General features: G+C 64.8%; 314 protein-coding genes and 4 tRNA genes. 130 read left to right on the top strand and 188 right to left on the bottom strand.

The genetic code is table 11. The features are described from left to right. The first annotated feature begins 205 nt into the window (after nt 1-205). Together OPU71_RS01585 and OPU71_RS01580 are read left to right on the top strand one after the other, a co-directional pair. Entirely contained in the window at nt 206-466 is a 261-nt protein-coding gene (locus OPU71_RS01585) for a hypothetical protein (protein ID WP_267724304.1), read from the top strand. 69 nt (nt 467-535) lie between these two features. Next, nucleotides 536-2,635, top strand: a complete 2,100-nt coding sequence (locus OPU71_RS01580) for a hypothetical protein (protein ID WP_267724302.1) — start codon at nt 536-538, stop codon at nt 2,633-2,635. A gap of 174 nt (nt 2,636-2,809) precedes the next feature. On the opposite strand, the gene OPU71_RS01575 is transcribed toward OPU71_RS01580, so the two are convergent. The 4 genes from OPU71_RS01575 to OPU71_RS01560 all read right to left on the bottom strand — a co-directional run bounded on the left by OPU71_RS01575 (nt 2,810) and on the right by OPU71_RS01560 (nt 5,495). Further along, entirely contained in the window at nt 2,810-3,535 is a 726-nt protein-coding gene (locus OPU71_RS01575) for a GNAT family N-acetyltransferase (protein WP_267724301.1), read from the bottom strand. A gap of 53 nt (nt 3,536-3,588) precedes the next feature. After that, nucleotides 3,589-3,885, bottom strand: coding sequence for a hypothetical protein (locus tag OPU71_RS01570; protein WP_267724300.1), 297 nt, complete (start codon nt 3,883-3,885; stop codon nt 3,589-3,591). A 281-nt stretch (nt 3,886-4,166) separates the two neighbouring features. After that, on the bottom strand, nt 4,167-5,024 hold the full coding sequence (locus tag OPU71_RS01565; RefSeq protein WP_267724299.1) for an amino acid ABC transporter substrate-binding protein: 858 nt from the start codon (nt 5,022-5,024) through the stop codon (nt 4,167-4,169). Between the two features lie 66 nt (nt 5,025-5,090). Then, on the bottom strand, nt 5,091-5,495 hold the full coding sequence (locus tag OPU71_RS01560; RefSeq protein ID WP_267724298.1) for a YybH family protein: 405 nt from the start codon (nt 5,493-5,495) through the stop codon (nt 5,091-5,093). 161 nt (nt 5,496-5,656) lie between these two features. Between OPU71_RS01560 and OPU71_RS01555 the strand changes: the two genes are divergently transcribed. After that, nucleotides 5,657-6,112, top strand: coding sequence for a YaiI/YqxD family protein (locus OPU71_RS01555; RefSeq protein ID WP_267724296.1), 456 nt, complete (start codon nt 5,657-5,659; stop codon nt 6,110-6,112). A gap of 11 nt (nt 6,113-6,123) precedes the next feature. Here OPU71_RS01555 and OPU71_RS01550 read toward each other — a convergent pair whose 3' ends face one another. Continuing rightward, complete coding sequence (locus OPU71_RS01550) at nt 6,124-6,858, bottom strand: metallophosphoesterase family protein (protein WP_267724294.1); 735 nt, start codon at nt 6,856-6,858, stop codon at nt 6,124-6,126. 390 nt (nt 6,859-7,248) lie between these two features. On the opposite strand from OPU71_RS01550, the gene OPU71_RS01545 reads away from it, so the two are divergent. The 3 genes from OPU71_RS01545 to yiaA all read left to right on the top strand — a co-directional run bounded on the left by OPU71_RS01545 (nt 7,249) and on the right by yiaA (nt 11,606). After that, nucleotides 7,249-8,358, top strand: a complete 1,110-nt coding sequence (locus OPU71_RS01545; protein ID WP_267724293.1) for an alpha/beta hydrolase-fold protein — start codon at nt 7,249-7,251, stop codon at nt 8,356-8,358. A gap of 23 nt (nt 8,359-8,381) precedes the next feature. Next, nucleotides 8,382-10,976, top strand: a complete 2,595-nt coding sequence (locus OPU71_RS01540; protein WP_267724291.1) for a TIM-barrel domain-containing protein — start codon at nt 8,382-8,384, stop codon at nt 10,974-10,976. Between the two features lie 207 nt (nt 10,977-11,183). Continuing rightward, nucleotides 11,184-11,606: an inner membrane protein YiaA gene (yiaA, locus tag OPU71_RS01535; protein WP_267724289.1), complete on the top strand. Its 423-nt coding sequence runs from the start codon at nt 11,184-11,186 to the stop codon at nt 11,604-11,606. Nucleotides 11,607-11,622: 16 nt separating this feature from the next. On the opposite strand, the gene OPU71_RS01530 is transcribed toward yiaA, so the two are convergent. The 10 genes from OPU71_RS01530 to OPU71_RS01485 form a co-directional block, all read right to left on the bottom strand. Continuing rightward, nucleotides 11,623-12,399: a LytR/AlgR family response regulator transcription factor gene (locus OPU71_RS01530; protein WP_267724287.1), complete on the bottom strand. Its 777-nt coding sequence runs from the start codon at nt 12,397-12,399 to the stop codon at nt 11,623-11,625. Then, a complete protein-coding gene (locus OPU71_RS01525) occupies nt 12,396-13,478 on the bottom strand; it encodes a sensor histidine kinase (RefSeq protein ID WP_267724285.1) in 1,083 nt (360 codons plus the stop codon). The genes OPU71_RS01530 and OPU71_RS01525 overlap by 4 nt, the downstream gene beginning before the upstream one ends. Nucleotides 13,479-13,600: 122 nt before the next feature. Continuing rightward, nucleotides 13,601-14,773, bottom strand: a complete 1,173-nt coding sequence (clsB, locus tag OPU71_RS01520) for a cardiolipin synthase ClsB (RefSeq protein ID WP_267724282.1) — start codon at nt 14,771-14,773, stop codon at nt 13,601-13,603. After that, nucleotides 14,773-15,522, bottom strand: coding sequence for an endonuclease/exonuclease/phosphatase family protein (locus OPU71_RS01515; RefSeq protein ID WP_267724280.1), 750 nt, complete (start codon nt 15,520-15,522; stop codon nt 14,773-14,775). The genes clsB and OPU71_RS01515 overlap by 1 nt, the downstream gene beginning before the upstream one ends. Before the next feature lie 209 nt (nt 15,523-15,731). Continuing rightward, nucleotides 15,732-16,589: a WD40 repeat domain-containing protein gene (locus OPU71_RS01510; RefSeq protein WP_267724278.1), complete on the bottom strand. Its 858-nt coding sequence runs from the start codon at nt 16,587-16,589 to the stop codon at nt 15,732-15,734. A gap of 38 nt (nt 16,590-16,627) precedes the next feature. Beyond that, nucleotides 16,628-17,038 (bottom strand): hypothetical protein, encoded by a 411-nt coding sequence (locus OPU71_RS01505; RefSeq protein ID WP_267724276.1) that lies wholly within the window; start codon nt 17,036-17,038, stop codon nt 16,628-16,630. Nucleotides 17,039-17,309: 271 nt separating this feature from the next. Further along, nucleotides 17,310-19,682, bottom strand: coding sequence for a M23 family metallopeptidase (locus OPU71_RS01500; RefSeq protein WP_267724274.1), 2,373 nt, complete (start codon nt 19,680-19,682; stop codon nt 17,310-17,312). A 24-nt stretch (nt 19,683-19,706) separates the two neighbouring features. After that, on the bottom strand, nt 19,707-22,658 hold the full coding sequence (locus tag OPU71_RS01495; RefSeq protein ID WP_267724271.1) for a type VI secretion system Vgr family protein: 2,952 nt from the start codon (nt 22,656-22,658) through the stop codon (nt 19,707-19,709). Nucleotides 22,659-22,809: 151 nt separating this feature from the next. Beyond that, nucleotides 22,810-24,435, bottom strand: a complete 1,626-nt coding sequence (locus OPU71_RS01490; RefSeq protein WP_267724269.1) for an acyl CoA:acetate/3-ketoacid CoA transferase — start codon at nt 24,433-24,435, stop codon at nt 22,810-22,812. Between the two features lie 154 nt (nt 24,436-24,589). Next, entirely contained in the window at nt 24,590-25,612 is a 1,023-nt protein-coding gene (locus OPU71_RS01485) for a SphA family protein (RefSeq protein ID WP_267724267.1), read from the bottom strand. A 163-nt stretch (nt 25,613-25,775) separates the two neighbouring features. Between OPU71_RS01485 and OPU71_RS01480 the strand changes: the two genes are divergently transcribed. Further along, a complete protein-coding gene (locus OPU71_RS01480) occupies nt 25,776-26,381 on the top strand; it encodes a chalcone isomerase family protein (RefSeq protein WP_267724264.1) in 606 nt (201 codons plus the stop codon). Nucleotides 26,382-26,397: 16 nt separating this feature from the next. Further along, the gene (locus tag OPU71_RS01475; RefSeq protein ID WP_267724262.1) at nt 26,398-27,003 is read left to right on the top strand and encodes a chalcone isomerase family protein; all 606 of its coding nucleotides are present in this window, start codon (nt 26,398-26,400) and stop codon (nt 27,001-27,003) included. 78 nt (nt 27,004-27,081) lie between these two features. Here OPU71_RS01475 and nadA read toward each other — a convergent pair whose 3' ends face one another. Beyond that, nucleotides 27,082-28,185 carry a quinolinate synthase NadA gene (gene nadA, locus OPU71_RS01470; protein ID WP_267724260.1) on the bottom strand — a complete coding sequence of 368 codons (1,104 nt, stop codon included), beginning with the start codon at nt 28,183-28,185 and terminating at the stop codon, nt 27,082-27,084. A gap of 74 nt (nt 28,186-28,259) precedes the next feature. Continuing rightward, the gene (locus tag OPU71_RS01465; RefSeq protein ID WP_267724258.1) at nt 28,260-28,712 is read right to left on the bottom strand and encodes a rhodanese-like domain-containing protein; all 453 of its coding nucleotides are present in this window, start codon (nt 28,710-28,712) and stop codon (nt 28,260-28,262) included. Between the two features lie 358 nt (nt 28,713-29,070). Between OPU71_RS01465 and glnA the strand changes: the two genes are divergently transcribed. The 11 genes from glnA to OPU71_RS01410 all read left to right on the top strand — a co-directional run bounded on the left by glnA (nt 29,071) and on the right by OPU71_RS01410 (nt 40,460). Next, nucleotides 29,071-30,480: a type I glutamate--ammonia ligase gene (gene glnA / locus OPU71_RS01460; protein ID WP_267724256.1), complete on the top strand. Its 1,410-nt coding sequence runs from the start codon at nt 29,071-29,073 to the stop codon at nt 30,478-30,480. Between the two features lie 145 nt (nt 30,481-30,625). Beyond that, nucleotides 30,626-31,099, top strand: a complete 474-nt coding sequence (locus OPU71_RS01455) for a DUF4124 domain-containing protein (protein WP_267724254.1) — start codon at nt 30,626-30,628, stop codon at nt 31,097-31,099. Between the two features lie 90 nt (nt 31,100-31,189). Continuing rightward, on the top strand, nt 31,190-32,278 hold the full coding sequence (gene glnL / locus OPU71_RS01450) for a nitrogen regulation protein NR(II) (RefSeq protein WP_267724252.1): 1,089 nt from the start codon (nt 31,190-31,192) through the stop codon (nt 32,276-32,278). Nucleotides 32,279-32,339: 61 nt separating this feature from the next. Then, the gene (gene ntrC / locus OPU71_RS01445) at nt 32,340-33,734 is read left to right on the top strand and encodes a nitrogen regulation protein NR(I) (RefSeq protein ID WP_267724250.1); all 1,395 of its coding nucleotides are present in this window, start codon (nt 32,340-32,342) and stop codon (nt 33,732-33,734) included. Between the two features lie 138 nt (nt 33,735-33,872). Continuing rightward, complete coding sequence (locus tag OPU71_RS01440; RefSeq protein WP_267724247.1) at nt 33,873-34,664, top strand: biotin--[acetyl-CoA-carboxylase] ligase; 792 nt, start codon at nt 33,873-33,875, stop codon at nt 34,662-34,664. Further along, on the top strand, nt 34,664-35,425 hold the full coding sequence (locus tag OPU71_RS01435; RefSeq protein ID WP_267724245.1) for a type III pantothenate kinase: 762 nt from the start codon (nt 34,664-34,666) through the stop codon (nt 35,423-35,425). Before OPU71_RS01440 ends, OPU71_RS01435 begins: the two co-directional genes overlap by 1 nt. Before the next feature lie 33 nt (nt 35,426-35,458). Further along, nucleotides 35,459-36,478 (top strand): SPFH domain-containing protein, encoded by a 1,020-nt coding sequence (locus tag OPU71_RS01430; protein ID WP_267724243.1) that lies wholly within the window; start codon nt 35,459-35,461, stop codon nt 36,476-36,478. 85 nt (nt 36,479-36,563) lie between these two features. Further along, nucleotides 36,564-38,483 (top strand): DUF4178 domain-containing protein, encoded by a 1,920-nt coding sequence (locus tag OPU71_RS01425; RefSeq protein ID WP_267724241.1) that lies wholly within the window; start codon nt 36,564-36,566, stop codon nt 38,481-38,483. Next, on the top strand, nt 38,483-38,623 hold the full coding sequence (locus tag OPU71_RS01420; protein WP_267724239.1) for a hypothetical protein: 141 nt from the start codon (nt 38,483-38,485) through the stop codon (nt 38,621-38,623). Before OPU71_RS01425 ends, OPU71_RS01420 begins: the two co-directional genes overlap by 1 nt. Nucleotides 38,624-38,639: 16 nt before the next feature. Then, nucleotides 38,640-38,858: a DUF350 domain-containing protein gene (locus tag OPU71_RS01415; protein WP_267724237.1), complete on the top strand. Its 219-nt coding sequence runs from the start codon at nt 38,640-38,642 to the stop codon at nt 38,856-38,858. 78 nt (nt 38,859-38,936) lie between these two features. After that, complete coding sequence (locus OPU71_RS01410) at nt 38,937-40,460, top strand: polyamine aminopropyltransferase (RefSeq protein ID WP_267724234.1); 1,524 nt, start codon at nt 38,937-38,939, stop codon at nt 40,458-40,460. Here the strand turns inward: OPU71_RS01410 and OPU71_RS01405 are convergent. After that, nucleotides 40,457-40,921, bottom strand: coding sequence for a hypothetical protein (locus tag OPU71_RS01405; protein ID WP_267724232.1), 465 nt, complete (start codon nt 40,919-40,921; stop codon nt 40,457-40,459). The two genes, OPU71_RS01410 and OPU71_RS01405, sit on opposite strands and share 4 nt — an antisense overlap. A 154-nt stretch (nt 40,922-41,075) precedes the next feature. On the opposite strand from OPU71_RS01405, the gene OPU71_RS01400 reads away from it, so the two are divergent. Together OPU71_RS01400 and chrA are read left to right on the top strand one after the other, a co-directional pair. Then, nucleotides 41,076-43,145 (top strand): ATP-dependent helicase, encoded by a 2,070-nt coding sequence (locus OPU71_RS01400; protein ID WP_267724230.1) that lies wholly within the window; start codon nt 41,076-41,078, stop codon nt 43,143-43,145. Nucleotides 43,146-43,180: 35 nt separating this feature from the next. After that, the gene (gene chrA, locus OPU71_RS01395) at nt 43,181-44,521 is read left to right on the top strand and encodes a chromate efflux transporter (protein ID WP_267724228.1); all 1,341 of its coding nucleotides are present in this window, start codon (nt 43,181-43,183) and stop codon (nt 44,519-44,521) included. A gap of 82 nt (nt 44,522-44,603) precedes the next feature. On the opposite strand, the gene OPU71_RS01390 is transcribed toward chrA, so the two are convergent. From OPU71_RS01390 to OPU71_RS01340, 11 genes are all read right to left on the bottom strand, one after another. Further along, nucleotides 44,604-44,840, bottom strand: a complete 237-nt coding sequence (locus tag OPU71_RS01390) for a thioredoxin family protein (protein ID WP_267724226.1) — start codon at nt 44,838-44,840, stop codon at nt 44,604-44,606. Nucleotides 44,841-44,851: 11 nt separating this feature from the next. Further along, nucleotides 44,852-45,898, bottom strand: coding sequence for a permease (locus tag OPU71_RS01385; protein WP_267724224.1), 1,047 nt, complete (start codon nt 45,896-45,898; stop codon nt 44,852-44,854). Between the two features lie 89 nt (nt 45,899-45,987). Further along, nucleotides 45,988-46,557, bottom strand: coding sequence for a sigma-70 family RNA polymerase sigma factor (locus OPU71_RS01380; protein WP_267724222.1), 570 nt, complete (start codon nt 46,555-46,557; stop codon nt 45,988-45,990). Nucleotides 46,558-46,559: 2 nt separating this feature from the next. Next, nucleotides 46,560-47,177 (bottom strand): LutC/YkgG family protein, encoded by a 618-nt coding sequence (locus OPU71_RS01375; protein WP_267724220.1) that lies wholly within the window; start codon nt 47,175-47,177, stop codon nt 46,560-46,562. Further along, a complete protein-coding gene (locus OPU71_RS01370) occupies nt 47,174-48,586 on the bottom strand; it encodes a LutB/LldF family L-lactate oxidation iron-sulfur protein (RefSeq protein ID WP_267724218.1) in 1,413 nt (470 codons plus the stop codon). The genes OPU71_RS01375 and OPU71_RS01370 overlap by 4 nt, the downstream gene beginning before the upstream one ends. Then, entirely contained in the window at nt 48,583-49,350 is a 768-nt protein-coding gene (locus tag OPU71_RS01365; protein WP_267724216.1) for a (Fe-S)-binding protein, read from the bottom strand. Before OPU71_RS01365 ends, OPU71_RS01370 begins: the two co-directional genes overlap by 4 nt. Before the next feature lie 100 nt (nt 49,351-49,450). Continuing rightward, nucleotides 49,451-50,473 (bottom strand): hypothetical protein, encoded by a 1,023-nt coding sequence (locus OPU71_RS01360; RefSeq protein ID WP_267724214.1) that lies wholly within the window; start codon nt 50,471-50,473, stop codon nt 49,451-49,453. 136 nt (nt 50,474-50,609) lie between these two features. Next, the gene (gene ruvC, locus OPU71_RS01355) at nt 50,610-51,176 is read right to left on the bottom strand and encodes a crossover junction endodeoxyribonuclease RuvC (RefSeq protein WP_267724212.1); all 567 of its coding nucleotides are present in this window, start codon (nt 51,174-51,176) and stop codon (nt 50,610-50,612) included. After that, nucleotides 51,173-52,051, bottom strand: coding sequence for a DMT family transporter (locus tag OPU71_RS01350; protein WP_267724322.1), 879 nt, complete (start codon nt 52,049-52,051; stop codon nt 51,173-51,175). Before OPU71_RS01350 ends, ruvC begins: the two co-directional genes overlap by 4 nt. Beyond that, a complete protein-coding gene (locus OPU71_RS01345; RefSeq protein ID WP_267724210.1) occupies nt 52,048-52,281 on the bottom strand; it encodes a hypothetical protein in 234 nt (77 codons plus the stop codon). Before OPU71_RS01345 ends, OPU71_RS01350 begins: the two co-directional genes overlap by 4 nt. 47 nt (nt 52,282-52,328) lie before the next feature. Next, nucleotides 52,329-53,054, bottom strand: a complete 726-nt coding sequence (locus OPU71_RS01340; RefSeq protein WP_267724208.1) for a YebC/PmpR family DNA-binding transcriptional regulator — start codon at nt 53,052-53,054, stop codon at nt 52,329-52,331. Between the two features lie 153 nt (nt 53,055-53,207). On the opposite strand from OPU71_RS01340, the gene OPU71_RS01335 reads away from it, so the two are divergent. Beyond that, nucleotides 53,208-54,731, top strand: coding sequence for a helicase HerA-like domain-containing protein (locus OPU71_RS01335; protein WP_267724206.1), 1,524 nt, complete (start codon nt 53,208-53,210; stop codon nt 54,729-54,731). A gap of 55 nt (nt 54,732-54,786) precedes the next feature. On the opposite strand, the gene OPU71_RS01330 is transcribed toward OPU71_RS01335, so the two are convergent. From OPU71_RS01330 to ruvB, 21 genes are all read right to left on the bottom strand, one after another. Beyond that, a tRNA-Lys gene (locus OPU71_RS01330) sits at nt 54,787-54,862 on the bottom strand. Nucleotides 54,863-54,879: 17 nt separating this feature from the next. Continuing rightward, nucleotides 54,880-54,955, bottom strand: a tRNA-Lys gene (locus tag OPU71_RS01325). Nucleotides 54,956-55,017: 62 nt separating this feature from the next. Next, a complete protein-coding gene (queC, locus tag OPU71_RS01320) occupies nt 55,018-55,698 on the bottom strand; it encodes a 7-cyano-7-deazaguanine synthase QueC (RefSeq protein ID WP_267724203.1) in 681 nt (226 codons plus the stop codon). 31 nt (nt 55,699-55,729) lie between these two features. Next, nucleotides 55,730-56,398, bottom strand: a complete 669-nt coding sequence (queE, locus tag OPU71_RS01315; RefSeq protein WP_267724201.1) for a 7-carboxy-7-deazaguanine synthase QueE — start codon at nt 56,396-56,398, stop codon at nt 55,730-55,732. Continuing rightward, nucleotides 56,395-57,123, bottom strand: a complete 729-nt coding sequence (gene ybgF, locus OPU71_RS01310; protein ID WP_267724198.1) for a tol-pal system protein YbgF — start codon at nt 57,121-57,123, stop codon at nt 56,395-56,397. The genes queE and ybgF overlap by 4 nt, the downstream gene beginning before the upstream one ends. Before the next feature lies 1 nt (nt 57,124). Continuing rightward, nucleotides 57,125-57,640 carry a peptidoglycan-associated lipoprotein Pal gene (pal, locus tag OPU71_RS01305; RefSeq protein WP_267724196.1) on the bottom strand — a complete coding sequence of 172 codons (516 nt, stop codon included), beginning with the start codon at nt 57,638-57,640 and terminating at the stop codon, nt 57,125-57,127. A 49-nt stretch (nt 57,641-57,689) separates the two neighbouring features. Further along, the gene (gene tolB, locus OPU71_RS01300; protein WP_267724320.1) at nt 57,690-58,967 is read right to left on the bottom strand and encodes a Tol-Pal system beta propeller repeat protein TolB; all 1,278 of its coding nucleotides are present in this window, start codon (nt 58,965-58,967) and stop codon (nt 57,690-57,692) included. Nucleotides 58,968-59,017: 50 nt separating this feature from the next. Beyond that, a complete protein-coding gene (locus tag OPU71_RS01295) occupies nt 59,018-59,833 on the bottom strand; it encodes an energy transducer TonB (RefSeq protein WP_267724194.1) in 816 nt (271 codons plus the stop codon). A 12-nt stretch (nt 59,834-59,845) separates the two neighbouring features. Beyond that, nucleotides 59,846-60,265 carry an ExbD/TolR family protein gene (locus OPU71_RS01290; protein WP_267724192.1) on the bottom strand — a complete coding sequence of 140 codons (420 nt, stop codon included), beginning with the start codon at nt 60,263-60,265 and terminating at the stop codon, nt 59,846-59,848. 37 nt (nt 60,266-60,302) lie between these two features. After that, nucleotides 60,303-60,980 (bottom strand): protein TolQ, encoded by a 678-nt coding sequence (gene tolQ, locus OPU71_RS01285; protein WP_267724190.1) that lies wholly within the window; start codon nt 60,978-60,980, stop codon nt 60,303-60,305. Next, nucleotides 60,977-61,420, bottom strand: coding sequence for a tol-pal system-associated acyl-CoA thioesterase (gene ybgC / locus OPU71_RS01280; RefSeq protein WP_267724188.1), 444 nt, complete (start codon nt 61,418-61,420; stop codon nt 60,977-60,979). Before ybgC ends, tolQ begins: the two co-directional genes overlap by 4 nt. A gap of 64 nt (nt 61,421-61,484) precedes the next feature. After that, nucleotides 61,485-62,783 (bottom strand): tetratricopeptide repeat protein, encoded by a 1,299-nt coding sequence (locus OPU71_RS01275; RefSeq protein ID WP_267724186.1) that lies wholly within the window; start codon nt 62,781-62,783, stop codon nt 61,485-61,487. Nucleotides 62,784-62,814: 31 nt separating this feature from the next. Continuing rightward, nucleotides 62,815-64,122 (bottom strand): DUF58 domain-containing protein, encoded by a 1,308-nt coding sequence (locus OPU71_RS01270; RefSeq protein ID WP_267724185.1) that lies wholly within the window; start codon nt 64,120-64,122, stop codon nt 62,815-62,817. 11 nt (nt 64,123-64,133) lie between these two features. After that, nucleotides 64,134-65,108: an AAA family ATPase gene (locus tag OPU71_RS01265; protein WP_267724183.1), complete on the bottom strand. Its 975-nt coding sequence runs from the start codon at nt 65,106-65,108 to the stop codon at nt 64,134-64,136. Beyond that, the gene (locus tag OPU71_RS01260; protein WP_267724182.1) at nt 65,105-66,298 is read right to left on the bottom strand and encodes a DUF4350 domain-containing protein; all 1,194 of its coding nucleotides are present in this window, start codon (nt 66,296-66,298) and stop codon (nt 65,105-65,107) included. Before OPU71_RS01260 ends, OPU71_RS01265 begins: the two co-directional genes overlap by 4 nt. Then, entirely contained in the window at nt 66,295-67,806 is a 1,512-nt protein-coding gene (locus tag OPU71_RS01255) for a DUF4129 domain-containing protein (RefSeq protein ID WP_267724181.1), read from the bottom strand. The genes OPU71_RS01260 and OPU71_RS01255 overlap by 4 nt, the downstream gene beginning before the upstream one ends. Next, nucleotides 67,796-68,779 carry a stage II sporulation protein M gene (locus tag OPU71_RS01250; RefSeq protein ID WP_267724179.1) on the bottom strand — a complete coding sequence of 328 codons (984 nt, stop codon included), beginning with the start codon at nt 68,777-68,779 and terminating at the stop codon, nt 67,796-67,798. The genes OPU71_RS01255 and OPU71_RS01250 overlap by 11 nt, the downstream gene beginning before the upstream one ends. After that, nucleotides 68,776-69,462, bottom strand: a complete 687-nt coding sequence (locus OPU71_RS01245) for an RDD family protein (protein WP_267724177.1) — start codon at nt 69,460-69,462, stop codon at nt 68,776-68,778. The genes OPU71_RS01250 and OPU71_RS01245 overlap by 4 nt, the downstream gene beginning before the upstream one ends. A gap of 8 nt (nt 69,463-69,470) precedes the next feature. Continuing rightward, nucleotides 69,471-70,250, bottom strand: a complete 780-nt coding sequence (locus OPU71_RS01240) for a BPSS1780 family membrane protein (protein WP_267724175.1) — start codon at nt 70,248-70,250, stop codon at nt 69,471-69,473. A gap of 77 nt (nt 70,251-70,327) precedes the next feature. Continuing rightward, nucleotides 70,328-71,134: a BPSS1780 family membrane protein gene (locus tag OPU71_RS01235; RefSeq protein WP_267724174.1), complete on the bottom strand. Its 807-nt coding sequence runs from the start codon at nt 71,132-71,134 to the stop codon at nt 70,328-70,330. A 108-nt stretch (nt 71,135-71,242) separates the two neighbouring features. Next, a complete protein-coding gene (gene ruvB, locus OPU71_RS01230; protein WP_267724173.1) occupies nt 71,243-72,304 on the bottom strand; it encodes a Holliday junction branch migration DNA helicase RuvB in 1,062 nt (353 codons plus the stop codon). A 221-nt stretch (nt 72,305-72,525) separates the two neighbouring features. Here ruvB and OPU71_RS01225 point away from each other — a divergent pair, with 221 nt between their 5' ends. The 9 genes from OPU71_RS01225 to OPU71_RS01185 all read left to right on the top strand — a co-directional run bounded on the left by OPU71_RS01225 (nt 72,526) and on the right by OPU71_RS01185 (nt 81,470). Further along, nucleotides 72,526-73,788, top strand: a complete 1,263-nt coding sequence (locus OPU71_RS01225; RefSeq protein WP_324256021.1) for a methyl-accepting chemotaxis protein — start codon at nt 72,526-72,528, stop codon at nt 73,786-73,788. Nucleotides 73,789-73,796: 8 nt separating this feature from the next. Beyond that, the gene (locus tag OPU71_RS01220) at nt 73,797-74,165 is read left to right on the top strand and encodes a response regulator (protein ID WP_267724171.1); all 369 of its coding nucleotides are present in this window, start codon (nt 73,797-73,799) and stop codon (nt 74,163-74,165) included. A 35-nt stretch (nt 74,166-74,200) separates the two neighbouring features. After that, nucleotides 74,201-74,512, top strand: coding sequence for an STAS domain-containing protein (locus OPU71_RS01215; protein ID WP_267724169.1), 312 nt, complete (start codon nt 74,201-74,203; stop codon nt 74,510-74,512). Between the two features lie 11 nt (nt 74,513-74,523). Further along, entirely contained in the window at nt 74,524-76,758 is a 2,235-nt protein-coding gene (locus OPU71_RS01210) for a chemotaxis protein CheA (protein ID WP_267724167.1), read from the top strand. 83 nt (nt 76,759-76,841) lie between these two features. Further along, entirely contained in the window at nt 76,842-78,476 is a 1,635-nt protein-coding gene (locus tag OPU71_RS01205; protein ID WP_267724165.1) for a methyl-accepting chemotaxis protein, read from the top strand. A 10-nt stretch (nt 78,477-78,486) separates the two neighbouring features. Further along, nucleotides 78,487-79,071, top strand: a complete 585-nt coding sequence (locus OPU71_RS01200) for a chemotaxis protein CheW (RefSeq protein ID WP_267724163.1) — start codon at nt 78,487-78,489, stop codon at nt 79,069-79,071. 5 nt (nt 79,072-79,076) lie between these two features. After that, entirely contained in the window at nt 79,077-79,883 is an 807-nt protein-coding gene (locus OPU71_RS01195; protein ID WP_267724160.1) for a CheR family methyltransferase, read from the top strand. Then, complete coding sequence (locus OPU71_RS01190; protein ID WP_267724159.1) at nt 79,873-80,403, top strand: chemotaxis protein CheD; 531 nt, start codon at nt 79,873-79,875, stop codon at nt 80,401-80,403. The genes OPU71_RS01195 and OPU71_RS01190 overlap by 11 nt, the downstream gene beginning before the upstream one ends. Next, complete coding sequence (locus OPU71_RS01185) at nt 80,400-81,470, top strand: protein-glutamate methylesterase/protein-glutamine glutaminase (RefSeq protein WP_267724157.1); 1,071 nt, start codon at nt 80,400-80,402, stop codon at nt 81,468-81,470. Before OPU71_RS01190 ends, OPU71_RS01185 begins: the two co-directional genes overlap by 4 nt. Nucleotides 81,471-81,474: 4 nt before the next feature. On the opposite strand, the gene OPU71_RS01180 is transcribed toward OPU71_RS01185, so the two are convergent. The 3 genes from OPU71_RS01180 to ruvA form a co-directional block, all read right to left on the bottom strand. Further along, a complete protein-coding gene (locus OPU71_RS01180) occupies nt 81,475-82,350 on the bottom strand; it encodes a DMT family transporter (protein ID WP_267724155.1) in 876 nt (291 codons plus the stop codon). Between the two features lie 109 nt (nt 82,351-82,459). Then, nucleotides 82,460-83,179, bottom strand: a complete 720-nt coding sequence (locus tag OPU71_RS01175; RefSeq protein WP_267724153.1) for a UPF0149 family protein — start codon at nt 83,177-83,179, stop codon at nt 82,460-82,462. 44 nt (nt 83,180-83,223) lie between these two features. Further along, nucleotides 83,224-83,811: a Holliday junction branch migration protein RuvA gene (gene ruvA, locus OPU71_RS01170; RefSeq protein WP_267724151.1), complete on the bottom strand. Its 588-nt coding sequence runs from the start codon at nt 83,809-83,811 to the stop codon at nt 83,224-83,226. Between the two features lie 151 nt (nt 83,812-83,962). Between ruvA and OPU71_RS01165 the strand changes: the two genes are divergently transcribed. Next, a complete protein-coding gene (locus OPU71_RS01165) occupies nt 83,963-84,187 on the top strand; it encodes a YgdI/YgdR family lipoprotein (protein WP_267724149.1) in 225 nt (74 codons plus the stop codon). 60 nt (nt 84,188-84,247) lie between these two features. On the opposite strand, the gene OPU71_RS01160 is transcribed toward OPU71_RS01165, so the two are convergent. From OPU71_RS01160 to rng, 5 genes are read right to left on the bottom strand one after another with little or no spacing between them, the layout of a single operon-like run. After that, nucleotides 84,248-84,862, bottom strand: coding sequence for a glutathione S-transferase family protein (locus tag OPU71_RS01160; RefSeq protein ID WP_267724146.1), 615 nt, complete (start codon nt 84,860-84,862; stop codon nt 84,248-84,250). Further along, the gene (locus OPU71_RS01155; RefSeq protein WP_267724144.1) at nt 84,859-85,242 is read right to left on the bottom strand and encodes a hypothetical protein; all 384 of its coding nucleotides are present in this window, start codon (nt 85,240-85,242) and stop codon (nt 84,859-84,861) included. The genes OPU71_RS01160 and OPU71_RS01155 overlap by 4 nt, the downstream gene beginning before the upstream one ends. Continuing rightward, nucleotides 85,239-85,886, bottom strand: coding sequence for an HAD family hydrolase (locus OPU71_RS01150; protein ID WP_267724141.1), 648 nt, complete (start codon nt 85,884-85,886; stop codon nt 85,239-85,241). The genes OPU71_RS01155 and OPU71_RS01150 overlap by 4 nt, the downstream gene beginning before the upstream one ends. Before the next feature lies 1 nt (nt 85,887). After that, the gene (locus OPU71_RS01145) at nt 85,888-86,967 is read right to left on the bottom strand and encodes an acyltransferase family protein (RefSeq protein ID WP_267724139.1); all 1,080 of its coding nucleotides are present in this window, start codon (nt 86,965-86,967) and stop codon (nt 85,888-85,890) included. Beyond that, nucleotides 86,964-88,418: a ribonuclease G gene (gene rng / locus OPU71_RS01140; RefSeq protein ID WP_267724137.1), complete on the bottom strand. Its 1,455-nt coding sequence runs from the start codon at nt 88,416-88,418 to the stop codon at nt 86,964-86,966. Before rng ends, OPU71_RS01145 begins: the two co-directional genes overlap by 4 nt. 154 nt (nt 88,419-88,572) lie before the next feature. On the opposite strand from rng, the gene OPU71_RS01135 reads away from it, so the two are divergent. The 4 genes from OPU71_RS01135 (at nt 88,573) to OPU71_RS01120 (ending at nt 93,105) form a co-directional block, all read left to right on the top strand. Then, complete coding sequence (locus tag OPU71_RS01135) at nt 88,573-89,766, top strand: NAD(P)/FAD-dependent oxidoreductase (RefSeq protein ID WP_267724135.1); 1,194 nt, start codon at nt 88,573-88,575, stop codon at nt 89,764-89,766. A gap of 110 nt (nt 89,767-89,876) precedes the next feature. Then, nucleotides 89,877-91,094, top strand: a complete 1,218-nt coding sequence (locus OPU71_RS01130; RefSeq protein ID WP_267724134.1) for a hypothetical protein — start codon at nt 89,877-89,879, stop codon at nt 91,092-91,094. Nucleotides 91,095-91,106: 12 nt separating this feature from the next. Beyond that, a complete protein-coding gene (locus tag OPU71_RS01125) occupies nt 91,107-91,535 on the top strand; it encodes a hypothetical protein (RefSeq protein ID WP_267724132.1) in 429 nt (142 codons plus the stop codon). 4 nt (nt 91,536-91,539) lie between these two features. Then, nucleotides 91,540-93,105, top strand: a complete 1,566-nt coding sequence (locus tag OPU71_RS01120) for a sensor domain-containing diguanylate cyclase (RefSeq protein WP_267724130.1) — start codon at nt 91,540-91,542, stop codon at nt 93,103-93,105. Nucleotides 93,106-93,140: 35 nt separating this feature from the next. Here OPU71_RS01120 and OPU71_RS01115 read toward each other — a convergent pair whose 3' ends face one another. From OPU71_RS01115 to OPU71_RS01075, 9 genes are all read right to left on the bottom strand, one after another. Then, nucleotides 93,141-93,752 (bottom strand): Maf family protein, encoded by a 612-nt coding sequence (locus OPU71_RS01115; RefSeq protein ID WP_267724128.1) that lies wholly within the window; start codon nt 93,750-93,752, stop codon nt 93,141-93,143. Between the two features lie 17 nt (nt 93,753-93,769). Continuing rightward, entirely contained in the window at nt 93,770-94,240 is a 471-nt protein-coding gene (rlmH, locus tag OPU71_RS01110) for a 23S rRNA (pseudouridine(1915)-N(3))-methyltransferase RlmH (protein WP_267724126.1), read from the bottom strand. Next, nucleotides 94,240-94,611, bottom strand: coding sequence for a ribosome silencing factor (rsfS, locus tag OPU71_RS01105; RefSeq protein ID WP_267724124.1), 372 nt, complete (start codon nt 94,609-94,611; stop codon nt 94,240-94,242). Before rsfS ends, rlmH begins: the two co-directional genes overlap by 1 nt. Next, entirely contained in the window at nt 94,611-95,288 is a 678-nt protein-coding gene (gene nadD, locus OPU71_RS01100) for a nicotinate-nucleotide adenylyltransferase (protein WP_267724122.1), read from the bottom strand. Before nadD ends, rsfS begins: the two co-directional genes overlap by 1 nt. Then, nucleotides 95,275-96,084 (bottom strand): BPSS1780 family membrane protein, encoded by an 810-nt coding sequence (locus OPU71_RS01095; RefSeq protein WP_267724120.1) that lies wholly within the window; start codon nt 96,082-96,084, stop codon nt 95,275-95,277. Before OPU71_RS01095 ends, nadD begins: the two co-directional genes overlap by 14 nt. Before the next feature lies 1 nt (nt 96,085). Then, nucleotides 96,086-96,826, bottom strand: a complete 741-nt coding sequence (locus tag OPU71_RS01090; protein WP_267724118.1) for a BPSS1780 family membrane protein — start codon at nt 96,824-96,826, stop codon at nt 96,086-96,088. 56 nt (nt 96,827-96,882) lie between these two features. Then, a complete protein-coding gene (locus OPU71_RS01085) occupies nt 96,883-97,827 on the bottom strand; it encodes a homoserine kinase (RefSeq protein WP_267724116.1) in 945 nt (314 codons plus the stop codon). A 63-nt stretch (nt 97,828-97,890) separates the two neighbouring features. Further along, nucleotides 97,891-98,229 (bottom strand): DUF2782 domain-containing protein, encoded by a 339-nt coding sequence (locus OPU71_RS01080; protein WP_267724114.1) that lies wholly within the window; start codon nt 98,227-98,229, stop codon nt 97,891-97,893. An 11-nt stretch (nt 98,230-98,240) separates the two neighbouring features. Beyond that, a complete protein-coding gene (locus OPU71_RS01075; protein ID WP_267724112.1) occupies nt 98,241-98,969 on the bottom strand; it encodes a TIGR00730 family Rossman fold protein in 729 nt (242 codons plus the stop codon). A gap of 77 nt (nt 98,970-99,046) precedes the next feature. Between OPU71_RS01075 and polA the strand changes: the two genes are divergently transcribed. After that, the gene (gene polA / locus OPU71_RS01070) at nt 99,047-101,836 is read left to right on the top strand and encodes a DNA polymerase I (protein WP_267724110.1); all 2,790 of its coding nucleotides are present in this window, start codon (nt 99,047-99,049) and stop codon (nt 101,834-101,836) included. An 82-nt stretch (nt 101,837-101,918) separates the two neighbouring features. Here the strand turns inward: polA and OPU71_RS01065 are convergent, their stop codons facing one another. The 13 genes from OPU71_RS01065 to OPU71_RS01005 form a co-directional block, all read right to left on the bottom strand. Continuing rightward, the gene (locus OPU71_RS01065; RefSeq protein WP_267724108.1) at nt 101,919-102,989 is read right to left on the bottom strand and encodes a glycosyltransferase family 9 protein; all 1,071 of its coding nucleotides are present in this window, start codon (nt 102,987-102,989) and stop codon (nt 101,919-101,921) included. A gap of 42 nt (nt 102,990-103,031) precedes the next feature. Continuing rightward, nucleotides 103,032-104,072 carry a CgeB family protein gene (locus OPU71_RS01060; RefSeq protein ID WP_267724105.1) on the bottom strand — a complete coding sequence of 347 codons (1,041 nt, stop codon included), beginning with the start codon at nt 104,070-104,072 and terminating at the stop codon, nt 103,032-103,034. After that, nucleotides 104,069-106,174 carry an acyltransferase family protein gene (locus tag OPU71_RS01055; RefSeq protein ID WP_267724103.1) on the bottom strand — a complete coding sequence of 702 codons (2,106 nt, stop codon included), beginning with the start codon at nt 106,172-106,174 and terminating at the stop codon, nt 104,069-104,071. Before OPU71_RS01055 ends, OPU71_RS01060 begins: the two co-directional genes overlap by 4 nt. Before the next feature lie 3 nt (nt 106,175-106,177). Then, entirely contained in the window at nt 106,178-107,545 is a 1,368-nt protein-coding gene (locus OPU71_RS01050) for an O-antigen ligase family protein (RefSeq protein WP_267724101.1), read from the bottom strand. After that, nucleotides 107,538-108,704, bottom strand: coding sequence for a glycosyltransferase family 9 protein (locus OPU71_RS01045; protein ID WP_267724099.1), 1,167 nt, complete (start codon nt 108,702-108,704; stop codon nt 107,538-107,540). Before OPU71_RS01045 ends, OPU71_RS01050 begins: the two co-directional genes overlap by 8 nt. Beyond that, nucleotides 108,697-110,550 (bottom strand): asparagine synthase (glutamine-hydrolyzing), encoded by a 1,854-nt coding sequence (asnB, locus tag OPU71_RS01040; protein ID WP_267724097.1) that lies wholly within the window; start codon nt 110,548-110,550, stop codon nt 108,697-108,699. The genes OPU71_RS01045 and asnB overlap by 8 nt, the downstream gene beginning before the upstream one ends. 2 nt (nt 110,551-110,552) lie before the next feature. Next, a complete protein-coding gene (msbA, locus tag OPU71_RS01035) occupies nt 110,553-112,310 on the bottom strand; it encodes a lipid A export permease/ATP-binding protein MsbA (protein ID WP_267724095.1) in 1,758 nt (585 codons plus the stop codon). 99 nt (nt 112,311-112,409) lie between these two features. After that, nucleotides 112,410-113,534, bottom strand: coding sequence for a glycosyltransferase family 4 protein (locus OPU71_RS01030; protein ID WP_267724093.1), 1,125 nt, complete (start codon nt 113,532-113,534; stop codon nt 112,410-112,412). Beyond that, nucleotides 113,531-114,652: a putative lipopolysaccharide heptosyltransferase III gene (gene rfaQ / locus OPU71_RS01025; protein WP_267724091.1), complete on the bottom strand. Its 1,122-nt coding sequence runs from the start codon at nt 114,650-114,652 to the stop codon at nt 113,531-113,533. The genes OPU71_RS01030 and rfaQ overlap by 4 nt, the downstream gene beginning before the upstream one ends. A 180-nt stretch (nt 114,653-114,832) precedes the next feature. Further along, entirely contained in the window at nt 114,833-115,387 is a 555-nt protein-coding gene (gene cobC / locus OPU71_RS01020) for an alpha-ribazole phosphatase family protein (protein WP_267724090.1), read from the bottom strand. Further along, nucleotides 115,372-116,133 (bottom strand): adenosylcobinamide-GDP ribazoletransferase, encoded by a 762-nt coding sequence (locus OPU71_RS01015; RefSeq protein WP_267724316.1) that lies wholly within the window; start codon nt 116,131-116,133, stop codon nt 115,372-115,374. The genes cobC and OPU71_RS01015 overlap by 16 nt, the downstream gene beginning before the upstream one ends. Before the next feature lie 10 nt (nt 116,134-116,143). Next, on the bottom strand, nt 116,144-117,202 hold the full coding sequence (cobT, locus tag OPU71_RS01010; RefSeq protein WP_267724089.1) for a nicotinate-nucleotide--dimethylbenzimidazole phosphoribosyltransferase: 1,059 nt from the start codon (nt 117,200-117,202) through the stop codon (nt 116,144-116,146). A 248-nt stretch (nt 117,203-117,450) separates the two neighbouring features. After that, nucleotides 117,451-118,179 carry an SLATT domain-containing protein gene (locus OPU71_RS01005; protein ID WP_267724088.1) on the bottom strand — a complete coding sequence of 243 codons (729 nt, stop codon included), beginning with the start codon at nt 118,177-118,179 and terminating at the stop codon, nt 117,451-117,453. Between the two features lie 266 nt (nt 118,180-118,445). Between OPU71_RS01005 and OPU71_RS01000 the strand changes: the two genes are divergently transcribed. Then, the gene (locus tag OPU71_RS01000) at nt 118,446-119,453 is read left to right on the top strand and encodes a sulfate ABC transporter substrate-binding protein (protein ID WP_267724087.1); all 1,008 of its coding nucleotides are present in this window, start codon (nt 118,446-118,448) and stop codon (nt 119,451-119,453) included. A 70-nt stretch (nt 119,454-119,523) separates the two neighbouring features. After that, entirely contained in the window at nt 119,524-120,468 is a 945-nt protein-coding gene (locus tag OPU71_RS00995; RefSeq protein WP_267724085.1) for a CysB family HTH-type transcriptional regulator, read from the top strand. On the opposite strand, the gene OPU71_RS00990 is transcribed toward OPU71_RS00995, so the two are convergent. The 11 genes from OPU71_RS00990 to nifE form a co-directional block, all read right to left on the bottom strand. After that, nucleotides 120,465-123,167 (bottom strand): sensor histidine kinase, encoded by a 2,703-nt coding sequence (locus tag OPU71_RS00990; RefSeq protein ID WP_267724083.1) that lies wholly within the window; start codon nt 123,165-123,167, stop codon nt 120,465-120,467. The genes OPU71_RS00995 and OPU71_RS00990 overlap by 4 nt on opposite strands. A gap of 120 nt (nt 123,168-123,287) precedes the next feature. Further along, nucleotides 123,288-123,944, bottom strand: a complete 657-nt coding sequence (locus tag OPU71_RS00985) for an SOS response-associated peptidase (protein WP_267724081.1) — start codon at nt 123,942-123,944, stop codon at nt 123,288-123,290. An 80-nt stretch (nt 123,945-124,024) separates the two neighbouring features. Beyond that, the gene (gene nifS / locus OPU71_RS00980) at nt 124,025-125,233 is read right to left on the bottom strand and encodes a cysteine desulfurase NifS (protein ID WP_267724079.1); all 1,209 of its coding nucleotides are present in this window, start codon (nt 125,231-125,233) and stop codon (nt 124,025-124,027) included. A 44-nt stretch (nt 125,234-125,277) separates the two neighbouring features. After that, nucleotides 125,278-126,180, bottom strand: a complete 903-nt coding sequence (nifU, locus tag OPU71_RS00975) for a Fe-S cluster assembly protein NifU (RefSeq protein ID WP_267724077.1) — start codon at nt 126,178-126,180, stop codon at nt 125,278-125,280. A 277-nt stretch (nt 126,181-126,457) separates the two neighbouring features. Further along, the gene (gene fdxB, locus OPU71_RS00970; RefSeq protein WP_267724075.1) at nt 126,458-126,763 is read right to left on the bottom strand and encodes a ferredoxin III, nif-specific; all 306 of its coding nucleotides are present in this window, start codon (nt 126,761-126,763) and stop codon (nt 126,458-126,460) included. Nucleotides 126,764-126,808: 45 nt separating this feature from the next. Then, nucleotides 126,809-127,018 carry a CCE_0567 family metalloprotein gene (locus OPU71_RS00965; protein ID WP_267724073.1) on the bottom strand — a complete coding sequence of 70 codons (210 nt, stop codon included), beginning with the start codon at nt 127,016-127,018 and terminating at the stop codon, nt 126,809-126,811. A 12-nt stretch (nt 127,019-127,030) separates the two neighbouring features. Then, entirely contained in the window at nt 127,031-127,492 is a 462-nt protein-coding gene (locus tag OPU71_RS00960; RefSeq protein ID WP_267724071.1) for a NifX-associated nitrogen fixation protein, read from the bottom strand. Next, nucleotides 127,489-127,923 (bottom strand): SoxR reducing system RseC family protein, encoded by a 435-nt coding sequence (locus OPU71_RS00955; protein ID WP_267724070.1) that lies wholly within the window; start codon nt 127,921-127,923, stop codon nt 127,489-127,491. Before OPU71_RS00955 ends, OPU71_RS00960 begins: the two co-directional genes overlap by 4 nt. Then, on the bottom strand, nt 127,920-128,453 hold the full coding sequence (locus OPU71_RS00950) for a NifB/NifX family molybdenum-iron cluster-binding protein (protein ID WP_267724069.1): 534 nt from the start codon (nt 128,451-128,453) through the stop codon (nt 127,920-127,922). The genes OPU71_RS00955 and OPU71_RS00950 overlap by 4 nt, the downstream gene beginning before the upstream one ends. After that, nucleotides 128,350-129,756, bottom strand: coding sequence for a nitrogenase iron-molybdenum cofactor biosynthesis protein NifN (nifN, locus tag OPU71_RS00945; RefSeq protein WP_267724068.1), 1,407 nt, complete (start codon nt 129,754-129,756; stop codon nt 128,350-128,352). Before nifN ends, OPU71_RS00950 begins: the two co-directional genes overlap by 104 nt. Before the next feature lies 1 nt (nt 129,757). Beyond that, nucleotides 129,758-131,152 (bottom strand): nitrogenase iron-molybdenum cofactor biosynthesis protein NifE, encoded by a 1,395-nt coding sequence (gene nifE, locus OPU71_RS00940; protein WP_267724067.1) that lies wholly within the window; start codon nt 131,150-131,152, stop codon nt 129,758-129,760. A gap of 212 nt (nt 131,153-131,364) precedes the next feature. Here nifE and OPU71_RS00935 point away from each other — a divergent pair, with 212 nt between their 5' ends. Both OPU71_RS00935 and OPU71_RS00930 read left to right on the top strand, forming a co-directional pair. Then, nucleotides 131,365-131,898, top strand: coding sequence for a nitrogen fixation protein NifQ (locus OPU71_RS00935; protein WP_267724066.1), 534 nt, complete (start codon nt 131,365-131,367; stop codon nt 131,896-131,898). 282 nt (nt 131,899-132,180) lie between these two features. Beyond that, complete coding sequence (locus tag OPU71_RS00930) at nt 132,181-132,513, top strand: hypothetical protein (RefSeq protein ID WP_267724065.1); 333 nt, start codon at nt 132,181-132,183, stop codon at nt 132,511-132,513. Between the two features lie 110 nt (nt 132,514-132,623). On the opposite strand, the gene OPU71_RS00925 is transcribed toward OPU71_RS00930, so the two are convergent. After that, on the bottom strand, nt 132,624-133,052 hold the full coding sequence (locus OPU71_RS00925) for a TOBE domain-containing protein (RefSeq protein ID WP_267724064.1): 429 nt from the start codon (nt 133,050-133,052) through the stop codon (nt 132,624-132,626). 185 nt (nt 133,053-133,237) lie between these two features. Between OPU71_RS00925 and OPU71_RS00920 the strand changes: the two genes are divergently transcribed. The 5 genes from OPU71_RS00920 (at nt 133,238) to OPU71_RS00900 (ending at nt 137,061) form a co-directional block, all read left to right on the top strand. Beyond that, nucleotides 133,238-134,050: a TOBE domain-containing protein gene (locus OPU71_RS00920; protein ID WP_267724063.1), complete on the top strand. Its 813-nt coding sequence runs from the start codon at nt 133,238-133,240 to the stop codon at nt 134,048-134,050. Nucleotides 134,051-134,077: 27 nt separating this feature from the next. Then, nucleotides 134,078-134,818 carry a molybdate ABC transporter substrate-binding protein gene (modA, locus tag OPU71_RS00915; protein ID WP_267724061.1) on the top strand — a complete coding sequence of 247 codons (741 nt, stop codon included), beginning with the start codon at nt 134,078-134,080 and terminating at the stop codon, nt 134,816-134,818. 39 nt (nt 134,819-134,857) lie between these two features. Then, nucleotides 134,858-135,550 (top strand): molybdate ABC transporter permease subunit, encoded by a 693-nt coding sequence (gene modB / locus OPU71_RS00910; RefSeq protein ID WP_267724059.1) that lies wholly within the window; start codon nt 134,858-134,860, stop codon nt 135,548-135,550. Continuing rightward, entirely contained in the window at nt 135,543-136,631 is a 1,089-nt protein-coding gene (gene modC, locus OPU71_RS00905; RefSeq protein WP_267724057.1) for a molybdenum ABC transporter ATP-binding protein, read from the top strand. The genes modB and modC overlap by 8 nt, the downstream gene beginning before the upstream one ends. 61 nt (nt 136,632-136,692) lie before the next feature. After that, complete coding sequence (locus tag OPU71_RS00900) at nt 136,693-137,061, top strand: DUF2845 domain-containing protein (RefSeq protein ID WP_267724055.1); 369 nt, start codon at nt 136,693-136,695, stop codon at nt 137,059-137,061. A 44-nt stretch (nt 137,062-137,105) separates the two neighbouring features. On the opposite strand, the gene OPU71_RS00895 is transcribed toward OPU71_RS00900, so the two are convergent. From OPU71_RS00895 to nifH, 11 genes are all read right to left on the bottom strand, one after another. After that, complete coding sequence (locus OPU71_RS00895; RefSeq protein ID WP_267724053.1) at nt 137,106-137,672, bottom strand: DUF3568 family protein; 567 nt, start codon at nt 137,670-137,672, stop codon at nt 137,106-137,108. Between the two features lie 345 nt (nt 137,673-138,017). Beyond that, a complete protein-coding gene (locus tag OPU71_RS00890) occupies nt 138,018-138,404 on the bottom strand; it encodes a hypothetical protein (RefSeq protein WP_267724051.1) in 387 nt (128 codons plus the stop codon). A 29-nt stretch (nt 138,405-138,433) separates the two neighbouring features. Continuing rightward, nucleotides 138,434-139,024, bottom strand: a complete 591-nt coding sequence (locus OPU71_RS00885; protein WP_267724049.1) for an NAD(P)H-dependent oxidoreductase — start codon at nt 139,022-139,024, stop codon at nt 138,434-138,436. A 37-nt stretch (nt 139,025-139,061) separates the two neighbouring features. Then, nucleotides 139,062-139,382: a N(2)-fixation sustaining protein CowN gene (gene cowN, locus OPU71_RS00880; RefSeq protein WP_267724047.1), complete on the bottom strand. Its 321-nt coding sequence runs from the start codon at nt 139,380-139,382 to the stop codon at nt 139,062-139,064. Then, nucleotides 139,372-139,647: a DUF6129 family protein gene (locus OPU71_RS00875; RefSeq protein WP_267724045.1), complete on the bottom strand. Its 276-nt coding sequence runs from the start codon at nt 139,645-139,647 to the stop codon at nt 139,372-139,374. The genes cowN and OPU71_RS00875 overlap by 11 nt, the downstream gene beginning before the upstream one ends. Continuing rightward, the gene (locus OPU71_RS00870; RefSeq protein ID WP_267724043.1) at nt 139,644-140,345 is read right to left on the bottom strand and encodes a dinitrogenase iron-molybdenum cofactor biosynthesis protein; all 702 of its coding nucleotides are present in this window, start codon (nt 140,343-140,345) and stop codon (nt 139,644-139,646) included. The genes OPU71_RS00875 and OPU71_RS00870 overlap by 4 nt, the downstream gene beginning before the upstream one ends. Before the next feature lie 132 nt (nt 140,346-140,477). Next, nucleotides 140,478-140,675, bottom strand: coding sequence for a 4Fe-4S binding protein (locus OPU71_RS00865; RefSeq protein ID WP_267724041.1), 198 nt, complete (start codon nt 140,673-140,675; stop codon nt 140,478-140,480). 113 nt (nt 140,676-140,788) lie between these two features. Continuing rightward, entirely contained in the window at nt 140,789-141,013 is a 225-nt protein-coding gene (gene nifT / locus OPU71_RS00860; RefSeq protein ID WP_267724038.1) for a putative nitrogen fixation protein NifT, read from the bottom strand. Between the two features lie 160 nt (nt 141,014-141,173). Continuing rightward, on the bottom strand, nt 141,174-142,742 hold the full coding sequence (nifK, locus tag OPU71_RS00855; protein ID WP_267724036.1) for a nitrogenase molybdenum-iron protein subunit beta: 1,569 nt from the start codon (nt 142,740-142,742) through the stop codon (nt 141,174-141,176). Between the two features lie 178 nt (nt 142,743-142,920). Then, nucleotides 142,921-144,396 carry a nitrogenase molybdenum-iron protein alpha chain gene (gene nifD, locus OPU71_RS00850; RefSeq protein WP_267724034.1) on the bottom strand — a complete coding sequence of 492 codons (1,476 nt, stop codon included), beginning with the start codon at nt 144,394-144,396 and terminating at the stop codon, nt 142,921-142,923. A gap of 170 nt (nt 144,397-144,566) precedes the next feature. Then, entirely contained in the window at nt 144,567-145,448 is an 882-nt protein-coding gene (gene nifH, locus OPU71_RS00845; RefSeq protein WP_267724032.1) for a nitrogenase iron protein, read from the bottom strand. Nucleotides 145,449-145,602: 154 nt separating this feature from the next. On the opposite strand from nifH, the gene OPU71_RS00840 reads away from it, so the two are divergent. Beyond that, a complete protein-coding gene (locus tag OPU71_RS00840) occupies nt 145,603-146,487 on the top strand; it encodes an NAD(+)--dinitrogen-reductase ADP-D-ribosyltransferase (protein WP_267724029.1) in 885 nt (294 codons plus the stop codon). Nucleotides 146,488-146,535: 48 nt separating this feature from the next. Here OPU71_RS00840 and OPU71_RS00835 read toward each other — a convergent pair whose 3' ends face one another. The 4 genes from OPU71_RS00835 to trmA form a co-directional block, all read right to left on the bottom strand. Then, nucleotides 146,536-147,492: an ADP-ribosylglycohydrolase family protein gene (locus OPU71_RS00835; RefSeq protein ID WP_267724026.1), complete on the bottom strand. Its 957-nt coding sequence runs from the start codon at nt 147,490-147,492 to the stop codon at nt 146,536-146,538. Nucleotides 147,493-147,500: 8 nt separating this feature from the next. Then, complete coding sequence (locus tag OPU71_RS00830) at nt 147,501-147,737, bottom strand: ferredoxin (RefSeq protein ID WP_267724024.1); 237 nt, start codon at nt 147,735-147,737, stop codon at nt 147,501-147,503. A 23-nt stretch (nt 147,738-147,760) separates the two neighbouring features. Further along, nucleotides 147,761-149,263, bottom strand: a complete 1,503-nt coding sequence (gene nifB, locus OPU71_RS00825; RefSeq protein WP_267724021.1) for a nitrogenase cofactor biosynthesis protein NifB — start codon at nt 149,261-149,263, stop codon at nt 147,761-147,763. A 153-nt stretch (nt 149,264-149,416) separates the two neighbouring features. Continuing rightward, complete coding sequence (gene trmA, locus OPU71_RS00820; RefSeq protein ID WP_267724019.1) at nt 149,417-150,508, bottom strand: tRNA (uridine(54)-C5)-methyltransferase TrmA; 1,092 nt, start codon at nt 150,506-150,508, stop codon at nt 149,417-149,419. Between the two features lie 228 nt (nt 150,509-150,736). On the opposite strand from trmA, the gene OPU71_RS00815 reads away from it, so the two are divergent. From OPU71_RS00815 to OPU71_RS00790, 6 genes are all read left to right on the top strand, one after another. After that, entirely contained in the window at nt 150,737-153,151 is a 2,415-nt protein-coding gene (locus OPU71_RS00815) for a GGDEF domain-containing phosphodiesterase (RefSeq protein WP_267724016.1), read from the top strand. Nucleotides 153,152-153,279: 128 nt separating this feature from the next. Next, on the top strand, nt 153,280-154,059 hold the full coding sequence (gene scpB / locus OPU71_RS00810) for a methylmalonyl-CoA decarboxylase (protein ID WP_267724014.1): 780 nt from the start codon (nt 153,280-153,282) through the stop codon (nt 154,057-154,059). A 117-nt stretch (nt 154,060-154,176) separates the two neighbouring features. After that, complete coding sequence (locus OPU71_RS00805) at nt 154,177-154,545, top strand: VOC family protein (RefSeq protein ID WP_267724011.1); 369 nt, start codon at nt 154,177-154,179, stop codon at nt 154,543-154,545. 116 nt (nt 154,546-154,661) lie between these two features. Beyond that, nucleotides 154,662-156,383 carry a YbaL family putative K(+) efflux transporter gene (ybaL, locus tag OPU71_RS00800; protein ID WP_267724009.1) on the top strand — a complete coding sequence of 574 codons (1,722 nt, stop codon included), beginning with the start codon at nt 154,662-154,664 and terminating at the stop codon, nt 156,381-156,383. Nucleotides 156,384-156,530: 147 nt separating this feature from the next. Beyond that, on the top strand, nt 156,531-157,304 hold the full coding sequence (locus tag OPU71_RS00795; protein ID WP_267724007.1) for a hypothetical protein: 774 nt from the start codon (nt 156,531-156,533) through the stop codon (nt 157,302-157,304). A gap of 103 nt (nt 157,305-157,407) precedes the next feature. Continuing rightward, a complete protein-coding gene (locus OPU71_RS00790; protein ID WP_267724005.1) occupies nt 157,408-158,223 on the top strand; it encodes a helix-turn-helix domain-containing protein in 816 nt (271 codons plus the stop codon). Here OPU71_RS00790 and OPU71_RS00785 read toward each other — a convergent pair. Together OPU71_RS00785 and OPU71_RS00780 are read right to left on the bottom strand one after the other, a co-directional pair. After that, entirely contained in the window at nt 158,181-158,783 is a 603-nt protein-coding gene (locus OPU71_RS00785) for a hypothetical protein (protein ID WP_267724003.1), read from the bottom strand. The two genes, OPU71_RS00790 and OPU71_RS00785, sit on opposite strands and share 43 nt — an antisense overlap. Before the next feature lie 10 nt (nt 158,784-158,793). Then, nucleotides 158,794-159,864 (bottom strand): hypothetical protein, encoded by a 1,071-nt coding sequence (locus OPU71_RS00780; RefSeq protein WP_267724001.1) that lies wholly within the window; start codon nt 159,862-159,864, stop codon nt 158,794-158,796. Nucleotides 159,865-160,022: 158 nt separating this feature from the next. Between OPU71_RS00780 and OPU71_RS00775 the strand changes: the two genes are divergently transcribed. Further along, complete coding sequence (locus OPU71_RS00775) at nt 160,023-160,490, top strand: CoA-binding protein (protein ID WP_267723999.1); 468 nt, start codon at nt 160,023-160,025, stop codon at nt 160,488-160,490. A gap of 15 nt (nt 160,491-160,505) precedes the next feature. Here OPU71_RS00775 and OPU71_RS00770 read toward each other — a convergent pair whose 3' ends face one another. Next, nucleotides 160,506-161,450: an AraC family transcriptional regulator gene (locus OPU71_RS00770; protein WP_267723997.1), complete on the bottom strand. Its 945-nt coding sequence runs from the start codon at nt 161,448-161,450 to the stop codon at nt 160,506-160,508. A 56-nt stretch (nt 161,451-161,506) separates the two neighbouring features. Here OPU71_RS00770 and OPU71_RS00765 point away from each other — a divergent pair, with 56 nt between their 5' ends. Continuing rightward, the gene (locus tag OPU71_RS00765; RefSeq protein WP_267723994.1) at nt 161,507-162,544 is read left to right on the top strand and encodes an alpha/beta hydrolase; all 1,038 of its coding nucleotides are present in this window, start codon (nt 161,507-161,509) and stop codon (nt 162,542-162,544) included. 43 nt (nt 162,545-162,587) lie between these two features. Here OPU71_RS00765 and nifA read toward each other — a convergent pair whose 3' ends face one another. Both nifA and nifL read right to left on the bottom strand, forming a co-directional pair. Next, a complete protein-coding gene (nifA, locus tag OPU71_RS00760) occupies nt 162,588-164,108 on the bottom strand; it encodes a nif-specific transcriptional activator NifA (protein WP_267723992.1) in 1,521 nt (506 codons plus the stop codon). Then, nucleotides 164,098-165,693, bottom strand: coding sequence for a nitrogen fixation negative regulator NifL (nifL, locus tag OPU71_RS00755; protein ID WP_267723990.1), 1,596 nt, complete (start codon nt 165,691-165,693; stop codon nt 164,098-164,100). Before nifL ends, nifA begins: the two co-directional genes overlap by 11 nt. A 294-nt stretch (nt 165,694-165,987) precedes the next feature. Between nifL and rsxA the strand changes: the two genes are divergently transcribed. Genes rsxA through OPU71_RS00720 form a run of 7 tightly spaced genes read left to right on the top strand, consistent with a single transcriptional unit; the run spans nt 165,988 to nt 171,300 of the window. Next, nucleotides 165,988-166,569, top strand: coding sequence for an electron transport complex subunit RsxA (gene rsxA / locus OPU71_RS00750; protein ID WP_267723988.1), 582 nt, complete (start codon nt 165,988-165,990; stop codon nt 166,567-166,569). Nucleotides 166,570-166,578: 9 nt separating this feature from the next. After that, complete coding sequence (locus tag OPU71_RS00745; RefSeq protein WP_267723986.1) at nt 166,579-167,106, top strand: RnfABCDGE type electron transport complex subunit B; 528 nt, start codon at nt 166,579-166,581, stop codon at nt 167,104-167,106. Between the two features lie 11 nt (nt 167,107-167,117). After that, entirely contained in the window at nt 167,118-168,611 is a 1,494-nt protein-coding gene (gene rsxC, locus OPU71_RS00740; RefSeq protein ID WP_267723984.1) for an electron transport complex subunit RsxC, read from the top strand. After that, nucleotides 168,608-169,693 (top strand): RnfABCDGE type electron transport complex subunit D, encoded by a 1,086-nt coding sequence (locus OPU71_RS00735; protein ID WP_324256020.1) that lies wholly within the window; start codon nt 168,608-168,610, stop codon nt 169,691-169,693. The genes rsxC and OPU71_RS00735 overlap by 4 nt, the downstream gene beginning before the upstream one ends. Nucleotide 169,694: 1 nt before the next feature. Beyond that, nucleotides 169,695-170,312, top strand: coding sequence for an electron transport complex subunit RsxG (gene rsxG, locus OPU71_RS00730; RefSeq protein WP_267723982.1), 618 nt, complete (start codon nt 169,695-169,697; stop codon nt 170,310-170,312). Further along, nucleotides 170,309-170,995 carry an electron transport complex subunit E gene (locus OPU71_RS00725; RefSeq protein ID WP_267723980.1) on the top strand — a complete coding sequence of 229 codons (687 nt, stop codon included), beginning with the start codon at nt 170,309-170,311 and terminating at the stop codon, nt 170,993-170,995. Before rsxG ends, OPU71_RS00725 begins: the two co-directional genes overlap by 4 nt. 11 nt (nt 170,996-171,006) lie before the next feature. Continuing rightward, nucleotides 171,007-171,300, top strand: coding sequence for an RnfH family protein (locus OPU71_RS00720; RefSeq protein WP_324256019.1), 294 nt, complete (start codon nt 171,007-171,009; stop codon nt 171,298-171,300). Between the two features lie 59 nt (nt 171,301-171,359). On the opposite strand, the gene OPU71_RS00715 is transcribed toward OPU71_RS00720, so the two are convergent. From OPU71_RS00715 to nifV, 6 genes are all read right to left on the bottom strand, one after another. Then, a complete protein-coding gene (locus OPU71_RS00715) occupies nt 171,360-171,809 on the bottom strand; it encodes a hypothetical protein (protein WP_267723978.1) in 450 nt (149 codons plus the stop codon). Between the two features lie 127 nt (nt 171,810-171,936). Further along, on the bottom strand, nt 171,937-172,191 hold the full coding sequence (locus OPU71_RS00710; protein WP_267723976.1) for a hypothetical protein: 255 nt from the start codon (nt 172,189-172,191) through the stop codon (nt 171,937-171,939). A gap of 102 nt (nt 172,192-172,293) precedes the next feature. After that, entirely contained in the window at nt 172,294-173,151 is an 858-nt protein-coding gene (gene nifM / locus OPU71_RS00705; protein WP_267723974.1) for a nitrogen fixation protein NifM, read from the bottom strand. Further along, nucleotides 173,144-173,617, bottom strand: a complete 474-nt coding sequence (locus tag OPU71_RS00700) for a nitrogen fixation protein NifZ (protein WP_267723972.1) — start codon at nt 173,615-173,617, stop codon at nt 173,144-173,146. The genes nifM and OPU71_RS00700 overlap by 8 nt, the downstream gene beginning before the upstream one ends. Then, nucleotides 173,617-173,931, bottom strand: coding sequence for a nitrogenase-stabilizing/protective protein NifW (gene nifW / locus OPU71_RS00695; RefSeq protein WP_267723969.1), 315 nt, complete (start codon nt 173,929-173,931; stop codon nt 173,617-173,619). Before nifW ends, OPU71_RS00700 begins: the two co-directional genes overlap by 1 nt. Before the next feature lie 20 nt (nt 173,932-173,951). Then, on the bottom strand, nt 173,952-175,085 hold the full coding sequence (gene nifV, locus OPU71_RS00690) for a homocitrate synthase (RefSeq protein WP_267723967.1): 1,134 nt from the start codon (nt 175,083-175,085) through the stop codon (nt 173,952-173,954). A 358-nt stretch (nt 175,086-175,443) separates the two neighbouring features. Here nifV and OPU71_RS00685 point away from each other — a divergent pair, with 358 nt between their 5' ends. Further along, complete coding sequence (locus tag OPU71_RS00685; protein ID WP_324256018.1) at nt 175,444-175,734, top strand: co-chaperone GroES; 291 nt, start codon at nt 175,444-175,446, stop codon at nt 175,732-175,734. 48 nt (nt 175,735-175,782) lie between these two features. Further along, entirely contained in the window at nt 175,783-177,426 is a 1,644-nt protein-coding gene (gene groL, locus OPU71_RS00680) for a chaperonin GroEL (protein WP_267723965.1), read from the top strand. A gap of 87 nt (nt 177,427-177,513) precedes the next feature. Here the strand turns inward: groL and OPU71_RS00675 are convergent, their stop codons facing one another. Next, on the bottom strand, nt 177,514-178,071 hold the full coding sequence (locus OPU71_RS00675; protein ID WP_267723963.1) for a hypothetical protein: 558 nt from the start codon (nt 178,069-178,071) through the stop codon (nt 177,514-177,516). 469 nt (nt 178,072-178,540) lie between these two features. On the opposite strand from OPU71_RS00675, the gene OPU71_RS00670 reads away from it, so the two are divergent. From OPU71_RS00670 to OPU71_RS00625, 10 genes are all read left to right on the top strand, one after another. Continuing rightward, on the top strand, nt 178,541-179,215 hold the full coding sequence (locus OPU71_RS00670; protein ID WP_267723961.1) for a response regulator transcription factor: 675 nt from the start codon (nt 178,541-178,543) through the stop codon (nt 179,213-179,215). Continuing rightward, the gene (locus OPU71_RS00665) at nt 179,202-180,698 is read left to right on the top strand and encodes a sensor histidine kinase (protein WP_267723959.1); all 1,497 of its coding nucleotides are present in this window, start codon (nt 179,202-179,204) and stop codon (nt 180,696-180,698) included. Before OPU71_RS00670 ends, OPU71_RS00665 begins: the two co-directional genes overlap by 14 nt. A gap of 144 nt (nt 180,699-180,842) precedes the next feature. Further along, nucleotides 180,843-182,516: an MFS transporter gene (locus OPU71_RS00660; RefSeq protein WP_267723957.1), complete on the top strand. Its 1,674-nt coding sequence runs from the start codon at nt 180,843-180,845 to the stop codon at nt 182,514-182,516. Nucleotides 182,517-182,637: 121 nt separating this feature from the next. Beyond that, the gene (locus OPU71_RS00655; RefSeq protein ID WP_267723955.1) at nt 182,638-182,808 is read left to right on the top strand and encodes a hypothetical protein; all 171 of its coding nucleotides are present in this window, start codon (nt 182,638-182,640) and stop codon (nt 182,806-182,808) included. Nucleotides 182,809-182,825: 17 nt separating this feature from the next. Further along, on the top strand, nt 182,826-183,569 hold the full coding sequence (locus tag OPU71_RS00650) for a metallophosphoesterase family protein (RefSeq protein WP_267723953.1): 744 nt from the start codon (nt 182,826-182,828) through the stop codon (nt 183,567-183,569). Continuing rightward, a complete protein-coding gene (locus tag OPU71_RS00645; RefSeq protein ID WP_267723951.1) occupies nt 183,569-184,966 on the top strand; it encodes a serine/threonine protein kinase in 1,398 nt (465 codons plus the stop codon). Before OPU71_RS00650 ends, OPU71_RS00645 begins: the two co-directional genes overlap by 1 nt. Before the next feature lie 93 nt (nt 184,967-185,059). Further along, nucleotides 185,060-185,380: a DUF485 domain-containing protein gene (locus OPU71_RS00640; RefSeq protein ID WP_267723949.1), complete on the top strand. Its 321-nt coding sequence runs from the start codon at nt 185,060-185,062 to the stop codon at nt 185,378-185,380. A 3-nt stretch (nt 185,381-185,383) separates the two neighbouring features. Then, nucleotides 185,384-187,288 carry a cation acetate symporter gene (locus tag OPU71_RS00635; RefSeq protein ID WP_267723947.1) on the top strand — a complete coding sequence of 635 codons (1,905 nt, stop codon included), beginning with the start codon at nt 185,384-185,386 and terminating at the stop codon, nt 187,286-187,288. Between the two features lie 130 nt (nt 187,289-187,418). Further along, a tRNA-Phe gene (locus OPU71_RS00630) sits at nt 187,419-187,494 on the top strand. Nucleotides 187,495-187,865: 371 nt separating this feature from the next. Continuing rightward, nucleotides 187,866-189,224 (top strand): tyrosine-type recombinase/integrase, encoded by a 1,359-nt coding sequence (locus tag OPU71_RS00625; RefSeq protein WP_267723945.1) that lies wholly within the window; start codon nt 187,866-187,868, stop codon nt 189,222-189,224. A gap of 38 nt (nt 189,225-189,262) precedes the next feature. Here OPU71_RS00625 and OPU71_RS00620 read toward each other — a convergent pair whose 3' ends face one another. Then, nucleotides 189,263-190,366 (bottom strand): sensor domain-containing diguanylate cyclase, encoded by a 1,104-nt coding sequence (locus tag OPU71_RS00620; protein WP_267723943.1) that lies wholly within the window; start codon nt 190,364-190,366, stop codon nt 189,263-189,265. A gap of 248 nt (nt 190,367-190,614) precedes the next feature. On the opposite strand from OPU71_RS00620, the gene OPU71_RS00615 reads away from it, so the two are divergent. After that, nucleotides 190,615-191,286, top strand: a complete 672-nt coding sequence (locus OPU71_RS00615) for a hypothetical protein (RefSeq protein ID WP_267723941.1) — start codon at nt 190,615-190,617, stop codon at nt 191,284-191,286. 115 nt (nt 191,287-191,401) lie between these two features. Here the strand turns inward: OPU71_RS00615 and OPU71_RS21310 are convergent, their stop codons facing one another. Further along, nucleotides 191,402-191,611, bottom strand: a complete 210-nt coding sequence (locus OPU71_RS21310) for a helix-turn-helix transcriptional regulator (RefSeq protein ID WP_420712356.1) — start codon at nt 191,609-191,611, stop codon at nt 191,402-191,404. Nucleotides 191,612-191,955: 344 nt separating this feature from the next. Here OPU71_RS21310 and OPU71_RS00610 point away from each other — a divergent pair, with 344 nt between their 5' ends. The 3 genes from OPU71_RS00610 to OPU71_RS00600 are packed head-to-tail and all read left to right on the top strand — an operon-like array spanning nt 191,956 to nt 201,000. Then, the gene (locus OPU71_RS00610; protein ID WP_267723939.1) at nt 191,956-197,286 is read left to right on the top strand and encodes a DEAD/DEAH box helicase; all 5,331 of its coding nucleotides are present in this window, start codon (nt 191,956-191,958) and stop codon (nt 197,284-197,286) included. Continuing rightward, nucleotides 197,283-198,146, top strand: coding sequence for an ImmA/IrrE family metallo-endopeptidase (locus OPU71_RS00605; RefSeq protein WP_267723938.1), 864 nt, complete (start codon nt 197,283-197,285; stop codon nt 198,144-198,146). The genes OPU71_RS00610 and OPU71_RS00605 overlap by 4 nt, the downstream gene beginning before the upstream one ends. 4 nt (nt 198,147-198,150) lie before the next feature. Beyond that, on the top strand, nt 198,151-201,000 hold the full coding sequence (locus tag OPU71_RS00600; protein ID WP_267723934.1) for a helicase-related protein: 2,850 nt from the start codon (nt 198,151-198,153) through the stop codon (nt 200,998-201,000). 106 nt (nt 201,001-201,106) lie between these two features. Here the strand turns inward: OPU71_RS00600 and OPU71_RS00595 are convergent, their stop codons facing one another. Continuing rightward, nucleotides 201,107-201,397, bottom strand: a complete 291-nt coding sequence (locus tag OPU71_RS00595; RefSeq protein ID WP_267723932.1) for a hypothetical protein — start codon at nt 201,395-201,397, stop codon at nt 201,107-201,109. A gap of 105 nt (nt 201,398-201,502) precedes the next feature. Between OPU71_RS00595 and OPU71_RS00590 the strand changes: the two genes are divergently transcribed. The 7 genes from OPU71_RS00590 to OPU71_RS00560 all read left to right on the top strand — a co-directional run bounded on the left by OPU71_RS00590 (nt 201,503) and on the right by OPU71_RS00560 (nt 215,034). Then, complete coding sequence (locus OPU71_RS00590) at nt 201,503-205,498, top strand: Eco57I restriction-modification methylase domain-containing protein (RefSeq protein ID WP_267723930.1); 3,996 nt, start codon at nt 201,503-201,505, stop codon at nt 205,496-205,498. A gap of 8 nt (nt 205,499-205,506) precedes the next feature. Then, nucleotides 205,507-206,184 carry a type I restriction enzyme HsdR N-terminal domain-containing protein gene (locus tag OPU71_RS00585; RefSeq protein WP_267723928.1) on the top strand — a complete coding sequence of 226 codons (678 nt, stop codon included), beginning with the start codon at nt 205,507-205,509 and terminating at the stop codon, nt 206,182-206,184. Nucleotides 206,185-206,309: 125 nt separating this feature from the next. After that, on the top strand, nt 206,310-209,768 hold the full coding sequence (locus tag OPU71_RS00580) for a serine/threonine-protein kinase (protein WP_267723926.1): 3,459 nt from the start codon (nt 206,310-206,312) through the stop codon (nt 209,766-209,768). Then, entirely contained in the window at nt 209,768-211,201 is a 1,434-nt protein-coding gene (locus OPU71_RS00575; protein WP_267723924.1) for a hypothetical protein, read from the top strand. Before OPU71_RS00580 ends, OPU71_RS00575 begins: the two co-directional genes overlap by 1 nt. Then, nucleotides 211,198-212,961: a GmrSD restriction endonuclease domain-containing protein gene (locus OPU71_RS00570; protein WP_267723923.1), complete on the top strand. Its 1,764-nt coding sequence runs from the start codon at nt 211,198-211,200 to the stop codon at nt 212,959-212,961. Before OPU71_RS00575 ends, OPU71_RS00570 begins: the two co-directional genes overlap by 4 nt. Then, the gene (locus OPU71_RS00565) at nt 212,958-213,680 is read left to right on the top strand and encodes an HNH endonuclease (RefSeq protein WP_267723922.1); all 723 of its coding nucleotides are present in this window, start codon (nt 212,958-212,960) and stop codon (nt 213,678-213,680) included. The genes OPU71_RS00570 and OPU71_RS00565 overlap by 4 nt, the downstream gene beginning before the upstream one ends. Before the next feature lie 241 nt (nt 213,681-213,921). Then, nucleotides 213,922-215,034 carry a hypothetical protein gene (locus tag OPU71_RS00560; protein WP_267723921.1) on the top strand — a complete coding sequence of 371 codons (1,113 nt, stop codon included), beginning with the start codon at nt 213,922-213,924 and terminating at the stop codon, nt 215,032-215,034. 1,186 nt (nt 215,035-216,220) lie between these two features. On the opposite strand, the gene OPU71_RS00555 is transcribed toward OPU71_RS00560, so the two are convergent. From OPU71_RS00555 to OPU71_RS00520, 8 genes are all read right to left on the bottom strand, one after another. Further along, nucleotides 216,221-218,080, bottom strand: coding sequence for a site-specific integrase (locus tag OPU71_RS00555; protein WP_267723920.1), 1,860 nt, complete (start codon nt 218,078-218,080; stop codon nt 216,221-216,223). 411 nt (nt 218,081-218,491) lie between these two features. Beyond that, nucleotides 218,492-219,040 carry a hypothetical protein gene (locus OPU71_RS00550; RefSeq protein WP_267723919.1) on the bottom strand — a complete coding sequence of 183 codons (549 nt, stop codon included), beginning with the start codon at nt 219,038-219,040 and terminating at the stop codon, nt 218,492-218,494. 261 nt (nt 219,041-219,301) lie between these two features. Continuing rightward, complete coding sequence (locus OPU71_RS00545) at nt 219,302-220,579, bottom strand: McrC family protein (protein WP_267723918.1); 1,278 nt, start codon at nt 220,577-220,579, stop codon at nt 219,302-219,304. Nucleotides 220,580-220,584: 5 nt separating this feature from the next. After that, a complete protein-coding gene (locus OPU71_RS21210) occupies nt 220,585-222,273 on the bottom strand; it encodes an McrB family protein (RefSeq protein ID WP_324256017.1) in 1,689 nt (562 codons plus the stop codon). Beyond that, complete coding sequence (locus tag OPU71_RS00535) at nt 222,263-222,559, bottom strand: hypothetical protein (protein WP_267723917.1); 297 nt, start codon at nt 222,557-222,559, stop codon at nt 222,263-222,265. The genes OPU71_RS21210 and OPU71_RS00535 overlap by 11 nt, the downstream gene beginning before the upstream one ends. Then, a complete protein-coding gene (locus tag OPU71_RS00530; protein WP_267723916.1) occupies nt 222,556-222,852 on the bottom strand; it encodes a hypothetical protein in 297 nt (98 codons plus the stop codon). The genes OPU71_RS00535 and OPU71_RS00530 overlap by 4 nt, the downstream gene beginning before the upstream one ends. Nucleotides 222,853-222,929: 77 nt before the next feature. Further along, complete coding sequence (locus tag OPU71_RS00525; protein WP_267723915.1) at nt 222,930-226,322, bottom strand: TM0106 family RecB-like putative nuclease; 3,393 nt, start codon at nt 226,320-226,322, stop codon at nt 222,930-222,932. A gap of 166 nt (nt 226,323-226,488) precedes the next feature. Next, complete coding sequence (locus tag OPU71_RS00520; RefSeq protein ID WP_267723914.1) at nt 226,489-226,773, bottom strand: hypothetical protein; 285 nt, start codon at nt 226,771-226,773, stop codon at nt 226,489-226,491. 708 nt (nt 226,774-227,481) lie between these two features. Here OPU71_RS00520 and hemA point away from each other — a divergent pair. The 4 genes from hemA to grxD all read left to right on the top strand — a co-directional run bounded on the left by hemA (nt 227,482) and on the right by grxD (nt 231,090). After that, nucleotides 227,482-228,732, top strand: coding sequence for a glutamyl-tRNA reductase (gene hemA / locus OPU71_RS00515; protein WP_267723913.1), 1,251 nt, complete (start codon nt 227,482-227,484; stop codon nt 228,730-228,732). Nucleotides 228,733-228,765: 33 nt separating this feature from the next. Beyond that, nucleotides 228,766-229,848, top strand: coding sequence for a peptide chain release factor 1 (gene prfA, locus OPU71_RS00510; protein WP_267723912.1), 1,083 nt, complete (start codon nt 228,766-228,768; stop codon nt 229,846-229,848). Continuing rightward, nucleotides 229,845-230,690: a peptide chain release factor N(5)-glutamine methyltransferase gene (prmC, locus tag OPU71_RS00505; protein WP_267723911.1), complete on the top strand. Its 846-nt coding sequence runs from the start codon at nt 229,845-229,847 to the stop codon at nt 230,688-230,690. Before prfA ends, prmC begins: the two co-directional genes overlap by 4 nt. A 76-nt stretch (nt 230,691-230,766) precedes the next feature. Next, entirely contained in the window at nt 230,767-231,090 is a 324-nt protein-coding gene (grxD, locus tag OPU71_RS00500) for a Grx4 family monothiol glutaredoxin (RefSeq protein WP_267723909.1), read from the top strand. A 44-nt stretch (nt 231,091-231,134) separates the two neighbouring features. On the opposite strand, the gene OPU71_RS00495 is transcribed toward grxD, so the two are convergent. The 6 genes from OPU71_RS00495 to argH form a co-directional block, all read right to left on the bottom strand. Then, nucleotides 231,135-232,262 (bottom strand): nucleotidyltransferase family protein, encoded by a 1,128-nt coding sequence (locus OPU71_RS00495; protein ID WP_267723907.1) that lies wholly within the window; start codon nt 232,260-232,262, stop codon nt 231,135-231,137. Beyond that, complete coding sequence (locus OPU71_RS00490) at nt 232,259-233,185, bottom strand: HprK-related kinase A (protein WP_267723905.1); 927 nt, start codon at nt 233,183-233,185, stop codon at nt 232,259-232,261. Before OPU71_RS00490 ends, OPU71_RS00495 begins: the two co-directional genes overlap by 4 nt. Next, on the bottom strand, nt 233,182-233,445 hold the full coding sequence (locus OPU71_RS00485) for an HPr-rel-A system PqqD family peptide chaperone (protein WP_267723903.1): 264 nt from the start codon (nt 233,443-233,445) through the stop codon (nt 233,182-233,184). The genes OPU71_RS00490 and OPU71_RS00485 overlap by 4 nt, the downstream gene beginning before the upstream one ends. Nucleotides 233,446-233,451: 6 nt before the next feature. Continuing rightward, entirely contained in the window at nt 233,452-234,108 is a 657-nt protein-coding gene (locus OPU71_RS00480; protein ID WP_267723900.1) for a hypothetical protein, read from the bottom strand. Nucleotides 234,109-234,307: 199 nt separating this feature from the next. Beyond that, a complete protein-coding gene (locus tag OPU71_RS00475; protein WP_267723898.1) occupies nt 234,308-235,201 on the bottom strand; it encodes a fructosamine kinase family protein in 894 nt (297 codons plus the stop codon). 4 nt (nt 235,202-235,205) lie between these two features. After that, on the bottom strand, nt 235,206-236,618 hold the full coding sequence (gene argH / locus OPU71_RS00470; protein WP_267723895.1) for an argininosuccinate lyase: 1,413 nt from the start codon (nt 236,616-236,618) through the stop codon (nt 235,206-235,208). A gap of 86 nt (nt 236,619-236,704) precedes the next feature. On the opposite strand from argH, the gene OPU71_RS00465 reads away from it, so the two are divergent. Genes OPU71_RS00465 through OPU71_RS00455 form a run of 3 tightly spaced genes read left to right on the top strand, consistent with a single transcriptional unit; the run spans nt 236,705 to nt 240,812 of the window. Next, on the top strand, nt 236,705-237,745 hold the full coding sequence (locus tag OPU71_RS00465; RefSeq protein ID WP_267723893.1) for a sensor histidine kinase: 1,041 nt from the start codon (nt 236,705-236,707) through the stop codon (nt 237,743-237,745). Beyond that, nucleotides 237,742-238,521, top strand: coding sequence for a LytR/AlgR family response regulator transcription factor (locus OPU71_RS00460; protein ID WP_267723890.1), 780 nt, complete (start codon nt 237,742-237,744; stop codon nt 238,519-238,521). Before OPU71_RS00465 ends, OPU71_RS00460 begins: the two co-directional genes overlap by 4 nt. A gap of 32 nt (nt 238,522-238,553) precedes the next feature. After that, nucleotides 238,554-240,812, top strand: coding sequence for a GGDEF domain-containing protein (locus OPU71_RS00455; protein WP_267723888.1), 2,259 nt, complete (start codon nt 238,554-238,556; stop codon nt 240,810-240,812). Between the two features lie 18 nt (nt 240,813-240,830). Here OPU71_RS00455 and ppc read toward each other — a convergent pair whose 3' ends face one another. Further along, the gene (gene ppc / locus OPU71_RS00450) at nt 240,831-243,593 is read right to left on the bottom strand and encodes a phosphoenolpyruvate carboxylase (RefSeq protein ID WP_267723886.1); all 2,763 of its coding nucleotides are present in this window, start codon (nt 243,591-243,593) and stop codon (nt 240,831-240,833) included. A 206-nt stretch (nt 243,594-243,799) separates the two neighbouring features. Here ppc and hemC point away from each other — a divergent pair, with 206 nt between their 5' ends. The 4 genes from hemC to OPU71_RS00430 are packed head-to-tail and all read left to right on the top strand — an operon-like array spanning nt 243,800 to nt 247,816. Continuing rightward, nucleotides 243,800-244,735, top strand: a complete 936-nt coding sequence (gene hemC, locus OPU71_RS00445; protein WP_267723884.1) for a hydroxymethylbilane synthase — start codon at nt 243,800-243,802, stop codon at nt 244,733-244,735. 7 nt (nt 244,736-244,742) lie between these two features. Further along, the gene (locus OPU71_RS00440) at nt 244,743-245,522 is read left to right on the top strand and encodes a uroporphyrinogen-III synthase (RefSeq protein ID WP_267723882.1); all 780 of its coding nucleotides are present in this window, start codon (nt 244,743-244,745) and stop codon (nt 245,520-245,522) included. 25 nt (nt 245,523-245,547) lie between these two features. Next, nucleotides 245,548-246,630, top strand: a complete 1,083-nt coding sequence (locus OPU71_RS00435) for a uroporphyrinogen-III C-methyltransferase (RefSeq protein WP_267723879.1) — start codon at nt 245,548-245,550, stop codon at nt 246,628-246,630. A 10-nt stretch (nt 246,631-246,640) separates the two neighbouring features. Further along, complete coding sequence (locus OPU71_RS00430; RefSeq protein WP_267723877.1) at nt 246,641-247,816, top strand: heme biosynthesis HemY N-terminal domain-containing protein; 1,176 nt, start codon at nt 246,641-246,643, stop codon at nt 247,814-247,816. A gap of 457 nt (nt 247,817-248,273) precedes the next feature. Here OPU71_RS00430 and OPU71_RS00425 read toward each other — a convergent pair whose 3' ends face one another. The 14 genes from OPU71_RS00425 to OPU71_RS00360 form a co-directional block, all read right to left on the bottom strand. Next, nucleotides 248,274-249,452 (bottom strand): acetylornithine transaminase, encoded by a 1,179-nt coding sequence (locus OPU71_RS00425; RefSeq protein ID WP_267723875.1) that lies wholly within the window; start codon nt 249,450-249,452, stop codon nt 248,274-248,276. A 217-nt stretch (nt 249,453-249,669) separates the two neighbouring features. Then, the gene (gene hemF, locus OPU71_RS00420) at nt 249,670-250,599 is read right to left on the bottom strand and encodes an oxygen-dependent coproporphyrinogen oxidase (RefSeq protein WP_267723873.1); all 930 of its coding nucleotides are present in this window, start codon (nt 250,597-250,599) and stop codon (nt 249,670-249,672) included. A 143-nt stretch (nt 250,600-250,742) separates the two neighbouring features. Continuing rightward, nucleotides 250,743-251,225 carry a GNAT family N-acetyltransferase gene (locus OPU71_RS00415; RefSeq protein ID WP_267723871.1) on the bottom strand — a complete coding sequence of 161 codons (483 nt, stop codon included), beginning with the start codon at nt 251,223-251,225 and terminating at the stop codon, nt 250,743-250,745. 9 nt (nt 251,226-251,234) lie between these two features. Then, a complete protein-coding gene (gene purD / locus OPU71_RS00410) occupies nt 251,235-252,509 on the bottom strand; it encodes a phosphoribosylamine--glycine ligase (protein WP_267723869.1) in 1,275 nt (424 codons plus the stop codon). Then, entirely contained in the window at nt 252,506-253,120 is a 615-nt protein-coding gene (locus OPU71_RS00405) for a hypothetical protein (RefSeq protein WP_267723867.1), read from the bottom strand. The genes purD and OPU71_RS00405 overlap by 4 nt, the downstream gene beginning before the upstream one ends. A 2-nt stretch (nt 253,121-253,122) precedes the next feature. Then, nucleotides 253,123-254,712: a bifunctional phosphoribosylaminoimidazolecarboxamide formyltransferase/IMP cyclohydrolase gene (gene purH / locus OPU71_RS00400; protein ID WP_267723865.1), complete on the bottom strand. Its 1,590-nt coding sequence runs from the start codon at nt 254,710-254,712 to the stop codon at nt 253,123-253,125. A gap of 14 nt (nt 254,713-254,726) precedes the next feature. Next, on the bottom strand, nt 254,727-254,963 hold the full coding sequence (locus OPU71_RS00395) for a Fis family transcriptional regulator (protein WP_267723863.1): 237 nt from the start codon (nt 254,961-254,963) through the stop codon (nt 254,727-254,729). After that, on the bottom strand, nt 254,960-256,003 hold the full coding sequence (dusB, locus tag OPU71_RS00390) for a tRNA dihydrouridine synthase DusB (protein WP_267723861.1): 1,044 nt from the start codon (nt 256,001-256,003) through the stop codon (nt 254,960-254,962). Before dusB ends, OPU71_RS00395 begins: the two co-directional genes overlap by 4 nt. A 117-nt stretch (nt 256,004-256,120) precedes the next feature. Then, nucleotides 256,121-257,506, bottom strand: a complete 1,386-nt coding sequence (locus OPU71_RS00385; RefSeq protein ID WP_267723859.1) for a DUF1501 domain-containing protein — start codon at nt 257,504-257,506, stop codon at nt 256,121-256,123. 12 nt (nt 257,507-257,518) lie between these two features. After that, nucleotides 257,519-259,240, bottom strand: coding sequence for a DUF1800 domain-containing protein (locus OPU71_RS00380; protein ID WP_267723857.1), 1,722 nt, complete (start codon nt 259,238-259,240; stop codon nt 257,519-257,521). A 111-nt stretch (nt 259,241-259,351) separates the two neighbouring features. Then, nucleotides 259,352-260,512, bottom strand: a complete 1,161-nt coding sequence (locus OPU71_RS00375; RefSeq protein WP_267723855.1) for an FAD-dependent monooxygenase — start codon at nt 260,510-260,512, stop codon at nt 259,352-259,354. A gap of 16 nt (nt 260,513-260,528) precedes the next feature. Then, nucleotides 260,529-261,851: an aminopeptidase P N-terminal domain-containing protein gene (locus OPU71_RS00370; protein ID WP_267723853.1), complete on the bottom strand. Its 1,323-nt coding sequence runs from the start codon at nt 261,849-261,851 to the stop codon at nt 260,529-260,531. 19 nt (nt 261,852-261,870) lie between these two features. Then, nucleotides 261,871-262,569, bottom strand: coding sequence for an N-acetylmuramate alpha-1-phosphate uridylyltransferase MurU (murU, locus tag OPU71_RS00365; RefSeq protein ID WP_267723851.1), 699 nt, complete (start codon nt 262,567-262,569; stop codon nt 261,871-261,873). Between the two features lie 72 nt (nt 262,570-262,641). Next, nucleotides 262,642-263,643: an aminoglycoside phosphotransferase family protein gene (locus OPU71_RS00360; RefSeq protein ID WP_267723848.1), complete on the bottom strand. Its 1,002-nt coding sequence runs from the start codon at nt 263,641-263,643 to the stop codon at nt 262,642-262,644. A 103-nt stretch (nt 263,644-263,746) separates the two neighbouring features. Between OPU71_RS00360 and OPU71_RS00355 the strand changes: the two genes are divergently transcribed. From OPU71_RS00355 to rsmA, 5 genes are read left to right on the top strand one after another with little or no spacing between them, the layout of a single operon-like run. After that, nucleotides 263,747-266,047: an LPS-assembly protein LptD gene (locus tag OPU71_RS00355; RefSeq protein ID WP_267723846.1), complete on the top strand. Its 2,301-nt coding sequence runs from the start codon at nt 263,747-263,749 to the stop codon at nt 266,045-266,047. Nucleotides 266,048-266,088: 41 nt separating this feature from the next. After that, nucleotides 266,089-267,393: a peptidylprolyl isomerase gene (locus tag OPU71_RS00350; protein WP_267723844.1), complete on the top strand. Its 1,305-nt coding sequence runs from the start codon at nt 266,089-266,091 to the stop codon at nt 267,391-267,393. A 5-nt stretch (nt 267,394-267,398) separates the two neighbouring features. Continuing rightward, the gene (gene pdxA / locus OPU71_RS00345; protein ID WP_267724308.1) at nt 267,399-268,385 is read left to right on the top strand and encodes a 4-hydroxythreonine-4-phosphate dehydrogenase PdxA; all 987 of its coding nucleotides are present in this window, start codon (nt 267,399-267,401) and stop codon (nt 268,383-268,385) included. Further along, on the top strand, nt 268,382-269,308 hold the full coding sequence (locus OPU71_RS00340) for a patatin-like phospholipase family protein (RefSeq protein ID WP_267723842.1): 927 nt from the start codon (nt 268,382-268,384) through the stop codon (nt 269,306-269,308). The genes pdxA and OPU71_RS00340 overlap by 4 nt, the downstream gene beginning before the upstream one ends. Next, nucleotides 269,305-270,105, top strand: a complete 801-nt coding sequence (gene rsmA / locus OPU71_RS00335) for a 16S rRNA (adenine(1518)-N(6)/adenine(1519)-N(6))-dimethyltransferase RsmA (RefSeq protein WP_267723840.1) — start codon at nt 269,305-269,307, stop codon at nt 270,103-270,105. Before OPU71_RS00340 ends, rsmA begins: the two co-directional genes overlap by 4 nt. A gap of 55 nt (nt 270,106-270,160) precedes the next feature. Here the strand turns inward: rsmA and OPU71_RS00330 are convergent. The 5 genes from OPU71_RS00330 to rpsU form a co-directional block, all read right to left on the bottom strand. Further along, nucleotides 270,161-270,239: transfer RNA gene (locus OPU71_RS00330), tRNA-Ile, on the bottom strand. 36 nt (nt 270,240-270,275) lie between these two features. After that, on the bottom strand, nt 270,276-272,240 hold the full coding sequence (gene rpoD / locus OPU71_RS00325; RefSeq protein WP_267723838.1) for an RNA polymerase sigma factor RpoD: 1,965 nt from the start codon (nt 272,238-272,240) through the stop codon (nt 270,276-270,278). A gap of 47 nt (nt 272,241-272,287) precedes the next feature. After that, on the bottom strand, nt 272,288-274,096 hold the full coding sequence (gene dnaG, locus OPU71_RS00320; RefSeq protein ID WP_267723834.1) for a DNA primase: 1,809 nt from the start codon (nt 274,094-274,096) through the stop codon (nt 272,288-272,290). A gap of 78 nt (nt 274,097-274,174) precedes the next feature. Then, nucleotides 274,175-274,621 carry a GatB/YqeY domain-containing protein gene (locus tag OPU71_RS00315; RefSeq protein ID WP_267723832.1) on the bottom strand — a complete coding sequence of 149 codons (447 nt, stop codon included), beginning with the start codon at nt 274,619-274,621 and terminating at the stop codon, nt 274,175-274,177. 172 nt (nt 274,622-274,793) lie between these two features. Next, complete coding sequence (rpsU, locus tag OPU71_RS00310; RefSeq protein WP_267723830.1) at nt 274,794-275,006, bottom strand: 30S ribosomal protein S21; 213 nt, start codon at nt 275,004-275,006, stop codon at nt 274,794-274,796. Between the two features lie 157 nt (nt 275,007-275,163). Between rpsU and tsaD the strand changes: the two genes are divergently transcribed. Beyond that, on the top strand, nt 275,164-276,195 hold the full coding sequence (gene tsaD / locus OPU71_RS00305; protein ID WP_267723828.1) for a tRNA (adenosine(37)-N6)-threonylcarbamoyltransferase complex transferase subunit TsaD: 1,032 nt from the start codon (nt 275,164-275,166) through the stop codon (nt 276,193-276,195). Here the strand turns inward: tsaD and plsY are convergent. After that, on the bottom strand, nt 276,192-276,797 hold the full coding sequence (gene plsY, locus OPU71_RS00300) for a glycerol-3-phosphate 1-O-acyltransferase PlsY (protein ID WP_267723825.1): 606 nt from the start codon (nt 276,795-276,797) through the stop codon (nt 276,192-276,194). The genes tsaD and plsY overlap by 4 nt on opposite strands. 34 nt (nt 276,798-276,831) lie before the next feature. Here plsY and OPU71_RS00295 point away from each other — a divergent pair, with 34 nt between their 5' ends. Beyond that, nucleotides 276,832-277,215: a dihydroneopterin aldolase gene (locus OPU71_RS00295; protein ID WP_267724306.1), complete on the top strand. Its 384-nt coding sequence runs from the start codon at nt 276,832-276,834 to the stop codon at nt 277,213-277,215. Nucleotides 277,216-277,248: 33 nt separating this feature from the next. On the opposite strand, the gene OPU71_RS00290 is transcribed toward OPU71_RS00295, so the two are convergent. The 5 genes from OPU71_RS00290 to OPU71_RS00270 form a co-directional block, all read right to left on the bottom strand. Beyond that, complete coding sequence (locus tag OPU71_RS00290) at nt 277,249-277,707, bottom strand: H-NS histone family protein (RefSeq protein WP_267723823.1); 459 nt, start codon at nt 277,705-277,707, stop codon at nt 277,249-277,251. A gap of 49 nt (nt 277,708-277,756) precedes the next feature. Continuing rightward, a complete protein-coding gene (xerD, locus tag OPU71_RS00285; protein ID WP_267723821.1) occupies nt 277,757-278,671 on the bottom strand; it encodes a site-specific tyrosine recombinase XerD in 915 nt (304 codons plus the stop codon). Continuing rightward, the gene (locus OPU71_RS00280) at nt 278,668-279,147 is read right to left on the bottom strand and encodes a methylated-DNA--[protein]-cysteine S-methyltransferase (protein WP_267723818.1); all 480 of its coding nucleotides are present in this window, start codon (nt 279,145-279,147) and stop codon (nt 278,668-278,670) included. Before OPU71_RS00280 ends, xerD begins: the two co-directional genes overlap by 4 nt. A 196-nt stretch (nt 279,148-279,343) precedes the next feature. Next, the gene (locus OPU71_RS00275; RefSeq protein ID WP_267723816.1) at nt 279,344-279,919 is read right to left on the bottom strand and encodes a chalcone isomerase family protein; all 576 of its coding nucleotides are present in this window, start codon (nt 279,917-279,919) and stop codon (nt 279,344-279,346) included. 138 nt (nt 279,920-280,057) lie between these two features. Further along, nucleotides 280,058-281,329 carry a glutamate-5-semialdehyde dehydrogenase gene (locus OPU71_RS00270; protein ID WP_267723814.1) on the bottom strand — a complete coding sequence of 424 codons (1,272 nt, stop codon included), beginning with the start codon at nt 281,327-281,329 and terminating at the stop codon, nt 280,058-280,060. A 207-nt stretch (nt 281,330-281,536) separates the two neighbouring features. Here OPU71_RS00270 and OPU71_RS00265 point away from each other — a divergent pair, with 207 nt between their 5' ends. From OPU71_RS00265 to efp, 5 genes are all read left to right on the top strand, one after another. Then, on the top strand, nt 281,537-281,686 hold the full coding sequence (locus OPU71_RS00265; RefSeq protein WP_267723811.1) for a hypothetical protein: 150 nt from the start codon (nt 281,537-281,539) through the stop codon (nt 281,684-281,686). 158 nt (nt 281,687-281,844) lie between these two features. Then, entirely contained in the window at nt 281,845-283,134 is a 1,290-nt protein-coding gene (locus tag OPU71_RS00260) for an MFS transporter (protein WP_267723809.1), read from the top strand. Then, the gene (locus OPU71_RS00255) at nt 283,131-283,676 is read left to right on the top strand and encodes a GNAT family N-acetyltransferase (RefSeq protein ID WP_267723806.1); all 546 of its coding nucleotides are present in this window, start codon (nt 283,131-283,133) and stop codon (nt 283,674-283,676) included. Before OPU71_RS00260 ends, OPU71_RS00255 begins: the two co-directional genes overlap by 4 nt. Nucleotides 283,677-283,748: 72 nt before the next feature. After that, the gene (gene earP / locus OPU71_RS00250) at nt 283,749-284,876 is read left to right on the top strand and encodes an elongation factor P maturation arginine rhamnosyltransferase EarP (RefSeq protein ID WP_267723804.1); all 1,128 of its coding nucleotides are present in this window, start codon (nt 283,749-283,751) and stop codon (nt 284,874-284,876) included. Nucleotides 284,877-284,934: 58 nt separating this feature from the next. Continuing rightward, on the top strand, nt 284,935-285,492 hold the full coding sequence (gene efp, locus OPU71_RS00245; protein ID WP_267723802.1) for an elongation factor P: 558 nt from the start codon (nt 284,935-284,937) through the stop codon (nt 285,490-285,492). 66 nt (nt 285,493-285,558) lie between these two features. Here the strand turns inward: efp and OPU71_RS00240 are convergent, their stop codons facing one another. Together OPU71_RS00240 and OPU71_RS00235 are read right to left on the bottom strand one after the other, a co-directional pair. After that, entirely contained in the window at nt 285,559-286,383 is an 825-nt protein-coding gene (locus tag OPU71_RS00240) for a symmetrical bis(5'-nucleosyl)-tetraphosphatase (protein WP_267723799.1), read from the bottom strand. Between the two features lie 22 nt (nt 286,384-286,405). After that, nucleotides 286,406-287,179, bottom strand: a complete 774-nt coding sequence (locus tag OPU71_RS00235) for a glycosyltransferase family 2 protein (protein ID WP_267723797.1) — start codon at nt 287,177-287,179, stop codon at nt 286,406-286,408. Nucleotides 287,180-287,250: 71 nt separating this feature from the next. Here OPU71_RS00235 and waaC point away from each other — a divergent pair, with 71 nt between their 5' ends. Together waaC and waaA are read left to right on the top strand one after the other, a co-directional pair. Then, nucleotides 287,251-288,210, top strand: a complete 960-nt coding sequence (gene waaC, locus OPU71_RS00230; RefSeq protein WP_267723795.1) for a lipopolysaccharide heptosyltransferase I — start codon at nt 287,251-287,253, stop codon at nt 288,208-288,210. Continuing rightward, a complete protein-coding gene (gene waaA, locus OPU71_RS00225) occupies nt 288,207-289,472 on the top strand; it encodes a lipid IV(A) 3-deoxy-D-manno-octulosonic acid transferase (protein ID WP_267723793.1) in 1,266 nt (421 codons plus the stop codon). The genes waaC and waaA overlap by 4 nt, the downstream gene beginning before the upstream one ends. A 44-nt stretch (nt 289,473-289,516) precedes the next feature. Here the strand turns inward: waaA and OPU71_RS00220 are convergent, their stop codons facing one another. From OPU71_RS00220 to uraH, 11 genes are all read right to left on the bottom strand, one after another. Beyond that, complete coding sequence (locus OPU71_RS00220; RefSeq protein WP_267723791.1) at nt 289,517-290,971, bottom strand: TolC family outer membrane protein; 1,455 nt, start codon at nt 290,969-290,971, stop codon at nt 289,517-289,519. 14 nt (nt 290,972-290,985) lie between these two features. Next, entirely contained in the window at nt 290,986-291,309 is a 324-nt protein-coding gene (locus OPU71_RS00215) for a rhodanese-like domain-containing protein (RefSeq protein ID WP_267723788.1), read from the bottom strand. Further along, complete coding sequence (locus OPU71_RS00210) at nt 291,309-291,959, bottom strand: protein-L-isoaspartate O-methyltransferase family protein (RefSeq protein ID WP_267723786.1); 651 nt, start codon at nt 291,957-291,959, stop codon at nt 291,309-291,311. The genes OPU71_RS00215 and OPU71_RS00210 overlap by 1 nt, the downstream gene beginning before the upstream one ends. 131 nt (nt 291,960-292,090) lie before the next feature. Then, nucleotides 292,091-295,234 carry an efflux RND transporter permease subunit gene (locus tag OPU71_RS00205; protein WP_267723784.1) on the bottom strand — a complete coding sequence of 1,048 codons (3,144 nt, stop codon included), beginning with the start codon at nt 295,232-295,234 and terminating at the stop codon, nt 292,091-292,093. Next, a complete protein-coding gene (locus OPU71_RS00200) occupies nt 295,231-296,328 on the bottom strand; it encodes an efflux RND transporter periplasmic adaptor subunit (RefSeq protein WP_267723781.1) in 1,098 nt (365 codons plus the stop codon). The genes OPU71_RS00205 and OPU71_RS00200 overlap by 4 nt, the downstream gene beginning before the upstream one ends. Next, nucleotides 296,325-296,963, bottom strand: a complete 639-nt coding sequence (locus OPU71_RS00195) for a TetR/AcrR family transcriptional regulator (protein WP_267723780.1) — start codon at nt 296,961-296,963, stop codon at nt 296,325-296,327. Before OPU71_RS00195 ends, OPU71_RS00200 begins: the two co-directional genes overlap by 4 nt. Before the next feature lie 334 nt (nt 296,964-297,297). Further along, the gene (locus OPU71_RS00190) at nt 297,298-297,816 is read right to left on the bottom strand and encodes an ureidoglycolate lyase (RefSeq protein ID WP_267723777.1); all 519 of its coding nucleotides are present in this window, start codon (nt 297,814-297,816) and stop codon (nt 297,298-297,300) included. Continuing rightward, a complete protein-coding gene (alc, locus tag OPU71_RS00185) occupies nt 297,813-298,817 on the bottom strand; it encodes an allantoicase (RefSeq protein WP_267723775.1) in 1,005 nt (334 codons plus the stop codon). Before alc ends, OPU71_RS00190 begins: the two co-directional genes overlap by 4 nt. A gap of 2 nt (nt 298,818-298,819) precedes the next feature. Continuing rightward, nucleotides 298,820-299,770 carry an allantoinase PuuE gene (puuE, locus tag OPU71_RS00180; RefSeq protein ID WP_267723772.1) on the bottom strand — a complete coding sequence of 317 codons (951 nt, stop codon included), beginning with the start codon at nt 299,768-299,770 and terminating at the stop codon, nt 298,820-298,822. Nucleotides 299,771-299,783: 13 nt separating this feature from the next. Beyond that, on the bottom strand, nt 299,784-300,971 hold the full coding sequence (locus OPU71_RS00175; RefSeq protein ID WP_267723769.1) for a urate hydroxylase PuuD: 1,188 nt from the start codon (nt 300,969-300,971) through the stop codon (nt 299,784-299,786). A gap of 2 nt (nt 300,972-300,973) precedes the next feature. Then, nucleotides 300,974-301,321, bottom strand: a complete 348-nt coding sequence (gene uraH / locus OPU71_RS00170; protein WP_267723767.1) for a hydroxyisourate hydrolase — start codon at nt 301,319-301,321, stop codon at nt 300,974-300,976. A 268-nt stretch (nt 301,322-301,589) separates the two neighbouring features. Between uraH and uraD the strand changes: the two genes are divergently transcribed. After that, nucleotides 301,590-302,108 (top strand): 2-oxo-4-hydroxy-4-carboxy-5-ureidoimidazoline decarboxylase, encoded by a 519-nt coding sequence (gene uraD, locus OPU71_RS00165; protein WP_267723765.1) that lies wholly within the window; start codon nt 301,590-301,592, stop codon nt 302,106-302,108. A gap of 11 nt (nt 302,109-302,119) precedes the next feature. Here the strand turns inward: uraD and OPU71_RS00160 are convergent, their stop codons facing one another. After that, the gene (locus tag OPU71_RS00160) at nt 302,120-303,067 is read right to left on the bottom strand and encodes a LysR substrate-binding domain-containing protein (protein WP_267723763.1); all 948 of its coding nucleotides are present in this window, start codon (nt 303,065-303,067) and stop codon (nt 302,120-302,122) included. A gap of 255 nt (nt 303,068-303,322) precedes the next feature. On the opposite strand from OPU71_RS00160, the gene OPU71_RS00155 reads away from it, so the two are divergent. The 9 genes from OPU71_RS00155 (at nt 303,323) to atzF (ending at nt 312,966) form a co-directional block, all read left to right on the top strand. Beyond that, nucleotides 303,323-303,736 carry an AtzH-like domain-containing protein gene (locus tag OPU71_RS00155; RefSeq protein ID WP_267723761.1) on the top strand — a complete coding sequence of 138 codons (414 nt, stop codon included), beginning with the start codon at nt 303,323-303,325 and terminating at the stop codon, nt 303,734-303,736. Further along, complete coding sequence (locus tag OPU71_RS00150) at nt 303,733-304,485, top strand: GntR family transcriptional regulator (protein ID WP_267723758.1); 753 nt, start codon at nt 303,733-303,735, stop codon at nt 304,483-304,485. Before OPU71_RS00155 ends, OPU71_RS00150 begins: the two co-directional genes overlap by 4 nt. Nucleotides 304,486-304,860: 375 nt before the next feature. Continuing rightward, on the top strand, nt 304,861-305,982 hold the full coding sequence (locus OPU71_RS00145; protein WP_267723756.1) for a BMP family ABC transporter substrate-binding protein: 1,122 nt from the start codon (nt 304,861-304,863) through the stop codon (nt 305,980-305,982). Nucleotides 305,983-305,992: 10 nt separating this feature from the next. Then, complete coding sequence (locus tag OPU71_RS00140; protein ID WP_267723755.1) at nt 305,993-307,090, top strand: ABC transporter permease; 1,098 nt, start codon at nt 305,993-305,995, stop codon at nt 307,088-307,090. After that, nucleotides 307,087-308,007 (top strand): ABC transporter permease, encoded by a 921-nt coding sequence (locus OPU71_RS00135; protein ID WP_267723753.1) that lies wholly within the window; start codon nt 307,087-307,089, stop codon nt 308,005-308,007. Before OPU71_RS00140 ends, OPU71_RS00135 begins: the two co-directional genes overlap by 4 nt. A 16-nt stretch (nt 308,008-308,023) precedes the next feature. Further along, nucleotides 308,024-308,719 (top strand): cysteine hydrolase family protein, encoded by a 696-nt coding sequence (locus OPU71_RS00130; RefSeq protein WP_172200084.1) that lies wholly within the window; start codon nt 308,024-308,026, stop codon nt 308,717-308,719. Nucleotides 308,720-308,729: 10 nt separating this feature from the next. Beyond that, complete coding sequence (locus OPU71_RS00125) at nt 308,730-310,310, top strand: ABC transporter ATP-binding protein (RefSeq protein WP_267723750.1); 1,581 nt, start codon at nt 308,730-308,732, stop codon at nt 310,308-310,310. 155 nt (nt 310,311-310,465) lie between these two features. After that, nucleotides 310,466-311,155 carry a cysteine hydrolase family protein gene (locus tag OPU71_RS00120; protein WP_267723748.1) on the top strand — a complete coding sequence of 230 codons (690 nt, stop codon included), beginning with the start codon at nt 310,466-310,468 and terminating at the stop codon, nt 311,153-311,155. Then, complete coding sequence (atzF, locus tag OPU71_RS00115; protein ID WP_267723746.1) at nt 311,152-312,966, top strand: allophanate hydrolase; 1,815 nt, start codon at nt 311,152-311,154, stop codon at nt 312,964-312,966. The genes OPU71_RS00120 and atzF overlap by 4 nt, the downstream gene beginning before the upstream one ends. Before the next feature lie 146 nt (nt 312,967-313,112). Here the strand turns inward: atzF and OPU71_RS00110 are convergent, their stop codons facing one another. Next, on the bottom strand, nt 313,113-313,949 hold the full coding sequence (locus OPU71_RS00110) for a hypothetical protein (protein WP_267723744.1): 837 nt from the start codon (nt 313,947-313,949) through the stop codon (nt 313,113-313,115). 499 nt (nt 313,950-314,448) lie between these two features. Here OPU71_RS00110 and OPU71_RS00105 point away from each other — a divergent pair, with 499 nt between their 5' ends. Genes OPU71_RS00105 through OPU71_RS00095 form a run of 3 tightly spaced genes read left to right on the top strand, consistent with a single transcriptional unit; the run spans nt 314,449 to nt 317,056 of the window. After that, entirely contained in the window at nt 314,449-315,483 is a 1,035-nt protein-coding gene (locus OPU71_RS00105) for an ABC transporter substrate-binding protein (RefSeq protein WP_267723742.1), read from the top strand. Nucleotides 315,484-315,490: 7 nt separating this feature from the next. Continuing rightward, on the top strand, nt 315,491-316,270 hold the full coding sequence (locus OPU71_RS00100; RefSeq protein WP_267723740.1) for an ABC transporter ATP-binding protein: 780 nt from the start codon (nt 315,491-315,493) through the stop codon (nt 316,268-316,270). A gap of 9 nt (nt 316,271-316,279) precedes the next feature. Continuing rightward, the gene (locus OPU71_RS00095; RefSeq protein ID WP_267723738.1) at nt 316,280-317,056 is read left to right on the top strand and encodes an ABC transporter permease; all 777 of its coding nucleotides are present in this window, start codon (nt 316,280-316,282) and stop codon (nt 317,054-317,056) included. A 33-nt stretch (nt 317,057-317,089) separates the two neighbouring features. On the opposite strand, the gene guaD is transcribed toward OPU71_RS00095, so the two are convergent. From guaD to xdhA, 8 genes are read right to left on the bottom strand one after another with little or no spacing between them, the layout of a single operon-like run. Beyond that, nucleotides 317,090-318,409 carry a guanine deaminase gene (gene guaD, locus OPU71_RS00090; protein WP_267723737.1) on the bottom strand — a complete coding sequence of 440 codons (1,320 nt, stop codon included), beginning with the start codon at nt 318,407-318,409 and terminating at the stop codon, nt 317,090-317,092. After that, nucleotides 318,406-319,788: an 8-oxoguanine deaminase gene (locus tag OPU71_RS00085; RefSeq protein WP_267723736.1), complete on the bottom strand. Its 1,383-nt coding sequence runs from the start codon at nt 319,786-319,788 to the stop codon at nt 318,406-318,408. The genes guaD and OPU71_RS00085 overlap by 4 nt, the downstream gene beginning before the upstream one ends. A gap of 55 nt (nt 319,789-319,843) precedes the next feature. Continuing rightward, a complete protein-coding gene (locus OPU71_RS00080; protein ID WP_267723735.1) occupies nt 319,844-320,770 on the bottom strand; it encodes an ABC transporter permease in 927 nt (308 codons plus the stop codon). Next, nucleotides 320,767-321,861 (bottom strand): ABC transporter permease, encoded by a 1,095-nt coding sequence (locus tag OPU71_RS00075; RefSeq protein ID WP_267723734.1) that lies wholly within the window; start codon nt 321,859-321,861, stop codon nt 320,767-320,769. The genes OPU71_RS00080 and OPU71_RS00075 overlap by 4 nt, the downstream gene beginning before the upstream one ends. Beyond that, nucleotides 321,851-323,407, bottom strand: a complete 1,557-nt coding sequence (locus tag OPU71_RS00070) for an ABC transporter ATP-binding protein (RefSeq protein ID WP_267723733.1) — start codon at nt 323,405-323,407, stop codon at nt 321,851-321,853. The genes OPU71_RS00075 and OPU71_RS00070 overlap by 11 nt, the downstream gene beginning before the upstream one ends. Next, nucleotides 323,404-324,426 (bottom strand): xanthine dehydrogenase accessory protein XdhC, encoded by a 1,023-nt coding sequence (gene xdhC / locus OPU71_RS00065; protein ID WP_267723732.1) that lies wholly within the window; start codon nt 324,424-324,426, stop codon nt 323,404-323,406. The genes OPU71_RS00070 and xdhC overlap by 4 nt, the downstream gene beginning before the upstream one ends. Beyond that, nucleotides 324,423-326,735: a xanthine dehydrogenase molybdopterin binding subunit gene (xdhB, locus tag OPU71_RS00060; protein ID WP_267723731.1), complete on the bottom strand. Its 2,313-nt coding sequence runs from the start codon at nt 326,733-326,735 to the stop codon at nt 324,423-324,425. Before xdhB ends, xdhC begins: the two co-directional genes overlap by 4 nt. Next, nucleotides 326,732-328,195: a xanthine dehydrogenase small subunit gene (xdhA, locus tag OPU71_RS00055; RefSeq protein WP_267723729.1), complete on the bottom strand. Its 1,464-nt coding sequence runs from the start codon at nt 328,193-328,195 to the stop codon at nt 326,732-326,734. The genes xdhB and xdhA overlap by 4 nt, the downstream gene beginning before the upstream one ends. Before the next feature lie 272 nt (nt 328,196-328,467). On the opposite strand from xdhA, the gene OPU71_RS00050 reads away from it, so the two are divergent. Beyond that, nucleotides 328,468-329,541, top strand: coding sequence for a BMP family ABC transporter substrate-binding protein (locus tag OPU71_RS00050; RefSeq protein ID WP_267723727.1), 1,074 nt, complete (start codon nt 328,468-328,470; stop codon nt 329,539-329,541). A gap of 100 nt (nt 329,542-329,641) precedes the next feature. Beyond that, the gene (locus OPU71_RS00045) at nt 329,642-330,145 is read left to right on the top strand and encodes a nucleoside deaminase (protein ID WP_267723725.1); all 504 of its coding nucleotides are present in this window, start codon (nt 329,642-329,644) and stop codon (nt 330,143-330,145) included. 254 nt (nt 330,146-330,399) lie between these two features. Here the strand turns inward: OPU71_RS00045 and OPU71_RS00040 are convergent, their stop codons facing one another. Further along, on the bottom strand, nt 330,400-331,056 hold the full coding sequence (locus tag OPU71_RS00040; RefSeq protein ID WP_267723723.1) for an SOUL family heme-binding protein: 657 nt from the start codon (nt 331,054-331,056) through the stop codon (nt 330,400-330,402). Between the two features lie 354 nt (nt 331,057-331,410). Between OPU71_RS00040 and OPU71_RS00035 the strand changes: the two genes are divergently transcribed. Both OPU71_RS00035 and OPU71_RS00030 read left to right on the top strand, forming a co-directional pair. After that, nucleotides 331,411-334,149 (top strand): G8 domain-containing protein, encoded by a 2,739-nt coding sequence (locus OPU71_RS00035; RefSeq protein ID WP_267723721.1) that lies wholly within the window; start codon nt 331,411-331,413, stop codon nt 334,147-334,149. Further along, nucleotides 334,139-334,483 carry a hypothetical protein gene (locus tag OPU71_RS00030; protein ID WP_267723719.1) on the top strand — a complete coding sequence of 115 codons (345 nt, stop codon included), beginning with the start codon at nt 334,139-334,141 and terminating at the stop codon, nt 334,481-334,483. Before OPU71_RS00035 ends, OPU71_RS00030 begins: the two co-directional genes overlap by 11 nt. A 46-nt stretch (nt 334,484-334,529) precedes the next feature. Here the strand turns inward: OPU71_RS00030 and OPU71_RS00025 are convergent, their stop codons facing one another. Further along, nucleotides 334,530-336,434, bottom strand: coding sequence for a B12-binding domain-containing radical SAM protein (locus OPU71_RS00025; protein WP_267723717.1), 1,905 nt, complete (start codon nt 336,432-336,434; stop codon nt 334,530-334,532). A 227-nt stretch (nt 336,435-336,661) separates the two neighbouring features. Here OPU71_RS00025 and OPU71_RS00020 point away from each other — a divergent pair, with 227 nt between their 5' ends. From OPU71_RS00020 to OPU71_RS00010, 3 genes are all read left to right on the top strand, one after another. Continuing rightward, nucleotides 336,662-337,852 carry an ROK family transcriptional regulator gene (locus tag OPU71_RS00020; RefSeq protein WP_267723715.1) on the top strand — a complete coding sequence of 397 codons (1,191 nt, stop codon included), beginning with the start codon at nt 336,662-336,664 and terminating at the stop codon, nt 337,850-337,852. 166 nt (nt 337,853-338,018) lie between these two features. Further along, nucleotides 338,019-340,904, top strand: coding sequence for a type VI secretion system Vgr family protein (locus OPU71_RS00015; protein ID WP_267723713.1), 2,886 nt, complete (start codon nt 338,019-338,021; stop codon nt 340,902-340,904). A 6-nt stretch (nt 340,905-340,910) separates the two neighbouring features. Further along, nucleotides 340,911-343,385: a hypothetical protein gene (locus tag OPU71_RS00010; RefSeq protein ID WP_267723711.1), complete on the top strand. Its 2,475-nt coding sequence runs from the start codon at nt 340,911-340,913 to the stop codon at nt 343,383-343,385. Here the strand turns inward: OPU71_RS00010 and OPU71_RS00005 are convergent. Then, nucleotides 343,382-343,848 (bottom strand): formylglycine-generating enzyme family protein (locus tag OPU71_RS00005; protein ID WP_267723708.1); only part of this gene is annotated, 467 nt, incomplete at its 5' end. The genes OPU71_RS00010 and OPU71_RS00005 overlap by 4 nt on opposite strands.

The following is a 343,848-nucleotide window of genomic DNA, read 5'->3' as shown; positions in this document are numbered from 1 at the left end:
CGACTCGACCGAGAAGTAATGGAACATCGAGGATTGGGGATCGACTTCGCCGCGCATCGTTGCTCTGCCTGGGGTGGTACGCTTATCCCTACGACAACTGCATCCCCGAATCGTTCACGGGGTTTTGCATCACCCTGTTAGTGACCCGCACTACAGGGCTAAAGGGCTGCGCCCATCGAAAACGGGCGGATTGTCGGTGAGGGCAATGGCCAGTGCGGCCCAACTTGATCAGACATCCCTATCTGCTTTGAATGGATTCGCAGCGCTTCTGGCATTACTGAAAATGCTGGATCTGGAGCTTCTGCCGGGAATTGAGTTGGCATCGTCGTCTCTGGCAGTTGACGATGTCCTGCACTGCGTTTTTCGCGGGTTTATGGGGAAGATCAAATCGACGCGGGAGTCGCCAGCGAGCAGTGAATTGCTGTGTGACAAAAGTCTCGAATGGTTTGCTCTTTTGCCGTCTTGAGGGAGGTGGTGGCCTAGAACGAAGCAGGGCGCCCTATGACAAACAATCGTTTGAATAGGGGAGCAACTCATGAAAAAGACATTCGCGCGGACGCTATTGGCGTCATCAATTTCCATGGCACTCGCTGCCTGTGGCGGCGGGTCGGACTCTGACAGTGTGGCTCCGACGCCACCGCCGGTGCAGGTTTGCTCGAACTGCTCACCCGGCACCCTTACGGGCACCGTCGCTTCGGGCGCGATGATTCAGTCGGCCGAGGTGACGATACTTGATGCCAAGGGCGCCAAGTCAAAAGCGATTGCAGATGCCAACGGGGTTTACAAGCTCGACGTTGCCGGAATGACAGCACCGTTCCTGATTCAAGTGTTTGGAACGGTCGGCGGTGAAACCATCTTCCTGCACTCGATCGCCACCGCTGATGACATTGGCAAGAACGCGGTCAATGTCACGCCGCTCACGGAGATGATGGCAGCGACGATCTTGGGGGGGCGCCCAGAATCGCTACTTGAAGCGGGCGCCATGGATCTTTCCAAGATCAGTGCTGCGACCGTCGCGGCCGCGGAAACGGCACTCGAGGCACGCTTGGAGGCGGTTTTCAAGAGTGTAGGCATTGACACCGTTGACCTGCGTACGACCGAGTTCAAACCCGATCATACGGGATTAGACAAAGCACTCGATGGGCTCAAGGTGACGCCTTCGGGGACTGGCTATCTGGTGGCTCTCGTCAACGGCGCAAGCACGATTTCTGTGGAACCGGGCAGCTCTGACGCGACGAAACTGGCGGCTGTGCCAGCCGCTTCGATGGATGCACTCGTATCGGATCTTGCGGGTATACAGGCCATGCTCAACGCGTTGGCGGCGCAGTTTACCGACGGAATCCCTGCTTCCAGTGCGATCGAACCCTATCTGGCTCCCAACTTCTACCATGACGGACTGAACCGGGATGAGTTCATTGAGTCTGAATTGCGCGCGGTTGGTGATCTCAACTGGGGGGCGTTCAGCTATCAGGGGGTTCGTTTTGATGCCTTGCGTGTCGAGCGCGTGATCGATGCTGACACCATGGAGATCTCATATCGCAGCCTCTTCCGCACTGGCTTCCAGCCGGGCGGCGAACGTCTGGTCGTTCAGCGTACTGGCGGAAAGTGGATGCTCGTTGGCAATGGGTTGGCCGCCCGCGTCGGGGTCTACCTGAGTTCGCGGTTGAAAGAGAAACCGCTCACGCTTGCTGATTTCATGGCGCTGTCCGGCGCGAAGAAGGTCGGTGAAAACTACATGCGCACAGTGAAAAACGGGAACGGCGCGGATATCGATCTCTGGATTGGCCCTGCGATCGATGGCACTGTGACGTTTGGGTGGTACGAGGGAGTGGAGACGGACATCCAGAGATTCCTGCACGGCCGGTACACCCAATACTTCGCTCAACCCGACGCCCGGGTGTCCAGCTATTTGATTCTCTGGGTGCCGCTCAATCGAACTAATGCTGCGATCCAGAAGATAACGGTTACGGGGCCTGGGTTACCCAATGTTGGTCTCACCCTGATCAGGCCGCCAGCCGAAATGCCTCGTTCCAATTGGGTGTTCATGAACGACGCTGCGGGCGCGTGGAATGCGTTCAACACCGACCGCTGTGTAGACATGCCCAGCATCCCCGAGTGCCGCATGAATTGGGCAGAGGTTGATCGGGGCTCTGAGTACATGTTCAAGCTCTACGACGCAAGCAATCAACTCATCGCCACGCAGACCGCAAAGCTGAGAGCGAAGCCAGTGTTGGAAGATGAGGCGTATGCACGCCGCGCGGAACTATTCCCACAGTTGCAAGTTGATGATGCGCACGAGTTCTCGATTGCCAATATCTACAACGACTCAACAGGGCCGTTCGCGGTAGGCAAGAAGGTAACGTTGAACTGGACTGCGCCGACGACGCCCGGCTATCGGATCAGTCAGTTGAACCTCTGGGTCAATGAAAGAGACACGAATCCGGTTGTCCAGAGTCATGAGACATCCGAGCATCGCAATCTCTATAACGTGGATCCTGGTGTTGCGCTTCCAGTCTCTCAAACGATGGACCTCAAGCATCTGAGCCCGCCGATATGGGTATGGGCTTCCGTGACGGGCATCGATGCGTTCGGTAACGTTTGGGATCATGAGTTGAGTCCCAACAACCCGCGTTGATGAGTAGCGTCTCGCTCCGCCCGCTACGCAGTCCGATCCTGCGTAGCGGCAGGCAACGCGGACAAAGATCAATCCCCCGCCGCAACGCTGGGGTGCGCGTCGGCTCAGTAAGTACTCAGCTGAGTTGGTCGAACGCGCAGGCGGAAAGATCGTGTAGCGCTCGCGCGAGTCAACCTAGCGCATCGCAGTCAGCAACCCATTGGTAAGCACCGACAGCGCAACCCGCTGCCGGCCATCCGCATCAAAGTTCTCCGGCCCGAGCCATTGTTCGAACACGGCTTTCAGCGCGGGCCATTCGCTGTCGATCACCGAGTACCAGGTGGTGTCGCGGTTGCGGCCGCGGTCGACGCGGGCCTGGCGGAAACAGCCTTCGTAGGAGAAGCCCAGGCGCTGGGCGGCGCGGCGTGAGGGGGCGTTGAGGGCATTGCACTTCCACTCGTAGCGGCGGTAACCGAGCGTGAAGGCGTGTTGCATCATCAGGAACATGGCTTCGGTGGCGGCGGGTTTGCCTTGCAGCCGTGGCGAGAAGTGCAGATGGCCGACTTCGATGGAGCCGGCGGCGGGGTCGATGCGCAAGTAGCTGCACACGCCGACGGCCAGGCCGCTGGCGGCGTCCACGATGGCGTAGAAGCAGGGATCTTGCCCTGCGGCCATGGTGGAGAGCCAGTCGCGGTACTCGGCGAATGTCGCGAAGGGGCCGTAGGGCAGGTAGGTCCAGCTGCGGCCGTCGGAGTCCTGCGCGTTGGCGGCGAAGAGTGCTTCGGCGTGGCGCGCGGGTTCGATCGGTTCGACGCGGCAGAAGCGGCCGGTGAGGGTGACGCCACCCGGCCGTGGCGGTGGCGTCCAGCCGGACACTTCGTCGCCGACCGGTTGGCCGAATTCATTGGTGGAGGGTGCCATCGTGCGCTGACCGTAGGACTGGGCCCTGCAGTGTAAGCCGATTGGCGAGGCGCCTAAATCAGGCCGAGTTCGCGCAGCAGGCGTTTGTTGTTTTGCGCGAAGGCAGACTCGGGCAGGCCCAGTTCGTAGACGGTGCCGCTCTTGGTTTTGACGCGGCGGGTTTCGGCGTCGATGTCGATCACCGCGCTGGTTCGCCCGGCCCGTGTGCAGATGCTGGTGCCGATGATGCCGGTGGTGGCAGAGGGGCCGGCGTTCAGATCAATCCACCATTCGTTGAGGCGAAGCTTCGGTGGCGTGTTGCGGATTGATTTGAGATCGGGCGTGTTGTTGAAGCGCGCGTTTGCGTACATGGTGGGTTGGAGTTTGCCGGTTCGGGATGGTGCATGCCAATGGCGTAGCGCGAGCGCTGTCGACGCGTGCGGACGCATCTGCGCAAATTTAGTGCGATGTGGCGAAACCGGCTGCGAAGTGCTTCACGGTCGTCCCGGAGGGATTGTGAAAGATGGTCACGACGGCTTGGGGTTACATCGACAGCGGATCGGCGTGCAGGAGTATGAAAGCCTGCGTTGTGCCGCGCCGGCCTGGTTTGCGAAAGCGGCGCCGTTCGACCCGGCGCCGCTGCGGCTGCGCGTTACTCTGGAATGCTGCCGAGCACGAACATGGCTTCAAGCATCAGGCCCGGCTTGCCCATGCCGCCGAACCAGCGGCCGAATACGTCCACGATTGCGCCACTGCGATAGATGCGCGCGAGCGCGGTGTTGACCGCCAGACGCAGCTTGTCGTCGCCGAGAGGCAGAACGATGGCGTAGGGTTCCATCGACAGCGTATCGGCAAGCATGGTGATCGACTTGGGCGACTTTGCTTTCGGCGACATGCCCATCAGCAACACCCGGTCGCCGATAAAGGCGTCCAGCTCGCCGGCTTCAAACTGCGCAAAGCCTTCGTCCCGGCTCTTCACCGGCACGACAACCGCGTTGATGGCCGACTTCTTCAGCGCATCGTTCAGCGCTTTTTCGTTGGTGGTGCCAGGCAGTACGCCAAGTTTCTTGCCGCCCAGATCCGTGAGCTTGCTGATGCCGGCGTCGGCCTTTACCAGCAGGCCGGTGCCATCGACGAAGGTGTAGGAAGAGAAGTCCACCTGCTTCATGCGGGCGAGCGTCACCGTGGTGGAGCCGCACTCCATGTCCGCCTGGCCTTTTGCCACCGCATCCATGCGCGTCTGAAGCGTAACTGGCACCCACTTGATCTGGATGCCTTCGATCCCCAACTGTTCGCCGATCGAAGCCACGACACGGCGGCACAGATCGATGCTGTAGCCATTTGGCTGCTTGGAGTCATCGAGGAATGAGAAGGGCAGTGCGTCAGCGCGGTAGGCGATCGAAACCGACTTGGTGGCCTTGATGCGGGTCAGTGCGTCCTTGGCGGGCGCAGCGCTGGCCATCGCGGGAAGCGCCAGCATCAGCAGGCCGGTGAGCAGGGAACGGATCATTTGACTTGCCTTGAGGTGGTTGAGGTCCCTCATCCTAACAGGCGCGGCATGACCGGCATGAGTCTTTCAGGCTGCCGGGTAGGGCGAGAATTGATCGGCCACCACCCACCAGCGGCCTGCTTCGCGGATCAGGAAGAACAGATCGCGCCCGCCGGTGTCGATGGTCTGGCCGCCCATGTCGAAAGACATGTCGTAGTAGTAGCTCACCACGGCTGCGTCGCCGAACAGTTCAACCACCGGATCGCTGACATCAAAACGATGGATCTGCGCGGACTCGCGGAAGCCCTTCCACCCCGCGATGCAGGATTCCGCACCAATGCGCCGCAGGCGGTCGACCGGCGTGATGGCAAGCATCCTGGGGTGAAAGTAGTCGGCCAACTCGTCGGGGTTGCCGAAGGTCCAGGCGGCGTTGAGCGCCGCGACGGTATCCCAGACCTGTTGCTGTGAGGGATCGGGAAACAGGTGTGGCATCGGGCCTCCGCAGGGTACTCATGCGCCGTGATTGGCCGGGTGCGCAGAACAGCCGGCCGGGCAGTCATTGCCAGCGGGGCATTCTACAAGCCGGAATGATCGGCCTGCTGACGCGGCGGGCTTGTCGTATTCTGTGTGGCCCCCGAAGCCGAGCTTTCGCCATGCAGATATGGGTTGATGCCGACGCGTGCCCGCGCGTGATCCGCGAGATCCTGTTTCGCGCCGCCACCCGCACCGGCATCCCGGTGACCTTGATCGCCAACCAGATGATTGCGGTGCCGCCATCGCCGCACATCCGCTCGGTGCAGGTGCCCAAGGGCTTTGATGTGGCGGATGACGAGATCGCGCGGCGGGTTTCCCCTGGCGATCTGGTCATTACCGCCGACATCCCGCTCGCTTCGCAGGTGATTGAACGCGGTGGCGCGGTGCTTGACCCGCGTGGCGAACGCCTGACGAAAGAAAACATCCGCGAGCGACTGTCGATGCGCGACTTCATGCAGGGGCTGCGCGACTCCGGCGTCGAGACCGGCGGGCCGGCGGGCTTTTCGGCGGCAGATACGCGGGCTTTCGGCGCGGCGCTGGATCGCGTGCTCGCGCAGCGGCCGCGTCAGGCGTAGGCGCCTGCCATTCAAAGTGCGCGGCCGGTGCGCAGCGCGTGCGCCCATTCGGGGCGGCCGCCGGCGTCGGCCAGTCTGGCCATGGGTTCGAAGTCGTAGCGCACCGTATGCAGCGAGGCCTGCCAGACGCTGCCGTGCTTCTGGGCGATCGCGTAGCAGGCGTCCGGGCTCGTGGTTTCAACGTAAAACGGGTACGGCAGCGTCGCACGAAAGGCCTGCAGGCCCACGCTGCCGGGGTTAAGCACGCATTGCGTGGCATGCTGGCGCAGCCGTGGAACATGTGAATGCCCACAGGCGATCAGCGCCTCGGCGCGCCCTGTCAGCCGTGCGCGAAGTTCGTCATCGTTTGCGATTCGCGCGCCGGCCGGGGTCACGGTTTCGCACAGGGCTTCCACATCGCTCTGCGGCGTGCCGTGGCAGAGGAACACGTCGCCGCCCAGTTGCAGCGTTGCCGGCTGCGCGCGCAGCCAGGCGAGTTCGGCTTCGCCGAGCACACGGCTGGCGCTGGCATCGGATTCGCACTGGCTTGCGATCGGCTCGGTGAGGATCTGCCGTTCGTGATTACCGGCCAGCGTTGGCCAATTGGCGGCCATCAGGTAGTGCGCCGTTTCACGTGGCATCAGGGGGCCAGAGAGGCTGTCGCCAAGGTTGACGATGATGTCCGCACCGCGGCGGCGGATGTCGGCCACCACCGCTTCAAGTGCGGGCAGATTGCCGTGGATGTCGGAAACAATGGCGATGCGCATGGCTTTTCAAGGGGAACCGCGCCTTGCGGCGAATGCGCAGCATAGCCAAGTGCAGGGGGTGTTGAAACGCGTGTGCGCGCCTTGGGCCACATTTGTTCATGAGGCGTGTCAAATGCCCGCGAAGTGTTTTCCAGGCGGCCTCGCATGCGTATGCGCTACGGCTAAACTGCGGGCCACACAGACCACGTTGCGCCACGAAGCGCGGCGGGTGGTGTGAGGCACGCGCCGCGCTTGCGCGGCCTGATTGATCTGCGCGTAGGAGCATCGACCGCGACTCGAGATCGCGGCGGCACCGTCACGGTAGGGCCGCTTCACAGCCTTTGTGGGCGCCATTGCGGCGCTTGCCGTGGGATTTGCACGTCCATCGTGCTCATGCGTTGAGGAGAGATCATGCGTTTTTCGCTATGCCGTGCCGCGGCTTTGCTGGTGCTGTTGCTTGCAGGATGTGGTGGTGGAGGGGGCGGGACGGAGTTGCCGCCGCCGGCACCCAAGGAAACCATCAAAGTCACGCAGGAGCGGTTGGCGACGCCGGTGCAGGGGGCTTCAAACTACCTGCTGTATCTGCCGCAGGGCTATGGCGACGATGCAAGCCGGAAGTGGCCGCTGATCGTCTTCCTGCACGGCTCGCAGCCCTTCTCGAACCTCACGCTTGAGGGCCTCAGCCAGCAAGGGGTGATGGGGCATATGAAAGAGGTGGGCAAGGGCTTGCCAGCCATCGTCGTGCAAACCCAGCAGGACGTGAACACCCTTGGCCACAAGGTTGAATGGCACGACCCCGTATTCGTTGATGCGGTGATCCGCGAGATCGAAGGCCGCTACGCGGTCGATAAAACGCGGGTCAGCATCACCGGCGGTAGCCTGGGTGGCTTTGGCTCGTGGAGCATGGTGCTCGCGTTTCCGAACCGCTTCGCAGCCGTCATGCCTGTCGTGGGCGGGCTGTCGAACGACTCCGATTCGTTCGACCGCAGGTTGCCGATCACCAGTGCCGCCGATTGGGGCGCCAGTTTCGGGCGGATCACGACGACGCCGATGCGGGTGTACGCCGGCATCCCCGATTCGTATGTACCGATTGCCTGGGCACGCAATCCGGTGGAGATCCTGCGCGCTGCGGGCGGCTCGCCCGATATGCGTGAAACCCAGAAGAGCCACGGCGAAACGCAGTACGAGGCGTTCTCGGCCGAGCCCATCGGGTGGATGCTCGCGCAGTCGCGCCCTGATGCCAGCGCGGAGCCGACCCCGATGCTTGCGGATGACTACCTTGGCACCTATCGCGCCGGCAACTTGACGGTGGCGGTGAGCAGCCCGGGTGACCGCATTACGCTCACTTTTTCAAGCAATCGGGCGCCGATCAGCTTCTTCCCGATGGGCGACGACCGTTTCATGGGCGGCTGGATGATGCGGGCCAAGCGCGATGCGCAGGGGCGGGTAAAGTGCCTGGTCACGCCGATGTATCTGCTGCCGGACCTCACCCGCGATGGCGCCAGCGAAGCCTGTAACTGATCAACCTTGCCGGAAGCTCGCCCATGTTTCTGATTCAGTCCGCCCGACTGCGCTGTAGCCTCGCCGCCCTCGGCGCAATGGTCAGCATGGTGGTCGCCTGCGGTGGGGGGGCCACCACAATGGCGCCGGCCCCGTCACCCACTCCGCCGCCGGTGGGGGCGGACGTGAGCTACTTCGCCTCGGCCACGCCGCAAGTGCGGCTGACTCAGGGCGGGCGGCAGATCATGCTGACGCTGCTGCGTGACGACATGATCCATGTTGCCTACAGCGCCAAGCTTGAACCCGGCGCGCCGTATTTCTCGCCGATGGTCGCGCTGCGCGATTTCGCCGGCCCCAGCCACTACACCTGGGATGCCGACAGCAAGCGTCTGAGCACGGGCGATCTGGCGGTGGAGCTGGATCAAGGCTGTTGGCGGATCAGCGAACTCAAGCCGCTTGCGCGGGTGCTTACACGGCTTTGCGCCGAGGACGCGGCCGCCGGCGCGCTGCGGCTGAGCATGACCGGCGAAGGGGCAAGCGAGGTGCTGGGACTGGGGCAGTTGCTCGCCACCAGCCGGCAGTCGCCATCCTGGTTGGGCGCCCGGCGTTTGCCTGCGAGCCCGAATGGCAATGCAATGAACTACTCGGACATTGCCGCTGCCGGTGACACGCAGGTACCGGTGGCCTATGTGCTGGGCGAAGGCGCGCGCAACTGGGGCTTCTTTGCCGATTCCGCCTACCCCTTGCGCTTTGATTTCCGCGCAGCGAAGTGGGCGCTCGAAAGTCCCTCGCCCTCGCTGGGCATGTTCGTTTTCGCCGGCCCCGATCTGCCGGATCTGCGCCGTGACTACATGGCGCTGACCGGCACCCCGCCGGTGCCGCCCCTGAAGGCGTTCGGGCTCTGGATCTCGGAGTACGGTTACGACAACTGGGCCGAGCTCGATGGCAAGCTCGCCACGCTCAAGAGCAACGGCTTCCCGGTCGACGGCGCGGTGCTCGATCTGCAATGGTTCGGCGGCATCCAGAGTGACTCGCAGTCCACGCCGATGGGCAAGCTGGCCTGGGCCACCGGCGCCTTTCCGGACCCGGTCGGCAAACTGGCCGCCTACGCCAGCGAAGGCGTTGGCACCATGCTGATCGAAGAGAGCTACATCGGCAGCGCACGGCCCGAGTTCGCGGCAATGGCGGCCGAGCGGATGCTCGCGATGAACTGCCCGCCGCCCTGCAAGGACGCCGTGGTGCTGACCAACAACCCCTGGTGGGGTGTGGGCGGCATGATCGACTGGTCGAACCCGGCTGCCGGCGCCTGGTGGCACGACGCCAAGCGCGTGGCTCTGATCAACGATGGCGTGATGGGGCACTGGACCGACCTGGGCGAACCCGAGGCCTACAAGGACAGCGCGCACTACGCCGGCATCGACTGGTATGGCGCCCGCAATACCCGGCATGCGGACATCCATAACCTGTACAACTTCTTCTGGAGCCGCAGCGTGGCCGAGGACACCGCGCGCACCCACCCGCAACGGCGCCCCTGGGTGCTGAGCCGTTCCGGCACGGCGGGCAGCCAACGCTACGGCGTGTCGATGTGGTCCGGCGATGTGCTGTCTTCCTTTGGGGCGCTGGGCGCGCAGATGGCTGCGCAGGCGAACATGAGCCTTTCGGGCTTTGATTACTACGGATCGGATGTTGGCGGGTTTGATCGTGGCGGCATCAGCGGTGCGCCGCTCTCAAAGCTCTACACCCGCTGGTTTGCCACCAGCGCGCTGCTCGACATACCGCTGCGGCCCCATGTGCAGAACCTCTGCAATTGCACCGAGACCGCGCCGGACCGGATCGGCGATCGCGCCAGCAATCTTGCCGCGCTGTCCTTGCGCTATCGCCTGGTGCCCTATCTCTACAGCCTTGCGCACGCCGCCTATGCAAACGGCGATGCGGTGTTCCCGCCGCTTGCGCACCACTTCCAGCAAGACAAGCAGGCGCGCGCCGTTTCCACCACCAAGATGATCGGGCCCTGGCTGCTGTTTGGCGCGCCAAGCACTGCAGACGCCACGATAAACACCTACTTGCCGGCCGGCGCGTGGACCGACTTTCACACCCCGACCCGGCGGATCGCCTCGAACGGGCAGTTCAGCAGCGAGCCGCTGATCGTCGGTGATCTGTTGCGCGCGCCGCTCTTCCTGCGCGAAGGGGCGATTGTTCCGATGCTGCGCGAAATGCCCAGGCACCTTGGCGACCCGCGTGCCCAGACGGTGCACTGGTTTGCGGATATGCAGGTGCGTATCGTGCCGGGTGCGAGCGAAAGCCGCTTCGTGCTGGTGGAAGACGACGGCGTCAGCCGCGCCTACCAGCAAGGCCGCCTTGCCCGCACCACGCTGGCAACCCAGCGTTTGCCGAGCGGTGAACTGCGCTTCTCGCTGACGCCGGACAACCGCACCGGCGCCACCGCCGAGCGGCGCTTGCAACTGCAGTTCCTCATCGGCGAGCAGGCGGTGCGTGAGGTTCGGCTGGGCGCGCAGGTGCTACCCAAGGTCGCGGCGGGCAGCGGCGCAGTCGGCTGGTTTGCAAGCGAAGGCGGCATCACGGTCGATCTGGGTGCGCGCAGCGTCGATGCGCCGCTGAGCCTGAGCGTGCTGCCATAAGGAACAGGGAAGGCCCGGTGCGCCGCGCGGTGGCAGATTTCGATACCGTGGCGCGGCGCCCTTGCGATGCCGCAAACGCACGCGCAAATTTGCAGCCGGGGCACAAATCCTGCCGCGCCAGTTTGCGTGGCGTGGCTGAGAATCCGGCCAGCGCGTGCCGGCACCACGACCGCGCGCCAACCTTGATCAGGAATAGAGAGAACGACGATGACCATCGAATACCAGAAACCTACCGCCGCATTCGTGGGCGCGTCCTGGGCGGCCCTGTTCCTGGGGGTTGGCGCCTATCTGATCGGCCTCTGGAACGCGAACACCATGCAGCTCAACGAGAAGGGTTACTACTTCACCGTGATCCTTTACGGGCTGTTCTCGGCGGTGTCGCTGCAGAAGTGCGTGCGTGACCGGCTTGAAGGCATCCCGGTGACCGGCATTTACTACGGGCTATCGTGGCTGTCGGTAGCAATCGCGATTGTGCTGCTGGCGGTGGGCCTGTGGAATGCCACGCTGATGCCGAGCGAAAAGGGCTTCTACGCAATGGCCTTTGCCCTGAGCATGTTCGCGGCGATTGCGGTGCAGAAGAACACCCGCGACAGCCGCCACGACTACACCCACAAGGAAGAGAACCTCTGAACGCCTGACGCTGCCGCTACATCTGTCGGAACAGGTGGGCGTAGCTGCGCGATACCGTGAGGGTTTCGGGCCGGCCCGCCAGGCGCAGCAGTACCCGGCCATTGCCGTCGGAGCGGGCGTTCTGCACATGGCGCAGATTCACGATCATGCCGCGGTGAATCTGCTGAAAGTGCACCGGGTCGAGCTGGTCCAGCAGCTCCTTGAGCGGGGTGCGGATCAAGGATTCGCCCTCGCGGGTGAACACGGCGATGTACTTGTCGGTTGCGGCGAAGTAGATCACCTCGCTGACCGGAATCATCTTCACCGTATCGCCCACCGCGGCGCGAATCCAGTTCAATCGCGCCGGCGCGGCCTGCCCGGCAAGGCTGCCTTGCAGTGCTGCAAGCAGGGCGCTGATGTCCGGCGTGGCCGCGGGGGCCTCGAGCCTTTTCTTGAGCTTGCCAATGCATTGCGCAAGCCGCGCTTCGGTGACCGGTTTGAGCAGGTAGTCCACCGCCTCGCGTTCGAAGGCTTCAATCGCGAAGCTGTCGTAGGCGGTGACAAACACCATCAGCGGCGCCGTGCCTTCTGCCAGCAATGCGCGTGCGACGTCCATGCCGCTCATGCCGGGCATGCGGATATCGAGGAACGCGATCTGCGGTTTTGCCGCGCGGCAGGCTGCGAGCGCGGCGGGGCCGTCTTCGGCCTGGGCCACGATCTGAAGCTCGGGCCAGAGCCGTGCCAGTTCGTCGGCAAGGTCGGCGCGCAGCAGCGGTTCGTCGTCGGCGATGAGGGCGCTGATCGGGGGGCTCATGCGGGGGCTCCGGGCAATGCGGCGAGGGGGATGTGGATCACCGCGCGCACGCCGCCTTCGGGTGGGCTTTCAATGCTCAGGTGCGCCGCGCTGCCAAAGTGCGAGGCCAGCCTTGCATGCACGTTGTCGAGCCCCATGCCTGCGCCGCTAGATGAGCTGGCGCCAAAGCCCAGGCCGTCGTCGGTCACGCTCAGGCGTAGGTGCTCGCCGCTGCGCTCGGCGCACAGGCGGATGCGCACCGCGCCGGGCTTGGGTTCAAGGCCGTGCGCAATCGCGTTTTCAACCAAGGGCTGCATCAGCAGCGGGGGCAGCATGGCGCTGCGCAGCGTCGGGTCGATGTCGATCTCGACCGTCAGTCGCCCGCCCATGCGGATTCGCTGGATCTCGAGGTAGGCGGCCAGCAGGTCGACTTCGGCGCCCAGTGTCGTGCTGGCCGTGCGTGATGCCGTGAGGGTGGCGCGCAGCCATTCGATCAGGCGATCGAGCAGTTGCCGGGCGAGTTCGGGGTCGCGGGTGATCAGGCCGCGAAGGTTGGCCAGCGTGTTGAAGAGAAAATGTGGTTCGATCTGTGCCTGCAGCGCGGCCAGCTGCGCGCTGGCGGCGGCCCGTTCGGCCTCGTTGCGGGCAGCTTCGGCTTGCGCGGCGCGGATCGCCATGTCTGCCTTGTGGCGCTGTTCGCGCTCTTGCCACCAGAAGAAGCCAAAGGTTGCGATGAAGGCGAGGGTGGAAAAACCGAAGCTCAGGCGCCAGCCGTAGGGCGACATCTTGAATGGCGCGGTGGGGCCATAGCCGGCCAGCGTGGCGGCCAGCATCAAGCCGCCGGTGACACCGAGCACCGCCGCCACCACGCCGTAGGCAAGTTTGCCCGCGACGGTGGGGATGTAGTTGGTGGGCGTGGCCACGGCAAAGCACATCAGGCCGATGCACTGGCTGAACAGAAGCGCCTCGGCGAAGGTGCTGCCCGAGATCGCCGTCCAGAGTGCGGCGAACACGGTGTTGAAGATGAGCACGAGCGGCAGCTCGCGCAGCAGCACCGTGGTGAGGGCGCGCGGCGTCTTGGCGTGTGATTGCGTGATCATGGTGCGGAGTGCTTCATCCCTTGGACCTTGCCGATGGCGGCAGTGTCGGCGAGGCGGTGATTATCGCTGAGCCGCGCGCGACGAATCGCCATCGCCGAGGGTCGAATCGACACCGGTGCCGATCAGTTGCGCGGGCCATGCCCGGCGTGGCGCACCCCAACGATGCCCATCATCGCCCGTACCAGCGCGTAGGCGCCCCAGTTGGTCAGGCGCTGATACCACGGCGCGCGCTGGTAGTCGGCCAGGTGCAGTTCGGTGGCGCCATCGTGCATCGCCCGTTCAAGGCTGCTGCGCAGCTCGGCTGCAAAGCCGTTATCGCGCACCACGACGTTGGCTTCGCGCGCCAGCATCAGGCTGAACGGATCAATGTTCGAGGAGCCCACCGTGGCCCAGTGCCCGTCACACACCGCTACCTTGGCGTGCAGGAAACTGCGCTGGTACTCGAAGATCCGCACGCCGCCGCCGAGCAGGTGCGGGTAAAGCGCGCGGGTTGCGTAGTGCAGCAAGGCGTACTCAACCCGCCCTTGCAGCACCAGCACAACGTTGCAACCGCGGTGCGCGGCTTCGATCAGCGCCTGGCGGAAGCGGCGGCCGGGCAGGAAGTAGGCATTCGCAATCACCACCTCGCGCCGCGCCGCGCCAATCGCATCCAGGTAGGCGGCTTCGATCTCGCGCCGGTTGCGCAAGTTGTCGCGCACCACGAATGCGGCACGTACCTTACCGGCCGGGAGCGGCGCAGGCGCCAGCGCACTGGCGCGCTGCGGCCGTCTGCGAAGTCCGGCCCAACTGACCAGCCACCACACGCGATGCACCGATTCGTGGATCGGCCCGAGCAGGGGGCCTTCTACACGTACCGCGTAGTCAAAGCGCGGGGCCGCATCGGGCTGATCGCAATCGTCGATGATGTTGATGCCGCCCACAAAGGCCACCCGCGCATCGATCACCGCCAGCTTGCGGTGCAGGCGCCGCAGGCGGTGGCGGCGAATGCGAAAGGCTTTCAACTCCTGCCGATAGATCAGCACGTCCACGCCCGCGGCACGCAGGCGCGGGGCGGTGTGGTCGACAAATTCGCGCCCGCCGAAGCCATCCACCAGCACCCGCACCGCACAGCCGCGTTCTGCCGCGCGGATCAGCGCGGCGGTGACGGCTTCGGCCGAGGCATCCAGCGCGTAGATGTAGGTTTCCAGCCGCACTTCCTGCTGCGCTGAGTCAATCGCAGCGATCAGCGCAGGGAAGTAGCGCGCGCCGCATTCAAGCAGCGTGAGCTGGTTGCCGGGTAGCAGCGGCGCAGGCATCAGCCGGTGTAGGCCAGTTCCGCGGTCAGCGGTGCATGGTCGGAAACATTGGCCCAGCCGTGGCCGCGCAGCACGGCTGCGTTGAGCGGCTTCAGGTGGCGCACATAGATGCGGTCCAGCGTAAGCACCGGCAACTTGCTCGGGAAGCTGCGCGCCGGCCGGCCGGTGAGCTGGGTGAATACTTCGTGCATCCCGAGCTGGCGCGCCAGCCAGTCGTTGGCCTTGTTGCGCCAGTCATTGAAGTCACCGGCGATGATGACCGGTGCGTCGGGCGGAATCTCGTCATGCACGCGTTCGATCAGGCTTGAAAGCTGCCGCCGCCGCTGCGCATCGGTCAGCGAGACATGGACGCAGATCGTATGCAGCGGCACCCCGTTATCCATGCCCACCACGCAATGCAGCAGCCCACGCCGCTCAAAGCGGGTCAGCGACACATCCTGATTGTCGGCAGTGAGAATCGGTAGCTTGGAAATCAGCGCATTGCCATGGTGACCCTGCCGATACACCGCGTTGCCACCGTAGGCCGTCTGCTGCCAATGCCCCTGCGCCAGAAACTCATGCTGCGGCATCGCCGGCCAGTCGTCGTGCGTCGCCTCGTGCCCCAGATGCAGACCTTGCACCTCCTGCAGGAACACCAGATCCGAATTGAGCCCCCGCAGCCGATCGCGCAAATCATGGATCACCATGCGGCGATTGAACTGCGAAAAACCCTTGTGAATGTTGTACGAACAGATCCGAAGGCGCGTCATTGCGGCAGTGGGTGAGGGGCGTCGCGGCAGTGTGCCGCAAAGTCACGACTCCGCACAGAGCGCGGATCTCGTTTTCGCTGCCCTTCGAACAGGCTTCGCTCTGATGCATGTTGTTGTATTGCCGGCGCTACTTCGCTCTACTGAGCTGAGTTGCCCGTGTCGGCGAGATATCCAAGGCGCGCGTTGTACTCACATCTCACTGGTTGCTGCTACTCGTGCTGCTGGAGATCAAGCCACCCGACTGAATAGCGCCGCACCCCGTCCATGAGGCGGTAGCCTTTGACAGCAACCCGGCGACTGTCACTGCTAAAGGCAGCTTGCGGTTCTTCATCTGTCATGTCGATTTCGAGTTGCGCGACGATGTCTTGCGACTTGAGGTCGATCACCACCCCGACCTTTCCGGCCACTCTGAATCCGAACCGATGATCTGGGCTCCACGCGACAAGTCCATTGAGTTTCGGATGCGCATCTGCGCTTGCATCCTGCTGCCACGTCGCCGTGCTGATCACTGCGCCGTCATCAGGATCTCCACCATTCGCGATGAGCCGTGATCCATCCGGTGAGAACTGCAATGAGAATAGCCGTTGACTGCCCGCGTAGATTCCACTCTTAAGTGTCCGCCAGCTTCGATTAACGATTGAGACGGTTTCCGAGGCGGCAGATGTTTTGCCGGCTCTCGGGACGGCCCAGTACTGGTTGCTGGGGTGCACGGCAACCGGTGGTGAGAAGAACATCCCCGGGTGTGACGACTGTATGCGTCCTGTCTGTGCATCGATCTGGTATGAAATGGCTTTTGATGTACCGGATGCGATGGTTGTGGCGAGCAGGAGTGACCCGTCCGGGCTGATGTGCCCCCATTTGATGTTCTCGGGGTATCGGCACCGTTGTTCCAGGACTCCGCGCTCAACGTCAAGTGTTCTACACCCACCGACATAGAGGGTTTTGTTGTCCCACAGAAAGCCCAGGCCAAGCTCGTTGGGATTGTCCAGAATGACGTATCGGACGTCCGGGGCCGGCAGATTCTCGGCGCATGCGAGGTGCCCAACGATCGCCGATATCAAGCCCATGATTGCGCTCGCCGGGCAACGCAGAGGATGTGCTGCTTTCAACGCTGGCGAACAGTGGGGCCGGGTTGCCCAGGCGTTGGGCGAATGCTCTTCACAATGTCGATGAGCTCCTGGCTCACGGCATCTAGGCGCTGCTGGTAGGCCTTTACGGACAGTCCGCCTGTCATCGGCTGAAAATTCATCTGCGCGCTAATCACGAATTGCGGGGCGATGCGGAGGATGCGAATACCCGGCAATTCGGTGACACCTCCATTGGGCATCTTTCCACGCAGCAGTTGGCGCCCTACCAGCAAGGTTTCATCGCCACTTTGTACTTGGGTGAAGCTACGTTTGAGAATGTGACTGTCGAGCAACAGGTCGGACGTGCCCTCGAATTTCCATTGTTCTCGCTCTCCAGTGGCGCGAACAAAACCAAGCCCGTAGTTCTCATCCGTATCTAGGTCTCGCATGCGGACGAGAACCCCAATTCCGCCCGCAGATACCTTGTCTCGCCTATCGAATTCAATGTTGCACGAAGGCGGAGGGTCCGTGATCTTGAATGCCTCTTCTATTCTTAGATGCGCCGTCTCGGTCAAAGAGATCTGGCACTCACCAATCAATCGCTCCGCGTCAGAGAACTCGAGTCTCTCCCTCGCTTCCGAAAGCGAAGTAACTCCAATCAAGCCGCAAATGACGAGTACAGCGAGTATCGGTCTTCTCAGCATTTTCTGTAGGCCTCTGTCAATTCGGTCTTTGTGGCGTGTAATTGATATTTAGGTTGATTGCCGCGCCCTCAGTCCAATGACCATGAGAAATTCCCTGCCTAGTCGCGGTAATGGTGCCTGTCCGAGCAGTCTCGGTTCCATCTCCGCGAAAACGCTCAATGAATGCAGCGTACTGCAACCGTTCGTTGTAGCCGTTCCCTCCACCGTTCACCAGAATTGACATGCGACCGATATGCGTGGTGTCGATACCCGCATCGGCAAGCCTATGGATGTTGGTCGTGCCCGTAAAGCGCTTCTGCACCCAAAAGAAGGTGCCGCTGTCGCAAGCGATATACCCATCGCTCGCGACAATGTCCGGATCGAAGCGTGGCGACCAGCGGCGTTGATTGCGCACTAGATTATCGTGGGCGTCTCGTGTCGGCGCGGCCCAATCGTGCTCCGATGTCGCCGTCATTCGCTCGTCGGAGTAGTTTCCTTGATGGTCGGAAAATGCCCGGTACTTGCCATAGTCTGCATAGGTGCCCGCCCATGTTAACTGCATGAGCCCCCGACCGAAAAAGGCTGCGTAGTACTGCATCATGGGTTGCGGCCAATACAAGGTTCCGTCACGCCTCCTTTGCTGATGAGCCCGTCCGACCTCTTCTAGAAGGCTCAGGCACGCGGTCTCTATATAAGCTTGGGCCAGGAAAGCAGTTTGCCGCCGCACATTCACGAAACCATACTTGCGAAAGACTTGATTAAGGTTTATCGAATTGACTCTAAGGACTCGACGTTCGGCCTCAGCCCAAGTGCCCGCGAAATTCGGCATTCCCGCCCGCGGGACCAGTTGCGTGATTTCTCGACGACTCAACCATCCGCACCGCCGGAACGCCTCAATGAACCGCGCTGGGTGAAACCTCCACGGCGCCGCTGGGAGCCCCGCCACGCCATCCCAAAAACACAATGCATTTGCATGCGCCATGAACTTCGCGAAGTCCTCATCGGTGAGCGGCGCTGGGTTTTCTTCGGTGCTGGTTTTTAGCCAGCCCCAGCGCGCGTCGATAGTCGCTGCCGACCATTCTGTCGGGAACTTGCAGATCGCGTGGTCGAGTTTCTCCTGCACTGGAACACTGGCGAATCCTGCGTTGGCTTCGGTGGCATCCACGTGTCCGTTCTGGTTTCCGTCGAACCACGCGAGGATCGTGGCGGAATCGCAGCGGCTGTCACCGTCGGTGCTGTCGTCGATCAGCCTCCATTGCTTCCAGTGCGGAAAGTCCGCGTCGCTGAACTTGTGAACGTTTGTTCCATTCAGGTTCACCCATCCCGTGCCGCCGGGGTAACGGATTTGCCGCCAGTGCGGCACGTCAGCCGGATCGAGGGTTTCGTGTGCGGTGTTGATAACGCGGCCAAAACGCAGCAGCTCGAAAACGGCACTTGGGGCTGGACGCGTGGCGGCGGGGTGAGCGTTTGCGATGGCTGTGGCGTCGCGGTAGATGTTGTATTCCGCATCGGTTTCGGTGAGCGCCGCGCCTTCGGTTGATCCGTCGATTCGGTATGTGTTCACCGTGGCGTCTCCTCGGTGACCGTCGGCGCCTTCGCCGTGTGCGTAGCGCAGGCCAATGACAAACGCCTCAGTTGTCGTATGCGTCGGCTGCAGCGGCGCGATCGGGGGCAGTGGAGCGCCGCGACGGGGCGCTGGGGGCTGACTGTGCGCTATTGGATTGTTCCGCAGCGGCTTCTCCCCATACACCGGCGTGCCCGCCGGCAGATGGAAATACAACTCGCCGAACACGACATCGCTGCGGCCATCGCGGTCAAGCGGCAGATCTCCGGCGTTCCGACCCACCAGCCGCTGTAGGTTGGCGTCGTCGCAGAAAATCTCGAAATGGATGCGATGCGGTTGGCCGTAGATGTAGCCTGCTTCGCCAATCTCATCTTTCCGGTAAATCGCCCGCCCGATACCGACTGTCGCGCGGACCGAATCAAGGTGCATATAGACCGAGTAGAAGGTCACCGCAACCGCCTGGTCCTGCGCGTTCGCGCCGATTTCCGTGTCGCGTCGAATTACGACGACGCCATTGCTTGTCCAGCATCGCGCACCTTCCGGAGCCCCGTAATTAAGTGGATCGTCGTGATTGTCGTTGGCTTGTGTGGGTTGTCGCATGAACACAACCGTCCCGTCGGCGATGGCGCGCACAGCCAGCGCATGACCATCCGCGCCGTTTGGCGCAACGAGGTGCATACCACCATGCCAGCCCATTTCCGTGCTGATCGGATAGCTGCCGGCGATCGTGTTGTCTCCGCGCCTCGGGATGTAGCCGGGCGCGGCGCCGCTCATAGCGGTCTCCAGCCATTGGGCGTCGGTTTGGTTTGCGTTACGTACAGGTAGAAAGGGCGGGCTGATCAGCATGGGTGTAGCTCGTGTGAAATGGGTTCAGCCAGAGAACGAGAAACGGGACTTGCGCTGAAAGTCCGCCTGCTGCCACTTGGGTAGCTGTGCATCGACCCTCCCGCCTCCCCCAAAACTCTTCTGCCCGGCATGAATCGTGAGCGTGCCCGGGCATTGCACGGTGATGTTGCCGCCTTCGATGGTGATGCTCGCGCCCCCCGCCGTGGCGAGGTGGATCTTCTTGGCGGCGGCGAAGTCGACCGCGGCGTTGGCGGAGATCACCTTCAGGTCTTCCTTGGCGGCGAGCTGCAGGATGTCGCTGTGGGCTTCGAGGCGCAGCGGGCCGTTGCCGGCGATGAGGTGCAGGCCCGCGCCGCCTTCCCCTGCCTTCTCGGCGCCGGCGAGGATGCCGAGCGTCTGGCCGGTGTGCAGGCGGGTGTTGCCTTGGGTGACCAGCTCCTGGTTCGCGCCGCTGGCCAGCAGCAGGGTTTCGTTGGCGGCCAGCGTGATTGCGTCGGCCGCGGTGAGCGAGAGGCCGGCCTTGGCCGAGACGGCAAGCATCGCCGCGGCGCTGTGCGGGACGCCTTGTTTCTTCACCGGCAGTGCCGCATCACCGTAGGCGGCATCGAGGCTTTCGGCCGCGACACAGCCGGAGAGCGCTTCGGTAATCGCGGCGGCGAGCGGCTTCTGCGGCGTCAGCGTGCAGGCATTCGCCTTGGCGCCGCCAACATGGCTGGCGTAAGGCACGGTCTGATGCGTCTTTGCGGCGCCGTTCATGGCTTCGGCGAGCTTCTGGGCCTGCCTTGCGAGCGCCACGCCAGCGGCGTTGTCACCGGCCGCTTCACTGCGCTGTATGCCGTAGGTGGAGAGCAGGATGCCGCGTGCAGCGTTGATCGCGCCGAAGGCATCGGTGCGCAGTTCAAAACCATTGCCACGGAAGCTGCCGCGGTAGTTGTCGCGGGTGTGGATCAGGTGTCCCAGCGTGAGGCTGGTGCTCTGCTGGGTGGTGGCGAGTTGGGTGCGCAGCTGGCCATCGGAATCGTCGAACACCAGTTCGCTCCAGCCGCCCCCGCCCCAGGCGCGGCTGCGAAAGCCCGAGAGCGCACCGGCGTTGCGGTGGTTCGCATCGCCGGCACCGGCCGAGTGCCACAGCGGCGCATGGCCCCCGGCGAGGTTGGCCTGCGCGCTGGCCGTGCGATCGTTGGCGTAGGTGAACACATTCGGATCGGGCTTGGCGGCCTTGCCACCGGGTGTGGGCGGAATGCCGTTCTCGCCGCGCCCGTTGAACACCGCGCCAACGCAGATCGGCCGGTCGATGTCGCCCTGCAGGAAGCTCACCAGCACCTCCTGGCCGATGCGCGGGATGAAACGCGTGCCCGCTTGCGCACCGGCATGGCGGGTGACCACCCGCACCCAGCAGGAGCCCGGATCGTTGGGCGATTGCCAGAGAAAGCGGATGCGGATGCGGCCCAGCGCATCGGTATGTACTTCCTGGGTGCCGGAGGGCGATTCTTCGCCGTTGGCGCCGATCACCACCGCATGCTGCAGCCCGGAGACCGTCGGGCGCGGGTTCAGGCGTGCGCCGGTGCCATCGCGCAACTGCGGCCGCCAGGGGGTGACGATGCGCTGCGCTTCGAAGAGGCAGGCGTAGCCGTGTTCGGTAGCGGCTTCAATCAGCTTGGCGTCGATCGGGATCTGCGTGGCCGCGTCACCCTGGCCGGCTGATCCGGGGGCGCCGGCATGGGCATCGTCCCAGTCGCCCCACGCCCCCCAGTCCTCATCGGATTCACTTGCCTTGGCGGCCTGACTGCCAAGCCGGGCCGCGAGCGCTTCGCTCACACCGACCGGCAAGTTGTTCTTGCCAGCACTCTCGACGGCCCGCACCAGAAAACGGTTGTCGTGGCTGCCGGGCTTGTAGCTGGGGATCAGGTCAGAGAGTTGATCGGCAAGGCCGGCTTTCAGATCGAACCAGGTGCCCGGGCGCAGGCTGCGCACCGAGGCGTGACCGAGCCAGGTTTCGACCTGCGCCTCGACCGATTCTCGCGCCAGGCGCACATAGCGCTCAGCCAAGCCTGCGTTGGCAAAGGCGTAGCTGCCGACGAAATCGTAGTCTTCGAGCGCCAGCGCGTTGGGGCCGCCGATCGGCGTGGCACTCGGGAGTGACGCGCTGATCGCCGAGTCGGCCTTGTAGTCGGTGGAGAGCAGCGTGGTGCGCGAGGACAGAAACCGCCGCTGGCAACCAAAGGCGAGGATGCTGTCCTGCGATTCGGGTGCGGCGGCGCGGTGATAACGCAGGCCGGCGCCACCGGCGGCCGATGCGGCGCAGCGGTCCTGCGGTAGCGCGGCAGCGTCGGCGAAGATCAGCATCTCATGCAGGGCTTGTTGCGAGACGGCGGCTGCCTTGCCCGAATCCTCGCCGGTTTCCCGGAAGCAATAGCCCAAGCCCTCTTCGCAGAGCAAACGGCTCACGAAGTCGAAATCGCTCTCCCGGTACTGCACGCACAAGGACCGCGGCGGCAATTCGGCCAGGAAAGATGCGACCTCTTCCGAATAGCGCCACTGCGCCACGGCAGTGTAGGGCTCGAATACCGCCTCGATGATTTCGGTCAGCGTCTTCTCGTTGAAGACACGGCTGCACGAGGATTGGGTGGCAAACCACAGCCATGGCGCGAGGGTGAGGCGATAGCGCGCGAGGCCGCCGTTCGAATCAAGCAGTGCCGCTTCGCGCACATATCCCGAGCGCTGCACCGCGCTGCCATCGGCGAGCGTGATGCGCAGGGCGGCTTGTTTGTTGATCAGCGAAGACGGCGCAATGTGGGCGTTGGTGCACAGCAGATCGACCTGCCAGGCCGAGAGTTCCGAGAGCGCTTCGCGCGCGCGGAAGGTTTCGACCAGCCAGTCGGTGGCGTCGCCTTCGAGGGCAAAACCGTAGAGGCGCGATTCGGACGTGAACAGCGAAGTGGAGAGCGCTGAAGACAGCAAGGACGCGACCGACATGGCGGAGAGGGACCAGAACAGGGATGCCGGATGATGACATTGGCAAACCCGGATGTCATGACGGTTTGCGGGGCGATGTGATCTGGTTGGCAGCACGCCATGACTGATCGGGCGCCCGCCCCGCGCCGCGCCCGGGGCGCGAAGCCGGGGCTCAGTGGGCTTCGATGTCGGCCTTGAGCGCCATCGTGATGGGCGCGAACAGGCGCGGATCCATCAAGCGAAGCGTGGGCGCGATGGCGGGGCGAAAACCCATCTGCGCGAGGATGTCGCGTTCGAGGTCGATGCCGGGGGCGATTTCGATCAGTTCCGGCCCGGCCTCACCGAGCCGGAAGACGGCGCGCTCAGTGATGTAACGCACGCGCTGGCCCCTGCGGCGCGCATAGTCGGCGCTGAAGGTGATCTGCTCGACACGGCTGACGAACTTGCGCGCGCGCCCTTCGCGGACGATCTTCAGTTGCCCGCCATGGATCGCTGTTTCCAGCCCGCCTGCGGTGAAGGTGCCCATGAACACGACTTCACGGGCGCTCTGGCTGATGTTGATGAAGCCGCCCGGGCCAGTCAGTCGGGTGCCAAAGCGCGAAACATTCAGATCGCCATGCGCGTCAGCTTCGGCGAGCCCGAGAAAGGCGATATCCAGCCCGCCGCCGTCGTAGAAATCGAACTGATTGGGCTGGTCGATCAGCGCCTGGATATTGATGCCGGCGCCGAAGTTGAGCCCGCCTTGCGGAATGCCGCCGATGACGCCCGGCTCGGTGGTGAGCGTCATGAGATGCGCGACGCCTTCTTCGGCCGCAACGGCGGCAACGCCCTCCGGCATGCCGATCCCGAGATTCACCACCGCGTGCGGCACCAGTTCCATTGCGGCGCGGCGCGCGATGATCTTGCGCTCGCTCATTGCCAGCGGCGGCATCGATTCGACCGGCACGCGGATCTCGTTGGAGAGGGCGGCGCTGTAGGGTTCGGCAAAGGTCTGGCGGTGGTAGTCGGGGTGCTCGGCGAGGACCACGGCATCCACCAGCACGCCGGGGATCTTGACTGCGCGCGGGTTGAGCGTGCCGCGTTCGGCGATGCGTTCGACCTGCACGATCACAACACCGCCGCAGTTGTGCGCGGCCATGGCGATGGCTTGCGCTTCCAGGGTCAGCGCCTCGCGTTCCATGGAAATGTTGCCGTCCGGGTCGGCGGTGCTGCCGCGGATGATGCCGACATGAATCGGAAAAGCTTTGTAGAACAGGCATTCGTGCCCGCCCAGTTCGATCCGTTCAACCAGTGCTTCGGTGGTGACGCGGTTGACCCGGCCGCCGCTCTGGCGTGGGTCGACGAAGGTGCCCAGCCCGATCGGGGTGACGGTACCGGGCTTGCCGGCAGCGATGTCGCGGAAGAGGTGGGTGATCACGCCCTGAGGCAGGCTGTAGCCCTCGATCCGTTCGGCCACCGCAAGCGCCTGCAGCTTGGGCACCAGCCCCCAGTGGCCGCCGATCACGCGGCGCACCAGCCCGTCATGGCCAAAGTGGTTGAGGCCGCGGCTATCGCCATCGCCCTGCCCGGCGGCATAAACCAGCGTCAGGTCGCGCGGTGTCGCGTGTTGCCCCGCGGCGCGGGCCGCAAGGAACTGCGCTTCGATCGCCACTGCGATGTTCTCGGCGAAGCCCGCACCGATGAAGCCGCCGGTGGCAACGGTGTCGCCGTCTGCGATCAGGCTCACCGCCTCGGCGGCGCTCATCAGCTTGTTGCCGCGAAGCTTGCGGTATTGCTGCGCGCGCTGCCGATCTGCCATGCCATTGCTCCTCGAACGGGGGTGCGAATGCTGCGCGGGGGGCGACTCTGCAAAGTGATAAAGATGGGCCGTGGGCGGCGCTTGCGCAAGCCCGGCTGTCGGTAAACGAACAAGGCCCCGTCGCCGGGGCCTTGTTGCATCACGGTGTTGCCAATCAGTTCAGGCGATAGACCAGGCGCAGCCAGCCCAGCGTGCCTTCGGGGCGGTTACGCACGCCGAATTCCTGCATGACCTTGAACTCCACGTTCACGGTGGAATCCTCACTCTGCCAGCTCACCTGCGGGCCCAGGCTGAACACGCGCGCCTTGTTGCCCTCGTTCGGTACGGTGCCGGCGTCGGACTTGTCGTCGGTGGTCTGGTAGATCAGGTAGCCGGCTGCGCCGAGGCGGATGCCTTCGCGAATCTGGTACATCGCTGCGCCGTCAGCGTGCAGGTACTGACCCGAGGTGTACTTGGTGTCGCTGTTTTCGGTGTTGAAGGAGTAGGTGGCGCGGGTACCAAACTCCCAGCCGTTCTCGGTGACATAGCCGAAGGTGAGCACCGGGCGGAAGGTCCAGAAGTTGCCTGCGCCGGTGTTGATGGCCTTGTCTTTGTCATAGCTGCCAACCGGTGCGACGATGGCTGGCGCGAAGATCACGCGGTAGCTGTCGGTCTGCCAGTCGACGAAGGGGGCGATTTCCATGTCGCCCAGGCCCGATTCGCTGCCGGTGTTGGCGGCCGAGGCCGCTGCGATCTGCTGATCAAGCAGGCCGGCAAAGGGCGGCGGCAGCGGCGTGGTGCGGGTGAGGTTGGTGACCACCGTTTGCTTGATCAAGGGCAGCGTGGCCGAAACGCCGACGCGGCCATCCCAGAGTTGGGTTTCGGAAACCCATGAGGCGCGCAGCGCGAGCACGTCGGCGCGGATCTGGCTGTCTTGCGTGGCGCTCACGGTGCCCAGCCCGGGGATCGTCGTTTTCTGGACCGGCGTGTTGCCTTCGTTGTCCTTGAACTCGCCCGCGTAGTAGTGCTGGTAGTTGGCCTGAACGTAGAAGCCGGGCATCGCCGGGCTGGTGAGATCCTGGCCTGGCAGGCCGAGCAATGCACGCAACTGCCCCCGTTCGGTTGCGACTGCCGGAGCAGTCATTGAAAGGGCTGCGATACTTGCGGCGATCAAGCGGTGGCTGGTGTGAATTTTCATGAATTTCCTTTGGGCCGGCATTCAGCGCTGGTATTTCTGGGAGAATGCGGCCGCCTTTTTGGTTTTGAGCAAGATCAAGCTGGTGCCGATTCGGTTGGACTTGGTGTGTTCAAGTGTGCCAATTGTCACATAGTGAGTCACTAATTATTAGAGGGAAAACACCATGCGCTTGCGTACTGATTCGGGACTGTTGCGTCGCAGCCTCATTGCCGCCTGCCTTGTATTGGCCGGGCCGGTTCTCGCGGCTGTTGAAGTTGAAGGTGTCATGTTCGAAGAGAACGAGACAGTGGCGGGGCAAAAGCTGGTGCTCAACGGCGCAACGGCGTCGCAGGTGTTATCGGTCAAGGCGACCGCGGTAGGCATGTACCTTGCAAACAAGACCAATACCGCAGAGGGCGCTTTTGCGATGAAGGGCGCCAAGCGTCTGCGCGTGGTGGCGCTTCGGGACATTACCGCCAAGGACTTGGCGAATACCTTGCTCGATCGCATCCGGCAGAACGCGACGCGCGACGAGGTGGAAAACAACATTTTGCAATTGGCGGCGCTCGGCGGGGCGTTCAACACCCGCCCGAAACTGGTCAAGGGGGATGTGGCGACCTGGGATTGGAACCCGGTGACCAAGTCCACGGAAGTGCGTGTGAATGGCGAGCAGGTTACGCAACCCATCCAGGGCGAGACCTTCTTTCCGGTCATCATGAAGGTTTGGCTCGGGCCCAAGGTGAAGCCTGCAACGCGCAATAACCTGCTCGGCGTTCCGAACGCGGGCTAACGGGAGAACACAGACCATGCAACTTCATCTTGATTTGAACCAGCTGCGCAAGGGGCTCCTGGCTGCGTGCCTCGTCTGCGCGAGTCCGGCCTTCGCTGGCGTGGAGATCGACGGCGTGATGTTCGAGGACAGTGAAACCGTCACAGGTCAGAAGCTTGCACTGAACGGCGCGTCGAGCTCGCAGATGCTGTCGTCGAAGGCGACGGCGGTGGGTTTGTATTTGCAGAACAAGGCAAATACGCCTGAGGCAGCGTTTGCGGCAAAGGGCCCCAAGCGCATCCGTGTCGTTGCGCTCAAGGACATTTCATCAAAGGATCTGGCGACCGTTTTGCTGGATCGAATCAAGCAGAACGCTACGCGTGACGAGATCGAAGGCAACATCATGCAGATCGCGGCGTTGGGCGGTGCATTCAACAGCCGCCCCAAGCTGGTCAAGGGCGATGTGGCAACCTGGGACTGGAACCCTGCCAGCAAGGTGACCGAAATCAAAATCAACGGGGAATTTGTGACTCAGCCGATACAGGGCGATACCTTCTTCCCGATCATCATGAAGGTCTGGCTTGGCCCCAAGGTTCGCGCCACGACCCGGAACAACCTGCTTGGTGTGCCTAACGCAGGCTGATTTCGGCTGATTGGCATAGAAAAAAACGCCCCGGCGCGCAAGCGGCGGGGCGTTTTTCTTTGCCGGTGCGCCCCAGTTTCAGGAAACGGCAAGCATCCGATCGAGTGCGAGCTTGGCGAGCTTGGCTTCGTGATCCGGCACGCTGATCCGGTTCACGATCTTGCCGTCGGCGAGGTTTTCCAGCGTCCACGCCAAGTGCTGCGGATCAATCCGCTGCATCGTCGAGCACATGCAGATCGTTGGCGACATGAACTCGACAATCTTGCCCTCATGCTTGACCTCATCCGCCAGCCGGCTGACAAGGTTGAGCTCGGTGCCCACCAGCCAGCGCGTGCCTGCGGGTGCCGCCTTGATCGTCTTGAGGATGTACTCGGTGGAGCCGACATGATCGGACTGCCGGCAAACCTCGAAGGGGCTCTCCGGGTGCGAGATCACGATGCCGTCCGGGTGCTGGGTGCGCCAGCGCATGATGTGCGCCGGCTGGAACATCTGGTGCACCGCGCAGTGCCCCTTCCACAACAACATCTTGGCGCCGCGGATCTGCTCGGGCGTCAGGCCGCCGTATTCCTGATCCGGATCCCAGATCACCATCTCTTCGAGCGGGATGCCCATCTGGTGCCCGCTCCAGCGCCCCAGGTGCTGGTCGGGGAAGAACAGGATCTTCGGGCGCTGCGCGAAGCTCCAGTCGAGAATCGTGCGCGCGTTCGACGAGGTGCAGACGATGCCGCCGTGCTCACCGCAGAAGGCTTTGAGGTCGGCCGCCGAGTTAATGTAGGTGACCGGCGTGAACTGCTTGTCGGGCGACTCGCCCAGCACTTCGGTCAGCTCGCGCCAGCAGCGTTCCACCTTGGCCAGGTTGGCCATATCGGCCATCGAGCAGCCGGCGGCCAGGTCGGGCAGCACGGCAATCTGGTGGGGCTGCGACAGGATGTCGGCCACTTCGGCCATGAAGTGCACACCGCAGAACACCAGGTAGTCCGCTTCGGATTGGCTGGCCAGGTGCGACAAGCGCAGCGAATCCCCGGTCAGATCGGCATGGCGGAAGACGTCGGCGCGCTGATAGTGGTGCACCAGCAGCACCGCCTTCTTGCCCAGGCGTGCGCGCGCGGCGCGGATGCGTTCTTGTGCTTCTTCATCGCGCAGCGTGTTGAAGCGATCAAAACTGATGGGGGCGACTTGCATGTTCTCGCTCAAATGACGCGCACCAACGTGGCGCGCTAGGGTGAAGACCGACAATACGGCGCGGCGTTCCCGCCTCAGCTCTGCGTCCAGGGCAACCCGGCATGGCGCCAGCCGCCGATATGGCCGCGCTGCCCGTTGGCGTCGCGGTCACCTTCGAAACCTTCGAGAATGTTGTAGCAGGCGTTGTACCCGTTCTGCTGGGCCAGTATTGCGGCGTTGTGCGAACGCGCGCCACTGCGGCACAGAAACAGTACGACCGCCTCCGGATCCACCTGGTGGGTCAGTTGGGCTAGGAAGTGGGGGTTGCGGCCGCCTTCGGGCCAGCTATTCCACTCGATCTCGACGCTGCCGGGCACGCGCCCCACCCAGTCCCACTCTGCGCGGGTGCGTACGTCCACCAGGACGGCCCCGGGCGCGCTCTGCAAAACGGCAAACGCCTCTGCGGGCGTGAGTGCGCCCGCGTAGGGCAGGCCCAGTTTCTCGCCGCGGTCGCGGGCCAGGCCGAAAAGATCGCTGAGTTGTCCCATGCGGAATGAGCTGTCGTGTGTGTTGCGCGTACGCGCCGGGGCGGGGAGTATGCGCGCGCGTAAGCGTCATCGCAAGGCGCGCGCGCCCGCAAACCGGATGCGTCAAATTGGCGCATCTGCACCTGGGTGGTGCGTTGTGCGGTGCACGGGCACCCGAATGGTGCGTCGTGGGATTTGGGGTGGCTGTGGCAAAATGCGCCGCTCGGCTCTCAGGCACTATTGCGGCTTTGGCTTGCTGCATCGCTTGTGCGCGGCATGAGCCTTGTAAGTGTGATGGCACATTACGTGCTATTGAAACCCGGATCGCGGTAATCAGCACCGCAAAACGTCAGTTGGCTTCCAATCGTTAGGAGTGAATATGTCCCCGCAAGACGTCTTGAAGATGATCAAGGAGAACGATGTCAAGTTCGTTGACTTCCGTTTCACCGACACCAAGGGCAAAGAGCAGCACGTCGGTGTGCCGGTTTCGGCGTTCGACGAAGAGAAGTTCGAACACGGCCATGCGTTCGATGGCTCCTCGATCGCCGGTTGGAAGGGCATTCAAGCGTCTGACATGCTGCTGATGCCGGATGCAGCGTCGGCCTTCATCGATCCGTTCATGGACGAGACCACGCTGATCCTGTCTTGCGACGTGCTCGATCCGACCGACATGAAGCCGTACGATCGCTGCCCGCGCGGCATCGCCAAGCGCGCGGAGGCCTACCTGAAGGCTTCCGGCCTGGGTGACACCGCATTCTTCGGTCCGGAACCTGAATTCTTCATCTTCGACAGCGTCGAGTGGAACGTCGACATGTCGGGCTGCTCGGTCAAGATCAACTCGGAAGAAGGTGCCTGGGCTTCGGGCGAGAAGTTCGAAGGTGGCAACACTGGCCACCGTCCGGGCGTCAAGGGTGGCTACTTCCCGGTCCCGCCGGTCGATAGCCACAACGACATCCGTGCTGCAATGGTGCTGGCGCTTGAGCAGATCGGCATCCCGGTCGAAGTGCATCACCACGAAGTGGCGACCGCCGGCCAGAACGAAATCGGCACCAAGTTCAGCACGCTGACCAAGCGCGCTGACTGGACGCAGATGCTCAAGTACGTGGTGCACAACGTTGCGCACCAGTACGGCAAGACCGCGACCTTCATGCCGAAGCCGATCGTTGGCGACAACGGTTCGGGTATGCACGTTCACCAGTCGATCTGGAAGGACGGCAAGAACCTGTTCGCGGGCAACGGCTACGCCGGCATGTCTGAGTTCGCGCTGTACTACATCGGCGGGATCATCAAGCACGCCCGTGCGCTGAACGCGATCACCAACCCGCTGACCAACTCGTACAAGCGCCTCGTGCCGCACTACGAAGCACCGGTCAAGCTGGCCTACTCGGCGAAGAACCGTTCGGCTTCGATCCGTATCCCGTTTGTTAACAGCGACAAGGCCCGCCGTATCGAGACCCGCTTCCCGGATCCGGGCGCGAACCCGTACCTGTGCTTTGCTGCACTGATGATGGCTGGTCTGGATGGTGTCCAGAACAAGATCCATCCGGGCGAAGCCGCTGACAAGAACCTGTACGACCTGCCGCCGGAAGAAGACGCGCTGATCCCGACCGTTTGCTCCTCGTTGGATCAGGCGCTGGAAGCGCTGGACAAGGATCGCGAGTTCCTCACCCGCGGTGGCGTGTTCTCGAACGACTTCATCGATGCGTACATCGCGCTGAAGATGGACGACGTGACGAAGATTCGCATGACCACGCACCCGGTCGAATTCGACATGTACTACAGCATCTAAACCGCCTGCGGTTTGGTGCACGAGAGGACGGGCTTGCCCGTCCTCTTTTTTTGCCTGTCGCAAAGTGCTTCAATTCGTGTCCGCGCTTGGCATCGTGCCGCGCCGCGCCTACACTCGACAGCCCGTCCTCACGTGTGACGATTGCATGACTCTGATCCGTATCGCCTTAGCCCTCGCGGCTTGTTCCATTGCCTTGCCCGCTGCGGCGGATATCTACAAATGCGTGGATCCGGTATCCGGCAAATTGACCTACACCAACACCAAAGTCGGTGAGAAGGGCTGCACCCTGCTCTCGCGCGATCAGAATGTGTCGTCGGTGCCGGCAAGCTCGGCCAAGAAGCCGGCGGCGGCTACCCCGTCGGATTTCCCGAAGGTGGATGCGTCGACCCAGCGCAGCCGCGACAGTGACCGCCGGACGATTCTCGAGACCGAATTGGCGACCGAGGAGCGTGCGCTCGAAGCGGCGAAGAAGGAACTCGCTGACCAGGAGTCGCAGCGCATGGGCAATGAAAAGAACTATGACAAGGTGCTGCAGCGCTTGAAGCCCTTCCAGGATCAGGTTGAATTGCACCAGCGCAACGTTGACGCAATTCGCGCCGAGATTCGCAAACTCAAATAGATGTGACGGGGCGGCGGTAATTCGACGGCGGTTTTAAGGTTCGTTGATGCCGCAATCCGGGGTGGCTCGCTTCTTGCTAAATCTTGTGGCATGACGCGCGAAACCGCCCCAAAGAATCCTTCCTTCGAAGCCTTGCCCGAGGCGCAAATCGCGGGGCTTGATCTGCTTGCGTCGGCGGTTGTCCTGGTGGATGACGCGCGCGTGGTTCGTTACATCAATCCCGCAGCCGAAAACCTTTTTGAAGTCAGCGCGCGGCAGTCGACCGGGCGCCCGTTGGCGGCCTTGCTGGGCGAACCGCCGGGGCTGGACGGCGCGCTCGATAATGCGCTGGCGAACAACTGGAGCTATACCGGGCAGAATCTGCTGCTGACTCGTGGCGGGCGTGAGACGCTGCATGTGGACTGCACCGCAACGCCGGTTGCCGTAGGCGGCGCAAGCCTGTTGATGGAATTCCGCCCGATCGATGCGCAGCTGAAGGTTGCGCGTGAAGAGCGTTTGATCGAACAGCAGCAGGCCAATCGCGAACTGATCCGCAACCTTGCGCACGAGATCAAGAATCCGCTCGGCGGCATCCGGGGTTCCGCGCAACTGCTGGCGCGCGAGCTGGCTGATCCGCAGCTCAAGGAATACACCGAGGTGATCATCGCCGAGGCCGATCGGCTGCAGGATCTGATGCAGCGCTTGCTCAATGCTCACCGCGCCATGCAGCCGGGGCCGGTGAACATCCATGACGTGCTAGAACGTGTGCTGCGCCTGATTCGCGCCGAGTTCTCCGGCGTGAAGATGAAGCGCGACTACGACACCAGCCTGCCGGAGCTTACCGGCGACCGCGAGCAATTGATCCAGGTGGTGCTCAACATCGCGCGCAACGCCGCGCAGGCGATGCAGGGCGAGGGTGAAATCCTGCTCCGCACGCGGGCCTTGCGTCAGGTCACCCTGGCCAAGAAGCGCCACAAGCTGGCGCTTGAGTTGCGGGTGATCGACAGCGGGCCGGGCATCCCACCGGGTATCCGCGACCGGATTTTCTATCCCCTGGTTTCCGGGCGCGACAGCGGAAGTGGCCTCGGGCTCTCGATCGCGCAGAGCTTTGTCGAACAGCATCAGGGGATGATTGACGTGGAGAGCGTGCCAGGCCGAACCTGCTTCACGATTGTCTTGCCGATACGGGGCGACGAGTGAGTGTTGAGGCGTGCGGGTCCGGCTCGGGCCCTCAGTCCCCACCCCTTACCAAGTGCACACCATGAATCCGATCTGGATTGTTGACGACGACCGCTCCATCCGCTGGGTCCTCGAAAAGGCACTCACGCGCGAGAACATCCCCCATCGCAGCTTTGGCTCGGCCACCGAAGCATTGGCTGAACTTGACGGGGGCGCGCCGCCGCCGCAAGTAATGATGAGCGACATCCGCATGCCGGGCGAATCAGGCTTGGTGCTGCTGGAAAAAGTGAAGGCGCGCTATCCGAGTCTGCCGGTCATCATCATGACCGCGTATTCGGATCTGGATAGCGCCGTGTCGGCCTTCCAGGGCGGCGCGTTCGAGTATCTGCCCAAGCCTTTTGACGTTGATCAGGCGGTCGAACTGGTTCGCCGTGCGATCGAAGAGAGCCGCCATCGCGGCCCGATCGCGGAAGAGACGACGACCGTGCCCGAGATTCTTGGGCAGGCACCGGCGATGCAGGAGGTATTCCGCGCGATTGGCCGCTTGGCCCAGTCGCACGCGACGGTGATGATCAACGGGGAGTCCGGCTCCGGCAAGGAACTCGTTGCCCGTGCCTTGCATCGGCACAGCCCGCGCAAGGATCAGCCCTTCATCGCGATCAACACCGCGGCGATTCCGAAGGATCTGCTCGAATCCGAGCTCTTTGGCCACGAGCGCGGCGCCTTCACCGGCGCCACCGCGCAGCGCCGCGGGCGTTTCGAGCAGGCCGAAGGCGGCACGCTCTTCCTCGATGAAATTGGCGACATGCCGTCAGAACTGCAGACGCGGCTGCTGCGCGTGCTCTCTGACAACCATTTCTACCGCGTCGGTGGTCATCAACCGATCAAGGCAAACGTGCGCGTGATCGCAGCGACGCACCAGAACCTTGAGACCCGCGTGCGCGATGGGCTCTTCCGCGAGGATCTGTTCCATCGCCTCAACGTCATTCGTTTGCGCCTGCCGCCGCTGCGCGAACGCAAGGAAGACGTCCCACTGTTGGCGCGCCACTTCCTCTCCCGTTCGGCGCAGGAGCTTGGCGTCGAAGCCAAACGCCTGTCCGACGCTGCGCTCAAGTACATGCAGACGCTCGAATTTCCGGGCAACGTACGGCAACTGGAGAACCTTTGCCACTGGCTCACCGTGATGGCGCCGGGGCAGACCGTGGACGTCGGCGATTTGCCCGGCGAATTGCGCGAGCAGCCGTCGCGCGCGAGCTCTGAATCCTGGATCGACAGCCTGGCGCTTGAGGCCGATCGCCTGCTCGCGAGCAAGCCGGGTGAAGTGTTCGACATGCTCACGCGCGAGTTCGAGAAAACCATGATTCGTCGTGCGCTCAACACCACCGGCGGTCGCCGCGTCGAGGCCGCACAGTTGCTGGGGATCGGCCGCAATACGATCACCCGCAAGATCCAGGAACTGGGGATGGACGACGAGTAAGTCAGCCCGGCAGGCACCGCGTCTTGATGCGTGTGCCTGCCAGCGCCTTGCGCGCTGGACGCAACAACCGCCATCCTTCGGCAGCCGCCTTGCGGTGCAGCCGTTACACTGCGCGTTTTCCATGCCCGAATTCACGCAGTGTCCGACGCTATCGATCAACAACTGGCCCGTCTGAAGTCGCAACTGGGCCCGCTCGCCGCGCGCTTTGATGCGGATCTGCTTGAAACCTGCACCTCTACCAGCGCAGTGCTGAGCGAGCGGGCGCTCGCCGGCGCGCCGTCGGGGAGCGTGCTGTGGGCCATCGAGCAGACCGCGGGCCGTGGGCGGCGCGGGCGTGTGTGGGTCGCCCGACCCGGCGCGAGCCTGACTTTCTCGCTGCTGTGGCGCTTTGCGCCGGGCGTTCGTTTGTCGGGCCTGAGCCTTGCGGTCGGGCTGGCGGTGGCGTGTGCGCTTGAGCGATTGGGCGCGCGGGGCTTGGCGCTCAAGTGGCCCAACGACATCTGGCTCAACGGGCGCAAGCTGGGCGGCATCCTGATCGAGTTGCAGCAGAGTGGCGGGCGCACTGCAGCGCTCATCGGCATCGGGCTCAACATCAAGGCGCCCCAGGCGGGCGATGTGATCGACCAGCCAGTGGCGGGCCTGGATGAATCCGGCGTCACCACGTGCGATGCGGGGGGCGTGCTTGCTGCCGTGCTGGCCGAGTTGGCAACGGTGCTAGACGGCTTCGCCGCCGCCGGCTTTGCGCCGTTTCGCGATCAGTGGCAGGCGCGCCATGCGCTGCAAGACGAGGCCGTGCGCCTGATCGACGACACCGGCGAGGCCGAAGGCATTTGCCGTGGCGTGGATGCCGAAGGGGCTTTGATGCTTGAGCGCAATGGCACGCTGGTCCGGGTGCTCGGGGGTGATGTGTCCTTGCGGAGGCCCGCCTGATGTATCTGTTGATTGATGCCGGCAACACCCGCATCAAGTGGGGGTTTCATGATGGCGCGCGCTGGCTTTGCCGTGAAGACCTGACGCACGATGCGCTCTCCACCTGCGACTTTGCCCGCTTCGGTGAGCCGAGCCGGGTGCTGGTGGCGCATGTGGCCTCCGATGCGATCCGTGCGTTGATCCTGCAGCAACTGGGGCCTTGGGCGGCGCGGGCCGAATGGCTGGTCGCGGGCCTGCAGCGTTGCGGGCTGACTAACCGCTATGCCGAGCCGGGCAGGCTGGGGCCGGATCGCTGGGCCGCTGCGATTGGGGCCTGGCACCGTGTGCGGGGGGCCTGCGTGGTGGTCTGCGCGGGGACCGCGACCACCGTGGATGCCATCGACAGCGGTGGCAATTTTCTGGGTGGCTTGATCCTTCCTGGCCACGGCCTGATGCTGCGGGCACTGGCCGGCGGCACCGCGGCCCTGCCGCTGGCGGAAGGCGATTGCGTGGCCTTCCCGAAGAACACCCACGATGCGATCGAAACCGGCATCCGCTACGCGCAGTCGGGGGCGGTGGAACGCTTCCGGCAAGAGATGCCGCAGCACACGCCGGTGGTGCTTTCCGGCGGCTCGGCCTCGGCGCTGGCGCCGCTGATCGCGCCGCCGCGCATCGACTTTCCGAACCTGGTGCTCGAAGGCCTGTTGTGCGTTGCGCGCGAAGCGCAGCGGGGCGTCGAGCGGCGGGCAAATCCCGTGCAGACCCGCGGCGTGCTGGAGTAGCATGCTGCAGCATTCAAACAGGAGGCTCGCGCCATGGCACTGATGGATTTCATCAAGAAACAGTTCATCGACGTCATCCACTGGACTGAAGAGGACGACAGCGTGCTGGTGTCGCGCTTTCCGATGCAGGACATGGAGATCCAGTACGGCGCGCAGCTGACCGTGCGTGAATCGCAGGCAGCCTTGTTCGTCAACGAAGGGCGTGCCGCAGACGCCTTCACGCCGGGCATGTACACGCTGAAAACGCAGACGCTGCCGATCCTCACGTATCTGCAGAACTGGGACAAGCTGTTCGCATCGCCGTTCAAGAGCGATGTGTACTTCTTCAGCACCCGCCTGAAGCTCGATCGCAAGTGGGGCACGCCGCAGCCGGTGACGATCCGTGACAAGGATTTCGGCATCGTCCGCCTGCGTGCCTTCGGCCTTTATGGCTACCGCATCGTCGATCCGAAGCTCTTCCACACCGAAGTGAGCGGCACCCGCGAGCACTACACGGTGGACGACCTCGATGGCCAGCTGCGCGGCACGATGGTGTCGAGCATGAGCGAGCTGTTCGGCGAATCGGGCGTGGCCTTCCTCGACATGGCCGCGAACCTGTCGGAGTTCGGCGCGCAGCTCAAGGCGCGCATGGAGCCGGCCTTCGCCAAGTTCGGCCTGGCACTCGACAACTTCGTTGTCGAAAGCGTGTCGCTGCCCGAAGAACTGCAGAAGGTGCTTGATCAGCGCATCGGCATGAACATGGTGGGCGACCTCAACAAGTTCACCCAGTACCAGACGGCCAACGCGATCCCGATCGCGGCCGGCAACGAAGGCGGCATCGCCGGGGCCGGCGCGGGCCTGGGCGCCGGCATGGCGATGGGGCAAGCGATGGTGGGCGCCTTCACGCAAGCGGCGCAGGGCGCTGCACCGGCGGCGGCTGCCGGCGCACCGGCGCAGTCGGCCGAGGATCTGATCGCATTGCTGGAGAAGCTGCACGGCCTGAAAGAGAAGGGCATTCTCAGCGCCGAAGAGTTTGCGGCGAAGAAGGCCGAGCTGCTGGGCAAGCTGTCCTGAGCCTTGCGCGACGGATGCGGGCGGTGCGCTGATGCTTGCCCGCTAATGGATTCATTGGCCAGGAACCCTCAGCCGCAGTGCGCGCATGCCTGTTAACGTAACTTGCCCTTCTTGTGGCGCCGCGGTGCGCTTCCAGTCCGCCGCGTCGGCGCTGGCGGTGTGCGGCTATTGCCGCGCGACGCTTTCGCGCGACGGTGAGGCGCTCAAGAACATCGGCCGCATGGCCGAGCTGTTGCCGGACCAAAGCGCGGTTCAGCTCGGCACCCAGGGGCGTTGGCGCGGCACCGCCTTTTCGGTGGTCGGTCGCCTGCAGTTGCGCTACGACGCGGGCTTCTGGAGCGAATGGCACATCCTGTTCGACGACGGCAAGTTCGGCTGGATGTCCGAGTCGGGCGGTCAGTGGACGGTGACGCTGCCACAGGCCGCGCGCCCTGAATTTCCACCCTTTGCTGCCTTCAAGCCCGGCACCCGGGTCCAGCTGGCGGGCAAGGTCTTCGAGGTCAGCAACAAGGAAGAGGCAGTCTGCCTTTCGGGCGAGGGCGAACTGCCCTTCGTCGTCGGCCCCGGCTATCTGGCGCCGGTGATCGATCTGCGTGGCCCGGATGGGGCTTTCGCCACCATCGACTACTCGTCTGACCCCGCGAGCTGTTACGTTGGCGAGTCCGTCGATGCGGCGGCGCTCAAGCTCTCGAATACCCGTGATCTGGCCAGTGAAGCGCTGATCGCCACGCCCAGCCGCAAGGCCGACACGATCGCCTGCCCTGCCTGTGGCGCCCCCTGGGCGCTGCACGACCAGAGCGTGCTTGCGATGGCGTGTGCGCGCTGCGGTGCCTTGTCCGATATTGATGGCAAGATCGCCAAGGTGCGCGATGCGGCACGTCAGGGTTCGCTTGTGCGGCCGCCGCTGCCGCTGGGCAGCAAGGGCAAGTTCGAAGGGGTCGAGTGGGAAGCGATCGGCTTCATGCGCAAGGGCGTGCCACATGAGTCGGGAAACTGGGACGAGTACCTGCTCTACGACGGCAAGGGCGGGTTTGCGTGGCTCGTGAGCGAGCGCGGGCACTGGAACTTCGTACGCCAGCTCAACAAGTTGCCAGTACAAAGCCTGGCGGGTGCCCGGCCGGGCTACACCGTGGGGAAGGATCAGTTCTCGCACTTTGCCGACTACCGGGCGGAGGTCATCGCGGTGCTGGGGGAGTTCACCTGGCGCGTGCGGGTGGGTGAAACCGTTCATGTGCGCGACTTTGTTGCCCCGCCCAAGGTCTTGTCATGCGAGCAAACCGATAACGAATGGACCTGGTCGCAGGGCTACTACCTCTCGCCCGACGAGGTCACGGCCGCGTTCGCCCTCAAGAAGCCGCTCGGTCAGGCGCAGGGCGTCAATGCCTGTCAGCCCAATCCACACGCCGGGGCGCGCTGGCGGGTTCTGGGCTTGTTCATGGTTTTCGCCCTTGTCGCCTGGGCAGTGCATAGCTGGTTTTCGGGCGGGAGCGAGGCGGTGTTCAAGCGCACTGAACTGGCGCTGACGCCGGGGCTGGAATCGACCACGACCTCCGAACCCTTCCGGATTGCGTCGGACCAGCGGCGCGTCGAGGTCGATCACTACGCACCGGTTTCGAATACCTGGGCCGGGGTCGTCGTCGAGCTGGTCAACCGCGATACCGGCGCGAGCTTTGATGCGGCCAGTGAGATTGCCTACTACTCGGGCTACGATTCGGACGGTTCCTGGTCCGAGGGGCGGCAGACCGGAAATGCCGTTTTCTATGGTGTGCCGGCCGGTGAATACCATCTGGTCGTGCGTGGCGAGTTGCCGCCTGACGCGCCCCAGGGGCTGTCCGATCAAGTCACGCTGCGGGTGACGCCGCCGCCGTTTTCGAACCTGCTGGTGTGCTGGATCGTGCTGCTGGTGTTTCCGGTGTTTGCCTTCATGCGCAGCTACAACTTCGAAGTGGCGCGATGGAGTGAAAGCGATCACCCGATGACCAGCAGTTCGGAGGATGAGGACTGATGATCCGGGTCTTTTCTGTTACGGCGCTGATTGCGATTTCCATGCTTGGCTGGATGGATTCGCGCGGTTACGGACTGTTCGATGAGCGCGGTTCGTCGTCGAGCGCGCGTTCCGGTAGCGGGCGCACCTATCACAAGTAATCAAGGGGGCTGGTCCATGGAGTTCTTCTTCAATTCAAAGCCGCTGCTGGGGTCGCTGGTCTATTCGATTCTTGGCGTCGTCATCTTCTGGGTGTCCTTCATCATCGTCGACAAGATCACGCCCTACGATTTGTGGCGCGAGATCGTCAAAGAGCGGAACCTGCCGCTGGCGATCATCGTTGCGGCAATGTGCCTGGGCATTGCGATCATCGTTGCCGCCGCGATCCACGGTTGATCAACACCCTTCATCCAGGCGCCGCGGCTGGCGGCGCCTTGCCCGGCGTATCCGCTGTGCGCCGACTCCACTGAGCCCATGAGCTTTCCCGACTATCGGCCGCAGCGCCAGGCGCTGCTGGTGTCCGTTTTCATCGTCGCCTCGTGCGGCCTGGCCTACGAACTGGTTGCAGGCGCGCTTTCCTCCTACCTGCTGGGGGACTCGGTCACGCAGTTCTCCACGGTGATCGGCACCTATCTTTTCGCCATGGGGATCGGCTCGTGGCTGTCGAAGTACATCGAGCGCGACCTCGTCTTGCGCTTCATCCAGCTTGAGCTGCTGGTGGGGCTGATCGGTGGCTTCACGCCGGCCGGCCTGTTCAGCGTGTTTGCGCTCGAGGCGGCGCCGTTCCGCGTGATGCTCTACGCCGCCGTGCTGGCGGTTGGCACTCTGGTCGGCATCGAGATTCCGCTCGTGATGCGCATCCTCAAGCGCGATCTGTCGCTGCGCGACCTGGTCTCACAGGTGCTCACGGTGGATTACCTCGGCGCCCTGGCGGTATCGATTGCCTTTCCGCTGATTCTGGCGCCCCAGCTTGGGCTGGTGCGCACCGGGCTGCTGTTTGGCTTGCTCAACGCGGCGGTGGCGCTGTGGGCGGTGTGGGTGTTCCGTGAGCAACTGCCCCGCGCACGCCTGGTCCTGGTGCAGTGCGGGCTGGTGCTGGCCTTGCTGGCCGGCGGCTTCGGGTTTGCGGGGCGCTTCACCGAATGGGCCGAGCAGCAGATGTATCAGGACCAGATCCTCTACACCCGCAGCACGCCCTACCAGCGCATCGTGCTGACCCGGTGGAAGGACGACTTGCGGCTTTTCCTGAACAACAACCTGCAATTCTCGTCGGTCGACGAATACCGCTACCACGAAGCGCTGGTGCATCCAGGCCTGTCATCGCTGCCCTGGGCCAAGCGGGTGCTGGTGCTCGGCGGCGGCGACGGTTTGGCGGTGCGCGAAGTCCTCAAGTACCCACAGATCGAGCACGTCACCCTGGTGGATCTGGACCCCGGCATGACCGAGCTGTTTCGCGACGCGCCGGCCCTGCGCAAGCTCAACGGCGATGCCTTGCATTCGCCCAAGGTGCGGGTGATCAACGCCGACGCGGGCCGCTGGCTGGAGGACGCGCGCGATACCTTTGACTTCGTGATCGTGGATTTCCCCGATCCATCCAACTTTGCCGTTGGCAAGCTCTACACCACTGCGTTCTATCGCCTGCTGGCGCGGCACGTGTCCCCGCAGGGGCGCATCGTCGTTCAGGCGACCAGCCCGTTTTATGCGCGCAAGGCGTTCTGGACGGTGGTCAGCTCACTCGAGGCGGCTGGCCTGCAGACCGCGCCCTACCATGCGCTGGTGCCCTCGTTCGGCGAGTGGGGCTACATCCTTGCCGGCCGCACCGGCTATGTGCCGCCTGAAACGCTGGTGGTTCCCACCCGCTTCCTCACCGCGCGGGGCCTGCCTGCACTGTTCGAGTTTCCGGCGGACATGGCGCGGGTCGACGCGCCGCCCAATCACCTGAATACGCAAAACCTGGTGCGCACTTTCGAAGAAGAGTGGCGGCGCGCGATTCGCTAGTTGCGCTTGCCGTGGAATGCCGCGTTGCGCTCTTGCGGGTCGTTGCCGAGCAGCCAGGGGTCATTCGGCAGAAAGGGGTTGCGCGGCGGCAGTGAGGCCATGCACAGATCGTGCAGGTGCAGCAGCTCCAGCACCACGGCCTCTTGAAAGCCCTGGCGGCCGCAGCGGCGATCGAGCAGCAGTTCGTTCAGGTAGGTCAGCGTTTCGATCGGTTTGCCCCACAGCTGGGCAATGTGATTGGTCAGGCGCGGATAGCTCTCTGCCAGATGGGTTGCCTTGGCCTGGGCGGGCAGGGCGTCGAGCCATGTGCGGGCGACCAGGCTCAGCGGTGTTGCAGGCAGGGCCTGGTTCGCGATCGGGGAGACCCGTGGGCGGGGCGCCTGTACCGGTTTTCGCAGCGCGGCGTCGAAGGCCATGCGCGCCTCGGTGGGGCTGACCTGCTCGAAGGGAAGCGTGTGCACGTAAAACTCCAGCGTCCGAAATGACAAAGGAATTATGGTCGAACTTTCAGGCTTTGCCGGGAAAGTTTCCCCAGCATGCGCCGATCCGACCGGCATGGCGAGTCATTTGGCTGCCGGGTGTATATTCATACATGTAACCTTCCGGATTCGAAGCATGTCTGCCCCAGCCTCCCCGCCCGTCGCTGCCGCCACGACGGAACACCTGAACCCGCAACAACGCGCCGCGGTTGATTACCGCGGCAGTGCGCCTTTGCTGGTCATTGCCGGCGCCGGATCAGGCAAGACCAACACGCTTGCGCACCGGGTCGCGCAGCTGGTGCTGGGCGGGGCCGATCCGGCGGCGATTCTGCTGCTGACCTTCTCGCGCCGTGCCGCGGTGGAAATGACGCGGCGTGTTGAACGCATCCTGGGTGCGGCGAGTGACGATCCCGCGCTGGCCCGCGCGGCACTCACCTGGGCCGGTACCTTTCACGGCATCGGCGCACGCCTGCTGCGCGAGTACGCCGAGCGGATCGGGCTTGGCCAATCCTTCACGATCCACGATCGCGAAGACTCCGCCGACCTGATCAACCTGGTGCGGCACGAGCTGGGCTTCTCGGCCAAGGAAAAGCGCTTCCCGACCAAGCAGACCTGCCTTGCGATCTACTCCCGCGTCGTCAACACCGAAGCGCCGCTTGCCGACGTGCTGCGTGACAGCTTCCCGTGGTGTGCGATGTGGCACGACGATCTGCGGGCGCTGTTCGGCGCCTATGTGGCGGCCAAGCAGCGCCAGGACGTGCTCGACTACGACGACCTGCTGCTCTACTGGGCGCACATGGCGAGCGAGCCGACGTTGGCGGCCGAACTGGGCGCGCGCTTCGAGCATGTGCTGGTGGATGAATACCAGGACACCAATCGCCTGCAGGCCGCTATCCTCAAGGCGCTCAAGCCGGACGGCCGCGGCCTCACGGTGGTGGGTGACGACGCGCAGTCGATCTACTCCTTCCGCGGCGCGACGGTGCGCAACATCCTTGAATTTCCCGATCAGTTCGCGCCACCTGCGGCGGTGGTGACGCTCGAACGCAACTACCGCTCGACGCAGCCGATCCTTGCTGCATCGAACGCGGTGATCGGGCTGGCGGCCGAACGCTTTACCAAGAATCTGTGGTCTGAGCGCAAGGCGACGCAGCGGCCACAGATCGTCACCGTGCGCGACGATGCCGACCAGGCGCGTTACGTGGTGGCGCAGGTGCTGGCGCGGCGCGAGGAGGGCGTCCGGCTCAAGAAGCAGGCGGTGCTGTTCCGCGCGGCGCATCACAGCGCGCCGCTCGAAATCGAACTCACGCGCAGCAACGTGCCCTTCGTGAAGTTCGGCGGCCTCAAGTTCCTCGAAGCTGCGCATGTGAAAGACATGCTCTCGGTGCTGCGCTGGGTCGAGAACCCGCGCGACCGCGTGGCCGGCTTCCGCGCGGTGCAGTTGATGCCCGGCATCGGCCCCAAGAGCGCTGCGCGTATCGTCGACCTGGTCGAGGCCGCGAACGACCCGGTGGCGGCGCTGGCGGATTTCCCGCCGCCGCCCAGCACCGGCGAGGCCTGGGCGGCGCTGCCGCAACTGCTCGGCGACTTGCGTCTGCGCGGCGCATGGCCCGGCGATATCGAACGCGTGCGGCGCTGGTTCGCCCCGCATCTTGAGCGCAAGTACGAGGACGCGGCCATTCGCGAAGCCGACTTGCTGCAGATGGAGCGCATCGCCGCAAGCTACCCCTCGCGCGAGCGCTTCCTCACCGAACTCACGCTCGATCCGCCTGACGCCACCAGCGATCAGTCCGGTGTGCCGCTGCTCGACGAGGACTATCTGATCCTCTCCACCATCCACTCGGCCAAGGGGCAGGAGTGGGAGTCGGTCTATCTGCTCAACACGGTGGATGGCTGCATCCCGTCTGACATGGCCACCGGCAGCAGCGCCGAGATCGAGGAAGAGCGGCGTCTGCTTTATGTGGCGATGACGCGCGCCAAAGACAGCCTGCACCTGATTACCCCCCAGCGCTTCTACATCACCCAGCAAGCCGGGGCGGGCGATCGGCATGTGTACGCACAGCGCACGCGCTTCATTCCGGCAAGCATGCTTGAGCACTTTGATGACGTGGTCTGGCCGGTCGCCGGCGGCACCGCGGCGGGGGTGGTGACGCGCCCGCCGCAGGCCGTGATCGACATCGCGGCCAAGCTGCGCGGCATGTGGCGCTGACGGCGTGTCATCTGCGCAGGCTAGAATCGCGTGCCATGAAGCCTGCCGACGCCGTGCCGCCTGACGCCCCCTCACCGATCAGTTTTGGCCAAGCACTGCGCTTCTGGCTCAAGCTTGGTTTCATCAGCTTTGGCGGGCCTGCCGGTCAGATCGCGATCATGCATCAGGAGCTGGTCGAGCGCCGGCGCTGGATCTCGGAACGGCGCTTCCTGCATGCACTCAACTACTGCATGGTCCTGCCCGGCCCCGAAGCGCAACAGTTGGCCACCTACCTTGGCTGGCTGATGCATCGCAGCTGGGGCGGCGTGCTGGCCGGGGCGCTGTTCGTGCTGCCCTCGCTGGGCATGCTGATCATGCTGTCATGGGCCTACATTGCGTTGGGCGATACCCCGCTGATCGCCGGCCTCTTCTACGGCATCAAGCCCGCCGTTGCCGCAATCGTGCTGCATGCCGCGCATCGCATTGGCACCCGCGCGCTCAAGAACAGTTGGCTGTGGGCAATTGCCGGCGCATCCTTCGTCGCGCTCTTTGGCCTGCACCTGCCCTTTCCGCTGATCATCATCGCGGCGGCCGTCATCGGCTACCTGGGCGGCAAGTGGGCGCCCGAGCGTTTTGCGGTGGGGCGCGCGCACACTGCTGCGAAGCAGGCGTTTGGCCCGGCCTTGATCGACGACGACACACCCACCCCGGCGCATGCGCGTTACGCCAGGGGCCGTCTGCTGCGGGTTTTGCTGGCCGGGGCGGTGCTGTGGTGCGCGCCGATGGCGGTGTTGCTGCTCTGGCAAGGCTGGCATGGCACGTTGACGCAGATGGCGTGGTTCTTTACCAAGGCGGCGCTGCTGACTTTTGGTGGCGCCTATGCCGTGCTGCCTTACGTGTACCAGGGCGCGGTGGTGCACTACGGCTGGTTGAGCCCGACGCAGATGATCGACGGCCTCGCGCTGGGCGAAACCACACCGGGGCCGCTGATCATGGTGGTGGCCTTCGTCGGTTTTGTGGGTGCTTACGTGAAAGCCGTTTTGGGGCCCGACATGCTGTTCGCCGCCGGTGCAAGCGCCGCTGCACTGGTGACCTGGTTCACCTTCCTGCCCTCGTTCATCTTTATCCTGGCCGGTGGCCCGCTGGTCGAATCCACCCACGGCGACCTGAAGTTCACCGCGCCGCTGACTGCGATTACTGCCGCCGTGGTGGGCGTCATTGCCAACCTCGCGCTGTTCTTCGGTTACCACGTTTTGTGGCCGCACGGCCTTGCGGCGTCGCCCGATCTGCGCGCGGTCTTGATTGCCCTGCTGGCGGCGATCGCGCTGTTCCGCTTCAAGCGCACGGTGATCGAAGTGATCCTCGCTTGCGCCGTGCTCGGCCTGATCCTGCGCTGAGTCGGCGCCGCCAGGCCGGTGCCGCGAGCGAGGGCTCGCCCGCTTCGCCGGGCTGCGGCGACAGGTGGCGTTCAGCGCGGCGTCAGGCCGCGAACCAGCCCTCGACTTTCAAGCGCGGCGGCACGCCACCGGCGTGCACCACCTGCCCGTCGATCACTACGCCAGGCGTCGCCATCAGGCCGTAGCCGACGATGTCTTCCATCTTTTCGACCTTTTCCAGCGTGATCTCCACGCCGCGGGCCTGTGCCACTTCCTGCACCAGCGCCACCGTGTTGCGGCAGTTCGCACAGCCAATCCCTAGCACTTTGACGTTCTTCATTTCTCGCTCCTTCACAAGACCAGATTGAACACATAACCGACCAGCAAAATCCCGCTCGCGACAACGCCGACAAACACCGCGATCAGGCGCGGTTTGAGGACTTTGCGCAGGATTACTACCTCAGGCAGTGACAGTGCGATCACGCTCATCATGAAGGCCAGCACGGTGCCCAGCGCCGCGCCCTTGGCCAGCAGCGCCTGCACCACCGGGATCACGCCGGCCGCGTTGGTGTAGATCGGTACCCCGATCAGCACCGCCAGCGGCACCGACCACCACGCGTCCTTGCCCATGAAGCTAGCCATGAAATCCTGCGGCACATAGCCGTGGATGCCGGCGCCGATGCCGATGCCGACGAGGATGTAAGGCCATACCCGGCCAACGATCTCGCGCACCGCCGCAAAGCCCGATTCGATGCGCTCTCCGAGCGCGCCCGCATCGCCCACCGGGCCCACCGCCACGCGCGGCATCTTCGCCACCCAGTCCTCAAGGTAGGCCTCCATCCTCAGGCGCCCGATGATCCAGCCGGACACGATCGCCACGCTGAGCCCGAGGCCAAGGTAGAGCAGCGCGATGCGCCAGCCGAACAGGCCGAACAGCAGGGTCAGCGCCACCTCGTTGACCATTGGTGCCGAGATCAGGAAGGAGAAGGTCACCCCCAGCGGTACGCCCGCCTGCACGAAGCCGATGAACAGCGGCACCGCCGAGCAGGAGCAGAAGGGCGTGACGATGCCGAGTGAGGCGGCCAGCACGTTGGCCGCGCCTTCGCGGCGCCCGGCGAGCAGCGCGCGGGTGCGCTCCGGCGTGAACCAGGAATTGACCATGCCCATCACGAAAACCACCCCGGTCAGCAGCAGCAAGACCTTGGGTGTGTCGTAGAGGAAGAACTGCAGCGCGCCGCCCAGGTGGCTGCTGCGCGCCACCGGCAGGCGTGCGACCAGCGCTTCGGAGAGCGGCGCAAGCGTCTGGTAGAGCGCCAACCACAGCATTGCGGCGAGCGCGAGGAAGCTGCGCGGATGGCGCTGCGGCCAGTACTGGAGTGGGGCGGAGAGGGCGATCACGTTCAGTCTCGTCAGGGATTGCAGCGCACCGGGTGGTGCTTACCCTTGAAGACGAGGCGGGCGTGAAAAGGATGCAGTGTTCCTGGGATTTATTCGGCGGGCGGCCTCGGCACGAAGCAGCAAACCTCGCCCGCCGCGTCGAAGCGCACCTGGCACACCGTGGTGAGGTGGGCGCGCAGACGCTTGCGGGCGCGCTGCACGCGCGACTTTGCGCCGGGCAGCGAGAGGCCCTTGTGCTGCGCAAACGCGGCCTGCGTCATGCCTTCGAGGTCGCAGCAGACCAGTGCTTCGCGGTCTTCCTCGTCCAGTTCGGCGAGCGCGCGCGGCAGGCAACTGGCGAGGCTGTCGACCGGCGCCGGGGCTTCCGGCTCGATGGAGAGATCCTCCGGCAGTTCGACCATTTCGTGACGTACCCGCAGCCGATCGGCCAGCGCGTTGCGCGCCACTTCGAACAGCCAGGCGCGGGCGTTATGCAGCGCGCAGAAGCGTTCGCCCTGACGCAAGGCCTTGAGGAAGAGCTCCTGCAGCATGTCTTCGGCCTCATCAGGCGAGGCCACACCCGCGAGGCGGCGCTGCAGCCAGTGCCGCAACTCGCCCTCGTGCCGATGCCATGCCGCCATCAGGCAGGGCTGCACGGTCGCTTGCTCGGGCGCGGCCATGCTCAGCTGCCCACCAGCAGGATGTGCACCGCGCGCGGCCCGTGCGCGCCGATCTGTATCGTCTGCTCCACATCGCCGGTGCGCGAGGGGCCGGCGATCAGGTTCACCGCGCGTGGCATGGCGCCGCCGGCGCGAAGACGCTGCCACACGTCTTCTTGTGCCGCAACGATATCGGCCTCGCGCAGGACCACGATGTGGTATTCGGGCACGAAGTTGTGCGTGATCGGCGAATCGGGGCCAGAGCACATCGCCAGCGTGCCGCTCTCTGCGATGCCGGCTGCGGCCAGCGAGACGGCGGTTCGCGTTTGCATGACGGCGGCGCCGGTGTCGCGCGTGATCACACTGGGCCAATCGAGCGCCGCAAGCGGGCGTGCCGAGGCGATCTGCAGCGGGAGTGCGTGGGCTTCGAGATAGGCTTGCACGGCGGCAGGCACCTGCGCGATCGCATCGAGCCGTTCGACGCTGCAAGCGTGCTGCACCGCGCGGGTGAGAAAGCGTGCAAGCCGCTCGGACGCATCCATCGCTGCAATCGCGTAGGGCGCCTCCGGCGTCCGGGGGGCTTGTCCCTTGCGGGCCGCCAGTGCGCGGCGCACATCGGCGAAGACCTGTTCTCGGCTCATGATTTGCCCCGCTGCGCCTGCCACTGTTCGATGAAGGTGTCGCCCTGCGGTGCGGGCAGGTCGCGCACCTGCGTCCACGCGCCGGCGCCGGGCAGGCTTTTGATGCGCCCGGCGCGGCCCGCGCGGGCGCGCAGCAGTCGTGTGCCGAAGCGCTCCAGCGCGTGGTACAGGTCCGGATGGCGCGCCACCCAGCCCCAGGCGGCGAGCAGGGTGCGCTGGCGCGCCGGCATCAGCCCGGCCTTCACCTGTTCGCTGCGCAGCGTGCGGATCAGCTCCGTGAGCGGAATCTTCACCGGGCATACGCTCTGGCAACGGCCGTTGAGCGTGCAGGCGTTGGGTAGGTCGTAGTGCTCGGCCATGCCGTTGAACAGCGGCGTCAGGATCGCGCCCATCGGCCCCGGGTAGACCCAGCCATACGCGTGCCCACCGATCGCGCTATACACCGGGCAGTGGTTCATGCAGGCGCCGCAGCGGATGCAGCGCAGCATGTCGTGGAACTTGCCGCCCAGCATCTTCGAGCGGCCGTTGTCGACCAGCACAACGTGGTATTCCTGCGGCCCGTCCGGGTCGCCGGCGCGGCGCGGGCCGGTCGAGATCGTCGTGTAGCACTCGGTGTCCTGCCCGGTCGCGCTGCGCGCGAGGATGCGCAGGAATACCGAGAGGTCGTCCAGCGTCGGCAGAACGCGTTCGATACCCGAGGTGACGATGTGCACCCGCGCCAGTGTTTGGCTCAGGTCGCCATTGCCTTCATTGGTGACGATCACGCTGCTGCCGGTTTCGGCGATCAGGAAGTTGCCGCCGGTGATGCCGACATCGGCCTCGAAGAACTTGTCGCGCAGCACATGGCGCGCCTCGTTCACCAGCCCGGCGACCGACTCCTCGCGTGGGCGGCCGGGGTGGTGCGCTTCGAAGAGGTCTGCCACCTGCTCGCGCGTCTTGTGGATCGCCGGCGCGATGATGTGCGAGGGCGCCTCCTGCGCGAGCTGGATGATGTACTCGCCCAGATCGGTCTCGACCACCTCGTAGCCTTCGGCTTCGAGCGCGGGGTTCAGCGCGATCTCTTCGCTGACCATCGACTTGCCCTTGCAGATCGTCTTGGCGTTGGCGTCGCGGCAGATACCGAGGATGATCTCTCGCGCCTCGGCCGCATCACTGGCGAAATGCACCTTCCCGCCAGCCGCCTCCACCGCGGAGGCATAGCGTTCCAGCCAGACATCCAGCTCGCCCAGCACCGCGTTCTTGATCTGCGCGGCACGTTCGCGCAGCGCTTCGAAGTCCGGCAACTCGGCGATTGCGCTGGCGCGCTTGGCGACGAAGAGCGGCTTGAAATTGCCGAGCGCCTTCTGCAGCGAGGGGTCCTTCAGCGCCAGTGCCGCGCGCGACTCGAAGCTGCCACCGGGCGCGCTCATCGCGGCCCCTCGTCGCCGATCGCAGGCCCATCTGCGCGTCCCGCCAGCACTTCGGCCGTGTGCAGCACGCGGATGCGCGAGCCCTGCCGCTTGAGCCGCCCGGCGATGTTCATCAGGCAACCCAGATCACCGCCCAGCAGCGTGTCTGCCCCGGTGGCGGTAAGCGAGCGGATCTTGTCGTCCACCATCTTTTCCGAGATCGCCGGGTACTTCATGCAGAAGCTGCCACCAAAGCCGCAGCACACCTCCGCGTCGTCCATCTCCAGCAGCGAGAGTCCTTTGACCTGGCTCAGCAGTGCGCGTGGCTGCTGCTTCACGCCGAGCTCGCGCAGGCCGCTGCAGGAATCGTGGTAGCTCGCGCGGCCTGCGTAAGTGGCCGTGACATCCACCCGCAGCACGTCCGCAAGAAATAACAGCAGTTCGTGTGACTTGTCGGCCAGCGCACGCGCACGCGGCGCCCAGTCGGCGTCGTCGGCGAACATCTCGGGATACTTGTGGAGCGTGCCGATGCAGGAACCCGAGGGCGCGACAACGTAGTCGAAGCCCTCGAATTGTTCGATCACCTGTTTCGCCAGCGCGCGAGCGGTGTCATCGGTGCCGGCCGACCAGGCAGGTTGGCCACAGCAGGTCTGCGCCGCCGGCACAAATACCTTGCAGCCGGCGCGCTCCAGCAAGGCAACAGCCGAGAAACCGATGTTCGGCCGGAATACATTCATCAGGCAGGTGGCAAACAAGCCGACCTGCGGTACGCGCTGCTGCGTCATCCGACCCCCTGTCGTGTCAGGTGTCACGATAGGCGCGGGGAGCGAATGACTCAAGTGCAATGCAAGTGGCCCGCCTTCGGGCGGAGGCGGGCCGCACGCGTCAGAACAGCTTCGCAAGCTCCTGCATCGTCAGGTTGCGGGTGGTGTCGATCGAGCCGTTTCCGTCCGCATCCAATGCAAGCGTCGCGACGTCGTTGGCGATGATGACATCGAGCACCGCCGGCTTTCCTTGTGCGGAGATCCGCATGCTGCCGCTGACGATGCTGCCGTCGGCCGCCAGCGCGATTGGCGTCGTGGTGCGTGTCAGGAGCGTACCTTCAATTGGACGCGTGACGCCGACACTGCTCAGCCTAGCGGCCGACGAGAAGTCGACGATCGATCCTCCGCTAGCTTGCTCGCTGACGCTTGCCTGGTAACTGTCATGTACCACTGACACGAAGCGATCGCCTTCGCTCTGCATCCAGCCGGGGGTGCCTTGAACGATGGTGGTGGCGCGCCCCGCGTTGCTCGTCATGGTGATGCGCAAGGTGCCAAACAGGTAATTGCTTCGGCCTCCTGCCGTGGCGGTGGACAAGGAGAACTCCGCACGCAGGTCGGCTGAGGTCGCGACACCGTTGGCTTGTGTCAGCGAAAGGACATACAGGTCAAACCCCCCGTTGATGGTGTCGTTGCCGTCCTTGCAGTTATTCGCTCTGAGGCGGAAGGGTTCGAGTGTGTCGGCCTGGTTGTTCAGATTCTTGTCCCAGATCGAAATGGCGACGCTCCCACCGCCAGGGCAATTGGTGCTGCTGATCGGAAGGAGTACTTCTGGGGGAGAGGGGACGGGGCTCATCGCCAATTCAGGGGGTGGGGCGATCCGGGCCGCCGGTAATGGGCCGGCGCTGGCGGGCGCCAGAGCGGCCGTGATGTGTTGCAGCGCGCCTGCGATGGCGCCGGATGCCGTCGGGCTGCCGAACTGCCCGATGCTCTCCAGCCCGGTTGAGAAATCTGCAGTGTTTGCGCTGGCGATCGAAGCGGCAGCGACCGCATTCATGTTGTCTGCACTGATCTCTGTTGCGCCGGCCGGCGGAGGTGGTGGCGGCGGCTCCGTGCCGCCTCCTCCGCCGCCGCAGGCGGTGAGCACGACGCACAGCGCCGCAACGCTGCCAAGCGGGCGAAGGGACGTGAAGTTCAGCATGACGATGGGCTCCGTGATTAATGCGTTGAACTCTATGGCTGGCAATCGTCTCAGAATGGCATCTGTTCCGGTGTGACTGACGTCACCTGAGCGGCTTTGCTCCAGGTGGCAGCACGCGCCCGCCGCGTCGCCGGCCGCCGGCCGGCGTCACGATGCCGAAGCCGTGCCCGGTGTGGGCGTGGCAGATCGCGCAGGCGAGCGCGTCGGCGGCATCGGATTGCGGCACGCCGCCAAGGCTCAGCAGCCGCACCACCATGTGGGAGACCTGGTCCTTGGTGGCGCGGCCCTGCCCGACAACCGATTTCTTGATCTGCATGGTGCCGTACTCGGCGACCGGTAGCCCCGCGGTGGTGGCGGCCGCGATGGCGGCGCCACGCGCCTGCCCCAGCAAGAGCGTGGACCAGGGGTTCTTGTTGAGGAAGACTTCTTCGATCGCGGCTTCATGCGGCGCGTACTTGGCGATGACTTCGCGAATGCTGTCGAACACGACGCCCAGGCGCTGCGGCAGGGCCTCGGCCTGGTTTGTGCGGATGCAACCGCTGGCAACATAGGTGAGCCGTGTGCCGACCTTGTCGATCACACCAAAGCCGGTGCTTTGCAGACCGGGGTCGATGCCGAGGATGCGGATGGCGCTGATTGAAGTGTTCATCGCGCGCGGGCCATCCAGACGCCGGCGACGGCGAGCACCATGCCGCCAAGCGCAAGACCGGTCAGCGTTTCGCCGAAGATCGCCCAGGCGAGCACCGCAGTGGTGGGCGGCGTGAGGTAGAACAGGCGCGCGACATTGACCGCGCTTCCGCTGCGGATCAGCAGGTTGAGCAGGGTGATGGCGCCAATCGATAGCACCAGCACCAGCCACCCCAGCGCAAACAGGAACTGCGGGTTCCATGTGACGTGCATGGTTTCATGCGCGAAGGCGAACGGTGCGGTGAGCAGCGCGCTGGCGAGAAACTGGATCACTGAGCCGGTGCGCAGATCGAAGTGCGGACAGAATCGCTTCTGGTAAAGCGTGCCGAGCGTGATGCCAAGCAATGCAAGCAGCGCTGGCAGCATCATCGCCCCCAGCTGCGCGGCAGGGACTGCGCCCGTCTTGTGTGCGACGACCAGGGCGACGCCAACGAATCCCAAGCCCAGACCGGCCCATTGCCGTGGCGAAACGCGTTCAGCCAGTACCACACCAGCGCCAATCGCCGTCAGCAAGGGCTGCAGGCCAACGATCAGCGCGGTGATGCCGGCGGGCAATCCGCGATGGATGGCGGTGAACACGCCGCCCAGATACAGCGCGTGGATCAGTACGCCGCTGGCGGCGATGTGAAGGGTTTGCCGCAGATCTCGCGGCCAAGGCGCGGCCATGGCGGTGGCGATCAGCGCCAGCAGCACGATCACGCAGAGATAGCGGATCAGCAGGAAGGTCAGCGGTTCGGCGTAGGGCAACCCGAGCTTGGCGCCGATGAATCCGCTGCTCCAGAGCAGCACGAACAGCAGCGGCGCAAGCTGGCCGAGGTGACGCGTCGCGGGGTTCAGGTGCGCGCCTTGCGTTCGTCGTGGATGCGGCGGGCGACGGCTACGATCAGGTGCGCCCGGGCGGCATCGAGTGCAGGCAGGTGGTCGCGCAAGGTGCGGTAGGCCAGCAGGTCTTGCGGGTGCCCGGCCCAATGACCGGAAGGCTCAAAAAAGGGTGCGATCAGTTCGTAAGCGTCGTCGATCTGCTTGCGCAGTTCGAGGTCGCGACGGCGTTCAGGCGTACCGGTCATGGGGATACCTCAGCGCCGGGCGCGCGCGGACGCCCGGCCCAGCAGACTCAATCTTCAATCGCTGCCGAGGTATACACCTCTTGGACGTCGTCGAGCGCATCGAGCGCGTCGAGCAGCTTCTGCATGCGAATGCCGTCGTCACCCGTCAGCACGGTCTCGTTGAGTGCCTTCATCGTGACTTCGCCGAACTCTGCCTTGAATCCTGCGGTCTCAAGAGCTTCCTTGACTGCGGTGAATTCCCACGGACCGGTGATGACTTCGATCGAGCCATCTTCGTTGGTCACAACGTCTTCCGCGCCGGCTTCGAGCGCGGCGTCCATCAGTGCATCTTCGCTGGTGCCGGGGGCGAACAGCAGCGTGCCGCAGTGCTTGAACTGGAACGCAACCGAACCATCGGTACCCATGTTGCCGCCGTACTTGGAGAAGGCATGACGTACATCCGCCACGGTTCGTACCTTGTTGTCGGTCAGGCAATCGACCATCACGGCGGCGCCGGCGATGCCGTAGCCCTCGTAGCGGCACTCTTCGTAGACAACGCCTTCAAGCTGGCCGGTGCCGCGCTTGATCGCGTTCTCGATGTTGTCCTTGGGCATCGACTCGGCCTTGGCCTTGTCGACGGCCAGGCGCAAGCGCGGGTTGGCGCTCAGGTCGCCGCCGCCCATCTTGGCGGCAACGGTAACTTCCTTGATCAGTTTGGTGAACACCTTGCCCCGCTTGGCGTCCTGCCGACCCTTGCGGTGCTGGATGTTGGCCCATTTCGAGTGACCAGCCATGATCCGAATTCCGAGTAATCACAAAGCCCGCAATTCTACACCCTGGCAAGAAGCGAACACCGCACGCGCGCTTGCGTTGCGTCAGCCGGTGCCGTCAGCGACTTGCACCTGCATGCTAATCTCGCAACCCACTTCACCCATCAGGAGTCGCCCATGACCGCACCACTCGTGATCGCTCGCGTCGACCAGCAGGACATCGCGCTGCTGCCACAACTGGCCAACCGTCACGGACTGATTACGGGGGCAACCGGGACCGGCAAGACAGTGACCTTGCAGAAGCTGGCCGAGTCATTCTCTCGGATTGGCGTGCCGGTGTTCATGGCCGATGTGAAGGGCGATTTGAGCGGCCTTGCCGCGGCAGGCAGTGAAACCCCCAAGCTCAAGGCGCGCGCAGAACAGTTGGGCATTGAACTGCCCGCGTTTGAAGCCTGCCCGACGGTGTTCTGGGATGTATTTGGTGCGTCCGGCCACCCGGTCCGCGCGACCGTCTCCGACATGGGCCCCTTGCTGCTTTCTCGCCTGCTCAATCTGAACGACACGCAGTCCGGCGTGCTGCAACTGGTCTTCAAGATCGCGGACGACAACGGCCTCCTTTTGCTGGACATGAAGGACCTGCGCGCAATGGTTCAGCATGTGGGCGAGAACGCCAAACAGTTCACCACCGAGTACGGCAACGTATCGGCAGCGTCGATCGGCGCGATCCAGCGTGGCTTGCTGTCGATCGAACAAGAGGGGGCGGACAAATTCTTCGGCGAGCCGATGCTCGACATCGCCGACCTGATGCAGACCGACGCCAAGGGCCACGGCGTCATCAACGTGTTGGCGGCGGACAAGCTGTACGGATCGCCGCGCCTGTATTCCACCTTCCTGTTGTGGATGCTGGCCGAACTCTTCGAGCAACTGCCCGAGGTGGGGGATCTTGAAAAGCCCAAACTGGTGTTCTTCTTCGATGAGGCGCATTTGCTGTTCAACGAAGCGCCGCCTGCGCTGCTGGAGAAGATCGAACAGGTCGTGCGCCTGATTCGTTCGAAGGGGGTCGGCGTGTACTTCGTGACACAGAACCCGCTCGATATTCCCGACACCGTGCTGGGGCAGCTGGGCAACCGGGTGCAGCATGCCTTGCGGGCTTTCACCCCGCGCGATCAGAAGGCCGTGCAGACGGCCGCGCAGACGCTGCGAGCCAACCCGAAGTTCAACGCAGCAAGCGCCATCATCGAGTTGGGCGTGGGTGAGGCCCTGGTGTCATTTCTTGATGAAAAGGGGCGGCCGGCGGTGGTTGAACGCGCCTTCATTACTGCGCCGGGCACCCGCATTGGCCCGCTGACCGCGCCTGAGCGTGAGGCGGTCGTGAAAGGCTCGCTGCTCTACGGGCATTACGAAGAAGTGCTTGATCGCGAGTCTGCCTACGAGCGGCTTCGGGGCGCAGCCGCCGGCGGCGCGGCTGCCGTGCAGCAGGGTGGTGACGCGCCCGGTGCCGAAGCGGAGGGAGGTGGCTTCGGCGGCATGCTGAGCGATATCCTGTTCGGCAGCACTGGGCCGCGCGGCGGCCGCAAGGAGGGGGTTGTTCAGACGGCCGCCAAGAGCATCGCACGCACCATGGGCAGCGAAGTGGGGCGCCAGATCATCCGTGGCGTGCTCGGTTCGATGCTTGGCGGCGCGACGAAACGGCGGCGCTGAGCCGCGGCGCAAAAAGAAAAAGCCCGGTTCGAGAACCGGGCTTTTTTTGATGTCTTGGTAGGGGCAGTAGGGGTCGAACCTACGACAAACGGATTAAGAGTCCGCTGCTCTACCAACTGAGCTATACCCCCAAATCTGTTTCAACTGCTGGTGGGTCGGGCGAGATTCGAACTCGCGACCAACGGATTAAAAGTCCGCTGCTCTACCGACTGAGCTACCGACCCCCGAGAAACAGAGCACGAGAATATAGGTTGTTGGCGTCAGTTTGTCAACCTGGACCTGAAGATCAAGTCCGGTAAGGCGTTGGATCCGGGATGCCGGCGGCCTCGAAGCCTGCGCGGCGCAAGCGGCAGGCGTCACAGGCGCCGCAAGCGCGGCCCTCGTCGTCGGCCTGATAGCAGGAGACCGTCATGCCGTAGTCGACGCCCAGGGCGGTGCCGCGTTCGATGATCTGGGCCTTTGAGAGTTCGATCAGCGGGGCGTGAATCTTCATCCGCGCCCCTTCTACGCCAACCTTGGTTGCAACGTCGGCAAGCTTCTCGAAGGCGGCGATGAATTCTGGGCGGCAATCCGGGTAGCCGGAGTAGTCCACCGCATTCACGCCGACGAAGATGTCGTTGGCGCCGAGTACTTCGGCCCAGCCCAGTGCGAGCGAAAGCATGACGGTGTTGCGCGCCGGGACGTAGGTGACGGGAATGCCGGGCTCGATGCCGCCGACCGGCACGGCGATCGCCGCGTCGGTCAGTGCAGATCCGCCGAAGATTCCCAGGTCGACGCGCGCGGTGCGGTGTTCGCGCGCTCCGAGTGTGGCTGCGACCCGCGCAGCGGCCTGCAGTTCAGCCGCATGACGCTGGCCATAAGAAACCGAGAGCGCGTAGGGGACAAAGCCTTCGGCACGAGCGATGGCGAGGCAGGTTGCCGAATCGAGTCCGCCCGAGAGCAGGACGACAGCGCGGCGTTCGGTCATGAGTGTTCCTTCAATCAAAGGGGGGCGGGGCTTAGCGACCCGGCTGGTTGCCCCAGATTACCTTGTGCAACTGAACCTGCATCCGCACGGCCAGGCGGTCGCGCAAGACCCACTCGGCCAATTGGTCCGGGCGCAGAGTGCCTTGCACCGGAGAGAGCAGCACGGTGCAGCGGCGATCGAGCGCGTGCGTGGCGATTTGCTCGCGCGCCCAAAGGTAGTCCGCCTCGTCGGCGAGCACGATCTTGACTTCGTCGTCGCTGCGCAATTGGGCGATGTTGGGCCAATGGTTCCTGGCTGCTTCGCCGGAACCGGGGGCCTTGAGATCCATGATGCGCGACACGCGTGGGTCGACCTGGCTGATGTCCAGCGCGCCTGAAGTCTCAAGCGATACGGAATAGCCGGCCTCGCACAGTGCGGTGAGCAGTGTCAGGCAGGGCTTCTGCGCAAGCGGCTCGCCGCCGGTGACGCACACCGTGTGGGTGCCATGCGTTGCGGTGATGGCCAGGATCTCATCGATCGTGTGCCATTCGCCGCCGGTGAAGGAGTAGGTGGTATCGCACCAGCTACAGCGCAGCGGGCAGCCGGTGAGGCGGATGAAGACGGTGGGCAGGCCAACCCGGGTCGATTCGCCTTGCAGCGAAAAGAAAATCTCGGTCAGGCGCAAACGCGTTGCGCCGACCGTGGCATCAAGACGACTCACTTCTTGCCCAGGCGCTGCTTTGCAGTCTGTGCGGCGGGGCTGGAGGGGTAGCGCGAAACGATCTTCTCGAGCGAGGCGCGCGCGCCTTTCTTGTCGCCCAGTTCTGCCTGGCAATTGGAGAGCCCGAGCAGCGCATCCGGCGCGCGAGCGTCGTCCGGCCAGGTATCCGCGGTCTTCCCGTAGTACTTGACGGCTTCGGCGATTTCCCGTTGCTGGTACAGGGCTGACGCGGCCCAGTAATTCGCGCTCGGCAGGAAGCTGCTCTTCGGGTGGGCCTTGGTGAAGGCGATGAACGCGGCCGCGGCTTCTTTGTTCTTGCCGGCCTTGACCAGATTCAACGCGGCTTCGTAGTCGCGCGTTTCGTTTGCCGGGTCGGCCGCGGGCGCTGCATCACCCCCTTCGGCGGCAACTGCCACGGTTTCGAATTTGCGCAGACGGGTGTCCAGGTCAACATAGAAATCACGCTGACGCTTTTGCGATTGGTCGAGATCGTTGGTCAGTACTTCGATCTGGCCGCGCAGTTTCGCAATTTCCTGCTTCAGGCTTTCGATCTGATTCGCCAGTTCGATCTGCCCGCGGGCAGAGGCTTCAAGCTTCTGCAGGCGGTTTTCATGATCAACGCGCAGCGCTTCGATCTGCTTGCGCGCGACGTCGTCGTCGAAAAGCCCGGCGCGGGCCGGAAGGGCAACCGCGCCGAGCATCAATGCGAGCACAATGGCTCGCATATCAGTACTCGCCCGAGTACAGCACGTCAGCACGGCGGTTGTCAGCCCATGCTGCTTCGTCATGGCCGGCGTTCTTCGGCTTCTCTTCGCCCAGGCTCACGGCTTCAAGCTGGCTGTCCTTTGCGCCGAGCATGCTCATGGCTTTCTTGACGGCCTCGGCACGCTTCTGGCCCAGGGCCAGGTTGTATTCACGCGAGCCGCGCTCGTCGGTGTTGCCCTGGATCAGCACCTTGAGTTGCGGGTTGGAGACGAGGAACTTCGAGTGGGCTTCGACCAGCGGCTGGTAGCTCGCGGTGATGTCGTACTTGTCGAATTCGAAGTAGACGCTGCGCTTCGAGAGGATGTTGTTCGGATCCTTCAGCGCGGCAAGCGGGTCAACCTTGACCGGCTCGGCTGGCTTGGTCACTTCAGCCGGCTTGGTCGGCTTGGTTTCGACGACCGGCTTGGTCTCGGTCGGTGCGGTGCTGCATGCGCCGAGGGCGATTGCGATGAGCGAAGGGAGAAGAAGTTTACGCATTTTTTACTGGCTCCTGTTTCAAATCTAAAGTTTCTTGGTACTGCTCTTATTACCTGCTCAGCGGCCCCCAGGCCGGTTCCCGGACGTCGCCCGCGAAGCCTGAAAGTCGTTGTTTGACACGTCCGTCCACGGACACGGCGGAGAGAACGCCGCGGCCGCCAACCTCGGTGGCGAAAAGAACAAGGCGCCCGTTCGGGGCGAAGCTCGGCGACTCGTCCTTGTCTGAATCAGTCAGGATCTGTACCTGCTGGCTTGCCAGGTCCATCAAGGCAATGCGGAATCGCCCCTCGCTGCGCGTGAGGTAGGCAAGCGTCTTGTTGTCGGGCGAGACGCGTGGGCTGACGTTGTAGTTGCCCTCGAAGGTCACGCGCACGGCATCACCGCCGCTTGCCGGCATCCGGTAGACCTGCGGCGAGCCGCCGCGATCCGATGTGAAGAAGAGGAACTTGCCGTCGGGCGAGTAGAAGGGCTCGGTATCGATGCCGGTCGACTGTGTCAGTCGCCGTGCGCCACTGCCGTCAGCCCGCAGTTCGTAGATCTGCGACAGGCCATCCTTGGTCAGCACTACGGCCAGGCGGCTGCCATCGGGCGCCCATGCCGGTGCGGAGTTGGAGCCTTTGAAGTTCGACAGCACGGTGCGCTGTTTGGTCGCAAGGGTGTGGAGGTACACCACCGGCTTTTTGGTCTGGAAGGATACGTAAGCCAGGCGCGTGCCATCCGGCGACCATGCGGGCGAAATGATCGGGTCGTCCGAGACCAGCGCGGCGCTGGCATTCTGCCCATCGGCATCTGCGATCTGCAACTGATACTGGCGGCCGTTCTTGACCACGTAGGCAATGCGCGTCGAGAAGGCGCCCGGTTCGCCGAGCAGCTTCTCATAGACCCAGTCAGCGATGCGGTGGGCCGCGTAGCGGAACTGCTCGGTGAGGATGGTCAGTTCAAGGCCACCCAGATCGCTCGCCTTGGTGGTATCGAAGAGCCGGAAGCGAACCGCGAGGCGTCCGTCGGCCAGGCGGGTGACGCTGCCTGCCACGAAGGCATCTGCGCCGCGGTACTTCCAGTTCGGGAAGTCGATCTTGGCCGATTCGCCGACCGGTTGCGGGCCGGTTTCGACGATGCGGAACAGGCCGCAGCGCTCAAGATCGGCGCGGACGACATCCGAGATCGAGCGTGGCAGGAGCCCGTCGCCTTCGAAGGCTGCAATCGCGATCGGGAACTGGCGCGCACCCGCGCCGGTGATCTCGATGCGAAGCTGCGCATGTGCCGGCACCGCCAGCAAGCTCGCGCCTGCCAGTCCGGTGTGAATAAAGTCACGTCTTGAAAACATCGCGGGATTATAAGTCATTGGGGCCGACCGTTTCTCCTAGTGGTCGTGAGTCACGTTTCAAAGGGTTTGAAATCCAGACTTAGTTCGCGATCAGGAAGCGTCCCATCTTCCATCTGAGGCAGTGGACTAGACTTCCTGATGGCCCGTTCCCAGGCTGCGTCAAGGGCTGCATTTCCACTCGAGGACTTTAGTCGTACCTCAAGAATCTCACCTGACGGCAATAATTTGACGTAGAAAGCCGCGTTTGGATTCCCGTTGATCCCCGGCGGCAATACGATATTCCCCCGGACTTTGGTTACGACCTTCGTTTTCCAGCCGTCGATGGCCTTCGACGCTTTCCCGCTGCTGATTCGCGCCAAATCATCATTAAGCGCGCGGTCCTGTTGCATCTTCGCCGCCTCTCGCGCGGCCTTCGTTTGCACAGCTTTGGCTTCCGCTTCAGCCGCTGCGCGCAAGTCAGGCTGGGGTTCGCGTTTCTCCGGTTTGCTTTCGGTCTTCGGCTTGGGTTCTGGTTTCGGCTCAGGCTTTGGCTCGGGTTTTTTCTCTGGCTTCTTCTCGGGTTTGGGGCTTGGCAGCGCGATATCGGGCTTGGCGGCTGGCTTGGGCGGCTCGGGTTCCGCTTTGGGTTCTGGCTTGGGCGCGGGTCGCGGCTCGACGCGTGGCGGGGGCGGAGGTGGTGCCGGGGCGGCCTGGCTGGGCGTGTTTGCGCTGACCAGGGCGACCTCGAAGGACTCGGGGGCCTTGCGCTGCCAGCTCACGCCCCAGAACAGGATCGCGATCAGGATGCCGTGTACCAGTGCGGCCAGGCCGGCCGAAAGCCACTTGCCCGGCTCGTCCACGGTCCGCATCGCTGGGTTGAATTCCATGCCCGGCGATCCCTAGCGTTTGCCCTGCTGCACCAGCAGGCCAACCTTCTGAACCTGATTCTTCTGCAGGACGTCCATCAGGTTGATGACGGCTTCGTACCTCACCCGCTTGTCGGCGGCGATCAGCACCGGCTGCTCGGCATTGCGTGCCTGCGCGTCCTGCAGCAGACCCACCAGTTCGTTCTCGCTCACTTCCCTGGCTTGGGCGCCCTTGCGGGCGCGGTCGATCACCGAAAGCTGCAGGTTCTCGTCCATGTGGATTTCGATCGGCTGCGCCGGCGGCTGGGGGGCCTTGCCCACCGAAGGCAGGTTGACATTGCCGGTGGTCATCATTGGCGTGGCGACCATGAAGATGATCAGCAGCACCAGCATCACGTCGATGTACGGCACCACGTTGATCTGGTTCATCATGCGGCGGGGGCGGCGGCTCATGACGCGCCCCCGCTGGCGGTGAGTCGTGCGGGCAGGGTCATTTGAGCTGGCGCTGCAGGATGTTCGAGAACTCTTCCATGAAGCTCTCGAAGCGGTTGGCAAGGCGGTCGATGTCGTAGGCGAAGCGGTTGTAGGCCACCACGGCAGGGATTGCGGCAAACAGGCCGATCGCGGTGGCAACCAGGGCTTCTGCGATGCCGGGCGCGACATGCGCGAGGGTTGCCGAGCCCACATCGCCGAGGCCGCGGAAGGCATTCATGATGCCCCACACGGTACCGAAGAGGCCGACATAGGGGCTCACCGAACCGGTGGTTGCGAGGAAGGCGGTGTGCGCTTCCAGATCGTCGAGTTCGCGCTGGTAGGTGGCGCGCATCGCGCGCCGTGCGCCGTCGATGATGTCGGAGGCGTCGAGATTGGGCTGGCCGCGCAGTTTTGCGAATTCGCGGTAGCCTGCTTCGAAGATGCGGCCCAGCGGCCCGACCGCTTCGCGCGAGGCGGCGGCGCTGCGATACATGGCGCCCAGGTCGCCGCCACTCCAGAACTCCTTCTCGAAATCGGCCGTATGGGCGCGCGCGGCGCGGATCGAGATCCCCTTGCGGAAGATCCAGTACCACGACATGAACGACACGCCGGCCAGAAGCGCCATCACAAGCTTGACGACAAGGCTGGCTTGCGCGATCAGGGAGAGGATTGAAAGATCGTCGTGACCGGTCATCGGTGAGATTCCGTGTGAGTGTCAGGGTGGGCCGCCATGAGCGCCCGAATGTCAGGGGGAACCGAGGCGGGTTTGCGCTTGTTCCAGTCGACGCAGACCACGCCGACGCGGCAATCGAACAAGCGCTCGCTGCCGCGCATCACGGTTTGAGCAAATACCAGCTTCGAGCGGCCGATTTCGGCGATCGAGGATTCCACGGTGAGGGCGTCATCGAGCACGCCGCTCTTGAGGTATTCGGCCTCGACGGTCCGCACGACGAAAACCAGCGCCCGTTCTTCGCGCAGCTTTTGCTGCTCGAAACCGAGGGCGCGGAGCCATTCGGTGCGTGCGCGTTCGCAGAACTTGAGGTAGTTCGCGTAGTACACAACGCCGGCGGCGTCTGTGTCTTCGTAGTAGACGCGCACCGCAAAGCGATGCGACGGAGCGTGCTGTCGATGCATCGCACAATTTTACACGCTCGTCGCCGTTCGCCTTGTAACCGCAGGTAACCAGCCCTTTTCGGGGTCAGGCGGGCTCGAAGAAAAACAGCTGTACCAGGCGGCCGTCCTGCGGTGTGCTGCCGAACACGCTGGAGAGCGAATGGAAGAAATCGCCGCGGTACAGTACGAGGCGATTGTTCTTCATTGCGAGTTCGACGATCGGCTCCCACGCCTTGCGGTCAGCGGTCAGCTCGCTAAAACGCCGCGCGTTCTGGTTGGGCAGCCATTTCTCCTGGAAGGCCTTGAAGGATGTGAAGCCGTTGCGCTTCAGGTCCTCATCAGGCAGGCGCCGCGTCCAGCCCGTGTCAAGCTGGCGCCAGAAGGTCGTGCCGCCTTGCTCCTGACCGGGCAGGTTGAGGTAGAGCACTGCGGCAAAGCGATCGCGGTTGTCGCCCTCTTCGTTGTCGACATGGATGTCGGTGCGTGCCGTCGAGTCGGCGTATGAGAGACGGCAAACGCCGTTGTCGGGTGATATCCACTTGACGCGGCGACCCAGCGCCGTGGCCACAATGGTCATGATTTCCTGCGGATCGCTGCCCCGCGTTTGCAGGCCGGGGAAGTTCTGACCGGCATAGGCCACCGGCTGGAACTCGCGCTCCAGCGCGTGCTCGCGGTAGCCGAGCGGATGGCGGACGACTTCATCAATGATCGCCAGCCCGGTGTCTGCAGCGAATTGATCGAGCGCTTCGCGGCTTGCCATCGACGGATGGCGCGCGGCATCGAGCGGCAGGCTGACGATTGGGCGCGCCTGGGCGGGGTCCGGGTCGGCAAAGCCGATCCGGCGCCGCTCGATCACCGAAGGGTCGAGCGCCAGGGCGCGGCGGTGGGCGTCGAGCGCGGCCTCGAGCTGGTTGTCGAGGTAGCACAGGCGCGAGAGTTCGTCCCAGCCCTCGGCAAACGCCGGCCGGGCGCTGACCACGCTTTGCCAGAGTTCGATCGCCTTGCCGCGTTCGCCCAGTCGCTCGGCAAGGCTGGCGGCCATGGCGGCCGCATCGGCATCGCCCGGCTCAAGCTGCGCCGCCCGCATGAAGGCCGCGAGGCCGTCTGATTCGCGCCCGACGCTGCACAGCGCCTGGCCAAGATTGAAGTGCGCCGATGCGTCTTCTGGCAGCTGCTCGGCGGCGCGGCGCATCATCGCCAGGCCCGGTTCCCGCAGCCCCATCTGGAACAGCGCCAGTCCTTGATACTTGGTCGCGGCGTGAAGGCCGGGCGCGATCTGCAGGGCGCTCTGATAGGCCCGCACTGCTTCCGGGATGCGTCCGTGGCGATGCAGTTCCATGCCACGGGCGAGGTGGATCATCGGATCGGGCTTGCGTGCGTTCATCCGGCGAGTTTAACCGCGCGTGCGGAGGCGCCTAGAGGCGACCCTCCGCCTTGACGGCCAGATAGCGGTTGACTGTTGTAATTGCGAGGCTTTCGGGCGTGGCGTCGAGGCACAGCACGCCCGCCTGGCGCAGGCGCCGGAAGCTCGCGTCGCGGCGCTGGCGGTAGTCGAGCGCCGCACCGTGCAATGCCAGGCCTTGCGTCGTGTGGGACGGGCTCGCGCAGGCCTCGTCCAGCGCGCGTTCGCGCAAGCTGGCAACCAGCACCAGATGCCGGCTCCCGAGCAGGCGCACGGCGCTGAGCAGGTTTTCATCGTCCTCGTCACGCAGGTTGGTCAGGATCACCACCAGCGCCCGCTTCTTGTCGCGCGCCAGCAACTGTTGCGCCGCCGCTTCGAAGTCAGAAGCTTCGAGGGTGGGTTCGAGGTCGTAGACCGCGTCGAGGATGCGTGCCAGCGTGGCGCGCGACTTGTGCGGCGCCAGCATGCGCTGGTGCCCGCCGAGCGTGTGCAGGCCCACGGCGTCACCGTTGCGCAGCCCTACCCAGGCCAGCAGGAGCAGCGCGTCGAGGGCGTGATCGAAGTGCGACAGCGTGCCGTCGCGCGCGCCCATGCGGCGCCCGGCGTCGACCATTAGGATGATGCGCTGGTCGCGTTCGTCCTGATATTCGCGCGAGATCAGCTTGCCGAGGCGCGCGGTGGCGCGCCAGTCGATCTGCCGCGGCGTGTCGCCTTCGCGGTATTCGCGCAGTTGTTCGAAATCCAGCCCCTGCCCGCGCCGGCGACGTTTGAGCACCCCGCTGGCGGCGGTGCGCGCATCGGCGGCCAGTAGCGCGTGCCGGCTGTAAACAGTGAAGTTCGGATACACCCGTACCGTGTTGTCCGCCGCAATCAGGTGCTGCCGCTGCCACAGCCCGAGCGGTGAGCCGACGCGCACCGCGATCGGGCCGAAGCGGTGCTCGCCGCGTGCGATCGGCCGCAAGCGGTAGGTGATGGTGCCCAGCGTACCCTCGCGCAACTGGATGCGGGCAGGCATGCCTTGCTGCTCGAAGGCGCCTGGTGTGTGGTCGCTGACTTCGGCGGGGCGTGTGCGCCGGCCGTGCCAGGCCAGTTGCAGCGTGACGCGCGAATGCTCGCCCAGCGGCAGCGCGTGCTCCAGCTTCCGGCTTGCGCTGGGGGCGTGTTCCCACCAACTCGCGGCCGCATCGCCCGCGGCCAGCAGCACGAGCAGCGTTGCCAGCGCAAACCAGGCGGGCGCCCAATCGGGCCGCAAGGCGGGCGCGAGCGCCAGCATGGCGAGCAGGCCGGTGGCAAGCAACAGGCGGCGTGCGGGTAACAGCATCGGTGTGCGATCTAGCTGCGCGGTGCGTCGACGCGTGCGAGCAGATCGTCGAGCAGTGCGCCTACTTCGAGGCCTTCGATCTCTGCTTCGGGGGATCGCATGACGCGGTGACGCAGCGCCGCGGGCGCGACGGCCTTGATGTCGTCGGGCAGCACGTAGTTGTGGCCGGCCAGCAGGGCACGGCCGCGCGCTGCGCGCACCAGCGCGATGGCCCCGCGCGGCCCGCTGCCGATCGCGATGCCCGGCCAGTCGCGGGTGGACCGGGCCAACCGCACGGCGTAGTCCAGCACGGCGTCGTCCACCGGCAGGCTGGCGGCAAGCTGCTGCATGGCAAGCAACTGGCCGGTGTTCGCAACCGTGCGCACGGCGTCCACTTCCAGCCGGTCGCCAACGCGGCCACCGGTGGCCCACGCCACCAGCGCGCGCTCGTCGGCATGTGCCGGGTAGTCGATCAGCACCTTGAGGAGGAAGCGGTCGAGCTGGGCTTCGGGCAGCGCGTAGGTGCCTTCCTGCTCGATCGGATTCTGGGTGGCAAGGACAAGGAAGGGCGGCGGCAGGCTTTCGGCCTTGCCGTCGAGGGTGACTTGCCCTTCCTGCATCACTTCGAGCAGGGCCGCCTGGGTCTTGGCCGGCGCGCGGTTGATTTCGTCGGCCAGCAAGAGGTTCGCGAAGACCGGGCCACGGCGGGTAAGGAACTGGCCGCTGCGCGCGTCGTACAAGGTGTGGCCGGTCACATCGGCCGGCATCAGATCGGGGGTGAACTGGATGCGCGAAAAGCTGCCATCGAAAGCTTTGGCCAGCGCCTTGACCAGCAGGGTCTTGCCCAAGCCCGGCACGCCTTCCAGCAGCACATGGCCGCCCGCGAACAGGGCACAAAGTGTTTCATCGACGACCTGTGCCTGGCCGATGAAAACGCGGCTGACTTCGTCGCGCAAGGCGCGGGCAAGGCGGTGGGCATCGCCCAGTTCGAGCGGGGCAGTCATCATGGGTTCCTTCTGGCAGGGCTTTGGTGCGCAGTGCGCAGGCGGTCGATCAGGCGCGACAGGGTTTGCGCCTGTCGCTGGTATTGGTGGGCGTCACGCGGGCGGTTTTCAAGGGCCGTGCGCACGGCGTGTGCGTCCAGCCCGCTGCGTCGTGCCGCTTCGTCGATCTGGTTTGCCGCGTCGCCCGGCAGACGCGCGAGCAAGTGGCGTGCTTCCTCGCGCGGACCGCGCAGCAGGCCGTCAAATTCCTGCTGGCGGAGCAGGAAGGCGGCGAGCGCTTCCAGATGCGTCCGCATGCCGGGCCGGGCGGCCGGCGGCACCGCTTGCAGCGCGCCAAAACGCACGCTGGCGCGCCACAGCAACAGCGCGATCAGTGCGGCGACGGTGGCCAGCAGGCTGCTCGCGTGTTGCCACAGCCAGGCGGGCAGCGAGGGGTATTCGGGCTGCGTGGCGAAGATGACTTCGTCGCGTGCGCCTTCGAGCAGTAGGGCGGCGGTGAAGCGCGCGTTATCGCCCTGGCCGAGCGCTTCGTTGAGCATCGGCCGGTCGTCGCACAGCACGGTCAGCATCCCGGCCCCGACGCGGAACCGCGCCACGGCGGTGGCATCAGCGGCAACATCCTTGGCGGGCTTGGCGCGCGAGTCATCGTCGTCCTCGGTGCCGCGATGGATCGGCCGGTAGCCATGCACGCTGGCAGACCAGACGACCGGGTGCGGGGCGGTGAATACATCGCACTGGCGCAGGCTGACCTGCAGTTTGCGGCCCTCGAACTGCAACAAGGCGCCATGCTTGGTGCTGTGGAGGCCGAGCGCACGCACGCCAAAGGCTTCGGCCAGACGGCGCGGTTGCCAGTCTGCCGGGACTGCGATGACGGCATGTCCGCCGGCCTTCACCCAGGCGGCGATCTGGTCGCTGGCACGGCCAGCGGCGGGATCGGGCAGGGTCTGGTTGAGCCACAGCGTTGCGTTCAGCGGCAGGCGGGCCAGTTCGGTGGCGTCGTGAATGGTGCGGGTGCGATAGCCCAGGGCACTGATCATGCGCCGCGCGGCGAGCGAGCTGTTGCGCCGAGCCTCGCCACTCTGACGGCCGGGCACCTCCACCTCGATCCATTCAAGGCGCGGCAGCAGCCATGCGCTGCCGATCAGCAGCAGGCCAAGGACAAGGATGATCGTGAGGCGGCGCTCGCGTGTCATCGCAGGGCCCCGAAGCTCGCGCGCCAGTCGGCGCAGAGCGCCGCCGCTTCGTCGTGGGAGGGGACGTTGTGCGCGTAGGCGACCGACTGCCAGCAGCGGGTGAGCTGCGCAAAGTAGCTGCGGTGCGCGCTGCCCGCACGCGTGACCCGCAGCAGGCAATCGCCTTCGGTATCACCGGGCCCGAAGGGGATGCGCTCGTGATGGGCCAGGCGTGAGAGCGCGCCGCGGTAAAGCAGCCCCAGGGCATCGCGGGCTTGCCCGCTTTCGATCAGCCTGAGCGCCGTGCTGGCAACGTCATCCGGCAGCGATTCAGGCCGGATGTCGAGCCCGCCGATTTCCGCCGGTGGTGGCGGCGGCAAGCGCCGTGCGCGCCAGACGCCCGCCTGGCGTGCCAGCAGCCACAGCAGGCCAAGCACCGCCAGCGCGATGCCGATCCAGCCGGCAAGCCGCAGGGTCTCGGCCATCCAGACACCCGCGCCGCGCCAGAAGTCGAGCCAGCGTTTCAGCCAGGGCGCGGGAGGGGCTGCGGCTTCTGCCGGCTCTTCGCGCAGGCTGAGGGTCTTGCGTTTGGTCGGGTGGCCGAACTCTGGCGCACGCAGCACTTCGGCCGCCTTTGTGGGGGCTTCGCGGATCGCAATTTCGCGGCGCGCTGCCGTGTCTGCCGCTTCGGCCGGCGCGCCCGGCAGGAATGCGCCGAGGCAGAGCGCGCAGAGCAAGGCGGCCGCAACGGAGCGGGCTGACTCGTTGGCTACGCGGCGGAACAGCAGTTCAACGTCCCAGGCTTCAAGGTCGGTGCGGCGCTTGAGGTAGAGCGCGAAACCACCGGCGACGTAGAAGGGTTCGAGCGCCGCGCTGATTGCCGCAAAGATCAGCCCGAAGCTCAGATCCATCCACAGCGTCCAGGTGGGGTCGAGCGCTTCGGGGTCAAACAGGCTACCGAGGAGGTGCTCCACGATGGACATCCCCTCCGGCATGAAGCCCTCCGCCAATGCGATCAAGCCGAACCACAGGATGTATTCAAAGTGGATGAAGCAGAAGGTGAGCGCGACGCCGGCACCGCCGACCCGATTGGTGATCACCCGGCGCCGGGCGCGGGCGGCGGCCCCTGCGAGTCCTTCGAGCTGATCAACCGGCAGGCGCACGCTGCGAAGCGGATCGAAGCGCCGCCACAACAAACCCGAAACCAGGTGCGAGGCGCGCAGCAAGCGGGGAATCTGCGCGAGCGTGGCGCGCAGGCTCGGGTGTTCGCCGAACACCGCGTGCGCCAGGCTGTGCAGGATCACGCGGTCATAGAAGGGCTTGAGCCACCAGACGATCAGTGCCGCAAGGCCGGGCATCTCGAAGCCATAACCGACGACGGCAAAGACCACCAATGCCAAGGGAAGGATCACCGCAAAACTGACGGCGAAGGCGCTGCGGGCGTTGGCCTGCACCAGCCGCACGCCCAGGTCGATGGCCTCCCAGCCGTTGCGTGGCCGCAGCGCAACGCTCAGCCGCTCAGGGCGCATTGCGCCTCCCGGCGAACAGGAGGTAGCCGATCACCAGCACCCAGTTGAATGCGCCCACACCCAGCTTGAGCGGCAAGGGCAGCGTGCGGGGCGACCAGAAGCCTTCGATGGCGGCGGCAATCACCAGCATGGCGGCGGCGCCCGCAACGATGCCGATCACGCTGCGGGCCGCCTGGCGAAGTGCGGCACTGCGCGAGTGATCGCCCGGCGCCAGCAAGGCCAGACCCAGCTTCAGGCCGGCCGCGCCGCACAGCACGATGGCGGTCAATTCAAAGCTGCTGTGGCCGGCAACGAAGGAGTAGAAGCGCGCTGCATGGCCCAGGTTCACCACATGCGCTTCGATCGTGCCCATGAAGGTGCCGTTGTAGAGCAGTGCTGCGAGGCTGCCAAGGCCCGCGAGCAAGCCGCCGGCGAAGGTTTTGAATGCGAGCCCGATGTTGTTGTAGATGTAGAAGCCGAACATCGTCAGGTCGTCGCGCGCACCGCGTTGCGTGCCCAGCGCGTCGGCGTCGGGGCCGTACATGGTGTCGAACTGTGCAAGCTGGTCCGCCGGCAGAACGATGTAGGCAAAGTCAGGCTGCGCGCGCACCGCAATCATCGTGAGTACGTAGGGCAGCACGAACGCGAGCGTTGCCGCCAGCAAGACGCGCCACTCGCGGCGCACCTCTTGCGCAAAGCCGCCGGCAAGGTAGGCGAAAAAGCGCGACAGGCCGCCGCCGGGCGTGCCGTAGAGTGCGTCGTGCCCTTCGAGCGCAAGCCTGTGCAGGCGCTCGGTGACCGCCGGGCCGTAGTCGCGGGAGCGGGCCAATGCGAGTTGCTGGCAGATTTCACGGTAGCGCGGTGCCATCTCCACATCGGCGAACGGCGTCGCCTGCTTGGCGCGCTGGCGGCGCGGCAGTCTTGTGTGCTTCAACCACAGATCGAACTCGTCCCAGCGTGCGGCGAAGCGGGCCTCGAATTGCTCCTGCCTCATCGTTCGCGCCCGGTGAGGTGGTGGGCGAGGCCGTAGAGGCGCTCAACCGCCTGCTGGCCCAGCGCGTCGTCGGTCAGCATCGGTGCTTGTTCGGCGAGTTCTTCCGCGCGTTCCGGCGAGAGCCGGGGTGCCCGCTCGGCAAAGGCCAGCACGGCCCGCTGTGCGGTGCGCGATAGCGGCGCCTTTGTGCGCCAGTGTGGCGCCTCGGGCGCGATGGGCAAGGGGCTTGCGCTGCGGCGATAGGTGACGATGGTGTCGGCGACGATGTCGCCGAGGCGGCGGAACTCGCGCGACATCAGCATCGAGATGAGCCCCAGCGCGTAGAGAAAGGGCAGGAAGTCAGCCACCCGCAACAGGTTGCGGGTCAGCGACGGCCCCCAGCCGACCGGGCTGCCGTCGCCATTGAGCACCACCAGACCAAGTGCCCGCTTGCCAGGCGTGGCGCCCCTGCCGAGCACCTCGAACAGCACCGGATAGAACCATTCAATCAGGAACACCGCCACCAGGACGAGGCCGGTGCCGCCCTTGCCAAACGCACTGAGCGGAATTGCAATGGCAAGGTAGATGCCGCCACGGATCGCCAGATCAATCAACCAGGCCAAGGCACGCGGCACCGGGCCTGCGCAGTGCAGTCGCAGGGCAATCAGCTCTGGCGTTGAGACCTCGCGAACCGTGTCGAGCATTGCGCCGATCAGCGCTCCAGGAAGAGGTCGCGGTAGGCGGTGTAGATCGACACCGACATCGCAGGGCCCGCAACCAGGAGGCCGAGGCCGAACGGGATCACGGCGATGATCATCACGACCGTTGCGACCAGGCTGAACACGATCGCGGCGGGCAGATTGCGGAGCGTGACCTTGAAGCTGGTCTTCATGGCGTCAAGTGGTTGCATGTCGTGCCGCAGAACCAGGGCCGGGGCGAACCAGATCAGCGAATACACGAGCAGGCCGGCGGCCATGAAAACCGGTATTGCAAGCAGCAGCAAGCCGATGTTGGCGAGCAAGGCCTGGCTGCCGCCACTCATCACCGATGCGAATACCGTCACCGCGCCGACCGCGAAGATGATTCCGAACACCACGAAGGATGCAACGAGGAACAGCAGACCCACCAGGGCGAGCGGCCCGAATTTTTCGCGGAAGCCGGCGAACAGGTCGCCCACTTCGACGCGCTCGCCAGCATCCTGCTTGGCCGCTGCAACGATGAAGCCGGCGAACAGCACCGGCAAGAGGATATTGCTGACCATGCCGAGCAGCGGAATCATGCTCAGCACGACGATGATCACCATCATCAGCAACCACATCAGCACCCACGGGCCCAGTTGTGCGAACACCATGCTGAACGCTTCGGTGATCCACGCCAGCCCGCGGCCGGCCGCCACCTTGCGACCTTCGGGCAGGAAGCCTGCGCCGTCGGCGGATTCAACAACGTCCTTGACCGTCGCTACGGGCGGCGAGTAGGGATTCTCGGCAGACATGGCGCGCTTTCTGAAGGAGTGGAAGGTGCGGCGATCATACCGCGCCCCCGCAGGCGCGCGGCGACTTCGCACAGGGATCAGTCAGATGCGAGGTAGATATCGCGGTAGGCGCAGTATTCGAGCAAAAACAGCACCGGTAAGAGGGCTAACCATCCTAAGCCGAACGGAATCGTCGCCCCGATGGCAAGGACAAAGAGCCAGAAGCCCAATACGAGGAGCGCTGGTGTGTTCTTGTGCCAGCCGGCGGCACTGGCGAACATGGCCTTCGGCGCCGACAAGCCGTGTTCGTGTATCAGATATGGTGCAAAGGCTGAGATAGAAAGAATCAGCCAGGAAGTTCCGACCTGAGTGATCCAGTACACGGCGCCTTGCGCATTCATGAATCGCTCGGTGTCCTGGTCAGAGCCAAGACCAAAGAACACCACTAGAGGATCCTTGAGGCCGAACACGAAGTAGTCAAGCGTAAGGCAGGCCAGATCGAGCACCACGCAGCACGCTCCTACCTGAAGTAATGGCACTGGGCGATGCTTGAACCCGGCAAGCAGGTCTGTCAGCGAGAATTTGGCCGTCAGATTTACGTTGTTGGCACAGACGCCGACCCCGGCCAGAAAGAGGGGAGCCAGCAGCGTAACAATCAGCGAAAACGGTGATAGACCCGGCACACGAATCACGGCAACGTGAAGCGCAGTTGCCGCAGCGATCACGATCCACCATTTCAATGCTTCGGGTTTGAATAGGGCCCAAGCATTCTGGAGCCACTGCCAAGGACGGTCAGTACCGACACGCCGGCCCAGAGGGTGCAGTAGTTCGAGGGAGCCCGAGCGGGACTCGGGCGCGTCAAAGACGGTTGCAACCGGTGGTGCGTAAGGGTTCTCGTGAGCCATTGCGGCGCTGCTTCGGGGAGGGAGGACGGGCAAAATCCTACTGCAAGGCAGGATTGCAGAGGGCCTGTGCCATGCGCCTGCCGTGCCGGTTGTCACACCCCGCGCGGCTCAGTCCTTCCAGAGTTCCGCCGTTGCGCTGTTGGGCGGCAGCAGGCCGAGGTGGCGGTACACCGCAGCGGTTGCAACGCGGCCGCGTGGCGTGCGTTGCAGATAGCCTTGCTGGATCAGGTAGGGCTCCAGTACGTCTTCGATCGTGTCGCGCGATTCACCGATCGCCGCCGCAAGGTTGTCGACGCCGACCGGGCCGCCGGAGAATTTCTCGATCACCGCGTCGAGCAGCTTGCGGTCCATGATGTCGAGGCCGACCGGGTCGACGTCGAGCATCGTCAGCGCGGCATCGGCCACCGGACGGGTGATTTCGCCATCGGCTTTGACCTCGGCGAAGTCGCGCACCCGGCGCAACAGCCGGTTGGCGATTCGCGGGGTGCCGCGGGCGCGGCGTGCGATCTCCAGTGCGCCATCGTCTTCGATCGTTACCTTGAGCAGCTGCGCCGAGCGCCCGACGATCTGGCGCAGTTCTTCGGCGTTGTAGAACTCCAGCCGCGAGACGATACCGAAGCGGTCGCGCAGCGGGTTGGTCAGCATGCCGGCGCGCGTGGTGGCGCCGACCAGCGTAAAGGGCGGCAGGTCCAGCTTGACCGAGCGGGCGGCGGGGCCCTCGCCGATCATGATGTCGATCTGGTAGTCCTCCAGCGCCGGGTAGAGCACTTCTTCAACCACTGGCGAGAGGCGGTGGATTTCGTCGATGAACAGCACGTCGTGCGGTTCGAGGTTGGTCAGCAGTGCGGCGAGGTCGCCGGCGCGTTCGAGCACCGGGCCGGAGGTCTGGCGCAGGTTCACGCCCATCTCGGCGGCAATGATGTGGGCCAGCGTGGTCTTGCCCAGCCCCGGCGGGCCGAAGAGCAGGACGTGATCGAGCGCTTCCTTGCGCTTGCGCGCGGCGCCAATGAAGATTTCAAGCTGTTCGCGGATCTTCACCTGCCCGGTGTAGTCGGCCAGGCGCTTGGGGCGCAGCGCGCGCTCCAGCGCCTCTTCCTGTGCGGAGGCGGGCACCGCTGAAATGATGCGTTCGGGCGGCGGGAGGGGGGCAAGGCGGTCAGTTTCGATCATGGCGTGAGTTTAGCCTGTCCGTCAGGGCACGTTTTGCGCGTGCTGCTTCCATAGCAGCTTGCGGCGAGCGGCGCCAGACATTGTCACGCATTTGACATTCGACAAACGCGCGGACGGCCGTGTGAAAAATTCCCTCAAGTTTCTCGGCGCCCGGCCGTTTGGCATCCAGTGGGTGGCATTACCTGCAAGGGTGGGCAAACGGATCGTGGGGGGCTGGCAGCGTGACGAAAGCGATTGCGTCAGAGAACAAGCAACCGGATGCGGCAGCCCTGTGCGCTGCGCCGGGGCCAAGCTGGCCAGAGATTCGCCGCTTCATGCTTGCGATTGCGGCGGGCGTGGCGCTGCTCGGCACCGTGGCGATCGGCTTTGCGGCGCAGTGGTCGGGCGCGGCGTTTGTCGCGATAGGGCTCTACAACCTGGTGCTGGTTGTTGCGTTGCTGGTGATTCGTGCCCCGATCAGAAAACTGACCGAGAAACGCCACGATGCCGCCGCCGCGGCCGTCCGGATGGAGCGGCACTACCGCCATGTGGTGGAGCGACAGAGGCGGCTGGCGGCCTTGTGTGACGAGCTGTTGCCGCTGTGGGCGCGGCATGTTGAAACGGCCCGCACCGAAACCATGGTGTCGGTCGAGCGCCTGGTGGTGAGTTTTGGCGAGGTGGTCGTGCGCCTGCAGGAGGCGATCCGCACCGCCCAGATCAGCGGCGATCAGGAGCACGGCGCCGGGTTTGTCGGCGCACTCCAGGAGTGTGAGGCACGCTTGCTGCCGGTGATCGGCGCGCTCTCATCGGTGATGGAAGTCAAGAACACGCTGCTGGGGGAGATCCAGCGACTGGAAAGCACCACCGGCGAACTTCGCACCATGGCGGGCGAGGTCGCTGGTATCGCAGCCCAGACCAATCTGCTGGCCCTGAACGCCGCCATTGAAGCGGCCCGCGCGGGCGAGGCCGGGCGCGGCTTTGCGGTGGTGGCCGACGAAGTACGCAAGCTCTCCACCGCCTCTGGCCAGACAGGGCAGCGGATCAGTGAGCGGGTACAACGTGTGGGTGAGGCGATGAGCTCCGCCGCCAATGTGGCCAGCGCCTCGGCCGCCGAAGACAGCCGTGTGGTGGTGGATGCCGAAAGTGCGATCCGAGAGGTGCTGGTCAGTCTTGAAACCAGCGCGCAGGAGGTGATCGCGTCGTCTGATGTGCTGCAGCGCGACAGCCGTGAAATCAGCGCACAGATTGAAACCCTGCTGGTGGGGTTTCAGTTTCAGGATCGCATCAGCCAGATTCTCACGCTGGTCTGTGCCGACATGAGCAAGTTGCAGGACGTCGTGCGCGACGTTGATCCGGAAGGCGGTGCCGACAGCCTGGAGCGCCTGGATCCGACGACCTGGCTTGCCGAGATGGAGCGGCGTTACGCCATGGCCGAGCAGCGCATCAATCATGCGGGTGGGCAGGCCAAGGCCGCCAGCAACGCTTCAGATATCACATTCTTCTAGGAAGTCAGATGAACAAGACCGTCATGGTGGTGGATGACTCGGCCAGCGTTCGTCAGGTCGTCAGCATTACGCTCAAGAGTGCGGGATACGACGTGGTCGAGGCCTGCGATGGTAAAGATGCACTGGGCAAGCTCAATGGCCAGAAGCTGAATCTGATCATTTGCGATGTGAACATGCCCAACCTTGATGGCATCAGCTTCGTCAAGGAACTCAAGAAGACGACGCAACATCGCTTCACGCCGGTGATCATGCTGACCACCGAGAGCGAGGAAGCGAAGAAGAAAGAAGGGCAGGCGGCCGGTGCGCGCGCCTGGATCGTCAAGCCCTTCCAGCCGGCACAGATGCTCAATGCCGTAGCCAAGCTTTGCCTGCCCTGAGGGGCCTTGATGCAAACCGATGGAGCCCGTGCAGCATGATCCAGATCAGCAGCGAGGCCGGCCGCAGCGTTGCCCGGCTTGAAGGGGAATTCACGATCTACCAGGCGGCGGAAAGCAAGCCACCCTTGATGGCTGCAATCGCAGACAGCGAGGAGCTGGAAATCAACCTCGCAGGGGTGACGGAGATTGACTCTGCCGGGTTGCAGCTGCTGCTGCTGGCCAAGCGCGAGGCGCTGCGCACCGGAAAATCAGTTCGGCTGGTGGCGCATAGCGAGGCCACGCTGGCCGTTATCGACCTGCTGGGTCTTGCCGGCTACTTCGGCGACCCGCTTGTACTTCGGGCTTGAGGACGTCAGCGATGAGTAGCAACCCTGCCTTGAACGAAGCGCGCGACACCTTTTTCGCCGAGAGTCGCGAAATGCTGCAAGTGATTGAGGACACCCTTCTCGCGCTTGAATCGAATGCGGCCGACGATGAAACGATCAACGCGTTGTTCCGCGCTGCGCACACCATCAAGGGGTCGGCGGGCCTGTTCGATTTTGAGCGAATCGTCCGCTTCACTCATGTGGTCGAGAGTGTGTTGCAGCGGGTGCGCGATGGCGCGATACGGCTTCTGCCACCGTTGGTCTCGCTGCTCCTGGTGTGCGGCGACCAGATCGCCGCGCTGCTGGCCGAGGCAGAGGCCGATACGCTCGCCAAGAGCCCTGCACCCCACCCCAATACCGACGCCCATGGCGCAGAGTTGGTGGCGCAGCTCAACGACTATCTTGCGCCAGCGGCTGCTGGCGGGGCGCTTTTGCGCACGGCGGACCCGATTGCCGAGCCGGTACCGGCCGCGCACGGAGGCGTGGCCTCCGAACACTGGCATATCTCGGTGCGCTTCGGCCCGGATGTGCTGCGCAACGGCATGGACCCGCTTTCGTTTGTCCGCTACCTCGGCTCGCTCGGGCGCCTGATCAGCGTGAGCACGGTGTTCGACGGTATGCCCGACGCCGCGACGATGGACCCGGAAACCTGCTATCTCGGCTTTGAAATCGCACTGATGACCGACGCTGATCGGCAGACCATCGCTGACGCCTTCGAGTTCGTGCGGGATGACTGCGCGCTGCGCATCCTGCCGCCGCACAGCAAGCTGGCCGAGTATGTGCAGCTCATCGCGGCGATGCCGGAAGACGACATCCGCCTGGGCGAGTTGCTGGTGCGCAGCGGCTCACTAACCGAGGCCGAACTGGCGGCCGGGCTGTCGGCGCAGGGTCAGCGGCGGGTGCCGGGCGAGGCGCCGCCGCAACTGGGCGAAATTCTGCTCGGCCAGCAGTCGGTCGAGGCACCGGTGCTGAACGCGGCGCTGGATAAACAGTTGCGGGTGCGCGAGCGTGTTGCACAGGAAAGCCGCTTTGTCAGGGTGCGCGCCGACAAGCTCGATCAATTGATCAACCTTGTTGGCGAACTGGTGGTGGCCAGCGCGGGCGTGAATCTGCGCGCGCTCGCCCTCAAGGACGCGGCCTTGCAGGAAGCCACCGCGTCGCTCACCCACCTGGTCGAGCAGATCCGCGACGATGCCTTGCAACTGCGCATGGTGCAGTTGGCCGAAACCTTCAACCGTTTCAACCGCATCGTGCGCGATACCGCCCGTGAGCTGGGCAAAGAGATCGAGTTGCAGATCGAAGGCGGCGACACCGAACTCGACAAGACGATGGTTGAAAAGCTGGCCGATCCGCTGATGCACCTGGTGCGCAACGCGATCGACCACGGCATCGAGGCGCCGGAAGTGCGCGCGGCGGCGGGCAAGCCCCGTTGCGGCACGCTGACGCTGGCGGCGTGCCACGACTCGGGCAGCATCGTGATCACGGTGCGCGACGACGGTGCGGGCCTCTCGCGCGAGCGCCTGCTCAAGAAAGGCATCGAACGCGGTCTCGTGGCCCCGGGCGATCAGCTCAGCGACAGCGAGGTCTTCAACCTGATCTTCGCGCCTGGATTCTCGACGGCGCAGACGGTCACCGAGCTTTCCGGGCGTGGCGTTGGCATGGATGTGGTCAAGCGCAACATCCAGGCGCTGCGGGGCGTTGTGTCGCTCGGCAGCGAACCGGGCCGTGGCACCACCGTCACGATGCGCCTGCCACTGACGCTGGCGATCATCGACGGTTTTCTGGTGGGCGTTGCGGGCGCAATGTTCGTCGTGCCGCAGGAGCTGGTGATCGAATGCATCGAGGCGCCCGCGCTTGATTTGCAGCAGGACTACCTGAACCTGCGTGGCGAGGTGCTGCCCTTCCTGCGGCTCGATCAAATGCTCGGCAGCGTCGGTGAGCCGGTGGCCACGCGCAATACCCGCCGATCGAGCGTGGTGGTGGTGCGTACCGGCAGCGGCAAGGCAGGCCTGCTGGTCGATAGCCTGCACGGCGAGTTCCACACCGTGATCAAGCCCTTGGGCAAGTTGTTCCAGAACATCCGCGGCGTGAGCGACGCAACCATTCTTGGCAATGGCGAAGTCGCGCTGGTACTCGATGTCAGCGCGCTGGTCGGCAGCGCGGCAACGCGTTTGCAGGGCGGCACCGTGCCGGCCCACGGTTCGCGCGCATTGGCGCAGGCAGTTTGAGTGGCGGGCCGGCGGCGAGTCGGCACGAAGCAGTTCCAGGCGAATTGAACATCACACAGAACGGCTGTTAAGGGGGAAGCAAAATGTCTGCAAGGTCTTTGAAGGTGTGGCAACGGCTTGCGCTCGGCTTTGGCGCCGTCGTGGCCCTCCTGATTGCGGTGGCGGTGACGGGCATCAGCAGCCTGAACCAGATCAACGACGAGGTCGACAAGATGGTGAACGACCGTTTCCCCAAGACTGTCTGGGCCAACAACGTGATTGAAGTGCTCAACACGCAGGCCTTGACGCTGCGCAATGCGCTGATCGCTGCCGATCTGGCCCAGGCAAAGGTGGCGGCCGAAGCGATTCGAGAGAAGCGCAAGGTCGCCGCCGAGAACCTGGATAAGCTCGACAAGAGCATTCGTTCCGATCGGGGGCGCGAACTGATCAAGGCGGTGATGGACGCGCGCGCCACCTTCGTCGAGCACCAGGACAAGATGCTCGATCTGATCGAGGACGGCAAGTTCGCCGAAACCCGCGAATTCATGACCACGGTTGCCGCCAAGAGCGCCCCGACCTACATCGCTGCACTGGGCAAGATCATCGACTTTCAGACCGAGATGATGGAGACCAGCGGGAAAGAGGCCGATGCCAATGTGGCCGCATCCCTGCGGATCATGCTGGGCCTCGGGCTGGCGGCGGTCTTGATTGCTACGCTTATTGCCTGGTGGATTACCCGCGGCATGATGCGCCAACTCGGTGGCGAGCCGGATTACGCGGCGGACATGATGGCCAAGGTGGCGGCCGGCGACCTGACGGTGAAGATTTCCACTGGCGAGAAAGACCAGAGCAGCCTGCTGTACGCGATCAAGACCACGGTTGAAAAACTCGCAGGCACGATTGGCGAGGTGCGCAGTGCGGCGGATAACCTTTCGAGCGCATCCGAAGAGATCAGCGCCACCGCGCAGTCGCTTTCGCAAGGTGCGTCGGAGCAGGCGGCCAGCGTTGAAGAGACGAGCGCCTCGATCGAGCAGATGACCGCGTCGATCAGCCAGAACACCGAAAACGCCAAGGTCACCGACAGCATGGCGACCAAGGCCGCACGCGAAGCCACCGAAGGCGGTGGTGCGGTTCAGCAGACCGTCGAGGCAATGAAGAAGATCGCCGACCGGATCGGCATCATCGACGACATTGCCTACCAGACCAATCTGTTGGCACTCAACGCGGCGATCGAGGCCGCGCGGGCCGGTGAGCATGGCAAGGGCTTCGCGGTGGTGGCGGCCGAGGTGCGCAAATTGGCCGAACGCAGCCAGGTGGCGGCACAGGAAATCGGCGAACTGGCCAGCGGCAGCGTCAAGACCGCCGAACGGGCGGGCGCGCTGCTCAATGAAATCGTCCCCTCGATCAACAAGACTTCCGATCTGGTGCAGGAGATTGCGGCGGCGTCGGAAGAGCAAAGCAGCGGGGTCAGCCAGATCAACGGCGCGATGAGCCAGCTCAACCAGAGCACCCAGCAGAACGCGTCGGCGTCTGAACAACTGGCCGCCACGTCTGAGGAAATGAGCGGGCAGGCCGAACAACTGCAGCAGTTGATGGCCTTCTTCAAGGTGGAAGGCGCCACCGGCGGCGTGGCCAGCGCGCGCCGCCCGGCCGCCCGCAAGGCGCCTGCAGCCGGGGCACGGCGGGTGGTGTCGCGCGATGCATCGGCGCCCAATGAAGCCGACTTCGAGCGATTCTAGGATCGGCGCGATGAGTGCCCTCACCCAGACCGCGCCCGCCCGGCTTCAGGCGGGCGAGTCCGGCGAAACCAGCCGGCAGTACCTTGCGTTCATGCTTGGCGGCGAGTTGTATGCCGTCGAGATTCTGCGGATCAAGGAGATCATTGAATACGGCGCGCTGACCACCGTGCCGATGATGCCCAGCTTCGTGAGAGGGGTAATCAACCTGCGAGGCAGCGTGCTGCCGGTGATTGACCTGCAGGCACGCTTTGGCCGTGCACCAACGCAGGTGGCAAAGCGAACCTGCATCGTCATCGTCGAAATCCATAGTGACGCCGAGGATGCCGCCAGCCAGTCGCAAACGATTGGCGTGATGGTCGATGCCGTGAACGAAGTGGTTGAGATCAACGCCAACCAGATCGAACCGCCGCCCAGCTTTGGCGTGAAGATCCGGCCTGACTTCATCGCCGGCATGGGCAAGCTGGGCAAGCAGTTCGTGATCCTGCTTGAGCTCGACAAAGTGCTCTCGGTCGACGAAATGGCCAGCCTGGCCGTGCAGTCGGCCAGTGCGCCGGCCGCCGAGCAGGCACTGCTGGAGCGAAACGCCGGAGACTGACGCACTTGCCTGAACTCAGCGGGGCGGAATTCGAGCTGTTTCGCAGTTTCCTGCATCGGGTAGCTGGTATCAGCTTGTCAGACAGCAAGCGTCCGCTCGTCAGCGGACGCTTGGCCAAGCGCTTGCAAGCCTGCAACTGCGGCAGCTACGAGGCTTACTACCACTTGATCGCCGATGGCGGCTGTGCGGAGGAAACCCAGCGTGCGCTTGACCTGCTCACCACCAATGAAACCCACTTTTTCCGCGAGAGCGACCACTTCAGGGTGCTCACCGCGCTGGCCCGCGCGGCCAAGCGCAGGCCTTACCGGGTCTGGTGCGCGGCCAGTTCAAGCGGCGAGGAACCCTACTCGATTGCGATGACGCTCGCCGAGGCCCTGGGCCTGCAGTCTGACTGGCAAGTGCTGGCCTCGGATTTGAGCACCCGCATGCTGCAGGCGGCCAGCCATGCCTGCTACCCGATCGAGGACGCCGCGCGGATTCCACCCGCGCTGTTGCGGCGCTATTGTCTGCGTGGCATCGGGCCGCAAAGCGGCACCTTCCTGATTGAGCGCACGCTAAGGGCGCGGGTACAGTTCCGGCAGATCAACCTCAACGACGCCTTCCCCGCGATCGGGACGTTTGATTGTGTCTTTCTGCGCAACGTGATGATCTACTTCGATCTGGCCATGAAGCGCAAGGTGGCCGAGAAGATTGCCGCCTGCCTGGCGCCGGGCGGGCGTCTGGTGATCGGCCATGCCGAATCCTTGCAGGGCGTTACGCCAATGCTGGTTCAAAGGGCGCCGACGGTTTATGGACGAAGCGATGAGCACTGACGGCACGCCGCACAAGGATGTCTTCCTCAAGCCCGGCGAATTTCACTTCGGCGATGCGCACACCCGCGTGCGCACGCTGCTCGGCTCATGCGTGGCGATTACCTTGTGGCACCCCAGGCGACGGGTGGGCGGGATGTGCCACTTCCTGCTGCCCTCGCGTATCCGCCCCAATGGCGCCGAGCGCGACTCGCGCTATGCCAACGAGGCGGTCGAGTGCTTCCTGCACGAGCTTGAGCGCCTCAACACGCCCGCATCGGAGTACCAGGCCAAGCTGTTCGGCGGCGGCTCGATGTTCCCCACGTTGCAACGCAGCGGTGGGGGTGACGACGGCCTTGCGGTGCCGGAGCGCAACATCCTCGCCGCCGAATCGCTGATGCGCACCCACGGCTTCAATGTATGCGCGCGGGATCTGGGCGGGCAGGGGCATCGCACGATCATCTTTGACATCTGGTCTGGCGATGTCTGGTGCCGGCACCGCCCCTTGCTGCAAGACCCCGCTGATCTGCCGAGCTGCCCATGAAGCCGACGATCAAGGTGATGGTGGTCGATGATTCCGCCGTGGTGCGGCAGGTCACTTCTGCCTTGCTGGCGCGCGATCGCGAGATCGAAGTGATCGGTGCCGCGTCCGATCCGATCTTCGCAATGGAACGGATGAAGCGGCAGTGGCCCGACGTGATCGTGCTGGATGTCGAAATGCCGCGCATGGACGGCATCACCTTCCTGCGCAAGCTGATGGCCGAGCGCCCGACGCCGGTGGTGATCTGCTCCTCGCTGACTGAACGCGGCGCCGAAACGACGCTGCAGGCGCTTGCGGCCGGCGCGGTGAGCATCATCACCAAACCCAAGGCGGGTGTCAGGAGCTTCCTGGAAGACGCATCCAACGACCTGATTGCGGCGGTCAAGGCCGCCGCGCGCGCGAACCTGGGCGCCCTTAAGGCCGCGGCCAGTGCCCCGCCGCCGGCAGAGAAGCTTTCGGCCGATGCGGTGCTGCCACCGCCCGGCCAGCGGGCGATGGCCGAAACCACCGACCGCATCGTGGCGATCGGCACTTCCACCGGCGGCACGCAGGCGCTGGAAGTGGTGCTCGCGGCGCTGCCCGGCGTGTGCCCCGGCATTGTCGTGGTGCAGCACATGCCCGAGCGCTTTACCGCGCTGTTTGCCGAGCGGCTCAACGGCGTATGCCAGGTTGAAGTGGCCGAAGCGCGCAACGGCGACCGGGTGATCCCCGGCCGCGTGCTGATCGCACCGGGCGGGCGGCATCTCACGGTGCGCCGCAGCGGCGCGCAGTATCTGGCTGAGGTGCGCGACGGCCCACTGGTCAATCGCCATCGCCCCTCGGTGGATGTGTTGTTCCGCGCCGTTGCGCAGTGCGCCGGCCGCAATGCGATGGGCGTGATCATGACCGGCATGGGTGACGACGGTGCGCGTGGCTTGCGCGAGATGCACGAAGCCGGCGCCCAGACCTTCGCGCAGAACGAGGCCACCTGCGTGGTCTACGGCATGCCCAAGGAGGCGGTGGCGCTTGGCGGCGTTGATCGCATCGTGCCGCTTCAGCAGATCGCGCGCGAGATCGTCGCCTTCGGCTGAGGGATCAGGGCGCCGGCTTGCTGCGCCCGAAGGTGATCAACACAATGCCCGCGACGGCGCAGACGAAGGCGACGACATGCGCCGTCGCAAGCTGTTCGCCGAGAAACAGCACCCCCACCGTGGTGGAGGCGAGCGGCAGCGCAATCGTGAAGACGCCGGCGTGGTTGGCCGGTACGCCGCGCAGGCCGCTCATCCAGAGCCATACCGAGAACACGCTGGCGCCCAGTGCGTAGAACACCAGCAGAATCCAGATCGCCGGCGCCACCGCGGCAAAGTCAAAGTGCAGCGCCTGCCAGAGGCCGAAGGGCGTCATCAGCAGCAGACCGATCAGGTTGATCAGTGCAGACACCCGCAGCGGCGGCAGATGCGCAGCAATCCGCTTGCCGAACACCACGTAGGCCGCTTCGCATGCCACCGCGCCGAGCAGCAGCAGGTTGCCCGCCAGCGAGTTGTGGCCGCCGGCAGGGTCTTTCGATAAGGCCAGCGTTGCGATGCCGGCAACCGCCAGCAGCACCGCCAGCAGATTGCGCGGCGCCAGGCGCTCGCCGAGGATCAGCCACGACTGCAACGCCACCATCGCCGGCAGCGTTGCGAGGATCACGCCGGCCGCGGTGGCCGAGGTCATCGACACGCCGTAGAGCATGCAGATCGAGAAGAGGAAGTTGCCGAAAACGCTCTGCAGGATCAGCGCGCGCCAGCTTGCGGGGGAGATCCGCTCGCCGGTTTGCGGCAGCGTCTGGCGGAGCATCGCGACCGCACCGATGCCAAAGCGCAGCCACGCCAGCAGGAACACTGGAATCGCCGCGACGAGGGGTTTGGACAGCGCAACATAGGTGCCGACCACGCTCATCGAGGCGAACAGCAGGGCGTAGGACTTCATTGGTCTTTGCGGGCGGGGAGTGGGGAGTGGGGAGTGGGGAGTGGTGAGTGGGGAGTTGGGGAGCCGTGCGAGCCGTTACTCCCGACTCCCCACTCCCCAGCAAGCCCGATCAGTGGAGCTTCTCAGGCGAGCCGCAGCACTTCTTGAACTTCTTGCCGCTGCCGCAGGGGCACTGATCGTTGCGGCCGGGCAGTTCGGGCGCGCGCATCGGTACGCGCGGCGCGGTGACCACCCGCATGTAGCGGCGCCAGAAGGCGTAGAGGTATTGCAGGCCGGCGACGAGCGGGCTAAGCACCTCGTCGCGCTCGTCTTCGGTGAGCGGATGGCCGGGCGACTTTTCGCCGGTGTCCATCGCGGCGATGAGGTTGAGCAGGGTGACGCATTCCTCGTCTTCTTCCAGCGCGTCCCAGTGCTCGTCTTCGATCCATTCAAGGCCGTCGCGGAAGCCCCGTGCCCAGCCTTCGGCGAGCGGGTGGCCGCTTTCCTTCGGGTCGTCCAGCAGCGGGAAGTACATGGCTTCCGAGCCCTCGTCGGCGCTCACGCCGGACCAGTCTTCGCGGAATCCGGTAGCGACGGTGTTCCAGTGCCGCATCAGCAACTCGATCATCTGGCGCGCCTGCGCGTCCGAATCCCACTCGGGCTCTTCGGTGCCGAGCACGGCGGGTACCCACTCGGAGGGGGGCACGACTTCGGGCCCGACCACCAGGGCACAGAACAGGCCGTCCAGCTCTTCGAGCGACACGGAGTCGGGGAACTGCGTGAGCAGATCGTCGAGGGTGTCGAGTTCCTCGTCAGTCAGGGGGCGGTGGATTTCGATGTTGGAGTTCATGGTGCGTCCTGCGAGCAAATGGGCGGGCGATGGTTCGGGCCGGATCAGACTTTGGAGAGCAGCTTGAGGGCCGCGCGGATACCGTCGGAAACGCCGATGTCGGGCGGCAACTGTTTGAGTGCCGCCTGCGCTTCCTTGTCGTTGTAGCCCAGTGCCAGCAGCGCGTTGGCGATGTCGCCCTGCGCGCCCGCCGGGGCGCTGGCGGCGTGGGCATGGGCGGCAGGCAAGGCTTTTGGCAACTTGTCGCGCAATTCCAGCAACAGCCGTTCGGCCGTCTTCTTGCCGATGCCGGGCACCTTGGTCAGCCGTCCGGGTTCTTGCGATGCGACGACTTGCGCCAGTTCGTTGACCGACAGGCCAGATAGCACGGCAAGCGCGGTGCGTGCGCCGATGCCGGAAATCTTGAGCAACTGGCGGAAGGCCACGCGTTCGTCTTCGGCGCCAAAGCCATACAGGAAGTGCCCGTCTTCCCGCACCGCCATGTGGGTGTGCAGCGTCACCGGTTGGCCGGTCGCGGGCAGGTTGTAGAAGGTGCTCATCGGCACTTCGAGTTCGTAGCCGACGCCGCCGACATCCAGCAGGATCTGGGGTGGATTCTTTTCGGCGAGGGTGCCGCGCAGGCGTCCGATCATGATTGCAATAAATCCTGAAAGCGCCGATTGTACGGGGTGCAGCGATTGCTGCGCGGGCGCGTGCAGATTGCCCCGCCGGGTTTTCAAAGCGGCCTGCACCCATTGGCATGGGCCGGTGATCATCAACGTACCAAGAAAAGGAGCTTTGGCAATGAAGCGTGTTTCGAAGGCAGTTGTGATGGCCGTTGCGTTGTCGTTCGGACTTGCTGCGTGCGGCGGCAGTCAGTACATCCTGAGCACCAAGGAAGGCCGCATGCTGGTGTCAGACGGCAAGCCGCAACTTGACGAGAAGTCCGGCATGTACAAGCTGCGCGATGCCGATGGCAAAGCGACGATGGTCAACAAGGACGATATCGTTCAGATCATGGAGCGCTGACGCAGGCGCTGTGCTGCACCGGTTGATGAAACGGGCGACATCGGGTCGCCCGTTTTCATTTCAGTCGAGCGGGAACGTGATGAACGCGGGGTGGGCTTCTGCGCGCGCAGAATGGGCCAGAAGCCGCGGGTAATGCGCTTCGTCGATCTTGCCGGGTAGCACGAATCCGGCGAACCGCCATGCGACCGCGCTGGCCACATCTGCGCTGTCAGGGGTGTGGCTGCCAAACCAGTCGCCACCTTCCGGCAAGGCCGACTCGAGCAAGCCAAAGGCATCGCGCAACTGCCCGCTGATGCGGGCAATCCAGTCGTCCCAGCGCTTGTCTTCAGGCCGCAGCACGATTTCGTAGTACCACTGCACAGCCTTTTCCATCGCGGCGAGCGCAACCCCGAGCCGGTAGAGCGTGTGCTGGCGCGCTGGCGCCGCGGTGGGGGTGAGGCGGCGCTCGGGCGCTGCGAGCGATTCGAGGTGGTCGAGGATCAGCGTGCTGTCCATCAGGATGCCGCCGTCGTCGCAGATTAGGGTGGGCGCCTTGATCAGCGGGTTGATCTCGCGGAAGCGATCGATGTGGCGGAATACCGATACCGCTTCGTGTTCAAGTGGCAGCCCCATCAGCCGTGCCGAGATCGCAACACGGCGCACGTAGGGTGAATCAAGCATGCCGATCAGCTTCATTTGCGTTCCTCCTTGACCGTGGGGCGGCGGGTGCAGTCTTCGGCGGTCTGGCGCAGGCGGGTGAGCACTGCGCGGGCTTCGTCGGCAGACTTGACCGGGATTCGTGCGTCGTAACCGCTGCCAAGATTGCCGCCGCCATAGGTGAGTTGAACCGCATCGGCGCGCGCTTCCACGTACTGCACGATGCCCAGGTTGATCCAGCGCTGGGTGGCGCCTTCGGTCGGCAGGGGAAACAGACAGAATGCACTGGAGCCGACTGGCCCGCCAATCGCGGCAGCCGGGGGCTGCAGTGGCGCGCCGTTGCCGGACTGTGGCGCACTCTGGGTTTGCGCGAGGGCCGAGCAGGCGCCCAAGAGCAGCGGAACAAGCAGGATCTTCATTCAAGCTCCTCGATCACATCGAACAGGGACGTGAGCGCTCTCGCGCCCGCCGTGAGCACATCCTGGTCCGGCGGCAGCAGATCGGGCACGATCCGCACCGCCATGCCGGCCGCCAGCGCGGCACGCGCGCCAGCGTTGGAATCCTCCAGTGCAAGGCATTGCGCCGGCGCCACGCCAAGGCGCGCGGCTGCGGCAAGGAAGATATCCGGTGCCGGCTTGCCCTGCGCAACCTGATCGCCGCCAATCACCGCATGCATCCGCGCTGCCAGGCCGCAGCGCTCCAGCTTGAATACCGCGCGAGCATGGCTGGTGGAAGTGGCCACCGCGCGCGGCAAGCCGCGTGCGTCAAGCTGGTCGAGCAGTTCATGCACCCCCGGTTTCAGCGGGATGCGCCCCTCGGCGATGATCGCCTCGTAGCGGCGTGCGAATTCCTCACTGTGCGCCGCCACATGCCGCGATTCGCCGAACAGCCCAAGCAGCAGCGCAGCGTTGTCCCGTGCGTTGCGCCCGATCATTGCGAGTGCAGTTTCCTCCCGCCACGGCAGGCCCAGCGCCTCGCAGGCCTCACGCCCGCAGGCGTAGGCGATCCGCTCGCTGTCGAGCAGCAAGCCGTCCATGTCGAAGACCACCGCCCGGATCAACATGCTAAGCGGCCCGAGCGAGCCGTGCTGTGGCCAGCCAGCGTTTGAGGGTGTGCGAGAGCGGGCCTTCGACACGGCGCAGGATCAGGTGCGCCGCGCCCAGCATCAGCGCCGTGATCGCGACAAGCGCCAGCCAGCGATTGACGCCCCGGTCTGCCAGCATCATGAGCAAGTCGGTGCCAATCTCGCCGTGGATCAGGTACAGCGGGTAGGTGAGTGCGCCGGGGTAGGCCAGGCCGGCAATGCGTTTGGGGCCGCCGCCACGGGCCAGCCAGAGAAACACGGTGAAGAAGACGCAGATGGCGACCAGGACAACGATGGGCTCATACGGTACGGCGGTCAGGCGCTCCTTCAGATCCATGTACCAAAGCCCTTTTCGCAGCGCTTGCAGGAAAGCCAGGGCCAGGATGGCTGCACGTAGCGGCGTGAGGCCGGCGCTTCGAATTCGGAAGCAGATTGCGCCGGCGACAAAGTAGTGGCACCACTTCAGCGCCAGCGCGCCAGAGAGTGCGCCCAGCGCCGGAATGCGGTCGGCCACCAGCGCAAGCGCGAGCCATGCCGCCAGCACAAGGTCGATTCGTGGCAGTTGGCGCAGTAACAACACGACGAAGATCAGCGCGTAGAACTGCAGCTCTACCGCCAGTGTCCAGTACGAACCATCGAGATCTGGCACGGCAAACAGGCTTTGCAGCATCGTCAGGTTCGCCGCCAGTTGCAGCGCACCGGGCGGATTGCCGGTCGCTGCAAGACTGAGCCAGATGAAGGTGAGCGCCACGCAGGCCCAATAGGCCGGGTAGAGTCGCAAGAAGCGCGACCTGACGAACTTGCGTGGCTCGCCATGGCCGGCGCTCATCAGAATGACAAAGCCGCTGATCATGAAGAACAGATCGACCCCCAGATAACCGTACTGTGCGATGCCGCTCAGGATCGGGTAGGCCATCACCCCCGGGCTGTTGGCGTTCCAGCAACGGAAGGCGAAGTGAAACATCAGCACCGATATCGCGGCGATGAAGCGCAGGCCATCGATCGCGTCGATTCGATCGTCGGCGGACGGCAGGCCTGGCGCGCGGATGGCGTGGCTCACAGCAGCACGATGTCGAACTGCTCGGGGTTGTAGCTGCTTTCGGCGTGCAAGGAGATCGGCTTCTCGATGAAGTCCGACAGCATTGCCAGCGCCTGCGATTCTTCGTCGAGGAAGAGGTCGATCACCGATGGCGCGGCGAGCACGCGGTATTCCTTGGCGTTGAACTGGCGTGCTTCGCGCACGAGTTCGCGCAGGATCTCGTAGGCGACCGTGCGCGAAGTCTTGATCTCGCCACGGCCGTTGCAGGTCGGGCAGGCTTCGCAGAGGATGTGCGCGAGCGACTCGCGGGTGCGCTTGCGCGTCATCTCGACCAGCCCCAGCGAGGTGAAACCGCCGACCGACACCTTGGTGTGGTCGCGCGAAAGCGCCTTGTTCAGCTCGGCCAGCACTGCGGCGCGGTGCTCGTCGCTTTCCATGTCGATGAAGTCGATCAGGATGATGCCGCCGAGGTTGCGCAGGCGCAGTTGGCGGGCGATCGCGATCGTCGCTTCGAGGTTGGTCTTGAAGACCGTATCGTCGAAGGTGCGCGCGCCGACAAAGCCGCCGGTGTTGACGTCGATGGTGGTGAGCGCTTCGGTCTGGTCGAAGATCAGGTAGCCGCCACTTTTCAGATCCACCCGCCGCGAGAGCGCTTTCTGGATTTCTTCTTCCACGCCATGCAGGTCGAAGAGCGTGCGCTCGCCGGTGTAGTGATCCAGCAGGGGGACGACCTGCGGCATGTACTCGCTGGCAAACGCGGTGAGTTTCTGGAAGTTCTCGCGCGAGTCGATCACGATCTTCTCGGTCTCGGGCGCGACCAAGTCGCGCAGCACCCGTTGCGCGAGGTTGAGGTCGTGGTACAGGGTCAGCGGCGGCAGCGCGCCGACGGTGCGGGTCTTGATCTCGCTCCACAGCTTGCGCAGGTAGGCGATATCGGCCGCCAGCTCGTCGTTGCTGGCCAGTTCGGCCATGGTGCGGACGATGAAGCCGCCGGCTTCGTCGGCGGGCACCAGCTGTTGCAGGCGTTCGCGCAGCGCCAGGCGTCCTTCTTCGCTTTCGATCCGCTGCGAAATGCCGATGTGCCGCTCCTGCGGCAGGTAGACCAGCAGGCGCCCGGCGATGCTGATCTGCGTGGACAGCCGCGCGCCCTTGGTGCCGATCGGGTCCTTGAGTACCTGTACGACCAGGCTCTGGCCCTCGTGCAGGATCTTCTCGATCGGGCGCTGCACCTCACCGGCATGGCGGTCGCACCAGATGTCGGCCACATGCAGGAAGGCGGTGCGATCCAGGCCGATCTCGATGAAGGCCGACTGCATGCCGGGCAGCACGCGCACCACCTTGCCCAGGTAGATATTGCCGACAAAGCCGCGCGAGTGATCGCGCTCGACATGCAACTCCTGTACGACCCCGTTCTGCAACATTGCAACCCGGGTTTCCTGCGGCGTGAAATTGATCAGGAATGATTCGCTCATGATTGGCGCTTCGAAGTGTGATGCGAGAGCATCCCCTTGCGGAGGTGCTCCCGCATCGCACACCGGCGGCGCCGCAGCGGCGGGTTGCGCATTCATTCTAACCGCCCGACCGGGCCCTCGCCCGGTAAGATCTCGCGCTTAGTTGGAGCGCGGAATGGCAGAACAGTTCGATGTGGCAGTAATCGGGGCCGGGGCGGCCGGCATGATGGCCGCCGCAGTTGCGGGGCAACGCGGGCGGCGGGTGGTCATCATCGACCACGCCGCGCACCTGGCCGAGAAGATCCGTATTTCCGGCGGCGGCCGCTGCAATTTCACCAATCTGCAGGCGGGGCCGGCAAATTACCTCTCGGACAACCCGCACTTCTGCCGCTCGGCCCTGTCGCGCTACACCTCGCGCGACTTTCTCGATCTGATCGAGCGCCACGGCGTGCGCTGGCATGAGAAGCACAAGGGCCAGCTGTTCTGCGATCACAGCGCGCAGGACATCATCGATCTGCTGGTCGCCGAGTGCGATGCCGGCAACGTGGCATGGCGGCGGCCGTGCAGCGTGGCGGCGGTGTCGCGCGGCGAGGCGGGCTTCAGCCTGGAAACCAGCGTGGGCGTGATCGACGTTTCCTCGCTGGTGATTGCCTCCGGCGGGCTCTCGATTCCGAAGATCGGCGCGACCGATTTTGGCTTCCGTATCGCACAACAGTTCGGATTGCCGCTGATCACGCCGCGCGCGGCGCTGGTACCGCTGGCGTTTGCAGCGAAGGACTGGGCGCCGTTTGCCGAGTTGGCAGGCGTTTCACTCGAAGTGGAGGTTTCCGGCGGCAGCGGCAAGCGGCGCGGCCACTTTCGCGAAGACCTGCTGTTCACGCACCGTGGCCTGTCTGGCCCGGCGATCCTGCAGATCTCGTCGTTCTGGAGCCCCGGCGAAGCCATTACGCTGAACCTTGCGCCAGACATCGATCTGGCCGCTGCCCTGCTTGCCGCCAAGCCGGGCAACAAACAACAGTTGCAAAACGTGCTGGCGCAGTGGCTGCCCCGCCGCTTGGCCGAGCATTGGGCGGCGGCCAGCGGCTACGCCGGGCGGCCGCTGGCGGATCTACCGGACCGCGCGCTGCGCGAGCTCGCGCAACAGCTCAACGCCTGGCAACTGGTGCCGGCCGGCAGCGAGGGCTACCGCAAGGCCGAAGTGACCGCCGGCGGGGTCGATACCCGCGTGCTCGATCAGAAGACCATGATGGCCAAGTCGGTGCCGGGCCTGTATTTCGTTGGCGAAGTGATGGATGTGACCGGCTGGTTGGGGGGATACAACTTCCAGTGGGCCTGGGCCAGCGGCTACTGCGCCGGGCAGGCCGCCTGATCCGCCCCTCAAGCGCCGGCAAAACCGGCCGATAAGACTGAAGCGCGGCAGCGGACTGCCGGTTTCACGGGTGGCGGATGCGATTCATGTTTGTGCGGCGGTGTCTGTGCATGTTGATCAGCCTGTTCCCGGCCCTGGCGGTACTCGCCGAGGACGGCGCGGGCGAGTTCGAGCAGCCCTGGCGCCTGGGTGGCTTTGGCACCCTCGGTGGCGCGTGGTCCTCGGTGGACACCTACGAGTTTCGGCGCGATGCCACGCAGGCGCCGACCGGGGTCTCGGGCGGGGCTGGCTCGGCGTCGGTGGATTCGCGACTGGGCCTGCAACTGAACTATCGCCTCTCACCCGAGTGGGAGGCTGTTGCCCAGGGGCTGGTCCGCTATCGCTATGACGCCTCCTGGCGGCCCGAGCTGAGCTGGGGCTTTCTGAGTTACACGCCCGATGCCGCACTGAGCCTGCGCGCCGGGCGGCTCGGGCTGGATATCTACCCGCTTTCCGATTCGGCCAACGTGGGGTATTCCTACCTCACGGTTCGCCCGCCGCCGGACTACTACGGCGGCATTCCGATGCAGTCCTTCGATGGTGCGGACATCAGCTACACATGGCCGCTGGGTGCCGACGTGGTACGCGCCAAGGCCTACCTGGGCGCCGCGCGCGGCAAGGCCCCGGCCGATCCTCAGGGCGGGGTGTTCGTGCTGGACGGCTCGCCGATCGCCGGTGCTTACCTGGAATACCTGAGCGAGCGCTGGACTGCGCGCCTGGGCTACTCGCGGATCGAGGTGGCTGAAGAGTTGCCCTTCCCCGAAGTTTTCGAGCTGCTGCGCCATGGCGGCATTCCGGGCGGGCCGGCGCTGGCCGAGCAGCTTGCGGTCAAGGACAAGCGTTACGGTTACTGGGCGGCGGCGCTGGGCTATCAGGACGGCCCCTTGCAGACACAGTTCGCGGGCAGTGTCTTCAGCTCCGACTCCTATTCACTGCCGGACTATTACGCCGGCTTTGCCCAGATCGGCTATCGTCTGGGGGCGTTCACGCCCTACGGCTACATTTCCGCTGCGCACTCGCCGGATGCGCCGCCAGCATCGGGCCTGCCGCCCTGGCCGGTGCTCGCACCGCTCGAAGACGCGGTGGCGCGCATGATTGAATCGAACATGAATGATGTGCGCAGCTATGCGCTTGGGGTGCGCTGGGACTTTGCGCAGAACTTTGCCCTCAAGGCGCAGGTCGAGCGGATCCGCGGCACACACAGTCTGGTGCTCTGGGTAGTCCCGCCTGGCATGCCCCAGCCCTTCCAGACGACGGTGCTCAGTGCGACCGTCGATTTTGCGTTCTAGGCCATGGCCCGCATGTCGATCCGATGCTTTGTCGCCGCGACCCTCCTGATGTGGGCGGGCGGCGCCGGCGCGCTGGATCTGGTGGTGGTCGTCAGCCCCGCGAGCGGCGTTGAACGCCTGAGTCGCGACGAGGTGATCAATCTTTACATGGGGCGCGCACGCAAGCTGCCTGGCGGCACTGCGGCTCGGCCGATCGACCTGGCCAGCGGGGCGGGGCGCGAAAAGGCGCTGTTCTATCAGCGGCTGCTGTCGCGCGATCTGGCCGAGGTGAAGGCTTACTGGGCGCGGCTGACCTTTTCCGGCCAAGCGTCGCCGCCGGTGCAGGCCGACAACCCGGACCAGGTGCTGGATCTCGTGGCGCGCAATCCAGGGGGGGTGGGTTATGTCGACCGCACCCTCGTCGATGCGCGGGTTCGCATCGTCTATTCGTTCGGGGAATGAACGCGTGATCCATCTGCTCCGCCGCAACCTGCGCCTGCGTGCAGCCGCGATCATCTTTCTGGTGGGTGGGCTGGCGGGCCTGTGTGCGGCCCTGGTCAGTATCCCCATCGTGATGAGCACCGAACGGGCGCTCATGCAACGCCAGAGCGAAGCGCTGATCGACGCGGTGGAAGATGCGGTCAGCACCGCCTGCTTTGTGGACGACCGCGAGTTGGCCAAACAGGCCCTCGCCGGGCTGGTCAAGAATCCCTACCTCCGCGGGGCCGAGATCCGGGTTGACGGGCGCGTGATCGCCGCGGCAGGGGAGGCGCGCACTGCGGCATCGGTACTCAGCCGTGCAGTGCACTCGCCGTTTTCGAAGTCGCAAGTCGTGTGCGAGATCCGTGTCGAACCGAACGAAACCTACACACGCGAGCGCGTCTACACCAGCGCGCTCAGGATTGCCGGCCTCCTGGCGGCGCAGACGGCGGCCGTGGTGCTGGCGGCCTTGCTCGCGGTGGGCTACTTCGTCACCCAGCCGATCCGCAGCATCTCCATGAGTCTGCATCGCATCGAAGCGGGAGCCGGCGGGCAGATTCCGATGCCACGCGGGCATGACGCCGACGAACTGGGCATGCTTGTGCGTGATACCAATCACCTGATCAGCGGTTTCTCGGGCCTGATCGCCAGCGAGCGAGCGCTGCGCGCGCAGCGCGAGCGCGACGAACAGCGCATGCGCCTGATTTTCGAGAACGCTGAAACCGGGCTCTTCACGCTGGCCGACGATGGCCGGCTGCAATCCTGGAACCCCGCCTGCGTGAGCGTGCTGGGCGGGCCCCTCGTTGGCGCTGCGGCGCCGACCCTGGCGCAGCTCCTGCCATCGCTGGCGCCCGCGCTCAACGCCTTGCAGCAACGCTGCATCGAACGGCAGCGCTCGGTGTCGGAAGACTTCGCCCTGCGCGAGCACGACGGGCAGGAGCGCTGGATCCAGATCGTGCTGACGCCGGCGAGCGGCGGCGAGCTCCAGGGTCTGGCCAACGACATTACCGACCGCAAGCGGGCCGAGGAGGCCGCACAGGAACTGGCGACCACTGACAGCCTGACCGGCGCGATGAACCGCCTTGGCCTCAACCGCCGCCTCGCCAACATGGTGGCCGAGCACGCCCGCGACAGCGCACGCGGCTTCTCCCTGGCAATGATTGATCTGGACTGGTTCAAACAGGTGAACGACACCTGGGGCCATGAGGCCGGCGATCATGTGCTGAGAGTCGTGGCGCAGCGGCTTGAGCGGGCGGTGCGCCGGACCGACACAGTGGCCCGGCTCGGTGGCGACGAATTCGTGCTGCTGCTCGATGGGGTTTCCGAAGCGCGCGCCGCCCTGACGATTCTTGAGAAAGTGCGCGACGCCGTGCTGGCGCCGATACCGCTGGAAGGCGGGGCGCAGGCGAGGGTGGGGGCCAGCATTGGCGTGGCGGTGGTCTCCGGCGCTGTCCATTCGCCCGACGAGCTGATGCGCCGTGCCGACGCGGCGATGTATGCCGGCAAGAAAGACGGGCGCAACAACACGCGGGTATTCAGCGATACGGCCTGAGCGGCGCGCCGCAAAGCGCGCCGCCGCCGCGCGCCTCAGACCGGGTAGTCGAAGCTGCGCAGCAATTGCGCAGTGTCGTGCAGCGGCAGGCCGACGATGCCGGTGTAGGAACCGCGGATCTCGGCCACGAAGGCGCCCGCGCGGCCCTGAATGCCGTAGGCGCCGGCCTTGTCCATCGGCTCGCCGGTGGCGATGTAGCGCTGGATCTGTTCCTCGCTGAGTTCACCGAATCGCACTTCGCTGACCGAGAGCAGGTGTTCGATCCGTTGCCCGTCTGCCATCGCGATGGCCGTGAGCACCCGGTGCGTGCGGCCAGCAAGGCGGTGCAGTATCGCCGCGGCGTCGGCCGTATCTACCGGCTTGCCAATGATCTCGCCGTCCAGATCGATCGTGGTGTCGGCAGACAGGACCGGGTGCGGTACCAGGCTGCGCCAGGCCAGCCGCGTCCAGCCGCCCTGCGCCTTGGCGCGTGCCACGCGCACCACATAGTCGACCGGCTCTTCGCCGGGTAGCACGTCTTCGTTCACGTCGGCGTCTTCGCGCGGTGGCGCACGGAACAGCAGGGTGTCGAAGGCAATGCCGATCTGGTGCAAGAGCTCGCGCCGGCGCGGGCTGCGCGAGGCGAGGTAGATTCTGGGTGGCAGCATGCGGGTCGTCCTGCGCCTTACTCGCGGTGGTACGGGTGGTTCTTCGTCACGCTCCAGGCACGGTAGAGCGTCTCGGCGAGCAGCACCCGAACCATTGCGTGCGGCAGCGTCAGCGACGAAAGACGGATCTTTTCGTGCGCCGTCTGCTTGAGCGAGGGGTCGAGCCCATCGGGCCCGCCGATCACCAGCGCCACATCGTCGCCTTCGCCAAGCCAGCGCTCAAGGCGTTGCGCGAGCGACTTGGTGCTGAGGTCTTCGCCGCGTTCGTCCAGAATCACCAGATGCGCGCGTGGCGGCAGCGCAGCGCGGATACGTTCGGCCTCGGCCGCCATCATCTGCTCGGCCGTCTTGCCACCGCTGCGCGGTTCGGCCTTGACTTCATGCAGTTCGAGCGCGCATTCGCGCGGCATGCGCTTGGCGAAGTCGCCAAAGGCCTCGTCGACCCAGCCGGGCATGCGGGTGCCGACGGCAATGATCAGCAGACGCATCAGAACGTTTCGTGGCGGGCGTCGGCCTCATGCGGCCGATGGCGGACCGGCGTGTGCGACCAGATTTCTTCCAGGTTGTAGTAGGCGCGCACGGCAGGCTGCATGACGTGAACGACGATGTCGCCCAGATCGACCAGCACCCATTCGCCGGTGTCCTGCCCTTCCATGCTCACCACATGACCGCCGGCTTCGAGCACCTTGTTCTGCACATTGCGGGCGAGCGCCTTGGTCTGGCGGTTTGAATCGCCGCTGGCGATGACGATGCGGTCGAACATCGCGGTGAGGCGGGTGGTGTTGATGACTTCGATGTCCTTGGCCTTGATGTCCTCAAGGGCGTCAACAACGAGTTTTTCGAGCGTTGAGATGTTCATCAGAAAGCGTTTTCCTCCGGTTCAAGATAAAGGCCGTGCTGGGCAATATAGTCGACAACCCCCTCCGGCAACAGGTAGCGCGGGCTTTCACGGCGGGCGCAAAGGGTGCGGATGGCGGTAGCCGAGATGTCGAGCGCAGTGATCGGAAAGCGCACGATGCAGCCGTGGGGGCGCGCCTGCAGCGCATCGGCGGCGCTTTCACGCTGGCGGCATTGCTCGGCCAGCGCGGGTGAGAGGGCGGCAAGCTCAAGCGTATGGCCCGGCCGTGTGGCCACCGCAATGTGGGCCAGTTCGAACAGGGTGGTCCAGCGGTGCCAGCTTGGCAGGCCGGCAAATGCGTCAGCGCCCAGCAGCAGTACGAGCTGGCGCGCATCACCCAGCTCGGCGCGCAAGCGTTCAAGCGTTGGCACGGTGTAGCTGGGCGCTTCGCTCAGGACTTCGGCGGCATCGACTTCCAGGCGCGGATTCTCGGCGGCGGCAAGCTGCACCATGTCCAGCCTTTGCGCAGCGCTGGCGCCCGGGGCGCCGCGGTGGGCCGGGCGCCCGGCGGGAATCAGCCGGATCCGACCAAGGCCCAACTGCGTGACGGCCTCTTCGGCAAGCCGCAGGTGGCCGTTGTGGATCGGGTCGAAGGTGCCGCCGAGGATGCCCAGCGGCGCGCGTTCAGACGGCTGCATCCCGCAAGCCGGGGAAGACTTCCAGAGCGTTGGCGTAGAACGCTGCGTAAAGCGCTGGCACCATGAACAGCGGCAGCATCATTGCAAGTGAGGCGCCCAGCATGGGGGAGGCCATGGTCACGATCGCGGCCGCAATGCCGGGGATCAGCCAGAACACCACCATCATGCCGAGACCAAACACCAGGAAAGCGCTGAAGTTGCGCCAGAAGGCAACAAAGCTGAAGAACGCGGCCTTGACCGCGGGCACCTGGCTCCAGCCCGAGAGCAGGGGCGCGAACCAGTTGGCCATCAGCGCGGGCAGGGTCAGCACGATCAGCAGCAGGGCGGAACGCAGCAGATTGCCAGCGTCGAGCGTGGCGTCGTCCACCTTCTTGCGACCCTGCATCACGTCGAGCAAAAGGCCATCGTCAATCAGGGTCGTCACGCCAAGGGCGAGCGCGCTGCCAACGTAATAGATCAAGCCCAGGATCAACAGTTGCCGCGGGTTGCGCTTGAGGCCGGAAAACAGGGCGAACGGATGCACCGGATCGCCCCGGTCCACCAGTCGGCAAACGTCGAAAACGCCGACTGAAAGCGCCGGCAGCAGCAAGGCAACCGGCGCCTGGGCAATCCACGGGGCAAGGGTCTCCGGCAGCAGCGCGGCCAGCACCGGCACCAGCAACATGCCGGCCACCATCAGTACCAGCCACATCAGCATGACGTTGGCGGCGAGCGCGAAGGGGTTGCGGCGGTAGAGCGCGAAGCCGGCCTTGATCCAGCCCAAGCCGCTGGCGGCGGGGAGTTTTAGCGCCTGCATGTCAGATCACCGTGGCCGGGTTGGCGCCGATGACGTCGCGCCAGGAAGCGTAAATCGTGGTGGCGACCAAGGGGATGACCAGCACGATGCCAAGACCGAAGGTGCTGAAGACGATCAGCGGCACGCCGATCACCAGCAGCAAGGAGAGCAGGCCGGCGGCACCCAGGTTGTGGGTGGTGGCCTGGAAAGACAGGCGCATGGCGTCGAAGGGCGATGCGCGGTTGAGCATGACCAGCGCGGGCGCAAACCACAGCGCAAGCAGCATGCCGACCACGACGATGAATGACACGAACAGATCGGCAGTCCAGCTCAGGACAACCGTGATCAGGCTGAAGTGCGAGAGGCCGGTGAGGTCAAGCAGCAGGCCTAGCGCAAGACTGGTGATCATGGTGAGGATGCCCGCGGCGGTCAGCGCGATGCCCTGCAGCACGCCGATCATCGCCAGATTGGCGGCGTGCTTGCGCAGCCCTTCCCAGAGTTCGTTCAGTTGCAGGGTGCCGGCTTCGTCGGCATGGCGCGCGGCGGCGATCATGCCGCCGGCCAGTACCTGAAGCACCACCATGGCGAGCACCCGCCCGATCAGCGGCAGCGGCACCGCGATGGCCAGCAGCAGAAAGGTGACCGCTCCCATTGCGACCCAGACTGCCGGGTGCTTCATGAACAGTTGCCAGCCTTCACGCAGCCAGATCAGGGCGCGGCCGGGCGGCACGCGGGCGGGAACGGGAATATGGTGGGAATGCATGAGGCTACCAAGAATGCTCTGGGTGGCGGATGCTATCAAATCCGCATGCGCTGCGTTCAGGGCAGCGGCACGGCATGCGGTTGCGCGATCCGGGCACGCAGGATCTCACGGAACTCGTCGGGGTTCTTCACCAGCACCATCTCGCCTTCGCGCGGGCGATGGAAATCTTCCAGCCGCGAGAGCCAGAAGCGCAGCGCTGCGCGGCGCAGCATCGTCGGCCAGGCTTCGCGTTCGGCGCGGGTGAAGGGCCGGTCTGCGTGGTAGGCGAGCAGGAAGGCCCTGGCGCGCGCCGCGTCCAGCGAGCCGTCGGCACGCCCGCACCAATCGTTGACGGTGACCGCGACATCGAGCAGCAGGCTGTCGCTGCAGGCGAAGTAGAAGTCGATCACGCCGCCGACATGCTCGCCGTCCCACAGCACGTTGTCGCGGAAAAGGTCGGCGTGGATCGTGCCCTGCGGCAGTTCAACCGAGTCGAGCCCGCGTTGCACGATCAGCTCGGCATCGAGCAAGGCACGGTCGCCGGGCGGGAGTTGGGGGCGGACGGTGTCGGCAGTGCGCTCGCGCCAGGCTGGGCCGCGTGAGTTCTCCTGCCGCCGCCCATACGAAACGCCTGCCAGGTGGAGGCCCGCGAGCATCGCGCCGAGGCGCTCGCAGTGCGCGACGGTGGGCGACATCTCCGAGCGGCCGGCGAGCCGCGCCACCATCACGGCGGGCCGACCCGCCAGAGTGCCAAGGTAGTCGTTATCGCGCGTCGCGATCGGCGCCGGGACGGGCAGTCCGTGCCGCGCCAGGTGGGCCATCAGGTGCAGGTAGAACGGCAGTTCGGCGCGTGGCACGCTCTCGAACAGCGTCAGCACATAGCGGCCCAGCGTGGTGGTGACGAAGAAATTGCTGTTCTGAACGCCGGCCTCGATGCCGCGCAATTCGCTCAGCCGCCCGACGGCATAGCCGCCGAGCCATTGCGTGATTTGCTCAGGGGTAACAGGTGTGAATACGGACATGGCTTTTCGTTGCGCAGACCGGCCGCTTTGCGCGCCAGCGGGCGGCGGCCTGCAAGGTTCTGCTTACCAGCTCTTGATCAGCCACATCGGCACAGAGAGGTTCTGCTGGCCTTCGCCAGTTGGCGCAAAGACGCCATCACCCTTCTGGTCGACCAGGTAGTAGGGTTGGCCGACCTTGGGCGTCACCTTGATCATGTAGAGCTTGCCCTTGATGCGGTACTCCTCGATCTTGTCTTCGCCGCGGGTACTGACGTTGATTTCCGGTTCTTCGCTGGCATCGACCACGCCGGGCGGCGGCGGGGGCGGTTCCGGGATCGGTTCGAGTTTGGGCGGTGTTTGTGCAAAGGCGTTGCCGGAAACCAGCAGCGCGATGGCGATCAGGGTGTGGATCGGGCGGAGCATTTGGACGCCTCTCACAGGTTGAGCATCAGTTCGTGTTCGCCGGGCAGAGGCCCGAAACCGCGGTGCTCGTAGTGTTTGAAGATGGCATCGACAACCTCTTTCGGGCTGTCGAGCAACTGCACGAGGTCAAGATCTTCGGGGCTGATGACCTTTTCGGTGACCAGCGTATCGCGAAACCAGTCGATCAGTCCTTTCCAGAACGGCGAGTGGACAAGAATGACCGGAATCGGTCGGCTCTTGCCGGTCTGGATCAGCGTGAGCGACTCCATCAGCTCGTCCAGCGTGCCGAAGCCGCCGGGCATCACCACATACGCACTCGCGCACTTGACGAACATGTACTTGCGCGCGAAGAAGTGGTGGAAGGTCTGCGAGATGTCCTGGTAGGGGTTGCCGTGCTGTTCCATCGGCAACTGGATGTTGAGCCCGATCGACGGCGACTTGCCGAAGAACGCCCCCTTGTTGGCCGCTTCCATGATGCCGGGGCCGCCGCCCGAGATGACCGAGAAGCCCGAATCCGAGAGCAGGCGCGCGATCTTTTCGGTCATCACGTAGTACGGGTGGTCCGGCTTGGTGCGGGCGCTGCCGAAGATCGTGACGGCCGGGCGGATCGGCGCCAGCCGTTCGGTCGCGTCAACGAACTCTGACATAATCCCGAAGATCCGCCAGGCCTCGCGGGCCATCTGGCCATGCAGGCCGGGGGTGGTGGCGGTTACAGGCGGAAGTTTCTCTTTCGCGCTCATTCGAATCTTTCGTTGCAGGACTGGGGCGGTGTCGTGAGCGGCACGGCTACTGCAACACTCACCGGTTGATTTAACCCATGCCGACGCTGCTGCTGGTCGACGGATCGTCCTATTTGTACCGCGCTTTTCATGCGCTGCCAGACATGCGAAATGCTCGCGGAGAGCCGACTGGCGCGGTGTATGGGGTGCTGAACATGCTACGCCGGCTGTTGGGTGACTACAAGGCAGAGCGGCTGGCCTGTGTCTTCGACGCCAAGGGCAAAACCTTCCGCGACGACCTCTACCCCGCATACAAAGCCAACCGCCCGCCGATGCCCGAGGATCTGCGCGCGCAGATCGAACCGATCCATGCCTGCGTGCAGGCGATGGGCTGGCCTCTTGTGATGGTCGAAGGCGTTGAGGCGGACGATGTGATCGGCACGCTCGCGCGCCGCGGTGAAGCGGCGGGCTATGACGTGGTGATCTCGACCGGCGACAAGGACATGGCGCAGCTGGTCACCTCGCGTGTGCGTCTGGTCAATACCATGAGCAACGAAGTGCTTGATGAGGCCGGCGTGCTGGCCAAGTTCGGCGTGCCGCCGACGCGCATCGTGGACTATCTTGCGCTGGTCGGCGACACCGTCGACAACGTGCCGGGCGTGGAGAAGTGCGGCCCGAAAACGGCGGTGAAATGGCTCACCGAGTTTGATTCGCTTGACGGCGTGGTGGCTGCCGCGCAGCTCAAGGAGATCAAAGGCAAGAAGGAGGACTGGAAGATCGGCGGCGTGGTGGGCGACAAGCTGCGCGCGCATCTGGACTTCCTGCCGGTGGGGCGCAAGCTGGTGACGATCGAAACCGACTGCGAATTGCCGGTGACGCTTGACCAGCTCGACCCCGCGACGCTGAACCGTGAAACCCTCGCCGAATGGTTCGAACGCCTTGAATTCCGCACCTGGCTGCGCGAAACGCGTGCGGCACTGGCCGGTGGCGGCAGCGAGGCTGCGCCTGCCGCACCCGCCGAGAAGGCGCAGGAGACAACACCCGCACAGGCCTCATTGCTGGGGGAGGCCGGCGCGCATCGCGCGGGCTACGTCACGATTCTTGACTGGCCCACCTTTGATGCCTGGCTGGTGAAGATCACTGCCGCGCAACTGACGGCTTTCGACACCGAAACCGACAGCCTCGATCCGCTGCTCGCGCGCCTGGTCGGCATGAGTTTCTGTGTCACCGAGGGCGAAGCGGCCTATCTGCCGCTGACGCATCGCTACCCCGACTCGCCTGCACAGCTGCCGCTTGATGAGGTGCTCGACAAGCTGCGCGGCTGGTTCGAATCCGATACGCACAAGAAGCTCGGCCAGAACCTCAAGTACGACATGCATGTGCTGGCCAACCACGGCATCCGCCTGCGCGGTGTGGCGCACGACACGCTGCTCGAATCCTTCGTCGTCGAGAGCGACAAGGGGCACGACCTCGACCAGCTTGCCAAGCGGCATGCCGGCATGCTCGATGCGCTCAGCTACACCGACGTGTGCGGCAAGGGCGCCAACCAGATCGGCTTTCACGAGGTCGATATCCAGCGCGCGACCGAATATGCCGCCGAAGACGCCGACGCCACGCTGCGCGTCCACAACGTACTGATCCGCCGTGTCGAGGGCGACCCGGCGCTGGCCAAGCTCTACCGCGACATCGAAATGCCGGCGCTTGAAGTGCTCTGGGCGATGGAGCGTAACGGCGTGCTGATCGACCGCGATCTGCTCATCAAGCAGTCCGACACGCTGGGCCGCCGCATGATGGAGATCGAGGCGCAAGCGCATGCGCTCGCCAAGCAGCCCTTCAACCTCAACAGCCCCAAGCAGATCCAGGAGATCCTCTTCGAGCGCGAGCAACTGCCGGTGATCAAGAAGACTCCCGGCGGCCAGCCTTCGACCGACGAAGAGGTGCTGCAGCAACTCGCGCTCGATTATCCGCTGCCGAAACTGCTGCTTGAATACCGCAGCATGGCCAAGCTCAAGAGCACCTACACCGACAAGCTGCCGCGCTCGGTGAACCCGGGCACCGGGCGGGTGCACACCAGCTTCTCGCAGGCCGGCGCGGTGACCGGGCGACTGTCGAGTTCCGAGCCCAACCTGCAGAACATTCCGGTGCGTACCGAAGAGGGCCGCCGCATCCGCGCCGCCTTCATCGCCGCGCCGGGCAACGTCATCGTGTCGGCCGACTACTCGCAGATCGAGCTGCGGATCATGGCCCACCTGTCCGACGATGCGCGCCTGCTCGAAGCCTTCGCTCAGGGCGAAGACGTGCACCGCGCGACCGCCGCCGAGGTGTTCGGCCTGGAACCCGCCGAAGTCACCAGCGAGCAGCGCCGCTACGCCAAGGCGATCAACTTCGGCCTCATCTACGGCATGAGCGCACACGGGCTGGCGAAGGCGCTGGATCTGGAGCGCAGCGCGGCGCAGGCCTACATCGACCGCTACTTCGCCCGTTACCCCGGCGTCGCCCGCTATATGGAAGAAACCCGTCACTTCGCGCGCGATCACGGCTACGTTGAAACGGTGTTCGGCCGCCGCCTGATGCTGCCGGAGATCCGCGCGGCCCAGGTCGGCCGCCGTCAGGGTGCCGAGCGCGCCGCGATCAACGCGCCGATGCAGGGCACCGCTGCTGACATCGTCAAGATCGCGATGCGCAAGGTGTATGACTGGCTGCAGGGCAGCACGCTGCAATCGAAACTGCTGCTTCAGGTGCACGACGAACTGGTGCTCGAAGTGCCGCAGGGCGAGCTCGAGATCGTGAAGCCGAAGCTCGCCGAGCTGATGAGTGGCGCGGCGGCGCTCAAGGTGCCGCTGCTGGTGGAAGTCGGTGCCGGCGCCAACTGGGACGAAGCGCACTAGGGCTTCGCGCTACGAAGCGCACCAGCGTCGAGCGATACGAAACCAACCCGGCGCCTTGTCGCGCGCGGGCCGGGTACGTGGCCTAGCGGATTGCGCCGCGTGCTGTGGCGCGTTCGTGCATCGCGGGCTTGAGCCGCGCCAGAGCTTCAATCGCCGCGCTGGCCGGCACCTCCGCGACCTTGCGGCTTTCCGGTTGCAGGATCTCGTGCGGCACGCCCCACGGATACCAGCGTGTCGCGTCCGATTCGCCGAAGAACACGGCCATCGGCAGCCCGAGCGCGGCGCCCAGATGCATTGCGCCACCGTCGCTGCAGAGCATGCCGTCGCAGATCGCAAGGCCGGCCATCAGCTCATCCAGGCGGGTGCTGGGCCAGGGCAGCAGCGGGAAGCCGGCGCCGAGCGCGTCGATGATCTGCCTGGCCTTGCCATCGTCGCCGGGATGCATCGGGTTCTTCTCGTCGCCGGGCGACCAGAACAGCATGAACTGATACTCGCCTTGCCCCGCCAGGTTGCGCAGGGCCTCGATGAAGTGCTCGGCGGGCCAGCGCTGGCTCGGCAGGCGCGCGCTGATGTGCACGGCGAGTGTTGGACGCAGCTTGCGCCAGGGTTGCTGGTTTAGCGTGCGCTGGGCGCCGGCCTGCAAGTCGGCATCGGTGCGGACCACCAGCGGCCCCGGCTTGCCGGTGATGCCCAGCGGTTCGAGCAGGCGGAAGATCTCCTCGGACTCGTGCTCCGGGCGGCGTTCGACCGGCACGCCCATGTCGATGCGGCTTGCGAGCGGGTTTCCGGCTTCGGTGAAGCCGATCACATGCTTGGGCTGGATCAGTCGGGCGAGGCGCACCGGGCGTGCCATGCAGCCACCGTTGGCGAGGATCACATAGTCGTACTTGCGCTGGCGCAAGCGAAACATCAGCCGTGCGCGCTTCCACAGCACCCCCAGCGCCGATTCGCTGCCACGCACGCGGTGGTGGGTTTTCGTGTAGGCGAACACTTCGTCCAGATCGGGGCTGCGCATGACAACCGGCAGGTTGTAGCTGTTGACCAGGGCGTCGATGCGCGCGTCCGGGAAGCGCTGTCGCAGGGCACTGATCAGCGGCGTGGTACAGACTAGATCGCCAATGTTGTCGCGGCGTATGATCAGGATGCTTGTCATGAGGTGTATCCGGAATCGTGTTGGGGTGCGCGGGGCCGGCGTTCAGCCGGGGCCTGCCAGGCCGGCGCCGGCGAGCAGGCGCGCCATTTTGCTGCGGTAGTCTTCAAGCTTGCGAACGCGCTCGAGGCCGGCTGCCGCGATCTTGCTGCGGGCGGCATCGTTGGCCAGGTAGAAGCGGCACTTGTCGCGCAGTTCCTCGATGCTGTGCCAGGTTTCGATCTCTTCGCCCGGCTTGAAGAAGGCGGCGAGATCCTCGCTGAAGTCGGTGAGCAGGAAGGCGCCGGTGGCCGGCACATCCAGCACCCGCAGGTTCAGGCCCTTGCCGGCTTCGGGCTTCCAGCCGGTGACGTTGAGCACGATCTTCGAGCGGTTGTAGAGCCGGTTGAGCGCATCGCCGTAGATGCCGCGCGCCTTTACCCGCCGCCAGAGCGCGGGGCGCCAGCCGTTCTTGGGTTTGCGCCAGCCCGGCCCGTAGATCTGGATCGGCAGATCGGTCAATTGCGAGAACACCTCTAGCCGGCGCGGGTTGAGTCCGCCGACGAAGCTGATCGGCACGTCTTGCGCGAGGCCGGGGATCGGATGGTAGATCGCCGCGTCATGGCCGAGCAGATCGAGCCAAGCGACGCCCTCAGGCAGTGGCGCCGGGTGGATCGAGAAGTAGTGGTCGTAGGTCTGTGCGTCTTGCGCGAGAAACTCGGCCGACTCCGGCCCACCCACCCACCAGCCGACGCTGGTGCCGAGCAGACCGTTCTGCTTGGCCCGATCAAGCGTTGCCTTGCTGTAGTCGGTGCCGCGCACAACCAGCAGCAGATCTGGCTTCACGGCTTCGAGGCGCTCGTACAACCGTGCGTTGCGGAAGTTGTCGTTGTCCACGCCGAGCTGCCGCGCCAGGTCGACGTCGGCACCAAGCCCCTTCGTGATCTTTCGCAAGGGCTTGAAGAGCAGGTTGTTGATCGGGCTCTCGGCCTGGCAGTGGAAGCGCTCGACCTTCCAGCCGTTGGCTTCAAGGCCGCGGACCAGCGAGTCGCCCAGCGGCAGCGCGTCGCTGGCAAAGAAATAGCTGACGAGTGCGGTGCGGGTCATGGCGTGGCGTCGTCTCCGGCAAGCCATTGCAACGATGCTTGAAAGCTGGCGCCAAGCGTGCGGGCGGTGCTTGCCGTCAGGTGATCGCGGTCCTGATAGCGCGCCCGCCCGGCGCTGTTGGTGGCCGCGCAGACCGATCCATCGCACAGTTGCACGAGCGGGTCCCACAGGCGGACATTCGGTTTGTTGGTCGCCGCGCGCTCGATTACCGCGCGGATGCTGCTGCGTGCGGCGTCGGCCTCGGCGCGCGAGACGTCGCACTGTGCGGCGGGCATCCGCTGCAGGCACTCGGGTGGCGGGTAGTGAAATTCGGGTGCGGGCAACACGATCAGCACACGCAGCCCCAGGCCTGCCATGCGCGCCAGTTCGTCCTCCAGCGCCTTCTCCATTACCTGAAGCGAGGCGGCATGCGTCAGTTCGCCTTCCCCGGTGCGCCAGGCGCCGGCGCTCAGGCTGCCGGTGACTGCCGGTGCGGTGGCGTCCAGCAGGCCCAGCTTTTCGCGTTGCGCGCCATGCTGGCCTGCGGTATAGCCGCGCCAGCGTGCGCCGATGATCACGCCGCGAAGCCCCGTTTGCGCCAGCGCATTGATTTCTGCCTGCACCGCCTGCGAGAAGTTCAGGCACCAGGTCCGCACCGCGCCTTCTCCGGCAGGCACCGCGCCAGGTGTGGGCGGACAGCCGTGATACACGCGGCGTAGCAGCGTCAGCCCCATCGTTTTGCCTTGCTCGTCGAGCATGGGCATCAGGTGATCGGCGTGCGAATCGCCCCACACCACCACTTGCGGAGCGGCATCGGGCCGGCCAAACAGGCAGGCTGCCGGCGGCGCGAGCGGGATGCCTGTCGCGGGCATGTCGCAGGCTTTGGGCATTGCCATTGCATCATGGCGGGCGGCAATCACCGCGCCTTGGCCCGGCCAGGGCCAGCGTGCAGGCAGTTCCATTGAAAGCGTGCCCAGCAGCCAGATGCCAAACGAGACCAGCAGGATGCGCTTGATGGCCTGGCGGCGATCACGCAACCAGGGCGCTGCGCCAAGACGGATCGGTTGCTCGATGAAGCGGTAGGTGAGCCATGCCAGCGCGAGCGCGAGCGGCCCGGCGAGCAGGAAGTCGCGCCACAGCAGGCGCTCGCCGAAAGACCAGTAGCGCGCCAGGGCCAGCAGGGGCCAGTGCCACAGGTACCAACCGTAAGAGATCAGCCCGATGCTGCGCCACGGGTTCATCGCGAGGAGCCGGCTGACCGGGTTGGCGCGATCGAGCGCGCCCGCCAGCAGAACCAGCGCGGTGCCCAGCACGGGCAATAGCGCGACGTAGCCGGGGAACAACATGCCTTCGTTGATCAGGGTGACCGATGCGGCGAGCAGGGCCAATCCGGCCGCGCCAGCGAGCGTTGCGATCCCTCTGCTGCTGGTTCTTGCCGGGATCAGGCATAGCGCGCCGCCGACGGCGAACTCCCACGCGCGTGTCGCCATCAGGTAGAAGGCGGCCGGCCCGTTCTTCGCCGATAGCCACAGGCAGTAGGCAAATGACGCGGCGAACAGCGCAGCGAGCATTGCCAGCAGTGCGTTGCGCCGGGTTGCGACGGCCTTGCCGATCCGATAGACGCCGAACAGCAGCAAGGGCCAGACAAGGTAGAACTGCTCTTCGACTGCCAGTGACCAGGTGTGCAACAGCGGCTTGGTATCGGCGCCAAGGTCGAAGTAGTCGAACGCGTGCTTGAGAAAATGGTGGTTGGCCGAAATCAGCGCAACCGAGCGGATCTGCCGGCCGAGCTTGTTCTGGTCGTCAGGCAGCAGCAGAAAGTAGGCCAGCGCAGCGGTGCATACGGCGACGACGATCATCGCCGGGGCTAGTCGCCGCAGGCGCCGGCCGTAGAAGGCGACAAAGCTGAAGTCGCCGCTGCGTTCCAGTTCGCGGCGGATCAGGTCGGTGATCAGGTAGCCGGAGATGACGAAGAAGATATCCACGCCGACGAAGCCACCCGGCAGGCCGGCCAGGCCGATGTGGAAGGCGACAACGCTTAGCACCGCGATGGCGCGCACGCCATCGATATCCGGCCGATAGTCCGCTGCGCGAACGCAGGAAGAAAGGGTCAGTGCTGACATGGTCTAGCGGGCGGGTTCCGGCGCCGCGGGCGCTTGGCTGCCGAGCTTCGCGAGCCCAAACAGCAGGCCGGCGACGAAGAAGGCTTGCTCGATCATGTGGTCGCGCACGGTGCCGTCGATGCAGGCGCGCAAGCCGTAGGCCGCAACAAACAAGGCCAGCGCCAGCCCGGCGCCGCTTCGCGCCTCGCGCCAGCGGCGTACACCGCTGGCCACCAGCGCGCCGAGCGTGGCAACAAAGAGAAGGCCGCCCGGAATGCCAAGGCCCAGCGTGAAGTCGAGGATGCCGGAATGGCCGAACTGCGTCGAAACCGGCCGGCCATAGTGTTCTTTAAGCGCGCGGCCAAAGGCGTTGCGGTCAAAACCGACGCCGAGGGGATTCCGCCGGATTTCATCGAGCAGGCCGGTCATCCAGGCGGCCCGCATGTAGGCCGACGAGTCGACCGGTTTGCCGTCGGCCGCGAGCGGCATCCGCTCGGCGCTCTCCTGATCCAGCCAGGCCTTGTTGTGTTCGATATCGACGCCGGCCTGCACGGCCGCCGACAAGGTCTTCCAGCGCGGATCGCCATGCACCGATACCGCCGCAGCGCCGAGAACGACGACCAGGCCAAGCACCCCGATCGCCGCTGTGCGGCCGAACTCGCTGCGTGTGCGCGTCTGGGCATAGGCGATGAAGGCGCCGCAGGTGACGACAAACATCACTGGCAGCGCGTTGCGCGTCATCATTGCAACGGTCAGTCCCATCGAAACCAGCAAGGCCAGCGGTGCCAGCCAGCGGCGCGCACCGAATAGCGATATGCCCCGCGCGGCCTGGCTGGCAAGCTCGGCAAGCCAGAGCGCGACGAGCGCCGTACCGAGATAGCTGCCGAGGTCGCGCGAACCGACGAGCGTGTTCTGCTGGAGGATTGCGGTGACGGGCGCATCAAGCGACCAGGGCTTGTAGGCGATCTGGAATGCCAGATAGGCGGTGTAGCTGACGCCCAGCGCGCCCAGCCAGGCAATGTGGCGGGACCGCGCCGACTTCCAGCCCGGGCTGTTCGCCACCAATACGCCGATCGCGAACACCGCGAGCGACTTGAACCATTGGCTTGATTCACGCCAGGCGTGAGCGGGCTCCCAGGCAAGGAAGCTGTTGTGAAACGCGATCCACAGGCTCAGCGCGACCAGGGGGAGGGCCACGAGGGGCTGGCGCAGCGTCTGCACGGCATTCCGGTAGTCCGGTTTGAGCGCCAGCAGCGAGATCAGCAAGAGCACCGGCAGGGCATTGCGGACGGCAACCAGGCCCGGCACTGACCAGAGAAATACCAGCAGCGCGAAAAGCACGAGGCTGCCGGTCTGGGCGATGCGGCGAGCGATGCCGATGTCGTCAGTCATGGGATACCGGGGTCCTGTTGCTGGGCTGGGGGCTGGCTGCCGCCGCTGAATCCGTGCCCTGCGGCATCACGGCCAGCGTCTGCAGCGCCGCGAGTACCGCATCAACGGTGTGCTGGCGCACACAGTGCGGGTTTGCGCATTCGGGCGGGCGTCGCCAGCAGTGGCGCACCCATTCGACTTTGCGCTCGAAGAAGTCGTGCTGGTCGCGACAGGCGACGTCCGCGTTCCAGATCGCGACGTAGGGGCTTTCGCGCCAGAAGTGCCCGGCGCCGCCAAGCAGCGGCGAACCGGGGCCGAAGAGGGCGACGGTAGGTGTGCCGACGATGCGGCCAAGGTGGGCGATGCCGGTATCCGGGCACACCAGCGCCCGCGAACCCGCAAGCAGTTGCCAGTACTCAGGCAGCGACAGGCTGCCCGGGTGCTGTGTCAGGCGCCGCTCGGGGTCGACTTCATCGAGCAGCGCGGCTTCGCCGGGCCCGGTCACGAGGCAGGGGGCAAGGCCGGCGCCCTGAAGCCGCGCGATCAGTGCACGCCAGTTCTCGGCCGGCCAAAGTTTGTTGACGCCGCTGGCGCCCAGATGCAGGACCACCCGTGTTGATGTCGGGTCTTGCGGGCCCACGGCCGGGTGCGGCCACTGTCGTGGCGCATAGGCAGGTGGCTCGGGGCCGTCGACCAGGGTGGCGGCGACATCGCCGAAGGTCATCGCACGATCTGGCAGGGCGCGTGTCTGACTGAGCGCTATGCGTTTGTGCCAGCGCGGATCACCCGCGAAGCCGATGATCCAGCGCGCGCCCAGGGCGGCCGCCAGCCAGCCGTGGCGCGCCTGCGCCGGGCACAGCGCCAGATCATAGGTGTCGCGGGCGGCAAGCAGGGTCTGTGGATCGCGCAAGTCGAGTGCCTGCGCGCGAACGCCCCAGGGCCGCCCCTCGAACAAGGCAACGAAACGTGGCGGGCAGGTCAGCGTGATCTCGGCCGTGGGCCAGCGCGCGCGGACCTTGGCGAGCAGTGGCGCAAGCATGATCGTGTCACCCAGCACGACGTCGGCGGCGATCAGCACCTTCTTCGGGGTTACGGGCGGCGTGCCGAGCAGTCGGTTGAGCTCCACGCGCGGCAGGCCCAGGGCCAGGATCAGGGCGCGGCTGAGGCTGCGCTTACTCATCGGCGGCGCGCCTCAGGCGGTCGAGCTGGCGCAGGCTCTCGTCGAGCATCAGCAGTTGCAGCATGCCTTCAGACAGGCTGGCGTCCAGCCGCCAGGCCGCGACGAAGCGCTCGACGATGCCGGCATCGATCTGTCCATCACTCGCATGCGCCAGGCGTGGCCCGAAACCCGGCAGGCGCGAGGCGAGGCCGTCGCGCACCAGGGCGCGGATCGGCGGATTGAAGCCACGCTTCTTCATCGTCAGCAGCCCCAGCGTCATGCACGGCAGGCTGCGCTGCGCGAGCCAGGCCTTCGGCGGCTGGCTGAATCGTTCGCTCGCGGGCAGGCCGGCCAGCGCTTCGACGAAAACATGGTCGATCAGCGGCGCGCGACCTTCGAGGCCATGCGCCATCGTCACCAGATCGGCCTTGCGCAGTATGTATTCGGGCAGGTAGTTGAGGCGATCGACTTCGAGCAGCTGCTCGATCGCGCTGTTCGATGCCACTTCCGGCGCGCGCCAGCGGTGCGCCGGCAAGTGCTGGAGCGCCGGCTGCAAGGCGGCGCGCTCGGCGGAAGAAAAACCGGAAAAACGCAGCGACCAGGCGTCGGCCCATGACATTGAGGCTTCAAGCCGCAGGCGCTCGCTCTTGCCGGGTGTGATGTTCCCGCCCGGCCGTAGCCAGCTCAATGCCGGGATGCTGCGCCGCCAGGCCGACCGCAAGTGCTGGCGATAGCGCTTGTAGCCCGCGAACAGCTCGTCGCCGCCATCGCCGCACAGCACCACCTTCACATGCTGCGTCACCTCGCGCGAGAGCGCCCAGGCGGGGAAGGCGGAGGGGTCGGCGAAGGGCTCATCGAGATCGGCGACGACTTGTTCGAACGTGGCGGACACGTCACTGGCCATCGCGATGCGCGTGTTCGCCATGCCCAACTCGCTGGCGATCCGCGCCGCCAGTTCGCTTTCGTCCATCGACGGGTCGTCGAAGCCGGCGGTGAAGCTCTGGATGTTCTCGAAGCCCTGCGCCGCAAGCCGGCTGGCGACGACCGTCGAATCGATGCCGCCGGAAAGGAACACGCCAACCGGCCGGTCGGCCACGGTGCGCAGCCGCACCGCTTCGTCCAGCACTTCGATCGGATTGCGCCCGTTCGGCGCGGGGGCCCAGTAGCGTAATTTCGTCAGCGCGCCGGTGGCCAGATCGAATTCGATGCGGTGCGCGTTCTCAAGCCGGCGGATTGCGCGGAATACCGTGCGCGGCGCGGGGATCGTGCGGTGCGCGAGGTAGGCATCGAGGCCCTCGGGGTCGAAGTCCCGCTCGGCGCGCGGCACCGCTGGCAGCACGCTGCGCACCAGCGAGCCAAAGGCCAGCGTCTGGCTCGCGGCGTCGTGGTGATAAACCAGTGGCTTGAGGCCCATGCGGTCGCGCACCAGATGCAGCTTGCCGACGCGCAGATCGAGCAGCGCAAACGCGAACATGCCGCGCAGCTTGGGCAGCAGCGCCTCGATGCCCCAGGCTTCATAGCCGCGCAGGATGAATTCAGTGTCGGAGGTGGTACGAAAGCGCGCGCCCTGCGCTTCAAGCGCGCGGCGCTCGTCTTCCCAGCCGTAGACCTCGCCGTTGTAGCAAAGCCAGATCGAGCCATCGTCGTTGCCCATCGGCTGATCGGCCTCCGGGCGCGGATCGCGGATCGACAGCCGCGCGTGCAGCAGCGCGCGCTGGGCGCCGGCCGGGTCGGCAAGGCGCTGGCCATCGCGCCAGCACACCGCGTGGCGCGCATCCGGGCCGCGTTGGGCGATCGCCGCAAGCATCGCCTCGGCGCTGCTGCCGCTCAGCGGCCGGGTGCTCAGATAGCCGGCAATGCCGCACATGCTCAGGCCTGCTCCGCCGGCTCGTCGTCCTGGCGGAACTGCATCTTCCACAGGTTGGCGTAGAGCCCTTCGTGGGCGATCAGCTCGGCATGCGTGCCCACCTCGGCGATGCGGCCGCGATCCATCACGACGATGCGATCGGCGCGCTCGATCGTTGAAAGCCGGTGCGCGATGACCAACGTGGTGCGGCCTTGCATCAGCGTGTCGAGCGCCACCTGCACCGCGCGTTCGCTCTCGGTGTCGAGCGCCGAGGTGGCCTCGTCGAGGATCAGCACTGGCGCGTTCTTGAGCAGGGCGCGCGCAATCGCGAGCCGCTGCCGCTGGCCGCCGGACAGTTTGGTGCCGCGCTCGCCGATCTCGGTGTCGAAGCCTTCCGGCATCTGCATCACGAAGTCGTAAGCGTTGGCAGCGCGGGCGGCTGCTTCAATGTCGGCACGGCTGGCGCCGTTCATCGAACCGTAGGCAATGTTGTTGGCGACCGAGTCGTTGAACAGCACCACTTCCTGACTCACAAGCGCGATGTTCGAGCGCAGGCTTTCGAGTAGCAGATCCTCGATCGAAATGCCGTCCAGGCGGATCGCGCCGCTCTGCACCGGGTAAAAGCGTGGCAGCAGGTTCGCGATGGTGGTTTTTCCGCTGCCGCTTTGGCCCACCAGCGCGACCATCTCGCCGGGCGCAATGCTCAGGTTGATGTCGCTGAGGGCGTCGCGTGATGCACCGGGGTAGCGGAAGCCAACCTGCTCGAAGCGCACCTCACCGCTCGCCCGCGGCAGCGCCTTGGTGCCGTGGTCGGCTTCGGTGCCCGCGTCGATCAATTCGAACACGCTCTCGGCCGCAGCCAGGCCGCGCTGCAGCGGTGCGTTTACATCGGTGAGGCGCTTGAGTGCCGGCACCAGCTGGGCGATGGCGACGATGAAGGCGTTGAACTCGCCCACCGTCAGGCCGCCCTTCTGGCCTTGCCACAGCGCGGCAGCGATGATGCTGCCGATGCCCACCGCGGCCAGCGTCTGCACGATCGGCCCCTGCGCCGCGGCGGCGACGGTGCCCTTCATGTTGAAGTTGCGCAGTTGCTGCGTGGCCCGGCGGAAACGGCCCGCCTCGTAGGCCTGCCCGCCGAAGACCTTGACCAGCTTGTGCGCGCTGATCGCTTCTTCGAGCACATGGTTGATCAGGCCCATCGACTCCTGCGAACCACGGGTCATGCGCCGCAGGCGCCCGGCGAAGGCGCGCACCGCCAGCGCCACCGGCGGAATCAGCACGAAGGCGATCAGCGTGAGCTGCCAGTTCAGGTAGAGCAGGAAGCCGAACAGCGCGATTACCTTGATCGAATCGCCGATCAGCGTGTTCACCGCGTTGGTCGAGGCATCCAGCACGCCCTGCACGTCGTAGGCCACCTTCGACATCAGCAGCCCGGCTGGGCGGTTGTCGAAGAAGGGGGTTGGCTGGCGGATCAGCTTGGCGAACATCTCGTTGCGCAGATCCAGCAGTACCTTGTTGGCCACCCAGGCCATCGCATAGTCGGTGAGAAAACTCAGGATGCCGCGCAGGAAATAGATGCCGACGATGCCCGCCGGATACCAGAACACCGTGGGCGAAACGTTCGGTCCGAAGCCCTCGTCGATCATCAGCTGCAGCAGCTTGGCCATCGCCGGCTCCAGCGTGCCTGCGATCACCATGCACACGAGGGCCGCAAAAAAGGCCTTCTTGTACGGGCGAACGTAGGTCAGCAGACGGCGGTATAGCTGCGTGGATTGCGACATGAAGCGCCTCAGGGCGGAAGACCGCGCGGATTATACCGGAGGGGGCTTGCGGCCCCGTCGCCGCTTGCGCTGCGGCGATTGCGACAGGATGTGTCCGGGCTACGCGAGCAAGCCTTGATACAGCGCGACGAGCGCGTCGGCCATGCGCTCCGGCGTCTGGGCTTCGGCCGTGCGGCGTGCGGCGGCGCTTATGGCGGTAAGTTGCTGCGGCGAGGCCAGCGTGGCCATCATGTCGGCCAGCGCGGCGCGCAGGGCGTCGCGGTCGAAAGCGTCGGCAAGCCAGCCGTTCTCGCCGTGCCGGATCAGGGATTCCGATCCGCAGGTCGGCGAGGTGATGGCCGGCAGGCCGCAGGCCATGGCTTCGAGCACCACGTTGCCGAAGGGCTCGTAGATCGCGGGGAAGACGAAGCCGTCGACGGCCCGGTAGAGCGGCGCCACGTCTTGCTGCGGGCCGAGGAAGCGCACCCGTTCGGCGCAGCCGTGCCGTGCCGCGAGCCGGCGGTAGTGCGGCTCGGTCTTGTCCTTGCCCGCCACCACCAGCCAGGCCTCGCGCGGCAGGGTTTCGATCGCGGCGGCGAGGCCCTTGCGTTCGAAGCCGGAGCCGACGAAGCCGAGCACGGTCGCGCTTTGCGGCAGCCCCAGCGCGGCGCGGGCCGCGTGTTTCTCGTCCGCGCTGGCGGGGCGAAAACGCTGCAGGTCCACGCCGTTTTCAATCAGCGGCAACTGCGCTTCCGGCAAGCTGAATGTCGCCATGATCTCGTGCTGGATGAAGCGCGAGTTGCAGATCACCGCGCGCAGCCGCGGGTGGCGGAACATCGCCGCTTCCGCCGCCAGCGTGTAGCGGTGGTAGGGGCCGCACCAGGCCGGGTCGAAGGCCTTGCCGCGCGCCTTGGCGCGGTGCGTGAGCCAGCCCAGATGGGTGCCGTCGCCGGCGCGGTAGAGGTCGCAGCCGGCGATGCGTTCGTGCGATTGCACCAAATCGAACTCGCCGCCGGCAATCTCGGCCTGCACCGCACGCGCGAAGCTGGCGTCGCGCCAGGTGCGGCCAAGGTGAAACGGGTCGAGCTTGCGGATCGCCAGGTTCGCGGCAGGCTGGCCGCTCCACTTGCGCGTCAGCAGCGTCAGCGCGATGTCGTCACGGCCGAGCGCCTCGATGGCGCGTTCGACGAAGCGTTCGGCGCCGCCGAAGGCGGTGTAGCGCTGGCGGACGAGGGCGAGCTTCACGCGTGATGCAGGCGCAGCGAGGCGCGGCCGTCGGTTTCGGCGAGCAGATCCTGCACCGCAGCCCAGGCCTGCTCGACCGGCAGGCGCACCAGGCAGTCGCTGATCTTGCCGCCGCCGCAGCCGTCGATGCCGCAAGGCCGGCAGGGGTGAGCGTCACTTGCGACGACGCGATGCGGCACGCCCCACGGGCCCCATTCGAGTTCGCCGGAAGGGCCGAACAGCGCCACGGTGGGCACTTGCTGCGCGGCGGCGATATGCATCGGCGCCGAATCCACGCCGAAGAACAGGCGCGCGCGGCCGATTACCGCGGCCAGTTCGCGCAAGCTCAGTTGGCCGCTCAGGTCCAGCACCGGCTGCGGTAGCGCGTTGATGATGCGGGCGACGAAGGCCTTCTCGTCTGCGTCCGGCCCGCAGGTGAACACCAGCTTCCAGCCCGCGTGCTGCAGTCGGCCACACAGCGTGGCAACCTGTTCGGCTGGCCAGCTTTTGAACATCCAGCGCGAGACCGGGTGGATCGCGATGAAGCCACCGCGTGCCAGCCCCGCCGCGCCGAGTAGCGCATCGGCGCGCGCTTCGGCTTCCGTACCGGGGTGGATGGACAGCACCCGTTCGTCCGGTTCGGGATAGAGGCCGATCCGCCGCAACACATCGAGGTTGCGTTCGGCGGTGTGGCGGCGCGCGTTCAGCGGCTCACCCTGCAAGTGGCTGAAGGCCTTGCGCCACATGCGGCCACGCGCCGGCCGCGAGGGCCCGACAGCCCAGCGGGCACCGGTGAGGCGCGCAATCCACGCGCCGCGCGGGTGGTCGGTCATGTGCAGCACCAGGTCGTACTGGCGGGCGCGCAGCGCGCGCAGCAGGCCCAGTTCTGCCTTGGCCTGGCCGAGCGGGCCGCGTTTCTTCCAGCCGCGGTCGATGCCGTGCAGCTGCGTCAGCGCCGGGTGGCCCTGCAGCATCGGCGCGGTTTCCTGATAGACGAGGGCGTCGATCTCGCAGTGCGGCGCGCGCGCCTTGAGCGCATGCAGCACCGGCGCGGTGAGCAGCACGTCGCCGTGGTGGCGTAGCTTGATCACCAGCGCGCGGCGGACTTCCTGAAGTGGAATCGGATCGGTCAAGAGCATGGTTTTGACGATAGCACAGGGCCTGCCGGCCGCTTAGGGAAGGCCTGAATAAGTGGCTGCGACGGCGCATCGCTGCGTTGCGGCGTGCTCGCTCCCGCGCCTATCGCTTTGATATGTCTTGGTCGCTGCGCGCGCCGCGCCTTGCGCTGCATCCCTCTCGCTCACTTAGTCAGACCTTCCCTAGCCGTTGAAGCGTTTGAGCACGCAGCCCCAGGGCTCGACCTGTAGCTGCGTCAGGCGTGCATGGGCGAAGTCGAGCGCGAGCCAGCGTTCCGGCGGCATACCGAGCAGATGGCCGGCGATCGCACGCAACGGGCCGCCGTGGGCGACCACCACGACTGCGCCATGGCCCGGCCGCGCCTGCAGATCGGCAAGGAAGGCAAGCGCCCGCACCGCCATCTCGGCCGCCGATTCGCCGCCCGGCGCGCGATGGCCGAGCGGGTCGCTGGCCCAGGCGTCGAGCGCGGTTTTGCCGATCGCCTCGTAGGGCTGCATCTCCCAGTCGCCAAAGCTCATCTCGCGCAGGCGTTCGTCGATCGTGACCTCGCCCAGCGCTTCGCCGAGCAAGCGTGCGCGCGAGAGCGGGCTGGCGTAGCGTTTCGCGGCCGACGGCAGTTGCGGCTTAAGGTGGGAAACGGCGGCATCAAGCGGCGCGGCGAGCGGCACATCGCTCGCGCCGTAGCAGGTGCCCGGCGCCACCGCGACCGCCGGGTGACGGATCAGATAGAGGTCCACGCCGCCGCCCAGACGAGATAACACGCGAGTTCGGCCAGCTGTTGCGTCGCGCCGAGGCAGTCGCCGGTGTAGCCGCCCAAGCGGCGTTTCAGATAGCGCGCCCACCACAGCGTGACGAGGCTGGCGGCAGCCAGTGCAGCGAGGGCGGGGCGTGGCGCCAGCAAGAGCAAGGGCGCCGTGCCGCACAGTGCGGAGAGCAACCATTCACGATTCGACATCCGCACCGCGAGCGGTTTGGCTTTGGCGTTCAGGTCTTCGCGCACATAGTCCATCAGGCGGATCAGCGTGCCGGAGCACAGGCGCGAGAGCGGGTGCGCCACCAGCAGGGCGAGCGCGGCCTTGTCCGGCGTCATCGCGCTCAGCGCGGCAAACTTGGCGAGCAGCGCCAGCAGCAGGGCGGTGGCGCCGTAGGTGCCGATGCGCGAATCCTTCATGATCGTGAGGATCTGCTCCGGCGCCCAGCCGCCGCCCAGCCCGTCGGCGGCGTCCGCGAGCCCGTCCTCGTGAAAGCAGCCGGTGAGGCGGATCGACACCGCCATCGACGCCAGCACCGCGAGCGGCATCGGCCAGATCTGCGCGGCCAGCCATAGCACCGTTGCCGATACGGCGCCAACCACCCAGCCCACCGCCGGGAACCAGCGCGCCGCGTGGTTCAGGCGTTCCGGCGAGTATGGCACCCACGCCGGCACCGGGATGCGGGTAAAGAAGCCGAGCGCGGTGAAGAAGAGTTCGAGCTGGCGGCGCAGCATGGGTGTATCAGTTGTCGCGCCCGCTGACGCCGGCCGATTCGAAGCTCGCCATCTCGGCCAGCATCGCGCAGGCGGTTTTGAGCAGCGGCATCGCCAGCGCGGCGCCGGTGCCTTCGCCCAGGCGCAGATCCAGTTCCAGCAGCGGCGAGGCCTTCAGGTGAGCCAGTTGCGTCGTGTGCCCCGGCTCCTGCGAGCGATGCGCGAAGACGCAGTAATCGCGCACAGCGGGCGCCAGCGCATCGGCCACCAGCAGCGCACTGGTGACGATGAAGCCATCGACCACCACGCACATCTTCTGCCGCGCCGCTTCGAGGAAGGCGCCGACCATCATCGCGATCTCGCAGCCACCGAATTCAGCCAGCATTGCGAGCGGATCGCGCACCACGCCGGCGCGCTGCCAGGCCTGATCGAGCAGCGCACGCTTGCGCGCCAGCCCTGCGTCGTCGAGCCCGGTGCCGCGCCCGATAACGTCGGCGAGCGGTGCGCCGGTGAGCGCGGCGGTGATCAGCGAGGCACTTGCGGTGTTGCCGATACCCATCTCGCCAAAGCCGATCGTGTTGCAGCCAGCGGCGGCCAGCTCGCGCACGATGCGCGCGCCGGCTTCGATCGCGGTGTCGCGCTGGTCGGCGGTCAGTGCGGGCGCTTCAAGGTAGCTCGCGGTGCCCGCCACCACCTTGGCGCGCATGAAACGGGTGCCATCGGCGCCCTGTGCCGGCAGATCCGCCAGATCGCGGGCGACGCCCGCATCCACCACCGTGAGGGTGACGCCGGCCTGCCGGGCAAACACGTTGATCGCAGCGCCACCCGCGAGCATGTTGGCCACCATCTGCCAGGTGACGTCCTGCGGGTAAGCGGATACGCCCGCCTTCGCCGCGCCATGGTCGCCGGCAAACACCACGATGTGCGGTGCGCGGACCGTGGGTGCGGTGGTCTGCTGGATCAGCCCCAGCGTCATCGCCAGCGCCTCGATGCGACCCAGGCTGCCGGGCGGCTTGGTCTTGCCGTCGAGGCGGGCTTGCAGGGCAGGGTTCAGGCTGGTGGCGGGCGCAGTGATGTCGGCGTACATGGCGGGGCCAATCGGCGGGGCTGGAATGGGGCCGCGATGCTAGCACGCGTGCGCGTGCGGGCCTTGCGCGTGCGCAGACCCGCTAACGGAAGGCGGCCGCGCTCGGGAAGGCCTGAATAAGTGGCTGCGATGGCGCATCGCTGCGTTGCGGCGTGCTCGCTCCCGCGCCTATCCGTTTGATATGTCTTGGTCGCTGCGCGCGCCGCGCCTTGCGCTGCATCCCTCTCGCTCACCCATTCAGACCTTCCCTAGCGGGTGATCCGCAATGAGGTGTCGGCGCCCAGTTGCTCGCCGCTGGCGATGCTGGCGGTCGGCTCGCTGCTCCAGAGCGCGGCGCCAAGGGCGTTGGCGACGAACACGCCTTCGAGTGCGACGATCGCGATCGGCAGCGCGAGGCTGGCGATCTGTGTGGCGTGCGCCTGCAGGGCCACGCGCATGCGCTCGCTGCGGCCAAGCCGGTGCTCGGCCGCCATGTCCAGCAGCGCCAGGCGCTGGTCGTTGCGCGAGGGCGACTCCAGATTGCGCAGGGTCTCGGCATGGCGGATGCGGAACTCGTCGAGGATGTGTGAGGACACGGTGCCGGGGCCGACGTCTTCACACACCTTTTCGAATTCGCGCGCCAGTTCGCGCAGGCGGTCGCCGCATTCGAGCAGGGCGCGCGCGCGTAGCGCGTGGTTGGCCGAGGCGACCAGCACGACACACACCAGCACCGATACGCCGAGGAAGATCTGCACCAGATTGAGCACATTGGCGGCCAGTGCGAGGCGAACGCCGGCGTTCTGCAGCAGGGGCAGGAGGATCAAGCCGAGCGCGAGCACCACCAGGGTCGCGAGCCAGATGCGGCCTTGCCGGTGCAGCCGCTGCCCGGCGTGCGTGCGGCTGCGTGCGGTGGTGCGGATGGCGAGCAACTGGCGTTGTGCGGAGTTGGCACTGAGTTCGTCCGTGCCTGACACCCAGTCCGAAAAACTCGATTGCATGGTTGTGCGAGGGCCTTTTCTGGATGGCCGCGTCTGCCTGCAGGGCGGCCGGGTTCTAGGAAGCGACGGCGTTGCGGCGCGCCAACCCCCGCTTCGGACGGGCGAGCGCAAGCGGCATTGAACCTGAATTCCGGGATGCCCGAAAGGGCGGACTTCGGGATGCCGCTTTAAGTGGAATGCTTAGCGGTTTTTCTTGGTTCGGCGATCGGCCGCGCTTGGATAGATTGGGCGGCCGGATAAATACCAAGAAAACGTGAGTTTCCCCGATGTTGCTCAAACCCTTCGTGCGTCTTGCCGTGAGCCTGTCGATCCAGCTCGTGGCACTTGGACCCTCCGCCGCCCAGACGACCCTCCTGAACGTTTCCTATGATCCCACCCGCGAGCTGTACGCCGACTATAACCAGGCCTTTGCACGCTACTGGGCGGCGAAGACGGGCGAGACGGTCACGGTGAAACAATCGCATGGCGGCTCAGGCAAACAGGCCCGCTATGTGATCGACGGCATCGAAGCCGATGTGGTGACCCTTGCGCTGGGCGGCGACATCGACCTGATCGCCCAGGTCGGCAAGCAGATCGCGCCGGACTGGCAGAAGCGCCTGCCCAACAACGCCACGCCCTACACCTCGACCATCGTGTTCCTGGTTCGCAAGGGGAACCCGAAGGGGATCAAGGACTGGCCCGATCTGGCGCGCAGCGGCATCGGCGTTGTCACGCCCAATCCCAAGACCTCTGGCGGCGCGCGCTGGAACTACCTGGCCGCCTGGGGCTATGCGCTCAAACGCAACGGCGGATCGGACGCATCCGCGCGCGACTTCGTCAAACGGATCTACAGCAATGTGAAGGTGCTCGATACCGGCGCGCGCGGCGCGAGCACCACCTTTGTCGAGCGCGGCATCGGCGATGTGCTGATCGCGTGGGAGAACGAGGCGAAGCTGGCGGTGCAGGCGCTGGGGGCCGACAAGGTCGAGATCGTGACGCCGTCGATCTCGATTCTGGCTGAGCCTTCGGTCGCGGTGGTCGACAAGGTGGTCGACAAGCGGGGCACGCGCAAACAGGCCGAGGCCTACCTGCAGTATCTGTACTCGCCGGAAGGGCAGGCGATTGCCGCGCGGCATTTCTACCGCCCGCGCGACGCCCAGGTTGCCGCGCGCTACGCGAAGCAGTTTGTCCCGGTGGAGCGATTCACGGTCGACGAGGTCTTCGGCGGCTGGGGCCAGGCGCAGAAGCGGCATTTTTCCGACGGTGGCGAGTTCGACCAGTTCTTCCGGCCGTGACGCGCTGATTGCATGCAAGGCCTGGACTGATAATGCGCCGTCTCAACGCGCACTGCACCGGACACTGAACATGAACTTCCAGCAACTGAGGATCATCCGCGAAACGGTTCGCCAGAACTTCAACCTGACCGAGGTGGCCAATGCGCTGTTCACCTCGCAGTCTGGCGTGAGCAAACACATCAAGGATCTGGAAGACGAACTCGGGGTCGAACTCTTTGTCCGGCGCGGCAAGCGTTTGCTTGGCCTGACCGAGCCAGGCAAGGAGCTCGAGGCGATTGTCGAACGCATGCTGCTCGATGCCCGCAACATCAAGCGCCTGGCAGATCAGTTCAGCAAACGCGACGAAGGCCAGCTGACGGTCGCCACCACGCATACGCAGGCGCGCTATGTGCTGCCGGCGGTGGTGAAGCGCTTCAAGCAGGCCTATCCGAAGGTGCATCTGGCCCTGCATCAGGGCAGCCCCGCCGAGATTGCCGAGATGCTGAGGTCGGGGGATGCGGACCTCGGGATCGCAACCGAGGCGCTCGATGGTTTGCCCGAGATCGTCACCTTCCCGTATCACCGCTGGCATCACGCGGTGATCGTGCCCGACGGGCATCCGCTCACCCAGGTCCAGCCGCTGACACTTGCGGCGATTGCTGACTACCCGCTGATTACTTACCACGAGGGCTACACCGGCCGCGCGCGTATCGACGCTACCTTCGCGGCGGCGGGCCTGGTGCCCGACATCGTGATCTCGGCGCTCGACGCGGACGTGATCAAGACTTACGTTGAACTGGAACTCGGGCTTGGCATCGTCGCGTCGGTGGCCTTCAACCCGGCACGCGATCGCGGTTTGCAGATGATCGACAGCAAGCACCTGTTCGACGAGAACACCACGCGCATCGCGGTACGGCGGGGCCATTACCTGCGTGGATTCGTGTACCGCTTCGTCGAGTTCTGTGCGCCAGAGCTGACCGAGGCACTGGTGCGGCCCGCGATCGCCCCGCAGCGGGACGATCGCGCCGCCGATTAGCGCAGCGCCTCGGGATGCGGGGCGCCGGTTTCCGGCGTGATGCGGGGGAATTCCAGCGTGAAGGTGGTGCCCAGACCGGGGTCGCTCGCCACCGAGATGCTGCCGGCCAGCACTTCCTGCACGATGTTCCGCACGATGTATAGCCCCAGCCCGCTGCCGCCGGCACCAAGGCGGGTGGTGAAGAAGGGCTCGAAGACGCGGTCGAGCAGCAGGCGCTCGATGCCCACGCCATCGTCGCGCAGTACCAGGCGGATGCAGTCGTTCGGCAAGAGGCTTACATGCAGCTCGATCCGCCCGCGCTCGCGCCCTTCAAAGGCGTGCGTCAGGGCGTTGAGCACCAGGTTATCGACGATCTGGGCAAGGGCGCCGGGGAAGCTGTCCATTTCGATGCCGGCGGGCGTGTGCGCAACGAGGACGATGCCGCGTCGGGTCAGGGTCGGGTTGAGCAGGCCGACGATGTCGCTGAGCTTGCTGCTCAGTTCAAAGCGCAGGCGTCGGTCGCTCGACTGGTCAACCGCCACTTCCTTGAACTTGCGGATCGTGCCGGCTGCGCGATCGAGCCCGCTGCGCAACAACTGCATTGCCTCGCGCACATACGCGGTGAAGTCGCTCAGATCGGCTCGCCGCATGCGGCCATCGTTGGCCAGTTGCTCGAAGCGGCTGGCCTCTTCAGCCAGCGCGCTGGCGGTGACGACACAATTGCCGATCGGGGTGTTCATTTCATGCGCAACGCCGGCCACCAGGCTGCCAAGCGAAGCCATGCGCTCGGCACGCAGCAGGTCGGTCTGCGCGCGCCGCAGGCGTTCTTCGGCCTGACGTTGGCGCGTGATGTCGCGGCCGATCCCCCGGTAGCCGACAAAGCGGCCGCGCGCATCGTACTGCGGGGCGCCGGAAAGCATCAGGTAGCGCAGGCCGTCGCCCTCGGTGATCCTGAGCAGTTCGTCGGTGAAGCGGGTGCGCTGTTCCATCGCGGCGCGGATGTTGGCCGCCCGCGTGCGGTCGTCGTGGTGCAGCGGCAGGTGGGTCACGTCGCGGCCAAGCCAGCGTCCGAGCAGGATGCCCGCGCCCGATAGGTCTTTGCCGACGATTTCCGAAAAGCGCAGCTTGTCGTCCATCTGCCAGTAGCAGTCGGAAGAAAGCTCGGTCAGCTCGCGGAACCGCGCCTCCTTGTCGCGCAGGGCACTGATGAGCGGGCGCACGATTCGCCGCAGCGACCAGCCCGCAATGAGCAGCACGGCAAGCACCGCCGGCAGGATCCGGTGCCATTGCTTGCGCACCGGTTCGTAGAATTCATGCGCGTCCTGCGCCACCATCATGACGATCCCGTTGCCGGCCACCCCCATTGCCATGCCAACGCGCCCCAGCGGGGCGTACACCAGCACGCTGGGGTGGCCGTCGTCGCCCCGCACGATCAGCGGGTCCCAATCGGGGCTGCTGTGGCCATTGAGCGCGTCGTCGACCGCCTCGCGCATGGCCGAACCCGCGCGCGGGGTCCACAGGCGATCCTGCGAACCGGACTGAAAGCATCGCACCTGTTCGCTGATGAAGCCGCAGACCGACATCACGCCGGTGCGGCCCAGGTCATAGGTGTCGCCGATCAGTTGTTCCCACGGGGATACGGTCTGCTCCAGCAGCAGATCGGCCACATGGCCCTCGCCGGGCAGGTCGATGCGCAGCCGGAGCTGCGCGAAGGGCAGGCCGTCGTGCCACTTCATCTGCAGGTCGATGGCGCCCTTCGTGTCGCGCCAGAGCGTTTCGGCCTGCGTCAGCGTGCCCCGTTCGGTGAGGATCTGGCCGTCGCGGCCGATGACCTGGAAGCTGCGCACCACGCGGAAAGGCACCTGCCCCTGAATCTGCTGGAACAGCCGCCGCAGCGTGGCATCGTCCTTGCGTTTCTGTGCCAGCGTGGCGAGGCGGCCGATCTCGGTATCTTTCAGCAGTACGTTGGCGTCGAAGTACAGGCGTTCGGTGGCGTAGTGAAAGACCAGCTCGCGGTTGCGCGCCGTCATTCTTTGCTGCTGGTAGAGCGAACGTTCGATCTGGGTTTGCAGTGCCGCCAGCGTTGTGAGCGTTGTCGCGAGCGTCACCACCACCAGAAAGCCGATGCCGATCCGCGTGACGCGTACTTCCTCGCCCAGTTGTTCAGGGCGGTGCGCCCGGCATTGCATCGCCAGCACCAGCCCGAGGCCGAGCAAGGTGGCGGAGCCGGCCAGCGGTGGCGCGGGCAGCTGCGGCATGGCGTAGATCAAGGGCAGGCGCAGGACCGTGCTGATCGCGCCGAGCAGGCCGGCGGACGCGATCGCGGCGGCCGTGAGCATTGCGGCGCGGCGGACACGTTTGCCCGGGCGCAGCGCGAGTGCAATCGCCGCAGCCGCCCAAAGCAGCATCAGCGCCGCCTGCCAGGGCGGTATCGACGCGGGCCAGAGCGTGGCGGCCAAGCCGGTTGGCGGCGTGGGTACGCCCGGCAGCAAGGGGAGCGCGGTGAGCGCGGTGCAGAAGCCGATGAAGCCCAGCCAGGCGCGGCCGATGCGCGCACCGCCCTGCAAGGCTGCGGCTGCGGCGAGCGCCATGCCGCCCGCGCTGGGGTGGAGCCAGGGCGCAAGCACGGGGGGCGCGGCAAACGCCCCCAGTGCGCCGAGTACCGACGCGGCGGCGTACAGGATCAGGGCAGGGGCGGTGAGGCTGCGATATCGACTCATCGTTCTTCTTGGATTGCGGGTGCCTTGGAGACCGCGTGGCGGGCGCGCGTTGCGGAGGCTTCCTCCACAACAATCACGGCGAAGACGGCGCGAACTTGAGTCCGGGCGCCTGCCCCGCGCTCAGCGCGACGGCTTGCTACGCGGTGGGAGCGGATCGGCGCTGGCGCGCATCAGGTCCGGATCAAAGGGCCGCAGAAAGCTGCGCGCCTGCGCATCGGTGCGCGCGCTCAGCCAGCCCTCGCAGTCGTCGGGATCAAGCACGACCACGGCGCGCTTTTCTTCCCCCGGTTTATGGAAGCGGCGCATCAAGGGGTGCTCGTCGGCGTTGATCGTCAGCATTGCGAAGGACCAATGCGCCGGCCCGGCGTCGTGGCGGCGCTGCTCCCAGATGCCGGCCAGCATGAAAGGGGCGCCGTCGTGGCGTTCGATCCGCCAGCGCACCGCCTTGCCACTTTCGTAGTTGGGCTCGAACAGGCTTTCAGCCGGAATCAGGCCGAACTGGCACGACCTCCACGCATTGCGGAAGCTTGGCTTGTCCGCCACGGTTTCGCTGCGGGCGTTGTAGGTCATGCGCGCGAGCTTCGCCGGATCGCCCCAGTGCGGCACCATGCCGAACAGGCCTGGCAGCCATTCAGCGGGCAGCAGGTTGGCGAGGAAAGGCGCAAGGCCGCCGGGGAAGGTTTCGCGGTAGGCGAAGCCCGGTGGGGCAATGACATGCGGGCCGATCTGCATCCGTTCCAGATGCTGGGCCCGTGCTGGGTTGTAGTCGGCGCACATGCGCCGATTGTGCCGCCGTGCGGCGGCCATGGAAACCCGCTCGCGCGTCGCAGCCGCGGTGGCCGCGACGCGCGCTTGGCTCAGGCGTAGGCGGGCTGGAAGCGGCTGGCCGGGTCCGCGGCGGGGCCGGCTTCGCCCCAGTAGGGTGAGATCTTGCGCAACTGCTCGATGATCGGCGGCACCGCTTCGATGACGCGCTCGATTTCTTCGAGTGTGTTGTAACGCGAGAGCGAGAAACGGATGCTGCCGTGCGCGGCGGTGTAGGGGATGCCCATCGCGCGCATCACATGCGAGGGCTCAAGCGAGCCGGATGTGCAGGCCGATCCGCTGGAGGCCGCGATGCCCAGCTTGTTCAGCAACAGCAGGATGCCTTCGCCTTCGACGAACTCGAACGCGATGTTGCTGGTGTTGGGCAGGCGGCAGTGCAGATCGCCGTTCGGGAAGGCGCGTGGCACTCGGGCGAGGATACCTTTCTCAAGCTTGTCGCGCAGGTAGCGCACGTCGGTGTTCTCGGTATCCATGTGTTGCATGGCCAGTTCCGCCGCCTTGCCGAGCGCGATGATGCCGGGTGCGTTTTCGGTGCCGGGGCGGCGGCTGCGTTCCTGCTGGCCGCCGTGCAGCAGCGCGCGAAAGCGCGTGCCGCGGCGCAGGTAGAGCACGCCGATGCCCTTGGGCGCATGCAGCTTGTGGCCCGAGAGCGAAAGCATGTCGATCTTGGTGCGCTTCAGGTCGATCGGCAGCTTGCCCACCGCTTGCACCGCGTCGGTGTGGAACTGGATGCCGCGTGCGTGCGCGTACTCGGCCATCTCTTCGACCGGGAAGATCGTGCCGGTTTCATTGTTGGCCCACATCACCGAAACGATCGCGACGCGGTCGGTCAGCAGCGCGCGGTACTCGTCCATGTCGAGCCGCCCGCGGCCATCCACGCGCAGCTTGTGCACCACGTAGCCTTCCTTCTCCAGCCGGTCGCAGAAGGCGAGCACGGCGGGGTGTTCGACCACGGTGGTGATGATCTGGTTGCGATCGGGCTGGGCCTTGAGCGCGGAGAGAATCGCGGTGTTGTCCGACTCGGTACCGCCCGAGGTGAAGATGATTTCCGAGTCGTGCTCGGCGCCGAGCAAAGCCTGGATCTGCGCGCGTGCTTTCTTCAGCGCGATGCCCACCTGGTTGCCGAAGCTGTGGATTGATGAGGCGTTGCCGAACTGCTCGGTAAAGAAGGGCAGCATGGCTTCAACGACGGCCGGGTCGCAGGGCGTGGTGGCGTTGTTGTCGAGATAGATCGGTTTCATGGTCGGGCGCTCCGTTGGGGGGTCGGATGTTCCTGGCGGCGCGTTCAGCGCGCCATCTCGAGCTGGCTGGCGGGCAAGAGGCGCACGTACTCGCCCAGATCCTCGAACAGCTTTTGCTGGATCGCGCCGAGCGTGGCCGCCTCTAGCGCGCAGCCCATGCAGGCGCCTTTCAGATTGACGTAGATGTTCTTGCCGACGATGTCGACCACTTCGATGTCGCCGTTGTCCTTTTGCAGCATCGGGCGGACCGATTCGATGATCTCTTCGATCTTGCGCATGCGTTGAAGGTTGGTCATGCGCGGCTTTTCGGCGGGCGCTGCGGCAACCGGTTCGGGCGCGGCCACGGCCGGGGCGGCCTCGATCGCGCCGGCTTCGCAGCGGGCCGCGACGATGCCGATGAGTACGTCTTCAATCTTCTCGTGGCACGAGGCGCAGGCGCCGCCGGCCTTGGTGAAGTTGGTGACCTGCTCAAGCGTGGTGAGTCCGTTTTCGCGCACCACGCGTTCGATCAGCGCCGAGTCGATCGCGTAGCACTTGCAGATCAGCTCACCTTCTTCGTGATCGTCTTGCCAGGCTTCGCCGCGGTAGTTCGCAATCGCGGCCTGCAGCGCTTCGCGTCCCATCACCGAGCAGTGCATCTTCTCCGGCGGCAGGCCGTCGAGAAAGGCCGCGATGTCCTGGTTGCTGATCTTCAGCGCTTCGTCGAGCGTCTTGCCCTTGACGATCTCGGTCAGTGCCGAGCTGGACGCAATCGCCGAGCCGCAGCCAAAGGTCTGGAAGCGGGCATCGCGGATGATCTCGGTTGCCGGGTCAACATCGAGCATCAGGCGCAGCGCATCGCCGCATTGGATCGAACCCACATCACCGACGGCGTTGGCGCTTTCGAGCGAGCCGGCGTTGCGTGGGTTGAAGAAGTGTTCTTTAACCTTTTCGGTGTAGTCCCACATGGCTGGCTCCTTGACAACTTTTCGGATGCACCACGATTCCGGGTGCGTGCCAGCACACCAACGCAAGGCGTGTGCCAATCCGGGCGATGCGACGCAAAGGCGCGTGCAGCCGGGCTTGGGGCGACGTTTGTCGGGGCGATTGTCGGACTTGCGACAGGGCGCTGTTCGTAAACCCCACAAGGCTGAATCGCTTGCGGTTTACACGCGCCGGGTGCAAAGCGGCGCCACCGGCCGCGCGGGGGCGGGGCCGGTGGCGCCTGCTTGCGGGCAGCCTGGCTCAGGCTGCGAGCGGCAGAGGGCTGTGGGTGAAGCAGTCTTTCGGGCAGACGCGGCTGCAGGCGCCGCAGCCGGTGCAGTCCATCGGGTCGGCGAGCGCCATGACCGACGAAATGCTCTCGCTGTCATCGTCGTCGTCATCTTCCGGCAGGTCGTCTTCGCTGCGGTCGATCAGTTCCAGCACGTCGCGGGTGCACACCTTGTAGCAACGGCCACAGCCGATGCACTTCTTGGCGTCCAGCGCAATCGCGAACTCGGGGGTCCATGGCTTGCCGCCGCGGGTGATGCCTGTAATTTCGTCTGCCATTTTCAAACTCCAGGGATGTGAATGAATCGAATGATTCGGGGGGGACTAATCGGTAGTGGCGGCACGCAGCCGCGCATCGGCGTCGGCCCAGGCCTTGCAGGCGTCGAAGGTCGACTGCGCAATGCCGGGGATCTCGGCGTAGGCGGCCGGCAGGCGGTCTTCGACCAGGTCGTGCAGTTGGCCGGCCCACTCAGCGGCGATGCGCTTGAGCCGTTTCACGTCCTTGTCGAGTGCGGCGCGGGTGGCGTCATCCATCTCGTGCCTCGCCTACAGACCGGCCACGTCGGGGTGGCGACCCACCAGCTCAATCGCGAGCGCAAGCTGGGTGTCGGCTTCGGTCTTCATCTTCGAGAAACTGTCGAAGCCAAAGCGGTGCACATCGCGCAAGCGGCGGTCGAGCGCGACCAGGCGGCCCACCGTGATCAGCACGCGGCCAAAGCCTTCGTGCGACAGGTGCACCAGCGGCACGGCCATGCTGCCGCACTCCTTTTCGATCAGCACCGCAATCGCGTTGTAGAAGGCGCGGATGCGCGAGAGCGCCACTTCATCCGGGTCGCCCAGTACCGGAATCGCCGCGCGCGCTTCTTTCGTTAGCACGAAGGGGCCGAGCAGCTGCTCGGCAGTCTTTCCGTCGTGCACGCCGTAGCTGTCGAGTGCGCGCATCTGGCGCAGCATCTCGCGCATGAAATCCGTTTCGAATAGCGGGTCGGTGGTGACTGCTGTGTTCATGGTTGAGTGCTCCGGACTACAGTGGGGGAATGACAAGCCGTAACGCTCGGTTGGGCCCAGGCATCGCCAAGCCGGCGGCTCAGCTGTCGCGCGCCGACCAGGCCGGCAAGCAGGCCGAGCGAGGCGCCGAGCATGGCGCCCAGGTTGCTGCCTTGCAGGGTTTCGCCAATCAGTGCGCCAGCGAGCAGGCACGACGCAGGCAGCAGGTAGGCGAGCAATGCACCTTGCGTGAGGCGCTGCAGATCAAGCGAGAGCGATACCGCTTCACCAGCGGCCACGCCGGGCGCAGCCGGCAGGGTGATCAGGCGCTCGGCCGCGTCGCCCTGACAGGCCTTACGCGCGCCGCAGGCGGCGCAGGCGCTGGCGGCTTCCACCGCCACTTGCATCGTGGTGGCGTTGCGGGCGATGACCCGTGCGCGGCGCTCGATCATTCGTCCCACCCCTCGGCGGCCATGCGTTCAAAACGGTCTTCTGCGTCGTCGCGATTGATGCGTCGCTCGATCCAGTGCACCCCGCCATCGCTGATCGCGCGGCGTAGCGACACGAGCAGCGGCTCGATCGCGCTTTGCGCATCCAGGCGCATCGGCTGGATGTCGGCGGCGAGCAGCTGGCGCACCGCAGAGCCGCCCACCGCAAGGCAGTACACCGCCGCACAGCCCTTGAGCGCCTCGATCTTCTGCGCGAGCTTGCTCTCGTTGCCGTCCATGCTCTCGGGGGCGAACTCCAGCACCCCCGCCAGCCGGGCACGCTCCGCGTCGACCGCGTAGAGGACGAAGCCCTCGGCGGCGCCGAAGTGCTGATCCACATGGGTGCGGTCGCGGCTGGCAAAAGCCACCCGCAGCGTGCCCGGCTCGCGGTCAGTGGCGGACCAGGCCAGCGCGACTTTGCGAAGCGAGGGGGTGTTCTTCGCGGTCGCGGGGTCCGCCTGACCAGAACACGGATCGGTAGGCAGGGATGTCATGGTGATGCTCCAGGACGAGATTTGAGAGGTCGAAGAGGGCCTGGCGCGCGGCGCCGTAGCCCACCCAGGCCCGCGCGAAACCGCCGAGCCGGTCGTACTGCGGAAAGCCGGCGCGCAGCAGCGGTACGCCAAGTCGCTCGGCGCACTGCACCGCGTGCGAGCTGCCGATCAGAAGTTGCGCCTGCGCTGCGCGCGCGGCCTGTTCCAGATCCTGCAGATCGCCCACCTGCACCGTGGCGCAGGGCAGGGCAGCGAGCGAGTCGGCCTTTACCGGCGTGGCGGCGGCCACCACTTCGCAGCCGGCGCCATGCAGCAAGGCCACCATGCCGGCGAGCATGTCGGGCTCGCCACCAATCGCCACGCGCAGGAAGCCGGTCATGAAGTGGCTGTCGACCATTGCGTCCTGCAATTGCGCGCGGGCGCGTTCGATGCGCGGCGGCACCGCGTTGCCGCTCAGTTCGGCGAGGGTCTGGGTGAAGCGGTCGCAGGCGTCGAGCCCCATCAGGTGGCCAAAGCGCACATCGGGCACGCCGGTTTGCCGCAGCAGCGCGTCGGCGGCACGGCCCAGCGAGTCGCCGATTACCAGCGTCGCAATCGATTCGCCCATTGCGGCGATCTCGCTGCGTGGTGTGCCGCCGAGCGTCAGCGGCGTGTGTTCGGCTTCGATCAGGTGGCCGTCGAGCGAGTCGCCCAGATCCGGCAGCACGACGGCACGCAGGCCGAATTCGGCACACCAGTCCTTGATCACTTCGATGTCGCCCGGTGTCAGCGCGGCGCTTGGCAGCACATTCACCTGCCGGTGGCGGCGGCCTGCGTGGCGCGTGTGCGGCACCATGTCGCGGATGATCGCTTCGAGCGCCAGCGCATAGCCGCTTTCCTGGCTGCCGACGTAGTCCGGCGTATTCACCGCCACGATGGCGATGTGCGCGTACTGCGGATACGCGGCGCGGAACTCGCGCACCAGGCGGTGCACATCACTGCCCTGGGTTTCCGAGATGCCGGTGGTGGGCAGGCCGATCACGTCGGGTGCGCTCTTCTCGCACAGGGTTTTCAGGCCTTCGATGACGTTCTCGTCCGAGCTCATCACGGTGGCGATCTGATCCATCGCCGTGGTCTGCAGCGGAATCGTTTCGCGGAAGTGCCGTACCAGGAAGACCTTGCCGAACGCGGTGCAGCCCTGCGCGCCATGCATCAGCGGTATCGCGCGCTGCAGGCCGAGGAAGGCGAGGCAAGCGCCGAGCGTTGAGCTGGTTTTGAGCGGGTCGACCGCCAGCGGCTTGCTGCGTTTGATGACTTCGGCCATCTCAGGCTCCTTCCGCTTTGCTGCCAATGGCCCAGGGCGCCGGCTTGCGCACCGCTTCCCAGACCGGGCTTTCGAGGCTCAGCGCAAGCTGGCGTGCCAGTTCCAGCATGCCGCGATAGCCGGCGTAGCCGAACTCGCGTTCCTGGTTGATGTCGAGGAAGGGGATGCGTGCCTTCAGCGCGGTGTAGAGGTTGCGACCGCCGGCGATGAGGATGTCGGCGCGCAAGTCCTTGTATGCGGTGAGCAAGGCCTTGGGGCTGCCGTCCTCGATCATCACGGCGTCGTCGCCCATCAGATCGCGAATGCGTGCCTTGTCCTCGGCGGTGGACTTCTTGGTGCCGCTGGCAACGACCTGCATGCCTAGATCCTGCAGCGCCGAGACGATGGACCACGACTTCACGCCGCCGGTGTAGAGCAGCACGCGCTTGCCGTGCAGGCGCTCACGCCAAGGTTCGAGCGCGGCGTTGATCCAGGCTTCCTCGCGGGCGATCAGCGCTTCGGTGCGCGCACTCAGATCCGCATCGCGCAGCAAGCCGGCGAAGGCGCGCAGCGCCTCAGACGTATCGGCCACGCCGTAGAAACTGCCTTCGAAGTAGGGCACGCCCCAGCGTTTCTCCAGCTTGCGTGCAACGTTCAGCAGTGCCTTGGCGCACACCACCATGCTCGCTTCGGCGCGGTGCAGCGTCTGCACCTCGCGATAGCGCGAATCGCCCGATAGCGTGCCGATGATGCGCAGCCCGAGTTCGTCGAACAGCGGCGCGACATTCCAGAATTCGCCGGCGATGTTGTACTCGCCGATCAGGCTCACATCGTGAACCCGCTGGCCCGGCACCCAGGCCACCGACACCGGTTCAGGCTCGCGGGTGCCGATCACATGCTCGAGCATGGTTTCGCCCGCGATGCGGTTGCCCAGATTCTTGCTGCCGTAGAAGCCTGCGCAGTCCACCGGCACCACCGGCACACCCCAGCGCGCCTGGGCCGCCTTGCACACCGCACCAAGGTCGTCGCCGATCAGCGCGGTGACGCAGGTGGCGTACACGAAGACGGCGGCCGGCGCGTGCTCGTCGATCGCCTGCTTGATGGCATGGAACAGGCGCTTTTCGCCGCGCCCCATGATCACGTCCTGCTCGCTCAGATCGGTCGTCATGCCAGTGCGGTAGAGCGCCGGCCCGGATGAGCGGGTGCCGCGGTTGTCCCACGAATTGCCGGCGCAGCCTATCGGCCCGTGCACGATGTGCGCGACATCGGCGATCGGCAGCAACGCGATCTGCGCGCCGTCGAAGCTGCAGCCGCCTGCCGTGGCGCCCGGTTTGGGGCGCGCGCAGCCGCTCTTCTCGTCCTTGTTATGGGCGCAAGCGGGTTCGTTTTGCAGGGCGGTGATGTCGGAGGCTTTCACTGTCGTGGCCTGGCTGGATCTTGCCCCCCTCTTTGCAAGCGCTGTGCCCGCCCCCCGCAAGGCCCGCTCGGCCTGCATTCCGGGTGCCGGGCCCGCGTGGCGAATCCGACAAAATGTAGGCATTGGCACAGCGGCGCAACGCCGATCGCCGGTGGCCTTGTGGTGTGGCACGTGGTCTGATCCTTGCTGGAGTCAGGCCAAAGGAGTTCGCGATGAATGCACCCGAACCAAGCCTTTCATGCCTTGCCGAAGGCGAACCGTCACTCGAGCACCTGGTGCTCGCCTGTGGCATTGCCAAGAGCCAGCGCCTTGGCGCGCAGCCGCTGATCCGGGGTTTGTCCGACAAAGCCTTCGCGCGGCTTTGCGAGCACTGCATGCCCGGCGCGCCGCTGCATAACGGCCGCAGCGCCGATTCCCCCTTTGACGAGTTCGACGAACTCTTTGACCTGCTCTGCGAACATGCGGCGCCCCGCGATGAGCTATCCACCTGGCTCGCCGCGACGATCGCCACCGCCGCGCAGCGTGACGAGCACCTCTGGCAAGACATGGGCTTGCCCTCGCGGCGCGAGTTGTCGGCGATCCTGCATCTGCGCTTCCCCACCCTCGCGGCGCTGAACGATCGCGACATGAAGTGGAAGAAGTTCTTCTACCGCCAGCTCTGCCAGCGCGCCGAAGTGCCGATCTGCAAGTCGCCCAACTGCGCCGATTGCAGTGACTTGCCGCTGTGCTTCGGGCCGGAGGTATAGCTGGTGGAGTGTGTACTTTCCGACGCTGTGCGTCACCGCTCAGCCCCCCATTTCTCTGTGCCACGCGACGTGAAAGTCGTCTTCGAGGCGATCTGAGGCCCCCGCGTTCGTTTTTCGATCGGGCGATGTGGCATGGTTTTCGCTGTATCCGACCGTGTATAGCGAAAGCGCCGAAGGCTGACTCAGATGAATGCGAGCATTCGAAACCGATGTCGGGAACCGGGAAAGCCCAAGGGCGATCCTGCGCGATCCTGCCGCCGCTCCACGCCGGAATCCGACGAAGTGGACTGGCGCCGCGAGTTGCCGCGGGAGTGGGCCGGGCAGGTGGTTTCGCCGACACTGTTTTCGCGCTTTCGCGAGTACGAGATGCTCGCCGAACGAGTGGTGGGATATGAGGTGGATGACGAGCCCTGCTATTGCGCTCACTACTTCGTGCTCAACACGCTGCGCTCGGATGACGATGACGAGTTCTACCTGGTGCCGGGCTACTGGGAGCGTCTGGTCGCATGGCGGCTGATTGATGGTCGCTGGTTGATCTTCCGCTGCTTATCAAGCAACGAAGATTGTGCGCAATCGCGCAGCTTCTTCAGCTTCGCCGACGAGATGCCACGATGAGGCGAGGACGCTGTTTGAACGGAGTGCCGGCTGCTTTGGCGCGCTCGCCGAAGCGCTTGTGCGCCAGCACGGAGCTTCCGCGCAGGCGCAGGCCCTTTGGCGGCTGTAGCTCAGTCCGCCGCGCCAATGATGATGGACGAGGCCTTGATCACCGCGGTGGCGGCAGCGCCCGGCTTGAGCCCCAGGGCCTCGGCGCCTTCGCGTGTGATGCTGGCGAATACCTGCGCGCCGCCGGGGAGTTTGAGCACGACTTCGGCGCTGACCGGACCTTCGACGATCTTCTCCACGGTACCGGTGAGGCAGTTGCGGGCGGAGAGTTTCACGCTGGCACTTTCGGTCATGATCATGACGTTCGAGGCCTTGACGATCGCGAACGCCGCCTTGCCGATCGCAAGGCCCAGCGATTGAACGCTGCCCTGCGTGATCGTGCCTACCAGCCGGTCGCCGCCCGCCGTGACAACTTCGACTTCTGCACTGACCGGGCCAATCGAGAGCGCGGTGATGGTGCCTTCAAAAACATTGCGTGCGCTGATTTTCATGGTGATGAGCCTTGTGGGGATGAGGGGAGGGCGCACAAGCGTGTCGCCGCCCCAGAATCTATTTGCCCCGCTGCCGACAACACAACCATAGCGCCGTTGAAATTCGTTCGGCCCAATCGTGGCTATGTTTGTGCTGCGATATATTCGCGGAACTATAGCGACGATTTGTGGGTGAGGTGGCGGCAATGAAGCTGAGTCGTTTGATCGGGCGTTTTGGCGTGGATGTGGACGCCGGGAGTTTCCTGGGCGACACGCGAATTCGCCTGCTGGAAGCGATCGACGCAAGCGGGTCAATTTCGCAGGCAGCCAAGGCGGTGCCGCTTTCCTATAAGGCGGCGTGGGATGCGGTGGATGCAATGAACAACCTCGCCGACCAGCCCCTGGTCGAGCGTGTGGTGGGCGGCCGCAATGGTGGTGGCACGGTGCTCACCGACTACGGCCGCCATGTGGTGGCGATGTTCCGCGCACTCGAATCGGAGTACCAGCTTGCGCTCGATCGCGTCACGGCGCGGCTCGCCAGCCCGGCAGACGCTGATCCGCATTCCCTGCGGCGCCTGATGCGCAGCGTTGGTGTCACGACCAGCGCGAGCAATCAGTTCGTTGGGCCGGTGACGAGCTTGCGCGCCGGCGAGGTGACCTTCGAAGTGGGCGTGCGCATCGATGGCCAAAACGAGATCGTCGCGCACATCTCGCGCGAAGGCGCCGAGCAGATGCGGCTGAACATCGGCCGTGAGCTGCATGCCTGGGTCAATGCGTCGGCGGTGATTCTGCTGACGGACGATCGCGTGCGGCTCTCGGCCCGCAACCGGCTGTGGGGCGAGGTGTCACGCATCCATGCCGGGCCGGTGTCGGTGGACATCACGCTGGCGCTGCCGACCGGCCGCAGCGTCAACGCGCTGATCACCCGCGAGGCGCTTGCCGAACTCGATCTTCAGGAAGGCAGACGCGTGTGCGCGGTGTTCAAGGCCTCCAGCGTCACCCTCACCGCATTCGATTGACCCCCTCTGAACCGAAAGGAAGTAAGGATGAAACGCTTGCTGGCAATCTGTTTGTTCGGTTTCGCCGCACTGGCCCATGCCGACGAGGTGAAAGTGGCGGTCGCGGCCAACTTCACCGCCCCGATGCAGAAGATCGCGGCCGAGTTCGAGAAGGCCTCCGGCCACAAGGCGGTGGTGGCGACCGGATCGACCGGCGCGTTCTACGCGCAGATCAAGAATGGCGCACCGTTCGAGGTCTTTCTTGCTGCCGACGACGAAACGCCGGCGAAACTTGAAAGCGAGGGTTTCGCAGCGAAGGGCAGTCGCTTCACCTATGCCGTGGGCAAACTGGTGCTGTGGAGCAGCAAGCCCGGTTTCGTGGATGCGGACGGCAATGTGTTGAAGAAAGGCGCTTTCGAGCGACTCGCGCTCGCAAATCCGAAGACCGCGCCCTACGGCGCTGCGGCGATTGAGGCCCTGAAGAAGCTTGGGCTCCATGAGGGCGTGCAGGCGAAGCTGGTGCAGGGCGAAACCATCACGCAGGCATATCAATTCGTCGCCTCCGGTAATGCGGATCTGGGCTTCGTTGCGCTCTCGTTGATCTGGAAGGATGGGGCGATCGCGAGCGGTTCTGCGTGGGTGCTGCCCGCCGATCTGTACTCGCCGATCCGCCAGGATGCGGTGTTGCTCAGCAAGGGCGCCGCGCAGCCGGCGGCCCAAGCCCTGATGCAGTTCCTGAAGGGTGAGGCGGCGCGGGCGATCATCAAGTCATACGGCTACGCGCTCTGATTTACGGAACCGGGCATCTGCCTGGCAAGGAGTCTTGATATGCCGTTTCTCGATGCCCAGGACTGGGCTGCGGTATGGCTGACGCTGCAACTCGCGACCACCGTGACGATCCTGCTGCTGATCGTCGGTACGCCGATTGCGTGGTGGCTGGCGCATACCCGCTCGCGCCTGCGCGGCATCGTCAGCGCTCTGGTGGCGATGCCGCTGGTACTGCCGCCGACGGTGCTGGGCTTCTATCTGCTGCTCTTGATGGGGCCGAACGGGCCGATCGGGCAGCTCACCCAGGCGTTGGGAATCGGCTTGCTGCCCTTCAGCTTTGGCGGGCTGGTGATCGCCTCCACCTTCTACTCGATGCCCTTTGTGGTGCAACCGGTGCAGAACGCGATCGAGGCGATCGGGCCACGCCCGCTGGAAGTGGCTGCCACGCTGCGAGCCTCGCCCTGGGATACGTTCTGGACCGTGGTGGTGCCGCTCGCGCGGCCCGGATTCCTGACCGCCGCGATCCTCGGCTTCGCGCACACGGTGGGCGAGTTCGGTGTGGTGCTGATGATTGGCGGCAACATCCCGGGGGTGACGCGCGTGATCTCGGTGCAGATTTTTGATCGCGTCGAGGCGATGGAGTACGCGCAAGCGCACTGGCTTGCCGGCGGCATGGTGGCGTTCTCCTTCACCGTGCTGCTCTTGCTCTACACCCTCAACCCGCAAGCACGCCGGAGCCGCGCTCATGGATAAGGACGCGGCCATCATTCTGCGTGCGCGCCACGCCTATCCCGGCTTCTCGTTTGACGTGGACCTGGCCTTACCCGGCAAGGGCGTGACGGTGTTGTTCGGCCATTCCGGATCGGGCAAGACCACCGCCTTGCGCTGCGTGGCCGGCCTTGAGCGGGCATCGCAGGCCTTTCTCTCGATCAACGGCGAAGTCTGGCAAGACGATGCCGCCGGCCGCTTCATTCCACCTTGGCAGCGCCCGATCGGCTACGTGTTCCAGGAGGCGAGCCTGTTCGCTCACCTCGATGTGCGCCGCAACCTCGTCTACGGCATGCGCCGCACCGCGGGCGGCGTGGATGCGGCGGAAGTGGATCGCATCGTCGCGCTGCTGGGCATCGGCCACTTGCTCGATCGCGCGCCCGACAGGCTTTCGGGCGGTGAACGACAGCGCGTTGCGATTGCACGCGCCTTGCTGACGCGCCCGCGCCTGCTGCTGATGGACGAGCCGCTGTCGGCGCTCGACACCGCACGCAAGCAGGAGATCCTGCCTTACCTCGAACGTCTGCACGACGCACTCGAAATTCCGCTGCTGTACGTGACCCACCAGATCGAAGAGGCCGCTCGCCTCGCCGATCACCTGGTGCTGCTCGAACAAGGCAAGGTGCTTGCCAGCGCACCGCTGAGCGAGGCGCTGGCACGGCTCGATCTGCCGCTGGCGCGCGAACACGAAGCCGGCGTGGTGATCAGTGCCGAAGTCGCCAGCCATGAAGCGGAGTGGCACCTCACGCATCTGCGCTTCGCCGGCGGCAACATCTCGGTTTCGCACCGCCCGCTCGAAGTCGGCCGCGCGGTGCGGGTACGCATCCTTGCGCGTGATGTCAGCATCGCGCTGAGCGGGGATCACGCATCGAGTATCCAGAACCGCTTCGCATGCACGGTGACCTCGATTGCGCCGGCCGATGATCCGGCACAGTGCCTTGTCGGCCTGGATGCGGCTGGCACGCGCCTGTTTGCGCGGGTAACCCGCCGGGCTGTCAGTCAACTCGATCTGGCGCCCGCGCGTTGGGTGTGGGCGCAGGTGAAGGCTGTCGCGTTGCTGGAGTAATCTTGCACGCACGCCTCGCAGGCGATTCACCGGTTGTTCAACCCAGCACAGGCGCCCGCCGATGAGATCGAAGTTTCTTGCCGCCATGTTCCTGTCAGCGTTCGTGGCCCTCGCGTCTGCGCCCGCAGCGGCAGCCTTCCGATGCGAGGGCTATGTGATCGACGTCGGTTTGAAGAAAGTCGAGGTTACCAAGCGTTGTGGCGCGCCCATGTCGCAAGAAACGCGGGTGATCTGGCGCACGACCAAGGTCCGCAATCCGATGGTGGTGGGCAGCACGCCGCGCACGACCGGTGCGGTGGAGCAGGAAACCCAGGTGCCGGTGACGATCGAGGAGTGGATCTACAACCTCGGCCCGAGCCAGTTCATGCAGCAGCTCACCTTTGAGGACGGGCGGCTGATCGAGATCGAGGATCTGGGCTACGGCAACTGATCGGCCCGCTTGCCTTGCCCCGTGCCTTGCCGGGGCGGGCGAAATCAGATCGTGGTTTTGCCTTTGGCCGGGGCGCTGGTCTTGCGGGTGCGGGTGCGCGGGGGCTCTTCGCGCGCGAGACGGCCGCTTTCGGCCTTGGCCGGTGTCGCGCTGGGGGCGGTCTCGGCGACGGCGATGGCGGCAAGCGAGCGTTCGATCTGGGTCACCACTTCGGCGGCGGTTGCGCCGTCTACCCGCAGCAGATCCCTGCGCGCGACCACGCTGACGCGGGTGAGGGTGGGCGAGAGCGGCTCGAGCTCGATCGAAACGTCCAGGGTGCTGACGCGAGCCTTGGTGATCTGGCCTCTATCGGTACTGGCCACTTCATCGACTTCCAGCTGCATGCGTTTGGTGGCGATGCGCACGGCCGCGTCGACCTTGCTGAAAGGTTCGCTGAAGGCACGCGATGCGGTGCCGTTGATCTGGTGTGCCAGGCCCGCACTGGCGCCGGCCCCGGCAAGGCTTACCGCAAGCGCCGCGCAGCCGTTGAGCAGGCAGACCATGAGCACGACGGTGCCGCAGCGCAGGATCGTCGTTTGCCAACCGGCTATCGCAAGAGCATGGATCTGCATGGCAATCGGCCGCCGGGGCCGTTCTCGAGTGTTGGCTGGAGGCCAGCAACAAGCAGCGCCCATGCCAGGTGCATTGCACGCAACAGCCTGTTGTGCGGATGTCCAAAAACCCCCTGTTTCATGGCCGATCGGGTGGCCACGATCCTGCCCGGGCGCTTCACACAGAGGGGTAGATGACATTTCTGGTCACCTGCCTTACCTGCCGTGTCACGCCCGATGGCGTGATCGCCGCTGTAGGCGGGCCTCAATCGGCGCCGTGGCGCGTGCCGCAGCGCTGGGCCGGATCAGCGTAGCGCCGGCGATGCCGGTTCGCGGGTTTGGGCCGGCGCACCGCGGGCGCGGCCGTCAGCGCTGGGGCGTGCCTGATTCGGCAGAATGCGCGGCCTTGCCGCCGCAGCCACAAGCACCTTTGCCAGTGCCGCCCTGATGCCCCTTGCCGCCACCGCAGCAGCCTTCGCCTGCATGCGAGGCCTGGTGCTCGCCGCCGCAGGCGCCCGCCTTGGCGTGGGCGTGCCCGCCACAGCCGCAGCCGTGGGCACCGGATGCCCCGTCAGATTGCGCGCCGGACGGCGCATGGCCGCTGCAGCCCGCGTGGGGTTCCGGGCTGCGACTGAAGGCGCGGGCGAACAGGGCGCTGAGGCCATGAACGGCTTTGCAGGGGATGCCGCCCGTCATGCGGCAGAACTTCTGGTGCAGGGTGGCTGTGTCGCCGGCTTGGGTGGGGTCGCACATGGGCGGGGCTTTCGGTGTGGGATTGAGAGTCAGGCGAATACCGTGGTCGCCATGAGGGCGGCGTCGGCGAGCCATTGCTCGCGCAGCGCCGGCGTGCTGGCGATCACCGGCTCGAAGTTGCGGCGCTCAACGCGTTCGATCCCGCAGAAGCCCCAGATGCAGCGCTTCCACAGGTTGTCGAGCGGGTCGCCGTAGAGCGCAAGCTCCGCTTCGCGCGGCGTATTTGAGGTGGTGAATACCAGTGCGGCCTTTGCCTTGAGCTGGCCGATCACGCAGCCTTCGCCCTTGTCGTTGGTGCCGAAGCGGTAGGCCTCGCCGGGCCGCAGCACGCGATCGAGCCAGCCCTTGAGAATCGCGGGCGGCTGCGCCCACCAGTTGGGGTGCACGACGATGATGCCGTCGGCCGCGAGCACCGCGTCGGCGTGTTCGCGGACTTGCGGCGGGGCGATGTTGCCGCGTGCGAGTTCGTCGGCGCTGAAGTTCGCGTCGAAGCCTTCGGCGCAGAGGTCGCGCAACGTGACCTGGTGGCCAGCGGCGAGCAGCGCGTCGCGCACGCAGGTGGCGATGGCGTGGTTGAAGCTGGCAGGCTTGGGGTGCGCCAGCACGATCAGGATGTTCATCGGGGCGGGGTCCGGATGGTTTGCAGGCGGGCCGGCACTAGCAGCATTCGATTTCGATTTGTTCGAGCAGCGCGAGTGCGGCTTGGTCGCGGTGGAGTTCGAGCTGGTCGCGAAGGATGTTGATGTGCGCGTGGATCAGGAACAACTCGTCGTGGCGCGGCCCGCTTGTTGGATTGAGCTTGCGCGCGAACAGCTGCCAGAAGCCGTTGGTCTTGGCCGGGTCTTCGATGTAGGGGCGCAGCATTGCAACGAGGCGTTGCGCCTGGCCGTTGCAGTCGAGCCCGACGAAGCTGGCGTAGCGGTCGCGTTCGTGCGTGTCAGGGGCTGCCTGCGGCGCCGCGGCGTGCTCAATCGTCATCGTCGGTCAGTGCGATCGCAAGGCCGGTGGCGGCTTCGGTAACGCTCGTGAGCGCTGCGCAATGGCCGCCGGTATTGATGCCGTAGAGCACGAAACCCTCACCGTAGGCCATCGGCTGCAGGCGCGAGGGGATGTCGTTGTCGCTGCAGACGGTGAATGGCACGCCGGGAAAGGCGTCGCGCAGTGAGGCGTCCACCCTGGGCATGCGTGCGTTGCCGTTGGCCAGTGCGGCGCAGACCTGCTTGAGGAATTCTGGCGTGATCATGCGTTCTCGTCCTCGGTTTCGAAGCGCTTGAGCGATGGCGGCGCGATGCCCATGACGCGGGCGAGCCACGGCGGCGGGCTGGCGAGGCTGGTTTGCAGGCGCGCCACGCTCGCGCGCGCCGGGCCGGGCAGCGGGAGCTTCACCGGATGCACCTGGGCGCGGATCACCTTGGCGGCGGCCGGGCCACCGATCGACTGCACGTACAGCACATCGCAGTCGGCGATGAGTGCCGCGCGGGCGACGTTTTTATCTTCGGCATACTCGGTTTCGAGCGTCGGGCGCACAGCGATCAGGCGTGCTTCGGTCGCGGACACCTGGTAGATCAGGAAGCGCTCGCAGGAGCCGAAGTGGCCGTCGAGCATCTCGCCGTGGTTCGATGCGCAGGCAAGCCGGATCGAGCCGGGCATGTCGCCCTCGGCGTAGGCGTCCAGCGGGGGCAGCTCGCTGCCGCTGACGCCATCGCCCCAGAGCAGACGCACCGCGTTCTTCAGGTCTTCCTTCTCTGCGACGCAGATGCCGCCCTCACCATCCATCGCCTCGCGCAGCACCTCGACCGAGCAGGTCGAAAGCTTGGTTTCCGACAGGGGCAGATCGAGTTTTTCGGCCAGGGCGAGGGTTAGCTCGCGCGGGCTCACGTTCAGCGCGCGTGCGGCCAGACCGATGCGCAGTGCGGCTTCGCGGGTGATCGAGGTGTTCATGCCGGTTCCTTCGCGCGGTGGAGGGGGGTGAGTGGGGAGTAGCGAGTGGGGAGTAGCGAGTAGGGAGTAGCGAGTAGGGACGCGTTCCCTGGTTTTCCTCTCCACTCCCTGCTCACCACTCCCCAAAAGGCGTCACATGTAGACGATGCAGGCGTCGCCCGAGGCACAGGTGGCCTGGCACTTCGGGCCGTCGTCGCTGTCTTCGCATTCGTTGCAGGTGTCGGCCTTGATCTTGACGATGCCGCCCTTGTCGAAGATCGAGTTGGTCGGGCAGACCTTGATGCAGTCGCCGCAGCTGCTGCATTCGGCGACGATGATTTTCATTGCCATGATGGTTCTCCTTGATTCTGGGGAGTTGGGAGTTGGGAGTTGCGAGTGGTGAGTCGTAGCGCTCTTTTTGGGTTACTCCCCACTCCCCACTCCCCACTCACGACGCGCCAAACTCACTCAACCCCATCCACCCGCCGTGCCCGCACCGAGATGGGCAGGCGCGCCGGGGCGGGGATCGGATCGATGAAATAGACGCCGCCGTTACCGAGCCGGATTTCGCCGCCCCACTTTTCCGGGGTGTCGAACTCGATCGAGGTGATGCTGTCCTCGATGTCGCGCTTGGGCAGGTAGAACGAGAGTCCGCCGTCTGCGCTTTTGCGCACCATGATGTTGGCCATGTTGGTATCCGGGAGTGGTGAGTTGGGAGCAGGGAGTTGTGAGTAGTGAGTAGTGAGTCGTGAGTAGTGAGTGGGTTGGATGGCGATCGGCTGTGCCGATCGCGAATGCTCCTACCCCCTACTCCCCACTCCCTACTCCTTGCTCCCCACTCCCCGCCGATCAGCGAACGATGTCGTAGTTGTAGTCGGTGTCGTTCATGAACTTCGTCTTCTCGTCCAGCCGCTCCAGCACTGCGTTGGTCAGCGTGGTGACGAGGTACATGCCGCCCTCGTAGCCCAGCGTGGTCATGCGGTGCAGGTGGTGACGATCGAAGATCGGGAAGCCCAGGCGGATCAGCGGCACTTCGAAGTCCGGGCCCTTGTAGAGCGTGTCGCGCTGGATCGTCTTGCCGTAGGTGCTGCCGACGATGAAGTCCGGCTTGTCGGTGAAGCACAGGCTGCGCATGTGCCACAGGTCACATCCCGGATACAGCTTGGCATGCACGCCGTAGGGCGAGGATTCGAGCAGCTTCTTCATCGCCTTTTCCCAACGCTTGTTGCTGTTGTTGCAGACGATGTGGGTCGGCTCGATGCCCAGTTCCAGCATCACCTTGGTGAGGCCGAGCAGGAAGTCGGGGTCACCGAACATCGCCATCTTCTTGCCGTGCAGCCAAGCGTGCGAGTCGGTCATCATGTCGACCAGGCGGCCCCGTTCTTTCAGCAGCGATTCGGGAATCGGCTTGCCGGTGACTTCCGAGACCTTCATCAGGAACTCGTCGGTCCATTCAACACCCATCGGGATGTTGATCTTCGGCACTTCGTGGTTCCACGTGGTCTCGACGAACTTCTTGCTCTTTTCCAGCGTGGTCGGCTGCAGCATGAAGGTGGTGTAGGCGTTGGGTGCGTCCTTCACCTCATCGATCGTGGTGCCGCCGGCGTACATCTGGTATTCGCCGTTCGCGGGGGTGTCGAGCACTTCTTCCGGGTCGCACAGGAAGGTGAAGTCGACATCCATTTCCTTGAGCATCCGCTTGATCACGCGGTAGTTGCCCAGGTAGGTCTCGAAACCCGGAACGATGTTGATCTTCTTGTTGCTGCCGACGACCTTGCCGTCCATCGTTGCTTGCGTGAAGTAGCTGACGATGCCTTCGAACATGTTGTCCCAGCCGGTGACATGCGAGCCGACGAAGGAGGGGGTGTTCGCGTAGGGGATCGGGAAGTCCTTCTCGACGTGACCTTCTTTGCGGGCGTTGCCGATGAAGGCGCCCAGGTCGTCACCGATGACCTCCGCGATACAGGTGGTGCACACCGCGATCATCTTCGCGTCGTACAGTTTGGTCGCGTTCTGCAGGCCTTCATGCACGTTCTTCTGGCCGCCGAACACCGCCGCATCTTCGGTCATCGAGTCGGCGATGAAGGCAATCGGCTCTTTGAAGTGGCGGTTGAAGTAGGTGCGGAAGTAAGCCACGCAGCCTTGCGAGCCATGGATGTAGACCATGGTCTTTTCGAAGCCCATGCCGCACAGGGCGCCGCCGAGCGGCTGGCAGACCTTGGCCGGGTTGATCGTCAGCGCTTCGCGCTTGAAGTTCAGATCCTGGTATTCCTGGGTCGTCGTCCAGGCAAAGGTCTCGGCGATCTTCTCTTTCGAGACGGTCTCTTCGAACTGCTCGCGCTTGTTCGTGATGAGGTCGCGGTATTCCGGCTCGTTGAAGAGCGGGAAGCACGGTTTCGTATCTTCGACGGTTTGCATCTTGCATCTCCTTGCCCGGCCATCTAGCTGTGGACGCGGGTGAAGCTTGGTCGGCCGTGCGGCGCAATGCCGCACGGAGTCACGCAACATTCAGGCAGGGCCCACAGGGGCCGCGGGGCGGAATCCGGGGCAGGGGAGCCCCCCGGATTCCGTATCGCAGCAGCCGGGGCTAGCTACCTCAGGCGGCCTTGAGTTCGCCCGTGGATTCTTCTTCCTTGAGCCAGGGGGCCTTGAGCATTCCCCAGCACGGGTTATTCACGGTCATGTCCATGTCGCGGGCGAAGACGGCGAAGCCATCAAAGCCGTGGTACGGGCCGGAGTAATCCCACGAGTGCAGTTGGCGGAAGGGCACGCCCATCTTGTGGAAGGCGTACTTTTCCTTGATCCCGGAGCCGATCAGATCGGGCTTGAGCTGGCGGACGAACTCTTCGAACTCGTAGCCGGTCACGTCGTCATAGATGAGGGTGGCGTCCTTCATCTCTTTCATCGTGCGGTCGTAGTCGTCGTTGTGCGCGAACTCGTAGCCGGCGCCGATCACTTCCATGCCCAGGTCCTCATAGGCACCGATGGTGTGACGCGGGCGCAGGCCGCCGACGTAGAGCATCACCTTCTTGCCCTGCAGACGCGGCTTGTACTTGGCGATGATCGCGTTCATCGCCGGGGTGTACTTGGCGATCACGCGCTCGGCGCCTTCCTTGATCTTGTCGTCGAAGTGCGAGGCGATGTCGCGCAGGCTCTCGGCGATCTTGGTCGGGCCGAAGAAGTTGTACTCAAGCCAGGGGATCGCGTACTTCTCTTCCATGTGGCGCGCGATGTAGTTCATCGAGCGATAGCAGTGCAGCAGGTTCAGCTTCACCTTCGGCGTGTTTTCCATCTCCGCCAGCGTGCCGTCGCCCGACCACTGCGCCACGACGCGCAGGCCCATCTCTTCGAGCAGGATGCGCGAGGCCCACGCATCGCCACCGATGTTGTAGTCGCCCAGAATCGCGACGTCGTAGGGCGTGCTCTCGAACGCCTTGTCATCACGGTTCGAGATGATCCAGTCGCGCACCGCGTCGTTCGCGATGTGGTGGCCGAGCGATTGCGAAACCCCGCGGAAGCCCTCGCAGCGCACCGGCACGATCACCTTGCCGATTTCTGCCTGCTTCTTCTTCGCCACCGCCTCGATGTCGTCACCGATCAGACCGACCGGGCACTCGGACTGCACCGAGATGCCCTTCGAGAGCGGGAAGAGGCCTTCGAGTTCGTCGATCAGCTTGGCGAGCTTCTTGTCGCCGCCGAAGACGATGTCCTTCTCCTGGAAGTCCGAGGTGAAGTTGATGTCGCAGAAGGAATCCACGCCCGAGGTGCCGGCGTAGTAGTTGCGGCGGCCGCCGCGTGAGTACGCGCCGCAGCCCACCGGGCCGTGCGAGATGTCGATGATGTCCTTGATCGGGCCCCAGACCACGCCTTTCGAACCGGCGTAGGCGCAGCCACGCTGGGTCATCACGCCCGGTACCGACTTGCGGTTCGAGGTGATGCACTTCTTCGATTGCTCGATGGTCTTGTCGTTCACCATCAAGTGCTTGGCGCGGTCTTTCTTGGCCTTCTCGGGGTAGACCTCAAGCACCTCTTCGATGAGGGCCTGGGCTTGCTCGCGGGTGAGCTCAGACATTTGGTTCTCCTTTGCACCGGGCTCTAGCTCGCCACGGGGCAGAAGTTGGTTAAAAGCAGGTTTCACCGCAAAGGCGCGAAGGCGCGCAAAGGGCCCCCAAGGGGCTGCTCGGCAGCCCACCCGGGTATGCGGATTCCCCTTTGCGCCTTTGTGGCAAGAGGCCTTTCAGCTCAGACCGCGAGTTCGGCGGCGGTTTTGCCGACGATCTTTTCGTCTTCCACTTCCATGATCCCGAACTCCATCAGCAGTTCTTCCAGCTCTTCCATTTCGAGCGGGTTGGGGATCACGAACTTCTTGTTTTCGACGATCTTGCGGGCCAGCTCGCGGTACTCGTCAGCCTGCTTGGCGGTCGGGTCGTATTCGATGACCGTCATGCGGCGGATCTCTGCGTGCTGCACCACGTTGTCGCGCGGCACGAAGTGGATCATCTGGGTGCCGATCTTGGCGGCCAGCGCTTCGATCAGCTCGTCTTCACGGTCTGTCTTGCGGCTGTTACAGATCAGGCCAGCAAGGCGAACGCCGCCCGAATTGGCGTACTTCACGATGCCCTTCGAAATGTTGTTGGCGGCATACATCGCCATCATTTCGCCCGACACGACGATGTAGATCTCTTGCGCCTTGCCTTCGCGAATCGGCATTGCGAAACCGCCGCACACCACGTCGCCCAGCACGTCGTAGAACACGAAGTCGAGGTCGTCGGAGTACGCGCCTTCTTCCTCAAGGAAGTTGATCGCGGTGATCACGCCACGGCCGGCACAGCCAACGCCGGGCTCCGGGCCACCCGATTCGGCACACTTGATGCCCTTGAAACCGACTTGCAGCACGTCTTCCAGTTCGAGGTCTTCAACCGAACCTGCATCGGCGGCCAGCTGCATCACGGTGTTCTGCATCTTGGCGTGGAGGATCAGGCGGGTCGAGTCGGCCTTGGGGTCACAGCCGACGATCATCACTTTCTTGCCGGCCTCGGCCAGTGCGGCCACGAGGTTCTGTGTCGTGGTGGACTTGCCGATACCACCTTTGCCGTAGATGGCGCATTGACGGAGTTTTGACATGGTGCTTCTCCTTGAGGGGAACATTGTTCATCGTGTCGGGCACATGTGTTGCGTGAGGCACTCACACCTGGCCAAGACGACTCGTCCACCACATCGCAATGCGCGTGCCAGGGGTGGCAATTCCGCGCAATGCGTTGGAAATACAAGGAAAAACATGAATCAGCGTGTGCAGGTGGGCAGTACGGCATCCGACAATACGGTGGCGGTCTGTCGCGATGACGACATCGAAACCGACAACCCGACACTGCCTTCGTGGGCGCGCTTGCCCATCAATCGCTGCAACCTGCCGGCTGTTGTGCTGGGCAGTTACACCTTTCACCGCTATCCGTCGCCGCTGGTGCTCGATGGCGTGGCCGAACTGCATCGCCACTTCTTCGGCTTGCTTGCGGCATGCGGCAACTTTGCCGAGCGCGCGCGACACCTGCACGATTACATGGCGCTGAGCTTCTGCCTCGATTCGCCCGAGCAGGCGGGGCTCTCGCCGGGCATGCGCGCAAGCCGTGGCCGGCTCAACTACCTCAAGCTGATACGCGGCTGGCATTTCAATTCCGACAGCGTGGAGGGCGCAGTGCTCAAGTCCTGGGTTGAATCCCGTTTCGGGCTGCTACCACGCCATCACAAGGCGCCGATCCGGGACTTTTCGGGCGAGCCCTATCGCATCTACCTCGAGCAACGTTCGGCCGGGCTGTACAACACCAACGCGCTTGAAGCGCAGCTTGATCTGCTGTTTGCCTGGACCCAGGCGGAGCTGGCCCGCCGCTTCCCCGGCCGGATGCACTTCAGGCTCTACCGCGGGCTCAACCACTGGGAGGCGCACGAGTTCGTCGGCCAGCGCGCGCGCGAACGTCTGGTGGTGCTCAACAACATCAACTCCTTCTCCACCTCGCCCGAGCGTGCGGGCGAGTTTGGCGATGTCGTGATTGTTGCCGAGGTGCCGCTGACCAAGGTGCTGTGCAGCGCCGCGCTGATGCCCGAGCGCTTGCAGGGCGAAGACGAAGTGCTGGCGCTCGGTGGCGTGTACGCGGTGCGGCGCGTGTAGGGGCGCGAGGGCGGGCGCAGGCGCGCGCCGCGCAGCCGCCGGGGCAGATCAGCCCTGCGGCAGGCTGCGGGCGAGCAAGGGCTGCACGGCTCGGCCGCACTGCTGGCCGATGCGCGGATCGAGCGCATCCAGCCAGTCGGCCGGCAGTCGCGCGGCGCCGTCCAGCGCGCCGGCAATGCAGCCGGCAATGGCGCCGGTGGTGTCCGCATCGCCGCCCCGGTTGACCACGTCGATCAGGGCGTCACGCGCGTTGTCGTTGTAGTCGATCGCCTGCAGCACCGCGCACAAGGTATCGACGATGTAGCCGCTCGGGTTCTCGACTTGCCGCCCGCGAAATCCGAAGGCCGGAAAGTGCCGAACCAGCGTGTGTGCGAGCGCCATCACCGCGCCAATGCCCGCGCCCAGCACTGCCGCGCGCACCATGAACACCACCGCCAGCGTGGCCGCGTCGGTCAGCGGGCAATGGTGCGTCACGCGAGCCTGCGCGAGCGCGTGTTCGGCGAGGTGCGCAGGGCGGGCCGCGAGGAAGGCCAGTGCTGCCGGTGCGCAGCGCATCGTGGCGCCGTTGCCGGCATCGTCCGACGGGGGCGCACAGGCTTCGCCGCTGCGGCGAAAGCGCGAGATGCCGCGCCGCACCGTATTGCCGATGTCCACCGGCTTGCTGCGCATCCAGGTGTCGAACGCGCGCGCGTAGTCGGCGGCGGCGGGCTCGTGGTGTGCGATCAGGCAGTCGGCGAGGGCGAGCGCCATGCCGGTATCGTCAGTCACCGCACCACTGGGCAGGCGCAGCCAGCCGCCGCCGCGAATCCGCGCATGCGTGCCGTACTGCGCGCGGATCTCGCGTGGCGTCATGAACTCCACGGTGGCACCCAACGCGTCGCCGAGCGCCAGGCCAAGCAGGCAGCCACATGCGCGGTCGATGATCGCGGGGCTCATGCTGGCGGCCGGCCAGCGCATTGCGTGGCCCTCGAAGTCAGCCAGACAGGCGGCGAGGGCGCTTTCCATGCACGGCCTCAGGCCGGGGGCGCGAGCGAACCGCGCGGGTTGAGCGGGGTGCCGAGCTCGTCGACGATCACGCCTTCCACCGGGCAGATCGCCGCGCACTGCGGCGTTGCGAAAGCATCCACGCATTCGCTGCAACGGTCCGCGTCGATCAGGAAGTGGGGCTTGGCTTCGTAGATGGCCTGGTGCGGGCACAGCGGCAGGCAGGCCCAGCAGTTCACGCAGCCTTCAATGATCTCGAGTGCCATGGCTGCCGCGTCCTCGTTGCGGCCTAGGCGCGCCGTTGCGCGTCGCGCGGGGCGTCGAGCTGGCCGGCCGCGAGCATTGCCTGCCACACGGCGGCGGCGGCCGCTTCGATCGATTCCATCGCGTGCTCGACATCCGGCCGGATGCCGGCCGCTTCGAGCTTGCCCCAGGGTTCGATCCCTACGCGCGAGCACAGCACGACTTCGCAATCGGCCAGCGTGGCGATGGTGCGCGCGAGCGTGCTTTCCGTTTCACCGCAGTCGTCGGCGCCGCCGCAGTACTGTGCTGCAGCGCGGGTTTCAAGCCACTCGACCTTGCCCTCGCGGACCTCGTAGACGCTGAAGGCGCGCGCATGGCCAAAGTGCTGGTCGATCAGCATGCCGCTGCCGGTGGCCACCGCCATGCGCACCGCGCGGCCCAGTTCCGGCGGGGGCACGGCGGGGCGCAGGGCAAGCACCTGCGCCGGCTCGGCATGGCGTGCGGCGCGCTTGGCCGCCAGCTCGGCGTTGATGGTCTCGCGCAGGGCGACGCGGCGCTGCATGGCGGCGACTTCGTCGATCTGCATGGCGGCGACCTTCTCGATCGAGAACTCCGCGCCGCGATCTTCGCCCAGCATGCCCACCGCGTCGGCGCGGCACTGCTGGCAGTGGCGCATCATGTTCATCTCGCCGGCGCATTCGTCCTGCAAGGCTTTGAGCTCTTGCGGAGTCGGCCCGCGCTGGCCGGTGAGGCCGAAGTGGGTGCCGTGTTCGGCCTCGGAAATGAGCGGCATCACGTTGTGCAGGAAGGCGCCCTTGGCGCGCACCACACGCGACACTTCCTTGAGGTGCGCGTCGTTGATGCCGGGAATCATCACCGAGTTCACCTTCACCAGGATGCCGCGTTCGACCAGCATCTCCAGCCCCTTCTGCTGCTGCGCGATGAGGATCTCTGAGGCCTCGCGCCCCGTCACGCGGCGGTGGTTCCAGAAGATCCACGGGTAGATCTGCGCGCCGATGTCCGGGTCGATGCAGTTGATCGTGATGGTGACGTGGTCCACCTTGTAGGCGGCGATCTGGTCCACATACTTGGGCAGCATCAGCCCGTTGGTTGAAAGGCACAGCTTCAGATCCGGCGCGCGTCGCGTGAGCTCGCCGAAGGTGGTGAAGGTGCGCTCGGGGTTGGCGAGCGCGTCGCCCGGCCCGGCAATGCCCAGCACGCTCATCTGCGGAATCGCAGCGGCCACCGCCAGCGTTTTCTGCACCGCCTGCTCGGCGGTCAGCACCTCTGACACCACACCGGGGCGCGACTCGTTGCTGCAGTCGTACTTGCGGTTGCAGTAGTTGCACTGGATGTTGCAGGCCGGCGCCACCGCCACATGCATGCGCGCGAAGTGGTGGTGGGCTTCTTCCGAGTAGCAGGGGTGATCCTGCACCTTCTGCATGATCGCGCTCGGCAAGCCGTTCATCTGCTGCGCGCTGGAGCCGCAGCGGCTGCTCTTGCAACCGCTGCTGGCGGCAATGGGCGTGGCGGGGTTGAGGGCTGACATGCTGTGCTCCCGAGTCTGTTTTGCTCAGGTTCAGCAATTGCCGTGCCGGCCCCCTTGAAGGCCGGATTTACTGGCCTGGCCCGGCGCCGCTCGGTGCAAGTGTCGGGTTGGCGACAGGCCGCTGTGTGCGAAACAGTACAGCCGGCGGCGGGCTCAGGCGCGGCGGCTGAGCAGCAGGCCGCATTCGAGGTGATGGGTGTAGGGGAACTGGTCGAACACCGCTGCGGCCTCGATCTTGTGCGTGGTGTGCAGCGCCTCGACGTTGTCGCGCAGGGTTTGTGGGTTGCACGAGATGTACAGGATGCGCTCGAAGCCGGCGGCCATCGCCAGCGTGGTCGCGTCCAGTCCGCTGCGCGGCGGATCGACGAAGAGCGTGCTGAAGCGGTAGCTGTCCAGATCGACATCGGCGAGGCGGCGGAAGGGGCGCACCCGCGCCAGCGCGTCGCTCATCTCGTCACTGGAGAGGCGTGCGAAGGCCACGTTCTCGACACCGTTCGCGGCCAGGTTGTAGGCGGCCGCGCGCACCGAAGACTTGCTCACCTCGGTCGCCAGCACACGCCCAAAGTGCGGCGCCAGCGCCACGGTGAAGTTGCCGTTGCCGCAGTAGAGTTCCAGCAGATCGCCGCCGAGCGGTTGCGCCTGCCGGCAGGCCCAGCCGAGCATCTGCCGGTTCATGCCGCCATTGGGCTGGCTGAAGCTGCCTTCGATCTGCTGGTAGCGCAGCGTGCGCCCGGCCAACTCGAAGGATTCGAGCACCCAGTCGCGTTCCAGCACGATCTTCTGCTTGTGGCTGCGCCCGATCAGCAGCACCTTCATCGCGCTGGCCAGTTCGCGTGCGGCGGCCTCCCAGGCTTCGTCGAGCTTGCGGTGGTAGATCAGCGTGATCAGCAGTTCGCCGCTGAGGGTGGAGAGGAAGTTCACCTGGAAGAGCTTGCGTTTGAGCTCGGGCGAGGCGATCACCGCGTCGCGCAGCACCGGCATGGCCGCGCAGATCGCCGCCGATGCGGTCGGGAAGTCCTCCAGCAGCACCGGCTGCTTCGGGTTGTCCGCTTCCCACATGGCGTAGTCCAGTCGCTCGCCGTGGTGCCAGATCCGGAACTCGGCGCGCATGCGGTAATGCTGCGGTGCGGACTCGAAAACCTGCGGTTCGGGCACATTGAAGGGGGCGAAATCGCGCTTGAATTGCGCCACCTTGGGGGCGAGCTGGGCGGCGTAACTTTCGGGGCTGTGGCTGGGCAGAGACATGGCGTTGCTTGAAACCGGGGTGGAACGAAGGGCGCAACGATACCGCGTTAAAGCACCCAAGGGGGATGCGGCCGCCGCGGCGTCACGCCGATTGATCACAATGTTTTGCGGTGTGTCCATTGCGGCTGGCTGGGGCTGCGGCGATGATTGTGCACATGCGACGGAGCTATAACAGGGTCAGGTGCCCTGACGGAGCAACGGCCGGCGCGCATCGCTCTGGGGGCTGACATGGACGAAAGCGACGCAGAATTGCCCCAACGGGCGCTGGAGATGATCGAAGCCTTGCTCGAACAGAATCTGCCGGCCGCCTGGGCGCTTTGCAACCAGCATGTTGAGCGCGCCGCTTCGGCGGCGCAGACGATTCCGGTGCTGTGCCTGCGCGGCACCGCCGAGCGCTGGATGGGGCGGCGTCTGGATGCGATTGCGTCGCTGCAGTCTTGCCTGGCCTCTCTGAGCCAGGAAGGGCGAGAGGACATCTGGTTCGCGCGCACGCACCTGCAACTGAGCGCTATCCACGCCTCGGCGCAAGAACTTGAACTGGCCGAGCATCATCTGGAGCTGGCGCGCGCCCGCTTCGCTGCCCTTGGCGATGTGGCCGGCATGCTGCAAGCGCGCGTTTTTGCCGCGATGAATCTGGGGCTGGCCGATCGTGAGCCGGAAGCATTGTCGGAGTTCGAACAGTGCGAACGCAGCTATTCCGAGATCGAACCCGCCGACCCGATCGGCCACGGCGCTTGCCTGATCAACTGGGCGGTGGCCTTGCGCGCGCTAGGTCAAAGTGCGGAGGCCACGAAGCTGCTCGGGCGTGCGCTCTCGCTCGGCCACGCGTTTGGTAGTTTTCGCTTGCAGACCCTGGCGCTGATCCAGTTGGCCGGCATCGAGCGTGAGCAGGGCGCGCGCTCACAGGCCACACGCCACGCAAGCGATGCCGTGGCCAACGCACGGCGCATGGGCTTTGCGTTTGGCGCCGCGCTCGCGAACCACGCGCTGGCCGGCCTTGCCGAAGACGATGGGCTGCATGATGAAGCCGAACGCCTGACCGAAGCGGCCCACCGTGAGGCCTACGAGGCGGGCGCCTACTACCTCGCGAATGGCATCGAGGCGGACTGGAGCGAGCGCTGCGCGCGGCGCGGCGATCTTGCCGGCGCCTTGTCGCATCTGCAGGCCCATATGCACGGCCGCCTTGCCCTGATGGCACAGAACTACAGCAACGCGGTGCAGCATACGCAGGCGCGCCACCTGCTGGCGATGGCGCAGAAGCACGGCGAGGCGCTGGAGGCGGAGATTGCTGCACGCACAGCCGAGATCCATAGCACCTTGGCCCGCCTGCAGGCCGAAGTGGCACGCCGCCAGATTGCCGAGGCGGCGCTCAGCCATCTGGCGCAGCACGATCCCCTCACCGGCTGCCTGCGGCGCCACTGCTTGGCGCCCAGCCTTGCCGACTTTGCGCCAGGCCAGGCCTCGCATGCCTTGGTGTTCCTCGACCTGCAGGGATTCAAGGCCTTGAACGAGCGACTCGGCAACGCTGCGGGCGACCAGTTGCTGGCCGATCTGGGCGGGCGCTTGCGGGCCACTGCGCCGGGGCGGCCGTTGATCCGCTACGGTGGCGATGAATTCATCCTGCTGATCGGTGAGCAGGAACTGGCCGATGCCGAGGCGTTTGCGCAGCGCATTCGCGAGGCCGTGGTCCAGCCTTACGCACTGTCGATGCACGATGCACGGATCGACTGTCACCTCGGAATCTCGGCAACACACACCGGGGTGGTGAGTGCCGAACAGTTGCTGCAGGAAGCCGAGATCGCGCTGCAGGCCAGTCAGGCGGGAGCAACGAACAAGTTCATGCAGTTCAGTGCCGTGCTCGATGCTTCTCATCGACGCGCACAGCAGATCCGCGCGCAACTGCCGGGCGCGGCACCACGGGGCGAGTTGTATCTGCGCTTCCAGCCGATCCAGCATGTCGCCGACTGGCGCGTTTCTGGCTACGAGGCGCTGGTGAGGTGGGTGTCACCGGCACTCGGTGAAGTCGCGCCGGGTGAATTCATTCCACACGCCGAACGCAGCGGAGAGGTGATCGAGATTGGTGCCTGGGTGCTCGAAGCGGCGTGCAAGCAACTGGCGACGCTCAATCGCACCATGGGTTTGCGCTGCAGCGTCGCGGTCAATGCCTCGGCGCAGCAGTTCCAGCATCCGGGCTTCGAGGCGCAGATCCTGCATGCACTCGGTGAGTCCGGGCTTGATCCCACCTTGCTCAAGATCGAAATCACCGAGACCTCTGCGCTCGAACGCCCCGACGAAACCGGGCGTCTGATCAACGCGCTGCGCCGCCGCGGCATCGACACCTACCTCGACGATTTTGGCGCCGGCTACGCCAACCTCGCGCGCTTGATCGAGCTGCCGATTGCGGGCCTCAAGATCGACATGAGCCTTACTGCGCGGATCAGTGAATCGCAGCGCGTGGTCGCGGTGATCGATGCGCTGGTGCGTCTTGCCCATGCCTCGGGCATCGTCACGGTGGCCGAGGGCGTGCAGACGTCGGATCAGGTCGAACTGCTGCGACAACTCGGCTGTCAGCACTTGCAGGGCAGCCTGATTGGCCCCCCGGCACGGTTGACCGAGTTGCTGGTTGCCACCACGCTGCACTGAAGCGTGTTGGCTAGGTGTCTGCGTCGCACTTGCCTTGGGTCAGCACCCTCGCAGGGCAAGGCGTGGATCCTGCCTGTAAGGCTTCGCGCCCGACCAGCCTGGCGCGTCGTGTGGCCCGGAGACCCCGCATGCCCCTGATCAATGTTGAATTTGCCGACCATATCGGCACCGTGGTGATGAACCATGCCGAAAAGCGCAACGCCCTGAGCAATGCGCTGATCGAAGAGATGCTGGGCGCGATCCAGCACTTCAACCAGACCGGCGCGCGCGTGATCGTGCTGCGTGCGCCGCCCGGCAGCCGGGTCTGGTCGGCGGGGCACGATGTCAGCGAACTGCCGGACCGCGGGCGCGATCCACTTGGCTGGGGCGACTCACTGCGGGTCGTGATCCGCGCGATCCAGCAATCGCCCGCGCCGGTGATCGCGCATATCGAGGGCTCGGTGTGGGGCGGCGGCTGCGAGGTCGCGCTGGCCTGCGACATCCTCGTCGCCACCCGCGACGCGAGCTTCGCGATCACCCCGGCCAAGCTTGGCGTGCCTTACAACCTCGGCGGCGTGCTGACGCTGATGAACATGGTGCCGCACCCGGTGCTGCGCGAGATGCTGTTCACCGCAAGGCCGATTCCGGCGCAGCAAGCCTTCAACCTGGGCATGATCAACGCGATCTGCGAGGCGAGCGAGATCGACGCGCGGGTCGCCGACATGGCGCAGGCGATTGCGGCGAACTCGCCGCTGTCGATTGCCGCGATGAAGGAAGAAATCCGCCTGCTGGCCGGCGCCCATTCGGTATCGCCGGAACTGTTCGAGCGGGTGCAGGCCCTGCGCCGCACGGTGTATGACAGCCACGACTACCAGGAAGGGCTCGACGCTTTTCGCGAGAAGCGCAAACCGGTTTTCTGCGGGCATTGAGTCGGGCGGGGGCACGGTAGCCCGCACAGCAAATGAGCTTGAATTGCGGCGTTTGGTGGACGATTCTTGGAGTCCGCCGGGCGCCGCCCGGGCCACCATCTGGATCAAGGAGCGATCATGCAGAGCAACCCGGTCGGCTGGTTTGAAATCTATGTGCAGGACATGCCGCGCGCCAAGGCCTTCTACGAGGGCGTCTTCCTGCAGCCCTTGCAACTGATCGAAAGCCCCGATGTTGAGATGTGGGCCTTCCCGATGATCGAAGGCCCCGGCGCATCGGGCGCCTTGGTCAAGATGGAGGGCTGCCCCTCCGGCGGTAACAGCACGATGGTCTACTTCTCCTGCGCGGACTGCGCGGTCGAGGCTGGCCGCGCCGCAGCGCTCGGCGGCCAGATCTTCCGGGAAAAATTCTCGATCGGGCAGTACGGTTTCATCGCCCTGGTGAGCGACCCGGACGGCAACATGATCGGACTGCATTCGATGCAGTGATTGCGCGCGCTGCGCAGCCGCTCCTGAAGGGGCCATACCGGCCCCCGGAACCATTTCGGCCTTGGCGCGTTCAGTAGGGAGAGCGCCCGCTCCTCACCGAGGAAAGACACCGCCCGATGCCGCACGACGTCAGCCTGATTGCCACGATTGCCGCCGGCTTCGGCCTTGCCTTGCTGTTCGGCTTTGCGGCGGCACAGATGCGGATGCCGCCGCTGGTCGGCTACCTGCTCGCCGGCATCGTGATCGGCCCAGCCACGCCGGGCTTTGTGGCCGACGTGGGCCTCGCCAGTCAGGTTGCCGAGATCGGCGTGATGCTGCTGATGTTCGGTGTGGGCCTGCACTTTTCCATCAACGACCTGATGGCGGTGCGCCGCATTGCGGTGCCCGGCGCGATCGTGCAGATCCTGGTCGCGGTGGCACTGGGCATGTTCACGGCGACGCTGTGGGGCTGGGGCTTCGGCGGCGCGCTGGTATTCGGGCTCTGCCTCTCGGTAGCGAGTACCGTAGTGCTGCTGCGGGCGCTGGAGGCCAAGGGCTTGCTGCAGTCGGTGAACGGCCAGATCGCGGTCGGCTGGCTGGTGGTGGAAGACCTCGTGATGGTGATGGTGCTGGTCTTGCTGCCGGCGCTCGCCGGGGTGCTGGGCGCCAGCGGGGGCGGGGCGGCAAGCGGTGCCGCCAGCCCCCAGATCTGGCAGGCGGTCGGCCTCACGCTGCTCAAGGTCAGCGCCTTCATCGCGCTGATGCTGGTGGTGGGGCGCAGGGTCTTGCCCAAGCTGCTGTGGTGGGTGGCGCGCACCGGCTCGCAGGAACTGTTCACCCTCAGCGTGGTGGCTAGCGCGGTGGGCGTGGCCTTCGGCGCTGCCAAGCTGTTTGATGTGTCCTTCGCGCTGGGCGCTTTCTTCGCCGGCATGATGATGCGCGAGTCGGAATTCAGCCACCGTGCCGCCGATGAATCGCTGCCCTTGCGCGATGCCTTCGCGGTGCTGTTCTTCGTGTCGGTGGGCATGTTGTTCGACCCCGCGGTGCTGTGGTCGCAACCGCTCAAGGTGCTCGCGGTGGTGGCCATCATCATGCTGGGCAAGACGATCGCCGCCGTGCTGCTGGTACTGCTGTTCCGCTACCCGCTCAACACCGCGCTGACGGTGGGCGCGAGCCTCGCGCAGATCGGCGAGTTCTCCTTCATCCTTGCCGGCCTCGGGGTGGCGCTCGGCCTGATGCCGGCCGAAGGCCAGAGTCTGGTGCTGGCTGGCGCGCTGATCTCGATTGCGGCCAACTCGGCGATCTTCGCCGCGGTCGAGCCGCTGCAGCGCTGGGTGCGCAAGCGTTCGGCGCTGGCACGGCGCTTCGATCAGCGCGACGACCCGCTCGCGCAACTGCCGATGAGCACCGACCAGGCGCTGCTGAGCGGGCAGGTGGTGCTGGTGGGCTACGGCCGCGTCGGGCGGCGCATTGCAGCAGCGCTGCGCGCGGAGGGCATCCCCTTCGTCGTGGCGGACGACAACCGCGAACGGATCGACGCCCTGCGCAAGGAAGGCTTTCCGGCCGTGAGCGGCGACGCCAGCACGCCGGAGGTGCTGATCCAGGCGCATATCGCGCGCGCCGCGATGCTGGTCATCGCGGTGCCGGATGCGGTGAGCGCGCGCAAGATGGTCGAGATCGCGCAAACGCTCAATCCGGCCATTGCGGTGGTGCTGCGCAGCCACAACGAGGAAGAGGCGGATCTCCTTGCCAGCGAGACGAGTGCGCAGGTCTTCCTCGGCGAGCAGGAACTCGCGCGTGGCATGAGCGAACACATCTTCGTCAGGCTGCGCGGGCCGCGGCCCGCCCCGCCGCGCTAGCGCCCGGCTGCCATGCAGCAAACCAGCGCCGGCGAGCCGCCGGGTCTAGACTGGGATCAGGAATGGCGTGTTGCCAAGGGCGCGCGTCGACCCTTGTGAGCCTCACAATCGCCGCGCAGCCCTCGCCTGATCAAGAAGGGGGAAATCATGAGCGCGATCCTCGAAAGACCCAGACCCATATCGGCCGACACCGGCAAGCCCGCATCGGTCCGCCTTGACCGCAGCTTGTCCGAACTGCTGCGCAATCCGGCTGCAACCGCGTCGCCAGAGCTGGCCCGGCGGCTCGGCACCGTCTCGCTGGCGGACTTCCCGCCGCTTGAACGGCCCAAGTTGCGCCCGCCCGGCACGCGGCCGCCAATCAAGATTCCGCCGGACATTCCGCGCATCGACGTCACTGTGCTGTTCGACTTCGACAAGGATCTGGAAGGCAATCCGGTGCCGGACGGCGCACTCGCCGATGCAGTGTACGGGCTGACGATGCGTAACCCGCTCAACAACGGGCCGGTCTATGTGCGCAAGCAGGTCTATGTCGGCGGCTCGAATGGCGTGTCGATCCATGCGCCGGGCACAACGCCCTGCTTCTATGTGCGCGAAGGCGCGGTCGACGTGCTGTTCGACCGCCCGACCGATGCCGTGTCGATCAAAGCGCATCCGGTGTGCGAGACCCCGTGCCCCGGCGATATGCAGATCACGACCGGGCGGCCCTTCCTTGAGGCCTACGACAGCGCGGGCAAGCGCATCGCCGTGGCCTACTACGCCGGCACGCTGCCGGGCGCATCGGCGGGCGATGGCTGGATGACGCTGGCCGTCAAAGTGCCCTCCCGCTCGATCACGCGGGTTCGCTTCTCCTGCCAGGCAGACGCCGCGCAGTGGCCGAACAAGTCCTACTTCGACAACCTGAGCTACCACCTGGTCATCTGAGGCGGCACGCCAGTTCGCGCGGCGGGCGACGCAGATCAGAACGCCCGCCGCGCGCTAGTCCAGAATCGGCGCGCTGGCTGCCCCGATACCCGTGCCGAATGCGATGCAACTGATTGATGTTCTGCCACCGCCGCTGTTTGCCCCCTGGCTCGAACGCGTGAGCTGGGTCGAGATCGCGCCTCACGAACAGATGCCGGTTTTCGCCGGGGCGCGGGTGAATCTGCTTTTCGTGGTGGAGGGTGAAGTGTGTGTCGAGGGGATCGGCGACGCGTGCAGGCTTGCAACGCACGTTTGCTGGGGCCCGACTCGCAACGCCGGCCAGGTGAGTTGCGGCAGTGAGGCGGCGCGGGGCTGGCTGGTCAAGCTGGCTGGCGGCGCTGCGCCCGCCGTGCTGGGCAGCTCCGCCGAGGCGCTCGCTTCGCGCGTGCAGGCCTTGAGCGGGCTGTGGCCGCATCTGGGCGCGGTGGCGCTGGGCAAGCAGGCGGATCGCGGCTTGGCGACGGTGCTCGGCTGGATCGCCGCGGCGATCGGGCGTTGGGAAGACCGCCTGCTCTGGTCGCCCGGCCAATGCCAGCGCGTGATGGGCCTGGTCGATTCGACGCCGGTTGCGCAACTGGCGAGCCAGCTCGGGATCAGCAAGGCAACGCTTGAGCGGCGGATCTGGGCCGCGTTCGGCCTGCCGCCCAAGGGTTTGGCGCGCGTGCAGCGCCTCTATCGCAGCCTTGCGATGATCGACGCTGCAAACGACGCCGACCTCGCCGCCCAAGCGGGCTTCTTCGATCAGTCGCACTTCATTGCCGACTTCCGGCAGCTGACCGGCACCACGCCGGCGCAGTTCCGGCGCCTCGCTGGGGACCGCCCGCAACTGCTGAGCCTTTACAACGCGGCGGATCTGACTGGCGGCATCCACGGCGGCTGACTGACGCAGACCTCGCTCCAGGCGATCAGGGCGTTCTTCACCTTGACCCAGCGCGAGAGGCTGCCGGTGAGCCCCAGCCCGCCGCTGAGTCGTTCCCGCCACAGCGCGATGCGTTCGCCCGCGCTATTGAGCAGTTCGGCTTCCACAGTGGCGCCGCCGCTGTCCAGCGGATAAAAAACCAGCAAGGCCGAGGCAATGTTCAGGGCGGGCGACACCGGGCTCAGTTCGCTGAGCGTGACGTTGAGGGTCGGCGCGCCGTCACGCGGCGGCTTGAGCGATGCACGGAGCGATTCCGCGAGCGCCTGGGCCATCTCGTCCACCTCGGCCGCATCGTCCGCTGCGAAGCTGCCCTCGATCCGTACCGCGCCCAGGCGCGGCGCTGCCAGTGCGTCCGGCGTGATGGATTCGCGCACCCGAACTTCGAGGCTGGCGGTCTTCTGCACCACCGTCCAGGTCTGCTTCGGGTCTGATTCGCCCGGGTGCTCGTGCAGCACGGCACAGGCAGACAGGGTGCTGATGGCAAGGCCGACAACGAGGGTGGCCAGTTCTTGACGTTTCATGGAGATCTCCTCAGGACAAAACAGAAATCCGCTGTGCTGCAAGGCGCGGGCTGGGGGTGTCGGGCGGGTAGTCGCGTTTGCCCACGCGCACCAGCAGTTGAAGGTGTTCAAGACCGAGCGCGGCCTCGACCGCCCTGCGCTGAGGCAAGGCTTCGACCGCCTGTGACATGGGGTGCAGTGCGATCCCCGCGGGCACCGCACGCAGCCACAGGCGCATCAGCTCGGCGCCGGCATGGCGCCAGTCCGTCGGCGTGTCGCTCTCGGTGCTGAAGGCGAGCCAGCCGCCGCCTTCCTGCGTCTGGCGGGCCGCCAGTTCCAGCGAGCGGGCGCGGAATGCCGGCGCAAGCACCTCATCGCGCGAGTAGGTTGCGGCCACCCAGCGCTGCGCAAGCCACGGCAGTTCCATTGTGGCGGGGGTGATGCCGGTCGGATTTCCGGCGAGCTCGCTTTCCTGCCAGCGAATCCAGCGCGCGAGTTCGTGCCAGACGGCGTCGTCCTTGCATTGCGCTGCCGTTGCTTCCAGCGTCGCATCTGCAATCAGCCTCGCCGCCGGGCTGCCGTGTGCGAAGAAACGCGCCGAGGGCGCAGCGGCAAGGCAAGCGGCAAGCGTGGCCTCGCAGCCCGTCAGCGGCGCCAGCGCCTTGCGCAAGGTGCGGCGGCGGCGCAGCGCCGGCAGCCAGGTGGTGTCGACCGAGCGCGGGCTGAGGTGCAGCGGCACCGCGCTTGTGGCGCCCGCGCAGTCGCCGGCTTCAAGCTGCAGGCCACGCGCGGCGGCGGCAACTTCGAGTGCGACGAGGAAGGCACCCAGGCTCTGCCAGCACTCGCGCCCGTCCGGGGCCACCACCTGCAGGCTGCGGCCGGGGGCGCGGCTCAGACTCCAGTGTTCGCCTTCGTGCAAGGCGATCTGCCAGGGTTGTGAATTGTGGCTGCTGGGTGCGCGGGCGGCGTCATTGATCAGGGCGTGGGCTTCGTCCAGCCAGCCGCCGGCCGCGGCCACTGCGTCGCCGGCAGAACTGCTTGCCGGCAGGGCGCTGTGCACGCCCAACAGCAGGCTGGCGGCGAGAAATTCGCGTCGGTTCATGGCTTGCTCCATTGCTGTGGTGTGGATCGAATTGGGCCACCGGGGGGTCTGCCGCTATAGGAAAAAAACGTCACATCCGGCGCACTGAGCCAGCTCAAAACGGCAAGCTGGCGGCGCCGCGATACTCGTGGCCCGCCTGTTGAAGCCGAGGATCTGTCATGCGCGAAATGCCAAGCGAAATCGCCAGCTTCCTGGCGAGTCACCATGTCGCCGTCGCCGGGGTCTCGCGCAGCGGGGCAGGGCCGGGTGCGTTGATCGCGAAACGGCTGCGCGACAGTGGCCACACGGTTTGGCTGGTGAACCCGGCGGCGGACGAGATCGGCGGCGAGCCTTGCTATCGCAACCTCTCAAGCGTGCCGGGCGAGCTGGGCAGCGTGATGGTCGTGACCGCGCCGGCTGATTCCGTGAAGGTGGTCGATGAGGCGATTGCGCGTGGCGTGCGGGCCGTCTGGCTGCACCGCTCGTTCGGCGAAGGCAGTGTCAGCGCCGAAGCGGTCGAACGCTGCCGCGCGGCGGGCGTGACGGTGGTCGAAGGCGGCTGCCCGATGATGTATCTGCCACCGGTAGACATTGCTCACCGTGTGTTCCGGTTCTGCCTTGAACTGCAGGGTCGTGTGCCGCGCTGAACGGCGCCAGCGCGATCACGCCACGCGGCTATCGGTTGGCAATCCGGTTTGGCGTGGTGGTGCCGCCGGGATGTAGAGCAGGGCCTCGGTGAAGTCCGCGGCGCAGCGGCGCAGATCGATCGATTCGAGGTGAAATGAGGGGTCGAGCCGCCAGCCTGATTGCGGCAACCAGGTCAGGAAGATGAAGTCGAGCAGCTGCGTCAGGCGCGCAAGATTCAGCGCCTCGGGCGGGTGCCCGCCAGCATAGCGGAACACCGCGAATCGCCGTGCCGGGATGCGGTGGCGCGCAAGCCCGGCCGGCACCGGCGCATCGGGCCGCACTTCCAGCGCTGGCACGTATGTCGCCAGCCCGGTCAGCGCATGAACCGGTTTGACGAGGCCGACGTAGTTATCCGGGTTGAGGCTGCCGTGGATGCGCGGCGCGTCGTTTTCCATGAAGGCGCGCGCGGCGCGGTTGGCCAGTCCGGCTTGCAGGTCGTCGCTCAGGGCAAGCTGAACTGTGCGGCCGATGAGCACCCGCTGCGGGCAGACCACGACGCTTGCGTCGGCGAGCAGCCCGCCCCCCGGTGCTTCGCGCACGACCAGCGGGCCGGCGATCGGGATCGCCTTCGGGTTGCGCCTCAAACGCGCTGGGGTGGCGCCAAAGCGGCGCGTGAAGGCCCTTGCGTAGCTCTGTTCAAAGCCGAAGCCGTAGCGCAACGCGAGATCCAGCACCGAACCCTTGCCGTTGAGCAGATCGACCAAGCTCTCGTCGAGCTTGCGATTGCGAACGTAAGTCATCAGCGGCACGCCGGCCAGCGCGCCGAAAACGCGGTGAAAGTGAAACGGCGAATAGGCCGCCACCGCCGCCAGCTCGGCCAGCGACAAGGGCGCGGTGAGCCGCGCTTCGACATGGCTGAGCACGCGCCGGATTGCGTCGAGCGCGTCGCCGGTGATCGGCGAATCGCAAGAAAGGTTCATTTTCGGTCCTTGCCAGCCTGCACGATCCGCTTCATGACTGACTCGCGGAACGCATCATGAACTCAAGCCTTCCTATCCTAAGCCTTGCCGCGCTGTGCGCACTTGGCCTTTCCTTGTTTCAGGCCGAGGCACAGGCTGCCGGCGTGCAGGCCAAGGCAGGGGCAAATGCCAGTGCAAGCACCACGCCAAACCGGCTGATGTTCGAGGAGATGCAATCACAGGCCGTGAATGACGGCGCCTTGAAGGATGGCCCGACGCGCTACTTCTCGGTGTATCTGCCGCCCAGCTATTTCGATGAGCCGGAGCGGCGCTTCCCGGTGGTCTACTACCTGCATGGCTTTGGCGGCGGCATGGGGTTTCTCGCCTATTTCAAGGACGTGCTGGACGCCGAGATGCGCAAACCCGACGTAACGCCGTTCATCGTGATCGAGGCCGACGGCACCAACAGCCTGCGCGGGAGCTTCTATGTGAATTCGGCGGCAAGCGGCCGTTGGGAAGACCACATCGTGCAAGAGCTGGTGGGCTGGGCGGACGCGCGGCTGCGCACGATTGCGGCGCCCGAAGGGCGCGGTATCGCCGGGGCGTCGATGGGCGGCTTTGGCGCGATCCACCTCGGTTTGCGCTACCCGGATGTGTATCAGTCGGTGCTTGCGTTCGCGCCGGGTCTGGTCGCGCCGGGGCAGATCAAGGCCGCCTGGGATAGCTGGAACACCGAGATCAAGCGCGCCTACGGCGCGGCCTTCTCGCCCAACCCTGCGCTGCCGCGCCCGCATGCCGAGATTCCGGTCTTTGATGGTTCGCCGGACGACCAGCGCATCGTCGCCAACTGGGAGCGCGGTTTCGGCGCCCCGCAGGAAAAGATCGACGCCTACCTTGCGCAGGCGGCGCGGCTCAAGTCGATCCAGATCGTGGTCGGCAAGGACGACGAACACGACTGGATCGTCCGCGGCAGCAAAGCCTTCTCCGGTCTGCTCAGTGCGCGCGGCATCGAACACCGGCTCGAACTGATCGAGGCGAGCCACGCGATGCCAACCGACTTCCCCGCGAAGTTCATGGTGCCGCAATTCTCGAGCGCCTTCGCGCCGCGCAAGTGAGCCGCAGCCCGGCGGGCGCGGAGCGAAGGGCTTGGCGTGGCCGCTAGAACTGCTTCACTTCGATGCCCAGCGTCTGCACCCGGTAGGCGATTTGCCGTGGCGTCATGTTGAGCAGGCGTGCGGCCTTGGCTTGCACCCAGCCGGCCTGTTCGAGCGCGGCGATCACGCGGGTGCGCTCGTCGAGGCTTGGGTCGTCGAGGTCGATGCGGTTGGCGGCAGCCGCGGCGGCCATCTCGCGCTGGCGGTCGATGCGGATCAGATCACAGTCGATATTGCCGCTCTCGGACATCACCGCCGCGCGCTCGAGGCAGTTTTCCAGTTCGCGCACGTTGCCCGGCCAGCCGTACTGCGTCAGCCGGGTGATCGCTGCCTCGCTCAAGTCGAGCGGGCGGCCCTGTGCGTGGCCGATGCGCCCGATCAGGTGGCGCGCGATCTCGGGCACGTCTTCGAGGCGCTCGCGCAGCGGCGGCACGGTGATCGGCATCACGTTGAGGCGGAAGTACAAGTCCTCGCGGAACTTGCCTTCATCCACCGCGTCTTCGAGGTCGCGGTGGGTGGCAGCGATCACGCGCACATCCACCTTCATCGTGCGGCCGCCACCGACGCGTTCGAGTTCGCCTTCCTGCAGCACGCGCAGCAGCTTGGCCTGGAAGGCGGGCGAGATTTCGCCGATTTCGTCGAGGAAGATCGAGCCGCCGTCGGCCATTTCAAAGCGGCCCTTGCGCGCCGCCACCGCGCCGGTGAAGGCGCCTTTCTCGTGGCCGAAGAGTTCGGATTCGAGCAGGTTTTCGGGCAGCGAGGCGCAGTTCAGGCGCACATAGGGGCCGCGCGCACGCGGCGAGTTGTAGTGGATCGCGTTGGCGATCAGTTCCTTGCCGGTACCGGTTTCGCCGCGGATCAGCACCGTGGTGTTCCACTTCGAGACCATGCGGATCTGCTCGAAGATGCGGCGCATCGCGACCGAGTGGCCGACCATGTTGTCGAAGCCGTGCTGTGCGCGCACCGTGCGGCGCAGGGTGTCGCGCTCCTCGGCGATCGTCTCTTTCTCGTGCGCTACATCGAGCGAGAGCTTCACGCTCTGCCCGATCAGGTTCGCCACCATTTCAACGAAGCGCGCGCGCACCGCAAGCAGGCCGTCGTCGAGCCGGTTCGGCTGCACCGCCAGCGCGCCCTGCAGCACGCCGCCGACATGGATCGGCGCGGCGATGAAGGGCAGGCGGCGCTGATAGATGCCGAGCCGGTTGAGGAAGCGTGGGTCGCTCGCAATGGAAGGCAGCGCCATCGTCTTGCCTTCTTCGAGCATCAGGCCCATCACGCCTTCGCCTGTCTGGTAGCGCACCGGCTCGAAGTCTTCGGCTTCGATCCCCTGCACCGCGCTGACGACCAGCTCGCCGCTGTCGGCATCCAGCACGCTGATCATGCCCAGCGTGAGACCGGCCGATTCTTCGAGCACGCGCAGCACTTCCTGCGGGGCCTTCTTGACGTCCAGCGTGCGGGAAAGGATGACGCTCACCCGGTAGAGCGTCTCCATCTGCACCCGGTGCAGTGCGCCTTCAGCGTCCATGATGGTGTCCGTTCGCGCTTGAAGCGGGCTCGGCGCTGATGCCTGCGCCGTGTTGCAGCGGCAGCACCACACGGGCAATGCAGCCGGTTTCGGGGGCGGGGTTCAGTTCGATGCAGCCGCCATGATCCACCGCCACCTGCTGTGCGGCGGGCAGCCCGGTGCCCAGATGATTGCCCTGCGCCTTCTTGGTGCTGAAGAAGGGCTCAAAGGCTTTGAGGCGCAGTTCGGGCGCCAGCCCGGGGCCGCTATCGACCACCGAGATTTCCACGCTGTCGCCAAGGCTGATCGTGGTGATCGCCAGTTCGCGCTGGCGCCAGCCCTTCACATTCATCGACTCGATCGCGTTGTCCACCAGGGCCTTGAGCAAGCCGCGCAGGCGAGTGGGCGCCCCCTGGATATTGGGCAACACCATCTGCGGCTTCCAGCTCACCGAAACGCCTGCCGCCAGCAGGCGCCCGGATGAAAGATCGAGGACGTCGCGCACCACTTCGTTGAGGTTGACCGCGGTGGACATCTCGGGCGCGCGCGCCGGGATCGCGGTGCGCAGGGTTTCGAGTGCCGCCTGCCCGGCCTTGAGCGCTTCAGCCAGGGCTGCCTGCGCCGGATCGCAGCCACGCCTGCCCATCATCGTGACGACCGAGCCGAGCACGTTGAGCGGCCCTTCCATCTGGTACACCGCAGCCGAGAGGCTTTCGCGCAGCGCTTGCTGGCGGTTCTCCTCGGCCATCACAGCCTGCAAGGCGGCGATGCGGGCTTTCTCCTGTTCCTGGATCTGGCGGCTGATATCGGTGGCCACCAGCAGCAGCATCGGCTCGCCCTCGCTGTTGTAGAACGCGTCGGCCTTGTCGCTTGCGGCGGAAACCCACACCGCCGAGCAGTTGTACCAGCGCGGCGATCGCCAGTGCGGGCGATCGAGCCGTACTTGCCGATCGAGGAATGCGTGGCTGCCCGGGGTGAAGGCGCCAAAGCCGTTGCCCAGTTCGTTGCGGATCGCGTCCAGCAGCACCTTGGCCGGCTCGGTCATGCCCAGGTCCGACATCAGCGCCTTGTAGGCGAGGTTGTCGAGCACGACGCGGTCTTCCAGGTTGAGCAGGGCCAGCACCAGCGGCGCGCTGTCCACCACCGATTCGATCAGCGCCTTCTGGTTGCGCACCGCGCATTCGAGCTTGTGCAGCGCGGTGATGTCGCGATGCAGGCCCAGGTAGTGGCTGATCTGCCCGGCTTCGTCGAGCACCGGCGTCACGGTCAGGTCGGCGAGGTAGGGGCTGCCGTCCTTGCGGCGATTGACCAGCCTGCCGCTCCAGGTCTGCTTGCCGGTGATGGTGTGCCACATCGCCTTGTAGACCTCGGGCGGCGTGGTGTGGCTGGAGAGGATCGACTGCTTTTCGCCCAGTGCGTCGGCGGGCAGGTAACCGCTGACCCGCGTGAACGCGGGGTTCACATACTCGATGTGCGCGCGCGGGTCCGAGATGGAAATCGCGATGTCCGCCTGCTCCACGGCGGCGCGGAACAGCGTGGCATCCACCTGTGCGCGGGGGGTGGGGGATGCGGACTTCCTGCTTGCTGGCTTCTTCGTTTCTGGCATGGCACGCCCTGGCGGTGAGTCTGCGGCGAACCATGCAGTAAGCGTGCCGCAAACGCGCGCAAGCACCCCTTCGTTGAGCAGGGTCAAACGCGGGTGGCATGGCGGCCGCTTTGTCACATCGTTTGTCGGCTTGTCGCATCCGTGACAGGGGGAAATGCGCCATCGCGGCGCTGTCGGGTTCCTCACAAAGCGTGGCGGCATGCCGCTTTGCGGGGCGTTCTTGCACAGCCTCGGTGCTCGCGGCCGGCCTTGGCACGCTCTCTGCAAAGTCGGGTGCAGGAGGTTTCAACCGACATGAGCGAATACCTGATCCTGCTGGTCAGCACCGCGCTGGTGAACAACGTGGTGATGAGCAAGTTCCTCGGCCTGTGCCCCTTCATGGGCGTGTCCAAAAGCATGGACAGCGCCTTCGGCATGGGGCTCGCCACCACCTTTGTCATCACCGTTGCGGTCGCCGCGAGCTGGGTGCTCGATTACTTCGTGCTCGCCCCGCTCGGGCTGCAGTTCCTGCGCATCCTCACCTTCATCGTCGTGATCGCCGCGACGGTGCAGTTCATCGAAGCGGTGATCAAGAAATCGATGCCGGCGCTGTATCAGTCGCTCGGCATCTTCTTGCCGCTGATCACCACCAACTGCGCGGTGCTCGGTCTTGCGCTGCTCACCGTGCAAGAGGGCGGCAGCTTCCTCAAGAGCGTGGTGTACGGATTCGGATCGGCGCTCGGCTTCACGCTCGCGATGCTGATGTTTGCCGGGCTGCGCGAGCGGCTTGCGCTGGTGCGTGTGCCGGCGGCGCTGGATGGGGCACCAGTGAGCTTCATTCTGGCCGGCCTGCTCTCGCTCGCCTTCATGGGTTTTGCCGGACTCAACTTCAGCTAGGAGGCCATGATGCTTGTGCCTGTTGTGATCCTGACTTTGCTGGGCCTGATGCTGGGCTTGATGCTCGGTTACGCCGCCCGCGTGTTTGCGGTGGAAGGCAACGAGGTAGCGGCCGAAATCGCCGCGATGATGCCCGGCACCAACTGTGGCCAATGCGGGCTGGCGGGCTGTGGTGCCGCGGCCGACGCGCTGGTGGCCGGCGCTGCGCCGGCAACGGTTTGCCCCGGCGGCGGCGCGCCCCTGGCACAAGCGATTGCCGCCAAGCTGGGGCTGACACTCGATCTGGGTGGCCTGGCTGATCAGGGGCCCAAGATCGCCGAGGTGCAGGAAGACATCTGCATCGGCTGCGCGCGCTGCCTCAAGGGCTGCCCCACCGATGCCATCGTCGGCGCCAGCAAGCAGATCCACGGTGTGCTGCACCAGGCCTGCACCGGCTGCGGCGCCTGTGTGACGGAGTGCCCCACCGGGGCGATCGGACTGCGCCCGCTGCCGCAGACCTTGCAGGACTGGAACTGGGCCTCGCCCAGCTTCGCCTGAGGAGCTGCCGCATGGGCATTCTCGAAAGACTCAACGGTGGCCGCTGGGGCGTGCATCCGCACGACGATCACAAGCGCCCGGCCGCCGATACGCCGCTGCGCGTGATGCCGCTGCCGGCAAAGCTGTGTGTGCCGCTGCTGCAGCATGTGGGCGCCCCGGCGAAACCGGTGGTTGCAGTGGGTGACAGCGTACTGCGTGGCCAGCTGATCGCCGCTGCGCAGGGGGCCGTGTCGGCGCCGGTGCATGCGCCATCGTCCGGTGTGGTCACGGCAATCGGCCCGGTCACGGCGCCGCATCCATCCGGCCTGCCGTTCGACGCGATCACGATCACGCTCGACGGGGAAGACCGCGCGCTGGAGGCGGCCGGTGTCGACGACCCGCTCGCGCTTGAGCCGGCGGAAGTCACGCGCCGAATCGCCGATGCCGGCATCGTCGGGCTTGGTGGCGCAACCTTCCCGTCGGCGCCCAAGGCGCAACTGGGCCGCAAGCTCGAAGTGCAGACCCTGGTGATCAACGGCGGCGAGTGCGAGCCCTACCTGTCGAGCGACGACAGCGTGATGCGCCACCGCGCCGACGACGTGATCGACGGCGTGCGCATCCTGATGCATGCCGTCGGCGCGCGTACCGCGCTGGTCGGCATCGAGGACAACAAGCCCGAGGCGATTGCCGCCATGCGTGAGGCCGCGCGCGCCTTCGCCGCGATCCGCATCTGCCCGGTGCCGGCGCGCTACCCGATGGGCTCTGACCGCCAACTGGTGGAGGTGCTCACCGGCAAGCAGGTGCCCGCCGGCGCACGCACGGCAAGCATCGGCGTGCTGGTGAACAACGTCAGCACCTGCGCCGCGATCCATCGCGCGCTGCGCCATGGTGAGGCGCTCTACCGCCGTATCGTCACGGTCAACGGCGGGGCAGTCGCCGCGCCCGGCAACGTGTTGGCGCCGGTCGGTGTGCTGGTCGAAGACCTGCTCGCCTTCGTCGGCCTCAAGGAAGCGCCCGCCCGCCTGGTGATGGGCGGGCCGATGATGGGCCTTGCCCTGCCGCACGCGCAGGTTCCTACCGTCAAAGCCTGCGGCGGCGTGCTCGCGCTGACCGCCGCCGAGATCGCTCGGCCTGCGCCTTCGGCCTGCATTCGCTGCGGCTCGTGCGTCAAGGCCTGCCCGATGGGCCTGCAGCCGCTCGAGATTGCGGCGCGAGTGCGCGCCGGCGACTACGACGGCGCCGCCAGCCTGCAACTCGATGATTGCCTCGCCTGTGGTTGCTGCGCGTATGTCTGCCCCTCCAACCTGCCGCTGGTGCAATCCTTCCAGCATGCCAAGGGGACGCTGTGGGCGCGTGCGCAGCAAAAGAAGCGCAATGCACTCACCCGCGAGCTGGCCGACGCGCGCCGCGAACGGCTTGAACGCGATGCCCGCGAGCGCGCCGAAGCGGCCGCCAAACGCAAGGCCGCCCGCGCCGCACAGCAAGCCTCTGCTGCTGCACCCGGCGGCCAGGAGATGCCCTCATGAACATGCTTGCTTCTTCCGCCCTGCCATCGGTGGCGGCCTCGCCGCACGCCGGCCAACTGGGCAGCGTCAGCCATGTGATGCTCAAGGTGATGCTGGCGCTCGCGCCGGCGACTGCCTGCGGCTTCTGGTACTTCGGCTGGCCCGCTTTCAACCTGTGGCTGGTGACCGTGCTGGCCGCACTGGCCGGCGAGGCGCTGTGCCTGCGGCTGATGGCCAAGCCGGTCGTGCCGACGCTGTTGGACGGCTCGGCGCTGCTGACCGGCTGGTTGCTGGCGGTATCGCTGCCGCCCTGGGCGCCTTGGTGGCTGGGTGTGATCGGCGGGCTCTTCGCCACCGTGATCGGCAAGCAGGTGTTTGGCGGCATCGGTTGCAACCTCTTCAATCCGGCGATGGTGGCGCGGGTGGCGCTGCTGGTGTCCTTCCCGGTGGTGATGACCGGCTGGGTGGCGCCGATCGGTCTTACAGGTGCGCAAGCGCCGGGCTGGCTCGAATCGCTGCAGCTCACCTTTGGCGGCAGCGTGCCCGATGCCTACACCAGCGCGTCTTTGCTGGGTCAGGCCAAGACCGAGTTGTCGCGTGGCGTCTCGCTGCTTCAGACCTTTGCCAATGGCCTGCCGGTGTCGTGGTCCGGCATGCGCCCCGGCAGCCTGGGTGAAACCGCGGTGCTGCTGATCGCCGCTGGCGGCATCGCAATGATGTTGATGGGCCTGATCACCTGGCATATCCCGGTCAGCATGTTGCTGGCGATTGCGATCCCAGCGGCGATCGGCCATGCGGTGAACCCGGCGCGCTATCTCGATGCGGGGGCGCATGTGCTGTCTGGCGGCGCGATGCTGGGCGCCTTCTTCATCGCCACCGACTACGTGACCTCGCCCTCGTCGCGCGGCGGGCAACTGGTGTTCGGCGCCGGTTGCGGGCTGCTGACCTGGGTGATCCGCACCTACGGCGGCTACCCCGAAGGCGTGGCCTTCGCGGTGCTGCTGATGAACGCACTGACGCCGGTGATTGACCGTGCGATCAAACCGCGGGTGTATGGCCGCAACTGGCGCGGGCAACCGATCGCGCCGCGCAAGGAGAACTGATATGGATCTGGCCTTGTGGCGCGAACGCATCGTCTACCAGGGCGGCTTGCTGGCGCTCAGCACCTTCCTCACCAGCGCCGCGCTGGTGCTGGCAAACCGCGCAACCGTGTCGGCCATCGAGCAAGCCGCGCAGGATGATCTGAAACAGTCGCTCACCCAGGTTTTGCCCGAGGGCATGGCCGACAACGATCTGCTGGCCGATGCGCTGGAGGTGGCCGACACCGGCGGGCGCAAGGTGAATGTGTACCGCGGCCGCAAGGCGGGCCAGTTCAGCGCCGCGGTGTTCGAGTACCGCGCCCGCGGCTACGCCGGCGATATCGTGATCCTGCTGGGGGTTGACCCGGCGGGCGCGGTAACCGGCGTGCGGGTGCTGCGGCATAGCGAAACACCGGGCCTGGGCGACAAGATCGAAGCGGCCAAGTCCGACTGGATTCACGCCTTCGAGCAAAAGTCGCTCGCCGGCATGCCCCTGGCAAGTTGGGCAGTGAAGAAAGACGGTGGCGTGTTCGATCAGTTCGCTGGCGCCACGATCACGCCGCGGGCGGTGGTGAAGGCGGTGCGTGAAGGCCTGCAGTTCTACGCCGCGCACCAGGCAGAAATCTCGGAGGCTGCACGATGAGTACCGATTCGATGGGGCGCCTGTGGCGCGACGGTTTGTGGGATCAGAACGTCGTCTTCGTGCAGTTGCTCGCGATGTGCCCGACGATGGCGGTCACCACCTCCGGCACCAACGGGCTGGGCATGGGCCTGGCGACGACGGCGGTGCTGGTGGTCTCGAACATGTTGATCGCGAGCATCCGCGACTTCGTCAGCAGCCAGGTGCGGATTCCGGTCTTCATCGTTGTCATCGCCACCCTGGTGACGCTGGTGGATATGTCGCTCAACGCGTGGCTGCACGGCCTGCACAAGGTGCTCGGCCTGTTCATTGCGCTGATCGTGGTGAACTGCGCGATCCTCGGCCGTGCCGAAGCCTTCGCCTCGAAGAACGGGGTGCTGGCGTCGGCGGTGGATGGGCTGGCGATGGGGCTGGGCTTTACCTTCGCCCTCACGCTGATGGGCCTGGTGCGCGAACTGCTGGGCGCCGGCACCTTGTTCTCGCAGGCGAGCCTCCTGCTCGGCCCGGCCTTCTCGTTCATGGAAGTGACCGTGCTGCCCGGCTACACCGGCGTACTGATGATGATCCTGCCGCCCGGCGGCTTTCTCGTCCTCGGCTTCCTGCTCGCCGGGCGGCGCCTGATCGAACAGCGCATCTCACGCCGTGCCTGTGCAGGTGGCCCGGCTCAATCGGCATGCAGTGCTTGAGGGAGACAAACATGAGCACACTGAAAGTCGCCGTCGCCTACACCGAGAAGGGGCGTCAGGCCTGGCACAACATCGAGGTGCCGGAAGGCACCAGCGTCAAGGATGCGATCGAACTGTCCGGCATCTACGCACAGTTTCCGCATATCGACCTGGCTTCGCAGCGGGTCGGCATTTTCGGCAAAGCGGTGAAGCTTGATGCTGCGCTGCGTGCGGGAGACCGGGTCGAGATCTACCGCCCCATTCAGTGTGATCCGATGACGGTGCCGCGCCGGCCTGGCTTCGAGCTGGAAAACGACGAAGGCTGAGCGCGCAAGGCGTTCAGCCCCCGGCTGTCGGGCGGTGTTGCGGCGCTTGCCGCAGTGGCTTACTTCACCGTGTAGCCACGGCCTTCAAGGCAGGCGCCCTGCGCCTTGGCATAGTTGGCCTGCCCCGCCGCTTGTTGCTGTGAGGCCGCCGCCTGCTGTTGCGATGCCGCCTGGCGGCGATCGCGGCGTTGCGCGGATGCGCCCACCACGGCGCCTACCGCCGCCGCATCGCCGACATCGTTATCGGTGATGGCCGCCACGGTGGCACCGGCGGCGGCACCGCGCACCCGCCCGCCGGATGGCGCGGGGGCAGGGGCCGGCGCCGCAGCAACCGGCTTGGCCGGGTCAAAGCCGGTCTGTTGCTTGGCCCACGCCTGGCATTCCGCCACGTCTTTCTGCTGTTGTTCGGCGGATTGCCCTTTGGCCGGATACACGTAGGTCTGGGCGATTGCGCTGCTGGTGCCGATCAGCGCCAGCATCACGATCATGGGTTTGAGTGAACGGCTCATGGTGTCTCCCTTGGCTTGGGTGCGGATCAGATCAGGTTAGCCCCGCCGCATCGCCGTGCATGCTGCGCTGGATCAAGGGCGGGGGCGGCCACGTGCCGCTGACGCGCACCGCGCCGGGGTGCGGAGCTCAGGCCTCCGGGTCGTCGGCCTTGCGGGTACGCACGTAGTCGGGCTCGGGCGGAATCACTTCACGCCGGCCGCTGCCGCCGAAGACATCGCTGAACTCGAATGCGGTGAAGCAAAGATGCAGTGCGCCGATCACGACGCCGATCAGCATCAGCACCGGCAGCATGCCGCCGATGCCGGTGGCGAGCATGAGCACGGCGGCGACAACGGTGAGCGAGTAGGCGGCGGCGATGCGCCGGAATTGGGTTTGATTCATGGCTGCACTGGATGGGAAATGACGACCGGGGATGGACAAGGCGCACCCGGATCGGTTCGCGCATCTTACGCCGCCGGCAGGCGCGTACTTGGCAGGCTTTGCTCAGCGCTTGTGCAGCAACTGCTTGAGCCAGGCCCGCTGGTGGTTGGCGCGGCGGGTGCCCTGGATCTGCGCGTGGATCTTGTCCTGCACCTTGGCCAGTGGAATGCGGCCGCCGGGGTGGATGTGATCGCAGCGCAGGATGTGGAAGCCCATCGGCGATTCGAGCACGGCCGATAGCTCGCCGACGCGCATCGTAAACAGCGCGGCATCCAGGGTGGGGAAGAGCTGGCCGCGCGGCACCGGGCCGAGCAGCCCGCCCTGCATCGCGGTGGGGCATTCGGAGTGGCGCAGTGCCTGGTTCGCGAACTGCTCCGGGTCTTTGCTGCAGGTGGCGCGGATCTGGTCGATGCGTGCGCGCGCGGCGCTGCGATCGTTGCCGGACAGCGTGTCGTTGATGGTGATGAGGATGTGGCGGACGGTGCGCCGCTCGGGCGTCTGGAAGCGATCGGCGTGGAGGCGGTAGAAGATCTCGACGTCTTGCCGGGTGACGGCCGGCAGGCTGGCCGACACCGCTTCGAGCACCGCTTCGACCTTGATGTCGCGCGCCAGCTCTTCGCGCAGCGTTGCCAGCGTGAGCCCCTGGGCGGCAAGCGTGCAGACGAAGTCGGCCTCGGTGGAAAAGCGCGACATCACTTCGGCAACGCCGGCATCGATGGTCGCTTCGGTCACGCGCACCTGTTGCGCTTCGGGGCTGGCGAGCACGCGTTGTTCGATCGCACGCTGCCGCGCGACGATCTCGTCCACCCGTTGCCGCTGTTCGGCCGACAAGGATTCGGGCGCCATCTCAAACAGGGCCTGCGCGTGTTTGATCGTCAGGTAGCGCGAGGGCGCATGGGCGACGGCCGGCGGTTCAGACATGCAAGCGCTCCATCGTGGTTCGCGGCGCCGCCTCCAGCGCGGCTTCGCGCACCTGCAGGGTGTGGCCGGGCAGGGCATCGAAGTGGACATGGTAGGCAATGTCGTCGGCCTGCTCGCGCAGCACCTTGAGCACTTCGCCCTCGGAGCCGGCGGGCACGCGGATGATGCCGCCGAGTGCGAGCGGGCGCAGGTTGCAGACGCGCTCGCGGGTTTCAAACTTTGATTCGGCCCAGGCTTCGTCGGCGCCGATCAGTTCTTCCTCGCGGCAACCCACGATCCGGTTGTTGGCGAGGAAGTGCACCGAGTAGATCACCTGATCCATCAGGAAGCTGCCGATGTCCACCACATGACCGACGCTACCCCGCCGCACCAGCAGATCACCGCGCGCGCTGCCGGGGTAGGTGCCGTCGTCGCGCACGTTGCGCACCACGCGCACCGCGTCGCCCAGTTCGTAGATGGGTTGCATCAGCGTGCCCGGCAGATGGACGACAGCTGCACGGTCGAGATGCCGCGTGCGCGCTTGAAGACGCGGAAAACGCCTTCGGTGAGGGCGTCGGAACGGACGAAGTCGTCGTAGGCGCGCGCCAGTCGCTCATGCCATTGCTGGTAGTCCGGCGGCTCATCGGCGGTGCGCAGGTAATCATGAAAGCGCTGCAGGATGTGCAGGCGATTGACTTGCACCACGGCCGGATCGTAGGCAATGCCGAAGTAGACCAGGAAGTCCTCGATCGATTCGAGTTCGGCCAGTTCGGCGGCCAGGGCTTCAGAGGGCGTGCGCATGGTAGGCCTCGCTTTGCGGTTCAGTGGGAAGGCTCGTGCTTGAGCCCGTGGAACAAGCGCATCAGGTCGAGATCGTCCGGCGTGCGCTTTTCGAGGCTGACAAATCGCCGTACCTGGCCGAGCAGGGCGCTTGCTTCGTGATCGCCGAGTCGGTGCCCGAGGCCAGAGAAGACGGACTTCACCGCGCCGGTGCCTGAGTGCTTGCCCAGCACGATCCGGTGGCGGCGACCCACCACGGCGGGGTCGAAGCCCTGGTAGTTGGCCGGGTCCTTGAGCAGGCCGTCGACATGGATGCCGGACTCGTGGGTGAACACGTTTGCACCAGTGATGCTCTTCTGCGGCGGTATCGGGCGGCCGGATGCCTGCGCCACGCGCTCGGCCAGCGCGGGAAAATCCTGCAAGTCGATGCCGCTTTCGATGCCGTAGCACTGGCGCAGGCCGAGCACCACTTCTTCAAGCGCGGCGTTGCCGGCGCGTTCGCCGAGCCCGTTCACCGTGGTGTTGACATGGGTGGCGCCGGCACGCACGGCCGCGAGGGTGTTGGCGGTGGCCATGCCCAGATCGTTGTGGGCATGCATTTCGATCTCCAGCGTGCAGCTGCGCCGCAGCGCGCGGATCGCACGCGTCACGCCGAAGGGTTCCATCACGCCCAGCGTGTCGGCAAAGCGCAGGCGGCGGGCGCCGGCTTGTTGCGCGGTGGCGGCAATCTGCTTGAGGAAGGCGGGGTCGGCGCGTGAGGCGTCTTCCAGCCCCACGGCAACTTCCAGGCCCAGCGCACGGGCTTGCGCCACGCGCTGGGTCACTTCGTCCAGCAGCCAGTCGCGCCCCTTGCCCAGCTTGCCGCGCAGGTGCTGGTCCGAAGCGGGGGCGGAGATGTCGATCAGGTGGGCGCCCAGCCCGGCTGCGGCGGCAATGTCCGCGGCCTTCAGGCGCGCCCAGACCATCAGGCGGGCGCGCAGCCCGAGCGCGGCGATGGCGCGGATGCTGGCGCGTTCGGCCTCGCCCATCGCGGGGATGCCGATTTCCATCTCCGGCACGCCCAGCGCATCGAGCCGCTGCGCAATCTCGAGCTTCTCGGCGAGGCTGAAGGCGACGCCGGCGGTCTGTTCGCCGTCGCGCAGCGTGGTGTCATTGATGATCGGGGGGCGGGCCATGTCCGTGCTCGTCGGGTGACAAGCACGGTGGTGCAAGAGCGGTGCCAGGGGCCGGGCGCGGCCTGCGACGCGTTGCCGCCGTGGCCGCAAAGGCTTGCGGCGGCAGGGCGCGCCGTGTTCCCGGGGCAGCCCGCATCGGTGGGCGCACGCTACGTCGCAAAGCCGACAAGCCGGCGGGCTCGCGACAATTTTCCCGGCCGTGACTTGAAAACGCAGTGTGCCGCACCTATTATTAGCACTCGTCGGGGGTGAGTGCTAACAGCGTTTCGCTGCTCCTCATCCCGCCGCATTTGCATTTTATCGGGCCGGCTTTCCGGCTCGTCTCATTGAAAACGTACTACGTACGAGGAGTGACCTGATGAAGATCCGTCCTTTGCACGACCGTGTGATCGTCAAGCGCATCGAAGCCGAGCGCACCACCGCTTCCGGCATCGTGATTCCTGATTCGGCTGGCGAAAAGCCTGATCAGGGTGAAGTGCTGGCTGTTGGCCCGGGCAAGTTCCTGGACAACGGTGAAGTGCGCCGCGTTGATCTGAAGGTGGGCGATCGCGTGCTGTTCGGCAAGTACGCCGGCCAGACCGTCAAGGTTGATGGCCAGGAAGTGCTGGTCATGCGCGAAGAAGACATCCTGGGTGTGGTCGAGGCCTGAGCCTCTCGCATTCCGGTCTGACATTCCAGAGATTTCAGGAGTTACACAATGGCTTCAAAGCAAGTTCTGTTCGGTGACGACGCACGCGTCAAGATCGTCAATGGCGTCAACATCCTGGCCAATGCGGTCAAGGTGACCCTCGGCCCGAAGGGCCGCAACGTGGTGCTCGAGCGCTCCTTCGGCGCCCCGACCGTGACCAAGGACGGCGTTTCGGTCGCCAAGGAAATCGAACTGAAGGACAAGTTCGAGAACATGGGCGCGCAGATGGTCAAGGAAGTTGCTTCCAAGACCTCGGACAACGCCGGTGACGGCACCACCACCGCGACCGTGCTGGCCCAGGCCATCGTTCGCGAAGGCATGAAGCTGGTCGTGTCGGGCCACAACCCGATGGACCTCAAGCGCGGCATCGACAAGGCTGTGACCGCTCTGGTCGCCGAAGTGAAGAAGGCTGCCAAGCCGACCACCACCTCGAAGGAAATCGCCCAGGTCGGTTCGATCTCGGCCAACTCCGACAGCTCGATCGGCGACATCATCGCCAGCGCGATGGACAAGGTCGGCAAGGCCGGCGTGATCACCGTCGAAGACGGCAAGTCGCTCGACAACGAGCTGGATGTCGTTGAAGGCATGCAGTTCGACCGCGGCTACCTGTCGCCGTACTTCATCAACAACCAGGAGCGTCAGATCGCCGCGCTGGACAACCCCTTCGTGCTGCTGTTCGACAAGAAGATCTCGAACATCCGCGACCTGCTGCCGGTGCTGGAGCAAGTAGCGAAGGCCGGCCGTCCGCTGCTGATCATCGCTGAAGACGTCGAAGGCGAAGCCCTGGCGACCCTGGTGGTGAACAACATCCGCGGCATCCTGAAGACTGTTGCCGTCAAGGCCCCGGGCTTTGGCGACCGTCGCAAGGCCATGCTCGAAGACATCGCCATCCTGACCGGCGGTACCGTGATCGCCGAGGAAGTCGGCCTGACGCTCGAGAAGGCCACCTTGGCCGACCTGGGCCAAGCCAAGCGCATCGAAGTCGAGAAGGAAAACACCACCATCATCGACGGCAACGGCAAGGCTGAAACCATTCAGGCGCGCGTGGCCCAGATCGACGCCCTGATCGAAACCGCGACCAGCGACTACGACAAGGAAAAGCTGCAAGAGCGCAAGGCCAAGTTGGCCGGCGGTGTTGCAGTGATCAAGGTTGGCGCTGCGACCGAAGTCGAAATGAAGGAAAAGAAGGCCCGCGTCGAAGACGCGCTGCACGCAACCCGTGCCGCCGTTGAAGAAGGCGTGGTTGCCGGCGGTGGCGTGGCGCTGCTGCGCGCCCGTGCTGCGATCAAGGATCTGAAGGGCGACAACGACGAGCAGAACGCCGGCATCAAGATCGTGCTGCGCGCGATCGAAGAGCCGCTGCGTCAGATCGTTGCGAACGCTGGCGACGAGCCCTCGGTCGTGATCGCCAAGGTGCTGGAAGGTTCGGGCAACTTCGGCTACAACGCCTCGAACGGCACCTACGGTGACCTGGTTGAGCTGGGCGTGCTGGATCCGGCCAAGGTCACCCGCACCGCGCTGCAGAACGCCGCTTCGGTTGCCTCGCTGATCCTGACCACCGATGCAATGGTTGCCGAACTGGCTGAAGACAAGCCGGCCGGCGGCATGCCGGGTGGCATGGGCGGCATGGGCGGCATGGACATGGGCATGTAATTGCCCCGGTTCATCCGAAAGGCTGAATGAAGAAACCCCGCTTCGGCGGGGTTTCTTTTTTTGGGGCCGCTTGGCGCGGGGCGGCGTTCAGGCGCTTGCGCCGAGCAGGCGGTCTACCTTGACCTGAAGGGCCGCTGCCGCCATTTCACCTTTTGACTTCCTGACGGCGCTCAGGAATTGATCGCGAATCGCATGATAGTCGGCAATCGATTCGGCCTTTTCGACCTGCAACTGCATCATGAAGCCGCGCAAGCCGAGGGCATCACGGATGTGGTCATTGAAAAAGGCGTACAGGGCGCGCATTTGCTGATGCGCGCTGCTCGTCTCGTGGGTGGCTTCAGGCTCGGACGGGTCGGGCGATGCGCTGAGGCGCGGCGCGGCGGCCGCTGTTTCGCCTGCGGCTTCGCTCATGGTGCTGGCCGTCTGTGTGCTGCCGGCGGCCAGCGAGATCAGGCCAAGCTGTGCGAGCTCATCGAAGCTGCTGTCGCGAATGCCAATGCCGGCCAGGGTGTCCAGCAGTTCGGCAACGCTGTGCTTGCCATCGATCAGCACCAGCAGTGAGCGGGTGCGCGGATGCAGGCGCATCTGCCGGGCCTGGATTTCGGCAAGCCCGGCGGCGGTTTTCATGTAGATGTTTTGTTCCATTTGCCTCTCTCTGATCTGGTGTGTCTATCTGCGCAAGCAGGCGAGAACCTGCGTGCGCGGTGGCTCTGGGTGGCCGATGTGCCGGTGATTGTTCGCCCGGATGTTGCGGGAATGCGACAAATGCAATTCGCCTCCGTATGGGGGAATGATCGCGGACGTCTATGCAAAATGCAATTGGCGCCGCGCTAGCCCTAACAATTGCAAGCAATTTTCCTGTCTGGTGACAGCTTGCTGCGAGGCTGTTCCGATTCGCCCCCGGAAAAGCCGCTTGATTTGCGTGGCTGCAACAGTAATATCGAAAACGGCTGCCCTCACGTGGCCAAACATTCCTGAGGCCCCGTGCGTCGAGTACGGGGCTTTTTTTCGGCGCAGCATGCCGTCGCCCCCGGCGAAGTGGGGCCGCGGGCCCGGTGCTACACTTCGGCCAGGAGGCGCAGGCGTCCTGCCGGCGCGGCTCTCGGAGCATCTCATGCGAATCCTTCTGGCAGAAGACGACGAGATCATCGCCGACGCGCTCATCCGCGCCCTCAAGCGGGGTGGCTTCGCGGTCGATCATGTGCCAAGCGGCACCGAGGCCGACGCGGCGCTTGCGAGCCAGACCTACGATCTGGTGGTGCTTGATCTGGGCTTGCCACGCTTGCCGGGGATCGAGGTGCTCAAGCGCTTGCGCGCACGCAAGTCCACCACGCCCGTCCTGATCCTGACTGCGCAGGATGCGATCGAGGAGCGCGTTCGCGGCCTCGATGCTGGTGCCGACGACTACATGACCAAACCCTTCGCCTTGCCCGAACTGGAAGCGCGCGCCCGCGCCCTGACCCGCCGTGGCACCGGGCAGGGGCGTTGCATCACGATGGGCGCGCTCAGTTACGACCAGGCGGATCGGGTGGTGATGGTCGGCGGGCAGGTCGTGGAGCTCTCCGCGCGCGAGATCGGAGTGCTGGAAACCTTGCTGCTGCGCGTGGGGCGCCTGGTGAGCAAGGAGCAACTGGTCGATCACCTGTGCGGATGGGGCGAAGAGGTGTCGCATAACGCAATCGAGGTGTACGTCCACCGATTGCGCAAGAAGCTCGAACCGTCCGGCCTGAAGATTGCGACGGTGCGTGGCCTGGGCTATTGCCTGGAAAAGCCGGATGCGGCTGCCTAGGTGGCCCGGCGCCGGGTCGCCCCGCGCTGGCGCGGGAAGCCGGCGCCCACCGTATTCCTTGTTCGGCGAGATCCTCGACTGGATGCTCGCGCCGCTGCTCTTCCTCTGGCCGATCTCGATCATTGCGACCCACCATGTGGCGCAAGGCATCGCCGACAAACCTTACGACCGAGCCCTTGAAGCCAACGTTGCCGCCATCGCGCGCCTGATACAGGTGGATGCCGGCGGCCGGGTGACGGTGAACTTTCCGGCGCCCGCGCGCGCGCTGCTGCGCGCCGACGAAGAGGACGCCATCTACTACCAGGTGATCGGGCCGCGCGGTGAAGTGGTGGTGGGCGATGCCGAACTGCCCTTGCCGCCGCCGGAGCCGGAGGCGGCGGACGACGCGCCTGAGCGCCCGCTGCGCTTTGATGATGTCGAGATCGCCGGCGAGGAGGTGCGCGTGGCGCGGCGGCGCTTCTTGCTGCCGGATCAAGCCGGCGAGGCAATCGTGCAGGTGGCCGAAACGCGTAACAAGCGCGAGGCGCTTGCCTCCCGCATCGTGACCGGCGTGCTGTTGCCGCAGTTTCTGGTGATCCCCGCCACCGTGGTGCTGGTGTGGCTGGGGCTCACCCGTGGCATCGCGCCCCTGAGCCGCTTGCAGGGTTTGATCCGGCGGCGGCGCCCGGCGGATCTCTCGCCGATCGAGCCGATGAGCGTGCCGGAGGAAGTACGGCCCCTGATCGTGGCCTTCAACGACATGATGGCGCGGCTCGACGAAAACCTGCAGGCGCAGCAGCGCTTCGTGGCCGATGCGGCGCACCAGATGCGCACGCCGCTTGCAGGGCTGAAGATGCAGACCGAACTGGCCTTGTCGGAATCGGACCCGCAGGTGTTGCATGAATCGCTTGGCCGCATCCATCTGGGCGCGCAACGCGCGGCGCACCTGATCAACCAGCTGCTCGCGCTGGCGCGTGCCGAGGCCAGTTCGCATGGGCCGAGTGGCCTTGAGCGGATCGATCTTGAGTTGCTGGCGCGCGAGGTGGCGACCGAGTTCGTGCCGCGCGCGATGGCAAAGCAGATCGACTTGGGGGTCGAAACCACCGGCTGGCCACTGGCGGTCGACGGCATACCGATCCTCTTGCGTGAAATGCTCAAGAATCTGATCGACAACGCCATCAAGTACACCCCGCAAGGCGGCAAGGTGACCGTGTTCACCGCCTACGATGCCGAACGGCCGCGGGTGGCCGTGCTGGGGGTGCAGGACGATGGCATCGGCATTCCGCCGGAAGACCATGCGCGTGTGTTCGAGCGCTTTTACCGCGTGCTGGGCAGCGGCGTTGAGGGCAGCGGCCTAGGCTTGCCCATCGTGCGCGAGATCGCCGATCTGCATGCGGCGACGATCCGCCTTGAAAGCGGCCCCGAGCGGCGCGGCACGCGATTCGTGATCGAATTTCCGCGCGCCGGCGAGCCTGTCATGGCCCCGCCCACCGCCTTCGAATAGGCTCGGAAACTGGCACCGCATCCCGCCTGCGCATGGTGCGTTGCAGCGTAAGCCACCCGTAAGTCACCCCGCCTAGTCTGCGCCTGCCGCAATTCCGCCCATCCGAGGCGAAACGGCTGAAAGACCAATCACAACGGAGGAGACATGGCACAAACTGGGAGCATGGCTGCGGAGCCGGCATCGCGCGGCATCACGCGAGAGGAGCGCAAAGTCATCTTTGCCTCATCGCTCGGCACCGTATTTGAGTGGTACGACTTCTATCTTTACGGCTCGCTGGCCGCGATCATCGCGAAGCACTTTTTCGCTGGCGTGAACGAGACCACTTCATTCATCTTTGCCTTGCTCGCGTTCGCTGCCGGTTTTGCCGTGCGGCCGTTCGGTGCCATCGTGTTCGGGCGCCTGGGCGACATGATCGGTCGCAAGTACACCTTCCTGGTGACGATCCTGATCATGGGCATTGCCACCGCCATCGTCGGGGTGCTGCCCACCTACGCGCAGATCGGCGTTGCGGCGCCGATCATTCTGATCACGCTGCGATTGCTGCAGGGCCTGGCACTTGGCGGTGAGTACGGCGGTGCGGCCACCTACGTGGCCGAGCATGCGCCCAAGGGCAAGCGCGGCCTGTTCACATCGTTCATCCAGACGACCGCCACGCTGGGCCTGTTCCTGTCGCTGCTGGTGATCCTCACCTGCCGCACGGTGCTCGGCAAGGACGAGTTCGAAGCCTGGGGTTGGCGGATTCCCTTCCTGATTTCGGTGCTGCTGCTGATCGTTTCGGTGTACATCCGTTTGCAGCTGAACGAATCACCGGTCTTCAAGAAGATGAAGGAAGAGGGCAAGTCGTCCAAGGCACCGCTGACCGAATCCTTCGGCCGCTGGGAGAACCTGAAGATCGTGATCTTCTCGCTCTTTGGCGGTACCGCTGGTCAGGCGGTGGTCTGGTACACCGGCCAGTTCTACGCGCTGTTCTTCCTGCTGCAAACGCTGAAGATCGACCCGATGACCGCCAACCTGCTGATTGCCGCCTCGCTGGCGATCGGCACGCCGTTCTTCATCATTTTCGGCGCGCTGTCGGACAAGATTGGCCGCAAGCCCATCATCATGCTGGGCTGTGTGCTGGCGGCGCTGACCTACTTCCCGATCTTCAAGGCGCTCACCCAGTACGGCAACCCGGATATCTTCGCCGCGCAGGCAGCCAACCCGGTGGTGGTGGTGGCCGATGAGAAGGCCTGCTCCTTCCAGTTCGACCCGGTGGGTAAGGCCAAGTTCACCAGCTCTTGCGACATCGCCAAGGGTGGCCTCGCGAAGAAGTACATTCCGTACTCGAACGAAGCCGCTGCGCCGGGCGCGGTTGCGCAGATCAAGATCGGCGCCACGGTGGTCAACGCCTACGAGGGGACGGGGCTGTCCAAGGAAGAAGCCAAGGTACGCAAAGAGGCGTTCGACAAGGAGCTCGGCGCAGCCCTCAAGGCGGCCGGCTACCCGGACAAGGCCGATCCGCAGAAGACCAATGTACCGATGGTGCTGTTCCTGCTCACCATCCTGGTCATCTACGTGACCATGGTGTACGGCCCGATCGCGGCCTGGCTGGTCGAACTCTTCCCGGCGCGCATCCGCTACACCTCGATGTCGCTGCCGTATCACATCGGCAATGGCTGGTTCGGCGGCTTCCTGCCGACGGTGGCTTTCGCGATGGTGGCGGCAACCGGCGACATCTACTACGGCCTGTGGTATCCGATTGTCATCGCGGTGATGACGGCGGTCATTGGCATGCTCTTCATGCCCGAGACCAAGGATCGCGATATCCATCACACTTGATCCAGCTTCAGGGCGGCCTGTGGTGCCGCCCTGCTTCTGCCGCCTGGCCGACGCCGGGCGGCACTCACGGGGGTTCTGTATGACAAAAGCGCTTTCAGTACGCGGAGCAGTGCAGGGGACGATGACGCTGGCCCTGGCGTTGCCATTGGCAGTACGCGCAGCTGGTGGGGATTCGGGGACCGGTGCGGTCGGGGAAATGGAAGTCTCGGGCAGCCAGCTCCTGATGATTTTTGGCGGGGTTGCCGCAGTCGGCATCGCGCTCTGGCTGGTCATCAAGCTGCTCAACAAATGAACCGGCACTGAGGCCCGGTGAAGCTCGCGCTGCTCGCAGATGTCCATGCCAACATCGAGGCCCTGGATGCATGCCTCGCGCATGCGGGCGACCAGGGCGTTGATGGTTATGTTTTTCTCGGCGATCTGGTTGGATACGGCGCCGATCCCGCGGCGGTGATTGACCGCGTCATCGCACTGGGCGCTGCGGTGCGGGCCTCGGTGATGGGCAACCACGACGCGGCCGTGGTGGGGCGCGGTGATGAGCCGATGAACGACGAGGCCCATGCCGCGATCATCTGGACCCTGCCGCGCTTGAGCATGGCGCAGCGCCAGTACCTTGCGGGCCTGCCCCTGATCGCGTCCGACGGCGATGTCACCTGGGTGCATGCAAGCGCCAATCACCCCGAACGTTTTGACTACGTTTCCTGCGCGGCCGATGCGCGCGCCAGTCTGGATGCGGCCGGTTCCCGCTACGTCTTCAGCGGCCATGTGCACGACCCGACGCTCTACTATGTCGGCTCGGACGGGCGCCTTTCTCCTTTTGTGCCGACCATGGGCGTCGCCCTTCCGGTCGGGCGGCACCGCAGTTGGCTGGGCATCGTCGGATCATGCGGGCAGCCGCGCGATGGCAAGACGGGCGCCTGGTATGCCATCTTCGATCGCGCGAAGGCCAGGCTGACTTATCACCGCGTGCCGTATGACGTTGCGGCGGCGGCGGCGAAGATCCGCCGTGCCGGCCTGCCGGAGCGTTTCGCACTGCAGATCGAGGGCCTGCCCTGATGCTGGCGACCGAACTGGAGCCGGGCAACGAGATCGACGGCTACCGGATCGAGCAACGGCTCTACGCCGGCGGCATGGCGGTGATCTATCGCGTATCGCGCGACGATCTGCCCGGCCCGGCGGTCATGAAGGTGCCCCGCCTTGGGCAGGGGGAGCCGGGCGCCACGGTGGTCAGTTTCGAAGTTGAGCAGATGGTGCTCGATGCGCTTGATGGCGGCCCGGTGCCGCGCCTCTACGGCGCTGGTGACCTGGAGCGTAGCCCCTACCTGGTCATGGCGCTGATCGAGGGGAGAACCCTCTCATCCATGCTGGAAAACGGCCCGCTTGCCGAGCCCGAGGTGCGGCGCTTGGGGGCTGCCCTGGCGCTGGCCGTGCAGCAACTGCACGAGCGCGAGGTGATTCATCTCGACCTTAAACCGTCGAATGTGATGATCCGGCCCGACGGCAGCGCTGTGCTGATCGATCTGGGTTTGGCGCGGCACGCACACCTGCCTGATCTGCTCGCCGAAGAGTTTCGTCGCCCGCTTGGGTCGGCGCCCTACATTTCGCCGGAGCAGGTCTTGGGCATCCGCCATGAAGCGCGCAGTGACGTGTTCGCGCTTGGCGTGATCCTTTACGAGCTGGCAACCGGGCACTACCCGTTTGGCGCACCGGCCACGCCGAATGGCATGCGCAAGCGATTGCGCGCGAGCCCGGTGCCGCCGCGCGCGCGGGTGCCGGCCTTGTCCGAAGCGCTGCAGGAAACCATCTACCGCTGCCTTGAAGTCAACGTCGAGAAGCGCCTTGCCAGTGCCAAGCAGCTGGCCTTCGAGTTGCAGCACGCCGAGCAGGTGGAGGTGAGCGCGCGCGGGCGTTGGACGCGACGCCAGGGCGTGATGACGCGCCTGCGCAAGTGGGTGTTCGGGCTCGGCTATGAACCAACGGTGGTCGTGGCGCCGGCCGAGCGCGCCAGCGATGCGCCGATCATCATGGTGGCGGTGGCAACCGCCTACACCAATGAGAAGCACCAGCAGGCGATCCGCCTTGCCGTGCAGCGGTTTGCTGCCGCCATGCCGGCCGCGCGGGTGGCGTGTGTGACCGTCACCCGCCCCCAGCCGGTGATGGGGACGGCGGACGAGGCGAGCAGCGCGCCGCGGCAGCACCTCCAGCTACTCGTCAAACTGCGCCATTGGGCGGAGCCGATCGCCTTGCCGGCTGGTCGCATCACTTTCCATGTGCTTGAGGCGGGCGATCCGTCCGACGGGCTGCTCGACTACGCGCGCAACAACCAGGTTGATCACATCCTGATCGGTGCACCGCCACCCAATCTGGTCGGTCGCAACATTCTTCCGCCGGTGGCGGATCGGGTGATCAACGATGCGCCGTGCAGCGTGACGATCGTCCGCCCGCGTTCGTAAGCCTTCCGTCAGCCCCCCGTCAGCGCCGAGTCAGGCTCGCGGCATACGCTCCGGCTTCGCGCTGGAAAGGCGTGACTCACGGAGGAGGGGGCAATGGGCACCAAAGCGATCAACTGGGCGGCAATCGATGCCGACCCACGGTTTCAGCGACTGCATAAGAAAAAGACATCGTTCCTCATGGGGCTGATGATCTTCTCGGTCGCCTACTACTTCTTGCTGCCCGTCGGCGCAGCGTATTTTCAGGATCTCTTCAAGATCAAGGTCTTCGGCCCGGTCAACGTCGGTCTGCTGTTCGCATTGTCCGAGTTCATCGTGGCGTGGGGGATCGCCTTCTACTACTCGAAGAAGGCAAATACGGAGTTCGACGCGATGGCGGAAGAACTTGTGCGTGACGCAGAGCGGATCGGGGGCTGAACCATGGAATTGCGCAGAAAACTACTCCCCGGTGCGCTGGGACTGGCCGCAGTGCTGGCCGCAGGCCCGGCGATCGCGCAGGGGGCCGTCAGTTCCGAATGGCGCTGGCTGACCTTTCTCGTTTTTGCCGCCATCATCGGCTTGACGATGTTCGTCACCTACGTGGCATCAAAGCGGGTGCACTCCGCGTCGGACTTCTACACGGCGGGCGGTGGCGTGTCGGGCCTGCAGAACGGCTGGGCGATTGCTGGTGACTATCTTTCCGCCGCCTCCTTCCTTGGTATCGCGGGGCTGATCAGCCTTTATGGTTACGATGGCTTCATGTACTCGGTCGGCTGGCTGGTGGCCTACATCACCGTGCTGCTGGTGATCGCCGAACCCTGCCGCAACATCGGCAAGTACACGCTGGCCGACATCCTGGCTTACCGCAATGATCCGAAGAAAACGCGCATCGTCGGCGCGATCTCGGTCATCACCGTGTCCACCTTCTACCTCACCGCGCAGATGGTTGGTGGTGGCGTGCTGGTGAAGACCCTGATCGGCATCGACTATGAAGTGTCGGTCATCACCGTGGGCGTGCTGATGCTCGCCTACGTGCTGTTCGGCGGCATGGTTGCGACCACCTACGTGCAGATCATCAAGGCCGTGCTGCTGGTGTGTGCCTCGCTGATCCTGGTGGCTTTCGTCTGGGCGCCTTACGGCTTCAGCTTGCCCGGCTTCCTCGATGCCGTGGTAGCAGACCCCAAGGTGCAGGCGCAGGTTGCCGCCTTGCTCGGCGATCCGGCCAAGAACATGTCGCCGGCTGAACTTGGCCAACGCTTCCTGGAGCCGGGCCTCTACTTCAAGGCGCCGATCGACCAGATCTCGCTCGGAATCGCGCTGGTCTTCGGCACCGCAGGCCTGCCGCACATCCTGATGCGCTTCTTCACCGTGCCGACGGCGCAGGAAGCCCGCAAGTCGGTGATCTGGGCCATGGCGATCATCGGTGGCTTCTACGTGCTGACGATCTTCCTCGGCATGGGTTCGGCGATCAAGGTCGGCCCGGATGCCATCAAGGCAGTCGATGCCGGCGGCAACATGGCGGCACCGCTGCTCGCGCAGTTCGTCGGCGGTGGTGGTGACAGCTTCTTGGGCAACTTCATGCTCGCCTTCGTTGCGGCAGTCGCCTTCGCCACCATCGTCGCGGTGGTCGCCGGCCTCGTGCTGGCTGCTGCCTCCGCCGTGGCGCACGACCTCTATGTCGGTGTCGTCAAGGGCGGCCACGCCAGTCAGGCCGAGCAGGTGCGTGCGGCAAGGATCGCCACGGTGTTTGTCGGCGCGCTCGCCATCGTGATCGGCATTGCCGCCAAAGGGCAGAACGTGGCGCACCTGGTTGCGCTGGCGTTTGCGGTGGCCGCGTCAGCCAACTTCCCCTGCGTGCTCATGACGCTTTACTGGAAGCGTTGCAACACTGGCGGCATCGTCGCGGGGATGATCGTTGGCACTATCGCTGCGATCGGGCTCGTCATGGTCTCCCCGAACATGACCTATCCGAAGCTGGTTCGTGCTGCAGCCCAGAAAGTGGTGGACGGCGAACCCGCCAAGCGCGAGGCGATCGCCAAGCTCGTCGCCGCGGGCGATGAAGCCTCCGTTACGAAGGCAGCCAAGCAGACGGCCGCGCTTGAGAAGGCGCTCAAGAAGGCGAATGACGACTTCAAGAAGGTCGAGGGGCAGGAAACCTCGCTGGTCGGGCTTGAGAAACCCCTGTTCGACCTGAAGAACCCCGGCTTGATCTCGGTGCCGCTCGGCTTCCTGGCGGTGATCCTCGGGTCCTTGCTGTACCGCGACAAGCGCGCCGAGGATATGTGGGACGAACTTTACGTACGCCAGAACACCGGCATCCTCGCCGCCAAGGCGACCGCCCACTGATCTGTATTGTGTCGCGACTCCAGGCCCCTCTTCGGAGGGGCTTTTTGGGGGACGTGTCAGGTTGTGCAGATCGTCTGTAGCGGGAAGTGTTTGACAACGCGAAAGCAGTAGCTATAATGGCTAGCTCTTTGGCCAGATAGCTCAGTTGGTAGAGCAGCGGATTGAAAATCCGCGTGTCGGTGGTTCGATTCCGCCTCTGGCCACCAAATTCGGAATCCTTGTCGCACAAGGGTTCGGTGAGAACGGCGGCCGCGCAAGGGGCCGCCGTTTTCGCTAGTGAGCGTGCTTTTCTGGCACTCTTCTGGCAATCACGGCATCCCGTGCCGGCGTCGCTCGGATGTGCATGAGCTTGTCCGCTCCGGACAGGGCCTTGCAGGTGTCCTTGGCGTGAATCTGAAGCCTCACCACTTTTTTCATCGAGTGGCTCAAAGAGGCTAAATCTTCGTTGCTTTACGCAGCTCCATGATTCAAGGAGTTGCCATGCGGTCTCGTCTCCCTTTCCTCTGTTCGCGCACGGTGCGCGCACCCGAGCCTCTTTTCGCCATGCCCGCAGGGCGCGTGACGCGGGAGGTGAGCCATGGCTAAGGTGGCTGAACCCTTCCGCGAAGGCGCGGGCTGGTCTATGCGTCGCCGGGTGATGGGACAGGACCTTTACGTCTCCGGTCAGAAGAGCCGCACCGCGGCCCGCGACGCCATGGAGGCGCTGGTCTCGCCGCTGCGCGACCATGGCCGCCCCAAGGGCCTGGGGCCGCAGCGCACGACGGTGGCACAGGCGCTGCAGGACATGGCGCTCGAACGCCTGCCTTTCATGAAGGGGGCCGCGCAGGAGGCGCGTCGCCTCAACAAGTATCTGGAGGCCGCGGGGCTGGCCACACTCAAGGTGACGCGATTGGCGAGCGACGACGAGGCGCCGGCGCCGGGTGCGCAGGTGCAGGAGGCGCGTCAGCACTTTCAGGTTGAACTCAAGCCGGCACGGGCACCGCGACGCGTACCGAATGGACTTGCTGCACATCGGCGTCAGCAGGCGCAGGAGACCGCCGCGGCGGATGCGCTGCGCGCACGACTGGCCAGCATGCCGGTGGCTGACGTGCAGCCCTATCACGTGCAAACCCTGATGGACGAGCTGCGACGCGTGCGTCAGCCCGAGACCGTGGCGCTGGAGCGCGCGTTGCTGCGCGGGTTCTTCAATTACGTGAAGAAGGTCTGGTGCTGGAGTGCGCCGGCCAAGAATCCGGCGGTGGGGCTGCGCATGCCTAAAGTCGACAATGCGCGGGACCGGGTCATGTCGCAGGAGGAAGAGCGCCGCCTGGACGAGGCGATTCAGACCTGCCGCAACCAGCTGGTGGGCCCTACGCTCACGCTGCTGGTGGAGACCGGGATGCGCACGTCCGAACCCCTGGAGCATGCATGCTGGCGCGATGTGAATTGGGAGGCGCGGATTTTGCACCTGCCCGACTCGAAGACGGACCAACGTGACGTCCCGCTCTCGCCACGCGCCATCGAAGCCTTGCAGGCGCTCGCCGCGCTCAACCCGCCTACCCCCGAGGGGCGCATTGTGCGGCTCACCTATGACGCGCTCGCCGCGGCCTGGCGTCGGGCCTGCGAGCGGGCGGGCCTGGAGGACCTGCGTCTGTATGACTTGCGGCACACCGCCGCGACCCGGATGGCGCTCAAGACCGGCAACGTTTTTCTGGTCAAGGCGCTCACCGGCCACAAGACCATGTCCCAGCTCGAACGCTATGTGAACGTGAAGGCCAGTGACGTGGTGGCGGTGATGCACGCGGCGCCGGCGTTGGCCGCCGCGCCGCAAGTCGCTGCCGCCGAGCCGGTCGCGCGCGCGCCCCTGAAGGCCATGCCGCGTGCCGCTGCGGTGTCTTTTGAAGACACGGTGGGGAACGTCATTCGCGCCGACTTTGGGCGACGCGCCCGCGAGTGACCCGAAGGACGAGCCCGGCCGGCGCTCAGGCGAGCCCTTCAGGCGTTCGCCGCCGCGGGGGGCGCGAACGCTGCTGAGGGCAGGGCCTCGCAGCAGAGCTGGTTCTTGCCGCGTCGCTTCGCGGCGTACATGCGCGCATCCGCTACGTCGAGCAGCGCCGCGGCGGACGCAGCCTCGGGGTGCGGGAACGAAACCACCCCGATGCTCGCGCCCAGCCGCAACTGGGGGTATCCGTCGACCTGACAGGTTGCGATGGCTTCGAGCACCTTCTCGCCGACGCGTCGCGCGTCCTCCTCGTTCGCATGGGGCAGGACGATGGCAAATTCGTCTCCGCCCAGCCGCGCCAGTGCATCGCTGCCCCGCACGGCACACTGTATGGCCTCGCTCGCGCGTCGCAGGATGTCATCGCCAGCCGCATGGCCCGCCGTATCGTTGACCGACTTGAAGCCGTCGAGGTCCACGTAGAGGAGGGCGCCGGCCCGTTGGTGCGCCAACTCCGTTTGCAGAAAATGGGCAATCCCCTGGCGATTGAAAACGCCGGTCAGGGGGTCCATGCGCGTGAGGGCCTCGAATTCGCGTGCTTGCTGTTGTGCGAGCTCGCGTTCCTGCGCGATGGCGTTCGCCAAACGAATCGCATATTGCGGCAGCAGGACCAGGCTCGCGATAAAACCCAGCGCCGTCGTGGCGTGGGTCTGCCAATAGGGCGTCGCACTCATCGCGGCGCCGATAAATAGGACGCCGACCCCCTGCGCACGCAGCGCAGCGCGTGGTCCAAAGCGCAGGCCATAGCCAATCGAGGCGAAAATCGGCGCCCAAATGGCCAACTGCCACCCCTCTGGGGCCGCTGCGAAGGCGTAAGCAAAGATGGCCTGGTCCGCCAAGGTTGTTATCCAGAGTCGTTGCGTGCCACTGAAGTGCTCGTAGGCCACCACCCAAGCCCAGACATAGCCGAACGCCGCGTAGAGGACGGCAGGCGCGATGGCGGCACGGGCGAAGTCCACATTCAGGCCGAATGCCAAGAGGATTTGTAGTAGCAGGAACAGACCGCCTCCAATGACGCGGACCAGCGCTTGACCGTGTTCCGTCGCGTGCTGGACGTTGAGTCGGCTTGGGAGGGCGAGGTGGCGCGGTGCGAGGGGCATGGCGGCAAGCGGGAAGGAGGAAAAGGGTCCAGAAGACGCGGGGCGCAAACCCGCAGCAGTCTACCGGCGGCGCGGTGACGGGAGAAGGGATGCCCTGCAACCGCGTTGACGTGCGTCCAAAGGTCCGCACTCACGCGGCGTCGCGGAAGCGGCGCGTCGTGACCTGCGAGCCGCACCTGGACCCCGATTTTCGGCTGTTCGCTAGACATGGTGCGTTCGATGTGGGCGCATCTGAGGACAAAGCTGAAATGGACAAAAAAGAGGCAGTAGAGCAGGAAGCGCCGCTCTTTGAGGGGCTCGATGGGTTGGCTGCAGCCGTCGATGGCGATTTGCTTCGGGCAGGCGTGCTCGTGGGGCCGCACGAGGCGACGACGTTGATGTCGTGCGCCTGGAAGCTTCAGTGTCTGCCGACCTCGTGGGTGGCGGCCGCGGTGGTGCATCCGCTCCTCGCGCAGCGGCTGCGCCGCGCGGAGGGCGTGACGGAACTCGTGGTGGGCTCGGCGGCAGGTTTGCACTTTCTGTGCGTCACGCACCGCGTAGAACACTGGGAGCAGCGTGCGCTCGTGCCGCTCCTTGGGCCACGCGCGGCGGCGCTGCGTTTTGCGCTCATCGGCGGCGCACCGCTTGCATTCGTGCTCGTGCATCCGGACCGAGATGACGCCAGCGTGTGGCAAGTGCCGGTGAGCATGGAGGCAGTGGAGGCGCTGATGGCGATGCCGCCGGTTCCGGCGTTCGACCCGGAGCGCCACGTTGAAGAGGTGAGGCGTCTCGTGTCACGGCTGGTTCGCCGCGGTGTGAGGGTGCTGGAGGCGGTGCCGGAGCCGTTGTGGCTGACGCCGTTGGCGGTGGCGCTGCCGGACGCGATGCCCTCGGGCATGCTGTGCGCGCCGAGGGACAAGGACTTCAATTCGATGTTCTGATTGATTCAATCAAGACGGCGCCGCCCTCGGGCGGCGTCATCCGCTTTTGCGACGTCCAGAGGCTCCCTGCTGAGCGGAGCGCCGACGGTGAGAGGGGCAATGGCGCAGTGCCCGGTTACTGGGGGCGCCAGTTTTCTTGCGCGCCGAAGAGGCGCGTGACCCAGGCGGACACCGCGTTCTCGGTCCAGTACACATGCCGTCCCATTCGGACCGGGGGTGGGAACGTGCGCTCGTTCACCATCCCTTCCAGCGTACGCGGGGAAATGGACAGGCGCGCGCAGACATCAGTCTTCTTGAGCAGTTGGGGTGGGGGCGTCGTGGTCATCGCTGGGACATCCATGAAATTGTTCGGTCCCGGATATAGCCCCTGAGGTTTAGCCTTTTTGAAGAAATTCCCCTGAGGGCAATGCGTTTGCCCTCGGGGCGTCACCGATGCGAGGGAGACCCTTGACCACGATTTGTTCGGCGGTTGCCCAATTTGGGGCTCTCAAGGGCTGATGCGGCAACAGGCGGCGCCGCCAAGCGGTACACTGTCCCGCGTCAATGCCTCGGAGGGCGGCTGCGCTTACGTTTGGCGATTGCCTCCAGCGCCAGCCCGCTGCGCGAAGACGGGCTGGTGATGGCAAAGGTGTTCACGTTGGATTCGTGCCGTTCAGAAGAATAGAGACCATGGACGTATTTCAGTTTCGCGCGCATGTCGTTACCGAATACGAGCAATTTACCCGCAGCTTCACGCGGATTCGGGCCGACGACATCCGTCAGCATGTTGACCGTGAATACCAGAGCCAGAAGTACTGGCCCGAACCGCTCATCCAGATAAACCCGACCTACCGCTCGGGCGGTACGGTGGATGAGCTCGTGGCCAGTGGTTTGCTCAGTCCGGAGTGCGCGGACATCTTCCGACTCGGTAAGTCTGCGAGTTCGGCGGGCGTCCCCTTGCCCCTTCACCAGCACCAAGCAGAGGCCATCAGTCTGGCGCTCGCCGGTGAGAGCTATGTGCTCACGACGGGAACCGGCTCCGGCAAGTCCCTGAGCTACTTCATCCCTGTCGTGGATGCGTGTCTCAAAGCCAAGAAAGCCGACCCCGCGCCACGCACTCGCGCCATCGTTATCTATCCGATGAATGCGCTGGCGAACTCGCAGCTTGAAGAACTCAAGAAGTTCCTGGGCTCGGACCCCGTAACCTGCCCGGTGACCTTCGGCCGCTATACCGGCCAGGAAAGCGACGAAGAGCGCCAAGCGATGGCGGCGACGCCGCCGGACATCCTGCTCACGAACTTCATGATGCTCGAACTGCTGATGACGCGGCAGAACGACATCGACAAGGCCGTGATGCGAAACGCCAAGGGACTGCGGTTCCTTGTGCTTGATGAGCTGCACACCTACCGCGGTCGTCAGGGGGCGGATGTTGCGCTGCTGGTGCGGCGGGTGCGCGAGGCATTGGCCGAAGACCTCATCTGCATCGGCACCTCCGCCACGATGGCGTCCGAAGGTACCCAGATGGAGCGCAACGCAGTGGTCGCCAACGTGGCGCGTCGCCTCTTCGGTACGAGCATCGCCGACCGCAACGTCATTACCGAGACTCTCAGGCGAACCACCCCGGAATCCGAGACCCTTGAATCGGTGCGTCCCAAGCTCGGCGCAGCGATTCGCGCCGGCGTGCCCACCCATCTCGATTTCGAAGCGATGGCTGCACACCCGATGTCGGTGTGGGTCGAACTCATGCTCGGGCTCAACTATGAAGGTGACAAACCGCGGCGGGCCAAACCGCTAACCCTTGCGCAGGCCGCCGAAGCCCTGCAGCGCGATTCGGGTGAATCGTTTGAAGTGTCTCTCGCCTATTTGCAGCAGTTCATGCTTCGGGCCCACGCCGTCACCGATAAGACCGGGAAGAGTCTGTTCGCGTTCAAGCTTCACCAGTTCATTGCGGGTGGCGGCAAGGTTTATACGACGCTCGAAGCGCAGGGGCGTCGTGCCATCACCCTGGATGGCCAGCAGTTTGTCTCGGGCGAAGAGAGCCGCCACCGCCGCTACTATCACACCCACTTCTGCCGCGACTGCGGTCAGGAGTACATCCCGGTCTGGGATACCGATGGTCCCGAGGGGCGCACCTTCGACGTGCGAAACATCGAGGAGCGCCAGCACGAGGACGAGCAGGTCAAGTTCGGTTTCCTGATGCCGGACGGCAAGAACATCTGGGAACCCGAGAACCTCGAACGCTACCCGGAGTCCTGGCTAGAGGAACGCGCCGATGGTGAGTGGCGAATCAAGTCCGGCCAGCGCAAGTTCTTGCCGCAGTCGCTCAAGATTCGCCCAGATGGCGTCGTGACGAACGAGCAAGGTTTGCAGGCGTGGTTCATCCCGGGTTCGTTCCGATTCTGCCTCGCATGCGGCGTCTCGCATAACTCTGCCGGCAAGGACGCGCTTCGCCTGACGTCCCTCTCTGGTGAAGGCCGCAGCTCGGCGACCACCATGCTGACGTTGTCAGCCCTGCGCTACCTCTATGAGCAAGACCAGCAGCTCTCCGCCGAGGCCAAGAAGGTGCTCGGTTTTTCCGACAATCGCCAGGATGCGGCGCTTCAAGCGGGACACTTCAACGACTTTTTGCAGGTCCTGCTGACGCGCTCGGCACTGCTGTCGGCCGTTAAACGGGCGAGTGGCAATCTACTGACCGAGCGGGAGGTCGGCAACGCGGTCTTTGAAGCGTTGGGCTTTCATCGTGACGACCCGGCGGTTCGCGCCGAGTACATGCAACAGCCCGAGCTCAAGGGCAACACGCGCAGGCAGGTGCAAGAAGCCATGCGCAGCATCCTCGGTTACAGGACTTACTTCGACTTGCGTCGCGGTTGGCGATTCAACAACCCGAACTTGGAACAACTGGGCCTGGTTCGCATCGGCTACCAAGACCTCGAAGACCTCGCGGCGGACGCGTCCGAATGGGCAGAGGCACCTCAGGTCCTGCAATCGGCCACCCCGGAAGAGCGCGCGAAGGTTCTGCGCGAGCTCTTTGACTTTATGCGGCAGGGGCTGTGTATCGCGACGCGCTACCTGGACCGCACGGAGCTCGAACAGCTCCGCACCCAAAGCTACGCAAACCTTCGCGAGCCTTGGGGCTTCACAGAAGACGAGCGGCCTGTCGCAGCTCGCTGGTTCGTAACCTCGCGACCCAAAGAGGAAACGGACCGCCGGGGTCGGCGCCTTCAGGTTGAAGACTTCCTGGTCATCGGCTCCAGTCGTTCCCGGCTCGGGCGGACCCTGCGCCATGGCAGCACATGGGGCGGGGCCAATCCGTTCTACAAGTCCATCAACGACCAGACATGGGGCGCTGTCGTTGGTGCTCTGCTCAAGGCTGCGGAGTCGTACGGACTGGTCCGCAAGGAAGAGACGGATGTCGGCCTGACCGGCTGGCAGCTCAACGGCACTGCCTTGCTCTGGCAACTCGGCGATGGTCAGAGCCAGCGCCAGGCCGAGGACAACGCGTTCTTCCGTGGTCTGTACCGCAATATCGCCGGATTGTTGGATAGCCCTGTGCACCAGCTCTTCGAGTTCGAGGCTCGCGAACACACTGCGCAAGTTGAGCAGGAAGACCGTCTCGAACGCGAAGCCCGATTCCGCTTCACCGAAAAGGACCGCGAGGAGTGGCGCAAAAAGAACGGTAACGACCTTGAATGGCTGCCCGTTCTGTTCTGCTCCCCGACGATGGAGTTGGGCGTCGATATCTCCTCGCTCAACACCGTCTACATGCGCAATGTGCCGCCTACCCCGGCGAATTATGCACAGCGCAGCGGTCGAGCCGGGCGTGCGGGTCAGCCGGCCTTGGTCATCACTTACTGCGCAAGCCAATCCCCGCACGACCAGTACTACTTCCGTGACCCGGTTCGAATGGTGCATGGTCAGGTGAATGCGCCGACCCTGGACCTCGCCAACCTCGAACTGGTGAAGAGCCACATGCACGCCATTTGGCTCGCGGAAACCGGTCGGCGACTCGGTAACAGTGTCCGCGACCTGCTGGACATGAATCAGCCTGAAGCACTTCCCATCATGGAAGACGTGGCGGCTGACCTCGATAAACCTGAAGCCAAGCTCCGAGCGCATGCGCGGGGCTTGCGTGTCCTCTCCATGCTGGCTGACGAACTCACACCTCGGAATGCCCCTTGGTACTCTGACCACTGGGCCGAGTCTGTCTTCCAGCGCACGTACCAGGAGTTCGACAAGTCGCTGCAGCGCTGGCGTGACCTGTATCGTGCTACGGCGCAGGCGATTGAACTGAACTTCAAGATTGAGAACAACCCTGCGGCAAGTGAGCGGGAACGCCGCGAGGCCCAACAACGACACAACGAAGCACGCAAGCAGCGCGACCTGCTGTTGGCCGGTGACAGCGCATTCAACTCGGACTTCTACACCTACCGCTACCTTGCCTCTCAGGGGTTCCTGCCGGGCTACAACTTCCCCCGACTGCCCCTGCTGGCTTACTTGCCCGCACGGCGTGGCTCCATCGGTCGGGAAAGCTTCCTGTCTCGACCGCGCTTCCTGGCACTGGGCGAGTTCGGCCCATACAGCCTCATCTACCACGAGGGTAGCCAGTACCGGGTCACCAAAGCCCTGCTGACGATTACTGGCCAAGACCAGGTGACCGAGGGGGCTCGCTTGCCCACCGAAGTCGCGCGCTTGTGTCCGGTCTGCGGCTATGGCCACTTCCGTTCACAGCGCGACGTCGACCGCTGCATTTCCTGCGGTGCATCGCTGGCCGAAGCAAAAGAAGTCCGAAACCTCTATCGAATCGAGAACGTCTCGACCAAACGCGCCGAGCGCATCACCGCCAATGAAGAAGAACGGGTGCGCCAGGGCTACGAAATGCAGACCACGCTGCAGTTCGCCCAAGCTGAGGGCAAGTTGCAGATGGTCACTACGGTCGTCGAGGATGCCAGCGGGCCACTGGTACAGATGCAGTACGGGCCAGCGGCAACAGTCTGGCGCATGAACTTTGGCTGGCGTCGTCGCAAGGAGAAGTCCATCCAGGGTTTCATGATGAACCCGGTCACCGGCCACTGGGTGGGCGGCGTCGACGATGGCAACGGTGAAACCGAAAGCGAGGGCGAGGCGCCGCCTGACAAAACACCTCCGCAACGTATCGTCCCTTACGTCCAGGACAGTCGAAACATCCTCATCGTGCGCCCTCACCATGCGCTCGGTGAGCTGGAACCAGAGACCCTGACGACCTTGCAGTACGCGCTCAAGCGCGGCATCGAAGCGGTCTACCAGCTCGAAGAAAGCGAGCTCATGGCTGAGCCACTGCCCACGCGTGAGCTACGTCAATCCATCCTGCTGTTTGAAGCGGCCGAGGGCGGAGCTGGGGTGCTGACGCGTTTGGCCACCGAGCCGGACGCACTGGCTGCAGTCGCGGCCAAGGCGCTCGAAGTGATGCACTTCAAAGCACCGTCACCCGGAAACACCTGGAAGCGAGAGAGTCTGGAGGAGGAGCTCGACCACAACGGCGAGCCCTTCTGCGAAGCCGGCTGTTACCGTTGTCTGCTCTCGTACTACAACCAACCCGACCACACGCTTATTGACCGCAAGGACAAGGTCGCGAGCGGTTTGCTGCTGGATTTGCTCTGTCGCTTGACGCAAGCCCGGACAAACCAGGGGACCCAGGGTCGAGCGCCAGACGAGCACGACGCCCAACTTGCGCGCACCGCAGGCAGTTCGCTGGAGCAAGCCTGGCTCGACCTTGTCAATGAGCAGGGGTACCGCAAACCGGACCGCGGACAACACAGCATTCCCGCGGCCAACACCTGCGCCGATTTCTTCTACGACGAGTTCAATCTCGCCGTGTTCATCGACGGCCCTCACCACGAGACGGACACCCAAAGTGAGAAGGACGCGTTCATTGACCGTCGGCTTGACGACCTGGGCTATCTCGTTGTTCGGTTCCCCAAAGAGCGGTCGGAGTGGCACGCAATATTTAAGGCTCATGCCGACCTTTTTGGGGCTGGCCGATGAGTCGCGCTCAGTCTGACCTCTTCGAGGAAATCTCGACGCGCAGCCTTAGCCGACTGCGCACCTTTGCCGAATGTGCTGCGGCGGTGGACCGATTGTTCAAGGACGCATTGGCTTCACAGGGGGCGACAGCGTTCACGGAGTTCATCGAATTCGCGCGGCGTTTGAGCAACCTTTCGGTCTACAACGCGATGCTGGTTCGGCTGCAGCGTCCAGGAGCTGCAGCTGTCGCCACTGAGAAGCGATGGAATGCAAATGGTCGAACGATTTGTCCTGGTGCTATCCCCATCGTCGTGCTGCGTCCGTTTGGGCCGGTCTCCTTTCTCTACGAGGTCAGCGACACTGAAGGCAAGCCCTTACCCGGCGAGCACGCCAATCCATTCGTTGCTCACGGCGATATGGACGAAATCGAGTGGGGACGCGTAGTCAAGTTGCACCGAGAAAAGAACAGCGTTCGCATCGAAGAACGGAACTTCGGTTCGCTGCTTGCCGGGAACGCTCGAAACCTCCAAGCCATGCCCACGCTCATTCCCGAGTCGGGCAAACCAGAATGGCTCATTCAACTCAACGTTAACCACAACTTGCCCACGCGTTTCGCCACGTTGGCGCATGAACTCGGGCATATCTTCTGTGGCCACTGTGGCCCACATAACAAGGGAGCTTGGCCCGACCGTTCCAAGCTCCCGTATCCCGTCCGGGAGACAGAAGCAGAGGCGGTGTCCTATTTGGTATGCGCAAGGCGTGAACTCAAGGTGGCGTCGCAGCAGTACCTGAGCGAACTCATCCCCGAGGTCGACCTTCGTCAAATCAGCCTGTACGCCATCTTTGAAGCGGCGAACCGTATTGAAGGGAAGTCCCAGTAAAACCATGGAAGCAGCCTTCAACCCTGGAAGCCTTGTCTCGGCCCGTGGCCGCGAATGGATTGTTCTCCCCGAGTCTGACGCCCAGACCCTGCGCCTACGGCCATTGGGTGGCGGGGAGCGCGACGAGACGCTCATCTACCTGCCCCTTGAGCGACAGCCGGTCCAGCCTGCCACCTTCCCCTGGCCCACGCTCAACCAGGCACGCAACCACTCGGCCAGCCAGCTGTTGCTCGATGCGCTACAGCTCAAACTGCGCAGTGGGGCCGGGCCGTTCCGCAGTTTCGGCAACATCGCGGTGGAGCCTCGCGCGTACCAGCTCGTGCCCTTGCTGATGGCCCTTAAGCAGCCCACCGTCAGGCTGCTGATTGCCGACGACGTCGGTATCGGTAAGACCATCGAAGGCGCACTTATCGCTCGCGAGTTGCTTGACCGTGGCGAGGTCCAGCGCCTGACCGTTCTTTGTCCGCCTCACCTGTGCGAGCAATGGCAGCGCGAGCTGGTCGAGCGCTTCCACATTCCCGCCGTCGTGGTTCGCTCGAACACCGCCGACCGGCTGGAGCGCGACCTCCCGCCTGGCGCATCGCTGTTCGATGCGCACCCTTATACCGTGGTGAGTCTTGACTACATCAAGTCCGAGCGCCGTCGCGAGGCCTTCCAGCGTTTCTGCCCAGAGTTCGTCATCGTCGACGAAGCGCACACCTGCACCCAGGCAGGCCAGGGACGACAGCAGCGTCACCAACTGCTGAAAGGTCTCGTCGCCGACCCTGAGCGCCATCTGGTGTTGCTGACCGCGACCCCTCATAGCGGCGACGAGGATGCGTTCTTCAACCTGCTCGGCCTGCTGCGTACCGATTTCGAACAACTCAAAGACTTGCCAGTCGGTCAGCGCAGCGACCTGCGTGAAGCGCTCTCCCGCCATTTTGTGCAGCGTCGCCGCCCCGACATTGCTGAGTGGCAAGACACCTCGATGTTCCCTGACCGCAAGTCGGCCGAAATCACTTATCGGCTCACAGGCGCTTGGGGGCAGCTTTTCAACGATGTGCTGACCTACGCCCGTGAACTGGTTGAGCGCGCCGAGGGTCAAGGGCTGCGTGAACAGCGCATGAACTGGTGGGCCGCTCTCGCGCTCCTGCGTTGCATCTCGTCGTCCCCCGCTGCGGCGGTAAATGCCCTGCGCACGCGCCTTCAGGGCGCACAGGCCGAAGAAGGAATCGGCGAGGCGGCCTCGCTTGAGGACCTTGAAGCGCAGGCCAACGACCGTGTGCTGGACGGCACGGAAGACGCCCTCTCGACTGATGACATCGAGCCCGGAGCGCAGACCGAAGACACCGAGCGCTTGCGAGCACTGGTCGCGAGTGCCGCCGCACTGGCGGGCCAGCAGAACGACCCCAAGCTCGCCAAGCTGCAGGACCACCTGGCCGTCCTCTTGAAGGATGGCTTCTTGCCTGTCGTGTTTTGCCGCTACATCGCCACTGCCCACTACCTGGCAGCCGCGCTCCAGGACAAATTCAAGTCAGCGACCGTCAAGGCGGTGACGGGCGAACTGACGCCCGATGAGCGCGAGGCTGCGGTTGAGCAGTTGGGCGAAAGCGATGTTCGCATCTTGGTTGCCACCGACTGCCTGTCGGAAGGTATCAACCTGCAGAACCTCTTCACCGCCGTCGTTCATTACGACTTGAGCTGGAACCCAACCCGCCATGAGCAGCGGGAAGGGCGCGTGGACCGCTTCGGCCAGAAGGCCCCTGAAGTGCGCAGCACCATGCTCTACGGTGAAGACAATCCGGTCGACGGCGCCGTGCTGCAAGTGATTCTGCGCAAGGCCGAGAGCATTCGGAAGGAACTGGGCGTGCTGGTGCCCATGCCCGACGACGAAGGCAAGCTCACCCAAGCCCTGATGAACGCCGTGTTGCTGCGCAAGGGCGCGCCGCTCAACGCGCAATCCCAGCTTGACCTGTTTGGTGAGCCAGCCAAGCAAATTGACCTTGCCTGGCAAAGCGCCAAGGAGAAGGCCAAGCAGAATCGCAGCATCTTCGCCCAGCGCCGCCTGAAGCCGGAGGATGTGCTCCCCGAGTGGCGCAAGTCCTCCGCAGTCTTGGGCGGTGAGGCAGACGTCGAGCGATTTGTCAGTCGCGCCGCAAACCAGCTCGGGTCGCCGCTGCAAGCGGTGAAACAGCACTTCAAGCTGCTGACGGAACACCTTCCGGTCGCGGTGCAAGAGCGCCTGGCGGCTGAAGGCCTATCGGGCGCTCTGCGAATCGACTTCCACCAGCCCGCCGCGCAGGGCGCGACCTTCATCCATCGCACCCATCCCCTGGTGTCGGTCCTGGCCGACACCTTGCTGGAGCAAGCCCTTGATGCCGTGCCAGGCGCCGACGAAGCCGTCGCGGTGGCCCGCGCCGGTGCCGCCTTCGTGAGCGCGGTCAGCCTCAAGACGACGGTGCTGCTGCTACGTATCCGCCACCAACTCACCGTCACCCACGGCACTTCGACCCGTCTGCTGATGTGTGAAGAAGCCGTCGCCGTCGCAAGCGTAGGCTCCGAGCCCTTCAACGAACTATCGCCAGAGCAGACGCGCGAGCTGCTTGGTGCCGAAGCCACACGCAACATGCCGCCCCCGCTGCGAGACCGTCACCTGCAAACCGCACTCGACGCGCTGCCTGAATGGCAAGCCCAGTTCGAGGCCATCGCCAAGGCCCGCGCCCAAACCCTGTTGTTGGACCATCGCCGTGTGCGCGAGGCCGCCGAAGGCCGCGGTAGCTATCAGGTCACCGCCAGCCTGCCCGTCGACGTGATGGGGCTCTACGTACTGCTGCCTGATGCCGGCGCAGCGGCCAACACCGCCGTGGGAGCCTGATGCCATGGCAAAGTCGATTTTCAAACGCTCGACCCATCAGCTCGCTTACCGCGCCATCCGGATTGAAGGCGGTCTCATCCCAGCCGAAGAGCTCACGCGCCTGACCCTACTCGCCGACCCCAAGGACACCGAGCAGACAGAAAGCCACTACCGCATCGCCAAGGGCTTGAAGCTGCGCGACGAAATTGCCCGCGACTTCAAGATTGCACTCAACCTCTGGCAGGACTTTCAAGTCCTGCGCCAGCGGCAAGACATTCGTGCCCACGAAGTCACTGTGCGCGAGTGGCTCCTGCCGCTGCTGCGTGACGTGCTGCATTTCCACGATGCGGTCCGTTGTGCAGCGATTGAGCATGCCGGGCATTCGTTCGCCATCGGCCACGCAGGCAACGGTGGGCATGTCCCGCTGGTCTTCGCGGGTTTTGACGAACCGCTGGATGCTGCCGCCGAACGCTTTGGGGAAACGAACCCTGACACCGGCAAGACACGCCGTCGCAGCCCCTTCATGCTGGCGCAGGAGGCTCTCAATGCCAGCGATGATTGCCTTTGGGCCATCGTCAGCAATGGCCTGACGCTTCGCATCCTGCGCGACAACGCGAGCCTCACGCGCCCCGCCTATGTCGAAGTCGACCTCGAAGCGCTCTTTAACGAAGAGCTGCTGGCTGACTTCAGCGCCTTCTGGCTGCTGGCCCACGCCAGTCGTTTCGGCAGCGCAGAGACCCAACCGAACGACTGCCCTTGGGAGCGTTGGCGTGCTGCCGGCCAGCAAGCTGGCGTAACCGTTCGCGGCAAGCTGCGCTATCAGGTGGCCGAGGCGATTCGGGCGCTCGGTACTGGCTTTCTCTCCCATCCCGCGAACGGTGCACTGCGCGCCGAGCTGCAAGACCCCGATAGCGGTTATGACCGGCAGGCCTTCTTCGAAGAGTTGCTGCGTCTCGTCTATCGCCTCATCTTCCTGGCGACCATTGAAGACCGGCGCGACCGCGAAAAGGGCGAACGCCTCATCTTCACGCCAGCCGCCAGCGAAGAAGCCAAGGCACGCTACCTCGCCGGCTACTCGCTGACCTGGCTGCGCGAGCGCGCCGTGCGCCGCAGCCAGCATGACCGCCATGGCGACCTCTGGCAGGCTTTGTCGATTACCTTCGATGCCCTCGCGAACGGTGAGCCCGCTCTGGGGCTGCCTGCCCTGGGCGGCCTGTTCGATACCGACCAGTGTCCGCGCTTGGATGCTGCACAGCTCGAAAACTGTTATCTCTTAGCTGCCGTGTTCAATCTCGGTTGGTTCCGCGCCGATGGCGGGCTGTCTCGCGTGAACTACCGGGACATGGGGCCGGAGGAATTGGGCAGCGTCTACGAGAGCCTGCTCGAACTCGTGCCGGAACCCCAGGGCCTCGCTACGCCTGCCACGGCTCGATTGGCGTTTGTCGGTGACGAAGAGTCCGACGCATCCACGCGCGGCAACACCCGCAAGCTCACCGGCAGCTACTACACACCCGACAGCCTCGTGCAGGAACTCATCAAGAGCGCGCTTGAGCCCGTTATCGAACAAACGGTGAAGGCTAATCCGGAGCGGCCGGTCGAAGCCTTGCTTGCACTGACCATTTGCGACCCGGCCTGCGGTAGCGGCCACTTCTTGCTTTCCGCTGCCAGGCGCCTTGCAGATGAGGTGGCACTGCATCGCGCCGCCATCGAAAGGGCTGGTGGCGCACCAACGCCCCGCGACTACCGACACGCGCTGCGCGATGTCGTGAGCCACTGCATCTTCGGCGTCGACAAGAACCCCATGGCCATCCAGTTGGCTAAGACGGCGCTGTGGCTCGAAGCTTACTCGCCTGACCGCCCACTCAGCTTTGTCGACCACCATCTCCGGGTTGGTGATGCGCTGCTGGGTGTGTTGGACCCCAAGGTGCTGGAAAACGGCATCCCTGACGAGGCCTACACGGCACTTTCGGGCGACGTCAAGGAAGTCGCTAGGGACCTCAAAAAGCGCAACAAGGCTGATTTGAAGAGCTGGCGTCAGATGGCCAGCGGTGATTTGTTTACCCAGGGTGGATTGGTCGCCAAGGCTGTCAGCCTGGAAGCGTTGGACGACGATACCCCTCAACACCTGACTGCGAAGCGCCAAGCTTGGTTGCAGGCTGAAGCCGACGCGCAGCGCAGCACATTTGCCCGTCTTGCCGACACCTATGTGGCTGCCTTTCTGGCGCCAAAACTGGCTGAGGCCCGCGAATCTGTGCCGCTGTCCGGCTATCTGTGGGGCGTGCTAAGTGGCCAAGCACCCAAGGCTGAAGTAGAACACGCTGCTCATGCACTATGCCGCCAGCACAGCGTTTTCCACTGGTGGCGGGCCTTTCCTCTGGTTGCGGCCAAGGGTGGATTCAGCGTGATGCTAGGCAACCCCCCGTGGGAGCGCATCAAGCTACAAGAGGAGGAATTCTTCGCCGCGCGTAGCCCATTGGTCGCCTCGGCCAAGAACAAGGCTGAGCGCGCTCAACGCATCGAGTTGCTGCGAGAGGGCATGCTGCTGCATACAGAGGCACCAGATGTTGAACGGGCCGAAGGCCTGACCCCGCCGAATCAGGCCGAGATGACTCTATACGCTGGTTTCATTGCCGCGCGTCGTGGTGCGGAGGCCGCTAGTCTTTACGCGCATGACAGCCGGCGTTATCCGCTCACCGGCGTGGGCGACGTCAATACCTACGCGTTGTTCTCGGAGACCTTCCTGCAAGCCACGGCGCCCGGTGGTCGCGCCGGGTTCATAGTGCCAACCGGTATCGCCACCGATGACTCAACGAAGGCGTACTTTGAGGCTGTGTCTCAGCATCGCCGGTTGATTGCCCTCTACTCGTTCGAAAACGAGGAGTTCGTGTTTCCGGCAGTTCACCACGCGATGAAGTTCGCTTTGCTGACTACTGCTGGCACAAATGGGGTCGATGCGCCGGCACAACTCGTCAATTTCGCGCGTCAGGTGGACTACCTCTACGACCAACGACGCAGGTTCAGCTTGCGCCCAGAAGAGTTTCGTCTCATTAACCCGAATACAAGAACCTGTCCGGTCTTCCGAAGCGAGCGCGACGCTGAGCTGACTAAGAGGCTCTATCGCGCTGCACCGGTACTTATTGAAGAGGCTGAGACTGCCAACGAGACCAAGGAACTGGGCTCGGAGGTGAATCCGTGGGGTATTCGATTTCAGACGATGTTCCACATGTCCAACGACAGTGGTCTGTTTGCCGCCGCACCTGGCGCGGCTCGGCGCCTGCCGCTGTACGAGGCGAAGATGATTCACCAGTTCGACCACCGCTGGGCCACCTACGTGGACGCCGCCAGCGGCTCGGCAGGGGAGGTGGAGACCACCGATGTTAGTGATGCGCAGAAGGCCAACCCCGCCTGCACCGTGCGCCCGCGTTACTGGGTAAACGAGCGTGAGGTGCTCGCCCGCATTGCCCGTGTGCCCGCCCGTGTGGCTCGTGCTTGGCTCGCCCGTCATGCTGCCAACGCCATTGACCAGGACGCCACGCTGGCCGACCTTCTGCTCGCGCTGGCGCAATGGGTGGCCGGCGAGCTGTTTCATTGCACGGCGGGCCCAGCGCCCAGCACTGAGGGATGGACGCCCACCCAAGCCCAGCCACACATCGCCACCACCGAACAGCAGCTCAAGGCCCGTTTTCCGCGTCTGAACGACGTGCTGCGCGGTGAAGGTCTGACGACCAAGAAGGCGTTGGTCGACTTCCCCAAGTGGGCCACGCAGAACCATGATGCCCGCATGAACGGCGACGAACTTTTAGCCCTCGCCGAGGCCGTTCGTGCGAGTACGCAGGCTGAGGCGCTTCTGACGCTGCTCGACCTCTGGATGGATAGGCGCAGTCCGCGGTGGTTGATGGGGTGGCGGGACATTACCAACGCGACCAACGAACGCACGGTGATTGCGTCGGTGGTGCCACGGGTCGGGGTGGGTAATAACCTCCCTTTGATGCTCTTCCGCGCAGATGCAGCTGGCGGCCCGCTTGCAGCATTGCTGGGCAACCTGTGCTCAATGAGCCTCGATTTCGTGGCTAGGCATAAGGTCGGCGGAACCCACCTTAATTTCTTCATCTTCAAGCAGCTCCCGGTGTTGCCCCCCGACCGCTACACCGACACCGACCTCGCCTTCATCGTCCCCCGCGTCCTCGAACTCACCTACACCGCGCACGACCTGCAGGCATGGGGCCGGGACCTCGCCGCCTACGACCCACGCCCGGCCGCTGAACAGGGCCGCCCGTTCGCTTGGAACCCCGAGCGCCGCGCCCACCTACGCGCCGAGCTCGACGCCTACTACGCCCGCCTCTACGGCCTCACCCGCGACGAACTGCGCTACATCCTCGACCCCAAAGACGTGATGGGCGCCGATTACCCCAGCGAAACGTTCCGCGTACTCAAAGACAACGAAATGCGCGCCTACGGCGAATACCGCACGCGCAGGCTGGTGCTTGAGGCGTGGGACCGCCTTCCCACGCGAATCTGAGGAATGCAATGTCGAAAGGTTTTTCGTCTGCACAACTGCCTGCCTTGGTGCTTGGCGGTATTGAGTCAGCGTTCGATGAATGGCTAGAGATGTCCGGTGAGTGGCTGCAATCCGCGCCGGAATATCTGCTGACCGTGAACGTGGCACAAGCTCTGAAAGCTGCTATCCCGGTGGCGCAGCGAACGCTACTGATGGAACCGCATGTGGCCTCCACTTTGGCTGACGCGGGAGGAATTCAGCGTGGCCCTAAGGCGGCGAAGCTGCGTTCGGGTGGTCGCTACGACATCGTGCTTGGCCACGGCAACGGGTTACCGCGTGCCGTAATCGAACTGAAAAACCCCTTGTGGGCCAGGGGGCTTGCCGCACGACACGACCTGGACCGAATTTGCCATTCGCTCCTTCAAGGCAAGGCCAAGACGCAGCTCTATACCGGACTGTTTGCCTTTTACACATCGTCGGCCCCGCCCGTTACAAAGGACACGACCGCCAAGGAAAGACTGGAGCGCAAGTGGGTCACGGAATGGCAGCGTACGCTGCAATCGTGGGCATGGGCCGAGGCCAATCAGTCGAGGTACGAGAAGCATCTCAAGGTTGCGGTGACTGCCAACATTCACGAGCGCGACGTTGGCAAGAGTAAACACGCTTGGGCAGCGGTTTGCGTGCAAATTACTCGCAAGCCGAGGTAACGGTCCGAACGTCATTTGCGTGCGTCCAGAGAGTGCATCGCATTGGGCAAGAACACTTTCTCGCGCCAAACGTGCATGAAGAATCAACTACGAACAACTCTGCCAAAACGGAGCGCTAAGGGACCATGGGAGAAACCAAAACGCTAACAGCGCAAACAATCGAAGAGCGACGGAGCGGCAAGAAGCTCTCGTTTGCGGACGCCCGTTACATCACTCGCGGAAATCCTCGAAGTGGCGGTCTGGCGTCCGTGTATCGCGCAACCGATACGGATTCCGGCAATACGGTCGCGCTGAAGGTGTTTCAAACGGGTGAAGGCACCGACGAAGTTATCGAAGAGTCGTTCCGACGAGAGGTTCAGGCTCTGTCAGACCTTCGTCACCCGAACATCATTCGAATCCTCGACTCTGGGCGCGACGAAGACCACGAAGCGCACTACATCGTGATGGAGTGGGTCGAGAATGACCTGCGCGTGCTAGCTGAGACACGACGGTTTAGCGATTGGGCGGACTACTACCAAAGCGTCGGCAAGGGTGTGCTGGACGCTTTGGTCTTCGCCCATTCCCGCTCGACCGTGCACCGGGATATCAAGCCTTCGAACGTCCTTGTCACCGAGGATGGTCAGGTCAAGCTTTGCGACTTCGGCATTTCCAAAATTCGCGACTTCCTGGCGCCGGGAGTGACCCTCGCTCAGTTTGCTTCAGCTCCGTACGCGCCGCCTGAGATGGATGACGGTAGCTACAGCTACAGCCGCGACGTCTTTGGGTTTGCGGCGCTATCAACGGTCATGCTGGCCGGGAAACCCGTCGCATCCCATTCAGAACTCTTGGCGACGCTTGAGCAGCTTGAGTTGGACGACTGCGTTCGTACGGTATTGCGCAAGAGCCTTGCGCTCGACGTGCCTGCAGCAAGACCCATGAACGCCGTCATGTTGTTGGCTGAACTCGACAAGGCTGCGCCTGCTGTTGCGCTTGCCGTGAAACCGGTGGTGCTGACGAGCGTGACGCAGCGTGTCAGAGGCATTATCGAGCACGACATGGCTCTGCGCGGGGAACTGGCTGACAAGTTCGTGCAGCGCGACCTCGCCGAGGCGCGCAGCGAGGAATTGCCGCCTCAGCAAGGCCGAGAAGGCCGCAGCGTGCGGCTCTATGGCAACAAGTACCGATATACCGCCGTCCTCGACCAGAGTGCAGAGCGATTCACTCTGGTTGATGCTGTTGAGATGGCGCCGTCGGACATCGAGAAGCAGCGGACCTTCTGTTGCGACCCGGGGATACTGTTCGCCCTCAACGGTGCATCGCGAGAGCAGTCTGCGACTGCAATCGAGGGATTGTTTGAACGCTTGGCGGTCTTCGCGGGGGACCAAAAGCTTCGCAGGTTGGAGCAGCGTGAACTGGCTTTGTACAAGACTTGGCTGGACTTGCTGAGTGCAAAGACTGAGCTGGAGCGGATGCGCAAGGTACGGCTGCAGTACGTTCGGAAGGAAGCCAAAGGCGAGTTTCTGTGCCTCACCCTGGAGGACGGCGCGTCCGCATCTGCTCTGAACGACCAGGATGTGGTTATTGAAGTAGGCGAGGCCGCGACATTCAAGGGTGCGGTCGTCTCCGTAGACGGTCGTACGCTCGTCATCCGGCCAAGTGAGCGCAATCGTATTGGTTTGGAGGCTTTGCCTGAAAAAGGGCAGGTCGAGACCGACACCACGAAGACGGACGTAGCTCTAGATAAACAGAAGGTTGCCGTTGAGACGGTTCGGTATGGACGGTCGGTTTGCCCGGACCTTGGGCGCTACATTGTCAATCCGGAGCAGGTGGTTGTTCCCCCGCCCGTTGAACCGTCTTTTATCCAGACCGGCATAGACGACGACAAGAAGGATGCTGTGGCTACGGCCATGTCTGGCCCTGCTCTGATGCTAGTAGAGGGGCCGCCTGGAACCGGTAAGACCACATTCATTACCGAGCTTGTGCTGCAGACGCTCAGGGCGCAGCCGAACGCTCGGGTGCTCCTTACATCTCAGACGCATGTCGCCTTGGACAATTCCTTGGAACGAATCGTCAAGCAGTCTGGTGGCTCAGTAAATGCTGTGCGGATAGGCCAGGAGGGCGACGACCGCATTGCCGAGAGCACCAGGAAGTTGCTGCTCGACGCCAAACTGCCAGAACTGCGCAAGAAGGCTTTGGCTGCGGGGCGCGCATTCATCGAGCGGTGGGCTGTTGGCCATGGGCTTAACCTCAAGGAAATCCGGCGTGCGATGGCGCTCGAAGGCCATGCGATGCTCAAGGCGCGTCTGCAAGAGGTCGACGCCGAAATGCGAGCGCTGGAACCTCAGATGACTGATGAGCATCGGAAGCAGCTCGATGCTGATGCACGTTCAGAGCTGGACGACAAGTCACAAGGCTTGATGCGTGAGCGTGACGAGTTGGAGCGCGGGGTCAAGGAATCGCTCAAGGAGCTTGCGAACCACGTGGACTCCAAGGATGAGCTCAAGGAGTTTGCGGAGTGTTCCGTCGAAGACCTTCGCGGATGGGCTGAAGCCTATTCGAACGGCACCAACGAGGGCGTCCAATTGAAAGCGCTCATGGCCGCCCACGCAGAGTGGGAGACGCGCTTTGGTCGTAGTCGCGAGTTTCAGGCCGCCGTGATTGCGTCGTCACAGGTCGTTGCAGGGACTTGCTTGGGTGTCATGAGTGTTCCGGGGCGCAACGACATCGTGTATGACCTTTGCATCGTGGATGAGGCGTCCATCGCAACGCCAACAGAAGCATTAGTACCGATGTCCAGAGCCCGCAGGACGGTGCTGGTTGGGGACAGCCGCCAGTTGTCGCCGTTCCAAGACCCTGAGCTCCGGGAAAAAGGACTGCTGGAGCGCTTTGGTTTGCAGGCGGACGACCAGAAGGCAACGCTCTTCAACCATCTGCGTGAAAGCCTTCCGCCTGAATTGCACAAGACATTGACTACTCAGCACCGCATGTTGCCGGCGATTGGTGAGTTGGTGTCGGAGTGCTTCTACGACTCTGCCCTCAGGAGTGTCGCCCGTCAGCCCGACCCGCAACTCGTTGGGACATTGCCAAAGCCGGTAACGTGGTACTCGACGAGCAGAAAGCCCAACAAGGGTTCGCGTCGGATTGGTACGTCATACGTGAATGATGTCGAAGTCGAGTTTGTCGTCAAACTCCTCGCGCGCGTCGATTTCACGCTCCAGAAGGGCAAGGGTAAGGGTCGGAAGCTCAGTGTCGCCGTACTCACAGGTTACGGTGAGCAGAGAGGGCGGCTCGAAACCGCCATTACGACGCGTCGGCACGACTGGAGCAGCTACTCGGACATCTACATCAACGTGGTTGACGCATTTCAGGGTAGAGAAGCAGACATGGTGGTCTTTTCGGTCACTCGTTCAGAAGTGAAGGGGCTTGGCTTCTTGCGGGAGATGGAACGCATCAACGTGGCGCTCTCTCGCGGCAAGGAGATGCTCGCAATCGTGGGGGACCACGTCTATTGCCAGACAGTGCCAGGTGCAGTGAACCCCCTGAAGGAGGTCATTGACTACATCCGACGTCATCCAGAGGGATGCGCTCTTGAGGAGCTTTCTTGATGAGTCTTGAGCAAGTACTCGAACAGGCCGCGCATGCGAGACCTGGATACGAATTGGCGGCATTCAGGGAGGCAGGGCTTCCCGTATACGTACTCACCCTCCGCATCCTCACCTTGGAGCACAAGCCACTTGGCCCGATTGAGGAAGGGGTTTTGCGAGCAGTGCATGCAGGTCTGAATGCTCCGGAGGACATCACCAGCTTCTTGGGGCTCTCGACGAATGTTCTGGTGCCGGTATTCGCCGGCCTTACAACGGCAGAACTCATCTACTACTCACGCGCCGTGGGCGATAGCGCTGCCAAGGTCACCCTGACCGCCAAGGGGCGGGTAACTTTGGGTGAGCTGAGAGTCATTCGCCCCCAAGAGAGAACCGTCCGCGTCTGCTTTGACGCTCTGACTAAGCGGCTCCTGTTTGTCTCGCCTGACCAGCTCTACAAACCGCGCGATATGCGTGAGCTCGGCTACATTGAGGTGCCGACGGGTCAAACCAAAAGACCAGAAGTGGAGGACATCTCGCTTCTGGACTTCGACCGTCTGCTTCGGCAACAACGGGCAGGCCTAGAGGACAAAGGAGAGTTGCAGGCAATCCGCCGGGTGGAGCGGCGAGAGATGCACTTCCTCGGTTGCGTGATGCTGTTCTATCGCAGCGTGACGAACAGGGAAGACACTGAGGTTGCGTTCTGGCGAGAGGACGGGCCAGCTTTGGAGCACGAGAACTGTTTCCGTGCTCTTGGTGGTCCTGACCTCGTCGGGGCGAAGTTGCTGGAGGCGCCGGTTGTGCGCGACGAGGCAGAGCAAGAGCAGCTCATTCAGTCGCCAGAGGGCTCCAAACACGATGCCAAAGCTGGGACGGCACCGGAAGAGCCAGCCCTCGCGCAAACTGCGGCCAACGTTGCGCTCGACGCAATGACCGTCGAATCGGTTCTATGCCACCAACACCCGGCACTCTTGAAGCAAGCGCTGCTGAAGTCGCGACAGCGCTTGCTCATCATTTCACCTTGGATACGACATCAGGTGGTGAACTGGGAGTTCATCGCTTCACTGGAAGCGTTGTTGCGTAGCGGTGTCACCGTCCATATCGGCTATGGACTCGACGATGGCGAAGGTGGAAAAGGGAACGCGGCTCAGTCAAAGCCCCCAATCACGCCGCAGGCAGAGAAGGACCTGAAGCATCTCGCCGGAAAGTATCCAAACTGTCATCTGGTCTATGTGGGCAACACACATCGAAAGCTTTTGGTGTCGGATGACACGCTTGCTGTGACCACAAGCTTCAATTGGCTTTCTTTTAGAGGTGACTCCAAGGACAAGCCCCGCGATGAGTATGGGGAGGTGTTCCGCAAGAAGGCGCATGTCGACAAGCGCTACCAACTCGGAATGGAGCTACTTGAGAAGGGCTATAGCGGTACGGCGCCCGCTCAAAGGGGACGGGCGTGAGCGAAACCTTGTTCAAAGAGGTCCACTACTCGCTGGGTGGCCTTATCAACGATATCGGCCTCGGTCGCATCGGCTTGCCCGACATTCAGCGCCCATTCGTCTGGGCTAACGCCAAGGTGCGTGACCTGTTCGACTCGATGTACCGAGGTTATCCGGTCGGCTATTTCCTGTTCTGGCAGACCGGCGCCGAGGGCGTGGACACGAAGGTCATAGGTGACACGAACAAGCAAAAGGCGCCCTCTCTTCTCATCGTCGACGGCCAGCAGCGCTTGACCTCCTTGTATGCCGTTATCCGGCGCGAAGCGGTGTTACGGGAGAACTTTGAACGCGAGCACATTCGCATCGCATTCCGCCCGCAGAGCGGCACGTTTGCGGTGCCAGACGCAACGACAGAACGTGACCCGGAGTACATCTTGGACATCTCGGAGGTGTTCAGCCGGCCAACGCACAAGACCATCGGCGAGTACCTCAAGCGTTTAACGACATCTCGCGTCGTTACCGACGAGGAGGAGGAGCAGGTGGCCGAGGCCATCGGCCGTTTGGCTGGGCTCACCAACTTTCCTTTCATCGCATTGGAGCTTTCTCAGCAGTGCAGTGAAGAACAGGTGGCCGACGTTTTTGTTCGCATCAACAGCGAAGGGAAGAAGCTTAACCAATCGGATTTCATCCTGACGCTGATGTCTGTCTTCTGGGATGAAGGCCGCACCGAGCTTGAGACCTTCTGTCGTGCGGCGCGACAGCCAGGGCTAGCAGGTCAGGCCAGCCCATTTAACGCCATCTTTCAACCCGACCCAGACCACTTGCTGCGGGTGGACGTTGGCGTGGCCTTCCGTAGAGCGCGGCTGGAGCACGTCTACTCGTTGCTGCGGGGTAAAGATTTGGCCACGGGGGAATCCAGCCCCGAGAAGCGGGCCGACCAGTTCAGCAAGCTACTGGATGCTCAAGCAAGGGTGCTGAACTTGACCTACTGGGCGGACTTCCTGAACGTCGTTCGCCTCGCTGGCTATCGCAGCGCCAAGCACATCAGTTCGGTGAACGCTTTGGTCTTCGCATATCAGCTGTACTTGCTTGGTCGCACTGAGTATGACGTTGAGGGATTCAAGTTGCGCAAGGCGATTGCGCGCTGGCTGTTTATGTCGCTGCTGACGGGGCGGTTTACGTCATCGCCTGAGTCCCGAATGGAGCAGGACCTTGCCGAGCTGCGAGAACTGAAGTCGTCGGACCAGTTCCTTGCACGGTTGGAGGCGGTGGAGACCAACACGCTCACCGACGACTTCTGGACCAAGACCCTGCCCATGGACCTGGCGACGTCAGCCGGACGCAGCCCAGCCTTGTTCGGTTTCTATGCGTCGCAGGCGTTGCTTGGAGCCAGAGCGCTGTTCTCGAATAGCTCTGTCGTTGATTTGCTAGACCCACCAGCGCAAGGACAAAAGAAGGCACTGGAACGCCACCATCTGTTTCCGAAGAAGCACCTAAAGGGCCTGGGCATCGACAGCGTGCGGGACATCAACCAGATTGCGAACTACGCGCTGGTTGAGTGGGACGACAACATCGCCATCTCGGACACTGCGCCGTCGTCGTATTGGGCGAAGTACGCCGAACGCTTCGACGGCGATACGCTTGCCGCCATGATGCAATGGCACGCCCTGCCGCCGAACTGGTGGTCGATGACATATGAGGAGTTTCTTGCAGCACGGAGACCGCTCATCGCTAACATCATCCGCCAAGGGTATGAAACGCTTTCTGGCGCGAGCGCATGACACCTCTGGATAGGTTGCGCCTCGAAAAAGCCGCTGCGGACTGCGGATTTGAGATGCAGCCTCGGGGCTTGGACGACGGGCTCGAAATGCGTTCGGCCAGGTTCCCGGAAACGGTCACCGTGCGACAGACCGGACCGTCGTCGTTTCTTCTAATGCCATCAACGCCTCTCCTGCTCGGACTCTCAGGAGACGAGGGTCACGTCAGTGTCGTCGGGTTCAATGAGCTCTACCGAATCTTGAGGACGACGGCCGCTCACGCGCGGACGCTGCCGAATCGAATCGCTGATGCTTTTCGCGCGCAGACGGCCAAGCTACCCACCGTAACTGAGGCTGAGCGTCTCGTGGTGCAACGTGTTGGGCAAGGCATCTTTCGCGATGCATTGCTCGACTATTGGCAGGGCGTATGCTGCGTGACCGGTCTGGCTGTGCCCCAACTCCTGCGGGCATCGCATATCAAACCGTGGGCCAAGTGTGACAACGACGACGAGCGTCTGGACGTCTTCAATGGCCTCCTGCTCGCCCCTCACATCGATGCGCTATTCGACGGTGGGTGGATATCGTTTTCCGACACCGGCGTGGTGGTGATATCTGATGCGTTGCCCGCAGCCGCGCGGACTCAGCTCATGGTTTCGTCGGACTGGCGCATCCATGGTCTTCGGGCCTCACACCGTCGTTATCTGGCATTCCATCGAGAGAACGAACTGCGTCGTTGGAAGTGATGGGGCGAAGCTGCCACAGGACCGGTCACTTTCGCGTCGCGCTGAGCGAGGTTAAAGACGAAGCTCCTCGCTTGTAGCATCTGCCGCTCGCTCAGCAGCGATTCGCTAAAAATCGTTACGTCAACGGCCGGGCTGATGCGAACCCTGCAATACCAGAAGGCGCCAATGCTGAGCGTCCGGCCCGCGCTGTGGCGGGGCGCGATTGATGATTTGAGTTATCTCCGCTGCACACGCCGTCCCAATGAGTCCTGACACCCCATCCCGCACCGCCAAGTTCAATAACCCGTTTCAAGGCAAACCTAAGCCAGTCGAGCTGACGGGGTTCTGCATGCTTGACCCGGAGGTCATTTGGCGACTTCTTGGAATCCCGTTCTCGCGGATGTTTGCGGACCAACGGGCATCGGATTTGTATAAGCGCCTTCAGCGCATGACCCAGGGCAAACAGCCATTCGACCCTGCGCTGATTCGCGAGATGCACGACAGGTTTGATGTGCCGGATGCGCTCCGCGAGCCGTTTGAAGAAGCGATGCGCCGTAGCGACGGTCTTATGGCCGAATTGGCTCGGACGGGTCCGTGGCATCAAACGCTCCTTGCGGTGAGTTACCCAAACCCGTTGGACCCACCCAACACCTTTCTGGTCCTCGCAGAGCGAGCAAGTCGTGCAGCTGAGCATCAAGCCAAGAAAGGGACTGTGTCTGACGCCGCCGAGTGCTTGGCCCAAGACGGGTTGTGGGCGCACGTCCTTTGGCCTGAAGCGCTAGAACGGCTGCGCGATACGCGGAGTCTCGAAGAGGTAAACGTCCTCAGGTATGCGCTTGCCTTGGAAGTGCACTTCGCGTTCTTGATGGCCTGTGAGTGGGATGCCATGAGTCGCGGAGGCGAGGGCTTTCGGTCGGTGCTTCTGGACGTCATGCCGAGCCGCAAGGCGCCAGGACGCAATCCGACCAGTCTGCTCTACGACTGGCTCACTGAAGCGGTCTGCGCTTCTTCGATGAATGAAATTCTCGATGCCGCAAACCTGGGTGACGACAGCCCTGACATCTCAACGCTCAAACGCTGGAGTGCGGGCACAAAGTCTCCAACCAAAAAGTTGCTGAGAAAACTTGCCGCCACGCTTCTCAATGAGGAACAGACGAAGGGCTTCTGGGCTCGTCGGGCTGCTGCTCGACATCTGAGTCTGCTCGGACTAATCGGCAGTGAGTTGCTTAAACACGCCCAGCCCTTCCCGCACGGTTTTGAATGCTTCGAGGACTGGGCGGAATCTAGGTACGCCTTCTGGCTTGATTTCCACCGGTGCGCTGCGGACGCCAAGCGCTACCAGTACTCCGAACAGGCGCTTGCTGCCGCCTTCTAGTCGGCAGAGTCGGCGTTGCTGCGTCCTTCGCCAGACGGTTTGCCCGTAGTGCTGGGCCAGTTGCCTCCCGGAAGGTGGTTCAGCGGTCGGCCCCGACTATCCGTCTGTGGCCGAGGGGCGGTGTTTCCGGACCCCTTCGGCGATGGTTTGGGCTGCTGACTGGATGTGGCTTTGCTCGCTTTGCTCATGATGAGTGCTCCATAACGTCGGCGAATTCCGACAGAGCGAACTCTGGTGCAGGACGTTCCCGCTGTCGGTGGCACGGTTTGGACATGGCGAGGGCACAACATATGACCGCTGGGCCACGGCGAACAGTCCGCGTCCAGCCGTGGTCGGACGACTGAGCCGTTTCGTGTTCGATTGACCGAGGGAAGCCGAGACGTTTGTCCGAAACTTGTACGAGTCGACTTTGGTTTGTCCGTTCTTTGTGCGATTGACGATGCGACGAGCGCTTTGCTCGGAGCTTGGGGCAACGCCCCGCGCATGTTCATCCCGGTTTCACGACCGCGCGCGGGACATTTACAGAGGAATAGCCTACTCTTGGATTGACGGGTCTGAGTGTTGTTGACGATTTGTTAATGAACTGCGGATGGTGGAAAAGCGTTCTTGTAGGAGGCAAAAGCTGCCCCCAGCCCACGACGCTCGTCGCTGGGTTCGCGCTTTGCCTCAAAATTCTGCGGACGTATGGAGCCAGGCCCTCGCCGAGGCGCGATGGTCGCGCGGTTACGCCATCGCACAGCCAGACTTTGGACAGAGACCGCCTGTCCCGCCGCACCTCTAGCTGTTCGCACCCAGTGTTGTCCACGGCTCCCGCTTGACGTCTGAAACCGCCGCTGTCTACGGTGGTTCGAGTCGGCCGCGGTGGTTCAATCCCCTTCCTCCGACATTCAGTTAAGTAACCACTGTTTATATTTTTCGATGAGGACGAGGCGTCAGCTTGGATGAGGCCCTGCGACTCGGCTCCAGAACCGGCACACGGGAGTTGCTGACCCGATGGACGCCTGGCCGCGTGAGTTCGGCTATGCAGGGACTTGGCAAAGCGCCAGTGCTTGATGCGTAGGGGGCCACCCAACGCTTGGGTGGCAAGAGCGGCTAGCCGTTCCGAGTGGGCAGGATAGAGGCGGTGGCGCTTTGGCGCAGCTGCAGTGCTGGCGCCCGCTTTTCCCACGCCTCTCACGACGTGAGTTCATCGCACGGTGTCGAGCACCGAACTCAAGTGCGCCGACAGCCTCGCCAAAGAATCGTCTCGCTTGAGGTGCGCATACTCCGCGATGACCGTTTCCAGACTGTCACCGAGTAACTCCGCGACGGTGAGGAAATCGTTCGGATGTTGTTTGAGCCAAGCGCTGGCTACCAAGTGCCTGAATGCGTGTGCTGCGAAGCCGGGGGAGCCTGGGATGTGACGTTTGGTGAGCTTTCTGACACGGGCAGAGAGGCCTCGCCACGGGCGGTCGCGGGGACCGCAGACGAACAGATAGGCACTCGATGTGCCCGCCAGCAATGTGGTGCGTGCTTCGCACACATACTGCTCCAGGAGAGCTGCGACCGGGGGAGGAATCTGCACGTCGTATTTGGCGTTCCGTCTCGCGCCGCCGTTCTTGAGGGCGGCGCTGCTCAATCGAATTCGCCAGCTGCCGTCGGTTGCGCGATAGAGCGAGCCGCTGTTCGAGGGGCTCCACGTCAGCGTGGCCAGCGTGCGGGCACGCAGCGGATTGGAAACGAGCAAGGAGAGCAATAGTGCGTCACGGATGTGGGTGGCTTCTGAGACGCTACCGCTCGGGGCCGATGCCGCCAGTTTCTGCAGCTCGCGGATAGCCAAGAGGATGGGGCGCAGCGGTGAGTCCGATTCGAGGAGATGGGCGATGGGAGCGTCAGGTGCACGACTGATGTCGGAGGAAGTGCGTCGCCAGGTGTTGGCGAGCTTGTGGGTGCGCAGGCACACGCGACGCCATTGGTCGTCGCTTTCCGGACGCAGGCATTGCGGTAGGCGCTCAGCGAGGTCGCGCTGCTGGTACAAATAGCCGACACGCTCCCGAACCAGCGAGGCCACGAAGCGGGTGAAGGTGAGGTGGCCTCCGTGGCGCAGGCCTTGCGAGCGCTCGGTCATGAACTGAAGATAAGCTTCGATGGCCGCAGGCACGGCGAGCCAGGCCAGTGCGTCGGAGAACTCACCCGGCGGGACGATGCCCGCCTCGGTGCCCCAGTTGCGCAGCCACCCGTAAAAGGACGCCAAGTGCTGGAGATTGAGTACGGCGGTAGGGCAGACCTGCATTCCGACCGTTCCCAATGGATGGCTTTGGGTCACCATCGATATGGGCAGCAGGCGCCAAGCACCCTTGGGCGCACGCTCCAGGGCCGGGACCGTTGAAGTCTTCTCAGTCAAAAGCGCCCGCCATTCGCGCCGAAACGCCTCGCTGAAGTCTTCGTGGTGCAGACGATACGTGTCACGACACCGTTCCCGTATGACTTCTCGCGAGTGGATACGGACGGGCGGCGCCGCGTCGGCGGAGGTCTCCTTGTCGATGAGCCGCACGAGCGTATCTCGGGCAAGCCCAAGTGCATGCTCAAGGCGTCTCAGCGGGGCGATACCGCGCTGATTGGGGGTAGCGCCTTTGAGCCAGCGCTGAAGCAGCGATGGAGAAATTCCAAGTTCGCGCGAGAGCGTCTTGGGTGCGAGCGGTTGAGCAGACAATGCACGCCGGAGCTCGGCTTCAAAGCGACCTGGCGTGCGCGGCGCTGCCGCCGAGATGGGCCCTTGGTTGTGCAGGCGTTGGAGCAACAGGAGCTGAGTGCGTCGGTCGCGGCGGGTGCGTGGCGCGACATCGAGCTGAGCAAGGTAGTCAGACAGCCGCCGCTCGAACTGGAACGTCAGTTCTGCGCCGATGGCCGAGTCGAGCGTCTTGCCGCAATACGCCAGGAAGGAGAGAAGGGCCGTGCGGCAGTTGCGGTACTGCTGCAAGCGGAGTGGCGGCGAGGACGCGTCTTCGTCGTCGATGCCAAAATGCGCCCGTAATCGGTCGTCTAGTTGTTGGTAAGTCGGGGTCAAGGCAAGCCTCCATGCTGAATGAAAGCTCACCGGGAGGAGTGCCGAGGGCCAAGCGGGGATGACGTTAACGGCGTCAGGCACCTCGTAACGGCAACTCTGCAACCCACTGAAATGAAGAGAAATTTTCGTTCTCAACTGACCTCCTGCTCCCAAAGCAGGAGCTCTACCCTCCGTTATTGACCTGGCCCTCAGACGCCTCTCGATGAGCGAAAGCTCGTCTAGGGAGGTGGTTTATATGCGAGGCGAGGGCGTCGAATGCCACGCGCCATGTGGAGTCAGGTGGCTGCCCTTTGCTTGCGAAAGCACTGACGTGCAGCAGCTTCGGAGCTATCGAGCTTCGTTTGCCCTCATAGACCGAAACGCTCCCTCGTCGGTCGATTGACTCTTTGGGGGCAGCGCCATTGCGCCCTTTTAGTTCGGCGGCAAATCAAAACTTGGATTGCGGAAATTCGTAGAAGCCTCGATGCCATTCCAGACAAGGTTGCTGGCAGTAGCGACCCAGATGGGGAGTACTTGAAGGTCGTCCGGACTTCCCGTCATGTAGTCCCAGTACACAGTCGGCAGCCAGTCGTCCAGCTCAAGGAAGCCCACCAGCTCAGAGGTCCAGCCAGCGTATGCCCAGTCACGACCTTTACCCCGCTCGGCAATAACTGGAAAACGAGCGACAAACTTCTCAGCCAGAGCCCGCGCATCATCGCCACGAGCATCAATCCAGTCGAAGTAACCATCCCCTCCACCTGCTGCTGAATATATTGCGACACTGCTGTCACAGAGCTTTCCGTGAGGAATGAAAGCGCCATTGTGGTTGGAGAACAACTCTTTGGGTGCAACGGCCAATCGCCATGCATTGGGGTGTACATACGGCATTAGTCGCAGCCGCTGATAACCCATTCGGTGCAACTCAGACACCATTCGAATCGTCCGCTGCGCTCGTCTAACCCAGGCAATTTTGGATTTCATTCCTGCTACCTCATGTTGTTATGTCAGCCTGCATTAGGCTTGGCGGTCTAGGGACAAAGAACGCATTTCCGGTCGCGAGTTGAATAGGCGTCGCGGAGTTCAAATCGTGACTTCGGCGTTTGCAACCGGTTTGCCAAGGCCAATTTCTGCCCTTTGCGGTGAGAACCAAGGTGGCTGCGACGGGTCGGCAGCTCTCCTGGTCATCATGTGCGCACTTGGTGGATGCACCTTTAAGCGGGGCTCCGACTTCTTCATGCAGCCCTAATTCAGAAGCGAGTGAAGCTGCGCCGGAACTGTCACCAATTCTCGAAGGTCGACGCTCGCCACCATGACTCTCATTGGCGGCATGCACGTGGTCGCCCAAGGGTTCAAATAGAAGGTTTGCCGAAATCCAGGCTCCCCGCCGAGTTCATCATGATGCGGATAGAGAAGCAGCACCTTGGGGCAATCGTAACAACTGGCGTAGGCATACATCTGGTAGAGGTCGGCCTGGGCCACTCCTTCTCGCCACTCGGCTTGTGAAAGCACCTTCCATTTGGTGTCGAGAATCCATTCGTAGCGCCCGTCCCTAACGCCGACAATGTCTGGCTTCATTGCGAAAGCGCCGCTGCCGTTTGAATCCCGCGCGACGTACCGCTGATTTCCTCCTCTACCTTGAAGGGCCACCGAGACGCCCGAATCACGCATCACTCGCTGAACTGTCCTGCCGATGTATTCCTCGAATAGGGCGTTCATGTCGAAGAACAGGGAAATGCCTTCGTGGCGCCCTCCGGTTACATCCGGCAGCATGTTCCTGAGAAACATTTCGGCCAGTTTGTAGGAAGGCCGATACCGCTCATTCATTCGGTCGAAGTGAACGTCCTGCCATGCCAGTTTTGACACCGGTACGTCCGACACCGTATCCAGCATGAGCAACAATTCAGCTAACAATCGCTGGCTGGAAATCCGTCTTGTGACCTTCAGAAGGCGCCTGAGGGCCGCCTTGAACACCTGATTGAGCGGCGTGTCTTCCAGGAACTCTTGATAACGACAGTAAAGCCGTTCAGGGTTTCCGATGTTCAAACGCATCTGCTGGACGACATCAAGGCGACCACGGAGCACGGAACGGTTCTCCTCCCGTGTCTCATAGCGCCGCATCAGACCGCGTCTGAGTTGCGCAAACAGCTTCTCGCCAAAAAGCCGGATGAGGATTTCGAGGATGCTATGACTCTGGGTGCCGACATAAGCTGTGCCCCCATCTTTGATAGCCAGGTCGACCGTCGCGGCAATCATGGCGACTAGGTTCTTTCTGACGTGACCGACGTCAACATCAATCTTAGGGAGAACCTCAACCGTCAGGTCGCCAATCTGGCAGACGCCCACGTACTGTTGCGCTGCAACTGCGCTTCCGTTTACGAACTTGAATACCTCGAAACCCAGCCGTGTCCTTTGATTGGTCAGAAAATCCGCTTGGGCACGCGTAATGCAGGGCGTCACTTCATCGCACGATGGGTCCCCGACTCTCACCCGCTGATACTCGAAGACAGATAACAGTGCCACGCTTCTCACTGCCCGCTGTAGATGTTTTGGAACGCATCAAGCAGGAATGGACTGTCCTTGACCCGAAACCGCGGTTTGGGCTCAGAGTCAATGTCACTCCCCTGTAGCCCTTTGGGAACCCGTACATCTTGTTCAATGAAACGGCCGGTGGAGTCATTCAGAACCAGCGCAACCTTCGACCAATCCTCATAGAAGTATTCTTGAAGCAGCGGAATGACTTTCCGGCGGAATACCCGCTCCAAGTCACTAAGTGTCTTCACACCCACAAAGTACGCGTGGCCAATCGTGTGGTCACGGTCATAGAGGTATTCGACGCGCTCATTGATGGCGTCAAGAAGCGCGGGCAGGTCGACGTCCGCATCGAGCTCAATGCGTTTTAGAACACTCGGATTTGGTTGAAGCTCCTCGAACTCGAATCGGCGTCGCAACGCTGTGTCAAGGAGTGCAATGGAACGGTCCGATGTGTTCATCGTGCCTACCAAGTAAAGATTTGGCGGCAGTCCGAATGGCTCTTCGTCACCTTGGGAGTAAGGCAAAGTCACCGTCATCTCGAATGGCTCGCCGAGGCGCTTATCCTCCTCAACCAGCGTGATGAGTTCGCCAAATATCTTGGAGATATTGCCCCGGTTAATCTCGTCAATGATGAGGATATAGGGCTTCAAGGCCTCGGGCTGAACCGCCACCGGTTGTGCATTTGCCGCGATTTCTTTGAGATGTTCAAGAACCGCCCAGAAGAACGACCGGTTGTAGAGTTTGGTGTCCGACGGACGGGCGACTTCAAGTCGGCGTCCCCACAAGCTCTTTAGCTGCTTCTTGGAGATGGGGTAGGTCGTCTTGTAGCCGGGCAGCGAGACAACAACGTTCTTACCCGTCTGCCCCAGTTCAAGTTCTGCCTCACCACCTTTGTAGAGCGTGACCTTGACCTTGCCATCGGCTTGCTCTTCCAGGGTGTCTGCCAACTCCTGCCAGACCCTTTCAAACAGCGCATCATCGTCCAGGGTTTCTTTGTCGGACGCTATCGATTTCCGCCAGTTTTCCCGAGCCGCCAAGGCAATGGCTTTCAGCACGCCATCCCGGACCGCGTAAGAAATCTGACCACCTTCTGTCTGCGGCCGAATGCCTTCGATGAAGTCTTCGTAGCCATAGGACTGATGGAACGTTACAAAGGCAATCTGGCCGTCTCGAACCAGCGCGTCGTAACGCTTCTTGAGCTCTTGATAGACGTCCGCACTCACCTCCAAGCCGTAGTCCTTGGCGTCGACAATGGAGAGCGCCTTCAAGACCACGGAGTAGGTCTTTCCGGTCCCAGGGGGGCCATAGAGGATGGTGTTGAGGGGTTGTTTTACAGCCATGCCGGAATTTCCTGTTTCAAATTCATGCGCCGTCTTGTAGGCGACATCTTTCTTCACGTTGTCGGTGAGCACCCCGATGCAGTGGAGCAGTTCTCCGACTGTTGAGACTGAATATCGGATGCTTTGTCCCGGCAAAGACAGTGGCTCGCCTGCCAGGGAGTCCACTTTCTTGGGAAGTTGGACTTCGAGGGCTTGTCCTGCCTGAGATATGGTCAGCGCAGGGCCGTTGGGTGATGCTCGATAGGTCCTTCCTGTGGTTCCCGCTGGCGCTCTGAAGTGGAAATTCGCATCGAGTAGCTGGACAGCCGCGTCCCAAGTCAGGGTCTGGTTCTCATCCACCATATTTCGCGCGCTCAGACTCGATATAGTCCCGACTGACCTCCTCGACGTCGCCGGGGGCGCAGGTCACCGTTCCAGAAATTCCATTCTTGTTGCGGCGCCTGAACCTTGGTTGCGGCATGGCCATGAGCTTCTCAAGGGCGACCCAGTAGTCCTGAATGCCGCGCTCTTTGTCCTTGTCGCGTGCGCCAATCTCATAGCCTTTGGTCATTCTGCAGTCGGGGAGGAAGAAAGTCTTGCTTTCATCTTCTTCTCTCTTGAATGGGACTTTCACAAATTTCTCGCTCATGCGTGCACGCCCATGCTGGACAATTGTTGTTCTATATAGCTCTGTTTGACCTCTTCGATATGCTCGGGTTGGCATGAAACGATGCCGGGGATGTTGTTGCCGTTGCGGCGTCGGAAGCGTCTTGTGTTCATTTGCATCAATTTGGAGAGCGCCTCCCAGTAGTCCGCGTAATAGACCTCTTCGCCCTTCGCGCCAATTTGGTAGCCCTTGGTGAGTCTTACTTCGGGTAGAAAGAAGGTCTTCGTTCCGTCTTTTTCGATGTAGTAAGGCACCTTTACAAACTTTTCGGTCATGACATCTCCCTTGAGGGTTGTTCTTGAGTTCGAAATGCAGTCGTGGCGAACCTGGCCGCAGTCCCCATCTTGTTGGCTCACTGGCCGGCCTCTTGCACCCAGCACAGTGTGTTGACCAAAGCCATTTCCTCGGGGGTCGAGCAATGGATTGCCATCAATGCTGGATTGGCAAGGAATACAGCAAGGCACTTCGCGCGTGAAATGGCCACATTCAGGCGATTCTTGCTGTAAAGAAATTCGATGAAACGCGGCAGATAGTCGCCGTTTGAGGTGGCCATCGATACAATGACGACCTCTGCCTCCTGCCCCTGGAACTTGTCGACCGTTCCTACTCGCGCGCCTTCGGGCAAGGTCTTCTTCAACAAGTTGACCTGCATGTTGTAGGGAGCGACGACAAGGATGTCCTGCAGGGTCATCGGGTGAATGTTTCCCTTCTTGTCCCTGTAGTGCTGGTCGAGCAAATTCGTCACCAGTTCGCGCACCAGTGCGGCCTCCTCTTCACTGCGCTGAGAACAGCCGTCATGCTGAACGGGAAGATATCGAATTCCCGTGGGCTTCAAAGCCGGATGAGCATGCGCATTGAGGAGCAACGTCTGGTTGGCGTTGTGCGGCGCCGCTTCCAGACGGCCGTCATAGACTGCGTCCGAGATAAAGCGGCAGACGTCTGGGTGCATCCGCCATGTTTTCTCCAGGAAGATGCCTTGCTCTGCAGGAATCGTTGCCTTGCCGTTCAGGAGGTACTCCAGGGAGGACTCCCCAGAGCGGCCAGGGTGGACGCCCTGGATAGGCTGTCCAAGCTGCATCTGGTCGCCAAGGAGAACAATGTTGCGCGCTGATGTGCCCATCGCAACCAGGTTTGCCAGAGCCACCTGGCCGGCCTCATCCACGAAGATGTAGTCGAGCCGCTGGTCCATGTCGGCGTCAGCAAATAGCCACGCGGTACCCGCCACGAGCTGGTAGGCGCCCACACCTTCCAAACGGTCGAGGATGTCGCCGTTTTTGGACACGTCTTGAACGAACTCACCCCTTAGGTGGCTTTCCGTCTTTTCCTTAGTCGACTTCTTGGCGCCCCGGAACGAAAACCCTTCGGCCTTGGCCACTCTTTCAATCCCGTGCAGCAGATTGTTGATGGCCTTATGGCTGTTTGATGACACGCCCACCTTGTACCCGTGTTTGAGCAGCGAAACGATGACGTGAGACCCTGTATAGGTCTTGCCTGCCCCTGGTGGGCCTTGCACGAAGATGTAGCTGCCCTCCAGATTCGAGATGGCCTGGATGATTTGCGGCAGTGCCTCGCCGGTGTGGGTGAGGATAGGCGTCCCGTGTGCGTGCCCCTTGATGGCGGGAAGCGCGTGCGTGAGGACCGCCTCGATAGCCGTGTAGGTCCGCTCATTTTTCACAAGGCTATCGGCAAAGCGAAATACCGCTTCGGTCAGCGCCTTCGCGGATACAGGCATGCCCGGGCCCAGCGCGACCGGCAAGCTCAGCGGGTCCCGTTTTGCACTCAATTTGAAGCTGACATGCCGACGTGCCTCGTCGACCTCCAGGTCGCTGACGGGGTCAGAGGTCTGTGCAATCGACGCGCTGTCCCCGCTCTTGAGTTTTGACTCCTGCTCTGGAAAAAAGAACGAATACCGAACCGAGCGCTGCTCTGGAGTTGGCGGATTGGCTGTATCTGGAATCAGGCCGGCCAGGCATTCGCCATCATCGAGCAGCTCCTCTTCCGAGAGTTCCTTGCGCGAAAACATGGACCACCATTCAGGCTTGGCTGCCCGACGATGGAAATCCAGTAGCTGGTAGGTCAGCTCGAAGAGATGTTCTTCCTCGCCCCATGCGCTGCGCTCCGTCGGCAGGCGGTCGACGAGACGCTCCCGGTACGGGATGAGGCGCCTCTCTTCTGCGGTGAGCTCACCGACTTGCGGTACCTCAGCCTTGGCGGCCGTGCCAGGTGCGAACCATGCCAGATGCGCGGGGCGCAACGACAAAAGCCATTGTCTCAACTCATAGGTCGAGCGGACGTCGTCGTGGTTGTAGTCCTCAATCTCCTTGAGGAGTTGGGTGTCGCCGGTTTCCTTCCAGCGCTCGTAGAAGACGATGCTTGCGCCAGCGTTCTTGACGTCCCCTGTTCGGCCCTCAAGATAGAAGTGCTCGATGTTCTTGATGGAGTACTTGGGCTCGGAAACACGAATTGCCTCCCGAACCACCTTGTAGAGGTCGACCAGCTTCTGGGTTCGCAGCAGGTTGTCCACCTCCGCCTCGCGCGTTCCATGCAAGGACATCAGCTTCTTGAGTGCGGTCTGCTCATAAGCTGCGTAGTGGTAGATGAAGGCATTGGGGTGCTTGCGCAGCCAACCGGTCACGAAGTCCATGAAGGCTTCGAATGCGACTTTTTCCTCTGCGCGGCTATGCGCCCAGAAGGCCTTGAAACGAGCCTCACCACGCTCGAAGTAGTACAGGCCGAAGAGGTACTCCAGCCCCCCTTCTTCGAGCGGGTCACCCTCCATGTCGAAGAACAGGTCTCCCTCCGCGGGCGCGGGAAGTCGTGCGAATCCACGCAACGCGTCGGGTGCCTCTGGCAAGAGCTCCAGATGACGCACGCCAGTCTCCCGTGCCTGCCACTGCAGCCGGGCTTGCTGATGCAGTTTGGCGAGCGTTTCCGGGGGCATTTTCGGGATACGGCTCTCGACGGGCAGCTTGGCCAGCGCCTCAAGCGTCTTCACTCCGGCCAGTTCGAGCTTCTTGACCTGAAGTCGTGTGATGTTGGCGACCTGGCTCAGGTGGTCATCCTTGAGGCGACGCTCCTCACACAGTCCTCTCCATTTGCACTGGGCGCATTTCTCGCATGGGTTCGGATAGGTCTCGACAGCCTCGCCCTGGACACGCGCCAGGAATCGCCGAGTAATCAGGTTCAGATAGCGGGCGTAATCGGCGAAGCGGTACGTCGCCTCACGCTTGTCACCTAGAACGACGTGCATGAGCTGTGGGGCAGCGCCTTGCGCCTTGGCCACCATGGCCGAGTAGAAGGCCAGCTGGATGATGAACTTGGCTTTTGGGGTGCGCGAGAGCTTGGTGTCGAGCACCTCATAGCGCCAGGCGCCGAGCTTTGAGGGTTGGTTCACTTTGCGAAGAAAGTCCGCGTGACCGATGAGACAGCCATCCTTCAGGGTCGCCTGGAAGATGATGTCGTAGCCATCGCGCATGGCTTGGAGGGTGGCTTCAACTTTTTGAGCGTTGCCCCCCTCTGTCATCGCAATGTCAATGACTCGGGGATAACGCCCTTTGAGCTGCTCCAGAAAGTTCGCCTCATGCGCATACCCTTTGGACTGGATGAGTTGGGCTTCGTCACTGTCCTGAGTGCGTGGGAGCGGCGTCTCAAGGTCGATAAGGTCGAGCGAAGTGAGGTGTTCGCATTCGAGGTAATTCACCAAATCTGATGCCGAATACAGCACCACCCCATCCCGCTTTTGCATGCACTCTCCGTCAATGATTGTCTTGCAAGTCCCACGGCTGGAAACGCTTGCTGCAACGGTGTCTGGCTGTCTCGCTCAGCTCACGCCATCTGCAGTGGCGCGGCAGATTATCCCGTCCAACCGGCGTGCCCAATGTGCGGCATCAAATCAATGCGGTGGGGCGGCGCTAGTCGTGGTTGATGCGCTGGGTGCGGTGCCCCACGGTGACGACCGCACCGTCCTGGTCGACCACGACATAGGCGTTCAACGCATTGGACAAGCGCTTGAGCTCATCTCGCGGCACGATGCTCGCAAGGCGCTGACGGGACCGCTTGGTGAAATACAGGGTCGCCGTGCCACGGTGGTCATACGCTTCTTCGCCGTATTCGAAGAGCAGCGGCAGTACACGCTCGGGGATGCCACGTTGCTGCATACGCTTCATGGCATGGTGTGTCATCGAGGCATGGAACATGGCAAGTCTCCTTTGAGCGTCCGTGCCTTGAAGTGTGAATATCGACTAGCTCATGGCGTGAGCCAGACGAAGACAAAATGCGATTGAACGACAGCATGGGCGGACAGGGCCCGGCCCTTGCCAGTTTTCAGCGGCCGCCCGGTCGGATGTCGTGCGGTGGCCATCCCCGCCTGGACAGTGGCTTGCCGACTGCGAAAAGTCGTGACGCGACTACCAAAGGTCGCCACCCGTTGGGGCAAGCGCGCTGAAGGCAAAGCTCCTAAGTGTTGACGAAACGCGAAGCGGTCCAGGTGCCGAGCGTGGGGCTTGGCTGTACGGGGGGATGCGGGCGGGCGTGCTACACTTTATTCATCGCAAGACCGGTGACGATGCCGACGTGTTCGTGCGTGTTTCTGGCAATCATCTGGCAATAGCGATGGGCGTTGAGTGCGCTCGGCTGCGTTTGACTGCGTTTGGGTGCGCTCTAAGTGATTGATTTGCTTAGTTGTTGCGTTTAGGAGCGGAGCAACTGTACAGGCGGATTTTGATTGAAAATCCGCGTGTCGGTGGTTCGATTCCGCCTCTGGCCACCAGATTCAGACGGGCCGCCTTGTGCGGCCCGTTTTCATTTTCTGATTGCATTCGAGCGTGGCGGAGCGTGCTCTGGGCGCGGGCTTTCCAGTATCGTGCCGATGATGTAATAACGCGGTTTCGACTTCAGTCTGATCCATGCAACTGTTCGCCCTTGGCCTCAACCACCATTCCGCGCCGATCTCCTTGCGCGAGCGTGTGGCATTTCAGCCAGAGGGCCTGGGCGAGGCCTTGGCGCAGCTGGTGCGCGAACGGCCCGTCCGCGAGGCGGCGATCCTGTCCACCTGCAATCGCACCGAGCTCTACTGCGCGACCGAGCAGCCCGAGCTGGTAGCCGATTGGCTGGCCGATTACCACCGGGTTGAGCTCAAGCACATTTCGCCTCACCTCTTCACCTTGCCGGGTGATGCGGCCGTTCGCCACATGTTCCGCGTGGCATCGGGGCTCGACTCCATGGTGCTTGGTGAGCCGCAGATCCTCGGCCAGATGAAGCAGGCCGCTCGCCAGGCAGAGGCGGCGGGCACGCTTGGAACCTTGTTGCACAAACTGTTTCAGCGCACCTTCTCGGTCGCCAAGGAAGTGCGCTCGACGACCGCGATCGGGGCCAACGTGGTGTCGATGGCGGCGGCGGCGGTCAAGCTGTGCGAGCGGATTTTCGAGGCGATGACCGAGCAGCGCGTGCTGTTTGTGGGCGCCGGTGAAATGATCGAGCTGTGCGCGGCCCATTTTGCCGGTTGCACGCCGCGGCAACTGACGGTGGCGAATCGGACTCCCGCGCGGGCCGAGGCGCTGGCCGCGCGCTTCGGCGGCGATGCCGTGTCGCTTGATCGCCTGCCCGAGGTACTTGCTCGTTACGATGTGGTGGTCAGTTGTACCGCGAGCCCTTTGCCGATCATCGGCCTCGGCATGGTCGAGCGGGCGCTCAAGGCGCGGCGGCACCGCCCGATGGTGATGGTCGATCTGGCCGTGCCGCGTGATATCGAAAGCGAAGTCGACTCGCTGGACGATGTCTTTCTCTACACGGTGGACGATCTTGCGCATGTCGTGGAGTCTGGCCTGGGCTCGCGGCAGCAGGCGGTGCTGGACGCCGAAGCGATCATCTCGGGCCAGGTGCTCAGTTTTCTGCATTGGGTTGAGGCGCGCGATGCGGTGCCTGCGATTCGCGCCTTGCGCTCGCAGGCCGATGCCGTGCGGCAATCCGAACTTGAGCGAGCCCTGGCTCGTCTTGCGCGCGGCGAAGATCCGGCCAGTGTGCTCGATGCGCTCTCGCAGGGCCTGACGAACAAGCTGATTCATGGGCCGACGCAGTACCTCAACCGGGCCGAAGGGGCGCAGGTGGCCGAAGCCACCGAGCTTGTCCGCCGCCTGTTCAATCTAGACCGTTCATAGCGCCGCTGCGTTCTCGCAGGGCTAGCCGAGACCATGAAACCCAGTATTCGGGAAAAACTCGAACAACTCGTTCGCCGCCTGGAAGAGCTCGATCAGATGCTCGGCAGCGAGGACATCACGCGCGACATGGACCGCTATCGCCGTCTGAATCGCGAACATGCGGAACTTGCGCCGGTAGTGGCCTTGTGGCGGGACTATGAGCGGGCTGAAGCTGACTTGCGCGAAGCGCACGACATGCTGGCCGATCCCGAAATGAAGGCCTTCGCGCAAGAAGAGATCGACGCGGCGCGTGGCGAGATTGCGCGGCTTGACGGGGCTTTGCAGCTGGCACTGCTGCCAACCGACCCGAACGACGCGCGCAACCTTTTTCTTGAAGTGCGTGCCGGCACAGGGGGTGAAGAAGCCGCGCTTTTCGCGGGCGTACTCCTGCGGATGTACACCCGCTATGCCGAACGGCAGGGCTGGCGGGTCGAGCTGGTTTCGGCGGCCGAATCCGATCTGGGCGGTTACAAGGAAGCGATTGCCCGGATCGTGGGCGAAGGGGCCTATTCGAAACTCAAGTTCGAGTCCGGCGGCCACCGTGTGCAGCGCGTGCCGGTGACCGAAACCCAGGGCCGCATCCATACCTCGGCCTGCACGGTCGCGATCCTGCCGGAGGCCGACGAGGTGGGCGATGTAGAGATCAACCCGGCCGATCTGCGCATCGACACCTTCCGTGCCTCGGGCGCGGGCGGGCAGCACATCAACAAGACCGACTCCGCCGTTCGTATCACTCACCTGCCGACGGGCATTGTGGTCGAGTGCCAGGACGATCGCTCGCAGCATCGCAACAAGGCGCAGGCCATGTCAGTGCTGGCGGCGCGGATCAAGGATGTCCAGGTGCGTGCGCAGGCATCGCACACGGCGGCGCAACGCAAAAGCCTGATCGGCAGTGGCGATCGGTCTGAGCGCATTCGCACCTACAACTACCCGCAGGGCCGCGTGACCGACCACCGCATCAACCTGACCTTGCACAAGCTGGAGGCAGTGACCGAGGGGGACCTGGATGAGCTGGTGGACGCGCTGACGCGCGAACACCAGGCGGACTTGCTCGCTGCGCTGACCGAAGCCCCATGAGTTTGCCTGCCACGCTGGGCGAGGCCATGGCGCTTGCGCGCGGCCAGATTCCGCAGAGCGAGGCGCGACTGCTGTTGTGCGAGGCCTGCGGCGTGTCGGCTGCTACCATCATCGGGTTTCCAGAGCGCGGACTGGCCGAATCCGCGGCGAGTCAGTTCGTCGACTGGCTTTCGCGCCGGGCGCAAGGTGAGCCGGTGGCATATCTGCTTGGGCGGCGCGAATTCTTCGGGCGCCCGTTTCGAGTCTCGCCCGCGGTCCTGATTCCCAGGCCAGAGACAGAACTCTTGCTTGAGCTTGCCTTGGCGCGGATTCCCGAGACTGCGGTTCGAGTGCTGGATCTGGGCACCGGCAGTGGGGCGATCGCCATCTCGCTCGCGCTTGAACGCCCCGATGTCGAGGTTCATGCGGTCGATCTTTCTGATGCCTCGCTGGAAGTGGCGCGTGGCAATGCCGCCGCGCTCGGGGCTTCGGTGCGCTGGCATCACGGGTCCTGGTTCGCGCCGCTGGCGGGTGAGCGTTTCGATCTGATCGTGTCGAATCCGCCCTACGTGGCAAGTGCGGATCCGCATCTGGCGCGGGGCGATGTCCGCTTTGAGCCGATCGGCGCGCTGGCGTCCGGCCCCGACGGGCTTGATGACATTCGTGCGATTGCCGCTGCGGCGCCGCGCCATCTCAAGGCCTCAGGGCATCTGCTTTTCGAGCACGGCTACGATCAGGGCGCGGGTGTCCGCGCGGTGATGGAGGGCGCCGGTTTTGCCGAGGTCGCGACACATCAGGATCTCGCCGGGCTCGACCGCGTCACGCTGGGTCGTTTGCACGACGCGGCGTTGATGCGGATTTGACCGGCGACGGCGTTTTTTCTAGACTGTATACTTGATTGAAACAGTCAAGTATTTGCGACTCTTCCAAGGAACCGACATGAGCGTGCAAGACATCATCCACCAGACAGTCACCGAGAACCCGGTGGTGCTCTACATGAAAGGCACGCCGCAGTTTCCGCAGTGCGGCTTTTCGTCGACGGCAGCGCAGATCCTGAAGCTTTCGGGTGTTGCGCAGTACGCGTCGGTCAACGTGCTTGAGAACGACGAAATCCGGAACGGCATCAAGGAGTACGCCAACTGGCCGACGATTCCTCAGCTCTACATCAAGGGTGAGTTCGTCGGTGGCTGCGACATCATGAAAGAGATGTACCAGTCCGGTGAGCTGCAGCAAATGCTCAAGGATGCGGGCATCGTTGCCTGAGCGGCGATCCGCATGCAGAGACGGCGACCGATTGGTCGCCGTTTTCATTTCTGGATCTGTTGCTCGGGTGTCAGGGCATCCGGATCGCTGTCGTCTTCGTCGCTGCGGCCTGTCCACTGCCGCCAGGCCTTGCGGCCCAAGTGTGCGACCAGCAGGTGTGGCGGCATGCGCAGCCAGTGGCCACGCAGGTAAAGCATGTGAAGTGCGAGCGGCGTCCAGCGGTCGCCTGCGGTCGGGTCGTTCGGGCGCAGGCCGCGCAAGTAAAGTTGTTCGAGCAGGCGCTCGCGCAGGTCGGATGGCCATGCACCGCCAAACGCCAGGGTCGTGTCTGGGATGGGCGTTTCCAGCATCAGCGCGCACATCCGCAGCGCGTAGCGCAAGGGGCGTTCGAGGTGAAGCAGGGCGGCGCGTTGTTCGAGGGTCGCCCAGAATCCCGGCTGGGCTGAGAAGTGCCGCAGCAGGCCGTCCAGATCCACTAGGTCACGCATGCCGTTATCCAGTTCGCCTTCGTGGAATAGGTGGCAGGCGCTGTGGAGCACCATGTCGGCGGGCGCCAGGACCCATACGCCCGGCGTGTGCTCAGCCGGCACAGCCGCTTCCAGCAGCAGGTTTGCGTCGGGCGGATGGCGCGCCGAAAGCGGCAAGATGTTGTGATGAACGTCCAGTGCGCTGCCGCGATTCATGTGCCGGAGCGGCGGCAGTTCATGCATCCATTGCCGGTAGTAGCGCTGGTCGTAGGCGTCAAGATGACTGCTGACCCAACCATGGCACATCAGCATCGATTCGGCATCGGCCAGGCGCCCATGCGGCACCAGCAGATCGATATCGCCAAACACCCGCCCGTGCGACGCCGGGAGGCCTGCCGCGAGGTAAGCGGCGCCCTTGAGCAGCACCAGGCGATTGCCGCTCTGCTCGATCGCACGCCGAACCCGGTCGACTTCGGCCAGGGTTGCGATCCGCTGACGTTGCCCGACCGCGCGTGCGGCAATCAGATGCTGCCTCGGGCCGGGCGGTACCGCATCGAGCAGGCCATGTTGTTCGAGGTCCCAGGCGATGCGTGCGCTCAGGTTGGCGTTTCGCGCCTGGCGGATGACCTTGTCCCAGTCCGCGAGCGTCAGACGCTCTGCCATCGCCGGGGCGCGGAGCAGCGGAAGTAGCGCGTCGCAGATCATTGGCGGGCATCCTCGGCAAGCCGCTCGAATGCTGCGACTGCTTCGTCAAGATCGCTGTAGCGCAGGCTCATGCAATCGCAAGCGTCGATGGTCTTCGCGAGGGTCTCAAAGCCCGTCTCGCCCAGCATGCTGTAGTTGAAGGCGTTCTCCGCAAGTTCGATGAACGCCTCCGCGCGCGGAATGGCCTTCGTGGTGAGCGGGACGCCGGCGGCCCATTGCGGAAAGATCACCCAGCGCGGCGTAGCACCTTCGCCGACGCGGAGCACACTCTCGCGCGGAGGGCGAAGGTGGGCGACGCGCCCCTTGTGTGTGTCCGGGCACTCTGGCCCGAACACGGTGCCCGGTTCGAACGCGCGGATCACGTCAATCGACTTGTTCTTGAGATTCACCGGGCGGGCGAGCGCGATTACCTGAGCGGTCGCCGGGTCGAGCAGCGTCAACTCGTCGGAGCACAATCGCCATCCACGCTGTATCAAGGCGGCGGTCAGGGTGCTTTTGCCTGATCCCGGCGGGGCAGGGAGGATGGCGGCGAATCCGTTGCGTTCGATGACGCCGGCGTGGATCACCAGATACTGGTGGCAGTAAGTGGCGATACACCAATTGATGCCCCACTCGAGCATGGCGAAGCTTTGCGCGCGCGGCAGGGGCTTGAAGGGCGTTCTGCCATCGAGATGAAACAGCACTTGCGGGCGGATCCAGCGACGCAATCCTTCGGCGCGGCCCACCCGCACATGAAAGTCGGCGAAGTCTGCGTCAGCAAGCGCGTGGTCGGGGTAGAGCGCGGCGATCGCTTCGCTCACAACCGGCTCGTCACTGCGGATATGCAGCGACAGCGGGCCGCTCTTCAGCCAGAGGCCGTCGTGAGACAGGCGCGAATACAGATCGGCTTCAGCCAGATCTGACACGCGTAGCGTTGGCGTCAAATCAGTTCAATGCGTTGGAGTTGATCGATCGCTTCGCTGACTGCCGCCAAAAGCTCGTGTGAGCGTTCGATCGACAGCGATGCGCAGAGTGCCGCACAAGCGGCGTCCGGATCGTATCGTGCGGCCGATGAAAGGGCCAGAACTTCAGCGGCCAGGGGCGAAAGTGCGTGCGTTGAACCGGTCCGACGGTCATACACGACAGAACCGTCGGGCCAGTCTCGTCTTGCCCAGCGAGATTCAGGAGAACTCAACTGGATCATCAAGAATCAAGGCGCGATCTTGTTGTTCTTCAGGTAATTGGTGATGTCGGCGCCATTCCAAGGCGTTGTGGCACCCGCAAACGGGACGTACTTACCCGTCAGAGCCCACTCGCGCCAGAGCGCGACCACCTTTTCGGCGGTGAGCGCCACGGGAGAAACCAAGCCCTTGAGAATGTTCAGATACGCGCCGATGCAGTGGAACGCAACCATCGAGGTATCGGCCGTGCCGCCAGCGTTGAGCACCTGAAGCATCGTCATCTGCGAGCCGTCAGCGTTGAAGAACCGGGTGCCGGCGGTGGCGCCGACTGCGAAAACCGAGTGGAAAGCCGTGTTCGTCGGAATCGGCCATTCCCCGCTATGACAGGTCTTCCAGTATCCCGGTGAGCGACCATTGCAGGTTCCGACCTTCGCGCCCTTGTGGCTCAGCGCGCCGGAAAGGGTTTGCGAGGGCGAAATGCACTCGCCGGGATTCAGGCCGCCGAGAACCGGGCGGCTGGTGAGCGTAAGGATGACCGGGCCTGCCGCCATGCCGCCCTTCACAAGTAGCCGACGTCGTGCCTCGGAAACGCTTTCGGTCGCGACTTCGGCCTGGCTGCCGAGGGCTTCTGCTTGTGATCTATTTTCGTGGTTCGACATGGTCTCGATCCTGAAGTCTTCCGGCATTCTGTCAGGCCTTGAAGGTCGACTCATGCAATTTGATCACGGCGCGTACGCGGCGCGTGAGCGTTCGCCAATAACATGCAAGAAGTGTGCTTGAAGGTTTTGCGTGGGAAATGCCCTGATAAAACAAGGGGATGGCTTGTTTCCAGTAAATGCGGCGGCGGCGCTCGCTGCGCGCTGTCAAAACGCCCGACGGCTTTGATTACTGGCGCAGGTAGTTGCTGAGTTCACGCGCCATCCGTTCGGCTTGCCGCAAGTAGCCGGCGCCAAAGAGATTGAGGTGGTTGAGCATGTGATAGAGGTTGTAGAGCGTGCAGCGTTGGGCGTAGCCATCGGCCAGCGGTGCGCGCTTGCGGTAGGTTGCGTAGAAGCTTTCGGGGAGGCCGCCGAACAGTTCGCTCATGGCGAAGTCCGCTTCGCGGTCGCCGTAGTACGCGGCAGGGTCGAACACGACCGGTTCTCCGGTATCCATGACACCAAGGTTCCCGGCCCATAGATCCCCGTGTATCAGCGAGGCTTGTGGTCGGCGCTCCAGGAAGAAAGCGCCGATCTTGGAAAGGACCCGCTCGCCGCAGCTTTGCAGCTCGCCGCGGTATCCCTTCTCGGCAGCGGCGCGCAGATGGGGTGCCAGACGTTGTTCCGCAAAGAAGCGCGGCCAGTCGTCCGACCATGCATTCACTTGCGGCGTGGTGCCGATGTAGTTGTCTTCGGGCCAGCCATACCGGTCGCCGTGACAGGCGTGCAGGGCCGCAAGCGCTTCCGCGCAGCGCGGGCCGTCGTCGCGGGTCGGTGTGTGCATGGGCAGGTATTCGAGTACGAGGAAAGCACTGTCCTCTGCCGCTCCCAGAGCAATCACACTGGGCGTGCGGATCGTCCCAGTGGCCGCGATGGCGCCGAGGCCCTTGGCTTCGCAGTGCAGGCGCGACTGCCCTGTGGCCGCAGTCGTCTTGACGAACCACCGGGCGCCATTGCCGTTGGCGAGCCAGGTCTTGCCAAAGGCGCTCGCGGGGCCGGCGCTGAACTGTTCGATCACGCAGCGTGTGCCGCATGCGTGCCGGATCGCGTCTTCGAGCGCGCGCCTCAGCGCCGGGGTCATGGCCTTAACCGAGACGAGTGCGCGTCCGTGCGATGGCTGCGCGGACCTGCTCGGGCGCGGTGCCGCCGATGTGGTTGCGGCCGGCAAGCGCGCCTTCCACCGTGAGGACCTTGAATACGTCGCCGGTGATCAGCGGAGAAAAGCCTTGCAGCGTTTCAAGCGGCAGATCGGGCAGATCGCAGCCGCGGGTTTCGGCCTCACGTACGGCGCGCGCCACCGCTTCGTGTGCGTCGCGGAAGGGCAGGCCGCGTTTGACGAGGTAGTCGGCCAGTTCTGTGGCGGTGGCGAAGCCTTGCTTGAGGGCGTCGCGCATCGCTTCAGGCTTGACGCGGATGCCCGCCGCCATGTCGGTGAAGATCCGCAGGCTGTCGATCAGCGTGTCGGCAGTGTCGAAAAGCGGTTCCTTGTCTTCCTGATTGTCTTTGTTGTAGGCCAGCGGCTGGCCCTTCATCAGGGTGAGCAGGGCGATGAGGTGACCGTTCACACGGCCGGTCTTGCCGCGAACCAGCTCGGGCACGTCGGGGTTCTTCTTCTGCGGCATGATCGAGCTGCCGGTGCAGAAGCGGTCGGCGAGGTCGATGAAGCCGACGCGCGGGCTCATCCAAAGGATCAGCTCTTCTGACAGGCGCGAGAGGTGCATCATCGCCAGGGCGGCGGCGGCGGTGAATTCAATCGCGAAGTCACGGTCGGAGACCGCATCGAGCGAGTTCTCGCACACCGCCTCAAACCCGAGTTCGCGTGCGACGAACTCGCGGTCGATCGGGTAGCTGGTGCCGGCCAGTGCCGAGGCGCCCAGCGGCAGGCGGTTGATGCGGCGGCGGGCGTCGACAAACCGTTCGGCGTCGCGGCGCGCCATTTCCACATAGGCCATGAGGTGGTGACCGAAGGTCACCGGCTGTGCCACCTGCAGGTGCGTGAAGCCGGGCATCGGGGTGGCGGCATGCTGTTCGGCCAGTTCGCACAGCGCGCGCTGGAATTCGCCAAGCAGGCCGACGATCTGATCGACCGCGTCGCGCAGCCACAGGCGGATATCGGTGGCCACCTGGTCGTTGCGCGAGCGGCCGGTATGCAGGCGTTTGCCGGCGTCGCCGACCAGGGTTGTGAGCCGCTTTTCAATGTTGAGGTGCACGTCCTCCAGATCCAGGCTCCACTCGAACTGGCCGGCGGCGATTTCCTGCTTGATTTGCGCCATACCGCGTTCGATGTCCGCAAGGTCTTGCGCGCCGATGATGTATTGCTTGGCGAGCATTTTTGCGTGTGCGAGCGAGCCGCGAATGTCTTGTTCGGCCATGCGGCAATCGAAGAAGACCGAAGCGGTGAATCGCTTGACCAGGTCGGAGACGGGTTCGTTGAAACGGCCTGACCAGGCTTTCGAATCGCCAGTTTCAGTGTGCGGGGGCTGTGAACGCTCTGTCATAATCTGCGGAATCCAAGCACGGGCGCGGCTCAGTCGGGCTGGGCGGTGCGTGTAAAGAAAGGTGCGGCATTGCGCCGCAGGAATCGATGGCGAGTATACGGCAAAAGCCTTCCCAGCCTGCTTTGGCGCTGCGCGGCGCCGCGCTTGCACCGCCGGATTTCCGCAATCTGGGCGTGATGCTGCGTTGCTTGCTGGGCATCAACCTGATCGCGCTGGTCACGGTTTCGCTGCGGGCAGATTCGCCCGAGCAATTCGTCCGCGACGCGCTTGCCATGGCGGGCGTGCTGGAGCTGCCGCTGATGATGGTGTTGCTGCTGGCTTACCTTGCGAGCCCGATGATCGCGCGCCAGGGCTACCGGCAGGCGACGCTGATGCTGCTGGGCCTGACGGTGTTCGTGGTGATTGCCACCTACCCCTTGCTCTCGGCGATCTCTGAAGGGGGCAGCCTGCTGCGGTGGTGTGCCTGGGCGAGCGGCGCGGTTGCGATCCTGATGGCCTATTTTCACTGGCGTGCCGCTATGGCAACGCCGGCCCTGGCCGAGGCGCGTGTGCTTGCGCTCAATGCGCGCATCCGGCCGCACTTTTTCTTCAATAGCCTTAACGGCGTGCTGGGTGTGATCCGCTCCGATCCGCGGCGGGCCGAGCAGGCGCTTGAATCGCTGGCGGATTTGTTCCGTAGCGTCATGCGGGAGAATCGCGACCTGGTGACCGTGGGCGATGAGATCGAACTGGTCAATCGCTATCTCGACCTTGAGCGCCTGCGCCTCGGTGAGCGTTTGCAAGTGGCATGGGATCTGCGCCACTGTCCGCTGGATGCGAAAGTGCCACCGTTGATGCTGCAGCCACTGGTCGAGAATGCGGTGTATCACGGCATCGAGCCTTCCGCGCAGCCGGGGCAGATCCGCATTCGCGTGTATCGCAAGGGGCGCGAGCTGGTGATCAAGGTGGCGAACCCGGTGCTTGCCGAATCGCGTCACCAGCAGGGCAACCGGATGGCCCTTGCCAACATCCGGGAGCGACTGATGCTGTTTTTCGACATCGAGGCAAACATGGAAAGCGGAATGCACGAAGGCGTCTATCTGGTCGAGATCCGCATGCCCTTGCGTCGCGAGGAGGGGCGGAAATGAACGCGGTGACTGCGCCGCTGGGCGTGCTCGTGGTGGACGATGAAGCGCCTGCGCGCGAGCGCCTGCGCGATCTGCTGGGCGACATTGCGGCGCAGCAGCCGACCCGCATTGTTGGCATGGCGGCCAACGGGCACGAGGCCTTGCGCCTGATTGAAGCGCAGCCGGTTGATCTGATGCTGGTCGATATCCGCATGCCGGGGATGGACGGCATTGAGCTCGCGCAGCATGTTGCGCGGCTCGCGGCCCCGCCTCGTATCGTGTTTGTGACGGCCTACGATCAGTACGCAGTCGATGCTTTTGAACTCAATGCGATCGATTACCTGCTCAAGCCGGTTCGTGCCCAGCGCCTTGAGGCCGCCATTGCCAAGGTGCGCGCCAGCATGCCGGTCGCGCGCGACTCGCTGGACCGGATCGCCGAGCCCCGGCGCCACTTTTCGGTGAGCGAACGCGGGCGCATCGCGCTGATTCCGGTGACCGACGTGCTCTTCCTCAAGGCGGAACTCAAGTATGTGACCGCGCGAACCGTCGAGCGTGAATACCTGCTGGACGAATCGCTGGTGCAACTGGAGCAGGAATTCCCCGAGCGCTTCGTGCGGATTCATCGCAACTGCCTGATCGCGCGTGCAGCGGTCGCGGGCTTTGAACGTGACGAAGCGGCCGAGCATTGGCTGGTCAGGATCTGCGGGTTTGACGAAAAGCTTCCGGTGAGTCGTCGTCAGTGGCCTGCCGTGCGCGCCGCCCTGCTGGGCAACGAGCCCGGGTCCGGGGTCAAGTAAGCGAGCCCTTGCGCCGATAAGTGCGGGTGACCATGAATACTTCTGTCTTTCCCGTGCGGCCGTTGACGATTGGCGTGCTGGTAGCCGATATCGACACGGCCTTCGCCCTGCGCCAGGTGAGCGGCATCATTGAGCAGGGGCAGGCGCTGGGCGCGCGGGTGGTCTTTCTGCCCGGCAGTCAGCCCGAGAGCACGTCGGAATTCGACCGGCAGTTCAATCTTGTCTTCCGCTTGCCCGATGCCACCGCCTTCGACGGCCTCCTGGTGATCGGCACCACCCTGCAGTACCACCTCGGCCCGCGAGATCTCGAGGCGTTTCTCAAAAGCCTGCCGCCGGTGCCGGTGGTGTCGCTGGGCTTCGCGTCGCAGGACGTGCCGAGCGTGGTTAACGACAACCTGGGCGGCTTTCGTGATCTCGTGACCCACCTGATCGAAGCCCACGGCTGCCGGCGGATAGCGATGATCGCCGGGCCGCAAGGGCAGGGCGAGGCGGAGGAGCGCCTTGAGGGTTGGCGCCAGGCTTGCGCTGCGGCCGGCATCGAAATCGATCCTCAGTTGCTGGTGTACGGCAGCTTCAGCCAGGCCAGCGGGCGTGCGGCCATGGTCACCTTGCTCAAACGTGGCGCGGCCTTCGATGCCGTGGTGGCGGCCAATGACGAAATGGCCCTCGGTGCCATGGCCTGCGCGGTGGAGCATGGCATGCACGTGCCGGAAGCGCTGCGTTTCGGCGGGTTTGACGACATCCTCGCCGCCGGGCGTCTGGGGGTTGGGCTCACCACGATCAACCAGTCGCACTACGAACTGGGGCGCGTTGCGGTCGAACGCCTGATCGCGCTGATCGGCGGGGCCTCGCTGGCGCCGCTCATCCGCGTGCCGACCCGCCTGGTACGGCGGCAATCGTGCGGCTGTGCGGCGGCGCTGATCGATTCACTCGCGCTCGCCACCGATCTGCCGCAGCGCCTGGCCGGCATGCTGGAGGAACTGGCGGTCGCGCCCGAGCACGAGGCGCACTATCGTGAAGCGATCCGGCAGATCGAGCGCGGCTTGTCCAGCGCACTTGATGCGGCGGATTTCCAGCCCTTGCTCGCGGCGGTGCATGCGGTGGCACGCGAGACGCTCGCCGTCGAAGGCCATGTGTTCGGCGTGCAGGCCATGCTGGTGGCCGCACAGCGTTGGCTGATCGAACCGCGGCAGCTTGATGCGCGCACCTGGACTTCGGTTGCGCGCTGGTTGCAGCAAGCCCAGATTGCGCTGGCGGGGCTGCAGGACGTGGCCATGCAGGAGCGGCACCGCCTTCACAGCGAGCGGGCGCTCGCGTTTCGGGATCTGCTCAAGACACGGATCGCGACCTTTGATCTGCAGAAGCTGCTCGTGCATCTGTCCGAAGCGCTTGCCGATCTGAAGCTCGATACCTGTTGCATCGCGCTGTACGCGGGCGGCGAGCGCGTGGCCAGCGTGGACGACGACGCGCTGCCGCCCGAGGCGAGCCTGCTCTACGCCTTCATTGGCGGGCGCGAGCACCGCGAGCTGCATGGCGAACGCTTCCGCACTCACGACGTGTTGCCCGCGGCCGCATGGGAACTCGCCGCGCGGCGTTCGGCGCTGATTGTGTATCCGGTATTCCACGGCGCCGAGCACTTCGGCTTCATCGTGTTCAGCGTCGATCCGGTGGCTGGCGGGCCGTGGGAAACCATTCGCGACGAGGTGTCATCGGCCATCAAGGCCTCTTTGCTGGTGTCGGAGCTGGCCGCCGCGCGTGACGCCTTGCGCAGCGACCTGGCCCAGGCCAGAGAAGGCCAGCGCGAGCTTGCAAACATCGCCCAGCGCGACGAGCTGACCGGCCTCTTCAACCGGCGCGGCTTCTTGCGCGAAGCCCGCCAGCTGGCCGAGCGCCTGCACGCAGACGTATTGGCGACCGCGGTGATCTTCGCTGATCTAGATGGACTCAAGCAGATCAACGATCAGCACGGTCATGCCGCGGGGGATCTGGCGATCCAGCAGGCCGCCGATGTGCTGCGCAAGGGGTTTCGCGCCAGCGATCTGATCGGCCGCATCGGCGGTGACGAGTTCGTCGTGCTGACCGCCAACGCCGATCCCGATGCCCTGATCACGATGCGCGAGCGGATCTACCGCCTGTTCGAGCGTGCAAGCTGGGATCTGCCCTTTCCGCTTGCCTGTAGTCTGGGCTACATCGTCTCGCCGCCGGGCGTTGAAGCCTCGATCGAAGACATGCTCGCGCGGGCCGACATCGTGCTGTACGAAGAAAAACGGCGCCGCAAGGGCGCCGTCTGAGTCCCCGCGCGAACGCGCTCAGCCCGAATTGCGCAAGCCGGCCGCGATGCCGTTGATTGACAGGTGGATGCCGCGCTTGATGCGCTCTTCCTGATTGCCGTCGCGGTAGCGGTGCAGCAGCTCGACCTGCACATGGTTGAGCGGGTCGAGGTAGGGGAAGCGGTTGCGGATCGAGCGCTTGAGCAAGGGGTTGCCATCGAGCAGTTCGGCCTGGCCGGTGATTGCAAGCAGCGCGTCAATCGTTGCCTGGTGCTCTGCGCGGATGCGCGGGAAGATCGCGTTGCGCAATTCCTCGTCGCGCACCAGCGCAGCGTAGCGCGAGGCGATTGCGATATCGCTCTTGGCCAGCACCATGTCCATGTTCGACAACATGGTTGCGAAGAAGGACCACTCCTTGTGCATGTTCTGCAGTACTTGCATGCCGTCGGGGCGCTCGGCGAGGAAGGCGCGCACCGCCGCGCCAAAACCGAACCAGCCCGGCAGCATCAGCCGGCACTGCGCCCACGAGAACACCCACGGAATCGCGCGCAGGTCTTCGATCGCGGTGGTCTTCTTGCGTGAAGCCGGGCGGGAGCCGATGTTCAGGTGCGCGATCTCGGAGATCACCGTCGATTCCCAGAAGTACTTCTCGAAGCCTTCGGTTTCATAGACGAGGCCGCGGTAGGCCTTGAAGGCATGCTCCGAAAGGCGGTCCATGACCTCAAGGTACTCGGGCCGAGGCGCTGCTTCCGGGTGGGCGAGCAGCGTTGCCTCGAAGGTTGCCGCGGCAAGCACTTCCAGGTTGCGCTGGCCGACTTCCGGATTCGCGTACTTCGACGAAATGACTTCGCCCTGCTCGGTGAGGCGGATCTTGCCCTGCACCGCGCCGCCCGGCTGCGCCAGGATCGCCTGGTAGCTGGGGCCGCCACCGCGGCCAACCGAGCCGCCGCGGCCGTGGAACAGGCGCATCTTCACGCCGTGGCGCTTGAACACGTCGATCAGCTGGATCTCGGCCTTGTAGAGCTCCCAGCCGGAGGTCATGAAGCCGCCGTCCTTGTTGGAGTCGGAATAGCCTAGCATCACCTCGTGCATGTCGCCGCGGCTGGTAAGGATTTCGCGGTAACCGGGGATCGCGAAGAGGCGATCCATCGTGGCGCTGGCGGCCTGCAGGTCGCCAATGGTTTCGAACAGCGGCACGATGTTCACATCGATCGTGCGCTCGTGCGGCCGCAGCAGGCCGACTTCCTTGAGCAGCAGCGCCAGTTCGAGCATGTCGGATACGCCGTCGGTCTTCGAGATGATGACGTTCTGGATGCAGTCCTTGCCGTACTGGCCGTGTGCTTCGGCGGCGGCACGGAAGATGTTCAGTTCGCCGACGGTTTCTTCCGAGTACTTGATGAAGGCCGAGGCCAGCGGGCGCGGTGAGGCGAGCTCTTCGAGCAGCGCCGCGATGCGGCCTTCTTCGTCCAGCGCAAGGTAGTCGAAGCCGGGGCGCACGGCGGCAAGCAGTTCGGCCACGGTGCGTTCATGCACGTCAGAGTTTTGCCGCAAGTCGATTGCAGCAAGGTGGAAGCCGAACACCTTGACCGCGCGGCGCAGGCGGCGCAGACGGCCCATCGCCAGCGCGCCGGAGCCATTGGCGACCAGCGAGCGATGCACGATGTCCAGATCGGCCAGCAGGTCGGCTGCGTAGGCATAGGGTTCGGCCACGCCGATCGGCGGGCGGCCGACACGGTGCCCGAGCAGGCGCTCGGCGGTGGCGTACATGCGTGCGTAAATGCCGACCAGTGCGCGGCGGTAGGGCTCGTCGCCGCGATGCGGCGACTTGTCCGGCGAGCGCTCGGCCAGTTCAAGCAGTTGGTCGGACGCACTCACCAGCAACTGCGCGAGCGACAGCTCACTGCCAATGATGTGCAACTCGTGCAGGTAGAACTCCAGCGCAACGCTTGCCTGCATGCGCAGGGCTTCGCGCAGGACTTCGGCGGTAACGAAGGGGTTGCCGTCGCGGTCGCCGCCGATCCAGCTGCCCATGCGCAGGAAGGCGGGCAGCTCCATCGTCTTCCAGCTCTCGTCCTGCTTGGCGAGCATGTTCTCAAGCGCGACGTAGAGCTTGGGCAGTTCGCGCAGGAAGGTGTAGCTGTAGTACGAGAGGCCGTTATCGACTTCGTCGAGCACCGACAGCTTGGTCGGGCGCAGCATGCGTGTCTGCCACATCGTCAGCACGGCGCGGCGCAGCGCGGCATCGTTCTCTTCGATTTCTTCCGGCGTCATCTGGATGCGGTCGCGCGCATCCAGGAACTGGGCGATCTTGAGCTGACAATTGAGGATGCTCTTGCGTGACACCTCGGTCGGGTGCGCGGTGAGCACCGGGCCGACCATCGCGTCATCAAAGAAGTCGGCGATCTGGCTTGTGGTGACGCCGGCTTCGAGCGCGGCTTCGATCGCACGCGCCATCGTGCCCTCTCGTGGTGCAGATCCGGCAATCGCATGCGCCCTTGAGCGGCGGATGTGGTGCTGGTCTTCCGCGATGTTCGACAGGTGCGAGAAGTAGCTGAAAGCGCGCACGACGTGGATCGTCTGGTCGCGCGAGAGCGAATCGAGCATGGCTTCGAGTTCGCGGCGTGCGGCGATGTCGTCATCGCGGCGGAAGCGGATCGATGTCTGGCGCACGCGTTCGATCAGGTCAAAAGCCGCTTCGCCCTCTTGGGCGCGTACGGTGTCGCCAAGAATCCGGCCCAGAAGGCGGATGTCTTCTTTGAGAGGGAGGTCCTTTGCTGCTTCCTGCTTAGCCTGATCGCTCATGGTCGGTCGTTCGAGTAGGGTTGGGGGTGGGCCCCGGGCGGCGCTCGTGATGCATGGGGGCAAGCACCGCGCGAAAAAGTCGCAATTTTGACATTGCAGCGCAATATTTTGAAGCTTATCAGTCCTTTGCCGTCATCCGCCGATCAAAAATTGTGCAGTGATACTATCCAACTCCTTATTGTTTCCGCCTCCCGGGCACCGACAACGTGAGTCCTCAAGCACCTGAACGCATCGTCATCGCTACCCGCGAAAGCCGCCTTGCCCTGTGGCAGGCCGAACACGTGAAGTCGCTGTTGCAAGGACTGTACCCGCAGGCCCAAGTCGAATTGCTCGGCATGACCACCCGCGGCGACCAGATCCTCGATCGCGCCCTCTCGAAAGTCGGGGGCAAGGGCCTGTTCGTGAAGGAGCTGGAGACCGCCTTGCTGGATGGCCGCGCGGACATTGCGGTGCATTCGATGAAGGACGTGCCGGCCCAACTGAGCGATCCTTTCTGCATTGCGGCCATTCTTGAGCGCGAATCACCGCTCGATGCCCTGGTCTCGAACAAGTACGCCTCGCTGGACGAAATGCCGCCGGGTGCGGTGGTGGGCACTTCGAGCCTGCGCCGTGAGGCACAGATCCATGCGATGTATCCGTATCTGGGGGTGACGCCCTTGCGTGGCAACCTGGACACCCGCTTGCGCAAGCTCGACGAAGGCCAGTACGACGCCATCGTGCTCGCGGCGGCCGGTCTCAAGCGCCTCGGCCTTGCCGGGCGGATCCGCGCGACGCTGCCTGCCGAGCTGTCTTTGCCCGCGGCCGGGCAGGGTGCGCTGGCGATTGAAACGGTCGCGGCGCGCGACGACGTGCGCGCCTGGCTTGCGCCCTTGGCCGACCGCGACACCACCGCCTGCGTGATGGCTGAGCGCACTGTCACCCAAGCGCTCGGCGGCGGGTGCGAAGTACCGATCGGCGTGTTCGCGCAAATCTCCGACGCGCAGATGTACCTGCGCGGTTTCGTGGCATTGCCCGATGGCAGCCGCTTCGCGCGGGCGGAGTTGCGCGGTGCGCCGGCCGATGCGCAGGTACTGGGCATGCAACTGGCCGACGCCCTGCGCGAACAAGGCGCGGCCGAAATCCTGGCGCAATGCGCCGCGTGATTGACTGATGCCCGGCGCACTGGCCGGCCGCACGATTGCCGTGACGCGGCCGCTCTTGCAGGCGCAGGGGCTCGCGGCGGCAATCCGGCAGCAGGGCGGCGAGGTATTCGCCTTGCCGCTGCTCGAGATCGCCGCGCTGGAAGATCGCGCTGGTTTTGCGCCACTGGCCGCCGAACTGGATGCCTACGAGCTGGTGTTTTTTGTCAGCGCCAATGCCGTGGCCTACGGATTGGACGGCCTGCGGGCTTTTCGGGCCTGGCCACCTGGGCCGGCGGTGGCAACCGTCGGGCCTGGCAGCGAGGCCGCCTTGCGCGCGGCCGGGTTTGCCACCGTCATCGCGCCGCCGGAGCAGTTCGATTCCGAGGGCGTGCTGGCCTTGCCGCAGTTCGCACCAGACGCGATTGCCGGCAAGCGCGTCCTGATCCTGCGGGGCGATGGCGGGCGCGAATTGTTGAGCGATGCGCTCAGCGCGCGCGGCGCGCGGGTCAGCGCCTTCACCTGTTACCGGCGGCGCGCCGCCACGCTGGATGTGCCCGCGCTGCTGGCGGCGCAGGCACAAGGCCAAGTCGATGCGCTCACCCTGACAAGCAGCGAAGCGGTGCGGCATCTGGCCGCGCAGTTGCACGGGCAGGGCGGCGATGTGTTGCTGAGGCTGCCGGTTTTTGCGCCGCACGCGCGGGTGGTGGAATGCGCGCGAAGCTGTGGTTTCCAGCAGGTCACCCTTACCCCAGGTGGAGATGCGGGCCTGCTGGCGGGGCTTTGCGCACACTTCCGAGAGGCGCCCTGACGGGGCCCTCGGTTATCATCTGCGGATGGACGAGACTCGCGAAACCCTCCCTCCCGCCCCGGCTCCCGAGCGCAAGCGTTGGCGCAGCCTGGGGACGCCCGTCGCGATTGCCGCCGCGATCGCCCTTGCCTTGCTGGCCTGGCAATGGATGGACACCCGCGCGCGGCTTGAATTGCTGCAGCAGCAAGTGGCGCAGCGACTGGGTGAATCGGATGCCGCGACCCGCGAGGTCAAGGGGCGCGCCAAGGAAGTCCAGGATTCCCTGCAGGCGCTGGGCAATCGCCTTGCGGTGCAAGAGGCCCGGATCGCTGAATCGCAGGGTCAGCAAGCGGCGCTTGAGGCGCTCTACCAGGATCTTTCGCGGTCGCGCGACGAGTGGGTGCTGGCGGAAGTGGAGCAGGCGCTCAACATCGCCCAGCAGCAGTTGCAGCTTGCCGGCAACGTGCAGGCCGCGCTGATCGCACTGCAAAGCGCCGAAGCGCGTCTGGCCGGTTTCGAACGCCCGCAGTTGCTGCCACTGCGCAAGTCGATCGCGCGCGACATCGAGCGCCTCAAGGCGCTGCCAATGGCCGACATCTCCGCGATGGGGCTGGCGCTGGAAAACCTGATCGAGCGGATCGATACGCTGCCACTCGCTTTTGAGCATTCGCCGCCCAAGCCTGCCGAGAAGGCCCGCAAGGCACAGGCAGCGGCCAAACCTGTGGCGGCTGCGTCTGCACCGGTCGAAGCTGCGGCGCCGCCGTGGTACGAGCAGTTGCTGGGCGATTTCTGGCATGAAGTGCGCGGTCTGATCCGTATCGAGCGGCTTGACCGCCCTGACCCGGCCTTGCTGTCCCCGTCGCAAACCGTCTTCCTGCGCGAAAACCTGCGCCTGCGCCTGTTGTCGGCCCGCCTTGCGCTCCTGCAGCGCGATGGACGCGTCTTCCGCGAAGACACGAAGCAGGCTGCCGCATGGATGGAACGCTACTTCGACGTCAGCGACCGCGATGTCGCGATGCGGCTGACGGATCTGCGCAAGGCGCAGGGTGCCAAGCTTGCGGTTGAATTGCCCAACCTGAACGAGACGCTGGCCGCGCTGCGCAATGCACGCCTGGCCGGCGTGCGCTGAGGGGGCGCCCATGATGCGCGCCTTGTTCTGGCTGCTCGCCATGTTTGCGCTGGCCGCTGGCCTCGCCATCGTGGCGCGGTACAACGATGCCTACGCGCTGTTCGTCTGGCCGCCCTGGCGACTGCATATCTCGCTCAATCTGCTGGCGATCCTGGCGGTCGCGCTGTTCGCGGCCGCTTACGTGATGACGCGCCTGGTCGCGCGCGCGCTGGCGCTGCCGACTTCGGTGGCGGCGTTTCGCGCACGCCAGCGCAAGGCCAGCGCGATCCAGGCCCTGCACGACGCGCAGCGATTTCTGGTGGAAGGCCGTTATGGCCGCGCCCACGCCCAGGCGGACGCAGCCTACCGCGCCAATGAATCCCCGGGCCTGGCGGCGCTGATCGCCGCCCGCGCCAGCCACGCCATGCGCGAACAGGTGCGGTGCCAGGAATGGTTGCGCCGCGCCAGCGAGCATGACCGCGAAGTGCGGGTGGCCCGCTTGATGACCGAGGCCGAGTTCGCGGTGGCAGACCGGCGCTTCGATGTAGCCGCCGAGCGCCTTGAAGCCCTGCGTGCCGGCGGGCATCGGCATATCGCCGCCTTGCGCCTTTCGGTGCAGACGGCCGCGGCACGCGGCATGTGGGCCGACGTGCTGCGCCTGGCGCGGCAGCTGGCCAGCCACCGCGCATTTACGGCCGAGCAGGCGGCGCCGTTGATCCGCCGCGCTCACCTCGAAACCCTGCGCGAGCACGAGGTGAACCCCGATGCGCTGACGCGCTACTGGCGCCAGATCCCCAAGCCCGAGCGGAATGACCGCGTGCTGGTGCGCGATGCCGCCTTGATCCTCAACGCAGCGGGCCGGGGTGAACTGGCGGCCGAAGCGATTGGCGATGCGCTCGATTCGGGCTGGGATTCGTCGCTGGCCGAACTCTACGGCCGTATCGAAGGGGGCGAACTAATCGCCCGCATCGGGCAGGCCGAACGCTGGCTGCGTGCGCAGCCGCGCGACGAACGCCTGCTACTGAGCCTGGGCCAGCTTTGCCTGCGGCAGCAATTGTGGGGTAAGGCGCAGAGTTATTTCGAAGCGTCGATCTCGGTGGCGCCCTCGCGCGCTGCCTACCTGGAGCTGGCGCGTCTGGCGGAACAGCTGGGCCGTAGCGAAGTCGCCCTGCACAACTTCCGGCTGGCCGCCGAAATCGGGCGCTGAACACCGCAGGGCGGGGCGCCCGCCTTTCACGTTGTCGGTGTCTTCGCCAGATCCCCGTGATGAATCGCCGAAAATGAAGACGAGTTCATGCGCCACCTGCAGGTAAGGCGGCTGCGGCAAGCTGGATGAGACCGCTTGCAGTGCTTGTTTTGGCGATGGTGCTCTGTGTTTTGGGCGGGCTGTGTGCCGCGCAGGACAAGATGCCAGTTCGCATCGGCGCTCTGGAGGGTTTTCGGGTGGCGGCGCGTCGATAGATGGGGCGATGTGCGATAACGCCGGCGATTCCGCTCAGGCCGCACGTGGCGTGCGCGAACTGCTGAGCCGCGATCGAGTCCTTGCTGGCGCAAGGGTGTGTCTCGCCGCAGCACAAGGAAAACCGTATCTTCCTGCTCGCGTCCGGCGGCCGCCGTGCCTGCGCCGCCCCTTTAGGCGAACGGAGGCAGGCGGCCACCGCGCATCAGGCTCCGGCGAGGACTTTGTCGAGCATCGTCAGCATCAGCTCGATTTCCGCAGTGCTCACGTTAAGGGCAGGCATCAGGCGCAGCGTGTGCGGGCGCGGCGCGTTCAGCAGCAGGCCGGCATCGCGCGCCCGCTCGACCAAGGCGCCGGCATTGCGTGCAGGGCCCAGATCCAGCGCGAGCAGCAGCCCTGCGCCGCGAACCTCACCCAGTCCGTGCTTCTTCGACAAGACCCGCAGGCCCGCGGCCATTGCTTCGCCAGCGTCGCGCACGCCGGCAAGAAAGCCCGGCGCTGCAACAATGTCGATCACCGCGTTGCCTACCGCCGCCATCAGCGGGTTGCCGCAGTAGGTGCCGCCCTGATCGCCGTGCACAAAACAGCATGCCGACTCGCGCGCCAGCAGGGCCGCAAGCGGCACGCCGCCGCCGATGCCCTTGGCGAGGGTGAGGATATCCGGCGTGATGCCGGCCGCCTCGAAGCGGAACAGCGTGCCGGTGCGACCGATGCCGGTCTGCACTTCATCGAGGATCAGCAGCAGGCCGCGCGCGTCGCACAGCGCGCGCAGTGCGCGCAGGAAATCCAGCTCGGCGGGCTGTACGCCGGCTTCGCCCTGGATCGGCTCCAGCATCACCGCCACCGTGTTGGGGCCGATCAGTGCCTCGACCGAATCGAGATCGTTCAAGACCGCCTTCGGGAAGCCCGGCACCTGGGGCGCGAAGATCCGGTCCCAGCCCGGCTTGCCGGACGCTGACATGGTGGCGAGCGTGCGGCCGTGGAAGGCGTCACCGAAAGTGATGATCTCGAAGGCGCCATTGCGGTGGAGTTGCCCCCACTTGCGTGCCAGCTTGATCGCGCCTTCGTTGGCCTCGGCGCCGGTGTTGCACAGGAAAGCCTGATCCAGCCCGGATAGCGCGGCGAGCTTGCCGGCCAGTTCGATCGCGGGTGCGTTGAAGAAGGCCGGGCCGGGGTTCACCACGGTCGCCGCTTGCTTGGCCAATGCCTGGGCGATCGCAGGATGTGCGTGGCCAAGGCAGTTCACCGCCCAGCCCTGGACGAAGTCCAGATAGCGTCGCCCCGCGGCATCCTCCAGCCAGGAACCTTCGCCGCGCACCATCACGGCATCGGGGCGGGCGGCAATGTTCATCAGCGCGTGGGCGGGGGCGTGCGGGGCATTCATCGAAGGCAACTCCTGTGGTCAGAAAAACAAAAAGGCCGCGGGGGAATCCGCGGCCTTGGCTGGGGTAGGGCTTGTCTGCTGCTCAGGCTAGCAAGCGTCTCCGATCCGGCGCGCGAACGGGCTCACATCGCGCGGGGCGCGACGTGCGATGCGGCGTCGGGAAGCGTGGGCGAGCAAGAGCATGGGGTCGGATGGTGCGGCGCAGCAGCGGGTGCTGTCAAGCACCTTTGAGCCAGTCGCGGCCGGAGAGGAAGTGCTCGTACAGCCGTGCTTCGGGCGAGCCAGCTTCCGGGTGCCAGTCGTAGCGCCACTTCACGATCGGCGGCATCGACATCAGGATCGACTCGGTGCGGCCGCCCGATTGCAGGCCGAACAGCGTGCCGCGGTCGAAGACCAGATTGAACTCGACATAGCGGCCGCGGCGGTAGGCTTGGAAATCGCGCTCCCGTTCGCCGTAGGGCTGCGCCCGGCGGCGTTCGACGATCGGCGTGTAGGCGCCAAGGAAGGCGTCGCCGACCGAGCGGGTCAGCGCGAAGGCGGTATCGAAATCAATCTCGCCGATGTCAGCGCTCGCGCCCAGGTCATCAAAGAAGATGCCGCCTACACCGCGCGGTTCGTTGCGGTGCTTGAGGAAGAAGTAGCGGTCGCACCATTCCTTGAAGCGCGGATGGTAGTCGGCACCGAAGGGCGCCAGCGCGTCACGGCAGGCGCGGTGGAAGTGAATCGCGTCCTCGTCGAAACCGTAGTAGGGCGTCAGGTCCATGCCGCCGCCGAACCACCACACCGGGTCGCGCCCTTCCGGGTAAGCGATGAAGAAACGCACGTTCAGATGCACCGTCGGCACATACGGATTGCGCGGATGCAGCACCAGCGACACCCCCATCGCCTCAAAGCGCGCGCCCGCCAGCTCGGGCCGGTGCGCGGTCGCCGACGCTGGCATGCCCCCTCCCATCACATGCGAGAAGTTGCAGCCGCCGCGCTCGAAGAGATGGCCTTCCTCGACCAAACGCGTCAGCCCGCCACCACCGGCCGGGCGCTCCCAGCTGTCGGTGCGGAACGGCGTGCCGTCCAATTGCTCCAGCGCGCTGACGATGCGGGCGTGGAGGTCGAGGAAGTAGGCTTTCGGCGCTGAGGATTCGGGCGTCATTTCATGGGCTCACGGTTAAGAAAGGCCTGAATAAGTGGCTGCGACGACGCATCGCTGCGTTGCGGCGTGCTCGCTCCCGCGCTTATCTCTTTGATATGTCTTGGTCGCTGCGCGCGCCGCGCCTTGCGCTGCATCCCTCTCGCTCACTTATTCAGACCTTCCTTGAGTGGATCGTGCGCGGAGGCAGCGAACTCGCGGCGGTATTTCACAAAACCGCGTTTGGTGGCGCTTGCGAACCCGTGCCGCTCGAAGAAGCGGTGGGCGGCCGTCCGGGTGGCACTGCTCAAGAGCATGATCTTCGAGCAATCCCGCTCAAGGCAGATCCGCTCAATTTCGCTGAGAAGGTATGTACCAATGCCTGCGCTGCGGTTCGCTTCATCAACGACGATGTTTTCCACCACCGCGAAGGGCTGATCGTTGAACATCGCGTCTGCGCAGAAACAAAGCAGCGCAGTGGCGATGACATCACCCGTGTCGTTGACGCTGACGAGCAAGCGGGTGGCCGGATCATCCTTCAGTTGCGAGAGCCGGGCGGGTGTAACGCTCACTCGGTCGCTGCCCAGCAGCTGCGAATACAGCCGGGCGATCGCCGGAGCGTCGCCCGGTTCGGCTACGCGTACGCTCACGCCAATGCGTCAGCTCTTGCGCCCGACCGCCCGGAAGCCAATGTCCTTGCGGTACTGCATGCCTTCGAAGCTGATCTTGTTGATGGCTTCGTAGGCGCGGGTCTGCGCTTCGCGGACCGAGTCGCCGAGCGCGGTGACGCAGAGCACGCGGCCGCCGGCGGTGACGACCTGGCCGTCCTGCTCGGCGGTGCCGGCGTGGAAGACCCAGACGTCGTCGGTCTGATGTTCGAGGCCGTTGATCACTGCGCCCTTCTTCGGATCGTCCGGGTAGCCGCCGGCGGCGAGCACGACGCCCAGCGCAACCCGGCGATCCCATTCGGTTTCGACTTCGTTGAGCTTGCCGGCGAGCGCGGCTTCGACCAGGTCCACCAGATCGGTCTTGAGGCGCGCCATGATCGGCTGCGTCTCCGGGTCGCCCATGCGGCAGTTGAACTCGACCACGCGGGGCTTGCCCTCGCCATCGATCATCAGACCGGCGTAGAGGAAGCCGGTGTAGGGCAGGCCGTCGGCGGCCATGCCGGCAAGGGTGGGGTTGATCACCTCACGCATCACGCGGGCGTGCACTTCGGGCGTGACGACCGGGGCGGGCGAGTAGGCGCCCATGCCGCCGGTGTTGGGGCCTTCGTCGCCATCCTTCAGGCGCTTGTGATCCTGCGAGGTGGCCAGCGCGAGCGCATGCCGGCCGTCGGCCATGACGATGAAGCTGGCTTCTTCGCCCTGCATGAATTCTTCGATCACCACGCGAGCACCGGCGTCGCCCATCTTGTTGCCGACCAGCATCATGTCGATCGCGGCGTGCGCTTCGGCCAGATCCATCGCGACGACGACGCCCTTGCCGGCTGCGAGGCCATCGGCCTTGATCACGATCGGCGCGCCTTCGGCGTCGACGTAGGCATGTGCCTGCGCGGCGTCGGAGAAGGTCTGGTACTTCGCGGTGGGGATCTTGTGGCGAACGAGGAACTGCTTGGCGAAATCCTTCGAGCTTTCAAGCTGGGCGGCAGCCTTGGTCGGGCCGAAAACCGGCAGCCCGGCGGCGCGGAAGGCGTCCACGATGCCGGCTGCAAGCGGGGCTTCGGGGCCGACCACGGTGAGGCCGATCTGCTCGTGCTTGACGAAGTCGATCAGCACCTGGATGTCGGTGATCGGCACGTTTTCAAGGTTCGCTTCGCGCGCGGTGCCGGCATTGCCGGGGGCGACAAACACCATCTGGATGCGCGGCGACTGGGCGAGCTTCCAGGCGAGCGCATGCTCGCGACCACCAGAACCAACTACAAGCAGTTTCATGGCTGCCAGGGCCTTTCTTTTTCGTTCAGCTTGAACCAGATGAAAAACACATTGCCGTTGCCCTTGCCGCCCGGTACGAAGGCGGTTTCGAGTGCCGCGTTCTTGAACCCGAGCGTGAAAGTCGGAAGTGCGGCCGGGAAGGGCGTGTAGTTTGCGTAGTCTTCACGCGCCATCAGGAACGCAGTGAAACCCAGGCCATAGTAGGCGCCGTTGAGGCGCGGCATATCCCACAGCCAGCTGCGTGCGTAGCCCACCATCCACGAGGGTTTCTCGTTCGAATCCTTGAAACCCATGGCGTACAGGCCTTGCCAGTCGCCGTCGGCGAGGTACTGGCTGCGGCCGAAGCCGAAGGCGGGCATCGGGCTTTCGTTGTAGCGGTTGCGTTGCTCCGCGGTGTAGGCGATGGGCAGGTGGTAGATCTTGGTCGGGAAGTAGGCGTTCCAGTCGCCGCTTTTGGCGAGTTCGGTCGTGGTGCTCACGGCCGAATCCCACCAGCGGGAATAGAACGGGGCTTCTGCCGCCTCGTCGCCCGCGAGTGCGGCACTTGAGGCGCTCAGCAGAATCAGCGGGCCGGCGAAGGCCCGCAAGCCTTGGTGCGATCGGTGCAGCACGATCAATGGCGGAAGTGGCGGATGCCGGTGAAGACCATCGCAACGTTCTGCTCGTCGGCGGCGGCGATCACTTCCGCATCGCGCACCGAACCACCCGGCTGGATCACGGCCGTCGCGCCGGCTTGCGCCAGCACGTCGAGGCCATCACGGAAGGGGAAGAATGCGTCGGATGCGACCGCGCAACCGGGGATCACGAGGCCGGCGTTGTCGGCCTTGATCTTGGCGATGCGCGCGGAATCGACACGGCTCATCTGGCCGGCACCGACACCGACCGTCATGCCGTCGCGGCAGTAAACGATGGCGTTCGACTTCACGTACTTGGCGACGCGCCAGGCAAACAGCAGGTCGGCCATTTCCTTGTCAGTCGGTGCGCGCTTCGTGACGACCTTGAGGTCGGCAGCCGTGATGCGCGCGTCGTCGTAGGTCTGCACCAGCAGGCCGCCACCGACACGCTTGAAGTCCAGTTGAGAGACCGGGCCCAGCGCGCAGGTCAGCACGCGCACGTTTTGCTTGGCGGCCAGCACGGCCAGCGCGCCGGCGGTGTAGGACGGCGCGATCAGCACTTCCATGAACTGGCCGGCAACCGCCTTGGCGGTGGCTTCGTCCACTTCGACGTTGAAGGCGATGATGCCGCCGAAGGCCGAGGTCGGATCGGTCTGGAAGGCCTTGCGGTAGGCTTCCTCGGCCGTTACACCAAGCGCCACACCGCACGGGTTGGCGTGCTTGATGATGACGCAGGCCGTGGTGTCGAAGGCCTTGACGCACTCCCAGGCCGCATCCGAGTCGGCGATGTTGTTGTACGAGAGTTCCTTGCCCTGCAGTTGGGCGTAGCCGGCAATGCCCCCCACCGCGCCGTTCGGGTCGCGGTAGAAGGCGGCGCTCTGGTGCGGGTTCTCGCCGTAGCGCATCTCCTGCACTTTGTCGAAGGCGAAATGGATGCGCGTCGGGTATTCGGCGCGCACCGGCGCCTCGGCCGGCACCAGCTTGTCGGCGTCAACCGCGGTCAGCCAGTTGGCGATCGCGCTGTCGTAGCGGGCGGTGTGGGTGTAGGCCTTGCGGGCGAGTTCAAAGCGTGTCTTGTACGATAGCTTGCCAGCGTTGGATTTGAGTTCGGCAATGATGTCAGCGTAGTCGGCCGGGTCGGTGACGATGCCAACGCCGCCGGCTTCGGTGCCGTGGTTCTTCGCCGCGGCACGGACCATGGTCGGGCCACCGATGTCGATGTTCTCGATTGCGTCTTCCAGCGTGCAGCCTTCCTTGGCCACGGTGGCCTGGAACGGATACAGGTTCACCACCACCAGGTCGATGCGCGGGATCTGGTGCGCGGCGAGCGTGTCGAGGTGCTCGGGCAGATCGCGGCGCGCGAGGATGCCGCCATGCACCTTCGGGTGCAGCGTCTTGACGCGGCCGTCGAGCATTTCTGGGAAGCCGGTGTAGTCACCCACGTCGGTCACCGGCAGGCCGGCATCGCGCAGTGCCTTGGAGGTGCCGCCGGTGGAAAGGAGCGCAACGCCGAGGGCGTGCAGTTCGCGGGCGAATTCGACGATGCCTTGCTTGTCGGAAACGCTGATGAGGGCTTGGGTGACGTTCATGGTTCGCAGGTCAATCAGAGTAGATCGTGGTCGGTCAGTTTGCGTCGCAAGGTGTTGCGGTTGATGCCCAGCATCTCGGCGGCCACCGTCTGGTTACCGCCCGCGTGTTTGAGCACGATTTCGAGCATCGGGCGCTCGACGTTGCGCAACACCATGTCGTACACCCCGGTCGGTTTCTCACCGTCCAGGTCCTTGAAGTAGCGTTCCAGCGCGCGGCGGACGCATTCGGCGATGTCTTCGGAGCGGCTCATGCCGCGAGCTCCTGCAATGGTTGTGAATCTGCGTGTTCGGCCAGTTCAACGTCGCACAGCCGGTCGCCGTGCTCGCCGAGTCGGCCGAAGAAATCATCGACGACCGCGAGCTGGCTCGCGACGTCCGGCTGCTGGTTCATCAGCTGCCTGAATGTGTTGGCACCGGCGATGCCCTTGGTGTACCAGCCGATGTGCTTGCGCGCGATGCGCACGCCGGCCTCTTCGCCGTAGAACGCGTACAGGTCGGCGAGGTGTTCGCGGCACACGCGGTGGATCTCGGCCACTTCGGGCGAGGGCAGCTCGCTGCCGGTCGCGAGGAAGTGTTCGATCTCGCGGAAGATCCAGGGCCGGCCCTGCGCGGCGCGGCCGATCATCACGCCGTCGGCGCCGGTGTGGGCCAGCACTTGCTGTGCCTTGCGCGGCGAATCGATGTCGCCGTTGGCGATGACCGGGATGCGGACTTGCTGCTTGACCGTGGCAATCGTGTCGTACTCCGCTTCACCCATGTACTGGTCGGCGCGGGTTCGGCCGTGGATTGCGATCGCGCGGATCCCTGATGCTTCTGCGATCTGCGCGATGCACGGCGCATTGCGGTTGGCGCGATCCCAGCCGGTGCGGAACTTCAGCGTCACCGGCAACTGGGGCACGGCGCTGACAACCGCTTCGAGAATGCGGCCGACCAGGGCTTCGTCCCGCATCAGCGCTGAACCGGCGGCGACGTTGCACACTTTCTTCGCCGGGCAACCCATGTTGATATCGATGATCTGCGCGCCGTTGTCGGCATTGAAGCGGGCGGCCTGCGCCATCATCGCCGGATCGGCGCCGGCGATCTGCACCGAGATCGGTTCGACTTCGCCGGCGTGGTCGGTGCGGCGGCGCGTCTTGTTCGTGGCGTACAGCAGCGCATTCGAGGTCACCATTTCCGAGACGGCCAGACCCGCGCCCATCCGCTTGCACAATTGGCGGAAAGGACGATCGGTCACGCCCGCCATGGGCGCGACGAAAAGATTGTTGCGAAGCTGGAAGCCGGCGAAGTGCATCGCTCAGGAATCGGGGGAGTGAGGCCGCGGAAAAAACGCGTGATTCTACCCGAGACGGGGAGGCGCACGAAGCGCGATCGGAGACCCACGGCTGGTGCGGGTCTCCGGGCGACTGGCTTAGATGAAGTTGAGGTAACGCGTGTCGAAGCGGCCGATGTTCGGCAGGATGGTGGAGAGGTCGCTGTCCGCCACACCGAACCAGCGGCCGAGCGTGGCGGCGTACTGATCGACCGAGGTGGTAGGCAGCAGGCGGCCGGAGCCCAGGTCTTCGGCGGTGCCCAGCTTGACCACCGGGAAGTTGCCGTAAACGTCCTGCCCCTTGACCGCGCCGCCGACGATGAAGTGGTGCGAACCCCAGCCATGGTCGGAACCGTCGCCGTTGCTGGTGAGGGTGCGGCCGAAGTCGGAGCCGGTGAAGAGCGTGACGTTGTTCGCAATGCCCAACTGCACCGTTGCGTTGTAGAAGTAATCGACTGCGCCGGCGATCGAGGCATGCAGCGCGGGTTGCTGTGTGAGCTGGTTGTCGTGGGTATCGAAGCCACCGATGCTGACGAAGAACACCTGGCGCTTGACGCCCAGCGATGCCGATACACCGGCAAGGCGTGCGACTACTTGCAACTGCTGGGCAAGGCGGTTCTGTGCCTGGGCCGTGGGCAGCGCCACTTTCGGATCGGTGGTGGGGAGCGAGGTCAGCGCGGCCGATACCGCCGCCTGGGCGTCGATCGAGCGCTTGACGACGCGGCCATGTTCGCTCTCGAACAGATGCGCCGAGTTGCCGATGCTCACTGCCTTGAGCGCCGCGGCCCCCTGCGGCGAGCCGAACAGGCTGGTGCTGTTGATGTTGTTGATGCCGACCGCGCCGCCCGAGCTGATCTGATACTGGAAGGTGTTCTGGCCAGAGAGGAATACCGTGTTGCCGGCGGCCGAGATCGCGGTGAACACCGTGTTGCTGTTCATGCTGCCGAGCAGATCGCCGAAGCGCCCGCCCCAGCCGAGCTTGGCGCCCTCGGGCGTGAAGGCCTGCCAGGTGGCAACCTGGTCGTTGTGCGAAAACAGCTTGGGCGGAACCCGCTTCTTGCCGCTCTTGTACTCCGCGGCATTGGCGATCGGCTCGATCAGCGGGCCAACGTTGGCCAGAATCGCCGCCTTGCCGCCATCGAACAGCGTCTTGACGGGCGCGAACTCCTTCGGCAGCGCGAGCTGGCGCCCGCCCAGGCTGCTCAGCGTGGTGAGCGGCAGCAGATCGGCCTGAAGCCGGGCGATGGTGTCGCGGGCAGCGAAGTAATCGTTGTAGGACGCCGTGTCGTAAGGAATGACGGTGTTGGTCTGGTCGTTGCCGCCGAAGAAGAACAGGCAAACCAGTGCCTTGTAGTCAGGGTCGGTTGCCGCGGCCGCCGCACCGATGCCGGCGAGGTTGAGGGCGAACGGGGCGGCCCCGCCCAGCATCGAAAGGGCGGCGCTGCGCTTGAGAAATTCGCGGCGGGAGGCGTTGTGAAAGCTCATGGTCGTCTCCGCTTACTTCTGGATCAGGTAATCGTTGGAGGCAAGCACCAGGAACACCGCCAGGCGTACCCGGTTCTTGCGCGCAGCCTCGGCCTTGGCGGCGTCGGCGGGAATCGTAATGGCGGCAACCGCATCGCGAATCGTTTGCTTGGTGGTCGCACTCATCGTGTTGTGCGTCATCAGCAGATCAAGCCGCGCCATCAGTTCGTCCGGCTTTTCCGCCAGCGCGAGTTCGGCAGTGAAGTCCGGCTGGATGTCGTAGGAGCTGCCAACGCCTTTGCTCACGGCTTCTTGCATGAAGTTCAGGTAGCCCGCGATCGAGGTCTCGTTGGTGATCTGGAACTCCGGCGCAACCAGGCCGCTGGATGCCAGCGCGGTGCCCGGCGGCACATAACCGGGCCGGTAAAAATTGAATACCGAGGGCGAACGCAGCGGGCTCTGTCCGAGGCGGTTGCTGCTTGAATCGGTGTTGCCGACCAGGTAGCGATTGCTGGCCGAGCTGGCGTTGAAGGCGCGCAGGAAATTGGCGAGGCGCACAATCGGCTCGCGCACCTTGCCGTAGTTGTCGCGCGCGGCGTAGCTCGCTTCGCGCGCTTCCGGGTCAAGCAGTACGGCGCGGATCACGGCTTTCATGTCGCCGCGCTCACCCTTGCCATTGTTCGCAAACGCCGCTGAAACACGGCTGATGTAGGCCGGGCTGGGGTTGCTGGTAACCAGGCGCTGGATCAACTGGCGGCCGATGAAGGGGCCGACGTTGGGGTGATTGGCGAGGAAGTCGAGCGCGGCCTTCAGGCTGGCGTCGGGGTCGGCCTTCGATTGCGCGGCAACGGTCACGCCGAGAAAGCGCTTTTCGCTGAGCGAGTGGAACTGGTTGTAGCCTTGCATCGGTTTGACATCACGATCCGGGTCCTTGTCTTCGCCGTAGCCCCAGAAGCGCTCGTCGCCGGTGTCCGGCCCCGCCCAGCTCCAGCCGGTGAAGACTTTCGCGAGGCCGCTGACATCGTCGTTCGTGTAGGTTTCGAGCGGCTTGCCGTCGCTGCCCAGCTTCACGCTGCCATCGGCATTGAGCTCGTAAAGGCCGATCGAGAACAACTGCATGATTTCGCGCGCGAAGTTCTCGTCGGGCACCCGGCCCTTGCTCGGGTTTTCCTTCTGGTTGCGCGCGTGCGAGAGGTAGATGCCCATCATCGGGTGCCGCGCAACGTCTTCGAGCAGCTGGCGGTAGTTGCCGAAAGCATTGCGGCCAAGCATGTCGTAGTACGACGCCATGCCGCGAACGTAGCCGGACAGATTGCCGTCGAAGGAGACGACGAAGATCTCGGACAGCGCAAAGGCCACCCGCTGGCGCAACTGATCATCGCCGGTGGTGGCTTGTTTCCAGAAACTTTCGAAGAAATGCGACTGATCGAGCGACTTGCCGGCGGCCAGCCCGGTCTTGATCTCGTCAACGGTGGTCTGGTGCAGTGTTTGTGGCTTGGCGAACTCGGCGCTCAGCCAGGCTTCGTAGTTGCTGGCGGCCAGTGCGTTGATCGACGACGTGGTGGGGCCAAAGCTCGCCTGCTCAAGGAAGCGGGACGCTTCGCCCGGTGTGGGTGAGGGCAGAACCGGTGGCGTTGGTGTCGTGCCACTGCCGCCGCCCGATCCCCCGCCGCTCTCGCCGTCGCCCCCGCTGCCGCCCCCGCAAGCGGTCAGCAGCACCAGCGCGAGAGCCGCGCCCAGATTCCGTATCTTCATGTCCGTCAACCCCGAAAATCAACAAATCCCGTGATTATTCTAACGGAATATCCGGTTGCGGTGTTTGTGGCGATTTTCGGAATTTGGTGTCGGACGCAAGCTGACGTCAGCTCAAGGCCATGCGCGTGCGCCGAACAGCATCCGTTTGGCGACGAAATGCCGCAGCGGTGGGCAGAGGTCAAGCGCCAGCAGGCCGGCGCCGCGGGCGTGCGCCAGCAGTGGGTCGTCGTTCGAGAACAGCCGAACCAGCGAATCGGTGAAGCCGATGGTGCTGCGGCGATCGAGTGCGCGCGCGTGTGCGTAGGCCGCCAGCAGGCGCGCCTCGCCCGGGTCGGCGGCATCGGCGAGCGTTTCGGCGAGCGCCCAGACATCGCGCAATGCCAGGTTGAAGCCCTGCCCGGCGACCGGATGCAGGGTTTGCGCCGCGTTGCCCAGCCACACGCAGCGTGTGCCGACCGGATTGCCGCGCGCCCGCAGTCCAAGCGGGAAGCGGGCGCGCTCATGGGTGGCGGTGAAGCGGACGCGGTTGCCGAATGCTGCTTGCAGGGCGGCGCGAAAGTCCGCTTCCGGCAGCGCCATGTATTGCTCGGCTTGCGCGGCGGGCAAGGTCCACACCACAGAGTAGTCCTCGCCCAGGGGCAAAAGCGCGAGGGGACCCTCGGGTGTGAAGCGTTCGTAGGCAATGCCCTGGTGGGGGGCGGCGATCTGGACCCGCAGGATCAGCGCGTGCTGGTGGTAGTCGCGCGTGCGCAACGCATCGGCGGCGCCGTGGATCGCACCTTCGCAGCAGGCCAGCAGCCGTGCGTCGAGCGTGCGGCCGTCGCCAAGCACGGCCTGGGCGTGCGTGGCGGTGGTATCGACGCGCGTGACTTCGGCTTCGTGCAGGATCTGGATGCCGGCGCGCTCGGCGGCTGCACGCAGACTGCCGTAGAGCACGCCTGCCGGGGTGACGTAGCCGAGTGCCGGCAGTTGGTATTCAGCCGCGCGCATGGTCGTGCGCCCGAGGCGACCGCGTTGTGAGATGTGGATGGTCGAGATCGGGCTTGGGCCTGATTCGGGCCATGCGCCGAGGCGTTCCAGTGTCTGCCTGGAGCCGTGCGCGAGGGCGAGCACGCGCGCATCCCGCTCGCCTGCGCCATCGGGCCGTGCATCGGCCAGGCACACCCTGAGCCCGCGCCTGTGCAGCGCCAGGCCAAGAGCAAGCCCGACCGGGCCTGCGCCGACGATCAGGACGTCTGTTTCGGGCGCGCTGCGGGGTGGGCTGTCGGTCATTGTCGGGGGCTGCGCTTCAGTGGCGGTCGCGCATCAGCGCTTCGATGTCGGCGATCGATTTCGGTGCGCCGTGGCTGAGGATTTCCGGTTCGCCGGCGCTCACGCGCACATCGTCTTCGATGCGGATACCGATGTTCCAGAAATGTTCAGGCACATCGTCGGCGGGGCGGATGTAGAGACCGGGTTCCACGGTGAGCACCTGGTTCTCGGCCAGCGGGCGCCAGCCGCCGTCGATCTTGTAGCGCCCCACGTCGTGAACATCCAGCCCCAGCCAATGGCCGGTGCTGTGCATGTAGAAGCGGTTGTAGGCCTTGGTTTCGATCAGCGTATCGAGTTCACCGGCCAGCAGCCCAAGGTCGATCAGCCCGCGCGTGAGCACCGCAACTGCGGCATCGTGGTAGGCGTTGTAGGCCTGCCCGGGGCGCGCCTTGTCGATCGCCGCCATCTCGGCGGCGAGGACCAGTTCGTACAGATCGCGCTGCGGGCCGCTGAACCGGCCCGATACCGGGAAGGTGCGGGTGATGTCGGCTGCGTAGCCATCCACTTCGCAACCGGCGTCGATCAGCAGCAAGTCGCCTTCCCGCAGCTGGGTGCGGTTTTCGATGTAATGCAGCACGCAGGCATTGGCGCCCGCCGCCACGATCGGGGTGTATGCGGCCGCTTGTGCCCCCTGGCTGAGGAACTCGTGCATCAACTCGGCCTCGACCTGGTACTCGAAGCAGCCCGGTCGGGCGAAGCGCATCGCGCGGCGGTGTGCGTCGCTGCTGATCTGCGCGGCGCGGCGCATGGCAATGAGCTCGTCGTCCTGTTTGTGCAGGCGCATTTCTTCGATCAGCAGGCGCAGGTCGCGCACGCTTGCCGGCGGGGTGACGCCGCTGCGGGCGCGGCTGCGCACGGCCTCGATCGCTTGCACGATGCGGGCGTCTTCGCTGGCGTCGGCGCCGATGCAGTGGAACACCGTGGCGCGGTCGGCAAGGTAGTCGGGGAGGCGGGTGCCCAGTTCGCTGATCGGCCAGCATTCGTCGAAGCCGAAACGCGCCTGTGCGCCGTCCGGGCCGTGGCGGAAGCCGTCCCAGATCTCGCGTTCGGGGTTCTTCTCGCGGCAGAACAGCACCGAGCGCGTCTGGCTGCCGTCGGCAATGATCAGCAACGTGGCTTCGGGCTCGCGAAAACCGCTCAGGTAGTAGAAGTTGCTGCCGAAACGGTAGGCGTATTCCGAATCGCCGTTGCGCAGCACTTCGCGCGCCGTCGGAATCACAGCCACGCCGCCGCCGGATTCGCGCATCCGCTCGGCCAGTTGGGCGCGCCGCGCGGCGAAGGGGCTGGGGTCGAATGTCATGGGTGTCCTGTGGGCGGTATCAGCAAGCGCTCTGGCGTGTGACCGCCAGGCGTTGGTCAAGTTCGGCGAGCCGTTCGGGCGTGCCCACGTCGGTCCAGTCGCCGTGATGGACTTCGCCCGCGAGCAGGCCGGCGGCGCCGGCGGCTTCAAAGACCGGCAGCAGCGCAAGTTTCTCGCCGCGCGGCAGCCCGGCGAACAGCGCAGGATGGTAGGCGGCGAGGCCCGAGAACGTGAAGGGCGCGCCCTGGGCAACGCTGACAAGCCCGTCGCTGCCCAACGCAAGCGCCGCGCCGGCCTTGTGGCCGGGGTAGGGAATCAGGACCAGATGGCCTTGCCGGGTCGTGCCAAGCTGTGCAGCGGCGGCGATGAGGCGCTCGACCGGGTAGTCGGAATGGATGTCGCCGTTGAGTGCGATGAAGGGTGCGTCGCCCAGCAAGGGGAGGGCGGTGGCAATGCCGCCGGCGGTTTCCAGCGCGCTGCCTTCGCGTGACCAGCTAATCGCTACGCCCCAGCGTGATCCGTCGCCGATGGCCGCTTCCAGGACATCGCCGAGCCAGGCGTGGTTGATCACGATGTCGCGAATCCCCGCGCGTGCGAGGGCTTCGATGTGCCACACGATCAGCGGTTTGCCGCCTGCTGCCAGCAGGGGTTTGGGGGTCTGGTCGGTGAGCGGGCGCATGCGCTCACCGCGGCCGGCAGCCAGGATCATTGCCTTCATCGGGGGCTCCGCGCCGAGGCTGTGGCGTTGCGGTGGTTTGCGGGCGGGCTCGCGCTGTCGGGCTGTCTCATCTCAGAAGCTGAAGCCTTCGATCTTCTCAACCGGATCGATCCGGTCGAGCAGGCGCGCCAGCGGTTTGAGTTCGCGATAGCGTTCGGCGGTCTTGCGCAGGTAGCGCAGCACCAGCGGCATGTTCTGCAGGTAGCCGTCCTTGCCGTCGCGATGGTAGAGGCGGGCGAAAATACCCAGCACCTTGATGTGCCGCTGGGCGCCCATCCATTCGTAGTCGCGGTGGAAATCGGCGAAGTCGGCGCGTACCGGCAAGCCGATGTCGCGTGCCACTTCCCAGTAGCGCACCAGCCAGTCGATCGTGAGTTCTTCGTCCCACTCGATGTAGGCATCCTTGAACAGCGAGACCAGATCGTAGGTCATCGGGCCATACACGGCGTCCTGGAAGTCGAGCACGCCGGGGTTGCCCTGCGGCAGGTGCATCAGGTTGCGCGAGTGGTAGTCGCGATGCACGAAGACCTTGGGTTCGGCGAGGTTCACCTCGAGGATCTGGTCGAACATCTCGTAGAGGTCGGCTGTCTCGGCATCGGTCAGCGTGATGCCCTTGTGCCGCACGATGTACCAGACCGGGAAAAGCTCCAGCTCGCGCATCAGCAGTTCGCGCGAATACTCGGGCAGCACGCCCGGCTTGCTGCTGGCCTGGATGCCCGCCAGCGCGCCCAGCGCATCGGCGTACAGGTGGGCGGCGTTGTCGGGCGTGAGCGCCTGCAGGTAGGTGGTGTTGCCCAGATCGCTCAGCAGCAGGAAGCCGTCTTGATGGTTTTCGGCAAGCACCTCGGGCACATGCGCGCCGGCCTGGCCAAACAGGCGCGCCACCGCAACGAAGGGTTTGCAGTCTTCATGCGCCGGCGGCGCGTCCATCACGATGCGCGATTCGCTGCCGTCGGCGAAGCTGATGCGGAAATAGCGGCGAAAACTCGCGTCGGCCGAGGCGGGGGCCAGCGTGAAGGCTTGGCCAGGGTGTTGTGCGGCAACCCAGGCGCGCAGGTGTTCGAGTCGATCCAAGCGAAGGCTCCGGCCCGGCTCGCGTGTCCGGAGACGGCGCGGCAGGGTGCATGATGTAAAATCGCGCATTTTAGCAAACGGCCTGCGCGCCCGGCCTTCCCGCGTGACGAATCAAACCCGCCGAAGCTTGCACCTTGCACTGCCCGCGCTCATCTGCAGCCTGGCGACTCCTGCCGTGTACGCGGATGAGGGGGTTGGTCACTCGATCGTGGCCTTTCGTGCGGCGATGGCGCAGCTTGCCGTGACAAGCGCCCAGCCTGCGCCGGGGCCAACAAGGATCACTGCGCAGAAGATCGAGGGCCAGCAAGACGTGCGGGTGGATGCCAGCGGTGCGGTGGTGATCGAGCGCGATGGCACGCGGCTCGATGCCGATCAGGTGCACTACGACATGCTGACCGACGAGGCCGTCGCGACCGGCAATGTCTTGATGCGTCGGGGCGCCGATACGATCCGCGGACCGCGCTTGCGCTTCCGCGTCGAGGAGCAGGTCGGCGAGTTCGATCAGCCCAGCTACGAGATCGTGCGCAAGCGCGCTCCGCGCTACAGCGCACAGGCGCTCAGTGCCGGGATCGCCAAGCCGGCCGACATCACCGTGCGCGGCAGCGGCAAGGCGCAGTCGATCGGGATCGAAGGCGAAAACAAGTACCACCTGAAGAACGCGACGTTTACCACCTGCGAATCGAACGATCCGGCCTGGTATGTGAACGCCAAGGAGCTTGATCTCGACTTCGATCGCAATGTCGGCGATGCCACGCACGGCACCTTCCATTTTGGCGGCGTGCCGATCATGTACGCGCCGGTTGCGCCCTTCCCGCTCAACGGCGAGCGCCGTTCGGGCCTGCTGGCGCCGACCTTCGGTACGTCGAACATCACCGGTTTCGACCTCACGATTCCGTATTACTTCAACCTTGCCCCCAACTACGACGACACGTTTGTGCCGCGCTACATGGGCCGCCGGGGCTTGCAACTGAACAACGAATTCCGCTATCTGATGCCCGGCCTGAACGGGGTCTTGCGGACCGAATACCTGCATGACGATGCCGTGTACGGCGAATCGCGCGCGGCGCTGAGCTACCAGCACGATCAGATCTTTGGCCGGGGCTTTAGCGGGCGGATCAATTACAACGCGGTGAGCGACAAGGACTATTTCGCCGACCTGAGCTCGCGCGTGACGCAGACATCGCAGGAGTCGCTGATCCGCGAAGCGGCGTTTTCCTACAACGCCGGCTCGTGGCTGAGCGGGTCCGTCCTTGCGCAGCGGATTCAATCGCTGACCGATACGGTGCAGTACAACCGGTTGCCGGCCTTCAACGCGCTGGCCTATGTGCCGGAATGGAACAATTTCTCGCTGCGCATGCCGCTGGACGCGACCAATTTCCACAAGGCCAATGCGGACGAAGGCTGGCGTACTTACGCCTATCCGCAGCTTGCCTACAACTTCGTGCGCCCCTTCGGTTACGTAACGCCCAAGATCGGCGTGCATTCAACCCGCTATCAGCTTGACGAGCGGTTTTCGGCCGGCCCGCTGAACGCGTCGCGCACGCTGCCGGTCTCGAGTCTTGATGCCGGCGTTTTCTTCGAGCGCGAGTCCACGATCGACGGCCACCCGGTCGTGCAGACGCTGGAACCGCGGCTCTACTACTTGAACGTGCCGTATCGCGACCAGAGCACCTTGCCGGTCTTCGATACCGCACCGGCCGATTACGGGTTCGGGCAGATCTTTTCCGAGAACCTCTATGCCGGGCAGGACCGCATCGCCAACGCGAACCAGTTGTCGGCGGCGCTGACCTCGCGACTGATCAACCCGGCCACCGGCGCTGAACTGGTGCGCGCCGCCCTCGGGGCGCGGGTGTACTTCGAGGATCAGCGCGTGACGCTGCCGGGTGAATTGCCGCGCACGGATCGCTCGGGCGACCTGCTCGCGTCGTTCTCGGGCCGCGTGCTGCCGAATACGACCCTGGACATGTTCGGCCAGTACGATCCGGAAACCGCCAAGTTTTCGCGCGGTACCGCCGGCCTGCGCTACCAGCCGGCCTATGCCAAGGTGGTGTCGCTGTCGTACCGCTATCAGCGTGAGCAATACCGTGACGTGGACGTCGCCTTCCAGTGGCCGGTGATGAGCAACTTGTACGCGGTCGGCCGGGTCAACGGTGATGTCAGTACCGATACCCTGACGCAGGCACTTGCCGGCATCGAGTACAACGCTGGTTGCTGGGCCTTGCGTCTGGCGGCCAGTTCCCTGCTCAACACGACCGGCACCTACACCAATTCGTACTTCATGCAGCTTGAGTTCGGCGGCGTGGTCAGCGTTGGCAATAGCCCGGTCTCGATGCTCGAGCGCAGCATCGTGGGCTACGGCCGCATCAATCAGTCTGTATCCGACCCGGTTTTCGGGTCGCAATGACATCAAGAATCGGCCACCCCGGTGGCCAAGAGGAAGCAAGCATGAAACGTCAGATCCGCACCTTGTTCGCGTCGCTCGCCGTGGCGATGGCCAGCTCGGCATGGGCCGCATCGCAGCCGATTGACTCGATTGCCGCGGTCATCAACGATGAGGTGATTACCGTCAGCGAGCTGGCTTTGCGCGTGCAGCAGGCCTCGCGCCAGTTGCAGAAGCAGGGCACCCAACTGCCGCCGCAAGACGTGTTTGCGCGCCAGCTGCTTGAGCGCATGGTCTACGAGCGGGTGCAACTGCAGCAGGCACGTGAAACCTCGGTGAAGATTGACGATGCCACGCTCGAGCGTGCGATTCAGCGGGTTGCCGAAAACAACAAGATGAGCACCGCGCAGTTCCGGGCGGCACTGGAGAAAGACGGCCTTTCCTGGTCGATGTTCCGCGAGGAAGTGCGCAACGAGATGACGCTCGGCCGTTTGCGCGAGCGCGAGGTCGAAAGCCGCGTCGTGATTACCGATGCCGAGGTCGACGCCTTTCTTGCCGCGCAATCGGCGACCTCGACGCAGGAAGTGATGATTGCCCATATCCTGCTGCGCGCGCCCGACGGCGCCACGCCCCAGCAATGGAGCAAGCTGCAGCAGCGCGCCGAATCCTTGCTCGCGCGCGCGCAGTCCGGCGAAGACTTCGCCAAGCTTGCGGCCGGCAACTCCGATGCCTCGGACGCGCTCAACGGCGGCAACCTGGGGTGGCGCCGTGCCGACCGACTGCCCTCGCTCTACGCCGACGCGGTGCGCCTGCTCAAGCCGGGTGCCTTTGCCCAGGTGCTGCGCAGCCCCGCCGGATTGCACATCGTCAAGCTGGTTGATGTGCGCGGCGGCACGGATTCGAGCCCGCAGACGGTGCAGCGCACCCGCGTCCGCCACATCCTGATCAAGACCTCCGACACGGTGAGCGACGCCGAAGCGCGTCAGCGCCTTGAAGCGCTGCGGGCGCGGATCGTCGGCGGCGCGAGCTTTGCCGACGTGGCCAAGCGCAGTTCGGGTGATGGCAGCGCGCCCAAGGGCGGCGACCTGGGCTGGATCAACCCGGGCGACACCGTCCCGGAGTTCGAACGCGCGATGAATGCGTTGGCCATCAACGAGCTGAGCCAGCCGGTCCAGTCGCCATTTGGCTGGCACCTCATCGAAGTGCTGGAGCGCAAGGACGAAGATGTCTCCGGCGAGCGCCGTCGCAATCAAGCGCGCATGGCGCTGCGCGAGCGCAAGTCCGACGAGGCCTTCGATGACTTCGTCCGGCAATTGCGCGACAAGGCCTTCGTGGAATTGCGCCCGCCCTACGCCAATCAGAAGCCGTGAGCATGATGCGCCCGCGTTTGGCGATCACCTGCGGCGAGCCGGCCGGCGTTGGCCCTGAGCTGGTGGCCGCGCTTGCGACCTATCGGACCGACGCGCACTGCATCGCGATTGGCGATCGGGACTTGATCGCGCAGCGTGCTGCGATGATCGGTCTCGCACCGCGCCTGCGCGACTGGGCGCCCGGCATGGCGCCGAGCGACGGCGTGCTCGATGTGCTGCATTGCCCGCTGGCAAGGCCCTCGATGCCGGGTGTGCTGGATGTCGCGAATGCCGCGCAGGTGCTGGCGATGCTGGATGTTGCAATCGACGGTTGCATGGATGGGCGCTTCGACGCGATGGTGACTGCGCCGCTGCACAAGGGCGTCATCAACGATGCCGGCGTGCCCTTCACCGGTCACACCGAATACCTCGCTGAGCGCACCCGCACGCCGCGCGTGGTCATGATGTTGGTGGGGGGCGGTTTGCGTGTCGCGCTGGCGAGCACCCACCTGCCGCTCAAGGATGTGGCGACCGCGCTGACGCACGATTCGCTGACCCGGACGATCCGGATTCTTCACGCCGATCTGAAGCAGCGCTTCGGCCTGGCCGAACCGCGCATTCTCGTCGCGGGCCTCAATCCCCATGCCGGCGAGTCCGGCCACATGGGGCGTGAAGAGATCGATGTGATCTCGCCGGTGCTCGATGCCCTGCGCGCCGAAGGCATGGCCCTGATCGGCCCCTTGCCGGCGGACACGCTGTTTACGCCCCACCAGCTGGCCCGCGGCGATGCGGTGCTGGCGATGTACCACGACCAAGGTTTGCCGGTGCTCAAGTACGCCAGTTTCGGCGGGGGCGTGAATGTCACGCTTGGCTTGCCTATCATCCGTACCTCAGTCGATCACGGCACAGCGCTTGATCTGGCTGGTACCGGGAAGGCCGACGCCGGCAGTCTGCATGCGGCCATCGCGTGCGCACTTGAGATGGCCAATGCGCAAGGAGGCTCGCTCGCATGAGACGCCGCGATTTCCTGACCCTCGGCGGCGCAGCGGCTTTGCTTGCCGCGTGCGACACCGTTCCCGTCAAGCCCAGCGAGCCGGTCAAGCCGGCGCCGCCGATAACACCGCAACCGACGCGCCCCAGCGTTGCGGCGCCCAAGCCCAAGCCACGCATCGGCCTCGCGCTGGGCGGTGGTGCGGCACGCGGCTTTGCCCACATCGGTGTGATCAAGGCGCTTGAAACCAACGGCATTTCGCCGGATATCGTGGTCGGCACCAGCGCCGGCAGCGTTGTTGGCGCGCTCTACGCGGCCGGATTTGGCGCCTTCGATCTGCAGAAGCTCGCCTTCCAGATGGACGAGAGTGCGTTCAAGGACTGGGCGCTGCTCGACCGCGGCCTGCTCAAAGGCGAAGCGCTTGAGTCGTTTATCAACAAGCAGGTCGCGAACAAACCGATTGAAGGGCTCAAGCGGCGCTTTGCTGCGGTGGCGACCGATCTGCAAAGCGGCGAAGCCGCGGCGTTCTCGGTGGGCAACGTCGGGCAGGCGGTGCGGGCCTCGTCCTCGGTGCCTGGCGTCTTCTCGCCGGTGCTGATTCGCGGGCGCGAGTATGTCGATGGCGGGCTGGTCAGCCCGGTGCCGGCGCGCGCCGCGCGCACCTTGGGCGCAGACATCGTGATTGCAGTCGATATTTCCGGGCGCCCCTCCGGCAAGAAGGGTTCTGGCAGCGTGGATGTGCTGCTGGACACCATTGCGATCATGGGCAACACGATTGCCGACTACGAACTGCGCGACGCCGATATCGTGGTGCGGCCGAAGATCCAGGGGCTGCCGGTGGCCAATTTCCAGCAGCGCCATGAGGCAATTCTCGAAGGTGAGCGCGCCGGCTTTGGTGCGATCTCGAAGATCCGCGACCGACTACTCGCGTGGGACAAGCGATGAGCCGCCCGATCGACGGGCACCTTGCCCGCAAACGATTCGGCCAGAACTTTCTGGTTGATCAGAACATCATCCGCAAGATCGTTGCGGCGATTGCCGTCAAAGCGGGTGAGCCGATCGTCGAGATCGGCCCGGGCCTTGGCGCGCTGACTGCGCCGCTGATCACCGCGGCAGGGCATCTGGATGTGGTGGAAATCGACCGCGATCTGATTGCGCGGCTGAAGGAAAAGTACAGCCCCGAGCAGATCACGATTCACGAGGGCGATGCACTCAAGTTCGATTTTGGCGTTCTCGCGAGCAAGGCCGCGGGCGGGCTGAAGGTGGTCGGCAACCTGCCGTACAACATCTCGACGCCGCTCTTGTTCCACCTGGCAGACTACGCCGCGGGCGTGAAGGAGATGACCTTCATGCTCCAGCGTGAGGTGGTAGACCGCATGGTGTCAGCCCCGGACGAAGAGGCCTACGGACGGTTGGGCGTGATGCTGCAGTACCGCTTTCACATGGCCAAACTGTTCGATGTACCGCCCGGCGCCTTTCATCCGGCACCGAAAGTGACCTCGGCGATCGTCCGGCTGGTGCCCAAGGCGCCCGAAGAGCTCGACTGTAGCGATGACTTGGTGCTGTCGAAAGTCGTGACCGCGGCGTTCGGACAGCGCCGCAAAACCCTGCGCAACACCCTCAAGGGGCTGCTCGACGACGCCGGATTCGTTGCGCTCGGCATCGACCCCGGTGCACGTGGCGAAACCCTCTCGCTCGCGGATTTTGTCCGTATCGCGAACTACTGCGTCGAGCGCGCCTGAGCGAACGTCAATCCAAAGCAAAAGGGGCGCGGTCTTCACCGCGCCCCTTTTTGTTTGGTGGGCCCCCCGAGAGTCGAACTCGGCACCAACGGATTATGAGTCCGCTGCTCTAACCAGGCATGAGCTAGAGGCCCATGCGAGCCGCGATGCGGCCCGCATCAGACAGCGGCTTAACCCTCGCCGTCGAGGAAGCTGCGCAGCTTGTCCGAACGCGAGGGGTGACGCAGCTTGCGCAGCGCCTTGGCTTCGATCTGGCGGATCCGCTCGCGGGTGACGTCGAACTGCTTGCCGACTTCTTCCAGCGTGTGGTCGGTGTTCATCTCGATCCCGAAACGCATGCGCAGAACCTTCGCTTCACGCGGCGTGAGGCTGTCGAGCACTTCCTTCGTTGCGTCGCGCAGGCCGGAGTACTCGGCCGCATCGGCCGGTGCCACGGTGGCGTTGTCTTCGATGAAGTCGCCCAGGTGCGAGTCGTCGTCGTCGCCGATCGGTGTCTCCATGGAAATCGGTTCCTTGGAGATTTTCTGGATCTTGCGGATCTTCTCCTCGGGCATTTCCATCTTCAGCGCAAGCGTGGCCGGATCCGGCTCAAGACCGGTTTCCTGCAGGATCTGGCGCGAGATGCGGTTCATCTTGTTGATCGTCTCGATCATGTGAACCGGGATACGAATCGTACGTGCCTGGTCGGCGATCGAACGCGTGATCGCCTGACGGATCCACCAGGTTGCGTAGGTCGAGAACTTGTAGCCGCGGCGGTATTCGAACTTGTCCACCGCCTTCATCAGGCCGATGTTGCCTTCCTGGATCAGGTCGAGGAACTGCAGGCCGCGGTTGGTGTACTTCTTCGCGATCGAGATCACCAGACGCAGGTTGGCCTCGGTCATTTCGCGCTTGGCACGGCGCATCTTCGCTTCGCCGGTGGACATCTGCTTGTTGATGTCCTTGAGCTCTTTGAGCGGAATGCCGATGCGCTCCTGAAGATCCATCAGCTTCTGCTGCTCTTCAAGAATCGCCGGCTGCATGCGCATCAGCGAAGCGGAATAGCTTGCATTGGCGCTGATCTCGCCCTTCAGCCAGTCGCGGTTGGTTTCGTTGCCCGGGAAGACCTTGATGAAATGCTGGCGCGACATGCCGGCGCGCTCGACGCACAGATCGAGGATCTTGCGCTCGTGCTTGCGTACGTCTTCGACCATGTGGCGGACCGAGTCGCAGAGTTTTTCGATCGCCTTTGCGGTGAAGCGGATGTTCATCAGCTCGGCGCTGATCTGACCATGGATCTTCAGGTAGGCCTTGTCGTCCGAACCCTTCTTGGCGAGCGCGGCGATCATCTTGGCGTAGAGGCCACGGATCACTTCGAAGCGCTGCAGCGCTTCGGTCTTCAGTTGCAGCAGCGATGCGCTGGCCTTGGCCGCGCCGTCGTCTTCGTCGTCCTCGACCTCTTCATCGGCGTCGAGCTCGACTTCCTCGGTCTCAACCGGTGCGGCTTCTTCCGGTGCATTCGGGTCGATCACGCCGTCGACGAGTTCGTCGATGCGCATTTCGTCTTTGCTGACCTTTTCGGCGACATCAAGGATGTCTGCAACCGTGGTGGGGCAGGCGGAGATCGCCAGCACCATGTGCTTGAGGCCATCTTCGATGCGCTTGGCGATCTCGATTTCGCCTTCGCGCGTGAGCAGCTCGACGGTGCCCATTTCGCGCATGTACATGCGTACCGGGTCGGTCGTGCGGCCGAACTCGGAGTCGGCGGCCGACAGTGCCTGCTCAGCTTCTTCCTGTGCGGCCTCGTCGTCGACGACCTGCGGCACGTTGTCCGAAATCAGCAGCTCTTCGGCGGCAGGCGCTTCGTCGTAGACCTTGATGCCCATGTCGCCGAAGGTCGAGATGATCGATTCGATCTGCTCGGCATCGACCATGTCGTCTGGCAGGTGGTCGTTGATTTCGGCGTAGGTCAGGTAGCCACGCTCCTTGCCCAGCGCGATCAGCGACTTGAGGCGGGTGCGACGGGCTTCGGCATCGGCAGGCTGGAGTGTTGCTGCGTGCGCGAGCGCGAGGTCCTTCTCCTTGGCCTTGGCCTTGGCTGACTTGGGCTTGGACGTGTCCTTGCGGGGGTCTTTGGATTTATCCGTGGCGGCCATGAAATCCTCGGGAAAAGGTCGCGAAAACCGACAATTATAACGCGGAGTCAGGCCGTCTGGCCAGACTTAAGTTTTTGTTTCTTCGCAAGAAGCGCGCCGAGGCGGCCTGCTGCGTCACTGTTGGCGCGGCCGCTGGCGATCAAGCCTTGCAGTGTTTTCAGCTCTGCTTCGATCGCCTGAAGCTCGAGTCGTTCGAGCAGGTCGGTGAGGCTGACTTCGAGCTTGCTTTCGTCGACATAGCCTTCTTCGATCGACTGCATTGCGCGCACGACGGCTGCTTCGTGGCTGGAGTCGCGAAAGTGTTCAATCCAGGCGCCGAGCGGCGCATCGAGCAGGCTGCCGTCCTCGCCTGCGTCAATGATCGCCATGACGGCGGCGCGTTCATCTGTCGCAGGAAGCTGCGCCACCAGTTCGTGCGGCACCCGGTCGCCGAGTCGGGGCTGGGCGAGCAAGACCCGCAGGAGTTGGCGTTCGAGCGGTACGACGCCGACACGCGGTTCGGGCGGCGGCAGCGGCTTCTTGCCAAAGCTGCCTTTGCCAAACTTGTCGGGCGAGTAGGGCTTTGCCGCGCGCGGGGGCGGGGCAAGGCCCAGTGCGGTGGCGGTTTCTTCCGCGCTGAGTTGTGCGACCTGCGCGAGGTCGCGCACGATCTGCAGCCTGAGCACCGGTGCTGCGATTTTCGGCACCATTTCCTTCGCGTTGTGCACAAGGTGCGCGCGGCCTTCGGCGGTCGCCAGATCGCATCCTTCGGCCATGCTGTCGATCAGGAAGCGGCCAAGCGGCGTTGCGTTGCGCGCGGCAAGCTGGAAAGCCTCGGCCCCATGTTCGCGTACGTAAGAATCCGGGTCGTGCTCGGCAGGCAAGAACAGGAAGCAGACGGACTTGTCGTCGGCCAGGTGGGGCAGGCTGGCTTCGAGTCCGCGTCTGGCTGCCTTGCGGCCGGCCTTGTCGCCATCAAAGCAGAACACAAGGCGATCGGCCTGGCGCAGCAGCTTCTGCACATGGGTTGGCGTTGTTGCCGTGCCGAGTGTTGCAACCGCGTTCGCAACGCCGAACTGTGCGAGGGCGACGACATCCATGTAGCCCTCGACGACGATCACCGTGCCAGTCTCGCGGATACCCACGCGCGCCTGGGGCAGGCCGTAAAGTTCGCGCCCCTTCTCGAACAGGGGCGTTTCGGGTGAGTTCAGATACTTGGGTTCGCCTGCATCCAGAATGCGTCCGCCAAAGGCGATCACGTTTCCTTTGGCGTCCTGGATCGGGAACATGATCCGGTCGCGAAAGCGGTCGTAGCGCCGGCCGGCGTCGTTGTCGATGACCAGGCCGGCTTCGGCGAGCGCCGGCTCGTCGTACTTCGGAAACGCCTTGTCCAGGTTTTGCCAGCCTTCTGGCGCGAAGCCGATACCGAATCGCGCAGCGATGTCGCCGGTCAGGCCTCGCCGTTTGAGGTAATCGATTGCGCGCGGATTGAGCTTGAGTTGCTCGCGATAGAAGCGCGCGGCGGTGCCCATCACGTCGATCAGGGAGCGTTGCTGTTCGCGCGCCGGGCCCGAGAAGGCGGGGCCATCGTCCGGCACCTCGAGACCCATCTGCTGAGCCAGATCCTTGACGGCATCGACAAAGCCAAGCCCCGAGTACTCCATCAGAAAGCCGATCGCCGTGCCATGGGCGCCGCAGCCGAAGCAGTGATAGAACTGCTTGCTCGGGCTGACGGTGAAGCTGGGCGATTTCTCGTTATGGAATGGACAGCAGGCGGAATAGTTCGCGCCGGCCTTTTTCAGCGGGATGTAACGCTGAATCAGTTCGACAATGTCGACGCGAGCGATGAGGTCCTGGATGAACGCCTGGGGGATCATGTTTGCACTGGCGAGGGGCGGCGCGGCACGCCGGCCCTCCTCAGTATAGGAAAGGATCGTGCGCTTGCCCGTTCCTGATCAGGCGGAGAGCCGAGCTTTGACGCGCGCGGAAACCAGGGTCATGTCGGCGCGGCCAGCGAGCTTGGGTTTGAGTGCAGCCATCAGTTTGCCCATCCCGCCTGGGCCGCTGGCGCCGGTCTCGGTGATGGCGGCATCTACGGCGGCGTCAATCTCCGCTTCGCTCATCTGCGCCGGCATGTAAGCCGACAGGACTTCGATCTCGAATCGCTCGGCGCTTGCAAGGTCGTTCCGCCCGGCTTGGTCAAATTGCGCGACCGAGTCCCGTCTTTGCTTGAGCTGTTTCTCGACAATCGCCATTACGGCGGCATCGTCGAGCTCGATTCGCTCATCGACTTCGCGCTGCTTGATGGCGGCCAGCAGAAGGCGAAGGGCGCCAAGGCGGGCCGAATCTTTGGCGCGCATGGCGGTTTTCATGTCTTCGTTGATCTGAAGCTTTAGCGACATCTCGGACTCCGGAGGCGGTGCGCCACAAGGCGTAAAAGCGCCGCGGAACGCAACCAGCTAAGGCGCGTTCCGCGGCGCGTGTCTTTGCGAACTGTCGGCTTTTTCGGCCGGCGGCTCGTGCTTTGGCGATCCGCTGCCGCCTGTGGTGGCGGCGCGTTCGCGCAAGCTGAGCTTAGAACAGTTTCGGCGGCAGCTGCTGGCTGCGCAGGCGCTTGTGCAGACGCTTCACGGCTGCAGCCTTCTTCCGCTTGCGCTCGGCAGTCGGCTTTTCGTAGAACTCACGTGCGCGCAGCTCGGTGATGACACCGGCCTTCTCGATGGTGCGCTTGAAGCGGCGGATCGCAACTTCAAACGGCTCGTTTTCCTTGAGGCGGATACCCGGCATTCTCAAAACCTCGAATTGATCAGTAGTCTGGACGGCTACGACAAATTCGAGCGCGTCCGTTGAGCGAAGCTCGCTAGTTTAACCAAACTCACCCAGAATTCCAAGTCCACTGTCAAGCCCCCGAAAACAGGGGGCTTCAGGCTAAACTCGACGCCCCATGCGCATACTTGGAATCGAATCGTCCTGCGATGAAACCGGTGTTGGTCTTTACGACACCGAGCGCGGCTTGCTCGCGCATCGCGTCCACTCGCAGATCGCGCTGCATGCGGAGTACGGCGGTGTCGTGCCGGAGTTGGCCTCGCGCGATCACGTACGTCGAGTCGTGCCGCTTGTTCGCGAGACCCTTGCCGCGGCGGGCTGTGAGGCGTCGCAGCTAGACGGCGTCGGCTATACGGCCGGGCCGGGCTTGGCGGGGGCCTTGCTGGTCGGTGCTGCGTTTGCCGAGGCCTATGCTTTTGGCCTTGGTATTCCTGCGCTGCCGGTTCATCACCTCGAAGGCCATCTGTTGTCGCCGCTGCTGTCGGCGGATCCACCGCAGTTTCCGTTTGTCGCCCTTCTGGTTTCCGGGGGGCATACGCAGTTGATGCGAGTGTCTGCGGTTGGGGCGTATGACTTGCTGGGTGAGACCGTGGATGACGCAGCGGGTGAGGCTTTCGATAAGACCGCGAAGCTGATCGGCCTGGATTATCCCGGCGGCCCGGCACTTGCGCGTTTGGCGGGCGAAGGTGTGGCCGGGCGCTTCAAGTTGCCGCGCCCGATGCTGCATTCGGGCGACCTTCAGTTCAGTTTCAGCGGCCTGAAGACGGCGGTGCTCACCGCTACGAAACAGGCAAACTGGCAGGCGAGCCAGCGGGCCGATCTGGCTGCCGAGTTCCAGGAGGCTGTTACTGATGTGCTCGCCAGCAAGGCGATTGCGGCACTCAAGCAGACCGGTTTGCGAACCTTGGTCGTCGCAGGTGGAGTGGGCGCAAATCGGCGCCTGCGGGAGCGCCTCAATGAAATGGCGGAACGCCGAAAATTCCGGGTGCACTATCCCGAGCTGGAGTTTTGTTCCGATAACGGCGCGATGATTGCGCTTGCGGCAGGCCTGCGATTTGCCCAAGGCGAGAAGGGGAGCCGCGAGGGGCGATTTGCGGTTCGTCCCCGTTGGCCTTTGAACGAATTGCGCCCGCCGATCGTTGCTGCTTAGCGCTTTTTGCTACCCAGCTTGCTTTCCTGGCCGGCCAGCAATCGCGCAATATTGTCCTTGTGCCGCCAGATCAGCACTGCAGACATTGCGGTCACCGCGAGCAGCCAGCTGCGGTGTGGCACGAGCCACCAGGTGAGTGCTGGCGCAGCCACCGCAGCGGCGAGCGCGGCGGCGGATGAGTAGCGAAGACTGGCGGCGATGGTCAGCCAGGTGAGCAAGGTCAATCCGCCTGCGGCCGGACTCATCGCAAGCAGGACGCCGGCGGCAGTTGCTACGCCCTTGCCACCTTGGAAGCGCAAGAACACCGAGAAAACGTGGCCGAGAAAGGCGAACAGCCCAGCGATTGCTGCGTCGCTCTCGTTCAGGCCAAGGGTTTGCGCGAAGGCGCGAACCAGCAGTACTGCGAAAACGCCCTTGAGCGCATCGCCAATCAGCGTGAGGATCGCGGCCTTCTTGTTTCCGCTGCGAAGCACATTGGTGGCGCCGGGATTCCCTGATCCGTACTTGCGCGGATCGTCGAGGCCCATTGCGTGGCTGACCAGCACGGCGAAGGGGGTCGACCCGAGGGTGAATGCGAGAAGTGCGATGATGGCTGTTTGCATCGGATAATGTTGGCGTTCGTTTCTGGGAGTGGCGATGGATTTTATCTTTGTTGAAGGGCTGCAGGTCGAGGCGTCTGTCGGTATTTATGAGCGCGAAAAGCGCGCCACGCAGCCGCTGGAGATCAATTTGACCTTTGGCGTGCCAGAGGCGGCCGCAGCTCGCGACGATATCGCCGATACGGTTGATTACGACGTGGTTGTCGAGCGGATCCGGCGCGTGCTGGCGGATCGCCACTTCAATTTGCTTGAGACGCTTGGGGAGTTCATTGTTGAACTCCTGTTCTCTGAATTCGGTGTGCCGTGGGTGCGCGTTTCCATCGCAAAGATGGGCGTGATGCGCGGCGTGCGTCGTGTGGGGGTCTTTATTGAACGCGGGCGCGACGAACCTGCTCCGCCACGCCCGCATTTTCAACCGTAAGTGAAATTTGCGGGCATTTACTGCCCGCGCGGGTCACTTGATTGCGAGTTCTTCCAGCGCTTTTCCGCTACCGAGCCATTCGACCACCCAGCCCGGTTTGCGGCCGTGTCCCGTCCATGTCTGGCTTGCGTTGGCCGGATTGCTGAATTTTGCGACGCCTGCGGTTTTCTTCTTGGCGCCGGGCTTGCGGCCCGGTTTCGCGGCGGCGCGCGGCTTTGCCGCCTTGGCGGCCTTCTTTCCGTCGCCCATCAGCTCTTCAAGTGACAAGCCCGCTTCTGCCGCGATCTTTTGCATTTTCTTGAGTGCATCGCGTTTGGTGCTGTTCGTGCGTTTCTCGATTTCAGCTTCAATGCGCTTTTGCAGGCGTTGCAGTTCGGTAAGCGTCAGTTTGGTCAGTTCCATTGTTCCCCTCGGTGTCTTCCTAATTGGCGGCCCCGAATACTGAAACTGGCCGCATTTGCAATTCATACTGCAATTTGATTTGCGATGCAATCGCAATTTGAGAGAAGAGGGTCTCAACAGGTATTTTTGTGTACGTCTTTTACCCGCGTGGATGGTGATTGGCGTGCAGCTGTTTCAGGCGTTCGCGAGCGACATGGGTGTAGACCTGAGTTGTCGTGATGTCCGCGTGACCCAGCAGCATTTGAACGACGCGCAGATCGGCGCCATGATTGAGAAGGTGTGTGGCAAATGCATGGCGCAGTACATGGGGCGAGATACGCTCAGGCGCGATGCCGCATTGCTGTGCGTAAGTCTTGATGATTGTCCAGAATCTTTGGCGAGTCATCGCCTCGGCGCGCTGGGTCAGGAATAGTGCTGCCGCGGTGCGCCCGGCCAGAAGCGCTGGTCGCGCCTCCAGGCAATAGCGCTGGATCCATTCGAGTGCGATTTCGCCAACCGGTACGATGCGCTCCTTCGATCCTTTGCCGAACAGGCGTACGAGCCCGGCTTTCAGATCGATTTCTGTCATCTTCATTTCGATCAGCTCGCTGACACGCAGACCCGTCGCGTAGAGCGTTTCGATCATTGCTCGGTCTCGCAGACCAAGCGGCGAATCCGTATCCGGCGCACTCAGCAGGTCTTCGACCTGCCGTTCGGACAGCGTCTTTGGAATTCGGGGAACCGGGGCCGGGGATGCAAGCTCAAGCGTTGGATCGGTCGTGATTCGCCCTTCGGTAATCAAAAGGCGGAAATAGCGGCGAAGTACGGCAAGTAGTCGTCTCTGGCTCGCGGGTTTGATCTTGGGCGCGACCTTATGGATGTATTGCTTGAGGTCGTCGCTCCTTGCTGCGGGTAATGGGGTGCCGGTTTCAGCAAGCCATTTTGCGAAGGCCAGCAGATCGCTGCGGTAGGCCGCCAGCGTATTTCGGGCAAGACCGTCCTGCAGCCAGATGGTTTCGCAGAATGCATCAATCTCGGCGTGTGCGAGGGCGAGTGCTTCGGAGTCGGTACTCATGCGAGCACCCCCTCGTGCCATAGCAGCCAGCGTTTCGTTTCAACCAACCAGCCCGTCGTGTGATTGGCGAATCCACCCAATCCGGTGCTGGCCAGGACGCGATGACATGGAATGATGAGCGGCAGGGGATTGGCGCCGCAAGCCTGGCCGACGGCGCGTGGCGCACTCGCTAGGCTGTCGGCTATGTCGCGATAGCGCAGGATCTTGCCGCGCGGAATTGCGCTGATCGCAGCCCAGACACGGCGCTGGAATGGCGTGCCATCGAGTACCCGCGGCAGGGCCGGGAAGTCGCATGCGGCGGCCAGGTAGCGCGAGAGCGCTTGTTCGAGCGCCACGCAGAGTGGGTCGTTCGCGGGCTGGGTTGCCTCTGTGGGGGGCAGGAAGACCAGCTCAGTCAGCGCCCCGGCCCTGATGCGAACCCCGAGCCGGCAAGTTGGCATTGCGAGGATGGCAGCGAAGGGCGGTTCGGCGTTCATGAGCTCGGGATGTCTCGGGAAGGCGTGATTCTGACTGAGCCAGGGCGGCGCGCGGAAAAGAAAAAGCCGGCGATGCTTGCGCATCACCGGCCCATGCTCTCTACCCCAAGAGCGATGAAAGTATCATCGTCGCCGAATATATCAACAAAGGCGCCGAATCGGCTAGGGAATTGTAAAAAACGCGACAACCCCCGGCTTACTTCTTGCCGAGCATGGCGTCCTTCAGATCGGCTTGTACCGGCTTGTCGCCGAACCAGATCTTCAGCAGGGCAGTGTAGAAGTCTTCGCCCTGAATCTCTTTGCCCTTGACCGTGCCGTTCATCAGAACGCGGGTTGCGCTGCCAGTCCATTCGATGCGGATGTCGCTTTTTTCGGGCACTTTGCCCATTGCCAGCAGATTGCTGCGGAACTCCTCAAGGCGGCTCTTGATCTTGGCCATTTCCGCTTCGTTGCTATTCTCTTCCACGCCATTCTCAAGTGCTTCGGCAAGCTGTTCTGCGGAAAGCTCGCGTAGCGTCACGATCTGGATGCGCTTCTGCCCCTTGCTGCTCAAAACGGCGCTCGCCGAATCGGCCTTGCTGGGCAAGTAGAGGCCAATTGCATAGACTTTGAAGAAGGCCTTCTTGCGCAAACCGGCACCGTTAAGCGTGAGTTCCGTAGTGCCAGCGCTGGCCTTGTCCTCGAACTTGACGCCAGCGACGTCGATGGCGGCTGCGGCCGGCGCGATGAGTGCGGCGGACAGCAATAGTGTGGCGAGCGTGCGATTGAGCATTGCAGATGTCTCCTCGTTTGTCTTTTGTGTGGGCCGACTGTGCGCCGGTGATTGAGCCATACCTTAGCGTACGGCAAGGGGCGCAAAAAACAAACCCTCCGTGACGGAGGGTTTGTTGCCAGGCATTGCGCCGCCATCTCAGCTGCGGACTTCTCCGTCGCCAAACACCACCCATTTCTGACTGGTCAGGCCTTCGAGGCCGACCGGGCCGCGCGCATGAATCTTGTCGGTCGAAATGCCGATTTCCGCGCCGAGGCCGTATTCGAATCCATCGGCAAAGCGGGTGGATGCGTTGATCATGACTGAGCTCGAATCCACTTCGCGCAGGAAGCGCATAGCGCGCGTGTGGCTCTCGGTAACGATCGCTTCGGTGTGTTGCGATGAATAGTCGTTGATGTGCGCAATTGCTTCATCTACGCCTTGCACCACACGGATCGAAATAATCGGCGCAAGGAATTCGGTGCGGTAATCCTCCTCGGTCGCGTCTTTGATGCCGGAGAGGCCTGCGGATTCCAGAATCGCGCGCGACTCTGGGCAGCACCGCATCTCGACGCCCTTCTCGGCGTAAATGCGGCCAATGCGTGGCAGGAAATCAGCGGCAATAGACTGCGCGACCAGCAGCGATTCGGCTGTGTTGCAGGGGGCGTAGCGCTGGGTTTTTGCGTTGTCGGCGATTCGCACCGCTTTGTCGAGGTCCGCGCCGACGTCGACATAAACATGGCAGTTGCCATCCAGGTGTTTGATCACCGGCACGCGCGCATCACGCGAAATGCGCTCGATCAGCCCCTTGCCGCCGCGCGGCACGATGACGTCGACGAACTCCGGCATCGTGATCAATTCGCCCACCGCTGCGCGGTCGGTGGTCTCGATCACTTGCACCGCCGTTTGCGGCAGGCCGGCGTGGGCAAGGCCGTCCCGCACACAGGCGGCGATGGCCTGGTTGCAGTGCAGCGCTTCCTTGCCACCGCGCAGGATTGCCGCGTTGCCGCTCTTGAGGCACAGGCCAGCAGCGTCGGCGGTCACGTTCGGGCGTGCCTCGTAGATGATGCCGATCACGCCGAGCGGCACACGCATCTTGCCGACCTGGATGCCGGTCGGGCGACGCTTCACATCGGTGATTTCGCCAACCGGGTCCGGCAGCGCCGCAATCTGTTCAAGCCCAACGGCCATCGACTCGACGGTTTTGGCGGTCAGCGTAAGGCGATCGATCATCGCCGGCTCCAGGCCGTCAGCGCGCGCCTGCTCTACGTCGCGCGCATTGGCGGCGAGCAAGGCATCGCCGCGTTCGCGGATGAGCCGGGCAATTTCGTTCAGCGCGCCGTTCTTTGCGGCGGTGGAGGCGGCGGCCATCGCGCGCGAAGCGCTGCGTGCCTGGCGGCCGACCGTCTGCATGTAGGTTTTGATTTCCATGGCCATTCAAACAGCAAAGACAATTGGCCATTCTAGCGGTCGTTCCTCGCTGACCAAGGCTCACTGCAGCATTCGCAACAATCGTGCGCCGCGGGTCGGCAAGTGAAGAATGCAACACTCGAATTTGTTCGAGCTTGACGCGTGCATATCCCGCCCGTGAGAATGCACAGCACTTTTTGTTCAATCCCGTTCCCCAAGGAGCGACTTATGCGCCAGTCCCACGACATCGCCAAGAAAACCGGCCCCAACGCCGGCGGCGTGCGCATGCTCGCCTCCCGATTCTGCGTTGTTGGCAATGGCATGGAGCGAACCAGTTCTGGTTTTGCGCCGTTTGCCTGCCACGCCCTGAATAGCTAGCGGCGGGATCCGTTCCCGCCACCCCAAGTGGGCGGGAACGAAACCTGGCAATAGCCAAAGTCTTTTTCCCTTCCCGCATTGATTGATGTGCGTGCGGCGCCATCCGCGCCGCGCGAATCTCGACGGTATGCCGCGATCCGGCTGCCAGGAGAAGAATCATGTTTGCTTACTGGATGCGCGCGCTCGCTCCGGCCGGCAGCCTGTGGCGTCACCGCGACTACATGCGCCTGTTTCTGGCCAGTACGCTCGCTACGCTCGGGGCGACCGTGTCGCAAATGGCGCTGCCCCTGACGGCGGTTCAATTGCTCGATGCCAGCGCCACGCAGATGGGCATTCTTGCCGCCTGCGAGTTGCTGCCGTTCGCGCTGCTCAGCCTGCCCGCTGGCGTGTGGGTGGATCGTTCGCGCAAGAAGCGGCTGGCGGCGGTGTTTGACCTGCTCGGTGCGGCCGCGCTCGCCTTGGTGCCTCTGGCGCACCTTCTGGGAGTGCTGAGCCTGCCGGTGCTTTACGTCGCTGGCTTCATCGTCGGTTGCACCTTTGCGGTGGGCGGTACCGCCATGCAGGTGTTCATTACCCAGCTGGTGGGGCGCGAACGCCTGGTAGAGGCCAACAGCAAACTGTCGGCAGCCAGCTCGATCGCCGGCATCGTCGGGCCGGCGATCGCGGCGATTGCCGTTGATGCCCTCGGCGCGCCCTTGGCGATTACCCTTGATGCGTGTGGCTTCCTGCTTTCCGCGTGCCTGGTGATGTCGATCCGGCGCGACGACCCGCCGGTGGTGACCGAAAAGCGCCCGATGTGGCCGGAGGTGCGGGAAGGCCTCCAGCTTGTATGGCGGAACCCCTTGCTGCGCGCGCTGGCGGTGGCGGCGGCGGTGTGGATCATGCTGTTCGATAGCTTCCGCGCGCTCTACGTGTTGTTCGCGACGCGCGAGTTGCAATTGGGTGCCAAGGATCTGGCCTTGATCAACACCTTGGGCGCGCTCGGGGCCTTGCTGGGCGCTGCGGCGGCGCACCGGATGGAGCGCACGCAAGGCGCGCGGGTGACGCTGATCCTGGGCTACCTGCTTTGCGGGCTGGGCTACGGGGCCTACGCCGTGATGCAACCGGGCTGGGCGCTGACTGCGCTGGGGGCGGGCCTGGCGATGCTGGTGATCGACTTTGGCGCCACGATGTACTCGGTGACCTATATCAGCCTGAGGCAGCAGGTCACGCCCGACGCCATGCTGGGCCGCATGACTGCGACGATGCGTTTCATCAGCGTATCGGCAGCGCCGATCGGCTCGGCCGCGGCCGGGCGAATGGGTGATGCGGTCGGTTTGCATGGCACCTTGCTTGGCGTTGCTGCGCTTGGGTGCTTGCTGGCGCTGGGCGCCGCGCGCTGGCTCCCGGCCACCCGCCCGGAATCCGAAATCCAGTTTGAATTGTCCGAACAGGGAGTGATGAAATGAAGAAACAGACGGTCATCCATGTCCGGGCTGCAGAGCCCGAGGACTGGCGCGCCTTGCACGCGATCCTGACGGCGCCTGCTGCGGCTGCGGGTACCTTCAGCATGCCGTACAACAGCGCAGAGGTATTTCGCCGGATGCTGGCCGAACCGGGCGGCGACCACCGCCTGCTCGGGTGCGTGAATGGCGAGCCGGTTGGCGCGGTCATTCTGATGCCGCAAGGGCCGGCGCGCCGTGCCCACTGCGCCCGGCTCGCGATTGCGGTGCGTGACGACTGGCAAGGGCAGGGAATCGGTACCCGCCTGATGGCGGCTGTGACCGATCTGGCCGACAACTGGCTGGGGCTCGCGCGGATCGAACTCGAGGTGTTCGTCGATAACGCGGCGGCGATTGCAATGTATCGCCGCGCAGGATTCGACACCGAGGGTTGCTCACGCGGATTCGCCTTGCGTCACGGCGCGCTGGTCGATGTGTATCGGATGGCCCGTCTGCGCGGCATCAAGCCGTGGGTTGCGCCGGCGGTGGCCGCGAACGAGTGGGTGTAGACCCGCTCAGCCTTCGTGGGGCCTGTCGCGGAATCGCTGCGACAGGCGCCGCGAGTGCGACAATTCGGCCCCATGAGTACATGGCGATGGGACATCTTCTGCGCAGTCGTCGATAACTACGGCGATATTGGCGTGTGCCTGCGTCTTGGGCGTCAGCTCGCGCGTGAACACGGCGTGCAGGTGCGCTTGTGGGTGGATGATCTTGCCAGCTACCGCAAGTTGGCGGCCGGCGAGGCGCGCGCGCCAGACGGGCTCACGGTGCATCACTGGCATGCCGATCTGCCGCCCGATGCGCTTGCTGATGTGGTTGTGGCGGGCTTCTCATGCCGCCTGCCCGGTGCGTATCTCGATCAGATGGCGGCACGCGCGCCACGGCCGGTCTGGATCAATCTGGAATACCTGTCTGCGGAATCCTGGGTTGAGGGCTGCCATCGCCTGCCTTCGCCGCACCCGCGCCTTCCGCTGGTCGAGCACTTCTTCTATCCCGGCTTTACCGCCCGAACCGGTGGGCTGATCCGCGAGGCAGGCTTGCTGGCGGCGCAGCGCGCTTTTCGCGCCGATGGCCCCGCGCAGGCCCGTTGCTGGCAACTGCTGCAAACCCCCGAGCCGCCTGCGGGCGCGCTGCGGGTGTCGATGTTTACCTATGAGTCGGCGGCTATGGCTGCGCAGCTGGAAGCCTGGGCGGCTGGAAGCGTGCCGGTGTGGTGTGGTGTGCCGCTTGGGCGGGCGTGGCGTTCAGTGTCGGCCTGGCTGGGCTGCCAGCCGGCGCCCGGCGCGTTGATCCAGCGCGGTCAGCTCAGCATCGCGCCGCTGGCCTTCGTGGCGCAAGACGACTATGACCGGCTTTTGTGGTCGTGCGACCTGAACTTCGTCCGCGGCGAAGATTCGTTCGTGCGTGCGCAATGGGCCGGGCGGCCTTTGCTGTGGCATATCTATCCGCAAGAGGAAGCGGCGCACCGCGTGAAGCTGGCGGCATTCCTTGACCGCTATACCGCCGGCTTGTCGGCCGAGGCTGCGGATGCACTGCGGGCGCTCCACATTGGCTGGAACGACGGGGCCTTGTCGGCCGATGCCTGGCAGCGCTTTGAACAGGCGATGCCCGCCCTGCGCGCACATGCTGCGCAATGGTGTGAAGCGCTCGCCGGCCGTGAGGATCTGGCTGCGGCGCTGGTGGATTTTGCCAAAAGCGAGTTAAAATAAGCAGTTATCCATGTGTGTGGCGCCGGTAGGCGCCTTTTTCGTTATATCAGGTGCCCCGATGAAAACCGCCCAAGAACTCCGTGCTGGCAATGTCGTGATGGTCGGCTCCGAGCCGCTCGTCGTCCAGAAAGCCGAATACAGCAAGTCCGGCCGCAACGCTTCTGTTGTGAAGATGAAATTCAAGAACCTGCTGACCGGCTCGGGTTCGGAAACCGTGTACCGCGCGGACGACAAGTTCGAAGTCGTTACGCTCGATCGCAAGGAAGTCACCTACTCGTACTTCGCCGACCCGATGTACGTGTTCATGGACGCCGAGTACAACCAGTACGAAGTTGAAGCCGAGAACATGACCGAGGCGCTCAAGTACCTGGTCGACGGCATGGCCCTGGAAGTGGTGTTCTACGAAGGCAAGGCGATTTCGGTCGAACTGCCGAACAGCGTTGTGCGCGAAGTGATCTACACCGAGCCGGCCGTCAAGGGCGACACCTCGGGCAAGGTCATGAAGCCGGCCAAGATCGTGACCGGTTTTGAACTGCCGGTGCCGGCTTTCGTTGAAATCGGTGACAAGATCGAGATCGACACCCGCACCGACGAGTACAAGAACCGCGTCAAGTAAGCACAGCGGTTCGGTGCAAGCAAAAGGGCCCCTTGGGGCCCTTTTCCATTTTGCGGTGAGACCGCGTCAGTCCCAGCCGGTCGGGGCGGCGACCTGCTCGCATTTGACCTGGATCCGCTCGTTGCGCTCAAGCCAGACCCCCGTCAGGCAGCCGCCCCAGACGCAGCCGGTATCCAGCGCCAGGACGCCGCGCTGGTCGAAGTAGCCCAGGGCAGACCAGTGGCCGCAGACGATGCGGTGGCTTGCGCTAAGGCGCCCGGCGACGTCGAACCAGGGGCTGATCCCGGGGGGGGCGGCATTGATCGGGCCCTTGTACTTGAGCGCCATCTCGCCACTGGCGCTGCACATGCGCATCCGGCACATCGCATTGACGATCACGCGCAGGCGATCCCAGCCGGTCAGGTCGTCGCGCCAGGTGGTCGGCTGGCCGCCCCACAGGTTCTGTAGGAAGAGCTTCCAGTGCGGCCCCTGCAGCGCGCCTTCCACTTCCAGTGCGAGCAAGCGGGCTTGCGCCACGCTCCAGCTAGGCAGCAGGCCGGCGTGCACCATCGCATCGCCGTCGGCGACATGCATCAGCGGGCGAAAGCGCAGCCAGTCGATCAGGGCATCGTGGTCCGGCGCGTCGAGGATGTCGTCCAGCGTGTCGTCGGCACCCCGGCGCATGGCCCCGCTGGCAACCGCCAGCAGGTAAAAATCGTGGTTGCCGAGTACCGCGATCGCGCGATCACCCATCGCGCGGATGCGCCGCAGCACGGCCGCGTTGTCCCTGCCGCGATTGACCAGATCGCCGGTCAGCCAGAGCTCGTCACGCGCCATGGAAAAGCCGGCTTCGTCGAGCAGTCGGTCGAGCGGTTCGAGTTGTCCTTGCAGGTCTCCAACGGCCAGTCGCATCGTGAATTCTCCGTTGCGCCGCTCAGGGGCGTCGCGAATCGCGTGCGGTGGCACGGATCTCGATCACCTTGGCGTACTTGATGAAGCTGTTAAAGCAGCCGATGCCGATGTGCACCAGCCCTGCACCGCCATCGAGGAAGCCGCGCCGTGCGATGTAGAACTTGAGAAAACGGAAGATCGGGCTCACCCACAGCTTGGCGGCGCTCGGTACGAAGCCTTCGGCCACCAGCGCTTCGGCTGCCAGCGTGGTGTAGCGGTTCTGCTTGGCGAGGTAAGACTCAAGGCTCTCTTCGGAGTGATGCAGCAGATCGCCCCTGAGGCGGCCGACATCGCCCAGTGCGGTGACCTTCTCGTGCACCAGATCGTCCGACCATCCGGCGTGGCGGCGGTCGAACAGGCGCAGCGAGAGGTCAGGGTAGCCCTCGCCATGGCGCAGGTAACGTCCAAGAAAGCGGTTGCAGCGCGCGAATTCGAATGCGCGGTGCGATGGCGCGGCGAGCTCACGCTGGATCTCGGCGCGCAGTTCGGGCGTGACGACTTCGTCGCCATCGATGCACAGCACCCATTCGTTGCTGGCTTGCGCGACCGCGAACTGCTTCTGCGGGCCGAAGCCGAGCCAATCCTGGTGGATCACCCGGGCACCCGCGCGGGCGGCGAGCGCGGGGGTGCCGTCCGTGCTGCCGGAATCGACGACGATGATCTCGTCGCAGAAAGCCAGCGATGCGAGGGTATCGGCCAGCGTAGATCCGCAATCGCGCGTGATCAGCACGGCGGAGAGGAGTTTGCGTTCGCTCATTGGCGCAATTATAGGGGGCGCGGCAGCCGTGCGATTTGCCGCAAGGCGCCGCTGCCGGAATAATCGTGGCCATGCGCGAGATTCTGATCGTCAAGACGTCGTCGATGGGTGACGTCATCCAGTACCTGCCGGCGGTCACCGATCTGCTTGCACGGGTGCCGTCGCTTGCTATCGACTGGGTTGTCGAGGCGCCCTTTGCGCCGCTGGTGCGCCTGCATCCGGGCGTCAGGCAGGTGATTCCGGTGGCGCTGCGCAGTTGGCGCAAGCGACTCTGGGCGCCAGCGACCTGGCGCGCGTTTGGTGGCTTTCGCCGCGAAGTGAGAAAGGCCCGCTACGAGCGCGTGATCGATGCGCAGGGCCTGCTAAAGAGTGCGTTGCTGGCGCGCATGGCCGGTGCGCCGGTCGCCGGTTACATGCCCGATAGCGCGCGTGAGCCCTTCGCCACCCGTTTCTACGACGACAAGTACCGTGTTTCCTGGCAGATGCATGCGGTGGAACGTAACCGCCGCCTCACCGCAGCGGTGTTCGATTACCCGCTCGACCTGCCACTCGACTACGGCATACGCGCGCCCGCACCGCTGGCCGATGCCTGGCGGGTTGATGGTGCCTATGCGGTGCTGCTGACGGCCACCAGCCGTGACGAAAAGCTCTGGCCCGAGCCCAACTGGGTTGAATTGGGGCGTGCGCTGAACCGGCGCGGCCTGCATTGCGTGCTCGCTGCCGGCAATGACACGGAACGCGCGCGCGCCGGGCGCATTGCGGCCAATCTGCCGCATGCGTCACTGGCGCCACCGATGGCCTTGGATGCGCTGGCGGGTTTGATCGATCGCGCCCAGTGCGTGGTGGGCGTCGATACTGGTCTGTCGCATCTGGCTGCGGCACTCAAGGTGCCGGTGGTTGCGCTCTATATCGCAACCGAGCCGGGGGCCAATGGCGTGGCCGGCGGGGCCAATGCCGTCAACCTCGGTGGCAGGGGGCAGTGCCCGTCGGTGGCGTCGGTCTTGCAGGCGCTTGGGCCCTGGGTCGCATGATCGGCCGCTGGCTTTACTCCGCCGCATGGTATGTCGCTGCGCCCTTGATCGTGCTGCGCTTGTTGTGGCGCGCCCGCAAGCAGCCCGAATACCTGCATCACCTGGGCGAGCGGATCGGTCTGCATCGCCTGAAAGCGCCCGCGCGCCTGATGTGGGTGCACGCGGTATCGGTGGGGGAGACGCGTGCCGCGCAGCCGCTGGTGCGTGCCCTGCTGGATCGCTACCCCCAGCACAGCCTGCTGCTGACGCAAATGACGCCGACAGGCCGCGCCACGGCGCATGAGCTGTTCGGCGCGGATCCGCGCGTGTGCATCGCCTATCTGCCTTACGACACGCCCGGCTCTGTGCGCCGGTTCTTGCGCCACTTCCGGCCGGCCTTCGGTGTGCTGATGGAAACCGAAGTGTGGCCAAACCTGCTGCGCGGTGCGCGGCGAGAAGCGGTGCCGATGCTGCTGGCCAATGCGCGGCTGTCGGCGCGATCCGCGCGCGGCTATGCGCGGCTGGGCGGTTTCGCGCGCGCCGTGTTCGGTGATCTTGCCGCGTGCGGCGCGCAGACCGAGGCCGACGCGGTGCGCCTGCGCAGCATGGGGGCAAGCCCGGTCACGGTGACCGGCAACCTGAAGTTCGAGATCTCCCCGCCGGCTGCGCAACGCTCGGCGGGGGCGGCGTTTCGTGCCGCCATCGGCACGCGGCCGGTGGTGGTGGCCAGCAACACCCGGCCGGGCGAAGAGGGCCCCTTGCTGGACGCATATGCCCGCCATGCTTCGCCAGACGTCTTGCTGATCCTGGTGCCACGACACCCACAACGCTTTGACGAAATCGCGCAACTGGTTGAACAGCGCGGCTTGTCGCTGGCGCGCCGCTCCAGCGGGCGGATGCCCGATGCGGACACGCGGGTGTGGCTGGGCGACAGCATGGGCGAGATGTTCGCGTACTACGCCAGCGCGGATGTCGCGATCGTGGGCGGGAGCTGGGCGCCGCTGGGTGGGCACAACCTGATCGAAGCCTGTGCGGTGGGGGTGCCGGCCCTGGTGGGGCCGCACACCTTCAACTTTGCGCAGGCGGCGGCCGACGCGATTGACGCGGGCGCGGCAATCCGTTGCGCGGATCTGGATGCCGCGGTGCGTGTTGCGGTCGATCTGCTCAAGGATGCAGCGCGTCGCAGTGCGATCGGCGCGGCGGGCCAGGCATTCAGCGAGCATCACAAGGGCGCGCTTGCCGCCACGCTGGGCTTGATCGAAACGCTGGCCCCGCATCAGTAAAAAGGCCCCGCAGTGCGGGGCCTTCTCGTTGACGCTTGCGCGGCTTACTTCTTGCCGTTCTTGCTTGCCGGGGCAAGTTCGACTTTCTTGGGTTCAACCTTCTTCGGCTCCGCCTTGCCTGGGGTGCTCTTTTCGAGCGGCGGCGGATTGGTCGAAGGGACGACGATCGGGCGGCCGGCTGCGGCCGGGTCCAGCAGGCCGTTGATTGTCTGCACGTCTTCTTCGCTGAGCGTGCCCGCGGCGTTCTTCAGGCGCAACTGGGCGATGGCGGTGTCGTAACGGGCGCGCGCGAGCTGGCGGAAGGTTTCGTAATACTGCAGCTCGGCGTTGAGCACGTCGATGTTGATCCGCACGCCGACCTGGTAGCCCAGCTTGTTGGACTCGACAGCGCTGCGCGACGACACCAGTGCGGCTTCATAGCCGGCCACCTGTGCGATGCCGCTGCTCACACCCAGGAAGGCTTGCTGCGCCCCCAGCGATGCGCTGCGACGCGCGTATTCCAGATCCGAGCGCGCCTTGTCGCGCAGGGCGATCGACTCGCGGACCTTCGATTGCGTGTAGCCGCCCTCGAAGATCGGCACGTTGATCTGCACCCCGATCGAGCCGGAGTTCGTCTTGGCTTCGGTCGCGATGATGTCGCCCAGCGCGCCGGTATGGTTGTAGCCGTACTTGGCAACGACATCGGCGGTGGGCAGGTGGCCCGAGCGCGAGCGCGAGACTTCGCGGTCGGCAATCTCGGCGGCCAGTTGTGCTTGCTGGGTGCCCAAGTTGCCTTCGGTGGCCGAGGTGACCCACTGGTTGATGTCGTTGGGCTGTGGCTGGTCAAAGCGCACGCCTTCGCGCAATGGCGCGAGCGGGCCCTGATCCTTGCCGGTGATCTGCTGCAGCGCCTGCTTCTTGATCGCGACATCGGCGCGGGTGGCAGCTTCACGCGCCACGGCAAGGTCAAAGCGCGACTGTGCTTCGTGCACGTCGGTAATGGTGGTGGTGCCGACTTCGAAGCTCTTCTTGGCCAGTTCAAGCTGTTGCGCGTTGGCGGCCTTCTGCGCTTCGATGCTGGCCAGGGTTTCCTGCGCGTTGAGCAGATCGAAGTAAGCGGTGGCGACCCGCAGGATCAGGTCCTGTTGCGCGCTCTTGGCCTGCAGTTCCGCAATGCCGGCCGAGAGGCTGCCCTGCTGGTACTGGATCCAGTTCTGCAGGCGGAACACCGGCTGGGTCATCTGCACGCCCCAGTGGTTGCTGTTGTAGCGGCCAGAGATTTCCGGCTTGGGAAGATCGCGGCTGGTGTCGTTGTATTCCGAACCGGCAGAGGCGCCGATCTGCGGCAGCAGGCCGGCGAGGCCCTGTGCCTTGCGTTCCTGGCCGGCCTCGGCGGCCGAGCGTGCGGCGGCATATTGCGCGTCATTGTTGAGCGCATCGCGATAGGCCTGCATCAGGTCGGCCGAGTGGGCGGCGCCGGCAAACAGGCTCGCAATTGCAATGCTGAGCACTCGCTTCATGAATCGTTACTCCGTCAGTATCGGGGCATGGTCGGGTCGACCTGCTCGGCCCAGCCGGCGACGCCGCCTGCAAGGTTGAACACCTGGGTCAATCCATGCCGTTCAAGGAAAAAGGCAACTTGCATGCTGCGGCCGCCGTGGTGGCAGATGACCACGGTTGGCTCGTCCGGGTCCAGTTCCTCGGCGCGGAGCGGCACGCTGGCCATGGGCATCAGCTGCGAGCCGGCAATCTTGCACCGTTCGAATTCCCAGGCTTCGCGCACGTCAAGCAAACGGGGCTTGACGCGGCTCTCGTCGGCCAGCCAGGCCGCCAGATCGCGGGGCGAAAGGTTCTGCATCAGAAGGTAAAGGCCGGTTCGGTCCGCGTCTTGAGCATCGGCACCAGGGTTTCGAACAAGTCTTCGGTGCGGTACTGCCCTTCGCCCGTGCAGGTGACGAGTCGGCCGGACATCACCGGTGCTGCGCCAACAAAGGCAAACAAACGTCCGCCACGCTTGAGTTGCGCCAGCATTTCGGCGGGGATGGCGCTGAGCCCGGCAGAGACGACGATCACATCGTAGGGGCCGCGTTCAGGCCAGCCGGCGGCGCCATCACCTTCTTCGACGATGACGTTCTCGACCCCGGCGCGGGCCAGGTTCGCTGCGGCAAAACTGGCGATGGCCGGGTCGATCTCGATCGAGCGGACCCAGTCGGCGCGTGCGGCCAGCAGGGCTGCCATGTAGCCGGAGCCGGCGCCGATCTCAAGTACCTTGTCGGTCTTCTTCGGTGCGACCGCCTGCAGGACTTTGGCTTCGAGCTTGGGTTCGAGCATGGATGCGCCGCCCGGCAGGGGGATTGCGATGTCGGCGAAGGCAAGCGTGCGATGCGCTTCGGGGACAAACTGTTCGCGCTTGGTCGCCATCAGCGTCTCAAGCACGTCCAGGTCCAGGACGTCCCAAGGGCGGATCTGCTGTTCAACCATGTTGAAGCGCGCTTGCTCGAAATCCATTTCTTGCTCCTCGACAATGCCTTGAAATCAATGCGTTAAGGCGGCAATTCTAGCCCAGGCGGGGCTTGCAGGGCCGCCCTGTGTAACGTTTGGTAGCGATGTGGGCATTTGATACATGCCCGGCGTGAGCTTCATGCCGGCGGCCGGATGCGGTACCAGGCGGCGTAGAGCGCCGGCAGGAAGAGCAGGGTCAGCACGGTTGCCACCGTCAGCCCGCCCATGATTGCCACGGCCATCGGCCCGAAGAACGCGCTGCGGGTGAGCGGAATCATGGCGAGAATCGCGGCGGCGGCAGTGAGCATGATCGGGCGGAAGCGGCGCACGGTTGATTCGATGACCGCCTCCCACGGGGTACGCCCGCCTTGCAGGTCTTGCCGGATCTGGTCGACCAGGATGACCGAGTTGCGCATGATCATGCCCGACAGGGCGATGGTGCCCAGCATGGCCACGAAACCGAAGGGCTGATTGAAGAGCAGCAGGAAGAGCGTGACCCCGATCATGCCCAGCGGCGCGGTAAGCACCACCATCGCGACGCGCGAAAAGCTCTGCAGCTGGATCATCAGCACCGTGAGCACCACGATCAGGAACAGCGGCATGCCGGCGGCCACCGATGCGCCGCCTTTCGCGCTTTCCTCGACCGCGCCGCCGATGTCGATGTGGTAACCGAGTGGCAGCTTCGCCTGCATCTTGGCGATTTCGGGCGCCAACTGTGCGGTCACGGTGGCCGGTTGGGTGCTGCCATACAGCGTCGCGCGCACGGAGACCGTCGGCACGCGGTCACGGCGCCAGATCACGCCGGGTTCGAAGGCGTATTCGAGGGTTGCGATCTGGGTCAGCGGAACGCCGCGGCCGCTACCGGTGGGCAGCGTCAGTTCCGACAGCAGCGATAGATGGCGGCGCTCTTCCGGCGCGCCGCGCAGCGTGACCTGGATGGTTTCGATGCCTTCACGGAATTCGGTGATGTTCTGCCCGTTCACCGAGGTGTTGAGGAAGTTCGCCACGTCCTGCACCGATACACCCAGCAGCCGCGCCTTTTCGGCATCGACGTGAACCTTCACGACCTTGGAGGCTTCGTTCCAGTCTTTCTGAACGTTCGACAGATGCGGGTTGCGTGCGACCACCTTCACCAGCTCGTCGGCGATCCGGTGCGATACGGCATGGTCCGGCCCGCTCACGCGGTACTGCACCGGAAAGCCGACCGGCGGGCCGTTTTCGAGCCGGTTGATCGTTGCGCTCAACTCGCTGAAATCGCGTTCGAAGAGCTTGATCATCTTGGCGCGCAAGGCTTCACGCTCGACCGTGCCTTTGGTGAGCACGACAAACTGCGCGAAGTTCGCCTGCGGCAACTGCTGGTCGAGTGGCAGGTAGAAGCGGGGGCTGCCGGTGCCCACATACGCGACGTAGTTTTCGATGCCGGGCTCTTTTTCGAGCACTGCCTCGAGGCGCTTGACCGCGTTCTCGGTGGCGTGGAACGAGGCGCCTTGCGCGAGGCGCAAGTCGATCAGGAGTTCAGGGCGGGTCGAGCTGGGGAAGAACTGTTGCGGGACGAACTGGAAGCCCCAGATCGAGACGACGAAGGTTGCCAGCGTGCCGCCAATCGTGATCCAGCGAAAGCGCACGCACCACTCCACCGTGCTGCGGAAGCGGCGGTAGAAGCCGGAGTGGTAGATTGCATCTTCGCCATGCACGCCATGGCGTTGCGCAGCGCGTTCGCGCAGGCGCGCGGCAAGCTGCGGCGCAAAACGCGCAAGCCAGCGTTGCAGCAGATTGGGCTTGTCGTGTGACGCGTGTACGTCGGGCAGCAGGTGATAGCCGATGTAGGGCACAAACAGCACTGCGGCCACCCAGGATACGAGCAGCGCGATCACCGTCACCTGGAAGATCGAGCGGGTGTACTCGCCGGTGCTCGATTGGGCGGTGGCGATTGGCAGAAAGCCGGCTGCAGTGACCAGCGTGCCGGAGAGCATCGGCATGGCGGTGGATGTGTAGGCGAAGCTGGCGGCCTTGGCGCGATCCCAGCCTTGTTCCATCTTGGTTGCCATCATTTCGACGGCGATGATGGCGTCGTCAACCAGCAGGCCCAGCGCGATGATCAGCGCGCCGAGCGAGATCTTGTGCAGGCCGATCCCGAACTGATGCATGGCAACGAAGGTGATTGCCAGCACCACCGGGATCGAGATCGCGACCACGATGCCGGTGCGCAGCCCAAGCGAGATCAGGCTGACCGCCAGCACGATCAGGACGGCTTCGGTCAGCGAGCGCACGAACTCCTGCACGCCGCGCGATACCGCATTGGGTTGGTCTGCCACGCGTTCGAGCCGCACCCCTGCCGGCAACTGGGCGTCGATCTTGCGGACGGCTTCATCAAGACGCCTCCCCAGTTCGATGATGTCGCCACCTGCGCGCATCGACACGCCGATGCCGAAGGCCTCGTGACCCATGAAGCGCATCTTGTCGCGCGGCGGTTCGACGTAGCTGCGCTTGACCTCGGCAACGTCGCCCAGGCGGAAGCTGCGCCCGCCGGCGCGGATCGGCAATTCGCGGATTGTGTCGAGGTTCTCGAACTGGCCGCCGGGGCGCAGGAAGATGCGTTCATCCTCCAGCTCGTAGAAACCGGCCGCGGCCTTGGCGTTCTGCCCGACGATGGCATCCATCACGGTGCGGATGTCCAGGCCCAGCGTGGCGAGCTTGAGGTTGGAGAGCTCGATGTAGACGCGCTGCTCCTGCTCGCCGAAGAACTCGACCTTCGAGACATCGGGCACCTTGAGCAGTTCGCCGCGAATCGAGTCGCCGTAGCGCTTCAGGTCAGCGTAGGAAAGCCCTTCGCCGACCAGCGCGAAGATGTTGCCGAAGGTGTCGCCGAACTCGTCGTTGAAGTAGGGGCCCTGAACGCCGGCAGGCAGGGTGTAGCGGATATCGCCGATGCGTTTGCGGACCTGGTAGAACAGATCGGGTAGCTTGGTGGAAGAGGTTGAATCCTTGAAGATCAGGAAGATCAGCGATTCGCCCGGCTTGGAGTAGCTGCGCATGAACTCGGTCGCGCCCAGTTCCTGGATCTTCTTCTCCAGCTTGTCGGTGACCTGCTGTTCAACTTCCTGCGCGCTGGCGCCCGGCCAGTTCGCGCGCACCACCATCACCTTGAAGGTGAAAGGCGGGTCTTCGGATTGCCCCAGCTTGGTGTAAGCGAACGCCCCCACGACGGTCAGCACGACCATCAGGTAGAGCACCAGCGCCTGATGGCGCAGCCCCCAATCAGAGAGGTTGAAGTGCTTCATCGCTTGATGTCCAGTGCCACCGGCGTGGGTTCGGCCACCGGCTTGATCTTGTCGCCGGCGGCAAGGCGGTGCGCACCAGCGACGATCACCCGATCGCCATTGGCAAGGCCGCTTTCGATCAGGGCGCCGTCTTCGCGGTAGGCGCCCAGCTTGACGGCGCGCGCGCTCAGCGTGTTGTCACTGCCGACCACCCAGACCTTGGCCTGCCCTTCGTTCTGCACGATTGCGCCATGCGGCAGCACGATTGCCGGCTTGCCTGCCGAGGGGAATACCACCGCGGCGGTTGAACCGAGCGACAAGGCCTCATCAGCTTTGGGTACCGCGATGCGGACCGCGTAGGTGCGGGTCGCTACATCGGCGGCAGAGGCCACTTCACGTACCACGCCATCGAACACCTTGCCCTTGTCGGCCCAGGGGCTCACAAGCACAGCGGCGCCGACGGCGGTGCCGGCCAGGCGCTTTTCCGGAATGAAGATCTGCACTTCGCGTTCGTTCGATGCGGCCAGCCGCACCACGGCCTGCCCCGCTGCGACAACCTGCCCGGCATCCACCGGCGTGGCGGTGACCGTGCCGTCGCGATCCGCGACCAGGCGCGCATAGCTGGCCTGATTGCTTGCAATTTCCGATTGCGAGCGGGCCTGCTGCAAGCGTGCTTGGGCGGCCAGCAAGGCCGCGCGCCGCTGATCGACTACCGAGCCGCTGACGAACTGCTGTTCGGCCAGCGCCTTGCTGCGATCGAACTCCGCCTTGGCCAGCGCCAGGTCTGAAGACGCCGCCACGACCTGCGCCTTGGCGGCTTCGGCGTTGGCTTCGACGTCCTGCGGGTCGATCCGCGCCAGCAGTTCGCCCTTCTTGACCTTCGCGCCTAGTGCAGCGGGGCGTTCTATCACCTTGCCGGCGATACGGAACGCGAGATCCGACTCATGCCGTGCGCGCACCTCGCCGGCGTACACAGTCAGCTGCTGGGCCTCGGTCGATCCGACCGTGCGCACAACGGCTGTGCGCGCTTCGGCGGGCGGCGGTGCCTCGCGGGAACAGCCTGCAAGGGCCAGGCCAGCGGCGCACGCAAGCGCCAGAAGGGGGCGGATGTTCATTCGGGGGTTCCTTGTCGGGGCGCGCGAAGGCCGCGCAAGAAGATCTCAAGAAAATTGTCGAGAAAGCCTTCCGGGTCTTGCTGGCATACCTCGCAGAAGGCGAGCGAATGCTTCCACACCGAAAGATGCATCGCCGGCGCAAAGAACAGCGATGCCGTCAGCTCCACATCGACTTCGCGGAATACGCCGGTCTCGATGCCACGTTTGATGGCGCGTTCCACCAGCAGGCGGCCGGGCACGATCACATGCTCGTAGTAGAAGCGCGCAACCTCGGGGAAGTTCTTCGCCTCGGCGATCATCACTTTCGGGATGCCGCCGAATTCGCTCGAGCCGATCTGCGACCAGCAGGCCGAGAGGATCTCGCGCAGCATGCCTTCCGGGTCGTCCTGCAGGGCACTCATGCGGGCTGCCGCGCTTTCGAGCTGCGGCACGATGCCGTCTCGGATCGCAGCGGTGAACAGGGCTTCCTTGCTGTCGAAGTAAAGGTAGAGCGTGCCCTTCGAAACCCCCGCGCGCGCGGCAATTTCTTCGAGCCGCGTCGCCGCGAAGCCCTTCTCGACAAACAGCGCGAGCGCGGCAGCCGAAAGCTCGCCTGGCCGCGCACTCTTGCGGCGCTGGCGGGCGGGCTCAATCACGGATGGACTTGTTTGCACCAAGGTTCTTGTCTCTCAATCAGACAAAACAACGTCACCGCAGCGCGGCTTTCTGACTAACCAGTCAGTAATTAAGCATGGCGAGCGGGCAAGGTCAAACTATTTCTGGTGTTTGCGGCGGAGCAATGCAGCGATGCGCCGCAGGAAGGGGCGGCGAAGCGGGGCGCGTGGGTAGTGCGTTTGCCTTGGTTCGCGCGGCCCAGCGTCGAGCCTGGCGCTGAGTGTTCAAGCCGTGGTGAAAGCCCGCGCTCCCGGGCGGCAGGTTCGGCCGTAGCCCCAACAAGCGGCAGGGTGCGTGGGGCGCTGTGCGCTGTGCTCAGGAGCGCGCGCGCGCCTGTGCGCTGGGGCTGGGCGTGAAGGCGATTGTGCGGGGCGCGTCGAAGCTCACTTCGTCGCAGTTTGCGCCCGGCCCGCTGCGATCGAGCACGAGGAAGTCGCTCACCGCATCAAGCGCGAGCAGCGGGTGGTGCCAGGTGCCGGCTGCGTAGTTGACGCCCTGGTCGCCGCGCGCGAGGAAGCAGCGCAGCGCGCCGGGTTCCGGCGCGGTGGCGACGACGACAAGGTAGTCGCGGCCATTGAGCGGGATGAAGGCCTGCGAGCCGCGCGGGTGGCGTTCGACCATGGTGATGGCGAAGGGCAGGGTGCGCGGCTGGCCGCGGAAGATGCTGACGATCATGCGTCCGTCATCGCCCGGTTCCAGCCGCGCGAGGTCGTGGTAACGCTCGGTGTTGCCGCCGTTGATGGTGAAGTGACGCACCGCATCGCTGGCCTCGATGACATCACCGAAGGGCGCGAAGGCTTCGCGGTTGAGCGGCTCGACCGGCAGCGGTGTCACGCGCGGGTCACCTTGCCGAACAGGCGCAGCCGGCTGACACCGCCGTCGGGGAAAATGTTGAAGCGCACATGGGTGACGACGCCCAGTTTGGCGAGGGCGTCGAAGCCATGCACCGCATCCATCTGCAGCTTCTGCGGCGCGAGCAATTCGGGCCAGAACATGCTTTGGGTGATCAGTGTCTGCTCGGTGCCGCCTGCCATGTGGGCGGCCTGCAGCGAGCAGGCGTCGGGGTAGTTGCCCTTGAAGTGCGCGGTATCGACTTCAACCCGTTCGATGATGCCGGGCGTGGCGAGCGCGACGATGCACCAGTCGTTACCGGGCTCGCGGCGGCGGCGGGTCTCCCAGCCATCGCCCATGTTCAGGCCACGGCCGGGCAGCAGCAGCGTGGCTGCGCGGCCGAAGTGTTCGTTGTTGCTGGCGACGATGTAGGCGCCGTTGATGGCTGCGGCGAGATCCAGTTCGGTGCCGTCGGCCCAGTCCGCCACCGGGCGACCATACACGCGCAGGCGGGCGACGCCGCCGTCCGGGTAGATCGAGAGGCGGAGATGGGTCCACGCCGCATCACTGTCGATGGCGTGGTAGTGATGCGCGTTGCCCTGGAGCGCAACGGCGGGCAGCAGTGGTGTCCAGCTTGCATCGTCGGCCGGGTCGCCAGTGGGGCAATGGCAGGCTTCAAGCGAGGCGCCCGGCGGGTAGTTTCCGGTGAAGTGGCGGGTGTCGATATCCACACCCGTGATTCGGCCGGCGCGCGCGAGGCGCACGATGCACCAGTCGTTGCCGGGGCCGCGCTTGCGGCGCGATTCCCAGCCGTCCATCCACTTGCCGTGTTCGTCGTACTTGCTGGGGATGAAGACGGGCTCTTCGGGCGCAAGCATGCGCGCGCGCGGTGCGAAGAATTCATCGCTGCAGGCAATTGCTTCCGCGCCCAGGCGTGGGTCGGCAAGGTTGGTGTAGCGGCGGGTGAAGTCCGGTGCGTCGGGGTCGAGCGTAACGACGGCCATGGTCAGGCTTCCTGTCGGGCGTGCGCGTTGGGATTGAAAGGATGCGTCCGATGCCAGTGCCGTGCAATGTCGACCCGGCGGCAGACCCACACGCGATCGTGCGCTTCGATGTGGTCGAGGAATCGTTGCAGCGCGCGCATGCGGCCGGGGCGGCCGAGCAGGCGGCAGTGCATGCCGACGCTGAGCATCTTGGGGGCTTCTTCGCCTTCGGCGTAGAGCACGTCGAAGGCGTCGCGCAGGTAGGTGAAGAAGTCCTCGCCCTGGCTGAAACCCTGCGGCAGCGAGAAGCGCATGTCGTTGGTGTCGAGCGTGTAGGGTACGATCAGCTGCGGGGCGATACTGCCGTCGGTCTTGGTGACCTGCGTCCAGAAGGGCAGGTCGTCGCCGTAGTAATCGCTGTCGTACAAGAAGCCGCCGTAGTCGGCGACCAGGCGTCGGGTGTTGGGGCTGTCGCGGCCGGTGTACCAGCCGAGCGCACGCTCGCCGGTGAGCCGTTCGATGATCTCCATGCCGATGCGCAGGTGCTCGCGCTCGGTGGCCTCGTCGATGTGCTGGTAGTGAATCCAGCGCCAGCCGTGGCAGGCGATCTCGTGGCCCAGTGCTTTGAATGCGGCGGTCAGCTCGGGGTGGCGTTCGAGCGCCATCGACACGCCGAACACGGTAAGCGGCAGGCCGCGCTTTTCGAACTCGCGCAGGATGCGCCACACACCAACCCGCGAGCCGTATTCGTACACCGACTCCATCGACAGATGCCGCTCGGGGAAGCTGGGCGGATTGAAGAGTTCAGAGAGAAACTGCTCGCTGCCGGCATCGCCATGCAGCACGCAGTTCTCGCCGCCTTCTTCGTAGTTGAGCACGAACTGCACCGCGATCCGGGCGCCGCCCGGCCACTGTGCGTGGGGCGGCTTGCGGCCGTAGCCGACGAGGTCGCGCGGGTAGGTGTCGTGCGTCATGGTCGCTCGCGCCTTACTTCGTGCCGCCGAGGTACCAGCCGGTGATCAGTGCGCGCTCTTCCTCGGTGATGTTGGTGACGTTGCCCAGCGGCATGTCCTTGGTTTGAGTGGTGCGGGCGTAGATCCGCTGGGCATGCTGGCGGATGCGCGCTTCGGTGTCGAGCATCACGCCACCCGGCGCCGAAGGCATCATCGTGGGCTTTTCGGCGTGGCAGGCAGCGCAGCGGGCTTCGACCACCGGCATCACCTGCGAGAGCGTTGGCACCGGTTTGGCGGTATCGCGCACAACGGGGGCCGGCGCGGTCCACCACAGCGTCGCGAGCAGGATCAGGCCGCCGGCGATCGGGTATTCCCAACGCCACTCGCCCTTGTGCTTGAGGTTGAAAAAGTGGCGGATCAGCACCGCACTCAACATGATCAGCATCAGCATCAGCCAGCCATGGGCGTGGCTGTAGGTGAAGGCGTAGTGGTTGCTGATCATCGAGAACAGCACCGGCAGCGTGAGGTAATTGTTGTGCACGCTGCGCTGCTTGGCCTTTTTGCCCAGCGCCGGGTCCGGCGCCTCGCCGCGCTTCATCGCGGCGACCAGCTTGCGCTGGTTCGGGATGATGATGAAGAAGACGTTTCCGCTCATCGTGGTGGCGATCATCGCGCCGACATGAATGTAGGCGGCGCGGCCTGCCAGCAGGTGCATCAGCGCCCAGGTAACGGCGCCGACGAAGAGCGTGTAGATCACCGCAAACACCAGCTGGCTGCGCTCGATCAGCAGGCGCGAGAGCAGGTCGTACACGATCCAGCCACCGGCCAGGGTGCCAAGCCCGATCAGCACCGACACCGTCGGGCTGATCTGCGCCACTGCCGGGTCCACCATCCAGGTTGCGGCCTGGAAGTAGTACAGCACCGAGATGAGCAGGAAGCCGGTGATCCAGGTGGAGTACGAGGGCCAGAAGAAGAAGTGGAGTTCCTTCGGCAATTCCTTCGGGGCAACCAGGTACTTCTGCGGGTTGTAGAAGCCCCCGGCATGCATCGCCCAGAGTTCGCCGCCGACGCCGGCTTCCCTCAGCTTGGGATCGGTCGGCGGCTTGATCGAATTGTCGAGCCAGACGAAGTAGAACGAGGAGCCGATCCAGGCGATGCCAACGATCAGGTGCAGCCAGCGCAGCAGCATGCTGGCCACTTCAATCAGGTATGCGCTATCCATGCTCAGCTGCCCCGGTAGGTGCTGTACGCCCAGGGCGAAACCAGCAGCGGTACATGGTAGTGGGCGGCGGCGTCGGCGATGCCGAATGCGATGCTCACTTCGTCGAGGAAGGGCGGCTCGGGCAGTTGCACGCCGGCGGCGCGGAAGTAGGCGGCCACTTCGAAACGCAGCACATAGCGGCCCGCTTTGAGGGCGGCACCTTCAAGCAGCGGCGCGTCGCAGCGGCCGTCGGCATTGGTGATGCCCTGAGCCAGCGGTATCGCGCTGTCGGCTGCGGTGAGCGTGTAGCGGATGCCGGCGGCCGGGCGGCCGTGGGCGGTGTCGAGCACATGGGTGGTGAGTCGTCCCATCTTCATTCCAATCTGGGCGGAGGCCGCTGGGGGCGCGGCGTATGGGCGGATTGTAGGAAGGCTCGGCCCCCGATCGGTGGATACCCCGCATCCACCGGAGCGAATGAGGCCAGCGGCCGAACCCGGGGCATCGCCGTGCCGTGCAGGGCAAGGGCCTGTTCATCTGAAAGCGGCGAAGTGCGCTATTCGAGTTCGCGGATTGCGCCGCCGGCTGCGCCTGCCTAGTCTGGCATCACCCGGCGATCCCGCCGAAGCCAGAAGCCAGAGCATGCCCTCCACGCCAATTCCGCTTGCCTCTTTGTCAGCGCTTGAACGCGACGCTTTCGTGCAGGCGCTCGACGGCATCTTCGAGCATTCCCCCTGGGTTGCCCATGCAGCCTGGGCTGCCGGCCCGTTTTCCGACCGCGACGCCTTGCTCGCCGCATTGGTCGCCGCGATGCGCGGCGCCACGCGCGGCCAGCAACTCGCCTTGATTCGCGCACATCCTGAACTTGCCGGCCGCGCTGCGGTGCGTGGTGAGCTGACGCATGAATCACGCGGTGAGCAAAGCGGCGCCGGGCTCGATGCCTGCAGCCCGGAAGAGTTCGAGCGCCTGCAGAATCTGAACGCGGCTTACCTCGCGAAGTTTGGCTTCCCCTTCATCCTTGCGGTGCGCGGCTACGACCGCCGCGGCATCATCGAGCGCTTCGCCGCCCGGCTTGAGCACAGCCCCGAGGCCGAGTTCGACGAAGCACTGACGCAGATCGCGCGCATCGCCGCGCTGCGCCTCGCCGATCGCGTTGCCTGACGCGAAGTGGCCTACGCGGCCGCGGTGAGGCTGCTTTCCTGCGGCTTGCGTGCCACGCTGACGATCTGCTCGCGGAACCAGCGGCATTCGTCGGCGAGGTGGGTGCGGTCGTGCCACAGCAGGTAGAAGTTCATCTTCGGAAAGTCGATCGGCACCTCGGTCACGGCCAGCGGCATCAGCTTTGCGAAGTGCTCGGCGAACACGCGCGGGCCGGTGAAGATCATGTCGGTTTGCAGCAGCAGGTAGGGCACCAGGCCGAAGTAAGGCACATAGGCCACCACGTTGCGCTTGATGCGCTCGCGCGCCAGATGCATGTCGATCACGCCACGGCGCCCGACCGAGTAGGGCGTCGGCGCCAGGTGTTCCGCTTCGAGGTAACGCTCGGTGGTCAGCGGGCGCTTGGCGTAGGGGTGGTCCTTGCGCATCACGCAGACCAGATCGTCTTCAAACAACGAAGTCATCCGCAGCAGTTCGGGCGGCTGCGGCCAGTTGCCGATCACCACATCCAGCTCGCCGGATTCAAGCGCCTGCGTGAAGTCGCTGTCCGGCCCGAGCGAATGGAACACCACCTGCGAATGCGGTGCGAACTTGCGCAGTCGTGCGACGACTTCGCCTAGGATCACCGCATTGAGGTAATCCGGCGTGGCAATGTTGAACACCCGCCGCGACTTGGCGGGATCAAAGCGCACCTGCTTGACCGCGATCGATTCAATCTGCGCCAGCGCCAGCTTCACCGGTTCGAGCAGCGCGGCGCCGCGCTCGGTTGGGGTCATGCCGTTGCGCGAGCGCACCAGCAATTGATCTCCGGTGATATCGCGCAGGCGCCGCAGCGCGGTGCTGACCGCCGGTTGCGACTGGTTCAGGCGCAAGGCCGCCTTGGTGACGCTGCATTCAGCCAGCACTGCGTGGAGCACCCGCAGCAAGTGCACATCCATTGAATCCCAAGAGTTGCTGGCCATTTCGCAGTTCCAATCGCTAAAGACGACAAGACCGCCAAAGCAACATCTGCGCCACACGCTGCTTTGTGCGAGCGCCCAACGATTCCGCCATTTTGCCGACTTGGTTCTGGCGCGCCGGCACCAAGCCAGTGCCGCCGATGCACGGTTGTCCGCCTTGGCACAGCGCAGGCGGCGCGTGGGCGGCAGCGCCTGGATCGTGTGGTTCGGTTCTTGCGTGGTGCATCCATGTATACAGCGTTGCACACAAGGACCGCCATGCCCATTTCAAGCGCACAAATCAATCTGCCCGCAGTTCGCGACGAGTTGAAAGCGATTGCCGAGCTCTACGAGGCGGCACTGGTGGGCAACAATCGCGAGCTACTTGATGCCTTGTTTCATCCGGGGCCCGATACCTTGCGCTATGGTCTGGCAGACGAGCAGTATGGGTTTGATGCGGTGGTGGCGTTTCGTGCCGCGCTGGCCCAGCAAAGCCCGCCGCGCCGGATTGTTCGATGCGAGATCAGCACCTACGGGCAGGACTTCGGCACCGTGAATCTGGAGTTCCGCTATACCGATCGCGCAGGCGGCGGTCGCCAGAGCCAGACCTGGGTGCGCAGCGATCAGGCTGCGCATGGTGGCTGGCGCATCGTCGCGGCGCACGTCAGCCTGATGCACAATCCGGCCTCATGACCCGCCGTAACCCCGCCAAGTCCGCCCCAGCAAAACCTGCTTCGACGCGCCCAGCCGTTCGCAAGCGCGCCGCCGCGCAACCGGCAACCCGCGCCCAAACCGTGTATGCGGCGATCAAGGACGACATCGCAGACTTTCGCCTGCTGCCCGGCGACCGCTTCACCGAAACCGAACTCGCCGATCGCCTTGGCGTATCCCGCACCCCGGTGCGTGAAGCGCTCTACCAGTTGCAGCGCGAGGGCTTTCTGAGCGTTCAGTTTCGCAGCGGCTGGAGCGTGAATCCCTACGATTTCGACCGTTTCGAGAACCTCTACGATCTGCGTCAACTGCTTGAGCTGGAGGCGGTGCGGCGCTTGTGCGACCGCAAGGAATCGCTCGAAGCGCTGGATGTGCTAGAAGCCTATTGGCTCCTGCCCGAAGCGGAACGCGATAACGATGGCCGCAGCGTCGCGCGGCAGGACGAGGCATTCCATCTGTCGCTGGTCGAAGCGGCCGGCAACCCCGAGATGGCGCGTGTGCATGCCGATGTGACCGAGCGCATCCGCATCGTGCGGCGGCTCGATTTCACGCAGCAAGAGCGCATTGACACCACCTACGCCGAGCATGCCGAGATCCTCAAGGCGATCCGGCGGCGCCGCAGCGAGCGCGCCACCTCACTGCTGGCCGCGCATATCGAAGCGAGCCGCGCCGAAGTCCGCAAGATCACGCTGCACAAGCTCTTTGAGGCGCGGCGCGGGAGCTGGGGCTAGAAGCTGACGCTGGCGCCGCGTGCGTCGGGTTGCCGCACCATCAGAACGGGCCTCGTCGCCCGTTTTTGTTTTCTGGCGCTGCACGGATTTCGACATCGCAAGCGGTGCGCCGCACCAGTTCGGCGCACTCAAGCTCGGCTCTCTTGCGAGCCCGCGCGCCGCAGGTGGCTCCTTGCTGTGCCAGCCCATTCCGCTGCCGGCCAATGGCGGCGCCGCGCAGCGTGAAGAGCCGCACTCGTTGCGGAGCTACTTCGATGCCCACAGTGTCCCTGGCACGCGCTTTGCGTATCTTGCATACAAGACGGCGTACAAGAGTGATGCAAGCCATGCAGCGCACACGCCGATTGCCATTGACCACGAGCAGGGAGAAACGCCATGCAGGATCGTTCCAGGTTTTCGCGTCGCAACTTCATCAAGGCCGCCGCTGCGGCGCCGGCGCTCGCCTTGCTGCCCGCCGCGGTGCGCGATGCCATCGCGGCCGGTGGCATCACGGTGGGCTTCATCTACGTGGGTGCGCGCGATGACTTCGGCTACAACCAGGCGCATGCGCAGGCCGCCGCCGCGCTGAAGAAGCTGCCGGGCGTGAAGGTGATCGAGGAAGAAAAAGTCGCCGAAACCGTTGCGGTGCAGAAGAGCATGGAAGCGATGATCGTGCAGGACAAGGCGGCGGTGATCTTCGCCACTTCCTTCGGCTATTTCGATCCGCATGTGCTGAAGGTGGCGGCGAAGTACCCCAAGGCGCACATCGCGCACTGCGGCGGCATGTGGACTGAAGGCAAGCATCCGAAGAACGTGGCGAGTTACTTCGGCTACATCGACGAGTGCCAATACCTCAACGGCGTGGTCGCCGGCCTCACCAGCAAGACCGGCAAGTTCGGCTTCGTTGCCGCCAAGCCGATTCCGCAGGTTCTGCGCAACATCAACGCCTTCACGATGGGCGCGCGCTCAGTGAACCCGAACGCCACCACCCGCGTGATCTTCACCGGCGACTGGGCGATGCCGGTGAAAGAAGCCGAGGCGGCCAACAGCCTGCTCGACCAGGGCTGCGATGTACTGACCTGCCATGTGGACGGGCCGAAGGTCGTAGTCGAAACTGCCGAGCGCCGCGGCGCATTCAGCTGCGGCTATCACGCGAGTCAGGCCAAGCTCGCGCCGAAGGGCTATCTCACCGGCGCCGAGTGGGACTGGGTCACCCCCAACACCACCTTCGCGAAGGCGCTGCAGGAAGGCAAGCCCTTCCCGAACTTTGTCCGCGGTGGCCTCAAGGAAGGCTTCGTGAAGATGTCGCCCTACGGTGCGGCGGTGGGCGAGAAGGCACGCAAGGCGGCCGACGATGTGAAGGCCAAGATGCTCAAGGGCGAGTTCGTCATCTTCAAGGGGCCGCTGAAAGACAACACCGGCAAGGAAGTGATCCCCGCCGGCAAGAGCTTCGCGCAACAGGCGATCGAGCTGGAGGGGATGAACTACCTCGTCGAAGGCGTGATCGGTTCGGTCTGAGGCAAACCCGATGAGCGCCGCGCCTGCCCGCCCACGTCCGCTGATCGATGCGCTGCTGCCCGTTGCAGCGCTGGTGATTGCGCTGATGCTGTTCTCGCTGTTCGTGGCGATGGAGGGGCAGGCGCCGCTGGAGGTGCTCGAAACCATCTTCGCCGGTGCCTTTGGTGATGCCTTCGGCTGGCAGAACACGCTGCTGCGTGCGGCGCCGTTGATCCTCACCGGCCTTGCCGTCGCGATTCCGGCGCGGGCCGGTCTGGTGATCATCGGCGGCGAGGGCGCATTGGCCTTCGGCGCCTTGGGGGCCGCCGCCGCGGCGCTGGCCCTGGCCGGCAGCCCGAACCCGGTGATCTGGCTCGGCATGGCGCTGGCGGGCATGCTCGCCGGCGGCCTGCTGATCGGCTTTGCCGGTGCGCTGCGGCAGTGGCGCGGCGTGAACGAAACCATCTCCAGCCTGCTGATTTCCTACATCGCCGTGGCCCTGATGAATCACTTCGTCGAAGGGCCGCTGCGCGATCCGGCCAGCCTTAACAAGCCCTCAACCCTGCCGCTGGCGCCCGAAGCCATGCTGGGCAACCTGCCGGGGCTCGATGTGCATGTCGGCCTCGCGGTCGGCCTGGTCTGCGCCGTGCTGGCCTGGGTTTTCCTGCGCTTCACGATCTGGGGGTTCACGGTGCGCGTGGTGGGCGGCAATCCGCGCGCCGCGGCGATGGCGGGGCTTGCGGTGACCCCCTGGGTGATCGGGCTCTGCGCTGCGGGCGGCGCCATGGCCGGGCTTGCCGGCATGCTTGAAGTGGCGGCGGTGCACGGCAGCTGCAATGCATCGGTGCTGGTCGGCTATGGCCATGCCGGCATCCTGATTGCCTTCATCGCGCGGCAGAACCCGCTGGCGGTGATCCCTGCGGCAATCCTGATCGGTGGCATCGGCGCCGCGGGCAGCCTGCTGCAACGGCGGCTCGACATGCCCGACGCTACCGTGCTGGTGCTGCAGGGCATCTTGTTCGTCGTGCTGATCGCGATGGAAACACTGCGCGGCCGCGCCTGGCGGATGCCGCAGCTGCCCGCGCCGCGCCTTGCCAAAGCCACGCCAGCGCCTGAGGAGCCCGCATGACGATCGATGCCATCACCGCGGTACTGCTGGCGATGCTCGGCGGCGCGATCCGCGTCAGCACGCCCTTCCTGTTCGTGAGCCTGGGTGAAACGATTACCGAGAAGGCCGGGCGCATCAACCTCGGCCTTGAAGGCACGCTGGTGATGGGGGCGATGAGCGCCTACGCCGCCTCGCTGCACAGCGGCAGCCCGTGGCTCGGCGTGTTGGCCGCCGCTGGCGCGGGCGCGGTGTTCGGCTTGCTGCATGGCCTGCTCGCGAGCCTGCGGCGGGTGAACGACATCGCGCTCGGCATTGCCCTGATGCTGCTCGGCACCGGGCTGGCCTTCTACTGGGGCAAGGCCTACATCCAGCCACAAGCGCCCACGCTCAGCGCCTTTCATCTGGGGGCCTGGAGCGATTCGCCGGCGCTGCGCTCCGCGCTCGACATCAACCCGCTCTTCATTGCCGGCCTGCTGCTCGCCTTCGCGCTGCACTGGGCCTTCGCCAACACCCGCATCGGCCTCACGCTGCGCCTGGTCGGCGACAGCGAAGCCGCCGCACGCGCGGCCGGCGCCGCGGTGATTCCTACCCGCATCGCCGCCACGGTACTCGGTGGCGCGCTGGCGGGGGTGGGCGGCGCCTTCCTCTCGCTGTTCTATCCGGGCAGCTGGAACGAAGGGCTCTCGAACGGGCAGGGGATCATGGCCGTCGCCCTGGTGATCTTCGCGCGCTGGCAGCCGCGCCGCTGCGTGCTGGCTGCGCTGATGTTCGGCGCCGCCGGGGCGATCGGGCCTGCCTTGCAGTCCGTCGGTATCTCGTCTGGCTACTACCTGTTCAATGCTGCGCCCTACGCGCTGACCCTGCTGCTGATGGCGCTGACCTGTTCGCGTGACACCAGCCTCAAGGGCGCGCCGGGCGAACTTTCCCTCAATCGTTGATGACCGAGGAACACGCATGAGCCTGACCCTGGATTCCAAGCCCTATCCCTGGCCCTTCGATGGCGCGCTGACGCCGGCGAACACCGCGCTCGTCATCATCGACATGCAGACCGACTTCTGCGGCAAGGGCGGCTATGTCGACACGATGGGTTACGACATCTCGCTGACCCGCGCGCCGATCGAACCGATCGGCAAACTGCTGGCGAAGTTCCGCGCGGCGGGGGCGCATGTGATCCACACCCGCGAAGGCCATCGGCCCGATCTGTCGGATCTGCCCGCGAACAAGCGCTGGCGTTCGCAGCGGATCGGCGCGGGCATCGGCGACGCCGGGCCCTGCGGCCGCATCCTCGTCCGCGGCGAACCGGGCTGGGACATCATTCCCGAGCTCTACCCGCTGCCGGGCGAGGTGATCATCGACAAGCCCGGCAAGGGCTCTTTCTGTGCGACCGATCTTGAGTTGGTGCTGCACACCCGCGGCATCCGCAACATCGTGCTGACCGGCATCACCACCGATGTGTGCGTGCACACCACGATGCGCGAAGCGAACGACCGTGGCTTCGAGTGCCTGCTGGTCACCGATGGTTGCGGCGCGACCGATTACAACAACCACCTTGCCGCGATCAACATGGTGCTGATGCAGGGTGGCGTGTTCGGCGCGGTGGCGGACTCGGCTGCGGTGCTCGCAGCCCTGGCCGCCTGGCCGGACGCCTGAGGCGCGCGCCATGTTCGAATCGGCAGTCGTTGTTCCGGGGCTTGAAACGCCACATGGCGAGGCGGCGGAGGTCGAGGTCTTGAACCTCACCAAGCGCTTTGGCGACTTCGTCGCGCTTGACGATGTGTCGATCCACGTCGCTGCGGGCAGCTTCCATGCGCTGCTGGGCGAGAACGGCGCGGGCAAGAGCACCCTGGTCAAATGCCTGATCGGCTACCAGCCGGCCGACACCGGCAGCGTCAGCGTCGACCGCCGCGAGCGCAACATCAGCAGCCCGCGCGAAGCGGCGGCCTTGGGCATCGGCATGGTGTTCCAGCACTTCACGCTGGCGCCGAACCTCTCGGTGGCGGAGAACCTGTTGCTCGCCCAGCCGCGGCTGCCCGCGTTGTTGGACTGGAAGCGCGAACGCGCCGCGCTCGAAGCCATGCTCGCCGAGATGCCCTTCCGCGTACGGCTTGATGCGCTGGCCGGCGAGCTGGCGGCGGGTGAGAAGCAGAAGGTCGAGATCATCAAGCAGCTTTACCTCAAGCGCCGTTTCATCATCCTTGATGAACCGACATCCGTGCTCACGCCGGGCGAGGCCGACGAGCTGCTGGGCTACCTGCAGACGCGCACCCAGGCGGGCAAGCTGACGGTGCTGATGATCACGCACAAGTTCCGTGAGGTGATGCGCTTCGCCGATGCGGTGACGGTGCTGCGGCGTGGCAAGCATGTGGCCGGCGCAAAGGTGTCGGAGACCGATCCGCAGCGCCTTGCGGTGGCGATGATGGGCGCCGAGGACGCGCAGCCCAAGCTGGCGACGCCTGTCGAATCCGGCCATGCGGCGGGCGCAGAAGTGTGGCAGGTAAGCGCCCTCACGGTGATCGGCGATCGCGGTGTGCCGGCCGTCGACAAGGCCACGTTCAGCGTGCGCGCGGGCGAAATCGTCGGCGTCGCCGGCGTCTCGGGCAACGGCCAGCGCGAGCTGGTCGAAGCGCTGCTGGGCCAGCGCCGCATCCTTGGCGGTGCCGTCAGCATTGATGGCAAGCCGTATCGCCAGCGGCGCCACGAGATGCAGGCGCTTGGCGTGCGCAGCCTGCCGGAGGAGCCCCTGCGCAACGCCTGCGTGGGCGAGATGAGCGTGGCGGACAATATGGCACTGCGCAGCTTCGACAAGGCGCCGCTCGCACGCGGCCCGTGGTTGCGGCCCAAGGCGCTGGCCGAGCAGGCGCGCAGCATGATCGAGCACTTCGGTGTGCGCACGCCCGGGCCGGGCGCGCCGATAGCGTCCCTGTCCGGCGGCAATGTGCAGCGTGCGGTGCTGGCGCGCGAACTGAGCGAAGGCACACAAGGCCCGGTGCGGGTGCTGATTGTGGCCAACCCGGTGTTCGGGCTCGACTTCCGCGCCGTTGCCGCCATCCACGCCCGGCTGCGCGCTGCGCGGGATGCCGGCTGCGCGGTGCTGCTGGTGAGCGAAGACCTCGATGAACTGATGGAGCTTTCAGACCGCCTGCTGGTGATGCACGCCGGGCAGATCGCTTACGCGTGCCCGCGCGCAGGTGCCGACGTGGCCACACTCGGGCGCTACATGGCTGGCGAAACGCACGCGTAGGGAAGGTCTGAATTAGTGAGCGAGAGGGATGCAGCGCAAGGCGCGGCGCGCGCAGCGACCAAGACATATCAGAGGGATAGGCGCGGGAGCGAGCACGCCGCAACGCGGCGATGCGCCGTCGCAGCCACTTATTCAGGCCATCCTTAGGAGGGCGTATGGAACTGGGTATCAACGCACAACCGGCGCCGTTCAGCTTCGAGACCACGCGCACCGCGCTGGTGATGATCGACATGCAGCGCGACTTCCTGCTGCCGGGCGGATTCGGCGAGGCGCTCGGCAACGACGTATCGCAACTGGCCGGGTGTATTTCACCTGCGCGGCAGTTGCTCGACTGGGCGCGCAGCGTGCGGATGAGCGTCGTGCATACCAAGGAAGCCCACGCGCCGGATCTGTCCGATTGCCCGCCGGCCAAGCTGCAACGCGGCGCGCCCGGCAAGCGGATTGGTGATCCGGGGCCGATGGGCCGCATCCTGATCGACGGCGAGTCCGGCAGCGACTTCGTGCCCGAACTGGCGCCGCTGGCCGGCGAGCGCGTGCTGCGCAAGCCGGGCAAGGGCGCTTTTTACGCCACCGACCTTGATGACTGGCTGCAGAAGCGAAACATCAGCAGCCTCATTTTTGCCGGCGTCACCACCGAGGTCTGCGTGCAGACGAGCATGCGCGAAGCCAACGACCGAGGCTACAACTGCCTGCTGATCGAAGAGGCCACCGCGAGCTACTTCCCGCACTTCAAGCAGGCCACGCTGGACATGGTGCGTGCGCAGGGCGGCATCGTCGGCTGGACGGCCAGCCTCGGCGAGCTGATCGTGGATCGTGAATCGCTCAATGTGAAAGCGCGCAAATGAGGCCTGCCGGATTGTCTTCAGACGCGCTGAGTCTCGACATCGCCAGCCTGCGTGCCGCGTATCTGGCAGGCGGCTTGACGCCGCTCGATGTGGTGGAAGTGATCCTGCGCCGCACCGTCGAAGACCCCAACTGCGTATGGATTACGCGACTGCCTGACGACGTGATCCGCGGCTACGCAAGCACGTTGGCCGGGCGCGATCCGGCGAGCCTGCCGCTCTACGGCATCCCCTTCGCGATCAAGGACAACATCGACCTTGCCGGCGTGCCGACCACTGCTGCCTGCCGCGAGTTCGCATACCAGCCGGATGCCAACGCGTTCGTGGTGCAGCGCCTGATCGACGCGGGCGCGATCCCGATCGGCAAGACCAACCTCGACCAGTTCGCCACCGGGCTCAACGGCACCCGCTCACCTTGGGGCGCGTGCCGCAACGCCTTCAACCCGGAATACATCTCCGGCGGATCGAGTTCCGGTTCGGCGGTGGCGGTGGCCAAGGGCTACGTCAGCTTCGCGCTCGGCACCGATACTGCGGGTTCGGGCCGCGTGCCGGCGGCCTTCAACAATCTGGTCGGCCACAAGCCGACGCTTGGCTGGCTGTCGACCTGCGGCGTCGTGCCAGCCTGCCGCTCACTCGATACGGTGTCGATTTTTGCGCTCACTGCCGAGGATGCCGAAGCGGTCACCTGTGCCGCGGCCGCTTTCGATGCCGATGACTGTTTTGCCCGCAAGCAGGAAGGGCACGGTTTTGATTTCGGCAGCGCGAATGCCCTCCGTGTCGGCGTGCCGAAGGCTTCGCAACTGGCCTTCTTCGGCAACACCGAGGCCGAGCGCCTGTTCGGCGAAGCACTGGCGCGGCTTGAATCGCTCGGCGGCGAGTTGGTCGAGATCGACCTGCAGCCCTTTCTCGATACCGCGAAGATGCTCTACGAAGGCCCCTGGGTGGCGGAGCGCTATGCGGCGATCCGCGCGTTCTTCGACGCCAGTCCCGAAGCGCCGCTGCCGGTGATCCGCGAAATCATCGGCGGTGCGCGGCAGTGGTCGGCCGCCGATGCCTACACCTACGGCTATCGCCTGAAGGCTGCCAAGCGGCAGTGCGACGCGGTGTGGCAAGCGGTGGATACGATCATCACGCCGTCGGCCGGCACGATCTACACGATCGCGCAGATGCTGGCGGACCCGATTCGCCTCAACGCGAACCTGGGCACCTACACCAACTTCATGAACCTGCTCGACTACGCGGCGACCGCGGTGCCGGCCGGCTTTCAGTCCGATGGCCTCCCCTTCGGCGTGACCGTGTTTGCCCCTGCGCATCAGGACGGCCCCTTGCTGCGGCTGGCGGCACGGATGCAGCGCGCGCTCGGTTCGCCGCTTGGCGCAAGCGGGCTCGCCCTGCCTGCCGTGTCGGCCCACCCAAGGCTGGCGGGTGGCCAGGTTCGCGTTGCGGTGTGCGGCGCCCACCTCCGTGGCTTGCCGCTCAACGGGCAACTCACCAGCCGCGGCGCGCGTCTGGTGGCTGAGGTGATGTCGGCGCCGGAATATCGTTTCGTCGCTTTGCCCGGCGGCCCACCGTACCGCCCCGGCATGATCCGTGTCGCCAGCGGCGGCTGCGCGGTGCAGATGGAAATCTGGGAAATGCCGGCCACCGCCTACGGCAGTTTCGTCGCCGGCATTCCGGCGCCGCTCGGCATTGGAACCGTGCGGCTCGGAGACGGCAGCAGCGTGCAGGGCTTCGTTTGCGAGGCGGCCGCCGCCGAAGGCGCGGAGGACATCAGCCACTTTGGCGGCTGGCGCGCCTACCTCGCCGCGCACTGAACGGCAAAGGCATCACATTCGCGTATCGCGCCGGCGGCGACGCTTCGCCGATGCGCAAAGCAACGTGCTGAATCAATAGTCCGGCACAAAAGGAAATGGCCCGCGAACTTCGCGGGCCATTTTGTCTTGCAGTTGTCGCCGAGCGATCAGAAGTGGAATTCGGCCTTGATCATCGGCGTGTTGGCGGTCGAGCCAACCAGCTTTTCGTGATCGTTACCGAACTTGTTCTGCCAGTACTCGTAGCCGACGCCGGCGAGGAAGGTGCCCTTCTTGTCGGCCAGCGCGCCCAGGTCGGCCATCAGGAAGATGTCGATCAGGGTTTCAGCCTTGGTTTCGTTGCCGAAGCCGTCCTTGCCCTTGGCGCCGGTGTAGCTGAAGAAGCCATTGACTGAGAGCGGCAGCGAGCCGGCGGCGAAGGGGATGCCCCAGGCGCCGGAAACGCGCCAGGTCGGGTCGAAGTCCACATCCTTGCCAACGATGCCGTTGTGGTTGGTTTCCTTGTAGTACAGCAGGTTCAGGTCGGCCCAGCCATCGAAGACGCCGAATTTCAGCGTCGGCCCGAAGGTGAACTTGCGCACGCGCGCGGCGAAATCCGTGTTCTTGGCGCTGAGGTCGAAGCCGGTACTGATTGCCACATCGCGAACCGGGCCGAATGCGAAGCTGTTGCCGGTGATCTTGCCCAGATGCATCTGGTTCACGTACACCGCATACACCTCTTGCGCGCCGCCACCGCCGCCGGCCGCCGGATCATTGTCGCCAGACATCAGGAAGTCCACGTTGAAGAAGTTGCTGCCGTACTTGAAGCCGCTGACGTGGGTGAGCGCGAAGATGTTTTTCTTGATGTCTTCGTCGATGCCGGGCTCGGCGAACTGCGTGCCGTAACGCCAGCTTGCGGAGGTGTCGCTCCATTCGGCGGCAACTGCCGGCGTGGCAGCAAGGGCGCACAGAACGGCAGCGGCGCAGATCGAAAGTTTGGCTTGCATTTGAATCTCCCTGTTTGTTCGGGCTGGCTGAAAACGGAATCGGAACACTGCTCTGCTGCCTCGGATCTGGCCCGGGCCGCTATTCGAGTCGATTCGATGCTATCAGCGCTTTTGAGTGCAGGGTTTATAAGCGGGATATTGAAACCGTAATAAGCGAGTGATTGCCGCCTGCCAAGGTGTTCGCGGGTTATGAGTGGCCGACGTATTTTTGCAACAAATCTCTGAAAGCGCCGTCCGGATTGACATTGATGCGGTGCGGTATTTGCTGGCGTTATATTGGGATTCGCTCAATCCTTATTGGTTGCCATTCGATGCGCCGAATTGATGCGGAAAGACTCGGTCTGCACCAAATAAAAACGCATATCGGATCAAATTGCACCAGAGTGGCGAATCGGCAGCGGTGGAAAATGCCCTCGGACTGCAATCGGTTGAATTTCCGCGTGGCACACGGATTGCTGAGATGGTGCAACGGCCCATGTTGCCCAATCAGGAGATCCAGATGCCTTCCCGCTTCACTCGTCGCACAGTCATCCAGCTTTTCGGTGCCGCTTCCTTGCTGCTCGCTGGCGCAAGCGCCCTGGCCGACGATGCGCTCAAGCTCAAGTTCACGCTCGACTGGCGCTTTGAAGGCCCCGCCGCCCCCTTCCTGCTCGCCAAGTCGAAAGGCTACTTTGCTGCCGAGGGGCTGGACGTCACCATCGACGCCGGCAACGGTTCGGCCGGTGCCGTGACGCGTGTTGCCACTGGCGCCTATGAAATGGGCTTCGCGGACTTCAATGCCTTGGTGGAATACGACGCCAAGCAGCCGGGCTCGAAGATTCAGGCGGTGTACATGGTCTACAACACCACGCCGGCCGCCGTCTTTTCGCTGAAGAAATCCGGCATCAACAAACCCGCCGATCTGCTCGGCAAGACGCTCGCGGCGCCGGTGTTCGATGCCGGCCGCAAGGCATGGCCCGCGTTTGCGAAGAGCAACAAGCTCGATCCCAACGCCGTGAAGTGGCAGTCGGTTGAACCCGCGCTGCGCGAAACCCTGCTGGCGCGCGGCGATGTGGATGCGATCACCGGCTTTTACTTCACCAGCCTGCTCAACCTCGAAGCGCGCGGCGTGAAGACGCAGGACATCGCTGTCATGCACTTTGCCGACAACGGCGTTGAGCTCTACGGCAACGCCATCATTGTTTCGCCAAAGTTCGCCGCCGAGCAGCCCAAGGCGGTGGCCGGCTTCCTGCGTGCGTTCAACAAGGCGCTCAAAGAGACCATCGCTGCGCCCGATGCGGCCGCGATGACGGTGAAGGAACGCGATGCGCTGGTAGACGCCGCACTCGAAACCCGCCGCCTCAAGCTCGCGCTTGCAACCAACGTCGTTACGCCCGAGGTCAAGGCCAACGGGCTTGGCGGTGTCACGCCCGAGCGCCTGCAGCGTTCGATTGCCGAAACCGCCGAAGCCTACGCGCTGCCCAAGGTGCCGAGTGGCGCCGAACTCTTCAACCCAGCCTTCCTGCCGGCCAAGGCCGAGCGGATGATCAAGTGAGGCACGGATGAGCTTCGTACGCTTCGAAAACGTCAGCCTCGCTTACACGGAGGATGGCCCCCGCGCGATCGAGGATGTGAGCCTCGACGTGCGTGAAGGTGAGTTCGTCGCCGTCGTCGGCCCTTCGGGGTGTGGCAAGTCGACGCTGATGAAGCTCGTCTCCGGCTTGCGCCTGCCCAACGACGGCTACGTCTATGTGAATGGCCGTCAGGTCGGCGGGCCGCTCAACCTGGTGGGCATGGCCTTCCAGGCAGCGAACCTGCTGCCCTGGCGCACCACCTTGCAGAACGTGATGCTGCCGATGGAAATCGTAGAGCCGTATCGCAGCGAACTACGCAGCAAGCGCGCCGAATTCGAGCAACGTGCGCGCGCGCAGCTGGCGGCGGTGGGCCTCGCGGGCTGCGAAGACAAATTCCCGTGGGAGCTTTCCGGTGGCATGCAGCAGCGTGCGTCGATCTGTCGCGCGCTGATCCACAAGCCGCGACTGCTGATGCTCGACGAACCCTTCGGCGCGCTCGACGCCTTCACCCGCGAAGAGCTGTGGTGCATGTTGCGCGACCTCTGGCAGGCGCAGCCCTTCACGGTGATCCTGGTCACCCACGATCTGCGCGAAGCGGTGTTCCTTGCCGACACGGTGTACGTGATGAGCGCGCGCCCCGGCCGCATCCTCGAACGGCGCGAGATCGACCTGCCACGCCCGCGCGATCTGGACCTGACCTACACCGATCAATTCGCCCGCCATGTGCACGCCTTGCGCGAGCACATTGGCCACGTCCGAAAACACTGAGGCAGCGCGATGGCCATTCGCCAGAAAACCCTGATGCGGCTTGCCCCCTGGGCGGTCACCCTGTTCCTCGTGATCATGTGGGAAGGCATCTGCGTGAGCTTTGCGGTGCCCGAGTTCCTGATGCCGGCGCCCAGCGCGGTGTTCAAGGCCGGCATTGCCACCGCGGGTCCAATCTTCGAGCACGCCACGCAAACCTTCTTCACCACCCTGGTCGGCTTCGCGTTGGCGGTGGCGGTGGGGCTGGTGATCGGCGCGGTGGTGGGTTCCTCACCGCTGGTCTACAAGGCGCTCTACCCGATGCTGGTCGGCTTCAACAGCATCCCCAAGGTCGCCTTCGTGCCGGTGCTGGTGGTGTGGTTCGGCATCGGCACGGTGCCGGCGATCCTCACCGCCTTCCTGATCTCGTTCTTCCCGGTGGTGGTGAACGTGGCGACCGGGCTGGCGACACTGGAGCCGGAACTCGAAGACGTGCTGCGCTCGCTCGGCGCCTCGCGACTGGACATCTTGCGCAAGGTCGGGCTGCCGCGCGCAATGCCGTACTTCTTCGCCTCGCTGAAGGTGGCGATCACGCTCGCCTTTGTCGGCTCGGTCATCTCCGAAACCGTCGCCTCGAACCTTGGCATCGGCTACCTGATGATGTCGGCCAGTTCGTCGATGAATATGCCGCTGGTGTTTGCCGGGCTGATCGTGATCGGTGCGATGGGCGTGGTGATGTACGAGCTGTTTGCCGCGCTGGAACGCCGGCTCACCGGCTGGGCGCATCGCGGCGCGGGCGCAGCACTCTGACGAAACCGGGCGCCGTATCGGGCGCCACTTCGTTCAATCGCGCCGATACACCGGGCGGCCCATCGAATGGGTCGCCACCACGCAGCGCTCGTCACCCAGGGTCTGCAGTGCGAACAGGCGCTCCGGCAGCGTTGAGGCAAGCGAGATCCGCCATGCCATTTCCTCGGTGGCATACAGGTCCAGCACAACGAAGTCCGCCTCCTTGCCGGCTTCAAAGTTGCCGATGAAGCGGTCGAGCCCCAAGGCCCTGGCGCCCCCAAGCGTGGCCAGATACCAGGCCGAAAGCGGCGCCAGCGGCTGCGCGCAGAACTGCGACACCTTGTAGGCCTCGCCCAGCGTGCGGATCAGCGAGAAGGAGGTGCCGCCGCCCACATCGGTCGCCAGCCCCACCGCCATGCCCGCATCGCGTGCGGCACCGTAGTCGAACATGCCGCTGCCGAGGAACAGGTTTGAGGTGGGGCAGAAGGCGGCCGCGGTGCCGCTGTCGGCCATCCACTTGCGTTCGGCTTCGTCCAGATGCACGCAGTGGCCGTAGATCGTGCGCGGGCCGATCAGGCCGTGGTGCGCATACACATCGAGGTAGCTGCGGCGATCAGGGAACAACTCGCGCACCCACTCGATCTCGCGCTTGTTTTCCGCCAGGTGCGATTGCACATGCAGATCCGGCCATGCGGCGTACAGCGCACCGGCCACGTCCAATTGCTGCGGCGTCGAGGTGGGCGCGAAGCGCGGGGTCAGCGTGTAGCGCAAGCGGCCGTGGTTATGCCAGCGCTCGATCAGCGTGCGGCAGTCGCGCTCCGCACTGGCGGCGGTGTCGCGCAGGGTGTCCGGGCAGTTGCGATCCATCATCACTTTGCCGCACAGCATTCGCAGTTTGTAGTGCTGTGCCGCTTCGAAGAAAGCATCCACCGAATGCGGATGGACGGTGGCGAATACCGATGCGGTGGTGGTGCCATGCGCCAGCAGCCGCCGCACCACGAATTCGGCACATTGGCGCGCCACCGCCGGGTCGGAAAAGGCGGATTCGGCGGGGAAGGTGAATTCGGTGAGCCAGTCGATCAGCTGCCGCCCGAAGGAGCCCAGCACACCGACCTGCGGGTAGTGGATATGCGTGTCGACGAGGCCCGGCAGGATCAGGTGGCCGCGGTAGTCGTGCATCTGCGCATGCGCGCGCGCTGCGGGGTCCAGCGTTGCTGCAATAGCTTCCCAATCACCCACCGCGCGGACATGGCCGCCTGCGATCAGCAGTGCGCCGTCCTCGAAGAACTCGCAGGCCGACGCATCGTCGGCCGGCCCCGGGTCGCGCAGGAAGTGGAGCACCGCGCCGCGGACAAGGTGGATCTGCTGTTTCATGCGTGGCCCCTCGCAAGTGCAATCGCGAAGCGCTTATGGCGCTCCAGCACGCGCGGCAGGTCGATCGTCGTCAGTTGCCCTTCCCGCACCACCACGCGGCCGTTGATCACCGACAGGCTCACCTGCGGCGGCGTGCAGAATAGCAGGGCGGCGACCGGATCGTGCACCGCGCCGCCCGCAAGGCTGACGCCGCCTGTGGAGAACGCGACGCAGTCGGCGCTCATGCCCGGTGCGATCGCGCCGATGTCGTCGCGCCCCAGCACGCGTGCGCCGCCCAGCGTTGCCAGTTCCAGCGCCTGGCGTGCGCTGAGTGCAGCGGGGCCATGGCCCACGCGCGCCAGCAGCATCGCCTGCCGCGCTTCGCCCAGCATGTGCGCGCCGTCGTTCGATGCCGAACCATCCACGCCCAGGCCCACCGGTACGCCCGCCGCCCGCATCTGCGGAATCGGCGCAATGCCAGAGGCCAGCCGCATGTTCGAGCAAGGGCAGTGCGCCACACCGGTGCCGCTGCGCGCGAAAAGCGCAATGCCCGGCGCATCCAGCTTCACGCAGTGCGCATGCCACACATCCTCGCCGGTCCAGCCGAGCGATTCGGCGTACTCGGCCGGCGTCATACCGAAGACTTCGCGGCTGTACGAGATGTCCTTGTCGTTCTCGGCCAGGTGGGTGTGCAGGCGCACGCCGTAGTGGCGCGCCAGCTCGGCCGATTCGCGCATCAGCTCGCGCGACACCGAGAAGGGCGAGCAGGGCGCCACCGCCACATGCAACATCGAATGCCGCCGCGGGTTGTGCCAGGTTTCGATCAGGCGCCGCGTATCGGCGAGGATCGCGTCCTCGCGCTCCACCACTTCGTCTGGCGGCAAACCGCCCTTCGACTGGCCCACGCTCATGCTGCCTCGGCACGCGGTGAAGCGCATGCCGATCTCCTGCGCGGCGGCGATCGAATCGTCGAGCCGGCTGCCGCTCGGATAGATGTAGAGGTGGTCGGACGAGGTCGTGCAGCCGGAGAGGATCAGCTCCGCCATCGCCGTCTGCGTCGAGACATGGATCATCTCCGGCGTCAGCCCGGCCCACACCGGGTAGAGCGCGCGCAGCCAGTCGAACAGTTCCGCGTCCTGCGCCGCGGGCATCGCGCGGGTCAGGCTCTGGTACATGTGGTGATGGGTGTTCACCAAGCCGGGCATCAGCACATGGCCGCGCAGGTCGATTGTTTCGTCCGGCGCCACACCGGCGTGCGCGCACAGCGCGGCGAGTTCATCAGTCGTGCCGACGGTTTCGATCACGCCATCGCGAATCAGCACCGCACCGTCCGCGATCTCGCGGCGCGCAGCATCCATCGTCAGCAGCACATCGGCGTGCTGCAGCAAAAGGGTGGTCATCGTTCAAGTCCTGCGCGGCGACGCTTCACATGGCGTCGCCGGATTGGTTGGGGAATCAACGCCCCGGCACAAAGCTCTTGCCGAGCGAGGCCGGCAGGTTCAGTTGCAGCAGCTTGCGGTCGCGCGAGATCAGCACCAGCACCACGATGGTGGCGATGTAGGGCAGGGCGGAAAGCAGTTGCGAGGGTAGCCGCACGCCAAGCGCCTGCGCATGGAACTGCAGGATCGTGACGCCGCCGAAGAGCCACGCGCCAAGCAGCAGGCGGCCGGGTTTCCACGTCGCGAACACCACCAGCGCCACCGCGATCCAGCCGCGGCCGGCGCTCATGTTCTGCACCCACAGCGGGGTGTAGACGGTGGAGAGGTAGGCGCCGGCGATGCCTGCCATTGCGCCGCCGAACAGCACTGCGCCGTAGCGGATTGCGAACACCGGAAAGCCCAGCGCATGCGCCGACTCGGGCGACTCGCCGACCGCGCGCAGCATCAGCCCCAGCTTGGTCTTCGCCAGCACCCACCAGACGATGCCGAAGAACACGAAAGAGAGGTACACGCCCATGTCCTGCTTGAAGAAGACCGGGCCGATCAGCGGAATCGACGAGAGCAGCGGCAGCGCCACCGGCTTCAGGCCGGGCAGGCTGTGGCTGACGTAGTGCTGGCCGATGAAGGCTGACAGCCCGATGCCGAAGATCGTCAGCGCGAGCCCGGCGGCCGACTGGTTCGCCGCCAGAGAGAGCGTGATCACCGCAAAGCACAGCGCGGCAAGCGTGCCGGCCGCCGCGCCGGCAAGGAAGCCGACGCCTGCGCCGCCACCGGTTTCCACCGCCGCCGCGAACCCCGCGACGGCACCGATCAGCATCATGCCTTCGACGCCAAGGTTGATGACGCCGCTGCGCTCGGCGACCAGTTCGCCGAGGCCGGCGTAGATCAGCGGCGTGGCGGCTGCCAACGTGCCGGCGAGAATCGGGATCAGTACTTCGATCATGGCAGAGCCTTTCTGGCGAGGGCCGCGGCGCGGCGCTTCTCGAGCGGTTTGCGCAGGCGGAATTCGATGAACACGTCGCAGGCGAGCAGGAAGAACAACAACATGCCCTGGAAGATGCCGGTGATCGCCGCGGGCGTCTGCAGCGCCATCTGCGCCGCTTCGCCGCCAAGGTAGATCAGTGCCATCAGCAGGCCCGAGAAGACGATGCCGACCGGGTGCAGGCGGCCGATCCAGGCGACGATGATGGCCGCGTAGCCGTAACCCGGTGAGATGTTCAGGTTCAGTTGCCCGACCGGGCCGGCGACTTCGCCCACCCCGGCCAGCCCTGCCGTGAGGCCGGAGAGCACCAGACTGAGCCACACCGTGCGGCTGGCCGGAAAGCCCGCGTAACGCGCTGCCTGGGGCGCGAGCCCGCCCACCGTGACCTGGTAGGCAAGGAAGCTCTTCGATACGAAGATCCAGAACAGCAGCACCGCGGCGATGGTGATGAAGACCGAGGTGTTCAGCCGCAGGCCTTCGAACAGCATCGAGAACAAGGCGGCATCGCCGAACATCACCGACTGCGGAAAATTCATTCCGCCCGGATCGCGCCACGGGTCGCTCACCAGCCACGAAAGGATCAGGTTCGCGACGTAGGCAAGCATCAGCGTGGTGAGCGTTTCTTCGGCGTTGAAGCGCGTTTTCAGCAGCGCCGGAATCGCACCCCACAGCGCGCCGCCGATCGCGCCCGCCAGCACCATCGTCGGCAGCAGCCAGGCGCTTTGCGAATCCTGGAAGGCGATCGCGACGCCGCCGCCGAAGACGGCGCCCATGATCAACTGGCCCTCGGCGCCGATGTTGAAGATGCGCGCGCGGAAGCCGATCGCCAGCCCCTGCGCGATCAGGATCAGCGGGGCGGCCTTGAGCAGCAGTTCGCTCCAGCCGTTGGCGTCGGCCAGCGGCCCGATGAAGAGCACATGGAAGGCTTCCTGCGGATCCTTGCCGAGCGCGATGAAGAGCAGGGCGCCGACCCCGAGGGTGAGCAGGATCGCAAGCAGCGGCGCGGCAAGCCGCATGCCGCGCGAGGGCGTGGCGCGGGGTTCAAGCAGCATGGGTGCTCTCCGGCGTGGGTTGGGCGAAAAGGCCGGACATCGCAAGCCCGATCGCTTCGGCATTGGTCTGCTCGCGCGGCACTGCGGGCGAAAGGCGCCCGCCCGCCAGCACCGCGATGCGGTCGCAGATTTCGAACAGTTCTTCGAGCTCTTCCGAGATCACCAGCACCCCAACCCCGCTGCGCGAGAGATCGATCAGGGTCTGGCGCAGGAAGGCCGACGCGCCGACATCGACGCCCCAGGTCGGCTGGGCGACGATCATCACCTTGGGCGTTTGCATGATCTCGCGCCCGACGATGAACTTCTGCAGGTTGCCACCCGAGAGGCTGCGCGCCTGCGCCGCCGCGCCCCCGCAGCGCACGTCGAAGCGTTCGATGCAGCGCTGGGCGAAGTCGCGCGCCGCAGCGAAGCGGCGCAGTCCGTGGCGCACCAGGTCCTGGCGGTGCGCGGTCAGCAAGGCATTGTCGGCGAGCGACATCGCGGGCACCGCGCCGCGGCCAAGGCGTTCTTCCGGCACGAACGAGAGCCCGCGATCGCGCCGCGCGCCGGCATCGCGATGGCCCACGGCCTCGCCGCACAACTGCACCATTTCGCGCGCGACCGGCGTTTCGCCCGACAGCGCAGCGAGCAGTTCGGCCTGCCCGTTGCCCGAGATGCCAGCGATGCCAACCACCTCGCCGCTGTGAACGGTGAGTGCGATGTCGGAAAGGCGGGTGCCGAAGGCGTCGTCCGGCTCGCGCGACAGGGCGCGGATCTCCAGCAGCGGCTTGCGTTCGCCCTCGAAGACCGGGGCTTCGCAGTGCGGCAGTTCGCGGCCAATCATCATGCGGGCGAGGCTGGCCGAACTCTCCTGCCGCGGGTTGGCTTCACCGGTGACGCGGCCGCCGCGCATCACGGTGGCGCGTTCGCACAGCTCGCGGATCTCGTCGAGCTTGTGACTGATGTAGAGGATGCTGACGCCCTCGCTGGCAAGCTGGCGCAGCGTCTCGAACAGCTTGCGCACCGCTTGCGGCGTGAGCACCGAAGTCGGCTCGTCGAGAATCAGCAACTGCGGGTTCTGAAGCAGGCAGCGCACGATCTCCACCCGCTGCCGTTCGCCCACAGAGAGGCTGTACACATGGCGCAGCGGATCGAGCGGCAGGCCGTAGCGCTTCGACACCTCGCTCACCTTGATCGCGAGGCTCGCGAGATCGAATTCCCCGCCCAGCGACAACGCGATGTTCTCCACCACCGTCAGCGTTTCGAACAGCGAGAAGTGCTGGAACACCATGCCGATGCCCAGCGCGCGCGCGGCGGCCGGATCGGGGATATCGACCTGACGGCCGTTCCACATGATCTCGCCCATGTCGGCTTTCACCGCGCCGTAGATCACCTTCATCAAGGTGCTCTTGCCGGCGCCGTTCTCGCCCAGCACGGCGTGGATCTCGCCGGGCCGCACGACCAGGCTCACATCGTCGTTCGCCAGCACCGAGGGGTAGCGTTTGGAGATGTGCAGCAACTGCAGGCGCGGCTCGCCGTGGAGCGGAATCGGGGGCTCTGGGTTCATCGCTGGGTTCCGTTGGAATTGCAGTGGGCGTCGGCCAAAGCCGATGCCGCGTGTTGCGAGGCGCGTTGCAGCAGCAGCCGGGTCTCGCGCTGTTGCAGCAGTTGGGCCGCCACGCCGATGGCGATGGATTGCGGCAGCTTGCTCTGGATGCCCGCGATGCCGATCGGGCAGGTGAGTTCTTCAAAGCGCTCGGTGCCGATGCCGCGCTCGAAGAAGCGATGCTCGAAGCGCGCGCGCTTGGTGGCTGAACCGATCAGGCCGAAGTATGCCAAGTCCTTGCGGCGGTAGATCGCGAGGCACAGATCGAAGTCCAGCGCATGGCTGTGCGTCAGCACGATGAAGCAGGTGCCGGGCGGGGCGTCGGCCACCGCTTGCTCCGGCGCATCGGTGGTGAGCGTGCGGACCTTGGCCGGCAACTCGGCGGGGAACACATCGTCGCGTGTGTCGACCCAGTCGATCTGCGCGCCGAGCGGGGCGAGCACCCGAACCAGCGCTTCGCCGACATGGCCCGCACCGAAGATGCAGATCGGAAAGGGCGGTTCGCCGATCTGCTGCTCGAACTGCCAGCGGCCGTCCGCCTCGCGCACGAAGCCGGTGTGGGCATGCCCGCCGGGCAGCACTTGCCAGGCTGATTGCGCGTCGCCGCTGGCCACGCTGCGCGCCAAATGATCGCCGCGCGCAACGGCGGCTGCGCGGTGGCGCCACATCAGTGCGCTGTCGGGCTCGATCCGCTCGAACAGCAGCCACACCGCACCGCCACAGCACTGGCCAAGGCTGGCGCCGAGCGAGAAGCGCACCGTGCTCAGGCGGGTGCCATCACGCAGCAGGGCGCGCGCGATGGCGGTGGCTTCCCATTCGAGGTGGCCGCCGCCGATGGTGTCTGCCGTTTGCGTGGCGCTGACCACCATTGCCGCGCCCGCCTCGCGGGGCGTGGAGCCCTGCGCCTGCGCAACGGTGACGAGTACCAGTGGCCCGTCTGCGCCGAGCAGCGGCGGGATCTGGTTGAGCCAATTCTTCATGCCGCCTCCGCCGGTGTTTCAAGGCCTCCGATCGCACGCAGCAATGCTTCCGGCGTGGCGGGGGCTGACAGTGCAACCGGGCCACCGGTGGCTGCGGCGCAGGCATCGCGCAGCGCGAAGAACACCGACAGGCCCAACATGAGCGGCGGCTCGCCAACCGCCTTGGACTTGTGGATCGCGTCTTCCACGTTTTCACCTTCGAACAGCTTCACGTTGAACACCGGCGGGCAGTCGGACACGGCAGGGATCTTGTAGGTGGAAGGCGCATGCGTCATCAGCCGGCCATCGGGCTTCCACCACAGCTCTTCGCTGGTGAGCCAGCCCATGCCCTGGATGAAGCCGCCTTCGATCTGGCCGATGTCGATCGCGGGATTCAGGCTGCGGCCCACGTCGTGCAGGATGTCGGCGCGCAGCACGCGGCTCTCGCCGGTCAGCGTGTCGAGCGCCACTTCGGCGCAGGCGGCACCGTAGGCAAAGTAGTAGAAGGGCCGACCCATCATCGTCTGCGGGTCGTAGTGGATCTTGGGCGTGCTGTAGAAGCCGGCGTCCCACAACTGGATGCGGGCGCGGTAGGCCTGCGCGGCAAGCGCGGCGAAGGCGATGTCTTCGGTGCCGGCGACGACCCGCCCGCCGGCGAACACCACCTCGGTCGCGGCGACCGCGTTGCGTGCCGCGATGAAGGCCGCCAGCCGCGCACGGATCGCCTGCGCCGCCGCCTGCGCGGCCTTGCCGTTCAGATCGGTACCGCTGGATGCGGCGGTGGCCGAGGTGTTCGGCACCCGGCTGGTATCGGTGGGCGAGAGGCGCACATCCTCAACCGGCAATCCGAACTCATGCGCGACGATCTGGCGAATCTTGGTGTAGAGGCCCTGGCCCATCTCGGTGCCGCCGTGGGTGAGCAGCACGGTGCCGTCCGAATACACCGCCACCTGCGCGCCGGCCTGGTTGTACATCGTCGCGGTGAAGGAGATGCCGAACTTCACCGGCGTGAGCGCCAGCCCGCGCTTGATCACCGGGCTGCCCGCGTTGAAGCGCGCAATCGCCAGGCGCCGTGCGGCGTAGTCGCAGTCGCGCGCCAGTTGCTCGACCAGCGCGGGGGCGATGTTGTCCTCCACCTTCATGCCGTAGTGGGTGAGGTTGCGCTGCTCGCCGGCGCTGTCGCCGTAGAAGTTGATGCGACGAACGTCGAGCGGATCGCGGCCGAGGTGGCGCGCGATGTCGTCGATAATGGTTTCGATCGCGAACATGCCCTGCGGGCCACCGAAGCCGCGGAAGGCGGTGTTCGATACGGTGTTCGTCTTGCAGCGCAGGCTGCGGATCGCGACCGCGTCGAGGTAGTAGCAGTTGTCGGCGTGGAAGATCGTGCGGTCGTTGATCGGGCCGGAGAGGTCCGCCGAGAAGCCGCAGCGCGAGGCGAGCGTGAGCGCAAGGCCAAGGATCTGGCCTTCGGCATCGAAGCCGACGTCCCACTCGATGTGGAAGTCGTGGCGCTTGCCGGTGATCGTCATGTCGTCGTCGCGATCGAGGCGCAGTTTCACCGGCCGCTTGGTGTGCCAGGCCGCGAGCGCGGCGGCGCAACTGATCTGCGAGGACTGCGATTCCTTGCCGCCGAAGCCGCCGCCCATGCGCCGGCATTCCACACTGACCTGGTGCGCACGCCAGCCCAGCGCATGGGCGACCATGTGCTGCATCTCGGTCGGGTGCTGGGTGGAGACGTTCAGGTGGATCGTGTCGTCGTCGCGCAGCGTGGCGATCGCGATCTGGCCTTCGAGGTAGAAGTGCTCCTGCCCACCCAGGTCTACCGCGCCCTGCAGCCGGTGGCGGGCTGATGCCAGCGCGCTGACGGCATCGCCGCGATTCACCTGCACCGGCGGCAGCACCCAGGATTCGGCCGCCATCGCGGCTTCGGCGGTGAGCAATGCGGGCAGGGTTTCGAACTCGAACTTCGCGAGGCGTGCGGCGCGGCGCGCGGCGTCATGGCTGGTGGCGACGACGAGGAAAGCCGGCTGGCCCCAGTACTGCACCAGACCATCGGCGAGGATCGGGTCGTCGTGCAGTACCGGGCCGCAATTGTTTTCGCCGGGAATATCGGCGGCGGTGAGCACCTTGAGCACGCCGGGCGCGGCGCGCACGGCGGCCAGGTCCATCGCGGTGATGCGGCCGTGGGCCAGCGGCGCACTGCCGAAGGCGGCATGCAGCGCGCCGGCAGGCAGCGGCAGATCGTCGGTGTAGTGCGCGCGGCCGCTGACATGCAGGCGGGCGCTTTCGTGCGGCAGCGATGCGCCGATGACGGTGTGCGGGGCCTTCATGCCAGCACCTCTGCGATGCGGGTGGGCACGACGCTTGCACCACCGGTTTCGAGCCAGAAGCGCCACAGCAGGTTGCGCGCGGTCGTGCTGCGGTAGCCGCTGCTGGCGCGCATGTCGGTCAGCGGCATGTAGTCGGCGCAGAGCGCCAGCATCGCGCTGCGCACCGTGTCGGCCGACCAGGGCTGGCCCTTCAGCGCGGCTTCGCAGCGGCGCGCGCGGCTTGGCGTGGCGGCCATGCCGCCGTAGGCGACGCGGGCGGACTGTACGAGGCCATCCTCAACCCACACTGCGATGCCAGCGCAGACGGCGGAGATGTCCTGATCCGCGCGTTTGCTGACTTTCCAGGTACGGAAGTGGGTGGGGGCGGAGGCGCCAAGCGGCACGCGCACCGCGCGCACAAATTCGCCCGGCTGCAGGGCGGACTTCTGGTAGCCCAGGTAGAGGTCTTCGAGCGCGATCTCGCACGTGGTGTCGCCGTGTTGCAGCACGACCGACGCGCCGAGCGCGATCAGGCCGGGCATCGAATCGCCGATCGGTGAGCCGTTGGCGATGTTGCCGCCCAGCGTGCCGGCGTTGCGGATCGGCATCGATGCAAAGCGTTCGGCGAGTTCTTGCCAAGCCGGCTGTGCATCGGTGAGCGCGGCGAAAGCCTCGGTGAGCGTGACGCCGGCGCCGATCAGCAGATGCTGTGCTTCACGGGTGACGGTACGCAGCTCGGCAACCGCACCGAGGTAGACCAGATCGGGCAGCGCGCGCATCTGCTTGGTGACCCATAGGCCGATGTCGGTGGAGCCGGCGAGCAGGCGTGCTTGCGGGCGGGCGGCGTAGGTCTGGGCGAGTTCGGCCACCGTGCGCGGCGCCGTGAAATGTGTGTCGCCGCAGTGGTAGTCGAGCGCGGGCAGCGCGGCGAGTTGATCGAGCGCGGCACGCACCGGGGCGCGATCGAGCTCGATGCGCGGCTGCGCGCGGGCGGCGGTGGCGGCATCGATGATCGGGCGGTAGCCGGTGCAGCGGCACAGGTTGCCCGAGAGCAGGCTGAGCGTTTGATCGCGAGTCGGCGCGGCGGGGCGGGTTTCGTAGTCGGCCCACAGGCTCATCACGAATCCGGGGGTGCAGAAGCCGCACTGCGAACCGTGGCAATCGACCATTGCTTGCTGGACCGGATGCAGTTCGTTTCCCTTGGCAAGGTCTTCCACTGTGAACAGTGCCTTGCCGTCGAGCGTGGGCAGGAACTGGATGCAGGCGTTCACCGCGGCAAGGCGCAGGCCGCCGGGCGCGGTGTCATCGCGTTCGCCGACGACCACGGTGCAGGCGCCGCAGTCGCCTTCGGCGCAGCCTTCCTTGGTGCCGGTGGCGCAAGCATCTTCGCGCAGCCATTGCAGCACGCTGCGGGTGGCGGGCTGGCCGCTGATCGTTTGCACTGCGCCGCGGAAATAGAACTGGATCGGTCGTGCAGTCATGGGTGTTCTCGGTGGCGCAAACGCCTTTGCGCTAGGGTGGTTCGAACTTATCAGTTGTGTCGGCGATGCGAATCCCGCCAGGGCGGATAGGGGTTATCCGCCTGCGCTTATGAAGGTGCGCGTGGCTCCGGCCCGGGCGGGCGACCTGCGCTGGACGAATAAGCTTCATAAGCGCTGCGGGATAGGTTGTACGCAGCGGAGTCGCTACAGTCCAATCCAGTCCGCAGTCCGGTCGTCCGGCGCGCGGCCCCCATCCAACAGGAGAGCGTTCAATGTCCCGATTCAAGTGTCTTGCGGCCGGCCTCGCGCTGGCCCTGGGTATCAGCAGTGCCGCGCAGGCGGCTGATCCGCTCAAAGCCGGCTTCGTCTACATCGGCCCGACCGGCGACCACGGCTGGACTTATTCGCACGATGTCGGCCGCAAGGAAGTCGATGCCAAGTTCGGCGACAAGGTGAAGACCCAGGGCATCGAGAACGTGCCCGAAACGGCCGATGCCGAGCGCGTGATCCGCGATCTGGCGACCAAGGGCAACAAGCTGATCTTCGCCACCTCGTTTGGTTACATGAACCAGATGGAGAAGGTCTCCAAGGCCTTCCCGAAGACCATCTTCATGCACGCCACCGGTTACAAGACCGGGAAGAACCTGGGTACCTACGATGTGCGCACCTATGAAGGCGCTTACATGCTGGGTGTGGTGGCCGGCAAGATGACGAAGAACGGCAAGCTCGGTGTGGTCGGTTCCTTCCCGATCCCGGAAGTGATCCGCAACATCAACGCCTACACGATCGGCGCGCGCAGCGTGAACCCGAAGGTCAGCACCCGCGTGGTGTGGGTGAACACCTGGTTCGATCCGGGCAAGGAGCGTGAAGCCGCACTGACCCTGATCGCGCAGGGCGCGGATGTGCTGATGCAGAACACCGATTCGCCGGCCATCGTGCAAGCCGCGAAAGAGAAGGGCGTGTATGCCTTCGGCTGGGATTCGGACATGAGCAAGTTCGGCGACAAGGCGCACCTGGCGGCATCGGTGCTGCACTGGGGCATCATCTACAACGAGACGGTTGAGAAGGTGCTGGCTGGTACCTGGAAGCCGACCCCGATCTGGTACGGCGTGAAGCAGGGCGCGGTGAACATCGAAGCCTTTGGCCCGGCGGTGCCGGCCGATGTGAAGAAGCTGGCCGAAGAGCGCCGCGACGGCATCAAGGCCGGCACGCTGCACCCCTTTACCGGACCGCTGAAGGACCAGGCCGGCAAGGAATTCCTCGCCGCCGGCAAATCGATGCCCGACAGCGATCTGGCGAAGATGAACTTCTATGTCGAAGGTGTGGAAGGCACGGTGCCGAAGTAAGCGGGGTGTAGCAGTCAGATCCCGAACTGGAGACGCCCGGCGCTGCCGGGCGTTTCTGCTTCATCCATCCTGAATCCTTGAACTGACGAGAGGTGCATGCATGCGCTACCCCGCCCAGGGCCTCGACCCCACCCACGAGCAGATCCTGCGCCATCTGCGCCGTTCCAACGCGGTGGCAGAGCGCGCGGTGAGCCTCGGCCATCACCCCTTCGGCGCGATCCTGGTCGGGCCCGATCAGGAAACCGTGCTGCTGGAGCAATGCAACATCGACACGGTGAACCACGCGGAGTCGACGCTTGCGCGCATCGCCGCCACGAACTTCAGCGCCGAATACCTGTGGGGCTGCACGCTCTACACCGCAGTTGAACCGTGCTGCATGTGCGCTGGCACCGCGTACTGGGCAAATATCGGGCGCGTGGTGTTCGGCATGACGGAGACTGCACTGCTGCGCGCCACCGGCAACCATTCGGAAAACCCGACCCTGAGCGTTTCATCCGAATACGTGTTCGCGCACTCGCAGAAGCCGGTGATCCTGATCGGCCCGATTCCCGAGATCGCGGCGGAAACGATCGCGATGCAGCAGGCCTTCTGGGCGGTGCGTTAGGGAAGAGCTGAATAGGTGGCTGCGACGGCCCATCGCTGCGTTAGGGAAGGCCTGAATAATTGGCTGCGATGGCGCATCGCTGCGTTGCGGCGTGCTCGCTCCCGCGCCTATCCCTTTGATATGTCTTGGTCGCTGCGCGCGCCGCGCCTTGCGCTGCATCCCTCTCGCTCACTTATTCAGACCTTCCTTAGGGCGTGCTCACTCCCGCGCTGATCGACCAGATATGCCCTGGTTGCTGCATCCGCCTCGCTCACTTACTCAGAGCTTCCCGAGTTCAGCTTCAACCAGATCTCGTTGCGCCGCATGAACCAGGGCACGAAGGGGGCGTCGTAGCGTGAGTAGATCGGCGCCCCGGTGGTCTTGAGCCCGGCGTCGGCGATGCCGCGTTCGAGCTTTGCAAGATGCTCCTGATAGTTGCGCGCCGACCAGGTGCCCGAGTAGCGGATCACCGCGAACTGACCGCCACTCACTTCCCTGAGCTTGATCTGCGGATCCAGCGGCAAGGGAAGGGTGTCGAGCGTGTATTCGGCGGGCATCGCAAATTGCACGATGTAGCCTGCATCGGTGGCGCTCTGCGCGACCGGCGCGGTCATCGCTATCTTCGCGGGGGCGGGGGTCTGCGTGACCGGTGCCGTCATCGTGATGCGGCGCTCGCCCTGGTTCTTGCCGAAGATGTAGCTGGCGAGGATGCGGAAGCCCTGATTGCCGGCCTCTTCGCTGGGCCCAGGCACAAGCGCTTCGGCCACCAGATAAGGGGCGTACTCGCGTATCTCGAAGCCATCGAGTGCGCGTACCACGGTAAATGCCGGTTCTTCGATTGCGCGGGCCATGGGGGGTGTCAGCAGCAGTGCAATGCTCGCCGCGGCGGCGACAAGGTGTTTCATGCGAGTCAGCGTGCGCGTGTTGCTCATCTCGTCTCGGTGGGCCGGGTCAAAGATTCGGGCGTCCGGGCGCGGCGCGAACCTGCCCGGCGCGAGGCGCTCAACCGTGCCGGTGAGACCGGTGGCTGCGGCGTTTGGTTCCTGGTCTCGTGCCGCGAGGGATGCGTGCCTGCCGTGCCCGGCTGATTTCTCTGTCTCGGCAGGGGGCTGGTCTGGCTTGGCATCGCTGGTGTGTCGCTGCCGTGGCAGGGGCGCGATGTGCTCGCGAGCCGCATGGCAATGGCATCCGACGGCCGGTTTCCGGCCGGGTGACAGGCGGTCTGCCGCCCGGCTGCAGCGTGGCTAGAATCCGGCCCTATCCCCGTTCCAGAGAATGACATTGTGATGCCGCCTCGCGCCCTGCTTCCCGCTTTCCGTGCCCATGCGGCCTCAATCGCGCTGCTGCTCACACTGGCTGCCTGTGGCGGTGGTGGTGGCGGTGACACCGGGCCAAGCGCTCCCGCGCCGACGCCTGCGCCGCCCGTCTCGGAGCCGGGCGGTGACTTGCTCCGCTGGTCTGATCTGAAGACCTGGGGCGGCGTCCGTCTGCCGCAGGCCGGTGAAGTGGTGGTGATTCCGGCTGGCATGCGCGTTGCACTCGATGTCGACCCGCCCGAACTGGGCGGACTGGTCATCGACGGCAGTCTGGAAGCGGTCGCGCGCGATACCCGCCTCACTGCGGCCTACATCACTGTGGCGGGGCGCTTGTCGATCGGCTCGGCAGCGCAACCCTTCCAGCATCGGGCCGAGATCACGCTGACCGGCGCGCCGGGCGCGAGCGTGCTGGGCGTCAGCAGCCGCGGCTTGATCCTCAACGGCGGTACGGTGGAAATGGTGGGTGAGGCGCCCGCGGTGGCCTGGACCCAGATCAATGAACACGCCGAGGCGGGCAGTCGCGCGCTGGTGCTTAAGGAAGCGGTGAGCTGGCGGGCTGGCGATACGATCAGCATCGCCCCGACCGACTACTACGGACTTGCCAGCACCGAGCGCCTGACGCTTGCCGACAACAGCGCCGGCAATCGGCTGCAACTCGGTTCGGCGCTCGCGCAGTTCCACTGGGGGCGGCTGCAGTACGTGACCCGCAAGGGCATGAGCCTGAGCCCCGATCCGGACTTCGTGCCACCCGCCACGCCCTTCCCGACCGAGCTGGATCAGCGCGCGGTGGTGGCCAACCTGAGCCGCTCGATTGTCGTGCAGGGGGCCGACGATGCGGCCTGGCGCACGCAGGGTTTGGGGGCTCACATCATGGTGCTCGACAGCCGCTCGCACCTGAGGCTGGACGGCGTGGAGATCCGCCGCGCCGGGCAGGCTGGCAGCATGGGGCGCTATCCGGTGCACTGGCACATGCTCAGCTATGACGAGGCCGGCAACGTGAAGGCGGACCTCCGCGACAACTACATCCGCAACAGCAGCGTGTGGGACAGCCGCAACCGCTGCGTGGTGATCCACGGCACCAATGGCATCGAGGTCAAGAACAACATCTGCCATGACATCACCGGCCACGCCTTCTTCCTTGAAGACGCGGTCGAGCGGCGCAACCTGTTCGAGCGCAACCTCGCGCTCAAGGTGCGCAACCCCGCGCCAGAGCAGCGCTTGCAGACCCACGAGGGGCCGGTGTTCCAGGGCGGCTCATCGGGTTTCTGGCTGACCAATCCGGACAACGTGGTGCGCCACAACTGGGCGGCCGATGCCGAGGGCAACGGTTTCTGGCTCAGCTTCCCGCATCGGCCGGTGGGTCTGTCCAAGCATGTGAAGATGATGCCGGATCGCGTCCGGCACGGCGTGTTCGAGTACAACACCGCGCACAGTAATCAGCGCCCTGGTGTGATGCTCGAATGGGTGCCGATCAACGATGCCGGTGACGTGGCGCTCAACAAATATGTTCCAACCAGCGATGAGGGCGACGATCGCTACGCCGAGAATCGCATCCGCTTCGAACTCAAGCGTGTCGCGTCGTGGAAGAACCTCGAAGGGGCTTATCGCAATCGCGTATCGGCGCCGGACTACACCGAGTGGGTCACCGCCGACAACGTTGGCACCTACTTTGCCGGCGCCGGTGACGACGGCTGGATTACCCGCAACCTCGTGGTCGGCACCAGCCTGAACAACCGCCATCCGTATCCGAACCCGGAGGACACCCCGGTCGCCTTCGCCAGCTACCACAGCACCTTCAACATGACCCGCAACGTCATCGTGAACATGCCCTTCGTGCCGGGCAAGGCCAGTGGTGTATTCCGCACCGACGACTACTACATCACCGCGGTCGACAAGGGCACCGTGCGCAACGGTCAGAACATGCTGATCGACGCCTATCCCGGCTATCGCGAACTCTCGCCGCAGCTGCGCAACCCGGTGCCGGATCGCGAGCATTGGGCACTGGCCGGTGCGCTGTGGGATCCGCATGGCTACTGGGGGCCTGCCGGCAACTACACGGTCTTCGACATCCCGTTCCTCACCCACGGCGCGACCTGCCAGCCGGTTGAACCTGCCGGCCAGAACGGCGTCACCTGCAGTGGCGAGTTCTACGGCGTGGGTGATTTCCTCACCGACTTCGATACCAACCGCTTCAGCTTTGGCGCACCGATCGAGGTGATCCGGCAGTCGGACCAAGGGGCGGAGATTGATCGCTGGCGCATTGCGGACGGTAGCGTTTCGAACAAGCTTGGCAACATGCGCCACTTCGCGGCGCGCCCGGGCGGGCAGTATGTGCTGAGCTTCCCGGGCAAACCCCTGCCCAAGCGGTTCGAGATGTCGGTTTCGAATGCCTATCGCGCGGGCGACAGTTTCGTCATGGCGGTTGCTTACGGCGGGCGTGACACTCCGCTCGCCTACACGGTCGCCTCGGTCTACAACCGCGCCAACCCTTACACGCCGGAGGCCGGCAGTGCCCAGCGCCGCGAGCTGACCGCCGCCTCAAGCCTTGCCCAAGTCAAGGCGAGCGCGGGCGACCGCTACTGGATCGACCGCAGCACGCAGCGCATCTGGTTCAAGTTCAAGGGCGGGCTGGCCGGGTACGAGAACCTCACGCCGAATTCTGACGACGACTTGTACCGTGGCTACTCCGTGGTCATCCATGGCGACTAGCCACGCCTGGTGCGCCGCATTGCTGGTGCTGGCCGGCTGCGGCGCCGACCCCGGCCCGCGGCAGTCAGCCCTGGATGCGATGAAATCGCAGTGCGTGAATGACATGGTCGCGTCCACCTGCCGTGTCATGCAGGGCCCGTCGCGCGCGCAGATTCCGGGCGAGGCGACGACGGTGCTGGTTGCGGGCCTGGGGCCGATTGACGCGTCGCTCTACCGCCAGTTGCGCGAGCAGGGCGACAGCATGTGCCAGCATGTGGTCACGGTTTGCGAGCGCGACTGGCAGGGCGGAAGCTGCCAAGCCGCACGCCGCCTCTACGGGCAAAAAGCCCTTTGAATCCGGCGCGGGCGGCGCGTTGCCGGAAGGCCCGGGTCTGGCCGCTTCAGCGCAATGCGTTGCTGACGAAATGCCGCGGCACCCGCGTGCGCGGCACCCGTGTGCTGAACCAGCTGCGCACGTCTTCATCCAGCCCGATGCCGTGCATGTAGTTGTAGAGCGCCTTGTTCAGCGCCTTGCCCAGCACATCATGATCGACCCCGGTCGGGTCGATGAAGCCGATGTCGTTCTTCGCGAAGCTCACCGGTGGCAAGGGCACGAGTTGTACGCCGAATGCTTCGGGGTTCTGGCCCACAGGCGAATGCACCGTGCATGAGAAGCGGTGGAAGAAGCCGGACTGGATGCAGCCGGCCTCGAACAACTGCCGCACGTATTCCAGCGCGTCCACCGTGTCCTGCACCGTCTGCGTCGGGAAGCCGTACATCAGGTAGGCGTGCACCAGGATGCCGGCTTCGGTGAAGGCGTTCGTGACCCGCGCAACCTGATCGACCGACACCCCCTTCTTCATCAGGTTCAGCAAACGGTCTGACGCGACTTCGAGTCCGCCGGATACCGCGATGCAGCCGCTCTGCGCGAGCAGTTGGCACAGCTCGGGCGTGAAGGACTTTTCGAAGCGGATGTTGCCCCACCACGAGATCGAACGGTTCTGATCCACCAGAGCCTGGGCCAGCGCCTTGAGCGACTTGGGTGGCGCCGCTTCGTCGACGAAGTGAAAGCCGCTCTGGCCGGTTTCGGCGACGATTGCGTCGATGCGTTCGACCAGCGTGGCGGCCGAGGCGCCGTCGTAACGCGAGATGTAATCGAGGCTCACATCGCAGAAGCTGCACTTCTTCCAGTAGCAGCCGTGCGCCACGGTGAGCTTGTTCCAGCGCCCGTCCGACCACAGCCGGTGCATCGGGTTGAGCATGTCGAGAATCGAGAGGTAGCGATCAAGCGGCAGGCCATCCCAAGTGGGGGTGCCGACTTCCGCAAAGGCGATGTCGGGCTCGACGAAGTTCACATAGCGCACCGCCTGCGTTTGCGCATCGCGCAGGTAGGTGCGCACCAGCCGTTGCTGCGAGCGGCCACCCTTGAGGTGATCAATCAGCGCAAGCAGCGGGCGCTCGCCGGCATCCAGCGTGACGTAGTCGAAGTAATCGAACACGCGCGGCTCGCTCAGCTCGCGCAATTCGGTATTCGCAAAGCCGCCACCGAGCACGGTGACGATGGCGTGGTTGTGCGCCTTGATTGCCTGCGCGATGCGGAAGGCGCCATACACCGAGCCAGGGAAGGGCACCGAGAGCAGCACCAGCGTGGGCTGGTGGCGTTCGATCGCGGCCAGTGTCAGCGTGCGCAGGGTGTCGTCGACCAGCGTGGGCGCCGCGGCCAGTGCGTGCGCGAGCGGGTCGAAGGTCGGCTGACTCTGTGCCAGCGATTCGGCGTAGCGGACGAACTCGAAGCGCGGGTCCACCGCATCGCGCAGCACGTCGGCAAGGTCGTTCAGGTACAGCGTGGCGAGGTGGCGCGCGCGATCCTGCATGCCCAGCGAGCCAAAGGCCCAGGCCAGCGGATCGCCGCCGTCCGGGTCGATGTACACCTCCAGCGATTCAAAGCGCGCGCCTTCGGGCAGGAAGTTGCGGCCGCAGATGCGGTGCGCGATGGTTGGATCACGGCCTTGCAGAAAGGCCACAGCGGGCGCAATCGTCGCGGCGTAACGATCAAACTGCGCCATGAAGCCGGCCACCTGCTGACTGCGCTTGCGTTCCGGAATCGTCTCGATCACCGCGCGGATGCGCTGGAGCCCATCGCCGGAAAACAGATCGAGCACCAGCGCCAGCGCCAGGTCCTCCTGCACCGCATCAATCCCGCGGGAGCGCAGAAAACCGGTGAGGTAGGCACTCGAAGGGTAGGGCGTGTTGAGTTGCGTCATCGGTGGAATGACGGACAAAACGCGAATTTCCGGGGGCTGCATCGGTGCCAAAGCAGGCGTCCTGATCTGAAAACGTTGGCAAAATCGCAATCTCCACCGTCCGAATTGTCAGAAACTTCAAATTCGTACGGAAGACCTTCAATTTTAGCCCTTGAACTGCGATAGGTCTCCAAACTCGCGCGAATGAGTAGAATGTCGCCACAACGAAGCCTATCGTTGCCCCGAATTTGGCGATTTTTCTAACCGCCTCCCTCTTTACAGGATGCTTCATGCCCATCACCGGTGACCAAACGCTCCTCAAGCAACTCAATCGCATGGCGATCGTGCGTTGCGTGCGACAGCGGGCCGGCCAGTCGCGTGCCGATCTGGCCAAGGAAACCGGTTTGACCAAATCGACGGTCAGTTTGCTGGTGCAGGAACTGATCGATGAAGGCTGGCTGCAGGAAAACGCAATCCAGATCACCGGTGCACTGGGCCGCCGGCCGACGCCGCTGGTGGTCGACCCGAGCCGCCTGGCCATGGTCGGGGCCGAGCTGGGCGTCGATTTCATTCATGTTGTCGGTGTGTCGTTGGTGGGCGAGATCATCTCGTACAGCAAAGAGCCGGTCGTGGGCGTCGATCCGAAGACTGTGCTGGGGCGACTTGGCGCCATGCTGATTCAGGAGGTTGCAATCGTTCGCGACGCGGGTCGCAAGGTGCTTGGCATCGGGGTTGGATTGCCGGGCGCGATGGACGAAGCTGCCGGCTTGTTGAAGGTGGCGCCCAATCTTGGTTGGCGCCGTGTCGATGTTGCGAGCGTCTTGCGCGCTGCGTTGGCTGACGCGGGCCTGTCCGCTTTGCCGCTGTGGATGCAGAACGAAGCCGATGTCGCCGCGCTGGGTGAGTTCGAGTTCGGCGATGCGCCGGTGCGTGATCCGCTGGTCTACTTGAGCCTGGGCATCGGGGTGGGTGCCGGCATTGTTGTGAATGATCGCCTGTTCAGTGGGGCGGCCGGGTTTGCCGGCGAGGTCGGGCATAGCATTCTGCAAGTGGCGGGCCCGCGCTGCTCTTGTGGCCGGGAAGGCTGTGCCGAGGCGTTTATCGGCTTGCGTGCCGTGGCGCAACAAGCGGCACAGCAGGGCGAAGAAGGTCCGTCGGTCGCGGCGCTGGCCGATCGGATCGCTCACGCCGAGCCGCAAGCCGTGTCCGCCGCCGCGCGTGCCGGGCACTACCTGGGGGTGCTGATGCAGAATCTCTGGACAACCTTCGATCCGGGCCGATTCGTCCTGGGTGGACCCACCTGTGAGCTTGGCGCGCCGATGCTCGATGCCGCGCGTGAAACCCTCAGCCGCTACGCGCGCGACGCAGGCGTGCCGATGCCCGAAGTGCGACTCTCGCGCTACGGCTCGCGTGCGGTGGCCGCCGGTGCCGCCGCCATGGTGCTGCACAAGATCGTCCGTCCGCTGCAGAAAACCGCCTGACGCGCCCTGCAAATGTGCGGCCCCGCGCCTGAGCGCCGGCTGCCTTGCCCCGTGGCGCCGCGCGCCGCCCAAGTCGACACAAAACCCGCCGCATTTCACAGGGCGGACTATGCCGTTGCGATATGCTGATGGCCTCTTTTGAGCCACGCCAACACGGAATCAGCCCATGCCCGGCTTCGCCCTTTCCGGACTGCTGTCGCGCAGTTTTTCCGACGCCAATCGCCTGCTACGCCTGAGCACGCCGCTCGGCCGCGATGCGCTGCTCGTCGAAACCGCGCAGATCCGCGAATCGGTGGGCGGCGGTGGCTTCGCGATCGAGTTGCTCCTGCTCAGTGAGGACGCGCACATCGCGCACAAGTCGCTGGTCGGCCAGCCGGTGAGCCTGCGCCTGCTCACCGATGGCAGCGCCGGCCCGCTGGAGCGTCCGTTTCATGGTCACGTCACCGGATTTGGCCTGCTCGGCTCGGACGGTGGCCTTGCCCGTTACCGCATGCGGGTGGAGCCCTGGCTGGCCTTCCTCGGCCACAACCTCGACAGCTGGGCCTTTGCTGATCAGAACGTCGTCGCGATCCTCGACGAACTCTTCACCGGCTGGCAGGGCCAAGGCACGCTTGATCCGCGCTGGCGCTGGGATCTCTCCGAACCCGATGCGCTGCTGCCGCGCAGCCTCTGTGTGCAGGCGGGCGAAAGCGATCTGGCCTTCGTCGAACGCCTGCTCGCCGAAGAGGGGCTGTTCTACTGGTTCGAACATAGCGATGACGCGCACACCCTGGTGATCGCCGATCACAACGGTGCTTTTGCTGAAACCGCCAGCGTGCGCTATCACCGCGCTGATGCCACCGAGCAAGCCGACACCGTGCAGCGCGCCAGCCCAATCGCACGCACCGTGCCATCCGGCGTGCGCCTCGCAAGCTGGGACTACCGCGCTAGCCAGCGACTCAGTGCAGAAATGGCCTCCGCAACCAGTGCGCCGGCCGAACTCCTGCGCAGCGACACCCCTGGCCTCTACAGCTTCCCCTCGCAGGAAGCGGGCGAGCTGTATGCCAAACGTCAGCTCGAAGCCTGGCAAGCACGTGCCGAGCAAGTCCGCCTCGGTAGCACCCTGCGCCGCCTCGCACCGGGTCAGCGCATCGAACTCACTGACTCACCGCTGAGCGGCGAGTTCGATGTCACGGGTGTCAAACTCGCCGTGCTCGAAGTTGAACACCGTGCCCGCAACAACCTCGCCGCCGATGTCCTTGCGCAGATCGAAGCGCGGCTGGGCCCGATCAGTGGCCTCGCGCGTAGCCAGGGCGTGGTGCGCAACGACAGCAACACCGCGCTGTACCAAAACCGCGCGCTGGCCATCGCCGCCGAGCGGCCCTACCGCCCGCTCGACCGTAACGAACACGGCGCGCGCATCCACCCCAAGCCGACCGTGCGCGGCCAGCACACGGCCATCGTCGTGGGCGTCTCCGGCACCCCGCTCACCGCAGATCGCGATGGCCGCATCAAGATTCAGCTGCCGTGGCTGCGCGGTAGCAACAGTGCCAGCCGCCTGCCGCATGTCAGCGGCGAAGACAACGCCCCCGCCAACGAATCGGTCGGCACTTGGGTTCGCGTCGCCAGTGCCATCGCAGGCGACAACTGGGGCGCGCATTTCACCCCAAGACTTGGGCAGGAAGTTTTGGTCGAGTTCTCCGAAGGGGATGTCGATCGCCCCATCGTCGTCGGGCTTGCCTACAACGGCCGCGGGCAAGAGAACGCGCAGGGCAATCAGGTCGCTGCCGGCAGTGCCAACGCCACCGGCAATGCGCCAGCCTGGTTCCCCGGCACGGCCGGCGCCCATGCGCACAAACCCGTGTTCTCCGGCATCAAGACCCAGGCGCTGGCGACCAGCCAATCCGGCAGCGGCGGCCACAACGCCCTGGTGTTCGACGCCACGCCGGAACAGGACGGGCTGCGCCTCTCGACCACGCAACACGACAGTCGCCTGCAGCTGGGGCACCTGCGGGCACAAACCGACAACGCCCGTGAAGCCGCCCGCGGCCACGGCGCGGAACTGGCCACCAGCGCGGCCGGCGCCGTGCGTGCTGGACAAGGCCTACAAGTCTCAGCCGGCGAATCTGGCCACCGTGGCATCGCGCATATCGACGCAGCGGGCGCCACCAGCGTTATCGAATCGAGCCAGGAACTCGCCATCGCGCTCGCCAAGGCTGCCAACACCTCCAAGGCCAAGCTGCCCAAAGACGCCGCCGATCCCAAACAGCGGCCACCGCTCGAAGGCTGCGCCGAGCAGGCCAAGGATCTGGCGGAAACCACCGTTTGCCAGCAAGGCCCGGCCGGCATCGCCGGCGGTACCGGTACGGTCACCGCCTGGGCCGCGCCGCACCTTTCGCTGTACGCAGACGCTGGCATCGCCCTTGGCACCCCGGCGCACAGCACCACCGTCGCCAACCACCTCACCGTCATCGGCGGCCAGACGTTCGAAGCTGCCGCGCAAGGTGCGATCCGCTGGGCCAGCGGCGCCGGCCTCGTGCTCTACACCGTCGGCAAGAAGCCTGAAGGCACTCGCCCGATCACCGACACCGGCATCAAGCTGCACGCCGCCGCCGGCAAAGTCACCGCCCACGCTCACGACAACATCGCTACCGTCGCCGCGCAAAAGCAAGTCACCGTCGCCAGCACGCACGCCAGTATCCAGGTCAGCGCCAAAAGCCACGTCCAGCTCACTGCAGCAGGCGCGGCGATTCAGATCAAAGGCGGCAACATCACCCTCACGGCACCGGGCAGTGTGAAATTCAAGGCGAGTCAGAAGAATCTCACCGGGCCGGCGAGTGCGAGCAGTTCGGCGAGCTTGGCCAAAGGTGATGCCGCGCTTGAGCGCTTGCAACGCCTCGATGAGCAGTTTGTATTGCGCGACAAAGAAAGCAATGAGCCGCTTGCTGGCGCACCTTATCGAATCGTCGATGAGTCGGGCGCGGTCGTGGCTTCGGGTGTTACCAACCAAGAAGGCCGTACTCGTCGTGTGCGCAGCGCTCGGGGTGGCGTACTAAAAGTTTTCTGGGGTTAATCAGCAATGTCGTCAACCACAAGCTCACCGACCACCACTGGCGCCGAGACGCCGCTGGCGACCGGCCAGTACAACACCCGGAAAGGCAGCACTGTCGACGCCCACGTTGCACCCGAGCCGATGGGTTTCCTTCGACTTGATACCGGCGAAGTGATATTCGTCCCCGCTGCCGATAGCGCGCTTGTCAACAACGAGTTCGATCGTTGGAACAGGCTGATGCATGAGCAACTGCTTGCCAATCAAGTTTTGTCGCTCGCGGATGAGCGGCTCAACGAGATCGCCATTGCAAAGGGCAGGAATCCGAGATCTGTTCCTGCCGACGTTGAAGCTGAGGCGCGCAAGTGTCAGGGGTGGGCTATCCAGTGGCGTGAGGAGGCTACGGAAGCGGTGCGGAAAGAATTGCAACGGCTCGACAAGCTCGATGGTGCCGGCAAGAAGCTGATTGAGCTTGTGCCCTTGGTCGAAAAGGCGGGTGACAAGCCATACATGGTCAAGAAAGACGACAAGAACGGCCAGTGGCAGCGCGACAAACTTGACTTGAAGCAGGCATGGAGCATCAGCGGCGCAGCGGGGCTCCGCAGCCACTTCAAGCAGTTAGATCGGTACAGCGGTGTGGGCCCGCTACGCGTCATGGGCTCCGACAAACTTAAAGCGAACTGGCCAAAGTTCAAGGATGCGAAATCCACGAAGTGGGCCGAGGTTTACAAGAAGGACGAGCGAACCGGCAAGCGCGTGATTGACCGGAAGAAGATGCGTACCTACTTGGGCGAACAGGTTCAGAAGGTCAAGCTGAGCAGCAGTGATTTCGTGAAGCTCGAAATCAGCAACGTCGGAACGCTCGGGCCAGAAGCGCTCGCGAACTGGAACGAACGGGCCCATACAAGCAAAGAAGGCGTACTCAAGTACGGCGATACGCAAATCGCAGACATCGATTTTTCCGCCGAAGCAGCTGCAATGCGCTACTACAGCGGCGGCAGCCTCAAGGCCGAGATCGCGCCACTGCAAGGCAACGTCTGCTTCAAGGCCGAGGGGAGTGCCGAGGTGGCTTTTGCAGAGGGCAAGATGGACGGTCACCTGTACCTGCCGTCCAAAGCTGGCCTGATGCTCTACTACCTTGATCTTGAGCAGTTCGCGGAGATGTCGGCCGGTAAGGCAGTTGATACGGCTCGCTATGACATGGGGGCGATTCGTCTCGTTGTTGGTGCAGAACTCAAGGGGCTGCTGGGTGTGAGCCTGGCAGGCGAGGTTTCAATCGGCGTGGCCATGAAGGATGTTGAGGCGACTGATGTCGACGGCGGCAAGAAGCCTGGCCGGATGCCGGCTGTCCGCGGGTCACGCAAGAAGCCTAAGCGGACTCAGGCAGCCGATGTCACCGGCAAAGGAAGTGAGTGGAAGAACACGGCCGGCCTGAGCGCCGATGTGCAGTTCTTTGCTGGGGTCAAAGGTGGCCTTGAGCTGAAAGGCGCGCTTGAATGGCGCAACCCGCACAGCGCAGACAAGAAGTTCGAAATCCTCGCCTCGGTTGCGCCGGAACTCCAGGGCATGGCTGGCTTGGCCGGTGAGCTCAAGCTTGCGGTGGAGTATGTGGACGGCATCTTCCGCGTCACCGCCCATGCTGGCCTGTGCTTCGGCCTCGGCGCCGAAGGTACGGTGACGCTCGCCGTTGGCGCCAAGCAGTTGGCGAGTTTCCTTAGCTGGATCTACTATTCACTGCTGCATGTGCAGTTCAAGAACCTGAAGTACATCTCGATCGAAGCGTTCTCCGCGCTAAAGCAGCTTGGATACCTATTGGTCTGTGAGGCGGAGGCGGTGGAAAAGTACTTTGGCACCAAGCTTCAACGGCTCGGGGAACTCTGCGACGACATTGACGAGGCCTTTTCCAAGGCGCGTGCGTGCCTTGCGCTCGCTGATCGAATCATTGCTAATCCAACGCAAGTGCGCTTTAGCACACCGGAGAGCAAGGGCATGCTGATTTATCAGCTGACCCGACACAGCGCCGCTAACTGGGCGCAGGACGGTTATGGTCTGCTCGACGACTACCTCCCGCGGCAACGCCAAGCGGTGCTGCAGGTATTGGAGCAAACCACACTGAAGGCAGATCTGAAAAACGTCATCCAGCACATCGGGCCACGGGGCGAAAAGGGTGACCTTCGGGAGAGAGTGCGCAAGCTTGAGGAGTTCTTTGCGGTGGAGGGGCCGCGGGGGATGGATGTGCCGGGCACAAGAACTCGCTATGAAAAGGACTTCGAACGAATGCAGCGAATCCGCGGTATCGATCCGGCGGCATTCAGACGCGAAGTTGCAATGAACGGCGACTTCACTGGCTGGTACGAAGATACCTACGCCGCGCTGCGCGAAGACCATACCCGAGGATTCCCGGCAGAAGCCAACTCCTCACTGGCCTATGCGCTGCAGGAACAAAGCCGTGACCACCCACTGTTCGCGTCGGTTGATGGCGGCTTCTATGACACGACCGCTTAGCTGTCAGGGAGTGGCGACGCAGCGCAACGCACCGACGGAGAAGTGGAGTCTTTTGACTGGACCCTCTGGTCTTTGGCGTTGATGTACCAGCCCTCGGGGTCTTCGTTTCGCCGCCAAACTGACACACCGATTTTCAGGCTATCACCGTACTCCCAGCCCCGCACAACCTTGCGTGTGCCCGCGACTGGGCCAGCTGGATCCTGATTTGCTGATTGCTCGTAGGCTTTGGGCGCATACCAGTCCAGCACCCACTCCTTGCCGTTGTACTGCATGTCGTAGGCACCCAGAGGGTTGGGTGGAAACAGTCCGATCGGGTATCGCCAAAGGCGTCCTTGGTGCAGTCGCTCCGCCTGCGCTCCGTAGGGCACATTGCGTCCGAAATCGATGTGGCCGTCGTCGGTGGGAATCATGAAGAACTGCCCGCGGCTGCGCGCGGCGTATTCCCACTGCGCTTCTGTCGGCA

Source organism: Niveibacterium sp. 24ML (assembly GCF_026586805.1).
GTDB lineage: Bacteria > Pseudomonadota > Gammaproteobacteria > Burkholderiales > Rhodocyclaceae > Niveibacterium.
This window is presented reverse-complemented; position numbering and strand designations above follow the sequence as displayed.

Coding starts and splice junctions, on each gene's coding strand:
- OPU71_RS01585 (WP_267724304.1), top strand. CDS start 206: ATGGCCAGTGCGGCCCAACTTGATCAGACATCCCTATCTGCTTTGAAT.
- OPU71_RS01580 (WP_267724302.1), top strand. CDS start 536: ATGAAAAAGACATTCGCGCGGACGCTATTGGCGTCATCAATTTCCATG.
- OPU71_RS01575 (WP_267724301.1), bottom strand. CDS start 3,535: ATGGCACCCTCCACCAATGAATTCGGCCAACCGGTCGGCGACGAAGTG.
- OPU71_RS01570 (WP_267724300.1), bottom strand. CDS start 3,885: ATGTACGCAAACGCGCGCTTCAACAACACGCCCGATCTCAAATCAATC.
- OPU71_RS01565 (WP_267724299.1), bottom strand. CDS start 5,024: ATGATCCGTTCCCTGCTCACCGGCCTGCTGATGCTGGCGCTTCCCGCG.
- OPU71_RS01560 (WP_267724298.1), bottom strand. CDS start 5,495: ATGCCACACCTGTTTCCCGATCCCTCACAGCAACAGGTCTGGGATACC.
- OPU71_RS01555 (WP_267724296.1), top strand. CDS start 5,657: ATGCAGATATGGGTTGATGCCGACGCGTGCCCGCGCGTGATCCGCGAG.
- OPU71_RS01550 (WP_267724294.1), bottom strand. CDS start 6,858: ATGCGCATCGCCATTGTTTCCGACATCCACGGCAATCTGCCCGCACTT.
- OPU71_RS01545 (WP_267724293.1), top strand. CDS start 7,249: ATGCGTTTTTCGCTATGCCGTGCCGCGGCTTTGCTGGTGCTGTTGCTT.
- OPU71_RS01540 (WP_267724291.1), top strand. CDS start 8,382: ATGTTTCTGATTCAGTCCGCCCGACTGCGCTGTAGCCTCGCCGCCCTC.
- yiaA (WP_267724289.1), top strand. CDS start 11,184: ATGACCATCGAATACCAGAAACCTACCGCCGCATTCGTGGGCGCGTCC.
- OPU71_RS01530 (WP_267724287.1), bottom strand. CDS start 12,399: ATGAGCCCCCCGATCAGCGCCCTCATCGCCGACGACGAACCGCTGCTG.
- OPU71_RS01525 (WP_267724285.1), bottom strand. CDS start 13,478: ATGATCACGCAATCACACGCCAAGACGCCGCGCGCCCTCACCACGGTG.
- clsB (WP_267724282.1), bottom strand. CDS start 14,773: ATGCCTGCGCCGCTGCTACCCGGCAACCAGCTCACGCTGCTTGAATGC.
- OPU71_RS01515 (WP_267724280.1), bottom strand. CDS start 15,522: ATGACGCGCCTTCGGATCTGTTCGTACAACATTCACAAGGGTTTTTCG.
- OPU71_RS01510 (WP_267724278.1), bottom strand. CDS start 16,589: ATGGGCTTGATATCGGCGATCGTTGGGCACCTCGCATGCGCCGAGAAT.
- OPU71_RS01505 (WP_267724276.1), bottom strand. CDS start 17,038: ATGCGAGACCTAGATACGGATGAGAACTACGGGCTTGGTTTTGTTCGC.
- OPU71_RS01500 (WP_267724274.1), bottom strand. CDS start 19,682: ATGCTGATCAGCCCGCCCTTTCTACCTGTACGTAACGCAAACCAAACC.
- OPU71_RS01495 (WP_267724271.1), bottom strand. CDS start 22,658: ATGTCGGTCGCGTCCTTGCTGTCTTCAGCGCTCTCCACTTCGCTGTTC.
- OPU71_RS01490 (WP_267724269.1), bottom strand. CDS start 24,435: ATGGCAGATCGGCAGCGCGCGCAGCAATACCGCAAGCTTCGCGGCAAC.
- OPU71_RS01485 (WP_267724267.1), bottom strand. CDS start 25,612: ATGAAAATTCACACCAGCCACCGCTTGATCGCCGCAAGTATCGCAGCC.
- OPU71_RS01480 (WP_267724264.1), top strand. CDS start 25,776: ATGCGCTTGCGTACTGATTCGGGACTGTTGCGTCGCAGCCTCATTGCC.
- OPU71_RS01475 (WP_267724262.1), top strand. CDS start 26,398: ATGCAACTTCATCTTGATTTGAACCAGCTGCGCAAGGGGCTCCTGGCT.
- nadA (WP_267724260.1), bottom strand. CDS start 28,185: ATGCAAGTCGCCCCCATCAGTTTTGATCGCTTCAACACGCTGCGCGAT.
- OPU71_RS01465 (WP_267724258.1), bottom strand. CDS start 28,712: ATGGGACAACTCAGCGATCTTTTCGGCCTGGCCCGCGACCGCGGCGAG.
- glnA (WP_267724256.1), top strand. CDS start 29,071: ATGTCCCCGCAAGACGTCTTGAAGATGATCAAGGAGAACGATGTCAAG.
- OPU71_RS01455 (WP_267724254.1), top strand. CDS start 30,626: ATGACTCTGATCCGTATCGCCTTAGCCCTCGCGGCTTGTTCCATTGCC.
- glnL (WP_267724252.1), top strand. CDS start 31,190: ATGACGCGCGAAACCGCCCCAAAGAATCCTTCCTTCGAAGCCTTGCCC.
- ntrC (WP_267724250.1), top strand. CDS start 32,340: ATGAATCCGATCTGGATTGTTGACGACGACCGCTCCATCCGCTGGGTC.
- OPU71_RS01435 (WP_267724245.1), top strand. CDS start 34,664: ATGTATCTGTTGATTGATGCCGGCAACACCCGCATCAAGTGGGGGTTT.
- OPU71_RS01430 (WP_267724243.1), top strand. CDS start 35,459: ATGGCACTGATGGATTTCATCAAGAAACAGTTCATCGACGTCATCCAC.
- OPU71_RS01425 (WP_267724241.1), top strand. CDS start 36,564: ATGCCTGTTAACGTAACTTGCCCTTCTTGTGGCGCCGCGGTGCGCTTC.
- OPU71_RS01420 (WP_267724239.1), top strand. CDS start 38,483: ATGATCCGGGTCTTTTCTGTTACGGCGCTGATTGCGATTTCCATGCTT.
- OPU71_RS01415 (WP_267724237.1), top strand. CDS start 38,640: ATGGAGTTCTTCTTCAATTCAAAGCCGCTGCTGGGGTCGCTGGTCTAT.
- OPU71_RS01410 (WP_267724234.1), top strand. CDS start 38,937: ATGAGCTTTCCCGACTATCGGCCGCAGCGCCAGGCGCTGCTGGTGTCC.
- OPU71_RS01400 (WP_267724230.1), top strand. CDS start 41,076: ATGTCTGCCCCAGCCTCCCCGCCCGTCGCTGCCGCCACGACGGAACAC.
- chrA (WP_267724228.1), top strand. CDS start 43,181: ATGAAGCCTGCCGACGCCGTGCCGCCTGACGCCCCCTCACCGATCAGT.
- OPU71_RS01390 (WP_267724226.1), bottom strand. CDS start 44,840: ATGAAGAACGTCAAAGTGCTAGGGATTGGCTGTGCGAACTGCCGCAAC.
- OPU71_RS01380 (WP_267724222.1), bottom strand. CDS start 46,557: ATGGCCGCGCCCGAGCAAGCGACCGTGCAGCCCTGCCTGATGGCGGCA.
- OPU71_RS01375 (WP_267724220.1), bottom strand. CDS start 47,177: ATGAGCCGAGAACAGGTCTTCGCCGATGTGCGCCGCGCACTGGCGGCC.
- OPU71_RS01370 (WP_267724218.1), bottom strand. CDS start 48,586: ATGAGCGCGCCCGGTGGCAGCTTCGAGTCGCGCGCGGCACTGGCGCTG.
- OPU71_RS01365 (WP_267724216.1), bottom strand. CDS start 49,350: ATGACGCAGCAGCGCGTACCGCAGGTCGGCTTGTTTGCCACCTGCCTG.
- ruvC (WP_267724212.1), bottom strand. CDS start 51,176: ATGAACACTTCAATCAGCGCCATCCGCATCCTCGGCATCGACCCCGGT.
- OPU71_RS01345 (WP_267724210.1), bottom strand. CDS start 52,281: ATGACCGGTACGCCTGAACGCCGTCGCGACCTCGAACTGCGCAAGCAG.
- OPU71_RS01340 (WP_267724208.1), bottom strand. CDS start 53,054: ATGGCTGGTCACTCGAAATGGGCCAACATCCAGCACCGCAAGGGTCGG.
- OPU71_RS01335 (WP_267724206.1), top strand. CDS start 53,208: ATGACCGCACCACTCGTGATCGCTCGCGTCGACCAGCAGGACATCGCG.
- queC (WP_267724203.1), bottom strand. CDS start 55,698: ATGACCGAACGCCGCGCTGTCGTCCTGCTCTCGGGCGGACTCGATTCG.
- ybgF (WP_267724198.1), bottom strand. CDS start 57,123: ATGCGAGCCATTGTGCTCGCATTGATGCTCGGCGCGGTTGCCCTTCCG.
- pal (WP_267724196.1), bottom strand. CDS start 57,640: ATGCGTAAACTTCTTCTCCCTTCGCTCATCGCAATCGCCCTCGGCGCA.
- tolB (WP_267724320.1), bottom strand. CDS start 58,967: ATGTTTTCAAGACGTGACTTTATTCACACCGGACTGGCAGGCGCGAGC.
- OPU71_RS01295 (WP_267724194.1), bottom strand. CDS start 59,833: ATGGAATTCAACCCAGCGATGCGGACCGTGGACGAGCCGGGCAAGTGG.
- OPU71_RS01290 (WP_267724192.1), bottom strand. CDS start 60,265: ATGAGCCGCCGCCCCCGCCGCATGATGAACCAGATCAACGTGGTGCCG.
- tolQ (WP_267724190.1), bottom strand. CDS start 60,980: ATGACCGGTCACGACGATCTTTCAATCCTCTCCCTGATCGCGCAAGCC.
- ybgC (WP_267724188.1), bottom strand. CDS start 61,420: ATGCATCGACAGCACGCTCCGTCGCATCGCTTTGCGGTGCGCGTCTAC.
- OPU71_RS01275 (WP_267724186.1), bottom strand. CDS start 62,783: ATGAACGCACGCAAGCCCGATCCGATGATCCACCTCGCCCGTGGCATG.
- OPU71_RS01270 (WP_267724185.1), bottom strand. CDS start 64,122: ATGCTGTTACCCGCACGCCGCCTGTTGCTTGCCACCGGCCTGCTCGCC.
- OPU71_RS01265 (WP_267724183.1), bottom strand. CDS start 65,108: ATGATGACTGCCCCGCTCGAACTGGGCGATGCCCACCGCCTTGCCCGC.
- OPU71_RS01260 (WP_267724182.1), bottom strand. CDS start 66,298: ATGACACGCGAGCGCCGCCTCACGATCATCCTTGTCCTTGGCCTGCTG.
- OPU71_RS01255 (WP_267724181.1), bottom strand. CDS start 67,806: ATGCGCCCTGAGCGGCTGAGCGTTGCGCTGCGGCCACGCAACGGCTGG.
- OPU71_RS01250 (WP_267724179.1), bottom strand. CDS start 68,779: ATGAGGCAGGAGCAATTCGAGGCCCGCTTCGCCGCACGCTGGGACGAG.
- OPU71_RS01245 (WP_267724177.1), bottom strand. CDS start 69,462: ATGCTCGACACGGTTCGCGAGGTCTCAACGCCAGAGCTGATTGCCCTG.
- OPU71_RS01240 (WP_267724175.1), bottom strand. CDS start 70,250: ATGTCTGCCGAGAATCCCTACTCGCCGCCCGTAGCGACGGTCAAGGAC.
- OPU71_RS01235 (WP_267724174.1), bottom strand. CDS start 71,134: ATGGCTCACGAGAACCCTTACGCACCACCGGTTGCAACCGTCTTTGAC.
- ruvB (WP_267724173.1), bottom strand. CDS start 72,304: ATGATCGAAACTGACCGCCTTGCCCCCCTCCCGCCGCCCGAACGCATC.
- OPU71_RS01220 (WP_267724171.1), top strand. CDS start 73,797: ATGAACAAGACCGTCATGGTGGTGGATGACTCGGCCAGCGTTCGTCAG.
- OPU71_RS01215 (WP_267724169.1), top strand. CDS start 74,201: ATGATCCAGATCAGCAGCGAGGCCGGCCGCAGCGTTGCCCGGCTTGAA.
- OPU71_RS01210 (WP_267724167.1), top strand. CDS start 74,524: ATGAGTAGCAACCCTGCCTTGAACGAAGCGCGCGACACCTTTTTCGCC.
- OPU71_RS01205 (WP_267724165.1), top strand. CDS start 76,842: ATGTCTGCAAGGTCTTTGAAGGTGTGGCAACGGCTTGCGCTCGGCTTT.
- OPU71_RS01200 (WP_267724163.1), top strand. CDS start 78,487: ATGAGTGCCCTCACCCAGACCGCGCCCGCCCGGCTTCAGGCGGGCGAG.
- OPU71_RS01190 (WP_267724159.1), top strand. CDS start 79,873: ATGAGCACTGACGGCACGCCGCACAAGGATGTCTTCCTCAAGCCCGGC.
- OPU71_RS01185 (WP_267724157.1), top strand. CDS start 80,400: ATGAAGCCGACGATCAAGGTGATGGTGGTCGATGATTCCGCCGTGGTG.
- OPU71_RS01180 (WP_267724155.1), bottom strand. CDS start 82,350: ATGAAGTCCTACGCCCTGCTGTTCGCCTCGATGAGCGTGGTCGGCACC.
- OPU71_RS01175 (WP_267724153.1), bottom strand. CDS start 83,179: ATGAACTCCAACATCGAAATCCACCGCCCCCTGACTGACGAGGAACTC.
- ruvA (WP_267724151.1), bottom strand. CDS start 83,811: ATGATCGGACGCCTGCGCGGCACCCTCGCCGAAAAGAATCCACCCCAG.
- OPU71_RS01165 (WP_267724149.1), top strand. CDS start 83,963: ATGAAGCGTGTTTCGAAGGCAGTTGTGATGGCCGTTGCGTTGTCGTTC.
- OPU71_RS01160 (WP_267724146.1), bottom strand. CDS start 84,862: ATGAAGCTGATCGGCATGCTTGATTCACCCTACGTGCGCCGTGTTGCG.
- OPU71_RS01155 (WP_267724144.1), bottom strand. CDS start 85,242: ATGAAGATCCTGCTTGTTCCGCTGCTCTTGGGCGCCTGCTCGGCCCTC.
- OPU71_RS01150 (WP_267724141.1), bottom strand. CDS start 85,886: ATGTTGATCCGGGCGGTGGTCTTCGACATGGACGGCTTGCTGCTCGAC.
- rng (WP_267724137.1), bottom strand. CDS start 88,418: ATGAGCGAATCATTCCTGATCAATTTCACGCCGCAGGAAACCCGGGTT.
- OPU71_RS01135 (WP_267724135.1), top strand. CDS start 88,573: ATGGCAGAACAGTTCGATGTGGCAGTAATCGGGGCCGGGGCGGCCGGC.
- OPU71_RS01130 (WP_267724134.1), top strand. CDS start 89,877: ATGTTGATCAGCCTGTTCCCGGCCCTGGCGGTACTCGCCGAGGACGGC.
- OPU71_RS01125 (WP_267724132.1), top strand. CDS start 91,107: ATGTCGATCCGATGCTTTGTCGCCGCGACCCTCCTGATGTGGGCGGGC.
- OPU71_RS01115 (WP_267724128.1), bottom strand. CDS start 93,752: ATGCTGCCACCCAGAATCTACCTCGCCTCGCGCAGCCCGCGCCGGCGC.
- rlmH (WP_267724126.1), bottom strand. CDS start 94,240: ATGCGTCTGCTGATCATTGCCGTCGGCACCCGCATGCCCGGCTGGGTC.
- rsfS (WP_267724124.1), bottom strand. CDS start 94,611: ATGAACATCTCAACGCTCGAAAAACTCGTTGTTGACGCCCTTGAGGAC.
- nadD (WP_267724122.1), bottom strand. CDS start 95,288: ATGCAGCCGTCTGAACGCGCGCCGCTGGGCATCCTCGGCGGCACCTTC.
- OPU71_RS01095 (WP_267724120.1), bottom strand. CDS start 96,084: ATGCAGGCGCTAAAACTCCCCGCCGCCAGCGGCTTGGGCTGGATCAAG.
- OPU71_RS01090 (WP_267724118.1), bottom strand. CDS start 96,826: ATGCATTCCCACCATATTCCCGTTCCCGCCCGCGTGCCGCCCGGCCGC.
- OPU71_RS01085 (WP_267724116.1), bottom strand. CDS start 97,827: ATGTCCGTATTCACACCTGTTACCCCTGAGCAAATCACGCAATGGCTC.
- OPU71_RS01080 (WP_267724114.1), bottom strand. CDS start 98,229: ATGCTCCGCCCGATCCACACCCTGATCGCCATCGCGCTGCTGGTTTCC.
- OPU71_RS01075 (WP_267724112.1), bottom strand. CDS start 98,969: ATGAGCGCGAAAGAGAAACTTCCGCCTGTAACCGCCACCACCCCCGGC.
- polA (WP_267724110.1), top strand. CDS start 99,047: ATGCCGACGCTGCTGCTGGTCGACGGATCGTCCTATTTGTACCGCGCT.
- OPU71_RS01065 (WP_267724108.1), bottom strand. CDS start 102,989: ATGACAAGCATCCTGATCATACGCCGCGACAACATTGGCGATCTAGTC.
- OPU71_RS01060 (WP_267724105.1), bottom strand. CDS start 104,072: ATGACCCGCACCGCACTCGTCAGCTATTTCTTTGCCAGCGACGCGCTG.
- OPU71_RS01055 (WP_267724103.1), bottom strand. CDS start 106,174: ATGTCAGCACTGACCCTTTCTTCCTGCGTTCGCGCAGCGGACTATCGG.
- OPU71_RS01050 (WP_267724101.1), bottom strand. CDS start 107,545: ATGACTGACGACATCGGCATCGCTCGCCGCATCGCCCAGACCGGCAGC.
- OPU71_RS01045 (WP_267724099.1), bottom strand. CDS start 108,704: ATGAGTAAGCGCAGCCTCAGCCGCGCCCTGATCCTGGCCCTGGGCCTG.
- asnB (WP_267724097.1), bottom strand. CDS start 110,550: ATGTGCGGCATTGCCGGCTATCTGAGCACCCGGCCGCTGAGCGGCAGC.
- msbA (WP_267724095.1), bottom strand. CDS start 112,310: ATGTCGCAATCCACGCAGCTATACCGCCGTCTGCTGACCTACGTTCGC.
- rfaQ (WP_267724091.1), bottom strand. CDS start 114,652: ATGCTCTTGACCGATCCGATTCCACTTCAGGAAGTCCGCCGCGCGCTG.
- cobT (WP_267724089.1), bottom strand. CDS start 117,202: ATGTACGCCGACATCACTGCGCCCGCCACCAGCCTGAACCCTGCCCTG.
- OPU71_RS01005 (WP_267724088.1), bottom strand. CDS start 118,179: ATGCAATCGAGTTTTTCGGACTGGGTGTCAGGCACGGACGAACTCAGT.
- OPU71_RS01000 (WP_267724087.1), top strand. CDS start 118,446: ATGTTGCTCAAACCCTTCGTGCGTCTTGCCGTGAGCCTGTCGATCCAG.
- OPU71_RS00995 (WP_267724085.1), top strand. CDS start 119,524: ATGAACTTCCAGCAACTGAGGATCATCCGCGAAACGGTTCGCCAGAAC.
- OPU71_RS00990 (WP_267724083.1), bottom strand. CDS start 123,167: ATGAGTCGATATCGCAGCCTCACCGCCCCTGCCCTGATCCTGTACGCC.
- OPU71_RS00985 (WP_267724081.1), bottom strand. CDS start 123,944: ATGTGCGCCGACTACAACCCAGCACGGGCCCAGCATCTGGAACGGATG.
- nifS (WP_267724079.1), bottom strand. CDS start 125,233: ATGAAACCGATCTATCTCGACAACAACGCCACCACGCCCTGCGACCCG.
- nifU (WP_267724077.1), bottom strand. CDS start 126,180: ATGTGGGACTACACCGAAAAGGTTAAAGAACACTTCTTCAACCCACGC.
- fdxB (WP_267724075.1), bottom strand. CDS start 126,763: ATGGCAGACGAAATTACAGGCATCACCCGCGGCGGCAAGCCATGGACC.
- OPU71_RS00965 (WP_267724073.1), bottom strand. CDS start 127,018: ATGGATGACGCCACCCGCGCCGCACTCGACAAGGACGTGAAACGGCTC.
- OPU71_RS00960 (WP_267724071.1), bottom strand. CDS start 127,492: ATGAACACAGCAGTCACCACCGACCCGCTATTCGAAACGGATTTCATG.
- OPU71_RS00955 (WP_267724070.1), bottom strand. CDS start 127,923: ATGATCGAGCGCCGCGCACGGGTCATCGCCCGCAACGCCACCACGATG.
- OPU71_RS00950 (WP_267724069.1), bottom strand. CDS start 128,453: ATGACATCCCTGCCTACCGATCCGTGTTCTGGTCAGGCGGACCCCGCG.
- nifN (WP_267724068.1), bottom strand. CDS start 129,756: ATGGCCGAAGTCATCAAACGCAGCAAGCCGCTGGCGGTCGACCCGCTC.
- OPU71_RS00935 (WP_267724066.1), top strand. CDS start 131,365: ATGAATGCACCCGAACCAAGCCTTTCATGCCTTGCCGAAGGCGAACCG.
- OPU71_RS00925 (WP_267724064.1), bottom strand. CDS start 133,052: ATGAAAATCAGCGCACGCAATGTTTTTGAAGGCACCATCACCGCGCTC.
- OPU71_RS00920 (WP_267724063.1), top strand. CDS start 133,238: ATGAAGCTGAGTCGTTTGATCGGGCGTTTTGGCGTGGATGTGGACGCC.
- modA (WP_267724061.1), top strand. CDS start 134,078: ATGAAACGCTTGCTGGCAATCTGTTTGTTCGGTTTCGCCGCACTGGCC.
- modB (WP_267724059.1), top strand. CDS start 134,858: ATGCCGTTTCTCGATGCCCAGGACTGGGCTGCGGTATGGCTGACGCTG.
- modC (WP_267724057.1), top strand. CDS start 135,543: ATGGATAAGGACGCGGCCATCATTCTGCGTGCGCGCCACGCCTATCCC.
- OPU71_RS00900 (WP_267724055.1), top strand. CDS start 136,693: ATGAGATCGAAGTTTCTTGCCGCCATGTTCCTGTCAGCGTTCGTGGCC.
- OPU71_RS00895 (WP_267724053.1), bottom strand. CDS start 137,672: ATGCAGATCCATGCTCTTGCGATAGCCGGTTGGCAAACGACGATCCTG.
- OPU71_RS00890 (WP_267724051.1), bottom strand. CDS start 138,404: ATGTGCGACCCCACCCAAGCCGGCGACACAGCCACCCTGCACCAGAAG.
- OPU71_RS00885 (WP_267724049.1), bottom strand. CDS start 139,024: ATGAACATCCTGATCGTGCTGGCGCACCCCAAGCCTGCCAGCTTCAAC.
- cowN (WP_267724047.1), bottom strand. CDS start 139,382: ATGACGATTGAGCACGCCGCGGCGCCGCAGGCAGCCCCTGACACGCAC.
- OPU71_RS00875 (WP_267724045.1), bottom strand. CDS start 139,647: ATGATCACGCCAGAATTCCTCAAGCAGGTCTGCGCCGCACTGGCCAAC.
- OPU71_RS00870 (WP_267724043.1), bottom strand. CDS start 140,345: ATGAACACCTCGATCACCCGCGAAGCCGCACTGCGCATCGGTCTGGCC.
- OPU71_RS00865 (WP_267724041.1), bottom strand. CDS start 140,675: ATGGCAATGAAAATCATCGTCGCCGAATGCAGCAGCTGCGGCGACTGC.
- nifT (WP_267724038.1), bottom strand. CDS start 141,013: ATGGCCAACATCATGGTGCGCAAAAGCGCAGACGGCGGACTCTCGTTC.
- nifK (WP_267724036.1), bottom strand. CDS start 142,742: ATGCAAACCGTCGAAGATACGAAACCGTGCTTCCCGCTCTTCAACGAG.
- nifD (WP_267724034.1), bottom strand. CDS start 144,396: ATGTCTGAGCTCACCCGCGAGCAAGCCCAGGCCCTCATCGAAGAGGTG.
- nifH (WP_267724032.1), bottom strand. CDS start 145,448: ATGTCAAAACTCCGTCAATGCGCCATCTACGGCAAAGGTGGTATCGGC.
- OPU71_RS00840 (WP_267724029.1), top strand. CDS start 145,603: ATGAATCAGCGTGTGCAGGTGGGCAGTACGGCATCCGACAATACGGTG.
- OPU71_RS00835 (WP_267724026.1), bottom strand. CDS start 147,492: ATGGAAAGCGCCCTCGCCGCCTGTCTGGCTGACTTCGAGGGCCACGCA.
- OPU71_RS00830 (WP_267724024.1), bottom strand. CDS start 147,737: ATGGCACTCGAGATCATTGAAGGCTGCGTGAACTGCTGGGCCTGCCTG.
- nifB (WP_267724021.1), bottom strand. CDS start 149,263: ATGTCAGCCCTCAACCCCGCCACGCCCATTGCCGCCAGCAGCGGTTGC.
- trmA (WP_267724019.1), bottom strand. CDS start 150,508: ATGTCTCTGCCCAGCCACAGCCCCGAAAGTTACGCCGCCCAGCTCGCC.
- OPU71_RS00815 (WP_267724016.1), top strand. CDS start 150,737: ATGGACGAAAGCGACGCAGAATTGCCCCAACGGGCGCTGGAGATGATC.
- scpB (WP_267724014.1), top strand. CDS start 153,280: ATGCCCCTGATCAATGTTGAATTTGCCGACCATATCGGCACCGTGGTG.
- OPU71_RS00805 (WP_267724011.1), top strand. CDS start 154,177: ATGCAGAGCAACCCGGTCGGCTGGTTTGAAATCTATGTGCAGGACATG.
- ybaL (WP_267724009.1), top strand. CDS start 154,662: ATGCCGCACGACGTCAGCCTGATTGCCACGATTGCCGCCGGCTTCGGC.
- OPU71_RS00795 (WP_267724007.1), top strand. CDS start 156,531: ATGAGCGCGATCCTCGAAAGACCCAGACCCATATCGGCCGACACCGGC.
- OPU71_RS00790 (WP_267724005.1), top strand. CDS start 157,408: ATGCAACTGATTGATGTTCTGCCACCGCCGCTGTTTGCCCCCTGGCTC.
- OPU71_RS00785 (WP_267724003.1), bottom strand. CDS start 158,783: ATGAAACGTCAAGAACTGGCCACCCTCGTTGTCGGCCTTGCCATCAGC.
- OPU71_RS00780 (WP_267724001.1), bottom strand. CDS start 159,864: ATGAACCGACGCGAATTTCTCGCCGCCAGCCTGCTGTTGGGCGTGCAC.
- OPU71_RS00775 (WP_267723999.1), top strand. CDS start 160,023: ATGCGCGAAATGCCAAGCGAAATCGCCAGCTTCCTGGCGAGTCACCAT.
- OPU71_RS00770 (WP_267723997.1), bottom strand. CDS start 161,450: ATGAACCTTTCTTGCGATTCGCCGATCACCGGCGACGCGCTCGACGCA.
- OPU71_RS00765 (WP_267723994.1), top strand. CDS start 161,507: ATGAACTCAAGCCTTCCTATCCTAAGCCTTGCCGCGCTGTGCGCACTT.
- nifA (WP_267723992.1), bottom strand. CDS start 164,108: ATGGACGCTGAAGGCGCACTGCACCGGGTGCAGATGGAGACGCTCTAC.
- nifL (WP_267723990.1), bottom strand. CDS start 165,693: ATGCCAGAAACGAAGAAGCCAGCAAGCAGGAAGTCCGCATCCCCCACC.
- rsxA (WP_267723988.1), top strand. CDS start 165,988: ATGAGCGAATACCTGATCCTGCTGGTCAGCACCGCGCTGGTGAACAAC.
- OPU71_RS00745 (WP_267723986.1), top strand. CDS start 166,579: ATGCTTGTGCCTGTTGTGATCCTGACTTTGCTGGGCCTGATGCTGGGC.
- rsxC (WP_267723984.1), top strand. CDS start 167,118: ATGGGCATTCTCGAAAGACTCAACGGTGGCCGCTGGGGCGTGCATCCG.
- OPU71_RS00735 (WP_324256020.1), top strand. CDS start 168,608: ATGAACATGCTTGCTTCTTCCGCCCTGCCATCGGTGGCGGCCTCGCCG.
- rsxG (WP_267723982.1), top strand. CDS start 169,695: ATGGATCTGGCCTTGTGGCGCGAACGCATCGTCTACCAGGGCGGCTTG.
- OPU71_RS00725 (WP_267723980.1), top strand. CDS start 170,309: ATGAGTACCGATTCGATGGGGCGCCTGTGGCGCGACGGTTTGTGGGAT.
- OPU71_RS00720 (WP_324256019.1), top strand. CDS start 171,007: ATGAGCACACTGAAAGTCGCCGTCGCCTACACCGAGAAGGGGCGTCAG.
- OPU71_RS00715 (WP_267723978.1), bottom strand. CDS start 171,809: ATGAGCCGTTCACTCAAACCCATGATCGTGATGCTGGCGCTGATCGGC.
- OPU71_RS00710 (WP_267723976.1), bottom strand. CDS start 172,191: ATGAATCAAACCCAATTCCGGCGCATCGCCGCCGCCTACTCGCTCACC.
- nifM (WP_267723974.1), bottom strand. CDS start 173,151: ATGTCTGAACCGCCGGCCGTCGCCCATGCGCCCTCGCGCTACCTGACG.
- OPU71_RS00700 (WP_267723972.1), bottom strand. CDS start 173,617: ATGCAACCCATCTACGAACTGGGCGACGCGGTGCGCGTGGTGCGCAAC.
- nifW (WP_267723969.1), bottom strand. CDS start 173,931: ATGCGCACGCCCTCTGAAGCCCTGGCCGCCGAACTGGCCGAACTCGAA.
- nifV (WP_267723967.1), bottom strand. CDS start 175,085: ATGGCCCGCCCCCCGATCATCAATGACACCACGCTGCGCGACGGCGAA.
- OPU71_RS00685 (WP_324256018.1), top strand. CDS start 175,444: ATGAAGATCCGTCCTTTGCACGACCGTGTGATCGTCAAGCGCATCGAA.
- groL (WP_267723965.1), top strand. CDS start 175,783: ATGGCTTCAAAGCAAGTTCTGTTCGGTGACGACGCACGCGTCAAGATC.
- OPU71_RS00675 (WP_267723963.1), bottom strand. CDS start 178,071: ATGGAACAAAACATCTACATGAAAACCGCCGCCGGGCTTGCCGAAATC.
- OPU71_RS00670 (WP_267723961.1), top strand. CDS start 178,541: ATGCGAATCCTTCTGGCAGAAGACGACGAGATCATCGCCGACGCGCTC.
- OPU71_RS00665 (WP_267723959.1), top strand. CDS start 179,202: ATGCGGCTGCCTAGGTGGCCCGGCGCCGGGTCGCCCCGCGCTGGCGCG.
- OPU71_RS00660 (WP_267723957.1), top strand. CDS start 180,843: ATGGCACAAACTGGGAGCATGGCTGCGGAGCCGGCATCGCGCGGCATC.
- OPU71_RS00655 (WP_267723955.1), top strand. CDS start 182,638: ATGACGCTGGCCCTGGCGTTGCCATTGGCAGTACGCGCAGCTGGTGGG.
- OPU71_RS00645 (WP_267723951.1), top strand. CDS start 183,569: ATGCTGGCGACCGAACTGGAGCCGGGCAACGAGATCGACGGCTACCGG.
- OPU71_RS00640 (WP_267723949.1), top strand. CDS start 185,060: ATGGGCACCAAAGCGATCAACTGGGCGGCAATCGATGCCGACCCACGG.
- OPU71_RS00635 (WP_267723947.1), top strand. CDS start 185,384: ATGGAATTGCGCAGAAAACTACTCCCCGGTGCGCTGGGACTGGCCGCA.
- OPU71_RS00625 (WP_267723945.1), top strand. CDS start 187,866: ATGGCTAAGGTGGCTGAACCCTTCCGCGAAGGCGCGGGCTGGTCTATG.
- OPU71_RS00620 (WP_267723943.1), bottom strand. CDS start 190,366: ATGCCCCTCGCACCGCGCCACCTCGCCCTCCCAAGCCGACTCAACGTC.
- OPU71_RS00615 (WP_267723941.1), top strand. CDS start 190,615: ATGGACAAAAAAGAGGCAGTAGAGCAGGAAGCGCCGCTCTTTGAGGGG.
- OPU71_RS21310 (WP_420712356.1), bottom strand. CDS start 191,611: ATGACCACGACGCCCCCACCCCAACTGCTCAAGAAGACTGATGTCTGC.
- OPU71_RS00610 (WP_267723939.1), top strand. CDS start 191,956: ATGGACGTATTTCAGTTTCGCGCGCATGTCGTTACCGAATACGAGCAA.
- OPU71_RS00605 (WP_267723938.1), top strand. CDS start 197,283: ATGAGTCGCGCTCAGTCTGACCTCTTCGAGGAAATCTCGACGCGCAGC.
- OPU71_RS00600 (WP_267723934.1), top strand. CDS start 198,151: ATGGAAGCAGCCTTCAACCCTGGAAGCCTTGTCTCGGCCCGTGGCCGC.
- OPU71_RS00595 (WP_267723932.1), bottom strand. CDS start 201,397: ATGCCCACCGTTGCCTGCGTGGCCGATGGCGAACGAATGCCCGGCATG.
- OPU71_RS00590 (WP_267723930.1), top strand. CDS start 201,503: ATGCTGGCGCAGGAGGCTCTCAATGCCAGCGATGATTGCCTTTGGGCC.
- OPU71_RS00585 (WP_267723928.1), top strand. CDS start 205,507: ATGTCGAAAGGTTTTTCGTCTGCACAACTGCCTGCCTTGGTGCTTGGC.
- OPU71_RS00580 (WP_267723926.1), top strand. CDS start 206,310: ATGGGAGAAACCAAAACGCTAACAGCGCAAACAATCGAAGAGCGACGG.
- OPU71_RS00575 (WP_267723924.1), top strand. CDS start 209,768: ATGAGTCTTGAGCAAGTACTCGAACAGGCCGCGCATGCGAGACCTGGA.
- OPU71_RS00565 (WP_267723922.1), top strand. CDS start 212,958: ATGACACCTCTGGATAGGTTGCGCCTCGAAAAAGCCGCTGCGGACTGC.
- OPU71_RS00560 (WP_267723921.1), top strand. CDS start 213,922: ATGAGTCCTGACACCCCATCCCGCACCGCCAAGTTCAATAACCCGTTT.
- OPU71_RS00550 (WP_267723919.1), bottom strand. CDS start 219,040: ATGAAATCCAAAATTGCCTGGGTTAGACGAGCGCAGCGGACGATTCGA.
- OPU71_RS21210 (WP_324256017.1), bottom strand. CDS start 222,273: ATGGTGGATGAGAACCAGACCCTGACTTGGGACGCGGCTGTCCAGCTA.
- OPU71_RS00535 (WP_267723917.1), bottom strand. CDS start 222,559: ATGAGCGAGAAATTTGTGAAAGTCCCATTCAAGAGAGAAGAAGATGAA.
- OPU71_RS00530 (WP_267723916.1), bottom strand. CDS start 222,852: ATGACCGAAAAGTTTGTAAAGGTGCCTTACTACATCGAAAAAGACGGA.
- OPU71_RS00525 (WP_267723915.1), bottom strand. CDS start 226,322: ATGCAAAAGCGGGATGGGGTGGTGCTGTATTCGGCATCAGATTTGGTG.
- OPU71_RS00520 (WP_267723914.1), bottom strand. CDS start 226,773: ATGTTCCATGCCTCGATGACACACCATGCCATGAAGCGTATGCAGCAA.
- hemA (WP_267723913.1), top strand. CDS start 227,482: ATGCAACTGTTCGCCCTTGGCCTCAACCACCATTCCGCGCCGATCTCC.
- prfA (WP_267723912.1), top strand. CDS start 228,766: ATGAAACCCAGTATTCGGGAAAAACTCGAACAACTCGTTCGCCGCCTG.
- prmC (WP_267723911.1), top strand. CDS start 229,845: ATGAGTTTGCCTGCCACGCTGGGCGAGGCCATGGCGCTTGCGCGCGGC.
- grxD (WP_267723909.1), top strand. CDS start 230,767: ATGAGCGTGCAAGACATCATCCACCAGACAGTCACCGAGAACCCGGTG.
- OPU71_RS00495 (WP_267723907.1), bottom strand. CDS start 232,262: ATGATCTGCGACGCGCTACTTCCGCTGCTCCGCGCCCCGGCGATGGCA.
- OPU71_RS00485 (WP_267723903.1), bottom strand. CDS start 233,445: ATGATCCAGTTGAGTTCTCCTGAATCTCGCTGGGCAAGACGAGACTGG.
- OPU71_RS00480 (WP_267723900.1), bottom strand. CDS start 234,108: ATGCCGGAAGACTTCAGGATCGAGACCATGTCGAACCACGAAAATAGA.
- OPU71_RS00475 (WP_267723898.1), bottom strand. CDS start 235,201: ATGACCCCGGCGCTGAGGCGCGCGCTCGAAGACGCGATCCGGCACGCA.
- argH (WP_267723895.1), bottom strand. CDS start 236,618: ATGACAGAGCGTTCACAGCCCCCGCACACTGAAACTGGCGATTCGAAA.
- OPU71_RS00465 (WP_267723893.1), top strand. CDS start 236,705: ATGGCGAGTATACGGCAAAAGCCTTCCCAGCCTGCTTTGGCGCTGCGC.
- OPU71_RS00460 (WP_267723890.1), top strand. CDS start 237,742: ATGAACGCGGTGACTGCGCCGCTGGGCGTGCTCGTGGTGGACGATGAA.
- OPU71_RS00455 (WP_267723888.1), top strand. CDS start 238,554: ATGAATACTTCTGTCTTTCCCGTGCGGCCGTTGACGATTGGCGTGCTG.
- ppc (WP_267723886.1), bottom strand. CDS start 243,593: ATGAGCGATCAGGCTAAGCAGGAAGCAGCAAAGGACCTCCCTCTCAAA.
- OPU71_RS00440 (WP_267723882.1), top strand. CDS start 244,743: ATGCCCGGCGCACTGGCCGGCCGCACGATTGCCGTGACGCGGCCGCTC.
- OPU71_RS00435 (WP_267723879.1), top strand. CDS start 245,548: ATGGACGAGACTCGCGAAACCCTCCCTCCCGCCCCGGCTCCCGAGCGC.
- OPU71_RS00430 (WP_267723877.1), top strand. CDS start 246,641: ATGATGCGCGCCTTGTTCTGGCTGCTCGCCATGTTTGCGCTGGCCGCT.
- OPU71_RS00425 (WP_267723875.1), bottom strand. CDS start 249,452: ATGAATGCCCCGCACGCCCCCGCCCACGCGCTGATGAACATTGCCGCC.
- hemF (WP_267723873.1), bottom strand. CDS start 250,599: ATGACGCCCGAATCCTCAGCGCCGAAAGCCTACTTCCTCGACCTCCAC.
- purD (WP_267723869.1), bottom strand. CDS start 252,509: ATGAAACTGCTTGTAGTTGGTTCTGGTGGTCGCGAGCATGCGCTCGCC.
- purH (WP_267723865.1), bottom strand. CDS start 254,712: ATGAACGTCACCCAAGCCCTCATCAGCGTTTCCGACAAGCAAGGCATC.
- OPU71_RS00395 (WP_267723863.1), bottom strand. CDS start 254,963: ATGAGCCGCTCCGAAGACATCGCCGAATGCGTCCGCCGCGCGCTGGAA.
- dusB (WP_267723861.1), bottom strand. CDS start 256,003: ATGCACTTCGCCGGCTTCCAGCTTCGCAACAATCTTTTCGTCGCGCCC.
- OPU71_RS00385 (WP_267723859.1), bottom strand. CDS start 257,506: ATGAGCTTTCACAACGCCTCCCGCCGCGAATTTCTCAAGCGCAGCGCC.
- OPU71_RS00380 (WP_267723857.1), bottom strand. CDS start 259,240: ATGAAGATACGGAATCTGGGCGCGGCTCTCGCGCTGGTGCTGCTGACC.
- OPU71_RS00375 (WP_267723855.1), bottom strand. CDS start 260,512: ATGACCGACAGCCCACCCCGCAGCGCGCCCGAAACAGACGTCCTGATC.
- OPU71_RS00370 (WP_267723853.1), bottom strand. CDS start 261,851: ATGACATTCGACCCCAGCCCCTTCGCCGCGCGGCGCGCCCAACTGGCC.
- murU (WP_267723851.1), bottom strand. CDS start 262,569: ATGAAGGCAATGATCCTGGCTGCCGGCCGCGGTGAGCGCATGCGCCCG.
- OPU71_RS00350 (WP_267723844.1), top strand. CDS start 266,089: ATGAAACGTCAGATCCGCACCTTGTTCGCGTCGCTCGCCGTGGCGATG.
- pdxA (WP_267724308.1), top strand. CDS start 267,399: ATGCGCCCGCGTTTGGCGATCACCTGCGGCGAGCCGGCCGGCGTTGGC.
- OPU71_RS00340 (WP_267723842.1), top strand. CDS start 268,382: ATGAGACGCCGCGATTTCCTGACCCTCGGCGGCGCAGCGGCTTTGCTT.
- rsmA (WP_267723840.1), top strand. CDS start 269,305: ATGAGCCGCCCGATCGACGGGCACCTTGCCCGCAAACGATTCGGCCAG.
- rpoD (WP_267723838.1), bottom strand. CDS start 272,240: ATGGCCGCCACGGATAAATCCAAAGACCCCCGCAAGGACACGTCCAAG.
- dnaG (WP_267723834.1), bottom strand. CDS start 274,096: ATGATCCCCCAGGCGTTCATCCAGGACCTCATCGCTCGCGTCGACATT.
- OPU71_RS00315 (WP_267723832.1), bottom strand. CDS start 274,621: ATGTCGCTAAAGCTTCAGATCAACGAAGACATGAAAACCGCCATGCGC.
- rpsU (WP_267723830.1), bottom strand. CDS start 275,006: ATGCCGGGTATCCGCCTCAAGGAAAACGAGCCGTTTGAAGTTGCGATC.
- tsaD (WP_267723828.1), top strand. CDS start 275,164: ATGCGCATACTTGGAATCGAATCGTCCTGCGATGAAACCGGTGTTGGT.
- plsY (WP_267723825.1), bottom strand. CDS start 276,797: ATGCAAACAGCCATCATCGCACTTCTCGCATTCACCCTCGGGTCGACC.
- OPU71_RS00295 (WP_267724306.1), top strand. CDS start 276,832: ATGGATTTTATCTTTGTTGAAGGGCTGCAGGTCGAGGCGTCTGTCGGT.
- xerD (WP_267723821.1), bottom strand. CDS start 278,671: ATGAGTACCGACTCCGAAGCACTCGCCCTCGCACACGCCGAGATTGAT.
- OPU71_RS00280 (WP_267723818.1), bottom strand. CDS start 279,147: ATGAACGCCGAACCGCCCTTCGCTGCCATCCTCGCAATGCCAACTTGC.
- OPU71_RS00275 (WP_267723816.1), bottom strand. CDS start 279,919: ATGCTCAATCGCACGCTCGCCACACTATTGCTGTCCGCCGCACTCATC.
- OPU71_RS00270 (WP_267723814.1), bottom strand. CDS start 281,329: ATGGAAATCAAAACCTACATGCAGACGGTCGGCCGCCAGGCACGCAGC.
- OPU71_RS00265 (WP_267723811.1), top strand. CDS start 281,537: ATGCGCCAGTCCCACGACATCGCCAAGAAAACCGGCCCCAACGCCGGC.
- OPU71_RS00260 (WP_267723809.1), top strand. CDS start 281,845: ATGTTTGCTTACTGGATGCGCGCGCTCGCTCCGGCCGGCAGCCTGTGG.
- OPU71_RS00255 (WP_267723806.1), top strand. CDS start 283,131: ATGAAGAAACAGACGGTCATCCATGTCCGGGCTGCAGAGCCCGAGGAC.
- earP (WP_267723804.1), top strand. CDS start 283,749: ATGAGTACATGGCGATGGGACATCTTCTGCGCAGTCGTCGATAACTAC.
- efp (WP_267723802.1), top strand. CDS start 284,935: ATGAAAACCGCCCAAGAACTCCGTGCTGGCAATGTCGTGATGGTCGGC.
- OPU71_RS00240 (WP_267723799.1), bottom strand. CDS start 286,383: ATGCGACTGGCCGTTGGAGACCTGCAAGGACAACTCGAACCGCTCGAC.
- OPU71_RS00235 (WP_267723797.1), bottom strand. CDS start 287,179: ATGAGCGAACGCAAACTCCTCTCCGCCGTGCTGATCACGCGCGATTGC.
- waaC (WP_267723795.1), top strand. CDS start 287,251: ATGCGCGAGATTCTGATCGTCAAGACGTCGTCGATGGGTGACGTCATC.
- waaA (WP_267723793.1), top strand. CDS start 288,207: ATGATCGGCCGCTGGCTTTACTCCGCCGCATGGTATGTCGCTGCGCCC.
- OPU71_RS00220 (WP_267723791.1), bottom strand. CDS start 290,971: ATGAAGCGAGTGCTCAGCATTGCAATTGCGAGCCTGTTTGCCGGCGCC.
- OPU71_RS00215 (WP_267723788.1), bottom strand. CDS start 291,309: ATGCAGAACCTTTCGCCCCGCGATCTGGCGGCCTGGCTGGCCGACGAG.
- OPU71_RS00210 (WP_267723786.1), bottom strand. CDS start 291,959: ATGGATTTCGAGCAAGCGCGCTTCAACATGGTTGAACAGCAGATCCGC.
- OPU71_RS00205 (WP_267723784.1), bottom strand. CDS start 295,234: ATGAAGCACTTCAACCTCTCTGATTGGGGGCTGCGCCATCAGGCGCTG.
- OPU71_RS00200 (WP_267723781.1), bottom strand. CDS start 296,328: ATGAACATCCGCCCCCTTCTGGCGCTTGCGTGCGCCGCTGGCCTGGCC.
- alc (WP_267723775.1), bottom strand. CDS start 298,817: ATGGCCGTCGTTACGCTCGACCCCGACGCACCGGACTTCACCCGCCGC.
- puuE (WP_267723772.1), bottom strand. CDS start 299,770: ATGACGCACGACACCTACCCGCGCGACCTCGTCGGCTACGGCCGCAAG.
- OPU71_RS00175 (WP_267723769.1), bottom strand. CDS start 300,971: ATGGATAGCGCATACCTGATTGAAGTGGCCAGCATGCTGCTGCGCTGG.
- uraH (WP_267723767.1), bottom strand. CDS start 301,321: ATGGGACGACTCACCACCCATGTGCTCGACACCGCCCACGGCCGCCCG.
- uraD (WP_267723765.1), top strand. CDS start 301,590: ATGCCCTCCACGCCAATTCCGCTTGCCTCTTTGTCAGCGCTTGAACGC.
- OPU71_RS00160 (WP_267723763.1), bottom strand. CDS start 303,067: ATGGCCAGCAACTCTTGGGATTCAATGGATGTGCACTTGCTGCGGGTG.
- OPU71_RS00155 (WP_267723761.1), top strand. CDS start 303,323: ATGCCCATTTCAAGCGCACAAATCAATCTGCCCGCAGTTCGCGACGAG.
- OPU71_RS00150 (WP_267723758.1), top strand. CDS start 303,733: ATGACCCGCCGTAACCCCGCCAAGTCCGCCCCAGCAAAACCTGCTTCG.
- OPU71_RS00145 (WP_267723756.1), top strand. CDS start 304,861: ATGCAGGATCGTTCCAGGTTTTCGCGTCGCAACTTCATCAAGGCCGCC.
- OPU71_RS00140 (WP_267723755.1), top strand. CDS start 305,993: ATGAGCGCCGCGCCTGCCCGCCCACGTCCGCTGATCGATGCGCTGCTG.
- OPU71_RS00135 (WP_267723753.1), top strand. CDS start 307,087: ATGACGATCGATGCCATCACCGCGGTACTGCTGGCGATGCTCGGCGGC.
- OPU71_RS00130 (WP_172200084.1), top strand. CDS start 308,024: ATGAGCCTGACCCTGGATTCCAAGCCCTATCCCTGGCCCTTCGATGGC.
- OPU71_RS00125 (WP_267723750.1), top strand. CDS start 308,730: ATGTTCGAATCGGCAGTCGTTGTTCCGGGGCTTGAAACGCCACATGGC.
- OPU71_RS00120 (WP_267723748.1), top strand. CDS start 310,466: ATGGAACTGGGTATCAACGCACAACCGGCGCCGTTCAGCTTCGAGACC.
- atzF (WP_267723746.1), top strand. CDS start 311,152: ATGAGGCCTGCCGGATTGTCTTCAGACGCGCTGAGTCTCGACATCGCC.
- OPU71_RS00110 (WP_267723744.1), bottom strand. CDS start 313,949: ATGCAAGCCAAACTTTCGATCTGCGCCGCTGCCGTTCTGTGCGCCCTT.
- OPU71_RS00105 (WP_267723742.1), top strand. CDS start 314,449: ATGCCTTCCCGCTTCACTCGTCGCACAGTCATCCAGCTTTTCGGTGCC.
- OPU71_RS00100 (WP_267723740.1), top strand. CDS start 315,491: ATGAGCTTCGTACGCTTCGAAAACGTCAGCCTCGCTTACACGGAGGAT.
- OPU71_RS00095 (WP_267723738.1), top strand. CDS start 316,280: ATGGCCATTCGCCAGAAAACCCTGATGCGGCTTGCCCCCTGGGCGGTC.
- guaD (WP_267723737.1), bottom strand. CDS start 318,409: ATGAAACAGCAGATCCACCTTGTCCGCGGCGCGGTGCTCCACTTCCTG.
- OPU71_RS00085 (WP_267723736.1), bottom strand. CDS start 319,788: ATGACCACCCTTTTGCTGCAGCACGCCGATGTGCTGCTGACGATGGAT.
- OPU71_RS00080 (WP_267723735.1), bottom strand. CDS start 320,770: ATGATCGAAGTACTGATCCCGATTCTCGCCGGCACGTTGGCAGCCGCC.
- OPU71_RS00075 (WP_267723734.1), bottom strand. CDS start 321,861: ATGCTGCTTGAACCCCGCGCCACGCCCTCGCGCGGCATGCGGCTTGCC.
- OPU71_RS00070 (WP_267723733.1), bottom strand. CDS start 323,407: ATGAACCCAGAGCCCCCGATTCCGCTCCACGGCGAGCCGCGCCTGCAG.
- xdhC (WP_267723732.1), bottom strand. CDS start 324,426: ATGAAGAATTGGCTCAACCAGATCCCGCCGCTGCTCGGCGCAGACGGG.
- xdhB (WP_267723731.1), bottom strand. CDS start 326,735: ATGAAGGCCCCGCACACCGTCATCGGCGCATCGCTGCCGCACGAAAGC.
- xdhA (WP_267723729.1), bottom strand. CDS start 328,195: ATGACTGCACGACCGATCCAGTTCTATTTCCGCGGCGCAGTGCAAACG.
- OPU71_RS00050 (WP_267723727.1), top strand. CDS start 328,468: ATGTCCCGATTCAAGTGTCTTGCGGCCGGCCTCGCGCTGGCCCTGGGT.
- OPU71_RS00045 (WP_267723725.1), top strand. CDS start 329,642: ATGCGCTACCCCGCCCAGGGCCTCGACCCCACCCACGAGCAGATCCTG.
- OPU71_RS00040 (WP_267723723.1), bottom strand. CDS start 331,056: ATGAGCAACACGCGCACGCTGACTCGCATGAAACACCTTGTCGCCGCC.
- OPU71_RS00035 (WP_267723721.1), top strand. CDS start 331,411: ATGCCGCCTCGCGCCCTGCTTCCCGCTTTCCGTGCCCATGCGGCCTCA.
- OPU71_RS00030 (WP_267723719.1), top strand. CDS start 334,139: ATGGCGACTAGCCACGCCTGGTGCGCCGCATTGCTGGTGCTGGCCGGC.
- OPU71_RS00025 (WP_267723717.1), bottom strand. CDS start 336,434: ATGCAGCCCCCGGAAATTCGCGTTTTGTCCGTCATTCCACCGATGACG.
- OPU71_RS00020 (WP_267723715.1), top strand. CDS start 336,662: ATGCCCATCACCGGTGACCAAACGCTCCTCAAGCAACTCAATCGCATG.
- OPU71_RS00015 (WP_267723713.1), top strand. CDS start 338,019: ATGCCCGGCTTCGCCCTTTCCGGACTGCTGTCGCGCAGTTTTTCCGAC.
- OPU71_RS00010 (WP_267723711.1), top strand. CDS start 340,911: ATGTCGTCAACCACAAGCTCACCGACCACCACTGGCGCCGAGACGCCG.